420 protein-coding genes, 5 tRNA genes, 1 other RNA gene, 2 pseudogenes and 1 riboswitch (2 of these 429 running past the window's edge) are annotated in these 461,373 nt (G+C 47.1%); of the genes and pseudogenes, 225 read left to right on the forward strand and 203 right to left on the reverse strand.

From position 1 onward, the window contains the following. The 7 genes from ACKU35_RS03295 to ACKU35_RS03325 form a co-directional block, all read left to right on the forward strand. Positions 1–962, forward strand: the 3' portion of a protein-coding gene (locus ACKU35_RS03295) for an FprA family A-type flavoprotein (protein ID WP_319763112.1). 244 nt of this gene lie to the left of the window's left edge; only the last 962 of its 1,206 coding nucleotides appear in the window; its start codon lies off the left edge, out of view; it ends in the stop codon at positions 960–962. A gap of 177 nt (positions 963–1,139) precedes the next feature. Next, complete coding sequence (locus ACKU35_RS03300; RefSeq protein WP_319763114.1) at positions 1,140–1,838, forward strand: DVU0298 family protein; 699 nt, start codon at positions 1,140–1,142, stop codon at positions 1,836–1,838. A gap of 28 nt (positions 1,839–1,866) precedes the next feature. After that, positions 1,867–3,180 (forward strand): cytochrome ubiquinol oxidase subunit I, encoded by a 1,314-nt coding sequence (locus tag ACKU35_RS03305; protein ID WP_319765343.1) that lies wholly within the window; start codon positions 1,867–1,869, stop codon positions 3,178–3,180. A gap of 26 nt (positions 3,181–3,206) precedes the next feature. Next, on the forward strand, positions 3,207–4,223 hold the full coding sequence (gene cydB, locus ACKU35_RS03310) for a cytochrome d ubiquinol oxidase subunit II (protein WP_319763116.1): 1,017 nt from the start codon (positions 3,207–3,209) through the stop codon (positions 4,221–4,223). A gap of 26 nt (positions 4,224–4,249) precedes the next feature. Next, positions 4,250–4,756 carry a ferritin gene (locus ACKU35_RS03315; RefSeq protein WP_319763118.1) on the forward strand — a complete coding sequence of 169 codons (507 nt, stop codon included), beginning with the start codon at positions 4,250–4,252 and terminating at the stop codon, positions 4,754–4,756. A 180-nt stretch (positions 4,757–4,936) separates the two neighbouring features. Further along, positions 4,937–6,472, forward strand: a complete 1,536-nt coding sequence (locus ACKU35_RS03320; protein ID WP_319763120.1) for an anti-phage dCTP deaminase — start codon at positions 4,937–4,939, stop codon at positions 6,470–6,472. 98 nt (positions 6,473–6,570) lie between these two features. Continuing rightward, a complete protein-coding gene (locus tag ACKU35_RS03325) occupies positions 6,571–6,741 on the forward strand; it encodes a hypothetical protein (protein WP_319763122.1) in 171 nt (56 codons plus the stop codon). Positions 6,742–6,830: 89 nt separating this feature from the next. Here ACKU35_RS03325 and ACKU35_RS03330 read toward each other — a convergent pair whose 3' ends face one another. Further along, complete coding sequence (locus ACKU35_RS03330; protein ID WP_319763124.1) at positions 6,831–7,625, reverse strand: hypothetical protein; 795 nt, start codon at positions 7,623–7,625, stop codon at positions 6,831–6,833. 185 nt (positions 7,626–7,810) lie between these two features. Here ACKU35_RS03330 and ACKU35_RS03335 point away from each other — a divergent pair, with 185 nt between their 5' ends. The 6 genes from ACKU35_RS03335 to ACKU35_RS03360 all read left to right on the forward strand — a co-directional run bounded on the left by ACKU35_RS03335 (position 7,811) and on the right by ACKU35_RS03360 (position 12,479). Then, positions 7,811–8,368, forward strand: coding sequence for a DJ-1/PfpI family protein (locus tag ACKU35_RS03335; RefSeq protein WP_319763126.1), 558 nt, complete (start codon positions 7,811–7,813; stop codon positions 8,366–8,368). A gap of 39 nt (positions 8,369–8,407) precedes the next feature. Continuing rightward, on the forward strand, positions 8,408–8,689 hold the full coding sequence (locus ACKU35_RS03340; RefSeq protein ID WP_319763127.1) for a ribbon-helix-helix domain-containing protein: 282 nt from the start codon (positions 8,408–8,410) through the stop codon (positions 8,687–8,689). Between the two features lie 151 nt (positions 8,690–8,840). Next, the gene (locus ACKU35_RS03345; protein WP_319763129.1) at positions 8,841–9,950 is read left to right on the forward strand and encodes an iron ABC transporter substrate-binding protein; all 1,110 of its coding nucleotides are present in this window, start codon (positions 8,841–8,843) and stop codon (positions 9,948–9,950) included. 3 nt (positions 9,951–9,953) lie between these two features. Next, complete coding sequence (locus tag ACKU35_RS03350) at positions 9,954–11,021, forward strand: iron ABC transporter permease (protein WP_319763131.1); 1,068 nt, start codon at positions 9,954–9,956, stop codon at positions 11,019–11,021. Then, a complete protein-coding gene (locus ACKU35_RS03355; RefSeq protein WP_319763132.1) occupies positions 11,018–11,836 on the forward strand; it encodes an ABC transporter ATP-binding protein in 819 nt (272 codons plus the stop codon). Before ACKU35_RS03350 ends, ACKU35_RS03355 begins: the two co-directional genes overlap by 4 nt. 40 nt (positions 11,837–11,876) lie before the next feature. Continuing rightward, a complete protein-coding gene (locus ACKU35_RS03360) occupies positions 11,877–12,479 on the forward strand; it encodes an FmdE family protein (protein WP_319763134.1) in 603 nt (200 codons plus the stop codon). 74 nt (positions 12,480–12,553) lie between these two features. Here ACKU35_RS03360 and ACKU35_RS03365 read toward each other — a convergent pair whose 3' ends face one another. Both ACKU35_RS03365 and arfB read right to left on the reverse strand, forming a co-directional pair. Then, positions 12,554–13,072 carry an OmpA family protein gene (locus ACKU35_RS03365; protein WP_319763137.1) on the reverse strand — a complete coding sequence of 173 codons (519 nt, stop codon included), beginning with the start codon at positions 13,070–13,072 and terminating at the stop codon, positions 12,554–12,556. Between the two features lie 78 nt (positions 13,073–13,150). Continuing rightward, positions 13,151–13,567, reverse strand: coding sequence for an alternative ribosome rescue aminoacyl-tRNA hydrolase ArfB (gene arfB / locus ACKU35_RS03370; RefSeq protein ID WP_319763139.1), 417 nt, complete (start codon positions 13,565–13,567; stop codon positions 13,151–13,153). Between the two features lie 110 nt (positions 13,568–13,677). Here arfB and ACKU35_RS03375 point away from each other — a divergent pair, with 110 nt between their 5' ends. Together ACKU35_RS03375 and ACKU35_RS03380 are read left to right on the forward strand one after the other, a co-directional pair. Further along, positions 13,678–14,037: a NifB/NifX family molybdenum-iron cluster-binding protein gene (locus tag ACKU35_RS03375; RefSeq protein ID WP_319763141.1), complete on the forward strand. Its 360-nt coding sequence runs from the start codon at positions 13,678–13,680 to the stop codon at positions 14,035–14,037. A gap of 38 nt (positions 14,038–14,075) precedes the next feature. Then, entirely contained in the window at positions 14,076–14,558 is a 483-nt protein-coding gene (locus ACKU35_RS03380) for a YchJ family protein (protein ID WP_319763143.1), read from the forward strand. Positions 14,559–14,642: 84 nt separating this feature from the next. Here ACKU35_RS03380 and ACKU35_RS03385 read toward each other — a convergent pair whose 3' ends face one another. From ACKU35_RS03385 to ACKU35_RS03395, 3 genes are all read right to left on the reverse strand, one after another. Then, positions 14,643–15,320: a CBS and ACT domain-containing protein gene (locus ACKU35_RS03385; protein WP_319763144.1), complete on the reverse strand. Its 678-nt coding sequence runs from the start codon at positions 15,318–15,320 to the stop codon at positions 14,643–14,645. 195 nt (positions 15,321–15,515) lie between these two features. After that, the gene (locus ACKU35_RS03390) at positions 15,516–16,793 is read right to left on the reverse strand and encodes a peptidase U32 family protein (RefSeq protein ID WP_319763146.1); all 1,278 of its coding nucleotides are present in this window, start codon (positions 16,791–16,793) and stop codon (positions 15,516–15,518) included. 24 nt (positions 16,794–16,817) lie between these two features. Next, on the reverse strand, positions 16,818–17,675 hold the full coding sequence (locus ACKU35_RS03395; protein WP_319763147.1) for a PHP domain-containing protein: 858 nt from the start codon (positions 17,673–17,675) through the stop codon (positions 16,818–16,820). A gap of 98 nt (positions 17,676–17,773) precedes the next feature. On the opposite strand from ACKU35_RS03395, the gene ACKU35_RS03400 reads away from it, so the two are divergent. From ACKU35_RS03400 to ACKU35_RS03425, 6 genes are all read left to right on the forward strand, one after another. Further along, positions 17,774–17,959: a Trm112 family protein gene (locus ACKU35_RS03400; RefSeq protein ID WP_319763148.1), complete on the forward strand. Its 186-nt coding sequence runs from the start codon at positions 17,774–17,776 to the stop codon at positions 17,957–17,959. Between the two features lie 63 nt (positions 17,960–18,022). Next, positions 18,023–18,454 (forward strand): peptidylprolyl isomerase, encoded by a 432-nt coding sequence (locus tag ACKU35_RS03405; RefSeq protein ID WP_319763150.1) that lies wholly within the window; start codon positions 18,023–18,025, stop codon positions 18,452–18,454. Positions 18,455–18,614: 160 nt separating this feature from the next. After that, on the forward strand, positions 18,615–19,028 hold the full coding sequence (locus tag ACKU35_RS03410; RefSeq protein WP_319763152.1) for an Hsp20/alpha crystallin family protein: 414 nt from the start codon (positions 18,615–18,617) through the stop codon (positions 19,026–19,028). A gap of 12 nt (positions 19,029–19,040) precedes the next feature. Then, the gene (locus tag ACKU35_RS03415; RefSeq protein WP_319763154.1) at positions 19,041–19,391 is read left to right on the forward strand and encodes an Hsp20/alpha crystallin family protein; all 351 of its coding nucleotides are present in this window, start codon (positions 19,041–19,043) and stop codon (positions 19,389–19,391) included. Between the two features lie 185 nt (positions 19,392–19,576). Further along, positions 19,577–20,161, forward strand: a complete 585-nt coding sequence (locus ACKU35_RS03420) for a peptidylprolyl isomerase (protein ID WP_319763156.1) — start codon at positions 19,577–19,579, stop codon at positions 20,159–20,161. 119 nt (positions 20,162–20,280) lie between these two features. Continuing rightward, the gene (locus tag ACKU35_RS03425; RefSeq protein WP_319763158.1) at positions 20,281–20,937 is read left to right on the forward strand and encodes a DUF2959 domain-containing protein; all 657 of its coding nucleotides are present in this window, start codon (positions 20,281–20,283) and stop codon (positions 20,935–20,937) included. Positions 20,938–21,034: 97 nt separating this feature from the next. Here the strand turns inward: ACKU35_RS03425 and ACKU35_RS03430 are convergent, their stop codons facing one another. From ACKU35_RS03430 to ACKU35_RS03490, 13 genes and pseudogenes are all read right to left on the reverse strand, one after another. Beyond that, the gene (locus ACKU35_RS03430) at positions 21,035–21,418 is read right to left on the reverse strand and encodes a hypothetical protein (protein ID WP_319763160.1); all 384 of its coding nucleotides are present in this window, start codon (positions 21,416–21,418) and stop codon (positions 21,035–21,037) included. A 22-nt stretch (positions 21,419–21,440) separates the two neighbouring features. Then, positions 21,441–21,698 (reverse strand): helix-turn-helix domain-containing protein, encoded by a 258-nt coding sequence (locus tag ACKU35_RS03435; protein WP_319763162.1) that lies wholly within the window; start codon positions 21,696–21,698, stop codon positions 21,441–21,443. Positions 21,699–21,953: 255 nt separating this feature from the next. Continuing rightward, positions 21,954–23,546: a glycosyltransferase family 39 protein gene (locus ACKU35_RS03440; protein ID WP_319763163.1), complete on the reverse strand. Its 1,593-nt coding sequence runs from the start codon at positions 23,544–23,546 to the stop codon at positions 21,954–21,956. 149 nt (positions 23,547–23,695) lie between these two features. Next, positions 23,696–23,950, reverse strand: a pseudogene (gene fliN, locus ACKU35_RS03445) (flagellar motor switch protein FliN); the annotation flags it as partial. A 115-nt stretch (positions 23,951–24,065) separates the two neighbouring features. Further along, a complete protein-coding gene (locus tag ACKU35_RS03450) occupies positions 24,066–24,701 on the reverse strand; it encodes a hypothetical protein (RefSeq protein WP_319763165.1) in 636 nt (211 codons plus the stop codon). 203 nt (positions 24,702–24,904) lie between these two features. Further along, on the reverse strand, positions 24,905–25,222 hold the full coding sequence (locus ACKU35_RS03455) for a hypothetical protein (protein ID WP_319763167.1): 318 nt from the start codon (positions 25,220–25,222) through the stop codon (positions 24,905–24,907). Beyond that, a complete protein-coding gene (locus tag ACKU35_RS03460) occupies positions 25,209–26,162 on the reverse strand; it encodes a metallophosphoesterase (protein ID WP_319763168.1) in 954 nt (317 codons plus the stop codon). The genes ACKU35_RS03455 and ACKU35_RS03460 overlap by 14 nt, the downstream gene beginning before the upstream one ends. Beyond that, on the reverse strand, positions 26,152–27,489 hold the full coding sequence (locus ACKU35_RS03465) for an AAA family ATPase (RefSeq protein WP_319763170.1): 1,338 nt from the start codon (positions 27,487–27,489) through the stop codon (positions 26,152–26,154). The genes ACKU35_RS03460 and ACKU35_RS03465 overlap by 11 nt, the downstream gene beginning before the upstream one ends. A 176-nt stretch (positions 27,490–27,665) precedes the next feature. Continuing rightward, complete coding sequence (locus ACKU35_RS03470; protein ID WP_319763172.1) at positions 27,666–28,391, reverse strand: methyltransferase; 726 nt, start codon at positions 28,389–28,391, stop codon at positions 27,666–27,668. Positions 28,392–28,497: 106 nt separating this feature from the next. Next, positions 28,498–30,018 carry a murein biosynthesis integral membrane protein MurJ gene (gene murJ, locus ACKU35_RS03475; protein WP_319763174.1) on the reverse strand — a complete coding sequence of 507 codons (1,521 nt, stop codon included), beginning with the start codon at positions 30,016–30,018 and terminating at the stop codon, positions 28,498–28,500. Between the two features lie 201 nt (positions 30,019–30,219). Beyond that, positions 30,220–31,044: a bifunctional DNA-formamidopyrimidine glycosylase/DNA-(apurinic or apyrimidinic site) lyase gene (mutM, locus tag ACKU35_RS03480; protein ID WP_319763176.1), complete on the reverse strand. Its 825-nt coding sequence runs from the start codon at positions 31,042–31,044 to the stop codon at positions 30,220–30,222. 21 nt (positions 31,045–31,065) lie between these two features. Then, entirely contained in the window at positions 31,066–32,166 is a 1,101-nt protein-coding gene (locus ACKU35_RS03485; RefSeq protein WP_319763177.1) for a ChaN family lipoprotein, read from the reverse strand. A gap of 85 nt (positions 32,167–32,251) precedes the next feature. Beyond that, on the reverse strand, positions 32,252–33,517 hold the full coding sequence (locus tag ACKU35_RS03490; RefSeq protein ID WP_319763179.1) for an AMP-binding protein: 1,266 nt from the start codon (positions 33,515–33,517) through the stop codon (positions 32,252–32,254). A gap of 272 nt (positions 33,518–33,789) precedes the next feature. On the opposite strand from ACKU35_RS03490, the gene ACKU35_RS03495 reads away from it, so the two are divergent. The 3 genes from ACKU35_RS03495 to ACKU35_RS03505 all read left to right on the forward strand — a co-directional run bounded on the left by ACKU35_RS03495 (position 33,790) and on the right by ACKU35_RS03505 (position 34,886). After that, a tRNA-Lys gene (locus ACKU35_RS03495) sits at positions 33,790–33,865 on the forward strand. Positions 33,866–34,002: 137 nt separating this feature from the next. Beyond that, positions 34,003–34,078: transfer RNA gene (locus ACKU35_RS03500), tRNA-Lys, on the forward strand. A gap of 145 nt (positions 34,079–34,223) precedes the next feature. Next, positions 34,224–34,886: a methyltransferase domain-containing protein gene (locus tag ACKU35_RS03505; RefSeq protein WP_319763181.1), complete on the forward strand. Its 663-nt coding sequence runs from the start codon at positions 34,224–34,226 to the stop codon at positions 34,884–34,886. A 95-nt stretch (positions 34,887–34,981) separates the two neighbouring features. Here ACKU35_RS03505 and ACKU35_RS03510 read toward each other — a convergent pair whose 3' ends face one another. Next, complete coding sequence (locus ACKU35_RS03510; protein WP_319763183.1) at positions 34,982–36,928, reverse strand: methyl-accepting chemotaxis protein; 1,947 nt, start codon at positions 36,926–36,928, stop codon at positions 34,982–34,984. A gap of 249 nt (positions 36,929–37,177) precedes the next feature. On the opposite strand from ACKU35_RS03510, the gene ACKU35_RS03515 reads away from it, so the two are divergent. Together ACKU35_RS03515 and ACKU35_RS03520 are read left to right on the forward strand one after the other, a co-directional pair. Further along, the gene (locus ACKU35_RS03515) at positions 37,178–37,891 is read left to right on the forward strand and encodes a FadR/GntR family transcriptional regulator (RefSeq protein WP_319763185.1); all 714 of its coding nucleotides are present in this window, start codon (positions 37,178–37,180) and stop codon (positions 37,889–37,891) included. 119 nt (positions 37,892–38,010) lie between these two features. Then, the gene (locus ACKU35_RS03520; protein ID WP_319763188.1) at positions 38,011–39,384 is read left to right on the forward strand and encodes a glycerate kinase; all 1,374 of its coding nucleotides are present in this window, start codon (positions 38,011–38,013) and stop codon (positions 39,382–39,384) included. 224 nt (positions 39,385–39,608) lie between these two features. Here the strand turns inward: ACKU35_RS03520 and ACKU35_RS03525 are convergent, their stop codons facing one another. The 3 genes from ACKU35_RS03525 to ACKU35_RS03535 all read right to left on the reverse strand — a co-directional run bounded on the left by ACKU35_RS03525 (position 39,609) and on the right by ACKU35_RS03535 (position 41,797). Beyond that, positions 39,609–40,040 (reverse strand): RT0821/Lpp0805 family surface protein, encoded by a 432-nt coding sequence (locus tag ACKU35_RS03525; protein WP_319763189.1) that lies wholly within the window; start codon positions 40,038–40,040, stop codon positions 39,609–39,611. A gap of 20 nt (positions 40,041–40,060) precedes the next feature. Then, complete coding sequence (locus ACKU35_RS03530; RefSeq protein ID WP_319763191.1) at positions 40,061–40,849, reverse strand: class I SAM-dependent methyltransferase; 789 nt, start codon at positions 40,847–40,849, stop codon at positions 40,061–40,063. Between the two features lie 315 nt (positions 40,850–41,164). Beyond that, on the reverse strand, positions 41,165–41,797 hold the full coding sequence (locus tag ACKU35_RS03535; protein WP_319763193.1) for a redoxin domain-containing protein: 633 nt from the start codon (positions 41,795–41,797) through the stop codon (positions 41,165–41,167). A 241-nt stretch (positions 41,798–42,038) separates the two neighbouring features. Between ACKU35_RS03535 and ACKU35_RS03540 the strand changes: the two genes are divergently transcribed. The 4 genes from ACKU35_RS03540 to ACKU35_RS03555 all read left to right on the forward strand — a co-directional run bounded on the left by ACKU35_RS03540 (position 42,039) and on the right by ACKU35_RS03555 (position 47,316). Continuing rightward, complete coding sequence (locus ACKU35_RS03540) at positions 42,039–44,924, forward strand: insulinase family protein (RefSeq protein ID WP_319763195.1); 2,886 nt, start codon at positions 42,039–42,041, stop codon at positions 44,922–44,924. Between the two features lie 257 nt (positions 44,925–45,181). Beyond that, on the forward strand, positions 45,182–45,400 hold the full coding sequence (locus ACKU35_RS03545) for a flagellar biosynthesis anti-sigma factor FlgM (protein ID WP_319763197.1): 219 nt from the start codon (positions 45,182–45,184) through the stop codon (positions 45,398–45,400). Between the two features lie 78 nt (positions 45,401–45,478). After that, a complete protein-coding gene (locus ACKU35_RS03550) occupies positions 45,479–46,345 on the forward strand; it encodes a ChbG/HpnK family deacetylase (protein WP_319763199.1) in 867 nt (288 codons plus the stop codon). Beyond that, complete coding sequence (locus ACKU35_RS03555) at positions 46,345–47,316, forward strand: glycosyltransferase family 2 protein (RefSeq protein WP_319763201.1); 972 nt, start codon at positions 46,345–46,347, stop codon at positions 47,314–47,316. The genes ACKU35_RS03550 and ACKU35_RS03555 overlap by 1 nt, the downstream gene beginning before the upstream one ends. A 117-nt stretch (positions 47,317–47,433) precedes the next feature. On the opposite strand, the gene ACKU35_RS03560 is transcribed toward ACKU35_RS03555, so the two are convergent. From ACKU35_RS03560 to ACKU35_RS03570, 3 genes are read right to left on the reverse strand one after another with little or no spacing between them, the layout of a single operon-like run. Then, positions 47,434–48,159: an OmpA family protein gene (locus ACKU35_RS03560; protein ID WP_319763203.1), complete on the reverse strand. Its 726-nt coding sequence runs from the start codon at positions 48,157–48,159 to the stop codon at positions 47,434–47,436. A 12-nt stretch (positions 48,160–48,171) separates the two neighbouring features. Next, positions 48,172–48,948 carry a MotA/TolQ/ExbB proton channel family protein gene (locus tag ACKU35_RS03565; RefSeq protein WP_319763205.1) on the reverse strand — a complete coding sequence of 259 codons (777 nt, stop codon included), beginning with the start codon at positions 48,946–48,948 and terminating at the stop codon, positions 48,172–48,174. Continuing rightward, positions 48,945–50,111: a cyclic nucleotide-binding domain-containing protein gene (locus ACKU35_RS03570; RefSeq protein WP_319763207.1), complete on the reverse strand. Its 1,167-nt coding sequence runs from the start codon at positions 50,109–50,111 to the stop codon at positions 48,945–48,947. The genes ACKU35_RS03565 and ACKU35_RS03570 overlap by 4 nt, the downstream gene beginning before the upstream one ends. Before the next feature lie 346 nt (positions 50,112–50,457). Between ACKU35_RS03570 and ACKU35_RS03575 the strand changes: the two genes are divergently transcribed. From ACKU35_RS03575 to ACKU35_RS03620, 10 genes are all read left to right on the forward strand, one after another. Continuing rightward, positions 50,458–51,843: a phospholipase D-like domain-containing protein gene (locus tag ACKU35_RS03575; RefSeq protein WP_319763209.1), complete on the forward strand. Its 1,386-nt coding sequence runs from the start codon at positions 50,458–50,460 to the stop codon at positions 51,841–51,843. Positions 51,844–51,888: 45 nt separating this feature from the next. Next, positions 51,889–52,815, forward strand: coding sequence for a zinc dependent phospholipase C family protein (locus tag ACKU35_RS03580; protein ID WP_319763211.1), 927 nt, complete (start codon positions 51,889–51,891; stop codon positions 52,813–52,815). Positions 52,816–53,485: 670 nt separating this feature from the next. Continuing rightward, positions 53,486–53,737 (forward strand): hypothetical protein, encoded by a 252-nt coding sequence (locus ACKU35_RS03585; RefSeq protein WP_319763213.1) that lies wholly within the window; start codon positions 53,486–53,488, stop codon positions 53,735–53,737. Between the two features lie 274 nt (positions 53,738–54,011). After that, on the forward strand, positions 54,012–54,647 hold the full coding sequence (locus ACKU35_RS03590; RefSeq protein WP_319763215.1) for a LysE family translocator: 636 nt from the start codon (positions 54,012–54,014) through the stop codon (positions 54,645–54,647). Positions 54,648–54,715: 68 nt separating this feature from the next. Further along, positions 54,716–55,684, forward strand: a complete 969-nt coding sequence (gene sppA, locus ACKU35_RS03595) for a signal peptide peptidase SppA (RefSeq protein ID WP_319763217.1) — start codon at positions 54,716–54,718, stop codon at positions 55,682–55,684. Between the two features lie 89 nt (positions 55,685–55,773). Further along, a complete protein-coding gene (locus ACKU35_RS03600) occupies positions 55,774–56,133 on the forward strand; it encodes a hypothetical protein (RefSeq protein WP_319763219.1) in 360 nt (119 codons plus the stop codon). 41 nt (positions 56,134–56,174) lie between these two features. Continuing rightward, on the forward strand, positions 56,175–57,317 hold the full coding sequence (locus ACKU35_RS03605) for an amidohydrolase family protein (protein WP_319763221.1): 1,143 nt from the start codon (positions 56,175–56,177) through the stop codon (positions 57,315–57,317). A gap of 33 nt (positions 57,318–57,350) precedes the next feature. Then, positions 57,351–58,274 carry an aspartate carbamoyltransferase catalytic subunit gene (locus tag ACKU35_RS03610; RefSeq protein WP_319763223.1) on the forward strand — a complete coding sequence of 308 codons (924 nt, stop codon included), beginning with the start codon at positions 57,351–57,353 and terminating at the stop codon, positions 58,272–58,274. Positions 58,275–58,407: 133 nt separating this feature from the next. Then, complete coding sequence (locus tag ACKU35_RS03615; protein ID WP_319763225.1) at positions 58,408–59,679, forward strand: dihydroorotase; 1,272 nt, start codon at positions 58,408–58,410, stop codon at positions 59,677–59,679. Between the two features lie 120 nt (positions 59,680–59,799). Then, on the forward strand, positions 59,800–61,125 hold the full coding sequence (locus tag ACKU35_RS03620) for an HD domain-containing protein (protein WP_319763227.1): 1,326 nt from the start codon (positions 59,800–59,802) through the stop codon (positions 61,123–61,125). 99 nt (positions 61,126–61,224) lie between these two features. Here the strand turns inward: ACKU35_RS03620 and ACKU35_RS03625 are convergent, their stop codons facing one another. The 7 genes from ACKU35_RS03625 to ACKU35_RS03655 all read right to left on the reverse strand — a co-directional run bounded on the left by ACKU35_RS03625 (position 61,225) and on the right by ACKU35_RS03655 (position 68,171). Further along, positions 61,225–62,562: an ATP-dependent 6-phosphofructokinase gene (locus ACKU35_RS03625; protein ID WP_319763229.1), complete on the reverse strand. Its 1,338-nt coding sequence runs from the start codon at positions 62,560–62,562 to the stop codon at positions 61,225–61,227. Between the two features lie 48 nt (positions 62,563–62,610). Then, positions 62,611–63,981 carry a WD40 repeat domain-containing protein gene (locus ACKU35_RS03630; protein ID WP_319763231.1) on the reverse strand — a complete coding sequence of 457 codons (1,371 nt, stop codon included), beginning with the start codon at positions 63,979–63,981 and terminating at the stop codon, positions 62,611–62,613. A gap of 6 nt (positions 63,982–63,987) precedes the next feature. Next, positions 63,988–64,377 carry a DnaJ family domain-containing protein gene (locus ACKU35_RS03635; RefSeq protein ID WP_319763233.1) on the reverse strand — a complete coding sequence of 130 codons (390 nt, stop codon included), beginning with the start codon at positions 64,375–64,377 and terminating at the stop codon, positions 63,988–63,990. Positions 64,378–64,460: 83 nt separating this feature from the next. Beyond that, positions 64,461–64,769, reverse strand: coding sequence for an STAS domain-containing protein (locus ACKU35_RS03640; RefSeq protein WP_319763234.1), 309 nt, complete (start codon positions 64,767–64,769; stop codon positions 64,461–64,463). Between the two features lie 37 nt (positions 64,770–64,806). Beyond that, positions 64,807–66,066 carry a GAF domain-containing SpoIIE family protein phosphatase gene (locus tag ACKU35_RS03645; protein WP_319763236.1) on the reverse strand — a complete coding sequence of 420 codons (1,260 nt, stop codon included), beginning with the start codon at positions 66,064–66,066 and terminating at the stop codon, positions 64,807–64,809. A gap of 83 nt (positions 66,067–66,149) precedes the next feature. After that, a complete protein-coding gene (gene rfaE1, locus ACKU35_RS03650) occupies positions 66,150–67,160 on the reverse strand; it encodes a D-glycero-beta-D-manno-heptose-7-phosphate kinase (RefSeq protein WP_319763238.1) in 1,011 nt (336 codons plus the stop codon). Between the two features lie 87 nt (positions 67,161–67,247). After that, a complete protein-coding gene (locus tag ACKU35_RS03655; RefSeq protein WP_319763240.1) occupies positions 67,248–68,171 on the reverse strand; it encodes a ParB/RepB/Spo0J family partition protein in 924 nt (307 codons plus the stop codon). Between the two features lie 120 nt (positions 68,172–68,291). On the opposite strand from ACKU35_RS03655, the gene ACKU35_RS03660 reads away from it, so the two are divergent. After that, positions 68,292–68,717, forward strand: coding sequence for a hypothetical protein (locus ACKU35_RS03660; protein ID WP_319763241.1), 426 nt, complete (start codon positions 68,292–68,294; stop codon positions 68,715–68,717). A 65-nt stretch (positions 68,718–68,782) separates the two neighbouring features. Here ACKU35_RS03660 and ACKU35_RS03665 read toward each other — a convergent pair whose 3' ends face one another. The 8 genes from ACKU35_RS03665 to ACKU35_RS03700 all read right to left on the reverse strand — a co-directional run bounded on the left by ACKU35_RS03665 (position 68,783) and on the right by ACKU35_RS03700 (position 76,393). Beyond that, positions 68,783–69,553, reverse strand: a complete 771-nt coding sequence (locus ACKU35_RS03665; RefSeq protein WP_319763242.1) for an AAA family ATPase — start codon at positions 69,551–69,553, stop codon at positions 68,783–68,785. Positions 69,554–69,821: 268 nt separating this feature from the next. Beyond that, the gene (locus ACKU35_RS03670) at positions 69,822–70,829 is read right to left on the reverse strand and encodes an NAD-dependent epimerase (RefSeq protein ID WP_319763244.1); all 1,008 of its coding nucleotides are present in this window, start codon (positions 70,827–70,829) and stop codon (positions 69,822–69,824) included. Positions 70,830–70,831: 2 nt separating this feature from the next. Beyond that, positions 70,832–71,614 (reverse strand): slipin family protein, encoded by a 783-nt coding sequence (locus ACKU35_RS03675; RefSeq protein ID WP_319763246.1) that lies wholly within the window; start codon positions 71,612–71,614, stop codon positions 70,832–70,834. 26 nt (positions 71,615–71,640) lie between these two features. After that, the gene (locus ACKU35_RS03680; protein WP_319763248.1) at positions 71,641–72,951 is read right to left on the reverse strand and encodes an NfeD family protein; all 1,311 of its coding nucleotides are present in this window, start codon (positions 72,949–72,951) and stop codon (positions 71,641–71,643) included. A 121-nt stretch (positions 72,952–73,072) separates the two neighbouring features. Continuing rightward, the gene (locus tag ACKU35_RS03685; protein WP_319763250.1) at positions 73,073–73,867 is read right to left on the reverse strand and encodes a hypothetical protein; all 795 of its coding nucleotides are present in this window, start codon (positions 73,865–73,867) and stop codon (positions 73,073–73,075) included. Further along, the gene (gene coaBC, locus ACKU35_RS03690) at positions 73,843–75,054 is read right to left on the reverse strand and encodes a bifunctional phosphopantothenoylcysteine decarboxylase/phosphopantothenate--cysteine ligase CoaBC (RefSeq protein ID WP_319763252.1); all 1,212 of its coding nucleotides are present in this window, start codon (positions 75,052–75,054) and stop codon (positions 73,843–73,845) included. Before coaBC ends, ACKU35_RS03685 begins: the two co-directional genes overlap by 25 nt. Continuing rightward, positions 75,054–75,548: a hypothetical protein gene (locus ACKU35_RS03695; protein WP_319763254.1), complete on the reverse strand. Its 495-nt coding sequence runs from the start codon at positions 75,546–75,548 to the stop codon at positions 75,054–75,056. The genes coaBC and ACKU35_RS03695 overlap by 1 nt, the downstream gene beginning before the upstream one ends. Before the next feature lie 167 nt (positions 75,549–75,715). Beyond that, positions 75,716–76,393: a hypothetical protein gene (locus ACKU35_RS03700; RefSeq protein WP_319763257.1), complete on the reverse strand. Its 678-nt coding sequence runs from the start codon at positions 76,391–76,393 to the stop codon at positions 75,716–75,718. 134 nt (positions 76,394–76,527) lie between these two features. Here ACKU35_RS03700 and queA point away from each other — a divergent pair, with 134 nt between their 5' ends. From queA to aroE, 6 genes are all read left to right on the forward strand, one after another. Beyond that, entirely contained in the window at positions 76,528–77,628 is a 1,101-nt protein-coding gene (queA, locus tag ACKU35_RS03705) for a tRNA preQ1(34) S-adenosylmethionine ribosyltransferase-isomerase QueA (protein WP_407944194.1), read from the forward strand. A gap of 179 nt (positions 77,629–77,807) precedes the next feature. Next, positions 77,808–78,038, forward strand: coding sequence for a 4Fe-4S binding protein (locus tag ACKU35_RS03710; RefSeq protein WP_015853687.1), 231 nt, complete (start codon positions 77,808–77,810; stop codon positions 78,036–78,038). Between the two features lie 4 nt (positions 78,039–78,042). Beyond that, entirely contained in the window at positions 78,043–79,110 is a 1,068-nt protein-coding gene (locus tag ACKU35_RS03715; protein ID WP_319763264.1) for a 3-methyl-2-oxobutanoate dehydrogenase subunit VorB, read from the forward strand. A gap of 2 nt (positions 79,111–79,112) precedes the next feature. Next, complete coding sequence (locus ACKU35_RS03720) at positions 79,113–79,871, forward strand: thiamine pyrophosphate-dependent enzyme (RefSeq protein ID WP_319763266.1); 759 nt, start codon at positions 79,113–79,115, stop codon at positions 79,869–79,871. A gap of 1 nt (position 79,872) precedes the next feature. After that, on the forward strand, positions 79,873–80,415 hold the full coding sequence (locus tag ACKU35_RS03725; protein WP_319763268.1) for a 2-oxoacid:acceptor oxidoreductase family protein: 543 nt from the start codon (positions 79,873–79,875) through the stop codon (positions 80,413–80,415). A 273-nt stretch (positions 80,416–80,688) separates the two neighbouring features. Beyond that, entirely contained in the window at positions 80,689–81,507 is an 819-nt protein-coding gene (gene aroE, locus ACKU35_RS03730; protein WP_319763270.1) for a shikimate dehydrogenase, read from the forward strand. Positions 81,508–81,664: 157 nt separating this feature from the next. On the opposite strand, the gene ACKU35_RS03735 is transcribed toward aroE, so the two are convergent. Together ACKU35_RS03735 and ACKU35_RS03740 are read right to left on the reverse strand one after the other, a co-directional pair. After that, positions 81,665–83,029, reverse strand: a complete 1,365-nt coding sequence (locus ACKU35_RS03735) for an NAD-dependent succinate-semialdehyde dehydrogenase (RefSeq protein WP_319763272.1) — start codon at positions 83,027–83,029, stop codon at positions 81,665–81,667. Positions 83,030–83,179: 150 nt separating this feature from the next. After that, complete coding sequence (locus tag ACKU35_RS03740; RefSeq protein WP_319763274.1) at positions 83,180–84,802, reverse strand: LysM peptidoglycan-binding domain-containing protein; 1,623 nt, start codon at positions 84,800–84,802, stop codon at positions 83,180–83,182. Positions 84,803–85,234: 432 nt separating this feature from the next. Between ACKU35_RS03740 and rlmB the strand changes: the two genes are divergently transcribed. Beyond that, positions 85,235–85,990 (forward strand): 23S rRNA (guanosine(2251)-2'-O)-methyltransferase RlmB, encoded by a 756-nt coding sequence (gene rlmB / locus ACKU35_RS03745; protein ID WP_319763276.1) that lies wholly within the window; start codon positions 85,235–85,237, stop codon positions 85,988–85,990. Positions 85,991–86,079: 89 nt separating this feature from the next. Here the strand turns inward: rlmB and fliQ are convergent, their stop codons facing one another. The 19 genes from fliQ to ACKU35_RS03840 form a co-directional block, all read right to left on the reverse strand. Next, entirely contained in the window at positions 86,080–86,349 is a 270-nt protein-coding gene (gene fliQ / locus ACKU35_RS03750) for a flagellar biosynthesis protein FliQ (RefSeq protein ID WP_319763277.1), read from the reverse strand. Between the two features lie 163 nt (positions 86,350–86,512). Then, positions 86,513–87,304 (reverse strand): flagellar type III secretion system pore protein FliP, encoded by a 792-nt coding sequence (fliP, locus tag ACKU35_RS03755; protein ID WP_319763279.1) that lies wholly within the window; start codon positions 87,302–87,304, stop codon positions 86,513–86,515. Then, positions 87,237–87,602, reverse strand: coding sequence for a flagellar biosynthetic protein FliO (gene fliO, locus ACKU35_RS03760; protein ID WP_319763281.1), 366 nt, complete (start codon positions 87,600–87,602; stop codon positions 87,237–87,239). Before fliO ends, fliP begins: the two co-directional genes overlap by 68 nt. Further along, positions 87,595–88,284: a flagellar motor switch protein FliN gene (gene fliN / locus ACKU35_RS03765; RefSeq protein ID WP_319763283.1), complete on the reverse strand. Its 690-nt coding sequence runs from the start codon at positions 88,282–88,284 to the stop codon at positions 87,595–87,597. The genes fliO and fliN (ACKU35_RS03765) overlap by 8 nt, the downstream gene beginning before the upstream one ends. Positions 88,285–88,377: 93 nt before the next feature. Beyond that, positions 88,378–88,884: a flagellar basal body-associated protein FliL gene (locus ACKU35_RS03770; RefSeq protein WP_319763285.1), complete on the reverse strand. Its 507-nt coding sequence runs from the start codon at positions 88,882–88,884 to the stop codon at positions 88,378–88,380. 51 nt (positions 88,885–88,935) lie between these two features. Continuing rightward, a complete protein-coding gene (locus ACKU35_RS03775; RefSeq protein WP_319763287.1) occupies positions 88,936–89,664 on the reverse strand; it encodes an OmpA family protein in 729 nt (242 codons plus the stop codon). Between the two features lie 9 nt (positions 89,665–89,673). Next, positions 89,674–90,504, reverse strand: a complete 831-nt coding sequence (locus tag ACKU35_RS03780; RefSeq protein WP_319763289.1) for a flagellar motor protein MotB — start codon at positions 90,502–90,504, stop codon at positions 89,674–89,676. A 48-nt stretch (positions 90,505–90,552) separates the two neighbouring features. After that, a complete protein-coding gene (locus tag ACKU35_RS03785) occupies positions 90,553–91,314 on the reverse strand; it encodes a MotA/TolQ/ExbB proton channel family protein (RefSeq protein ID WP_319763291.1) in 762 nt (253 codons plus the stop codon). Positions 91,315–91,341: 27 nt separating this feature from the next. Continuing rightward, positions 91,342–92,046 (reverse strand): YggS family pyridoxal phosphate-dependent enzyme, encoded by a 705-nt coding sequence (locus tag ACKU35_RS03790; protein WP_319763293.1) that lies wholly within the window; start codon positions 92,044–92,046, stop codon positions 91,342–91,344. 103 nt (positions 92,047–92,149) lie between these two features. Beyond that, positions 92,150–93,067 carry a GTPase Era gene (gene era, locus ACKU35_RS03795; protein ID WP_319763295.1) on the reverse strand — a complete coding sequence of 306 codons (918 nt, stop codon included), beginning with the start codon at positions 93,065–93,067 and terminating at the stop codon, positions 92,150–92,152. Between the two features lie 492 nt (positions 93,068–93,559). Further along, positions 93,560–95,962, reverse strand: coding sequence for a type I DNA topoisomerase (topA, locus tag ACKU35_RS03800; RefSeq protein ID WP_319763296.1), 2,403 nt, complete (start codon positions 95,960–95,962; stop codon positions 93,560–93,562). Positions 95,963–96,085: 123 nt separating this feature from the next. Beyond that, positions 96,086–96,379, reverse strand: coding sequence for an Hpt domain-containing protein (locus ACKU35_RS03805; protein WP_319763298.1), 294 nt, complete (start codon positions 96,377–96,379; stop codon positions 96,086–96,088). 239 nt (positions 96,380–96,618) lie between these two features. Beyond that, entirely contained in the window at positions 96,619–97,944 is a 1,326-nt protein-coding gene (locus tag ACKU35_RS03810) for an amino acid permease (protein WP_319763300.1), read from the reverse strand. A gap of 293 nt (positions 97,945–98,237) precedes the next feature. Then, positions 98,238–101,408 (reverse strand): efflux RND transporter permease subunit, encoded by a 3,171-nt coding sequence (locus tag ACKU35_RS03815; protein ID WP_319763302.1) that lies wholly within the window; start codon positions 101,406–101,408, stop codon positions 98,238–98,240. Between the two features lie 114 nt (positions 101,409–101,522). Continuing rightward, a complete protein-coding gene (locus ACKU35_RS03820) occupies positions 101,523–102,539 on the reverse strand; it encodes an efflux RND transporter periplasmic adaptor subunit (RefSeq protein ID WP_319763303.1) in 1,017 nt (338 codons plus the stop codon). Between the two features lie 205 nt (positions 102,540–102,744). Continuing rightward, positions 102,745–103,803 carry an HD domain-containing phosphohydrolase gene (locus ACKU35_RS03825; protein ID WP_319763305.1) on the reverse strand — a complete coding sequence of 353 codons (1,059 nt, stop codon included), beginning with the start codon at positions 103,801–103,803 and terminating at the stop codon, positions 102,745–102,747. Then, positions 103,803–106,487 (reverse strand): PAS domain S-box protein, encoded by a 2,685-nt coding sequence (locus ACKU35_RS03830; protein WP_319763306.1) that lies wholly within the window; start codon positions 106,485–106,487, stop codon positions 103,803–103,805. The genes ACKU35_RS03825 and ACKU35_RS03830 overlap by 1 nt, the downstream gene beginning before the upstream one ends. 24 nt (positions 106,488–106,511) lie before the next feature. Continuing rightward, the gene (nhaA, locus tag ACKU35_RS03835) at positions 106,512–107,870 is read right to left on the reverse strand and encodes a Na+/H+ antiporter NhaA (protein ID WP_319763309.1); all 1,359 of its coding nucleotides are present in this window, start codon (positions 107,868–107,870) and stop codon (positions 106,512–106,514) included. 209 nt (positions 107,871–108,079) lie between these two features. Further along, positions 108,080–108,469 (reverse strand): hypothetical protein, encoded by a 390-nt coding sequence (locus tag ACKU35_RS03840; protein WP_319763311.1) that lies wholly within the window; start codon positions 108,467–108,469, stop codon positions 108,080–108,082. 225 nt (positions 108,470–108,694) lie between these two features. On the opposite strand from ACKU35_RS03840, the gene ACKU35_RS03845 reads away from it, so the two are divergent. The 7 genes from ACKU35_RS03845 (at position 108,695) to ACKU35_RS03875 (ending at position 115,064) form a co-directional block, all read left to right on the forward strand. Beyond that, positions 108,695–109,135, forward strand: coding sequence for a Fur family transcriptional regulator (locus ACKU35_RS03845; protein ID WP_319763312.1), 441 nt, complete (start codon positions 108,695–108,697; stop codon positions 109,133–109,135). Positions 109,136–109,294: 159 nt separating this feature from the next. Continuing rightward, positions 109,295–109,669, forward strand: a complete 375-nt coding sequence (hisI, locus tag ACKU35_RS03850; RefSeq protein WP_319763314.1) for a phosphoribosyl-AMP cyclohydrolase — start codon at positions 109,295–109,297, stop codon at positions 109,667–109,669. Then, positions 109,669–110,544, forward strand: coding sequence for an ATP phosphoribosyltransferase (hisG, locus tag ACKU35_RS03855; RefSeq protein ID WP_319763316.1), 876 nt, complete (start codon positions 109,669–109,671; stop codon positions 110,542–110,544). The genes hisI and hisG overlap by 1 nt, the downstream gene beginning before the upstream one ends. Before the next feature lie 274 nt (positions 110,545–110,818). Beyond that, positions 110,819–110,974: a hypothetical protein gene (locus ACKU35_RS03860; RefSeq protein WP_319763318.1), complete on the forward strand. Its 156-nt coding sequence runs from the start codon at positions 110,819–110,821 to the stop codon at positions 110,972–110,974. A 397-nt stretch (positions 110,975–111,371) separates the two neighbouring features. Then, complete coding sequence (locus tag ACKU35_RS03865) at positions 111,372–112,331, forward strand: hypothetical protein (RefSeq protein ID WP_319763320.1); 960 nt, start codon at positions 111,372–111,374, stop codon at positions 112,329–112,331. Positions 112,332–112,552: 221 nt separating this feature from the next. After that, on the forward strand, positions 112,553–113,896 hold the full coding sequence (locus ACKU35_RS03870; protein ID WP_319763322.1) for a glutamine synthetase family protein: 1,344 nt from the start codon (positions 112,553–112,555) through the stop codon (positions 113,894–113,896). A gap of 64 nt (positions 113,897–113,960) precedes the next feature. Beyond that, positions 113,961–115,064 carry a hypothetical protein gene (locus tag ACKU35_RS03875; protein WP_319763324.1) on the forward strand — a complete coding sequence of 368 codons (1,104 nt, stop codon included), beginning with the start codon at positions 113,961–113,963 and terminating at the stop codon, positions 115,062–115,064. 33 nt (positions 115,065–115,097) lie between these two features. Here the strand turns inward: ACKU35_RS03875 and ACKU35_RS03880 are convergent, their stop codons facing one another. The 5 genes from ACKU35_RS03880 to ACKU35_RS03900 form a co-directional block, all read right to left on the reverse strand. Beyond that, a complete protein-coding gene (locus ACKU35_RS03880) occupies positions 115,098–115,883 on the reverse strand; it encodes a tetratricopeptide repeat protein (RefSeq protein WP_319763326.1) in 786 nt (261 codons plus the stop codon). Continuing rightward, positions 115,883–118,336 carry a DNA gyrase subunit A gene (gyrA, locus tag ACKU35_RS03885; protein ID WP_319763328.1) on the reverse strand — a complete coding sequence of 818 codons (2,454 nt, stop codon included), beginning with the start codon at positions 118,334–118,336 and terminating at the stop codon, positions 115,883–115,885. Before gyrA ends, ACKU35_RS03880 begins: the two co-directional genes overlap by 1 nt. A 12-nt stretch (positions 118,337–118,348) precedes the next feature. Next, the gene (gene gyrB, locus ACKU35_RS03890; protein WP_319763330.1) at positions 118,349–120,745 is read right to left on the reverse strand and encodes a DNA topoisomerase (ATP-hydrolyzing) subunit B; all 2,397 of its coding nucleotides are present in this window, start codon (positions 120,743–120,745) and stop codon (positions 118,349–118,351) included. Continuing rightward, positions 120,745–121,908: a DNA polymerase III subunit beta gene (gene dnaN / locus ACKU35_RS03895; RefSeq protein ID WP_319763332.1), complete on the reverse strand. Its 1,164-nt coding sequence runs from the start codon at positions 121,906–121,908 to the stop codon at positions 120,745–120,747. The genes gyrB and dnaN overlap by 1 nt, the downstream gene beginning before the upstream one ends. A gap of 134 nt (positions 121,909–122,042) precedes the next feature. Then, positions 122,043–123,242, reverse strand: coding sequence for a DnaA ATPase domain-containing protein (locus tag ACKU35_RS03900; protein WP_319763335.1), 1,200 nt, complete (start codon positions 123,240–123,242; stop codon positions 122,043–122,045). Between the two features lie 448 nt (positions 123,243–123,690). Between ACKU35_RS03900 and ACKU35_RS03905 the strand changes: the two genes are divergently transcribed. Both ACKU35_RS03905 and ACKU35_RS03910 read left to right on the forward strand, forming a co-directional pair. Next, positions 123,691–124,866 carry a homocysteine biosynthesis protein gene (locus ACKU35_RS03905; RefSeq protein ID WP_319763337.1) on the forward strand — a complete coding sequence of 392 codons (1,176 nt, stop codon included), beginning with the start codon at positions 123,691–123,693 and terminating at the stop codon, positions 124,864–124,866. A gap of 276 nt (positions 124,867–125,142) precedes the next feature. Continuing rightward, complete coding sequence (locus ACKU35_RS03910; RefSeq protein WP_319763339.1) at positions 125,143–126,021, forward strand: DMT family transporter; 879 nt, start codon at positions 125,143–125,145, stop codon at positions 126,019–126,021. Positions 126,022–126,062: 41 nt separating this feature from the next. On the opposite strand, the gene ACKU35_RS03915 is transcribed toward ACKU35_RS03910, so the two are convergent. Next, positions 126,063–127,205 (reverse strand): geranylgeranyl reductase family protein, encoded by a 1,143-nt coding sequence (locus ACKU35_RS03915; RefSeq protein ID WP_319763341.1) that lies wholly within the window; start codon positions 127,203–127,205, stop codon positions 126,063–126,065. Between the two features lie 110 nt (positions 127,206–127,315). Here ACKU35_RS03915 and ACKU35_RS03920 point away from each other — a divergent pair, with 110 nt between their 5' ends. After that, positions 127,316–127,993 carry an HAD family hydrolase gene (locus ACKU35_RS03920; RefSeq protein WP_319763343.1) on the forward strand — a complete coding sequence of 226 codons (678 nt, stop codon included), beginning with the start codon at positions 127,316–127,318 and terminating at the stop codon, positions 127,991–127,993. Positions 127,994–128,102: 109 nt separating this feature from the next. Here ACKU35_RS03920 and ACKU35_RS03925 read toward each other — a convergent pair whose 3' ends face one another. Next, entirely contained in the window at positions 128,103–129,206 is a 1,104-nt protein-coding gene (locus tag ACKU35_RS03925) for a DUF362 domain-containing protein (RefSeq protein WP_319763345.1), read from the reverse strand. A gap of 262 nt (positions 129,207–129,468) precedes the next feature. Between ACKU35_RS03925 and ACKU35_RS03930 the strand changes: the two genes are divergently transcribed. Beyond that, positions 129,469–130,428 (forward strand): UDP-glucuronic acid decarboxylase family protein, encoded by a 960-nt coding sequence (locus tag ACKU35_RS03930; RefSeq protein ID WP_319763347.1) that lies wholly within the window; start codon positions 129,469–129,471, stop codon positions 130,426–130,428. A 98-nt stretch (positions 130,429–130,526) separates the two neighbouring features. On the opposite strand, the gene ilvD is transcribed toward ACKU35_RS03930, so the two are convergent. The 4 genes from ilvD to ACKU35_RS03950 all read right to left on the reverse strand — a co-directional run bounded on the left by ilvD (position 130,527) and on the right by ACKU35_RS03950 (position 134,439). After that, entirely contained in the window at positions 130,527–132,194 is a 1,668-nt protein-coding gene (gene ilvD, locus ACKU35_RS03935; protein ID WP_319763349.1) for a dihydroxy-acid dehydratase, read from the reverse strand. Between the two features lie 305 nt (positions 132,195–132,499). Beyond that, on the reverse strand, positions 132,500–133,381 hold the full coding sequence (locus ACKU35_RS03940; protein WP_319763350.1) for a permease-like cell division protein FtsX: 882 nt from the start codon (positions 133,379–133,381) through the stop codon (positions 132,500–132,502). After that, positions 133,375–134,064 (reverse strand): cell division ATP-binding protein FtsE, encoded by a 690-nt coding sequence (ftsE, locus tag ACKU35_RS03945; RefSeq protein ID WP_319763352.1) that lies wholly within the window; start codon positions 134,062–134,064, stop codon positions 133,375–133,377. The genes ACKU35_RS03940 and ftsE overlap by 7 nt, the downstream gene beginning before the upstream one ends. 21 nt (positions 134,065–134,085) lie before the next feature. Further along, positions 134,086–134,439 carry a hypothetical protein gene (locus ACKU35_RS03950; protein ID WP_319763354.1) on the reverse strand — a complete coding sequence of 118 codons (354 nt, stop codon included), beginning with the start codon at positions 134,437–134,439 and terminating at the stop codon, positions 134,086–134,088. Between the two features lie 333 nt (positions 134,440–134,772). Here ACKU35_RS03950 and ACKU35_RS03955 point away from each other — a divergent pair, with 333 nt between their 5' ends. The 4 genes from ACKU35_RS03955 (at position 134,773) to ACKU35_RS03970 (ending at position 140,478) form a co-directional block, all read left to right on the forward strand. Beyond that, entirely contained in the window at positions 134,773–135,948 is a 1,176-nt protein-coding gene (locus tag ACKU35_RS03955) for a pyridoxal phosphate-dependent aminotransferase (protein WP_319763356.1), read from the forward strand. Positions 135,949–136,045: 97 nt separating this feature from the next. Next, positions 136,046–137,389 carry a glucose-6-phosphate isomerase gene (locus ACKU35_RS03960; RefSeq protein WP_319763358.1) on the forward strand — a complete coding sequence of 448 codons (1,344 nt, stop codon included), beginning with the start codon at positions 136,046–136,048 and terminating at the stop codon, positions 137,387–137,389. Between the two features lie 278 nt (positions 137,390–137,667). Next, the gene (locus ACKU35_RS03965) at positions 137,668–139,101 is read left to right on the forward strand and encodes an ATP-binding protein (protein WP_319763360.1); all 1,434 of its coding nucleotides are present in this window, start codon (positions 137,668–137,670) and stop codon (positions 139,099–139,101) included. A gap of 3 nt (positions 139,102–139,104) precedes the next feature. Continuing rightward, the gene (locus ACKU35_RS03970; RefSeq protein WP_319763362.1) at positions 139,105–140,478 is read left to right on the forward strand and encodes a sigma-54 dependent transcriptional regulator; all 1,374 of its coding nucleotides are present in this window, start codon (positions 139,105–139,107) and stop codon (positions 140,476–140,478) included. A 49-nt stretch (positions 140,479–140,527) separates the two neighbouring features. Here ACKU35_RS03970 and ACKU35_RS03975 read toward each other — a convergent pair whose 3' ends face one another. The 3 genes from ACKU35_RS03975 to sstT form a co-directional block, all read right to left on the reverse strand. Continuing rightward, on the reverse strand, positions 140,528–141,181 hold the full coding sequence (locus ACKU35_RS03975) for a toxin-antitoxin system YwqK family antitoxin (RefSeq protein WP_319763364.1): 654 nt from the start codon (positions 141,179–141,181) through the stop codon (positions 140,528–140,530). Positions 141,182–141,226: 45 nt separating this feature from the next. Further along, entirely contained in the window at positions 141,227–144,103 is a 2,877-nt protein-coding gene (locus tag ACKU35_RS03980; protein WP_407944195.1) for a DEAD/DEAH box helicase, read from the reverse strand. Between the two features lie 346 nt (positions 144,104–144,449). Then, complete coding sequence (gene sstT, locus ACKU35_RS03985; RefSeq protein WP_319763366.1) at positions 144,450–145,691, reverse strand: serine/threonine transporter SstT; 1,242 nt, start codon at positions 145,689–145,691, stop codon at positions 144,450–144,452. Positions 145,692–146,093: 402 nt separating this feature from the next. On the opposite strand from sstT, the gene ACKU35_RS03990 reads away from it, so the two are divergent. Next, on the forward strand, positions 146,094–147,044 hold the full coding sequence (locus ACKU35_RS03990; RefSeq protein ID WP_319763368.1) for a cation diffusion facilitator family transporter: 951 nt from the start codon (positions 146,094–146,096) through the stop codon (positions 147,042–147,044). 39 nt (positions 147,045–147,083) lie between these two features. Next, positions 147,084–147,770, forward strand: a complete 687-nt coding sequence (locus ACKU35_RS03995; RefSeq protein WP_319763370.1) for a dienelactone hydrolase family protein — start codon at positions 147,084–147,086, stop codon at positions 147,768–147,770. A gap of 20 nt (positions 147,771–147,790) precedes the next feature. Here ACKU35_RS03995 and ACKU35_RS04000 read toward each other — a convergent pair whose 3' ends face one another. The 3 genes from ACKU35_RS04000 to ACKU35_RS04010 all read right to left on the reverse strand — a co-directional run bounded on the left by ACKU35_RS04000 (position 147,791) and on the right by ACKU35_RS04010 (position 150,261). Then, complete coding sequence (locus tag ACKU35_RS04000) at positions 147,791–148,300, reverse strand: nitroreductase family protein (RefSeq protein ID WP_319763372.1); 510 nt, start codon at positions 148,298–148,300, stop codon at positions 147,791–147,793. Between the two features lie 354 nt (positions 148,301–148,654). Further along, the gene (locus tag ACKU35_RS04005) at positions 148,655–148,750 is read right to left on the reverse strand and encodes a methionine/alanine import family NSS transporter small subunit (protein ID WP_319763374.1); all 96 of its coding nucleotides are present in this window, start codon (positions 148,748–148,750) and stop codon (positions 148,655–148,657) included. Between the two features lie 2 nt (positions 148,751–148,752). Further along, on the reverse strand, positions 148,753–150,261 hold the full coding sequence (locus ACKU35_RS04010) for a sodium-dependent transporter (RefSeq protein WP_319763376.1): 1,509 nt from the start codon (positions 150,259–150,261) through the stop codon (positions 148,753–148,755). 419 nt (positions 150,262–150,680) lie between these two features. Here ACKU35_RS04010 and ACKU35_RS04015 point away from each other — a divergent pair, with 419 nt between their 5' ends. Together ACKU35_RS04015 and ACKU35_RS04020 are read left to right on the forward strand one after the other, a co-directional pair. After that, positions 150,681–151,040 (forward strand): response regulator, encoded by a 360-nt coding sequence (locus ACKU35_RS04015; RefSeq protein ID WP_319763378.1) that lies wholly within the window; start codon positions 150,681–150,683, stop codon positions 151,038–151,040. Positions 151,041–151,186: 146 nt separating this feature from the next. Next, positions 151,187–152,110, forward strand: a complete 924-nt coding sequence (locus ACKU35_RS04020) for an ACP S-malonyltransferase (protein ID WP_319763379.1) — start codon at positions 151,187–151,189, stop codon at positions 152,108–152,110. Positions 152,111–152,179: 69 nt separating this feature from the next. Here the strand turns inward: ACKU35_RS04020 and ACKU35_RS04025 are convergent, their stop codons facing one another. After that, on the reverse strand, positions 152,180–152,449 hold the full coding sequence (locus ACKU35_RS04025) for a hypothetical protein (protein WP_319763381.1): 270 nt from the start codon (positions 152,447–152,449) through the stop codon (positions 152,180–152,182). 236 nt (positions 152,450–152,685) lie between these two features. Between ACKU35_RS04025 and ACKU35_RS04030 the strand changes: the two genes are divergently transcribed. The 3 genes from ACKU35_RS04030 (at position 152,686) to ACKU35_RS04040 (ending at position 155,015) form a co-directional block, all read left to right on the forward strand. Further along, positions 152,686–153,105 carry a 4Fe-4S binding protein gene (locus tag ACKU35_RS04030; protein ID WP_319763383.1) on the forward strand — a complete coding sequence of 140 codons (420 nt, stop codon included), beginning with the start codon at positions 152,686–152,688 and terminating at the stop codon, positions 153,103–153,105. Then, on the forward strand, positions 153,105–154,886 hold the full coding sequence (locus tag ACKU35_RS04035) for an aldehyde ferredoxin oxidoreductase N-terminal domain-containing protein (protein ID WP_319763385.1): 1,782 nt from the start codon (positions 153,105–153,107) through the stop codon (positions 154,884–154,886). Before ACKU35_RS04030 ends, ACKU35_RS04035 begins: the two co-directional genes overlap by 1 nt. A gap of 53 nt (positions 154,887–154,939) precedes the next feature. Continuing rightward, positions 154,940–155,015 (forward strand) — tRNA-Phe (locus ACKU35_RS04040). A gap of 79 nt (positions 155,016–155,094) precedes the next feature. Here the strand turns inward: ACKU35_RS04040 and ACKU35_RS04045 are convergent. Beyond that, positions 155,095–156,069, reverse strand: a complete 975-nt coding sequence (locus ACKU35_RS04045) for a LysR family transcriptional regulator (RefSeq protein WP_319763387.1) — start codon at positions 156,067–156,069, stop codon at positions 155,095–155,097. A 135-nt stretch (positions 156,070–156,204) separates the two neighbouring features. On the opposite strand from ACKU35_RS04045, the gene mtnN reads away from it, so the two are divergent. Together mtnN and ACKU35_RS04055 are read left to right on the forward strand one after the other, a co-directional pair. Further along, positions 156,205–156,900 (forward strand): 5'-methylthioadenosine/S-adenosylhomocysteine nucleosidase, encoded by a 696-nt coding sequence (gene mtnN / locus ACKU35_RS04050; protein WP_319763389.1) that lies wholly within the window; start codon positions 156,205–156,207, stop codon positions 156,898–156,900. Positions 156,901–157,010: 110 nt separating this feature from the next. Then, complete coding sequence (locus ACKU35_RS04055) at positions 157,011–157,490, forward strand: S-ribosylhomocysteine lyase (protein ID WP_319763391.1); 480 nt, start codon at positions 157,011–157,013, stop codon at positions 157,488–157,490. Positions 157,491–157,537: 47 nt separating this feature from the next. On the opposite strand, the gene ACKU35_RS04060 is transcribed toward ACKU35_RS04055, so the two are convergent. The 3 genes from ACKU35_RS04060 to ACKU35_RS04070 form a co-directional block, all read right to left on the reverse strand. Continuing rightward, positions 157,538–157,613 (reverse strand) — tRNA-Phe (locus ACKU35_RS04060). 138 nt (positions 157,614–157,751) lie between these two features. Beyond that, the gene (locus ACKU35_RS04065) at positions 157,752–158,627 is read right to left on the reverse strand and encodes an NAD(P)-dependent oxidoreductase (RefSeq protein WP_319763393.1); all 876 of its coding nucleotides are present in this window, start codon (positions 158,625–158,627) and stop codon (positions 157,752–157,754) included. A 102-nt stretch (positions 158,628–158,729) separates the two neighbouring features. Then, positions 158,730–159,320: a LysE family translocator gene (locus tag ACKU35_RS04070; protein WP_319763395.1), complete on the reverse strand. Its 591-nt coding sequence runs from the start codon at positions 159,318–159,320 to the stop codon at positions 158,730–158,732. Positions 159,321–159,640: 320 nt separating this feature from the next. Here ACKU35_RS04070 and ACKU35_RS04075 point away from each other — a divergent pair, with 320 nt between their 5' ends. From ACKU35_RS04075 to ACKU35_RS04100, 6 genes are all read left to right on the forward strand, one after another. Further along, on the forward strand, positions 159,641–160,993 hold the full coding sequence (locus tag ACKU35_RS04075; RefSeq protein ID WP_319763397.1) for a PLP-dependent aminotransferase family protein: 1,353 nt from the start codon (positions 159,641–159,643) through the stop codon (positions 160,991–160,993). Between the two features lie 10 nt (positions 160,994–161,003). After that, positions 161,004–162,290, forward strand: a complete 1,287-nt coding sequence (locus ACKU35_RS04080; protein ID WP_319763399.1) for a 4Fe-4S dicluster domain-containing protein — start codon at positions 161,004–161,006, stop codon at positions 162,288–162,290. Positions 162,291–162,766: 476 nt separating this feature from the next. Next, positions 162,767–163,327: a GAF domain-containing protein gene (locus ACKU35_RS04085; protein ID WP_319763401.1), complete on the forward strand. Its 561-nt coding sequence runs from the start codon at positions 162,767–162,769 to the stop codon at positions 163,325–163,327. A gap of 26 nt (positions 163,328–163,353) precedes the next feature. After that, complete coding sequence (gap, locus tag ACKU35_RS04090; protein WP_319763403.1) at positions 163,354–164,373, forward strand: type I glyceraldehyde-3-phosphate dehydrogenase; 1,020 nt, start codon at positions 163,354–163,356, stop codon at positions 164,371–164,373. A 295-nt stretch (positions 164,374–164,668) separates the two neighbouring features. Next, positions 164,669–166,270 (forward strand): hypothetical protein, encoded by a 1,602-nt coding sequence (locus ACKU35_RS04095; protein WP_319763405.1) that lies wholly within the window; start codon positions 164,669–164,671, stop codon positions 166,268–166,270. A gap of 13 nt (positions 166,271–166,283) precedes the next feature. After that, positions 166,284–167,165: an alpha/beta hydrolase gene (locus ACKU35_RS04100; protein ID WP_319763407.1), complete on the forward strand. Its 882-nt coding sequence runs from the start codon at positions 166,284–166,286 to the stop codon at positions 167,163–167,165. A gap of 133 nt (positions 167,166–167,298) precedes the next feature. Here ACKU35_RS04100 and ACKU35_RS04105 read toward each other — a convergent pair whose 3' ends face one another. Together ACKU35_RS04105 and ACKU35_RS04110 are read right to left on the reverse strand one after the other, a co-directional pair. After that, positions 167,299–168,966 carry an FAD-dependent oxidoreductase gene (locus ACKU35_RS04105; RefSeq protein WP_319763409.1) on the reverse strand — a complete coding sequence of 556 codons (1,668 nt, stop codon included), beginning with the start codon at positions 168,964–168,966 and terminating at the stop codon, positions 167,299–167,301. Positions 168,967–169,099: 133 nt separating this feature from the next. Continuing rightward, positions 169,100–170,134: a radical SAM protein gene (locus ACKU35_RS04110; RefSeq protein ID WP_319763411.1), complete on the reverse strand. Its 1,035-nt coding sequence runs from the start codon at positions 170,132–170,134 to the stop codon at positions 169,100–169,102. A 167-nt stretch (positions 170,135–170,301) separates the two neighbouring features. Here ACKU35_RS04110 and ACKU35_RS04115 point away from each other — a divergent pair, with 167 nt between their 5' ends. Beyond that, complete coding sequence (locus tag ACKU35_RS04115) at positions 170,302–170,724, forward strand: HIT family protein (RefSeq protein ID WP_319763413.1); 423 nt, start codon at positions 170,302–170,304, stop codon at positions 170,722–170,724. Positions 170,725–170,858: 134 nt separating this feature from the next. Beyond that, positions 170,859–171,152 carry an integration host factor subunit alpha gene (locus tag ACKU35_RS04120; protein WP_319763415.1) on the forward strand — a complete coding sequence of 98 codons (294 nt, stop codon included), beginning with the start codon at positions 170,859–170,861 and terminating at the stop codon, positions 171,150–171,152. A 207-nt stretch (positions 171,153–171,359) separates the two neighbouring features. Here the strand turns inward: ACKU35_RS04120 and ACKU35_RS04125 are convergent, their stop codons facing one another. The 6 genes from ACKU35_RS04125 to ACKU35_RS04150 form a co-directional block, all read right to left on the reverse strand. Beyond that, entirely contained in the window at positions 171,360–172,229 is an 870-nt protein-coding gene (locus tag ACKU35_RS04125) for a septal ring lytic transglycosylase RlpA family protein (RefSeq protein ID WP_319763416.1), read from the reverse strand. A 178-nt stretch (positions 172,230–172,407) separates the two neighbouring features. Further along, positions 172,408–172,917: a cyclic nucleotide-binding domain-containing protein gene (locus ACKU35_RS04130; RefSeq protein ID WP_319763417.1), complete on the reverse strand. Its 510-nt coding sequence runs from the start codon at positions 172,915–172,917 to the stop codon at positions 172,408–172,410. Next, entirely contained in the window at positions 172,910–174,058 is a 1,149-nt protein-coding gene (locus tag ACKU35_RS04135; RefSeq protein ID WP_319763419.1) for an ion channel, read from the reverse strand. The genes ACKU35_RS04130 and ACKU35_RS04135 overlap by 8 nt, the downstream gene beginning before the upstream one ends. Before the next feature lie 109 nt (positions 174,059–174,167). Then, positions 174,168–174,650 carry a LysM peptidoglycan-binding domain-containing protein gene (locus ACKU35_RS04140; protein ID WP_319763421.1) on the reverse strand — a complete coding sequence of 161 codons (483 nt, stop codon included), beginning with the start codon at positions 174,648–174,650 and terminating at the stop codon, positions 174,168–174,170. 46 nt (positions 174,651–174,696) lie between these two features. After that, on the reverse strand, positions 174,697–175,467 hold the full coding sequence (locus tag ACKU35_RS04145) for a hypothetical protein (protein WP_319763423.1): 771 nt from the start codon (positions 175,465–175,467) through the stop codon (positions 174,697–174,699). Between the two features lie 18 nt (positions 175,468–175,485). Continuing rightward, entirely contained in the window at positions 175,486–177,897 is a 2,412-nt protein-coding gene (locus ACKU35_RS04150; protein WP_319763425.1) for an AAA family ATPase, read from the reverse strand. A 445-nt stretch (positions 177,898–178,342) separates the two neighbouring features. Between ACKU35_RS04150 and ACKU35_RS04155 the strand changes: the two genes are divergently transcribed. From ACKU35_RS04155 to ACKU35_RS04175, 5 genes are all read left to right on the forward strand, one after another. Beyond that, positions 178,343–178,612 (forward strand): AtpZ/AtpI family protein, encoded by a 270-nt coding sequence (locus ACKU35_RS04155; protein ID WP_319763426.1) that lies wholly within the window; start codon positions 178,343–178,345, stop codon positions 178,610–178,612. Continuing rightward, positions 178,596–179,012, forward strand: coding sequence for an ATP synthase subunit I (locus ACKU35_RS04160; RefSeq protein WP_319763428.1), 417 nt, complete (start codon positions 178,596–178,598; stop codon positions 179,010–179,012). Before ACKU35_RS04155 ends, ACKU35_RS04160 begins: the two co-directional genes overlap by 17 nt. A gap of 5 nt (positions 179,013–179,017) precedes the next feature. Then, a complete protein-coding gene (gene atpB / locus ACKU35_RS04165; protein WP_319763430.1) occupies positions 179,018–179,704 on the forward strand; it encodes a F0F1 ATP synthase subunit A in 687 nt (228 codons plus the stop codon). Between the two features lie 72 nt (positions 179,705–179,776). Beyond that, the gene (gene atpE / locus ACKU35_RS04170) at positions 179,777–180,100 is read left to right on the forward strand and encodes an ATP synthase F0 subunit C (RefSeq protein WP_027720687.1); all 324 of its coding nucleotides are present in this window, start codon (positions 179,777–179,779) and stop codon (positions 180,098–180,100) included. Between the two features lie 341 nt (positions 180,101–180,441). Continuing rightward, the gene (locus ACKU35_RS04175) at positions 180,442–181,071 is read left to right on the forward strand and encodes a redox-sensing transcriptional repressor Rex (protein ID WP_319763434.1); all 630 of its coding nucleotides are present in this window, start codon (positions 180,442–180,444) and stop codon (positions 181,069–181,071) included. A gap of 68 nt (positions 181,072–181,139) precedes the next feature. Here the strand turns inward: ACKU35_RS04175 and ACKU35_RS04180 are convergent, their stop codons facing one another. Further along, complete coding sequence (locus ACKU35_RS04180; RefSeq protein WP_319763436.1) at positions 181,140–182,606, reverse strand: sigma-54 dependent transcriptional regulator; 1,467 nt, start codon at positions 182,604–182,606, stop codon at positions 181,140–181,142. Positions 182,607–182,780: 174 nt separating this feature from the next. On the opposite strand from ACKU35_RS04180, the gene ACKU35_RS04185 reads away from it, so the two are divergent. From ACKU35_RS04185 to ACKU35_RS04195, 3 genes are read left to right on the forward strand one after another with little or no spacing between them, the layout of a single operon-like run. Then, on the forward strand, positions 182,781–183,239 hold the full coding sequence (locus ACKU35_RS04185) for a MarR family transcriptional regulator (RefSeq protein WP_319763437.1): 459 nt from the start codon (positions 182,781–182,783) through the stop codon (positions 183,237–183,239). 18 nt (positions 183,240–183,257) lie between these two features. Then, on the forward strand, positions 183,258–184,682 hold the full coding sequence (locus ACKU35_RS04190) for an MFS transporter (RefSeq protein ID WP_319763439.1): 1,425 nt from the start codon (positions 183,258–183,260) through the stop codon (positions 184,680–184,682). Further along, on the forward strand, positions 184,682–185,380 hold the full coding sequence (locus ACKU35_RS04195) for an RsmG family class I SAM-dependent methyltransferase (RefSeq protein ID WP_319763441.1): 699 nt from the start codon (positions 184,682–184,684) through the stop codon (positions 185,378–185,380). Before ACKU35_RS04190 ends, ACKU35_RS04195 begins: the two co-directional genes overlap by 1 nt. Positions 185,381–185,407: 27 nt before the next feature. Here the strand turns inward: ACKU35_RS04195 and ACKU35_RS04200 are convergent, their stop codons facing one another. Genes ACKU35_RS04200 through ACKU35_RS04210 form a run of 3 tightly spaced genes read right to left on the reverse strand, consistent with a single transcriptional unit; the run spans position 185,408 to position 186,807 of the window. After that, on the reverse strand, positions 185,408–185,629 hold the full coding sequence (locus tag ACKU35_RS04200; RefSeq protein ID WP_319763443.1) for a hypothetical protein: 222 nt from the start codon (positions 185,627–185,629) through the stop codon (positions 185,408–185,410). A 33-nt stretch (positions 185,630–185,662) separates the two neighbouring features. Then, complete coding sequence (locus tag ACKU35_RS04205; protein ID WP_319763445.1) at positions 185,663–186,133, reverse strand: 23S rRNA (pseudouridine(1915)-N(3))-methyltransferase RlmH; 471 nt, start codon at positions 186,131–186,133, stop codon at positions 185,663–185,665. Positions 186,134–186,135: 2 nt separating this feature from the next. Beyond that, on the reverse strand, positions 186,136–186,807 hold the full coding sequence (locus ACKU35_RS04210) for a metallophosphoesterase (protein ID WP_319763446.1): 672 nt from the start codon (positions 186,805–186,807) through the stop codon (positions 186,136–186,138). Between the two features lie 207 nt (positions 186,808–187,014). Here ACKU35_RS04210 and ACKU35_RS04215 point away from each other — a divergent pair, with 207 nt between their 5' ends. Next, positions 187,015–187,599, forward strand: a complete 585-nt coding sequence (locus ACKU35_RS04215; protein WP_319763448.1) for a 5-formyltetrahydrofolate cyclo-ligase — start codon at positions 187,015–187,017, stop codon at positions 187,597–187,599. Continuing rightward, positions 187,587–188,333: a polyphenol oxidase family protein gene (locus ACKU35_RS04220; RefSeq protein WP_319763450.1), complete on the forward strand. Its 747-nt coding sequence runs from the start codon at positions 187,587–187,589 to the stop codon at positions 188,331–188,333. The genes ACKU35_RS04215 and ACKU35_RS04220 overlap by 13 nt, the downstream gene beginning before the upstream one ends. Positions 188,334–188,410: 77 nt before the next feature. Here ACKU35_RS04220 and ACKU35_RS04225 read toward each other — a convergent pair whose 3' ends face one another. The 3 genes from ACKU35_RS04225 to ACKU35_RS04235 form a co-directional block, all read right to left on the reverse strand. Further along, positions 188,411–189,376, reverse strand: a complete 966-nt coding sequence (locus ACKU35_RS04225; protein WP_319763452.1) for a chemotaxis protein — start codon at positions 189,374–189,376, stop codon at positions 188,411–188,413. 221 nt (positions 189,377–189,597) lie between these two features. Continuing rightward, the gene (locus tag ACKU35_RS04230; protein WP_319763454.1) at positions 189,598–190,683 is read right to left on the reverse strand and encodes a glycosyltransferase; all 1,086 of its coding nucleotides are present in this window, start codon (positions 190,681–190,683) and stop codon (positions 189,598–189,600) included. Then, the gene (locus tag ACKU35_RS04235; RefSeq protein WP_319763456.1) at positions 190,677–192,335 is read right to left on the reverse strand and encodes a glycosyltransferase family 4 protein; all 1,659 of its coding nucleotides are present in this window, start codon (positions 192,333–192,335) and stop codon (positions 190,677–190,679) included. Before ACKU35_RS04235 ends, ACKU35_RS04230 begins: the two co-directional genes overlap by 7 nt. A gap of 336 nt (positions 192,336–192,671) precedes the next feature. Here ACKU35_RS04235 and ACKU35_RS04240 point away from each other — a divergent pair, with 336 nt between their 5' ends. From ACKU35_RS04240 to ACKU35_RS04255, 4 genes are all read left to right on the forward strand, one after another. Continuing rightward, positions 192,672–194,144 carry a GGDEF domain-containing protein gene (locus ACKU35_RS04240; protein WP_319763458.1) on the forward strand — a complete coding sequence of 491 codons (1,473 nt, stop codon included), beginning with the start codon at positions 192,672–192,674 and terminating at the stop codon, positions 194,142–194,144. A 202-nt stretch (positions 194,145–194,346) separates the two neighbouring features. Then, positions 194,347–195,027: a queuosine precursor transporter gene (locus tag ACKU35_RS04245; RefSeq protein WP_319763460.1), complete on the forward strand. Its 681-nt coding sequence runs from the start codon at positions 194,347–194,349 to the stop codon at positions 195,025–195,027. Positions 195,028–195,067: 40 nt separating this feature from the next. Continuing rightward, entirely contained in the window at positions 195,068–195,913 is an 846-nt protein-coding gene (gene dapF, locus ACKU35_RS04250) for a diaminopimelate epimerase (RefSeq protein ID WP_319763462.1), read from the forward strand. Positions 195,914–196,272: 359 nt separating this feature from the next. After that, entirely contained in the window at positions 196,273–196,758 is a 486-nt protein-coding gene (locus tag ACKU35_RS04255) for a phage regulatory CII family protein (RefSeq protein WP_319763464.1), read from the forward strand. Between the two features lie 118 nt (positions 196,759–196,876). Here the strand turns inward: ACKU35_RS04255 and ACKU35_RS04260 are convergent, their stop codons facing one another. Beyond that, complete coding sequence (locus ACKU35_RS04260) at positions 196,877–197,092, reverse strand: hypothetical protein (RefSeq protein ID WP_319763466.1); 216 nt, start codon at positions 197,090–197,092, stop codon at positions 196,877–196,879. Between the two features lie 267 nt (positions 197,093–197,359). Between ACKU35_RS04260 and ACKU35_RS04265 the strand changes: the two genes are divergently transcribed. The 10 genes from ACKU35_RS04265 (at position 197,360) to ACKU35_RS04310 (ending at position 211,641) form a co-directional block, all read left to right on the forward strand. Next, positions 197,360–199,582: a methyl-accepting chemotaxis protein gene (locus tag ACKU35_RS04265; protein ID WP_319763468.1), complete on the forward strand. Its 2,223-nt coding sequence runs from the start codon at positions 197,360–197,362 to the stop codon at positions 199,580–199,582. Positions 199,583–199,584: 2 nt separating this feature from the next. Beyond that, positions 199,585–200,070, forward strand: a complete 486-nt coding sequence (locus tag ACKU35_RS04270; RefSeq protein ID WP_319763470.1) for a chemotaxis protein CheW — start codon at positions 199,585–199,587, stop codon at positions 200,068–200,070. Positions 200,071–200,073: 3 nt separating this feature from the next. Next, positions 200,074–201,327 carry a CheR family methyltransferase gene (locus ACKU35_RS04275; protein WP_319763472.1) on the forward strand — a complete coding sequence of 418 codons (1,254 nt, stop codon included), beginning with the start codon at positions 200,074–200,076 and terminating at the stop codon, positions 201,325–201,327. Further along, positions 201,327–201,983 (forward strand): chemotaxis protein CheW, encoded by a 657-nt coding sequence (locus ACKU35_RS04280; protein ID WP_319763474.1) that lies wholly within the window; start codon positions 201,327–201,329, stop codon positions 201,981–201,983. Before ACKU35_RS04275 ends, ACKU35_RS04280 begins: the two co-directional genes overlap by 1 nt. A gap of 41 nt (positions 201,984–202,024) precedes the next feature. Next, positions 202,025–204,856 (forward strand): response regulator, encoded by a 2,832-nt coding sequence (locus ACKU35_RS04285; protein ID WP_319763476.1) that lies wholly within the window; start codon positions 202,025–202,027, stop codon positions 204,854–204,856. Further along, positions 204,853–205,875, forward strand: coding sequence for a chemotaxis response regulator protein-glutamate methylesterase (locus ACKU35_RS04290; RefSeq protein WP_319763478.1), 1,023 nt, complete (start codon positions 204,853–204,855; stop codon positions 205,873–205,875). Before ACKU35_RS04285 ends, ACKU35_RS04290 begins: the two co-directional genes overlap by 4 nt. Then, a complete protein-coding gene (locus ACKU35_RS04295; protein WP_319763480.1) occupies positions 205,872–207,062 on the forward strand; it encodes a SpoIIE family protein phosphatase in 1,191 nt (396 codons plus the stop codon). Before ACKU35_RS04290 ends, ACKU35_RS04295 begins: the two co-directional genes overlap by 4 nt. 42 nt (positions 207,063–207,104) lie before the next feature. Then, positions 207,105–208,919, forward strand: a complete 1,815-nt coding sequence (locus tag ACKU35_RS04300) for a methyl-accepting chemotaxis protein (protein WP_319763482.1) — start codon at positions 207,105–207,107, stop codon at positions 208,917–208,919. A gap of 70 nt (positions 208,920–208,989) precedes the next feature. Then, positions 208,990–209,682, forward strand: a complete 693-nt coding sequence (locus tag ACKU35_RS04305; protein ID WP_319763484.1) for a response regulator transcription factor — start codon at positions 208,990–208,992, stop codon at positions 209,680–209,682. A gap of 165 nt (positions 209,683–209,847) precedes the next feature. Then, entirely contained in the window at positions 209,848–211,641 is a 1,794-nt protein-coding gene (locus ACKU35_RS04310; RefSeq protein ID WP_319763486.1) for an ATP-binding protein, read from the forward strand. A gap of 75 nt (positions 211,642–211,716) precedes the next feature. Here ACKU35_RS04310 and ACKU35_RS04315 read toward each other — a convergent pair whose 3' ends face one another. Continuing rightward, positions 211,717–212,439: an SPOR domain-containing protein gene (locus ACKU35_RS04315; RefSeq protein WP_319763488.1), complete on the reverse strand. Its 723-nt coding sequence runs from the start codon at positions 212,437–212,439 to the stop codon at positions 211,717–211,719. A gap of 22 nt (positions 212,440–212,461) precedes the next feature. Next, on the reverse strand, positions 212,462–214,105 hold the full coding sequence (gene argS / locus ACKU35_RS04320; protein WP_319763490.1) for an arginine--tRNA ligase: 1,644 nt from the start codon (positions 214,103–214,105) through the stop codon (positions 212,462–212,464). Positions 214,106–214,390: 285 nt separating this feature from the next. On the opposite strand from argS, the gene ACKU35_RS04325 reads away from it, so the two are divergent. From ACKU35_RS04325 to ACKU35_RS04335, 3 genes are read left to right on the forward strand one after another with little or no spacing between them, the layout of a single operon-like run. Continuing rightward, positions 214,391–215,188, forward strand: coding sequence for an SAM-dependent chlorinase/fluorinase (locus tag ACKU35_RS04325; protein ID WP_319763492.1), 798 nt, complete (start codon positions 214,391–214,393; stop codon positions 215,186–215,188). Positions 215,189–215,225: 37 nt separating this feature from the next. Continuing rightward, positions 215,226–215,963, forward strand: coding sequence for an adenosylcobinamide-GDP ribazoletransferase (locus ACKU35_RS04330; protein ID WP_319763494.1), 738 nt, complete (start codon positions 215,226–215,228; stop codon positions 215,961–215,963). Between the two features lie 52 nt (positions 215,964–216,015). Further along, positions 216,016–216,801: a hypothetical protein gene (locus tag ACKU35_RS04335; protein WP_319763496.1), complete on the forward strand. Its 786-nt coding sequence runs from the start codon at positions 216,016–216,018 to the stop codon at positions 216,799–216,801. On the opposite strand, the gene ACKU35_RS04340 is transcribed toward ACKU35_RS04335, so the two are convergent. The 3 genes from ACKU35_RS04340 to acs all read right to left on the reverse strand — a co-directional run bounded on the left by ACKU35_RS04340 (position 216,778) and on the right by acs (position 221,844). Next, complete coding sequence (locus ACKU35_RS04340; RefSeq protein ID WP_319763498.1) at positions 216,778–219,312, reverse strand: cache domain-containing protein; 2,535 nt, start codon at positions 219,310–219,312, stop codon at positions 216,778–216,780. The genes ACKU35_RS04335 and ACKU35_RS04340 overlap by 24 nt on opposite strands. An 87-nt stretch (positions 219,313–219,399) precedes the next feature. After that, positions 219,400–219,864: a pyridoxamine 5'-phosphate oxidase family protein gene (locus ACKU35_RS04345; RefSeq protein ID WP_319763500.1), complete on the reverse strand. Its 465-nt coding sequence runs from the start codon at positions 219,862–219,864 to the stop codon at positions 219,400–219,402. A 3-nt stretch (positions 219,865–219,867) separates the two neighbouring features. Continuing rightward, positions 219,868–221,844 (reverse strand): acetate--CoA ligase, encoded by a 1,977-nt coding sequence (gene acs / locus ACKU35_RS04350; RefSeq protein ID WP_319763502.1) that lies wholly within the window; start codon positions 221,842–221,844, stop codon positions 219,868–219,870. A 182-nt stretch (positions 221,845–222,026) separates the two neighbouring features. On the opposite strand from acs, the gene ACKU35_RS04355 reads away from it, so the two are divergent. The 3 genes from ACKU35_RS04355 to ACKU35_RS04365 all read left to right on the forward strand — a co-directional run bounded on the left by ACKU35_RS04355 (position 222,027) and on the right by ACKU35_RS04365 (position 226,873). Continuing rightward, positions 222,027–224,735 (forward strand): bifunctional acetate--CoA ligase family protein/GNAT family N-acetyltransferase, encoded by a 2,709-nt coding sequence (locus ACKU35_RS04355; RefSeq protein WP_319763504.1) that lies wholly within the window; start codon positions 222,027–222,029, stop codon positions 224,733–224,735. A gap of 2 nt (positions 224,736–224,737) precedes the next feature. Then, positions 224,738–225,904: a lysylphosphatidylglycerol synthase transmembrane domain-containing protein gene (locus ACKU35_RS04360; RefSeq protein WP_319763506.1), complete on the forward strand. Its 1,167-nt coding sequence runs from the start codon at positions 224,738–224,740 to the stop codon at positions 225,902–225,904. 267 nt (positions 225,905–226,171) lie between these two features. Then, positions 226,172–226,873, forward strand: coding sequence for a carbonic anhydrase (locus tag ACKU35_RS04365; RefSeq protein WP_319763508.1), 702 nt, complete (start codon positions 226,172–226,174; stop codon positions 226,871–226,873). A gap of 21 nt (positions 226,874–226,894) precedes the next feature. Here the strand turns inward: ACKU35_RS04365 and ACKU35_RS04370 are convergent, their stop codons facing one another. The 4 genes from ACKU35_RS04370 to ACKU35_RS04385 all read right to left on the reverse strand — a co-directional run bounded on the left by ACKU35_RS04370 (position 226,895) and on the right by ACKU35_RS04385 (position 232,609). Further along, complete coding sequence (locus tag ACKU35_RS04370; RefSeq protein ID WP_319763510.1) at positions 226,895–228,286, reverse strand: sigma-54 dependent transcriptional regulator; 1,392 nt, start codon at positions 228,284–228,286, stop codon at positions 226,895–226,897. Positions 228,287–228,298: 12 nt separating this feature from the next. Beyond that, positions 228,299–229,684: an HD domain-containing phosphohydrolase gene (locus tag ACKU35_RS04375; protein WP_319763512.1), complete on the reverse strand. Its 1,386-nt coding sequence runs from the start codon at positions 229,682–229,684 to the stop codon at positions 228,299–228,301. A 110-nt stretch (positions 229,685–229,794) separates the two neighbouring features. Next, complete coding sequence (locus tag ACKU35_RS04380; protein ID WP_319763514.1) at positions 229,795–231,987, reverse strand: ATP-binding protein; 2,193 nt, start codon at positions 231,985–231,987, stop codon at positions 229,795–229,797. Between the two features lie 13 nt (positions 231,988–232,000). Beyond that, positions 232,001–232,609 carry a DUF4390 domain-containing protein gene (locus ACKU35_RS04385; protein ID WP_319763516.1) on the reverse strand — a complete coding sequence of 203 codons (609 nt, stop codon included), beginning with the start codon at positions 232,607–232,609 and terminating at the stop codon, positions 232,001–232,003. Positions 232,610–232,768: 159 nt separating this feature from the next. Between ACKU35_RS04385 and ACKU35_RS04390 the strand changes: the two genes are divergently transcribed. From ACKU35_RS04390 to ACKU35_RS04415, 6 genes are all read left to right on the forward strand, one after another. Continuing rightward, positions 232,769–236,470, forward strand: a complete 3,702-nt coding sequence (locus ACKU35_RS04390; RefSeq protein WP_319763518.1) for a DUF748 domain-containing protein — start codon at positions 232,769–232,771, stop codon at positions 236,468–236,470. 142 nt (positions 236,471–236,612) lie between these two features. Beyond that, entirely contained in the window at positions 236,613–236,828 is a 216-nt protein-coding gene (locus tag ACKU35_RS04395; RefSeq protein WP_319763520.1) for a YtxH domain-containing protein, read from the forward strand. 154 nt (positions 236,829–236,982) lie between these two features. Next, complete coding sequence (locus tag ACKU35_RS04400) at positions 236,983–237,264, forward strand: BC1872 family protein (RefSeq protein WP_319763522.1); 282 nt, start codon at positions 236,983–236,985, stop codon at positions 237,262–237,264. An 87-nt stretch (positions 237,265–237,351) separates the two neighbouring features. After that, entirely contained in the window at positions 237,352–237,645 is a 294-nt protein-coding gene (locus ACKU35_RS04405; RefSeq protein WP_407944196.1) for a type II toxin-antitoxin system HigB family toxin, read from the forward strand. 2 nt (positions 237,646–237,647) lie between these two features. Next, a complete protein-coding gene (locus ACKU35_RS04410; protein ID WP_319763524.1) occupies positions 237,648–238,832 on the forward strand; it encodes a helix-turn-helix domain-containing protein in 1,185 nt (394 codons plus the stop codon). 162 nt (positions 238,833–238,994) lie between these two features. Beyond that, on the forward strand, positions 238,995–239,120 hold the full coding sequence (locus ACKU35_RS04415) for a hypothetical protein (RefSeq protein ID WP_319763526.1): 126 nt from the start codon (positions 238,995–238,997) through the stop codon (positions 239,118–239,120). 109 nt (positions 239,121–239,229) lie between these two features. Here the strand turns inward: ACKU35_RS04415 and tkt are convergent, their stop codons facing one another. The 8 genes from tkt to ACKU35_RS04455 all read right to left on the reverse strand — a co-directional run bounded on the left by tkt (position 239,230) and on the right by ACKU35_RS04455 (position 246,686). Next, positions 239,230–241,209 carry a transketolase gene (tkt, locus tag ACKU35_RS04420; RefSeq protein ID WP_319763528.1) on the reverse strand — a complete coding sequence of 660 codons (1,980 nt, stop codon included), beginning with the start codon at positions 241,207–241,209 and terminating at the stop codon, positions 239,230–239,232. A gap of 136 nt (positions 241,210–241,345) precedes the next feature. Further along, entirely contained in the window at positions 241,346–241,777 is a 432-nt protein-coding gene (gene rpiB, locus ACKU35_RS04425) for a ribose 5-phosphate isomerase B (protein ID WP_319763530.1), read from the reverse strand. A 160-nt stretch (positions 241,778–241,937) separates the two neighbouring features. Beyond that, positions 241,938–242,022: transfer RNA gene (locus ACKU35_RS04430), tRNA-Tyr, on the reverse strand. Positions 242,023–242,046: 24 nt separating this feature from the next. Continuing rightward, the gene (locus ACKU35_RS04435; RefSeq protein ID WP_319763532.1) at positions 242,047–242,370 is read right to left on the reverse strand and encodes a hypothetical protein; all 324 of its coding nucleotides are present in this window, start codon (positions 242,368–242,370) and stop codon (positions 242,047–242,049) included. A 30-nt stretch (positions 242,371–242,400) separates the two neighbouring features. Then, on the reverse strand, positions 242,401–243,192 hold the full coding sequence (locus ACKU35_RS04440; protein WP_319763533.1) for a hypothetical protein: 792 nt from the start codon (positions 243,190–243,192) through the stop codon (positions 242,401–242,403). Further along, positions 243,189–244,940 carry a tetratricopeptide repeat protein gene (locus ACKU35_RS04445; protein WP_319763536.1) on the reverse strand — a complete coding sequence of 584 codons (1,752 nt, stop codon included), beginning with the start codon at positions 244,938–244,940 and terminating at the stop codon, positions 243,189–243,191. Before ACKU35_RS04445 ends, ACKU35_RS04440 begins: the two co-directional genes overlap by 4 nt. Next, positions 244,937–245,725 carry an HD domain-containing protein gene (locus tag ACKU35_RS04450; RefSeq protein ID WP_319763537.1) on the reverse strand — a complete coding sequence of 263 codons (789 nt, stop codon included), beginning with the start codon at positions 245,723–245,725 and terminating at the stop codon, positions 244,937–244,939. Before ACKU35_RS04450 ends, ACKU35_RS04445 begins: the two co-directional genes overlap by 4 nt. After that, positions 245,718–246,686: an RNA polymerase factor sigma-32 gene (locus tag ACKU35_RS04455; protein ID WP_319763539.1), complete on the reverse strand. Its 969-nt coding sequence runs from the start codon at positions 246,684–246,686 to the stop codon at positions 245,718–245,720. Before ACKU35_RS04455 ends, ACKU35_RS04450 begins: the two co-directional genes overlap by 8 nt. A gap of 385 nt (positions 246,687–247,071) precedes the next feature. Between ACKU35_RS04455 and ACKU35_RS04460 the strand changes: the two genes are divergently transcribed. The 9 genes from ACKU35_RS04460 to cysC all read left to right on the forward strand — a co-directional run bounded on the left by ACKU35_RS04460 (position 247,072) and on the right by cysC (position 257,891). Further along, positions 247,072–249,489 carry a homocysteine S-methyltransferase family protein gene (locus ACKU35_RS04460; RefSeq protein ID WP_319763541.1) on the forward strand — a complete coding sequence of 806 codons (2,418 nt, stop codon included), beginning with the start codon at positions 247,072–247,074 and terminating at the stop codon, positions 249,487–249,489. Positions 249,490–249,578: 89 nt separating this feature from the next. Then, the gene (locus ACKU35_RS04465) at positions 249,579–250,061 is read left to right on the forward strand and encodes a TlpA disulfide reductase family protein (RefSeq protein WP_319763543.1); all 483 of its coding nucleotides are present in this window, start codon (positions 249,579–249,581) and stop codon (positions 250,059–250,061) included. Positions 250,062–250,067: 6 nt separating this feature from the next. Next, positions 250,068–250,529 (forward strand): N-acetyltransferase, encoded by a 462-nt coding sequence (locus ACKU35_RS04470; protein WP_319763545.1) that lies wholly within the window; start codon positions 250,068–250,070, stop codon positions 250,527–250,529. A 14-nt stretch (positions 250,530–250,543) separates the two neighbouring features. Then, positions 250,544–251,068, forward strand: coding sequence for a hypoxanthine phosphoribosyltransferase (gene hpt, locus ACKU35_RS04475; RefSeq protein WP_319763548.1), 525 nt, complete (start codon positions 250,544–250,546; stop codon positions 251,066–251,068). A gap of 76 nt (positions 251,069–251,144) precedes the next feature. Then, the gene (locus tag ACKU35_RS04480) at positions 251,145–252,587 is read left to right on the forward strand and encodes a DUF3426 domain-containing protein (protein ID WP_319763550.1); all 1,443 of its coding nucleotides are present in this window, start codon (positions 251,145–251,147) and stop codon (positions 252,585–252,587) included. A gap of 318 nt (positions 252,588–252,905) precedes the next feature. Beyond that, positions 252,906–254,225 carry a DNA repair protein RadA gene (gene radA / locus ACKU35_RS04485; protein WP_319763552.1) on the forward strand — a complete coding sequence of 440 codons (1,320 nt, stop codon included), beginning with the start codon at positions 252,906–252,908 and terminating at the stop codon, positions 254,223–254,225. A 120-nt stretch (positions 254,226–254,345) separates the two neighbouring features. After that, a complete protein-coding gene (gene wecB, locus ACKU35_RS04490) occupies positions 254,346–255,443 on the forward strand; it encodes a non-hydrolyzing UDP-N-acetylglucosamine 2-epimerase (protein ID WP_319763554.1) in 1,098 nt (365 codons plus the stop codon). A 127-nt stretch (positions 255,444–255,570) separates the two neighbouring features. Continuing rightward, the gene (locus tag ACKU35_RS04495) at positions 255,571–257,217 is read left to right on the forward strand and encodes a mechanosensitive ion channel domain-containing protein (RefSeq protein WP_319763556.1); all 1,647 of its coding nucleotides are present in this window, start codon (positions 255,571–255,573) and stop codon (positions 257,215–257,217) included. Between the two features lie 71 nt (positions 257,218–257,288). Further along, positions 257,289–257,891 carry an adenylyl-sulfate kinase gene (gene cysC, locus ACKU35_RS04500; RefSeq protein ID WP_319763558.1) on the forward strand — a complete coding sequence of 201 codons (603 nt, stop codon included), beginning with the start codon at positions 257,289–257,291 and terminating at the stop codon, positions 257,889–257,891. A 65-nt stretch (positions 257,892–257,956) separates the two neighbouring features. On the opposite strand, the gene ACKU35_RS04505 is transcribed toward cysC, so the two are convergent. Continuing rightward, positions 257,957–258,931, reverse strand: coding sequence for a ketoacyl-ACP synthase III (locus tag ACKU35_RS04505; RefSeq protein WP_319763560.1), 975 nt, complete (start codon positions 258,929–258,931; stop codon positions 257,957–257,959). Positions 258,932–259,151: 220 nt separating this feature from the next. Continuing rightward, positions 259,152–259,652: a hypothetical protein gene (locus tag ACKU35_RS04510; RefSeq protein WP_319763562.1), complete on the reverse strand. Its 501-nt coding sequence runs from the start codon at positions 259,650–259,652 to the stop codon at positions 259,152–259,154. 353 nt (positions 259,653–260,005) lie between these two features. Between ACKU35_RS04510 and ACKU35_RS04515 the strand changes: the two genes are divergently transcribed. From ACKU35_RS04515 to ACKU35_RS04595, 17 genes are all read left to right on the forward strand, one after another. Then, entirely contained in the window at positions 260,006–261,037 is a 1,032-nt protein-coding gene (locus ACKU35_RS04515) for a glycosyltransferase family 9 protein (protein WP_319763564.1), read from the forward strand. Between the two features lie 77 nt (positions 261,038–261,114). Then, complete coding sequence (gene mrtJ / locus ACKU35_RS04520) at positions 261,115–261,567, forward strand: JDVT-CTERM system glutamic-type intramembrane protease MrtJ (protein ID WP_319765347.1); 453 nt, start codon at positions 261,115–261,117, stop codon at positions 261,565–261,567. Between the two features lie 147 nt (positions 261,568–261,714). Further along, the gene (gspD, locus tag ACKU35_RS04525) at positions 261,715–263,733 is read left to right on the forward strand and encodes a type II secretion system secretin GspD (protein WP_319763566.1); all 2,019 of its coding nucleotides are present in this window, start codon (positions 261,715–261,717) and stop codon (positions 263,731–263,733) included. A gap of 12 nt (positions 263,734–263,745) precedes the next feature. Then, positions 263,746–265,227: a GspE/PulE family protein gene (locus ACKU35_RS04530; RefSeq protein ID WP_319763568.1), complete on the forward strand. Its 1,482-nt coding sequence runs from the start codon at positions 263,746–263,748 to the stop codon at positions 265,225–265,227. Between the two features lie 41 nt (positions 265,228–265,268). Further along, on the forward strand, positions 265,269–267,383 hold the full coding sequence (locus ACKU35_RS04535; RefSeq protein ID WP_319763570.1) for an STT3 domain-containing protein: 2,115 nt from the start codon (positions 265,269–265,271) through the stop codon (positions 267,381–267,383). A 116-nt stretch (positions 267,384–267,499) separates the two neighbouring features. Continuing rightward, positions 267,500–269,611 carry a hypothetical protein gene (locus ACKU35_RS04540; RefSeq protein ID WP_319763572.1) on the forward strand — a complete coding sequence of 704 codons (2,112 nt, stop codon included), beginning with the start codon at positions 267,500–267,502 and terminating at the stop codon, positions 269,609–269,611. A 584-nt stretch (positions 269,612–270,195) separates the two neighbouring features. After that, entirely contained in the window at positions 270,196–270,702 is a 507-nt protein-coding gene (locus tag ACKU35_RS04545) for a glycosyltransferase family 2 protein (RefSeq protein WP_319763574.1), read from the forward strand. Between the two features lie 768 nt (positions 270,703–271,470). Next, positions 271,471–272,508 carry a sulfatase-like hydrolase/transferase gene (locus ACKU35_RS04550; protein WP_319763576.1) on the forward strand — a complete coding sequence of 346 codons (1,038 nt, stop codon included), beginning with the start codon at positions 271,471–271,473 and terminating at the stop codon, positions 272,506–272,508. A 706-nt stretch (positions 272,509–273,214) separates the two neighbouring features. Beyond that, entirely contained in the window at positions 273,215–273,427 is a 213-nt protein-coding gene (locus ACKU35_RS04555; RefSeq protein WP_319763578.1) for a hypothetical protein, read from the forward strand. Beyond that, complete coding sequence (locus ACKU35_RS04560; RefSeq protein WP_319763580.1) at positions 273,411–274,799, forward strand: class I SAM-dependent methyltransferase; 1,389 nt, start codon at positions 273,411–273,413, stop codon at positions 274,797–274,799. The genes ACKU35_RS04555 and ACKU35_RS04560 overlap by 17 nt, the downstream gene beginning before the upstream one ends. A gap of 398 nt (positions 274,800–275,197) precedes the next feature. Continuing rightward, positions 275,198–276,118, forward strand: coding sequence for a glycosyltransferase family 2 protein (locus tag ACKU35_RS04565; RefSeq protein WP_319763582.1), 921 nt, complete (start codon positions 275,198–275,200; stop codon positions 276,116–276,118). A gap of 62 nt (positions 276,119–276,180) precedes the next feature. Continuing rightward, entirely contained in the window at positions 276,181–277,512 is a 1,332-nt protein-coding gene (locus ACKU35_RS04570) for a polysaccharide biosynthesis C-terminal domain-containing protein (RefSeq protein ID WP_319763583.1), read from the forward strand. A 48-nt stretch (positions 277,513–277,560) separates the two neighbouring features. Continuing rightward, positions 277,561–278,082 carry a methyltransferase domain-containing protein gene (locus ACKU35_RS04575; RefSeq protein WP_319763584.1) on the forward strand — a complete coding sequence of 174 codons (522 nt, stop codon included), beginning with the start codon at positions 277,561–277,563 and terminating at the stop codon, positions 278,080–278,082. Between the two features lie 46 nt (positions 278,083–278,128). Continuing rightward, positions 278,129–279,028, forward strand: a complete 900-nt coding sequence (locus ACKU35_RS04580) for a sulfotransferase domain-containing protein (protein ID WP_319763586.1) — start codon at positions 278,129–278,131, stop codon at positions 279,026–279,028. Positions 279,029–279,048: 20 nt separating this feature from the next. After that, the gene (locus ACKU35_RS04585; protein ID WP_319763588.1) at positions 279,049–280,308 is read left to right on the forward strand and encodes a DegT/DnrJ/EryC1/StrS family aminotransferase; all 1,260 of its coding nucleotides are present in this window, start codon (positions 279,049–279,051) and stop codon (positions 280,306–280,308) included. Continuing rightward, complete coding sequence (locus tag ACKU35_RS04590; RefSeq protein ID WP_319763590.1) at positions 280,308–281,909, forward strand: GMC oxidoreductase; 1,602 nt, start codon at positions 280,308–280,310, stop codon at positions 281,907–281,909. Before ACKU35_RS04585 ends, ACKU35_RS04590 begins: the two co-directional genes overlap by 1 nt. A gap of 33 nt (positions 281,910–281,942) precedes the next feature. Beyond that, complete coding sequence (locus ACKU35_RS04595) at positions 281,943–283,613, forward strand: hypothetical protein (RefSeq protein WP_319763592.1); 1,671 nt, start codon at positions 281,943–281,945, stop codon at positions 283,611–283,613. Between the two features lie 259 nt (positions 283,614–283,872). Here the strand turns inward: ACKU35_RS04595 and ACKU35_RS04600 are convergent. The 37 genes and pseudogenes from ACKU35_RS04600 to ACKU35_RS04780 all read right to left on the reverse strand — a co-directional run bounded on the left by ACKU35_RS04600 (position 283,873) and on the right by ACKU35_RS04780 (position 324,298). Beyond that, positions 283,873–285,306 (reverse strand): annotated as a pseudogene (locus tag ACKU35_RS04600) (IS1182 family transposase). 116 nt (positions 285,307–285,422) lie between these two features. Continuing rightward, positions 285,423–286,418, reverse strand: coding sequence for a Gfo/Idh/MocA family oxidoreductase (locus ACKU35_RS04605; RefSeq protein ID WP_319763594.1), 996 nt, complete (start codon positions 286,416–286,418; stop codon positions 285,423–285,425). A 16-nt stretch (positions 286,419–286,434) separates the two neighbouring features. After that, entirely contained in the window at positions 286,435–287,547 is a 1,113-nt protein-coding gene (locus ACKU35_RS04610; RefSeq protein ID WP_319763596.1) for a glycosyltransferase, read from the reverse strand. 29 nt (positions 287,548–287,576) lie between these two features. Further along, positions 287,577–288,545, reverse strand: a complete 969-nt coding sequence (locus ACKU35_RS04615; protein WP_319763598.1) for a ketoacyl-ACP synthase III — start codon at positions 288,543–288,545, stop codon at positions 287,577–287,579. Beyond that, positions 288,538–288,777 (reverse strand): hypothetical protein, encoded by a 240-nt coding sequence (locus tag ACKU35_RS04620; RefSeq protein ID WP_319763600.1) that lies wholly within the window; start codon positions 288,775–288,777, stop codon positions 288,538–288,540. The genes ACKU35_RS04615 and ACKU35_RS04620 overlap by 8 nt, the downstream gene beginning before the upstream one ends. Before the next feature lie 78 nt (positions 288,778–288,855). Then, complete coding sequence (locus ACKU35_RS04625) at positions 288,856–289,548, reverse strand: SDR family oxidoreductase (protein WP_319763602.1); 693 nt, start codon at positions 289,546–289,548, stop codon at positions 288,856–288,858. Continuing rightward, complete coding sequence (locus ACKU35_RS04630; RefSeq protein ID WP_319763604.1) at positions 289,545–290,543, reverse strand: AAC(3) family N-acetyltransferase; 999 nt, start codon at positions 290,541–290,543, stop codon at positions 289,545–289,547. Before ACKU35_RS04630 ends, ACKU35_RS04625 begins: the two co-directional genes overlap by 4 nt. A gap of 97 nt (positions 290,544–290,640) precedes the next feature. Beyond that, positions 290,641–292,062: a hypothetical protein gene (locus tag ACKU35_RS04635; RefSeq protein WP_319763606.1), complete on the reverse strand. Its 1,422-nt coding sequence runs from the start codon at positions 292,060–292,062 to the stop codon at positions 290,641–290,643. Between the two features lie 123 nt (positions 292,063–292,185). After that, a complete protein-coding gene (pseI, locus tag ACKU35_RS04640; protein ID WP_319763608.1) occupies positions 292,186–293,211 on the reverse strand; it encodes a pseudaminic acid synthase in 1,026 nt (341 codons plus the stop codon). Positions 293,212–293,226: 15 nt separating this feature from the next. Beyond that, entirely contained in the window at positions 293,227–293,961 is a 735-nt protein-coding gene (locus tag ACKU35_RS04645) for a WbqC family protein (RefSeq protein WP_319763610.1), read from the reverse strand. Then, positions 293,958–295,046, reverse strand: coding sequence for a UDP-2,4-diacetamido-2,4,6-trideoxy-beta-L-altropyranose hydrolase (gene pseG, locus ACKU35_RS04650; protein ID WP_319763611.1), 1,089 nt, complete (start codon positions 295,044–295,046; stop codon positions 293,958–293,960). Before pseG ends, ACKU35_RS04645 begins: the two co-directional genes overlap by 4 nt. Next, positions 295,046–295,801 carry a glycosyltransferase family protein gene (locus tag ACKU35_RS04655; protein WP_319763613.1) on the reverse strand — a complete coding sequence of 252 codons (756 nt, stop codon included), beginning with the start codon at positions 295,799–295,801 and terminating at the stop codon, positions 295,046–295,048. Before ACKU35_RS04655 ends, pseG begins: the two co-directional genes overlap by 1 nt. A gap of 12 nt (positions 295,802–295,813) precedes the next feature. Beyond that, entirely contained in the window at positions 295,814–297,139 is a 1,326-nt protein-coding gene (locus ACKU35_RS04660; protein WP_319763614.1) for an aminotransferase class III-fold pyridoxal phosphate-dependent enzyme, read from the reverse strand. Between the two features lie 91 nt (positions 297,140–297,230). Beyond that, a complete protein-coding gene (locus ACKU35_RS04665; protein ID WP_319763616.1) occupies positions 297,231–298,133 on the reverse strand; it encodes an aldo/keto reductase in 903 nt (300 codons plus the stop codon). After that, entirely contained in the window at positions 298,134–299,288 is a 1,155-nt protein-coding gene (pseC, locus tag ACKU35_RS04670; RefSeq protein WP_319763618.1) for a UDP-4-amino-4,6-dideoxy-N-acetyl-beta-L-altrosamine transaminase, read from the reverse strand. It lies immediately after the preceding gene. Between the two features lie 10 nt (positions 299,289–299,298). Beyond that, a complete protein-coding gene (gene pseB, locus ACKU35_RS04675) occupies positions 299,299–300,291 on the reverse strand; it encodes a UDP-N-acetylglucosamine 4,6-dehydratase (inverting) (RefSeq protein ID WP_319763621.1) in 993 nt (330 codons plus the stop codon). Between the two features lie 68 nt (positions 300,292–300,359). Further along, on the reverse strand, positions 300,360–301,403 hold the full coding sequence (locus ACKU35_RS04680; protein WP_319763623.1) for a sulfotransferase domain-containing protein: 1,044 nt from the start codon (positions 301,401–301,403) through the stop codon (positions 300,360–300,362). Beyond that, entirely contained in the window at positions 301,396–303,114 is a 1,719-nt protein-coding gene (locus tag ACKU35_RS04685) for an ATP-binding cassette domain-containing protein (RefSeq protein WP_319763624.1), read from the reverse strand. The genes ACKU35_RS04680 and ACKU35_RS04685 overlap by 8 nt, the downstream gene beginning before the upstream one ends. A 16-nt stretch (positions 303,115–303,130) precedes the next feature. Further along, entirely contained in the window at positions 303,131–303,811 is a 681-nt protein-coding gene (locus ACKU35_RS04690) for a methyltransferase domain-containing protein (RefSeq protein WP_319763626.1), read from the reverse strand. A gap of 30 nt (positions 303,812–303,841) precedes the next feature. Further along, positions 303,842–304,801, reverse strand: a complete 960-nt coding sequence (locus tag ACKU35_RS04695) for an NAD-dependent epimerase/dehydratase family protein (protein ID WP_319763628.1) — start codon at positions 304,799–304,801, stop codon at positions 303,842–303,844. Continuing rightward, entirely contained in the window at positions 304,794–305,972 is a 1,179-nt protein-coding gene (locus ACKU35_RS04700) for a glycosyltransferase family 4 protein (RefSeq protein ID WP_319763630.1), read from the reverse strand. The genes ACKU35_RS04695 and ACKU35_RS04700 overlap by 8 nt, the downstream gene beginning before the upstream one ends. Positions 305,973–305,976: 4 nt before the next feature. Then, a complete protein-coding gene (locus tag ACKU35_RS04705; protein WP_319763631.1) occupies positions 305,977–307,134 on the reverse strand; it encodes a glycosyltransferase in 1,158 nt (385 codons plus the stop codon). A 13-nt stretch (positions 307,135–307,147) separates the two neighbouring features. Next, positions 307,148–308,716 carry a Gfo/Idh/MocA family oxidoreductase gene (locus ACKU35_RS04710; RefSeq protein ID WP_319763633.1) on the reverse strand — a complete coding sequence of 523 codons (1,569 nt, stop codon included), beginning with the start codon at positions 308,714–308,716 and terminating at the stop codon, positions 307,148–307,150. Between the two features lie 11 nt (positions 308,717–308,727). Further along, entirely contained in the window at positions 308,728–309,885 is a 1,158-nt protein-coding gene (locus ACKU35_RS04715; protein WP_319763635.1) for a DegT/DnrJ/EryC1/StrS family aminotransferase, read from the reverse strand. 39 nt (positions 309,886–309,924) lie between these two features. After that, positions 309,925–310,452, reverse strand: coding sequence for a winged helix-turn-helix domain-containing protein (locus ACKU35_RS04720; RefSeq protein WP_319763637.1), 528 nt, complete (start codon positions 310,450–310,452; stop codon positions 309,925–309,927). A gap of 89 nt (positions 310,453–310,541) precedes the next feature. Then, positions 310,542–311,405, reverse strand: a complete 864-nt coding sequence (locus ACKU35_RS04725) for a polysaccharide deacetylase family protein (RefSeq protein ID WP_319763639.1) — start codon at positions 311,403–311,405, stop codon at positions 310,542–310,544. Positions 311,406–311,459: 54 nt separating this feature from the next. After that, positions 311,460–313,331, reverse strand: coding sequence for a nucleoside-diphosphate sugar epimerase/dehydratase (locus ACKU35_RS04730; RefSeq protein ID WP_319763641.1), 1,872 nt, complete (start codon positions 313,329–313,331; stop codon positions 311,460–311,462). A gap of 2 nt (positions 313,332–313,333) precedes the next feature. Beyond that, positions 313,334–314,473: a DegT/DnrJ/EryC1/StrS family aminotransferase gene (locus ACKU35_RS04735; RefSeq protein WP_319763643.1), complete on the reverse strand. Its 1,140-nt coding sequence runs from the start codon at positions 314,471–314,473 to the stop codon at positions 313,334–313,336. 129 nt (positions 314,474–314,602) lie between these two features. Further along, positions 314,603–315,226 (reverse strand): acetyltransferase, encoded by a 624-nt coding sequence (locus tag ACKU35_RS04740; RefSeq protein ID WP_319763645.1) that lies wholly within the window; start codon positions 315,224–315,226, stop codon positions 314,603–314,605. Between the two features lies 1 nt (position 315,227). Beyond that, complete coding sequence (locus ACKU35_RS04745) at positions 315,228–315,839, reverse strand: sugar transferase (protein WP_319763647.1); 612 nt, start codon at positions 315,837–315,839, stop codon at positions 315,228–315,230. 3 nt (positions 315,840–315,842) lie between these two features. Next, entirely contained in the window at positions 315,843–316,952 is a 1,110-nt protein-coding gene (locus ACKU35_RS04750; protein ID WP_319763649.1) for a glycosyltransferase family 4 protein, read from the reverse strand. Then, positions 316,952–318,916, reverse strand: a complete 1,965-nt coding sequence (asnB, locus tag ACKU35_RS04755) for an asparagine synthase (glutamine-hydrolyzing) (protein ID WP_319763651.1) — start codon at positions 318,914–318,916, stop codon at positions 316,952–316,954. The genes ACKU35_RS04750 and asnB overlap by 1 nt, the downstream gene beginning before the upstream one ends. A gap of 198 nt (positions 318,917–319,114) precedes the next feature. Next, positions 319,115–320,113: a KpsF/GutQ family sugar-phosphate isomerase gene (locus ACKU35_RS04760; protein WP_319763653.1), complete on the reverse strand. Its 999-nt coding sequence runs from the start codon at positions 320,111–320,113 to the stop codon at positions 319,115–319,117. A gap of 7 nt (positions 320,114–320,120) precedes the next feature. Next, entirely contained in the window at positions 320,121–321,332 is a 1,212-nt protein-coding gene (locus ACKU35_RS04765) for a type II secretion system F family protein (RefSeq protein ID WP_319763655.1), read from the reverse strand. A gap of 6 nt (positions 321,333–321,338) precedes the next feature. Next, positions 321,339–322,115 carry a type II secretory pathway component PulC-like protein gene (locus ACKU35_RS04770; RefSeq protein WP_319763657.1) on the reverse strand — a complete coding sequence of 259 codons (777 nt, stop codon included), beginning with the start codon at positions 322,113–322,115 and terminating at the stop codon, positions 321,339–321,341. 12 nt (positions 322,116–322,127) lie between these two features. Continuing rightward, on the reverse strand, positions 322,128–323,042 hold the full coding sequence (locus ACKU35_RS04775; RefSeq protein WP_319763659.1) for a response regulator: 915 nt from the start codon (positions 323,040–323,042) through the stop codon (positions 322,128–322,130). Further along, positions 323,042–324,298, reverse strand: a complete 1,257-nt coding sequence (locus ACKU35_RS04780) for an ATP-binding protein (protein ID WP_319763660.1) — start codon at positions 324,296–324,298, stop codon at positions 323,042–323,044. The genes ACKU35_RS04775 and ACKU35_RS04780 overlap by 1 nt, the downstream gene beginning before the upstream one ends. Before the next feature lie 200 nt (positions 324,299–324,498). Between ACKU35_RS04780 and ACKU35_RS04785 the strand changes: the two genes are divergently transcribed. The 10 genes from ACKU35_RS04785 (at position 324,499) to ACKU35_RS04830 (ending at position 331,760) form a co-directional block, all read left to right on the forward strand. Further along, the gene (locus ACKU35_RS04785) at positions 324,499–325,863 is read left to right on the forward strand and encodes a WD40 repeat domain-containing protein (protein WP_319763662.1); all 1,365 of its coding nucleotides are present in this window, start codon (positions 324,499–324,501) and stop codon (positions 325,861–325,863) included. Positions 325,864–325,896: 33 nt separating this feature from the next. Then, complete coding sequence (gene gspG, locus ACKU35_RS04790) at positions 325,897–326,358, forward strand: type II secretion system major pseudopilin GspG (protein WP_319763664.1); 462 nt, start codon at positions 325,897–325,899, stop codon at positions 326,356–326,358. A gap of 18 nt (positions 326,359–326,376) precedes the next feature. After that, positions 326,377–326,805, forward strand: a complete 429-nt coding sequence (locus ACKU35_RS04795; protein WP_319765349.1) for a prepilin-type N-terminal cleavage/methylation domain-containing protein — start codon at positions 326,377–326,379, stop codon at positions 326,803–326,805. Between the two features lie 2 nt (positions 326,806–326,807). Further along, positions 326,808–327,170, forward strand: coding sequence for a type II secretion system protein (locus ACKU35_RS04800; protein ID WP_319763666.1), 363 nt, complete (start codon positions 326,808–326,810; stop codon positions 327,168–327,170). Then, on the forward strand, positions 327,170–327,748 hold the full coding sequence (locus ACKU35_RS04805) for a prepilin-type N-terminal cleavage/methylation domain-containing protein (RefSeq protein ID WP_319763668.1): 579 nt from the start codon (positions 327,170–327,172) through the stop codon (positions 327,746–327,748). Before ACKU35_RS04800 ends, ACKU35_RS04805 begins: the two co-directional genes overlap by 1 nt. Then, positions 327,735–328,682 (forward strand): type II secretion system protein GspK, encoded by a 948-nt coding sequence (locus ACKU35_RS04810; RefSeq protein ID WP_319763670.1) that lies wholly within the window; start codon positions 327,735–327,737, stop codon positions 328,680–328,682. The genes ACKU35_RS04805 and ACKU35_RS04810 overlap by 14 nt, the downstream gene beginning before the upstream one ends. 42 nt (positions 328,683–328,724) lie before the next feature. After that, positions 328,725–329,837: a hypothetical protein gene (locus ACKU35_RS04815; protein WP_319763673.1), complete on the forward strand. Its 1,113-nt coding sequence runs from the start codon at positions 328,725–328,727 to the stop codon at positions 329,835–329,837. Positions 329,838–329,851: 14 nt separating this feature from the next. Further along, positions 329,852–330,349, forward strand: coding sequence for a type II secretion system protein GspM (gene gspM, locus ACKU35_RS04820; protein WP_319763675.1), 498 nt, complete (start codon positions 329,852–329,854; stop codon positions 330,347–330,349). 9 nt (positions 330,350–330,358) lie between these two features. Then, positions 330,359–331,105, forward strand: coding sequence for a hypothetical protein (locus tag ACKU35_RS04825; protein WP_319763677.1), 747 nt, complete (start codon positions 330,359–330,361; stop codon positions 331,103–331,105). A gap of 82 nt (positions 331,106–331,187) precedes the next feature. Further along, complete coding sequence (locus ACKU35_RS04830; protein ID WP_319763678.1) at positions 331,188–331,760, forward strand: class I SAM-dependent methyltransferase; 573 nt, start codon at positions 331,188–331,190, stop codon at positions 331,758–331,760. 15 nt (positions 331,761–331,775) lie between these two features. Here the strand turns inward: ACKU35_RS04830 and ACKU35_RS04835 are convergent, their stop codons facing one another. Next, on the reverse strand, positions 331,776–332,009 hold the full coding sequence (locus ACKU35_RS04835; protein ID WP_319763680.1) for a hypothetical protein: 234 nt from the start codon (positions 332,007–332,009) through the stop codon (positions 331,776–331,778). Between the two features lie 136 nt (positions 332,010–332,145). On the opposite strand from ACKU35_RS04835, the gene ACKU35_RS04840 reads away from it, so the two are divergent. Beyond that, positions 332,146–333,380 (forward strand): IS3 family transposase gene (locus ACKU35_RS04840; protein WP_319759405.1). Its coding sequence is split into 2 segments (ribosomal slippage): positions 332,146–332,500 and positions 332,500–333,380, totalling 1,236 coding nucleotides; the frame shifts between segments, so codons are not numbered across the junction. A 107-nt stretch (positions 333,381–333,487) separates the two neighbouring features. Here the strand turns inward: ACKU35_RS04840 and ACKU35_RS04845 are convergent. Further along, a complete protein-coding gene (locus ACKU35_RS04845) occupies positions 333,488–334,744 on the reverse strand; it encodes a response regulator (protein WP_319763682.1) in 1,257 nt (418 codons plus the stop codon). Positions 334,745–334,865: 121 nt separating this feature from the next. After that, entirely contained in the window at positions 334,866–335,153 is a 288-nt protein-coding gene (locus ACKU35_RS04850) for a hypothetical protein (RefSeq protein WP_319763684.1), read from the reverse strand. Between the two features lie 435 nt (positions 335,154–335,588). Between ACKU35_RS04850 and ACKU35_RS04855 the strand changes: the two genes are divergently transcribed. The 6 genes from ACKU35_RS04855 to ACKU35_RS04880 all read left to right on the forward strand — a co-directional run bounded on the left by ACKU35_RS04855 (position 335,589) and on the right by ACKU35_RS04880 (position 340,535). Then, positions 335,589–335,975 (forward strand): MucR family transcriptional regulator, encoded by a 387-nt coding sequence (locus ACKU35_RS04855; protein WP_015853443.1) that lies wholly within the window; start codon positions 335,589–335,591, stop codon positions 335,973–335,975. 171 nt (positions 335,976–336,146) lie between these two features. After that, the gene (locus tag ACKU35_RS04860) at positions 336,147–336,977 is read left to right on the forward strand and encodes a M15 family metallopeptidase (RefSeq protein ID WP_319763687.1); all 831 of its coding nucleotides are present in this window, start codon (positions 336,147–336,149) and stop codon (positions 336,975–336,977) included. Positions 336,978–337,131: 154 nt separating this feature from the next. Continuing rightward, the gene (fliM, locus tag ACKU35_RS04865; RefSeq protein ID WP_319763689.1) at positions 337,132–338,112 is read left to right on the forward strand and encodes a flagellar motor switch protein FliM; all 981 of its coding nucleotides are present in this window, start codon (positions 337,132–337,134) and stop codon (positions 338,110–338,112) included. Positions 338,113–338,279: 167 nt separating this feature from the next. Beyond that, the gene (locus tag ACKU35_RS04870; protein ID WP_319763691.1) at positions 338,280–339,035 is read left to right on the forward strand and encodes a glycosyltransferase family 2 protein; all 756 of its coding nucleotides are present in this window, start codon (positions 338,280–338,282) and stop codon (positions 339,033–339,035) included. Continuing rightward, positions 339,032–339,463: an FdtA/QdtA family cupin domain-containing protein gene (locus ACKU35_RS04875; RefSeq protein ID WP_319763692.1), complete on the forward strand. Its 432-nt coding sequence runs from the start codon at positions 339,032–339,034 to the stop codon at positions 339,461–339,463. Before ACKU35_RS04870 ends, ACKU35_RS04875 begins: the two co-directional genes overlap by 4 nt. Continuing rightward, on the forward strand, positions 339,441–340,535 hold the full coding sequence (locus ACKU35_RS04880; protein WP_319763694.1) for a DegT/DnrJ/EryC1/StrS family aminotransferase: 1,095 nt from the start codon (positions 339,441–339,443) through the stop codon (positions 340,533–340,535). The genes ACKU35_RS04875 and ACKU35_RS04880 overlap by 23 nt, the downstream gene beginning before the upstream one ends. A 137-nt stretch (positions 340,536–340,672) precedes the next feature. Here the strand turns inward: ACKU35_RS04880 and ACKU35_RS04885 are convergent, their stop codons facing one another. Both ACKU35_RS04885 and ACKU35_RS04890 read right to left on the reverse strand, forming a co-directional pair. After that, entirely contained in the window at positions 340,673–341,143 is a 471-nt protein-coding gene (locus tag ACKU35_RS04885) for an ATPase P (protein WP_319763696.1), read from the reverse strand. A gap of 36 nt (positions 341,144–341,179) precedes the next feature. Continuing rightward, entirely contained in the window at positions 341,180–342,943 is a 1,764-nt protein-coding gene (locus ACKU35_RS04890) for an N-acetylmuramoyl-L-alanine amidase (protein ID WP_319763698.1), read from the reverse strand. A gap of 429 nt (positions 342,944–343,372) precedes the next feature. Here ACKU35_RS04890 and glpX point away from each other — a divergent pair, with 429 nt between their 5' ends. Then, entirely contained in the window at positions 343,373–344,356 is a 984-nt protein-coding gene (glpX, locus tag ACKU35_RS04895; RefSeq protein WP_319763700.1) for a class II fructose-bisphosphatase, read from the forward strand. Between the two features lie 85 nt (positions 344,357–344,441). Here the strand turns inward: glpX and ACKU35_RS04900 are convergent, their stop codons facing one another. Next, positions 344,442–344,681 (reverse strand): hypothetical protein, encoded by a 240-nt coding sequence (locus ACKU35_RS04900; RefSeq protein WP_319763702.1) that lies wholly within the window; start codon positions 344,679–344,681, stop codon positions 344,442–344,444. Positions 344,682–344,832: 151 nt separating this feature from the next. On the opposite strand from ACKU35_RS04900, the gene ACKU35_RS04905 reads away from it, so the two are divergent. The 4 genes from ACKU35_RS04905 to ACKU35_RS04920 all read left to right on the forward strand — a co-directional run bounded on the left by ACKU35_RS04905 (position 344,833) and on the right by ACKU35_RS04920 (position 348,724). Then, a complete protein-coding gene (locus tag ACKU35_RS04905; protein ID WP_319763704.1) occupies positions 344,833–345,222 on the forward strand; it encodes a DUF202 domain-containing protein in 390 nt (129 codons plus the stop codon). A 20-nt stretch (positions 345,223–345,242) separates the two neighbouring features. Next, positions 345,243–346,304 (forward strand): lipopolysaccharide heptosyltransferase II, encoded by a 1,062-nt coding sequence (waaF, locus tag ACKU35_RS04910; protein ID WP_319763706.1) that lies wholly within the window; start codon positions 345,243–345,245, stop codon positions 346,302–346,304. Next, positions 346,297–348,135 (forward strand): C25 family cysteine peptidase, encoded by a 1,839-nt coding sequence (locus ACKU35_RS04915; protein ID WP_319763707.1) that lies wholly within the window; start codon positions 346,297–346,299, stop codon positions 348,133–348,135. The genes waaF and ACKU35_RS04915 overlap by 8 nt, the downstream gene beginning before the upstream one ends. Positions 348,136–348,244: 109 nt before the next feature. Continuing rightward, entirely contained in the window at positions 348,245–348,724 is a 480-nt protein-coding gene (locus tag ACKU35_RS04920) for a hypothetical protein (RefSeq protein ID WP_319763709.1), read from the forward strand. 63 nt (positions 348,725–348,787) lie between these two features. Here ACKU35_RS04920 and rimO read toward each other — a convergent pair whose 3' ends face one another. After that, positions 348,788–350,095, reverse strand: coding sequence for a 30S ribosomal protein S12 methylthiotransferase RimO (rimO, locus tag ACKU35_RS04925; protein WP_319763711.1), 1,308 nt, complete (start codon positions 350,093–350,095; stop codon positions 348,788–348,790). A gap of 200 nt (positions 350,096–350,295) precedes the next feature. On the opposite strand from rimO, the gene ACKU35_RS04930 reads away from it, so the two are divergent. From ACKU35_RS04930 to glmS, 3 genes are all read left to right on the forward strand, one after another. Further along, on the forward strand, positions 350,296–351,741 hold the full coding sequence (locus tag ACKU35_RS04930) for an ATP-binding protein (RefSeq protein WP_319763712.1): 1,446 nt from the start codon (positions 350,296–350,298) through the stop codon (positions 351,739–351,741). Positions 351,742–351,871: 130 nt separating this feature from the next. Beyond that, positions 351,872–352,480, forward strand: a complete 609-nt coding sequence (locus ACKU35_RS04935; protein ID WP_407944197.1) for an XTP/dITP diphosphatase — start codon at positions 351,872–351,874, stop codon at positions 352,478–352,480. A 54-nt stretch (positions 352,481–352,534) separates the two neighbouring features. Further along, positions 352,535–354,358, forward strand: a complete 1,824-nt coding sequence (gene glmS / locus ACKU35_RS04940; RefSeq protein WP_319763714.1) for a glutamine--fructose-6-phosphate transaminase (isomerizing) — start codon at positions 352,535–352,537, stop codon at positions 354,356–354,358. 125 nt (positions 354,359–354,483) lie between these two features. On the opposite strand, the gene ACKU35_RS04945 is transcribed toward glmS, so the two are convergent. From ACKU35_RS04945 to ACKU35_RS04985, 9 genes are all read right to left on the reverse strand, one after another. Further along, positions 354,484–355,512 carry an extracellular solute-binding protein gene (locus ACKU35_RS04945; RefSeq protein ID WP_319763716.1) on the reverse strand — a complete coding sequence of 343 codons (1,029 nt, stop codon included), beginning with the start codon at positions 355,510–355,512 and terminating at the stop codon, positions 354,484–354,486. Next, positions 355,512–356,279, reverse strand: a complete 768-nt coding sequence (gene potC, locus ACKU35_RS04950; protein ID WP_319763718.1) for a spermidine/putrescine ABC transporter permease PotC — start codon at positions 356,277–356,279, stop codon at positions 355,512–355,514. Before potC ends, ACKU35_RS04945 begins: the two co-directional genes overlap by 1 nt. After that, positions 356,276–357,130 carry a spermidine/putrescine ABC transporter permease PotB gene (gene potB / locus ACKU35_RS04955; protein ID WP_319763720.1) on the reverse strand — a complete coding sequence of 285 codons (855 nt, stop codon included), beginning with the start codon at positions 357,128–357,130 and terminating at the stop codon, positions 356,276–356,278. The genes potC and potB overlap by 4 nt, the downstream gene beginning before the upstream one ends. Then, positions 357,120–358,238 (reverse strand): spermidine/putrescine ABC transporter ATP-binding protein PotA, encoded by a 1,119-nt coding sequence (gene potA, locus ACKU35_RS04960; RefSeq protein ID WP_319763722.1) that lies wholly within the window; start codon positions 358,236–358,238, stop codon positions 357,120–357,122. Before potA ends, potB begins: the two co-directional genes overlap by 11 nt. A 9-nt stretch (positions 358,239–358,247) precedes the next feature. Beyond that, on the reverse strand, positions 358,248–358,520 hold the full coding sequence (locus ACKU35_RS04965; protein ID WP_319763724.1) for a hypothetical protein: 273 nt from the start codon (positions 358,518–358,520) through the stop codon (positions 358,248–358,250). 14 nt (positions 358,521–358,534) lie between these two features. Beyond that, on the reverse strand, positions 358,535–359,092 hold the full coding sequence (locus ACKU35_RS04970) for a GNAT family N-acetyltransferase (RefSeq protein WP_319763726.1): 558 nt from the start codon (positions 359,090–359,092) through the stop codon (positions 358,535–358,537). Positions 359,093–359,183: 91 nt separating this feature from the next. Continuing rightward, on the reverse strand, positions 359,184–359,441 hold the full coding sequence (locus ACKU35_RS04975; protein ID WP_319763728.1) for a hypothetical protein: 258 nt from the start codon (positions 359,439–359,441) through the stop codon (positions 359,184–359,186). 263 nt (positions 359,442–359,704) lie between these two features. Then, entirely contained in the window at positions 359,705–361,102 is a 1,398-nt protein-coding gene (locus tag ACKU35_RS04980; RefSeq protein ID WP_319763730.1) for a sigma-54 dependent transcriptional regulator, read from the reverse strand. A 90-nt stretch (positions 361,103–361,192) separates the two neighbouring features. Further along, complete coding sequence (locus tag ACKU35_RS04985) at positions 361,193–363,817, reverse strand: PAS domain S-box protein (RefSeq protein WP_319763732.1); 2,625 nt, start codon at positions 363,815–363,817, stop codon at positions 361,193–361,195. 172 nt (positions 363,818–363,989) lie between these two features. Here ACKU35_RS04985 and ACKU35_RS04990 point away from each other — a divergent pair, with 172 nt between their 5' ends. The 11 genes from ACKU35_RS04990 (at position 363,990) to ACKU35_RS05040 (ending at position 378,187) form a co-directional block, all read left to right on the forward strand. Beyond that, entirely contained in the window at positions 363,990–365,246 is a 1,257-nt protein-coding gene (locus tag ACKU35_RS04990; protein ID WP_319763734.1) for a response regulator, read from the forward strand. A 9-nt stretch (positions 365,247–365,255) separates the two neighbouring features. Beyond that, a complete protein-coding gene (locus ACKU35_RS04995) occupies positions 365,256–366,395 on the forward strand; it encodes an HD domain-containing phosphohydrolase (protein WP_319763735.1) in 1,140 nt (379 codons plus the stop codon). A gap of 42 nt (positions 366,396–366,437) precedes the next feature. Then, entirely contained in the window at positions 366,438–366,854 is a 417-nt protein-coding gene (locus ACKU35_RS05000) for a PaaI family thioesterase (protein WP_319763737.1), read from the forward strand. Between the two features lie 124 nt (positions 366,855–366,978). After that, complete coding sequence (locus ACKU35_RS05005; protein ID WP_319763739.1) at positions 366,979–368,163, forward strand: mechanosensitive ion channel family protein; 1,185 nt, start codon at positions 366,979–366,981, stop codon at positions 368,161–368,163. A 123-nt stretch (positions 368,164–368,286) separates the two neighbouring features. Next, the gene (gene ybaK, locus ACKU35_RS05010) at positions 368,287–368,751 is read left to right on the forward strand and encodes a Cys-tRNA(Pro) deacylase (protein ID WP_319763741.1); all 465 of its coding nucleotides are present in this window, start codon (positions 368,287–368,289) and stop codon (positions 368,749–368,751) included. A gap of 161 nt (positions 368,752–368,912) precedes the next feature. Beyond that, positions 368,913–369,662, forward strand: coding sequence for a sulfite exporter TauE/SafE family protein (locus tag ACKU35_RS05015; protein WP_319763743.1), 750 nt, complete (start codon positions 368,913–368,915; stop codon positions 369,660–369,662). 14 nt (positions 369,663–369,676) lie between these two features. After that, positions 369,677–370,087 (forward strand): MarR family transcriptional regulator, encoded by a 411-nt coding sequence (locus ACKU35_RS05020; protein ID WP_319763745.1) that lies wholly within the window; start codon positions 369,677–369,679, stop codon positions 370,085–370,087. A 327-nt stretch (positions 370,088–370,414) separates the two neighbouring features. Continuing rightward, positions 370,415–370,574, forward strand: a riboswitch (cobalamin riboswitch). Between the two features lie 227 nt (positions 370,575–370,801). Next, a complete protein-coding gene (locus tag ACKU35_RS05025; RefSeq protein ID WP_319763747.1) occupies positions 370,802–372,859 on the forward strand; it encodes a ribonucleoside triphosphate reductase in 2,058 nt (685 codons plus the stop codon). A gap of 143 nt (positions 372,860–373,002) precedes the next feature. Next, positions 373,003–373,233, forward strand: a complete 231-nt coding sequence (locus tag ACKU35_RS05030; RefSeq protein ID WP_319765353.1) for a hypothetical protein — start codon at positions 373,003–373,005, stop codon at positions 373,231–373,233. Between the two features lie 190 nt (positions 373,234–373,423). Further along, the gene (locus tag ACKU35_RS05035) at positions 373,424–375,736 is read left to right on the forward strand and encodes a methyl-accepting chemotaxis protein (protein WP_319763749.1); all 2,313 of its coding nucleotides are present in this window, start codon (positions 373,424–373,426) and stop codon (positions 375,734–375,736) included. 165 nt (positions 375,737–375,901) lie between these two features. After that, positions 375,902–378,187: an ATP-binding protein gene (locus ACKU35_RS05040; protein ID WP_319763751.1), complete on the forward strand. Its 2,286-nt coding sequence runs from the start codon at positions 375,902–375,904 to the stop codon at positions 378,185–378,187. Between the two features lie 2 nt (positions 378,188–378,189). On the opposite strand, the gene ACKU35_RS05045 is transcribed toward ACKU35_RS05040, so the two are convergent. Next, entirely contained in the window at positions 378,190–379,239 is a 1,050-nt protein-coding gene (locus tag ACKU35_RS05045) for a glycoside hydrolase family 99-like domain-containing protein (RefSeq protein WP_319763753.1), read from the reverse strand. A 292-nt stretch (positions 379,240–379,531) separates the two neighbouring features. Here ACKU35_RS05045 and ACKU35_RS05050 point away from each other — a divergent pair, with 292 nt between their 5' ends. The 4 genes from ACKU35_RS05050 to ACKU35_RS05065 all read left to right on the forward strand — a co-directional run bounded on the left by ACKU35_RS05050 (position 379,532) and on the right by ACKU35_RS05065 (position 385,255). Beyond that, a complete protein-coding gene (locus tag ACKU35_RS05050; protein WP_319763756.1) occupies positions 379,532–382,192 on the forward strand; it encodes a cobyric acid synthase in 2,661 nt (886 codons plus the stop codon). A gap of 91 nt (positions 382,193–382,283) precedes the next feature. Continuing rightward, complete coding sequence (locus tag ACKU35_RS05055) at positions 382,284–382,688, forward strand: bacteriohemerythrin (RefSeq protein ID WP_319763757.1); 405 nt, start codon at positions 382,284–382,286, stop codon at positions 382,686–382,688. Between the two features lie 162 nt (positions 382,689–382,850). Further along, positions 382,851–384,377, forward strand: coding sequence for a YifB family Mg chelatase-like AAA ATPase (locus ACKU35_RS05060; protein ID WP_319763759.1), 1,527 nt, complete (start codon positions 382,851–382,853; stop codon positions 384,375–384,377). 110 nt (positions 384,378–384,487) lie between these two features. Continuing rightward, the gene (locus ACKU35_RS05065; protein WP_319763761.1) at positions 384,488–385,255 is read left to right on the forward strand and encodes a class I SAM-dependent methyltransferase; all 768 of its coding nucleotides are present in this window, start codon (positions 384,488–384,490) and stop codon (positions 385,253–385,255) included. A 98-nt stretch (positions 385,256–385,353) separates the two neighbouring features. On the opposite strand, the gene ACKU35_RS05070 is transcribed toward ACKU35_RS05065, so the two are convergent. From ACKU35_RS05070 to ACKU35_RS05095, 6 genes are all read right to left on the reverse strand, one after another. After that, the gene (locus ACKU35_RS05070; protein ID WP_319763763.1) at positions 385,354–385,836 is read right to left on the reverse strand and encodes an isoprenylcysteine carboxylmethyltransferase family protein; all 483 of its coding nucleotides are present in this window, start codon (positions 385,834–385,836) and stop codon (positions 385,354–385,356) included. A 156-nt stretch (positions 385,837–385,992) separates the two neighbouring features. Then, entirely contained in the window at positions 385,993–386,775 is a 783-nt protein-coding gene (locus ACKU35_RS05075; RefSeq protein ID WP_319765354.1) for an AAA family ATPase, read from the reverse strand. A gap of 98 nt (positions 386,776–386,873) precedes the next feature. After that, positions 386,874–387,500, reverse strand: a complete 627-nt coding sequence (locus tag ACKU35_RS05080) for a TetR/AcrR family transcriptional regulator (protein ID WP_319763765.1) — start codon at positions 387,498–387,500, stop codon at positions 386,874–386,876. A 158-nt stretch (positions 387,501–387,658) separates the two neighbouring features. Next, entirely contained in the window at positions 387,659–387,940 is a 282-nt protein-coding gene (locus ACKU35_RS05085; protein WP_319763767.1) for a DUF4911 domain-containing protein, read from the reverse strand. Positions 387,941–388,082: 142 nt separating this feature from the next. Beyond that, positions 388,083–389,159: an aminopeptidase P family protein gene (locus ACKU35_RS05090; protein ID WP_319763769.1), complete on the reverse strand. Its 1,077-nt coding sequence runs from the start codon at positions 389,157–389,159 to the stop codon at positions 388,083–388,085. A gap of 4 nt (positions 389,160–389,163) precedes the next feature. Further along, the gene (locus ACKU35_RS05095) at positions 389,164–390,516 is read right to left on the reverse strand and encodes an FAD-dependent oxidoreductase (RefSeq protein WP_319763771.1); all 1,353 of its coding nucleotides are present in this window, start codon (positions 390,514–390,516) and stop codon (positions 389,164–389,166) included. 213 nt (positions 390,517–390,729) lie between these two features. On the opposite strand from ACKU35_RS05095, the gene ACKU35_RS05100 reads away from it, so the two are divergent. From ACKU35_RS05100 to pstA, 3 genes are all read left to right on the forward strand, one after another. Beyond that, on the forward strand, positions 390,730–391,548 hold the full coding sequence (locus ACKU35_RS05100; RefSeq protein WP_319763773.1) for a PstS family phosphate ABC transporter substrate-binding protein: 819 nt from the start codon (positions 390,730–390,732) through the stop codon (positions 391,546–391,548). Positions 391,549–392,161: 613 nt separating this feature from the next. Further along, positions 392,162–393,025, forward strand: coding sequence for a phosphate ABC transporter permease subunit PstC (gene pstC, locus ACKU35_RS05105; RefSeq protein ID WP_407944202.1), 864 nt, complete (start codon positions 392,162–392,164; stop codon positions 393,023–393,025). Positions 393,026–393,158: 133 nt separating this feature from the next. Then, on the forward strand, positions 393,159–394,007 hold the full coding sequence (gene pstA / locus ACKU35_RS05110) for a phosphate ABC transporter permease PstA (RefSeq protein ID WP_407944203.1): 849 nt from the start codon (positions 393,159–393,161) through the stop codon (positions 394,005–394,007). A 67-nt stretch (positions 394,008–394,074) separates the two neighbouring features. On the opposite strand, the gene ACKU35_RS05115 is transcribed toward pstA, so the two are convergent. Then, on the reverse strand, positions 394,075–395,055 hold the full coding sequence (locus tag ACKU35_RS05115; RefSeq protein WP_319763774.1) for a TIGR01212 family radical SAM protein: 981 nt from the start codon (positions 395,053–395,055) through the stop codon (positions 394,075–394,077). A 223-nt stretch (positions 395,056–395,278) separates the two neighbouring features. Between ACKU35_RS05115 and ACKU35_RS05120 the strand changes: the two genes are divergently transcribed. The 23 genes from ACKU35_RS05120 (at position 395,279) to ACKU35_RS05230 (ending at position 417,251) form a co-directional block, all read left to right on the forward strand. After that, positions 395,279–396,319, forward strand: a complete 1,041-nt coding sequence (locus ACKU35_RS05120) for a rod shape-determining protein (protein ID WP_319763776.1) — start codon at positions 395,279–395,281, stop codon at positions 396,317–396,319. 220 nt (positions 396,320–396,539) lie between these two features. Continuing rightward, positions 396,540–397,430: a rod shape-determining protein MreC gene (gene mreC / locus ACKU35_RS05125; protein WP_319763779.1), complete on the forward strand. Its 891-nt coding sequence runs from the start codon at positions 396,540–396,542 to the stop codon at positions 397,428–397,430. Positions 397,431–397,432: 2 nt separating this feature from the next. Next, entirely contained in the window at positions 397,433–397,894 is a 462-nt protein-coding gene (locus tag ACKU35_RS05130) for a hypothetical protein (protein ID WP_319763781.1), read from the forward strand. Beyond that, complete coding sequence (mrdA, locus tag ACKU35_RS05135; protein WP_319763782.1) at positions 397,881–399,677, forward strand: penicillin-binding protein 2; 1,797 nt, start codon at positions 397,881–397,883, stop codon at positions 399,675–399,677. Before ACKU35_RS05130 ends, mrdA begins: the two co-directional genes overlap by 14 nt. Next, positions 399,677–400,792, forward strand: a complete 1,116-nt coding sequence (rodA, locus tag ACKU35_RS05140) for a rod shape-determining protein RodA (RefSeq protein WP_319763783.1) — start codon at positions 399,677–399,679, stop codon at positions 400,790–400,792. Before mrdA ends, rodA begins: the two co-directional genes overlap by 1 nt. Before the next feature lie 50 nt (positions 400,793–400,842). Continuing rightward, a complete protein-coding gene (locus ACKU35_RS05145; RefSeq protein WP_319763785.1) occupies positions 400,843–401,211 on the forward strand; it encodes a polymer-forming cytoskeletal protein in 369 nt (122 codons plus the stop codon). A gap of 142 nt (positions 401,212–401,353) precedes the next feature. After that, on the forward strand, positions 401,354–401,770 hold the full coding sequence (locus tag ACKU35_RS05150) for an ATP synthase F0 subunit B (RefSeq protein ID WP_319763787.1): 417 nt from the start codon (positions 401,354–401,356) through the stop codon (positions 401,768–401,770). A gap of 45 nt (positions 401,771–401,815) precedes the next feature. Beyond that, positions 401,816–402,370, forward strand: coding sequence for a F0F1 ATP synthase subunit B (atpF, locus tag ACKU35_RS05155; RefSeq protein WP_319765360.1), 555 nt, complete (start codon positions 401,816–401,818; stop codon positions 402,368–402,370). Continuing rightward, complete coding sequence (locus ACKU35_RS05160; RefSeq protein ID WP_319763789.1) at positions 402,370–402,921, forward strand: F0F1 ATP synthase subunit delta; 552 nt, start codon at positions 402,370–402,372, stop codon at positions 402,919–402,921. Before atpF ends, ACKU35_RS05160 begins: the two co-directional genes overlap by 1 nt. 4 nt (positions 402,922–402,925) lie before the next feature. Beyond that, a complete protein-coding gene (gene atpA, locus ACKU35_RS05165) occupies positions 402,926–404,434 on the forward strand; it encodes a F0F1 ATP synthase subunit alpha (RefSeq protein ID WP_319763791.1) in 1,509 nt (502 codons plus the stop codon). 15 nt (positions 404,435–404,449) lie between these two features. After that, complete coding sequence (locus ACKU35_RS05170; RefSeq protein ID WP_319763793.1) at positions 404,450–405,328, forward strand: F0F1 ATP synthase subunit gamma; 879 nt, start codon at positions 404,450–404,452, stop codon at positions 405,326–405,328. Positions 405,329–405,345: 17 nt separating this feature from the next. Then, positions 405,346–406,749 carry a F0F1 ATP synthase subunit beta gene (atpD, locus tag ACKU35_RS05175; RefSeq protein WP_319763795.1) on the forward strand — a complete coding sequence of 468 codons (1,404 nt, stop codon included), beginning with the start codon at positions 405,346–405,348 and terminating at the stop codon, positions 406,747–406,749. 14 nt (positions 406,750–406,763) lie between these two features. Then, complete coding sequence (locus tag ACKU35_RS05180) at positions 406,764–407,192, forward strand: F0F1 ATP synthase subunit epsilon (RefSeq protein ID WP_163351068.1); 429 nt, start codon at positions 406,764–406,766, stop codon at positions 407,190–407,192. Between the two features lie 202 nt (positions 407,193–407,394). After that, positions 407,395–408,777: a bifunctional UDP-N-acetylglucosamine diphosphorylase/glucosamine-1-phosphate N-acetyltransferase GlmU gene (glmU, locus tag ACKU35_RS05185; RefSeq protein ID WP_319763798.1), complete on the forward strand. Its 1,383-nt coding sequence runs from the start codon at positions 407,395–407,397 to the stop codon at positions 408,775–408,777. Positions 408,778–408,808: 31 nt separating this feature from the next. Then, complete coding sequence (locus ACKU35_RS05190) at positions 408,809–408,985, forward strand: hypothetical protein (protein WP_319763801.1); 177 nt, start codon at positions 408,809–408,811, stop codon at positions 408,983–408,985. Positions 408,986–409,063: 78 nt separating this feature from the next. Further along, positions 409,064–409,312 carry a cell division protein ZapA gene (locus ACKU35_RS05195; protein ID WP_319763803.1) on the forward strand — a complete coding sequence of 83 codons (249 nt, stop codon included), beginning with the start codon at positions 409,064–409,066 and terminating at the stop codon, positions 409,310–409,312. Positions 409,313–409,348: 36 nt separating this feature from the next. Further along, positions 409,349–409,531, forward strand: a non-coding RNA gene (gene ssrS, locus ACKU35_RS05200) — 6S RNA. Between the two features lie 195 nt (positions 409,532–409,726). Further along, on the forward strand, positions 409,727–411,283 hold the full coding sequence (gene rny, locus ACKU35_RS05205; RefSeq protein WP_319763805.1) for a ribonuclease Y: 1,557 nt from the start codon (positions 409,727–409,729) through the stop codon (positions 411,281–411,283). 206 nt (positions 411,284–411,489) lie between these two features. Continuing rightward, positions 411,490–412,278, forward strand: coding sequence for a TIGR00282 family metallophosphoesterase (locus ACKU35_RS05210; RefSeq protein ID WP_319763807.1), 789 nt, complete (start codon positions 411,490–411,492; stop codon positions 412,276–412,278). Positions 412,279–412,451: 173 nt separating this feature from the next. Continuing rightward, positions 412,452–413,720, forward strand: coding sequence for a tyrosine--tRNA ligase (gene tyrS, locus ACKU35_RS05215; protein ID WP_319763808.1), 1,269 nt, complete (start codon positions 412,452–412,454; stop codon positions 413,718–413,720). Between the two features lie 212 nt (positions 413,721–413,932). Further along, complete coding sequence (locus ACKU35_RS05220) at positions 413,933–414,376, forward strand: DMT family transporter (protein WP_319763810.1); 444 nt, start codon at positions 413,933–413,935, stop codon at positions 414,374–414,376. An 85-nt stretch (positions 414,377–414,461) separates the two neighbouring features. Beyond that, positions 414,462–415,346, forward strand: coding sequence for a 4-hydroxybenzoate octaprenyltransferase (locus ACKU35_RS05225; RefSeq protein ID WP_319763811.1), 885 nt, complete (start codon positions 414,462–414,464; stop codon positions 415,344–415,346). 321 nt (positions 415,347–415,667) lie between these two features. Further along, positions 415,668–417,251, forward strand: a complete 1,584-nt coding sequence (locus ACKU35_RS05230) for a methyl-accepting chemotaxis protein (protein ID WP_319763813.1) — start codon at positions 415,668–415,670, stop codon at positions 417,249–417,251. 206 nt (positions 417,252–417,457) lie between these two features. Here ACKU35_RS05230 and ACKU35_RS05235 read toward each other — a convergent pair whose 3' ends face one another. The 3 genes from ACKU35_RS05235 to ACKU35_RS05245 all read right to left on the reverse strand — a co-directional run bounded on the left by ACKU35_RS05235 (position 417,458) and on the right by ACKU35_RS05245 (position 422,201). Then, the gene (locus tag ACKU35_RS05235) at positions 417,458–418,777 is read right to left on the reverse strand and encodes a histone deacetylase (RefSeq protein ID WP_319763815.1); all 1,320 of its coding nucleotides are present in this window, start codon (positions 418,775–418,777) and stop codon (positions 417,458–417,460) included. A 12-nt stretch (positions 418,778–418,789) separates the two neighbouring features. Further along, positions 418,790–420,454, reverse strand: coding sequence for a hydantoinase/oxoprolinase family protein (locus ACKU35_RS05240; RefSeq protein ID WP_319763816.1), 1,665 nt, complete (start codon positions 420,452–420,454; stop codon positions 418,790–418,792). Positions 420,455–420,668: 214 nt separating this feature from the next. After that, positions 420,669–422,201 (reverse strand): sigma-54-dependent Fis family transcriptional regulator, encoded by a 1,533-nt coding sequence (locus ACKU35_RS05245; RefSeq protein WP_319763818.1) that lies wholly within the window; start codon positions 422,199–422,201, stop codon positions 420,669–420,671. Between the two features lie 316 nt (positions 422,202–422,517). Here ACKU35_RS05245 and ACKU35_RS05250 point away from each other — a divergent pair, with 316 nt between their 5' ends. Continuing rightward, a complete protein-coding gene (locus ACKU35_RS05250; protein ID WP_319763820.1) occupies positions 422,518–422,751 on the forward strand; it encodes a hypothetical protein in 234 nt (77 codons plus the stop codon). 78 nt (positions 422,752–422,829) lie between these two features. On the opposite strand, the gene ACKU35_RS05255 is transcribed toward ACKU35_RS05250, so the two are convergent. Further along, positions 422,830–423,726 (reverse strand): metal ABC transporter solute-binding protein, Zn/Mn family, encoded by an 897-nt coding sequence (locus ACKU35_RS05255; protein WP_319763822.1) that lies wholly within the window; start codon positions 423,724–423,726, stop codon positions 422,830–422,832. A 434-nt stretch (positions 423,727–424,160) separates the two neighbouring features. Between ACKU35_RS05255 and ACKU35_RS05260 the strand changes: the two genes are divergently transcribed. The 7 genes from ACKU35_RS05260 to ACKU35_RS05290 all read left to right on the forward strand — a co-directional run bounded on the left by ACKU35_RS05260 (position 424,161) and on the right by ACKU35_RS05290 (position 432,682). Next, a complete protein-coding gene (locus tag ACKU35_RS05260; RefSeq protein WP_319763824.1) occupies positions 424,161–425,363 on the forward strand; it encodes an ammonium transporter in 1,203 nt (400 codons plus the stop codon). A gap of 116 nt (positions 425,364–425,479) precedes the next feature. Further along, complete coding sequence (locus ACKU35_RS05265) at positions 425,480–425,818, forward strand: P-II family nitrogen regulator (RefSeq protein WP_319763826.1); 339 nt, start codon at positions 425,480–425,482, stop codon at positions 425,816–425,818. Further along, positions 425,819–428,356, forward strand: a complete 2,538-nt coding sequence (locus ACKU35_RS05270; RefSeq protein WP_319763828.1) for an HD domain-containing protein — start codon at positions 425,819–425,821, stop codon at positions 428,354–428,356. A 56-nt stretch (positions 428,357–428,412) separates the two neighbouring features. Further along, entirely contained in the window at positions 428,413–430,083 is a 1,671-nt protein-coding gene (locus tag ACKU35_RS05275; RefSeq protein WP_319763830.1) for a methyl-accepting chemotaxis protein, read from the forward strand. A 131-nt stretch (positions 430,084–430,214) separates the two neighbouring features. Then, on the forward strand, positions 430,215–431,486 hold the full coding sequence (purD, locus tag ACKU35_RS05280) for a phosphoribosylamine--glycine ligase (protein WP_319763832.1): 1,272 nt from the start codon (positions 430,215–430,217) through the stop codon (positions 431,484–431,486). After that, entirely contained in the window at positions 431,483–431,974 is a 492-nt protein-coding gene (gene purE / locus ACKU35_RS05285; RefSeq protein WP_319763834.1) for a 5-(carboxyamino)imidazole ribonucleotide mutase, read from the forward strand. Before purD ends, purE begins: the two co-directional genes overlap by 4 nt. An 81-nt stretch (positions 431,975–432,055) precedes the next feature. Then, positions 432,056–432,682, forward strand: coding sequence for a LysE family translocator (locus tag ACKU35_RS05290; RefSeq protein WP_319763836.1), 627 nt, complete (start codon positions 432,056–432,058; stop codon positions 432,680–432,682). Between the two features lie 20 nt (positions 432,683–432,702). Here ACKU35_RS05290 and ACKU35_RS05295 read toward each other — a convergent pair whose 3' ends face one another. The 4 genes from ACKU35_RS05295 to ACKU35_RS05310 all read right to left on the reverse strand — a co-directional run bounded on the left by ACKU35_RS05295 (position 432,703) and on the right by ACKU35_RS05310 (position 436,320). Continuing rightward, positions 432,703–433,068, reverse strand: coding sequence for a response regulator (locus ACKU35_RS05295; protein ID WP_319763838.1), 366 nt, complete (start codon positions 433,066–433,068; stop codon positions 432,703–432,705). A gap of 99 nt (positions 433,069–433,167) precedes the next feature. Next, positions 433,168–433,533, reverse strand: coding sequence for an Hpt domain-containing protein (locus ACKU35_RS05300; RefSeq protein ID WP_319763840.1), 366 nt, complete (start codon positions 433,531–433,533; stop codon positions 433,168–433,170). A 170-nt stretch (positions 433,534–433,703) separates the two neighbouring features. Further along, positions 433,704–435,602, reverse strand: coding sequence for a molecular chaperone HtpG (gene htpG, locus ACKU35_RS05305; protein WP_319763842.1), 1,899 nt, complete (start codon positions 435,600–435,602; stop codon positions 433,704–433,706). Positions 435,603–435,705: 103 nt separating this feature from the next. Continuing rightward, a complete protein-coding gene (locus ACKU35_RS05310; RefSeq protein ID WP_319763844.1) occupies positions 435,706–436,320 on the reverse strand; it encodes a MerR family transcriptional regulator in 615 nt (204 codons plus the stop codon). 370 nt (positions 436,321–436,690) lie between these two features. Here ACKU35_RS05310 and ACKU35_RS05315 point away from each other — a divergent pair, with 370 nt between their 5' ends. The 3 genes from ACKU35_RS05315 (at position 436,691) to folD (ending at position 439,854) form a co-directional block, all read left to right on the forward strand. Next, on the forward strand, positions 436,691–437,476 hold the full coding sequence (locus ACKU35_RS05315) for a type III pantothenate kinase (RefSeq protein WP_319763846.1): 786 nt from the start codon (positions 436,691–436,693) through the stop codon (positions 437,474–437,476). 83 nt (positions 437,477–437,559) lie between these two features. Next, positions 437,560–438,855: a phosphopyruvate hydratase gene (gene eno, locus ACKU35_RS05320; RefSeq protein ID WP_319763848.1), complete on the forward strand. Its 1,296-nt coding sequence runs from the start codon at positions 437,560–437,562 to the stop codon at positions 438,853–438,855. A gap of 138 nt (positions 438,856–438,993) precedes the next feature. Then, positions 438,994–439,854, forward strand: a complete 861-nt coding sequence (gene folD, locus ACKU35_RS05325) for a bifunctional methylenetetrahydrofolate dehydrogenase/methenyltetrahydrofolate cyclohydrolase FolD (RefSeq protein ID WP_319763850.1) — start codon at positions 438,994–438,996, stop codon at positions 439,852–439,854. 80 nt (positions 439,855–439,934) lie between these two features. Here the strand turns inward: folD and ACKU35_RS05330 are convergent, their stop codons facing one another. From ACKU35_RS05330 to ACKU35_RS05345, 4 genes are read right to left on the reverse strand one after another with little or no spacing between them, the layout of a single operon-like run. Then, positions 439,935–441,020, reverse strand: coding sequence for a hypothetical protein (locus ACKU35_RS05330; protein WP_319763852.1), 1,086 nt, complete (start codon positions 441,018–441,020; stop codon positions 439,935–439,937). Next, complete coding sequence (locus ACKU35_RS05335; protein WP_319763854.1) at positions 441,010–442,149, reverse strand: hypothetical protein; 1,140 nt, start codon at positions 442,147–442,149, stop codon at positions 441,010–441,012. The genes ACKU35_RS05330 and ACKU35_RS05335 overlap by 11 nt, the downstream gene beginning before the upstream one ends. Then, positions 442,146–442,979, reverse strand: a complete 834-nt coding sequence (locus tag ACKU35_RS05340) for a hypothetical protein (protein ID WP_319763856.1) — start codon at positions 442,977–442,979, stop codon at positions 442,146–442,148. Before ACKU35_RS05340 ends, ACKU35_RS05335 begins: the two co-directional genes overlap by 4 nt. Then, positions 442,976–443,431: a hypothetical protein gene (locus ACKU35_RS05345; RefSeq protein ID WP_319763858.1), complete on the reverse strand. Its 456-nt coding sequence runs from the start codon at positions 443,429–443,431 to the stop codon at positions 442,976–442,978. Before ACKU35_RS05345 ends, ACKU35_RS05340 begins: the two co-directional genes overlap by 4 nt. A gap of 266 nt (positions 443,432–443,697) precedes the next feature. Between ACKU35_RS05345 and ACKU35_RS05350 the strand changes: the two genes are divergently transcribed. Further along, entirely contained in the window at positions 443,698–444,528 is an 831-nt protein-coding gene (locus ACKU35_RS05350) for an HD domain-containing phosphohydrolase (RefSeq protein WP_319763860.1), read from the forward strand. Between the two features lie 182 nt (positions 444,529–444,710). Further along, on the forward strand, positions 444,711–447,455 hold the full coding sequence (uvrA, locus tag ACKU35_RS05355; RefSeq protein ID WP_319763862.1) for an excinuclease ABC subunit UvrA: 2,745 nt from the start codon (positions 444,711–444,713) through the stop codon (positions 447,453–447,455). Between the two features lie 33 nt (positions 447,456–447,488). Here the strand turns inward: uvrA and ACKU35_RS05360 are convergent, their stop codons facing one another. The 6 genes from ACKU35_RS05360 to ACKU35_RS05385 form a co-directional block, all read right to left on the reverse strand. Beyond that, positions 447,489–447,803: an Hpt domain-containing protein gene (locus ACKU35_RS05360; protein ID WP_319763864.1), complete on the reverse strand. Its 315-nt coding sequence runs from the start codon at positions 447,801–447,803 to the stop codon at positions 447,489–447,491. A 62-nt stretch (positions 447,804–447,865) separates the two neighbouring features. Then, complete coding sequence (gene budA / locus ACKU35_RS05365; RefSeq protein WP_319763866.1) at positions 447,866–448,663, reverse strand: acetolactate decarboxylase; 798 nt, start codon at positions 448,661–448,663, stop codon at positions 447,866–447,868. A gap of 35 nt (positions 448,664–448,698) precedes the next feature. Further along, complete coding sequence (locus ACKU35_RS05370) at positions 448,699–449,211, reverse strand: chemotaxis protein CheD (protein WP_319763868.1); 513 nt, start codon at positions 449,209–449,211, stop codon at positions 448,699–448,701. 136 nt (positions 449,212–449,347) lie between these two features. After that, positions 449,348–450,118, reverse strand: coding sequence for a DsbA family protein (locus ACKU35_RS05375; RefSeq protein WP_319763870.1), 771 nt, complete (start codon positions 450,116–450,118; stop codon positions 449,348–449,350). A 7-nt stretch (positions 450,119–450,125) separates the two neighbouring features. Continuing rightward, positions 450,126–450,461 carry an STAS domain-containing protein gene (locus ACKU35_RS05380; protein WP_319763872.1) on the reverse strand — a complete coding sequence of 112 codons (336 nt, stop codon included), beginning with the start codon at positions 450,459–450,461 and terminating at the stop codon, positions 450,126–450,128. Between the two features lie 116 nt (positions 450,462–450,577). Further along, complete coding sequence (locus ACKU35_RS05385) at positions 450,578–451,294, reverse strand: SprT family zinc-dependent metalloprotease (RefSeq protein ID WP_319763874.1); 717 nt, start codon at positions 451,292–451,294, stop codon at positions 450,578–450,580. A gap of 110 nt (positions 451,295–451,404) precedes the next feature. Here ACKU35_RS05385 and ACKU35_RS05390 point away from each other — a divergent pair, with 110 nt between their 5' ends. Then, positions 451,405–452,565: an MFS transporter gene (locus ACKU35_RS05390; protein WP_319763876.1), complete on the forward strand. Its 1,161-nt coding sequence runs from the start codon at positions 451,405–451,407 to the stop codon at positions 452,563–452,565. 166 nt (positions 452,566–452,731) lie between these two features. Here ACKU35_RS05390 and ACKU35_RS05395 read toward each other — a convergent pair whose 3' ends face one another. Together ACKU35_RS05395 and ACKU35_RS05400 are read right to left on the reverse strand one after the other, a co-directional pair. Further along, entirely contained in the window at positions 452,732–453,922 is a 1,191-nt protein-coding gene (locus tag ACKU35_RS05395; RefSeq protein ID WP_319763878.1) for a pyridoxal phosphate-dependent aminotransferase, read from the reverse strand. 17 nt (positions 453,923–453,939) lie between these two features. Beyond that, on the reverse strand, positions 453,940–455,484 hold the full coding sequence (locus ACKU35_RS05400; RefSeq protein ID WP_319763880.1) for a DEAD/DEAH box helicase: 1,545 nt from the start codon (positions 455,482–455,484) through the stop codon (positions 453,940–453,942). A 202-nt stretch (positions 455,485–455,686) separates the two neighbouring features. Between ACKU35_RS05400 and ACKU35_RS05405 the strand changes: the two genes are divergently transcribed. Together ACKU35_RS05405 and ACKU35_RS05410 are read left to right on the forward strand one after the other, a co-directional pair. Continuing rightward, positions 455,687–456,157: a MauE/DoxX family redox-associated membrane protein gene (locus tag ACKU35_RS05405; RefSeq protein ID WP_319763882.1), complete on the forward strand. Its 471-nt coding sequence runs from the start codon at positions 455,687–455,689 to the stop codon at positions 456,155–456,157. Between the two features lie 26 nt (positions 456,158–456,183). Further along, complete coding sequence (locus ACKU35_RS05410) at positions 456,184–456,711, forward strand: rhodanese-like domain-containing protein (protein ID WP_319763884.1); 528 nt, start codon at positions 456,184–456,186, stop codon at positions 456,709–456,711. A gap of 77 nt (positions 456,712–456,788) precedes the next feature. Here the strand turns inward: ACKU35_RS05410 and ACKU35_RS05415 are convergent, their stop codons facing one another. Further along, on the reverse strand, positions 456,789–457,865 hold the full coding sequence (locus tag ACKU35_RS05415) for a response regulator (RefSeq protein WP_319763886.1): 1,077 nt from the start codon (positions 457,863–457,865) through the stop codon (positions 456,789–456,791). 198 nt (positions 457,866–458,063) lie between these two features. On the opposite strand from ACKU35_RS05415, the gene ald reads away from it, so the two are divergent. Next, entirely contained in the window at positions 458,064–459,170 is a 1,107-nt protein-coding gene (gene ald, locus ACKU35_RS05420; protein ID WP_319763888.1) for an alanine dehydrogenase, read from the forward strand. Between the two features lie 89 nt (positions 459,171–459,259). Here the strand turns inward: ald and lepB are convergent, their stop codons facing one another. Together lepB and lepA are read right to left on the reverse strand one after the other, a co-directional pair. Beyond that, positions 459,260–459,862 carry a signal peptidase I gene (lepB, locus tag ACKU35_RS05425; protein ID WP_319763890.1) on the reverse strand — a complete coding sequence of 201 codons (603 nt, stop codon included), beginning with the start codon at positions 459,860–459,862 and terminating at the stop codon, positions 459,260–459,262. Between the two features lie 73 nt (positions 459,863–459,935). After that, positions 459,936–461,373: the 3' portion of a translation elongation factor 4 gene (gene lepA / locus ACKU35_RS05430; protein WP_319763892.1), read on the reverse strand. Its footprint extends 368 nt past the window's final position; the window shows 1,438 of its 1,806 coding nt (coding positions 369–1,806); its start codon lies beyond the right edge, outside the window — the gene reads right to left on this strand; it ends in the stop codon at positions 459,936–459,938.

Genomic DNA, 461,373 nt, shown 5'->3' on the forward strand with positions numbered 1-461,373 from the left:
CGGACCACGCAGGTTGCCTCGAAACAATGGTCAAGATGTGCAAGCCGGAAAAGATCTTTGTCTCCGTCATGGGCGGAAAGGCTCTGAAAACATTCTTTGACTGCGAAGAATGGCCCATCCACGTTGTCAAACCCGGCGAAGAAGTTTCCATCGGTAAACGCACATTGCGTTTTTACGAAACCCGCATGCTGCACTGGCCGGACAACATGTACACCTTTGTACCTGAAGAAAAAATGCTCTTCACAAGTGATTCCTTCGGACAGAACATCGCCGCCAGTGAACGCTGGGCTGATGAAATGAGCAAAGAAGTGGTCGAAGACCATATGCAGCAGTACTATGCGAACATCATCACCCCTTACTCTTCCAAGGTAATCAAGACCCTCGAAACCTTCGCGGGCCTCAACCTTGATGTCGAAATGATCCTGCCTGACCACGGACTCATGTTCCGCGGTGATGATTGCGCTTTCGCACTTGAAAAATACATGGAATACGCAAAACAGGAACCCAAAAACAAGGCAACCCTGTTTTACGACACCATGTGGAGCTCCACCGAGCGCATGATCAACGCTGTTGCTTCCGGTCTCGTTTCCGAAGGCATTTCCGTTAAAATCATGTCCGTTAAGGCCAACCACCACAGCGACATCATGAGCGAAGTCTTCGACTCCGCCGCCATTGTCGTCGGTTCTCCGACTCATAACAACGGCATCCTGCCCGGCATGGCCGATGCACTGACCTACGTTAAGGGACTGCGTCCCAAAAACAAAATCGGTGCTGCTGTCGGTTCCTTCGGCTGGTCAGGAGAATGCGTAAACATTCTGAACGAATGGCTTGAAAAAATGGGCTGCGATATCATCGAACCCCAGATCAAAGCCAAAAACCGTCCCAGCCACGACACTCTTAAAGAGTGCTTTCAGCTTGGTGTTTCCATTGCAGCCGCAATCAAGGAAAAAACCGGTAAATAATTATCAGCCCCGGACGGGTTCGCACCTGTCCGGGGTTCTCCCCCGGTAAATAAAAAGTAATTCACAAAGCCTTTCTTTTTGTGTTATCACGTAAATGAAAATGCAAAAATAGAAAGCTGTTACACTGTTATCAATAATAGTTTTTTTTAGCTTCTTCAGTTTTAAGGAGAACAAAAGATGGCTACCGGACGTAAAATCAAAAAAGAAGTCATGGACGTTCTGGCTAACGAAAACTGGGAAAGCGATTTCGAGGGTTTGATGGAAAAATACACCATGCAAAACCTCGTGGCCCCTCTTTTCGCATCACTTTGCGCAAGTACTGTTATCGTTCGCTGGCACGGAGTAACCTGCTTCGGCAAGGTGATTTCCCGTATGGCGCAGGAGGACGCAGCCAAGGCACGAATTGTCATGCGCAGAATTATGTGGATGCTTAATGAAGAGTCAGGTGGTTGCGCCTGGGGTGTTCCTGAAACAATGGGTGAAATCGCTGCTGTAAACTCCCTTATGGCTAAAGAGTACGGCAAAATTCTGCTTAGCTACAGCCATGAAGACGAAGAAGGACCGGAAAACTATCTGGAATTTCCGATTCTGCTCCGCGGCGCAGTATGGGGCGTAGCCCGCATGGCGCAGACACGGCCGGAAATAGCAGCGCAAGCCACAAATGATATGATCCGCTTTCTTTCATACGCCGACCCGGTAATACAGGGGACAGCCTGTTGGGCTCTGGGTGGATTGAAAGCTTCTGAGTCCGTTAAAACGCTTGAAGATTTGACGGATAATGATACTGTTATTGATATTTACAGGGACTCGTTATTGCAGTCTGTAACGGTGGGAAGGCTGGCTCAGGATGCCCTGGAAAGAATTTTAGGGCATTAAATCAACAATTTGAACAAGGAGAGGAATGATGGATGTTCTAATGCTGTCAAGGCTGCAATTTGCCATGGCAACAATGTTCCACTTCATTTTCGTACCACTCACACTGGGGCTTTCCGTACTGGTTGCCATCATGGAAACCATGTACGTGCGCACAAATAAAGATATTTATCTGCGCATGACCAAATTCTGGGGAAAGCTATTCGTCATCAACTTTGTTCTTGGTGTCGTAACTGGAATCACCCTTGAATTCCAGTTCGGTACCAACTGGTCCCGCTATTCTGAATATGTTGGAGACATCTTTGGATCGCTGCTGGCAGTCGAAGCAACAGTTGCATTTTTTATGGAATCAACTTTTCTGGCCGCATGGATTTTCGGCTGGAAAAAACTCTCCCCCAAAATGCACGCCGCATCCATCTGGATTGTCGCAATTGCTTCCAACATTTCCGCCATCTGGATCATCCTTGCCAATGGCTGGATGCAGCATCCAGTCGGTTATGTGATGCGTAACGGTCGCGCGGAACTGGAAAATTTCGGAGAAGTACTCAGCAACACCTTTGCATGGGGACAGTTTCTCCATAACGCTTTCGGTTCTTTTATTGTGGCTAGCTTCTTTATCATGAGCATCAGTGCTTACCACCTGCTCAAAAAGAATGAAGTGGAATTCTTCAACAAGTCTTTTAAACTTGGCCTCGCCACAGCATTCATTTTCTCAATCCTCGTAGCAGTACAGGGCCACAGCCACGCACAGGACGTAGCCGTACACCAGCCGGAAAAGCTCGCGGCGATGGAGTCCCTTTGGGACACCGCTCCTGACGGCGCACCTATGTACCTGCTTAGTATGCCTGACGAAAAAAACGAAAAAAACGCTGTTGAATTCCTCGGAATTCCCGGCGGCCTGAGTTTTCTCGCTTTCAACAGCTTTGATGCTCCGGTCAAAGGACTCAAGGAATGGCCCAAGGAAGACCGTCCTCCCGTACTGGTAACATTCCTTTCCTTCAGACTTATGGTCGGTCTTGGCACCCTCTTCCCGATACTCTGTATCTGGGGCTGGAGAAACCGCAAGAATCTGGTCGAAAACAAGCTCTACTTGCGGATAATGCTCCTGGCTCTCCCGCTGCCTTACGTCTCCATGTGGGCAGGTTGGGCGGTTGCCGAGGTTGGACGCCAGCCATGGATTGTTTACGGCATGATGAAGACTACTGACGCAGTTTCGCCCATTGCGACAGGTCAGGTGGCTTTCTCCTTCATAGCCCTGACCTCCCTCTACACCCTGCTGGGTGCGGCTGAAATCTTCCTGCTGGCCAAGTTCGCCCGCAGGGGTCCTCAACCCGAAAAGGCCTAGTTAGCCTGTAAGTCAAGGAGATTATGATGCTTGAATCAATCTGGTTCTTACTATGGGGACTGCTTTGGGCCATTTATTTCATGCTCGACGGGTATGATCTGGGTCTCGGAGCAATGATGCCTTTTATTGCTAAAACGGAAAAAGACCGTAAAGTTATCCATAACGCCATTGGTCCCTTCTGGGACGGTAACGAAGTATGGCTGATTACCGCTGGTGGTGTAACCTTTGCCGCATTTCCAAAAGCCTACGCTGTAATGTTCAGCGGACTCTATACCGCGCTGATGCTGCTGCTTATCGCCCTCATTGTTCGCGGTGTGGCTTTTGAATTCCGCGCACTGATGGAAAGCGACCGCGGACGTAAGTTCTGGGACGCCTGCTTTGTAGTCGGCAGTTTCCTGCCCGCCCTCCTGCTCGGTGTTGCATTTGCCAACATCTTCATGGGAATACCCATTGACGGCGAAGGCGTATTCCAGGGCAACATCTTCACACTGCTCAATCCTTACGGACTCGGCGGCGGTATTCTTTTCGTGCTCCTCTTTGCGCAGCACGGACTGCTCTGGCTTGCTGCGCGTACCGAGGATGGCGAACTCAACCAGCGCGCCGCAGACCTTGCTTCAACACTCTGGCCGGTACTGGCAACAGTTTTTATTGCCTTTCTGGCACTTACCGGAGTATATACACATCTTCTCGGTAACTTCCTCGCCTACCCGGCACTGTTACTGATTCTTCTGATTCCGATCTTTGCTCTTGTTAAGGTCCGCACTCTTATATCAGCACGCAAGTGGTGGAAGGCATGGATCAGCTCCGCTGTACTCATTGTGTCCACTACCTTGTTCGGTGTGATCGGATTGTTCCCGGCCCTGCTGCCTTCCAGCATTAACCCGGCATACTCGATCACTATTCACAATGCTGCTTCAAGTCAGCTGACCCTTAAGATAATGCTGACGGTCGCATTAATCATGGTCCCCATCGTCATCGCTTACCAATTCTGGATGCATAAGATGTTTGCAACCAAGATTACTGATGAAGATCTGGGCTATTAAAAATCCCATTACGGAGAAACCCAACAATGTCTAATAAGGTTCTTGAAAAAGCTCTTAACGAGCAGCTCAATGCTGAAATGTACTCTGCTTACCTTTACCTTTCCATGTCCGCTTACTTCAGCGATCTCGGATTGGACGGTTTTGCCAACTGGATGCGGGTACAGGCACAGGAAGAACAATTCCACGCCATGAAGTTCTACGATTACATCAATGAACGCGGCGGACGCGTATTGTTATCCACCATCGAAGGTCCCAAAACTGAATGGGAATCCCCGCTGGACTGCGTTAAAGCCGTTCTTGAACACGAAAAACATGTAACCTCCCTTGTTAACAACCTCGTGGACCTCGCCATCACTGAAAAGGACCACGCCACCAACATCTTCCTGCAGTGGTTCGTAACCGAACAGGTTGAAGAGGAAGATAACGTAAACGCAGTGCTGAACAAACTGCGTCTGCTGGAAGGGGAAGGCAACGGTATGTTCATTCTCGATAAGGAACTGTCCACCCGCGTATTCAACGCACCCGCTGAATAGTTCCCGTATCGCAAGGCACAAAAGAAGTCCCCCGAAGCGCCGCTTCGGGGGACTTTGTTTTGGAAATATCCCTATGTAACAGGCAGAGGCACAACGTAAATATCGATTAACAATATTTACGAACTCCAATCTATGCATGATGCTTTTTTTTTGATACATAACCCCTCAAAAGGAGGGTCTATGAACAAAGAAAATACCGCAAAAGAACTCACAAAGGTTTCAACTCACAAAGGCAAAGAAAATATAACCAAGAGGATTAATTCAAGGAAAAGAACAGATTTAGTTGTTGCTATATGTGGACAACTTGGGAGTGGAACGTCAACAGTCAGCAAAGAGATTAAGTCTATCTTTGAAAGCTTCAACTATACTGTATACACTGTAAAATTAAGCAAAATTATACAGGAAGAACGGTCTGTTACCACAAAGGGATTAAGTAAGTTACAACGCATTAAAGAATTACAAGAAAATGGTAATTATATGCGGCTCAATTATAGTCATAGTGTCCTTGCTGAATTTGCTGTAAAACAAGTGCATACCTATAGAGCAGGAGCAGATACAGATAGAGACATTGATGATGAACGCTTCGTTGTTCTCATAGACAGCATCAAACATCCTGAAGAATACGATCTTCTCAATCTTGTTTATGGAAATTCTTTCTTCCAAATAGGTGTATTATGCCCTGAAAATCAACGAAAACAAAGATTAATTGTTAATGCAGACGCTACACCTGAAATTGCAACAAAATTAATCGAAAAAGACAAAAAAGAAAACAAACCTCATGGGCAAAAAACTATTAACGCTTTGTATCAGTCCGACTTCTTCCTTTACAATGAAAAAGACAATATTTCTAACATTCGTACTAAATTGAACAGATTCATAAGCCTGATAATGTCTGATATTACTATCACACCAACAGTAGAAGAATATGCAATGTTTCTTGCCCAAGGGTCAGCTCTTCGGTCAGGATGCCTTTCACGGCAAGTAGGGGCGGCTATCCTTGATGAACATAATGAAATCATTGCTACCGGGCGTAATGATGTTCCAAAATTTGGTGGCGGTCTTTACTGCGAAAATGATTTAACAAACGATAACAGATGCATTCATAGGTACAACTCAGGATGTAAGAACACAGAGTATAAAAATGCTATCAAAGATGAAATTATAAGCACAATTTCTGATTATATAAAAACTGGTTTAAACATAGAAGAAATAGCAGATAATTTATTTAAAATTGATAAGATAAAAAATCTGACTGAATTTTCACGATCTATACATGCCGAAATGGATGCAATCACAACAGCTGCAAGGACTGGCAACAAGTCGTTAAAAAACGCAAAACTATTTTGCACCACATACCCGTGCCATAACTGCGCTAGACATATTGTTGCAAGCGGCATAAGTACCGTTTACTATATTGAACCATATGAAAAAAGCTTAGCTTTAAAACTCCACGACGACTCTATTGAATTTGATGCTGCATATTCATATAATGGGAAAAAGCTCAAAATTATTCCTTTTGAAGGAGTCTCTCCTAAAAAGTATATAGATCTTTTCGTTGCTGAAGATAGAAAAAAGAAACAAAAGGAACCAATCGATAGAACTGAAGTTTCCCCCGCTATTGCCAACCTAAAGGAAAGCGTTGAACTCTATGAAAAAGTTGTGATTGACAATATGGTTGATCGCGAAATTATCCCTGCCCCTCAAAAGCCTAAATAAAAACATTTCAGCTTCAAACAACCATTTTATTATGATACTTTGAAGTTGAAATTTATTGAAAGCCAAGGTAAGGCTTATAAAAATTTGCGGGGTAAACGATGCCACAACTAAGATCAAATTCGGATATTACTAAAAGATCGCAAAAAGAGAAGAATGGAAAAATTCTTTACCTAAACAAAAATATCCGTGACCAAGAAGAAGCAAATAAACGCCACAAAGAAATGATACTATACCGCGCAGTCCAAGATGCCAAAAAGCTCAATTGGTAAAAGCTATTACGTACAAAGTCCCCCGAAGCGCCGCTTCGGGGGACTTTGTTTTGGAAATATAAAAGTAGGCTCTGTAAAAATCAGCGAATTTAATATTCAAATTCTACGGTCGACTGTGCGGCTGAGGCGAAAAATCCGGCAGCCTGTTCCTGATAAGCCCGGACTCCGGCCATATGCCTGGCGGAGGGGCCCTTCATCTTTTCGCTCTCTTCGGAGTCTTTATTCTGCTCAGCTTTAATACCTGCAGTTTTTTCGCTCTGCCTCAGCTCTTCCTCGGTAACAGTGCCGTCATTGTTTAAGTCATTGTTTAAGTCATTGTCCTCTTCATCATCCTTTTTCCGGCTGAAAAAACGTTTATCGTACTCTTCTACGGCCTCAGAAAAAGTTTTATCACCACTCAGCCCCTGATCCTCTGTTTCTGATGCTGTTGCAGCGTTTATATCAGCCTGCGAGACCTTACCATCTCCGTCCGAATCAAGCATATTGAATGTATCTTCATCCAAACCGCTTTCTTCAAAACCCAGAAGACTCTGAGAGTTGTTCTTTTGGACGTTTGCGGCAAAATGTTCCGCCTGCTGCATATGTACATCAAGCTTGCCCAGCTCACTTTTCTGCTTCTGAATCCGTTCAATCTCAGCCTGAACCTCATCAGCGGAGATTTTGCCGTTTCCGTCTATGTCATACTTATCAAATTTCTTTTTACGGAGGCCGGATTCATCAAGGTCAAGGATACCATCACCATCCGTATCCTTTGATATCATTAATGAATCTATAAAATCAGCATCCTGACTATTCGGTGATATTTTTGATTCCTCAGGTACATTAGGAACACTATCTATATAAGACTGTGCACTCTCAGAACCGTCGATTCCAGAAATACTCATCAAACTACTCCTAGCTGGGTTGGACTGGAAGAATGGAAAAAATTACCTACTTAACATACGCTCGTATATGTATAGCAAATATCATTCCAGATATGAGGTGAGAAATCTGTAGTACCGGAATGCTACCACTGAAGTTCTTTTTTCTGCTAGACTGCCTCAATATAACTTTCAAAAGGAGACAGACAATGGCTAAGAAAATTCTGATGATCGTCGGTGACTTTGTGGAAGACTACGAAGTAATGGTTCCTTTTCAGGCACTTCAGGCTATGGGCTTTGAGGTGGACGCCATATGCCCGGACAAAAAAGCAGGAGAACAGGTTGCCACTGCGGTCCATGATTTTGAATCCCAGCAGACCTACCTTGAACGCCCAGGTCACAACTTCACCATCAACGCTGACTTTGACAGTGTTAAAACCGGAGATTATGCTGCTCTTGTAGTTCCCGGAGGCAGAGCTCCCGAATATCTGCGCCTGAATGAAAAAGTGCTCGATATCGTCCGTGATTTTTCCGACCGGCCCATTGCTTCCATATGCCACGGACCGCAACTTCTTGCGACAGCAGGAATGCTGAAGGGTAAAAAAGTCTCTGCCTATCCGGCATGCGCCCCAGAAGTAAAAATGGCCGGAGGGGAATATGTTGAAATAGGCATGGACGATGCCATTAGCGATGGTAATCTCATAACAGCTCCCGCATGGCCCGCCCATCCTAAATGGCTGCGCCTGCTGGCAGACCGCATCGGTTAATACGGTTTTAACGGACCTTACCGTCAGCGGGGGCTAAGCATGCAAGGAATTCCCATGTGTGAAATTTACGCATCCACCCCGCCGACGGAATATGAACAGATAACCCGTTCTATCCGCATTAACGGCGCTGTAACCAGCATCCGTATTGAAAGACGGTTCTGGACAATTCTCGATGAACTGGCTGAGGAAGAGCAAAACAGCACTGCTAAGTTCATCACCAAGCTTCACAATGAAGCCTACAACCTGAATGGTGAAATATCCAATTTCGCCTCTCTTCTACGTGTGGTCTGCACCACCTATCTGGTGAATAAAACTGCCTGACAGCTCGCACTAAATAAATCACTACAAGCCCGCTTTCTTACAGCGGGCTTTTTTTTCAGCTCATATTGACACGATTTTTCCATACGTATACATCAAATACATATCGATTTTAAATAACATCTCAACTTAAAATGGCGACAATGAGGTCAAAATGAACAAGCTCGTTTCCTCTTTCCTTTCTCTGATGATCATACTTTGCTTCTCCTTACCAGCCATAGGTGGGCCCAGAACCATTACAGATATGGCAGGACGCAAGGTGGAAATTCCCGCAAAAGTGGAAAGGGTGATCTGTTCCGGTCCGGGCTGCCTTAGGTACCTGACCTATCTGCAAGGCCAGAATATGGTTGTAGGCGTGGATTCTATCGAACGCCGTAAAACCAGATTCGATGCCCGACCCTATGCCATCGCCAATCCGCAATTCAAAAACAAACCGCTGATCGGAGAATTCCGTGGTCACGACAATCCGGAGCTAATTCTCGGACTAGAGCCACAGCCGCAGGTTATCTTCAAGACATACAAGGATATGGGGTATGATCCCGACGAGCTTCAAGCCAAAACCGGAATACCGGTAGTATGCTTATCCTACTGTAGTCTCGCGACCAAACGGGAAGCTATCTACAACTCGCTACAACTCATGGGTGAAATCATAGGCAGACAGGCGCGGGCCAAAGAGATCTGCGCTTTCATGGAAAATGAAATCAATGATCTAAAAAAGAGAACCGAAGATATCCCAAAAGAAAAACGCAGCACCTGCTATGTTGGCGGCATTGCCCAGAAAGGTCCGCACGGTTTGCAGTCCACCGAACCTGCATACCCACCCTTCCGCTTTGTAAATGCGCGTAACGTCGCCTGCCCGGCAAAAGGCAAAGGCAAACCGCTACAGCATACCAATGTATCCAAGGAACAAATCGTAGCCTGGAATCCGGAAATTCTCTTTGTGGATATATCCACTTCACAACTGGGTGAAAATGCAGGAGCCATTTATGAATTAACGACTGATCCGGCCTACATGTCCCTTGATGCGGTTTCTTCAGGTAATGTATACACCGTGCTCCCCTATAACTGGTATTCCCGCAACTACGGTTCCATCATTGCCGATGCATTTTACGTAGGTAAGGTGCTCTACCCGGAAAGATTCAAGGATATTGATCCGGAGATTAAAGCAAATGAAATATACTCCTTTATGGTCGGTAAACCGGTGCTGCAAACCATGGAAAAGGCATTTAGCGTTAAGGGCTTCCAGAAACTGGAGCTGTACTAGCCTATGCATTTTGATGACGGACAAATTCCTGCTGAATATTCCCGACACATCAGGCAGAAATCTTTCTTTCTCGGAGCAGGGCTGCTACTGGCCGGAACAATGCTGATCGCCTCCATCGGCATGGGACCGGTTTCGATTTCAGCCCCTGAAGCGTTGCTGACCCTGCTTGGAGATACAGTTTCCAAAAGATTCGACCTGATCATCTGGAATATCCGACTTCCGCAGGCCCTGACAGCCCTTGCCGCGGGAGCGGGACTCTCCGTGGCAGGGGCAGTCATGCAGGCAATCCTGCGAAACCCGCTGGGATCACCTTTTACACTTGGGATTTCCCATGCCGCAGCATTCGGGGCCGCCGTATCGGTCATGCTGCTTGATCTCGGAACCATGGCCAGCTCCAACGTGGGCGCAGTAACCATCAACTCACCCTACCTGACCACCTTAACTGCTTTCGGATTCAGCCTGGTCGCGACTTTTGCCATCATAGCTATATCCCGCAGCCGACGGGCCACCCCGGAGGTAATGGTGCTTACCGGAGTCGCACTTGGAGCGCTTTTCACCGCTGGCACCATGTTCCTGCAATATTTTGCTGATGACGTGCAACTGGCGGCCATGGTGTTCTGGACCTTCGGGGACGTAGCCCGGACAACATGGACCGAACTGGGCATCATCTGCGCGGTAACAGCCGCAGCCTACATCTGGTTCACGGCAAACCGCTGGAATTTCAATGCCATTGAAGCCGGCGACGAAACTGCCAAGGGACTTGGTGTAAAGGTTGAACGGGTCCGCTTGACCGGGATGCTGCTGGCCTCGCTTGTTACCGCGGTGATTGTATCCTTTCTGGGCATAATCGGATTCGTAGGGCTGGTCTGCCCGCATATGGTCAGGCGTTTGATAGGTGATGATTACCGCTTTCTGCTTCCGGCCTCCTGTCTGGTCGGCGCAATCCTTCTGCTGGCAGCTGACACCGCGGCAAGGCTCATGCTCGCCCCGAACGTACTTCCGGTCTCGGTGCTTACCGCCTTTCTCGGAGCTCCGGTCTTCATCTGGCTGATCATCAGGGGTAACAAATGAATATTAATGTGAAGGGCATCAATTTCAGCTACAACGCAACTGCAATTCTTAAGGATGTCAATTTCCATGTGCATCAAGGAGAGCTGCTGGCCATACTTGGCCCCAACGGCGCCGGCAAAACAACCCTGCTCAAATGCATGAACGCCATACACAGGCCTGCACAGGGCTCCGTTCTGGTCAAGGATAAAGATGTTTTCAAACTTGCTTCCGACGACATTGCCCGTTTGATAGGTTATGTTCCGCAACGGGTGGACCCGGCCCGGCTGACCGTCTTTGACGCTGTCCTCATGGGCCGCAAACCGCATATCAAATGGAGGGTCCGCGACCATGACATTAAAATCGTTGACGCGGCTCTAAAACGACTCTCCCTGAACCATCTTTCCCTGCGCTACATAGATCTACTCAGCGGAGGAGAACTGCAAAAGGTCAGCATCGCCCGCGCCCTTGTGCAGGAACCGGATGTGCTTCTGCTGGATGAACCTACCAGTTCCCTTGATCTCAAAAACCAGCTTGAGATACTGCGCACGGTGCGAGCGGTGGTGAAAGGACACCGGGTCTCAGCCATCATGACCATGCATGACCTGAATACCGCCCTGCGCTACGCGGACAAATTCATTTTCCTCAAGGATGGAACGGTCTGCGGTTGCGGTGGCAAAGAGTGTGTCAGTCCGGAAATTATAGAACAGGTATACGGCGTGGAAGTTGAAATCGAGATGCGCAAAGGCTGTCCGGTCATCCATCCCGTTGAAGACCTCGAAGCACAGGACTACGAACACGAACATTCTCACGAATACAATCATGAGATAAGACAATAATTTTATGTAACTTTGCAAAAACATACCTGAGGTGAAGATAATGACTGCGTATTTCTCTCAAGAACAGCTCGAACGAACCATTGAATTCCACGGTCACCAGTGCCCTGGACTAGCCATCGGAGTACGTGCCGCAGAATTATGTCTGAGCGAGCTGGGACATAACTCCGAATCCCCTATCGTAGCCATCTGCGAAACCGACATGTGCGGAGTGGACGCCATCCAGTTCCTCACAGGATGCTCCATAGGTAAAGGCAATCTTATCCTTAAAGATCACGGCAAGATGTCCTTCACATTTTACAGGCGTAAAGATGGAAAAGGGTTGCGGGCTTTGCTCAATCCCGATTACATTGCTGAGCTGCGGGCTGAAATGAGTCGACTTATGGGGCTGAATGACCCCACTGCTGAAGAAAAGGAAAAATGCACCCGGCTGCGCGCTGAATGTGAAAAGAAATATTACGAAGCTGATCTTACAGAGATGTTTATAAAACAGGAACCGCAGATAAGAATGCCCCGTCCTGCGGCTATACTGCAATCACTCACCTGTGAAGATTGCGGAGAGATGCACATGGAATCGCGTTCGCGGAGATTCGCGGGCCGAACCCTGTGTTTAGACTGCTTTGAAAAAGTTGAGCAGAAAATATAAAAAATCCGGCCTCTATCATCGCGATAGAGGCCGGTTGGCTAACGTATTCCATCATAATAAATCTACAATCAAGCCTACCAGAGATTTTTGGTGTCCAGCTCTTTATACATCTTGGGAGCTTCTTCCTTTTTAGTGATGTTGATAACTTCAACCCTGCGATTTTGGGCCCGGCCCTTAGCGCTATCGTTGGAAGCGATGGGTTGATCCTCGCCCATGCCGTCAATCTCGATCCGGTCAGGATCAATACCGAAATGAACCGCAAGATAATTCTTAACTGCTTCGGCGCGCTTAAGGCTCAAGGAGCGGTTATATTCTTCGGCCCCGACTGAATCGGTATGGCCCACCAGCTTAACCTGCATGGATGAACCGGGTCCGGAAGTAAGTGCCGTACCCAGCGAATCCACCACCGGATAAGTTTTTTTACTGATTTTTGATGAATTGACTTTAAACTCGATTTTCAGGAACGCCCTGCCGCCGGGATTGGTAATCATAGTCAGGATATCATCAGAATTTGCAGCAAAACCATCCTGCCCTGCGTAAGAAAAAGACGCGCAGCCAAGGATAAGTATAATCAGGAAAGCTAATTTTTTCATAGGACCTCCAGACAGATTTTGATGACTATAAATTAACCTGTCTGGAGCTTCGGAGCAAGTTTTTACAGCTGATAAGACTTAGTACGATGGTTTTGAGCGGCCCTGCTTAATTTGAGAGCGTTTTTTCTTGTTATCAAGGCGTCTTCGCTTTGCAGCATATGGCATTTTGGTCTTACGTCTTTTGCGTACGGGCTTCAATGCATCGGCAACTATTTTCGCGAACCGGGCAACCGCTTCTTCCTTATTTCGGAACTGGCTGCGGTGTTCCTCACAGGAAAGCTGCAGTTCTCCCCGGGCATTTATGCGCCCGCTCAGACGGGTACTGAGCAGATGCTTCTGGTGGTCACTCAAGCTTTCGGATTCCTGAATGTTAAACACCAGAGTGACCTTGGAGGAAGTCTTATTCACATGTTGACCGCCGGGACCGGAACTGCGGCTGGCAAAAAAACTAATTTCATTGTCAGGTATGGACAATGTGGAAGTGATACTTATCATAGCTTTCGGCTGGATGTTTTGTTTTATGCGCAAAATGGCGTGCGCAGTCTTTTTTTAGTTCGCTGCTACGGGTCTTGCACCGATCTTACTTTTTTTCAAGGAGATTTATTATGAAAATCGCACTTCCTTCCAGAAACGGAATGGTTGACGGACACTTTGGTCATTGTGAAGCTTTCACCATTTTCACTCTGGATGATGCAAAAAACATCATCGAAGAAGAAACACTCACACCTCCCCCGGGCTGCGGATGTAAATCCAACATCGTGCCCCAACTTTCCGAAAAAGGTGTAGAACTCCTGCTGGCTGGCAACATGGGACAGGGAGCAGTCAACCTCTTGCAGAACAGCGGCATTCAGGTTATCCGCGGTTGCGATGGAGACCTCAAGGAAACTGTAGCCAAATGGGCAGCCGGCTCCCTGACCGACTCCGCTATCGTCTGCGACGATCACGAATCCTGCGGAAACCACTAAAATAGTATCCATCAAATTAATAGCTTGGAGATAGAAACATGAATGAATGTCCCTGCGGTTCCGGCAATGCTTATGAAAGCTGCTGCGAACCATACATCACAGGAAAAGAGCCTGCACCTACCGCCGAAGCACTCATGCGTTCCCGCTACACAGCTTTCGCTGTGGAAAGAGTAGACTACCTCGGTGACACTCTCGCACCGGAAAGCAAGCATGACTATGATGAAGCACAGGTCAAAGTATGGGCGGAAACATCCACATGGCTCGGCCTTGAAATTGTTTCTACCTCCAAGGGCCTTGCTGATGACGAAACCGGTGAAGTTGAATTCATCGCCAAATTCAAACAGCAGGGAGCTACCCATACTCACCACGAGATGAGTCACTTTGAAAAAAGAGACGGGAACTGGATATACATTGATGGTGATATAGTACCCCCGAAGCCGATCAAAAAAGACAAAAAGATCGGCCGCAACGAACCCTGCCCCTGCGGCAGCGGCAAGAAATACAAAAAGTGTTGCGGTTAAATATAGCCTTTTACTGCTCCGAACAAAACAAAACCCCCGAAGCTATGCTCCGGGGGTTTTCTCATTCTTATTGAATCTTAAAAATTATGAAGTCAGTCCGTTTACGGAATCTCTGGTCCAATAAAGCAGATTGAAATTATCGGAAAGCCCCTGCTTGATCTTGTTCAGGGTGGCTTTGTCCATGTCATGGATACGGATGAAGACATGGCGCATATTTTCCTGCTCCGGCTCATAAGAGGTAAGGATGGACATAACCCGTCCACCGTTATCCTTCAGATAGTCAAGCACTCCGTTAAGTGACCCGGGAGCATTGGAAAGGGCGAGGCCAACCTGTACGCCGCCGTCGAAAACACCGGTGATGCTGGTCAGGACCTTGAAAACATCGGTGGTGGTGATGATGCCCACACACTTGTTCTCAGCATCAACAACCGGAACACCGCCGATTTTATTCTTTTCCATGATAACAGCGGCTTTTTCCACAGTATCATCGATAGAAACAGTAAAAACCTTGCGGGACATGATGTCCTTGATCTTGATTTCCGAGAGCAGATAGTAAAGCTCATGCATATCAAGTGTGGTCGCTTTGGAGGGAGAAGCTTCCTTGATGTCACGGTCTGAGATTATACCGACAAGTACTCCGTCCTCGTCAACAATAGGCAACCTGCTGATGTTGTTATCCTTCAACAATTTCGCAGCCTTCATCATTGAACGGTCGGGGGTGATAGTAATTACTTCTTTAGTCATCCAGTTCTCAACCAGCATATGGAACCTCCTTGGGGCCGATGGCTTATGATGTTTCTATAAGATGATCAGGTGAACAATGCAGTTCAACTCCGCTTGATGCTAAACTTTTCAATTTTCCTACTATATGAATATATAAACAAAGGTCTTCGGTCAATCTTTGCATAACTAAAAAGCGGAAGCCCTACATTTTTGTAGCCGAATTTAATTCGCGGCTCACCCTTTACGGAAAAACAGGCCCGGCGCAACAGCAGGATGATCGCAACGCAGGATTGCCTGTGTGCCGGAATGAATCACATCCTTAGGTTCACCATTGGTTGCTTCAAAAGAATAACTCCCGGAATCAATCAGCGGCCTTTCCAATCCGGGAACAAGAATTTCCACATCGCAATCCTCTTCCCAGCGGGCTTTCACGGAAAGCAGCCATGATCCGTCTTCCCGGCGTTCAAGCACTCTGGCCACTACGGGCTTACGCTCTTCCTTGGAAGGAGGCTCGGCAATTCTGCTGGGACCGGATTTCTTGAAGAATGCAGTAGTCAGCGGACGGGTGGCGGCATTTATCAATTCCGGCATGGCGCTAGCGGGTAGAGGGGCGCCCTCTTTCGCCCTGTCGATCACCGTGCGGTAAACATCCACCACCTGAGCAAGGTAGGAAGAACTCTTGGTGCGTCCCTCAATTTTCAGGGAAGCTATGCCCAGCCGGGCCAGCATGCGCACATAATTAACAAGGCAAAGATCCTCAGCCGCAAAAAACTCTGTGTAACCGTCATGCTCAACCGCTTCCCAGACATCCTGACCGGGACGGGTTTTCTCTTCCACCCGCAGACCGGTGGCTTTATATTCAAAACGGCAGGGATGAGTGCAGCGTCCCATATTCGCAGAACGTTCATTAAGCCATGCACTAAGGAAGCAGCGCCCGGAAATTGCCATGCACATGGCTCCATGCACGAACATCTCCAGCTCCATGTCAGGACACTTTCCGGCAATATCGCTTACGTCGGAGGCGGAAAGTTCACGGGCCAGATTGACCCTCGCAGCTCCGAATTTTTTCCAGAACTTTGCGGCCTCGCTATTCCCTGTATTCGCCTGAGTACTGATGTGCACCGGTATATCCGGCAGTATTTCGGATGCAAGCATGAGCACACCGGGGTCTGCTATGATCAGCCCGTCCGGCGGACAGACGGATAATTTCTCAAGATCTGCGCGAACTTTGGCCAGATCTTTTTCCTTAGGATAGGCATTAACGCAAAAATAGGCCTGCACGTTATTATTACGGCATAATTCAAAAGCGGCAGGCAGTTCATCCCACTTAAACCCGGCACCGGCGGAACGCAGATTAAGGTCACCCGCTCCTAGGTAGACTGCGTCTGCCCCATAAGTAACCGCGGTTTCCAATTTTTCCATGTTTCCGGCCGGACACAGCAGTTCCGGCATATCGTTAAGGATAGGGCGAGCAAAGTCGGGAGTATCGGATTTATCTTCTGTGTAAGTCATAATCGTCAATATTTATAATGGTTACTAAATTTTCAGCCCTCTGGACTGTCTAAAGGCTTTAAGTCCATCAAGCACACTGTGATGCACAAACAAATTTCCGGTTCCCTTGCCGAGCTTGATATCCGGCTTTACATAGCCATGAAAATCAGAGCCGCCACTGGGTTGCAGACCGTATTTGCGGGCAAGACGCTTAATCCTGTCGGTCATCTCAATGGTGTGGGAACTGTAGTAGACTTCAATCCCCTGCAAACCCATTTCTCTTAACCGGGCCACCTCGCGGTCCAAAATTTCATCATCTGAACTGAGCAGAAAAGGATGGGCCAGAACTGGAGTAGCATCACTGGACCTCAATAACTCGAACGCATCTTCAGCCGAGATATTATTCTTGGGGCTGTAGGCTTTACCCTTTTTGCCCAGATATTCATTGAAGACCTCGTCGAAACTCTTCGCATATCCCTTCTGAATCATAACCCGGGCCATGTGCGGCCGGCCTATTGTTCCGGCGGCCTGACCCTGCACTTCTTCCATGGTTATGTCAAAGCCGAGCCCTTGTAATTTATTGATAACAGCTTCATTACGCTCCACTCGTCTGGCGCGTATGTCTTCAAAAACTCGCTTTAAACGTTCGGAATACGGATCTACCCAAAGGCCGACAACATGCAGAACACCTACATCGCTATGCACGCTGAGCTCACAGCCCGGAATCACTTCCAGACCGGTTTTTACGCCTACTTCAAGGGCTTCCGGGAGTCCTTCCATGGTGTCGTGGTCAGTCAGGGCTATGGCTGTAAGTCCGGATTCTTTTGCTGCCCTTACAAGCTCCGCAGGGCTGAATGTTCCGTCTGAAGCGGTGGAATGGGTATGCAGGTCAATGGCACTCATAAACTATCTCCGATAACAGTGCTGAAAAATGCGGGGTTGAGGAATTCTTTTTCTATAGTTATAGGGTAGGGATCAAACAATGTGCAAGGAGTACCTTTATGACTCTTAACAAAGAACTGATCGACATACTTGTTTGCCCCAAATGCAAGGGCGAACTGAATCTTCTGGAAGGGGAAACCGGACTTGAATGTGAAAACTGCAAAGTCGTCTATCCCGTAAAAGATGAAATTCCGATCATGCTAGCAGACGATGCTGTTCCCGCTGACAAGTGGGAAAAGAAATAATTAAAAAAATAAACAATGCGGTGTGCGGTCCACTCGGCTGCCCGCGAACAACAAGGAGTATCCATGTCCCAAGCCAAAGACGGCGACAAAATCCGCGTCCACTATGCCGGTTCTCTTGAAGACGGAACCGAATTTGATTCCTCATACAAAAGAGGAGAACCTCTTGAGATAGTTCTCGGTCAAGGCATGCTGATCAAGGGTTTTGAAGACGCTGTCAAAGGCCTCTCTGCTGGCGAAAAGGTAAAAGCTACCATCAGCCCCGAAGAAGGCTACGGCCCTTACCACGAAGAACACACCTTCGAAGTGGACCGCAACCAGATTCCGCCGGAAATCAACCCCGAAGTGGGCATGATGCTCCAGGTTAACACCGATCAGGGTGTTACCAACGTGACCATAAAATCCGTATCCGATGAAAAAGTCGTTCTTGACGGCAACCATCCTCTCGCTGGTCAGACCATGATTTTCGAGATTGAACTGCTTGAAATTCTGGCTTAGTTCCCCGCAAGGCTGCGGCCTTATTCAGGAATATAAATCCCTTTCACGATTCATCGTGGGAGGGATTTTATTTTTTTATACATTTTTTTCCTTTCATAATGTTGACAAGATATTATGAATGCATATTTGTAATTCAGACGAACAAGACAGGAGGTTATTTATGGTTATCGACTTTGGTTCATTCTATAACTTTCCGTATGAGTTTGATAAAATCTTTCATGACGTATTCAATCCACATCATCAGAACAGGAGAAAAGCGTCATACCCTCCTCTCAACATAAGTGAGAGTGAAAAAAACATATACATTCGTGCGGAGATACCGGGAATTTCCATTGAAGATATGGAAATTACTATCACGGCCAAGAATATGGTTCTTAAAGGGGAACGAAAACTACCTGAAGGAAGATACTTTAGACAGGAAAGACCATCCGGGGTATTTCAAAGAATTATATCTATAAATACTACTGTTGATGTGGATAATGTTAAAGCATCAATTAAGGATGGAATACTGAATATTGTACTTCCCAAAACAGAAGCTTCCGTTCCCAAAAAAGTTGACATTGCAATAGAATAAGGGGGTAATATTATGAGTACTGAAATGAATATTGAAAAATTCAGCCCCGCAACCGACATCATTGAAAATGAACAGGGCTTTTACATGTATGTGGATCTTCCCGGTGTAAGCAAAGAAGCCCTTGATATAGACCTTGATGAAAACACCCTCATCGTATCAGGCAAAGCAGCAGCCGCACTCGGCGAAGATGAAAAATTCCTCGATCAGGAATTCTGCGAAGGCCAGTACACCCGCAGATTCACAATCGCGGATGTTGTAGACCGCGAAAACATCAAGGCCAACCTTAAAAACGGAGTTCTGGAACTCTTCCTGCCTAAAATGCCGGAAGTCCAGCCCCGAAAAATACAAATTACGAGTGAATAGTTTTACGCTCCTTCACACCATGTCCCCCTCTAAAAAGGCTCCCTCTGCCACCGGGAGCCTTTTTACTTTGAAATTCCAGCCGCTATTAATTCCCGGCAGAAACATCGCCCCACGTCAGCTTAAGTTTGCCCGCAAAGAGCGTTTCTGGTAAACCGCTATAAAACCTTCCAAGGAGGAAACACAAAATGAAACTATTCAAAATATTATTTATCAGCGCCCTCTTCTGTGCAGCCCTTTTCGCGGGAACCGCCAATGCGGCCGGCAAATCCGTTTTCGTAAAAATCCAGACCAATATGGGCAACATTGTCATGGAACTGGATCAGGAGAAAGCTCCTGCTACCGTGGAGAACTTCCTGCGCTATGTTAACGAAGGCCATTATGACGGAACAATCTTTCATCGCGTAATCGACGGATTCATGATTCAGGGTGGTAACTTCGATAAAAATATGCAGAAACGCCCCACCCACGCCCCCATTCAAAATGAAGCCCGCAACGGACTCTACAACGACAAATACACCGTAGCCATGGCCCGGACTAATGACCCCCACTCCGCCACAGACCAGTTCTTCATCAACGTTGCAAACAACAATTTTCTCAACTTTAAATCCGAATCCGGGTCAGGATGGGGTTACGCTGTTTTCGGCAAAGTCATCGGCGGTAAGAAAGTTGTCGATAAAATCGCTAAAGCAGTGACCTTCCGCAAGGGAGCCTACGATGATGTCCCGGTTAAACCCATTACCATAATCAAGGCTGAAGAACTTAAACAATAGCGATCATTTTCACTCGCCAGAATACCCCCGGCACCATGTGCCGGGGGATTTTTTTGACAACCGCAATCCGAACTTTTATGTATGGGCAAAATTTGAAAATTGTTCCCGGAGGAAATCTCATGCACATAAAAAATAAACTCTCTGTAGCCATCATCCTTGCCCTTACGCTGGGTTTGGCCGGATGCCAGTCCGCATATTACAAAACCATGGAAAGCTTTGGCTACCACAAGCGTGACATTCTGGTTTCCAACGTGGAAAAAGCCCGTGAATCTCAGGAAGAAGCAAGTGAACAATTCAAAAGCGCACTTGATAAATTCAGCGCACTGACCGGTTTTCACGGCGGAGATCTTGAGGATACTTACGAACGCCTCAACGATGAGTATGAAAGCAGTGAAGCTGCGGCAGCCGATGTCCGCAAAAGGATTGATGCGGTGGCAGAAGTCGGGAATGACCTTTTTGATGAATGGAAAACCGAACTTTCCCAGTACACCAGCAGCAAGCTGCGCAATGACAGCCGGGTCAAACTCTCCAAGACAAAAAGCAAATTTAAAAAGATGCTCTCAGCCATGCGCAAGGCGGAAAAGAAAATCGCCCCTGTGTTGAATGTTTTTCACGATCAGGTACTTTACCTGAAGCACAACCTGAACGCACAGGCCATCGCTTCGCTTAAATCAGAGCTAAGCAATCTTGAAACCGACATAGGCAAACTTATCGCGGAAATGCAGCGTTCCATCGATGAAGCCAACGCCTTTATCAAGGATCTTAAAAAACAATAGATTTTCAATCTCTGCCCATTAAACATGAAAAATCCCCGGTACATTCAAGTTCCGGGGATTTTTTTAGCTTGTTAATCTGTTGCGATGCGAAATCGGTCTAGCCGTTTACCACCTGCAACTGTTTTTTTACAAATTCCAATTCATCTTCAGAGCGATTCTCTGCAAGTTCAGCCAAGGCCTGAGCGCAGAATGTAAGCATTACATCTGTATTCAACCCCAACAAAATGGAGCCGTTTGAAACGATACAGGTTTCACCCTGATCTTCCATGAGATATGCTCTCTTCTCGCGTTCTTCACCTTTTCTGAATGCAATGGAATAGCCCGTGCGCCCCTTCTCGGTACTGAAAATTTTTTCAGATACCAACTCCCCACTATCCTCGTTGTAATTGAGGGATTCATTTTCAAGCTTTCCGATAAAGGAAATCTGGCCACCAAAATCATTTTCCAGAGTCACCCTTTTCAGGGCAGCTGACTTTTTCATGATCCTTGTCCACCGATGTTTCTCAAATGGGCAGTTTCAGTTGCTCAGGACCGTCTTTATTCTCCTTTCCTTTCCTGGGAGCCGCCTGCAAACCGGATTCAATATATTCCAGCAGGGAACTTTCCGGCACACGCCACTGGCTGCCGACCTTAATACCCCGAATCTTTCCCTCCTGAATAAGCCTGTAGGCCGTTCTGGAGTGAATTCTCAGCGTTTCGGCAATCTCTCGTACCGTGTATAGCGTAGGCGAGGGAGTCAAAGCCTTGTCCTGATTTTTCAAAATTACACTACGATGTAGTTCTTATGACATTATTTGTCAAAAAATGTCAAAGAAATACACTCCTGCCTATTCTTTTCTGCAACAACACTCCAACAATCATGAAATTATCTGAAATTACAGATTAAATAACTGAATCCCCCCTCAATTAAATGATGTCTGCAATCAATGGCTTCACTTAAAAAAAATTTAATTCATAAAAAAAAGTCCCTCAGGCAGGTGCCTAAGGGACTTTTTTTATGAATCTTGAAAGTAGCTTTAAAATCTCAGTCTGGGATCTCGCGGCCAGTAGCCATTGTAATCGTAACAGAGATAGACTGTGAATTTCCGAGACGGTTTGCCGCGAAATGTCGTCTGGATATGGATGGGCGAGCTCACCCTTTTAAACATTTTCTTCAGGTCTGGACTGGTGTCGGTATGGAATCTCTTGATCACGTAGACAGAATCCCAACCGATCTTATCTAACGGTCCGGGCCAGAGGTCATACTGGTTCATGCGCCTGCTGGTCCATGCACAGTAGGTTCGCGGTTGCCCCGGCACATAAAAAGCCAGTGCAGCGGTCATATCATACTCGTCACTCATGACAAAAACTTTGGATGGATCTTTGAACTGGCTCTTTTCCAAAGCCACTACCTGCTGACCGAGATCGGTCCATCCTTTTAAGCGATGTGTGGGGTTCAGATTATCCGGCAGGGGAACTAGATTCTGAAAATGGAGAACAACAAATATAATAATACTTAAAGTTATCCACAGGGTGCGCAATTTTCCTCTACGTCTCCAGAAGCTTTCAAAAGCAAATCCGGCAATCATTACCCCGCTGACATAAGAAATAACCGCCCAGTTACCCAGTACCTTGGCGTGAAAACTCCAGGCAAAAAAGAACAACCAGACCGGCAGAAAAAAAACGGAGAGCAGCGCACTTTGCCGATAGCTCAGATCCATGAGATTACGGCCCTTCCCTCTAAGTACGAAGAGCAAGGCCGCAAAACCGGCTATGAACATAAACAGCAGCCACCACGGAGTGGCCATGCCGACCTGCTCACCCAAAAAGGGCAGAAAACGATCGAAACGCACCAGATGAGAGGCTTTCTCCCCGGATGCACCGATCAGATAAAGCACATGCTTGTAGCCCACAAAATCATTCTGCATATTCCAGATCAGTGTGGGCAGGAAACCGAGAAAAAGTCCCCCGCAAAGCGACAGGAACAACTTGCGCCAGAAGCCGCGCGGCAACCTTTCACGGCGGCTGAGCAGCAGCCCGTAAATAACGGAAAGTCCGGCAAAGCCCAGCATGGTATATTTCGCCAGAATCCCCAGCCCGAAAAAGAAAGTCATCACCAGAAACGGTTTGGTCCGGGATTCGTTGGAATCACGCTCCAGCCCCGGAGAATGAGGGATCGAAGCCTTATATAATGCGAAGAATGCGCAGCTCCAGCAAAGGATGAAAGGATTATCCGTGGTCATCAGAATTCCGAGAGCCAGATAAACCGGCATGGAATTGTAGATAATCAGGGTCCAGATAGCCGCAGCAGGCCTTTTCCACATTTTGGCCATGCCCCAGTAAATCACTATCTGGGTCAGAAACGAACCTACTACCGATCCGAACCGCACCCCGAATTCAGTATTACCGAAAACCGTGGTCCACAGCTTGATTATCCATGCGATCAGCGGGCCTTTGGAGTAATAGGTAAGCTGCATGTGCCTTGTCCAATCCCAGTACTGGGATTCATCCTGCACAAGATTAAGCTGCCCGGTGCCCAAAAACCAGAGCCTTGCAAAGGTGCTTATACAAATTATTGCTACAGCCCAGATCATGGGCTTGCTTTTAAACGAATCATTCAACGACAACACTTTATGTGACCTCCTTGCGAGGAAACTCATATCCAAGGCTGGTGTATAAAACAACAGCCCGTTTAACTTCTGGTAATAACAAAACAAAGCCCCCGTTAGCAGGGGGCGGATAATTCAGAAAAATTTTCCCTGATTCCGGTGGGGCCGCTTTAAAGCCCCAGCTTTTTAATCCTGTCTTCAGGTTTGATGATCTCAGTGACCCTGAATCCGAAATTTTCATTTATAACAACAAGCTCACCACGCGCTACCAGACGTCCTTCCACGTACATATCCAGCGGTTCCCCGGCAAGCTTGTGCAACTCGATAACAGTACCCTGACCGAACTGTATAATCTCATTAACCAAAAGCTTGGTCCGGCCCATTTCTACCTTGACTTCAAGGGGGATATCCAGAATGCGTTTCAGACTTTGCTCAGCCATTTATATAAACTCCACTAAAAATCGTGATTAACTGAGGTAACAGGATACAGCAAAAAACCGCAAACAACCAGCTTAAGCCAAGTTGATTAATTTCAGTATGTTACTTGACACACTGAACTTTAGGCCCACCCTCTTTCTGCTGTTGCAGAGCAAGAATAGCATCCGCGCTTTCTGAAAACAAATCCAAAGGATGGTGACTGATAACCAGTACCTGAAAACCCAGCCGTTCGGCAATGGTACCGATAAGCTCCATGAACCGGGGAACAAGGTCCGGTCTCAGCCAGCAGTCCTGCTCATCCAGTACCAAAAAAGGACGATGTGCTTCCGGATTAAGTCTCGAAAGAGCAATCAACCGCAGTCCCACAGACAGGATATTGCAGACCGATCCGCCCTGCCCGACCATAATATCTTCCTCTCCGCCCTGATTCAAAATCTGAAAATCCACCTGCAATTTCTTATCACGTATGGACGCGACCGCTTTAACCTCGCGGTCCTGACCCAGAATTTCACGGATAGCATGAGTCAGATTGGTCTCAAGCTCGCTTAGGAGTTCACCGAATAAAGCAGTGGAAAGCTCTTCCAGACGCACAGCAGCTCCCGGTGCCAGCTCCAGAAATTCATCAATTCTGCTCCCCTCTTTGCGCAAAGACAGCCAATCGTCCAAACGAGATGAAGCCTTGGCGCTCAGGCGATCAGCACGACGCTCCAAAGATTCCAATGTGGGAAGATCTGTCATTAATGCCTCCGGCGGTCCTTCGGAGACCAAAGACCCCTTTGAAAAGGGTTCTCTGGACTCCCCTAAACTTTTTGATAGGGCTTCGCCATTTTTATTCGCGTAATTTTGCGTATTCATACACAATAAAAACCATTAAAAATTTTGAGAATTCTTAAACCCTTTTTTCAAAAAGGGGTTAAGCCCTCGGAGAGCCGCCGGAGGCATTAATTATTGCCTTCCAAATTATCCAGACCTTCTTTGATGGACATGATGTGTTCACGGTACTCATTGACCAGCCGTGCGTTTTCCGCTTTTTTTTCTTCCAGAAGTTTAGCCAGTTCCTGCGGATCGCTGGTCCCATATTGAGCCTTTGCTTCTTCTTCAAGAGCGGCAAGCTGGCTGGTGGTGCTGGCAAGTTCCTGCTCAGTACGAATTTTCTTATCATGCAGCCATTTATGCTGCTCTTTGAGAAGAGCCAGTTCCTGTTCAAGACCGTTAGCGGGCTGATTCGCGCCGTTATTCATTCCATTACCCATTGCCATCGGTAACCTCCGTATACAAATCCCAGATAAGTGCACTTTCAGGCTCACCGGGATCGATATTATCCGTTAAAAACTGTTTCAACCCTTCGCCTTCATGGGTCCTTTTCCATGCCAGACGTTCAAGGCCCTGTAGAAATTTTGATTCAGCCGCCGCGCTGTCTTCGGCTGCCGGCGGAAAATCCTGATCCGGGAAAACCTCATAAAAATCGCGATGCGGGATATCCCATTTTTCCAGATCTTCACAATCCGGGGTCCAGATTGATGCCCTCATCTTACGTTCAAGGGCGTAGCGGGAAAAAGTCAGCCGGGTGATGTTTCCGGGATTGGCCCAAGTGGTCATGCCTTTGGTTATCGAATCCCGCGGCCCATGAATATGACCGTTGATGATCCAGTCTATGCCCGGTTTTTCCTTGATGGCGTGTTGTTTTTTCTCACACTCGGGAAAAGAAATATTATGATGGGTCACCCAGATAACTTTAAGATATTTTCCCTCTTCGCGATCAAATTCTTTAGGGATTGGAGTGGAATCCGGAGATGCACCGACCAGCACCATCCCTTGCGGAGTTTCCAGCTCAAATGCCGGACCCTGTTCACTCATGAGCCTAATCACCCCGGCGGCATCAAGCACGGCCATGGAAACATCCGGTGTAAAACGGGCCTGATACTTATCGTGATTGCCAACCAGCACAAAAGGCTTGTAGGGGCCGAACACTCTGATCATATCCACCAGCAATGAATTGCCGTTATCGCGCGGCCAATGGAAAAGATCACCGAGAATAAGTGGGACCATATCCAGCTCTGCGGCACGCTTAAAGCAGGCATCAAGCTTATCCAGCACATCTGCGGCAAAATCACCCAGCCGCTGTCCCGGAGGGGTGGAAGCTATATGCGGGTCTCCGATAAAAAAAAGACCGTTACCCTGTACTTTTTCAAGACTCATGGCTGTCCCCAATCAATTTGTGTGCATCCAGCTCACCGCCGCAAAGCGGGCAATTACCGATCTCGGCCAGCCGTTCTTCGATCTGCTGTTTAAGTTCTGTTTCAGACTGTTCCAGCTTACTCAAATCCTTTTGCGCATCCACCTGCGCGTTGCCCAAGGAATTTAAATTGTTCATAACCTGCATAAGCGGCTTTAAATCTTGAAGCTCAGGAGGATCGACCAAAGGCTTCAGGACTTCGGATCGATGTAAAATTTTATCCCTGAGAGAACAGCTGCGGTTAACATTGCTGATGATTGTGGATAGGACCGACAGATCTTCAATTTGCGGCGGAGAGAGAAGCGATTCCAGAATCTTACGCCTTACGGATTGATTTTTTTTCGCAAAAGATAATTGGTTTTGCCGCGCAAGGTCCGCTTCCAGCTTCTGCACCGGGAAAAGATCCGGCGGAGCTTGTAATCCACTTAAAAATTCTGCCCCTGCTTTCAAAATCTGCCCGTGCCTGCGCAGATTTTCCAGACCGGAAAGCGCCCTCTCCAACGGACCGGAAGGAAAAAGATCCGGCGTGTCTTTCAAACTGGATAATTTTTCCGACCGCTTAGCCAGTGTCTCTTTATGGCTTCCAAGTTCATTCTTGCGGTTTATTAACCCTTCAACCACCGGAATCTCTTTATCAAGTTCATCCAGCCGGTCTTTGATTTCGCGGACATTTTCAAGCTCCAGATTCACATCCGGCAGGGCTTGCAAGCCGTCCAGCTCCAGCTTTATCTCGTCCATTTTCTGCTGCTGGAATTTCTTTTCGCGCTTGGCTGTGCGGACCCGGTTTTTAAGCTCGGTCTGCATAGCCAGTAAATGCGATGCTTCCGAAGATGACGCAAAAAACTGAGCCGCGACAGATGAAGGCTGATCGAGCAGAAAAATAGGATTACGCTGGTTGCCGATATGTACATCCAGCGACTTGCCACCCTCCAACGGGACCTGATTAAGTCTCAGAATGTTCAAAATATCTTCCGGGGTATTGCGCCCGAATTTAGCGTACACTTCCCATTCTTCTTCGCCGGGGCGCAGCACTTCGTACCATGCTGTAGCCTTCTTGCGGATCCATGCCACACGCACACCGTCGTCCATTTCAAGCTCAACACGGGCCTTCTTGGCTCCGTGCCTGATAAAATGTTTGGGCAGCGGATTGGTAGCAATACAGCGCAACGCCTCAACAATAGAAGATTTTCCACTGTTGTTGGGACCGGTCAGCACGGTCATGCCCGGGCCGAGTTCAATCTCGGTTTCCGCATGGGCTAAAAAATTTTTTAATAAGATTTTTTTAATCATTGGTGCCTTCGGCGACCAGAGGGGGGAAACTTTTATTAAGCTTCGCTCTGTTATTTAACAAAAAGATAGCAATTCAAAATATACACATTGACGGGTTAACCCAAAATTAAAACTATTAAAAGTTTTGGGATTCTTAAACCCTTTTGACAAAAAGGCTTTAAACCGCAGGAGGCCAATTACTTTGCAATGAAAGGGCAGTATTCAATTGAAGAAGAGGTTAAGGAGTTATCTTTCTCGAATAAAATTACAGGCGCTTCCATAATCAGTCCCGGCTTACCGCCTTTCACTGCTTCAATCATTACGACCTTTGACGGTGAGTCAAAACGTCCGTGGATAAATTTCATGCGCTTGGGTTCAAGCTTGTGGCTGGTGAAGGAACGTATCAACTCGGCCAGCCGTTCGGCAAGAAAGACGAAACAGACCCGACCCCGGTTGCGAACCATGCGCGAGGCCGTGGCGACAAATGCATCAAGATCGCAATCAACCTCAAAACGAGCCTTGTTGCGGGATTCGTCAGGACAGGCTTTTCCCCGGCCCTCGCCGCGATAGGGAGGGTTGGAAATTACCAGATCATAACTCCCGGCAGGCGCAAAATCAGGTATGCAAACGTTCCCCTGCACTATGCCGACTTCCTCGTTAAAGCCCAACTTACGCACATTATCCTCAGCAGCCGCAACCATTTCCGGGTTAATTTCAAGTCCGGTTACGGTCAGTTCCTTATCTGGATGGCACAGCATAATCCCCAGTGGGATAACCCCGCAGCCGGTACCAAGATCGAGAATTCTGGTTCTCTTAGACACGGAAACAAAACAACTGATCAGTAAAGAATCCGTGGAAAATCTAAAACCGCTTTCCGGCTGCACAAGTCCACGGGGAAAATAATTACGGGCTTCTTCAAACATAAGAATAAACCAAAACTAATAAAAGGTTTTGGGATTCTTAAACCCTTTTGCAAAAGGGTTTAAGCCGCCGGAGGCAAAATTTATCCATCGAAAATCGCAAAGCGCATCAAATCCGTCTTCGTAACGCACCGATTAACATCCGGGCATCCTCTGACTTCAAAAGCAGTGCCCCGAATCCATAGACAGCAATCCAGACCGGAATAAGCGCGAACCATAAAATATCGTAGCGCGAACTGTACCACGCCCCTGCGCCGATTAACGCACTAAGCAGCACGCTTTTCATAACGCTTCCAAACGGCATCGGGAAAAGGCCCATTCTGCGTCCCATGATAATTGATAACAGAAGACAGTTAAGCATAGACGACAGGGATACAGCCAAAGCAAGACCTACATGTGCGATATACTGCATAAGCAGATATCCCGCCCCCACATTCACGAACAGGCAAAGAATCGCAACCTTGACCGGAGTCCGGGTGTCTTCCTGCGCATAAAAAGCGGAAACCAAAGGACGGGACATAGCGATAAACGGCAGACCTATGCCGTAAGCCATCAATGCCTGTGCTGTTGCCGTTACCGCTTTAACATCAAAAGCACCGCGCTCAAAAAGCAGACTGATCAAAGGTCCCGCAAGGGAAACCAAACCGGCCATAGCCGGCAGGGAAATAAACAGGATCAAGCCCACACTCTGCTTAAGTGTCTGGGCGAAATCATCATGCCGCCCTTCCACATGAAGCTTTGCCAGACTGGGCAGGGCCGCCGTACCGACAGCGATACCGAATACGCCTAGCGGGAACTGCACCAGCCGGTCAGCATAATATAAATATGAAACCGACCCGACAGGTAAAAATGAAGCCAGCAAAGTACCCAGAACCACATTGATCTGGTAAACCGCCGCACCCAATACAGTGGGCAGCATCAGTTTGCCCATACGTTTTACACCGGGATTATCCAGCTCAGCCCTGCCGCGCCAGTTCAGCCCCATACGCTTGAGGTAAGGCTGTTGCAGCAACCATTGCAGCAATCCGCCAATGAGCACTCCCCAAGCCATAAACAGAGCCACGCTGTTTCCGGTAAAATAACCGATAAGCGCCGATCCGATCAGAGCGATATTGAGCATACAGGGAGCCAGTGCCGGAGCCAGGAAATGCCCGGTACTGTTCAGTATGCCCATGCAGAGCGCAACACCGCAAATGAAAATAACATAAGGGAAACAAACTCTTACCAGATTGACAGTAAGAGACATCAATTCCGGGTTATCCCCGAAACCGGGGGCAATGAGAAGAACCAGATATTTAGCGCCCACCATCGCCAACACGGTTAAAGCACCAAGAATGATCAGCAGCCAGAGCATGGCCGATCTTGCCATTTCAAAAGATGCTTCCTCGCCCTGTTCCTTGCGAACCCGGCTGAAAACAGGGACGAAAGCCATGGTCAAAGACCCTTCCCCGAACAGTCGGCGCAAAAGGTTCGGGATACGGAAAGCCACAAAAAAAGCGTCCGCAGGGAGCCCTGCGCCAAGCGCGAACGCAACAATAAGGTCCCTGACAAAACCAAGGACCCTTGAAAGCAACGTCGCCCCCGCCACAACAGAAGCATTGCGAACTATTTTACTGGATTCTGCGGTCATATTTGGATGCCTCCGGCGGCTGGGGAAGGGAAATTTTTGCAAAAGTTTCCCTTCCCCAGACCCCATCCCTTCAAAACCTTTTCATAAGGCTTCGCCGCTTAAGACGAAGTTTTTCCGAAATATTAATAATTTTTCCCCTTGAAAAAAATCCCCAAACCAACTCATTTTTAGGGGGATAGAGGGAGGGGAGCCTAAGGCATACTAATCATTCATTTTCTGGCAATTGCTGCAAAAAGTGGACGAACGTCCCGCTACAGTGGCACCTTCAAATCTTTTACCGCAATCGGGACATGCTTCGCCTTTTTTGCCGTACACTTTAAAGCTGTTTTGGAATCCTCCGGCATCTCCGCCCGCGTCTACATAATCACGGATAGAGCTTCCGTTTTCCTGAATGGCCTGTTTGAGCACATTTTGCAATTCAGTGAAAAGTTTTACCAGAGATTCTTTAGAGAGATCGGATGCTTTTGCCTTGGGATGAATACCGGAACGAAACAGGGATTCGTCAGCATAAATGTTACCGCATCCGGCCACTACAGACTGGTTGAGCAGCAGTCCTTTAATCTGGGCCTTACGACCGGAGATACGTTCGGCAAGCTCTTCTGCGCTAACTTCCAGCGGTTCGGGACCGAGGTTTTTATAAAAAGACCATTCCTGCAATTCTTCATTGTTCAGGGCACGCACTTCACCAAATTTACGGGTATCGTGAAATTCAATTGATCCTCCGTCGGTTAAGCCGAAGACAATACGTGTATGAGGCTCGGGAGTGGTCGGCCCCTCGTGCGAAAGAACACGCCCCGTCATCTTAAGATGAAAAGTAATGTGCATCTCTTCGCCGAGATCCAGAATAAGCAGTTTGGCCCGGCGGTGAACGCGGGTAATCTTCTCCCCGGCTACCCGGGATGAAAAAAGATACCATGGCATCTTAACCGAGCTATGATTAAGAATCTTCACAGATTCAATTGTCTTGCCCTCGAGTGATGCGGCAAGTCCACGTGATATAACTTCTACTTCCGGTAATTCTGGCATTTATATTTCCTGAAAATATCTTTATTTATCTTTTTTAGTACGGCTTAATCTGCCCATATCAAGATCAAAAATTTTACCGCGCCGTTTAATGGTGAATACCAGCGGTTTATCTTCTCTGTGTGCTTTTGATCCGGCCATATGCATTGATCTCAGGCTGGTTACGGGAATACCCTGTGCTTTGGCAATAATATCACCGGGTCTTAAGCCTTTTTTATATGCTTTACGATCCCTTTTCACTACGGTGATCACAGCTTCTCCCCGGCGCATCTCAATAGTCATGCCCATACGGCTTTCATACGAAGACGGGCAATAAAAAAATGAATCAGCCGCCGTGGGATAAAATTCGTCACCCCGCCAGGGCATTACGGTCATAATCTTTGCCTGCGGGTCCAAAACCTTCAACCTGCGCGGAATGCCCCAGCCGTGCTCCACATGTCCGCCCCCGGCAAGAATCACTACCGGATGCCCGGAATCCCGGCGCAACTTCACGGCCTGCTCAGCCATTGCCGTATCCCATAGAGATTGTACGAGAAAAAACTGTTCAACCTGCTTCGGGTCACCGGCATCATGCCCCTGATGCATGGCGAGAACTTCCTTCAAGCCCTCCTCCTGTTCAGGCGCGGGAGGGATTACTTTTTCAGGCAGCAACGCCCTGTCATCCGGGGATAATCCATCAAGTCCCTTTTCACCTATTTCCTGAACCAGACTGAACGGGAAATTAAGTCCCGCCACGGTCAGCCTGCGTTTAGCGGCCAATTGGAAAATTGGTTTGAACATATTGAAGTCGTAACGCCATCCGTTTTCCCAATCCAGCTTCCGGGCCAGTTCGGTTACAGGAATCTGTCCGAGATTAAAACGGTTGAGCACATCCTGCTTACCGGTCGTAACCATTTCAAGGCCGATAGCGATCTTACGGTGACCACGGCTCAACCCATCGATAATATCAAACTGGGCCTTATGATCGCATACGCTGGTATGCCCTTCCCCGATAAGCACGTAATCGGCTTTGGAAGCCTCCGCCATAAGTTTATCAAACGGCAGAGGATCGCCCACCGGATCAAGATAATCTCCGGAGCAGGTCAAAAATGAAACCGCCATTTCAGGAGGTATGTTTTTCTTCACACAACCGCCGAGCACAAAAAAAAGTGCGCAAAGGACCAAAACAGTCCTTGCGCACTTGTTGATGGAATTATGAACCATACCCGGGTTAATCCCAGTTACGCTTATCTTCAATAGGCCTGATCTGAGGAGGCAGTGAGCCGGGAGTCAGAACCTTGAGGATGGGACGCAGTTTGATTTTCTCGCGGAAGGTATGCAGCAGCTCTTCTTCGCGCTTGAAGTTGGAAACCTCAATATTAAGAATCATCTCATCAATACCGCCGGGGTTGGTGACTTCGATCTGCCAGCGTTTGACTTCTTCAAAGTGGGCCATGACCTGCTCAACCTGATGGGGGTAAACAAACATTCCCTTGATACGTGCGGTGGTATCTACACGGCCAACGATGTTACCGAGGCGCGGAGTTGAACGTCCACATGGACAGGGAGTGCGGTCAATGTAGCTGAGATCACCGGTGGCAAGCCTGATCAAAGGATAGGTCTTGTTGAAAGCGGTGATGACGATTTCACCGACTTCACCGTCCTTAAGCGGAATACCGGTATCGGGATGGCAGATCTCAACAAAGGCGCGGTTGGTGATATGCAGACCGTTTTTGTGGTAGCACTCGTAACCGATGCAGCCGACATCCGCGGTTCCATATCCCTGACGCATGATCAGATCGAATTTTTTCTCCAGATCATTACGCATCTTCTCGGAAAATTTTTCTCCGGTTACGAAGGCAACTTCAAGATAAAGATCCTTACGCAGGTTCAGACCTGCCTCTTCAGCCTTCTGGGCCAGATGCATGAGGTAGCTGGGGGTACCGACATAGCCGGTTACACGCAGCTTCTGCATGATTTCAAGCTGGCTGTTGGTAGAGCCGGGACCGGCGGGAATAACAGCGCAGTTAAGATTACGCAGGGGTTCTTCAAACATGAGCCCTGCCGGAGCGAGATGATAGTTGAAGGTAATCTGGGACACATCACCGGAACGGAATCCGGCAGCGTAGAAACCTTCGGTCCATCCCCAGTAATCCTCTGAACGGTCCTCGGGATCAAAGATGGGACCGGGAGACAAAAAGATGCGGCGCAGTTCGCCGAGGTCTTTGGTCAGAAGTCCGCCCAGACGGGGGCCCATTGACTGGAGAAAGATCAGCTCTTTCTTTTTTAATATAGGTATATGTTTAAGATCGGAAAGTTCCTTGAACTTATCAACCTGAAACTGTGCTCTGTCGAAACGTTTTTTTACGTCTTCAGAATAACGATAGGCATAGGTCAGAAGTTCTTTGAGCTGCAGGGCGCAATATTGGCGTCTTTCGCCTTCATCAAGTACTTCACGACGGCTATAGATGCCTTCAGTACGGTCTTTACGAGTCATTTATAGGATTCCTCCATAATTTATTGCCGAAGTGGGTGTCGGAACTCCACTTAGCTTAAGGAATATATGAAAACAAAACCAAATTGTCAACTTTTTTTGATTTTATCAATTTATTTTAAACGCTTAAGAGTTTTTTTCAAAAAAAAGCAACCGGCTGCAGGTATTTCTACGGCCTGAAACAATAACGCGAAACAAAAAAAAAGACATTTTTTCATTTTTTTTGTTGACAGGTTGACGCAGGTATGGATAAAAGCTTCTTCGTTCGCACGGATGGGTCGTTAACTCAGTCGGTAGAGTATCTGCCTTTTAAGCAGAGAGTCGCTGGTTCGAACCCAGCACGACCCACCAGCAAACACACTGGAAAATATCCTGCGAAGACATCGGAATTTTTATTTTTCAAAATGGCGGTCTATCCAACCCGCTACATAAGTCTTGACTAAATTCAGGACAGTTGATAGTCTAGGTAGACACGCTTTTAAATATATGGGTCGTTAACTCAGTCGGTAGAGTATCTGCCTTTTAAGCAGAGAGTCGCTGGTTCGAGCCCAGCACGACCCACCATTTTAAAGAAAAGGGCATTTCATTTTAGGATGAAATGCCCTTTTTCTATTGTTGGTAACAACTAAAAAAACTTGACGGATGTAATACAAATAATGCTATTGACGCTTCATTAATTTCCACAACTTAATAAAATGAGAGCCGCCATATGCTGGATATGAATAACGAAGAAAAACACATTGCCAACTACCTCAAAGGTAAATATCCGAACAAAGTTAGATCATTATTTAATGCTATCTTAAAAAATAAAAAAGAAAGAACCCTTGAGGTCGGATGTGGTTTTGGTTCTTCAGCTGTTTTCTTTGCCCTGAAAGGGAAAAAAGTAACCGCCACCGATCTTTCAGAAACAAATGTTAAGCAGACACAAATCCTTTCTGACAGACACAATGCAGGTGTTACCTGCCTGCCTCTTGATGCCACCAAACCTCTCAATGAAAAATTCGATATCGCATATTCCTTTGATATGTTTGAACACTTGCCCTACGAGTTACAGGGAGACCATCTCAAAGCCATGTACGAAATGCTGGAACACGGGGGAACTTTTTACATTCGCGCTCCGCACCTTTACAACGTCCGCCAGCATATCTCGGAACACATAGGCCTGCCCACATACCGCAGCATATCAGAACTCGGCACCAAGGCCGGATTCAAGGTTCAGCCTTTCTTCGGACATACAAGCTGCACGGCTCCTATGCCCTTATATCTGAGCATTGAAAAAGCCATCGAAAATATTAGTACCCCAGAAACACGTTATCAAATGCTGAAAAAAGTAGGAATGGCCAACGTAGTTGTAAAGCTTTCCAAACAATAGCAGCAGAATTTAGATTCTTAATTCAAAATAAAAAGGGTATCAATGCGTTGATTGATACCCTTTAACCATTTTTTAAACCGACGCGATGTCGCTATTTAGAATCTGTCGAAACCGTCATCGTCTGATGATTTTCCGGCGGGCAACATGGGTGCGGAGTAATTACCGCTCATCTTAAAAAAGGACATGGCCTGCAGCAGGAGCTGTCCCTGACGGGAAAGTTCTTCAGATGTGGAAGCCATCTCCTCAGAAGCGGAAGCGTTTTGCTGGATAACCGTATCAAGCTCCTGGATAGCTCTGTTAATCTGATCGACCCCTGTATTCTGCTCGTTACTGGCTGCGGCTATTTCCTGTACCAGTTCAGCAGTCTTGCTGATACTGGGCACCAATTCCTTAAGCATCTCCCCGGCCTTTTCCGCTACTACTACGGAAGAAGAGGACAGCTCGCTGATTTCAGCTGCTGCTATCCCACTGCGTTCAGCCAGCTTACGAACTTCAGCGGCAACAACAGCGAATCCTTTGCCGTGTTCCCCTGCCCTTGCAGCTTCGATAGCCGCATTCAGGGCCAGCAGATTGGTCTGCCGGGCTATCTCTTCAATTATCATAATCTTCTCAGCAATGCTCTTCATTGCCTGCACAGCCTCTCCTACAGCATCCGCGCTCTGGGCGGCCTGCTGCTGAGATTTCTCTGCCACGCCTTCAGTCTGAATGGCATTTTCCGCATTGTGCTTAATATTGGCTGACATTTCTTCCATGGAAGAAGAAACCTCTTCAATGGAAGCAGCCTGCTCGGTAGCTCCCTGCGAAAGACTTTCCGCGGAAGCGGAGAGCTCTTCACTACCGCTTGCTACGCTGTCAGAAGCATTATTCACATCACCGACAACATTGCGAAGTCTGTGGACCATTTTACGCATACCGTCTGCGAGCTTGCCAAGTTCATCATTACGCTGCAGATCAACATCGGCAGAGAGATCACCTTCGCTGACCTGGGAAACAAAATTCAAGCCTTTGTTAAGGGGACCGAGAATGCCCTTGGCTATGATCAAGGCCATCAAAATACCGATAACTAAGGCCACGAGACTTACAATAATAATTACCTGTCTTGCATGGGCTGCAGAGCTGAGCATCTCCTCATCTGTCATGATGTTTCCAGCAACGACGCCGCGTACTTCACCTAAAATATTTTGAATTGCCTCAAGTGCGGGAACAGTTACAGTAGCATATATATCAGTGGCTTCGGCAAGCAGGGCAAGCTTACGTCCGTGCCAATCCAACAGGCCATCAATTTTAGCCAAAGTTTCTTCGGCATTCTTCTCAACATGATCGGAAAAATATTGTTGTGCCCCTTCCCTATCCCCACGGAGCAGATACGCATTGAGCGTCTTTACCGTATCATGCAGCTTTTGATGCGGTCCATAAATCTGTTCCACAAGTGTCCCGAATTCTTGATTTTCGCGGGACATCTTCTTGACTTCAGCTGAATAAAGCCATTTTCCAAGTCCGCACAGGTGGGGATTTGCCTGAACCGAAATCTCATGTGATTGCGGGTCCATAAGCTGCTTAAGAACTGCCACCATCCATGTAAGATGATCCAGCTTCTTTTCCCTCAGAAAACTGCCCAAAGCCGGGTCGACAGCTTCATACTTTTCATCAATCGCTATGGCTGATTTATGAAGTTTGTTGTGGTAATCCTCTATCTTCGTCAGCAAAGGCTTTATTTCGGGCACTAATTCTTCGGCTTCCTGACGTTTTTTGCTATAGAACCATTTACCGAACCCACATTTATGAGGATCAACCTGCACGTTAATCTCATTTACATTTTTATCAGTAAGAAGCTTATTAAGCTCATTAGCCCAATTAAGATGGTCCACTATTTTCTGAACAAAATCTCCACGAAGCTTATTACCGGCAATAACCTGCTCAGCATTTCCCACGATATTACCGATTCCGGTTATTGACCAGGCTCCGAGGAGAACCAGCAGCACAAGTACTGCCCCAAAGCCAACGGTAAATTTATAAGCTAACCTCATATTCTTCCAACTCATAACTCTCTCCAGTAAAAAACAGCCCGGTGTGAAAAGACACCAGAACAAAACTTTAGTAATCACTCACTCATTAACATAATATATTACCAAACGGAACTTAAAATTATTCCCATACTTGTATCATATACACAAGACCGACTTGACTATTTTCGCGCCCAGTTATACTGGTAGGACCAGCAGACAGTAAGATGTCTGACCATCGGCAAGAAGAATCCCGACATAACGCTCATAACGCTCCAGAATCATTATATGTGTGCAAACATACTAAAACCAATTAAGAAAGTCAGGGTTTCTGAAACCGCTGCCAAGCAATTGGAAGAGCTGATTCAGAACAAGACTTTTGCTGAGGGCGAACCGCTTCCTTCCGAACGACAGCTTATGAAAGAGCTGCAAGTAGGTCGGGGGTCAATACGTGAAGCGTTGCGGATTCTCGAGATTAAGGGATTTATTGAAACCCAGCCGGGTATCGGTGCTTTTGTAAAAAGTTACGAAGGCGATATATTCAGCCCCCTTTCCACATGGCTGACTGATAACTATGAAGCCCTGCGGCATTTTTTTGAAGTGCGCTCCCTACTGGAACCAAGCACTGCCCGTATGGCATCCGAACGAATCTCTGATGAAGACTTTGAGGAACTTTTAAGGACCCACGAAGAATTCAAAAAAACCGTTGAAGAAAATGATCTACCCCGGGCAATTATGGTCGATGCCGATTTCCACCGGCTAATCGGCAAGGCAACCGGGAACAAGGTTCTCGCATCAATCATGGATGCTTTATACAAATCCATGATCGAAGGCTGGAAAGCCCCCTTAAAAATTCCGGGGCAGCCGAGCAAGAGCATGAGAGAACACGAACAAATTTTAAGCGCGATCAAGAACAAAGATGGAGAACTGGCCGCACAGCTGATGACCTCGCATTTAAGTGAGGCCTTGAAAGCTCTTGGCGATGCCGGTTTAAATAAATAGGCAATGCGCGCTTAGCGGGCTTTCTCTGCCGGAAGGTGTTGCAACATTGCATGCGGCAAAGTTGTTTAAGGCGGAGACACGCATTGCCTCCCTTGCGAAAATAAACTGAGGAATAAATTATGATGACCAGCGAACAGGAACATCTCCGGCAGATTTTTGCTGAAGCATTGGACCGCGTTGATCCATATAAAATCATCACAAACCGAGTCTCCCTTACAGGCGATACTCTGAGTGTCGCCATGGAAGAAGGCGATGTAGTGGTTGATCTTCAGGAATTTGAAAGGATCGTGGTTATAGGCGCGGGTAAAGCCACCGCAAAAATGGCTCTTGCCATTGAAAAAATTTTAGGTCCGCGCATTGATTCAGGCCTGATCTCCGTAAAATACGGGCACACTGAAAGCCTGAAATATATCAGAACTATTGAAGCAGCCCATCCGGTACCAGATGAAAACAGTACCCGCGCGGCAAAAGAAATTGAAGATCTGGCCTGTTCAGCAACTGATAAAACTCTGGTGATCAACCTTATCTCCGGTGGCGGTTCCGCCCTGCTCTCCTGCCCCATGAATGCTGAAGTGAACGGGGAAAAAATAGAGGTCACACTTGAGGACAAGCAGAACACGACTAAAGCTCTGCTGGCATGCGGAGCAGATATCAGTGAGATCAACTGCATCCGTAAACACCTGTCTTCCCTCAAGGGAGGACGGCTGTTACGCTGCTTGCGCCCCGCCCGCAGCCTGAATTTCATTCTTTCCGATGTAGTCGGTGATAATCTCGATACCATCGCTTCAGGACTGACCAGCTATGACCGCTCCACCTATTGTGATGCCATGGCCATAATTGACCACTACGAGTTGCGAGAGAAAATTCCGGCCAATGTTCTCAAAGCCCTTGAACTAGGCAATACAGGTAAGCTGCTGGAGACTTTAAAAAAAGAAGAATTCGGTGAAATACGGGCCGACAACATTCTCATCGGTACCAATCGCATCGCCCTTCTCGGCGCACGCGCCAAAGCTGAAGAGCTTGGCTACAACGTACGTATACTGACTTCCCGTTTACAGGGAGAAGCAGCAGATGCGGCAGATATGATCTGGGCTGTAGCCCAGGATGAACGGGAATGGGAGCTTATTGAAAAAAAACCGGCCTGCATAATCGTAGGCGGTGAGACAGTCGTGACCCTTAAAGGTAAAGGCAAGGGTGGTCGTAATCAGGAAATGGCGCTGCAATTTTTGATGCGTCTGGGACAGGATGAGCAAAACGGCAAAGACATCCACTTCCTCGCCGCTTCCACTGACGGCAACGATGGTCCCACAGATGCAGCCGGCGGTTTCGCCGACAGCGCAGTACTGGAAAAATCCCGCGAAATGGGTCTTTCCATTGCCGAATATTTAAAAAACAACGACTCCTACCACTTCCTTCAAACGGTAGGAGCCTTGTATAAAACAGGCCCCACCAACACTAACGTCTGCGACGTCCAATTGCTGATCGTTAAGTAGCTGGTGGGTTTCCGCAGAAAAGAAGACCGCTGCCATTCTTCCACTTCCCCAGGGAGCGGTCTTTTTTCCTGCGAATAGGAGCAAGCACTTCCTTTAGCTTTCATTTAATTCGAGTGCAACCTATTCTATTAATTATAATCAGTACTCACTTTTTGATTTTAATAAAAAAATGAGCGCGAAGCAGTCCTGCCTCGCGCTCATTTTTTCATAACTAACTAAGGAAATTATTCTTTTAATCTCCAAACTCCATCCTCGCCACGGCATGCTTTAGCAAGAATCTTTTCGCCGCCGTCTTCAGTAATAGTCACGTCACGGCAGACCTTGCCCTGATTAACGTAAGCGGGAGAAGGAGTTGCGCTGTATGACTTTCCGGTATCCGGATTAGTCCAGTTGGAAGTTTCTCCAGAATGATTGGCCTCAAGTGTTTTTGAAACCTGCTTTTCATCTGATTTATCCCATTCATTACCTACCACATACCCCATGAGTGCTCCGATTCCGGCACCTATCGCTGCTCCGGAAGCCTTATTATTAAAGGTCAGAGCGCCAATAGTTGCCCCGGCCAAAGCACCGATTCCGGCACCGGACTGAGCTTTATTAGCACATCCTGAAGCAACAAAAAGAATACAAACAATCAGCAGCGGAACCATTTTTTTCATCTGAAATCTCCTTGGCGAATTTACTTTGAATCCCGGAAACATTCCGGTTTCAGGGTTTTTCTTTCAGTTGAAGACACAGCCTTAGGCATGTTCTTCCACGCATGTAACGGATTCATGGGCCTGCGGTTACTAAAATCGACACGGCAACCGGTGAATGCCCCGAAATATGGAGGATAAATAATCCCATTGAGTTGTTTCAGCGGGGTTTTCTTTTTCCAGCTCCACATGGGTCCGGGCAAAACCGAGCGGATCATAGCCGGTTTAAAATCGGTAGTTTTCTTCACCGTCAGACGCATTTCCGATGGTGAAAACCAATGTGCCTCACGCAGGGTTGACGGGGAGGCCCAGGGCCACATCCTGCCGTGGGTAAAAAAATAAATTGAATGGCGATTGAGAAATCCTATCAGAATTCCTCCAGCGGAAACCCTTGCGGCCTCGCGCAGCATTTCCGCAGGATCTGTGCAGAATTCGAGCACGGTCCAGAGCACGGTGAAGTCAAATTCATTATCCGTAAAAGGTAGATGCTCCCCATTACAGAGATAAAGCGAAGCACGATTGCCAAGCCTTTTTTGAGCCGCAGATAACATCACCGGAGAATGATCCACACCGCTCACATCAAACCCACAACGATATAGATGATCAAGAAGCAGCCCGGTTCCGCAGCCGATTTCCAACATCTTCCGTTTGCGACGGGGCCAGCCGGAAATCAGATAATCCATCAGTCTTACCTCCTGCTCAAGCGCAAATTTCCCGGCAGAGGTTTTATACCATGTATCATACTTTTCCGCGTCAAAGCCGTCCCAGACCATATTTACCTCAATTTTTAACGAACAATTCAACCATATGGTTCAGGATAAACGGCAAGTATAGTACGGTCAAACCTTTCCGTGCATAAAAAACACGTGTGGTCATTTCCCGCAAATTAATTTCCATTAATTTGATTTAAAAATTTTCTTCGGCGTCATGGATTTTTTGCACAAAACAAGTGCGCCCGGAACATAGGGGGATTCCGGGCGCACTGCTTTGGTTTGGAGGAGAGGAGATGAGGCGTAGTGTTTATATTGAGTTAACCACGGTAGACTGTAATTGGTTAACGCTTAATATTTAAGTGATTTTGGGAACGGCTATTCGCCATTCAACTCTTCATACACTTTACCGACCAGCTTTTCGCTGGGAGTCAGAGTCTGTTCACCGGGAGTCCAGCGTGCCGGGCAGGCTTCTGCCGGGTGATCCTTGAGGTAAACGTTGGCTTCAATTTTACGAACCAGCTCTTCTGCATTGCGGCCTACGTTGTAGAAGTTGATTTCAGATGAAACCAGCTCGCCATCGGGGTTGATTACGAATGTTCCGCGCAGAGCCAAGCCGGTGTTGTGGTCGTATACTCCGAAAAAGTCAGAGACTTCCCCGGTGGGATCTGCTGCCATTTTAAACTTTACATTCTGAAGCAGCCTTTCATCATTCTTCCATGCCAAATGGGTGAACTTGGTGTCAGTTGAGACGGAGACTACTTCGCAACCCAGTTTTTTAAGCTCAGCATGCTTTTCGGCGAGATCAGCAAGCTCAGTCGGGCATACAAATGTGAAATCAGCTGGGTAGAAAAACAGAACCAGCCATTTACCTGCTTTACGAATTTCTTCAAAATTAACTTCTGTGAACCCATAGTCTTCGGCATCATAGGCTTCCATTACAAATTCAGGAACGATTTCACCGATTGACGCTGTGGAAAGAACTTCTTCAAAAACTTCAGTGCAACTCATTTTATATCTCCTTTTAGGATCAGTATTAAAGATTTGTATATTTATAACAAAATTTTCTCTCTGTTGAAATAAAGCCTATGGAATTCCTTTTTGTTTGTCAACAGTAATCGTAATAATTACTAATAAGTTTTTAAATAGCTGATTTTAGGAGAATAAGAGTTATAAAAAATAGTGTTTAGTACATTGCAAAGTAAAATTTTTTTAGGTAATTTCCGATGATCATAAACATATGGAGTAATAAATGACCAAGTTACATGGCTTTAAAGAAATATCACGCGAGCATCTTAATGAACTTAACGGGGAAGCCGTTATATATGAACATGAAAAAACCGGCGGACGGGTTCTGTCCGTAATTAATAACGATGAGAACAAGACCTTCGGTATCAGCTTCCGTACTCCCCCGGAAAACAGCACCGGGCTGCCCCACATTCTCGAACATTCGGTACTGTGCGGATCGAAAAAATATCCGGTAAAGGAACCTTTTGTGGAGCTGCTGAAATGCTCCCTGCAAACTTTCCTCAATGCCATGACCTACCCGGATAAAACCGTTTACCCTGTGGCAAGCCCTAATGAGCAGGATTTCCGTAACCTTGTAGGAGTTTACCTTGACGCGGTCTTTTTCCCCAACCTGACCCCCAATACTCTTATGCAGGAAGGCTGGCATTACGTTCCTGAAGAGGACGGCACACTGAGCTACAAAGGGGTCGTGTTCAACGAAATGAAGGGGGCGTATTCCTCCCCGGACAGCCTGCTTTACGAAGCCATCCAGCATTCCCTGTTCCCGGACACCACCTACGGTCTTGATTCCGGCGGTGATCCTGAAGTTATCCCGGAACTGACCTTTGATGAGTTTATGGCGTTTCATGCCAAGTACTACCACCCTTCCAACGCATACGCTTTTTTCTACGGCGATGATGATCCGCAGCACCGCCTGGCCATGCTGGATGAATACTTCAGCCAGTTTGATAAAATCGACCCCAAATCCGAAATTGGTGTACAGACTCCCTTCGAGGCTCCCGTAACAGTGGAAAAGAAATACTCCGCTTCCGATGACGGAAACCAGAAAGCCATGTTTACGGTCAACTTCGGAATCAACAAGGACCGCGATTCAATGACCGATCTCGAGCTGAGCGTATTGGAGCAGATTCTGATCGGACTGCCCTCCTCGCCTTTGCGTAAGGCGCTCAATGATTCCGGGATTGGTGAAGATATGGCTGGAGTCGGACTGGAAAACGAACTTCGCCAGCTTTACTTCTCCACCGGACTCAAAGGAATAAAGACCGAAGATGGACCCAAAGTTGAAGAGCTGATCTTCTCCACCCTCAAAGATCTTGCAGCAAAAGGCATCGCCCGCGAGGATATTGAAGCGGCCTTGAACACTATTGAATTTCAGCTTCGTGAGAATAATACCGGGGCGTATCCGCGCGGTCTTTCCGTGATGATCACCGCCATGACTTCATGGTTGTATGATGAACATCCCCTTGAGTACGTACGCTACGAAGAGCCTCTTGCAGAACTCAAGGCACGCATTGAAAAAGGCGAGAAGATCTTTGAACCGCTCATTGAAGAGATTTTCCTGAACAATAATTACCGTTCATCCGTACTTCTGGTTCCGGACAGCAAGGTCGGTCTTGAGCGCGAAGAACGTGAAAAATCCAAGCTTGCCGCTATCCGTGCAGATATGGATGAAGATGAATATAAAAATGTGGTCGCCATAGCCGAAGAACTTCAGAAGGAACAGGAAGCCCACGATGAGCCGGAAGCGCTTGCCACCATCCCCCGGCTGAAGGTTAGCGATCTGGACAAGGAAGGTAAGGAGATTGTTTGCGAGCAAAAAGATGAAATGCTCTTTCACGATCTTGATACCAACGGCATCATCTACCTTGATCTCGCTTTCGATTTCTCCGGACTTGAAGACAGGCTCATCCCCTACCTGCCCATTTTCGGACGGGCGCTGGTTCAGACCGGGACTAAATCAACCGACTTTGTGAGCATGACCCGACGCATGGCCGCCAAAACAGGCGGAATATCCCCCACTTCCATAGTCAATTCCAAACACGGCGTGGACGAAAGCTACACCCGTTTTGTACTGCGGGGTAAAGCCACCGCCGAACGCAGCGCGGACCTGCTTTCCATCATGGGTGAGCTGCTCAGCGAAGCTTCATTTGATAACAAGGATCGAGTCCGCCAGCTGGTACTGGAATCAAAAGCCCGCAAGGAACAGGCTCTAGTACCTTCCGGCCATATAATGGCCGCCACACGCATGAAGGCCCGGTTCAACGAGGCCGGCTACATAAACGAACTAATGAACGGAATTTCCGGTCTTGAGTTCCTGCGCGAATTGGCCAAACGGGTCGATGATGATTTCGATTCCGTGGTTGCAGATCTTGAGGAAATCCGCTCCGCCATCCTCAATCAGGCCAATCTTCTCACTAACGTGACTCTCGATGGAAATACTTTTAACTCGGTCAGCAATTCCATCGCCGATATGGTTGGTAATCTGCCCGGTGGCAGCAAATCCGTTGCCGTACGCAATCGCGCTTCCTTCTCCAGAGCGGAAGGTCTGTGCATTCCCGCACAGGTCAACTATGTTGCCAAGGGTGCCAATGTCTACGAGCATGGTTATGAATACTCCGGGGCAGCGCAGGTGGTCAGCCGCTATCTGCGTACTGGGTATCTCTGGGACAAAGTCCGCGTGCAGGGCGGCGCTTACGGATCATTCTCCATGTTCGACCGTTCTGCCGGAAGCCTGAGTTTTGTTTCGTACCGCGACCCCAACCTGACCCGCACTCTCGATACCTATGATGGAGTTGCCGAATATCTGGACTCGGTAGCAATAAACAGCGATGAACTGGAAAAAGCCATTCTCGGTGGAATCGGTGAAATCGACAACTACATGCTGCCGGACACCAAGGGATACACCTCCATGGTGCGTCATCTCAGCGGAGAAGATGCTGCATTCAGGCAGACCATCCGTGAACAGGTACTCGGTTGCAGTGAACAGGATTTCCGCAATTTCGGTTCTGCCGCCAAATCAGTAGCCAAGCACGGAGATGTCGTAATACTGGGCAGCAGAAAAGCCATGGAAGATTCCGGTCTGGAACTTGATCTGGTAGATGTTTTGTAATTTAAACTTCCGCAACCGGCGATTTGAACCGTAATTAAAAACGGGCTGAAAAATCCCGAAAACACTTAATTGTTTTAAGCGGTTGCACTTAAACACACCCCAACAACTTCACCAATAAAAAGAGCTAATCCAACCACTTATGGATTAGCTCTTTTTATTTTTTAAACACTAAATATCCCCGGTAAACGGACGATAGGGTTATTAACCACATAAAAAATCATACACAAAGTAGTTGAAAAACCGCTCCGGGAGGGGAGATGACTTTCGACAAAAACGACAAAGACGGTTTCCGACCGTCCTATAAACTTTCGTCCGACGGGTATGAAACTTCATTGGATGAAGAGAATCCGCCCGAAAGACAAGAAGAACTCCGCAAACTCCGTGAACAGATCCGGACAGGAACTTATCGGCCTGCCATAGGCGAAATCGCCATAAATCTAGTGCGCTCTGATGCTAAAATCAGGGGTTTTAATTGATCTGACACACTTACCACCATTTTACTTTACCTTCACGCCACATGCATTTAAACTGCCGGGTCTGAAACCGGAGGTATGATGCTAGTTGTAATAAATGTGGATGATTTAGGATTGCATCCGGCGGTTCGCCGCGCTGTGGACCAGCTTGCGGGGATCGGAGTTGTAACTTCGTCCACCACCCTTGCCAACGGACCTGATTTATCAGAATCAGTTCTTCTGCAGGAAAAGCATAAGGGACTGGGCCTTGGTGCGCATCTAAATCTGCTCCGCGGCAAACCTATCTCCAACCCTGATCACATCCCCTCCCTCGTGGACGACGACGGGCTGCTTTTCGGTAACTACACATCCCTGCTCCTGCGCTACATGAGCGGACGCATCAAACTTTCTGAAGTGGAGAAGGAATGGTCCGCTCAAGTGGAATACCTGCTCGACCACAAAATACACCTGACTCACTTCGACAGTGAAAAACATATCCACGCCTGGCCCGGCTTATACAACCTGGCCGGAAGAATAGCCAAAAAATACGGGATCAGATGGATACGTCGTCCTTTTGAACACGTCCCCCTTTCCCGCTTTGATAAAGGAATGCTGCGCGTCCGTTTTTTACAGCTTTGCCTCGGGACTAGTTTTCCCGGCAAAGAACCGCGCACGGCAGATTGTGTCTGGGGGATCGGCGACCAGAAGGAAAATCTGGACCCGCATCTTTTTAAAAAATACGTTGAGATTTATAGGCCGGAACTAGTAGAAATAGTATGCCATCCCGGATTGCCTGAAGATGGAGACGGCCCTTTGCCGTCTGAATTCGGACCCATGCGGGTCGCGGCGCAGTGGGCAGAGGAATCCAATTCCCTGCTGCACAAAGATTGGCTCAAAATTTTCAAAGAACTGGGGGCTACCCCCATCAACTACGGACAGATAGATCACCGTAGCGGAGAGATTAAATAATGCCGGAAATTGAAAAATGTAACCGTGAGATAGAAGTCAGCATTGTCACTCCCATGCATAATGAAGAAGGCTGCGTGCGTGAATTCCACAAGCGAATTACCGCAGCTTTGCAGGGAATGAATACCACCTATGAAATTCTGCTGGTTAATGACGGCTCCACAGACAGCACCGAATCCATCATTCGTGAGCTTTCAGCAAGCGACCCGCACATTAAGGGAGTAATGCTCGCCCGCAACCGTGGACAATGTACCGCAATCTACGCCGGAATCCAGGAAAGCGAAGGATGCTACGTAGTTATTATGGACGGAGATCTACAACATAAACCAGAAGAAGTTCCGTCCCTAATTGAGGAAATCCGCAAAGGATACGATCTTGTTTCCGGGTGCCGGACCAACCGCGGCGAGTCCATGATCAAACGCAAGCTGCCCAGCAAAATAGCCAACTATCTCATGCGGGCAACCAGCGGTTGTCAGGTAAAAGACATGGGCGGACTTTCCGTACTTAAAGGCAAGCTGGCCCGCTCAATGACTCTGCGTGAAGGACAGCACAGGCTCATTCCCGCGCTGGTTTACGGCATGGGCGGTTCCACATCCGAAGTGCCTATCTCCGCGCCTCCCCGTTTTGCTGGTGAAAGCCATTACGGCCTGTCACGATCCATTGATGTTCTTTTCGATATCGTGATGCTCTGGTTCCAGTCATCCTTCAAGCAACGCCCCATCTATCTTTTCGGGCGCATCAGCCTTGCCCTGTTTATGATTGCCTCGCTCATTATGGTCTGGCTGCTTTACGAAAAAGTTTTCTTCGGTGTCCACATGGGCACCCGCCCTCCATTCATAGGCTGCATCCTGCTCTACCTCAGCTCGCTGGGCTTCATGTCAACGGGATTTATTCTGGAATCTCTTGCAAACACCTACGACGCGGTCATGGGAACCAAGACCTACCAGATAAGAGAAATTGTTAAAAAAGAATAAGACATCGTGATTATTTAATTCAAAAAGCCCGGTTGTATTTTCAACCGGGCTTTCTTTTTTACGCAATTATCCCCAAGTATCCATTTTAATAAACCATGATTTTCAAGGGAATAATATTTACTTCTTCTTAACCGGATAAACCAGCAAAACAACTCTGCGGTTACGCTTCTGGTTTTCAGGGAGAGCTTTGCCGTTCTTATCTTCGTTGGGATATGCGGGAGCTGTATCAGCCATGCCGAGAACCTTGATGTGTGACTTGCTGAATCCGTTATCAAGCAGGTAACGGGCAACAGCACTGGCCCGTGCAGAGGATAGTTCCCAATTGGACGGAAACTGTTCAGAATGAATCGGGATGTTGTCGGAATGACCTTCAACCACAACATTATATGGAGATTTTGCGAGAGTAGGAGCGATTTTTGCCAGTATTCTTTTGGCACCGGTGGTCAGGTCTGCTTTACCGCTGGGAAAAAAGAAACCGCCCTTAAGCACAATGGCGACAGAATCCGGCCGCATCTTGATCTTCAAGGCTTTGGATTCACGCCCTACCAGCCGGGCCATTTCAAGCTGCATTTCAAATATATTGCGCTGCTTCTTGCTGATAACCCTCCGGGCGACAGGAGCACCTTCAAAGGTATCGTATTGTCCCTTTGGAGGGACAGGCACGCCCATGGCCGAAGCCAGTGAATCCGAGACGTCCTTATACTTCTTTTGATCCACATCGGCGATTGCCAGCAAAAGCACAAAAAAGCAAAGCAGCAGAGTCATCATATCTGCAAGAGTCAGGGCCCAGCCGCCCTCTTCGCCGCCTTGAGCAGGCTTTTTCAGGCTTAAATCATCCGACATATAATTCTCCGCTTACTTCTTGGCCTTGACTGTGGCCCATTTGCGCGGGGGCAGATAGCCTTTAAGCTTATCCATTACAATTGCGGACGGGGTTTTATCCTTGATAAAAAGAATGCCGTCTCGAATAACCCTCATGAGCAAAGTGATCTCATCAATCCGCTTTTCCACTTTAATAGCGATAGGCATAAAAAGCATATTCGCGAAAAGAGCACCATAAAGAGTGGTGGTCAATGCCGTAGCCATGGCTGGTCCGATAGCCGCAATGTCGCTGCCCATGCCCTGCATCATGGCAATCAGGCCGATCAGAGTACCGATAATTCCGAAAGCCGGAGACAGGGTGGACATGGTTCGGTAGATTCCGGCGGCGCTGTATTCCTGCTCGTGATACTGCTGAATGCGGTTATCGAGAATCTCCTTGATCTCTTCCTTTGAATAACCATCCACAAGCATCTGCAAGCCTTCACGCAGAAAATCGTTTTCAATATTCTTGAGACTGCCTTCAAGGTGTTCCTCACCTTTTGCAGCTACATCCTTTGAAAGATTAACAATCACATTAATGTAGTTTTCAAGGGGCAGTTCATCTGCGCCCATGGCCATCATGAAGACACCGAGTACACGCATTACTTCACGCAACGGATAGCAGATAAAGGTGGAGGCGATGGTTCCACCGCCAACGATTGCGATCCCGGGCAGGTTGATGAAAACCCCGACCGAATCAGTGGAAGTGTAGGTCGCGACCATAAGGATGGCTATACCGCAAAATATACCGATTATGGTGGCTATATTCACTTTTTATCCCCCCCTTTAATCTCCCTGACCATTTCAAAAAGTTCGACGAGAACATCCTCAGCTTCGGTCTCATCCACATTATCACGCACTTCATCCTGCACGATCTTGGCGATCTTTTTGGCAAGGTTGGCCAGAATTTTCTTGCGGGCATCGTCTTCGGCAATGCTCATTAGCACGCCAAGCTTGTGGTAACCGAGACGGGAAAAGATTTCTTTTAAAGTCGCATTATCAACGTAGACAATATCTTCAATATCTTCCAGATCATCAATGGACTTCTTCTTTTTCTTGACCTTGCTGAAGTAGTCCGGTTCCTTCTCGGAAGCCCATTCACTGACCTTGTTGCGGTCGAACATAAACATGGTTTCCGGAAAATCTTCCTGTGCTATCTTCTTGTATATGATTTTGGGGTCACTCTCCAGCATCCGCGAAATTTCGTAGATATCCACAATCTGTAACTCTGAGGTGGGAGTATATGCATTCTGTTGCAATTCCTTGAACAGGTTATTTGCAACCTCCAGAAAATTATCAGGATCAGATATCTGAATAAAGCGGTCGGGAAAAGCCTTACCGGTGCGCAGATCAATGGCATCAATAATTTTCAGACTTTTGAGCTTGCTTATCACCGCGTCGATATCGCTTTGAGAGATAAGAATAATACTGCGGATAGTCTTACAGAGCTTGTTATAGTCAAGACCGAGATCATAATTGCGTTCTTTGCGGGCCTGTTCGCGGTCCATGCTGATATGTGTACGATACGCCAGATCAAGAATATTACAGACACTTATAAAATTGCTGCGATGTCCCTTGGAGGAAATCATGTCACCTGTACGGGCCAGACGTTTGACCAGCAGACGGGTCATATATTGGATGGTCCGTGGACACTGATCAAGCAACTTGAGAATAATCTGATCAGTAAGGATTACGAGGTCACAATACTCGGCGGCTTCGGCATTGGCAGAACGGACACCTTTGGAAATGATGCCCATTTCACCGAAAATTTCGCCTTCGCCGAGACGGGCAAGAACAATTTTTTCGTTATTCTGAACCTTGTAAATATTTACCGCGCCCTTTTTAATCATATAGGCTACGGAACTCTCCTGTCCTTCCTTGAATATTTCCTGTCCCTTAAAAAAGGACTTAATGTTAGGACTGCTGGACCCCATTAAAAACTCCCTCAAGATAGCCCGTATAAGGGCGAAATAAGTAGACTCGTATGCGACTCGGCTAGAACAGACGGCAAGATAAGATAGCAAATCAACCGATTCTGTGACAATAAAATTAACTGCTTCAGTTGTTAACATATATTAGATCACTATAAAGAACAACTTAACTAAAATTTATGACAAAAAGTTATAGAAATAAAGCACTGAAAATATCCCTTGAATCATGCCGCAATTCACCGCTGTTTTACACAGCCATAAAGAACTTACTGTGCGGGCCAAATACTGCTACCCTGCTTCAACGCGGAAGAAAATTTTAAAACAATCGAACCACTCTTCAGGAACTGACATGGAATGGAATCTCTTATTCGGCCACCTCGCGATTGTCGGCGGCTTTTTATTGGCGGCAATTCTGGTAATGTCCATCCTACGCAAGCAGCGTACTTCATCAGCGGCCTTCGCATGGCTGCTGGCTATCTTTTTTGTACCGTATGTAGGCGTGCCTTTATACCTTATTTTCGGTGGTCGTAAGCTTAAACGCGATGCCCACACCAAAGCGGATATCCATCTTGAAGTTCAGGAAACCATTCCTCTGGCCGAGGCCGATCCCATCGATGTAATGCTCAGGGAATACGATATTCCCGGTGCCACCACGGGAAATCAAGTCCGGCTCTGCCCAACAGGAATAGACATATACAATGAACTGGTGAATCTTATTGAGAATGCCGAGCATCAGATCCTGATCACCACCTTCATTCTTTCACGCGATCCCGTCGGCAAAGACATTGTGGAAAGATTATCCCGCAAAGCCGCCTCCGGGGTTACTGTGCGCTTATTGCTCGATGACATCGGTTCACTGTTCACATCTCGGAGATTCTTGAAAAAGCTGATTGATAACGGAGGCAAGGTCGCCTACTTCATGCCTCTTTTCCACGCCCCTTTTCACGGCAACAGCAACCTGCGTAATCACCGCAAAATAGCTATCGCCGACCAGACCTATGTTCTTGCCGGGGGAACCAACATCGCCAATGAATACATTGGCCCTGAACCGTGCGAAGACCGCTGGACCGACCTTTCCTTTGTGCTTAAAGGCCCTGCGGTGCGACATTATCTTGAAGTTTTCCAATCCGACTGGCTCTTTGCAAATGGCGAAAAGGTAAACATCATTCCACCCTGCAAAAATGGCGGCGCCATCAGTGGAGACGGGGTGATGCAGGTTGTTCCTTCCGGCCCGGACGTCCCGCGTGACCCGGTGCACGATGCCCTGCTTACCGCAGCCTTCACAGCAGAAAAAAGACTCTGGATTGTAACCCCTTACTACGTCCCGGACGAAGCACTGGCGCAGGCCCTGCGTCTTGCTGCATTTCGCGGAGTGGATCTGCGGGTGCTGGTGCCTGAAAAATCCAACCACGCGCTGGCGGACTTAGCCAGAGGCACACATCTGCGTGAACTGGAAGAATGCGGAGGAAGGGTAGTCAAATATCCACACATGGTTCACGCCAAAGTTGTTGTAGTCGATGACCGGCTGGCGGTTGTGGGATCTGCCAATATGGACATGCGCAGCCTGTTCCTGAACTATGAAATAGTCATGTTCAGTTATTCAGAAACGGATATAAAACCCGTCAGCGACTGGGTGCAGAAACTTATCGATCAAAGCACTGAAGGTACGGATAAGGTGGGCGTGGTCCGTGATACTTTTGAAGGAGTGGCAAGGCTTGTGGCTCCGCTGCTCTAACCTAATTCATTGACCTAACGCACGGTGAAGCTTACCTTAAGAGGTATGGTAAAATTTATTCTGTTTCTAGCCTTCAGCGTTCTTCCGGTTCTCGGTTTTGCAGCCAACTGCTATGCCTGGGGGCCGGGAGTGCATATGGCTATCGGAAATGCCGTTCTCTCAAACACCTCGCTGCTTTCCGATGCTCTGGCAAAACTTCTGCTCTCCAATTCAGCCGTATTTCTTTATGGATGCCTTAGTGCAGATATCTTCATAGGCAAAGGCAGCAAGGCCAAAAGACTGCACAGCCACAATTGGGAAACCGGATTCAACCTGCTGGACGACTCTGATGATGAGCATATGCGGGCTTTCTCCCTCGGCTACCTTTCCCATCTAGCAGCGGACATCGTCGCCCATAATTACTATGTACCAAATCTTATGCAGCAGACCCGCTCTGGAAGCAAGCTAAGTCATGTTTACATAGAGATGCTGGCGGATGCCCAAGTTGAATGGTCCTCCCAAGAGGCGGAACGTCTTTTTCGCGAGGCCAATAAGGACGTGGACTTCAATCTCCGCAAACATATGGACGCCAAAAAATACAGCTTCCTTTTCAAAAAGAAAGTCTTCCACCAGACCATCGCCCTGCTTGAATACAAGGCAGTGAGTCAATCGTTGAAAATTTCAAAAAAAGTAGTCCCGGCTTTTCGACAGGCATATCTGCATTCCGTCGTGGATTACTCATACCGTCTGGTTATTGATATGCTCAACTCCCCGCGTAATGCCGTGGCCCTTAATTTCGATCCTATCGGAGCCGCAAACATCAAGCTTGCCAAGGACGGAAATTACTGGAAGACCGCCCTTAAACGCAGCATTCCTTTCACCCCCCGCTTCGAGATTGATAAGCGAATCACCAGCTTGCCCAGAATTATCGGGCTGAAAGGAATGTTTAAGTCAGGACCTGCTATGGACACTCCTGTAGCAATTGATTTTTGACTTTATAAAACTCACACCAGAGAATAGCCGAGAATATTATTCAGTTTAATTTCTATTTTTCGCTCGAAAATGCCCATTTCAATTTAATAGCAAGAACTTAGTTCTCCATTACTAGTTTTATATTCTAATGCACGTATCATCTATGTATATCCAATGCATTTTTTAATTAATCAATGTTGTACTGAATGGAACAACATAAATACTACATTAGTACTGCATTGACATATACACACCAACACTAGAACAAACAGAACCGGACAAGAGATACCCTCATATCCCGACCATGTGCAACCCTATCCATATTTTTACAAAATTGATAACAATTACATCTGATAAAAAATTATCTTTTTAATTTCGGTTATATACAAATTCAATTCTTATTCCAATATTGTAAAAGCGTGTACCCACGAGAGACACTCAAAAGCTCTTTCGGCAACGCATTGATTTAAAAATCAACACCGTCTGAATTCCGACACATGAGTTGAAACCAAGCTCCCACCCTCTTATAATGCACTGATATTAAACGACTAAAAGCAACAGGACACTAATGAATAATATTTGCCATGTATTTTTATTTTTTACATTGCCAGCTGTTGACTTGCATTGAACTGGGGCATAGGTGGGAATTGTGAACAACGCAAATTAAACCAATTTTTTGGAGGAATATAATATGTACGCAATCGGAACCATCAAGGCTTGGGCAGCTACCCGCGCAGCACGCAACGGCAGCGAAGTAAACCACAGCCTGCACGCAGTTCTTACTATAGCATCTCTCGGTCTCTGGCTCCCGGTCTGGACTGTTGCTGCTATCCGTGAAACCAGCCGCACACAGATGAGAAGCTCTCTCGTTGACCTGCGCAATATTGAACGTCTCGAAATTTCCCCCGAATACCGCAGACAGCTTGCACGCATGTCTCGCTAATTTTCGGGCAATAACTTTTGCCGCTTTAGCTGACAAAAGCGGCTCGTCTTTGCAAACCCGGTCCCTTGCATAAATTGTGAGGGCCGGGTTTTATTTTAACGAAAACTTGTCCGGGGTTTTCTTTTCCAGATATTTTTAATATCATCTTACTTGCCTCTCAGCCGTTTCACCTGAAACGGTAACTGTTTCCCGCGCCAAAACAGAACCTTGCATGCTACTCGACACATTAATTTGTGACGTGGTTCTCTGACTTTTAACTTACCGAGGTTCAATCATGTTTGACTACAATTTTGCCCACTGGACAACTTTTCTTATAGCCGCCCTGCTGCTCAATATCGCACCGGGACCGGATATGGCCTACATCCTCAGCCACACCATAACAGGTGGCAAAAAAGCGGGATTCGCCGCCATGTTCGGGATCTGGTCCGGGGCATTTCTCTATGTATCGCTTACCGCTCTAGGACTGGCAGCAATTGTCGCAGCCTCAGCCACCGCATTCAGCATCGTAAAATGGGTAGGAGTAATTTATCTTTTCTGGCTGGCCTTCGGTGCCTTCAGATCCAAAGGCAGCCTCTTGGATATCAATAAAGAATCGACCTCCCCGAACACAGGTGCTATATTTAAACAAGGCGTTCTTATTCACCTCCTAAATCCCAAGGTAGCTACTTTCTTTATTGCATTTCTGCCGCAATTCGTTGTGAAAGGGGCTGGACCGGTCTGGGCCCAGCTCATGCTTCACGGCACCCTGATCATCGTAACAGCCGCCTTTGTAGAGCCGCCTCTGATCTATGCCGGGGACCGCATAACCGGGAGATTGCGCGAAAGCCAGAAATTGCAGAGATGGCTGGATCGCGCATTAGGATCGGTATTTGTGGCTTTCGGAATCAAGCTGGCACTGTACGAGAGATAATCGCCTTACTCACTTTATTTAAGTATCTCCATCTGCTACTTTCTTGGTATCCAAGGAGCCAATTATCCATGAAAAAGACATCACTGATCATACTCATAATCGTTACAATCGCCCTTTGCGGATGTCAGCCCCGGGTTAATTTTTTCCCGGACGGCACCGATCCCCTGCTGGAAACAAAACTTGAGGGCGACGGACCGCAAAAAGTTCTCGTAATCTCCGTAGACGGAACCATATCCGATGAAAGCAAGCGCGGACTGCTGGGCAGCTATCCCAGCCTTGTACAGGAGGTTTCCTCCCGTCTGAAAAAAGCCGCAAGCGATGAGGACATCAAGGCAGTGGTGATCAAGGTGAATTCTCCCGGAGGCGGAGTTACCGCCAGCGATATTTTATATAATGAAATAATGCGCTTTAAGAAAAAGACCGGCGCTAAAGTAGTTGTATCCATGATGGATGTGGCTGCTTCCGGCGGGTATTACATAAGCCTCCCCGCAGATCACATCATGGCCCACCCGACAACTCTGACCGGTTCCATAGGGGTAATCTTTATCCGGCCCAAGGTTGCGGGACTGCTGGACAAGATAGGTGTATCCGTTGAGGTTTCCAAGTCAGGCCGCAACAAGGATATGGGATTTCCCTTCAAACCTGACACTGCTGAGCAGAAACAAATCATCGATAAAATAATCAAAGACTACGCGGACCGTTTTCAGGGACTGGTCAAAAAACACCGCCCCATTTCCGATGAAAACTTGAAAACAGTCTTCACCGCGCAGGTTTTCAGTGCTGTCGGCGCGAAAAGAGCAGGACTTGTGGACAGTCTCGGCTACCTGCCCGACGCGGTAAAAAAAGCGTGTGAACTGGCCGGCATTTCTGAAAATTCGGAAGTCATCACTTACAAACGTAAGAACTATCCCGACGATACTCTTTACAACTCCGCATCATCTCAGGCTTTAAGCCCGGCGCTGATCAATATTGACGCAGGAAACCTCCTGCCGCCCAAGGCCGGATTTCATTATCTCTGGCTTCCCGCGGCGGAATGATTATAGACTCACTGCTTTGCTTTCCAGAAAAAAACATGTATGAACTGCCCGTTTGAACTGAAGACAGTAAACCTCAGCAGGAGAACCAAATGAAAAAAAACAGCTTGATTTATACACTCATCCTGATTTTTTCTCTTGCTGTTTTCAGCGCGTGTACGCAGGAAACCCAGAACCGCATCGGCCGCTCTATCCAGAACTGGACCGGCGTTAACGGTGTTCTTGAAATATATTCCGGCGGTAAACTGGTAAAGCGATTCATTAAGATCGATAAGCTATCCACTGCTTCCGGCACCAAGGAAAGAACACAGCGTCCCTACCGATTCGGTTACGGCGTTCTTGATGCCAACCTGAACGGCAAAGCTGATCCTGATGAAAATAAGGTTTACTTTGAATTCAGCGACTACTCTACTAATTACGTCTTCTTTGAAGACCCTAACACTAAAAAATAATTATTCCTGCCGGGCCTTGTTGGTCCGGCATTTTTTTGCCCATGACAAAATGCATAAGAGCGGCGAGAGCCGTAACAATGACCAGCGGTGAAGAGCCGGTAATCAAAGATTTTGCGATGCTCCATGATCAGGGCCGCATACTCGATGCTGGACCTTGGTCCGAGCTTAAAAAAGATTTTTCCGGTGATGTGGAAGACCTCGGTGATGTTACAATTGTTCCGGGACTGATCAACGCCCACGTACATCTTGAGCTTTCCCACCTGACCGGCATGACCGTGCAGGGGCAGGGATTCACCGGCTGGATCAAATCGCTGCTCGCCAACCCTCTTTATGAACTTGAGACTGAAGCCGTCCGCAAAGCGGTTCTGGAAATGCAGGCAGAGGGAACAGCCTTTTGCGTTGATATCTCCACCCGCAACTGCGCTCAGGTCGCATCGATCATGGATGAGCTGGGCATGGGCTTCTTCGCCTGCTGCGAAGCGATCGGGGTGCAAATTCCCAAAGAAGGAGCGAAATTCTTCCCGCAAAAACAGTATACACACGGCCGGGCCGCCGGATCAGGGCACTCGCTCTACTCCACCGGAGCGGAATTTCTGCAAGCCGTAAAGAAAGCCGATGATGCAGCCGGTCTGCCTTATCCTATACATATGGCAGAGAATGCCGAAGAAGACGAAATTGTTGCGGCAGGCAGCGGAGAATTTGCGCAAATGCTCAAGGGAGTCGGGTTGCTGGCCGATTGTGGAAAGAAGGGACTGCGCCCGGTGGAATATGCAGATTCCCTCGGATTACTGGATCAATCCACCCTTGCGGTTCATTGTGTTCGAGTCTCGGAAACTGACATCATCACCCTTAAACAACGGAAAGTAAATGTCTGCCTCTGCCCGCGCTCCAATGCATACATAGGAGAAGGCCGCGCACCGTGGGAAAAGATTCTGGAATCTGGTATAAACACATGTCTGGGAACGGACAGCATCGCTTCCAATCATGACTTGTCCATGTGGAATGAGCTGGAATACCTGCTCAAAAATATTAAAATTTCAATGTCCCCGGTTGAAGCTCTGGCACTTGTAACCACAAACAGCGCCCGGGCGCTTAAAATCTTTGACTCATACGGATCGCTGGAAAAGGGTAAGCGCGCGGTTTACGCGTCAGTCCCTAACAAGCTTGAAGATCTTTTATTTTAATACGTTTTCGCACCACAACCAAGAGGAAGACTTATGGAATGGCGACATAAGGACCTGCTGGATGTCACCCAGCTCAGCACAGAGGAAGTGCAGCACGTTTTTGAAACTGCCACTTACTTTCAGGAAATCAACTCCCGTCCGGTAAAAAAAGTACCTACCTTGAAAGGCCATAGCGTGGTCCTTTTTTTTGCCGAACCAAGCACCCGGACCAAAACATCATTTGATATGGCCGGTAAGCGTCTTTCCTGCGATACCTTCTCCCTTGCCAAAAGCTCCAGCAGCCTGACCAAGGGAGAAACCCTAAAAGATACCGCCCTGACCCTGCAGGCCATGAATCCGGATGGAATCGTCATCCGCCACTGGGCCAGCGGCGCAGCGCAGTTTCTGGCCGAACGTCTTGATTGCAGTATCATCAATGCCGGTGACGGACGTCACGCCCATCCCACGCAGGCCCTGCTGGACAGCTTCACCCTTTATCAGGAATGGGGCTCCCTTGAGGGCAAGACGATACTCATACTTGGCGATATCGCCCACAGCCGCGTAGCACGGTCCAACCTGATCCTGCTTAATAAAATGGGCGCCAAGGTCCGTTTCTGCGGTCCGCGTACCCTGCTGCCGCCTTTTATCAAGGACTGGCCGGCTGAAGTATTCACGGACATAAATGAAGCCTGTAAAGGCGTCGATGCTGTTATGTGCCTTCGTCTGCAGCTTGAACGCCAGCAGGATGGATTGCTGCCTGACCTGCGTGAATATTCCAACTATTTCGGTCTCGGTCATAAGCAGATTGAACTGGCCAATCCCGATGTGAAAATTCTGCATCCCGGCCCCATGAACCGCGGTGTTGAAATCAACTCCGAACTGGCCGATTGCGAGTCCAGTCTCGTGCTTGATCAGGTGGCATCAGGTGTCGCTACCCGCATGGCCCTGCTTTATTTATACTTAACTCGAAAGAAATAGATGTCTCCGGCGGCTCTCTGAGACCAAAGAAATTTTTTGTAAAAATATTTCTCTGGACTCTTCAATAACTCTAGTAGGGCTTCGCCGCATTGAATATATAATTTCTGCGATTTATCTTTTAGGAGAACTGAACATGATCAGTCCCGAATTAGTAATCCGTAAGGCTGTCTGGAAAGGCGAAGAAGTTGATCTTCTTGTTGCTGAAGGTAAAATTTTAGATGTAATTCCCTCCTCAGACACCATGTATGAGGGAGCTGAGGTTGTTGCAGCCAAAGGGCTGATGCTTATGCCCTCTCTTACAGACGTGCACACCCATCTGCGTGAACCGGGCTTTGAATACAAGGAAGACATCGCATCCGGTCTTAAAGCTGCGGTACATGGCGGCTTTTCAAATATCATGTGCATGGCCAACACTGCCCCCATCAATGATAATGCCGTGGTCACCGATGAAATGCTCCGCAAAGCAAAAGCAGCTTTCCCGGAAGGAGGACCTAGACTTTTTCCCATCGGCGCGCTGACCAAAGGACTGGAAGGAGCAGAACTCACTCCCATGCACGAATTGGCTGAAGCCGGATGCGCCGCCTTTTCCAATGACGGTGTTCCGGTTAAAAACAGTGAGCTTTTCCGCCGGGCCATGGAATACGGTTCCGATACGGGTAAACCCATCATTGACCATTGTGAAGATCCTTATCTGGCACCCGCTGCCGGGGTAAACGAAGGTCGGATTTCATCCGTGCTGGGTCTCGCCGGACAGCCGGATGTAGCCGAAGCCACGCAGGTTGCCCGGGATCTGCTTATGGCCGAATATCTGGACATGCACATCCATCTGGCTCATATATCCTGCCGCAAGTCCGTGGACCTGATCGCATGGGCCAAGAGACGTGGGGTAAAAGTTACAGCCGAAACATGCCCACACTACCTGCTGCTCACAGAAGAAGCACTGCAGGACTACAGCTCCGACACTAAAGTCAATCCGCCACTGCGTACCAAAGATGATGTAAAAGCGCTTCTGGCCGGCATCAAAGACTCAACCATAGATATGTTCGCCACTGACCACGCGCCCCACGCTGCCCATGAAAAAGAAGTTGAATTCATGTATGCCCCCTGCGGCATTTCCGGGCTTGATTCGGCTTTGTCCCTAACATGGTCACTGGTTGCCGATGGTAAGATTGCTTTTGATGATTTCATCCGCATGTGGACTACCGCCCCCTGCCAAACCTTTAACCTGCCCCTGAACAGCTTTCAAAAAGGTGATCCGGCTGACTTTTTCCTCTTTGATCCCAATGAAGAGTGGGTACTGGATTCCTCAACCATGCATTCCAAGGGCAAAAACACTCCTTTCCGCGGACAAACCATGAAAGGACGGGTTATAAGCCATTTCCTTACCGGGAAAAAAATAGTATGACCTGTTTAACAGATTGTTAACAAGTCTGTTTAGAAAAGGGTAAAAACTAATAATTTTATATAGTTGACTTACATCTGTTGCCGATACGGCAGGATGTCTATTTTTGATAAGGAGAGATTAATGAGCGAACCTTTCAAGGACGCGGTGGGAATTTGTAAAACCATCATGCGTAACGGCTATGATGCTTACATTATTAATGAAAGACTTCAGAAACTTACCATCGACGACAAAGGCGAAGAAGTTGAACTGGATATTTCCACCGAGCTTGATTTCAAAAGACTGAGCAAGCTTTTTCCCAACGTCCAGCCATCCGGTCAAAATGACATAACCGCAGTGCTGAAAGAAGGTGGGAACACTTTATACTTCTATCCTGCTGAAACCAGCAATTCCGCGCATCCTGAAGAAAGCGTATCCCGTATGACTCCAAGGTTGCTCAAAGCTTTGGAGAAAAAACATCAGATCCCCATGTCTCTGGCCTGTCCCTACATTCCCAAGGCACAGGATCAGTATGAAGGATTTGCAGAGCTTTCCAGTGGTGAAGTCCGTTTGCTGGGCATCCCGGACCAGGCTCTAAAAAGTAATTATCTCATGGGTATCAGGGCGTTGCGTTTCGCAGCAAACTACAATCTGCCCATTGAAACAAATACCAAAATCGCAATCATCCGTTCCTGCAAACGTATTCTCGACTACGTTCCGGTTCCCGAAATCATGGATGAATGGCGCAAAGTTGAAGCGGAAAATATGTATGTTTTCGTTTCCCTGCTTTTTGAAACCATGCTCCTGCACGGCCTTATTCCCGAGCTGGCCGCTCTTTCACGCCTGACTCAGGTTAAAAACAGCAAAACAGGTGAAACCGAAGATGTATTTACCCATACTCTGGACGTAATGCGCCTTTACCCCGAAGAGCTTCCTTATGACTGGTTCGGCGTGGTAGCGTGCATGTTTCACGATGTGGGCAAACTTTATACCGCAGAAGAAGTGGACGGAAACTGGCAGTTCCTGCAGCATCACCGCGTTGGAGCAAAAGTAACCAGAAAAATCCTGACTCGCCTGAATTTCCCTCAGGAAGATGTGGACCTGATCTGCGATCTGGTACGCAATCATATGCGTTTCCACTTTATGCTCACTGACAAAGGTATCCGTAAATTCAAGGCTCTGGATGAATACCCCCGCCTGATCGAAATTGTTCGTGCGGACATTAAAGCACGCGATACCACTTACAAAGAATTCAACCACAACATGAAAATGCTTGAGCGTGCCGATATCCCCGAAGAAGCACTTGATCCTTTCCTCAATGGTAACGAGATCATGCAGCACACAGGACTCAAACCCGGCCCACGCGTTGGTATGATCCGCGAAACTCTGCTTAAAGCACAGATTTCCGGTGACGTTTGCAACATGGATGAAGCCATTGAGTATGTGATTGAGCAGGCAAATAGAGCATAAAGCTCCAGCTCTCAATAAATATAAGAAGCCTCTGGAATTTAACGTTCCAGAGGCTTTTTTATGATCTTTTTTACGGGCATTCCCCGTAAGTCATTTAGCTTATCTCTCGCAGAGATCCTTCTCCATATCATTCCGCAGATGACCCTGCCCGGTGGATTCGAGTACAGCCCGCCAGTAGTCGGACTTGATGTTAAGCTTTTTGCGCTTGGTAGTTACAAGATCCAGCGGCAGATGCACATAACGGGCCTGCAAACGGCTGACGACCATTCCGGTCTTTCCGGCCATAGCCGCATGCACGGCGTGCTGACCAAGGAAGCCGCAGTATACGCAGTCGTTGGCGTTGGCCGGGACTGAACGGATAATATAACTGGGATCAATAAATTTCAGGGTTATATCCTTGCCGCTGTCCTTGAAGTAATCCTTGATACGCCTGATGATAAGAGTACAGACATCACAGAGAACCGGATTGCCGGAAGCATCCTTTTCCCCGGTATATTCGCATTGTTCCTGACCGGCACCCTCTGCGCAGACGATTACTGCGTGCTGACGTTCTTCCAAGCGTTTTTCAAGGGAGCGCAGCAGCCCGTATTCGCCATCAAATTCAAAGGAATGTTCAGGGACAAGCACAAAATTTACATCCTTGAGCGCCAGTGTGGCCTGCGCGGCGATGAAACCGGACTCGCGACCCATAAGCTTTACCAGCCCTATCCCGTTAACAACACCTACGGATTCCACGTGAGCGGACTGAATTGCTTCAGTAGCTTTATCCACTGCGGTATCAAAGCCAAAAGATTTGGTTACGAAACTGATGTCATTATCAATTGTTTTGGGAACCCCGATAATGGAGATCCTAATCCTTCTTTTTTCCACTTCTTCAACAATTTTCTGGGCCGCACGCATGGTTCCGTCGCCTCCGATCATGAAGAGTACAGAGATATTCATGCGTTCAAGGGCGTCCACAACCTCTTCTGGGTCCTGCGGACCACGAGAGGAGCCGAGTATGGTTCCGCCGAACTGGTGGATATTGGCGACCTTTTCGGCTGTCAGCTCCACAACATCATGACCATACTTGGGTATGAAACCCTGTAATCCGAACCGTATCCCCAGCACAGACGGGACTTTGTACAAGTAATGAGCCTCGAGTACGATGGAACGGATAACGTCGTTCAGACCGGGACAGAGTCCGCCACAGGTTACTACAGCGCATTTAGTCTTTGAAGGATCGAAATATGTAAATGCCCGGGGGCCCGCCTTTTCAAATTCCTGATACACATTAGAATCAACGGAAGAATCCATTTCCTCTTCCGCAAGATTGACCAGAGTTCTTTCCTGATCCTCAATGAACACGCACCGTTTGAGCGGAGAAGGAATCTTCGCCTTGCCCAGCACCGGAATTTCAGTATTGATCTGCTGTGCTTTATCTGCCTTTGTAACCATTTCAAACCTCCCGCGGAATCCATTGGTTCCGTCAGTCGTAAATAGCAGTTATTTTAATTCGTCTTCAATAAGCGGTACCCAAAGAGCGGGACTGTCCGCCAGAACGGATTCACGTATAGGAAGCTCCATGGGATGAAGCATCAAATGTGCAGTGGTTCCGGCTTCTTCCCACCAGAGATAGAACCTGTCCTTAATGTACCTGCCGTAAAGGAGCATGGTCCCCTGCTGGCAAACAAGATCATAGAGACGAAATAACTTCTTACCAGCCTTGTATACACCTTTGCTGGGTGAAATCAATTTCCAGTCATCAGCTTCCGATTCAGTGATCTCCTTCCCGTCCAGTGTACTATAGTAACGCGTTTTGCGGTCAAGATCACGTACCCTGAGTAACTTTTGTGTCGCGGAATAGGAAACAATGAACATGGGCCTGCCCAGATGTTCGGTAATCTTCCAGCGATCAACTCCGGTAGAATAGACCAGACCGCCGTTTTGCTCATAAATCCATGCCGGTTGCAACTTCAATGCTTCGGACTTCTTCACAGTAGCCCTTTTCCGTAAATCCCAATAAACTTCACTGCCGTTATCGCGGGTCAGGCAGACCACATATCCGGCCATTCTGGCATTTACAAAAGGTCCTCCGGGAACTTCATCATGGCCCATGCTGACCTGATTTTTGGTTCCCTGCTTGATGATTCTACCCGAGGCCTCCACAGCCACCAGCACTCCTTGTCCCGGGGTGTAGCCAAGGTAAAGAGGAGTACCTTCAAGTATTGAAATTTCCTGCAGGGGGCCAGAAACAGGACCGCAGAGCAATGCATTAAAACTGTCGATAACTCCCAGCCATTCACCGGTTCGAGAGAGGGCCATCATCTTGACCGGGCCATGCTCAACAGGAAGTTCACCCGGAATCCGAAAGCACTGCTCAAGGTCGAAAACATATATCTCGCTGCCGGACCGGCCTGTGGCAGCGAGTTTCGGGCTGCCCGGCCCGTAACCTGTCTGCAAAGCACCACCGCCGCCGGGCAGACTAACTTTGCGGCACTGAAAACTGCTCCAGATGCGGACAGTGCCGTCATAAAGAGCTGCTGCAAGTCCCTCTTCATTGCCGGCATAAGAAGCAACTCCACCGGCAATAATCGGCAATGCTTTTTCTCTTTTAACTGAGATAAAAAGTTTATCTTCAAGTCCCATAAAAGGCGGATCATACAATTTTCTTGCGCTGACATATTTTTTATTCAGCAATTGGGAGACATAACTTTTCAGGGATTTTGACGTACCTTTCCGCAACTGGGAAGGCACATTTATGTATGCCTGCCCGACCCTTTCTTTAGCAGCGGCATTACTTTGGGCGGGTACGCCGGTCGTTAAAACCAAAAGAGCCAGAAAGATATACGCAGCTTTAAATTTTTTAAAACTCATTCCTCATTATTCCTTGATTTTACTGCTCTGCAAGGTGATGCGCTCAACTATGCTTCTATAGTATTCATCTTCTTCATCAATAGCTATTTTCTTACCGCGCATATTCTTAATGCGCTCGAAAAGCAGATTCACCTTCTGCATTTGGCTATAGCGTTCCTTTTCATCTTCCATATATTCAAGCAAATCAAGGGCGGAATGAATATCTTTTCTCAGCTGCATTTCAGGCGGCAGGTAGCCACCGTTTTTCAAGGCCTTGTATGCCATGCGCAGTTCAGGTGGAATCATGGAATCATCTTCCAGCTCAAGAGGCTTCCCCCTGCCGGGAAGATCCTTGAATTCACCTTTCCGTTCAGCTTCCTCAATTCTCGTTTCAGCTATGGCCGCAATAAAATTCATCAGAGCCCCGTATCGCGGAAGATTTCCCTTCTCCCGAACCATTTATCATTTTATTTACTTCGATATTTCAACTTCCGGAAACGTTAAGCCAAACCGAATAAAGATTTTACCTGCGTAAGGGTCAAAATCCGGTCTACCGGTTCTGTAACCGCAATGATCTTAACAGTGCGATTATCCTCTAGCAGAATCCGACGCAATTCAATAAGTGAAGCAAGACCGGAGCTATCCAGATAATTCAGCTCGGAAAGATCAACCCGGACTTCGCCGGATGTCTGCATAACAAAATTATGCATGTGTTCCCTGAGCTCAGGGGTTACAGTGAAATCAACTTCGCCAATAATTTTGATCAGGACATCCTTAACCGAGGATTCCATTTTCCAGACTGTGCCCATAAATATCTCCTTAATCGACCAGCATCACAGCCCGGTCTCAAGCCCTGTATATTTCGACTACGGTCGTATCATCATTAGGCGGGGTTTCTCCCCTCCATGCTGCGACGTCTTTCAGCAAAGATTCCCCGGCATGCGGAATTTCACTCCGTTTTAAAGATTCTTCCAAACGCTCTTCTCCGAAAAAATCCCCTTCGCCATTTCTTGCTTCATCTACTCCGTCAGTGACAATAATCAGGGATTGACCATTTCCGATGCTAATCTCGCCGGTCTCGAAGTCACAATCATCAAGGATCCCCACAGGAAGTCCGAAGGTTTTTCCGATAGGTTCAACCTTATCCCCAATGACCAGTAACGGCAGTGGATGCCCCGCCATGGCGTATTCGCATTTTCCACTTTCCGGAGTATAGCGCAGCAGTACCATTGTTGCGAAGACATCGCCGTTCATAAATTCAAATGCCCCGCCATTAATCGCTTTAAGCATGTGGCCCGGATTTCGTTCATTTAAAGCTTCCGCCCTGATTCTTGTCCAAAGAGCAGACATGATCAAGGCCGCAGGAAGTCCCTTGCCGGCAACATCCGCCACGTAAATGTACCAGCTTCCGTCGGGGTTAGGTATGAAATCGTACAAATCACCGCCCACAAAATGAGCCGGGACTGAACTGCCCCATATCAGATTGCCGTTATCCAGTTTAGGCTGTCGGGGATTAAATTGTTTCTGTATGCGGGAGGCTGCTTCAAGCTGAGTTTCAAATTTCTGCTGATTAAGACGCTGCAGCATCAACTCCGAGCGGACAAGCGCCACTCCCGCCAAATGACCGAAGCTTTCAAGCAGCTCCTCATCTTCACTGCCAAAACAATCTTTGTTCACGGAATTGAGGACCTGTACAACGCCCAGTAATTTATCCTGATGAACAATCGGGGTACAGAGAATACATCTGGTGACGAATCCGGTTTTGCTGTCCGCCTCTTTGGAAAAGCGGGGATCATTCTGAGCATCAGTAACATTCAATGGATGCTGATTCAGGGCAACCCAACCGGCTATTCCCTCGCCCATGGGCAGTTCAAAGCCTGTTTTCAAATTCTTCATTGCCTTCTCGCCCAGCACATCATTCATGGCCCATGCAAAATTAAGAACGTCCCTTTCCTTGTTATAGAGCATGATTGAGGAGGCTTCTGCACCGGTAACATCCTGTGCCAATCTCAAGAGTTGAGGCAGCAGATCCACCAACGACTCAATATTGGCCAGAACTTGATTAGCCTGAATCAATTTTTTTAATCTATTGGCTTGTGCGTTCAAAGCTCCTCCCCGGAACAAATCAGAATTATTTAAATACAATTAATAAAAAAACACCATTTTGCCATATTTTTAAACGGCTGAAACTATTCACTCCAGACGTTCACTTCCGGCTTAGGCCAGTCTCGCACAGCTTCGGCAAGCTCTTCCACAGATGCTGTGGCCGCTCCGACCTGTCCGACAACAATTCCCGCGGCATAATTAGCAAGGACTGCGGAAGTGAGAGGATCAAGTCCTGCGGCAAGGCCGAGTCCCAGACTCGCGATAACAGTATCCCCTGCCCCGGTCACATCAAAAACTTTACGCGCAAATGTGGGAACGTGCTTGACCACCTCGCGGGATTCAAAAAGAGCCATACCGTCTCCACCAAGGGTAATCAACAGATGTGTAGGTTCGATGCGGTCAAAAAGTCTACGGCCGGCTTCAAGCACATCTTCTCTCGTTTTAACATCCATATGAGCTCCCTCTCCTGCCTCTTTGGAATTGGGAGTAAGCATAGTTACAGCTTTATAACGGTCGTAATTTGCTGTCTTCGGATCGACAAGAATATGAGGCTTATGATGCTTTTCTTCGAGCAGATTCCAAAACCTTTCAAAGAAAGACTGCGAAAGAAGCCCCTTGCCGTAATCAGAAAGGATCACCACTTTGTAATCACAGATCTCGCGTTCAAGAAACGCAAACAACCGGTCCATAAGTGCATCATCGAAATCGACAGTTTTTTCCCGATCAACCCTGACCATCTGCTGATTATGAGCCATAACCCGTGTTTTTTTTGTTGTCGGGCGATCATCAGATTCATACAGGGAACAGGGAATACCGGAATCCTTGCACAGCTGTTCAAACACCTCACCTTCGCCGTCATTACCGACAAAACCTGTTAAGTGAGGCTCTCCGCCAAGAGCGGAAATATTGCGGGCCACATTGCCGGCTCCACCGAGCAGATACTTCTCTTCAGTCACCTGAACCACGGGCACCGGTGCTTCCGGGGAAATGCGCTCAACCGAGCCAATCACATAATGATCAAGCATCACATCTCCAATGATCAGCACTTTGCGGTCTTTGAGCTCCGGGAGAATGCTTAAAATTTTATTATCCATTCCATAAGTCCTTTTATACTGTCCTGCTTTTCAATAAAAGCACGGCTGAGAATCAGATTTTGTACAACTCTGATGATCTGTAAATAATCATGAACGAAGTTCAAGAATCGCCACCAGCCGCTCAAGCTCCTGCTCGTCCGCATAACTGATAGTCAGCTTCCCTTTATTCTTTGAGCCGCTGAATGCCACCTTGGTCTCAAGGGCAGACTCAAGGCGCTCTTTGATCAATTCTAGGTTCTCATCAATTTTCCTAGGCTCTTTCTTTTTAGCAGTAGATTTACGCTTGGGAGGAGCGTCACCTTCAGGAAGCTCACCATGTTCTTTAAAGTATGAAGCTGCACCTTCACATTGCCGGACGGATAGCCCACTGTTCATGAGTCTATCAAACAATTCATCACGGGCATCATCATCAGCCACCGCCATAAGCGCCCGACCATGGCCTGCGGAAATTTTACCTGCCCCAATAGCATTCTGAACAGGTTCGGAGAGGGTCAGCAGGCGCATGGAGTTTGAAAGCGCGGAACGGCTTTTTCCGACCTGACCGGCCAGTTGATCCTGACTTAAACCGAACTTACTGATCAATTCCTGGTAACCTTTGGCTTCTTCAATTGGATTGAGATCTTCACGCTGAAGGTTTTCAATCAAGGCGATGGCCATGCTTTCAAGATCGGTCATTTCCTTGACAAGAGCAGGAATTTCTTCCAACCCGGCAAGTTTAGATGCCCTCAAGCGCCGTTCACCGGCTACCAGCTCAAAGCGATTCTTACGTCCTGCAACAGGGCGCACCAATACAGGCTGAAGCACCCCCTTCGCCCGAATAGACTCTGACAAGTCTTTTAATGCTTCAGGAGAAAATTCCTTTCGCGGCTGATTAGGGTTGGCCACGATCATATCAATTCCTATCTGCCGGGCATCAATTGAAGCCTCCGGAGCTGTATTTTCATCAGCCCCCCTGCCTCCACCGAGAAGAGCATCAAGTCCTCTTCCTAAACCGCCAGTGACACCTGCCATGGACTTTCTCCTTATGTTTTCAGGTCCATAAATACAGACCGGACAATATTTCCTTTGACTTGATCAAAACCGTGATTAATGTATCCAGAACCCATCAATAACAATGACGTCGGAGGCTACATGTCTAAACACGATGATAATCTTACTGAACTTTTCGATAAAAACGGTAACGTGATCGGGGCCCTGCTCACTGCGGATCTTTGGTCCAAAGTAAAACCCCTTATCAAGGACCTGCTCCCCAAGGAAGAACCTCAAGAACGTCCTGAACCAGTCGGTGATTGGAACACTTTAAAAGACTACTGGGACTTTCCTTATCCTGTTGACACTGATGTCCATTGTGAACTCTGCGGCAGCAGAACAGAGGATTGGGAAAAAGATGATCCCCGTAAATTCAGATTAATGTCCTGCAACCTCGGCGGGCTGGTCTCATTTAAATGCGCTGAATGCAACGCGCGCATTGTAAAAAAACATTTTAAAGATGAGATAACCGTTGAGTGTACACCTTACATTGAAGAAAAAGACACCAACTATGAAGCCCGTTACTAGTTTTTTCTTCTAACTGACGCGACTCAAAGGCCGGCAGAAATGCCGGCCTTTTTTTATTTCTCATTTTAAATCGCATCATGCCTTTTGACTACTTCCTGAGCGAGACTGAGATAAGCCAGAGCCCCATTCGATTTAGCATCATAAGAGATAGCCGGTTTGCCGAAACTGGGAGCTTCAGAAAGCCGTACATTTCGCGGCACAATTGTCTCGAACAAACTGTCCGGAAAAGCTTTTCGAACTTCATTCTTTACCTGACGAGCCAGCCGGTTGCGCTTATCATACATGGTCAGAACGACACCGAGCACAGCAAGATCAGGGTTCAATCTTTTTTTGACCAGCTCGAAAGTCATCAAAAGCTGGGCCACCCCTTCAAGGGCATAATATTCGGTCTGGAGCGGAACCAATAATTCTTTAGCCGCGCAAAGAGCGTTTACCGTCAATAGACCGAGTGAAGGAGGACAGTCAAAAATAATATAATCGTATTCATCATCGACTGTCTCAACGAGATCCTTCAAATAATACTCACGTCCCATCTTATCAATTAGCTCTATCTCAGCCCCGACCAGATCCTGACTGGCCGGCATAAGAGAAAGATATGGGATGTCCGTTTGATATATTGCCTCGCGTGCTCTCTCCGGTTCAAAGAGAACAGAATATACATTTTCTCTAGAATCTCCAGGATAGAACCCAAGTCCACTCGAACCGTTTCCCTGCGGATCACAGTCAACAAGTAAGACTTTTTTTTCCATAACAGCAAGGGAAGCGGAAAGATTAATTGAGGTAGTGGTCTTACCTACCCCGCCCTTCTGGTTGGCTACTACAATTCTTTTTGCCACTTGAAACCACCTTTTTATCGAGATTTCAATTTTCATGTTTCACGTGAAACATCTCACCGAAGTTGAAACAAAACAACAGAGCCCAAGCTAGTCTGAAAAAAAGTTTAAATCAAGAAAAGCAAGAGCAAAAATGAGTAATGAGAATAACAATATCACACGATGATCAAGATAAATTTTAAAATTAATAAATAATTTCAGCTAACAATAAATTATGACAAAAAAAAGGCCGCTTAAAAGCGGCCTCCATAAAAACAAAAATAAATGTCGACTATACGTTGTAGTAACCTTTGTACCACTCTACGAACTTGGCGATACCTTCTTCTACGGTTGTTTCAGGCTTGAAATCAACATCGCGAACAAGATCATCCACATTTGCATAGGTGGAAGGAACATCGCCAGCCTGCAAAGGCATCATATTTTTTTCTGCCTTTTTACCGATGCAATCTTCCAACACTTCAATGTAGCGCATCAGCTCAGTAGGCTGATTGTTACCGATGTTGTAAAGACGGAAAGGCGCGGGGCTGGTTCCCGGATCGGGAGCATCGCCGGACCAATCTGCATTTGAAGTAGCAGTATTCTTCATAACTCTGACCACACCCTCTACGATGTCATCAATGAAAGTGAAGTCACGGAGCATCTTACCGTGGTTGAAAACATTGATCGGCTTATCTTCGTAGATAGCTTTGGTAAAAAGAAACAAAGCCATATCCGGTCTGCCCCACGGGCCGTAGACAGTAAAGAAACGAAGACCAGTAGTTGGGATGTTGAAAAGATGACTATAAGAATGAGCCATAAGTTCATTGGACTTTTTGGTTGCTGCATACATGCTGATCGGATGATCCACGTTGTCATGAATACTGAAAGGCATGTTGGTGTTTAAACCGTATACAGAACTGGAAGAGGCATAAACGAGATGCTCAACACCATTATGACGGCAACCCTCAAGAATATTCATGAAGCCGACAACGTTAGAATCAATGTAGGCCTGTGGGTTGATCAGGGAATAGCGAACACCGGCCTGAGCAGCGAGGTTCACCACATGAGTGAATTTTTCTTCTGCAAAAAGCTTTTCCATTGCCGGGCGGTCAGCCATGTCCATATAGGCAAAGGTAAATTTTTCGTTATCCTCAATCTGTTTAAGACGATTCTTCTTAACGTTTACATCATAGTAATCATTAAGAATATCAAGACCTACAACTTCATGCCCTTCAGAAAGAAGACGTTTGGAAAGGTGAAAGCCGATAAATCCGGCTGCTCCTGTAACTAGGACTTTCATTATTAATCACTCTCTTGGTCGTTTTTATTCATTGCCTCTCCCCTGCCGGAAAACGGCGCCAACATCTTTAATAAATCAAGAGGAAGAGGAATTATAGTAGAAGATTTTCCTTCAGCAGACATCTCTCTCAAGGTCTGCAAATATCTAAGCTGGAGTGCTTCAGGATGAGCGGAAATAATCTCCGCTGCCTCTGACAATTTGCCGGCAGCCTGAAATTCACCCTGAGCATTGATAACCTTGGCCCTCCGCTCACGCTCCGCTTCGGCCTGCTTAGCCATAGCTCGCTGCATTTCCTGCGGAAGATCAATGTATTTAAGCTCAACGGTACTAACTTTTATGCCCCAGGGATCAGTGTGCATATCAAGAATTTCTTGAATCTGGCTATTCACTTTTTCTCGCTGGGAAAGTATTTCGTCAAGTTCAACGCCTCCACATACGCTACGCAAGGTGGTTTGTGCAAGCTGAGAAGTGGCAAACATAAAATCCTCAACTTCCAAAATAGCCTTGATCGGATCAGTTACGCGGAAATATACTACGGCGTTAACCTTGATACTAACGTTATCACGAGTGATAACATCCTGATTAGGAACATCCAAAGTCATTATCCTAAGAGTAACCCGGGTCAAGCGATCCACGATAGGAATCAGGATTATCAGCCCGGGACCTTTGACATTTATCACTCTACCAAGTCTAAAAATCACACCTCGCTCATACTCGTTCAGCACTTTCAAAGCTGTGATCATAAAACCAACCACCAACACAATCACGGGAATAATAAAAGTCATCTGAACCTCCCAAAATTTGTACTTGATCAATTCTTTTTTACAATTATCAGGGTCAAACCACGAGCTTCAACAACTGAAATCATGGTTCCGGGAGTAAAAATAGTTTTGTCTTCAGTTTGGGCATTCCATATTTCCCCCCTTACCCGGACTTTCATGCGTTCTCCTTTTACCTCGAGTACTTGTCCTTCAAGTCCAGCCATGGTTTCAATACCAACACCTGATTTAGAAATCTGAGCTCTGGTAACAAGATAAATAATTATCACGATAAAAACCGAAAAAGTAAGGACAGTACCAAAAATTGTCGCAATTGGAATTCCCGGTGCTCCTTCCCTGAAAAGGACCAAAGACCCTACAAAAAGACTGATGACCGCACCCAGACTGAGCATCCCGTAACTGGTTATAAAAATTTCAAGAACAAACAAGATTAAACCCAGCAGAATCAAAAGCAATCCGGCAGCATTGGTGGGCAGAACGGACATGGCATAAAGTCCCGTTACGAGGCAAAAAGCTCCAATGACACCGGGCAGGACCACACCTGGATGTGAAAACTCGAAAAACAAACCCAGCATACCGCCCAAAAGGAGAAAATAAGCCACTTGCGGATCCAGAAGCCATGAAAGAACTCCATAGCTAAGTCCGGGATCAAAATTAGTTGATGTCACCTCATTCTTGGAAAACTTAACTTTAGTACCCTCAATTAGTACCCCCCTTGCGCCGAGCTGTTCCAAAAAATCTTCAACAGACACGGCCAGAAAATCTACGATATTAAGCGCGACTGCATCCTGAGCTTCAACACTGGCACCATCCGTTACCGATTTTATGTACCAGTTGATATTGCGGTTCCTTTTACGAGCAATTCCTTTAATAAGGCTGACCATGTCCCCGGTAACTTTTTTATTCATGGTCTTGGAAAGATCTTCGCCGGATGACGTAACCGGACTGGCGGCACCTATTGACGTTCCAGGAGCCATAGCAGCTACCTGCGCCGCTCCGGTAATAAATGTACCGGCTGAGGCTGCATGGGCCCCTTCTGGACCAACCCAGACGCATACCGGGATATTGCTGTTCATGATGATCTTTACCATTTCACGCATGGCAGAGACTGAACCACCCGGCGTATCGAGACTTATAAGCAAAAGGTCATGATCGTCATCATCAGCTTTCGCTAGCCCCTCTTCGAGCAGATAAACCTGCGCAGGGCTTATCCCACCTTGCAAATCAAGCAACAACACACTGATCTGCTTTGCATAAACCGACCCGGCAGAAAAGATCACGATTAAGACAGCGAATATGATCAACCTGAAAATTACACCTTTACGCTTTCTTGAATCATACATGGCGACTCCTGTGAACAAGGACAGATATTCTTCATAATGCCAAATCAGAGTGAATAAATAAACAAATGAAAAATAAAACCCCGCCTAAAGAAGCGGGGTAGAGATATTCTATATAAAAAAACTAGAAAAGAGGTAGTCGCAAAAGCGAAATGCACAGCAGCTGCTGCTCATCCGGGGGAAGGTTTTTAAGAAAATCAGGATCATGCAACATAAGAATCTGCACCCCGTTAATATGTACGGACGCAGAAGACGAAGGGGCGTCCGGAGCTATGATAGACCGGGCCTTATCTCCAAAAGAAGCAACAAATTTAACTCCGTAAGATTCAACACCTTTCCAGAATATATCTGATTTGTTTTCAATCTCACTGCCATTCCATGAAGTACATGGCCAGAATGAAATGGCTCCTTTCGGTAGTCCCATATAACCGATCAGGGACTGAAAGAGCTTGCGGCGCTCAGCATCTGCCTGACCTGATAAATCCTGTCCCATCTGGGCATAGGTCCAAAAAATCTGAACACGCGGGTTGATTCGCCCTGCCAAGGCGGACCACGGAGCCGGCCATGATTCAGGCACGGGAAAATTGACATTCGGCTTTACGGACTCTTTGCGTGTTGGCATACGCGAAGGTTTGGCCGGAGGTGTCCTATCGAAAGAAGGACGCTGTTTTCGGGACTCCGGTTGAACCTGTTGCGGCTGAGGAGGAGTCTTCGGAGTCGGGTGTCCTGACCGTGAAACCTGTGCGTGACCGGAAGGCTTCTGCCGAGGATTCTGAGCCTTAGCAGCGGAAGGACGGCGTACAGAATTTTCAAGCTCCTCAATTCCGGGCAGCGCATCCTTGAAAACATACTGCAATCCGTTCTGATACCACGGTCTGGTACTTTCCAGCACATTTAATTCTGCAGAAGGAGATCCCATATACGCCACGCTACTTCGGTTTTAGGGAGATCCGGCCATTCTTCTGACCGCCCTGCCCTGTTCAGAACATAGACAGAATTTGTGACTGACTCGAATCCTGCTCCGGGTTTATTAACGGGATTGGCAACAATCAAATCAAGATTCTTGCGCTCAAGCTTACCCTTGGCGGCCTGTTCGATATCAGAAGTTTCGGCTGCAAAACCTATCAACTGCTGATCATCCCTTTTCATGCCGCCGATAGTCTTTAGGATATCCGGATTAGTTGCAAATTCAACATTTAACGTATCATTGCCGGCTTTCTTAAACTTGCCCTCACCGTGTGGAATAGGCTTGAAATCGGCGACAGCTGCAGTAAAACACCCGCTGGTGCAAGTGGGCCACAAATCAATGGCTGCGTCATACATCTGCTGGGCAGAATCAACTTTGATCACATCAATGTCGGCAGGAAACCACCACTTAACTGGACCGGAAATAACAGTTACCTTAGCGCCGCGAAGCCATGCGGCCATGGCGATACAGGCACCCATCAGCCCGGAAGATGGATTGGACCAGAAGCGGACAGCGTCCCACTTTTCCCGGGTGGGTCCAAGAGTGATCAGCACATGCTTACCGCTCATATCATCAGGAGATACGGCACGTAACCCATGAGCATAAATGGATTCAATGGAAGAGAGACGACCGCGACCATGATCACCGCAAGCGACATCACCGCAATCAGGCCCGATGAATTCCACTCCCCTCTCAGCAAGTACACGGCAGTTATGCTGAGTCGCAGGTGCGTCCCACATTGCCGGATTCATTGCCGGGGCAACCAGCTTAGGGCCGCTGAAGGCCAGCGCCTGACAGGAAAGCATGTCATCCGCAAGTCCATGAGCCATACGAGCCAGCACAGAGGCAGTAGCCGGAGCGACAAGCATGGCATCCGCCGCCTGCCCCGGTTCAAGGTGCCCGAAAGTATCGTCCAAGGTTGGATACATTTTCTCCCAGACTTTAAAAGCACCAAGGGCCTCATAACTGAGGCCCTTGATAAATTCCTGTGCACCTGAAGTGAGGGTAACGCTGACTTCTATCCCGGACTTGCGGAACATGCGTAGCAGATCAAGAGATTTGTACGCTGCAATAGAACCACTGACGCCAAGATGAATGCGTTTTCCTAAAAAACAATCAAAATTGAGATGTTCATTCATTACTGTATGTTCTGTTCCTGAACCCCACCGGAAAGCGGTGCGGAATCGGACTTCATTTCAACGGCGTAGATTTCGACCTCAGTATTGTAGGACCCGTCAAAAATTCTCACTGTGCAGCTCTTGTAGGGCTTGGTGAAAGAAAGAGTTGAAACAGTGGAGGTGATGGATCTTTCCTTGGTCCAATTATCTTTTGCCATCTGGTTAACAAAAAAATCGATGAGGGACTGATTTTCAACACGTCCCTTGAGAACGATTTTTCCATACTTAAAAGATTGATCTTCCGCAACGTATGACTGATCGGGGACCCTGCTCAGTTCGTTTGGTACTGCAATATCATCAAATTCTGTATAAGGTACAAATTCTTCATAACTTTCAGTAGCTCCACCGGAAGCTGCTATAGCAGGCGCATCTGAAGATGTATTGGTGCCAGGCACACACCCGGCTAGACCTACGAAAATCATAGAGACAAGAATCATTTTCATGAAAATACGCATAATTAATCCTCCGATTTTAATGCCGACGCATATTGGAATTCAGGACAAAAAATAACATTCTTTATTTAAGAAGCGACGCATACCACCCCGGTATGCATCACTTCGGTTTCTTCTAGACTTTTTCTACAGCTATGAGCGTAAAAAATCAAATCTGTAGGCATACAAGATCAACTGCTCAAGCGCTTGATCTTGTCCATAAAATAATTTTCCATTTCACGGCGATCCTTGCGTAAACGGATCAATTCTGATTCCATAACCTCGAGCTTGTGCTTTAAGGCGTTATTTTCCTGAGCTAATTCCGTGGTCGCCTCTTCAAGCTCAACATCTTTCTGCTCCAAGGCATTGGCACGTTCGTCGTATTCCTCGGTCATAGATTTAATATCAAGCTGAGGCAAAGCCTTGATTTTTTTCTGGCTGCGGGCAAGAAGAACAAAAGCTTTTTTGAGCTTGTAAATATCTTCGCGCTGCTCTTCAATGATTGACTTCTGGTCGGCAATCACTTCAAGTGACTTGCTCATCTTGTCCATCATCTCGGCAAAAGCACCGCTGAGTTCAGCCTGAATATTCATGGCCGGCTGCGCGGAGACACCACGCTCGGACGGACTGATCTCGATAGTGCGGGGATATTCGGAACGGAGCTGCTGCTCAATTTCCGTGGTAACCATCCCTTCATTATATAATGTAACGATGCGCTTGAAAATTTCGACCGCGGATTCCGGGTACTTGGTTACCCGGCCCATTTTTTTACTTGAAAGAAAATCCTTGAATAACGAAGCATACCGTCTGGCTGTCGGAGCGGGAATCATCGTAATCTTGGATATTTCAGCTACTGATAACCATTTCATAAATTTAATCCGGATTTGGTGATCAACGTGACAATCAAACAATGTTGTTTGACCGGACAATCAAAGAGTAAACACAGTATTCATAGACATTAAAACTGTCTGCTGTAAAGATTCTTACCAGATTATCATCAATAATGAAAACCGAAAAAATGAACATAAACACAGAAGACTTTTTCCTTAAAAGCTACGATTTTGAACTACCTGAACAGCAGATAGCGCAATGCCCGGCGGTTATGCGCCACGGCTCTAAGCTTATGGTCCTTGACCAAAAGACAGGTGAAACCGAAATTAAAAACTTCACCGACATTGTGGACCTGCTCCCGGAAGGGGCTCTACTGGTAGCAAATAATTCAAAAGTTATTCCGGCCCGAATATTCGGCAAAAAATACACCGGCGGACGAGTGGAATTCCTTTTGCTGACCCCGCTGCCGCTTATCGAACCAGAAATTGTACCGCAAGGATTCAAAGCACTGGCCCGAGGACTGCTTAGGGCATCCAAAAGTCCCAAGCCCGGAGACGAAATTATTTTTGAATGCGGCCTGAGACTTACCGTATTGAACAAAGGTAAATTCGGTCTTTCAGAGGTTGAGCTCACATGGACCGGCGACCTGAAGAAAATATTCGAAGAATGCGGGAAAATTCCCTTGCCGCCCTACATCCGCCGCGCCGCTGATGAAACTGACAGTGAACGCTACCAGACATTATACGCCTGTGATGAAAAGGCCGGTTCCGTTGCCGCCCCCACTGCTGGTCTGCATTTTTCTGAAGAGATTAATGAAAAGCTGAGGAAAAAAAACATCCAGAGGGCAGAAGTAACTTTATATGTTGGCTATGGAACATTCAGTCCTGTGAGGGCTGAAGATATCCGTGATCATGAAATGCATAGCGAATACATAGAGATACCAAAAGAAACAGCAGCGGCGGTAATCAAGGCGAAAAAAGAAGGACGCCCGGTGATCGCAGTAGGAACCACCTCCGCCCGGACTTTGGAGGGATCTTTCCAGCAAACAGGTGAAATTTCGGAATTTAAAGGTGAAACCAGTATTTTCATATACCCCGGATTCGAATTTAAAGTGGTTGACCGCATGATCACCAATTTCCATTTGCCAGAATCATCCCTTGTCATTATGATTTCCGCTCTCGCCGGTAGGAAAAACGTCTTGAATGCTTACTCTAAAGCTGTAGAAAATGAATTCAGATTCTTCTCCTACGGTGACTCAATGTATATAAAATAATCTACAAATAACGCTTCAACGTAGATTTCATGGAAAAATTTGCACCTAAACGCAAATAATTATACCTTGTTTTCAACAGTCACATTTTTATGACGTAATGAATATAAGTTAATAAAGACTCTAATGGTCCCAGCCCGTTAAAATAACGGGCTTTTCTGTCACAGTAACAGGAGAATAGGATGTCACGAGTAGAATTTTTGGACGAACGGTGCAAGGGCTGCCTGCTCTGCACAACCGTCTGTCCAAAGGAAATCATAAGGCAATCCGACCGATTTAATCAGCACGGTTACAAAGTTGCTGAAGTCGCGGCTGAGGATATGGAAAAGTGTACCGGATGTACTTCATGTGCGCTTATCTGTCCGGATATCGCTATCCGGGTATACAGAACCAAAAAGGCCAAAGGAGAATAGTAGTATGGCTAAGAAAGGCGAAAAGCTCTTCATCAAAGGCAACGAGGCTATCTCCCGCGGCGCTATTGCAGCCGGACTTAAATGCTATTTCGGCTATCCCATCACTCCCCAGAATGACATTCCGGAATACATGTCCGCAGAACTGCCCAAAGTCGGCGGTGAATTCGTTCAGGCTGAAAGTGAAGTAGCTGCTGCAAATATGCTTATCGGCGCATCATCTGCCGGTGTACGCTGCATGACATCATCCTCCAGCCCCGGTGTATCCCTGAAGCAGGAAGCAATTTCATACCTCGCAGGAAGCCAGCTCCCCGCAGTTATCGTGAATATGACCCGCGGCGGACCGGGACTGGGCGATATCGGCCCCAGTCAGGGTGACTATTTTCAGTCCACCAAAGGCGGCGGACACGGTGACTACCGCACTCTCGTCCTAGCTCCCGGAACATGTCAGGAAGCATATGACCTCGTTATTGAAGCATTTGACCTTGCGTTCAAATACCGTAACCCGGTCATGATCCTCGGTGATGCCATCATCGGACAGATGAAAGAGCCTGTGAACACTTGGGTTCCTGAAACTAAGAACGACGATGATGCTGAGCAGTGGCGCATTGAAGGCGCTAAAGGACGTGAGCATCGCATCATCAAATCACTGTTCCTAAGCGAAGGTTCCCTTGCAGGTCATAACCAGGCCCTGCAGGCTAAATATGACGACATGGCCAAATACACGAAGCAGGAACTTTTCGAGACTGATGATGCTGAACTCATCGTAGTCGCATACGGTTCCATCGGACGTATCGTAAAAAGCACAGTGAGAAAACTGCGCGCACAGGGTCATAAAGTCGGCCTTTTCCGTCCGATCACCCTTTACCCCTTCCCTTCTAATGAGCTTAAAAAACTCGCCGAACAGGGTAAAAAATTCCTGACTATTGAACACAACCTCGGTCAGATGGTTGAAGACGTACGTCTTTCCATCCGCACCATTACCGACAGTGATTTCTTCGGCTTCATGCCCGGAAACCTGCCCACCCCCGACGACTTCGAGGAGCCGATCCTCAAAAGCCTTGGAGGGAAATAGATATGAGCGAACAAGAAATTCTCGCCTTTGACAAGGCTGACGCTATTGTAGACGTTCCCACTCACTACTGCCCCGGCTGTCAGCATGGTATAGCCCACAGACTCGCGGGTGAACTGCTCAGCGAAATGGGCCTGACCGAAAACACCCTTTTGGTCACTTCCATCGGCTGTTCCGTATTCCTCTACAACTACCTCAAGGTAGACAGTGTGGAAGCACCTCACGGTCGCGCCCCGGCAGTAGCCACTGGCGTAAAACGTGCCCGTAGTGACAAATTCGTCCTTTCTTATCAGGGTGATGGCGACCTCGCCTCCATCGGTATGGCTGAGATCATGCACTGCGCGAACCGCGGTGAAAAAGTTTCCATCATCTTCGTCAACAACACCGTTTACGGTATGACCGGCGGACAGATGGCACCCACTACCATGGAAGGCCAGAAAACCACCACATCACCTGCCGGACGTAATCCGGATAAGGAAGGAATGCCTATCAAGATGGCGGAAATCATCGCCTCTCTCGGTGGTACAGCATACGCAGCACGTGTAGCCTTGAACAATGTCAAGAACATACGCAAGGCCAAGAAAGCCATGAAAAAGGCTTTCGAGGTACAGCAGAAAGGACTCGGCTTCGGCTTTGTCGAGCTGCTCGCCACCTGCCCCACCAACTGGAGAATGACCCCAATTCAGGCGAATGAAAGGATTGAAAATGAAATGATCCCGTACTTCCCGCTTGGTGTTTATAAAGACGTAACCGAGGAGGACTAAGATGAGCAAATACCTCGACAGCATTATTGCCGGATTCGGCGGACAGGGCGTTATGCTCATCGGTAACCTGCTGGCCTACTCAGGAATGAATGCCGGACTCAATGTAACCTACATTCCGGTATACGGTCCTGAAATGCGCGGCGGAACCGCCAACTGCACAGTCGTCCTTTCAGACGATGAAATCGGTTCCCCGATCATCCGCAGCCCGCACAGCCTGATCATCATGAACCGTCCTTCTCTGGATAAGTTTCAGGACACACTCATTGATGACGGTATCCAGATCGTTAACTCATCACTTGTTGATGCCGATCTGGTGGATAATGACCGCATTAAATCATTCCTCGTGCCCTGTAACGATATCGCCGACAAAATCGGAAATACCCGCATGGCAAATATGGTTGCGCTCGGTGCTTTCATCAAGGCGACCGGAATCATGGACCTGCAGGCAGTCATCGACTCCCTCGAAAACGTGATCTCCGCTCATTACCATCACCTCATTCCCAAAAACGCGGAAGCCCTCCAAGCAGGCGCTGACGCGATTTAAGTCTGTACAAAAAAATGCCTCCTGTGATTTTCACAGGAGGCATTTTTTTCTCCACAGCGCTTTCTGCGGGACCAAAGAAATTTTTTGAAAAAAGTTTCTTTAGACTCTTCAAAAACTTTTAATAGGACTTCGTCCGCTACAATTTAAAGCCAACCGAACATAACATCCTGCCTTTAAATATTTCACCGTAATTTATCATTAATTTTAAGCGTTTTATTTCAAAAAAACGACCCAGACATTACGAAAGACCACAAACGTCTTCAGGAGCGGAATATGGAAGTATTTAAGCCTGAAAAGCTTTTTGGAATAATTGGACACCCCCTCGGACATACAATGAGTCCCCTGCTCCACAATTGGGGCTTTGCAGAGCACAAAATTCCAGCTGTCTACATGGCTTGGCCTACTGAACCGGAAAAGGTTGAAAGCTTCATGCAGACTTTCAGAAATCTGCCTATTTCCGGTGCCAGCGTGACAATTCCACACAAACTTTCTGTAATGGACTACATTGATCAACTGACGGAGCGCGCAAAATCGGTCGGAGCGGTAAATACACTCTATTGGAAGGGTGATAAAATCGTGGGCGACAACACCGATGCCGCCGGAGTATCCGAACCGCTACGCCCATACTCTGATCAGATAAAAAAAGCACTCCTGATCGGGGCAGGCGGAGCTGCTCGCGCAGCGATCACTGGCCTTAAAGAATTGGGTATCAAAGAAATATGCATCACCAATCGCACTAAATCAAAAGCAGATGATCTCGCCGCTGAATTCAATATCTCAACCCTTGATTGGGACGCTCGCGGTGATCAGCACTTCGATCTTATCGTGAATTCCACTGCACTGGGGATGTCTGGAAAATTTGAAGGGATCAACCCAATGATCATGGACAATCAGGACGCGAACACCATCGTCTTCGACTTGGTCTACAATCCGCTTGAAACGATTTTCATCAAAGAAGCGAAGGACAAGGGATGCACCGTAATCCATGGAATAGAAATGTTCGTCCATCAGGGTTTGGAACAGTTCAGGCTTTGGACCGGGATCAGGCTGGATGAGAAGAAGGCGCGGGAATTGTTGCTGGAAAATTTGTAGCGTTAGCGGAAAGTTAGCGCTTCGCTCGTAACACATGCGACTATAATATCCCGCAATATCACTGATGATATTGCGGGATATTATAGTAAATCAACATAAACAAGCTGGAAGCTAAGCTTATTTAAAATTTTACTTCTCCAGCCGCCTGAGGAAAAATTTATCCGATACAAACAGACTTCACATTTACAAATTCGCGAATTCCGTAAGTTGAAAGTTCACGGCCATACCCGGAATTCTTCACCCCTCCGAACGGAAGCGGCGGACGGCTGCTGACCCGTCCATTAACATAAACCAGCCCTGCTTCAATCCTACGCGCCAGACGCAGTCCTTTTTCCTCATCACGGGTCCAAACCGAACCGCCTAGTCCGAACAAGCTGTCATTGGCCATTTCCATAGCCTGATCTTCACTCTCTGCCCGGAAAACCAAGGCAACAGGACCGAATAATTCATCACGGCCCGCTTCGTTTTTAAAAGGCACGTCGGTGATTATTGTCGGTGGGTAAAATGCCCCTTCGCCTTCGGGGATTGCTCCGCCCATAACTATCTTTCCACCTGCATTGATACATTTATCAACCTGCGCTTGCAGATCATTGCGGAACTGATGTGAAGCAAGTGGTCCCATGACCGTATTTTCATCAAAAGGATCGCCAATGGATACGGAATTCATACATTCGCTAAGCTTGCTGACAAATTCATCATAAATATCAGTGTGTACGATAAATCTTTTCGCTGCGATGCAGGCCTGCCCGGCATTGGAACATCTTGATTCAGCACCTAGCGACGCAGCCTTATCCAGATCGGCATCCGCAAGAACTACAAAGGCATCGCTCCCCCCCAGTTCCATTACGGATTTTTTGAGCTGTGCCCCTGCTGCAGCAGCGACTTTACGCCCGGCTCCTTCACTCCCGGTCAGACAGACCCCGACGACGGAATCATGTTTCAAGACATGCTCAACCTGTCCTGCCCCTATAAGCAGAGAGCGGAATACATTTTCCGGAAAAATTGAATCGCGAAAGGCCTGCTCAAGGGCTAATGCGCACTGAGGGACGTTAGAAGCATGTTTTAAGAGCATTGTATTGCCTGCCATAAGTGTCGGCACGGCAATACGTAAAACCTGCCATATGGGATAATTCCACGGCATTACGGCTAAGACTGTTCCCATGGGGGCATAGTCCACCCAACATTTCATGCCGTCGACGGTTTTCGGCTCACTGGCCAGCATGGATGGCCCATTGTCAGCGTAGAAATCGCAGACAGTTGCGGACTTGAGTACCTCGGCCCGGCCGGACTTAAGTGGTTTACCCATCTCAGCAGCCATGAGCTCTGCAAAATGATCCGCGCGTTCGCGAAGCAGCACGGCAAAGCTTCTTAGGCAATCCGCCCGAAATTCCATGGAACTGTTTTTCCATGAAGTGAAAGCACAATTTACATCGGAAACGGCAGAAAAGATCTGCGCGGAAGTGAACTCATCAAAACTTTTTTCAACTCGCCCGGTCATGGGGTTGGTACTCTGGATAGCCATCTGAGCATTACCTTGTTTTTACGTGATTATTATGGAGTGAGCTATGATTCTGCTCACTGCGTGGAAAGGCTACTTACCAAGAATGTCCAAAAAGAAAAAGGCGACTGCCCTTAGACAACCGCCTTTATTTTAATTTTAATCCTAAAAAAATTACCGGACGTAAACCTTAATGCGATCACCCGGACGCAGGATAGATTTATGGTTCAGACTGTTCCACTTCATCAGGGAAGATACTTTAACTCCGAAACGACGGGCAATTTTCCAAAGATTATCACCGCGTCTGACACGGTATTTAACCATCTGCTGCTTGACATTTTCAGCCTTTGCAACAGAGCTCGCTGATCTACGGGCATTGTTGTCAGGAATATAAAGCTTCTGCCCGACCTTAAGTCTGGAAGAATAAAGTCCGTTTGCACGTTTGATGGTACGAACGCTGATTCTGTAACGACTGGCGATGTCCCAGAGTGTGTCTCCTCTGCGGACACGATAATTGGCACGGCTACGGGCGTTACGACGGGTTTTACTGTTTTTGGCAGTATAGATGGACTTGGAAGAGCCCTTGCCCGGAATCATGATGTGCTGGCCCGGTTTAATAAGGTTGGACCGATGGTTGTTTACTGACTTAAGTACTGCGACCGGTACACCGTAGCGGCGTGCGATGCGATACCAAGAATCGCCTCTGCGGATTTTGTAGCGTTTATATCCGGCAAATGGGCGTGAATTGGGAGATTCAAGATAATCTGCGGCATCAGCCATTACCCGCTCAGGAAGATAAGCGTTGATGACAGCATTAGGCGGGCTTACCTGCCTGCGGAAATGGGGATTGAGCTTGTGAAAAGCGCTCCATTTCATGCCGCATGCTTTGGCAAGAGCCAGCAGGTCGGTACCACCGGGCACTTTTACTGTATCAACCTGAATACCATTATCCCAATTGATATTGGTAAAATTTAATTCATCAAGGTTTTTGAATATCTTGGAAATAGCAATAAATTTGGGAACGTAATTCTTGGTTTCAGAACGAAGACGGGCTCTTCTGCTGAGTTTGTGATTATTTTTGGTCAGATCGAAAAAGTCTTTTGATCCGGTCTTTCTCAAAGCACGGCCTATTTTACCTTCACCGGCATTATAGGCAGCAAGAGCCAGATACCAGTCCCCAAACATATCATGAAGTACGTTAAGGTATTTAACCGCAGCTTTGGTTGATTTGTAAGGATCACGGCGTTCATCAACCCACCAGTCCACACGCAGTCCGAATTTGCGGCCTGTATAAGGCATAAACTGCCACATACCGGCTGCTCCGACACGGGAATATGCCCATGCATTGTATCCGCTCTCGGCGAAAGGAAGCATAGCCAGATCCTGTGGCATATTGTTCTCGCAGAGAACCTTGCGAACATAAGGCAGGAAAGGCTCGGAGCGTTTCAACCAGCGGTCAAAAGTCTTGCGGGCTTTATGCGTAAAAAAACCGAAGTACTGCTGAACCTCTTTGGAGTCATGCTCATCAAGGTCAAAGAGGATGCCATTGCTTGATTGCAGGACCATTTCTTCTTCTGGGGTCAGGTCTTCAGCCTGCTGCGGTGCAGCTTCAAGCTCAGGATCAAGGGGTTCTATTCCTGAATCGGCAACTTCACGTTCGACAGACGCTTCGTTTTCGAGCGCAGCCGAAGATTGTGTATCTTGCACGGGCTCATTGACAGGAGCTGTCTTTGCGGAACAACCTACAAAAAATGCAAAAAATGCAAAAAGAGCGATTAACCGAAGCGATTTCAGCATTTTCGACCCCTTGTCGCTGTGGACGTGAGTTTTTATGATTTTATCCATATTTTATCTAGAAAAATTATAAATCTTAATTGCTTAGACACCCAAAAAATGTTCAAGAGACTAAAAAAAAAACACTTTTTAAGTGCGAAATAATGAGTAGTTCAAACATATGTAGAGCTATACTAAACCGCGACTGTTTGCAATAGTAAAACGAAAGGTATAGGTTGCCGGGATCGTTAGAGAGCAAGGGTTTCAGGGCCGGAGAGCATTTCGGAACTGAGCTCAGGTTACAAGAAAATGAGAACCGTATTCACCATAACAAAGCTTATTTATTAACCAATCACCTCTTCATACACCTGCTCCATTTTGTACTGTTTTTTAACAGCGCATTATTAAAAAAAAATACGGTTTTTTTACAATATCCAAGAAAAAAGGCGAACTTGAATGAAAAATAAGAACACTGACAATGACAACACCATCATAGCCGGCCGTAAACCAGTTCAGGAGCTACTTTTAGACTCTCCGGAAAGGATTGACCTGCTTTATTTGCAAAAGGGACGTCAGGACAAAAATTTCGAGCGCACAATTCAGCGCTGCAAAAAAAACGGTATCAAATATAAAATTGCAGACAAGACCGAACTTGGACGCATCTTTTCCGGCAACCATCAGGGAATAATCGCCCGTGTGGCCGGATTATCCTTTGCTGATTATGATGAAATGCTGGAAAACCTCGCTTCATCACCGCTTCCGTTACTCGTAGTTCTCGATCAGGTACAGGACCCGGGAAATGTCGGAGTTCTTTCCCGTTCCCTTTATGCGCTCGGAGGGGCAGGAATTGTGACTGCTAAGCACGGCGGAGCATTCCTCGGCCCTGCAGCAGTAAAAGCAAGTGCCGGAGCATTGAACAAACTGCCTGTGGCGCGCGTGAGCAATATTTCTCAGGCGCTGGACAAGGCTATTGATATGGGCATCAATATCTACGGAGCCGGGCTGGACGTTGACTCCTCGTCCGCCTACACCGCTGAAATCGAAACCCCGGCTATACTAGTACTCGGTAATGAGGAAAAAGGTATTCGCTTCAACGTGGAGAAACGTTGCCAGAAGCTGATCCATATACCCTTTCGCCGAGAATTTGACTCACTGAATGTCGCTCAGGCCGGGGCTATGCTGATCAGCGAATTTGCAAGGCGGCTGGGTTAATTTTATTATCCGGCAGAATAAACAAAAGAAATCCCCCCTGAAGATATCGATATCTTCAGGGGGGATTTTAATGACTATCAGGGTAATTACTATTTGATATACGTAGGAAGATTGATAAAAATATTGCGTGTGAAATCAATCATTTTATCCATGATCCACGGAAATGCAAAAAGCAGGGCCAAAAACATAGACACAATTTTAGGCACAAAGGTAAGGGTCATTTCCTGAATCTGGGTTGCAGCCTGAATAACAGAGACAAAAATCCCCACAACCAGCCCCACCGCGAGCATAGGCAGTGCCAGAGTCAAAGCCAGCTCAATAGACTGCTTCGCAAACCCAATTACAAATTCCGGGGTCATCTTTAGCCTCCGGTGGCCTTGAGGGAAAAACTTTTAATACGCTTAACCCTGTTAGATTAAATAATATTCTAAATATCTTTTCCGTCCGAATCTTTATTCCGTCCCCTACAAATAACATAAATCTGCCTAAGGAGTGGATGAGTTTGGACGCACTGACCCAAGGTCAATGAAATGTGTTGACGATGGAGCCCGTGAGCAGCGACCAGCCGTCAACCATGATGAACAGTAAAATTTTAAACGGTAATGAAACCATTGCCGGGGGCAACATCATCATACCCATGGCCAAAAGGATACTCGCTATGACCATATCCAGAATAAGGAACGGCACATAAATCAGGAAACCGATTGTGAACCCGGTCTTAAGCTCACTGATTGTGTAAGCCGCGACAAGCAGCATGGTATTTACATCTTCTTTGGTTTCCGGACGTTTTTCTCCGGTGATGGAATAAAAGATGGAGAGGTCTTTTTCACGGGTTTGTTTGAATAAAAACGCCCTTACGGGAATTTCCGCCTTCTTAAGGGCTTCAGTAAAACCGATTTCTTCATTGAGGTAAGGCTGAAGAGCCGTATCATTGATGACCTTTCCCGTTGGCATCATGATGACTACGGTCATAAATATGGCCAATGAAGCCAGAATCTGGTTCGGAGGCATCTGCTGCGTTCCCATGGCCTGACGCAGGAAATGGAATACGATAATGATTCTGGTAAAGGAGGTCATCGTCAGCATAATGGACGGCGCCATTCCCAGAACGGTCAGCAGGAAAAGGATTTCCAGCAGTCTTGAAACCTGCTCCGGCTCGTCCTGCCCTGCAGCGAGGTTAAGAGTCAGAGTAGGTATGGTCTCCTGTGCAAAGGCTGCTGCCGGTATAACCAGCAAAAGGATTGCGCTAAGAGTCAGAAGTGCCGGAATGTTCTTTTGCAAGATACCCGGCAAAGTCGGAATCAGTTTGTGCATGTCCTTCATCCCCTGCATGGAGCAGTGTAATTTTATCGTGGGTAACGCCGATCACTAATTCCCGGTCGCGATACCTGATAACCGTAACATTTTGACGAGGTCCCAGCGGAAGGCGATCCACTATTTCCAACTCTCCCTTCCTGGCCCCGCAGAACGAACCGCCGAAGTTGAAACGGCGCATGAAATAGTAAGCCAGCAACAGCATTGCCAGAATGAAAAAAAGAGCCGCCGACATTTTAAGCACGGACCCCACTCCGGAGTCCGGAACCATGAGCGCGGTGGCGGTTGCGTTAGGCAAGATGCTTCACCCGTTCGATAGGGCTGATGATGTCCGTCAGCCTGATACCGAATTTTTCGTTGATGACAACGGCCTCACCACGTGCGACCAGCTTGCCGTTAACGTAAATTTCAAGCGGTTCCCCGGCCAGCTTGGTCAATTCCACAACAGAACCGGTTCCAAGCTGCAAAAGTTCATTGATCAGCATCTTGGCCCGACCAAGCTCAGCGGAAACATCCAGCGGGATATCAAGAATAAAATCGAGATCGCGCCTTGAGCCGTCATGACGGGGATTTTTTGCTTCGTTAGTCAGATCCTTGAATTCGGCATCACGAGTCTGGGTACGCAGAAATTCCTGTTCTTTCTCCTTACGGATGTCATCACCGGTATCCTCTGCCAGCGCGGCAGCCCACTCATCGGCAAGATCAGCGTCATCTCCGCCGCCACCTCCGGTATCAGCACCGATTCCGCCATCATCGCCCTGCTCTCCAAGGGCAGCAGCCCACTCATCAGCAAGTGCGTCATCGTCAGAACCGCCGGCATCATCCTGTTCTCCGAGTGCGGCAGCCCATTCATCGGCTAAAGCCGCGTCATTACCGTCACCGGGATCACCTCCCAGAGGATCACCGCCGTCGGAATCGTCAGTAAGGGCATCAGCCCATTCCTGCGCGAGTTTATCCTGATCAAGATCATCTGACATCATTTGCTGCCTACCTCCGGATTAAAATTGGTCATCCCTGAACAGTCTCGGTGACAATAATTCGACTCACCATAAAACAGTTAAGCAAAAACCGTGCTACTGGATAACCATATCCGTAAAATATACTTGTAAAACTTTGGAGCCGCCCAGAATCTGATTCAAGCGGTCCACAATTTCTTTCTTCAGGAGAATCTTACTTTCCATAGTGGAAAGATCCTGAAATGTCTTGCTGGAAAGCAACAGAATCAGGGTATCCTTGACCATGGGTTCCTTTTTGGAAAGCTCGGCCACAGCTTCTTCGCTGACAACTTCCACATCAATACCCAGCTTAAGGTACCTGCGCCCCAGCGGATCCGCAAGGTTGACCACAAAAGTAGGCAAGGTAACGGTAAAACCGTCACCGGGAAGTGTTCCGGGATCTTCACCCTCTGCAGCCTGTTCCTGCTGTTGCTGATCGTCAGCAGTATCTTCAGGCTGGGCGGCAAAAAATTTCTGGTACGCAAAAAAACCACCGCCACCAAGTGCGCCCAAAAGCAGGAGAAGAATTATCCACTTAAGTATCCCACCTTTCTTTTTTGGTGCCTCAGCACTATCGTCAGCCATGATAAATCCTTTTAAGCTATATATTTAGAGCACATAGACTATACTCTTATACTAATACCCGCCCATTGGCGGAGTTGTTTTAATCAAAATTTCAACACGTCTGTTCTGCGCGCGACCTTCCGGGGTTGTATTTTTGTACATGGGAAAAGTCGGCCCGCAGGCAGAAACAGTCAGCCTATCGTTTTTTATACCCTGCTCCACAAAATATGTCAGCACGGACATAGCCCTTTCACCGGAAAGTTGAAAATTGGACTGGCTCATGCCACCCACATTGTCAGTATACCCGGCGACATTCACATCAGCCGCACCAAGGTAATCAAGCACAGGAACAAACTGGTAAAGCAGGGTTTTCGCCCTCTCGTCAAGTTCCGACTTACCCAGAGGGAACAATAGCTTGTCCGTAAGCACAAGCGCAACCCCTTCCGGTTTGGCCAGCACTTTCAGATTTTCATCAAGCGTGGCCCTATCCATATCCGGAGGAAGTACATCATCCGGGAAAAGAAGGTCCTTGATGCGGTCCTGCTTTTCCAGCACTTCCCACGGCCTTTCCAGAAATTCGCTTACGAGCTTGACCTTGGCTGTTACCCGTCCGGAACCGCGTTTATCAAGAAAGCCAAGTTCCGCAGGCATGATAGTTACACGGGTAATAAAACTCTGGTCCATTGATGCCATACTTAGCAAGAGAACAAAAAAAGTCAAAAGCAGGGTCACCAGATCTGAAAAGGTGACCAGCCAAGCCCCGCCCGGATCCGGCGGCTTTTTAACTTTATCACGGCCCATGAATCACCCTCACTGCCTTTTGGGCGGGTTTTCGGCATCGTCAATCGGGAAGACAAAATCATCAAACTTAAATTGATCGTTTTCCTTTCGCGGTGGCTGGTATTCCTTGATTTCCTTGGAAACAGCTGCGCTACGTGTATCAAGAACCAGATCAACCCTGCGATTCATCTTGCGTCCTTCAGGGGTGGAGTTTGGATGTCGGGGCCTGAATTTTCCAAATGCCTCCATCTTAAGCATATCCGGATTCATGCCGTTACGAATCAGGTAGTTGTATACGGCAAGAGACCTGCTCAAAGAAAGTTTCCATGAGATATCCGGGATAAGGTCCCGGTCTTCTACCCGGTAATCTTCGCCCATTTCGTCGCGCAGGATCGAAGTATGCCCGGCCACCAGAACCGGATGTTTAACCTGCTTTAGCACCGGTAGAACCGTATCGAGAATCCGCGCTCCTTCAATTGAAATTCTGGTGCTGTCGGGAGTGAAAAGGACATCGGCACCGATTGAAAGAATCTGCACGAACCTGTTTGATTCAAAACGTAAATCATCTTCAGCAAATTCCCAGAGCAGCGGCTTGATGGCCTCGAGATTATCCTGCAGCTCCATGGGGCCGACCTGAACTGTTTTACGGGAATCGGTATCGGAAAGCACATCATAACCACGTGAACCAAAACCGAAAGTACCGATGATAGAACCGAGAACCACCAGTTTACGACGTTCGTCAACGACCGACATACTCACCAACAGGACAAAAAAGGTGAGCATCAGGGTCATCAGGTCACTGAAAGTGATCAGCCATAAAGGCTGCCCCTCAGCTTCTGGCGGCTTCTTCTTCCTACCCATTCATCCCCCGGTGACAGTTTGCAGTCGTAATTACTGTAATTCCAACGGCTAATCAGTGATCTTACGTATTTTAGGAGGCAGGAAGCTATTCAGCTTCTCCTCGATAATCTTGGGGTTTTCACCTTTCGAGATAGAGATAATTCCTTCCATAACCATTTCCCGGAGCAGAATTTCTTCCTTACTGCGGGTCTTGAGCTTTCCTGACATGGGAGTGAAAACAAGGTTCGCGAAAATTGCGCCGTAGAGAGTGGTCAACAGCGCAACAGCCATTGCCGGACCGATTGTACTGGGATCACTCATAGTCTGGAGCATCTGCACCAGACCGATAACAGTACCGATCATGCCCATAGCCGGAGCAAAGTCCGCAAAAACTTTCAGAATTTCAGCCCCTGTTTCATGCCTGTTCTCAAGATACTGAATCTCTGTTTCCAGAATATCCTGAATAACCTGAGGCTCAAGACCATCCACAGTCAGCTGCAACCCTTTGCGCAGGAAATCGTCTTCAATGGACTTCAAAGCCGGTTCGAGAGAAAGGATTCCTTCGCGGCGGGCACGGTTGGCGAAATCCATGAACTTGTCGATAATTTCCGACGGGGATTCAAGATTTGAAAAGAAGGTCTTTTTTATAATCCCGACTACCCCGAGGACATGACCCATGGGATAGTTTACCAGCGAGGCCCCGATGGTCCCCCCGATAACAATCAGAACTGACGGAACGGAAATAAAAATACCCAGCGGACTTCCGACCAGAATAGCCGCAAGAACAAGCCCGAACGAAAGCACTATCCCTATTACTGTACCCAGATCCATGAAATCCGCCTGTGGGTTGTTTAAATTTTAGTAACCCGGCCTTGTGCCGAAAATTTTTGTCCCGACCCTGATCATGGTGGAACCTTCCTCAATGGCTACCCGGAAGTCTCCGGTCATCCCCATTGAAAGCTCCGGCAGACTTATTCCGAATAACTTCTCCATACCTTCAGAAAGCATACGCAGCCTTGCAAAATAAGGTCTGGCTCCCTCCGGATCTCCGAAAAAAGGAGGTAAGCACATAAGTCCTGTCAACTTCAGATTGCCGTAACCCTGAACTTCTTCGATCAAAGCCGGAAGCGTTTCCTCGTTGACACCACACTTCTGTTCTTCACAAGCAGTATTGACCTGAATAAGTATATTCTGGACAACACCCAGTGTTTCAGCCTTTTTATTCAGCAGCCCGGCCAGTTTGGATGAGTCCACGCTGTGTACGGCGCTGAATCTACCGGAAACCTGCTTGGCCTTTTTGGACTGCAGTCCGCCGATAAAATGCCAATCTATATCCAACCCGGAAAGTTCCTCCTGCTTTGCAAGGGCTTCCTGTACATAGGATTCCCCGAAACAGCGATGTCCGGCGTTGTATAAAATCTCAATATCAGAGGCGGCATGAAGTTTTGAGACCGCCATAACGGTGACTTCTTCCGGTTTACGCCCGCACCGCAGGCAGGCCTCTGCTACTTCTTCCTTAACCTCTGATATATTTTCAATAAGTTCTTTTTCCCTGTTACTCATAATCAGACTGCCGTTTCATGCAGCGGCATACAGTAAAATTCGGTTGAATATACAAATTTCTTTAATAAAAAGAAAACAAAAGGACAAGATTTCACAGAATAGACTATTCACCCAGCCCCAAGGAGCGCAAAAATCCCACATCCTCGGTCCAGCCTTCACGTACCTTGACCCACAGCTCGAGCATAACTTTCATCTCCAGCATATCTTCCAACTCACGTCTAGCTTGAGTGCCTATTTTCTTAAGGTTTTGTCCACCCTTACCGATGATCATACCCTTGTGGTTCTTCTTGGTTGTATAAATAATCGCGCCGATATTTACCAGATTGCGGTCCGGCTCCTCGTTCCAAAATTCAATTTCAACCGCAGTGGAATAAGGAAGTTCCTGCTGCAGACTCATAAAAAGTTTTTCACGCACGGTTTCTGATGCCATGAAACGCATAGGCACGGTGGAAACCTGATCTTCGGGAAACATGGGCGGCCCTTCCGGCAGAGCTTCAACCACTTTTTCCAAAAGCACGTCGGCACCCTCACCTTTTAGGGCGGAAACGGGAATAAATTCAGCCTCCGGCCAAAGCTGCTGCGCTTTTTCCATTACCGGAAGAAGCATGGCCTTATCTTTGACTTTATCAACCTTGTTGACCGCGACAAAAATCTTTTTGTGTGACTGATTGACGGGTTTGGCCACCGGAGCGAGTTCCTGTTCCATGAGATGCGGCTTGGACGCATAGAGGGCAGCATCAAAAAGAACCACAATAGCGTCGGCATTGCCCAGAGCTTCCCATGCTGAATCCAGTAAAAAGCGGTTCATCTTGCCGCGCATACGGTGAATACCGGGAGTATCCAGAAAAACAACCTGCGAATTTTCATCACTCAGGATACCGCTGATGCGGTTTCGGGTGGTCTGGGGTTTAGGGGAAACAATTGCCACCTTCTGCCCCAGATAATGGTTCATGAGAGTGGATTTACCTGCATTGGGAGGGCCGATCAAAGCCACCCAACCGAATTTATATTCTTCTGACATAGTTATTACCTCGTTAAAATGTGCCTTAAAGGCCTCCGGCGTCTTCTCTGCTCTCAACACCAGCAAGACTGGAAGCAAATCTTCTCGCCTAACTGCTGCAAAGTCTCCGAGAGCGCCTTCTGTGGATTCAGAGGAGCAAGCCCCTTTAGAATTCCAAATTGGCTGTCGCTAAGTTTCATATCTGGTTTGCGGAAACATAATATGTCCCTTTCCGTCAAACCGCCGAAAGCAAAATACACGAAAATCGGTTACTAAGCCAACTTCAAAAAACACGTTCCTGAAACGGCCTGATTAAACGCTAAAAGACCTTTCCAATTAGCCCTTGGAAAGGTCTTTTAGATCGATCACTCAACTATAAAAAATTTAGACTTTATTTAGTTTCACGTGAAACCAGATAGTTATCAAAATTATCTACAAATAATCACGGCTAAGCCCTCACAAAAGGTTTTGGATTCTTGCATTATCCCTTAGACGAGAAGCTTTGCTTCAAATTTAACCTTCTTCTTCACCCTGAACATATCCGCAACCTTTTTCCGGGCAGGCAATATGCTCGCCTTTGGCGCGGGTAGTCTTCTTGACCAGAACAGGATGTCCGCACTTGGGGCAGGGACCATCAATAGGCGGATACCAGACAGCATAATCGCAATCCGGGTACTGGTCACAGGAATAAAAGAGCTTGCCGCGGCGGGAGCTTTTTTCCACCAACTCACCCTTACAGCCCTCGCGGGGACATTTAACCCCGGTGGAAAATGGCTTGGCGTGCTTGCAGTCAGGATAATTTGAACAAGCAATAAACCTACTGCCTGTGCGGGCATGCTTGATGATCAGGTCCCCGTCGTCACAGTCAGGACATTTACCGACTATCTGTGCTGAAGGAGTTTCCACAACTTTGATCTTACCCTCATCGTCACGCTCGAAATTCTTGATATTCCGGCAGTCCGGATATCCGGTACATCCGAGGAATTCACCCCGGCTTGAACGTTTGATCGCCATGGGACTACCGCATTTTTCACAGGTAACCCCGGTCTCTTCCGGCGGCTCTTCTTCAAGAACGACAATTTTACCTTTATCGTCACGAGTGAAGTTAACAATATTCTTACAGTCCGGATAGTTGGAGCAGCCGAGAAATTCACCGGTCCGTCCGAACTTGATAACCATGGGTGATCCGCATTTTTCGCAGGTAATCCCGGTATCCTCTCCGCCGCGCTTCATTTCCTTGGATGCGGTTTCAAGTGTGGGATAAAACCCGTCAGCGAATTTTTTCATCAGTGAGGTCCACTCAAGCTTCCCTTCGGCAACATCATCAAGCTGCTTTTCCATGGCGGCGGTGAACCCGACATCCATAAGTTCCTTGAAATGTTCGGAAAGCTGATTGCTGACCACAAATCCCAATTCAGTGGGAATAAATTTCTTTTCCTCCAGATTCACGTAGCCGCGATCCTGAATGGTGGAAATGATTGATGCGTATGTAGACGGCCTGCCGATGCCCTTTTCTTCCAGTTCGCGAACAAGGGAAGCCTCGGAATAACGAGCCGGAGGCTGAGTGAATTTCTGCTCACTGTCAATCTTTTCGACTTTGAGCACTTCACCCTTTTCCAGCTTGGGCAGCTCGATGAGCTTTTCGTCACCGGTCTTACCTGTTACGCGCATGAAACCGGGAAAGAGCAACCGTTCGCCCTTTGAACGCCAGATGGTATTGTTAGCCTGAATTGTTACTACTGTGTCCCAGAAACGGGCCTGAGCCATCTGCGAAGCGATAAACCTATTCCAGATAAGCTTGTAGACCTTGAACTGGTCAGCGGGAAGGAAAGATTTAACATCCTCAGGCATAATAGTCGCATCAACCGGGCGAATGGCTTCATGAGCATCCTGAGCCCCGCCCTTTGATTTAAAGACCCGCGGTTTGGGCGGATAAAATTCAGCACCGTACTTATCAAGAATCACTTCCTTGGCGGCATCACGCGCTTCATTGGCGATTCGCACGGAGTCGGTACGCATATAGGTGATCAGTGCGGTGGTTCCCTTGTCCCCGAGCTCAACCCCTTCGTAAAGACGCTGGGCAAGGGTCATGGTCCGCTTGGCGGAATAGCCGAGCCTGCGGTTGGCATCCTGCTGCAAAGTAGAAGTAATATAGGGAGGCAGGGGATTGCGCTTGCGTTCCTTCTCAGTGAGATCGGTAATCTCAAAAGACGCGCCCTTCACATTATTCTGGAGTGCTTCGGCTTCTTCAGCAGAACCTATCTCAGCTTTTTTGCCGTCAACTTTCCAGAGATCGGCCACAAAAGGAGGTGGGTTCTTACCTTCCATGTGCGCCTTGAAGAGCCAGTATTCCTCAGGGATAAAGGCCCGTCGGGCTTTTTCCCTTTCCACTACCAGCTTAAGCGCAACGGACTGGACACGACCTGCGGAAATTCCGCGTTTAACCTTTTTCCAGAGAATGGGAGAAATTTTGTAACCCACCAGACGATCAAGAATACGGCGGGCCTGCTGCGAGTCAAAAAGCTGCTCGTTAAGCTGCTGTGGATGTTCCAAAGCTTCTTTAACGGCCCGTGCGGTAATTTCGTTGAACTGGATACGACTGACGTTCTCGTTCACTTCCTTGATAATGGCCGCAACATGCCAGCCGATGGCCTCCCCTTCGCGGTCGGGGTCAGGTGCGAGGAAGACATGATCGGCTTTAGCCGCTGCCTTCTTCAGTTTGTTGACCACATCTTCCTTACCGGGAATGACCTGATACTGGGGCGTGAAATCACCATCTTCATCGACTCCAAGTTTGTTCTTGGGCAGATCGCGGACATGACCTACGGACGCAGCAACCTGATAGTTCCTGCCAAGAAACTTACTGATAGTCTTCACCTTTGCCGGGGACTCAACAACAATCAAATCTTTGCTCATAGTTTGCAGCCTATAACCATCAAGTTGACACTATGCAACTATAAAAAATCATTACGCGCAGCTTTATCACTGAACAGGATGCTATATCCATTCCCTAAAAATTATTTTTAACTCACCAAAAAATCAGGAAGAAACACACTTTTTCAAAAGGGATAATTTCTCATATAAAATTTTTATATCTTCACCATCACGGGCAGAGAGTTCCAGGTCTTTGGCCTTGACCGAAACTTCCGGCAACCCGAAAGTCCGTGCCGAACCGGCCACAGCATGGACACTTTTATAAAACTTTTCAAGATCACGGGCAGAACCTTTTTTTTCATACGCAGCCAGATACCCGTACAGCTCTTCAATACGGCCGCCGAGCGCAACAGCATATTTTTTATTAAGCTCAGCTATTTTATCTTCAAGTGTGCCCATATATACCTCCGGCGTCTCTATCAGCGGATTTTCCCAAATTTATTCAGCTTGGATTTACCGCTTGGATTTACCGCTTGGATCTCAAAAAAATACTAATAAAATGACGTATTATCTCGCTATCTGCGAAGCTTATCAAAAGTTTTGGAAATCCTTAAACTCTTTTTACAAAAAGGGTTTTAGGCCACCGGCAGACTCCCTTCATACATAAAAAAAGCCCGCGTAGTGCGGGCTTTTGTCATTTACCTTTTAGAACTGTTCATCAACATGACTCCTGCTGCTTGTATTACCAAGAACAGGATCAGGAAGTGGATGAACATGTCTTTCTGGATGGCACCCCAGATTATGTACATCGAGCCGCATCCCGCCAACAGCGGACAGAGGAAACGGCTGAAGGGTCCGAGGTCGGTGAAAGTTTTCATCACCCAGATATAAATGGAAATGTAAATTACGTACAGAAACGCGATGGGCAGCTCTGAAACATCCATAAACTGGCCCCACCAGCCGTGGAAGTTACCGTACCAGACCAGCAGCCAGAAACAGGACAGGAAATAACCGATGATCGCCGACCAGCTGGTACAGTTGGTAGACGGATTAACCTGCTTAAAAAGACTTGCCTTAGGTCCGAGATTACGTGACGCAATAGAGAACATGCCGCGTGCAGAGCCCATAATCAGGCCGTTAAGGGTGCCGAGGCAGGAGATGATAACGAACACGGTCAGCATAGTGCCGCCCACATTGCCGAAGATCATTTCAATAACGCGTACAGGAGCGGCATCGCCTTCAGCGAGAACCTGATCGTTGGTCAGCACGCCGGAAATACCCAGATAGTAAAGCATATAGATGCTCATAACCGCGATGGTACCGACAACCAGTGCACGGGGCAGGGTCTTTTTAGCATCTTTAAGTTCGGCGTTGATTACGGTGGCGATAATCCAGCCTTCGTAAGCAAAGGCCGTGGAAAGGGTCGCCACAGCCAAACCGCCGCCGCTGCCTGCAATTTCACTTGCAGTCTGCGTGAAATTCTGCATGGTCTGTCCGCTGGAAAGGCCGGCAAGACCGCCCACAACAGCCACAAGACCAAGGGGAATAAGCTTGATTACAGTGGAAGAAACCTGCCATTTACCGGCCAGAACCGGGGAGTAATAATTAAGCAGAAAAAATGCAGTCAGGTAAATGAAAGAAAGGGGCCACAGAAATTCCTTCATTCCAATGAGTCCAACTGTGTAGTTGGCGGAAACCCAGGCGAGAACCGCAACAAGGGTCGGATAATAAATAAAGGTCATGAACCAGCCGACCATATAGCCGGCCTTTTCACCGTAAGCTTCCTCGAAATAGTCTACCAGACCGTTAACCTTTTCAATGCGGGTCGCTATTTTCGAAAAAACATATGCGGTAACAACCATGATCGCGCCACCTATCAACCAAGCGAGCAGCGCGGTAGGCAGATTTCCGCCCGCGGCTTTTAATACGTTATCAGCCTTAAAGAAAACCCCGGATCCGATTACAATCCCCACAACCATTGCTGTCGCAGTCCAGAAACCGTATTTCTTCTGTAAATTCTCCATATCAACAATCACCCCGTTTACACTTCTTCCGTTCAACCTTCCCATCATAAAATAAGCAGTCCAGCATCTGAAAAATTAAAATCAGGGAAGCAACACATACGCGAAAAAACAATGATCATAAAATACAGCCATGCATTTACTGCTGGAGACATATAAAAACGAGGGCTGAAAATAATCATGATCAGGCACAACCAGATGTAATTGCGCGGATATCATGATTCTGTCCAGATTTTTTTCTCATTTCCATAAAAAAAGGGGGTTCATATTGCAAAAATTCAAAAAAATACAAATCTCTACACTGTTCCTTCTTTAACTTTTCTTCTTTTTGCCCTCCATTCCATAAATCCCATCAGAAGATCCCATTCAATTGGTATAATGAACAGGGTCAGAAAAGTAGCAGTACAAAGACCGGTTACAAATGTTGAAGCCATGGCGCCCCACACCAGAGAATAGGAAGGAATCCCTACCGCCATGGGCAGCAGGCCGAGAGTGGTTGTCAAAGTAGTTAAAAGGATAGGGCGCAGCCGAATGCGCACCGCCTCACGCATGGCGGCTTTACGGTTTATGCCGGACTTATAAATTTTATTCATAAAATCAAGCAGTACAAGAGAGTCATTAACTACAACCCCGGTAACCCCTACAGTGGCGATAAAGCTGTTCACAGTGAAGATAGTCTGGGAAAAAAAAGTCCCCAATATGACTCCGGTAAGGGAAAATACCACTGCTGAAAGAATTATCACAGGCTGAACGTATGACTGAAACTGGGTGGCCAGAATCAAGTAAATAATCAGAATCGCGGTCATAAAGGCGTAAACCAATGAAGTATACGACTTACGTGTGGATTCATATTCGCCTGAAAAATTAACTGTCGCGCCCGGATAATCAGCCTGAACGGATTCATAAAAATCACTGACCTTCTTAACTGCTACCGGTGATGACAGGCGGGACCCGGGTTTAATATTGGCCGTAATTGTCACCGCCCGCTGGCCCATATACCGGTTGAACTGCCCCGGCTCCATATACATGGAGACGTTACAGATATCGCCAATACGCACCGGGCTTTCATTATGCTCAAGCACTGGTACGGAAAGGGCATCCTCCGGGCTGTTCAGATACTGCGGATCTATCTTCAAACGCAGGTCTACATCCTCATCTGAAAGCCTGAATTTACCGACAAAGCGGCCATCCAGCACCGATCCTGATAATCCGGCAACCTGTTTAGGTGTCAGGCCGTATTCAGCTATCCGTTCATTGATAGGATTAAACCTGAAAATACGGTTGGGCGTACCGTCGTCGGTAGCCAGATTCACCAGATTCGGACTCAGAGCATCATTTTCCTTGAGAAACTTTAATATTGCCGCAGCGAGTCCCTTAACGGAAGTATGGTCCGCGCCAAGAACTCTGATATTTATATCCTTACCTGACGGCGGGCCGTCCTTCTCCGGTCGAATACGGTAAGTCCAGCCCGGTTCCTTAAATTTATCCAGTTTCCTGCGCATATATTCAAGATGCGCCCCCGGATCATTCTCAGGCGCATCGGCAAAAACCTGCTTATCCTTAGTCGGCATTTCTACTACGATATTTCCGAGGTTGGAGCCGTAGACAACTTCATAATCTTCATTCAAATAGAATCCGGCAAAAGCAGAAGCTGATTTAGCTATGCCCGGTCCCATTTTTTCCACAAAAACAGAAATACGCTTGAGTTTATCCGAAGTAAGCTCAATAGGCGTGGCGACCGGACCTTCCAGCTCGATATAGTAAAGAGAGTAGTCATCAGGGTAAAATTTAATTTTGATAAGCGGAAGCTTCCCGGAAACCGAGACCCCGAGGATAATGATAGAAACGACAAATAATCCGAAAACCGCTGCCAATGAAACAAATCTGAACCGGATTGCAACGGAAAGAAGCTTATCTGTCCATCTGCGCAGTGGGATCATGAAGCCCCGTTCGCGGGTATGTTTCTCACTGTTTTTCATCAGCTTATCAGCACCGGGCCAATCCAGAAAATGCGGGGGCAGAATAAGAAGGCATTCGACCAGTGAAGCAACAAGGGCAAAAGTAACCGCCTTCGGAACCTGAGCAAAAAATTCTCCGGTGGAGCCGGTCATCAGCAGCATAGGCAGGAAAGCGGCTACTGTAGTAGCCGTTGCCGAAATAACAGGAAGGAAGACTTCTGATGTGCCATCCACAACCGCGTCCTTAAGTGGCTTGCCTTCCTGAATATGACGAAAAACATTTTCAACCACTACGATGGCATCATCCACAATAATTCCGCTGACCAGAACAAAAGAAAAAAGCGTAATCTGATTAAGCGAATTCCCGGTCAGTTTCATGATGATCATGGTCACCAGAAAAGCAAAAGGCACCCCTACAGTAGTAAGCGCGGCATTCCTGAAACCCATGAACAAATAGATAATCACAAAGACAAGAACGATACCTACCAGCAGATTCATGCCCAGAGTCTTAATCGCATCTTCAATATGCACCCGCTGATCGCTGGTCAGGACAACTTCAACACCCTCCTTTTCAAGTAAATCTTTATATGAATCAGTTACCTTAACGACATCTTCAGCGATGTTAACCGCATTACCATCCAAAGATTTAACAATCTTCAGTGTCACTGCATTACGGCCATTTACAGAGGTGATCACCTGCGGATCACGGTAGGAAACAAAGGCGCTGCTAAGCACATCTCCGACGGTAACAAATGATCCGTCACCGTCCATACGCACGATGGTATCGGCAATTTCTTCACGGGTACGGAATCTTTCATCCACAACAATCACAAACTCACCGTCCACTGATGAGAAATCACCTGCAGGGATCGATATGTTTGCATCATCCAGAGCACGAGCCACATCATCAAAAGTAAGTTTGAAACGTACCAGTTTGCGGGGATCAAGGTTTACGTGGAATTCGCGGGTATATTCCCCTTCCACCTCAACCTCGTTAACCCCCGGAATCTTCCTTAGGGGCACTTTCATCTCGTCAGCCATCATTGACAGAGCACGGTTGGCGCGGTCTCCCACAAGGCAGACCCTGATTACCGGAAGCCATTCACTTACATTTATTTCCGTAAAAACAGGCGGGTCCATTTCACGTGGTAAATCATTCTGGATTGAAAGAACCCGGAAACGAAGTTCATCGTACCCTTTGGCATAGTCGGTATCATCAAGAAATTTAACCATGATGCTGGACCGTTCGCGAAAGGACCTTGAACGGATATATTCAACATTTTCAAGATCATCCAGCGCATCTTCAATCTTTTTGGTCACCAATGCTTCCACATCGGACGGTGAAGCTCCCGGCAGAAACCCGGAGATTACAACCTTTCCCATATGAACGTTAGGATAACGCTCAACAGGAAGATCGACCATGCTGAATACTCCAACAATCATCAACAGGATGAAAATGATATTGATGAAAACCGTCTGTTTAAGGGTAAAATGTAATAATTTTTTCATTCTTTTAATGCCTCCGGAGGCCCTTAAATGACCAGAGAATACTTTTGGAAAATGTTCCTCTGGCCTCTACTACAGCTTTTAATCAAGCTTCGCTGCTGGTGAATATAAATCTGTTTAGGGCTTGGTAAGAAATTCTTCCCCGGCTTTAACAGCCCGTGAAGAGACGCGAACTTTTCCATCCGCAGTATCGCCAAGCACAAGTACTTTTACGCGCACTCCGTCTGGACGGACTAAAAAAGTATCGTCGTAGGCTTTGAGCAATGCTGACTTAGGAATAACAATTGCCCCGCCCGGATCAGGCATTTTAATTTCCAACTCAGCACGCAAACCTCCCCGAAATCCAAATTTGCCCTTTCTGATTTCCAAATCCACTTCCACCTTGCGTGTATCTGGATCAAAATCAGGGGAAATACGTTCAAGTTCGGCTGGAACTTCAAGGGATATATCCGGAAGATTAAGCTTTATATTCTTTGAGTTGCGGATCTTTTTAAGCTCGGGAATTGTCAGTGCATAAGGAACCAGAAGTGTTTTAAAATTGCCAAGTTCTGCGACCTTTTCACCTTTGTTGACCCATTCACCCGGCTCAATATAACGCTTAATGACACGCCAGCCACCCGGTCCGCGCAGGGTATAGCGCCGCAGATGCTCACGGTCTACGTTCAGCTTGAGCTGTGTAGAGCGCAGCAAAGCTTCCGCAGATTCAAAATTACGAATGTGAAGGTCCAGTTCAGATTGGGAGGCGGTATTCTGTTTAACCAGTTTGGTATACCGTTTGGCTTCCTTGTCATAATAAGTCAGATCTGAACGCAACCGTTTTAAATCAGCTTGCAACTGGGCAATTTCAAGCTTGATGAATGTGGGGTCCAGCTCGGCAAACTTTCCACTATCTACGATTGTATCGCCCACATCGGCATACACCTTTGTACAGACAGCAGATTCTTCACTGACCAGAGTCATGGTCACCCTTGGCCGGGTGAATCCTGTCAGCATGATAATTCTTGAAGCCTGCTCAGCTTTAAAAACAGCGGCGGAAGAAGCATGGGCATTCGCCGATAAAAAAATAAGACTGACTACATGCAACATAAGCAGAAGGATGAACTTCAGCACAATCGGTCTGCTTTGTATCTTCATTATTTACCCCTTATATAAATTTTCTTTTAAAACGGATAACAATGCCGCTTTAACGACAAAAGAAGCACCAGTCATCATGCATTGGTTTTTCATTTCATAACGATCTTATCTATAGACAAAATAAAAAAACGACCATGCATTTTTTATCAAATGCAGATGGCCGTTTTTTAACTAATTTTATCAGTCTGTTAATTATAGATATAAACTAATCTGCACTACTTTCCAGTATCTCAAGAATATCATCTAGTTTATCAAAGAAAACATCGATCAGTTGCGGGTCAAAATGAGTACCGCGACCTTCTTTCATAATTTCGAGCGATTTTTCTACACTGAAAGGTTCTTTGTAAGGACGTCTGCTGGTCAAGGCATCGAAAACATCGGCAATAGCGCAAATTCTACCGGGAAACGGTATCTTTTCTCCTGAGAGGCCACTGGGATATCCTGAGCCATTCCATTTTTCATGATGGCTCAAGGCTATTACAGCACCCATGTTGATATAGTCGGAGCTGCCCATGGAAAGTATTTTTCCGCCGATAATGGGGTGGCTTTTCATGATGTCCCATTCTTCCAAATCCAATTTACCGGGCTTAAGCAGAATACTATCCGGAATTCCTATTTTGCCGATATCATGCATGGGGCTGCTGGTATGAATCAACTGGACTGTTTTCTTATCCAGACCAATTTCCGCAGCAATAATTCTGCTGTATTCGGCCATTCTGATCAGATGGTCGGCTGTATCTTCATCCTTGTATTCAGCAGCGGCACAAAGATGGTGAATGGTCTCTACATGAGCTTCATCAAGCTTAGCCAGAGCTTCGCGCAACTCCGCAGTGCGGTTTTCCACCATCGCATGAAGGTCGGACTGAAAAGATTTGATTTCATCCTGCTGGCTTTTCTGCTTGAGCATGGATTCGGTGCGTATTCTAAGCTCCACAAGATCGATGGGCTTGGTGATAAAATCATTCGCGCCTACAGAAACAGCTTTAAGCCGGTCATCCTTCTGAGAAAGGGTTGTGACCATAATCACCGGGATATCTTGCGTTTCTTCATTTTCGCGAATTTTTGCGACAAACTCAAATCCATTCATCACCGGCATCATCACATCACTCAGGACCAGATCGAAAGTACGGTCCAGCTTCTCAAGAGCCACCACCGCGTTCTCTGAACTTACCACCTCGTACCCAAGCTTAGTAAGAATGCCTTCCAGCAGAACAATATTGTGCGGTTCATCATCAACAACCAGTATTTTTCGTCTGCGTTCCATTAATAACCATCCCGTTTATCAAATCGTTCCCGGGGAATCGTAATAATTATTCTTGTTTCATTAAGTTCATCGAAAGTACGCATTTCAATTTCATAATGCATTGCTTCAGTCATCAGCTTTGCCGAATATGTTCCCAAGCCGGTCCCGTTATCTTTCCCTTGAGTGACATATTTATGGAAAAACCTATCCCGGATCGGAAGCGGAACAACGCCTTTATTGCACACAGAGATGGTAATATCATCCCCCTGCTCAAATGCGATAATTATATCTTCACCAAAAGGAGATGCCTCAATTGCGTTGGTAAGCAGCCCTGACAGAAGAGAATAAATCAGCTTCTCCTCTCCCCATACCAGCAATTTTTCAGCATAATCGCTCTCTCCATCAACTAAGACCTTAACATCAACCTTACTGGCGGAAATTTGAGACCCACTGTTTGCAACAACCTGACGCGCCACACCGAGCGCATCAATCCGCAGGGGAAAATATTCGTATCTTCCGGTTTCCATCTTGAACATATCCAACGACATATCGATCATAGTGAGCATTTTCTTACCCGAATTTTCGATTGTCTTGAGTAGTTCCCTCTGGTTATCTGTAAGGTTGTCATCCATTTGCAGCAACCCCGGAAAACCTATGATTCCGTTCAGGGGAGTTTTTAAATCATGGCGCATTATCAAGTCTACATCAGATTTGAGCTGTTCAAGCTCCTTTTTGTCGCTGATTTCTTCTTTAACACCCACATAGCTGACAATTTCTCCAACGGAATTGTAGACAGGTGAAATTGATGCTGCCTCCCAATAAAAAGTTCCATCTTTCTTCTTATTTAGAATCTCGCCGCGCCATGTTTCGCCGGTGCTGATAGTCTCCCACATATCCTCGTAAAACTTGTCATCATGTTCTCCGGACTTGAGAATCCTGGAATTCTGACCTAGGACTTCTTCATTGGAATAACCGCTTTCTTTGCAAAAATAAGGGTTCACGTAATTAATATCACCCTTGGTGTCGGTAATAACAACAGAAACAGGTGCGTTTTCTATGGCCCGGCTTAGAATTTTAAGTTTTTCTTCATGGGCTTTCCTTTCGGTTATATCATAAACCACGCCTTCGTAGACATTCTCCTCCAGCCCGTAATCATAGGCCAGATAGACGTAAACAACCATAAACCGTTCCTGACCGTCCGGAGTGGTAAACTGAATTTCATATTCAGTTGATTCAACTTTACCGGCAATAACCGACGCAATTTTTTCCGTGGCAAGAGCCAATGAATCAGGACTGAAATTAAAAAGTTCCGTCCACTTACGTCCTATACCTTCCTCGGGAGATCCGAACCCAAGATAGGAAAAACCTTCACTTAAACGGATAAATTTACCATCAATTGTATGGGAAAAAAATACGAACTGGCGACTAAGCTTATTCGTCACATGTTCAAAACGATTTTTACTTTCACGAAGCTTGTGCTCTATTTGTTTACGCTCGGTAATATCATGTATCGTACCGTATGAGCTGAGCGGTTTACCGTCTTCGTCATATATGAATTTACCCTGCTTGGAAATATATCGCACCTCACCGTCAGGTCTTACAATACGGTGATCAAGAGCAAACAGCTCCCCTGTTTCCATAGCTTTTTTAAAGGTATCCTGAACATCGTTTCTATCCTGCGGGTGAACTAAAACATAAAATTTATCGAGTGTAGGTTTAAAAGTATCCTCCATGACCCCGAAAATACGGTAAACCTCTTCAGACCAGAATAAGCGGTTATTTGAAATATCCAGCGACCAGTTACCGAGATGCGCAATGGACTGAGCTTCGCTTAGTTTGGACCTGACCATTTCAATCTCGGATCTCTTAGTGATAACTTTGTATATTGAAAAAGAAATACTTATAACCAGAAGCAGCATTACCATGTGCAGTAATGGCGATTCAGGGGGAACAACATCCCATCCATTTTCTGGTATGGCTGCTATCTGCCATTTACCGGAGGAAAGTACTACCTCCATGATCACAGCCTCTTTATCCGGATCAAATAAATCTTCATTACCGTAGATGACAGAACTTTCAGCATCCTGACCGTCAAATCCACGCACGGAAATCTCTAAATCGGAAACTTCATTCAGTCCGGCATGTTCAAGCATGAGGTTAGCATCGAAAGTGGCGGAAACCATACCCCAGAAATATTCACTGGAGCGGATAAATACAGGAGCCTCTCCTACAAGTCCCGTTCCCCCTTCAGCAAGATCAACAGGTCCTGTTAAAATCATTTTTCCCGTACTGGAAATGTTTTTAATATCTTGCCACCGGCTCTCGCTTAATCTGTAATCCTGACCGATCAAGCCATTATAACCCACGGTAGGATAGACATATTTGACAACATAATCCGGAGCGGCGCTGACAATCCTGATCAAATCAGATTTGAACATCATCCCTTGGGAATACTGATCAAAATCCATTTTACTCAGATTGGGCTGATACGATATATAGTCAGCAAGACCCTGAACTAGAAGAAGGTTGCCGTTCAGCTCCTTTTCGATACGCGCACGTAAGGCAGATGTCTCATGATACACATTTAAAAGGAGATCATTCCTATGTCTTTGATAAAGCTGATACTGAACAAAAATATCCAGCAGCACAAAGATAGAAACCGTAACTAGGATGTATTTAATTATACTGTATTTTGTACTACGCATGATTGAACATCAAAAAAAATCGCTTTATTTATCACATTTACCGGAAAGAGGGCAACTTCGCAGAACTAAAAAACCTAAAATACCGGAAACAATTGAAGCTGCGAGAATACTGAATTTAGCATCAATTATGAATTGGGAAGAAGCATCCCAGGCAAGCGTGGTAATAAAAATAGACATGGTAAAGCCTATGCCTGCCAAAAGAGACGCCCCAAAAAAATGACCTGGAACAAGTGTCTTAGGCATTTCTGCAAGACCTGTTTTCACAACAATCCAACTAGCAGTGCAGATGCCTACAACTTTTCCTACAATCAAGCCGAAAAAAATGCCGAGGCTTACCGGATGAAAAATATCAAGCCCTCCGCCTTCAGCGTTAAAATTTATCCCCGCATTGGCAAAGGCAAAAATGGGCATAATACCAAAGGCAACATAGTAATGCAGATTATGTTCAATCCTTTTCAGTGGAGGACTGGCCATAAGTACATCCCGGCTCATATTACCAAGTGCTGAAATCATCTGCTTATTTGAAAGGGTTATCCTGTTGTTATCCCCTCCCATTTCATATTCCATGAGATGGTTACGCATGGGCACCAGAAAATCTGTACAGCAGATCCTTGTCGAAGCAGGAATGGTCATAGCCGCCAACACTCCCGCTACAGTGGCATGTACACCGCTTTTCAGGAATGCCAGCCACATCAGGCAACCGAAAAAAAGATATGGCAGGGGATGCCGCACGCCGAGCCTGTTCAAAATGATCATACAAATGAAAAAAAGGATTCCCAGACCTATTATCCAGAGAGAGACGCCTGAAGAATAAAACACTGCAATAACCAGAATCGCACCGATATCGTCGACAATGGCCACGGCAGTTAGGAAGACTTTAAGACTGAGCGGCACCCTATCCCCGAGCATGGAAAGTATACCAAGCGAAAAGGCAATATCCGTGGCCATGGGTATTCCCCAGCCGTCTACAGAGCTAGTTCCAATATTGAAAAAGTAATAAACCAAGGCAGGTACGACCATTCCGCCAACGGCCGCAAAAATAGGTAAAGAAGCCTGTCTGAAAGAATTCAGTTCTCCAACAAGAATTTCGCTTTTGATTTCAAGACCGACCAGGAAAAAGAAAATAGCCATCAACCCGTCATTAATCCAGAGAATGACCGGTTTGGAAAGAATAAACTCGCCTGCTCCAACGGTTAAGGGAACGTTTTTAAACGATTCATAGAGATTTCCCAAGGGAGAATTAGCCCAGACCAAGGCAAGAATAGTCGCTATGATCAGAACAAGACCGCCCGATGATTCAATTCTTACAAACTCATAAAAAGGCTGTAGCATTTTATCTATTCGGGGCTGATTTTCTTTAGTTGGTGCTTCCGGCTTACTCATAGAAAATTCCTGCTTCGTTTTGTAACTGATAATTATTTAGTTAAATGTAAAAGAAACACTACACTTATACCTTTTTTCCACAGGTAAAGCATAACAGGATTATATAGCTATGGAAAAGCAATAAAAAACGTTATTAATCAAGGATATTATTTTCTTCGGAACCGGGCTGCAGCATTTTCGAAACCCGGTTCCGAAATATAAATACACAACTACTGGTTTGAATGCGCCTCTTTGATTCTAGTGGCAATATAATCTTTAGGGCCGGCATCATCAGCATCAAAGCAATTTGCATCCTGACCGAGAAGCCCCTCAGGAACGAAGTCAGCCAGTTCATCGGGGTCGGTGATGCAGTCACCGTAGAAACATACCGAGAGCCAGCGGTTTTCCGGATCATCATCAATTACGTCCACCATAACAAAAAGAGGCCATTTATCCTGACCTTTCTTAACACCGCGCATAGAGTAGGTAACACCGGGGCGGGCATGGAATTCAATCTCAGTATTATCAAGGGATTCCAGAATCTGCTTGAATTCAACAAAAACATCTTTCACGCCGGCAGGGTCCACAGTCCAATCGGAAATAAATTTTTCCAGTTCCATCTTGAATAAACTCCTTGGTTGAATTTTACCAATTTCCTGTACAGACATACAGATCAGCCCTGAAAGACATAACAAATTTATTATCAGGACATATTTCTGTAACTTTTTTGCGATATTCATACTCCCATGCATAAATATGGGCAATGATCAATTGACATAGCTCTTCAAATCAATGTAAGTGAACTGTATTCCTCAAGGTAATCATAAAATTTTGGATACAGTTTAATGAAATCAGCACAAGATATATTTACTGAATATCTGACCAGACAAAGACTTAAAATGACTCCCCAGCGCAGAACTATCCTTGATGTATTCCTTGCTGAGGAAGGCCATATTTCATCAGAAGAACTGTATAATCTTGTCCGTGACGAAGACTCTTCCATCGGACAAGCTACTGTTTACCGCACCCTTAAGCTCCTCGCTGATTCCGGTATTGCCAAATCAGTAGATTTTAATGACGGCGTAATCCGCTATGAGCATAAATATGGACATGAACATCATGACCATCTTGTATGCGAGCATTGCGGAAAAACAATCGAAGCCGTAGATAATAAAATCGAACATCTACAGGAAGAACTTGCGGGAAAATACGGTTTCAAACTTACCCATCATGAAATGTATCTTTTCGGCGTCTGCAAGGAGTGCCAGGAAAAAGGCGATAAATAACGCAAAATTTCCTCACACAAACTTAGAAACGCCGCCTGAAATCAGACGGCGTTTTTTTGTGGCACAGGTAATTTAAATCATTGTAATTGGCGGGATATCTTTATCCCCTTATCCATAAAACCGAACAAGGCTGCCAGGCCCCGCTAAACAGAGGATTGTATGATCAAGCCAGACTTTAACAAGATGGGTGGAATGATACCAGCCATCGCTCAGGATGCCGAAACAGGTGAAATCCTGATGATGGCCTACATGAATGAAGAAGCATGGAATAAAACGCTTGAAACAGGCGACGCCCATTATTGGAGCAGAAGCCGCAACACCCTGTGGCATAAAGGCGGAACTTCAGGCCATGTGCAGAAAATTAAATCCATAAAAATAGATTGTGACGATGATACTCTTGTACTGCTCATCGATCAGATAGGCGGAGCGGCCTGCCACAAAGGCTACAGAAGCTGTTTCTACCGTGAACTCAAGGACGGCGAAGTAATTGAATGCTCGCCCATGGTTTTTGACCCCAAGGAGGTATACAAATAATGTCCAAGCAACTGAAAATCGGTTTGCCCAAAGGTTCCCTGCAGGATGCTACAATCAAACTCTTCGCCAAGTCCGGATGGAAAATAAATCTGCACCACAGAAACTATTTTCCTGATGTAAATGATGACGAGCTGAACATTTCCATGTGCCGGGTTCAGGAAATTTCCCGTTACATCGAGGATGGAATTCTCGACTGCGGTCTGGCCGGAAGGGACTGGGTTCTTGAAAATAAATCCGATGTTATCGAAATTTCCAGCCTTGTATATTCTAAGGTAAGTAACCGTCCCGCACGCTGGATTCTTGCAGTTGCCGGAGATTCTAAATTCCACAAACCGGAAGATCTAGCCGGTAAAAAAATCGCCACAGAACTGCTGGGCGCTACCAAAGAATATTTTGAATCAAAAAACATCCCTGTTGATGTTTTTTATTCATGGGGTGCCACCGAAGCAAAGGTTGTTGAAGGACTTTGCGATGCCATAGTTGAAGTTACCGAAACCGGAACTACAATCAAAGCACACGGCCTTCGCGTAATCGACGAGGTTATGTCCACTAATACCGTTTTCATCGTCAACAAAGAGGCATGGAACGATCCGTGGAAACGCAAAAAAATAGAAAACATCAATCTCCTGCTTCAGGGTGCGCTGCGGGCTGAAAAAATGGTCGGCCTGAAAATGAACATGCCCAAAGCATCACTTGAAAAAGCCATGGACGTGATGCCCAGCCTGAACTCCCCCACCGTATCAGCCCTTTCAGATCCCGAATGGGTATCTGTTGAAATCATGGTTGAAGAAGTGATCGTACGCGAACTCATTCCCGAACTCATCGATATGGGCGCGGAAGGTATTATCGAATACCCGCTTAATAAAGTTATTTAAGTCCCCGCATCATACCCCGGCAGGAAACAGTTCTATATATGTTTCCTGCCGGTTTTTTAAAATTATCTTTTCTACCCGTATTTATTCGAAAAAATTAATACGCCTCATCAGATTTCTTGACCGCCTGTCATTTCTTTGCATTTTTACATAAGAAGATTTAATAAGCCTTACCCAGCCGACATAATTTAAAGGTTCGGGGTGACTTAACCCCTTTCAGAGGAAATACACAGCAGAATTAAGGTTAATCAAAAGGGTTTAAGCCGCCGGAGAAAACATGTTTAAACTTCTTATCTTCATAGCAATTTTAATACTGATATTCGGGTACCGTAAAAAACAAAAAGCCAAAGGCGGTATTAATATCAATACCATTCTCATGGCCGCCCTTGTGGTCCTTTTTATTATTTCCCTACTTACAAGATTTCAAAATTAATCTACCTGTAAATCACGTTTATCGATCACTAACTATTTATGATATAATTGTATTACAAAGAGTTAATGGTTGCTTATTTACGTGATGATTAATTTTATATTTACATTGAAATTCAATCCGTACTGATAGTATTCTAGCAGCCTTCGGCAATTGTTACTCCACTCAACGATTGCCGAATCAGGTTATTAAATGACCTCTGTTGTTGAGAACGGTTGCCGTATGAAAATGGCAGCCGTTCTTTTTTTAAGCCTATTGACCTAGTAGACGATTAAGGTTATCGATAACTAAATTATTTGCTAAATACGAATTATATTGAATTATTTTTTAGACGATTAGAGAAAAATAAACCATTCCCAGCTTTACTGCCGGAATATGAAATACATACAGGATTCAAATAATGACTACCGAAACATTCACCCATAGAGAGCTTTCCAATATTACCGGAGTATCGGTCACGACTATTAAAAGCTACCGCAAAAAATTTCCCGAATTCTTTTTTATAGTAGGCCACGGCAAGCCGCTGCGCTTTAGAAAAGGTGCTGACAAGCTCTGCCTGCGCATAAGGGATCTTTTTAATAAAAATCTATCGGTAAGGCAGATTAGAGATAAACTTTTAACAGAATTTGAATCAGTTAAAGAAAATAGTCAGTTATCGGTAAAGAAAGATATATCCCAAGTAAATAATGAAGATTTTGAAAAACTGGCTAAGACTACAGCCCAGATGATGAATGGAATGGCAGCACTTGTAACTGCGCAGGCCAAATCGGAACAACGGCTGGTGCGGATGGAAAAATCTCTGAAAGAATTCATTGCTGCACAATCTGAAAAAACTTCAGAAACAGCTGAGATTTTGAAGGAAATTAAGGAGATCATATCTGCTTCAGGAGGCCTGCAGCAACCGGAAAGAATCACAGCTAAAAAAGTTGTCACAATCAAAAAATATGATGGAGATTCTGAATCATACTCACTTGATGCTGATAGTTCTGCCATTGAACCGGAATCTGATTTCCTTGAACTGCCGGTAGTTATCCATTCGGATACCGGAGATTTTCTTGGTATGCCCGGTAAACCAGGCCATCCATTCACTCTGGAGGAGCTGGTCAATCTGGTAAGCATTCGCAAGGAAGATAACTCCGCTAAAGTATGGCACAGGCAGGGCCGGGACTGGGTGTTGGCTGTGAAAGCTCCTGAGGGACCGCTTTATGAATTGCATTTCAGCCGGACCCATACACCTAAAGGAAATATTGTTTCTTTTTTCAAGCGCCTTGATATTAACTCCGAATCACAAAGCCCTGCTGAAATCCTATCCTTTTTCAGGGAAATGCGAGATTTGATCGATACCATTGAGACAACGTAAAAAATTATACGGATTCAGTTTGCATAAATAATGCTTATTCAGGTATTATCTTTTTGATATTCAATCATTCACCAATTTGTAAACTAACTATAGCAAATTACTTTTCTTTTTGACTATGGATAATGACTATTAAAATTATAAAATAAAACTTAACTGTCCTGCAACAGGAGGTTCCTTCCTGAAAGGCGGTTATAACTTCTTATTACAAGGAGGAAACAACTGTGTCTGCGCCAATTTTTAACTGCAAAAATGCTGATGATGTTCTGAAAGCTGTTCGGGATTACAACATCAGCTTCGTACAATTCTGGTTTGTTGATATTCTGGGAACCCTTAAAAGCTTCCAGATTACCCCAAAAGAACTTGAGACTTCCTTTGAAGAAGGCATGGGGTTTGATGGCTCTTCAATTCTCGGTTTCACGCGCATTGAAGAATCAGACATGATTGCTATTCCCGACCCCACAACATTTCAACTCTGCTCATGGCGTCCCACTGAACGGCCGGTAGCCCGTATGTTCTGCGATATCCAGAACCCCGACGGAACACCGTATGAAGGCGACAGCCGCTGGGTGCTCAAAAAAACTCTCGATAAAGCAGCCGAGCGTGGCTACACTTATTATGTAGGTCCAGAGCTTGAATTCTTTCTATTTCAAGACGAAAAAGGCACCAAGATCATCGACCGCGGCGGTTATTTTGACGCACCTCCGCTGGATCTCGGTAACGATGTTCGTCGTGACATCATTTTTTCACTGGAACAGATGGGTTACGATGTGGAATACAGCCACCATGAAGTAGCTCCCAGCCAGCACGAAATTGATCTGCGCTATGCTGAAGGAATGCGCATGGCGGATACTGCCATGACTTATCGGGTTATAGTTAAGGAAGTTGCCCGCAAACACGGTATTTACGCGACCTTTATGCCTAAACCTATTTTTGGTGAAAATGGGTCCGGCATGCACGTGCATCAGTCCCTGTTTAAAAATGGACGCAACGTTTTCTTCGATGCTAACGATGAATATCATCTCAGCGCGGAGGGCAAAAGCTACATAGCAGGTATTCTCAAACATTCACCGGAAATGACCTGTGTAACCAACCAGTGGGTCAATTCATACAAACGTCTGGTTCCCGGATACGAGGCACCGGTGTATGTATCATGGGCTCGCAAAAACCGCTCCACTCTGGTCAGGGTACCGATGTATAAACCCGGCAAGGAAAACGCCACCAGAATGGAACTGCGTTGTCCTGATCCGGCCGCTAACCCTTATCTCTGCTTTGCGGTGATGCTGCAGGCAGGACTCAAAGGAATTGACGAGGGTTACAAACTCCCGGATCCCATTGAAGAAAACATCTTCGCCATGGACGCTCCCACATTATCCGAGCACGGCATAACCGCCTTGCCCGGCAACCTTTACGAAGCTGCTGTGGCCATGAAGAACAGCGAAGTAATAAAGGAATGCCTCGGGGAACACATTCATAGCAATCTTTACCGCAATAAGATCAAAGAATGGGATAAATACCGCACTCAGGTAACTGAGTATGAAATATCAACCTATCTCCCCGTACTTTAATTAAAATATGTAAGCCCGGTTCTTGTCTGAATCGGGCTTACTTATAAAAACAAGCCGAAATACTATGCCTGAATTATCCGTTCTGACAGAAAGATATAAACTTGAGTCACTCGGGTTACTGCCGGATTTCTGCCTGCAGGAAATATTTAATCGACAAGTAAGCAATGCCGCTACAGCAAAAATTGCAATTCTTCTATCTGAAGATAATCGCAATAAATTATTAGATAATTTTAATAATGTACGCAAACTGAAAATCAGAAAGATTATCGATAACTTTGAGAACAACCAGTTACAAATTCCGTTCTCAAGATTTGAAAAAATCTGTGAAGATTTAATGGACAGAGTTCAGGAACTAAAAGAAAACGGTAAAATTCAGGTACCGCAGATAAATCTTGATGAATCAATTTTAAACAGCTCGAATGAACTGTCAGATTTTTCTGACAACCTGCCCCGCTTCAATTTTTATCACAACGACCAGCACGATCTAATCTCCTGGTGGAACTTAGCAGCAAAGAACATAAAAGCTCTTTTCGGTAAGCGGGCACAGACTGAAGACATCATCCTTGAAAGATTGGATGATGAATTCAGTGTTGAAATTTTCACTCATTCAATCGATGCACTTAGAAAAAATGAATTTAGGGACAAAGTTGAGGAAGTAAGGGCTGCTGCTTTTAAAGAATATGAACTGCGCTTAAATCTTATTGAATATTTTCTGCTGGACCTGATTGATAAACAGAGCAACCGCTTTTTTGCATCCAGACTCGCAGCCCTTTTCCCGGAACCTGAATCAATGCGTTCCAGGCTTCTACAGGACGGTCCCCTGCTCCTTATTCCGGCTGTGAAAGATGAACTCACAGCCGAAGACATCGCCATGTCTCTTTTTAAGCTTAAACTGATCTATGACGACTTAGGAGTTACAGGAATCGAAAAGCTTACAAATAAATCCAATATAAATTATTTCACAAAGGGGTTATCGATAAGCTTATCTAAAATGCCTCAAGATTATGCTGAACATATCATCGCAGAACGCAAAAAAGCAGAGCTGCATGATTTCGCTATCAAGCAGAAAATGGTCATCGATGCCGCCACATGCATTCGGGATAATGTCAGCATCTATCTTATGCTTGAGTTGATGAGCAGCTATACTGTTTATGATTTTGAAGAATAGATAACGGAAGGTTATCAGAAGTTCATCAATTCCTTATTTCTGCTGCAAATAATTAAGCTTATATCTTACGACGTTCGGATTTGGGTAGGTATCGACAATCTTTTGCAGCAACTCCGCAGCACGCTTGTACTCATGGCGATGTTCATAAATATCCGCGAGTGTAAAGCATGCTTCCGCATGTATTTCTTCCGGAACATTTTCCATTCCCAATAATTCATTCAGTTCCGATTCTGCCCTGTCCCAAGCCTGAATTAATGTCAGGGTTGTAGCCATTTCAAACATTGCCCGGGCTTTTGTCTTCTGATTATCTGTAGTTTCCACTATGTCACTATACGTATAAATAGCGAGGTCATAGTTTCTAAGATTACGGAATGTATCGGCCAGCAGAGATCTTGTGGAATCAAGTTGTTCTTGAGGCTGGTCGGGAAATTCAAGACTTTTTTCAAGAGCTTCGGCAGCAGTTCTATACTGTCCGGTACGGATATACATTTCAGCAAGCTGACGCTTCAGCTTAGCTCCCTGCTTGGGGTTATGACCGAATTCAAGATACATGGCTTCAAGAATTGCGATCCCCTGTTCGCTGTCATGGCGCACTTCAGCTGCAATTTTAATAAGGCAATTCCAAGCTTCAAGACGTTCCTTTCCCTGAGGATTATCTTGTAAATATCTTTCAAAACCTTTTTCAGAATCAGCATAAAAACCGCTTATAAAATCAGCTCTTGCCTTATCTAACACTTCCGAAGATTTATCAGCTGGTTTATCGCACCCCTGCGCCATAAGCAGCAGGGATGCGATAATTATAACAAAGAATCTTTTCATTATTCGGATTCGTCGCCTTCAGTTTCGGAAATTAATTCATCATTAGTATCCTGAACAAGATCAAAACCGACAACATGGTCATTTTCATCCATGCGTACAAGGCGAACTCCCTGAGTAGCGCGACCAACAAGGGAAACATCTTTCACACCCATGCGGATGATTTTGTTTCCGGAGGTCAACAGCACAACTTCATCTTCAGGAGAAACCATGATGGAACCGAGAACCTTACCGGTCTTTGTGGTCACCCTCATACTGATGATGCCTTTACCGCCACGGGTCTGTAAACGATGCTGCTCGATGTCGGTGCGCTTACCATATCCGCCTTCGGAGATAGTCAGCAGCTGGCAACGTTCTGCATCGCCGGTTACAACACCGGAAACAACCTTATCACCGGGGCGAAGGGCTATGCCTTTAACACCGCTGGCCACCCGGCCCATAGCGCGGGCATCCTGACAGCTGAAGCGGATGGAGGTACCGTTTTTAGTAACCAGTACAGCTTCGGAATCAGCAGTGATTTCCTTAACTGTGATCAGTTCATCACCTTCTTTAAGGGCAACGGCGCGAATACCGGACTGGCGGCAGTTGCGGTAAAGAGCGATGGAAGAACGCTTGATCATTCCATTCTTGGTTACGAACAGGAAGAAACTTTCCTCTTCAAACTCACGCATGGTCAAAGCAGTAGCGATGGTTTCATCCTTTTCAAGGGGCAGCAGGTTGGCGATATGAGCGCCTCTTGCGATGCGGCTTGCTTCAGGTACCTGATGAACTTTGATTTTGAACATCTTACCCTTGGAAGTAAACAGCAGCAGATATTGATGGTTCGAGGTGGTCAGGAAGGTGTGGATAAAATCACCATCCTTGGTCTGAACACCTGCAATACCTTTACCGCCACGCTTCTGCTTATGGTAGTTGGAAAGCGGAGTACGCTTGATGTAACCCCTTCTGGAAAGAGTAATGACAGCGTCGTCATCGGGGATCAGATCTTCGATGTCGATATCATCGGGGTTGTGATCCATGAGCACGGTCTTACGCTCTGTCGCGTAGTTTTCTTTAATCTCGACCAGCTCATCGCGGATAACACCTTTAAGCACTTCCTCATTAGCGAGAATGGACTTGAAGTATTCGATCTTCTTGAGAATCTCTGCGTATTCTTCAAGCAGTTTTTCATGCTCGAGGTTGGTAAGTCTCTGCAATCGCATATCGAGAATGGCCTGAGCCTGAACCTTGGAAAGTTCAAATCTTTCCATAAGTCCGATACGTGCATCATCACCGTTTTTGGAAGCGCGGATAATTTTGACAACTTCATCAATGTTATCAAGGGCGATGCGCAGACCTTCGAGAATGTGGGCGCGTTTTTCGCACTTATCGAGATCGAAACGGGTGCGGCGGATAATGACTTCACGGCGATGTTCAAGAAATGCGGACAGAACCTGTTTCAGGTTCATAAGCATCGGCCTGTTACCGGAAACAGCCATCATGTTGATGCCGAAACTTGTTTCAAGCTGGGTGAATTTATAGAGTGAGTTGATGATGATATCAGCTATTGCGCCCTTTTTGAGGTCGACTACAACGCGGATACCTTTACGGTCGGATTCATCACGCAGGTCGGATACACCTTCAATCTTACCTTCACCTACCAGCTGGGCGATCTTCTCGACCATACTGGATTTATTCAAAGCGTAAGGAATCTCGGTGATGACGATGGACTGACGGCCGTTTTTCTTTTCCTCAACATTCACGACACCGCGAATTTTGATGGAACCGCGTCCGGTCAAGTAAGCTTCACGAAGTCCCTTGCCGCCGAAACAAAGTGCTCCGGTAGGGAAATCAGGACCCTTGATATGGTCCATGAGGTCTTCGATTTCACACTCGGGGGTATCGAGCAGATGCATGGTACCGTTGATCAGCTCTCCGAGGTTGTGAGGCGGAATATTAGTAGCCATACCGACCGCGATACCTGAAGTTCCGTTCAGCAGCAGGTTAGGTACCTTGGTTGGTAGAACAGAAGGTTCCTGCAGTGAGTTATCGTAGTTGTCGCGGAAATCGACAGTCTTTTTTTCAAGGTCAGCCAGAAATTCTGAACTGAGCTTGGACATCCTTGCTTCGGTGTAACGCATAGCCGCAGCGGCGTCGCCGTCAATAGAACCGAAGTTACCCTGACCATCCACCAGAGGATCGCGCATGGAAAATTCCTGCGCCATACGGACCAAAGCGTCGTAAACGGCGGAATCACCATGCGGGTGATATTTACCGATTACATCACCGACAACACGAGCCGATTTTTTATACGCCCTGTTGTAGCTGTTTCCCAGCTCGTGCATGGCGTAGAGAATACGCCTGTGTACAGGCTTCAGGCCGTCCCTTACATCAGGGATGGCGCGGCCTATGATAACGCTCAAGGAGTACTCGAGGTACGATTTCTTAAGCTCTTCTTCAATTGTGATTTGAGGCATTGTTTCTCCGAATTAAATATCAAGCTCTTGAACTGCGAGAGCGTTCTTCTCAATAAAATCCCTACGCGGCTCTACATTATCACCCATGAGATCTTCAAAGATTTCATTGGCGGCAGTAGCGTCCTCGATTGTTACCTGCAACATGGTTCGCTTATCCGGGTCCATGGTGGTTTCCCAGAGCTGCTCGGGGTTCATTTCACCCAGACCTTTGTAGCGCTGCAGGTTGATACCTTTGTAGGATTCTTCCATGACTCCATCGAGCAATCTGAAAATACCGCTGACTTCGACTTCATTCTCACCGCGTGCGATGCGGAAATCAGTACCTTCACAATCGTTAACAATTTTACGGTTGCGGTCATAAGTATTTCTGAAAAGCTTGGAGTTGAAAAATTCAACAGCCAGTCTGGTGCGGTGTCCATTTTCATTTTCAAAAATAACAAAAACGCGGTCTTCACCTTCGGTTTCAGTCACTTCGCGCTCGATGTTGACCTTGTAACCGTAACCTTCCATCTTGGAGACGAAAGATTGAGGATCGTTATCCGCGAACATTTCCGGAGTCATCTTTTCATCCAGACTGATCAGATTCGCAAACAGGGAATCTGCAATACCCATATTGGCTGCCTCGCCGATTTTACCCTTGATAAACCGGATATCATCGAGAAGCTCAATCAAAGATTCCTGAGAATATTCCTGACCGCATTGTGTTTTGATAGTCACATCTTTGGCCACCCGCGAGATAAGCAGGGTGTAAAGTTCGGAATCATCCTTGATGAATTTTTCGTACTTACCTTTGGCGATGCGATAAAGAGGCGGCTGGGCGATATAAAGGTGCCCGCGCTCGATGAGTTCTTCATACTGACGGAAAAAGAAAGTCAGCAGAAGTGTTCTGATGTGCGAACCGTCAACGTCAGCATCAGTCATGATAACGACCTTGTGGTAACGCAGCTTATCAAAATCCTTCTCACCTTCCTCCTGACCGATGCCGATACCCATGGCGGTGATAAGTGCCCGGATTTCTTTATTACCGAGCATCTTGTCAAAACGTGTTTTTTCAACGTTCAGGATCTTACCGCGCAAAGGCAGAATAGCCTGATGCTTTGGGTTACGGCCCTGTTTAGCAGAACCTCCCGCGGAGTCACCCTCAACGATGAATAATTCACTTTCGCTGGGATCTTTGGACTGGCAGTCAGCCAGTTTACCGGGCAGTGAATGGTCGGAAAGAGCGCCTTTTCTGCGTACAAGATCACGGGCCTTGCGTGCTGCATCCCTTGCGCGGGCAGCGTCAACAACCTTTTCAACAATTGATTTGGCGTCCTTGGGATTTTCCTGAAAATAGGAAGAAAGCTTGTCGTAAACCATACCGGAGACAATACCGACCATTTCGGAGTTACCGAGTTTGGTTTTGGTCTGCCCTTCAAACTGAGGATCAGGAAGCTTTACACTGATAACAGCTGCCAGTCCTTCACGAACATCATCACCGGAAAGCTTGATTTTCAGCTTTTTGGGCAGATCAGAGTTCTGGATGTAGGTATTGATGGCACGGGTCAGCGCCCCTTTGAAACCTGCCAGATGTGTTCCGCCTTCGACAGTACGGATGTTATTGGCGAAAGTATGGGTATTTTCCTTAAAGGACGTGTTGTACTGTATTGCCAGCTCGGTGATTACATTGTCGGTTTCTGTCTCGGCATAAATAATCTCACTTACAGCAGTCTGACCTTTATTCAAATCTTCGACAAAAGAGACAATACCGCCGTCTGCTTTGAAGCTGGCGCTTTCATTGGTTCTTTCATCAACAAACTCGATTTCAAGACCTTTATTCAGGTAGGCAAGTTCGCGAAAACGTTTTTTGAGGGTATTGAAATCAAACTGGTTGGTTTCAAAAATTTCCTCATCAGGGCGGAAGCGGACGGTTGTTCCGGTGGTCACGGCATCGCCAATGCACTCCAGAGGACCCGTAGGAACCCCTCTCTCGTAACTTTGACGGTAAATCTTACCCCCGCGTCGAACTGTAGCTTCAAGATGCTCAGAGAGGGCATTTACGCACGAAACACCTACACCGTGAAGACCGCCGGAAACTTTATAAGCATCGTTATCAAATTTACCGCCGGCATGAAGCACGGTCATAACGATTTCCAGAGCCGGTTTTTTCTTCTTGGGATGCATATCAACAGGAATACCGCGTCCGTTATCGGATACGGTTACACTGTTGTCCATGTGCAGGGTCACTTTGAATTTAGAGCAGTATCCGCCCATGGCTTCATCGATGGAGTTGTCGACCACTTCGTAAACAAGGTGATGCAAACCCCTGCTATCGGTGGAGCCGATATACATGGCAGGTCTTTTTCTAACCGCGGCAAGTCCCTCAAGGACCGTAATTGATTCCGCGCTGTAATCTTGATTGGGAGCCATTAAACGTCTTCCTCGCTATAGTAAGTCTCTTCCTGAACCTTCATAGGCATGACAATGACCAGATATTCGTTGTCATCATCTCCGGTAACACCGCATGGAGCCTCGGCGCCGGTCAGGGTAAAATTGATATTACCGGACTGGAAATGTCCAAGAATCTCGATAAGGTTCTTGGTGGGGAAAGCTATACGTTCCATTTCACCGGAAAATTCAATTTCCATTGATTCGGTGGCTGTACCCACTTCCTGTCCCTGTGAAAAAAGCACCAGTTCGCCGGGGTTGAACAAGAATGATGCGCAACGGTTTGAATCGGTATTGAAAATGGAAATACGGTCAAGAGCCATGGAAAGCTCTGATTTTTCCACCTTCATGCGCGAAACATCATCGTCATTGAGCTTGGACAGAAAGTTCTTGTAATTTGGATACTGGTAATAGCTGAGAGGCAGACTGAAGGTTTCTTTTCCATCGGCAGTCTTGAAGAAAAGCCTTTTTTCACTCAGGCTGAGTTCAATCTCATCTTCAGTGAGCCACTTTTTAAGTTCAGCCAGATATTTTTTCTGAATGAGGATCCCATCTTCAGGAAGAATGGAATGGATGTCATCATTGATGAATTTAAAACGTGCGAACTGATGTCCGTTCAGGCCGCATACTTCTACAAATTTTCCACTTTCATCAGTAGCCGGGACAATATTCATGCAGGCAATGGCTTCCATGCTGTCTTCATCACTGATGCAGAAAGCGATTCTTTCGATCATCTCCAGCAGGAAGTCACCAGACCAGAATACTGCTCCTTCAGCAGGGAAATCGGAGAATTTCTGAAACCAGGTAGGATCATTCACCGGGAGTTTGTATTTTCTTGAACCCTGCTCCACAAGAATTGAAGAACCGTCAGAATCATTCTTGATTGTCAGTTCACCTGAAGGAAGCTTGCGGACCAGATCATAGAAGGCGCGTCCCTGAACTCCGGCCAGTCCTTCCTCCACAATTTCTGCGGGGTATGTTCCGCAGAATTCCAAATTGGAATCAGTGGACATGATGCATAGGTTGCCACCCTCACTTTTCAGCCAGATAGTGCGAAGATATGCGGCACCGGTCTTGGCGGGAATGATGCTGGCAGACTTCTGCAATCCTTCGATCACTTCATCCCTATTCACCTTTAAATACATATATATTCTCCTTGTTTATTTAATAAGGTCGGTTCGTATGTTTCTTTGTGCTTTAAGTGGCTAAAATAAAACAGTTTTCTTTGTGCAATTTATGTTTGATTTGAGTGACAAACCTACACACATTTTGAAATAGTTCAGTTTGATACACGCAAAAGACATTTATTCTTCAAGTCTATTAACAGGCTTTTCAAAACTTTATCATCCTTTTGTAATCCTTGTATTTTTTTTACTGAATAAAGAACAGTAGAGTGGTCTTTGCCACCAAAAATACGTCCGAGGGCCGGATAGGATATACCTAAAAGTTCCCTGCAAAGATACATGGCCACCTGCCGTGCATGGGCAGTCATTTTGTGTCTTTTGCTCCCGGTCAGGTCGGAAGGTTTAAGCTTGAAATGGGAAGCCACAGTTTCAATCACGTATTCTGGCGTGAGTGTGTCGTCTACCTTTTCCTCCGTGTTACTGAGGATGTGTTCAAAATCACGGTCATCCATATTCTTCCGTACAAGTTCACGGAATGCGGAAAGCTTGATTATGATACCTTGAAGATATCTAAAATCTTGAAATCTTTGAGAAAGAGTAAGGATCTGATCTTTACTCAGGGGAAGTTTTTTAAGCCTGCACTGCTTCTGGATATATTTGGCCCTGATCTCAAGGTCCGGTCTTTTCAGGGTCACTATGAGTCCCCATTCGAGCCTTGACTTAAGATTCTTGTTCAAAAAATCGTAGGAAGCGAGTTTGTCCGTGCAGCTGAAAACCATCTGTTTTCCATGTTCATAGAAATTGTTGAAAATGGAGATCAGTTCCTGCTGCAGGTGATCATATTTTTTGATCTGTTTGAGATCGTCGAGAAAAAAGTATTCAAAATCGAAAAAGTGATTTCTCGCGCGCATAACGTCTCCGCCGAAGCGAACCGTGTATATGTTCTGCACTTCATCAATATTACCGAGAAATATTTTATCCCGATCAATCTTTTTGGAGATCTCATTGGCAATGGCTTTTAAGAGGTGTGATTTTCCGGACCCGCTTTTTCCGCAAATAACAAACGGGTTGAAAGAAACGTTTTCCACACTTGTTACTTCTTTGGCTGAAGCTAAGGGGAAGTAGTTCTTTTTGCTGATAAGAAAATTTTCAAAGGTGAAATTATGACCGAAAGGAAAATCAATCTTTTTTACACTGACCGGCTGGTCTGAAATCTGAGTATGGCTTGAACCGTTGCTGGAATAGGATACGGAGAAACCGCTGCCCAGAAACTGTCCCAGCTGTTCTTCAAAGCGGTCCTGAATGCTTGATCTGAACCATTGTCCGAAAAAGGCGTGCGGAAAAGTAACAACCACCTCTCCTGTTTCATCGGAGATGTTTATATTTATGGGGTCGAACCAGCGTGTCAGCTCGGAATCTGAGCATGAATTTAGGAGATGATTTCTAAGTGCTTCTTTCACGTGAATAATATAATTTCTATCTGTGTTTCAAGTTGTTAAAATAATTATGAAAAAATTCATATTTATTTTAAGTTTTCCAAGCACCCGCGACCACGGGTTCTTATACATTATAATATAGCTTAAGCCAAGGCATATTCGCCCTCAAAACGTTTTTATAATGCTAAATAATCTTTACCCTCCTAAAAAAATAAAATTGCAATCAGAGGCTATTTAAGCCACAATCTCAGCTCGCCTGACTTTCTATTCAAATGCACAAGGGCTTCCCTGCCCTGATATTACTTTTGAACGTGTTGTGGAAAACTTGCGTCAGGTATCTAACCAAATTCCAAACGGAGTCTTTACAATGGCTACCACCTTTGAAGTCAACAAGACAATCAGTGAAATTAATGAACGAATTAAGAAAGGTAAGGCTGTAGTCGTCAATGCTGATGAAATGGTCGAAATCGTCCGTTCCAAAGGCAAAGTTGAAGCAGCCAAAGAAATAGATGTAGTAACCACCGGGACTTTTTCCCCGATGTGCTCTTCAGGCATGTTTTTCAATATCGGACAGGTTCCGCCAATGATGAAGACTTCGCAGGTCTGGCTGAATAATGTTCCTGCTTATGCAGGTCTGGCTGCTGCAGACTCTTATATCGGTGTTACTGAGCCTTCCGAAGACGATCCGCTGAACAAGGTTCATCCCGGCCGTTTTACTTACGGAGGAGGCCATGTCATTGAGGATCTCATTGCCGGTAAAACTGTCCGTCTCAAAGCTAAAGCTTACGGTACCGACTGTTATCCACGTCGTGAAATCGAAAAAGATGTGTCCTTAAAGGACCTTAATGATGTTACCATTCTTAACCCCCGAAATTGTTATCAGAATTACAATGCAGCGGTTAATATGACCAGCCGGACCGTCTACACGTACATGGGGCCGCTGAAGCCTAATCAGCGCAATGTCAATTTTGCCACTGCCGGGCAGCTCTCTCCGCTTTTTAACGACCCCTATCTTAAGACTATCGGCCTTGGAACGCGCATCTTTCTTGCCGGGGCTAAAGGTTACGTCATCGGAGCCGGAACCCAGCATGTTAAGGCTCCTCAGAGAAATGAGCGCGGCATTCCGTTGACTCCTTCCGGCACACTCATGCTTAAGAGCAGCAATGTAGAAGATATGGATTCCCGTTATTTCCGGGGACTCAGTTATGCCGGTTACGGTTGTACCGCATCTATCGGTGTCGGTATTCCCATTCCTATTCTGAATGAGGAAATAGCCTGGTTTACCGGTGTTTCCGATGATGAGATCCAGATGCCGGTCAAAGACTATGGATACGATTATCCCAACGGCGTAGCTAATATATTGTCCCATGTGACTTTTGAAGAGCTCAAGTCCGGATCGATCAATCTGAACGGCAAGGATATTCCTACCGTTCCGTTGACCAGTCGTTCCATTTCACTCGAGATTGCTGACAAGCTCAAAAGCTGGATTGAAAAAGGCGATTTCCTGCTGAGTGAACCCGTAGAAGAAATCGAGTCTGAATAAAGATCATCTCCGGAATCCGGGGGGGGAAAATTTTTGCAAAAGTTTTCCCTCCCGGATTCCATTTCTATAAAAAAATTTCAGTATGTTTGGCACTTAGCGCGAACATTATATTTTCAAATTAAAACCGCACTATCTTTGCTGATAGTGCGGTTTTAATTACCGGCTAAAATTTTATTACTGCAACGGATAAGCTCCGATAAAAGTTTTTGAAGAGTCCAGAGAAACTTGATTTAAAAATTTTCTCTGGTCCTGCTGAAACGCCGTCGAAGGGAATACATGAACAGCAAAAGTCTTAAAGCGGATATTTTACTGCTTATCACAGCCATCATCTGGGGAGCAGCCTTTGTAGCCCAGCGGGTCGGTATGGATCACATGGGACCGTTAACCTTTAATGCGGTTCGTTTTGCATTGGGGGCTACTGCACTGCTGCCTTTAATCAAGCGTATTGACCGGGAAAAAAAGAAAGACGGTACTTATCTGGAAGTGGATAAGAGCAGTTTCATAAAAGGCAGTTTGATTGCCGGAGGCGCTCTCTTTCTGGGCGCTACTTTTCAGCAGTGGGGTCTTGTTTATACCACAGCAGGTAATGCCGGGTTTATAACAGGTTTGTATGTGGTTTTTGTCCCTATTCTGGGCTTATTTTTCAAGCAGAAAGCGGGTCTTCCCACCTGGATAGGAGCTGTACTGGCTGTTATTGGAATGTATCTTCTTTCAGTCAATGAAAGTTTTCATATTGAATACGGTGACTTAATGGTTCTTTGCTGCGCGTTTTTCTTTGCCGCGCATGTTGTGGTCATCTCACTGCTGGCCAGCAAGGTAGATCCGGTAAAGTTTGCTGCCGGACAGTTTGCGGTATGCTCTGTTTTGAGTTTCATCGGCGCATTCGCTGTCGAGACCGTGACTTTATCCGGTCTTTGGGCAGGGATTGTGCCTATCCTTTACGGTGGACTTATGTCTGTCGGGGTAGCCTATACTTTACAGGTTGTTGCCCAGCAGGATGCCAAGCCGGCCCACGCGGCGATTATTCTCAGTCTGGAGTCGGTTTTCGCGGCATTATCAGGCTGGCTGCTGCTGGGTGAAATGCTCACAACTCAGGGCCTGATAGGTTGTTCGCTGATGCTTTGCGGTATGTTGTTGTCTCAGATTAAGTCTTAGTATTTCATGTTAATTTAAAAATATTACGACATATAGAGCAATCAATCCCAGTGTTTTTTCAACAAAAACTTATACGAACGCACTCCGTGAACCATGTCGGCTAGAATTCTAGGCATGGATTTAAAGGCGACTTTAAATGACATGTGCTTGAGCAGCGGTTGAGAATAGAAGAGCGTCCAGCGTAAACGGTTGGAGTAGCGCAGTTCAGGTAAAACGTATTTCTCAAGTCTTTCAAGATAGAATTTATCAGGCGATTTATTTTCGTTAATTCCGCGGGCAATGGATTCTGCGGCGTAGCGACCGGTCTGCATGGCATAGAAGATACCCTCGCCGAAGAGCGGTTCTACCAGTCCGGCAGCATCTCCGGCCAGTAAAGTGTGGCCGAAGCATGGATTTTCCATGAAGTTTCCGTATGGAAGCGGATATCCCTGCATGTGCAAGGATTCGGGGTTGCTGATTCCTTGTTTACGCAGGAAATCCATATATGTTTTTTTGAAATTTTCAGTGCAGCGTTTCAGCGCTCCGATTCCGGTGACAACTTTTCCCTTAGCTGGAAATACCCAGATGTATCCGGCTCTTAAGTGGCCGATATAAAGCTCGGGCTTTGATATCTTGCGCGGGTAATCCTTTTCATCAAAGATAATTTCAATGGTGGACGCCATATCATTACGCCATTTCTTTTTATCATAGGGCAGATAGCTACGTATGGTTGAATGCACTCCGTCCGCGCCGATCAGGTATTTACCCCTGAATATCCTATTTGATGCGGTTTTTATTTCTGCATCATGATAATTACAGCTGATTATTTCTTCACCTGTGAAAATATGGGCTCCGGCATTTGCGGCTTTTTGCAGAAGGAAGTAATCAAATTCCATCCGGTCCACAAAACGGAAAGGTATGGATGATTCCGCGTCCCGGATATTGTAATCGCGATAATTGATGGAATATTCAGGTGATTCATAGTTGATTATCCCTTTTTCTTTCAGGCAATCAACATCACACTCAAAGATTTTATTTAATACTTCTGTCGCCTTAAAGGTTAAAAGACCTCCACAGAGTTTTTTTCTGGGGAACTCGGCCTTATCGATCAGCGCTACTTTGAAACCTTTTGCGGCAAGGACAGTTGCGGCGGTAGATCCTGTGGGCCCCCCGCCTGCAATAATAACATCAAATTTACCTGACACATTAACTCCTGAAAACTGTTCAAAACCGGAATATCTGCTTGATTAAGTGGTGTTTTTATAGCGTTTGAAGATCACTTGGGCAAGCAAGACCGCATAAAACTTTACGGATTATGAAAAATATAGAAGCAATCATATTTGATTTTGACGGTACTTTGGCTGAATTAACCATTGATTTCGATGAGATGAAGAAAAGACTCAAGGCACTTGGAAGTGCTTTTCTTGATCCTCTGCCGGAAAAAAATGATATTCCGGCGCTGGAATGGGTTGATTTTATAGCTGATTGTCTTTCCGCAGATGACCCTGATCTCGGCAAAGAATTTCATACCCGCTGCCGTTTCCTGATAATCACTATGGAAGTGGAGGCCGCGCGGAATGGAAAGCTATTCCCTTTTACCTGTGAAATCCTCTCCAGTTTACGTAATTCAGGAGTAAAGACCGGAATCATCACCCGCAATACCGCATCCGCTGTGAGGGAGCTGGTCCCGGACATTGATGATATATCCGGTTGTTTTCTTTCAAGGGAAGATGTTCAAAACGTAAAACCGCACCCGGAACATTTATTCAAGGCGCTGGAAAAAATAGGAGTCTCCGCCGAAAATTCTCTCATGGTAGGAGATCACCCGATGGATATTGAAACCGGCAAAAGAGCGGGCGCAATGACTGCGGGGGTTGCTACGGGGCGCATGTCTGTTGAAGAGTTAAAAAAATCCAATCCTGATTTTGTTGCTGCAAACTGTTCAGAATTAATTCAATTGCTTGAAAAAGAAGGATTAGTTTTGAACAATTAGCTGTAGATAAACGAAAAAAGTCGCAATATAAGTAAATATATTGCGACTTTTTTGAACTGGTTATGAATAAAAACAGTGAAATTTACTGATTATCTATGCCTGTTCACATTTATATGGTTACAAGCTTGTAGTTTCGGGAGCCAAGTCCTATTTTCTCAGCATATTTGAGGCCGAAGCTATCTGGTGTGTCCGGGGTAAGTGCTTTAAACTTATCGTCGCCCTGACTGAGCCCTTCGGGCAGTCTGCTTGGGTATAGCGGCGGCGCTGCGTTGATCATATCTAAAGATGCTTGATCAATTGCTACCGGATCGGCTGAAATCATTATTCCAAGATCAGGGCATATCGGCGCGTCACTATAGCCGTGGCAGTCACAGTCCGGGGTAATGTTCGTAAGAAAGTTTATATGCATGGCCGGACGTTTAAGCTGGTCCAGAATCGCCTTATTGTACTCGATGAGTCTCTTGGTGAATATATCCACGTCACTCTTCCAATCTATAGAAATAGCTCCGTAGCGACAGGATAGGAAGCATCGTCCGCAACCTGTACATTCTTCTTTCATATAGATTTTCCCGTCATCATCGATATCCAGAGCTTTGGCCGCGCATTCATTTATACAGACCCCGCATCCGGTACATTTTTCAGGATGCAGATGCGGGCTGGTGGATACGTGAATATGCATCTTTCCTTTTTTGGAAGCACAGCCCATCCCGATATTTTTAATGGCACCGCCATAGCCGGCCAAACCGTGTCCCTTAACATGGTTTAGAGTAACCATCATGTCTGATTCCACAAACATTCCACCAACATAAGCTTCAGAGATATGCTCTCCACTGTAAGGTATGGTTGTCTCATATTCGCCACGTAGACCGTCAGCGAACATGACCGGAGCGCCGGTTAGATTGGGATCATAGCCGTGCCGCGCTGCCAGCAACCCATGAGAAACTGATTCACCACGATCACCGACGTAAAGGGTGCTTGTATCGGTGAAGAAGGGTTTCGCCCCTGCTTTTTTAAGGAAATCAACGATAGGTCGAAGGTTAAGAGCATTCAGGTATCCCGTGTTTCCGCTTTCCCCGAAATGGACTTTCAGAGCGACGAGATTACCTGGATCGATGATTGCGTTAAGGCCGGACTGCTTGAGCAGTTTTTTTATTTTCAAGGCATGCGGAGATTTGCGGCTGGTGCGTAAATTCCAGAAATATACTTTGGACATGATACTTCCCCTTTTTATTCAAATAGATATGTAATAAATAACCTGATAGGCTTTTGTCGGCTTAAGGTATAATCTGCTGTCGGTATTGTCTATTTTTAAGTCATGGATAAAATGAAAAAGTGTTGAATGCTTCTGGTAGCTTTCAGGACAGGGTTGATTTATATGGAAAGACATTCATGGGATTAAATATTTGTGTATGTTTGAAAATAAGCTGATCAGCAATTTAATATGCTTAATGTAATCAGGTAATCTGGAGCTTGGAATGCATATAGTAAAAAGGGTTTTAGTGACCGGTGGTGCTGGATTTCTTGGAGCACATCTTTGCGAACGTCTGCTGAATGACGGTTGTGATGTTTTATGTGTTGATAACTTTTTCACTGGTGCCAAATCCAATGTAGCTCATCTTATCGGTAACCCGAATTTTGAAATTATCCGGCATGACGTAACCTTTCCACTTTATCTGGAAATTGATGAAATCTACAATCTTGCCTGTCCTGCCTCACCAATCCACTATCAGCATGACCCGGTACAGACCACCAAGACCTCCGTGCATGGGGCTATCAATATGCTTGGCCTGGCCAAACGTACAGGAGCTAAAATTTTTCAGGCTTCAACTTCGGAAGTTTATGGTGACCCTGAAGTGCATCCTCAGCCAGAAAGCTATGTTGGCAGCGTAAATCCCATCGGTCCCCGCTCTTGTTATGATGAAGGCAAACGCTGCGCTGAGACACTTTTTTTCGATTATTACCGTCAGCACAAGGTAAGCATCAAAGTGGCGCGTATTTTCAACACGTACGGTCCGAAAATGCATCCAAATGACGGCCGTGTGGTTTCAAATTTTATAACACAGGCCCTGATGGATAATCCCATAACCATTTACGGTGATGGATCACAGACCCGTTCGTTCTGCTATGTTGATGATCTTATTGACGGTTTTATTATTCTTATGAATTCAGCGGATGAAGTTACCGGACCGATCAATCTCGGCAACCCGGTTGAATTTTCCATTCGTGAATTGGCGGAGAGAGTGATAGAGCTGACCGGTTCAGGTTCTGAAATAATTTTTAAGCCCCTGCCGGGAGATGATCCCAAGCAGCGCAAGCCGGACATAACCAAAGCCAAAGAGCTTGGCTGGGAACCTGTCATTCAGTTGGATAAAGGCCTAGTCAGCACGATAGATTATTTCAAGACTTTGGATTTAGAGTATATTTTCAAGAAATAAGACAAGTAAAGACGGAAAATATTTGGAAGGAATTCAGAAGGCAAATTTGAAAGGGGCGAACCATATAAATGGTTCGCCCCTTTTTTTGGGAGCAGGAATTATTTTTTATAAACAGCACCGGTGGATGCTGAAGTTACGTTCTGGCTGTAGCGTTTAAGGAAAGCGGAAGGCATTTCTTTTTCAATAGGTTTGAATGCTGCCCTGCGTTTTTCCATTTCAGCTTCATCTATCATCAGGTTTATGGAACGTTCGGGGATGTTGATTTCGATCACGTCACCGGTTTTGACCAGACCGATTGCACCGCCTGATGCTGCTTCCGGGGAAACATGGCCGATTGCCGCGCCGCGGGTACCGCCGGAAAAGCGTCCGTCAGTGATCAGGGCCACGTCCGCGCCGAGTCCCATACCGGAAATAGCGGAGGTGGGGGTCAGCATTTCACGCATGCCGGGGCCGCCTTTGGGTCCTTCATAAAGGATTACCACAGCATCGCCTTTGACGATTTTATTGCCAAGGATTGCTTCAACAGCTTCTTCCTCGGAATTAAAAACTTTGGCATTGCAAGAGCGTTTCATCATTTCCGGTGCAACAGCAGATTGCTTTACTACGCAGCCGTCTTCAGCAATGTTCCCGAAAAGTACAGCGATGCCGCCTTCATTGGAATAAGGGTCATCAATCGGACGGACAATATTGTGATCAGTAATTCCGGCATTCAGTTCTTTGAGGTTTTCACCAACGGATTTACCGGTAACGGTCATTGGATCAAGTTCAATGCGTCCTGATTTTGCCAGTTCGGCCATAACACCCTGAATTCCGCCGGCTGCGTTAAGGTCCTCAATGTGGTTGGGACCTGCAGGGGAAAGTTTGCACAGGTTGGGAGTCTTGCGGCTGATTTCATCAAAAACGGTCAGGTCCAGCTTGAGACCTGCTTCGTTGAAAATAGCGGGCAGGTGCAAAACGGTATTTGTGGAGCAACCAAGAGCCATATCCATTGTTACCGCGTTCTTGAGACTTTTTTCAGTTACGATGTCACGCGGTTTGATGTCTTTTTCAAGCAGAGTCATAATCTGCTGACCTGCGGCTTTGGCGAGTCTGGTCCGCTCGGCCATAACTGCCGGGATGGTGCCGTTGCCGGGCAGCGCTAAACCGATTGTCTCGGAAAGGCAGTTCATGGAGTTCGCGGTGAACATACCGGAACATGAGCCGCATGTGGGGCAGGCACTTTGTTCCAGCACTGAAAGTTCATCTTCGGTCATATTACCGGTCTTAACCTGACCAACACCTTCAAATACGGTGATCAGATCGACTTTTTTTCCGTCCTTACGTCCAGCAAGCATGGCACCGCCGCTGATTACGATGGTGGGAATGTTCAAACGCAGGGCGGCCATGAGCATACCGGGTACGATTTTATCACAGTTGGGTACAAGCACCAGTGCGTCAAAAGGATGAGCGGTAGCCATAATCTCTATAGAGTCGGCGATGATTTCACGGCTGGGCAGGGAGTAGCGCATGCCGGCGTGGTTCATGGCCAGCCCGTCACAGACTCCGATAGCCGGAAATTCCATGGGGACTCCTCCTGCGAGGCGCACACCGTCTTTTACCGCACGGGTGATGTTGTTCAGATGAACGTGGCCGGGAATAATTTCGTTAGCCGCGTTACAGACACCGATCAAGGGACGGTTAACTTCGTCCTTGGACATGCCAAGTGCGTAAAGCAGGGAACGGTGCGGGGCTTTTTCCAGCCCACCGGTCATTTTCTTACTTCTCATGATAATTCTCTCCTGGTTGGTATGCCTCCGGCCGTCATTTTTGGGAGTCTACCGACGGTCCCTGCCGGGGGCCTTAAACCCTTTTGGATAAGGTTTAAGAATCCCAAAACTTGTAATTGGGGTTCTGGTTTTAGGTTATAAATTTGTGCTTTTGGAAATTTCAATCAAACAACCATCGAAAAACAGGTGTTTGGAGAAAAATATTTGTAAATTACACTAATAAGGATTCCAAAAGGGATTATCCCCTTTGGCCGCCGGAGGCGAAATAAAATTATCTAAAAGCGCGATAGCGCATCAGATCAAAATTAATTCTTAACAGCCACAAAGCTGCTCAGCATCCCGATTATGGTGACGGTTCCTGTCAGTATAAGGCATTGTTCAGGAGGCAGGAAGGTCAGTTTCATGAATAGTGGCGGAAAGTTCAGAATGTCAGCGAAAAAAAGCTGTGCAGTATAAAGGATACCAAGGGCTGCACTGCTTCCTATCAGTCCGAGCAGGGCCCCGCCGGTTAATAGCGGAAGGCGGATGAACCATTGCTTGGCACCTACGAGATAAAGTATTTCTATTTCATCTTTGCGGGTCATGAGTGAGAGGCGCATGGTGTTGCCGACCACCAGTCCGACCACCAGTCCGAGAAAACCGATTATGGGCCAGACTACTGACTGAGTAAGATTTATCCAGCCCCGTGCAAGGTCAATCTGTAGTGGATTATAATGTACCTTGTCCACAAATGGAAGAGCTTTAAGATTGCGTAATAAATCAGCCGCCCAGCGTTCATTCTCAACTCCGGATTTAACGGAAAAAGAGAGCAGCGCTGTTGGAGGAAGTGGATTGCTCGTCTTTCCAAGCCATGAAAAATCGTCTGTGTCACTTAGAGCTTCAGAGAGTTGTTTCAGGGCATTTTCAGGGGTAAAGGTACGTATATCTTTGAGCCCTTCTAGCTTTTTAAGGTCTGCCCACTGCTTTTCATACTCTTTTACCGGTGTATCGGCCGACCAGAAAATCTGTATTTCGACCTGTCCCCTGCTCTTCAGGAGTTCCTGATTCACATTATGCATGGTCAGCATGAACAGACCGGCCAGAATTGAGACCATGGTGACAGCCACAAGGGTGAAGATATTCGCCCACGGATGGAGTCCCATATCACGGATACCCCTGCCGAGGAGTCTGAAGAAAAGCGTTAACATGGGCAACGCTCCGCAGTAAGGTGTTCCGGGGCTTCGCAGACCTGACCGTCTTCAAGGTGGATTATTCTGGCGTCCGGTACATAGCGCAGGATTTCACGGCTATGGGTGGCCATGACCACAGTTGTTCCATGGGTGTTAAATTGTTTGAAAACGTCCATGAGATGCAGGGAAAGCTCAAAGTCCAGATTACCTGTGGGTTCATCCGCAATGATGAGTTTCGGATTGACCACCATTGCCCGGGCAATGGCAACCCGCTGCTGTTCACCGCCGGAAAGGCTGCTGCATTTTGAGTAGCTTTTCTTTTCAAGTCCGAGGGCGCGGATAATAGCCCTGACCCTTTTATCAACTATTGATTTGGGCATGCTGCGTACGGTCAGGGCAAGGGAAACGTTTTCGTAAACGGAGCGTCCGGGCAGAATTTTAAAATCCTGAAAGACCACCCCGAGTTCACGGCGCAGCATGGGAATCTGTCCGCGCTTGATATTGTGCAGGTCGTAGCCGGCCACTGAAGCCTGGCCCCGTGTAAGCGGAAGAGCTCCATACAGTAGGCGCATGAGGGTGGTTTTGCCGGCGCCGGAATGTCCGGTAAGAAAAATGAATTCCCCTTTTTCGATATTCAGGGAAATGTCCTTCAAAGCCCAGTTGGAGCCGAAGTTGTACGAAAGCCGGTTGATCCGGATCATTTATGCCACCGTGAATAATATTTAGAATTTAACCTTCAGCTTCTGACCGTCGGAAGTGGTGCAGCTACCGGTGCCGCCGCCTTCGAATTGCTGAATCCGGTCATTAAGTATGAAATCGCATTTCATACTTACCCCGTCGTGGCTGTAAAGAGTAACGGATTGTTGACCGGAACCCATTTCGCCATTGAAAACGGTTTCATCAGGCAACTGCGCTTTAACAGTGTAGGTTTTAAGTCCACGCTGCTTAAGAGCTGACATTTCTACCGGGCCCAGGTCAGATCCGGTATCAGAAGTGACATCACCTTTTATTATAACAGGTGCACAGGACGTAAGGCTGGCAAGCAGTACAGTCAATATGAAAAATCTCTGGATCATTTTATTAAACTCCTCGATTCGGTTTGTAGCAGGGGTAAGGCTGTTTTGCAAAATACAATATCTCAGCAGCGTTTCTGGACGGGAATTCTTCAACATCTAAAAAACATATCTGTAAAGTTGGATATGTTCATCAGAAAGATTTACGTTTTTGCTGTTTTCAATTAAGTTCCCGATTAGAGCATGGACCCGAGTAACTATCCTGACATCTTGGCTTGTTTAGAAAGCTGCAATAAATTCAATAGTTTAACTGGTTGAATTGGTTGGTTACGGGGTATGTCTAAGCAGCGTCAATGGCCGTGGATAAACATATAACTCAAGCAGCAGGAAAGAGATATGAAAATTTCTGAAAGACTTATGAGGGCAAAGCCGTCCGCAACTCTGGCAGTTAACGCCAAGGCACAGGAACTGCGTGCACAGGGTAAGGAAATCGTGAGCCTCGCAGTTGGCGAGCCTGATTTTCCCACCCCGAAACATGTCTGCGAAGCCATGAAGAAAGCTGTTGATGACGGTTTTCATCGTTATACCGCCGTTCCGGGGCTTCCCGAATTACGCGCAGCAGTAGCCAATTATTATGGTAAGTTCTACGGTGCTAAAGCTGAAGCTGAAAACACCATTATCAGTAATGGCGGAAAACATTCACTTTATAACCTGTTCATGGCCCTTATTGATCCGGGTGACGAAGCGCTTATCCCTGCTCCTTACTGGGTCAGCTATCCGGACATGGTAGAGCTGGCGGAAGGTAAGCCTGTTATCGTGCCCACAACTGCCGAGTCCGGTTTTTTGGCCAAAATTGAGGATCTTGAAGCAGCTTGTACTTCAAAGACAAAATTGTTGGTCCTGAATACTCCTTCGAACCCAACCGGTTGTCATTATCCGCAGGAGCAGCTGACCGAGATCGCTAATTGGGCCAAGTCCAAGGGAATCTTTATCATTTCCGATGAAGTTTATGACCGTCTGGTCTATACTCCTGCTGAATACTCCACCCTTGCTAATTTCTGGGAAAAGAATCCCGAAGATGTAGCCATAGTAGGCGCTCTGTCAAAGAGTTTCGCTATGACCGGTTGGCGTGTGGGTACTGCACTGGCTCATGCTGATCTGGTAAAAGCCATGGTCAAGATTCAGGGCCAATCCACATCCAACGTGAATACTATGGCTCAGAAGGCTGCACTTGCCGCTTTTGAAGGTCCGTGGGATTTCATTGATGAAATGACAGTTAAATTCAAACGCCGCCGTGATCTCGCTCTTGAAATCATTACTTCATGGCCCGGTGTTATCTGTCCGAAGCCGGATGGGGCATTTTATCTTTTCCCTGTTCTTGATTCCTTTTACACTGAAGAAACACCTGATTCCGCTTCCATGTGTACCAAGATTCTGGAAGAAGCCGGCGTGGCTCTCGTGCCCGGTTCCGCCTTCGGTGATGACCGCTGCATCCGCATTTCTTATGCTGTGGATGATGAAGTTCTCAAAAATTCTCTGGAAAAAATCGGTAAAGTGTTGATGGGAAAATAAAAATTACGTAAATATAGTCATATTTGATTAATATAAAATCAGCCTCTCCCGGTGATGACTTCCGGGAGAGGCTGCAACCTATACCAGGAGATCGAATATGGCTGCCAACATTCTTGATTGGACCGACAGCTGGTACGAAAGGCTTGATTCGGAATCTCAGTGCGATTCCGCGGCATCCATCGCTGCAAGATTCAGCGGAGAAGTGGCTGATGGCAAGCTTCCATTTTGCTCCATGCCTTTTATGGCTTCTCTGCTCCATAATCTGGAAGGCCTTGAAGAATACGTAAAAAGTTTTGACCATATGCTTCTGCTGGGCATAGGCGGCTCGGCATTGGGAGCAAGAGCCCTGCAAAAAGCGTTTTTTCCGCAGCAGGATCAGCCCGGTCATGAAGGACCATGGCTTTGGATTGCGGATAATGTCTGCGCGAAGACACTCGATGCCTACCTGAAAAAACTTCCCCTTGAAAAAACATTGGTGGCGGTTGTTTCCAAATCCGGAGGCACAATTGAAACCATCAGTCAGTATTTTCTTATCCGTGATAAACTCAAGCAGGATCTAGGTGATAACTGGAATCGCAATGTTTTGTTTGTCACAGACAAGGAAAAAGGTTTTCTGCGCGAGCAGGCTGATGAATATTCTGTACGTACCCTCGAAGTTCCTGATTTCCTCGGTGGAAGATATTCCGTTCTTTCTGCTGTGGGGCTGCTTCCTGCCATGTTTATGGGCATTGATTACCGCTCAATGGTGGAAGGTGCTTCCGATGTCCTTTCACCCCTTGCCGCTCCCGATTTAAATGGTGATACCCTAGGCAATCATCCGGCATTCAAGCTGGCTTGCTGGGCTTCAGGGCTGATGGGAGAAGGCTATAACGAACTCATCTTTTTTTCATATATTCCTCAATGGGCCTGCTTCGGCCAATGGTTCGCTCAGCTTTGGGCCGAAAGTCTCGGCAAAGACGGTAAAGGCAGTCAGCCGCTTCCGGCAGTAGGAGCCACGGATCAGCATTCAGTGAACCAGATGTTTCTCGATGGGCCGCGCAATAAAGGATGCCTGTTCCTTACCTGTCCTTCCCTTCCTGAAGGAGCTTCCTTCACGGACGATATCCCGGACAATTTCGCTTACCTCAAAGGAAAAAGTTTCGGTGAGCTGATCCATGCCGAAGCTCTGGGAACGAAAATGGCCCTTTCCGCCAATAAAGTTCCTCTTGTTGAAATGCAGATGGGGTCCGATTCTGAAGAATCCGCAGGACGGCTTATGGGGCTGCTCATGGCGGCAACTATTTTCACCGGCTGGCTTATAGAGATAAATCCCATTGACCAGCCTGCCGTTGAAATGGGCAAGCTGCTGGCTAAAGCAAGGCTTGGTGCTGATGGATTGCAAAAAGAAAAAGACAGCCTTGATTCATTTTTGAATATTAAGCGTGAAGAGCAGGAATTTTAGGAAGTTGATGCGCTATCGCTCTTTTTGATAATCGTGTTTCGACTCTGGAGGCTAAAGAGCTAAGCCTCTTAAGAATCACTTTTAGTTTGAATTAAGTATGTCTGGAAAAACTTGGGAAACATCTCAAGTTTTTCCTTTTTCTTTACTACTGACTATCTTTAAGGCACGAATAGGCAAGCTATTACTCAATTATACCGATTAAAATTTTTGAATAGTCTAGAGAAACTTTTTAAAAAGAGTTTCTCTGGTCCCCCGAAGGGGACGCCGGAGGCATTTTTTTGGAATCAGAACATCAAGATTTGCAAGTTAAATCATTTCAGCTTGTTAAACTTCTTTCATGGACTCTGCTGATAGTTATTATTGCCAGCAGTCTGGGTCTTTCTGTTTTTCTGGCCAAGCATGCAGATGAAACTCTGCTTGAAAAACAGAAGGAATTTGCCCTGCTGCAGGCTGAAAACCTGAATCACCAGATTTACCGTCGTTTTATCCTGCCTACACTAATCGGCTACGGGCGCATCGGTTTGAAAAATAAAGAACAGATGGACCGTCTTGATCAGGTGGTGCGTTCCACGGTGCATAGTTTTAAGGTTAATGAAGTCCGTGTTTATGATCCTGAGCTCACTGTTTCGTATTCCACGGATACTGATAAGATAGGCAAGGCTGATCTTGCGGGGGAATTTATCAAGCAGGTTCTGGATACCGGAAAGCCCCGCTATGAGTTCATCAGTAAGAAATCCACATTGGCGCTCATATTTGATTTTCACATGCGCCCGGGCACGATGCAGCTTAAGATTGTTTATCCCCTGCGTTCAGAAAAAAGCCTGAATATCGATGAAAATGTAATCATGGGTGTGATGGAATTGACGCAGGATATTACGGAAGATTACCAGTCCGTTATCAATTTTGAACGTTTGATTCTTTTTACATCAAGTTTTTCCGCTTTGATTCTTTTCGCCACGATCATGGCCATCATCAGACGTGCTGATATTGTAAATGAACAGCGCATGCAGGACCGCAGACAGTTTGAAAAAGAGCTGAACCAAAGTGAAAAACTGGCCAGTATCGGACGTATGGTTTCCGGTGTGGCTCATGAGATTCGCAATCCGCTCGGTATTATCCGCTCAAGTTCGGAATTATTACTTAAAAGGATGAAGGACGGCGATCAGACCAATGTAAAAATACTTGGTGCCATTCATGAGGAAACAAAGCGGCTAAGCCGGACAGTGAGCGATTTTCTTGATTATGCAAGACCGCGTAAGATAGCCATGAGCGCGCTTGATCCTGCTGATCTGCTGGATAAAATTTATATGTTCCTTGAATCAAAATGCCGGGAAAGCAATATTGAATTGCGCTGTAACTACGTACACGGATATCAGGTCTGTGCTGATTCGGATCTGCTCTACAGGGCTTTTTACAATCTCATCGGCAATGCCATACAAGCGGTGGAAGGTGATGGATATATTTCTGTTTTCATCGATGAGACAGAAGGCGGAATCAATGTTGTTGTTTCCGATTCCGGTTCGGGATTCCCGGAAGGTATTATTGAAAAGGTCAAAGACCCGTTTTTTACGACCAAAGATAATGGAACGGGGCTTGGGCTTGCTATTGTGACCAATATTGTGGAAAGCCATAACGGAAAGCTGCGCATCGGAAATAATCCTGAAGGCGGGGCGCGTTTGGAAATATTTTTACCTGAAAAGAAAGACTGCTAGAAAATGCCTGCAAATATTCTCATACTGGATGACGAGCAAAACTACCTGCTCATTCTGGAAGCAATGCTTTCGGACGAAGGTTACACCATCACCGCCCTTTCCGATCCGGAAACAGGGCTGGCCTACCTTGATGAATCCGAAGTTGATATGATCATCACCGATATGAAAATGCCCAAGCTTACCGGGCAGGATGTGCTGGAACATGTGAAAAAGAATTTTCCGCATATTCCGGTAATTATCATGACAGCGTTCGGGTCCATTGAATCAGCTGTCGAAGCTATGAAAATCGGGGCCTTTGATTACATTACAAAGCCTTTTGCCAACGAAGAACTGCTTCTTTCTGTTACCAAGGCTGCCCAGTTCGCCAAAGCGCAGCAGGAAAATAAACAACTGCGGGAACAGATCAAAGACCGTTACTCCCCCAGTAATATCATCGGCCGCTCGAAGCCCATGATGCAGGTCTTCGATATGATCAGCAAGGCTGCCCCGGGAAACTCCACCGTGCTTGTTACCGGTGAATCCGGTACCGGTAAGGAGTTGGTAGCTCAGGCTATCCATCAGGCATCACCGCGCTGTGATAAGCCGTTTGTCTCGGTAAACTGCATGGCCTTTAATACCGGGGTTCTTGAAAGTGAACTTTTCGGTCATGAGAAAGGTTCATTTACCGGGGCTGTTGCCCGTAAAAGAGGCCGTTTTGAAGCTGCTGATCACGGGACTCTTTTTCTTGATGAGATAGGAGAAATATCGCACGACATGCAGGTTAAGCTGCTGCGTGCGTTGCAGGAAAGGACTATCGAGCGTGTCGGCGGGGGTGAATCCATTAAAGTTGACATCCGTATCGTTGCCGCTACCAATAAAAATCTCAAGGAAGCTGTGGAAAAAGGCGAATTTCGTGAAGATCTATACTACCGTCTGAACGTAGTCAGCATCGAAATGCCTCCCCTACGTGAACGGCGTGAGGATATCCCTTTTCTGGTCGATCATTTTCTCGCCACTTATTCTGCTGAAAATAACAAGAAATTTGAAGGTTTCTCACCTTCAGCAATGGATTACATGACTGCCTATGAATGGCCCGGAAACGTGCGCCAGTTACAGAATGTTGTGGAACGTTGTGTTGTTCTTACATCCGGAACTGTAATTGATACAGTGGACCTGCCTGCTGAGATCAAGGATGAGGAAGCACAGTTCAAGAGCGCAGTAGACCTGCTGCCCCCTAAGCTTAATCTTGCAGATACACTTGATAAGATCGAAGCAACGCTGGTGCGTAGAGCGCTGGTTGCCAGTAATTTCGTCAAGGTTGATGCCGCTGAAATGCTCGGTATCTCCAAGAGTCTTTTGCAGTATAAATTGAAGAAGTATAAAATTAGCGGAAAGTAAAAAGATGCCTCCGGCGGTTTAAATCCGCCGAAGGGAATTGTAAGCTTAATTAAAAATGATAATACATAGTGTTAGTGGCTGAGAACCGTTCGTGATCCGAAAGATCGTGTTTGCGTGCCGGGGCCTGCAGGGCGTTGTCACGGTACTCGAAGATCTTGACCAGAAATCCTGATTTGTCCTTTGTTATGAATAAGCCTTCCCGCTCACCGTTGCGGTAATTCATTTCATCCCGAACTCTGCCGTTAGGATAGAAGGTGAAAGACTTGCCGTCCAGCTGGGCCTTTGCGTTGTAGTGGAGCATTTCCCGCAGCTTTCCATTCTCATAGTATTCGTAATTATAGCCGGACTTGTCCCGGTTGATGAAGAACTTCTGCTTTATGTTGCCGTTTTTCCAGTAAAGAGTGTGGTAACCGTAATACATGCCGTTACGGTTGGTGCCTTTTTCACGCAGTTTTCCGTCTGGGTAATAGTGGTAGAATTCGCCTTCCATTACCCCGTCCTTTACCGTGATCATGCTCTTGGGAAACTTGTGTTCAGAGTCATAATACTCGGCGTAAATACCGCTGAAAGGCTCATTGTCATCAATAAGAAGTATTTTGTCCTGCTCAAAACTAAGCTCGTAGAAAGTTGCCTCCTGCTGTCCACATGCGGAAAGCAGAAATAAAAACAGGGCCATAATCAATATGGACAACTTTTTGAGCATATATTTCTCCAGTTCTTTCAGGTAGCCTTTATTTTTAGCCTCTGGTTACCAACTGACTGGCAAGCGTACTTTCTTTTTCTCTTTATTAGTAAATAACACGTATCCGTTCTTTTTGCCAAACAGGTATACATCTTTAGTGACGGCCACATCCTGTTTGCAGTATTCGGTGATCAGGTCCAGACGCCCTTCCTTCCACCATTCAAGGGCCTGTAATCCGTCCGCACTTTTAGCTGAATCAAGGGTTGCCTGAGCTATATTATCCAGCTTAAGGCGGTAACCCAGACGCTCGTGGACTTTAATCAGCAGGTCCAGAGTCGGTAGCCCCTTGTAATTGAACGGGTGTATTCCGGAAAGAACCTTGTAGTCGAAACGTTCGATGTTGAAGCCGATAATCAGGTCCAGTTTTTGGACCCGCTCCATCATTTCCGGGATCTGTTCTTCTTCGTATTCATAATATTTGTCTTCAGTGGAATCATAGAGCACGGCAATGGATATGCCCATGCGCTCGGCTTTATTCCAGCCACCGACATCCTGTGCCGAGCGGCGTGTTTCAACATCGAGAACTCCGAAATTTTTGGGTTCCTCGGGTATTTGTTCCTTTTTTGCTTCTTCGCCGAAGGGTACCAGTACCATAGATAAATCCTCAATTTTTTCCGGTGGCTGCCCGGTAATCATATTGTTAAGAATGTAGATAGCCGCGGCCTTGTCGATTGGTCTGTTGCCGGAACCGCATTTTGGAGAATGCACGCAGGTCGGGCAGCCCAGTTCGCATTCGCAGTCTACAATAATCTGCAAGGTCCTCTCAAGGAGTTCTTCGGCCTGTTCAAATGCCTGCATGGTCAGTCCCGCTCCGCCGGGAATGCCGTCATAGATAAAGACAGCCGGACCATCCACCTGCTCATGCATCGGTGTTGAGATCCCGCCGAGATCGTTGCGGTCGGTCAGTACCAGAAGGGGGAGGATGCCGATTGCCGCATGCTCCACCGCATGAATGCCGCCCATGAAGTGAATGAAATCATCTTCGGCCCTGCGTTTTATCTCCGGTGAAATTTCCATCCACAGACCCTGGGTTTCAAATACCACCGGAGGCATGTCCAGAGGTACGATTCCAAGCATTTTTCCGCCCTTAACGGCCCTTTTTTCGTATCCGGTTACCTGTTCTGTTACCCGCAGCCTGCCAAAGCGCATGACAATCCCGAAGATCTTTTTCTGAGAATAAATTTCCAGTATTTCCGTAGATTTATTTTTTCGGGCACGGGTATAATAGCCGACACGTTCCTGCGCTGCCCTTATTTTTTTGGCCCCGAGGTCGAGTTCTTTAATGCAGTAAGTCGAGCCGCGGTGGATATAAACAGCGCCCTCGTGCGCTTCGCTGTAGGCCCGTACTTCGTCGATGGTGCCGATGGTCGCGCCGCTGGCGGCATCTTCTATGTGCAGGGTAGATCCGGCTCCGCGCAGGGAAACCTCACGGTGGGGTCTCTTGCGGGTGGAATAGATTTCGTCCCCGCGTTTGTTACGCAGCAGCACACCTTCCTGCTCGAGCTCCGTAACCCGTTTTTTTATCTCATCGTCGCGGAGCAGATAATCGTTGTCCCGCAAGGTGAGCTCCGCAGCCGCACAAACAAGATGACGCTGCATTATCACCGGATTGTAGGGATTGAGAACCGCGTTCTCCGCGGGCCGGGAAAAGAAATCGTCAGGGTGGCGCATGAAATACTGGTCAAGTGCATCTTCCTGTCCGACGAGAATTACCGCGGATTCCCGCTGGCTGCGTCCAACACGTCCTCCCCGCTGCAGGGTGGCCATGACTGAACCGGGATAGCCCACCATGATGCAGATATCGAGCCCGCCTATATCGATGCCCAGCTCAAGTGCGCTGGTTGATATTACGGCCAGTAATTCCCCGGAAGACATTTTCTCTTCTATTTCGCGGCGTTCCTCAGGAAGAAAACCGGCCCGGTAAGCACTGATGCGGTCCTTGTATTCACCGGCCTTTTCATTAACCCACATGGCGATAAGCTCAGTCATTTTGCGTGACTGGGTATAAACGATGGTCCGTAAACCTCGCGCTAGTCCGGCTTTAAGGAGCTGAATAGCCGCGCTGTATGGCGATACTACCGGGTTGAAAAAAATGTAATTGCGTTTACCGCTGGCTGCGCCGGATTCAGTTATCTGACTTACTTCCAATCCGGTCAGGTCGTGGCAGAGTTCCGCCGGGTTGCCTACTGTGGCGGAAGAAAAGATAAATGAGGGGTTGGCTCCGTAAAATTTGCATATGCGTAGCAGTCTGCGGAAAACCATGGCCATGTGGGAACCCATCACACCACGATAGGTATGAACCTCATCGACAACAATGTGGGTCAGTCCGGCCAGAAAAGGTGACCATCTTTCATGATATGGCAGCATGGATAAATGCAGCATTTCAGGATTGGTCAGGATTACTGCCGGCGGATTGTCACGGATTTTTTTGCGCTTGTAAGGGGTTGTATCCCCGTCGTAGATGGCGGCTTCAGGACGGGCGTGTTCCGGAAGCAGGGCGGCCATTTCATTAAAGGTTTTGAGCTGGTCCTGCGCCAGAGCTTTCAGCGGGAAAAGGTAAAGGGCATGCGCGTCAGGATCACGCAGGCATTGTTCCAGCACAGGCAGGTTGTAGGTCAGGGTCTTTCCGCTGGCGGTGGGGGTCGCGACAACTACGTTGCGTCCAGCACGGGCGTAATCGGTTGCTTCGGCCTGATGCGAATACAGCTGCTCAATATTCCTGAATCCAAGCACGGAATTTACCGAGGGAGAAAAAGGGCGGCGCGGTTCGCCGTAGGATGGATCTTTTCCGTCCATGGTTCGGTGATGAACTACCTGATCACCCATGGTAGGTGAAGCGAGCAGGGCGTTAATGTATTCTTGTATTTTGTCAGGATTGTGCAAGTTATGTCTCCGGAGGCCATGCCGGGGGCTGGTTTTGATGCGCTATCGCGTTTTTGATCGATAGCATTTAGCCCACGGCCAAAGGGACTAAGCCGCTCCGCTCTCAGTATCCGTAAACCTCGAAGCGAAGCTTCTTAACTAACGGCTACAGGCCTTTGGAATCCCTATTGGGTTAAATAGATATAATTTAGTTTGGTTGTTATTTGGTTCAGGAAGCTAGAGTCATATCGTAAATTCAATTCGTCAAGAAAAAAGGACCGTGCGTATAAACACACGGTCCTTTTGATTTGTGAATGCGAAACGGCGAATCCTTAATAAAAGGTTTTAAGTCGCCGGAGGCATTGATTTATGCCTTAACGGTTTCACCGGTAGCTTCAGCGTTTTTAGCTGCGATGTCGGCAGCAGCGGTGAAGAGAACATCGGTGGAGCTGTTCAATGCGGTTTCGGCGGAGTCCTGAATTACTCCGACAATGAAACCGGCAGCAACAACCTGCATGGAGATTTCATTGGGAACACCGAAGAGGGAGCATGCCAGAGGGATAAGCAGGAGAGAACCGCCGGCAACTCCGGAAGCGCCGCAGGCTGATACGGAGGCGATCAGGCTGAGCAGCAGGGCGGTGGCGATATCCACCTGAATACCGAGGGTGTGTACGGCAGCGAGAGTCATAACGGTGATGGTTACTGCCGCGCCGCCCATATTGATGGTAGCGCCCAGCGGAATGGATACGGAATATGTGTCTTCGTGCAGGTCGAGTTTCTCACACAGTTCCATATTCACCGGAATGTTCGCTGCGGAACTGCGGGTGAAAAATGCGGTAATACCGCTTTCACGCAGGCAGGTGAAAACGAGGGGATAGGGGTTGCGTCTGGTCTTGAACCATACGATCGCAGGATTGATGATCAAGGCGATGGAACCCATGGAGATGAGCAGAACCATGATCAGGTGGCTGTAACCCGCCAGAGCGGAAAAGCCGGTGGTGGCGATGGTATTGGAAACAAGTCCGAAGATACCGAGAGGTGCGAAGCGGATAACCAGCTTAACGATTCCGGAAACGCCGTCGGAAAGGTCGGACAGTACTTTTTTGGTGGCATCATTTGCATTCTGGAAAAAGAAACCGAGTGCGAGCGCCCATGCGAGGATACCGATAAAGTTACCGGTGGAGAGGGCGTTGACCGGGTTATCCACGATTTTGAAAAGCAGGGTGTTCAGAACTTCTGCAATGCCGCCGGGAGGAGTTGCACTGGTATCAGTTGCAACAAGGGTAAGGGTGGTAGGCATCAGGAAACTCATGGTAACCGCAACCAGTGCAGCCATGAAAGTGCCGATCAGGTAAAGGGAAATAATGGAGCGCATGTTGGTATGCGTGCCTTTTTTCTGGTTGGCGATGGATGCCGCAACAATAACGAAAACCAGAATAGGTGCAACTGCTTTCAGCGCTTTGACGAAGAGGCTTCCCAGCAGACTGATTGATTTTGCAGCTTCAGGTGCGAAAGTTGCCAGCGCAATACCTGCTGCAATGCCGACCATGATCTGTACTACCAGACTGCCTGATGCAATGCGCTTAAAGATGTTTGAATTCTGAGTCATATTTATCCCCCGTGTTTAAAAAAATTATGCTAGACGGCTATCGTCATAGGTAAAGGTTATGAATATTGTCAACAATTTTGTTGAAAACAAGCTATTGGTTAATTTTGACCTATGTTTTTTTCGCATTTAGTAAAAAAACAATAAGCAAAACACAAACATAGATAGTTGCGTAACAATGAGTTACTATTGTATCGTTACAAATTTAAATGCCAAAAATGAACGGTTGACCAAATAGTGCATTATGAATTTATCGAACAATGTCGTAAAAAAAATGTTTGTTTTTGCGATATGATTAATAATAGGCTGTTTTTTTAATGAAAACTTAAATATTTGAAAATTGCTGTACGGTCATATATCTTTTCTAAAAATATGAAATTTGAACTTTAGAATATGGAAAGAAGCATGTCAGAATCACCACGCAAGTATATTTACTACTCAATTGCGGCCTCTATAATCACCATGATCCTGAAAACATGGGCCTGGTATGTTACTGATTCAGTTGGATTGCTTTCCGATGCATTGGAAACGCTGGTCAATTTATCAGCAGCTCTCTTTGCTCTTGCCACGCTGACTCTGGCTCTGAAGCCTGCTGATGAAAAACATGCCTACGGGCATGGTAAGGCGGAGTATTTTTCCAGCGGTGCGGAGGGCATGCTTATCCTCATAGCTGCCGTAGGTATTGTTTACGCTTCGATGGAAAGATTCATGAGCCCGGAAGTTCCGCATAACCTTGGTCTGGGGCTTGGGATTGCCCTGCTTTCGTCTGTGGTGAATTTTGTGACCGCGAGGATTATGCTCAAAGGTGCCGAAGTTCATGATTCAATAATACTTGAGGCGGACGCGAAACATCTGCTTACTGATGTTTGGACTTCGGTTGGTTTGGTGGCCGGGCTGGGGGTAATGCTTTTCACTCCTCCTTCATGGGCGTTTATTGATCCGCTTATCGCCATGATCATGGCTGGTAATATTGTTTTCACCGGATTTTCTCTGATCAGGAAATCCTATTCCGGACTCATGGATAATAATCTGCCGCAAGAAGAGCTTGTGATAATTGATGCGGCCATCCGCAGTTGCGGTGGAGAGGAGGTGCTTTATCACGGTTTGCGGACCCGTAAGGCCGGTTCGCAGCGGTTTGTTGATTTTCATCTGCTGCTGCCCGGAGATTCGACTATCACCGCTTCACATGATTTATGTACTGAGATTGAAGAGTGTATCAAATCTGATTTAAGGAACTGCCACGTTACCATTCATGTTGAACCCAAAGAAGATGCTGCGTCCTATGATTGCGAGGAGACAGGCGGACTGTGCGGCTCCATGATCAGGCTTAATGAAAAGCTTGGAGACGTTGAATAATTTTATATGCCGAGTCAGCGAAAAATTCATCATATTCATTTGAATACAGAACTTGAAAGTATTCTGTTGCTACCTGATGGGAAAGGTCCGTTTCCGGCGGTTTTGCTTTTCCATGAATACACCGGATTGAATGAAACAGTTATAAACCATGCGAAACGCCTCGCCGCATTTGGATATGCGGTGCTGGCAGCGGATTTTTACGGACTGCGTAACCGCCCTTCCAATACAGACGAGGCACGCAGCACTCACCGTATTTACCGCAATGACAGGCTGCTTATGCGAAAACGGGCTAGGGCTTGTCTTGATGTGCTCTACAGTCATCCGGAAGTAGATTTATCATGTATTTATGCTCTGGGCTTTTCATTTGGCGGCGGGGCGGCATTGGAACTGGCCCGCACCGGAGTTCAGCTGCAAGGAGTTGCATCGGTTTACGGCTACCTGGATACCAGCAATCCGGCATCTTCAGGAGATGTTAAATGCCCGTTACTGGTCATTCACATAAAAGACGATCCCGTAGTACCTGAACAACATCTGCGCATGTTTGAAAAAGAGGCGTATTCCGCCGAGGTGGATTATGAACTTCACCTTTTGGACAATGCGCGGCACGGTTTTATTAATCCTGAAGCTGAATGTTTTGATGCCCGGCTTGCTGATGAAATATGGAAGAAGATTCTGAATTGGTTGGAGAACGGAAAACCCCGGCACCTGAATACCGGGGTTCTTTGAAAATTTCTATAAACTGAATCCTACCAGCTGTTGCGGTGAACCCTTTCTTCTTTGTAGCGGTCTTTTTTCTTTGATTCCTGTGCGGGGTGGCCGATGACCATGAAACCGAGCGGGATGACCTGTTCAGGCAGGTTGAACAGCTTCGTATAGCCCTCAACCCTTTCTTTGATAGGATGGATTCCGGTCCAGACGGCTCCCAGTCCTTTTGCATGAACAGCCAGCAGCAGGTTCTGAATGGCTGCGGAGCAATCCTGTACCCAATATCCTGCATATTTTTCGAGGCTGAGATCACCGCAGACAAGGATGCCCAGCGGAGCGTTTTTAACCATGGCTGCGTACTGATTGATTGCCGGAATCGCATCCAACTTTTCACGGTCATCAACAACAATAAACTGCCACGGTTGCGCGTTTCCTGCGCTTGGAGCCATCATGGCCGCCCCGAGCAGCTCTTTTATTGTTTCTTCTGAAACGGGTTTGTCTTCGTACTTTCTGATGCTTCTACGGGAATGAATCGCTTCCAATACATCCATTGTAATTATCTCCTTTAAAAAATTAATTTTAGAATGTTTTTGTGTATCACAGATATAAATAAAAGCGGATCATCATTTTGTATGATGATTTAATAGACTTACTCACGGTAGAATATTTTAAGGAACATAGTTTAATTAAAATAGTGCTTGATTAAAGTTTATAATGTTATATTCTATTCATAATCACACCCCTGATTTGGTCTGGAATACTTTTGGTTGTTTTGCAGTCCAACCCCTTGGCGGTGCCGTTCTCCTCCCTCGCTAACCGATCGGCATCGCCATCTTCTTTCCAATAAGAAAGGGTGTGCTACATTTGTAGCACACCCTTTCTTTATTTTTATTTAGCCTGAATCGCTATTTGTTTTTAAAAGCAATACGAAAGCAGGTGATTGCTCCACCCCAGGTGATAACGAGTCCGAAGAGCATCATAATGATTGCGCTGGTTGTCATTTTTATCTCCTTTTGAGGAAGTCACGGTTGATGGAAGAAACTTCTGCGAACGCACCGGCTTTGCTGGAAAGCATAAAGCCGAAAGCGAGACAGACGGCTATGATAGCCCAGCCGAATGAGATAATAGCTGTGTTTGAGTATCCACCGTAGTTCTTGGAGATGTCGCCGATAAAGTTGGTGACGATCATGAAACCAAGCATGGCCGGTACAACGAAACGCAGGCTGTTCATCCACAAGAAACCAACAGTAATTTCGGAGGTTTTGTTTACGTGAGCGCGCATTTGATCGAGGTTACAGAACCATGCGACAAATACGATTTCAATAAACCCGCCAATAAGAATGCCGAAGTTATTGACAAAATGGTCAACAATATCGAGCAGCAGGAGTCCTCCACCGGTGGTGAAAACAATGCTGACGATAAAGCCAAGGCTGCAGCAGATAGCAACGGCTTTTTTACGGGAAAGACCGAATTTATCAATAATTGCGGAAGTGATAACTTCGTTGATGGAGATCATGGAGGAAAGGCCGGCAACAACAAGTGCCAGGAAGAAAAGCACACCGAAGAAAACAGGTGCGGGCATCAGGTTGATTGCGGTGGGCAGGGTGACGAAGGCAAGGCCTACACCCGCACCGGCAACTTCACTGATGGGAACTCCCTGCTGATGAGCCATGTAGCCGAGCACGCTGAAGATCATGATACCGGAGATTATGCTGAATCCGCAGTTGATGAATACAGTCATGCAGGCGTTGTTGTTGATGTCTGATTCTTTGGGCAGATAGCTGGAGTATGAAAGCATGATGCCGAACCCGATAGAAAGACTGAAGAAGATCTGGCCGAATGCATCAGCCCAGACTTTACCGTCCATAATAGCGGTGAAATCAGGTTTGAAGAGCCAGTTCAGGCCTTCCATAGCTCCGGGAAGCATAAGTCCTCTGCCGATGAAGATAAACACAAGCAGGAAGAGAAGGGGCATGAATACTTTATTGACCCTTTCAATACCGGATTTTACGCCGGTGAACAGAGCAATGAAAGTGAATGCCCATGCTGCGGCTGTTGCAAGGAATATTGAACCCTGTACATTACCCATATTCATGGGGGAATCGGTCAGGCCGAGGAAGCTTCCGAAGAAGAAATCCTTAGGCGCAGCCCCCCAGCCCTGGGTGAATGCAAGGCCTACGTAGTTCATCGCCCATGCGATAACTACTACATAGTATGAGGCAATGATGAATGAAACCACAACCTGCCACCAGCCAAGCCATTCCCATTTTTTGGAAATGGATGAGAAAATTTTTGGCGCGGAACCCTTGAATTTCTGGCCTAGACCGAATTCAAGGATCATGAAGGGGATACCAGCAGCAAGCATTGCTACAAAGTAAGGGATAAGGAAAGCACCACCGCCGTTTTCATATACCATATATGGAAAACGCCAGATGTTACCCAGCCCGATTGCAGAGCCCACGGCGGCAAGAATAAAGCCGGAACGGGAACCCCAAGTTTCTCTTTTTTGCATGTTTTCTGAACTCCTTAAGAAAAAACCAGCTAAAGCAGCAACCATTTTGCTGAATCAGCAAAAAATGTATGTAAAATGCACTAAACGCACAATTGAGCATATCGCATAGAATACATTTTTGTTATTGTCCATCAAATTCGGCAGCAGATTATTTCAAAAAAAACCAAAACTAGGTGTGGTCATAGTGTTATTATGTATATCTTGAACGCATAAATTAGCAAAATGAAATTTTTGTATAAGTATTTTTCGTATTGAGAAAACTTAATATGCATTATGAGAGTTATTATTAAAAAAAATTTTACTGCGAAGTGCTGGAAGAGCAAATGCTCTGCATGAAATAAAAATGACCAACAAAATAGAGTTCTCGACTAAAACCAATGTTGATATTATGCTTTGCCAGCTAAATTTAAGGAGTCGTTATGGCACATATTCTTGTTCTTGATGATGTTGTGGACGCAGGCATACTCCTCAAGCGGATATTGGAGCGCAAGGGGCATGAGGTTAGTGTCTTTTCCGAAGAGGAGGAGGCTCTGGCATTCCTGGATGGCAGCGGGGTTGAGCTGGCTATTCTGGATATTAAGCTCAAGAAAATGACCGGGGTGGAGGTTCTGGAAGAGATGAAAAAAATCCTGCCGGAGCTGAGGGCTATTATGCTTACCGGATACCCGACTCTTGAGACCGCCCGTGAATCACTTAAACACGGTGCAAACGAATATTGCGTCAAGCCGATCGATAAAGAAGAGCTGGAGGCCAAGGTCGCTGCTGTTCTTGGGGGTTAGAAAAATACGCAGGTGTATTTTAATTTGAGCTTGAATTAGCGTGTTAAATCTGCTTTTTAAAGGCAGTTTTTTTGCGTGAATGTACATCCTGTTTTTTCATTATATATAGCCGGAAAGGTCCGGTAGTAGAGTAAGGAGTATTTTATATGTCTGATTTATCTATACTTTTCCCCGGTCAGGGTTCTCAGGAATCCGGTATGGGCCGTGATATTGCTGAAAAATGGTCCACTGCTATGGATATGTGGAAGTTTGCCGAAGCCGAGTCCGGTCTGCCTTTGCGCGAAATATACTGGGAAGGTGATGCGGCTGATATGGCTAAGACCGATGCCCTTCAGCCGGGACTGACTGTGGTAAACCTTTCCATCTGGGCTTATCTGAAGGACAGCCTCAAGCCCGCTGCAACAGCGGGACACAGTCTCGGGGAATTCGCATCCCTCGGCGCTTCCGGTATTCTTTCCGTGGAAGATACCATTAAGGCGGTTTCCCTGCGCGGTAAGCTCATGTCTCAGGTCGCCAATGATGATCACGGCATGGCGGCAGTGCTCAAGCTGGATCAGTCCGCAGTTGAGGAAGCTGTTGAATTCGGAGCTTCCGAGTCAGGCAAGGAATTGCGTGTAGCAAACTACAATTCCCCGGCTCAGTACGTGATCAGCGGTGAAAAAGCTGCCATCGAAGCAGCTGGAACCGTGATTAAAGAAAAGAAAGGCCGTTCCATTCCTCTTCCTGTCAGCGGTGCATTTCATAGTCCGCTCATTCAGGAAGCCGCCGATGAATTTGCCGCTTATCTCGGCAAGCTGGATTGGAATACGCCTGCTTTTCCGGTTTATTTTAACGTAACAGCCGCCGCCGAATCCAATCCTGACGCGATACGCAAAATCATGAGTTCACAGATGACTTCATCTGTGCGATGGATCGAAATCCTGTCCAACCAGTATGATGCGGGAGCGCGTAATTTTCTTGAACTCGGTCCCAAAGGTGTGCTGACCAAGCTGTTGGTGGCGAACTTCAAGGGCAGGGAATATGAAGGAAAAGGCATCGGCAATCTGGAGCAGGCTGACGCCCTCAAATAGTTTAATAAATACGTACATTAGTATAAAAAAGGACCAGCCTGAAAAGACTGGTCCTTTTTTAATGTGCTGTTACATTGAGCAGCTTCCGCTTTCAAGGCAGTAATTGTCGATCACATTCATCATCTGGTTGGTGAAGTAAACGCAATTATTTCGGTCAAAGCAGCTGCTTACGTATGAAGAGTCCATGTGGGTGGACAGTGAATCAGAACCGTTTTCAAGAGTTATTACCCATGCATCCATGTTCTCATTGAACTCGGTGGACATGTCGATGTTAAATCTTTCGATTTCCGGGTACAGATCTATGACCATCTGCCGGATTTGGGAGTCGTTAAGTCTCATAGTTCCCCTCCAGCTTTTATGTTAACGATTTTTAATCAAATACTTTAATGCTACATATATTAAATATAAACCTTAAATAGCGACTGTCAATTTACTCAGCCTGATTTTTATCTTGTATGGTAGCTTGAATTCAATTTGTATATGTCTTTCATCGTGTTAAAATTATACCCGCAATCAAATTTACATTAAAAAATGTTTTTGATCAGTTCTGCTATTTCAGAACATTAGGAGAAGATATGAAAATATTAACAGCTTCACGTATGGAGCGTTGCATAGGTTGCCATTCCTGTTCTTTTGCCTGTGCCCGGTTGGTGCATAAATTACTGTCGTGGAATACAGCGGGGATAAGGATTGCGTCTTCCGGAGGTCTTTCTACAGGATTCGTAGCCAAGGTTTGTCTGGCCTGTTCTCCGGCCCCCTGTGCGGAAGTCTGTCCGACCGGGGCCATGAAAGAAAGGAAGAAAGGCGGCGGGGTCATACACAAAAGAGACCTTTGTATTCGTTGCGGAAAATGCGCCGGGTCCTGTCCGGTGGATGCCATTTATCTCGATCTTAAAGACCGGCCATATGTTTGTATTCATTGCGGCAGGTGCGTTGAATTCTGCCCCCACGAATGTCTGGAGCTGGTCGAGTCCGATCAGAGGAGGGACTCATAATGATACGTGATTATTTTAGGGTCCTCGTAGTTGATTTAGGCAGCGGCAAAGGGAAAGTGGCCAAGGTCGAAGGCCGTAATGAATTTGCAGGAGGAAGCGGACTCGGGGCTTTGCTTTTTGAAAAGTACGGTTATGTTGACCGCCCGTGGGATGATCCTGATCAGCCGCTCATATTTTCCATCGGTCCTTTGACCGGTTTGTTTCCGCTCATGAGCAAAACCGTCTGTTCTTTTAAATCTCCATATCACGATCAGTTTGCCGAAAGTCATGCGGGTGGTCGCTCTGCGCTGGCTATCCGTTTTGCAGACTACGACGCGCTGGTCATTACCGGAAGGGCGCCGCGTTTATCATGTCTTTCCCTTGGGATGAAACATCTGGAAGTGAAGGATGTTCAGTTTCTGGCCGGAAAGGATGTTTTCAGTACCGGAAAGATTCTGCGCTCTATGTTTCCCGGTTCCGGTCACAGATCCATTCTGCGTATCGGCCCGGCAGGAGAGAAACTTTCGGCTATGGCCTGCATCAATGCCGATACCTACCGCCATTTCGGGCGGCTGGGATCTGGTGCGGTCATGGGTTCCAAGAATCTTAAGGGGATTGTGATTCAGGGGGACGGTTCATTCGCGCTGCCGGAAAATAAGGAATATTCCAAAATTTACCAGCAGGTCTATGCGAAGATGACCGATACCGACATGATGAGCAAGTATCACAATCTTGGTACCGCAGCGAATCTTGATGCTCTCAATGAACTTAAATCACTGCCGTGGCGTAATTTGCAGGCCACTAAGGACGAAGAAATCACCGGGATTACCGGTAAGAAATTCGCCGACGATACCCTGCTGCGTAACGCGGCCTGTGCCGGATGTCCGGTGGGTTGTATCCACATCGGTTTCGTGCGCGAGAAATTCATGGAAGATAACCAGTATCTATACCGGCAGGTGGCTTATGATTACGAGCCGATTTTTTCCACCGGTTCCATGCTCGGGGTTTCCGACGCTTTTCAGGTGCTGGGTATAATGGATGAGGTGGAAAAAGGCGGGCTTGATGTCATGTCCGGCGGGGTGGCTCTCGCATGGGCTACCGAGGCTTTTGAGAAAGGTCTGGTCAGTGAGGATCAAACAATTGTGCCGCTCGCTTTCGGAGATGCTGAGAACTACAAGAAGGCCGTGCAGTATCTCAGCAGGGCTGAAAATGAATTCTATGCCGCGCTGGCTAAAGGGTCGCTGGTGGCGGCCGCAAAATTCGGCGGCGAAGATTTTGCCTGTGTTTTGGGACAGGAAATGGCCGGCTATGCAACTGGAGAAACCTTTTACGTGGCAGAAGGTCTCGGTTTCCGTCACTCCCACCTGGATTCCGGGGGCTATTCATGGGACCAGAAAAATGATGCCAAAGACGCTGATGAAGTCTGCGATTTCCTGATCAACGATGAGACCGGACGGGCGTTTTTGACTTCCATGGTTTCCTGCCTGTTCGGCCGCGGGGTTTACAAAGATGATGTTCTTGCCGAGTGCCTTAAGTCTGTAGGTTATGATGAAATAGCTGAAAATATGGATGTTATTGGTGAGAGGGTCCGTGCCATGCGCTGGAAGATAAGATTTGCCACCGGCTATGACCCGGATAAGATTAAAATTCCTAAAAGATATAATGAGATCACGACATGGAAGGGTAAAACAGACCCGCAGTATCTGGAAAATTTAAAAAATGAGTATGGCCGTAGGATTCGAAATTTGGTTTCAGATGAGGCTTTGGAGAGGCTTGATCTGAAAAAAAATGATAAAAATTAAAAAAAGTACTTGCCAAGTCATTCCTGTTTGGTTAGTAATCTCTCCTCAGCGGCGCCGAGGTAGCTCAGTCGGTAGAGCAGGGGACTGAAAATCCCCGTGTCGGCAGTTCAATTCTGTCCCTCGGCACCACTAAGTTGTTAAGAATAGCCCTCATGAGAAATCATGAGGGCTTTTTCGTTGTGTGCTGAGCATGGCAGCGTAAGCCGCATTATTTAATCGGCAATGTTTCGATTGTCTCTGGGCTGTCGACTTCAAGTTTGGCATAATTCTTCATCAGCTCCATTCGGAAATGCTTCTGAAATTCCGCTTCGGTGATACTCATTTTTTTGGATTTGAATTGCACACAGGCGATGGTGTTCCGCAATTTTTTTTCATCCGGGCTAATAGCAATTATTTCTCCTGTTGCCATTTCCCTGTTCATCAGGTGGCTCACTGTTATTCCCGCGCCCAGCCCAGCCTTAACCGCCGAAACAATGGCCTCGGAACTGTCCGCGATGAATATGAGGTTCAGCTGTTGCGGATCGCGTCCGTAATGCAGCTTGAACCAGCTGCGGTACAGGGCGATGTCTTCTTTATATCCGATAAAATCCAAAGATTTCAGTTTGTGATAATCCGTGCCGTTCACCTTGGCCCGGTAGTATTCATTTGAGCAGACCATTACGAATTCTTCGCGTACGACCGGTTCGATGGAGTAGGCTGCGTTTCCGCCCGGTGTGTCCATGAAAAACGGCAGGATGTCGATGTATGCGAAATCAAGCTCGCCGCTGGAAATCTTGGAGAATAGAACTCTTGGTTCATCCAGTTCCAGATGCATGGTCACTGACGGATATTTACGCCGGAATGATCCGAAGATCGGCGGCAGGTAAATTTTCCCGAATTCAGTGGGCGCACCTATGCGTAACGGTCCTGATGGGGTCTGCGAGACTTCATTAATACTTCTGACTCCCTGCTCAAGTTCATCCATAAAACTTTTCACAATGCCGAATAATTTAATGCCGGACGCTGTAGGCACCAGTTTTCGGTTCACCCTCGTGAAAAGTTCCGTCTGCAATTCATCTTCCAGCTTTTTCAAATGCTGACTGACCCCGGATTGGGTTATGTGCAGCTTTTTTGCGGCTTCAGTGCTGCTTTGTTCATTAAAAATGTGGAAGAAAACTTTCAGTCTGTTGAGATCGGGGAGCATGTTCCGGCCTTTAGTTAGTTTTATTAATTAAAAGTAGTAGAACTATTAATTTTACTAATTACACTGGCAGTGTTTATCTATCAAGCATTGAAGGGCCAATTAGGCTTTTTCAGAACAGATAAAAGGAAGATTGATTTGAAAATAGGAATTATCGCCGCAATGAAAGAGGAACTGGCATTGCTGGTCAACAAACTGGATGAACAAAGTACGGAAACATTCGGACAGTTTATTTATTATACCGGACGCATTAACGGCGTGGAAGTTGCCTTGTTTCTATGCGGAATAGGTAAAGTCAACGCCGCGGTGGGCGCAACACTGCTACTGGATAAATTCAAGCCGGACTATCTTATAAATACCGGAGTGGCCGGAGCATTTCCCGGTAATATAAAAGTGGGCGACATCGTGCTTTCATCTGAAGTACGTCATTACGATGCCGATGCTACTATTTTTGATTATGAAATGGGTCAGATTCCGCAGATGCCAGCCGCATATCAGGCTGATAAGCTTTTACTTGGTCTGGCGGAAAAAGCATGGATCAACGAGGATGCGATCAGCGTGCATCGGGGACCGGTATTATCCGGTGATTCATTTGTCCACACTCCGCAGCAGATTTCGCAGATCGAGCAGAGGTTTCCAGATGTAATGGCTGTGGAAATGGAAGGGGCTGCCATCGCGCAGACCGGATTTTTGTTTAACGTCCCTTTTATACTGATCCGCTCCATCTCAGATAAAGTGCATGAGGACGGAAGCAGTTCGGTCTATGAGTCCAGTATGGAAAAAGCTGCTGCTAATTCAGTACGCATGGTTTTGGCTATGCTGAATGAGTTGTGATGCGTTTTGCGCTTTTGATGAATCGGCGGTCAGAGAAAGTTTTTGGAAAAAGTTTCTCTGGACTCTTCAAAAAATTTTAATAAGCTTCGCTGCTTGTTTACGAGGAATACATGAATAAAATAGAGAGTTTTAAGATAGATCATACTAAATTGAAACGTGGAATTTACGTCTCCCGTCGTGATGGGATCGGGGCCGAAAATGTCACCACTTTTGATCTCAGAATGAAAGAGCCAAACAATGAGCCTGCTCTTGATTCTGCTGTAGCACATACTTTGGAGCATATCGGGGCTACTTTTCTGCGCAACCATGCAGAATTTGGCGATAAAATAATTTATTTTGGACCCATGGGTTGTCTTACCGGCTTTTACCTGCTGCTTAACGGCAGGTATGAAGCAAGGGATATTGTGGGATTGATCCGTGAGCTATTCCGGTTTGCTGCCGATTTTGAAGGTGATGTTCCCGGAGCTTCAGCTGTTGAATGCGGAAACTATACACTTATGGATTTGTCCGGCGCAAAGCGGGAAGCCGCGAGATATTTCGCGGAAGTTCTGGATGGGATCGCGGAAGAAAATCTTAATTACCCTGAATAAAAAGAAAAAGCCGTTACAACTTGGTTGTAACGGCTATTCTAAGCATGTGGTGCCGAGGGACAGAATTGAACTGCCGACACGGGGATTTTCAGTCCCCTGCTCTACCGACTGAGCTACCTCGGCGCCGGAAAAACGATTTCTACGCAGATCGTAAAACGAAGTCAACAATTATTTGCTGATTAAAACAAGTCTTATCCACGCTAAGTGCCCGCCGGGTAATATCTATTCAATAAAAACGCGGCAGCGCACCTTATCTTTACTTTACCCATTCATCTTTTCCAGTACCTTGTACAGGGCCTGAGTGCCAAGCTCTTCGTAGCCAAGTGCCATGGCTGAAATGTAGAACTGGTTAACCAAAGCCAGACCAGGCAGGGAAAGGTTCATGCGTTTCGCTTCATCGAGAGCTATGCCCATATCCTTTACAAAGTGCTTAATGAAAAAACCGGGATTGAAATCATCATCTGCAATGCGACGGCCAAGATTGTTGATGGACCATGATCCGGCAGCACCGGAGCCGATTACATCGATAACTTCATTGAGATTCATACCCGCCTTGTAGGCATAGAGCAGGGATTCTACCACCCCGATCATTGTTCCGGCGATGAGGATTTGGTTGCACATTTTGGTGTGCTGACCTGCACCAGCCTTGCCCATGAGCTGTATGTTGCTGCCCATCACGTCAAATAGCGGGGTTATCGCGTCGAAAGTTTTTTTCTCTCCGCCGACCATGATAGCTAGAGTTCCGTTACGTGCTCCGAGGTCGCCGCCGGAAACAGGTGCGTCCAGAGCTTCAACTCCTTTAGCGGCAGCCTCTTTGGCAATGCGCTCTGCAAGGGCCGGCTCGGAGGTGGTCATATCCACGATAATTTTTCCGGAATCAGCATTTGCCAGTACTCCGTTTTCACCGAGAATAGTCTGTTCCACGTCTGAGGGATAGCCCACAATGGTAAAAATGATGTCCGCATTCTTGGCTACTTCTGCCGGGGAGTCGCACCATGTTGCACCTTTTGCAACCAGCTGGTCTGCTTTTGATTTTGTGCGGTTGTATACATATGCTTCGTTACCGTCTTTAAGTAGGTGCATGCACATGGAAGAACCCATTACACCTGTTCCGATCCATCCTATTTTTTTACTCATGAAATTAATCCTCATCGTGAATTGGGTTTTCAAAAAAAACTTAATGCCGGAAATAAATACCATACTGGTGATCAGTACGTAAATACGAGTATTGTTTTAGACTTACTTATAAAGAGCGTAAGCGGTTGCTCCTACCATCAGTACAACCATTGAGATATTTACTGTATGGCGAACTAACGGTGAGCGCAGCATTTTCATGAAGGATTCTCCGGTAACACACCACAATGAATGAAAAAGGGCTCCGCAGCAGGTGAATGTCCCAACGAAAATCAGGATTTCCGTGAAATTGTTTGCTCCGGGATTGGCAAATTGTGCGAATGCCGAAACTGACATGGCATAATGTTTGGGATTCAGCGGATGCAGAATCAGGCCTTCCACAAATTTGAACGCTTTCGGTTCTCCTGATGAATTAGCCTGCATATTCAGTACCTTCCATGCAAGATAAAGAATATAGATCAAGCCGCCTATCTTTAGGACGGCAGAGACCTGCGGATAAGCCAGAAATAATTGCGCAAGCCCCAAAGCAGCCAGAAAGTCCATGGCCAAACCGCCGAGGATTACGCCGGAAAGAAAGGGGATGGAACGTTTGAACCCCACAGCCTGACCAAGGGCCATGGATGCTATGTTGCCCGGACCGGGGGTTCCGGTCATTACGATGACAAATATAAGGAAGGCCCAAAAATTTTCTTGCATTTCAATTACCTCTGGCGGTTTAACTCTATTTGTACCGCTGTTTGATGTGGCTTGTTACCTTCAAGGAAACGCTCAGTCTGCTTTACTGCTGACTTATGCCAAAGTTGTTTATGAATTCCCAAAACCAGTTGTTATACTTCACTAAATAGTCTGGTTAGCTGGGGTTAAGTTTAAGAATTTAGGGCGTTGTCTTAGCAACGCCCTGTATGGGACCCACTGGACGTGGTTGGTAAGCAGCTTTATAATGATTGTGTGCTTGATGCTGCTTAATTGTGTTCATATTCTTGACATTGTGTGCAGTCAAATGAAATATTGTATGCATGACAAAATGGATACCTGAATTGGAAGATGGAACACGGGCTAAATTCAGACGACTGGCCGATGCGATCGAGCGTGATGTTTATGCCGGGAAACTGAGTCCCGGGGATAAGCTGCCTACTCATCGTGATCTTGCTGATGATCTGAAGATGAACGTGAGCACGGTGACCCGAGGTTACGCCGAGGCTGAAAAAAGGGGGCTTGTCTGCGGAACCGTGGGACGAGGGACATTCGTGGCTTCAGACGCGATCACGTCATCATCAATGGTTACATTTGAGCCGCATGCGCCGGGAATGATCGAGCTGGGCATGGTCAATACTTTTTACGATCTTGACCCGGACATTCAGGCTGGAATGAAGATGCTGACCCGCCGCCGAAATCTGAATGCCTTTTTGCGTTACACCGATCCGCAGGGGCTGCCGGAGCATCGCGAAGTTGGCGCGCAGTGGGCTAAAAGATACCGGCTGGAGACGACTGCCGGGCATGTTTTGGTATGTTCAGGAGCGCAGCATGCCCTCACATGTTGTCTGGGCGGTCTTTTTCGTTCGGGCGACCGCATTGCCACAGACGCTTTGATATATCCCGGAATGAAAACTCTCGCGTCTATGCTTGGGATCAGGCTGGTACCTGTTCCAATGGATGATCAGGGGATGATTCCCGAACAGCTGGAACGAATCTGCCGCCGGGAAAAGATAAACGGGGTCTCACTCATGCCCGGAGTGCAGAATCCCACTTCGGTCTGTATGCCGCTGGATAGGCGGGAGCAGATAGCTATGATCGCCTGTAATCATGATCTGACCATAATAGAAGATGATGCTTACGCTCTTACGGTGGAAAGCGATTTACCACCGGTTACATCTTTCGCTCCGGAAAGGAGCGTCTTCATTGCCGGAGTTTCCAAATCTATTGCTGTCGGGCTGCGGGTGGCGTTTATGGTTGCTCATGGTGAGAGGTTCAAACTGCTGGCTCATGCCATTTTAAATTCTGTATGGATGACTCCGCCCCTCAATGCAGAATTGCTTTGCCAGTGGATAAAGGACGGGACAGCGGATATAACCGTAAAGCTCAAGCGGCAGGCCGCACAACATCGGTTAGAGGCGGTCAAGGATCTATTGGCCGGAATGGGGTTGGGTGTTAATCCAACTGGTTTCTTTCTTTGGCTTTCACTACCTGACCCATGGAAGGGATATATGATTGAGTCCCGGGCGCGAGAAGAGGGAGTTAATCTTTTCGGTGCTGAAAAATTTTCCGTCGGCGGCGGTCCGGTGCCGGCTAATATTCGGCTTTCTCTGAGCGGTCCCAAGGATATTGAGGAGTTGCGCAAAGGGCTTGGGATTCTGAAAGAGTTGTTGTAAATATTAAGTCATGGGACACATAATAGGAAAGGATATATACCGGCAATTGGGTGACAAGGTGGACGGGACAACTGTGCGCATGCCGTGGTCTGATTCCATGCGTGAAATGCTCAAGGCCCTTTACTCTCCAGCGGAAGCGGAGCTTATTGTACGCATGCCTTACCGCCCCTCTTCACTTGAGCGAATTTCAAAATTGACCGGTATGGATGAAGGGGAGCTGCGTCCCATGCTCGAATCCATGTGCCATAAAGGTCTGGTTTGTGATCTTTGGGAGCAGGACCATTATCTATATATGATCAGCCCCTTTGTTATAGGCTTTTTTGAATTCTCGATGATGCGCACCAAGGGTGAGCTGAATTCTGCAAAATGGGCAGAACTGTTCAGTAATTATATGTTTTCGGATAAGTCTTTTTTTGAAGCTAATTATGGAAACAATGAACAGATTTCGATCATGCGCGCCCTGCCTCACGAAGGGACTATCCGAAATGTGGATCATGTGGAGGTGCTCGATTACGAAAAAGCGTCCGCTCTGGTGGATCAGCATGATCGATTCGCAGTCGGCCTTTGTTCGTGTCGGCACGAGAAAATGCATCTCGGGGAGCAGAAATGCGGTATTGACCTTGAGACCTGTACCTCCATGGGAGAAGCAGCTGATTTTCTAATTCGCAATAATTTCGCCCGTGAGATTTCCCGTTCTGAAATGGACGATATCATGGCCCGCTCACGTGAAATGGGCTTTACTCTGACCACCGATAATGTCCGCGAAAATGCGGGATTTCTCTGCCACTGCTGTGGATGCTGTTGCAATTTGATGAACGGTATTAAATATTCCGGATATCCGGGCATTGTTGTTTCCTCCACCTTCATTGCTGCAATTGAGCTGGCGGAATGCAACGGTTGCGGGAAGTGCGCGCGGGCTTGTCCTGTCGATGCGATCACTATTCATAAAAGAGATGCTTCCGCAGACGGTAAACCGATCCGTTTTGCTGAAATTAATAATGACATCTGCCTTGGCTGCGGTGTTTGCGCTCTCAAATGTCCCACTGGAGCCGTGCAGATGGATAAGCGCGAGCAACGGGTTATCCATCCCGAAGACAGCTTTGAGCGGGTTATCCTTCAATCCCTTGAACGCGGCACCCTGCAGAATCTTATCTTCGACAATCCAAACAGCCGCAGCGAGGACTTTATGCGTTCACTGCTCGGCGGCTTTCTGAAACTTTCCCCTGTAAAAAAAGGCTTGATGGGCGACCTGCTGCGCTCCCGTTTTTTAAGCGCATTGCGTAAAGCTTCTTCCTGATTGAACTGTATTTGTTCATTTTCTTCTTACTGTGCCCTGTCCGTAACTTTAGTGGTTGCTGTCAGGGTGTATTATGTTATTATTGTCCTCAGCTTTTAACTCCGGCCTGTTACTCATGTTTCTACTTCTGTTTCATAAACGAACTATTCTTTTTTTTGCGAAGTTCCGGGCCGGATGCTTAATAAATATTTTTTTTACTATGTTGAAGTAAATTTGTTCCTCTGCGATGCTTCAAGTGTGTTTAGGGTGTGTTATCCAAGCTTTTTTTCAGAAAAATGGTCATAGCGGAATCGAACAAAATTTTCATAAACGAAAATCATTTAGCGGCAAAAAACTTAAAAATGTAAGAAAGTGGTCATTTTTTGCATGCAAAATGATTTTAAATCTGTTAGAAAGCAATTAACCAAGAACTTGATACGCAGGTCCGCTCATTTTGCGGCCCTTTCGGTTAAACATAAACAAGGCAGGTATGAGAAATGGGTGTAACCAGACTCTACAAAGCAATTTTTGAAATTACCAGAGCTGTAAACTCCAGCCTGGAGCCGGAAAAAGTTCTGAACAGCATTGCCGAAAAAGTGGCAACTGAAATGGAACTGAAAGGTTGTTTTATCAGACTTCTTGATCGCAAGGGTGAAGTTCTGAAGGCAGACGCATCCTACGGTTTGAGTGAGCGCTACGAAAAGAAAGGTCCTGTTGAGGTTTCCAAGAGCCGTTTGGATCAGGAAGTTCTTGATGGTAAAATCGTAACAATTGCTGACGTTAGAAAAGATGACCGCTTCCAGTATCCTGAAGAAGCAGCCAAGGAAGGCCTTTGCTCTCTCGTGGTTGTACCGCTCACCGCTCGCGGTGACAAAGTTATCGGTGTTCTGCGTGTATATTCCGCCGAGCTCCGCGAATTTTCCGAAGAGGAATTGGATTTCCTCAAATGCGTTGCAGACCTTTCCGGTCTCGCCCTTGAAAATGCCCGCATGTACAGCGCCCTCAAACGTGCAAGCGAGCTGGCTAACGATTACATTTACCGCGTCGACGATCTGTAGAACGCGAGAATATAAGGAATTTTGAAATGAACAAAGTAAAAGTAGGTATTAACGGTTTTGGCCGTATCGGCCGTCAGGTTTTGAAGACCATATGGGAAAGACATCGTGACACTATCGAAGTTGTCGCAATCAACGACCTTTTCGATATCAACACCAACGCCGCCCTTTTCGCACGTGACACCAACTACGGTAAATTCCCCGCTGAAGTAAAAGTGGAAGATACCACCATGTACGTTGGTTCCGATTACGTTATCAAAAACTTTGCGGAACGTGATCCCCGCCGTATCCCCTGGGGAGAATGCGGTGTAGATGTTGTTATCGAGTGTACCGGTATTTTCAGAACCGGCCCCACCGCTGCGCAGCACCTTGAAGGCGGCGCAAAGAAAGTTGTTATTTCCGCTCCCGCGAAAGAAGAGGACATCACAGTTGTAATGGGTGTTAACCACAAGGATTACGATCCTGCAAAACACACCATTATTTCCAACGCATCCTGCACCACCAACTGCCTCGCGCCTATCGTTAAGACCATGCACGAGAAGTTCGGTATCGAGAAAGGTGTGATGACCACTGTTCACGCATACACCAATGACCAGCGTATTCTCGACCAGCCTCATAAGGACCTGCGTCGCGCCCGCGCTGCAGCCTGCAACATGATCCCCACCTCCACCGGTGCGGCTAAAGCTGTTGCCCTTGTCATTCCCGAAATGGCAGGCCGTTTTGAAGGTTACTCCGTGCGTGTTCCAACACCGACCGTATCCCTCGTGGACTTCGTTGCTGTGCTCAAAAGAGACACTGACACCGAAGAACTCAAGGCTACCCTGAAAGCAGCTGCCGAAGGCGAACTTAAAGGTATTATGGGTTACTCCGAGGAAGCTCTCGTTTCTTCCGACTTCCTCGCTGATCCCCGCTCCGGTATCGTCGAAGCTGATTTCACAGTCGTACAGGGCGGCAACCTCGCAAAGGTTTACGCTTGGTATGATAACGAATGGGGTTACTCCTGCCGTCTGGCCGATCTCATCGATTACATGGCTAAGTGCGGTATCTAATTAAGTATTGAATGCCGGCAGTGGTCCGGGAAGTTCCCGCTGCCGGTTTTAACCCTTTCTTCTGAAGAGGGTTAAACCTCCCGAAATTCGTCTGGATAGTGGATGTATTCGGATTGAATATTGAGATTCTTAAGATTGCCGAGGCGACCGGTCTGTTAACCACAAACAGGCCGGTCGTCTTTTTTCTGCCTGAGGCGGACCTGAGTCATGTGATTCAGGTCCGCTTTGTTTGTTATCTCCTGTTCTTCTCTGCAATTTTGCAAATTAAATAGTTATGTAACAGGAGAAAGTAACAATGAAAGTCGTAAATCCGAAAGGTAGTAATTTTTTAAAGGGGCAGTCTGAGGAAGGGTTGTTCGGACCTGAAAAAGAAACGCGTATGAGTCCCGAACTGGAACGATTGGCTGCTATTGGTGGCGTTGATCCCGATCTGCTTAAACGTGCCCGGGATCGCGAGGAGGAAGAGCGAGATTTAAGGGTTCTGGATGCTTATAATCGCTTTGAATCAGGATTGTATAATATTCTGGCTGATCCAAAATCCGGGATTATGCAGCTTAGGGCAGGGGATGCACAGTCTGCGGTGTTTAAGATCAACGATTATTTTACAGAAGAAGGAAACCGGCTTTGCGATGAACTTCCGGATGATGACTGCCGGAGCAGGTTTATGGATATTCTGGAATCCCGGCGGAAAACAGCTCTGGATGCAGTGGCCCGTCACCAGAGTCAGGAATATCAGAATTGGAAAGAAAGTACCGCGGCCGCGACTATTGATTCGGTCCTGAAGGGTGTTAAGCTCAGTCCGGATTCAGCCTCGCTCATGCATGGGGAGTTGCTGCTGGAGGGTGCTATTCTGCGGCTTTATCGGTCCAGCAATCTTGAACTCACACAACTGCGCTTGATAGCTGCCAAGCAGAGTATGTACGCCGGAGCTCTGGAAACAATAGGCGCGAATGATCCGATCAGCGCATTGATAATGGTGGATAGCTGGAAGGAGCAGCTGGGTGAGGAATATTATGAACGGTTGCTTGAAAAATTTAAACCTTTGGCGCGTAACCAGAGCATCAAGCAGGAATTTTATTCTTTGCGGGGCATGGATGATGAGCAGATTGAGGCGGAGCTCAAAGATCTGAAGGATGAGGATATGCGGCGCGAGATTTCGGAAATGCTCAGTGTTGACCGAGAATTGCGTGCTAGAACCGACCGGATTGCTCAAGAAGAGCAGAGAAACGCGGCCTGCCGGGAGTTGTTTAAAAAATTTGTAGAAGGTGTGCTCAGCACGGAAGATATTCTTGATTCCGGTCTCGATGCTGAAATGCGTTCCTTGTGGTTGCTTATCTTCGGACGCAAAGGAGAAAAAGGTAGCGACGAGGCTTTGATGAAAGTTGTCAACGGGTTGATATGTGATGCAATAAGCGAAGAAAGACAGATTTATGCTGCTATAGTTGGGGGGCTCGGTGAAATGGATGCCGCTTTGCTCATTGCGATGTTTGAATTTAGGGATAATCCTGAATCCCGGCTTGCGATTAATGGTTTACGTGAAATCAGTGAGCGCGGCGCGGCCGTTTCTTGCGAGGTCCGTGATCTCGCTGCTGCGGTGCGCGATTTTTTGAACCGTGTTGCCGCTTTGATTGCTAAAGGAGAGCCGTTCAGCGTAACCCGGGTGCGCAATGAAGTAATCACTGATCATTTTACAAAAGGGCAGGGCGGGCAGAAACCGGATGGTAATTCTCGTGAACAGGATTTTCCTGAAGTTGAAGATTCAGCTGCGGAACACTCAGAAACAAACTTTGCTCCTGCTGAAGACGATGAAGATGAAGCTGCCGATGAAACAACAGATCTTGAAAAGGAGCAGGTTTCCAAAAAGAATAATGAAGAGTACTCTGGCGGGAAATCTTAAAAATGGAGTTTCTATGCGCCGTATGATGATCATGCTTGTTCTGGCTGCACTGTTAGCTGGATGCGTTGGTGGTAATCTCCCTGATTCCGTGCACTCTCTCGCCTCTTTGCCTGAATCGGTAGTGCAGGTGGATGATGATCCTTTTGCTTACCGCATTTTCGGGGAAGGGCCGCCTTTACTCATGATTATGGGCTTTGCCGGGACTATGGACATCTGGGACACCAAATTTGTTCGTGAATTGGCGAAAGAGCATACGGTGATAATTTTCGATAACCGGGGTATTGGTGGGTCCGGAAAAGGAACGGAAGAAATATCCATTACCGGCATGGCTGCGGACAGCGCCGCTTTACTGCGCGAACTCGGTTACCCACATGCAGATGTACTTGGATGGTCCATGGGGGGGCTTATAGCGCAGGAACTTGCGCTTAATTATCCTGAAAAAGTAAATAAGCTGGTTTTGATAGGAACTTCATGCGATGCGAAACCGGTTGTAGCTACGACCCATAGATTGATGAAGATGGACGTGCCGGAGCTGCTGTCCCATTTTTTCCCTTCGGGCTGGGTTGAAAAATATCCTGAAGCATTTGAGAAACTTCCGCGTCCGGCAAGCCCTCCAGATCAGAAAATTATACAGTCTCAGGCCGCAGCTATGCTTAGGTGGCCGGGGTGCTGTTCACGTCTTACCGGATTCGATAAACCTACATTGGTAATTTCCGGCCTTGATGATGACATCCTGCCGGAAGCGTTGGGGGTCGAGATAGTGAAAAAAGTACAAGGAAGCTGGCTGGTGCGCTACAAGAATGCGACTCACTGGCTCATGTATCAGGACCCGGTGGGGTTGGTGATCACCATCAACAATTTCCTTGCCGTTAAGCAGGATTTATTATCGCAGTGATGTCGGCATCGATAATCTCTGCGGGCCCGAATTCTTCTTATTACTGCTTCATGCATGTGGATAGAACAGAAAAATCCCGGAATATTGTTAAATATTCCGGGATTAATTTTATATAAGATGCAGTTTTTTAAGTTTACCAGATATTTTTTTTAGTTTGTGTTGTTTCGGAAAAGAGTCTGGTGAAGTCGTCAAAAGCGGTCAGGGCTGCCGCTGCTCCCTGCCCGGTGGCGGTAATGATCTGGCGAACGCCTCCGGTTACGTCTCCGGCGGCATAGACCCGCTCCAAGCTTGTGCGCTGGCTGGGATCAACCTTGATGAAACCGTCTTCGCGCAGTTCAACTCCCATTTTTTCAGCAAGCTCGGTATTGGCGGTATGGCCGATGGCTACAAAGACGACATCGGTATCCTTGATGAATTCCGTTCCGTCCTTTTTAAGAATCCGTGCTGATTCCAGCTGCTTTTCACCGATGACTTCCGTGACCTGAGCATCCCAGATGATTTCAATCCCTTCCCGCTCAACGGAATCCTGAAGTACTTTTTCAGCCCGGAATTTATCCCGGCGGTGGACGATTGTGGTTTCGACGCCCAGATGTTTCAGGTGCAAGGCATCGGTCAGCGCTGTGTTACCGCCTCCGACGACAATAGCCTTGCCGCCTTTGTAGAAGTTACCGTCACAGGTGGCGCAGTAACTGACTCCGTGTCCGTAAAATTTGTCTTCCCCCGGAACGTTGAGCATGCGTACGTTGACTCCGGTAGCAAGCATGACTCCTTTTGCCAGGTATTTTTTTTCAGTGGTAACAATTTCGATGCGCGGGCCGTATTTGATATCCGTGACTTCGGCAAATTGTTTGATATCGGTGTATTCACGGGCATGGGAACCCAGTATTTCCACAAGTTCAAAGCCCTGAATGTGACTGAAGCCGGGGTAATTTTCTACTTTAGGGGTCAGGGCTACCTGTCCGCCGACCCCCTGCTTTTCGAGGATAATACAGCTCAGTCCGCTGCGTTTAGCGTAAATACCGGCACTCATACCGGCAGGGCCGCCGCCGATAATAATCAGATCCACTTCTTCATACTCGTCTTCAGCATCTTTAGCTTCGGTTGAAGTGCTCTGCTCCTCTAAAATTTCTTCCAGAGGCTTCATAAAAAGCAACTGCATCATGAACTTTTCTTCAGGTTCAAGTCCGGTGAAGGTTACCGCATCGTTGATATCAGTATGAGGTACAGATCCAACGTTGTATTCGCGGGCCATGTTTTCGTTATCGAGAGTGGAAATAGTCCACGCTGAAATTTTGTCCGGTCTGGCAACAGCAGCCTTGAAAGCATTGATGGCCTGCCCCGGACAGTACGGACAGGTAGGGCTGGCAAAAATTTTGATCAGCCTGTCTTCCTCCAGCGGCTCAAGCATTTCTTTTGTGGCGTCGGATATGCCTTCAAGACCTTTGGAGGCAAGATTGATCGCTTCTACAAGGGCTCGCCCTTCTTCTCCCGCAGGTGCTCCGAGAAAACGGATATTGTATTCCTCCGGTGAAATGAGCACGGTGGGTGTGGCGACAATCTCGCGCTTTTTCCCCATTTCACTGTCCATTGCGTATTCCCGCAGCTGAATTTTATCGCTGAGCACGTTGAAAGCACGACATATATTAAGTGTGAATTCGTTATATTCGCGATGCTTACCGTCAGCAGTGTATACTTCGATAGTTACATCCCGTTTAAAATCTGCAAATATTTTTTCAAGATATTTGCGACTCTCTTCAGGTATAAAATTGCGGTATTTTTCTTCAGCGCTAAGTGTGCTCATTTCAAGGCTCCTTGTCGGCAATAATATTAATGCATTACCAATATGACTTATTTTATAGTTTGGGAAAAGGATTTTTAATAAAACTGCCAAGCCAGTTATCAGTAACGATTACTAAATACAAGTATAAACCGGATTAATCATAGTTAAGTTCAAAATAGTGGCCAGAAGTAAAATAAGTGTTGTCAGGGGTGATACCTATTTGTGCGTAAAGCGGTTTGAGGCAGGACTTGTGTCCCCAGAGTTCGCCTGAATATTTTTGCGGTACGATTAGTTTCCGCGGACTTCCCCCTAGAAGTGCCAAGCGGGAGCGGAGAAATAAAAACAGAGCCTTGGAGCGGATTTTCTGTCCCAGTGCCGGGTGGACCGGACCGGCTATAACGCTTTCCTCAAAACCTTCTTCATGAGCCACCCCGATGCGGATAACATGTATTTTGTTATGCCAAAGGCGGAGCACTGCCGGGGCAAGCTCTTCTTCTGTGCGGTTCAAGGACCAGGGTTTGTACTTTCCGGCAAGGTATAGTTTTTCAAGGCCGGTTCCTTTGACTGTCAGGCAGGGATAAATACGAACAGCTCCGGGATTCAGCGCGATGGTTCTGATTATGTCCCGTCGAAAGTCTCCGCTCTTGTCCCCGGGCAACCCGGGCAGAAGCTGAATCCCGAGTTCAATGCCGCATTCGTGTATTGCGTGGCAGGCGTCTTCGGCGGTTTCCGGGGAGTAGTTGCGGGCTGAGCGGCGCAGTACTTCTGCGGAAAAGCTTTGAATTCCCAATTCTATCATGTCCAGCCCGGCTGAGCGCAAAACGTTGATCTGTGCGGGATCAATACAGTCCGGCCGGGTGGAACAGCGTACTTTGGTTAAGAAATCCTTTTTTTTAAATTCAGCAGCCAGCTTGATGAAACGTTCCTGCCATTCAAAAGGAAGAGCGGTAAAAGTGCCTCCGAAAAAAGCAAGTTCTAGGGGCGCACGGTCTTTTTCTGCAAAAAATGTAGGAATCTCGCGCTCAATAGTTTGATATATTTCGCTTAATGTCTTAGTATCTGTCCCAGTCTGCCTATGTTGAGAGCAATAAATACATTTTGAAGGGCAGCCCATAAAAGGCATGAAAACCGGCCAGATACGTGTTTTGGAATGTTCCGGTTCAGGGTGTTTGAAAATCGTAGTGCGCATTTTTTTTGGTGGCTTTGCTGAAAAATATGACAAATCATGCCTTTGTTTAATAAATTAGCTTGATTAAAAAAACGTGGTCGGTTATTTGTCTAAATATAACTGTCTCTTGAATTCTTCAGGACGGTTTAAGACTATTTGTCGCAACATGCAACTTAAGCAGTAATATTATGAGTAATCAGGATTGTATTTTCTGTAAGATTGTGGCCGGGGAAATCCCCTGCTTTAAAATTTATGAAACAGATAAGATACTCAGCTTTCTAGATATCGGGCCGGTCAACAAAGGACATGCCCTTGTTATTCCGAAGCAGCATTGTGAGAATCTTTGGGATCTGCCCGCCGAACTGGGTCAGGATCTTCTCATCGCAGCTCAGCAGGCCGGGGATGCCATTGTAAAGGCAACCGGGGCCGACGGGCTGAACCTGATTATGAATAATAATGAAGCGGCAGGGCAGCTTGTTTTTCATAGCCACTTCCACCTCATCCCCAGATTTAAGGATGACGGGTTTACCCACTGGGGCCAGAGTGAATATGAAACTATGGATGAGGCTTCGGCCCTTGCCCAAAAGATAGAAAAGATGATAATGGAATAAATTAATAGTAATTTATTCTCATACGATAACGCCTTTTACCTGTATCACCGTGCGCAGAATTTTCAATCTGCTGCGGATAACACTAAACCCGCCGCCCCTGTCCTCTCAGGGCCGGGGACAACGGAGGAAAGGAAATGGCTACCGGAAATACCCTTACTAAAGCCAGCGTTGTTGACTACATCTACGAAAAGACCGACCGGAACAGAGCTGAGATCAAGGAACTGGTTGAATCCATCCTCGACCTTATGAAACAGGCAGTGAAAAGAGATCACGCCATGTTGATCAGCGGTTTCGGTAAATTTGAAGCTTACGACAAAAATGCTCGTAAGGGTCGTAATCCCCAGACCAATGAAGCGATTACCCTGCCTGCACGAAAGGTTGTAGTCTTCAGGCTTTCGCGCAAGTTCAGGTCTGAACTGAACGGATAGGTTCGGGAGCGCTGTTGCGCTCTTGTTTCATCCCGGTTTGATATAGTGCAATTCAACAAGGGTGCTGGATAAATTCAGCCCCTGTTGGATTCTTGTGTTTAACTTATTGAACGCGTGAGTTCATTTTTGGGTCAGCGGATGTAATGCAAACAAAAAACCGCCGTATCATATGATACGGCGGTTTTTTTATTTCATATATTTTCCTGACTATTCAGTCACGAGGATTACGTGTCCAAATTCGTCTTCAAGGGAAGCCATGGCATCTTCGGCTGTCGGTATGTTTAAAAAATACCCGGCTTGCACACGTACAAATTTCTGTCCGTTTACGTCCACTTCTACCATGCGTGACTGCTCATAACCGCTGTTGCGCAGGCCTTCGAGCACACTCTGGGCGCGTTCATGATCAGTAAATGCACCGACCTGAATGTAGTAGTGAGCCTGGGAAGTAGCTTTCTCGGTTAATATAATTTCTTCCACTTCAGGTGCGGCCTGAACGGTTTCTTCCACAACAGCTTCTTCGTCCGGTGCTGCTGTCTCAGCTACTATTTCAGTTGCCTTAACGGGCTCAACGTTGACGTCATCAATGGCCCGCAATTCAACCGGAGTCAGGCCCTTGTTGACAATTCCGAGTTTGGACGCCGCTGCATAGGAAAGATCGATAATGCGTAGATCAGGGTCGGCAAAGGGGCCGCGGTCATTGACCCTGACGATAACTTTACGTCCGCTGCTGCGGTCTGTGACTTCAAGCATGGTCCCCATGGGCAGAGTACGGTGGGCGGCGGTCATGGCGTACATGTTGTATGTTTCGCCGTTGGCAGTCGTTTTGCCGTTAAAATCGTCTCCATACCATGAAGCCAGCCCTTGAGCTTTGTACCCTTTGGAGCTGAGATGCGGAACATAGGTTCTTCCATGTACATTGTAAGGATCTGTCTTCAAGATCGGCTTAACCGTAGTCGGGGAATCCTGTTTTTTTATTTTGTGCTGCGAAAGCGGGGGAGTGGAATAAACCCTTTTTTTGGCACACCCTGCGGAAAAAAGAAGCAACAGGCAGCTAAGCAAAATTACATATCTGGACATTTGAGCCTCCGTCGTACGAAATATATGTTGATAATCGAAGTCTAACCAGCGCGAACGGTTATCTTTCCATAGTGTTTGAATGATTTAAAGTCCAGTTTAATGAATTATAATCAGCTAAACCAGGTAATAAGTTTTCGGTTTTATGCATCAGGGTGGGCATGCATATCGAAAGGCAGGATTATTTACGGGAAAGTGCCAGCGCCAGAGCGGTGGTCAGTTTTACCAGTTCGTTATTGTTACGGCGTATAGTAGAGGCCATTCTTTTGCTGATGGTCATTAGCAGTTTGCTTCCGGTCTCAGGGTGCGATTCAATAAATTCGAAAAATTTCATGCGGTCAGTAACCAGAAATTCGGAATCCTCCACCACTGTAACTGTTGCCGATCGCTGATCACGGTCAATAAGGGCTATTTCACCGAAAATGGGGTAGTTGCTTCCTTCCAGATTCGCAAGAACCTTGCAGGTGTTTTTTATTTCACTGAGCGGCATTGACATACCTTTCATGAGCATGGCTTTGGTTATGCGCACCCTGCCATCCACGAGGATAAACATTTCATCCGCTTCTTCGCCTTCGGAGATAATGTCCGTGCCTGAACGAACCGCTATACTGGCAAATATGGGTTTGACTTGCTGCAGTTCTTCCTCTTCAAGATTTTGAAAAAGGGGTATGGATTTCCAGTGATCAACCATGTTCGGCTTCTCCCGGTGCGCTTATTACCAGCAGGGCATCGTATTCTTCCATGGATTCACTGTCCGGGGGATTCATCCGTACCTTCGGGCCCTGCATGCCCAGTGATGTGTCCTGACCGGAACTCTTGAAGAGTTCCATAATGAACTGGTCCAGTGCCGAGCCCTCATCCAGCACATCCTGCAAGGTCAGATTTTTGCCCATTTTACAGGCAGCCACCGGCAGGTCTCCGCAGTTGTCCCTGATTTTGTAACTCAGCTCTCCCCAGCTCAACTGCCGTTCCTCATTACTACAGAGGCGGAAAGCGAGCCTGCCTGATTCTTCTATGCCGATCAGATTGCGGAAAAACGACCACATGGAAGGGCTGGCACCCATCATGCCCATCATGCGTCCTGAAATTTCTCCGCGCACAAGGATTTCATTGGCCCCGGCCCGGAGCAGGTGTTCCTTATTTTCATATCGGGCTATTTCCGCGTAGACCGGAACCTTGGGAGCCAGTGTACGCAGCGCCAATACAGCGTAAATGGCCTGCTGATCAGAGTCTTTACTATCCATTCCGTCCTGGCAGAGCACATAGACATTGCGGGCTACAGCCGGATTTGCTCTTGAAATGACATTGGCCTGACTGATATTGCCGTGAACAAAATTAAGCTGTTCACCCATATCCAGTCTGAAGGCGATTTCATCGCGCAACTCGCCCTGCAGATGGCTTACGATTACCAGTTGCAGTTTACGGGGATGGGTCTGTTTGCTGAGCGATTCAATAAGTCCGAAGGCATAGTCATTCCAGCCCAGTATTATTATGTGGTCGCTGAATTTCACTGATAACAGCCCCTTGCGTTTTTTAGCTTTTTGCTCAACCAGCATGGAGGCCATTGTACCTGTAAGCGAGGTAACCAGCCCGATGCCTGAAATCATGACCAGTCCGCCGAGAATTCGTCCCGGTAGGGTGGTGGGAACCATATCGCCGTATCCCACGGTGGTCAGGGTTACAACAGCCCACCATAATGCATGGGAAATCCTTGCTTCTTCACCGTCGCGCAGTTCTATCCAGTAGAAAGCCAGCGTGCTTAAGACGAGAAGCAGGGCTGTGGCAATAACAAGTTTGCCGAATCCCGAGCGCAGCCAGTTAATAATTTTCATTTATTAACTATAACCTTTTATCACGGACTGGTTCAAGGGAAAGAAAAAAGAAAGCCCTGTTTCCACATCAGTGAAAACAGGGCTTTTAAAGCTAAATTTACTTGTATTTCTACAGGTAACCGAGAGCTGCTTTCATTTCCCCGGGAACTACAGCATTCTCAGCGGGCTCGAGAGCTTTCCATGAAGCACCGGCCTGTTTGCGGACATCCTTAACTTCGTCAAGGGTGAAGCCAGCGCGAGGGACTTCGAGAGACTGTCCAGGATAAATGAGGTCAGGGTTTTTGATCTGGTCCCTGTTTGCTTTGTAAATAAGGGGCCACATGAAAGGATCGTTGTAAATCTGCTGATATTCAGCGATCCACCAGAGGCATTCACCTTTGGTAACTACGTGAGAAGTGGGCAGTGTTTTGTACTCACTTTCGTAAATTTCCATGGGAGTTGGAGGAACAACTTCTTCGGCGGGTTCATCCTCAACAACTACAACTTCAGTTTCTTCGACAACCACTACGTCATCCTGTTGGACCTGCTTTTTGGCACAGCCACATGTAAGCATCAGGCTGATTGCGATTGCGAGCCAGATCAGTTTCTTCATTTTTCAAGGCCTCCTGCGATTATTTAGAATTTGTTCGCTTGCTTAGTCATACTTTAACTGTTTTTGTCCAATTATCAACAATTTCTTTTTCTTGCAACACCCTGTTGTTGTTTGGGTTTAATTTAAAGGCCTGCTCAATGGCTTCAACGGCCTTTTTCATCCATCCTCCAAGGCGCAGACTTCGGGAGGCAAGAACGTAAAGCATTTCCGGCTGCTCACCATAGATAGTATCGATAAGATTCTCATATTCTTCACGAAAAACTTCAACAACAAGATGATTCTGAGAGAAAAGCAAGCGCCCCAGCAGAGCATTGTCGTTGTGACTTTTCAGGTAAATCGGGAAAAGTTTGCGGCATCTGGCGATAATGAATCTTATACGGCTTATTTCACGTTCCATACTTTCTTCAGTCTGCTCGACAACCTGTACAAAGTCCTGGCCGATAATTGATTCCGGCAGTGCTGTATCCTTTCCGCGCAAGTTTGAAAATAAGGGGGCGTAATTAAGATTCTGGTAGGAATCTTCACGCAGTTTGAATGCCTCATGGAAAATATATCCCATGCCCCAATCCAGAAAGCGTCCGGAAAGCGGATCGCCTATTTCGTTACGAAACAGCAGATGCGCGGTATCCTTCAAGCGCCAGAGCAGGCCCTTGTTCATCTTGGTCCCGATAAGATCGTCGAGAGCTTCAAAACTTACGCTGCGTTCACGGTCAAATGTTTCAAACTGCTCTTCCAGTGCATTACCGGCAAGACAGAAATCCCTGAAGGTGTCACGGACAAATTCAGGCATTTTGGTCATTATCCATGAATTGGACATTTAAATTTCCTATCTGGTTTATTTTTTACATTCAGCAAGGCTGGCCAGTTTTGAAAGTTCCGCCAGCCTGTCATCCGCTTTGCGGTATAGGGTTCCCTCGGGAAATTTGCCGGTCTTACTGCGTTCTCCTGCCTCCACTCCTGTTAGGATATAGATGGCTTCTTCGATAGTTTTAACCGGGTAAATATGGAATTCACCGTTTTCCACCGCTCGAACTACTTCGCTTCTGAGCATAAGGTTTACCACATTATCCGCCGGAATGAGAACACCCTGTTTCCCATTAAAACCACGGCGGCGGCAGACCTCGAAAAAACCCTCGATTTTGCGGCTGACCGCGCCGACGGCCATAATCGTTCCGGACTGACTGACCGCGCCGGTAAATGCATAATCAAACTTGATGGGTACGCCGGAAATCCCGGAGAGCAAAGCAGCCAGTTCCGCTCCTGAGGCGGAATCGCCTTCTATGCCGGCGTAGCTCTGTTCAAAACAGAGGCTGCCGGTCAGCACGATAGGTTTATCCTGCGCGAAAAGCCCTACAAGATAATTTTTGATGATCATCATCCCCTTGGTGTGAATGGGGCCGCCCATGCGCGCTTCGCGTTCCAGATCGAGAATCCCGCCGTGCCCTACACCGATGGTGCAGGAAATCTGATGTGGCAGGCCGAATTCGTAATTACCGAACAGAGTGACTGAAAGGCCGTTGGCTCGCCCTATTCCTTCCCCGGAAGTTTCAACCTTGATGACTTCACGGTCATATTCGTTCATGTATTCATCTTCATAAAGGTTGGAGCGGAAATCCTTCATGGAAATGGCCTCTTCAAGGGCGGGCAGATCAACCATTTCCTTTCCGTCAAGCTTAGCCAGAGCGGAGGCTTCGACCATGATTTCCTTCAAAAGCGGGATGCGAAGGGACAGTTTTTTTTGATCTTCAGCCAATCGGCTGGAGAAATCCACAATTCTTGCCAGGCATTCACGATTAAAGTGTGCCAGCTCGGAATCATGAATAATTTTTCCCATAACGCGGACGAAACGCTCAACATTTTCCGGATTGCGCTCCGCGCTAAGCTGCATGTGGGCTTTGAGTTTGAAATATTTTCCGAATCTTTCATCATTATAGAGAAGAAGTTCGTAAGTGTCCTCGGAGCCGATAAGTATGACAGTCAGGTCAAGCGGGATAGGTTCCGGTTCTATGGTTTTAGTACGGACCTGATCACCGTCACCGGGGTCTTCAATTTTTGACTGGCCGGTTCGAAGGGCTCGCAGCAGGCCTTCCCACGAGGAAGGAGTTGTCAGGATATCATCGGCGTAGACAATGAGATAACCGTGGTTTGCCTTATGGATTGCTCCGGCCCGGATAAGAGTGAAATCAGTGTACAGAGCGCCCAGTTCAGATTCTCTTTCAATGGAACCCAGCAGGTTGAAAAGAGTCGGGTGATCAGCCATGACCACCGGGGCTCCTTTTGTCTTGCTGTTATCAACAAGCAGGTTAACCTCAAATCGGGAGAAAAGATCCTCCACCGGGGAGGATTCAGGAAGCTGCAGTCCGGCAATGGTCGGTGCGGCTTGTGTATCTTTAGCCATGAACAGGTCGATGTTATCGAGAAGCTCTTCTTCAAGTTCTTTAAGATAGCCGTCTATCCGATTGTATTTGCCGAAATCTTCATGCAATGGAGCGAGCTGCTCTTTAAGCAGTTCCTTGGCAGAATCCTGATGCAGTTTACGTTCATCCTTGCGGAAACCTTCTTCAGTTTTGCTGATGCGGCGCAGGATGGTGGTTACCTCTGCCAGCAGGTCGTCAGCGGCGCTGCGCAGGTTTTTGCGCACTTCGGGGTCAAGTCTTTCAAATTCGTCATCATTCAAAATCCGCCCTTCCACTAACGGAATCAGGGTCAGGCCGCCGTGGTCGTCGATTTCAAGGCTGAAGCCGCGTTCCTTGGCCAGATCTTCCATATTTGCGAAGAGATCATCTCGTTCATCCTGAAAAGTGCGTGAAATCTGCTCAAGGGCTTTTATATGAGGTTCCCTTTCAAACCATGCCGGCAGCAGCTCTTTAATCTGGGAGACTTTTTCAGACATGGCGTTTTTGAATTTTTTGCCCTGTCCAGCTGGCAGGCTGACCGAGATGGGATGATCCTGATGGGAAAAATTGTGCAGGTAAAGCTGGTCCGGCGGAGTTTCCTGCTTAGCGGCGCGCAGTTCAAAATATTCGCGGGCAAAATAGCTTCGTCCGAGATTCGGTTCACCGGACAAGTAGAGATTATGGCAGGTTCCCTTAATGGCAAGAGCCATACGGAAAGCCTGAAGCGCCCGCGGCTGAAACTGGTCGTAATCGTATTTTGATTCCGGAATTTCGGAACTGGTGCTGTATTCTATTTCTGAGGGCTCCTGTCTGGAGCAGAGCTTATCCAAGGATAATTCATTTATGGTCATATTTTAGTAATCTTCCTGTATTAAATCGGTGTCCGGTTTGATGTATAAGACTTACGTGTATATGGAAAAAAAGTCACTGGGCTGAAGAGTGCTTCTTTTAAAAATGCAATACTGATTGTGAAATTTTTTACAATTAAATACATTGTGTCATTACAGTAGATTATGAGATTTATTTTAATAAAAAAAGGTTGAATATGCGTTCAAAATGGATTTTGCAGTTGCGTGTAAGCGTATTCGGGGATATGAATTTCATGTGTTTTTTAATGCGAGGTGGGTTCCGATGCAGATCTTTGGAATATTTTTCAGTTAAATGGAGCTTATGGATAAAGAATCCGTTGACTCTTATTTGATGATTATGCTAGACGGAACTCACTTGTGAAGGTTTGCGCAAAGTCCGCTTTGCGCACCAATTCCATCCCGGATAAAATAAAGGACCGGAAACAACATGTTCTTTTTAAGAGGGAATAAAGAGGCCTTCGATCTGTTTGGCAATGCCGCAACGATCGGAACTCATCTGGTTGTCTCCACCTTTGTCGGGTTGGGTATCGGGTGGTATCTCGATAAATGGTTGGGAACGAAGCCTTGGCTTCTAATTGTTTTCTTGTGTTTCGGAATCGCTGCCGGCTTCAAGAACGTATTCGACGAAGTTCAGCGCATTCAGAAAAAGGATCAGGGGAAAGGTCCGGAAACCAATGAAAATGAATCAGAAGATTGAATCATTCCTCCACAGGCGGGGCTTCACTCATCCGGACGTACGCAGTCTGGTACGAAATCAATTGTATCTGGCTGCCGGAACATGTTTGATCGCTGCCGTAGTATCCATCGGGTTTGCCCCCTGGGCACTGGGTCTGGCAGCAGGAGCTGTTCTAGTAACGTTCAACTTCTGGTCGCTGGCCAAGTTCGGTCAGCATCTGGCTTACATGCGCAAGGGCGCGGTTGTGTCCTTGTTGATTCGCTTCTACGGTCGGCTCATTTTATCCGGGCTGGCTCTCTACGGTCTGATAGTCTGGGGGCAGTGTTCAATTTACGCTCTTCTGGCCGGTCTTAGTACGGTAGTTGTGAATGCGATATTTTGGGGCGTAGCCGGGTTTCGGCAAAAAGTGAAGGAGGCATAAGGATCATGGCTGGAGGTTTACCACATCCATTATTGATCATGACAGAGCTTAATCATGCTCTGGGAACTCACATCCCCAACCACGTGTGGTACACATGGTTCGGAATGAGTGTTCTTTTCGTATTGGGTTTCATTGTATCCAGAAGACTCAGTCTGGTTCCCGGCGGGGTGCAGAACCTTGCCGAGATCATTATCGGGGGATTAGAGGATTTTGTCGTTTCAAACGTCGGTGAGGGCGGACGTCAGGTCTTTCCTTTCATGTGTACTCTTTTTGTATACATCCTCGTTCTGAACCTTATGGGTCTTGTTCCCGGATTTGACGCTCCTACTGCGAACGTCAACACCAACGCAGCAATGGCTGTATGTACTTTTCTTTACTACAACTATATCGGTATCAAACTTCACGGTGCCGGTTACATCAAGCATTTCATGGGTCCGATTCCGGCTCTGTCTCCCTTGATGTTTATCATCGAAGTGGTTTCCCACATCTCACGTCCGCTTTCGCTTACTCTGCGTCTGTTCGGTAACATCCGTGGTGAGGAAATCGTTCTCGTACTTCTGTTCTTGCTTGCTCCTGTTGTTTCCACCCTGCCCATGTACTTCCTGTTCATGTTGGCTAAGGTTATCCAGGCTTTCATTTTCTTCATGTTGACCATGATTTATCTGAAAGGTTCTCTGGAAGAAGCTCACTAGGATTCAAGCTCTTAATTTTGGGGAAATGGTCTAACGACCTGTTAAATAAACTTATATTTGGAGGATTTTACAATGCGTAAAGCTCTGCTTATCGTTCTGAACACCATGGCTCTGGTTCTCGCTGCTGGCGCAGCATTCGCTTCCGGCGTAGCTCCTGAAGTTGCTTCCGCTACCGCTACTGCTACCGCTATCGGCATGGCTATTGCTGCTGCTGGTTGTGGTATCGGTCAGGGTCTTGGTCTGAAAGCAGCTTGTGAAGGTACTGCACGTAACCCCGAAGCTGGTGGTAAAATCACTGTTACTCTTATTCTTGGTCTGGCATTCGTAGAATCTCTGGCCATTTACGCTCTCGTTGTTAACCTGATCCTGCTCTTCGCTAACCCCCTCATCGGTTAGTTCTAAGGATTTGGAAATATTTAAAGGAGGTCTTCGGACCTCCTTTTTTTTCCGAAAATTATTGTTAATTTTTTCACATGTTTTGACGCCGGTATCGGGTTTTACAGGTGTCCGGGCTTTAATACCCTGCTTAAATTAATGTTATAGGTCCAACAGGGTAGCCGAAACTAAGGGTTTTAGTGTATATTCATTGAATAGAAAGGTTGCGTTTGAACTTACTCTCCGGTACGGGGATTGGTCGAACTTGAGAGTGAAGGTCGTGGGCCCCGGAACTCAGAAGCGTAAACTACCACCGAAACTTTTCGGGCAAGTCCATTTGTCCTGGAAAATAGGAAAATAAAGTGAAAACCCAGAATATCCCCAAAGCAACCATTAAAAGGCTTGCTGTTTACATACAGGTTTTAACAGGTCTCAAAAGAGACGGCGTGGAGGTTATTTCCTCTGAAAAGCTGGCCCGGGCCTGTTCTGTCAATCCGTCTCAGATTCGTAAGGATCTGGCATATTTCGGTGAATTCGGCGTACGTGGGGTAGGCTACTACGTGCATGAACTCATCTCATCTATCAAGCAGTCTCTCGGTGTCGACCGGGTCTGGGGTTGCGCCCTTGTCGGCGTTGGTAACCTCGGACGCGCTTTGTTGCGCCACAAGGAATTCGCTCTGCGCGGATTTTCCATCCGCGCTGCTTTTGACTGCGATCCGTATAAGATAGGTGAAGTTGTTTCAGGACTTGAAGTTGTTTGCACCCGTCAATTCAAGGCAAGGGTGGAGGAACTGGGACTTGAGATAGGAATTATCACCACTCCGCCTGAAAGGGCGCAGCGTGCAGCCAATTATCTGGTGGATGGCGGGATTAAGGGTATCGTCAATTTTGCGCAGGCAAGAATTGATGTGCCTAAGAATGTTCCGGTTGAATATGTCGACTTCACACACCACTTTTATTCCGTGGCCTTTAATATCAGTTCTATGGATTAGATTAAGATACGGTTTACGGAAAGATGAATCCCCTGTGGCAGATTGTCACAGGGGATTCATCTTTTTGTCTAATGGAGTGTATACTTTTTTTTGATATTATGTTTCTTGAGTAAAGCGTAAATTCTGGAAACCGATAAGCCTGATTTTTTTGAAGCTTCGGTCATGTTGGCCTTGCTGACAAGCATCAGTTGTTCAAGGTAGATTTTTTCAGCATTTTTTACAGCTTCATCCCGATACTCTTTGAAGGGCGGAATTTTGGTTGAATCCGGTACACGTATTTCCGGGAATGGTAGTTCTGTTTTTGATGCCTGAAGTCTACGCGGACGTCCGTTTTTGATCTCGCTTAAACTCTTTTGTCTCGGTGGAACTGAAGCCTGTGCGGCTGAGACCCGTAGTCTAAGCGGAAGATGGATGGGGAGAAATTCTCCGGCTTCCGGGTTTGATGTAAAAACCTGCTCCAGAACATTGAAAAGCTCGCGAATATTTCCCGGCCATGAATATGAATTTAGAGCATCAAGAAATTCGTTGGATATGGCAATGGGCGGAGCATTAAAGTCCGCAGCCAGTTTGTTCAGACAGTAGCGGGAAAGTCTGCGAATATCTTCTCCCCGCTGGCGCAAGGGCGGAAGATCGATAGTGAATGCCTGCAGTCTGTATAGTAGATCCTGCCGAAAACGTCCGTTTTGCACCAGCGCTTCAAGGTCCCGGTTCGTGGCAGCCACCAGCCGGAAGTCACTTTGTCGTTCCTCGTGTCCGCCGACAGGACGGTAGGTCCGCTCCTGCAGGACTCTAAGAAAGGATTTTTGCAGGGAAACCGGGAGTTCGCCTACTTCATCAAGAAAAAGCGTTCCTCCGTCAGCTTTGGCAATCAAACCCTCGTGGCTTTTATCCGCGCTGGTGAAAGCACCCCGTTCATGGCCGAAAAGTATGGATTCGACCAAATTTTCCGGGATAGACGCGCAGTCAACAATGACAAAAGGTTCATTGCGCCTTGAACTGTTATCGTGAACAGCTCGGGCAAAAAGTTCTTTACCGGTACCTGTTTCTCCTAGCAGAAGCACGCCGACATGGCTTTCAGCCGCTTTCGCGGCCTGACTCAGGCAGCGTACGATTGAATCAGAGCGGCCGACAATGTTATGATGGCCCAACTTGGGACTGGAAGACTGTTTTTCACTGCGGTACTGAAACACTCGTTTCATGTGCAGCATATACTCTTCCTGACTTGCAGGCTTGGCAATGTAATCCCATGCCCCGGAATTAATAGCCAGTTCCGCGCCTTTGGAATCTCCTTTACCGGTTATGATGATTACTTCCGGCATATTATGCAGCTGTTGCAGTTCCGGCAAGGCATCCAGACCGTTTCCATCCGGCAGGATTACATCGAGAAAAACAACATCAAAGCGTTCCTCCCGGGCAAGAGACATTCCTTCTTTCAGAGTCAGGGCTTTTTCTCCGTCATGGTTGAGCGCTTCAGCTATGGCGATAAGAAGTTCTCCGATAAAAGGATCATCATCAATAATTAAGACGTTAGCCATCTGTATTCCAGTGTTTGATATGAAGTATAATGTGAGCAGTCAAAAACGGCTAATAAATATATGAGCATACGTTTTGCAGCTAATCAACCATTTTTCTTTTTCATTGACGATTAATTAATAGTTGTATAGTTGACAAGTCAACTGTTGACTTATCAACAAAGATGAGAATTATAAATGGAAAAAAAACACATATTGTTCGGATTCATGAATGGGCATATGGGCAGATTGCACAAGGCTATTTTAGCTGAAAAGCTTAAGGCATTGGGCATCACTTATGGTCAGGTCGGTTTTTTAATGCAGACGTTACGCCATCCGGGCAGGTCTCAGGATGAGCTTTCAATGGTTCTGAGTGTTGATAAGGCCGCAACCGCGCGAGCTGTAGCAAAGCTGATCGATAACGGATTCCTTTATCGGGAAGAAAACATCAAAGATAAGCGGCAAAAACTGGTTTACCCAACGGCAAAAACCATGGATTTATCTGAGACTCTCCACGAAGTATTAATGGCATCTAATCGCGTAATGCTCTCCGGACTTACAGAAGATGAGACCGATAAGTTTATGGAATTGATGGTGAAAGTTATTGATGCCAGCCGCGAAAATCTGGGCATGTCCCGGGTTTGGGATTATTTATAGAAATTTTCGGAGATTCTTATGGATGAGACAAAGAAAAAAGCCGTCATATTCACAGTTGCTGTAACTCAGTTTACTATGCCCTTTATGTTTTCGGCTGTAGGTATAACTCTGCCTGTTATGGGCAGGGAGTTCGGTGCCAGCGGGCTAGATCTCAGTCTGGTTGAGTCTGTTTATATCGGGAGTGTGGCCGCGTTGTTGCTTCCTTTGGGCCGACTGGCCGATATGCACGGCAGGCAGCCTATGTTCAGGCTGGGAATTCTTCTTTTTTCAATTTTTACCCTGCTGATCGGTTTTGCCCATAATATTGAAACAGTAATCGGTCTGCGTATGATTCAGGGAATGGTCGGTGGTATGGGTATCGCCACCAATATGGCCCTGCTGACCAATTCAGTCCCGGCCGGGGAACGGGGAAAAGCCATGGGGCTTGCTGTTGCCGCAGTTTATTTGGGGCTTTCCGCCGGCCCGTACGTTGGCGGAGTGGTCACTTCACATTTCGGTTGGCGCTGGCTTTACTACCTGGGCATGATTCCGTTGGGAGTTTCTTATTACATTGCCCGGCGTAATTTGAATGGAAAATTCCGTGCTTCAGAAGAAAAATTTGATTATCCCGGAAGTGTAGTCATCGCCCTGTCTGTGGCGGCTATTGTTTTCGGCGGAACCAGTCTCGGTTCAGGTTGGTTCGGACCGTTGGCGCTCATATCCGGACTGGCCGGGGTTGCTCTTTTTATCTACATGCAGGATAGGTCTGATTCTCCTTTGGTAGAATTGACTCTTTTTAAGGAGCGGATTGATTTCTCAGATGCGGCACTGGTGCAGTTTATTAACTATGCCGGTACCTTCGGTATAGTCTTTCTATTCAGTCTTTATTTGCAGAGTGTAAAGGGGTTCAGTCCTCGCGATGCAGGATTGGTGCTGGTGGTTCAGCCCATTGTTCAGGCAGTCCTTTCTCCTTTTTGCGGTAGGCTGGCCGATAAAATTTCACCGCGCCTTTTGGCTTTGCTGGGCATGGCTGGCTGCACTGCCGGAACAATCATGGGCTCCATGGTCACAGCGCAGACTTCCCTGCCGTATCTTTACTGCATGTTTGTGGTACTTGGCGTGGGTTATGCCCTATTCTCTTCACCGAATATGATAATCCTGATGAGCAGTGTGCCGCCTTCCCGTTATGGTTTTGCATCGGCAATTTCAGGTGGTTTGCGTACTCTGGGTATGGTTTTCAGCATGGTCATTATCGCCATCTTCATATCCACAATCATGGGCAAGGCTCCGGTCAGTCCTGAATCAGCAGCAGAATATCTTACAGTAATGCGTTACTCATTAACCAGCCTTTCGGGTCTTTGCGGGTTCGCGGTGCTGATCTCCATACGCGCGGTGCTGAAGAAGCAAAGAGTTGCCAAGGATGGGGATAGTGTGCAATCTGCCGGGAACAGGAGGGAGGAGTAATGGCGGAAATAAATATCAGCGCAGCGGATATCTTAGGAGCGGCGGCCCGGTCCGGGCGTAAGCTTAAGGATGATCCTGCACAGGATGAAGGCTTTAAGGCTGCGGCAGATCAGGCGCGGGTGCTTGCGTATTACCTGACTCTGCTGGTCAAGTGGAATAAATCCATGAACCTCGTCGGTCCGCAAAGCTGGGAGCAGGTATTTCATTCCCTCATCATAGATAGCCTGCATCTGGCGGACTTTCTGAACTCCCTTGATCTGCCTGAAGATCCGGTTTCCCTTGATCTAGGAGCTGGGTCCGGCTTGCCCGGAATTCCCCTGCGTGCTCTTTGGCAGGCTGGGGATTATCATCTGGTTGAGGCGCGCCAAAAAAGATCCATCTTTATGCGCACTGCTTTGCGGATGATGAAACTGCCGCGTACAGATGTATTTCAGGGACGGGCAGAAAAAATTCCACAGAAGAATCTGCCCGCAGATTTGATTCTGAGCAAGGCTTTCATGCCCTGGAAAGAGCTGCTGGTTTTCGTTAAAACCATGCTCGATCCACAGGGCAGGATAGTGATTCTTTCTAATGACACTCCGCCCTCAGCTGAGGAGCTGGAAGATCTTGGGCATGTTCTGGAAAGCTCCATGAAATATAAAGCCGGTGAAAAAGTTCATTATTTCTGGAGTCTGAGGAGAATAGTCGCGGCCGAATAAGCCGTTTACCGAGTCTCTCGGTCTGTCTTATTCTTCCGTTTGTCCGGCCCCGGAAAGAGCCTCCAGCAAACCGCCTTTGAAGATAAGTTTGGTGGCTTGTTCGTCCGCTATTTCAGCTACATCCATAAGTTTTTCCAAAAACTCGAGAATTTCAAAACGTTTCTCTTCAGTACCGTTATCGAATTCAAATTTCATATCACCGGAAGTCATGTATTCTTCCAGTTTTTCAAGGTAATCCATTTTAAGCATTAATATCTCCGGGAGCGCGGGGTATCCGCAAGTTTAAACATGATGGTACGGCGAGCCGCGCAGTATGGAAGCAGCGCGGTAGAGCTGTTCCAGCAGCATGGTTCTGGCCAGTTCATGAGGCAGGGTCATTTTGCTTAGGGAAAGTTTTATGCGGGCCGCATCCTTAACTTCCTCCGCCAGTCCGAAGGGACCACCGATTACAAAGCATGGGGTAAGGTTCGGGTCCTCGGTCCAGCGCTGTAAATGTTTTGAAAGTTCTACAGAGGTCATTTCCTTGCCTTTCTCATCAAGGCAGATGAGCATATCCGAAGGTTTTATCCTGCCCATGATGGCCTTACCTTCATGCTGGATTTTGTCCTGCGGGGGGAGCTTGCCCGGTGCGTCTTTGAGAACGGTTTCCTCCAGCTTGTGAAAACGGCCCAGCTTTTTTGTGTAATGAGCGCAGGCATCGCGGAAAAAAGGTTCCTTAATTTTGCCGACCCATACGAATTTAAGTTTGCTCATGATTATATCCGTTTGAGGTTTGCGCGCAGTTTGCCGTCTTCTATGTGAATGAGCACATACTGACCTGCGGAAGCCATGCCGGGATTGAAAATTCTGGATTTGCCGATGGAATCTTCTCCGCTGGATTCATGGATATGACCGCAGATAACTATATCCGGCTGGTGTTTTTCAATGAATCCTCGAATCGACTTGCTCCCCACATGCATACCATTGCCGATGACATCAAGACTGGTATTGAAGGGCGCATCGTGAACCACAAGCAGCAGCTGATCATAATCGCCTAGTTTAGCGTGCGTTTCCTCAAGATAGCTGCACATTTCTTCTTCTGATATTTCACCGGGAGTACCGAAAGGAGTGGCAATGGAACAGCCTACGCCCATCACTTTTACTCCTTCTTGCAGTTCCCGGAATTCGCAATGCAGGTTGGCCCCTTTTTCCTTGAGAAATTCGGTCACATCTTTTCGGTCCATATTTCCCTGTTGTGCAAGGATATTCCGATTTTTACGGTAGATGGTATTCCAGACTTCTTCTACTGCTCCGGCGGGAGAGTGATTGGTAAGATCTCCGGTTACGATAACTCCGGAGGCCTCTTCAAGCTCCGGGATCAAGTCTACGAATTTCAGGCTCTGGTGGATATCACCGAAAGCGACCCATGTTTGTTTGGGGTCAGACATGTTGCCTCCGCTTATATTTGGATGAGTCGTTGAATTAATTTATTGTTGTGTGTCAGATAATTAACCGAATATCATTGTTGGCTCTAAAAACCAATGCCCGGTATAGCGGTGCTTGGGCAGATCTTTTCGGATTTGTCGCATTTGATGATTGCTTTTTGTCTTGATGTCGTGCTTAATTTCTCTTGTAGGTTATGAAATTGGGCACAGGTGGCAGTATTGGATAAAGAAAAAATCAGAAATGAGTTGCTGGAAAAACGTTCCACCATGCGTAAGGCGGACGTGGAGGCCATGAGTAGCAGCATTGTAGAAGCGGTCATGTCCCTCGAGCAATGGGACCGGGCAGAAGAAGTTCTGCTTTACTGGCCCATACGGAATGAGGTTGATGTGCGTCCGCTGCTTGCGGATGCGTGGGGTAGCGGTAAGAAGCTTTTCATGCCCTGCTGTCGCAGAGATGAGCCGGGCATAATGGATTTCGGAGTGGTTCGAGCCGAGGCCGACCTTTCTTCAGGTGCATTCGGCATTAAGGAACCCTGTCGCACTCGTTGTGAATTTCCGGATGCTGTCTCACCGGAACTGATCATTGTACCCGGCGTGGGGTTTGACCGTAAGGGATTCCGTATTGGCTTCGGGGGCGGTTACTATGACCGTTTTCTGGCCAGACCGCAGAGGGAGGAATTCCTTTCTGTCGGGGTCTGTTATGATTTTCAATTGATAGAAGGGATTCCTGTTGAGCCATGGGATAAAAATGTACAGCTGGTCTGCACAGACAAGGAATTGATATGGCAAAAATAAATTTTATACCGTTTGTATTTCCGGGACTGGATAATGTCTCGGTTGCTTTCAGCACTAGAAGCGGCGGGTGCTGCAAACCTCCTTTTGACGGGGGGAATATCTCTTATGATGTGGGTGACGATCCGTACGATGTGCGGGCCAACCGCACTGAATTAGCCGCAACTCTGGGAATCTCCCATTGGCATGAATGCATTCAGGTTCATGGTGATGTAATACATTATGATCTTACGGATAGTTCCCCGGCCGATCAGGCTGTTCTGGAAGGTGACGGTCTGGCGACAACCTCCGCAGGACACGCTCTTGTTGTCAAGACTGCCGATTGTCAGCCGATTATGATCGCTCATAAAAATGGTGATTTTGTGGCCGGGCTGCATAACGGCTGGCGTGGGAACGCAATTAATTTTCCGGGCAAAGGAGTTGCCGATATCTGTGAGCGCTACAGCTGTGATCCCGGCGACCTGCTCGCGGTACGTGGTCCCAGCCTTAGTCCGGCCAGGGCCGAGTTCGTGAATTTTGAATCTGATTTCGGTCCGGGGTTTGAAGCTTATTTCAGCAGACAGAGCAATACAGTTGATCTCTGGAAGCTGACCATAGACCAACTTACAGAAGCAGGTCTGGCCCGCCGCAATATTCATTCGCTCGATATGTGTACCTATTCCATGGAAGACACTTTCTTTTCATATCGCAGGAATAAGGAAACAGGACGCCAGTGTTCATTGATCTGGATTAAATAAACGATTTTAAAAACAAGAAAATCCCCCGCGGAATTAATTCCGCGGGGGATTTTTACGTTAGTATAATCTGTAAAAAATTATTGCTGGTTGGACTTCTCAATGAGCCTGAAGACTCTTTCAGCCAGCTGATTTATTTCAGCCTTGGAAATCTGGTCGTCAGCGCCGACGGATTCACCTTTATGGAAGAGGGTGTCGGTGATGATGGAGGAACAGAGCAGCACCGGAAGGTGACGCAGTTCCGGGTCATCCTTGATGCGTTTGGTCAGGTTGTGTCCGTCCATGACCGGCATTTCGATGTCGGTAACTACGATATCCAGATAGTCGTTGATGCTTTTACCTTCCGATTCGGCTTTTGCCTTCCAACTGACAATCTTATCCCATGCCGCCTTACCGTTATGGGTTCTGGTCACCCGGAAACCAGCATCTTCCAGCATCTGCCCGATCATGCGCCTGATCATGGTGGAGTCATCGGAAATAAGTGCCTTGAGCTGCTGTTTTTCGATTTTATCAACCAGAGAAGCTTCGGGCTCATCTGTAATATCCATGTCCGGATTGAGATCCGCAACAATCTTTTCGAGGTCAAGCAGGAAGACGATGCGGCCTTCAAGTTTCACTACCCCGGTAATGGAGTTTGCGGTCAAGGAGGAAACCTGCCTGCTCGGAGCTTCTACCTGCTCCCAACTGATGCGATGGATTCTGGTAACTCCGGAAACGAGAAAGGCTGTGGATATTTTATTGAACTCAGTGACGATGACTTTGGGGGCTTCATCTTCGACTCTGTTTTTACCCACTCTACGACTTAAATCGATCAGTGGTATGATTTCAGATCTAAGATCAAATGCACCGAGAACTGCGTCATTTGCAGCATCGGGCATATCTGTAAGTTCAGGCAACCTGATGATTTCAACGACTTTAGCAACGTTGATTCCGTAGTAGCTTCGACGGGTGGAACCGTCATGGACATTGTCGACTTCATCAATGAAAAATTCAACTATTTCAAGCTCATTGGTGCCTGATTCAAGTAGAATATTAGTCTGGGACATGGTCATCCTCCCCGGAAAAAAAGAATGTATCGAGCAAGCAAAAATTATGGAGCAGCCTTTACTCTGTATAATATTAGCTTGAAATGTTTGTTAATGAAAGATTTTTCTTATGATCATATAATGAACTAATAAATAAGTTCCAGTTTAAACACGGGAAAAAGTCAACCCGATGGACGTTAAAATTTAAGAAATATATAAAATAATAACATGATAATGCCAAATCACACAAAACTGTAATAAATTTTGCTGTAGTCGCCGAGCATTCTTCTGGAGGAAAATTTTCGTTTTCCCTGCTCGAATCCTCGGCTGCCCATTTTCCGGGCCAGCCTGCTGTTTTTAAGCAGCATTGATATCTTTTCGGTAAAGATTTGTTTTTCATAAGGGGGAATTAGAATTCCGTTTACTCCGTCTGTTATCTGTTCAATTACACCGCCTACCGCGTAACTTACCGGCACGAGGCTTTGGGCCATGGCTTCCAGAATGATCAGCGGATGGTTGTCACAGAGAGTGGGATAGGCCAGCACGTCTGCCGCAGCAAGAAATTTATTAAGCGTGGGATTGTCTACATAAGGGATGGATATGAAATCGCCTTCCCTGCTGTTTTCCCGTCCTCCGATTGCGAAGCAGAGTGCTTCCGGTACTGTGGATTTTATTGTCTTCCAGTAGTCCTTCCATTGCGGACCGGATTTATAGGCCGCCTCCATCCCGCCGTGGGCAACAAAGAGCATGACTTTTGAAACAGGGTGAATGCCCAATTCCCTGCGGATCTCATTCTTGTCTACCGGCTGGTCGGGCCAGTTTACGCCGTTGGGTATTATTTTAACTTTTGCTTCCGGCACAGCCTGTCGGGCCATCCTGCCCAGCCATCCGGACGGGGAAACCAGCACAGCCTTTGAATCCATTATGGCTGCAACCCGCTCCCCGTGTACATTCTCGGAATTAGGAAATGCCCGCGGACATTCCCGGCAGCCAAAAGTAAAGGAGCGACAATCCAGCGGGTGAACACATCCACCGCTTACCATTTGGAAGTCGTGCAGGGTGATCACGGTTTTCACGTTTGCTGGCAAAGCGCGCAGAAACCGGGCTGGATCGGCGGATGAATGCAGATGGACAATGCTTCCTTCCGGTACGGACCGGGCGGATTTTTCCGGATCAATAAGATCATCTCCGGGATTTTCCGAAGCTTCAAATGAATGCCGGGAGTCATGGCCTTCACTTTTTAAGCCATGGTGGAGCATTAGGGCGACTCTTGTGGCCCCGCCGCTTTTTCCCAGTGCGGTATGATGTATCACCGGGCGGGTCAGCATACTTTTTCCAGTATATCGTGTTTCAGGCACCAAAGGATATGGAATTCAGCTTCCCTGTCATTCAGATTTCCGGCAATGGACTTAATTTTTGCGGTAAGCTGTGCGGCATTTAAAGGCTTGCGGGCGAAGAAGGCCATTTTGCGGACAACCTCTTCATTAAGGAATCTGTCTACTCCTTTATAAATGAGCGGAAATTCACGGCCCTGATAAATTGCCTGCCCGGTGACGCCGGTAACGAGTCTTGTTTTCGGGGCAAGGGTCTCCGTTGGGTAATGGGAGAATGTCTCGCCCAGCCTGAGTTGTGTGGGGTGCTTTACCTCGCGCAGTTTTTCGATTTCTACCGGAACTGTATTCAATTCTTCCCAGAGTTTGACATGTTCCCCAATAACACTTGCCCAACTGAAATTTTCCCGGACACGCTTTGCCCCGGCCCGGCCCATTGCCATACGCAACTGCGGGTCGTTGATAAGTTTTTCAAGGGCTGCGGCGAGTTTGGGAGTGTTTACTGCCGTCTGCTGGGCCATAAGCAGATGGTAGTGATTGTCGAAGCAGAGCGGGGCCATTATATCCAGTTCCGGAGTTGCTTCGGCTCCGATTGTCTCAATGAGCAGCCCTGTTTCTTCGTTAACGACAAGGTCCTTATACCCGTCGTAATCGGAAACAATTACCGGTAGTTCTGCAGCTCCTGCCTCAAGTACGGTAAGGCCGAATGTCTCCTGCGGGTTGTCGGAAATGGACACAAATATGTCCGCAGCCCGGTAGAGGTCTACCTTGCGTTCATCCGAAGGGCGCCCGATAATCGAGAGCTCAAGTCCCATGTTTTTCGCCAGATTGGAAAGGGTGGACGCAAAGTCGTCTTCATCATCCAGCCAGCCGGCAAGAAGCAACCGGACCCGGTCCCGGCTAAGGCCTGTTGAAAATAACCGTTGCATGGCTCGCAGCAGGGGGAGGATATCCATCTTGGAATAGTGGGCAATGCGGCCGAAGACAAGAATATTCACACGTTCATCGGCTCCGTCCATGCCGAGGTTGCGTTTGGCCTGCTCTTTTTGGTGCTCGTCACCGGGGGCCAGATTGTCGGAGGGCATTCCCAGCGGAATTATTCTGACCTGCGGTGAAGGGTGGGTCTCTTCACTCAGGCAGAGTCCCTCACGCAGATGTTTGAAATATTTTTCTACGACCAGTTTTCCGGCTTTTGAGGTGGTGATAATGCAGTCCCGCCCGGTTGTTCCCGGCCATAGATAGTTAAGGAAGGATGAGCTGTAGCTGCTGTAACTGAGTGAGTGGGTCGTACTGGTTATGGGAAATATGTTTCTGGCGTACCTGTTGCGGACTCGGGCCAGATGGGCCGGGTAATTAATGCAGTCGGACTGGTGGAAACAAAAATATTCCCGGCTGGCTAGCTCTCCGGGCAGGTCCCGACGGTCCATTATTTTTATGCGGTCCTGCTCGAGCAGCGCGGGATAGTTACTGCTGAAAAAAGAATGCAAATCATTTCTTAGCCCTGCCCCGGAAAGGAAGAAGTGGTATTCGTCAAAAGAGTCGGCGTTTAGAAGTCCATTCAGGAAACCTTCGTTGGCTACTTTCCTGCCCAGAATCGGTCCCGTTTCATGGAATGGGTCCAGAGTTCCCCATATTCTTTGAGTTTTCATACGTTATTTCAAGCCACATTTGGCCTGCTCTTGTCAAAGGATTTATTTTCCTCATCCTGATTGTTCGGGGTGCCGGATTTCCGGCATTCTTTTCCTTTATATAATTTTTGATTGGCAGGACCGTGCTTTCCGGCAGGTCTTGATACATTTATAACTCAGCGCGCAAGACCACGTTAAGAGTCTGTTTTAAAGTAGCTTCTTTTTCTGCATTAGTTCCATCGCAGCGTCATAGGACCTTCATAGCTTTGATTTTGAGGCTGGCTGGCCCTTTTTTTGCAATAAAACAGGTGGAAAACAGTTTTGACAGCTTAATACAGGCTAGCGAGGAGACTGAAAATGAAAAGAGGAAACAGGCCCGAGCTCCTTTGGGGATTCGGACTTAACAACGTAGAAGCCGGAAAAATCGAGGATTCCCTCGGTCCCGGATTCTTTTTGAGAAATTTTTCCGAGCGTGCATTGCCCGGGGAAAAGGAATTGAGCAATCAGGAAAAACCTGCCGCCACCTGGATTCCGCAAAGGGTTTGGGATGAGCTGCCGGAAGACCGACGTGCTGCATACCGCAATCTTGACTCTACACAGCGTATCCTCATTCAGGATAGCCAGTCCGGCGCAGACCTTGAAAAAGTTCTTGAGGACGGGTTCCTTGCTGTTATCAGCTCTCCCCTGACCAGCTCCAAGGTACAGGACGCCCTGTTCAGGGCCAAGGAAATTTCCGGTCTTTACGGTGATCTCTACCGCATGACCGAAGAGATTATTCTTGAGCGTGAACTGCTTTCCCGCAAGACCGAGCAGATGCAATTCCTGAATACCGTACTTTGTAATGCCACCGAACGCCTCGAAGTCTCCGATATTCTCGGTCAGGCGGCTGAAGATCTGAAGATGCTGTTGCCGGTTTATTCTGTGCAGGGTGCTTTCTGGAATATCCTGAGCTCCGAAAAGGATATTGATGCTGAAATTTTTATCAATCCCGGTCAGGTGGAAAGTGTCCAGACCGAGTGGATAGAGCTGATAATTGAAAATGTTGTCGCACTTAGTGGTCTGGAGGTTTCCAGCTACAATATTTCGGAAACTGTTCCTGCAGTATGCAACAGCATGGTTTATAGTCCTGATGCCGGAAGAATTCTGGCTCTGCCGCTGGTTGCGCGCGGGGAAAAGTTCGGCTGTCTGGTGATTCTTTGTGATCGCAATATCAGACTGGCCAAGGATCAGGTCACCACTCTTAACGCGGCGGTGAACCATCTTTCGCTGGCTCTCAGCAATGCGATCATGTTCAATAAGATCAAGACCCGCGCGAACCGTGACGGACTGACAAGAGTCTATAACCGGCGCAGTTTTGATGAAAGGCTCGTTGAGGAGTTTAAGCGTCACCAGCGTTTGAATAACGAGCTTTCCCTGCTTATGATTGATCTCGACCACTTCAAGGCCGTGAACGATACTTACGGGCACATGGCCGGGGATATGGTGCTTGAGCAGGTGGCTCGTATTTTTGAGACTACATTTCGCACAACAGACTTCATTGCCCGCTATGGCGGTGAGGAATTTGTTATCCTGCTGCCTCATACGAATGAAGAACAGGCCCGGATGCTGGCAGAAAGGGTCAGGGTCAATATTGAAGAAAGCACCATGACCTATCAGGGCGTGAGCTTTAATGTTACCGCCAGTATCGGCGTCTCATCCATTCGTCCCGGTTGTCTTGATAAGGACACCGAAGTGGTTCGCAAAGCGGACGAGGCTCTTTATAAGGCTAAAATGAATGGACGTAACCGGGTTGTTATTTTTCCTACACGCCCAAAGTTGCAGGTTATGTAAAAAAATAGAAGTTTCCTTCAGCCTATAGCTGTCAGGTTGAATCATAGCGGTCCCGGTTGTCGGGGCCGCTTTTTTTGTATGGATTTTCAGTATAAATTGAGCTAGGAGCAAAGTCTGGCTCGGCAGGGCCCGTATTTATTATGTTGCGGCGTTTCGGAATGTAGTGTTTACTTACGGAACGGCCGTACAGGAGAGAAGTTATATGAATGAATTATTATGGCTGGGCTTTGCGGTAATGGACTTGAGCCTTGTCCTTGTTCTCTATAGATTTTTTGGCAAAACTGGTCTTTTCGGACTTATTGTCTTTAATTTGATTCTCTGTAATATTCAGGTTCTGAAGACCATCGAACTGTTCGGTATGACCACCACCCTGGGCAATATCCTTTACGCCAGCGTTTTCCTGTCCACTGACATGCTTAGTGAATTTTACGGGAAAGAAGAGGCTAAAAAGGCAGTCTATCTGGGGTTTGTCGTATTACTTATGGCTGTGGTGTACATGCAGTTGGCTCTCAGGTTTGTCCCCGCTGCGGATGATTTTGTACAACCCCATCTTGAAGCTATTTTCGGCTTTTTGCCCCGTATTGCATTGGGAAGTATGGCCGCTTATGTTGTCTCCCAATTGAATGATGTTTATCTTTTCCATCTGCTCAAGGATAAAATGGGCCAGCGTCACCTTTGGCTGCGTAATAATGTATCTACATTGATCAGTCAGTTCCTTGATTCTTCTGTTTTCTGCTTAGTGGCCCTGTGGGGACTTTTTCCTTTTGATGTCTGGGTAGAAATTCTTTTTACCACTTACCTGTTTAAGGTTATAGTGGCAGTAATGGATACTCCTTTCCTATATATGGCCCGTCGGCTGCACTCCCGCGTTGTGGAGTCCTGACCTGTGAATTCTTACATTCTAATACTTAACGAGGCTGCCAATGAGTAAAATGTTTGGAAAATCGGTCCCTTTTTATAAGATGCAGGGCTGTGGCAATGATTTCGTGATTATCGATAACCGTGAACTTGGTGTTCCGGTTGAGAAAATGCCTTTGTGGGCCGAAAAACTTTGTCAGCGCGCATTCGGCGTTTATGCGGACGGAATCTTTTTTATTGAAAACGCACCGGAAGGTTCCGGTCTTGATTTCATCTGGCAATTTTATAATTCCGACGGCTCAAGAGCAGAAATGTGTGGTAATGCCTCCCGTTGTGCTGGGCGTCTGGCCCATGCTTTGGGCATAGCCGGAGAGCGTCACGCATTCGGTTCCGATGCCGGTCCTATCGCGGTGCAGGTTTTTCCTGAGTTGGAAGAAGTTAAAGTCCAGCTGACTCCCCCGAAAGGTCTGGCCACAAAGCAGACCCTTGAAATTGACGGGGAAGAATACGAGTACCATTTCGCAAACACCGGTGTTCCTCACGTTGTAGTGCAGGTTGCCGACGTGGATGAGGTGGATATCAAGAAACTCGGCGCGGCATTCCGTTACCACGAGGCTTTTGCGCCTGCTGGAACCAATGTCAATTTTGTGCAGATCGTAGACAACGACAGCCTTAATGTCCGCACCTATGAGAGAGGCGTGGAAGACGAGACCTACGCCTGCGGAACCGGGGTCAGCGCGGTTCAGGTTACTCTCAACGCGCAGGGGCTTACCGATGCCGCCGTGCGTGTGCACACCTCCGGAGGGGAAATTCTGAAAGTCATTATTGAAGATGGAAATGTCTTTTTGCAGGGCGGTGCGGAACTCACTTTTTCCGGTGAGGTTTTTCTTGATTCTCTTGGAATTGAATAAAATATAACGGTTTTATTTTTATAGAGGGCGCTGCACACTTGCAGTGCCCTTTTCTTCGCACAGCTGTATTCATCAGCTTAATTTTGTTATTACTTAAATCTATCCTTGCAAGGTTAAACTATTCCTTGTATAGCCTTCTTTTCGCAAGAATGATGATTTGTCGGATAATGCGTATTGTTGTTTTTCAGTAAAAAACACTGTTTTGCAGTAATATGTTAAAAATTATAATGTCTTTGTTTTATTAATTGCTTGAAAATAAAGCACTAAATGTATGTGTATTATTACATAATAAACTGGCATGAAAATAGCTTATTATCAAGAGTAGTAATTACAAAATAATGATTAAAGGGAGAGATAAAATGGCTAATAACGAGCTTACCAAGCTTTTGCAGGATGTTGTACTCAAAAATGATAAGCCTGCACGTGATGTGGCAAATGAAATCAGCAAACCTTACCCCACACTTCTTCGTGAGATTAATCCCGAAGATAAAGGTGCTAAAGTTGGCATTGAAGAATTGATTCCCATCATGCGCGCAACCGGCAGCATCCGTCCCCTGACCAGACTTGCAAACATCATGGGCTACGTGCTTGTTCCTATGGATATTAACCCCGAAGATCCTGATGAAGCCAACTACATGGCTCTAGATCTTATGGATGGTTTCGGTAGATACTCCAAGGCTCTCAAGAGCGCTCTGCAGGCCGATCCTTCTGATGAACTGGTTGATTCCGTAGAGCAGGAAGGCTTCGAAGCAATCACCGCCATCCTTACTATGGTTCATTATCTGCGTAAAAGGGCAGAAGAAGAAAAAGCCAAGAACGCACCCCGTCTCGCTCAGGTCAGCTAGCAGGCGAATAAGAAGCATACAAAAAACCCCGGTAGTGAAAACTGCCGGGGTTTTTTGTGTTTTTAAAGCTGTGAGTTTTCAGTCTCAGCGGCTCTGCATGGCAGGCTTCTGAAAAAAATCAGCAATCGTGTACGTCTTTATTAATGTAAAAACACAGGTCAAAAAGGTTGTTGACCATCTGGTCCACAAGATGATCCTGCTCCGGATTGGGAGCTTGTGTGTTAACTGTCTTATTGATTATCTTGGCAAATAATACTGAGACGAGTTCATCATCTTTGTTGGTCCAGTATTTTGTTGCAGACGCAGTTTTATTATCGAATCCATGATAATACATACACTCCTCCGTGAGTGGCATCGGTCGGCCATAAATTTGTCCGCCTGTTCATATTTTTGCTATCGGCAGGTGGAGGTGTTCACTTTACATTGAAATGATATATTTTTTTGAAATGGAGCAAAAAGCCTGCGGTCATTGATTTAATCATGTAAAATAAATACAAGGGATAAATGGGTGACAGGACACCTGTTACCTGAGTTTTAATCTACCTAATCTGTAATAAATGGTGTCTCCGTCTGCGCTGACGGATGTACCGGGATGGATCCGATGCGTTTTTCCCTCAGAAAAAAGATAATAGCCATTGCCTGTGGAGCCGCAATCATCCCCATTGTGGCTATGTTCATCATCACCGACGTGCTTGAGGACCGCTTACAGGACTGCATAAAAAATGAAGTCTATTCCCTTATTGAATCACATGTTTCCCAGCTTACGGCTGATCTTTATGAGGAATGCCGTACTTCGGATCAATTGCTGGTCGCGGAAACAGACAGGGCGGCTATGGCTTTGGAAGTCCTGCTGGAAGATCAAGGTCGGGTAAAGGTCTTAAAAAGAGTTTCGGATTGGCCGGTCAATAACCGCAGGGCATCCGGTAAAGAAGAAGTAACAGTTCCTGTGTTGGTCATCGGCGGGCGGGAGCTTACTTATGCCGGCAGCAAGGGCAAACCGTTACCTATGCTGGTGGAAGCTACACGTATTTCCGGGGCCTTCTGCACTGTTTTCCAAAGATTCAATCCTGAGGGCGATATGCTGGTGGTGGATACCACGGCAGAATCCGGGGAGGAAAATTGGCAACCGGGAGATATCTTTTATTCTCTAAGCGATAACGGCAAGGTGGAGTCGGTTATCGGCGATGTCCTTTCCGGTCGTACCGTTAAAAAATATGCACTCCAGAATGACGGAACCCGCTACACTATTTACGTTCCCTTGCGCGATCAGGACGGATATGTAACCGGAATGATTGCCGTATATATGAATAATGACATCATTGATATATTGCGTAAGTCCATGTTCAAAACCACCATCGGCAAGAGCGGATACCTCTGGTCAATCGGCAGCAGAGGAGAAAATAGGGGCCGTTATATTGTCTCCAATTTAGCTGAAAATAGCGCTACCTCTGCGGATGCCGTGGGCGAAAATAAAGAATTCGTGGAAGAAATCATCAATCAGGCTGTTGAATCAGGAGAAGGCACACTCAGCAGCAAAGCCTATGTCTGGAAAACCGGGGCCGACAGTGACGGCCGGAAGAAAATTTCTGTATACACCTACTTCAAACCTTGGGGCTGGGTTGTCGGGTCCAGTGTTTTTCTTGATGAATATCAGGGTATTTCCGATCGCTTAACCGGCGTGCTCAATTATCTGGTTGAGTGGTTGACTATCACCGGAGTGCTCCTGCTGATAATCACTCTTGCTGTTTCCCTTTATGCCAGCGGGCTTATTGCCGATCCGGTCAGCCATATGATGGAGCTGGTTAAGATTATCGCCTCGGGTGATGTGTACAAGGCAAAGAAAAGTCTGGCCGTTGTTGAGGAGAATTGTCCCAATGCCCGCAAGGCTATCCTGCATGCCGAGACGCCGGAAGTGCTCGATGAGACCGGACAGCTTTACCTTGCAATCAGGGAAATGGTCGAGGCTCTCTATTCCCTTATTGGGCAGGTGCAGCGTTCGGGAATTCAGGTAACCACCTCATCAACCGAAATTGCAGCCTCGGCACGTCAACTTGAGGTGACCTTTAATCAACAGGCCTCCGCTACCACCCAGATAAGCGCCACCAGCGCTGAGATTTCCGCAAATTCAGGTGAACTGGCCAGAGCCATGCATCATGTTAATGACTCCGCCTCAACTATGGACTTACTCGCATCTGAAGGTCAGGACGGCCTTAAGACGATGATCAGGATCATGGATGATCTGAGTAGCGCCACGATCACCATCACCGGCAAGCTGGATGAAATCAACGATCGGGCCAATTCAATTGAAGGCATCGTCAACACCATAACCAAAGTGGCGGACCGCACCAACCTGCTTTCACTTAATGCCGCGATTGAAGCGGAGAAGGCCGGTAAGTTCGGTCAGGGTTTTTCTGTTGTCGCTGCCGAAATTAGACGTCTGGCTGATCAGACTTCCGTAGCCGCTCTCGAGATTGAAGATATGATCGGCAATATGCGCTCTTCCGTTGATTCCGGTGTGGATGAGATGGAAAAATTCGCTTCGGATGTCCGTTTCGGAGCGGACAAAGCAGGCAAACTGGGTAAAAAACTTGACGGTATCATGATCGGGGTCCGGGAACTGAATCCCAGAATTGAACAGGTCAACGACGGCATGAGCGCACAGGCTGAAGGGGCCGGACAGATTAGCGAGGCCATGGCGCAGCTTTCCGATACCGCATCGGATACTTCCGATGCTCTTGCGGAATTCAACCGGGCGACATCGCAGCTGAACGAAGCCGTGCAGGGCTTACGCAGCGAAGTTTCGCGTTTCAAGGTGAGTGAATAGTCATGCTGGTACTTACATTCAGGATAGGTAAATATATTTACGGTCTTGAAGCCAAGCTTGTGGCCGAGGTTGTTCCCCCCGCTGTGTGCAAGGAGCTGCCCCGTTCACCGGATTACGTGAAGGGGCTTTTCAACTATCGCAGCCGGGTTACCCCGCTGGTGGACCTTTCCATGCTGGCCATGGACACGCCCTGCGCTTCGCGAATGTCTACCCGCATTATCATCATCGATCTGGCCGATCTTGATGACGGAGAGGAACGCAATGAGAAGTTTCTGGGACTGCTGGCTGAAAATATTACTGCAACTTTGAAAATTGGGGATTCTGATTTTGAGGATTCCGGACTGGAAATACCGGATGCCCCGTGGCTTGGGCGGGTGGCTCGGTTCAATGGAAATATGCTGCAACTGGTTAAGCCGCAGAAGCTGCTTACGGATGAGTTGCACCGGGTGCTTTTTCCTAAGGAAGAACTTAGCGGGCTTCAGGAGTAGGTAATGGACCTTGAGCCGTTCTATAAAATTCTCAACCGGGCTATGGGGCTTGCCCCTGACTCACTTGCCCGTTCCGGAGTTAAATTCGCTCTGAAATCACGTATGCGTGAGACCGGGTGCGATGAGCGGGAATATCTGGCCCAGCTGCGGTCCAATGATCGGGAGCTGTCCGAGTTTATTGAGGAAGTGGTGGTCCCTGAAACATGGTTTTTCCGGGATAGAAAGCCTTTTGATCTGCTTTTTGAAACCGCAATGGAGAAGAAAAACGAAGAATTCAGGGTACTCAGTGCCCCCTGCTCAACCGGGGAAGAATCCTACTCCATAGCCATGACGCTTATGGGAGCCGGGCTGAAGGATTTCCGTGTGGACGGAGTGGATATCAGTAAGCGGGCTTTGCACAAAGCGAAGGCTGGAATTTATTCGGATAATTCTTTCCGCTCGGAAGTTCCCTTATATGCCAAACGTTGGTTCAGTAAATGTTCGCAGGGACATAAGCTGGCGGAGGATATCAGGAATGCGGTCAGTTTTCATTCCGGGAATATTATTGAAGGTGGTTTTCCCCAAGGCCGATATGATGCGATATTTTGCCGTAACTTAATGATTTATCTGGATGAAGGATCGCGAAAAAATCTGGCTGAATTGTTAAGTTCCAAATTGCGTGATGACGGGCTGCTCTTTGTGGGACACTCTGAGATTCTGCCTGTTCTTAATGATTGGTTCACTCCGGTCAGGAAGCAGGGAACATTCGCATTGCGTAAAGGCCGGTTGAAGGTGGCCAAGCTGCTCCGGCCGGAAGGGGCTGGCGGGTATACCGGCGGTCTAAAGTTCAAAAAAATTCCGTACCTACCGTCTATGCCTATTGCGCCGGTTAAGCCTGTTGCGTCGCTTCGTCAAAAGGAAGCTGCCGGAATAGATCAGCAGGCCCATCAGAAACCGGTTCAGGATGAGATTTCAATAGATGAAATCAAGTTGCTGGCGGATAGGGGAGACGTTTCCAAGGCTCTGAATATGTGTGAAAAGTTGTTGCAGCGTGGTCCGGACCCGGAACTGTTTCATCTTTGCGCCCTGCTTCATGAATCTGAAGGAAATATTGCAATTGCTGAGGAGTTTTACGGCAAGGTACTTTATCTGGAACCGGACCATGTGGAAGCGCTGGTCCATTACGCCCTGCTGCTTGAAAACAGAGGGGATTCGCGCAAGGCTGAAATTATGCGTAACAGAACCCTCCGCGCTGAAAAAAGAAATGAGGCCGGATAATGTTTGAATCCTGCTGGAATACCATCGGTTACGCCGGGAACAGGTCCTGTCCTGAACTTGAGCGTTGGAGCCACTGCTATCATTGCCCGAATTTTACCAGTGTCGGATTGTCTCTGTTGGACCGGGAGCCGCCTGATGGGTATCTTCAGGAAAATACCGAGGCTGTAGCTATTGCCAAGGAAGAGGAACAGTCCGAAACTGCCGGTGCAGTTGTGTTCAGGATTTCTCGGGAATGGCTGGCACTGTCATCAAGTGTTTTTGTATCGGTACTGGAAAAAAGGACTGTGCGCCCGGTGCCGCATCGCAACAGCAGGAGATTCCGTGGACTGACCAGTCTGCAGGGACAGATCATTCCGGTCGTTTCCGTGCGTGATCTGCTTGGCCTTGAGGATGAATATCTTACTGAAGAGGAAAAGGGGTTTCGGGTTTATAGCAGGCTTATCTGTGTGGACCGGGGATTCGGGCGCTGGATTTTTGCGGCGGATGAAGTGCTTGGCGTTCATTACTATTTCCCGGATGCGCTTATGGATGCCCCGGCAACGGTAGCCAAGGCCCCTGCGGCATATACCCGAGGCCTGTTTGAAGTGAATGGAAAACGAATTTCATTGCTGGAAGACGAGCTTCTCTTCGAAGCTTTTAACCGTATCATCAAGTAAGGCGGAAATTATGAGCAACAGCAGTACAGGGAGAAAATAAAGTGACGCGAGATATGGCTGATCTTTCCATGCTGGAACTTTTCCGCATGGAGGCGGGTAAACATACTCGGGTGCTTGAAGAAGGCTTGCCCGGAATGGCTGCCGACGTCTCCCCGGAAAAGATGCGGCCTCTTATGCATGCTGCTCAGTCCCTTAAAGGCTCGGGGAAGATCGTGGGGCTCGCTGAGGCTGTGGATATTTCACAGGCCATTGAAACTCTTTTGGATAAATGTTCCGGTTCAGGCAATCCTCCGGCGCAGGCAGCTATTGATTCCCTGTTGGAAGCAGCGCGCTTTCTGCACTCTCTTGCGGAAGTGGAAGCCGAGGAGATGGATGGCTGGCTGGAAAAACGGGAAGACGAATTTAAAGACCTGCTGGGGCGGATTAAATCTTTTGAATCAGTTGAAGACAGCGAGCAGGCCCCTCCCGAATTTGAGCCCGAGCTTCGGGAGCAGGAAGTTCATGGTCCTCAAACCCTGCCGGAGGAAGATATTCCGGCGCATGATCCTGCTCCGTCCGCCGAGGGCATCCCTCTTGCCGATCTTTCCATGCTCGACCTGTTCCGCATGGAGGCCGAGAGCCATTCACAGTCTTTGAACGCCGGATTGCTGGAGCTGGAAAAGGATCAGTCCCCGGATAAAGTGGAACCGCTCATGCGCGCGGCTCATTCCTTGAAAGGAGCGGCCCGTATTGTTGGACTGAATGATGCCGTGGCCCTTGCGCACGCCATGGAGGATCTGCTGGTGGACTGCCAGAACGGCAGGACCGTGCTGGATAGCGGCCAGATTGATTTGCTCCTCGCGGCCACCGATATATACCGCGATCTTTCCCGTCTCGATACTGACGCGATTCAGGGTGCTTTGAGCGAACGCAAGCCGTTTATGGATCAGATGGAAAAGGCATTGCGTGGTGATGAGAATGCAGCGCAGCTGGTTTGTGCCGAGGTCTGCCCGACAGGCTCTCCTCTTTCGGTTCGGGAACCTGTCGCTGAGACGCCAATAGAGCCGGTCCCGGAAGTTGTAGAAGAACCTTCCCAGCAGCCCATGGAAGCAAACCTTGTTAAATCTGAATTTGCTCCCGCGCAGGGAATCCGGGCACCGAAAGATTCTGTGGTTCGTGTTTCCGCCGGGAACCTGAACAGGCTTATGGCCCTTGCCGGGGAAAGTCTCGTGGAGTCCGGCAGACTGGGCGAGTTTGCTTCTTCTCTGCTGCGGCTTAAGGCCGGGCACAGGGATCTGATGAAGCTGTTGGAAGAATCCTGTGAGCGGGTCCGGCACGGGGAAGCGGCCGAAGATGTTGTTAATGCCTTGAAGGATGCTGTAAATGATTGTCAGGTCCGTCTGGTCAGGCATATCAACGAATTTGATCTTTATCGTAGACGCAACGATAATGTTTCGGGCAGGCTGTATCATGAGGTTATAGCCAGCCGTATGCGTCCTTTTTCCGATGGTGGACGCGGATTTCCCCGCTTGGTCCGGGATCTTGCCCGCACGTTGGGTAAAGAAGTTGATTTCGTGGTTGAAGGTGAAGCCACTTCCGTGGACCGCGATATTCTCGATAAACTGGAAGCCCCCCTCAATCATCTAATTAGAAATTCCGTGGACCACGGCATTGAGCTGCCGGATGAGCGTATTGCCGCCGGTAAGCCTGCAACCGGGACCCTTAAAGTCATTGCCGGACATCGGGCGGGAATGCTTTTTATTGAAGTGCGTGACGATGGACAGGGGCTTGATCCGGAAAGAATCAGGAGCAAGGTTGTGGAGCGCAAGCTTGCCCCGGCACGTATGGCTTCGGAAATGAGCCGTGCGGAACTGATGGAATTTCTTTTTCTGCCCGGTTTTTCCACTGCCGGAAAGGTCACGGAAATATCCGGGCGCGGCGTCGGTCTGGATGTGGTTCACGCCATGGTTCAGGAGGTTGGCGGTACTGTTCGCGCTGAATCAGAACCCGGACATGGCATGTCGTTTTCCATGCAGCTGCCGCTTACCCTTTCGGTTATACGCACCCTGCTGGTCAAGATAGCAGATCAGCCTTACGCAATTCCTTTAAGCCGCATCAGCCGGATTGCGTCTATCCTGCCGGAAGAGCTTAGGCTGGCCGAGGACCGTCAGTATATCTCGCTGAACGGGGCAAATGTGGGGCTTGTTCCCGCAGCCCAGATTCTGGGGATCGCCCCCGGTAATTCAGAAGATGAAGTTCTCAAGGTCGTGGTTATCAGTGACCGTATGAACAGGTACGGTCTGGTTGTGGATGATTTTCTGGGCGAACAGGATCTGGTGGTTCGTCCGCTGGATCACCGGCTGGGTAAGGTCCCGGATGTGAATTCCGTTGCTATGATGCCCGACGGTTCACCTGTGCTTATCCTTGATGCTGAAGATCTGGTGCGTTCCATCGATAAACTCCTTTCCGGCGGCAGGCTGGGCAAGGTCGGTGTGGAATCCTCAGAGAGCGGTCCGGCGCAGAAGATTCTGGTGGTTGACGATTCCCTTACTGTGCGTGAGGTGGAGCGCAAGCTGCTGGCCAACTACGGTTATGATGTCGACACGGCTGTGGACGGTCAGGACGGGCTAAACGCGCTTATTTCCGGTGAGTATGATCTTGTGGTTACGGATGTTGATATGCCGCGTATGAACGGTCTGGAACTGACCCGTAAGATTAAGGAGAATCCGGATCTCAAATCCATTCCGGTGATGATGGTTTCCTACAAGGATCGCAAGGAAGACAAATTCCGGGGTCTAGAAGCGGGAGCGGATTACTACCTGACTAAAAGCAGTTTTCACGATGAGACTTTGCTTTTGGCCGTTGAAGATCTGATTGGCGGGGCCGTAAAATGAGAATAGGAATTGTGAATGATAAGGCTCCATTGGTCGATATTCTGAAAAAAGTACTGCTTTCAGATGGGCATGAGGTTGTCTGGATTGCCCACAACGGCGAAAGGGCCGTTGAAAAATGCTCCAATGATGTGCCTGATCTTGTCCTGATGGACCTGATTATGCCAGTACTTGACGGGGTCTCGGCAACTCGGGAAATAATGAAGAAAAGCCCATGTCCGATACTTATCGTCACATCCAGTGTTGAAAGCAACTCGTCCAAAGTGTTTGAAGCCATGGGGGCCGGAGCCCTTGACGTGGTCGCTACGCCTAAGAACGGTCCCGATGGTGAAATAACGGGCGGACAGGCGTTGCTTGCTAAAATTGTAGTAATCGGAAAGCTGCATGGAAACGGCAGGGTCCGTGAGCACGCGAAGCCCTTGGCAAAAGAAAGGGTAATCCCTCCGCTGCTGGCTATAGGAAGTTCCACGGGCGGTCCTTCAGCTCTTGCCGAACTGCTCGGAGGATTGCCGGCAGATTTCCCGGCGGCCATAGTCATAGCCCAGCATGTGGACGGTCATTTTTCGGAAAATTTAGCCCTATGGCTGGACAGTCAGACAGAAATAAAAGTCGCCCTGGCCCGCAGTGGGAGATCTGTGCAGGCCGGACATGCTCTTATTGCTCCGGGGGATCAGCATATGCTCATAAAGCCGGGAGGCATAGTGGAGCTGACCGACGGACCCGGTAAAAATATTTATGTACCTTCTGTAGATGTTCTTTTTGACAGCATCCGTCTTGGCGGATTTTCAAAACATTCAGTAGCCGTATTGCTGACTGGAATGGGAGCCGACGGAGCACGGGGCATGCTTGATCTCAGGAATATAGGTTGGATGACCATTGCGCAGGATAAGGAATCGAGCGTAGTCTGGGGAATGCCCGGTTCAGCGGTAAAGATGGGGGCTGCCCGTGAAGTCTGCTCTATTGGAGATATGGCCGGATTGCTTGTAAGGCATTTTAAAAAACTTTTTCAGGAGTTAAAATGATGACCGAAGGCAAAGAGCAACTGCTCACTGAGCATAAAATCAATGTTCTGCTGATAGATGATCAGCCTATGGTTGGTGAAGCTGTGCGACGCATGCTGGAAGGTGAAGACGACATTGATTTTCATTTTGTGAGTGATCCGACTAATGCCATACCCACAGCTGAGAAGTTGCAGCCTACGGTAATACTGCAAGACCTTGTCATGCCCGATATTGACGGAATGACAATGGTCAAGTTCATGCGGGTTAACTCCCGGCTCAAAGATATTCCCCTGATTGTGCTCTCTACCAAAGAAGAAGCCACCACTAAAGCGGAAGCCTTTGCCAACGGTGCCAATGATTATCTGGTTAAACTCCCCGATCGCATCGAATTGCTGGCGCGTATTCGGTATCACTCCAAGGGTTATATTAACCTCCTGCAAAGGAATGAGGCCTACAAACAGCTGCTGGAGAGCAGGGATGAAATGCGCAAGGAACTGGCCGTGGCCGCCGATTACGTTACCTCCCTGCTGCCGGAACCGGTTAAAGAAGGGGACATTCAGGCCGACTGGAGGTTTATTCCTTCTGCCTCACTCGGCGGGGATTCTTTCGGCTATCACTGGCTGGATGATGATCATTTCGCCATGTATCTGCTTGATGTCTGTGATCATGGAGTAGGCTCCGCGCTGCTTTCGGTTTCAGCCATGAATGTGCTTCGTTCACAGACCCTGCGGGATACTGATTTTCTTAAGCCGGATGAGGTGCTGACTGCTTTGAACGATTCGTTCCAGATGGATCAGCAGAACAATCTTTATTTTACGATGTGGTACGGTGTTTATCGTAAATCAGATCGGACACTGACTTATTCCAGTGGCGGCCATCCCCCGGCACTGCTTATTTCCGGGGATGAGGTGCAGCAGTTGCGCACTCCGGGAATGATCGTGGGAGGCATGCCGGACATGACCTACACAAGAGATTCGGTAGTAGTTAAGCCGGGAGCCCGTTTTTTTCTCTACAGCGACGGGGTGTACGAGCTTAAAAAGGTGTCTGACGGCAAGATGTGGGAATTTGAGGATTTTTCCGAGTTTATGAAAGAAACCGGCAAAAAGCTTGGTGAACCCATTGAAGAGCTTATAGCCTACACCCGCAAGTTGCAGGGTTCCGAGCTTTACGAAGATGATTTTTCCATGGTTGAATTTGTCTTTGCCTAAAGGACAGACCCTGCGTTTAAGCGGGAATAAAGAGGACTGAGAATGAGTATCCGTAAACAGTTCATAACCGGGTGTGTGGTTTTCTGCATTGCCTTGACCGCAGCCATAGTGTGGCTGGTTTCAGACTATGCCCGTGACACATTGATGGATCAGTATCGGGCCAAGGCTGAAATCATGCTTCACACAATGAAGGCTGTGCGCAAGCATACCGGGGCGGTCATCCGTCCCAAGGCCACGGAAATACTGCCGGAAAATATGTTTGTACCCGAGTTGCAGTCCACTTCCTTTACGGCAAACGGCGTTTTCAGCCGGATTCCCGACCAGTACAAGCATGAGCTGACCTTCAAGACTGCTTCCACCAAACCCCGTAATCTTAAGAATATGGCTACCAGTGATGAAGCGCTTATTATCGAAGAGCTGGACGCCATGGCGGAGGAAGGTAAAAAGCCTTTCATCGGTGAAATCAGGAATATCAATGGAATAGAATCTTTTATTGTTGCCGAGGGAGAGGTCAACAGTCCTTCCTGTATGGAATGTCACGGTGAGCCCAGACTGGCTCCGGCTTCAATGAAGAGCAGGTATCCGGTCAAGGATGATAAGGGATATTTTCGCAAACCGGGACGCATTGAGTGCGCCATGATCTCGGCTATTCCGCTGGCGGCGATGGATATGGCTGCCAATCAGGCTATAGGCGCCGTTGTATTTATGGGTTTTATTTTTATTGCGGTAACTCTGGGATTTCTGCTTTTCGGTATGAACCTTATTTTTAAGCCGGTTTCCCAATTAACCGGCATCGCCAGTCATATAGCCGAAGGCGATCTAAACAGCGGAACCATCGCCATCCGTAAAATGAAGAATCAGGCCGAGGGTAAATTCTTTGCGGGCCGGATAGTTCATCCCGGCAATGAAATCGGAAATCTGGTGAGCTCGTTTGAGACCATGATCTCAGGTCTTTCCGAATTGATAGGTGAAGTGCGTACTTCCGGGGATAACGTCTCGGTTGCCGGAAATAAAATAAGGTCTACGGCTGAACATATTGATAACGCCGTAAACAGGCAGGCCGCCTCCACCAATGAAGTCAGCGCCACAAGCAGGCTCATCAGCAAGACGTCCAAGGAGCTGGTGGAGGTAATGGAGGATGTGGCAGGTTCAGCAGGCGAGTCCGCCAACATGGCGGAAACCTTGCAAGGTAATATCGAACGGCGTGAAAAATCTTTGATCAAGCTTGTTGACTCTACGGACAATGTATCATCCCGTCTTGGTGCCATTAATGAGAAAGCCAGCAGGATCAATCAAATCGTAACCACCATCGCCAGAATTGCCGACCAGACCAATCTGCTTTCGCTAAATGCGGCTATTGAGGCGGAGAAAGCCGGGCAGTTCGGACAGGGATTCTCTGTCGTCGCCCGTGAAATGCGCCGTCTGGCCGATCAGACGGTCATCGCCGCCGAAGACATTGAACTCATGGTTCGGGACATGCAATCCGCGGTTAGTTCCGGGGTAGTGGAGATGGAAGCATTTAATCAGGAAGTGCGCTCCAGCGTGGATGAAGTGGAGCAGATGAGCTCTGAGCTGGGATTGATTATTGATCAGGTCCGGGTTCTTGGACCCCGGTTTATCGATGTCTCACATTCCATGGGTGATCAGGCCGAAAGCGCTGAACAGATCAGTGACGCTATGGGAGATCTCAGTGATGCGGCAGCCGGAACCACGGAATATCTGGAAGAATTCAATAGGACTGTAGCAAGCTTGAATTATACCGTGCAGAGTCTTACCGGGGCAGTGGATGGTTTTCGCACCGTTGAGGATGATCTTTTCGTTTCCAATGAGGAAAAAGATCCTGAATCGGACAATTAACATAGTTGTAACGGGGCCGTCTTAATTAGTTGCATTGTTACAGGTAAGGTCCGAGCAAAAGGAGAATGTTTTGTCAGTTGAGAAAATACTGGTCGTAGAAGACCATAATGATACCATCGAATTGCTGAAGTATAATTTAACCTCATCCGGTTACGAAGTTGTAACTGCCATGGATGGTCACAAAGCCCTTGATCAGGCCGGAAAAGAGAATCCTGACCTGATTCTGCTTGATCTCATGCTACCCGGTATTGACGGGCTTGAGGTCTGCCGCAGACTTAAGCAGGATGTCGCTACCCAGCATATCCCGGTGATCATGCTTACCGCAAAAGGTGAGGAAGTAGACCGGGTTGTCGGTCTTGAGCTGGGCGTGGACGATTACATCGTCAAGCCGTTCAGTCCCCGAGAACTGGTACTCAGGGTAAAAGCAGTGCTGCGTCGCAGTACTGAGGTGCCTGAGTCACGGCGTCCGGGCAAATGGAGCCGCGAAGGTCTTGTCGTTGATTTTGAAGCCCATACAGTTGAGTGCGACGGAGAGCTTGTGGCTCTGACCGCTACTGAGTTCAAGCTTTTTTCAGAATTGCTCCAGCATGAAGGCAAGGTCCGTACCCGTGACCATCTGCTGGATACAGTTTGGGATACCCATTTTGAGGGATACTCCAGAACAGTAGACACCCATATCCGCAGATTGCGCCAGAAACTCGGCCCATATGCCGATTATATCGAGACCGTGCGCGGAGTCGGTTACCGTTTCAAGCATTCATAAATCCATGTGATTTAATTTCCCCTCGAGCCGGAGTCTTCCCCTGTTTCCGTGGGGGGCTTTGTTGCGCCCTTAATGCAAACTTTACCTGATCGTCACTTCTGATGCGTTTGATTCTGCTAGGTTCTCATCGTTACTCAACTCATTGAACCATTAACTATAATTATTATGGACAAGAATTTTACTTTTTCTATCAAGAATAAGCTTTTCGCGGCAGTCTGCCTCACCGCTGTAATCTGCGTCAGCCTGCCGCTTGCTTTTGCCTATCATTTGCTCAAAGCCGATTTTGCTGTGGAGGCGCAGGGCAGTGCGCGTGAAAAAATAGAGCTTGCCAGACGCATTTACAGGAAAAGCGACGGGATCGCCGCGCAAAGCAGAGTTAACTATGTTTCAAGTATGCTGGGCACTGAAGTCGCTTTTATTTCTGCTGCCGGTGAAATAGATATGCAGCCTTCCTGGGCTGCGGAAAACAGAATTTCATTAAACAGTGCCGAGATTAGAAATGTAGAGGAGGGCCGGCCCGGATTCCAGCTGGTGGAAGATTCGTTGGATGGTAAATCCGGTATGCTGGCGGCTGTTAGGGTCGCCGCGAAAGGTGATTCCCCCTCAGGGTTTCTGGTTATCAAGGAATTCCTGCACAGCCCCGAAGAAAGACTGGGGATGATCCTCAAGGTTTTTTTCTGGGTTTTGCCTATTGTGGCATTGGTTTGTTACGGGATGATCCGTTTTGTCACTATGCAGCTGACATCTTCGGTGGAATCAATGGTCAGGACAGCCGAGGCCGTGGGGCAGGGAAATTATAAAAGCAGGATCAGGACCTATCCTGACAAGGAGTTTCTTCCCCTTGCCAAATCCATTAACTGGATGGCGGAACGGATTGATGAGCATGTCAGTATTATCACCGGCCAGAAGAATAAGATTCAGGCTGTGCTTAATGGCATGTGGGACGGGGTCATGGTGCTGGACGGCAGCTGCCGTATCCAAAGTGTAAATAGGTCTATGGAAGGTATTTTTCCCGGTATTCAGGACGGAGTGGGGCGAACTCCCCTCGAGGTTATTCCCAGTCCTGATCTTTATGATGCCTGTAGCGAGGTAGTGGCTTCGGAAGGTCCAAAAGCCAAAGCGGTTCAGGTAGTTCTGCCTACTGGCCGGGTTTATGATGTAAATATTGTAAGATCCCCTCATACTTCTGAACCGGGGCAGGGGCCGGGCATCATCGTTGTTTTTCATGATATCAGCGAGATTAAAAGACTGGAGACAGTGCGCCGGGATTTCGTTGCCAATGTCTCTCACGAACTGCGTACTCCGCTGACTTCGGTTAAAGGGTATGCTGAAACATTGCTTGCCGATCCTCCTCCGCCGGAATCAATCCAGAGAAATTTTCTTAATACCATTGAGAAGAATGCCAACCATATGTGCAAAATTGTGGATGATCTGCTTAACCTCTCAAGGCTGGAAAGCGGTCAGGAAAAGGTGCAGCTAGCCCCGATTGACCCTGCGGATGTTTTGCGTGAAGCATGGGAAGCATGTTCCGGTCTGGCCGAAAAAAGAAAAGTTGATCTGCAACCTAGTTTCGTAAAAGGTGATTTTATGGTCAGGGCTGATCCCGGCCAGCTCATGCAGCTGTTCAGGAATCTATTGGAAAATGCTATCAAATATGGTCCGGAAGATAATCCTGTGTTTGTGGATCATTCGGTTGGAGATGATTGCTTGAAATTTTCAGTGATTGATGAAGGGCCGGGAATTCCGGCAGCAGACCAGCCGCGTATATTTGAACGGTTTTATTCAGTGGAGAAGTTTCGCCGTAATGAGTTCGGGTCCACCGGGCTTGGGCTGGCCATTTCCCGGCATATCGTATCCAATCACGGCGGTGAGATTTCCGTGCAATGTCCGCCGCAGGGCCGCAGACAGGGGACAGCTTTTGTGTTCACGTTACCGCTCGACAATATTGCGCCGGCCTGATAGCTCGCCGCTCTCATTCAATTCATTTAAGCGACAGTAAAAAGGCCCGGAAGTTTTAACTTCCGGGCCTTTGCATTAAATAGCTTTTTTGCTTTTAAGCAGCGGTTTTTTGACTCCGTATCTGGCGAGCACCTTTTTCATTTCGTTCGTTGAATCAGGTGTTCCGGTGTGGCGTATGAAAACACGGTACCATGTACGGTTTCCGCCTTGACCGGCTTCCACATAGGAATCCACTCCGCTGGCGATGAGCTTGTCGGCAAAACTTTGCGCCCGGGCTTCATCGCCGAAGGAAGCAGCCTGATACACATAGCTGTATTTCTGCTCCTGCACTGCTTCAGGATGGTCAATTTCCAATTTGAATTCCGGCTCATCTTTCTGAATTTCAGCTTTTTTTGCCGCAACCTCAGTTGCCGGTTTTTTCGTTACCGGTTCAGCTTTTTTTTCCGGAGCGGATTTACTTTCAGCCTTGGCGACTTTTTTTTCCGGTTCCTTCGGCTTAACCGCAGATTCCGGTTTTTTATTGAGCTGATTAACGTAGTCCAGCTCTTCGGGCTTAAGCACTCCGCCTTTGACTTCCCCGGAAGCGTTTATTGACTGGCTGGGCAGCATCATGGCGATCTCGGGTACATCCTTTTCAGGCTGGTAGCCCCGTCCCAGTAAAATACCCAGCACAAAGAAGGCGCACAGGGCTGCGACAGCCCCGGCACAAAGGCCGATAACTTCAGGCGTGGTGAAGGTAAAGGTGAATGTCTTTTCCTCAGTGGAAACAGGTTTCTTCTTTTTTCTGGGTGCAGCCATGGTGGATACTCCGTGCTGGTTGTTACATGCGTTCGGGAGCGGAAACTCCGAGCAGGTTAAGGCCGTTGGCGAGGGTTCCGGCTACAGCCTGCAGCAGAACAAGCCTTGCGGCGATCACATCTTTTTCCGCGGAAAGGATGTGGTGCATGGAGTAGAACCTGTGCAGTGCGCTGGCCAGATCGCGCAGGTAGTAGCTGATTACGTGCGGGCTCATGTTTCTGCCTGCGTTTTCAGCTACATCAGCGAACTGATCCATGAGTTTCATGAGATTCAGTTCTTCCGCGTTGGTCAGGGCGGAGAGGGGAGCCGCGTCGATAGCGGGGATCTCGATTCCCTCATCGGCTGCTTTGCGTATGACGGAGCAGATACGTGCATGGGCGTACTGTACATAGTAGACAGGGTTGTCCATGGTTTTCTGCTTAACCAGTTCAAGGTCAAAGTCGAGATGGCTGTCGCTTTTTCTGGAAAGGAACATGAAGCGGGAAGCATCGCGTCCAACTTCATTAACGACGTCTTCCAGAGTTTCAAATTTACCGGCACGGGTGGACATGGCAATCTGTTCTCCGCCACGCAGCAGGTTAACCAGCTGTACGAGGATTACATCGAGCTGTCCTTTTTTGCCGAGAGCTTCCACTGCGGCCTGCATGCGGGGGATGTAACCGTGATGGTCCGCACCCCAGATGTCGACTACAATGTCGAATCCGCGTTTGTATTTATCATCATGGTAGGCGATGTCGGAAGCGAAATATGTCAAATCTCCATTGGACTTGCGCAGGACACGGTCCTTATCGTCACCCAGATCGGTGGATTTGAACCAGAGTGCGCCGTCTTTTTCGTAGGCCATGCCGCGTTCTTTAAGGTCGGCGAAGGTTTCTTCAACTTTGCCGGCGGATACGAGGCTTTTTTCTGAGAACCATACATCGTGACGCACTTCAAAGGCGGCGAGGTCTTTCTTGATGCCTTCGAGGATTTCGTCTTTTCCGTATTCACGGCAGATAGCGATGGCTTCGTCTTCGCTCATATCAAGAATGCCGGGGTTGCGTTCAAGCACTTCGGCGGCGAGATCTTTAATGTAATCACCTTTGTAAAAATCTTCGGGATCAGCAATGTCGCGGCCCTGTGACTGCTGCAGGCGGACCCAGATGGAGTTGCCGAGAATGAGCATCTGGCGACCGGCGTCGTTGACGTAATATTCAGCTTCCACGTCATACCCGGTGAATTCGAGGATGCGAACAAGACAGTCGCCGAGGGCGGCGCCGCGTCCGTGGCCGATGTGCAGCGGTCCGGTCGGGTTTGCGGAAACATATTCAACCTGAATTTTGGTGCCTTTGCCTATTTCACTGCGGCCGTAATCGGAGCCTTTGGTCAGCACTTCGGGAATGAGGTCCTGCCAGAAGGAGCTGGAAAAAGTGAAATTGAGGAAGCCGGGTCCGGCAATATCAATTTTTTCAATGTATATATCTCCGGCCAGTTCTTCCTGAATCGTTTCCGCGATAGCGCGGGGATTCATCTTTGCCTGTTTGGAGAGCATCATGGCGATGTTTGCAGACATGTCGCCGAATTTCTTGTCTTTCGGAGGCTCGATAACGGCTTTTTCCGGCCATTCCCAGCCCTTGGCTTCGAGAATTGAACCGAGTACTTTTTCAAGGTGTTGTTTAGCTTTCATGGTGGATGAAATCTCCTTATGGAATTATATCAGCTAGCCCTTAGCAATTGTTATTTTATTTTTTTCGGGCCATTCATAGCTTTTGCATGCTTCGCTTATCATCTTTCTTTACGGCTTCCAAGCCTAGATAACGGGCCGGAAAAATATTTCATACTGCAAAAGAGTTTGAAAAATACAATTCTTTATTGCCAAATCTTTTAATACAGCAAAAAATAGCTTCGTACAAAGAAGAAATACAGGCAATCTTTTTGGTATCATCAACCGCATTTTCAGCAGGTCGGATTAATGGGTAGAACAATAGCGCTTTTAACTGATTTCGGACTGGATGATCCCTACGTGGGACAGATGAAAGGGGTTCTGGCGCGCCATGCCCCGGATTCCCGGATAATAGATGTCAGCCACGGAGTGGAACCGTTTTGCATCCCTCAGGGAGCTTTTTTTCTTGCTGCTGCTATGGAGCATTTTCCCGCGGATTCTATTTTTGTCACGGTAATTGATCCCGGTGTGGGCAGCGGAAGACGTATTTTAACCGCTGAGTTTGGAGAACAGGTTGTACTTGCCCCTGATAACGGAATACTGGAACTGGCCGAAAAGAATTTTTCCGGGACAATGATCGTAACGGATCTAAGTGAGGCGGCAGCAAAGATTCACAGTTCAGCTACTTTTCATGGTCGGGATATTTTTTCTCCCCTTGCTGCGTCTATAGCCCGTGGAACCTCGCCTGAATCACTCGGTCCGAAACTGCCGCTGCGGGAAATTGTCCGTACCGGAATCAACAAGCCTGTCTGGATGGAAGACGGCGTTGAGACCACAATCCTTCACAAGGACCGTTTCGGAAATCTTGTACTCAACATCCCGGAGACCCAAACGTTGCCTGAACGCATGACCATTCCGGAAAAATATCTCCTTTCAGGCAATGATGCCGGCTTTGTAAAACGGGTATGCTGCTACGCTGAACTTGAAGCCGGGGTCACCGGACTTTTAGCCGGGAGTCAGGGGTATTATGAACTGGCTCTCAATCGAGGTGCTGCGTCCGAGATGCTTGGACTTGAACCGGGCGATAACTTGGTTTTAAAATTTTGACGCGTTGATTTGTACAAAATCGCCTTCGGAGGCATATTTGAAAATAATTCGTGATATCCTGATAACTTTGGGCTTCATGACCAGAATAGGACCGGTCATGGAAATTGAGGCTGAAGACATTGGCCGCACTGTGAAGTGGATGCCTCTCAGCGGTCTTGTTCTGGGGCTGATAATTGTGATCCCCTTCTCTCTGGGCCTTTTTGCCGGTAAATTCTGGATTCAGGCATGGTTGACGGTTGCGGCTTCGGTTTATCTGACCCGCGGGTTGCATTTTGACGGTTTCGCGGACATTGCGGACGGGGCCGGGCCATATCCCGATCCGGAACGGTTCTGGAAAATTATCAAGGACAGCTGCTCCGGCGTATTCGGGGTGCTGGCCCTCGTGCTGTCTGCATTGGGGCAGGCTGTATGTTTTTTTTATGTATACGAGGCAGGTGCGTTCGGAGCAGTGATCTGGGTCTTCGTGCTCGGCAGGCTGGGCAATGCGCTAATGGCCATGGCCGGTAAACCGCTGGCAAGGCCCGGGCAGGGCAGCTTGTCCATGCGCGGGGCGGACGCTGTGTCTATCGGAATAGCTGCCGCGACAACTGTATGCGTGGGAGTGTTTGCGGTTACTCCAGCGGTTCAGGCAGCGGGGTATCTGCTAACAGGCTGCGGTATTTTTTTCCTGTTCCGGCTGGCGAAAAAGGTCGGCGGGGCCAATGGAGATTTTCTGGGAGCGGCCGTAATATTGGGAGAGTTGGCCGGGTTACTGGCATTTAGCGCGTTGAATTGATATGACAGGCATTGTTTTCGTAGAAACGTTTTTAATAAACACGGGATAATTAATGGAAAACCTGCCAACACTAAAAAAATTCGGTGAACAGCTTGATCTTTTGAAACAGTATCTCGCTGAGGGGAAAACGGAGCAGGCTGACTTTATTGCCCAGAATATTTATGAAAATTATGCCTACGCCCGTAACGGTTATCTTTCACAGGAAGATGACCTGCTTGGTAAACGCAGTGATCTTGCCGGTAAAAATGAGCGCATCAGCGTTCTGGAGAGTAAGCTTAAAGAAGCTTACGGTGTTCATAATTCAGATCTGATGATTTTTAGTAAATTCGGCAAGGCATTGCAGCATGTTAATGAATTGCGGTCACTTTCTGGACTTAGGGGGATGCTGGACGGTATCGCCCGTGAGCTTGAACTGGACAGGGTCGCGCTTGTCCTCGACCGGGAACTGTGTGACGGCGTTTCGGGACCGGAAATCCCGACATTTTATCTGAAAGGATGCATGCGTTATATTGACGCAACTTTAAGTGAAGGTTCCAACCGTGTCTTTCTGGGACCGATTTCACGTATGATGCGTCCTGATATTTTTTTCGGAGATCCCGAGATGAGTCCGGAGCTGGGCGGCTCCTGCTTTGCCTTCGGACTGAGGGACAAGTACACACCGGACCGGCTGATCGGACTTTTTGCCATCCATGATTCAGCTGAAGAGCGTTTTCATCCTGATATGGGTACTGATTTTCTGGAATATTTTTGCAATTCCATTGCCTCCACCCTGATCGGTGTGCTTTACAGGCAGTGCGGAGAACTCTCGCCATCATCAGCGGATTGTGGTGATGGGTAATTTAAAGATAAACTTTGATCCATTGCCCGGAATTGATTCCACGCAGATGCTGCCGTTATGGTTTTCAGTGATGATAAAATAGGAAACGGAAAGCCCCAGCCCTGTTCCCACTCCTTTGGGCTTGGTGGTGTAAAAAGGTTCAAATATCCGTTTACGCACGTTTTCAGCCATACCCGGACCGTTGTCTGCAACGGATACAGCAACGTATTCATCGTCTTTCCATATTTTAATCTCTATCGCAGGTTTTTTCTTTTTGTTTTCACTCATGGCATGCGCCGCGTTGCCGAGTAGATTAAGCAGTACCTGTTCAATCTCTGTCGGTGCACAGACCACATAAGGCAAATTGGCTTCGTAATCCTTGACTATTTCAATCTGCTTGAAGTCATATTCTTTTTTAAGATCATAATCCTGCGCAGCAAGGGCTACGGCGCGGTCAGCCAGCTCGTTAAGATGGCAGGAGGTACGGTGCACATCCGTCTTGCGGCTGAAATTAAGCATGTTGGTAATTATTTCAGCTGCCCGGGATGCGGATTCACGTACTCCGTTGAGAATCTTTAAGATGCCGCGTTCCTGCGCATACTTACCGATGTCTTCCAGCGATACTCCCAATTTCCCGGCGATATGCTCATTTCGGGGCATACCGGGAAGCAGCCTACGTTCGATATTCTGGGCACCCTGTAATATCCCGCCCAGAGGATTGTTGATTTCATGGGCCATACCCGCCGCCAGTCCTCCCACAGACATCATCTTTTCGGTCTGGATCATCATTTCTTCGATGCGAACAATGGAGGTTACGTCATCAAGGCGGATAACCGCTCCGTCATAACCGTTATTGATAAGCGGGTATATAGTGATATTTTCATAATGGGTCTCTCCGTCAATAATGCGGGGAACCCTGCTTCTCAGGTTTATTTTGCCGGAAATGATCATCCCTTTTACTTTTTCTATTTCTTGCGCCAGCAGTGGAAATACTGCTCCCAGTTGTTTTCCGGCGGCTTCTTCATGCGTAAGCCCTGTGGCTTCCATCGCTTTTTTGTTCCAAAGGGTAATGGCTCCGTCGTGATTAATTCCCACAAGTATTGAGGGCATGGAGTCTAAGATCATTCTCTGGTGATTACGCAGCTTAATGAGTTCCCGCTGTGCCCGTGCGTGTTCCTCGATTTTATTTTCAAGTTGATAATTGCTGGTGGAAAGCTGGTGGTTGCTTTCTTCGAGTGCTTCCAGAAATTTTTCTTTTTCCCGGAGGGCATTTTGTATGGAGTCGAGCATTTGGCTTATGACTGTGCCCAGTTCCTTGATCTCCGTAGGCCCCTCAATAGGAATTTCCGTAGAGGACACACCCGATTCACGAATAGTCCTTGCGGCTGCGGTAAGTTTTGTGAGCGGCTGTACCAGTTTGCCGGAAAGGTAGGTCGCAACGATCAGGGCAAGTGCCAGCCCCCCGATGGAAAGCATTAATATTGTATTTCTGAGTTCCAGCCCCGGCTGTTCCAGATCATCCATGTAGGCGGAAGAACAAATGTACCAATCCAGCGGCTTAAAATATTTAATGTAGGCTCGTTTTCTGAATTTGAATTCTCCTTTGTGATGCGGCGGCTTGTCCCAGATATATTCCAAGACATTTTTGTTGTGGGCGGCCTTTTTGAGTTCCACAAGAATGGACTTGCCGGTCAGCGGGTTGATCAGTTGCTCTGCCGGTATCCTTTCATATGCCGGATGAATTATAAGTTCGGGTTCTTCAGAAAATATGAAGGTATATCCGTGCCTTCCAACTTTTATTTTTCCGAAGCTTTTCCGTAATTCCGTAATGACTTCCCGTGTTCTTTTGGAAACTTCTGTTTCTATGTCGTCAATATAAACCCCGGAGCCGATTATCCAACCCCACTCCTTGAAAAGCTCAACGTATGAGAGTTTCGGCTGTTCGACGCTTAAGCCTTTTTTCGTCGGCTTGGGCCAGAGGTATTCCACAAAGCCGGAACCATTGCTCAGGCATGTTTTGCGAAAGGCGGAGAAAAGATTTTTATTTGTGCCCCTGACGCAGTCAAAACTTGGAGAATCAAGTATTTTTCCATCCAGTTCCGGCATAGTCGGATGCATGATCATCCGAGGGATAGGGTCTGAAGTGTCGTTTATCCAGATATAGCCTGTTCCGTGGTCGTAGCGGATGTTTTTCAGCTGTTTTATGCTCAGCTGCTGCGCTTCGGTCTTTGTCAGCAACCCCTGCCGCGATTTACGGTAGTTTTGCCTGACCAAATCAAGAGCAATCGCGACAATATTTTTAAGGTTGTTTTTGCGGTTAGCAAAAGCTGTTTTTTTAGAAAAGAGGATACTTTGATATCCATTGGCTACGTTTTGGTAGGCCGCATCTACAATGTCTTGCGCATGAATGAATTCGGATTCCATGACGGATTTTGTGACCGCGCGCTGGGCAAAATACGTCAGCCCGGCAGTGGTTGCTATGACCAGCCCAGCTACAAAGAAAAGCAGGATTGCTTTCATTGATTTGAACATTCACCCTCCGGTCAGAATGAAAAATTCTGATTTTACGATATGAATATATCATAGGATGATGAAGCGGTAAATTTATTTGCAGGAAACTTACTTTACATTTGATTCAAGGTAGTAGGAAAACGAATTTTCAGGACCGTCAAGAAGCTGGAAAGATTCAGCTTTTATGCGGATTACCATATTCTCAGGACCGGAAAAAGCGGCGGCTATCTGCGGAACACTTGCAGAAATATGATTAAGTATTTTTTTTTCTTCGGCTTTATCCTCAATCGGAAGATAGATTCCTTTAATGGTCAGGGCCTTTATCTCATGGCGTCTGTCACGGATTTTATGATCACGGTCATCAATGAGCAGGCTGACTTGCGGAAAAAGGGAGATGTTTTCACATTTGCGGCTGTTTCTACTGCTGACCATGTAGATTTCGCGGCAGTCACTGGAAGAGGCGTAAGCCATCAGTGAAGTATGCACTCCGTCATTACCCTGCGTAGCTAAGACAAGGATGTTGTTTTTGCTGATGAGGTTGTAACATATATCCAACTTTTTATTTTCATTCATGACTTACTCGAAAAGAACCTTTTGCCCTTCAATAAGTTCCGCAATGACCGAGGCATCGGACAGGGCGGTGGTGTCTCCCAGGTCGCGTTCTCCTTTTGCTATCCGGCGCAAAATGCGGCGCATTATTTTCCCTGAACGTGTTTTGGGCAACCCTTCGGAAAACTGGATGGTTTCAGGTACAGCGATGGAACCGATTTTTTTGCTTACCCAGTCCTGAAGGGCGGCGCGCATATCGTCATCTTGATCAAGGCCTGATCTCAGGGTTACATATGCGTATACCGTCTGGCCCTTGATCTCATGGGGAACGCCTACAACAGCGGCCTCGGTCACATCGGGATAGGCGATTAGCGCGGCTTCAATTTCCGTGGTGCCGAGCCTGTGACCGGAAACATTGATCACATCGTCAAGGCGACCCATGATCCAGAAATCCCCGTCTTCATCAATTCTCGCCCCGTCTCCGGTTTCATAGCTTCCGGGAAAGCGTTCAAAATATGTCCGGTTGTATCTTTCCCGGTCATTCTCTATGCCGGTGAGCATACCCGGCCATGGTTCGGTAATGAGCAGATGCCCCCCTTCATTGGGAGATGCGTCGCCGCCGTCACTGCGGAGAATTTTAGCGCTGATGCCCGGCAGAGGTTTTCCTGTCGAACCGGGTTTGAGTCTGTCCACATAGGGCAGGGGAGAAATGAGTATGGCTCCTGTTTCGGTCTGCCACCATGTATCCAGCAGGGGAAGCCTGCCTTTACCCACATGTCCGTGAAGCCATACCCAGACTTCCGGGCTGATCGGTTCACCCACTGATCCGAGGATGCGCAGGGTGGAAAGATCGTATCTTTCCGTCCATTGAGCTCCCTCACGCATCAGTGCGCGGATGGCCGTGGGGGTGGTATAAAAAATGTTTACACCGTAGCGGTTGATTATTTCCCAGTAACGGTCCGGGCGGGGGTGGGTCGGCACTCCTTCAAAAAGCAGGGTCGTGGTTCCCAGTGCCAGCGGTCCGTATACCGTGTAGCTGTGTCCGGTGATCCAGCCGATATCGGCAGTGCACCAGTGTATATCGTCTTCCTTAAGGTCGAAAACCCATTCTGTAGTGTGGGCGGTGATGGCCATGTATCCGCCGGTACTGTGTATAATTCCTTTGGCCTTTCCGGTAGAACCTGAAGTGTGCAGGATGAACAGCGGATCATTGGAACGCATGGATTCGGGCTTGCAGAAATCTTCTATGTCGCTTGCCCTCATTTCTTCATGCCACCATGTGTCGCGGCCCTCGATGAAATTAATTTCATCACCGGTGCGTTTGACCATGATGACCTGTTCAACAGAGGGGCATTCAAAAAGTGCTTCATCCACGTTGCGCTTGAGGGGAATCTTTTTACCGCCGCGCAACACTCCGTCAGCAGCAATTAGAATTTTTGCATCGCAGTCGATAATTCTGTTTTGCAGGCTGAGCGCGGAAAATCCGGCGAAAATGACCGAGTGTACCGCCCCGATGCGGGCGCAGGCCAGCATGGAAATAACCAGCTCGGGAACCATTGGCAGGTAGATGGCTACCCGGTCCCCTTTGGAAACACCCATTTTTTTGAGCACATTGGCAAAGCGGCAGACCTTGCGGTGCAACATGTGGTAGGTAAAAACCCGGACTTCTTCTTCCGGTTCTCCCTGCCAGATCAGTGCGGCCTTGTTGCGTTTGCCGTTTTCAAGATGACGGTCGAGGCAGTTGTATGATGCATTGAGCCGGCCGCCATTGAACCATTTGTATTCGTGTTTCTCAGGGTCTGATTCAAGGGTTGTTTTGAAATCTCGGGTCCAATGCAGCAGTTCTCTTGCCCGTTCGGCCCAGAATCTTTGCGGGTCTTCAGCGGCAAGACGGCAGGCCTGTTCATATTTTTCAACTGTAATGTTAGCCTGCTCCATTCTTTCCTGCGGGGGATCAAAAGTGCGTTGCTCGTCCATCAGATTTTCAATTGTGCTTTCGCTCATATTTCCGGCTCCGGCTCATTTTTAGCTGGTTGTGTATATATCTATTTTTCATATACGCTGTTTCAGCCGGGTTGAACAGCTTTGCAGTAGGGGAAGCTTTGTGCTTGATATGCGGGCTTATCAGCAGGTATGGGTAGAGTTGTGGTTGGAGAGTGTTGCGGGAACCCTAACAAGAGGCCTTCATGAGCGTTATTAATTTGGAATACCTTTTTCAGCCAGGATCAGTGGCCGTTATCGGCGCAACCAATGACCCCGCCAATGCCGGGAATATCGTTATGCGCAATCTCATGGGCGGCGGATTTCTCGGTCCGGTCATGCCTGTCTGCACTGATGCTGAAGCCATCGCCGGGGTCCTGACCTATAAAAAGGTGGAAGATTTACCAAAGGTGCCGGATCTTGCGGTTATTTGCCTTCCTCTTCACGAATGTCCTGCCCTGCTGGAAAAGCTCAGAAAAATCGGAGTGAAGGCGTGCGCCCTGATCGGTCCCGGATTCAGCGCGATTCCTGAGAATGAGCGCGTCCGGTTGCGTTCGGATTTGCTTTTGGCGGCTAATTCTCCGCAGATGCGCATTCTTGGTCCCAAGAGTCTAGGGTTTATTGTTCCGGCGCTTAATCTCAATGCCAGTCTTGCACCTTTGCCTGCCAAGGCGGGTAAGATAGCGTTTGTTTCTCAGTCGGATAGTTTTATTCCCACAGTTCTGGACTGGGCAGCGACCAATGATATCGGTTTTTCCCATGTGGTTTCGCTGGGCAGCCGCATAGATCTGACTTTCGGCGACGTGCTCGATTATTTAGGTTCGGATGCTCAGACCCGGTCGATTCTGCTTTACATAGAATCAATCAACGATGCCCGTGATTTTATGTCCGCCGCCCGTGCCGCTTCGCGCAACAAGCCTGTACTGGCTATCCGTCCGGGACAGGCATTGCAGCAGGTTACTCAGGAGCTGTCCCGTCTGGATAATTCCATGATCGCCCGTGCTGACGAGGTTTATGATGTGGCATTCCGCAGGGCCGGTATGCTGCGCGTGCAAACTATTGACGGTATGTTCGATGCGGCCCAGACCTTGGCCAGCCTGCGTCAGCCCGTACGCGGCAACAGGTTGGCGATCATTGTCAACGGAACCAGTGCCGGTCTGGCCGCCGCTGACGGCCTGATCCGCAGAGGCGGTAAACTGGCCAAACTTTCAGAAGATACGATAGCAAAGCTCGATGAGGTTTTTGATGGCGAATGGAGCGGATCCTGTCCGGTGACGATCAAGTTCGATACCCCGGGCCAGAAGTATCTTGATGCCCTTAAGGTGCTGATCAAGGATAAAGGTGTGGATGCCGTTTTGGTTGTTCATGTGCCTTTTGCCGGGGTTTTCAGTGCCGAAGTTGCTGAAATACTGGCCAAGGGGCTTAAACGAGTCCGCAGGATGGTCCTTACCGCATGGCTCGGTTCCGGTATGTCCCGCAAATCACGTAAGATATTTTCCCTGCACGGTATTCCCACTTATGAAAGTGCTGATCAGGCTGTGCGAGCTTTTATGTATATGGCTGAATATCAGCGAAATCAGGAACTGCTCACCGAGACCCCGGATTCTCTTCCCACGGATTTTTTCCCGGATACCACAACCGCCCGCGAGACCGTGCGCAAAGCACTGTCTGAAGGAAGGCATGAGCTCAATGAACCGGAAGCTCGCAAGGTTCTCGCCGCTTACGGCCTGCCGGTTGTAGAAACAAAGGTGGCGATCTCTGCGCGGGAAGCGGTGATTGCCGCTGATGAAATCGGATGTCCGGTAGCCTTGAAAATACGCTCTCCGCAGATCAGTCAGCCTTATGATGTCGGTGGTGTGGTGCTTGATCTTGAAAGCACGGAAAAGGTATGGGAAGCAGCTGCCACCATGCTTACCCGTGTTAATCGTCAACGTCCTGATGCCTATATCGAAGGCTTCACGGTTCAAAAGATGGGAAGACGTCTGGGGGCGCACGAACTTTTTATTTCCGCATCTGCTGATCCTACCTTCGGGCCGATTATTCATTTCGGACACGGCGGCATGACTCGCGAGGTTGTCCGTGATCAGGCTGTAGCCATGGTCCCGCTGAATATGAGTCTCGCCCGGGAGCTGATCAGCAGAACCCGTATCTCAAGGCTGTTAACCGGAACGCCCACTCAGCCTCCTGCTGATGTCGACGACCTCTGCTTGACTTTGATACAGGTTTCACAGCTTTTTATCGATATCCCCCAGATTGAACATCTGGACATAAATCCGCTTTACGGCGATGATACCGGCGTGCTGGCCCTCGGAGCCAAAATTTTGGTTACCGAATGCGGTGAAGATTGTCCGCAGCTGGCCATCAGGCCATATCCCAGAGAGCTTGAGGAATGCGTTGTACTCCGTGATGGAAGGCAGGTCACCCTGCGTCCGATACGTCCGGAGGATGAACCTGCTCACTATGAATTTTTGGCCCGTGTTTCCGATGAAGACATGCGGATGCGCTTTTTTGGGGTTGTGCGTCGAGATTTCGATCACAAGGATATGTCTCGGTTTACTCAAATCAATTATGACCGCGAAATGGCTTTTATTGCCACGGCCATGGGCGAGAACGGTAAGCCGGAAACCCTCGGCGTGGTGCGAACCTCAACCAAGCCGGATAATTCCGAGGCCGAGTTTGCTATTGTGGTCCGGTCCGATCTTAAAGGAACCGGGCTGGGGTCCATGCTTTTTCATAAAATTATTCGCTATACTAAAGCGCGCGGTACTCATTGGCTTGTCGGCCAGACTCTTTTTGAGAACAAGGCCATGCAGGGGCTTTCCCGCAAATTCGGTTTTGAGATCAGTGAAAATTACGATGAAGATCTTGTGGAAATGCGGCTGGATTGCACAAAACGGGATGATGAACCGGAGTAGACTTGAAATATCCTGAATCCGAAACATGTCGGCGTAATACCTTAATTTTCAATGTTCTTAAAGTCCTCCTTGCCGGGGGACTTCTTTTCTGGCTGGTCAAGTCAGGGGGAATACGTCCGGAATACCTGACCGTGACTCCCGGCCATATTCCCGGAGTGATTGCGGCCTGCGCGTTTGTTGCTGTCGGGATGGGGCTGGCCGCTTTCCGTTATGTAGAGCTGCTGAAAGGGGCCGGACTGGTCATTTCCCTGAAAAACAGTTTCAGGGTTTCTATGATTATGTATTTTTTTACCCAGTGTGTGCTTGGCACAGCCAGTGGGGATGTCGCCCGGTATTATTATACCACCGGGCTTACCGGGCAGGGCGCCAAGGTGGGGGCTGCGATCGTTGTGGATCGCATCATCGGTATCATGGGGCTTTTAATGCTCAGCGGGCTGGGTATGGCTTTGAACTGGACCCTTATTGAGAATTCCCCGGAACTTAGAATAATTGCGGTTCCCGCACTGGGGATGCTCTGCCTGATTTGGCTGGGGGTGCTGCTCGGTTTTGCAGCTCTTGCGCGGGGCCGGTTTTTCGGTTTTACTGCCGGACTCGCTTTTGTGGCTCTTGCTGGACTGCTTTGTGCGGCCGGTCACAGTTTTCTCTCGGAAGAAGTAGGGCGTATTCTTTTATACGCCGCGTTACTGGCTCTTGTCGGACCGCTGGCGGTTCCGGAATTTCTTGAGACCGGATTCATTTACCGTAAATTTTTTAAAGGATCAAAGTTGGGAGAAAAGATAGGGGAAGTTGTTTCAGCCCTGCTGATTTACCGCAATTCTTCGTCAGTGGTTTTGAGGATAGTTATTCTGACCGGACTGCAGCATCTTGTTTTTATTTTATCCCTTTACCTTTTCTCGCAAGTTCAAAACATTCCCCAGTTGCCTGACTTTAATGAAATCTTTTTTGTTGCGCCACTTGCTTTTCTGGCCGGGATAATTCCTGCTCCGGCAGCCGGGCTAGGGGTAAATGAAGCGGCGTTTGAATCCCTTCTTTTACTTGCTTCCAGCAGGACAGTGGCAGCCGGTGCTTCTATTTTTCTCATTTACCGTATTTGGACTACTTTGTTCAGCCTGAGTGGTCTTTTCTTTATCGGTAATCAAAAGAAGATAGAGCCAAATCTGGAAAAATAAAAACCATGCCGGGCCGTTTTTCGAGGTGAAGTCTTAGCGTGAAAGCTCACCCGGAGTAAGGACCGGACATGGTTTTAAGAAACAGTACCTGTTGCAGGACGTTTCTGACACCCTCCCGATTGATGTCTTGCAAATCTAATCGGTATACAACAGAAAAACTTTAGCCGACCGTATGAAGTAATTTCGCCGCCTCCCTTGCATAAACGTGCCTGTGCTATGTATGGTCCGGTTAAACAATCCAACCAATTGCAACCGGCGGAGTCTCCATTGAAGAACCTGTTCCTAATCATAACTGTATCATTCCTGCTCAGTTTCACCAGTGCGCCCTGTTTTGCCCTAAATGGAACTGCCGCTCCCGGGGCGGCAGAAAGAATCGAGGCTGATCGAGCACTGGTTCTGCTTATGGAAGGCAACCTTCGTTTTGTAAAAGGCAGCAGCGTTTACCCCAATCAGACTTCTCATCAGCGCAAGGTTCTGGCTCTCAAAGGCCAGAATCCGTTTGCAACAGTGATTACAGCTTCTGATTCACGTGTTGACCCGGTATTGATCTTCGACCGGGGACTTGGTGATCTTTTTACTATACGTCTGGCCGGTAATGTTGCCGGTTCCGATACTCTGGCGTCAGTTGAATATTCCATGCTGGCCCTTGAAACACCGCTGCTGGTGGTCATGGGTCATACCCGATCAACCCTGATCAAGGCCGCTATCGATAAGGTGGAGTTGAAGGGGCATCTGGTGCAGTTGCTGGGCAAGCTTGAACCGGCCATCAAGATGACCCGTGTGCTTTACCCTTCACTAAAAGGGGATGAGCTGGTGGACAAGGTGGCGGAAACAAATGTGCGGCAGGTAATGCGGGATATTTTAGGACAGTGCCCTGCTGTTTTGAAAAAGGTTAGATCAGGAAAGGCTCAGCTTATGGGAGCTGTGTACGATACCGATACCGGAGCGGTGCATTGGCTCGGCCCTTAAATACGGGCGTTGCGGATAAGATTATTCCACCTGAATTTCATAAGCCTTGAGCTTGCGGTACAGGGAACTGCGTTCCAGCCCAACAGCCTCGGCCAGTTTTGAGACGTTACCGCTGTATTCACGGAGTTTTGCTTCAAGGAACCGGGCTTCAAATTCAGCGCGTGCTTTTTTGAAATCCACTTCACCTTCCGGTAGCGACAGGGAACTCTGCTCTTGATCCGTCGCTGCTTTCTCATTGCGTGGACCGTTGGCGATTTCAGGGGGCAGCTTGTCCGCTCCAACCTCCTTGCCTCCGAATATGATCAACATTCTTTCAACGAAATTTTTAAGTTCCCGAACATTACCGGGCCATGAGTAATGAGTAAGTATGTTAAGTGCTTGGTCGGTGAATGTCAGCGGCTTGAAGCCATGTTGGCGGGTTAAACGGTTGACGAATTCATCAATGAGCATGGAAATATCTCCGGATCGGTCACGCAGGGGCGGAACTTCAAGCGGGAAAACTTTCAGTCTGTAGTAAAGGTCCTCGCGGAAATTGCCGTTCTTGATTTCCTGAAAGAGATCCTTGTTGGTCGCGGCGATAACCCGCACGTCAACGTTTATAGTCTTACGGCCACCGACTCGTTCAAAACGCTGTTCCTGAAGAATACGCAATATCTTGGCCTGTGTTTTCAGGCTCATGTCACCTATTTCATCCAGAAAAAGGGTGCCGTTATCGGCCAGCTCAAATTTCCCTTCCTGAGCTTTTTCCGCTCCGGTAAATGCACCTTTTTCATGGCCGAACAGTTCCGATTCGATCAGTTCTTCGGGGATGGCGGCACAATTCACCGCCACGAGCGGCTTGTCCGAGCGCAGGCTTTGGGAATGAATGGAGCGGGCCACGATTTCCTTTCCGGTTCCGTTTTCTCCTGTAATGAGTACCCATGCGTCCGTGGGTGACACCTGCCCGATGACTTCGCGCATGGATTCAATGGACTGGGAACTTCCGGTCAGCCGGGCCGGCTGTTCGTCGGCAATGCGGGTACGCAATGCCTTATTTTCAGATTGCAATCGCGAAAATTCTACAGCTTTTTCAGCTGTGATGACCACTTTTTCAAGGGAAAGCGGTTTTTCAATAAAATCAAAAGCGCCTTTTTTTATGGCTGATACTGCGGTTTCGATGTTTCCGTGACCGGATATCATGACCACGGGAAGCCAGTCCCATTCTTTTTTTATCCGCTCAAGAACTTCAAGGCCGTCCATGCCCGGAAGCCAGATGTCGAGGAAAACCAGATCCGGCTGGGATTCGCTCAGGTGGTTAAGGGCCTGTTCTCCGGTTTCAGCTTCACTGACATTGAATCCTTCATCTTCAAGAATTCCGCGCAGGGAATATCTGATGCCGTCCTCGTCATCTACTATCAGTATGCTTTTGTTCATTTATTGTTCCGTTTATTTACCAAATGAAAAATTATCTTCTTCAATCAATTGTGTACAGGCGTCGACCACTTTGGGATCATAAGATATTCCTCTCCCGCGTGCAATTTCCGCCATGGCCCTAGGAAGGCCGAGGGCCGCGCGGTATGGACGGTGGGAGCTCATTGCTTCCACCACGTCTGCAACTGAAATAATCCGGGCTTCCAGCAAAATATCTTCTCCACTGAGCCCGTTCGGGTAGCCGGAACCGTCAATGCGTTCATGATGCTGCAGAACTATCTGGGCAACCGGCCATGGAAAGGAAATTCCTTTCAGGATTTCATAGCCCGCTTCGCTGTGGGTTTTCATTAGATTCATTTCAAGGTCGGTCAGCCTTGTCGGTTTGGATAGTATCTCCGCGGGGATGGATATCTTTCCCACATCGTGTAGTATACCTGCGATCCTGATGCTGTTTATTTCCTCTACGGGAAGTTTCAGCTTAACGGCTATACGGCAGGCCAGTTCAGCAACACGCTGCTGATGGCCGGAGGTGTAAGGGTCGCGTTTTTCAGACATGGCAGTCAGTGAGACCACGGTCTCGTCAAAGGTTCGTCTCAACTGGGCAAGACTGGCTTTGAGCGCATCCTCGCTTTTTTTCAGGTCGGAGATATCACGCAGAACAATAACCTTGCCCACCACGTCATCTTTTTCTTCAATGCCGGAAATATTAACTGAGACCGGTGTCATTCCCTTTGGCCCTTCAAGAACAGCATCACCGATGATGGAGTCGTTTTTAGAAAGAATATCTATGGATTTTGAACTATTGGACTCATATAAATTGACTGTTTCATGAAAATTACGTCCATAAAAGCAGGTGCTGTCGCTGCACATGAGTATGCATGCGGATTTATTCATGGACTTTATTTTTCCGTGCCGATCTGTAGTGATAACGGCATCATCAATGCTGTCAAATGTAGTTTTCAGCCAGCGGCGATTTTCGTTAAGGGTGCTCTCCGCGCGATGTTTATAGAGGGCCATTTCAATGGTCAGACTGAGTTCGCGGTCTTCAAACGGTTTAATTATATAACCGAAGGGTTCTGTTATTTTTGCTCTTTTTAGGGTGTCGCTATCAGCATACGCGGTGAGGTAGATAACAGGATAATTATATGTATTGTTGATGCTGGCAACTGTATCAATGCCGTCCATCTCTCCTTCCAGCATAATGTCCATGAGAATGAGATCAGGATTTATTTCTTCGATCCGCCTTATCGCTTCTTCTCCAGATGAAACGGCTCCGGCAATGGCGTAACCGAGAGCTTTAAGACGTCCCTGTATATCCAGAGAGACGATAGCTTCGTCTTCTACGACCATGACTCGCATGGTTTGTTTGCCGTTGGTGTTCTTTTCAGGATAAGATATCATTTGGCATCCGTTTGTTGCTGGTCAATAGAAAGAATTGAACTTGTTGAGGCTACTCTGGGTTATTATTCTAAACGATATTATAAACAACAGGCAAGCCTAACGGGAAAATATCATGTTGGCAGTTCCAGCACAAATATTGTGCCGTGCGGTTCAGCCGGTTTTACTCTGATAAAACCGCGATGGTCCGTAACAATCGATTTTACAATAGTCAGTCCCAGTCCGGTGCCGCTTTTTTTGCTGGAAAAATAAGGCTCAAACATACGTGAACGCTCGTCAGCGGAAAGTCCGGGTCCGTTATCCTGTACTTCAATACGCAGCCAGCCCAGTGTTGCATCATGCATAACGGTGATGGCGACTGCCGGTTCTTCACAGCCGTGCAGTGCTTCCGCGGCGTTGGTCAGCAGGTTGATCAGGGTCCGGCGCATTGCTTCGCGGTCCAGCTCCAACTGTGGAATTTCACCGTCAATTGTAAGGGACCAGTTAATGTTGCTGTGGCTGTTGCGGTAGAGGCTGACGACTTCTTCGAGCAGGGGTATAATCCGGTCGGGAACAAGACGTACTTCAGGCAGTTTCGCATAGGCCGAAAATTCCTGCACCATCTGTTGCAGGTGTTCCACCTGAGAAATTATCAGGTCTGTTGATTCCCGGAAAACATGATCTTCTATTTCAGGACCGAACTTGCGTTGCAGCCTCTGGGCCGAAAGTTTGATGGGTGTGAGCGGGTTCTTGATTTCATGGGCTATGCGCCTGGCCACTTCACGCCATGCGGCAATACGCTGCATTTTTTCCAGCTCGGTAATATCCTCGAATACGGCCACGATACCGGTTCTTGATTCGCCGGACTTAAGGGCCACTACGTTAACGAGAAATTTTCTGTGCCGTCCTTCAACGGTAAGGGACAGCTGGCGTTGCCATTGGGAGTAAGGACTGGTGGCCATGTGCGAGCGTGCCTCGGTAATCAGCGAGGCCAGATCTCCTTCCGGGAGCAGGGCCATCGGGTCCCTGCCATGCACAAAACGGGCTTCTATACCCAGCATTTCTTCAATGGCTGAATTGACTGTGCTGATTTTTCCTTCTTCGTTGAGTGAGATAACTCCGGCGGTGATGTTGTTCAGCACCGCTTCCATGTAGCGGCCTCTGCGTTCCAGCTCCTGATTCTGCTGAGCAAGTCTTTCGTTTGCTGTTTTCAAGCTTTTCTGGCTGTCCTCAAGGTCTTCGGCCATCCGGTTGAAGGATTGGACCATGAAACCGAGTTCATCGTCGGAGCGGTCTTCAAGGCGTACGGAAAGATCCCCCCGGGCAATGCGCTGTGAACCTGCGGCCAGTGCCTGAATGGGTGCGGAAAGTTCTTTGGACAGCCGGAACCCGAACCAGATGGAGCCGAGAATGATCAGCAGGGTGGTAACCCCGAGAGTCAGGTAAAGGCTCATCTTAAGTGGATATTTGAGGGTTTTCAGCTGCTTGTATTCATCCAGACCGCGTACGACCTGATCCAGTTTATAAAGCAGCCCCTGTCCTATGTTCTCCCCGATGATCAGAAATCCGGTTTTGCCTTCGTCAACGGGCAGGATTCCGATAACCATGTCATTACCGGGCATTGGATGGATGGTGGACCAGAACCGAGGCTTTTTAAGCATATCGTCCCAGTCTACTTTGGCGTTAATTTCCGACCATGCCTTATCCCACGAGCCCTGAGAATACCAGTTGATTTTAGTTCGGTCCGGGCGAACAACCCCGAGCAGCCCGAGGTCGTACTCACCCAATTTTTTTCCTAGAAATTTGTTCATGGACTTGCCGCCCCATGCGTAGCGGCTTTCCTTGATGGTTTCCAGAATGTTATCCCCGCGTCGTTCCAGACCTTCCTGCGCCGAGGCGTAAAACGCCCGTCCCAGCTCAAGCGACTGGACCATAGATTCTTCAACCTGGTTCTTGAACCAGTAATCCACGGAAATCTGTACAAACTGCATAGCCATGAAGAACATGAGCAGGGTAGGCACAAGCGAAAGTGACATGAAAGAAAGGACCATGCGCGTTCGCAGTTTGGAGCCGAGAACCCTGCGTCGTCGTTCCAGAAGCAGTTTGACTCCGTTGCGGACCACAATAAAAAGGACAACGATCAGCAGAATGAAGTTCAGGTTAAACAGGCCGACAAATAGGTATGAGTTTACCCCGATGTATTTTAGCTGTACGAAACCTAGCGCGACAAAGACCAGCAGGCAGAAAAAGGCGATGTAGTATTCCCTTTGTCTGCGTTTGCGTTCTTTGGTGTCAGGCACGCTGACTTTGATGTTTTGTTCGTCCATGTGGCCCTTGCGATCAATATGTGAAATTTAGCTGGTAGGTTGCCGCGGGGATTAAATCCCATGACCAGAAGAAAAGTGTGTTCTTAAGCCACGCCGGAACTTCAGTGCGGTCAAGGCGGACTTTAAGTCGTAGGTTGTACTGCTCGCCACGTTGCAGGGTGGACCATGGACCGAGGTCAAGGATAATGCTTTTCCATTCATCGCGCAGCAGTATGCTCAGGCTGTTATTTTTGAAAATTTTGTCGCTGTCTTCTTTTTCAATAACAAACTGATTGGAGAGGGAATCAAAGTATAGTTTGTTTGAGTATGTTTTGCCGGCTACTTTGGAATCCAGCCAGACACTTTTGTGTTCGTACAGGGAGGCTTCGCAGATGAGCTTGAGTTTGATGCCGTTATGCAGGGCCTCCTCAATCTGTGTGTCCGAAGTGAGCTCAATGCCGAAACGGGCCATGATTGATCCTGCCTGATTGTCCAGCACCATGTTTTCGAGCTGCAGGGAACCGGCCTGCGCCATTGAAGGGAGCAGCATGATAAATAAAGTCAGCCATAAACATAATCCTTTCCCTATTGTGAAGAATGGATAAGTCCGTCGAGCTTTGATTGTTGATGTTTCCGCTTTCATTAAAATAATTCCCTCCCCTTCGGAATCTAACGTAACAGCCGTCTATCATTTGTTCAACATTATGATTTGTGCTTGCTGCATTTGATATGGAACTGTCCTTTTGGATGGGAATGATGTATTAATAAAGGATTAGAGCTATAGTGGAGGTCGTTTAAATAGATGCTCAAAAAAGTTCAAGAACAATGGAATAGTCTGAATCGTATGGGAAAGGCCGGGGTTATCACTGCCGGGCTGCTTATCTTTTATACGCTGGTAGGTTTTTTTCTGGTTCCTTATACCATACGGAAAGTAGCACTTGCCAAACTGCCTCCGGTCTTGAACAGACCGGTCGATTTAGAGCGGGTGGAGTTTAATCCCTACACGCTGTTCTTGTCTGTTCACGGTTTTGAAGTAGGCAAGAAAGACGGTGAGGGTAAGCTTTTCGCTTTTAAGGAGTTTGACCTTAATTTCGATTCGTTTTCCCTTTTTCGGTTATCTCTGATCATGAATGAAATTAAGATAATCGATCCGCAAATCGATTTTTCTCTCTTCCGGGGGGGTACCAGTTTTTCCGATCTTATTCCGGCAGGGGATCAGGATTCCCAGAAAGATGATGCGGAAACGGAAAAAAGCATGTTTCCATTCATTGTCCGTAATTTGAGCATAACCAACGGCACCTGCCTTGTGTACGACAAGGTCCGTGATGTTCACCACGGCATTGTCGGGATAAATCTGTCGGTTCCTTTTACCTCTTCTCTGAGCCGGGATAATGATAAGCGGGTACAGCCCAGCCTTAACATGATCATCAACGGCACTCCTTTTGCCATGAAAGGGCATACCCTGCCTTTTAACCAGAGCTTGAAGACCGAGTTCGACTTTACAATTAAAAATGCACAACTGGCCGAATACTGGCCCTATCTGCCGATTTACGAAACAACCGAACTTAAGAGCGGAAGTCTGAGTACTGATCTTATCCTCTCTTTCGAGCGCAGTGGCACCTTGCTGCCAAGGGTGCTTATCAGCGGTAAAGTCAACATTTCTCAATTCGATCTTGCGGCTAGAAAAGGACCGTCTTTGCTTAAATTCAAGGATCTTGATCTTGGTTTGGAAGGCATCAGCATCCTCCAGCGCAAGCTCAATATCTCTTCAATCAGGTTAAGCGACCCTTACCTGAAAGTCGGCCTTAAAGAAGACGGAAGCCCCGATTTATTAGATTATCTGGATCCTGCAATTAAAGCCGGGGAGGAATCCAAAAAAACTGAGTCCGGAACGGAAGCGGAGAGTGGGCCGGAATTGGCGGCTTTAATTAAGGATTTCAGGATTGAAGGCGGTCAGGTGGATTTCATCGACAACGCATTCGGCAAGGGATTCACTAAAAAGATCGGGCCGATCATGGTCCATGCCGGCGATGTGAGCACAGCGCAAAACGCTGCAGGGACATGGGATTTTCGCATCGGATCAAATTCTACGGAAATCATCAGCGGCAAGGGTGGCATGAGCGTTGTCCCTCTTGTAGTTAACGGCTCAGTGGCTGTGGAAGATCTGGATATACCTGATTACCGTGCCTATCTTGAGGATCCGTTGCCGCTTGATGTGGCCGAGGGAAAAGTCGCGCTGGGCAGTGATTTTCAGTTCGGAGCGCGGAATGGGACCGTGCGGCTGGAAAATCTTCGGGTAAATGTCGACGGCTTGAAGCTGCAGCCCAAGGGCGGAGGAAAAACACTGATCGGGCTGGGCGGTTTTGCCGTGAGCAACGGCACTGTTGATCTGCAGGAAAAATCCGTGATCATTGATTCCATTGATCTCAATAAACTCCTGATCCGTCTCATGCGTGACAAAAAAGGCATTGATCTGCTTAAGGAACTTGAAAAGCATCAGCAGAAAGCCAAGTCAGCAGACATGGGCATCCCGGTCAAGCAGACAGCTGAATCTACCGATGCAGCTGAAATTGATGCCGCTGAAACGGATGCAAAGCAGTGGCAGGTCGCACTGAACAAATTCAGCCTCAGGAATTCCGATTTTGAATTTACTGACAAGGCGGCCACCAAAAAAACGGTAACCAATGTCAGTGATATTAAAATAGGGCTGAACGGGTTTACCTTTCCGGAAAAAAATCCTTTCAAGATTGATGTTTCCGCCTTGGTCAACAAGCGCGGGGCCGTCAAGATTAGCGGACAGGCCGGGCCGCAGTCCCTGAAAGGAAAGGGAAGCGTGCGGGTGCGAAAATTGCGACTGCGTGATTTTAATGGATATCTGCCCCCGCAGATGCAGATGAATATCGCACGTGGGCATGTAGATGTTAAAGGTAACTGGAATTTTTCAGCTGCAGGCGACCCGGTGGCCGGGTATAACGGTAAGGTGCAGCTAAAGGATCTGCTTATCAGAGATAATCAGGGTGATAAGCAGTTTTTCCATCTGAATGACCTTGCGGTTCGGGAAATTGATTTCCGTTCCCTGCCGCTCAAGGTCAAGGTCGGTTCCATCGCTCTTCTGGAGCCGACAGTAAATCTTGAGCGTGAGAAAGACGGCACTTTCAATCTTTCCCGTATGCTGACCGGAAAACGGGCTGAGCCGGTTGATGAAGAGGCCGTAGAAAAAAAAGCGGAGCAGGTGGCAGAGAAAGCCGAGGCTGCACAGGTGGATAGAACATCGACCGAAGACAGTGTTCCTGAACTGAAAACGCCCACTCCTGAAGAGGAAAAAGAAAATACTATCTTTGTGGATAAAATTTTTATGAGTAATGGGACGGTTACGTTCAAGGATTACGTAGTCTCTCCCGCTTTTGAGCTTGATATCACCAAGATGCGTTCTTCCGTGCATGGACTGGAGCTTCCGCACGGTAAACGTACTGAACTCTCTTTTAACGCCACCCTCGACAGTCAATCGCCATTAGTTGCCGAAGGGTATCTGCAGCCAACATCTGAAGGCGCGGACACAGATGTCACTGTTTCCCTCGCGAATCTGGATATGACCCAGCTCTCACCGTATACCGAAAAGTATATTGCCTACCCGGTCAGTACCGGGATGCTGAGTTCCGATGTGGGGGTGAAGCTGCGGGGCAAGTACGTAGCTGTTAACAATGTCTTCGATATCTACCAGTTTGAGGTGGGCGATAAGATCGACAACCCTGATGCTCCGAGTATTCCCATCGGTCTCGGTTTGGCCTTGCTCAGGGATAGCAGCGGTAACATCCGGCTCGATATTCCTGTAGAAGGTGATCTTTCCGATCCTCAGTTTAAGCTGGGCAAGGTTATCGGACGGGCTATCGTTAATCTGCTGGTTAAAGCAGTGACCTCACCTTTTGCCCTGATCGGTGCGCTGGTCGGCGGTGGAGAGGATATGGATGTGATGGCTTTTGATCCCGGCAAGTCTACCTTCATGGAAGGTGAGGATGCCAAGGTTGAATCTGTTGCCAAGGCAATGAAAGATCGTCCGGGACTGAAACTTGAGATCAGCGGGTTTAACGCTCCGGAAGATATCCCGGCCATGGAAGAGGCGCAGTTTCGCAGGCAGGTTGCCATGCCGAAGTTCCTGGAGCTTGAAGGTGATGAAAACGCTCCTGCATCAGTTGACGAAGTCGTAGTCACCAAGGAAGAATACCCCGAATATCTGGAAGATGCCTACAAAGAAGCATCCTTTGAAAGGCCTACTAACTTTTTGGGAATAGTTGTGGCCCAGCCTGTGCCGGTAATGGAAAAGGCTTTGCGGGATCATATTAAAATTAGTGATACACAGCTTGCCAATCTTGCCCGGAGCAGGGCTGAAAAAGTTAGAACAGCTTTAGTGGAACAGTACGGGATCGAGCCCGATCGGGTTTTCCTCAAGGGGATGTCCGCCACAGGTAAAGGAACCGGACCGCGCGTAGAGCTCGGCTTACAGTAAAAAATAATTTGGATGCGCTTCGCGCTTTTGGATAAGCGAATTTTGCCTCCGGTGGTACTCTCAGCGGGACCAGATAAACTTTTATTAGACTTCGCCGCTGGGGATTGATAATTCGCTATTTAAACTTTGTTTGGAGGAATATATGAACTGGTTAAAAAAAATAGCTTATTTGTTGTGTCTGGTTGCTCTTCTTGGTGCTTTTTCCGCTTGCAGTGACGAAGGCCCTGCAGAGAAGGCCGGAAAGAAGATTGATGAGGCTATGGATCAGGCTAAAGATAAAATGGATGATATGGGTGAAGATGCTAAAAGCGCATTTGACGACCTTAAGGAAAAAGCAAACGAGGCTATGGATAAGTAGCATCTGCTGACCGCATTCATAGTTTGACGATAAAAACCGCCGGACCGTTTTGGACCGGCGGTTTTCTTTTTGCTCCGGGTATGAAAATTGACATGCTTAGCGTTAGGTGATTGATTGTCTTTTTCGAATAACAGTACAATCTGGAGGAAATATAATGGCTGAATATACATACGAAAGTCTGGAAGCGTTGCTTAAAGAAAAGCTCGGCGATGCCATGCCGGAGCGGGCCTTGGAAGATATTCACGAGGCCCTGAAGATCACCGAGAAGATGGAAGAAGAGGGCTGGAAATTCCAGCTTGAAGACCTAAGCCGGGGCAGCATGACCGAAACAGACTGGCGTGCGACCCTCAAGAAAGACGGCAAGGAATTTTCCGGCCAGAGTGACCATGCCGCCTTGGCTGTTTGTGTTGCTGTGGCGGATGCGGTTGTGGGGTAGAAAGCCAAAGTTCATATTTTGGGAACTTTTGTTATTGACAAATTTTGGGAACTGTTTATTTTGTGTTTAGGAGAAGTCAGGGAACCTATGCGAATAATTAGTCGGGCTACTTTACGTGATTATGGAAAGAAGCATTCTGATGCAAAGGAGTCACTTGACTGCTGGTTTCATGAGGTCAACATTGCATCTTGGGATAGTTGGACAGATATTAAGTCAAGGTATCCAGATGTTTCCCCACTCGGAAACGATCGCTATGTTTTTAACATAAAAGGTAACAAGTATAGGATAATAACGGCTGTTCATTTCGAAAGTAAAATTGTTTTTATCCGTTTTGTAGGTACTCATGCCGAGTATGACAAAGTGGATGCAGAGAAGGTGTAAATATGATGAAGTTAATTAAGACAGAACAAGATCACAGGGAGGCCCTTGAGCAGATAGAAAGGCTCATGACAGCTGGCGATTCCCCTGATGTTTTGGATCAGCTTGAGCTTCTGGCGCACCTCGTTGAAAAGTATGAAGAAGAGCAGTTTCCAATTGATTTTCCAACTCCTGTTGAAGCCATCAAGTTTCGGATGGAACAGCAGGGCTTGAATCAGAGTGATTTAGTTAAATATATTGGAAGTAAAAGTAAGGTGTCCGAGGTCTTGAATAACAAAAGACCCCTAACGCTTGAAATGATGCGAAAGTTGAATAGGGGGTTGGGAATTTCACCTGAGGTTTTACTTCAGGAGCCAAAGGCTGAATTTCCAGATAGTTATTCTAGTTTAGAATGGAATCTTTTTCCTCTTAAAGAATTAGCAAAGAAAAGTATTATTGAAAGTAAAAATTGCACTGATAAGGCCGAGGAGTGTATTCGCGGTTTGCTGCAAGATGCTGGTTTACCTCCTCTGCTTAATTCTTGTCACCGGCAAAGTTCTTGGAACGGTAAGCCTGCTGATTGGTATGCAACTTTTGCATGGGAGTTGATTGTAAGGGCGAAAGCTAGAAAAATTGATCTGCCAGTTAAATATGTTTCTGGAGCATTTAATGAAGAGCATATGGCAAGACTTGCTCACCTAAGTATCTATGACAATGGTCCTCTCCTAGCTCAGGAATACCTTGCTAAGCATGGCATTGTATTAGTTATTGAAAGTGCTTTGAAAGGAACTTATTTGGATGGAATAGCGATGTTTCTAGATAAGGGAACACCTGTTGTCGGCCTTACTTTAAGACTTGATAGAATTGATTATTTTTGGTTCACGCTAATGCATGAACTTGCGCATATAGTAAAACATTTAGATAGCCATAACTCTTGTATTGTTGACTTTAGAGATAGTTGCTCAGCTCCTTCCGCTGATATTGAAACTGAAGCTAACCAAATTGCACGCAGTGTTTTGATTCCTGAAAATATGTGGTTGGGAAGTGAGGCAAAGCGTTATGGCAGTAAGGCTGGAGCGATTGCTCTTGCTCGTAAACTTGAAATTCATGAGGCTATTGTAGCTGGGAGAATCCGCAAGGAAAGAAATAATTATCGCATTCTTCATCAGCTTGTAGGCAACAAAAAAGTTCGCAAGTTGTTTTTGGAATAAAAAAATCTCCTCTATGCGCCAACATAGAGGAGATTTCCCGAAATTCAAACCGTTAAGGCCGGATCGGGTTACCCTTGTACGGGTAGAGTAAATTAATCTACTTACTATCTATCCACTGAATCTTTCAGAGTCAAGGGCTGTGCCTTTAGAGGAGATCCTTCCATGAAGAATCAAAACTCTAACGGAAAGGTTCTGATCTTCCGCTGGACACGTAGATGTCCGAAAACCGGTAAGATTATTCGTGCAAAAAAGCGTCCTTTTCCTATCTGGGTAGATGCTGAGCATTAATTTGAATTGCCCCGCTTTGCGGGGCTTCTTTTTTACATTTCATCAAAAAAAGTCCCCCCGGAACAACCGCTCCGGGGGGATTTTGAATTTTTATGTTTCGAATCAGTTATTAGAACTGCTTCTTCATCAGCTCGGCGAGGTTGGCGGCGGTGAAGCCGTATTTCTCTGCCAGCTGAGCGGCGGGTGCGGATGCGCCGAAGTGGTCGATGCCGAGTACTGCGCCGTCGATGCCGACATATTTGTACCAGCCTTCGGGGCGGCCTGCTTCTGCTGCGATGCGGGTGCGGACGTTAGGATCAAGTACGGAATCTTTGTATGCCTGATCCTGCTCTTCGAAGAGTTCTACGGAAGGCATGGAGACCACGCGGATCTTTTTGCCTTCAATCATGGAAGCGGCTTCAATGGCCATGGATACTTCGGAACCGGCGGCAATGGCGATCATGTCCGGGGTGCCTTCGCAATCTTTTACAATGTAACCGCCGCGTTTAACGCCTTCTTCTACCTGCGGGTACTCATCTTTGCCGAGTACAGGCAGTCCCTGACGGGTGAGCATGAGGGAGGAAGGACGTTTGTCCTGTGCCATGGCGATTTCGAGGCAGGCTGCGGTTTCGCGTGCATCTGCGGGGCGAAGCACCAGCATGTTCGGGATGAGGCGCAGAGACGCTACATGCTCGATGGGCTGGTGTGTCGGGCCGTCTTCACCTACGTAGAAAGAATCGTGGGTGTAGATGTAAATAACAGGCAGGTGCTGCAGCGCGGACATGCGCATACCGTTTCTGCAGTAGTCGGAGAAAGTCAGGAAGGTCGCGCCGAAGGGAATCACGCCGCCGTGCAGCGCCATACCGTTAAGGATAACGGACATGGGGAACTCACGAACACCGAAAGCGAGGTTGCGTGCGGTTTTGCCATCGATAGCGAAGTCACCAACCTTTTTGCGGAAGTTCGCAGTCTGGTTGGAGGGATCGAGGTCCGCGGAACCACCTACCAGAGTAGGCAGTGCGTCGGTGATGGCATCGAGACATGCTCCCCATGCTTTACGGGTAGCAATGGACTGACCTGCTTCAAATTCGGGCAGTTCCAGCTTGATATCTTTGCGGTCTTTGTTGGCATCAGCCCAGAAAGCGGCGATTTTTTCGTCTGCGGCAAGTGCTGCGTCGGATTTTTCTTTCCACTTAGCGGCCAGAGCCTTGAGATCGGGGAAACGAGCCTGAAAATGTTCCACAACATCTTCGGGTACGTAGAAAGTTTCTTTTTCGGGAAGACCGAAGCATTTTTTGGTGGCTTCGATTTCTTCATTGGAGAGCGGAGAACCGTGGGTGGAGTGGCTGCCTTCGCAGGTAGCGGCGCCTTTAGCCATTACGGTTTTACCGATGATGATGGTCGGCTTGGATGTTTCAGCCTGACCAGCTTTTACAGCTTCGCGGATGGCATCGTGATCGTGTCCGTCGATTTCCACAACGTGCCAGCACATGGCTTCAAAAACTTTTTTGAAATCGGTGCAGTCGCATTTACTGGTAGGTCCGGCGAGCTGGATATCGTTGGAATCGTAGAAAACGATGAGTTTGCCGAGTCCCCAGAGTCCGGCCAGTGTGGCTGCTCCAAGAGCTACAGGCTCCTGAAAGTCACCGTCGGAGGAGAGTACGTAGGTATGGTGATCAACAACATCGTCATTGGTATTGGCGTTGAGGAAAGCTTCAGCGGTAGCCATACCGACACCGACACAGAAGCCCTGACCCAGAGGACCGGAAGTGGCTTCCACGCCGGGGGTCATGTCATGCTCGGGGTGACCGGGAGTGATGGAATCCAACTGGCGGAATTGTTTGAGATCTTCGATGGTCAGGAACCCGCAGAGGTGCAGGATTGAGTAGAGCAGCGGCGATTCGTGACCGGCAGCCATAACAAAACGGTCGCGGTCAGCCCATTCGGGATTGCTGGGATCGAACTTAAGGAAGTCCTTATAAAGGACGTAAGCAAAGTCCGAGGAAGACATGGAACCGCCGGGATGGCCGGAATTAGCCTTGCGGATGGAGTCCATGATCAAGCCTTTGACAACGTTGACCGCTTTCTGGTCCAACTGGTTGTTACTCATTTTGAGTTCCCCTATTAATGGATGATATTTTGTGCGGCATTCAAGTCCGGCGGATAACCGCCCCACTTCCCTGGAGAATACCGGCTGATGTATAAATTAAAGAATCCCGCCTGCAATAATGCTGACGGGATTTTAGCTATTTATCGAAAAGATTGATTCTGCGCAGGTGCCGGTCACCTTCAAACTCGGAAGTCATGAAGGTGCGGATTATTTCTTCCGCCAGTCCGGGCCCGATAACCCGTTCACCGAGGCAGAGGATGTTTGCGTTGTTGTGTGCACGGGCCATCTTGGCCATGTATTCATTGGTACACATGGCGGCACGGATGCCCTTGATTTTGTTTGCGGCCATGGACATTCCCAATCCGGTTCCGCAGATCAGGATGCCGGGAATATCTTCCCCGGTGACCGTCGCGGCCACTTTTTCGGCGTAAACAGGATAGTCGCAGCTGACAGCTTCTTCAGGTCCGGCATCAATGACATCATAGCCCATGTCACTGAGCAATTTGATGGCGAATGATTTGAGGGCAAACCCACCGTGGTCCGAACCGATTACAACTTTACCGGCCATATCCAGATCTCCCGCGCAGGGCGTTTAACTCTTCGCAGGCACAACAAAAAAAGAGTTCTGTCGAGAAGCATTCCCGCAGAACTACGTTTTTCAGGCTGTGCTCACTGTGTTTGTAACACCCTGTACTTTTGTTTTTTTGGAATCAACCGTGGATTCAAAGTGGTGGTGGGGGGAGGATTCGAACCTCCGAAGGCGTTGCCGACAGATTTACAGTCTGTTCCCTTTGGCCACTCGGGAACCCCACCACTCTATATGAAACCGTTTACCGGTTAGATATCCATTTTACGTTCATTATCGCGATATTTTACATCGCGTTTGGCAGCCTGCTCTTTACGGAGCCTGCTTATTTCATCTTTGAAAAAATCAATCTGCTTTCTGCAAAGTCCGGTGTCGCCTTCAGCGTCACCGCAAGTGAGCTTTCCAAGCAGTGCGTATTCTTTTTCGAGACGTTTTTCAAGCTGTGAGACTTCGAAATTTCCAAGTACTCTTGAAACGATTCCTTTCATCTCCGCCAGCCAGACATCGAGACCTAGTTTAAAGTTTTCAAGAAGTCCACTACTTTTTTTATTAGATTCAAAATCCTGCCCGTTCATACTTCCCTCCATATGAAAAGCTAAAATATTTTATTCAATTTTTACGTACCCGTTGTGTTCGAGAGATATTTTCTCGGAATTTTCGGGTAGTTTGAGCTCAAGGGTTTCCGCCTGCCATGGTTTTGCCGTGTAGGTTCGGGATTTTATCCGCAACAGAGCTTTGTCACCCTGATCGGTGTATACTGCGAGTTTTTGCGGCAGCATTTTTCCAGAACTGTTTTCTTCATATGAAGACAGTTCCATGCGCCATGAAATTTCGCCCCGTCCCGATATTTCCACCGGAATTCCCTGACCGGTCAATAAGATCGAACTGATCGGACCGTTGTCAAAGGTAAAACGTATTACATCGTTTTCAGGAACAGCGGTATCGTATGATTTTGGTATCAGGTTTGGATAACAGCCGGAGATAAGTCCTGCAAGGTCTTTCAGGGCGAAAGGAAACGGCAGGCCCAATAGCTGCACAGCCCGGATCGGGGAAGAATGCGTATATGCTGTTTTCTGGTCCGGATAGAACGCGGTTAGCCCGGACTTGTCTTCGCGGATATGGGCGATGTAGGCCCCTATTCCGGCGCGGACGTCAAGCCGCAAAGGAGTCTCCAGACTGCCCCAGAGGGTTATGGTTGTGCGGTGTCCGCTGTTTTTTGAAGTATAGTAGAGGCTGGCTTTGGCCGTTATCCCCGTTGCATTGCAGTTGCCGTATATGCTGCGGAAAGCCGAGTATGTGTCTTCCGGTTTGAAATTCACATTTTTACGGATTCCACAGCCGCTGACTGCCATTAGCAGCGCCAGCAGCAATGTCATGCAACGGAAATGGCGAATCATAATTCTTTCAGCTTCCCGTTAATTTTTTCAGAATTTTCAGAACCCAGTTTGATGGCTTTACGGTATCCTTTGGCTGCTGATTTCTTTTTACCCAGTGCGGCGGCAATATCTCCGTAATGTTCCCATAACTCGGGCTGCTTGCCCCGGAGCGATACGGCCCGTTTAATGATTTTCCAGGCTTCCTCAAAATTACCGAGCCGATAATTGACCCATGCCAGTGAGTCGAGGATGTATCCGTTATCAGGTTCCAGTCTGTTTGCCCTGCTGATGAGGACCATGGCCCGGTCGAGCTGTTCGTTACGGTCTGCAAGGATGTAACCCACGAAGTTTAAGGCATCTGCATGGTCAGGGTAGCTGGAGATGATCTGCTCCATATACTTAAGAGTCTGGTTCAGATTGCCTTCCTGTTCTTCCATTACTCCGAGCTGGAAAAGCAGTTGTGGATGATTGGGAACATTTTTATTTCCGCGTAGCAGAGCGTTTTTCGCGGTTTTAGTGTCTCCGGCTTCGGAGTGCAGGCCGGATTCAAGCAGATAAAAGTTTACGTCTTCGGGAAACTTTTGTTCGCCTGTGAGGATGACTTCAAGGGCTTCTTTGTTGCGCTTGAGATCCATGAGTAAATGCGCCCGGAACTGAAGGCTCCGGTCATAATGTTCGCTTTGCGGCGAAATCTTATTAAGGTAATCGAGAGCCTTCGCCGGATCATCTTCCCCTTCATAGGCAATGGAAGCCTTGAAGAAATAGTATGAATCGGGAACGGTTTTCTGCTGCGCGAAAAGGTCCAGCAGAATTGAAGCCTGTCCGTAAAATTTGCCGCTGATGAATTGTTGTGCCGCTTCGAGCAGGAATGCTTTTGACCGAGGCCCTTCAATCGCCAGCTTCAAGGCCCTTTCAGGTGCGTTAAGCTTGAGGCACAGCTCCATTAGCCGAAGCCGGATGTGGTTTGATACATCCGGGAATTCAAGCATTTTTGTATAAATTTTCTCAGCAGAATCGTAATCTTTTCCCAATTCATACAGATAGGCCATTTCTCCCCATGCCTCGAGAAAATCCGGCTTTTCTTCCACGGCCTTTTGCAGGCTGCGGATGGCCTGCCGGGTGAGGCCGAGGCCAGCGCTGGCTTTCGCATGCAGGTAGTGTATCTGGGCAGTACGTTTTTTTTGAGGGATGACTTTGAGGATATCCAGAGCCTGTGCGAATTTTTTCTGTTCAAGATAAATGCGGGCCAAATGTCCGGTCGCCACAAGGTCGTCCGGGTTTTTAATAAGGAATTCCTTAAGCACTCCCTCGGCATCGGCCATGCGATTATCCACCAGATAGGTATTGGCCAGACTTATGTTCAGGTCCGTGCTGTCAGGGTATTTGGCGAGGGCTTCCTTGAGTGTGGCACGGGCTTCATCAATCTGTTGGGATGTCCAGTATAAGGCAAATTTGTCGAGATAAAGTTGTTCCTGCGGCTCTGCTGCAATGATCCTGTTTAGAACGGTCAGTGCCTCTTTTTGCAATTTCGCGACTTCATTGATTTTCTGTGGAGTTTTCATGCCGCTCATGGCCTGTCCAAGCCTTGTGCGGTAATCCATATATACCAGATAATCATAAGTCAGCTGTGCTTCCGTGCTGAGCGGTAGTTGAAACCCGGGCTGTACAGCTTTTTTACCTGCACAGCCCTGCAGCATAAGCAGCGCAAGCAGGCCGGTTACAACGATGACTTTGAGCGGGTAGCGTGATGAGCCGGTGAGTTGTTTCATACAAGCCTTTCAGGTTCTTCCTGTGGGAGATATTTGGGGTCCTTGGAGAATTCTACTAGCTTTTCGTAGATAGCGGAACCGATATGGATGCCCTGAGCGATCATTTCCGGGCCGTACTCTTTGCCGGTTTCGGTTCTGAAGGTTGATTCGATGGACTTGATTATTTCAAGGCCCTTAGGGAATTTGTCTATGATTTCTTCCACTGTCCAATCTTCGTAATCGCAGATTTCCCAGAGAGTGGTGGAGAAATTGTCCGGCCCCCAGCGGAATTTGTCAGCATCGTAAAGAGCTCCGCTTAGTAGAGTCAGTTCCGGATCGTTCTCGATAGGTTGCTCCGGTTTGAAGGCTTCATGCCGGGCAATAGCTTCAGAAATCAGATCTTTACTGCGTTCAGAAAGCGGGTAGTTGCTCAGAATTACTCTGGAAGTTTCGGACCCGCGCAGGGCGTGGTTTTCATCCAGACGGCAGCAATCGTGCAGCAGACCGCAGAACTGAGCAAGCAGGACCAGTTCGCGGACCCTGTCCCCGTCCATGCCGTCACCTTCCTTGAGAATGATTGCTCCGGCTTCAATCGCTACCTTTTTGGAATGGTAGATGCCGTGGGCATATTCATCATAAAGGAAGGGCAGGACATCTTCCTGCAGTCTGATGATCAACGGATGGTCGAAAAACATATCCCTTGCAAATTCAATCTGTGATTCCAGGTCGCGGTAAAAAACCGGAACCGGAAGGGCAGAGGCCATTGCTTTTGCTTCTTTTTTTAGGTCGGTAAGCAGCTTATTCATTTTCAGGTATCCAGTCCTGTGAAAAGTCTTTAACTGATTCCGCCAGATGTTCCCTCAATTTTTTAAGCAGTCTTGCTTCAATCTGGCGAACTCTTTCCCTAGTCACCCCGAATTCTTCACCGATTTCGCGAAGTGTTCGCGGGGAATCGGACAAAAGACGGTCATTCAGGATAACTTGTTCCTTTTCATTGAAATTTGGAACAATTGTCCTTAGCTGGTCAAGCAGTAATGTGGAAATCTCCTTGTTGGCAAGGGTTTCCTCCACCCCGGGACCGAGATCAGGCAGAAAATCCATGCGGGTGGCTTCAGAATCTTCACCGAACTTGAGGTTCAGGGAAAGATCGTTTTTGGCCAGCCTCTGGTCCATTTCAGTAATTTCCTCTTCACTGACGTTTAGATTCTTCGACAGTTCTGAGGTTGTTGGGTCAAACCCAAGAGCCTGTAATCTTTGGCGTTCTTTGTTAAGGTTATAAAAAAGTTTGCGTTGGGTCTGGGTGGTGCCGATTTTAACCATCCGCCAGTTATCCATGATGTATTTCAGGATATAGGCTTTGATCCAGAAGGCGGCATAGTAGGAAAATTTGATACCTTTGTCGGGATCAAATTTATTTACGGCCTTCATAAGCCCCACATTTCCTTCCTGTATAAGGTCGAGCACATTCTGCATCCAGCGGCGCTGGAAATCCATGGCGATTTTGACCACAAGCCTGAGATGCGAAGACACCAGCCTGAAAGCGGCCTGCTGGTCCCCGTTTTCCTGTACCTGCTTGGCAAGCTGGAATTCCTCATCCGGTTCAAGCAGGGGAAAGCGGCTGATTTCCTGCAGATAAAGATGAAGGGGGTCCTTGGTTGCGATTTCTCCTTTTGCTCTTGGCGTGGGCAGAAAATCGTCCTTGGGCGGCAGCTTTACCTCTTCATTTTCAACAGGTTCAAGCTCTAATGTTTTTTCTTTTGTTGACATTGCCCGGTTTGTGTTTCCCTGTTCGACTGAATTTATTTGAATATTTTATTGTAAACAAGAAGTCTAATCTGTAACTTGCAAGGGTATAGTTTTTATTTGTCCTTTTCAATCTTTTTAAGTAGAAGCGTTTTCTACGCATTAGACTGCTGACAAAGCCCAGCCTGAGGCGTTGCTGCAAAACCACTGAAGTTTATCTGTGTCTTTATACATTTAATGACGGTGTTCTCCTGCCCCTTACACTCTGCATTTTCCTGACAGTCTGAAAATATTGATTGTAAGTGATTTTGTAATGCCTCCCTTCAGGACAATCATTCAGCAAAAAGTTAATATGGAGATCAGCCTTTTGGCTGGGATTTGAATCAATAAAAAACGTGGAGCTTCAAACATGCCTGATTTTCGCAAAGCCCTCAGTGACGGGAAAATATATTTTTTCGATGGTGGATACGGAACTTTTTTGCAGAGCAGAGGGCTGCCCGCAGGCATGTCCCCGGAACTTTTCGGTTTGCAAAGTCCGGATGTAATCAAATCCGTTCATAAGGATTATGTTGATGCCGGCGCGAATGTGCTGACCACAAACACCTTCGGCGGCAGTCGGCCCAAACTGGGCGCGGATGTCGATGTCGTCGCTCTGAACCGGGAAATGGCTCTTATCGCCCGTTCCGTTGCCGGAGATAATGTTTTCGTGGGCGGCAGCGTCGGCCCTACCGGTCACTTTGTCCAGCCTTTGGGCGAGATGACATTCAAGGAAATGGTTGAGATCTATAAAGAACAGATTCGCGGCCTTGTTGAAGGCGGTGTTGATCTGATTCTCGGGGAAACACATTTTGATCTGGCGGAAGCGCGCGCAGTGGTTGTCGCCGCCCGTGAAGTCTGCGACCTGCCCGTAGCCCTTTCCATGACTTTTGAATCCCCTACCGCCTGCCTGACCGGAACCAGCCCCGCAACTTTTATTGATACCATGCAGAATATGGGCGTTGAACTGATGGGAACCAACTGTTCAGCCGGGCCGGAGCAGATTCTGGAAGTGCTGAATAATATGCAGCCCCGTCTTTCTTCACCGCTTCTGGTGGAGGCTAACGCCGGTCTGCCTGAGCTGGACGAGAACCGCAATACTGTGTTCCGTCTCCAGCCCGAACTTTTTGCTGAGCAGTCTGCAAAATTTGTAGACGTCGGTGCCAAATTTATAGGCGGTTGCTGCGGAACCGGGCCGGATCATATCCGTGCTTTGCGCAGCGCTGTGGGCGAAGCTTCCTGGAAGCGCCCTCAGCCACAGGAAGATTGCCAGATGGTGCTGACTTCCCGCGGCCAGAGCGTAAAGATAGGTTTTGAGCAGCGCGGTGTGATCATCGGTGAGCGCATCAACCCCACTGGAAAGAAAGTACTTATCGAGGAACTTCAGAAAGGACAGTTTACCGAGGCGATGAAATTTGCTGAAGAACAGCTGGCTGTGGGCGCGCCCGTGCTTGATGTTAACGTGGGTGCTCCTATGGTTAATGAGGTTGAAATTCTTCCTGCTCTGGTAAAAGAAATTTTCTCCCAGCATTCCGCTCCGCTTTCCATTGACTCCACCAACGCTGATGCGGTTGAAGCGGCTCTCTGGGAATACCCCGGATCTCCGCTGGTCAACTCAATCAGCGGTGAACCCGGACGCATGGAACGCCTTGGTCCTTTGTGTAAAAAATTCGGTGCTCCGTTCATCCTGCTGCCCATCGTCGGCAGCAAGCTGCCCATTACCTGTGCGGAAAAGGTCGAAGTGGTTTCCGAGTTGCTCAAACAGGCTGATGACCTCGGTATCCCGCGCAGGCTGATCATGGTCGATGCCTTGGCCTTGACCGTTTCCTCCAAGCCCATGGCTGCACGTCACTGCCTTGATTTCATCAAGCATTGCCGTGAGGAATGGAATCTGCCCACCGTACTTGGCCTTTCCAATATCTCTTTCGGTCTTCCGGCAAGAGAATTACTCAACTCAAGTTTCCTGACCCTTTGTCAGGGACAGGGCATGTGCGCGTTTATTTCCAACCCGAACTCCGTCAGGCTGCGTGAAGCCCTCTACGCCAACGAGGTCATGCTTTGTCGCGACCCTCAGGCTGAGCAGTATATCGAGCGATATGCCGACTGGACTCCTTCCGGTGAGGGCGGACAATCCGGTGCAGGTGGCGGTAGTAAAAAGGAAAAATCCGATGCGGAAAATCTTTTTGATGCCGTTGTAAAAGGTGACCGGGGATCAATTGTAGCGTTAGTGGAACGTGATCTTGAAGGCGGTCGTGATCCTTTTGAGCTGGTCAATGAAGAACTTATTCCGGCTATTATGGATGTGGGCGAAAAATATGAGCGCAAAGAATATTTTCTGCCTCAGCTGCTGCAATCAGCCGAAACCTTGCAGAAAGCTTTTGAAAAGCTCAAGCCTCTGCTCGATGCTTCCGGTGAAAGTCAGGAAAAAGCGACTATCGTAATGGCGACAGTTGAAGGCGATATCCACGACATCGGCAAGAATATCGTCTGCCTGATGCTCAAGAACCACGGTTACAACGTGATTGACCTCGGTAAAGACGTTCCTGCGGAGACCGTTGTCAATGCCGCTGAAAAGCATGGAGCCAAAATAATAGGTCTTTCCGCGCTTATGACCACCACCATGGTTAAAATGGAAGAGACCATCAACCTCATCAGGGAACGCAACCTTGATATCAAAGTAATGATCGGCGGCGCTGTTATCACCGGAGGATTCTGTGAATCAATTGGAGCGGACGGCTGGTCTACAGATGCCGTAGCAGCTGTAAAAGTTGCCAAGGATCTGTTGCAATAAGCATGCATGCTTGTTTTTGAATTCTTCTATGGAATCTGCTAGTGCAGTATTTATAGTATGTCGAAGATGAGTTCCCCTTTGGAGGGCGAATGAAAATATTTAATAAAATAAGTTTATTGGTCGTAATCCTGCTTCTCGTCTGCGGATGCAACAAGACTGAGACCGCGAACGCGGTTGAGACCCTTGATGCTCAGGGTGTTCAGGATATTATCACGAAGAACAGGGGCAAGGTGGTTCTGGTCAATTTCTGGGCCACGTGGTGTCCTCCCTGCCGGGCTGAGATCCCGGAACTGATTAAGCTGCGCAATAATTTTTCTGATGATGAGCTGGTGATAATCGGTGTTTCTGTTGATCAGGACCGTGATGCTCTGGAAAAATTCATGCTTAAGGAAGTAAAGTTCAATTATCCGATTTACTTTGCAGCTGATGATGTGGGACCGTCTTTCAGAATTCAGTCTATTCCCAGAGTCATGCTTTATAATCCTGATGGGGAACGGGTTTTCGATAAGGAAGGAAGTTATCCCGGAGCCATGTTTGAAAGATATATCAAGAAGATGTTAAAGGAACGGTAATCGTAAATGGTGAAAATTAGAAAGGCGATGATGGAGGATGTGAAAAAACTCCATTCTATCATTACACAAAGTACTAAGGATGCCATGGTTTTGCCGCGTCCGTTAAACTCTATATACAGCCACCTGCGTGATTTTTTTGTCGCAGAATCGGACGAGGGCGAGATTCTCGGCTGCTGTGCCCTTGCCATAAGCTGGCATTGTCTGGCAGAAGTCCGGTCTCTGGTGGTTGTTCCTGAAGCACGCGGTTCCAATCTGGGAGCCAAGATGGTGGAAGCATGCGTTCAGGAGGCTCGCGAACTGGGTGTTTGCGATATTTTTGTTTTGACCAATATTGAGAAGTTCTTCGCAAAACTCGGCTTTGAAGAAACGGATAAGAATGTGTTGCCCCAGAAAATCTGGGCCGATTGCATCAACTGCCCCTTGTTTCCCGATTGCGATGAAATTCCAATGACTATGAACCTAAAATAGAAAGGAAAACTGTCATGGGCCATAGCCTTAAAGAAGTTTTTTCTAAAGAAATAATTGCGGAAAGAATTAACGAACTCGGTAAAAATATTTCTGAAACCTACGGTCAGGAGCCGCTGGTATGTGTGTGCGTTCTTAAGGGAGCCTATCTCTTTTTTGCGGACATTACCCGGGCCTTGGCTTCTGATCCTGAGATCGATTTCGTGCGTCTTTCCAGCTACGGAAGCGGTACCAGCCGCACCGGAAATATGAATTTTTCCAAAGATCTTGAGGTTTCAATCGCCGATAAGCATGTGCTTATTGTAGAAGATATTGTCGATACCGGTCATTCCGTGGAATTTCTCAAGCATGTGTTTGAAAAACGTAACCCTTTGAGCGTGAAAACATGTGCCCTGATTGATAAAAGGGAACGTCGCGAGATTGATCTGGAAGTTGAATTTCCCGGTTTTATTCTTAACAGCGGCTTCCTTGTGGGATATGGAATGGACTATGCTGAAAAATACAGGTATTTAAGTGCTGTGTATGAACTTGAGAATGCCTGATTATAAGGTGTGCTTTTTTGAGATTGTTATAAATATAAGTCTGTTAAACTACATTTAATGGCAGGTGGAACGGTCCATGATAATTACGTGTTCAAACTGCGGAACCAAATTCAATTTACCGGAAAGTAAGATTCCGGCTGGCGGAGCTAAGGTCAAATGCTCCAAATGCGGGAATATTTTTAAGGTAACTCCTCCCGCTACGGAGCCTGAGGATGAAGTTGAGTCCATGCTTGATGAGGAACAGCCTAAGTCTGCTCCGGAACCCAAGCCTGCGCCTAAGCCTGAACCCGAGCCTAAGCCTGAACCCGAGCCGGAGCCGGAGCCTGAACCAGAGCCAGAACCCGAACCTGATCTTGATGACGACCTCTTTGACGAGGCCGCTAACGAACTCAGTGAGGATCTGGCCGGTGATGTCGCTGCAGATGCGCCTGCTCAGGAAGTTGTAGAGGACTCTGATGACCTTGAAGATGATCTTTTCGGTTCTGATGACAATTCCTCTGACGCTGAGATAGGTGCCGACCTTTTTGATGATGACGAGGATCTTTTTTCAGAGCCTGCCGCAGCTGAATCCCCTGCGGATGAACCTCCTGCTGAAGAAGATGATTTTGATATCGATGATGAGCTCTTCGGCGACGATGAGCCCGCTTCTGAAGAAGCCGCAGCACCGGAAGAAGATTCAGCGGACAGTGATGATCTCTTTGATGATGACGATCTGTTCAGCGATGACGATGACGGTGCTGATCTTGATGACGATAATCTTTTTGACGATGATGAAGAGATCGAGGAAGACGACGGAACTTTTGAGCAGGAAGATTTCGAGGAAGAAAATCTCGAAGAAGACGATGATTTTTCGGAAGAAGATTTTGACGATGACGGTCTTGCCCTTGATGACGGGGAAATAGCCGGATTTGACCTCGATGATGATCTGGACGCTCTTCCCTCCAAAAAGGGCAAGAAGAAAGGAAAAAAAGGATTAATCATCACTTTGATTCTCCTGATCCTTTTCGCAGGCGGTGCCGGAGCGGCATGGTATTTCAAGCTTTGGGAAAATCTGCCGTTCAGTATTCCCTTCGTTTCTTCCGATGATGCAGGAATTACCGATCAAAACGAGCCGCCGTCCAAAAGGTTCAGCAAGTTTTCATTCAAGGATCTGCGCCAGTTCTATGTAAATAATGATAAGGCGGGACAGCTTTTCATTATCGAAGGTAAGGTTGTCAACAACTTCAACAAACCCAAGGAACTCATTGAAGTCGAAGCACAGCTCTTCGATGACAAAGGACAGGTTCTGGATTCCAAACGTCTGCTCTGTGGAAACACACTTTCCCTGTTCCAGCTGGAAGTGCAGTCCAAAGAAGAAATCGAGGCCGGACTTGGCTCCAAGGTTGGCATACTCTCCAACAACACACTGCTTAAGCCGGGCATGGATACACCTTTCATGGTCGTATTCTTCAAGCCTTCACCCGCAGTTAAAGAGTATGTCATCAACGTTGTAGACGCCAAGAATCCGCCTAAGAAATAGAAAGGCATGCCCCTGGCGGGTTAAACCCTTTTGCAAAAGGGTTTAAGAATCCCGAAACCTTTTAGTAGGTTTTATTTGGGAAGAGCGCGTGAGAGTATGCGTAGTTTAAAGTACATGATGGCGGGAGATATGGCTTTTCAAAGCTGAATCTCCCGCCTTTTTTATGCAAATTTAATTTAGGGCGGTTTGCCTGATAACACTTTGTTTGACGACGTGTGTTTTTCCGGAAGCCATAGCAAAGCCCGATAAAAAGTTTTGAAGGGGGAGTCCAGAGGGGCAAACTTTAGTAAGTTTGCCCCTCTGGCTGCCGGAGGCAAAGTGAAAACTAAAGACGTTTTTGTTTGTACTAATTGCGGTGCGCAGGCTTTGAAGTGGCAGGGACAGTGTCCCCGCTGCGGCGAGTGGAATACTCTGCAGGAGAAGGTTGTGGTGCGGCGCAAGGGCGGGGTCAGCCACGCTCCCGCCAATACACTGGCAGTTTCTCTCGCGGATATCCCCGTGGAACATACCGAGGCGCGTTCTACCGGTTTCAAACCGCTGGATACCGTGCTGGGTAAAGGTTTTGTGCCGGGGGGAGCTGTGCTCGTAGGCGGTGAGCCGGGTATAGGTAAATCCACTTTGCTGCTGCAACTGGCGGCGGAGCAATGCCGTATGGGGAATAAGGCGGTTTATTTTTCCGGCGAGGAATCTCTGGCTCAGATCCGGGGCCGCGCGGACCGTCTAGGCGTGCTGCAATCCGGGCTGCTGGCTGTAGCCTCCACCAATGCCGAAGAGGTTCTTTCCATTCTTGAAGCTCCTGAAAAGCCTGATCTCCTGATTGTTGATTCCGTGCAGACTTTGACTTCCCCCCGCGCGGACGGAATACCGGGCAGTGTTAGTCAGGTGCGGGCTGTTTCTTCTGAATTGGTGGAAGCGGCCAAAAAAACAAATACCACACTGGTTATTGTGGGCCACGTAACCAAGGACGGCCAGATTGCAGGTCCCAAATTACTGGAACACATGGTGGACACGGTCCTTTATCTAGAGGGAGACCGTAAGCACATGATGCGTATAATGCGGGTCCTTAAGAACAGATTTGGTCCCAGTGATGAACTTGTGGTCTTTTCCATGCGGGAAGCCGGTATGGAGATTGTCGAAGATCCGTCCACGCTGTTTCTGGGCGACAGGGATGATTCCTGTTCCGGTGCGGCTGTAGTCATGGCTATGGACGGGCATAAACCCTTTGCCGTTGAAGTGCAGGCCTTGGCTAGCCGTACTGTTTTATCCATTCCGCGCCGTACTGCCCTTGGCTTTGATACCAACAGGCTGAATCTTATTCTGGCTGTGCTGGAAAAACGGTTAAATTTAAACTTGGGTCAACTTGATATTTATGCCAAGATCGGCGGCGGCCTGGCCATGCGTGATCCCGGACTTGATCTGGGCGTGGTGGCATCAGTGCTGTCTTCGTTTTATGACCGGCCTCTTCAACCGGGAGCCGTCTTCTGGGGAGAGGTGGATCTGAACGGACGCATCCGACCTGCATCAGGCGGGGAAACAAGGCTCAAGCAGGCGCAGCGGCTTGGCTACGGGCCTATTTACCAGTCCGAGAGCTGTCGCACTTTGGATGAATTGCAGGCTAAGCTTTTTGGGCCTGAATAGATTTCAGTCTCCATTGGCTTAAACCCTTTTGCAAAAGGGTCTAAGAATCCCAAAAATTTCAGTGTTTTTTATTTGGGATAGCTTGGAGGTCTGTGCGTAATTAAAAATGAGGCATTCATAATGAAAAAAGTATTTCTAGTTGCTGGGGCACGGCCCAATCTGATGAAAGTCGCGCCGATTTTTCGCGCATCCCGTGAGCTTGAGGGGGTTGAATGCCAGATGGTTTATACCGGACAGCATTATGACCGCCAGATGTCACAGGTTTTCTTTGAAGATCTGGATATTCCCAAGCCCAGGTTCAATATGGGCAAATCCACCGGAACTCATGCGGAGCAGACCGGAGCGATAATGATCGCTTTCGAGAAAATGTGCATGGATGAGAAGCCTGATCTGGTTGTGGTGGTCGGTGATGTTAATTCCACGTTGGCCTGCTCGGTGACCGCAAGGAAATTGCACATTCCGGTTGCTCATGTTGAAGCCGGACTGCGCAGCGGTGATATGGATATGCCTGAAGAAATCAACCGCATGGTTACCGATTCCATCAGCAATCTGTTCTTCACCACCGAGGACCATGGTCGTGAAAATCTGCTCCGTGAGGGGAAGAACGCCACCGATATTTTTCATGTGGGCAACGTGATGATCGATAACCTTTTTCATAATGTTCAGCGTCTCGGGCCCGAAGTGACCGCAAATTACCAGAGCCGGGAGTTGAAGGAAAAAGTCGGACGTTATGGGTTCATGACCATGCATCGCCCTTCCAACGTTGATAAGCGTGAAGTTCTGGAAGAGATTGTTGGGGCTTTGAATAAGATTGCCGAGGATTTACCTTTGCTGTTCCCCATCCATCCGCGGACAGAGAAAATGATGAAGCAGTTCGGGATTTCTTTTTCTGAAAATGTACATACATTCCCGCCTCTTTCATTTCGTGAATCTTTATATTTATGGAAAGACGCGCAAGTAGTTATTACAGATAGCGGCGGTCTGCAGGAAGAAACGACAGCGCTGGGTGTGCCCTGCGTGACCGTGAGGAAAAACACAGAACGGCCGGTTACTATTGAGAAAGGTACCAATGTTCTGGCCGGAATTTCCGGTGATAATATTTTGCGTGAAGCCGGAAAGGCCCTTGAAAAGACCGGCAGACCTGCACCGCAGATTGACGGCTGGGACGGTCATGCCTCGGAACGTATCTGGAAAGTCCTGCTGGATTTTCTCGATTAGTGTCTGTTGGAGAAATGTCTTGATTAAACCCGTATCCATTTTTGGGACGGGTTTTCTTGTCTCAAACAATGGAAGTCATATCTAAAATAATGTTAACATGTGATATATATTGAATGAGGGGATATCTATGTATTCAAAATTTAGTGGTTATTTTTTTGTTCTGATATGTTTCATACTGTTGTCCCAGTCTGCTGCTGCCTCAAATATTTTCCCGCTTGAACCGCCGGATACTTCCAGCCCGCAGGCAACACTGTCCAGTTTTATCGATTATACTGACAAGCTCTACGATGCCGCTGTTTCGGCTGAAGGTGATCTTTTCCTTCAGCGGGAGTACCTTCAGCGGGCGGAGCGATGTTTTGATTTCAGCAAGGTACCGCCGACTCTGCTCAAGGATGTCAGCATTGAGTCCGTGTTGCGGCTCCGCGAAATTCTGGACCGGATTGTACTTCCTGATATTGCCGATGTGCCTGATAAACTTGAGGCAAAAAAACATAAAATTCTGCTCTGGAGGATTCCACATACTGAGATAACTATCGGTAGATGTCCGGATGGGCCGCGTATGGGATCTTATCTTATTACGCCGGAAACTGTGCGCAGGCTGGCAGAGTATTACGGTGAGGTGGCCCATTTACCTTATCGCGCTGATAAGGGAGAGAATTATACCGGATTTTATGAGCAGTATATTTATTCTTCCGGCTGGATGATCCCGGATGGCTTTTTGCAAAAACTTCCCGACTGGATGAGGGAAGGGTACTTGGGGCAGGCTGTCTGGCAATGGGTGATGCTGGCGTTATTAATAGTTCTTTGTGGTTTTGGCCTATGGTTAATCTGGCTCTGGCACAGAACATTAAAGGGTAAATCCAGTAAGTGGAGTTGGAGGCTGGAGAGGTTGATTTTCCCTGTATGTGGTATGCTGGTCTGTGTTTTAGCAGAATATATTTCTTCTGATCAGATTAATATTACCGGGGAAGTGCTTTCCTATGTGACCATGATGCTGGAGTTGATTTTTGCGTTGTTCGCATGTGTCGCTATTCTTATCGGCGGAGACGTGCTTATGCGCGGAATTCTGCAAGCTTCGAAAATTAAGGAAGAAGCTCTCGACGCTGATGTGATTAAGCTTGGTTGCAGAATCGTATCCTTTACTCTTGTGTTTGTGCTTTTTTATAATGTCGGCAGTGCATTCGGGGTTCCTGTTACGGCTATTTTCGCTTCCGCAGGTATTGCAGGTATGGCGATAGCTTTGGCCGCCCGTGAAACACTGGCCAACTTTTTCGGTGGTATTTCCATCTTTCTTGACCGTCCGTTCCGGGCAGGCGACTATATTGTGCTGGATAACGGTGACCGTGGAGAAGTAAAGTCCGTTGGTATGCGTAGCACAAAGATTCAAACTCGTGATGATGTTATGATCACCATACCCAACTCGGTTATCACCAACGGTAAAGTCGTGAACCAGAGCAGCCCGCATCCTTCTTTTCGGGTGCGTGTAAAGATCGGTGTGGCTTATGGATCGGATGTTGACCGGGTGGAGGAAATTCTGATGGAGTTGGCTATACAAAACAAACTCGTCATTTCTAATCCGGAACCAAGGGTAAGGTTTCGCTCATTCGGTGATTCCGCACTTGATTTCGAACTGCTTTGTTGGGCTGCCCGCCCGCATGATAGGGGACGGCTGATACATACGCTCTGCCGTGATATTTATAAGCGGTTCAATGACGAAGGTATTGAAATACCTTTTCCGCAACGGGATGTACATCTGCATAAAGCGGAAGAGTGATCATGATTTTTAAGGTTGTCAGTACTGAAGGTTATTTTTAATTATACATCATAATAAAGGTGAAACAATATATGGATAATGAAAAGAAGAATATCAAAAAGTTCAAGGGGCTGGTCTCCCGTTCAGAGAGAGAGCAGCGCAATGGACACAAAGCGGCGGTATTTTGGTTTACCGGACTTTCCGGTTCCGGCAAATCTACAATTGCTCATGCCGTGGAAAAGGAACTTTTTGATAATCTGATGCGGGTGTATGTTTTTGACGGTGATAATGTGCGTCACGGGTTGTGTGCGGATTTAAGTTTCGCTCCAACAGCCCGAACTGAGAATATCCGCCGTATTTCAGAGGTTGCGAAACTTTTTGTTGAGAACAGCACTATTTGTATGTGTGCTTTCATTTCCCCCCTGCGAAGTGACCGTCAGGGGGCTCGTGATATTGTTGGGGATGCTGATTTTTATGAGATTTATATTACTTGCCCTCTTGAGGTCTGCGAGGAACGTGATGTTAAGGGATATTATAAAATGGCCCGTGAAGGTAAAATTAAGAATTATACAGGAATTTCAGCACCGTATGAAACTCCTGAAAAGCCAGACCTAATTGTCGAAACGGACCGGGAATCACTGGAAGAATCTGTGGAGAAGGTAAAGAAATTTATTTTGGAAAAAGTGGAAATTTAAATACCATTTCAGAGGCAGCAAAATAAAAGAGCTCTGCGGATATTGAATTCGCAGAGCTCTTTTATTTAATAGTCAAAAATAGCTCCGGACCAACTAAGTCCGATTCCGAATCCGAAAAGCATTATTTTGTCACCACGATGTATTCTTCCGCTATTTTCAGCCCGCTTAAGTGCGATGGGGATGGTGGAAGAAGTAGTGTTCCCCACCTCATAAAGATCGATAAGCATTTTTTCCTCAGGAATATTCAGTTTGGAAGCAAGGGATTCAAGAACCTTGTTGCTGGCTTGATGGAAGACAAAAAGGTCAATCCCGTCCATTCCGGTTCCTGCCTGCTCAGCCAGCTTTCGTATTTCACTGGGAATTGTTTTGACAGTAAATTGGAACACCTTGAAACCGTCCATTTGCAGGTCCGGTTTTGCTATGGGAGAGTTCGCCTGTTGCCCGGTAACAACACCGATTCCTGAATTCAGGCAGCGTATAGAATCGCTGCGGCTGCCATCAGTTCCGAAAAGAAATGTGGGGGGAACTGTCGGTTTATCGATAATTGTCGCAGCTGATCCGTCAGAAAAAATAAGGAATGATGTCTTGTTTTCAGGGTCAATTGCCTTAGAGTAATTGTCCACGGTTACAAGCAGTACCCGATTTGAAATTCCGGCAGCCATATAACCGTAAGCAATGGAAAGGCCGTAACAGTATCCGCTACATCCCAGACTGATATCAAAGCATTTAGTGGATGTTGGAAGTCCCAGTTCGTGTTGCAGGCAGGCAGAGACATGTGGAAGCAGATTGTCAGGAGTCTGGGTACAGACGATCAGTGTGTCGGGGAGTTCCTGCTCTGATAAATCTTTCAATACTCCGGAGGCTGCTTTTTGGGCGAGCTGTAATGTGGTTTCGTCCGGCGCGGAATGGTGCAGGTAACGCACTCCCGTTTTGGGTAGAGAGTTACGTACATGCCAGTGCGGTTTGGACTTATCCAGTTCATGACAGTCTATAATGTGCTCTGGGAGATGGTATTCTATATTGTTAATAAAGTTGTTCATTGTCTTTGCAACGGTGTTGCAGTCTTTGCCTTCTGGAGAAGGATGTTTAGCATGATGCAGTATTGATAAGACGTATGCCGGGGTGGGACTTAATAGCGGTTATTTACGCGCTATGCAAGCACATGATGCTAAAATAATATACCTTCTTTGGTGTATATAAAACACCCGGTATACTTAGTGTATACCGGGTCTTATGTTTCACTTTGCCTACCTAGCCAGGTTAATTGGTTTCATTGATGGTTTTTATGGCTTGTGGTAGAAATAGACTGAAAATATCGTGCAGACCGGCCATGAGTTTGCCGGCATTGCTTCCGGTATTGAGCATGTCTTTTTTTTGCTTCGAGATGTAGTTTTTAGCGAAAAGGAGTTTGTTGTTTCGGGTGACCATGCCATCAAGACGTACTTTATATTGCATTTCCAATTGGCCGGGACGATCAATGAAAACTTTATTTGCTATTCCGGTGATGATAAACATATCGCCGGCCTCATCCATGGATTCAAAATATTCAACATCCAGACCCTCTGCTTTCAACTGTTCGTAGACAGCCCTGCCCATCCATGTTCCGATTTCCACTGAAGGATAATAGTTAAAAAGCTTGCCCTGACCGATTTTCTTAATTGGTTGGCTCTCGGTAAATTTGACTACCGCGATTTTTGACGTACACGGTGGGAGGTCTATGTCAATCGGAGAATATTCCAATTTTAGGGTAGTCTCTTTCATTTTATCTGCGGAAAACCCTGAGTTCGGATATACTGAAGTTATAAAAAGCAGGGCAATGAAGAGTAATGTGATTTTTTGCATGTTTTCTCCCATCATGGTTTGTAAAGTGGTTGTCAAAATACACTTAGCATTAATCTAATTGATCTGTGTTCTTTTTGTCAAAGTTGATTTTGGAAAAAGGGTTTGCAGAGATTTGACCGGGGGTGGTTTCTGGTTTAACCCCATGCTGGGCGTTGGTTTATGCCGGACGTTATTCCTTGTTTACTTCCTCTGGACTTTGCCGGACGGTTGTGCTTAATTCCGGCTTTTCTAATATCATTTTTGTTTAAAACGAAACTGTGAGCGTCTTTATAGTGAAAGATATTTCGTCCATTAATCCCAAAAAAATTCTTGTATGCCAGCTGCGTCAGATTGGGGATGTTGTGCTAGCTACGCCTTCTGTTTCTCTGCTCCATCGTAGATTCCCTAATGCTGAGATCCATATCCTTACAGAAGATAAATGCACACAGGTTTTTGATAATAATCCTGCTGTAAGCCGTGTCTGGGCCATCAAGAAAAAAGAATTGCGTAACCCAATTAAGGCCTTAAAATTTTATTGGAAAGTCGGGCGCTCCGGGTATGATCTTATTGTCGATTTTCAGCAACTGCCACGCTGCCGCTGGGTTGTGCTGTTCAGTGACGCGCCTGTCAAACTTGCCGAAATGCCACCGTGGTATAACCGCTGGTTGTATACCAACTGGCCTGAGTACATTCCCGGAGGTTATGCCGCCATGTACAAAGCTGGCGTTCTCAAACCGTTGGGAATTGAATGGAATCACGAACGTCCTATCATTTTCATTTCGGATGAAGAGCGTAATGAAGCAAAAGCCTGCCTTGGATCGCTGGGAGTAACAGAGGACGAGCCTTTGATCACCATTGATGCCTCCCACAGAAGGCATACCCGCAAATGGCCGGAGGAGCATTACGGAAAATTGATCCGTTTAATTTCGGAGCAACGACCGCAGTTCAAATTTTTTCTGCTTTACGGTCCCGGTGAAAAAGACGTCGCATTAAATGTAATGAATGAATCCGGTGTTGCCGATAAGTGCGTGATACTGGAGAAACCAGGCTCATTACGACTGATGGCTGCCTTGATTGAAAGGGCGGTTCTTCATATCGGCAATTGTTCCGCGCCGAGGCATTTTGCTGTTGCAGTGGGTACGCAGAGTATCGTTATGCCCGGTTCTTCCGGAAGCTGGGTTTTTCCTTCTCCCGAGCATGAGGAAGTGGTCGCCGGGCTTGAGTGCGAACCTTGCGGTAAAGAGGTCTGTGCCCGCAGTGATCTTGCCTGTTTGACCAAGGTTATGCCGGAAGATGTGCTTTTAAGGGTTTTAGACAGAGTGTAAAGCTGCTACAAGAGGTTGTCTCTTTGTTGGAGACATTTTCAAGTAGTCGGAAAAATACAGCAGGTAGAATAGAATTTATGGTTTATGATTTTATCGTAAACCGAATCTTGAAAGGGATTTGGTATCAGTTCAAATGGGGGGCTATAAGTCTTACTGACCCCATTTTTTATTTGTTCCTTTCTTTGGGCTTCTTCGGCCTTTATGTCCCGGAACCGGATATTGAGCTTTCACTGGGGATCCTTTTTTTAAAAGCTCTGTTTGAAGAGTTCTTTTTCAGGTTTTTGCTGCAGGAGGGGCTAGACCGGCTTCTAAAGTACAGGTGGAAACTTGGACCTCTCAGTCTGGCCAACTTCTTAGCATCTTTGGCTTTTTCATGTATACACTTGATCCATCAGCCTGTTAACTGGGCTTTGCTCACTTTTTTCCCCTCGCTTGCTTTCGGATATATATGGCAAAGATATCGTAGCCTCGTTTCGGTTACAATTCTCCACTTTGCCTACAACGCGTTTTTGTTTTATCAGTTCATGTAGTCCTGCATAGAGGAAAGCTTGACGGGCTTTAACAAGTGTAGGATGTTTAAAGGCATCCTTTTGATCATATAATTCAAATCGTCAACTGGGTTGTTGACGGTTCTTTCGTAGATAAAATGATTCTTACCGGGAACTCCGGCGGAGCTTATGGCGCTGAATATGCTGAAGAATTTTTGTAAATTTGTTGCGGTTGTGGTTTTGGTGCTGGTTCTCACGGCCCCTGTGGCTATGGCCCAGCCCGAAGGCGGCGAAGGTGTTCATGCTAATTTGGAGAGCATTTCTCTTGTAGAATTTATCAAATTCGTCGGGCGCTATACCGGTAGAAATATCGTGTTTCAAAAAGGAGCGTTGCCGAGCTCTCATGTCAGTATTTACGCTGGACAATCACTTACCGAACCTGAACTTATGGCTGTGTTTCAGCAGGTTTTGACCGGAGCTGGATTTCACGCCGTAACAAGAGATAATGTTACTTATGTTTTGCCGTTGCGCGATGCCAAATTAATTTCCCCAGATATAAAATCTACTCCTTCGAATGGTGATCAGGAAGAAATTATTACTTCTGTGTTTCAGCTTGATGGTAAAATGGATCCTGCAAAAGTACAGACTGTCCTAGCGCAAGTGGCATCACAGATAGGTAAGGTTACTTCGGTGCCTATGGCTGATGCGGTTTTGGTTCGTGACTTACAGGGCAATGTGAATAAGATGAAAAAGTTGCTGGCAATTCTGGGAAAAGCCGGTGCCAAGCAGGAAACTAAGTTGATTGAGCTGGAAAAGACCAGTGCTAAAACCGTTGCTGCCAAGTTGTCTTCTTTTTATAAAAAATTATCCTCTTCCGGAAAAACCGGAACGCCTCCAATAATTGAGGCCCTGGAATGGGCCAACAGTATGCTTGTTTCAGGATCAAGGGATCAGATTGAAACGATCAGTAACCTCGTTTCTAATCTTGACCGCTCTAATGATTCATATTCTAAAATGAAAATTTACCGGTTGCACAACATTGAAGCTATTGTTGCCGGTGATGTGCTACAGAGCCTTGTGTCCGGGGGAGGCATCTCTTCCACTGGAGCGTCCAAAGGAGCAGAGACAGGAACAAAGTCAAGTTCAGGTAAGGGTACTGCATCACAATCTAAATTGGGCTCCGGAGACACTGGCGATGTGCAGGTTTCTGCCGATCAGACAACTAATACTCTGATTGTTATGGCTCCAACTGATCAATTGCCTCAGATTGATAAGTTGGTAGACCAGTTGGATCAGGCACAGGATCAGGTTTATATTGAAGCACTTGTCCTCGAAACCTCACTGGACAATTCAAAGGAATTCGGAGTTGAATGGCAGGGTGGTATTGACATGGGAGGAAGTGTAGCGACTTTGGGGTACACCAAAACTTCAAATAGTAAGTTATCTACATATGCATCTAATCCTTCCAGTGTGCCGGGCGGTTATTCCATGGGGGTCCTGGGGGATACGATCTCCTATGCAGGAAAGAGTTTCCCCACTATAGGGGCTTTGGTCAATTTTACAAAAGGAGCTACTGACTTTAACCTTATTTCTGCTCCCCAGATCATGACGCTGGATAATGCAGAAGCAGAAATTTTTGTTGGACAGAATCGGCCTTATAAATCTGGTGAAAGTTCAACCAGCGGAGATGCTCTTGTTTCGACTTATTCTTATAAGGATGTCGGGATCAAACTCAAAATTACTCCTAGAATCAATCGCGAAGACGGATTGGTCAAGCTCAAGGTTTATCAGACATACAATACTGTTTCCGAGGCAAGCACAAACGAATTGCCAATTACTAATGATCGTACAACCGATACGACCGTCCTTCTTGCTGATGGTTCTACTATGGTCATTGGCGGTTTGATCCGCTCAGAACAGACCCGATCTGAGTCGGGAGTCCCATATCTTTCTGATTTGCCTTTATTGGGTTGGCTTTTTAAAACCACCAGTGACAGCGGTAAAAAGAATACTCTGATGGTTTTTATCTCAGCGCGCATTATTCAAACTACCGAACAGCTTGAAGCTTTAAGTAAGGCAAAAATGGACAAGTACCGCAAGCAGCGGAAGCGGTTTGAAACATTTATTGATCAGGAATTCAATACATATAAAAACGATTCTGAAGGATCAGATGCAAACAATGTTACTTCTGCCGCTTCTGACGGTTAATAGGGGTACCAATTGAGTTCTTCCTATGATTTGAATCTAGTTCCGCAAAATGTTGTAGACCTTTTCCTGACCTTTCCGCAGCGGAATGAATTTATTCCTGTGGAAGTGCAGGACAAGGAAATTAAATTTCTCCTGCAGAACGAAAGCTCACTGCCTATGGCCGACTTTCTGGCCTGGAAGTTGGGCAAAAATGTTGTTTCTGAAATTGTTCCCGAGGAAGAGTTTTTTCCTTTGCTTGAACAGGCTTTGACTGTCTGGGAAGAAGAGAGTGCTATCGAGTCAGACTCTGATGAAGATGATGCCGAAGACGGGCAGGATTTGCTTGGCTGGTCTCATGATGATGCCCCCATTGTCCGGCTGGTGAATAAAACTCTGCATCAGGCCATATCCAACGGAGCCAGTGATATTCATTTTGAAGGGCAGGGCAACGGTTTTGTTGTCCGCTACCGGCAGGACGGAGTGCTGAAAGCAGTCAAGCGTTTGGATAAAGGGCTGCAGCCAACAGTAATCGCCCGTATTAAAGTCATGGGTGAAATGGATGTAGCCGAGAGCCGCAAACCCCAGGACGGACGTATTTTTCTTAAACTCGGGCAGAAAGAAGTTGATGTCCGTGTTTCCACAATTCCGACCATGAGCGGTGAAAAAGCCGTTCTGCGTGTTCTGGACCGTTCTAAAAATATTTTAAATCTCGAGGATCTTGGGCTTAAAGGTCCCGATCTGGAACTTTTCAGAAAGGTTCTTGCTCAGCCTCATGGCATCGTACTTGTTACCGGGCCGACCGGTTCTGGTAAAACCACAAGCCTTTATGCCGGGCTCAGTGAACTCCCACGCGACGACAAAAATATTGTCACAGTGGAAGATCCTGTGGAATATCAGCTTTCCGGGATTAATCAGGTTCAGGTCAACAAGGCCGCCGGGATGACTTTTGCAACCACCATCCGGTCCTTCCTTAGGCAGGACCCGGATATTATTCTTGTAGGTGAGATTCGAGATCAGGAAACTGCAAGTACGGCAGTTCAAGCATCGCTTACCGGTCACCTTGTGCTTTCTACCTTGCATACCAATGATGCTGCCACCGCCGTAACCAGAATGCTTGATATGGGCATCGAACCGTTTCTGCTGGCATCTTCCCTTTCCCTTGTGCTCGGTCAGAGACTTGTTCGTGTTAATTGTAAGCATTGCTCAAGGACGATTGATGTTTCCGAAAATACCCATAAGCTTTTCGAAGAGATCAATGACTTGCCTGCTCAGCAGTTAGCAGGAGCCGGTTGTGAGCATTGCAACTTTACCGGATTCAGCGGTCGCCGTGGAGTTTATGAACTCATACCGGTAACAGAAGACATGCGCGGTATGATCATGGAGGTCGCCTCTTCCGACCGGATCAAGGCTTACGCGAAGGAAATGGGCCGTGAAACAATGGTTGATCACGGCGTTCGGCTGGTCAAAGAAGGTGTGACGACTCTCGAAGAAGTTATCAGGGTCACCAAGCTTTAAATCAAATATCTTTCACTCAAATACTTATAGGTGTACCAATAATGAATACTCATGATGAACTGCGCAACCCAAATTGGTTTTCCGATTGGAAAACTCTTTTTTTATTTGCACTTTTTTCGTTTGTTGTTGCCTTCGGATTGCGTCTTTTGGAGTTACCCAAGTGGAATAACCAGGCTTATATGGTCAATGGTGAATTCATTATGGGTACACATGATGCTTACTATTGGCTCGCCGGAGCAAAAGGTATAGGCAGCGCTGTAGGAAAACCAATAGTTAACATCCTAAAATTAATAGGAAGTATCACTGGGTGTCAGTACGGAAATATTGCATTTTGGTTGCCTGCCGTTTTTTCCGGTTTAACTGCGGTTGCCGCTTTCGCCTGGGGTGGACTGGTTGGAGGTAACTGGGTCGGCTTATGTTCAGCTGTTTTTGCTACATCTATTCCAGCATTTTATTTCAGAACAAGGCTCTCTTATTATGATACTGATATTGTGACTCTACTTTTTCCTCTGCTTATTACATTTTTACTTGCACTGTTTATTCAAAGGGGGATTTATTCTACATGGCTTAAGCGTTCTGCTTTCTCTTATAAAAGTTCAAGGTGGGAATTGTTCTTGCCGTTGCTGGCAGGAGCAGTAGCATCGTATGGTGTATTATGGCATGCGGATATGCAGCTGTTCGCTCTGGTTTCTTTGCTGCTGGGGTCTTTTTTAGTTTTAGCGGTAGGTTCCTCAGAAAGTCGCCCTGAATTGCTGAGAGGTATGCTGATCTACGCTATTTCCGCTTTTTTCGGAGCATGGGGGATTCCCGTTGCGTTCCTGGTCTTGTTTACATTGAAGTCTCCTAAAGTTCAGGAACATAAGCTTTATAAGAATATTTTTGTTTATATTGTAGCCATCTGTGGCGTGTTCTTATTGAGTGGTGCGGGGCAGAATCTCGGTGTTATTGTGATGAAAAAAATCGCTGTGTACCTCAAACCTACAGCAGATGTCTCACATATTCAGAACGGGCCTGTTTATCCTGGAATTGCGCAAAGTGTTATTGAGGCGCAGAATTTGAGCCTAAGTGTTTTGTTCAGCCAGATGATAGGCAACACAACTCTGGGGTGGATTTGTACTGCTTCAGTTGTATATTTTTTTGCCTCTAGACCTTATTCTATGCTGCTTTTACCTTTTGTTTTAGCAACATTTGCATCAGTTTATATAGGTGGTCGTTTCGCTATGTTTGGTGGGACAGTCTTTGGGCTTTCTTTTGCTGTTCTTTTACAAGACGTGCTGAATAAGATTTTTAAACTTGAAAAGAGTCGGTATAAAAGAGTTATTCATGCTGCGGCTGGAATAACAGTACTCGGATCTTTACTTTGTAATACGGTTCCAATGTATCGGGAATATGCGATTACCCCAATTATGAGCCAGCAGCACGTCAAAGCCCTGATTGAGGCTGGTAAGCATATGCCAAAAGACAGTACTGTTTGGACATGGTGGGATTGGGGATATGCAACTATGTATTATGCCGGCGTGAATACTTTAGCTAACGGCGGAAATCATGCTGGAAAAGTTTTGTTTCCTCTAAGTTTGGCTTACACTACTCCTTCCTATCTGCAATCCAGCCAGATGATTAAATTCAGCGCCGCAAACAAGGGAAACCCGTGGACTGAGTTGAATAAGCTTTCAGTTTTGCAGGCGCAGGAATTTATTAAATCTTTGGGCGTAAAGAAATATCAATTCAAAAAGGCACCTAAACAGTATCTTGTAACTTGCTGGGAGAATATAAAGCTTGCATATTGGATTATGTACTACGGAACCTGGGATCTCCGAAAAAAGGGTATTCATCCAATAGTTCAGGGGGTTAACAATGCATTCACCTTTGATGCTGAAAACGGTGTTTTTCGCCAGAATGGAAGGCCTCCCATTAAAGTTTCTGGTTATGAATATTTGAGCTCAAAGCAATCTGGAAGATCTCGTTTTGATCTTAATGCCGGTCCGAATCTTGTGTATAATGCTGATAGTAAACAGGCTTATTTGATGGACGACCTCGTCGCTAACAGTGTAATGTTTAAGCTATTGACCGTGGGGCCTAGCGATGCGAGGTTGAACAACCATTTCCGCATCGTTTATGACGGTTTTCCCTTCATACGAATATACGAGGTCATTTAGTTTCGATAAATGTCTTGTCAGGTTTATTTTTTTTTTGTATTAAAAAAGTGATCGCTGGTGACATTGGGTTGCTAGTGGTCGCTTTTATTTACCTTAAGCCCTAAGGAGATCTTTTCATGAAAAAGATTACAGGTCTTACAGTAATCGCGCTCATGCTTCTTTGCAGCAGTGCTTTTGCTTCAAATTCACCGACCATGCCGTGGACATTGAACTCCACTTGGAACATGGATGGTAATGGTGTAACCAACGTAGCTGCGAATACCCCTAAATTTTTTACAGGATTTTTCGCAAACGCTTCCTACTCCAATACAGCATCAGACTTCTTGAATGCTACTTTTATGTTCATGAACTCTTCCAAGACTTACGTAATGAGTCAGGATGATTTCTCTGCCTCTACTAACCAGGGTGGTAACGCAACCGTTTGGGGGTACTTTGGTTTTTTCAACTCAACCGACGCAGCAACCATTGCTGCTAACGTAGGTTGGGTTTCCATGCAGACAAACAGCACACCCGCTTCTGCTGCTTTGGGTAACGCAACTTCTCTGAGTATCAGCGAAGGTGCATACAATAACCTGAACGGTCTCGTGACCCTTGGTATGGTTAACGGTTCTACCGCTGGTAAAGGTAATACGCAGCTTGGTCCTATCCGCATGGCCTCCACTTCCGGCGGTGCCCTGCTCGCAGGTGTTGGACAGAACACGCCTAACCCGTCTTCTACCGCTGCCGTCGAAATAGCTACGGGTACTTCCCTGATCATGGCTTACGAAAATGGTACCTTCCAGAACACTACTGCTGTTTGGGGGTCTAACTGGGATTACTATGCAACAGGTTATAACTACGATACCTACGTGCCCTATTATATCATTGGTCAGGTTAAACTGATTGAAGCTTATTCCGCTACTACTGGATATAATGCTAAAGCTAAATTCAAAGTATTCAGCGGTCTTGATGATTCTGTAATTCTTGATCGTTCCGACGATTGGTACAGATATAACGCTACTGTAAGCACTACCGCTGACTATGGTCGCTTCAATCTTACCGCAGACTTCCCTCTGCTTGAAGGTGCGACTCTGAATAAAGACCGCAACTTGGCTACTGGCTCTGTTTACAAAAATAAAGCTCAGGCCAGACACTTTGCTGTTATGATTAAGTCCGGTACCACAATGAGTTCTAATGACCTCAAAGGCCGCAGCTACAAACTGGTTTATGCTGGTTTCGGTGGTGGCGCCAAGTCTGCTCGCAACGCAACTCAGGGTATCCTCGGTTTCGGTCTTAATGACGATCTCCTCGCTAAAGGCCACGGTGGTTACGTAATCTCCGGTGCTGATGCAGCTGGAACCGTCGTTCCCACAAACCCCGATTCCTTTGAATTCGCAATTGCTGACACTAACCAGTTCGCTTCTATGACCCAGTCTAACATGACTATCAAGAACGCCGCTGGTACCCTCGTTGGTACTGCTTACTTCAAGCAGTCTGCAGAAAAAGACTACGCTGTTGGTATCTATCAGCCTGTACGTAGTGGTGCTGCTAATGGTGCAAACCTTGTTATCATGATCCCCGACACCGCTGATATTGGTGTACCTAACTCTGCTGATCCTCAGTTTCAGCATAACGCAACTATCGAAACTGCAGCTCCTGTAGGTTTTGCATATCGCAGAAACGCAACTGTTTCTGCTTTCTCTACCAAGAAAGATATGAGAGATCAGTGGACTGCTCTGCCTTCTGATTTCACACCTATCTCCGGGCTGATCGGTTTTAACGCTACTTCTGTACGCTTAGGTGCTCAGAAGGGTGATCTTCTGTACACTGTACAGATTCCTTTCTCCGGTGTTGGTTACAAAATTGATGATCTGGCACTCTACAAAGTGTTCCCTACCGTTGCAAAGACTGTTAAGTCTTTTCAGTATGCATCCTCTGATGACAGTGGTAAGAACGCAGAAGGTGCTTGGTGGATTTCTCAGGAAATCGGTGATGGTTACCTCGGAGTTGACTCTTACCTCTCTCCTGGAACCACTTACTACCTGAACTACGTTATTAAAGATAACGGTGAATATGACTACCGCGCTGCTGATAACAACGACATCGGTGACCCTGTTGTCCTCGGTACCATGGATTCATCCTCCAGCTCCTCCGGTTGTGTATTCAACCCCGCAGCTGGCTTCGGTCTGGAATGGCTGCTGCTGATGCTTGCTCCCATGGTTGCTATCGTACGTAGCCGTTTTAAGTAGCAGGTCATACATGCATTAGGTCTTTGGATCTAAAATAATTAAGGGAGTCGGCCTTGGCCGACTCCCTTTTTTATATTAAGTGTCCGATCTTGAAACAATTAAATAGCCACAGGGATTCTAGGAAAAAGCAGGTCATAGTATATGTTCTTATCTTAGCGTAAAGAAAATGTTTTAAGGCTCGGATATGGATATTAACTGCGGTGCCCCCATAAAATGAACCACCATTCAGAGCGTTGATTTAGAATATCTATCGGGTGCAGATCGACGTAAATTCAAAGAAGAAGAAATGAACAGGTAAGTGGATATTACGGAAATAGTTATCAGTGGCTACTTTTGATGCTAAGACTATATTAATGTTTCTTAACTTAGTGAGTCCCTTACAAAAAAATAACTAGGATTCAGAAAAATAACGAATAAAGCTGCTGAGTACCACTGAACTATATTTAATGCTAAAAATTCGTGAACTATTTAAGTGCTGCTTAAGTAGCAAATTTGACTAGGGTGTATATGAAGTATAGAGACAATTATAAACGATCAATATATAAAGTTTAAAAGAAAGTATTCAGAAGGGACATAGAGTAGTTATGGCAATTCCAACGACAGTGGTTATTCCGGCATACAATGACGCAATGGGACTTGATTATTTGCTGTCTGACCTTTTGGCTTTTACTGAAAAAAAGGGTTTGAAGGTTATTGTAGTGAATGATTGTTCGTCTGATAATACCAATGAAGTTTTGAAAAAATACGTCAGCAGAATTAAAGTTCTTGGTAATGAGACCAATCTTGGTTTCGGCGGTGCTTTTAAACGAGGTATTTGGGCTGCTGAAACCGAGTGGGTTGCTACGTTTGATACAGATAAGCAGCATAGAATTTCCGATTTAGAATCTCTGGCTGATCAGGCTGTAGACAAAGTTGATGCCGTCATTGGTATGAGGGATAGCGACTCTCATGTCACAAAGTCACGTGTTTCAGGTAAATGGATTCTCTCAAAAGCCGCAAATTTTATCACGGGCAGGAAAATTCCAGATATAAATTGTGGATTGAGAGTTTTTCGCCGTGGTGTGCTGCTTTATATTCTACTAGCACTCTGATCTGTTTGCATTAAAGTTGCCCAGTGTGTTTTTTAATTAATCCATACAAGCATTAGCAACACATTGAAATGCTATATAAAGTGGCTGATAGGCCTCTCCGTAATGAGCTTTAGATTCTTACTTTTTTCAACGCCATTAGAGGGTGTGAGCATAACTGAAGTCTGGATTAGTTAATTTAACGAAGGCTTCCGCATGGACCGGTGGTAAAAGGATCGCAGTCAAGAAGGACCAAAAAATTTACCCCAATAAAACCCTACTTGCAGATGGCAATATCCTGTGGAGTTTTGTAATACAACAGTCAATGGTGACTGAAAAACCGAATCTGACATGTGTTAAGGAAGAACACTTATGAATTTTTTTAGCAAAGCTCTCTATAGCGAAAAAACGACTATATTTTTGTCCTGTATTTATCCAGTTCTTTTTTTATATTCACAAAATACGAATGTGTACTCTCTGCAATCAGTAGCTGCATCCTTGCTGTTCATGGTTGCTATGGCCAGTGTGACGACACTTTTTCTCAACATATTCTGCAAAGTTTTTGGAAATAGAGTACTTATTTTTAGTGTTTCAAGCACTGTGTGCCTACTTTCACTTCTTTATTTTTCCATCCGCATTTTTTTCCCGAACACCTGGTCAGTACTACTTTTATATTGCGCCTTGGTTCTCTTTAGCACAGTGCTATGCATAAAATTTAAATTTTACTATTTAAATTCCTTCCTTGCTATTCTGTGTGCTCTTTCTTGCCTTATGATTGGAGGCAAACTTGGCATGAACTCTGTGAATTCTGTCGAATTTTCAAAACACAATACAAATGTTGCTTTCATTCACAAACCAGATATTTTTATAATTCTTGCAGAATCGTACAACAGCTTTAGAGAACAGCAAAAAGAATATGGAATCGAAAATTCTAAACTAAAACAGTATCTTCAACAAAATAACTTTGAAATAGAAAATGCTTTTTCAAACTATGACCATACGACAGCCAGTTCTCTAGCCATATTTTACATGCAGCATCATTATAATAAATTTCTTGAAGGAAATCATGATTTAACCGCACAGGGGAGAGGCTTATTAAATGGCAACACTTTGAATGCTGCGCTCGCCATTCTCAAAAAAAATAATTACTACACTTCATTTATTGATTGTGGAGGGTACCTTGTTAAGCAGAAAGGTGAACTTTACAACTACACACCTGCTAAAAATTTTTGGGGACACCTACCTAGTCCACTTGAAAAGCCTATGATTCCTATCAATATCATCCTCAAAAAAATTCATATTTATATAAAATTCATGAATGACGTTGATACTACTGTCGCACTAAAAGATGCCATGAGTGCAAAACCTAATGATATGCCGGGGTTCTATTTTATCAGAGAAGGCGCTGACCACGTAACATACGAAAAGACACCAGAGGTGTGGCGTAAGAATTACCGGGAACTGATCAAAGAGGGTGACAGGAAGATAATATCGCTTCTCAGATTGATTCAGGAAAAATCACCAGATTCAATTGTCGTTATTCTAGGTGACCACGGCGGAAAAATGTATCAGCTTAAAAAACTCAGCAAAGATGATTTTATAAAAGATCTATACGAAGTCCTTTTTGCCGTAAAAATGCCTGTAAGTTTAAGTAAGCAAGGTAAGTGGAATGAGTATGCGAATACTGCCGTCAATCTATTTCCTAAAATATTCAATATGCTTTCAGGAAATTCCTCTCTATTAGACGGGCTTGAGAAGAAAGCGCACAGCATTGATAGAAACGGAAAAGTCATTGCTGTTGACGGCAATCCCGTTGACGTCAAGCCTTAAAGCTCGCTACGGATAAACTCGGACATTGCGCCTTCCCACTAACTGGGACTATTTAAAAGTAGGTATTTTCGGCAAACCGGCTTATTGTAGCCGTCAGGCTCTTGTCTTGAAGAAGTAAACTTACCACGAACAGATAGCCAGGCTGCGACAGGTACAAAGTCTGCTAAGTATGTCGCACGAAGGCTCGAACCTAGGATCTTAACGGCCCGGAAGATCAATTTCATCTTAGCGATGAATAGGTCGCCCATAGCACTCAATCACAGGCCTAGTCAGGTTGATTTAAACTTTGTAAATGATAATCCGTGCAGTGGCTGAGGAAGTGTAAGCACTAACTGTTGTCGATAATTTTAGCCGAGAGTGTATACTTGCTGGGCTTTAGATGTTTCAGAAGTTCATTCTAATACTGAAACATTACGTAAGGGATATAAGGAACTCCGTCCGTGATCCTTTAGGAAGATCAGCCGCCAAACGATTTTTCTCGCATAAAACATCCTCATATATGTATTAGGTCGTCATTGAGCCGGGGAAAGTTCGGTGCTCCGCACTTATGTGGTGCGCAAAAAGACTTGGCACCTGAGGCCTATGGTTTACATGCGATAAGTGGGCGGTTAAATTCCTATCGGACCTTTGTCCCTTCTTGACTTAACAGAGGATCAAGAATATACGAAAAATAATTTTTAACCTTCATATTAATATAGAGAGAGTTATGTTTAAATATTTAAGGGTATTAGTGGTTCAGGTCTTCATATTATTCTTGTTTGTCGTGCCTACTACGGCCCATGCATATTTAGATCCTGGGACAGGTAGTCTGATTTTGCAGGCTTTAGCAGCTGGACTCGTAACTGCGCTTGCTTTTTGGGGGAAAATCGTAAGAAAATTCAAATCAATCATAAAAAAGTCCGATGAAAAAGATAGCTAGCTCTTTTCGTGATCCAGATGGAAATGTTTTCATTGAAGATGATACAATATACAGAACGGTAAGGAATTCATATCGCGCCAATTGGGAATTATGCGAATATTCCGGCCTTTACAATCTCTTGTCTAATGAGCAGCTACTCATTGATTTTTCTGAAATTGATTCAGACGAGCACTACAAGCTTCTCAAAGTTAAGAAAATACCGTTCATCAGTTACCCTTATGAATGGTGTTTTTCACAACTCAAGGATGCAGCACGCACAACCCTTTCTATTCAAAAACTCTCCCTTGAAAAAGGCCTCACCCTCAAAGATAGCTCTGCTTATAATGTTCAATTTATCAATGGCAAACCTATATTCATAGACCTTCTTTCTTTTGAAAAAAGACCTGTCAATTCACCGTGGCAGGCTTATCGCCAATTTTGTATGCACTTTTATGCTCCACTAGTTTTAACAGCTAAAGTAGGGCTATGGTGCGGGCAATTATCAAAGCTCAACATTGATGGAGTTCCTCTCAGTTCAGCAGTAGAAATGCTGCCATTAAAATCTAAGCTCAATTTTCATGTCGGGTTACACTTAGTAGCCCACTCCAAAATGGAAGATAAATATTCAGATTCAATAAAATCAGCAGACAAAGCTATCTCTATACAAATCTCGCCACAAAAAGCATTAAATCTTATTCAGTCATTAGAAAGTGCTATTGATGCACTAAGTCTTCCCAAAACGCAGACGACGTGGGGGGATTATTATGATGACACAAATTATGCTGTGGATGCAATGTATAAGAAGGAAATGATTGTTCATGACTTTTCATCTATAGCCGCAAAAGATAATCATGGTAAGCTGGCTCTTGATTTTGGGGCGAATACCGGAAAATTTAGCGAACTCATCAGCGAACATTTCTCGAATGTTATTGCTACTGATATTGATCCACTAGCAGTAGAAAGACATTATCAAAAATTGCAAAAGAAAGGCCCTAATAATATTCTGCCTTTAATCATTGACTTCGCCAACCCCAGTCCGGCGCTTGGGTGGGCTTCAAAAGAAAGGGACAGCTTTAGTCAACGTTCAAGTTTCGGGTTTATTACTGCACTTGCTGTCATCCATCATCTCCGTATAACTAACGGAATCCCGCTTGAAATGCAGGCGGAGTACTTTTCTGATCTACTTGATGCGTCGGGATATTTATGTATTGAATTTGTACCAAAGGAAGACAGTCAAATAAGAAGGATGTTAGCTGTGCGTAGTGATGTGTTCTATGACTATACGGAAAAAAATTTTCAGTCTTGTTTTGAGCAACACTTTGATTTTATAATGAAAAAGTCTGTCTCAGGATCATTGAGGACCATATATCTACTTAAGAAGAAACCTTTTTAATAAGTCCTTGTCAGATCAAGATTTTACGCATTATTCTAAATAAAAATGGCTATCGACTTTAGTCCTAAAGTACCAGAAGTGGCTATATGGATTGAAGTTGTCATGATTTTCAAGGCGATACTCTCTCCGTTTCACTACAAGATCAGACATCCTATATGCGGGGGCAGCCGTGATAAGTGCCTGCACCCCGAGCCTGTATGGTTTCATTGAATTTATTTGATCACATCTCGTTTGGCTCTTCGGTCTCTAAATCTTGGATATAAGAGAATAAAGGGAGTCGGTCTTGGCCGGCTCCCTTTAATTATTATGATTGGAGTTGTTTGACTAAGGTGTACATTCGGTATAGAGAATTAAAGCATATTTTATAAATTTTAATATCAAAAAAACATAGAGTAGTTATGGCAATTTCAATGACAGTAGTTATACCGGCCTATAATGATGCTCAGGGGCTTGATTCAATGTTGTCTAGTCTTTTGGCTTGCACAGAAAGTAAGGGGTGGGAGGTAATCGTAGTTAATGATTGCTCACCTGATAATACCAATGAAATTTTGGGTAAATTTGCCGGTAGAATCAAAGTCATTGAGAATGAGGTTAATCTCGGGTACGGCGGTGCTCTCAAAAGAGGGATTCTAGCTGCTGAAACCGAGTGGGTTGCGACTGTTGATGCTGACGGTCAGCATAGAATTTCCGATTTAGAGTCCTTAGCAGGTCAGGCACATGGTAATGTCGATGCTGTTATCGGAGTTAGGGATAAAGATTCACATGTCACAAAGTCACGTGTCCCGGGGAAATTGGTTCTCTCAAAGGCAGCAAATTTCATCACTGGCCGAAAGATTCCAGATATCAATTGCGGACTGAGAGTACTGAGACGGGAAGTGATGCTGCATATCTTTTCTATTACATCAGATAAGTTTTCCTTTTCTACCAGTACGTTGATTTGCTTGCTCGCATTGAACTGTAATGTCGTTTATTCGCGCGTCGTTGTTGATGCAAGAATAGGAACAAGTGCAGTTAAACAGGTTAAGGATGGTCTTTATACCTTGATGCTAATGTTGCGTTTGATAACATTGTTTAAGCCTTTAAGAGTCTTCTTGCCTATTAGTTTGTTTCTCTTTTCTGTTGGTGCAATAAATCAGTTATATGTTTTTGTTGTTCATGGTTTGAATTTTACCACGGCCACTGTTTTGTCTGGAATTGGCGGGTTAATAATATTTTTCATGGCATTGATTGCTGACCAGATTGCCGGGTTGCGGCGGGATATACTTTTTCAGTCTTTTAATATTAAGCGGTTGTCTTGCAATTCTACTCATAATGCATAGCGTGCACAACTTATGTATGGCTATTAAATGACAGAGTACACTGGTTTAAGGTTAATTGTTCCATGATCGGATATCTTAAAGATAAATACGCCCTTCTAGGCAAAAAAAAAATTACCAGAGACTTATTCTATAGCTATACTGCTTTTATATTGATGGGATTGAGTGGGCTAGCATTAAACTATTTAGTTGTTGTCAGTTATGGCGTTTCGGTTCTCGGTGTCTATAATCAGATATATGCTGTTTACGTAATCACCTGTCAGTGCGCTGTTGGCGGGATTCATCATTCTGTGCTGCGGCATACTGCCAGTTATGCTGATGACTCAATAAATAAAGATTCTATTTTGTGCTCAGGTTTGCTGCTTGCTGTCTTTACAGGGGGATTAGCGGCGACTTTTCTTTTTCTATGCTCAGATATCGTTGGCTCATTTGTTGATAGTAGTGTTGTGGGAAAAGGGGTTGCATATGCGTCTTTTGGACTATTTTTTTATGGTTTGAACAAGATATTTCTTGCCGCTTTTAACGGCAATAGAGATATGATGTTGTTTGCTGTTGGGCAAGCGACTAGATTTCTGTGTCTAATCGGGTGTGTGTTGATTTGTGTTGTCTTTGATGTTGATCAATCATTACTCGGGCTTACGTTTCCTGTCTCTGAACTTTTAACTCTTATAGTTCTATGCACAATTCGCTTACAGGAGAAGATAACGTTTCCTGTTTATTTAAGATCATGGCTCAAGGTACACATTGTTTATTGTGTAAAAGGTTACTTTAGCCAGATGTTTCAAGCGATTAACTTACGTATAGATATTTTGATGCTAGGTTTTTTTACAAATGATTACAGCGTAGGAATATATAGCTTCGCTGCTGTTTTTGTTGAGGGTGCACAAGCTCTTCTTGTTGTTGTTCGAAATAATTTAAACCCAATTTTGGCGAGAGCGCTTATCAAAAAAGATTTTCAAAGTCTTAAGAATGTAATATTCAAAGTTCACACAATAATATATCCGTTGTTGCTGTTGTGTTTTATTGTGTTTTTCTTCGGATATGAATCTGTTATGAGTTTTGTCGTTACTTCAGATGTCGCCGAAAAAACGAAGGTCCTTCTTTTTATTCTTCTTTCTGGTTTTTGGATATACTCGGGATATGCTCCATTTGGTTCTCTTTTGGTGAACGATGGGCATCCAGGAACTCAATCATTATTGTTGCTTTCCTGTATGTTTCTTAACATATTGCTAAATTCCATTCTCATAAATCTTTGGGGCACTATCGGAGCCGCTTTAGCGACTTCTTTTTCGTTTGTCGCTTATGTACTCATTTTGATTTATTTTGTAAAAAGGACTACAGGTATTTGTTTATTTCCCTTTGGCAAGTGGTTAGATAAAAGTTTTGACAACGAATAATTAATATGTGTGGCAATTGTTATGAAGGATATAGTTGGGCGAGTTTTAATGAATTGGCGCATAAAGGTTGTGTTGCCATTAGTTAAAGGCAATCTTCTTGATATTGGGTGCGGTACGAATGAATTTGTCAAAGCATATCGTAAGGCGCATCCTGACCGTGAATCCAAAGGTGTTGATGTTGAGCAGTGGGGTGGTGTTGATATTGTCGTCTCTGATTCTTCAGAGATTCCTTTAGATGATGAAAGTTTTGATACGATTACCTGTCTCGCCGCACTAAATTACGTACCAAATCGTGACAAATTCTTATTGGAAGTTAAACGAATTTTGGACAATGACGGTGTTTTTATCATTAGTATGATTCCGCCTAGTATAGCCAAAATATGGCATAGAATTCGCTCTCCTTGGGATGTTGTAAGTTTTTTTTCCAGAGGGATGAAATCACATGAGGAGTTCGGTTTCACTTCTGCTCAAGTTAGGGAACTTTTCAGAAAAGCGGGTCTTGATATTGTTTATGAAAAAAGATTTATGTTCGGGATCAATACCGCCTATGTCGCAAAGAAAATTTTTTGATGCAACTAATTCTGTTCCTCTTTAATGTTTAAGAAATGAGTTATGAATGAGTAAGCTGACCCCTGATTATATATGTATCGGAGCTGCCCGCTGTGCCACTACTTGGGTTTGGAGTCTCTTTAGTAAGTATTCAGAAGTGAGTCTAATCTGGCCTAAAGAGATTCATTTCTTCAATGATAACTTTGACCGTGGGATGAAATGGTATTCATCTCATTTTAAGGATCCCAATAGATTTATCAGAGTTGAAGTTGATGGTGTTTATTTTGCCGATGCAGCAGCAGCTTCCTCTAATATGAAAAAGACATGCCCTAATGTAAATGTATTTGCTATCTTAAGGAATCCTTTTGAAAGAGCTATAGATCATCTCGTCTTTAATTATTATAGGGATGCCCAAACAACAGATATCTCAATTGAGAACCTGCGTTCTCTAGCAACAAAGCACAAAGACGATAAATATTTAAAGGGCAGTTGCTACGGTTCATTGTTGCTTGAGTATAAAAAAAGTCTTTCTGCTGAGCAGGTGGCTTTATTTAATTTTGAAGATTTGCAAAACAGTCCTCGTGAATTTGCTGAAAATCTGCTTCGCTATGTTGGAGCTGGTTCAGAATATGAAATTACGGATGATATGTTAACTCCTTCCAATTCAGCCCGGCCTATCCGCTATAAATTTCTTTACAAACTTCTTCGGCAAGTAAAATTGTTTAGTGACAAGAATGCTTATTGTGCTGCTTTAATAAGTTTCTTTACCAAAAAAATCGGTGCATCATTGATCGATAAGCTGCTTGGGCCGCAAGATAAGAAGGATGAATATCCATTTTCAATAAATGAAGCATTCGTTGAGCTGTTTGGAAGTGATGCTGTTCAGTTAATTGAAAATGAGATGGAAATTTTAGAGCGTGAATTTGATTTCCCTGTTCCAGAAAATTGGAAATCTCTAACCAGCTAAAATCTCGTAGGTATTTCCCAATGGACATACGATCCCCTCAGCCAAGATTTCGCATTAATTCTCGGGTAAGTGATTATTTCAGCGTAGCCAAGTATCTGGCAAAACAGAAACTCGAAATAAATCACGACGATTGGCACAATCTAGAGCGCTACGTCGAAGAACTTACTGGTGCAAAGCATGCTATCTGTATGCCTCAGGCACGCGTCGGGATTCACTTGGCGATTTGCGAGGCAGTTCAGCCGGGGAAGGAGGTTATCCTCTCTCCTAACACAATTGCCGACGTGATCAATATGGTGGTCAGTGCCGGAGCTGTACCTGTTTTTTGCGATATTGATCCGGTTACAGGTAACCTTGACCCAGCCACTGCTGAAACTTTGATCACGGATAAAACTGCCGCTATAATGTGTACTCATCTTTATGGGCTGGTTGCGCCTATGGCTGAGTTGCAGGCGCTGGCGGAAAAGCACGGCCTGGCTTTGATTGAAGATTCCGCTCAGGCATTCGGTGCGCGCTATGACGGTAAATATGCAGGGGCTATCGGCGATTTCGGTGTGTTCAGCTTCGGAATGGCCAAGAACGTAACAGCTTTTTTCGGTGGCATGGTTCTGGTCAAAGAGGATGCCGCAGCTGAATCAATCCGTGCGCGTATTGCGCAATTTCCTGTGATGGACCGTACCAAATTCGGTAAGAAGGCTCTTTCCTGCTTCATAAAGGACACAGCGACCATGGATATCGTTTTTTCCCAGATGCTGTTTCCTTTATTTCGTATGGCTTACAGGAAAGATATCCGCGCTTTGACCAGTCTGATGGAAACAGAGCTTGATCTTTCTCTTAAATCAAACTTCCCTGAATCATACAAAGCCCGAATGACACCTGTACAGGCCCGCCTGATTCTTAAAAAAATGGATAAACTGGAGAGTGATTACGAGCACAGACTGCAATGTGCACGTATTTACCACGAAGGCCTTCAGGACCTGCCCAATCTTAAGATTCCACCGTTGCTGGAGGATGGTTCCCATGTCTATAACTACTATCCTGTCCAGCATAGCGATCGTGTGGGCCTGCGAGCGTTCATGATGGAAACTCGTCGCGATGCGGCTTTACAGCATATTAAGAATACGGCAGACCTTCCCGCTTTTCAAAATTGGTACCGGGATTGTCCTAACTGTCGTGAGTGGGCTGCGCAGACAATTATGCTGCCTAACTATGCCAAGTACAGGTTTTCTGAAGTTGAAAAGAATGTTGAAGCAATCCGCAAATTTTGTGAGCAGTCCGCGTAATGTCTGATTTTAGTGATGCTTATTGCGTTATAGGTTCCGGTTTATCCGGTGTTTCTGCCGCCCGGGGACTCATTGACGCAGGCAAAAAAGTTTTGATGCTTGATGTCGGTCTTGAGTTACCCAAAAAAAATGCTGAGCGGGTTGATGTACTCGCATCCAAGCCTGCGTGGAAATGGAAATCAAGTGAAAAGGACATCCTGACTGAAGGAGTTGAGGCTTCTGCTGGAGGAGTTAAGGAAAAGTTTCTGTTCGGTTCCAATTTTGCGAGCCGTGTGCTTGATCAGTTTCCACGCGAACTTATCGAAAGCAAATTTTATATGTCTTTCGCGCGAAATGGGCTCGGCAATATCTGGGGAGGAGGACTTCTTCCTGTGCATGCTGAAGACATGCGTGATTGGCCAATAACCCCTCAGGAGCTTGAACCTTATTACTCGAAAGTACTACGTTACGCGCCACTTTCAGGTAGAAGTGACAGTCTTGAAAAAACATATCCGCTATATTGCAAGCCCTCGTTTCACGCCCCTTCTAAGCAAGCCTCGGCTTTGCTCTCGAAACTGGAACGCAACGGGAGGAAACTCGAAGATTCCGGACTCAGTTTCGGTGCATCACGCCTTGCGGCAAGATTTCATGGTCGCAAAGAGGGATATGAATGTCAGTACTGCGGAATGTGTTTGCATGGTTGCCCCTACGGTATTGCCTACTCCGGTAGTGAAACACTGGATGAGTTGGAGCAGGATGGGAATTTTACTTACCAAAAGGGTTTTCTGGTCAAACGGCTCGAACCTGAAACTGATGGGGTCGTAATTTACGGCACTGACCCGAAGTCCGGACAGGCTCTGGAACCTGTGCGAGTGAAAAAGGCGTTTCTTGCAGCCGGGGTCTTCTCCACTACAAAGATTATGCTGGAAAGTTTAGGTATAAAAGAAAAGTCAGTTCGGGTGCTTAACAGTGACCAGTTTTATACCCCCTTATTTTCCATGCGGGGAATGCCGCGGGTAACCGAGGAAAGCTTGCATGCTATGTGTCAAATTTTTCTGATACTGCGAAATAAGGGCTTAAGCCCGTATACAATCCATTTTTCCCTATACACTTACAATCAACTCTACAAACAGGCTCTGGATGGCATTCTGGGGCCGACAGCAGGTCTTTTTTCACCTTTTGTGAAATTATTTTTGAGCAGATTGTTTTTTTCCATCAGTTATCTCCATTCCTCAGAATCTTCATATCTTGAGGCGAGGTTGAAAAATGATGCTCAGGGGACTATGGTCGTGAACTCCGTGGCTGCTCCTGAGGCAATTGATGTAATGAATCGGGGACGCATGCATTTGTTGAAGCTTTCGCCTTACACCGGCCTTGTTCCGGTTCTCGGCTACAAAGGGCAAAAAATTCCAGGAGCCGGAAATCACTCCGGGGGAAGTTTTCCGATGAAGCAAAACCCAAAGGGTCTCGAGACCGATAGCCTCGGAAGAGTTCCGGGCTTCAGCAATGTCCATCTGGTCGATGCCAGCATCCTTTCAAGTGTGCCAGCTACTTCGATCACCTTTTCCATAATGGCTAATGCGTTGCGTATTGCAGATTGTGTTGGGAATGATGAGAGATAGCACAATCTTTTTTTTGATCTATATGAGTAAAAAATGATAGAATGGAACCCTAATATGTTCAAAGATAATAAGTTTTTAAACTGCTCTGTTGTCGCTATTGCAGTTGCCTTTGTCACTTGTATAGGCTTTTTGAATGTTATGAGCATGATGGGCGTCTATGATATTGTCGACGGTGGCAACTATATAGCGGCCGGAGTGAGTTCTCTTTTAGAGAACAAATTAATGCCAATAGGTATCGAGTATCGACATTTTATAGCCGGTGATACTAATTTTCAGTCTTCATTGTATCCTGCACCACTGTTGCAGTTTTTTCTTGCTATAACCAGCGGGGGAGTGTGGGGGAACAATGTTACGTTCTCAAGTGCTGCTCTTTTTGCATGTATTCCAGTCTTTATTTTTAATTTTTTCTTTTTTTTGACAGCGAGAAAACATTGTAAAATATCTATACTCGGATCCTTAGGGCTTTTGTCTTTTTTTAATTTTACGCCGCTGGCATATTCAATTTATAGGCCCATTGGCGAGCCGTTCTTATTAGCAGCCGTATTTGTTGCTATTTTTTTAATTTTTGAAAATAGACATTTTTGGAGTGGTGCTACCCTTGCCATTGCATATTTTTTTAGAGTACAGGCTTTGCCATTTATCCCCAGCCTATTTTTCTTGTTTATTAAGGATAAAAAAAGACTTATAAAATACATGCTTGGGGCCCTTTTTTTCTTTGTATTAGGAAAACTCTTGTTGTTTACTTTTGGGCCTTATTCGTTGGGAGGGTCTGAAAAATTTTATTCACAAGCATACAATAACATAAGCCTCAATTTTGTCGATGGTTTTATTTATTTTGTAAAAAGCAGGCCTGCATTGCTTGTGTTGTTCTCCCTTAATTTCGTTATATTGTCCTTATGCAAGGATGATACGGTTAAAAAGATAAATTTATTATGTATTAATTGCTTTTGCGTAATGTTTTTATTCTTGTACTGTTACGCTCTTTTTAAGATTAAGCATGTCCCAGGCAGATATGTGGTTTATTATTTTCCTATTTCTACTTTGGGGGTGGCATCCTTTTGTCAATATTTTTTGTCTAACCATGGGAAAACTCACAAATTGATGCGAGTTCTTCCTAATTTTGGGTGGGGATGTTTGGCGATAATTGTGTGTGTTTATTGTCTGGGTTTCAATTTAAGTATAATCAGAATTAATTTGCAAATGGTTGATTCTGACCAAGTTTTTAATAGGTTGCCTGTTACTAAGGATGACATCGTCGCAGTGACTGACAAATCAATTCGTTCTCGTGTTTATTTTACCTTCATGAATAGAAATCTTGTTTGTTTTCAGGATTTTAAGAGGACTAAAAGCGAGAAAAAGAAGCCTAGGTCTATAATTAATGGACCAAGTTTTTTTGTTGGGGCTGACAATAGCGAAATTGACTATTTGTTTGTTGGAGGGCTATCTGATTCATGGCTAAAGTTCATAGAAGGGAAGGACGAGATTTCAGATAAATTTGGAAACCGATTTAAGCTTGTTGCTTCTAAAGTTGCTAAGCGGGAACTCTCTAAAACGATTGCATATAAGGTCTATAGTTTTTTATGTGTGTCTTTTCCTGAAGAGGAGAAGAATATCTATTCTTTTTTTAGAAAATTTGACCTGTTACCACGTGATTTTGAGATTGACCTCTATCATGTCTATAAGCGTGTTGTCTCAGGGGATTAGCTTCTTTAGAGATAAAAGCATATAACGTAAACATCGGGTCGACCTCTGTCGTATGGGCTCAATCTTTCAATTTTAGTTTCAAACAAAATTGGCATTGACTTCACATCCAAAGAAAACGGTACTTGCCGTTGGCACTAACTTGTGCAGGTTTACAGATTAATATAAAAAGTCCTCGCCAAGTGGCGAGGACTTTTCAGATTGCTGACTAACCCCGCTTTTTTTGAAAGCGGGGTTTTCTTACGTCCTTGTTCTGCTCAATTTAGTTTGAAAAACTTAAGTTTGGTCGATCAAAGCCCAAATTCGAAGTAAACCAGTGAACGGAGCTCTTTTTGAAGGCAAGAAGTTGAAAAATATCAGCAAATAAACGTGTTGCGCTCAGGATGAGCGCCATTTTCTTCATGTTTTGGCAAGCAGCGCAGAGAAGACTTTGTTCTTGAGCCTTCGAGAGGCCGCGCATTCGGGCGTAACGATGTCCGTGAAGCTCTTTTGCATCGGCAAAACTACGCTCAACAGTTTCTTTTCGACGTTTGTAAAGCTTTTTACCCCGAGGGCTGAGACGGTTTTGCGTCATTTGTTCTTTTGCATCTTCCCAAACATGGCGAGTCAACGTCTTTACACATTTCTGATTTGATGTACATTTTGAAAGTAATTCACAGTTTTTACAGAGAGTTGAATCAGAAGAATATTGTCTAAAACCTTCGCGAGCTGTTGTCTTATAATGAAGTTTGTGTCCTACCGGACAGACATAACAATCTGCTTCCGGGTTGTACTTGTACAACCTTTTTGCCATAAATCCCTTACGTTTATTTGGTCTGCGATAACTTATTGCACCAATAATTTTTCTGTCCACCAGGCCTTTACAGATGTGTGATGTAAAATACCCAGTATCAAGTCCAACTTCTTTTACATCAAAATCAAATTGCCGATCTAATCTGCCGAGATAAGGCCCACTGTCATGGGCTGCCAACTGTCAGTTATTATGTTGAATTTACCGTCTACAGTACGATGATCAAGATAGTAGAACCCTTTTGGTTTTCCTTCGCGGTACATGAATCCGCACTCAGGATCAGTGGTACTTTCTTTGATTCTTTTGACTGGAGTCGAGGATGGTTGTGGCTTTAAAGGCTTCTTTCCGTGGCTTCTTCGGTCTTCCTCCACGGCTTCATCGAGCTCTGACAGATATGATTTAGTATTGCCGCGTACTATCTTATCGATAAATTTTCGTTTGTTGGCATTAGCTTTGAGATGCGTTGAGTCTGTATAAAGTGTTTTGCCTTCGACCATTTTACGTTTCATAGCTTGCAAAACTATGTTGTCAAATATGTCTTGAGCAACTGAAGTTCCGTTAAAACGCCTTTTTCTGTTTTGACTTATAGTAGATGCATCTGGAATTTTGTCTTTGAGACCAAAACCAAGAAACCATCGATAAGCCATATTGACTTGTATTTCTTTGACAAGTTGTCTCTCACTGCGAATTCCAAATATATACCCAATAAATAACATCTTAAAAAGAACAACTGGGTCAATTGCTGGACGACCCTTGTTCTCACAGTAAAGATGCTTGGTCTTCTCTCGAATGAATGAAAAGTCGATAAACTTATTTTTTTTTCGAAGTAAATGGTTTTCAGGAACCAGCTCTTCAATTGTTACCAACTCAACAGTGACTTGCTTTTTGATCAGGCTTTTTTAACATACAAACAATATAAAAAAGTCCCCGCCAAAAGGCGAGGACTTTTTTAGCAATTTGAACCTTCTCGATAGAGCAGGTATAATTTTAGACCGTTAATGAGAATATGATCTAAGCCGGCGTTAGCGTTTACACTTACAATTTGTCCCGCAAGCAACAATCTTAAGGGCTAAGGTAAGTGATTCCAGACCATCCTCACCGGTTACGAGCGGGATGGAGTTGCTCCTGCAGCACTCGAGGAAAGACTCGATTTCGACCCGCAGAGGCTCTCTCTTTTCTACTCTGAACCTTGTGAAATCGCCTTCAGCGACACCGAATTTAGCCTTGAACCAGTCACTTTTGTTTTCGTTCTGTTCCGCAGCGTAGTTGGAGTTGAAGGTCAGGTTCTGGTTTAAATAATCTACTGTGAACATACCGTTTTGTCCGGTAATTGAAATTTCGCGGATTTTGGTAGGAGTAACCCAGTTTACGTCCAGAACTCCGAGAATGTTATTTTCAAAACGCAGGAGTCCGAAGACAATGTCTTCATTATTAGTGTTCATGACTTTGGAAACTTCAGCGGTCATGGTTTTGACATCTGATTGCGCTATATAACGCATCATATCGAGTTCATGCGTCGCTAAATCGCTCGCAACTCCAACATCAGTAATTCTTCCCGGATATGGGGACTGGCGACGAGAGTGAATGGTAAATATTTTACCAAGCTGCCCCTCTGCAAGTCGCTCTTTAAGCTGAGTGATAGCTGGGTTGAATCTTTCAATATGCCCAACCTGAAGAACTTTACCGCATTCTTTAGCCTTGGCGATCATCTGCTTTGCTTCTTCCACTGTTTTGGCGATAGGTTTTTCAACCATGACGTGGATACCTGCTTCAAGGCAGTCCATGGTAGCCTGCAGATGATGTTTAGTGGGCAGGGCAATGGTTATGGCATCGGGTTTTTCTTTCTCGATCAGCTCACGGTAATCGGTATAAATGTTACCACCATAAAGAGCCTTTAGTTTGGCCAGTTGTTCCGTATCCTTATCCGCGATTCCTACCAGAGTACACTCGGGAATATCCGAGTACAGGCGAACATGGTTCTGACCCATGCTTCCTGTACCGATAACTGCTACTTTCATATTTATATCCTCGTTATTAACTTTTTTGGATAGCTTTCGAATACCTGTCGGTCATCTGGGTCATAATTGTTTTCCAGCCATGATTTTCGGTCACCCATTTTTTGCTGGTCAGACCCTGCTGTTTTACAAATTCTTTGTCTTCGCATTGAACAATGCGCTCGTATATTTCTTTTTCAGTGAGGGCGTGCAGGATAGGGGCTGCTGTGCCGTATTCTGCACGGTTACGCTCTTCATCGAAGCTGGCGATTACAGGAGTTCCATGGGCCATAGCTTCGAGCGGAATCATTCCACCGGGAATTGGGTACGATAATCCGGTGAATTGATCAACAACTACGTCGCAGTCGTAAAAGGATTTGGCTAGTTCATAAGGGGTCATTTCTTCTTTCCAAGTGATAAATTCCCCGATACCCATATCTTTGATCATTTTGAGAGCTGCTTCAAGATCCCCGCCTCTTCGTAAGGCTATAAGTCGCGCTTTACCCCCATTACTGATATATTTGCCGAATGCCCGTAAAAAACGATCGTTGTTTTTGAAATAAACCTGTCCTTCCTCGGTGGGAGTGAAATGGAATCTGCTAGGCATGAAAAAGACAGTTTCACGATCCGGATTAACATCGTAATCTTTTGGGGCTGTTTCGCCTACTGGAAATTTGAGTACACTGCACCCTTTCAGTCCAATTTTTTCGGCCGCTTCAATGAGCGGGTCGTCGTGGTGATGGGCAACATGGGCTGCGTTTCTAAAATGTCTTCTGATTCTGATGCCGTTCAGTGTATTGGTCAGGGCTGCCTCTCTTAAATCACTGCCTGTAGCGTAGCCAAAGTAGGGAGTCCCTTTCAGGGTAAGAATCAGTTCGAGCGGGGGCAGCAGGGAGCAACACCAAGAGTGCACCAGATCGTATTCAGCAAGTTCCAGTCCGAGGGGGATTTGATTTAAAACCATTGCCAACGGATTCCGCGGATAGCGGTGAATCCATGAGGCATTAGTCTCATCTTCAAAACCATCCCATTGGATAGGTGTTACATCCATTTTTTCGTGTATGTACAGGTGCGCATCAACTCCCATTTTCCTTAGAAATGAGCAGTAAATGAAACCAAGATTGCACAGATTTCCTATGTGGGCTATTCTCATTATAAGTCCTGTGTCAGGGGCTATTTCGGCTAATAGTCAAACACTGCACCGCTCCAGCTCAGACCAATGCCGAAGCCGAAGATCATTATCTTCTGTCCTTTCTGCAGCCGTCCTTTCTCCGTCGCTCTTTTTATAGCAATAGGGATAGAGGATGAAGTCGTATTGCCTACTTCTTCAAGATCGATGACCATTTTCTCTTCTGGAATGTTCAGCTTTTTACCGATTGACTCCAATACAAAACGGCTGGCCTGATGAAATACGAAAAGATCGATATCATCAAGTTCAAGATCGGCCTTTTCAAGAAGCTTGCTTATTTCATCTGGAATTGTGCCAAGAGTAAAAAGGAAAACTCCATAACCGTCCATCTCAAACCGGGGAGCAGGTATTGGGTCTCCAGCTTTATTTTCGGTAACAACACTAATTCCTGAATTCTTGCATTTGATGGCCTGATTTCTGGACCCATCGGTTCCAAAGTGGAATACAGGTTTTTTTTCCGGTTTATCGATGATGCATGCGCTGGCGCCGTCTGAAAAAAGGACGAAGCATTTCGGATCATCAGGGCTGATTATTTTTGAATAGTTATCCGCCGTGACAAGAAGTACCCGCTTGGAAAGTCCGCTCTCAAGATAACTGTATGCAGTTGCGAGACTATAGCCGAAGCCGCTGCAGCCTAGATTGATGTCAAAGCATTTTGTAGACGTAGGCAGTTTCAATCTATCCTGCAGCATGGCCGAACAGTGCGGGAGCATCATGTCCGGGGTCTGGGTGCAGACGATGAGAGTGTCCGGGAGTTCTTCAAGACCTTCCAGAGCCTTACGTGCAGCCTTCTCCGCAATATCAAGCGTGCTTTCGTCTTTTGCCGCATGGTGGAGCAGGCGTACACCGGTCTTAGATAATTTGTCAGCAATTCCCCAGTCCGGTTTATCTTTATCGAGTTTAAGGCAGTCGATAGTCTGTTCCGGCAGGTAGTATTCAACTCTCTTGATGAAATCAGTCATCAAAAAGTCCGTGGTCTTTCAGGGTATCAATGATCGTCTGTACAGACAGAGCAATGGCGAGTTCAGGAATGTTCGCTGCTTTTCCACCGGTTTCCTGATCAATAAGCATGAGAATTTGCAATTGGGCGATGCTATCCCATTGTTCAAGGGTTTCAGAAGAGTCGTTAAGTGTAACAGGTTCTTTCTGATCCAGCGCTTCCTGAATGAGTTTGAGTACTTTATTTGTGTTCATATTTTTTGTGTTTGTTTTAGGTTATGGAAATGCACAATTCAGCTGAATTTGCAGCTTGCTGGTGCTGTTTAACAAATTTTAATTGTAGCCGCCGTCTATTGTTATTTCCGACCCGGAAAGAAAATCGGTTTTGATAATAAAATTGATGGCGTGGGAAATATCCGTGCATGAGCCGAAAGCCCCGCGCGGGATTCGTTTCATAATTTCCTGTTGCATTTTTTCATTGATGCTTCTGGTCAATCCGGAGTCAAAATACCCAAGAGTAAGGGTGTTGGCTGTTATGCCGAACCTGCCGTATTCATGGGCAAGGGTTTTGGTCATCGCAATCAGTCCTGCTTTGCTTGCGGCATAAGCAGCTGTCCCGGCAGGACAGTTGTGGGCAACAATGGATGAGGTGGATATGATTCTGCCCCATTTTGCTCGCATCATCACCGGAATCAGGGATTGTATCAGTCTTATCCCACTATTGAGGTTCAGGTTCATGGCCAAATCCCATTCGTCCTGAGTGTAGCTCATGAAAAGTTTGTCTATGGACACCGCAGACAGGTTCAGGAAAGTGACTTTACCCTTAAGCTTTGAAAAAATTGAACAAGCCGCTTCAATGGAGTCTTTGTCAGCTAGATCTAGCTCCAAGGAACTGAAGTTCGGGCTGGATTCAAATTCGGCCAGCTTTTCTATGGATGTTGTTGTGCCCAGTACTTTGTCAATTTTCAACAAGTCCGGTAGTAGCTGTTTGCCGATACTGCTTGATGCTCCGACGACTATTATCATGATTCCGGCCCCTTTACTGGATAGAGCGCATTATTGCGTTTGTCGAAAAATGCCAGTAAAATTAAAGGTTTTATCACATTTTTAAAAATTATGTTTTTTAACCTACTCGGTTCGGTATGCCAGTATCTTTTGCTTGCAACAAGGTCTTTCATTGTTGCAAGTTGTTTATTCAGGTCAAGAGTGTAAAAATCCAACTTGTTATCGAAAAGATGCTTTTGCGGCTGAGCATCCGTTCCTTTTAGAACTTTGTAATGGGCTTGAAAACGGGCAAAGGCGTCCGTTTCCTTAAAGGGGAGCAACTCTTCTTTCCCGTCGATCATTACACGGCACATGATAGGAATATCCAAGTCATGGAATCCAGGGGCATTTTTAGGAATGAACTGCTCCACATAATGATATGATACGGATGTAGGGTATACCCCAACTGAAAGTTCTTTTGCATTCAGATGATAAAGCCGGGCGACCGGTGAGTCCGGGGCGTAGCAGAAATCAGATTTATGATGGTCGGCTACCAGCCATGATGCATCCTTTCCCCATGCGACCAGAGAGTGGGTGGGATGGATGCTGCGGTATACATCAGGCTGTCTCCGGAAAAATTCACTGACTAGATTGAGGCGGTCTACTGTTTTATCCGGGTCGAATAAGGGATTCTCCGCCAGATACATGATCGGCCCTTTATCAAAGGTGTAGGAGGCCATGACGATATTGCCATCTTTGAAGTATTCCATAAGTGCTTTCAAGTAGGCTACAACTCCGCCTCTGAAGGCACTGGCTGCAGTCAGCGAGGTGCGGATGAAGATTGTGTCTGAAGGCTTAAGTCCTTGCTCTGCCAATGACGGGGCGATAATTGCAGGATCGATGCTACCGGTCTCAAAGGATTGATTATAGCCCCGCGACTGTTTGTAGCTGGCTTCTACAGCCGCTTTGCGGGCTCTTTGCGGGGTATATTTTTCGTAGGCCCAGTAGGCTAATTTTCTGTATAGTGATAAAAGCATATTTATTTTTCCGGTTTCAAATCCGTTAGGAAAAACTGAACGTAAAGTCAAATGTGCGACACAGCTATTCTGATACGATATAAGAAATGACTCAAAATTATTTGAGGATCCCTGATTCATATAGCGCAATCTCATCCTCAAGGGCCCGGGCCATAATTTCACCTACTCCTGTTCCTAATTCATGTGCTTCCGGCGTATCGAAATGGGGATGTGCATAAGTTGCCTGATGCATGGCGGCTAGGAATTTTATGCGTTCATCTTCGCTGTAGCTTATTTCCGCTAGCAAGTCCCAAAGTTGCTCAGGGGTTTCGCAGCGATAGGTGTTTTTGCAAATATTAAAGAAGGGTTTACCAAAACATATAACCGGGACACCTGTCGCAAGACTTTCCAGGCCGGGAGACGTTGCTGTCGCGACAATGACAGCTTCACTGCGCAAAATAAGATCCCTAGTTGGAAATGATTTGGGAAGCAGTACTACGTTTGGTAACAGACTGAGTTCCTTGTAAAATCTGGGTAGTCTGTTACCAAAGCATGCGGGATGCTCTTTAACTACTATTGTGTACCCATATTTGCCATGCATGGCGATCTGTTCAATAAGGTATTCCTGATCCGCGTATTCAGGAACCTGTGAACATGTACTGGCTTCAGGAGTCAACTGTAGGAAGTAGGATAGTATTTTCCCTTCGGGTAATGATTCAGTAAAATATTTAGTAGACCTTATCCGGTTGCTGATTTTCATCAGTGTAGGAACAAAAGAGTCTCCGGAACGTACCCTTTTGAATTTATCCAGAAGTTTCGCCGGAGTAATTTCCGGGATGATAGAGCCCATTTTAGCCTGATATGAATCGTATGGAGTGGCTGGCTTCTCCTGGTCGTAAATAGCTGCTGCTTTCTTGGCCCATTTGACAGATTCTTCAGATATTTTAGTGTGATTATATATGTACTCCAGTTTATGGCAATCCCTGCGTTGTCCAGTTGAGAGACGTAAGCGCATTTCGCCACCTAATGATTCAGCCATATGTTCAAATGCCTGCTTGATGATTCCTTTGCGGGCCATCCGATTGATAATCATTGTGTCAATTAAATCTAATGTTTCATAAAAAGCGTAATCAACGTTGTATTTTTTGACTAATTTAGAAATCATAGCGTAATCGAGAACTAACCTCTGGGGAATATAATCATTGAAGAAGGCGTGAATATGGCCTGCTCCGAAACGGCTTACGTATTTTCTGTAGAGCAGGTAGTTGATGTTGAACTCGTAACAATTGATTCCGAGTTTATCCTCAATGAGCGGTATTTCGGCTAATTGTTCAGGTGTAACCTTTTTACAGGCTTCTTGTAGTTCATCATAACTGAGATTTTTTTCAACAATGATACCTGAGATTTTTTTATAGCATTCAACGGATTCATTTGGCGCTAGAACCACAATTTTAAATTTATTTTTCAGGTTTTCAATTGTATCGATGAACATTGCATCGCGTCTTCCTCGTCCAAGGAAAAGAATTGTTGGTTTATTCATTAAGTTCACCCTAAAAATTTGTTTCGAGATGCGGACATGTTATCCGGTATTTATTTTTTTAGCCAGTAAGTTCAGTATAATATAGAGTTGTTCTGCTCTGTGTTTTTGTTCTTAATGTTGCCATTAAGAAATATGTTTCCACTCCAAAGGAGTACCCTTTTTGAGGTCTTTTTGAGCTTTTTGGCCCAAGACTTCAGAGTAATAACGGGTATGCAAACCATTAGCCGGCCTGACTGACCGAACGTTTTCCGGGGTGAATTTTTCTCCTCTGGCTATGTCTTCGGCGACAAACAGGGAGCGTCTAAATATTATGCTCTCTTTTTGCTTTTGAGTCAGGCTATACGAGATTGAGCCTATAGCCTTTTCCGTTACGCGGATGGAGTCGACGAGGTCTTTGAATTCGTGCGGTTCCAAGGAAAAGGACGAATCAGGACCTTCGTCAGCCCTTGAAAGGGTGAAATGTTTTTCAATGATTCGTGCTCCCATGGCTACCGCCGCAACTGAAACCGAGATTCCCATTGTATGGTCGGATAATCCTGACAGACAATTAAATGTCTGGGCCATGTGCGGAATCGTTGCGAGGTTCGTTTCTTCCGGGGGAGCGGGGTAGGCGGTGGTGCATTTCAGCAGAGCAATTTCAGGTGCCCCTGCATTCTTCAAAGTCGTCACCGCTTCTTCAATTTCAGAAAGGGTGCCCATTCCGGTTGAGACGAGAACCGGCTTCCCCGTGCTTCCGATTTTTTCGAGCAGGGGAATATCAACTAATTCACAGGACGCGACTTTATAAAGAGGGACGTTCAGTGTTTCAAGAAAGTCAACAGCACTTGCGTCAAAGGGGGATGAAAAGAATATGAGTCCTAATTCTTCAGCATAATCTTTGAGTTCTGCATGCCATTCCCACGGCGTATAAGCCTCTTTGTATAAGTCATGGAGGGTCATTCCTTCCCAGATGGTTCCCTTGATCTGGAAATACTCGTTGTTGCAGTCCAGAGTCAGGGTGTCGGCTGTATAGGTCTGTAGTTTTATGGCATCAGCCCCGGCTTCTTTAGCTGCCTTTATAATATCCAGAGCCCGCTGTTTATCCTGATTATGGTTTGCAGAAAGCTCCGCGATGATCAAAACTTTTCCTAAATTTTTAAAACTGAACATATGATCTCCGATTATTTATATGCCTTGAGCGGCCATTTCTTGCCAACTCAGCCATGATGTCGATTTTTCAATCAGTTCGGCTGTTGCCTGCGGACCTATGTTGAACAAGGCATCTGCAATGGAAAGGTGCGATATGAACTCCTGCGTATTGGACTGGGCGTATTGTCCTGGTTCATACTTGAGAAAAAAAGGAATTATGTCTGTTTTGTCCACAAAGTGATCCTCTTGCATATAGCTGAAAGAACCATATGCACTTAGATATTCCGTAGCATTTGTTGCTTTTAACAGATTAATTACTCGTTCGCTGCGGCGTCCATCAACGGTGAGGCTGGAAGAGTTTATGAATCTGGGCTCCCATCCTAGGTATTTGCTGACTTCTTTAATGAAAAAGATGTTTATCTCGGCGAGTGAGCCTTCCTGTTCCAGAGTCCTGCTGATGATTTCAAATACGGGTTTGAAGTAAGTGCTTTTCCCGTAATTCTGTTGGATTCTTTTGGCTGTTTTCACCCGCCAGTTTGTATCGTCAAAGGGGGACACCTCATTAATTTTTTTCTGGAAGGCCTCTTTTTTCTTAACCGTGACTGTATACCAGCCGGGGGTGTCAAAGTCGATCAGTAGCTTGTTGCGCTGGTGATGGCTTTGTATGGAGAATTGAAAATCATCCAAAAAAATAAATAAATCTGATGACTGAATGAGGGCAAAAAAGCCTTGCCATGGCAAAAATGCCGGTTGCATCATAGCTACTTTCATATATTGTCCTTTGGTGAAGGCACGGGACTGTTCAAAAAATCTACAATTCTTGCTGTTCCAAGCCCGTCGACAATTCGGGATGCTTTATCGATTAAAGCCTGCCGCAAATTATCGTCTCCGATGAGATTGTTAACGGCCTCAAAAATTCTTTCTTCTGACTCATCGTTCAGCTCTGCTGTATTGATTGCTGCCCCGTAATTGGCCAGCTCATTTGAAAAAGCGGATTGGTTTTCAGCAGTGACAGCAATTACCAGCGGTCTGGCAAGAGCGCATACTTCCAGACATGTTGAACCACCTGCACTTATAACTAAATCCTGTGCCGTAATAAGTTCAGCCATGTTTTGTACGTTGGAAAGCAGGTTGATCATTTGCTTTGACTGTTTTCCAAAATCATCCAGCGAATTTTTATGCGGGTTGGCCGGTCCGGCAACGACTGTGATATCCAGCTTTTCTTCAATTTTATCCAGCGCTTTGAGAGCTGTAAGTGAGACATTCTCCGCATCAGCTCCGCCCATTGTGATGAGAACCTTTCTTACGCCGGTCACAGTTCTATTCTTATCCTGCCCAGTTGATCTGAATTCCTTGCGTAGCAAAGCATACTCCGGCCCTGTCAGCAGTGCTGTTTTCCGGTCTACGGGGTAGTCAAATAACTCAGCTCCCGGATCGGGATTAAGTATAGCTGCTGCGAAATATTTCTCGTGGTGGCAATAGTCGTCAATTACCAGCAGATTCTGGAATGACTCCATTACCCTGCGCTGATACTCGTGATCGAGGAAGTAACCGTCTAAAACGATCCAGCTTCCCTCAGGTGCCGTGGCTGTCTGCTCAAGTAGGGTTGTCAGGTCGATGGAAGATTCCGGGTATGAGGCCTCAAGCTCAACCATGTCTACTGCAAAACTTTTGATCCTTTCCTTGATGGGATCGCCTTCGATTTTACCGACGAGTACGGCTTTCCCCCCCCTACCAATCCATTCATCAGCTAAGGCAAGGCAGCGCATAACATGGCCGATGCCGATCCTAGGATCGGCATCGGCTCTGATTATCAGCTCTTTGTCTTTTAGTGAGGCTGTCGTCGGCGCAAACACTATTCCATCTCTTCAGCTAGCGACTTGGCTAGCCCTTCATTGCGGTTGATGTGTGAATTTACGGCTGTTATTTCGGGATTATTCCTGATCATGTTGACCGCATCCATCATGCGGAAATCCTGTTTTACAGGCAGAAGCCGTTCTATGATTGCTTTGACCGCTTCAAAATCTTCCGCATTATCCACTGTCCATCGTAGGGATGAATAGTCGGTGCCGTTAAGCCATGACCCTATTTTGAACATCTCCGGATGGTCGCAGACAAACAGGGTTACATGTTCGCGATGTGAGGGACGTTCAGCCTTTGCATGAGCTTCTTCCAAAGTTTTGAAGCTAAGGATCTCTGCATCAAGACCATCCGGCAGAGTCGGTTCTTCGCAATTGGAGGCAAAGTCGAATTTCCCGTTGAAATAAAAGTCTGCCAACTGGTCCAGAAGGTCCGGGTCAATCAACGGACAGTCTCCGGTCAAGCGCATGATGTGCTCACCACCATATTGCTTTGCCGCCTGATAGAACCTGCCTAAAACATCGTCTTCCGAACCTCTGAATACTTTCACCCCTAATTCTCTGCCCAGCTTTTCAGTAGGGTCATCCTCAGGGTTATCGGTAGTGGCAAGAACAACGGAATCAACGCACTCTGCAGCCAACGTCCTTTCGATCATCAGTTGCAGAAGCGGTTTTCCCATGACTTCCATGAGTATCTTTCCGGGCAGGCGGGAAGATGTCATTCGGGCTTGTATGATGGCCGTAACTTTCATTACAGGTCTCCGTTACGAGAGTCTTTTGAAACCGGCCACAGAGGGATTGCCTTTCAATCGGGAGGTAACGTCACCCTTGTCCATGGCTTCTCTAATTAGCTTGAAACCTGAATCACAGGCTTCAAGATATGTATCAATATGTTCCTGAGTATGGGTGTGCATGATATAGCAGAGGTTTGAGGCCAGAAAACCTTTATCAAGCATGTGTTGGATGAATAAAGCTTTCAACGAGAGGAAGTCCGGATGTTCAATTGAAAAGTGGCTCATGGCTTCCATGCCGCCGACATGTAAGTCGAAACCGTATTTGTCTCCCAGCTTTTTCCAGCCCTGCATTACTTGGGTACCCATTGATACAAGATGGTCGGCAACATTTTCTCTTTTGTGTTTTCTGATTGTGGCCAGAGCTGCTGCGGGGCCGATTCTTTCAGTCCAGTTGGTGGAACTGATGAAGGTCTTCTGCGCAGCCTGCATGACTGATTCACGGCCGATAACAGCAGAAATGGCGTATCCGTTGCCAAGAGCTTTGGAGAAGACTGCCATGTCTGGCGAAACCTTGTGTTTCACTAGATGCGCTCCTCCTGTGGTGTAGCGGAATCCTGCGGAAATTTCGTCCATGATCAGGACGGCACCTTCTTCGTCAGCTATTTTCCTGACCGCTTCGATAAAACCCGGTTCAGGGTCGCAGCTGCGCAGGGGTTCCATGACGATAACGCCGAGTTTGCCTTTGTTCTTGGCTACAATCTCTTCAAGTTCTTCGATTTTGTTATAGCAGAACGGGTATGAACTTCCGGTAAGGCCTTTGGGGACACCCGCAGGGTTGAGTCCTGAAATAAGATGTTCGCCCAAAGCGTTTTCTGTGCCGAGGTTGGCTGCCAGATACCAATCATGCCAGCCGTGGTAACCACAGAAAGCAACAACGTCTTTTCCTGAGGATGCTCTGGCAATCCTTACAGCCATGGCCATTGCTTCGCCTCCCGAGCGGGAGTAGCGGACCATATCTGCCCAAGGGTGCAGGTCGCATAGCTTTTCGGCAAGTTCCACTTCTTCGTAACAGTTCAATGAAGATGCAACACCGTTCGCAATGGCTGATTTGACGGCGTCATCAACTTCCTGATCAGCATATCCGAGAACACAGGCTCCGATTCCGGCAATGCTCATGTCCAGATATTCGTTATTGTCAAGATCCCATACTTTAGCACCTTCGGATTTGCTGTAGTATGCGGGCCAGACGTTCAAGGAAAACATGTCCGGTCGCTTCGAAAGAAGCTGACACATGCCGGGAATTTTGTTTATTGCCTTTTTTTGAGCTGAAAGAGATTCTGATAGTTTGTTATTCATGATTACATTCCTAAAACCGCTGTGTGGCGGGTCGTTAATTGGAAAATTTATGATATTTACTCAAATATTTAGACGGTTAACCCCGGGGTAATCAAGTCCCCCATAAAACCGGGTTAAGAATTTTTTCGGGAACGGTTGAAAAAGTCCTTTTTATCTTTCCAACCAGTTCCTCCGTAAATTCACAATTAAAATGGGCGATATTTTCATTCATCTGTTCCGGAAGCTCCGCTCCAGTGAGAATTTTAGCCTGCGGGTAAGCTTTTGCTGCATATCCAAGGGCCAGTTCCTGAATGGAAAGCCCGGATTCTCTGACTAGTCCGTCCAATTTTTCAAGGTATGGAGCAGCAAAACTCATGTATTTAGGAAGGGTTGTCTCATCCATGAACATCAATCCCTGCAAAAAAACACTGCGAACGTAAATGGTCTTTCCGCTATCGATAGCTTTTTCAAATACCCCTGAATTTTCAAAACGGCGGTCAAAAATATTTGAAGGCAGCTGAATTAGTTCTATCCCGTTAGTTTCTACGGCGCGAACTGCGTCTTCCGGAGAATAGACGGAAACACCGATTTTTTGTGCAAGTCCGCGCGCGCGTAGTTCTTCTGTCTGTTCCTTAAGCCCCTTATCCCAAATTTCCAGATAATCCGCTTTATGGAACATATAGCCGTATATGGATTCCATGTTCAGATTTTCCAGAGTCTGGTTCATAGCGCTGAGCAGACTTCCCGGTTCAGTAAAGGAAAGCTCGGGGCTGGGTTTGCTGATGACTTTGGCTTTAGCGGTAAGCCCTAGATTCTTCAGGCTTTTGCCGAGCACAATTTCACTCTCTCCGTATGCCTGAGCGGTATCAAATTCACATCCACTATTCTGCCATGCGGCTTCGACAATAGCATCGGCCATTTTTTGGTCCGGCTGACCTGCATCGTTGGCTATGCCGTATGACATTCCGAGTTGTGCTGTCCCCAGTACCAAGCGGGAAAGATCATTTTTCGACATTTATCTAACACTCACTTCAGTAAGGGCTGCTTTAACCGTTTCAACAACTCTCATTACATCTTCATTTTTCATGAGCGGGAACATGGGTAGTGAGATTAGCCCGTCATATGCATTTTCCGCTACAGGGCATAAACCCTCGTGAGTTCCGAAGGTTTCTTTGTAGTAAGGATGCAGATGAACCGGTATATAGTGGACCTGTACTCCGAGACCGTGTTCGCGCAGGTAGTCGAAAACAGCTTTACGCTTGTCGCTGCGGTTTTCTCCTTCCAGATTGATCACGTAAAGATGGTAAGCATGCTTCGCAGCCTTCAATTTGCCGAGGGGGCTGAGTCCGTCCAGTACGGCAAATTCTTTATCGTACATAGCGGCAATTTCGCGTCTTCTGGCAACCCATTCAGGCAGTCTGGAAAGCTGGCTCAGGCCCAGTGCGCACTGAAAGTCAGTGATGCGATAGTTGAAGCCGAGGTCCTGCATTTCGTAGAACCAGCCATCGCGCTGTCTGAAATCTGCGGTGATGCCGTGGTTTCTGAATATACGCATGCGTCTGTCGTATTCGGAGTTGTCTGTCACCGCCATGCCGCCTTCACCGGTGGTCATGTGCTTGACCGGATGAAAGCTGTACAGGGTGATATCGGCTAGTGATCCGACTTTTTCCCCGTTCAGACTTCCACCAATGGAGTGGCATCCGTCTGCAGCAAGGAAAAGTCCGTGCTTATCAGCTATCCGCCTAAGGGCGGCGTAGTCGCAGGGCTGGCCAGCGTAGTCCACCGCTATGATCCCTTTGGTCTCGGGCGTAATCTTCTTTTCCACTTCAGCAGGATCAATGAGCAGGGTCTCAGGATCAACATCTGCGAAAACAGGGGTTGCGCCCATATAAGCAACACAGTTGGCAGAGGCCGCAAAAGTCATTGGCGGAACAATTACCTCATCACCCTTTTGGAGATCAAAAGCGTACATAGCACAGTGCAGAGCGGCTGTTCCGCTGTTGACGGCTACGCCATGAGCAGCACCGGACATTCTGGCGACGGCTTGCTCGAATTCAGCTACCTTGGGACCGGTTGTCAGCCAGCCAGAGGTCAGGGCGTCAGTAACGGCCTTTAGATCCTGTTCGTCAATAGACTGCCGGCCATAGGGAATATTTTTGGGGGTGCCCATTTAAGTATGCCTATTTGTCTATCTTAAGTGTTGAAACCATTTCGACTAAACCATTTTCATCAACCCAATCCACATTGCTGTCGGAAGTGTATTGAAATCCCTCTGCTACCGGAGTTCCACCGATCATTTCAGCATGCGGAGCCATGAACTGGGAGTCCGGTTTAATCACGTAATAACCGTCAAACTCAGCAGTATTGCGGGCATCGTCTGCGGAGATCATCATCTCATGGAGTTTTTCACCTGGACGGATACCAATAACTTTTTGCTCACAATCCGGGCCCATAGCTTTGGCAAGATCAGTAATTTTCATACTCGGAATTTTTTGTACGAAAATTTCGCCACCGATCATTTTTTCAAAACCGTCCAGAACGAATTGCACTGCATCTTCAAGAGTGGTCCAGAAACGTGTCATGCGCGGATCGGTGATGGTTAGGGTGCCGGTTGCTTTTTGTTTCAGGAACAGGGGAATAACACTGCCTCGGCTGCCAACAACATTGCCGTAGCGGACAACACTGAATTTGGTGTCCCCGGAAGCGGCATAAAGGTTACCGGCTACAAAGAGCTTGTCGGAGCAGAGCTTGGTAGCACCGTATAGGTTGACCGGGCTGACTGCTTTGTCCGTACTGAGCGCGATTACTTTTTTTACACCGACATCAATGGCGGTGTTGATGAGGTTCTGGGCACCGATAATGTTTGTCTTAATAGCTTCAAAAGGATTGTACTCGGAAGCGGGAACCTGTTTCATCGCTGCCGCGTGAATCACGTAGTCAACGTCTCGGAAAGCACGGTAAAGTCTTTCCTTGTCGCGTACATCACCGATAAAATACCGCATACAGGGGAATTCTGTGTCGGAAAATTTGCGTGACATTTCGTATTGTTTGAATTCATCACGGCTGTATATGATCAGTCTTTTCGGAGAGTATTTTTCCAATATCATCTTTGTGCATTTGTGCCCGAAAGAACCTGTACCGCCGGTGATCAGAATACTTTTTCCATTAAACATTATATTTTCCTCTAGGAATAGGAATTTGAAGGTTAATTTTAGGTAAGGACCTAGTTAAAGATGTAAAATTAATAATAGCCATATTTTTTCAGATTCAGTCCGAGCCGATTGTCAAGTTCTTTATTTGAGGAACTGTGCATCTCCATTATTTTTTCATGTACGTCCTGAGAGATGAAGTTACCTCTCTTCTTGTCTATCAGATTAAAAATTTTAATGAAGTTACGCGCATTCAACCTATCGGAGAAGTTACGGATGCTGTTAAGTACTTTCCCTTCACCCATTGAGTATGGCGGGAGAAGAGGCCAGAGTGGATTCTGTATCAGGACGGGTAAGCCGTTTCTCTGGTTGTTAGTCAGTCTGTTCAGGACCCGGAGAACTTTTAGGGCCGTCAGTGAATTGCTCTTATTCACTTTTTTGCGATGATTAACTTCCACTTTGGAAATATTCATGAATTTGTTAAATTCGCGGAAAAATGAATTTGGGTTTTCCCGGAGCATTTCGTATGGCAGAATCAGGATGTTTTCTTTAGGAAAAATTGCGCACAGTTGTTTATAAATATTCAGCCAGTTATAAGTTTTGACTTCGATGTTGTACTTGGCATCGGGGTAGTATGCTCCAAAATTACCATTAGCATATCTTAAGAAATAGTTGAGCGAGGAGAAATGTCCGTTCACTAACGACTGTTTATAAAGACTTTCTAGAAAGGATCCTTGTTGTCTAATGGTAAGAATAATTTTAGTGTTATCGCCGAAAACTTTTTTTAAGACCTGCATGGTGTTGGGTAGTTGTAGCAGGTTAGCGTAAACATTAAAGAAACCTTCATCGCTGATAATAAATTTTTTTGATTCCGGTACAGGCTTCCCTAATGCAGTGGAAACGTATTCTATATATTCATCAAGATCCTGCGCTGAACTATCTAAAGCCGTGTAGTTTGTATACGCCAGATTACCTATATATTTTTTGTATCGTGAGGTCTCAACAGCAGCTACGTCTTTTCCTAAATGCAAGGCTTCAGTAATGTATGGAAAATATTCTTCTTGCAGAAATGTGCTAGCTGTTTTAGGGGCGCCTATATGAATAAAGAATTCTTTTTCTTTTTTGTTGTCAGCCATGGTCTTCTCCCATATCTCGGTTGCTTCTGTGTTTAAACGCTGTCTTATTCTTTATTACAAATGTCTTGTCACATTTTTCGATGGTGGAAAGCCTGTGGGCAATAATAATCAGGGTCTTACCTTCACAGACATTGAAAATATGCTGCATTATCCTTTCCTCGGTCTTTTTATCCAAAGCCGATGTTGCTTCGTCAAGGACAAGTAAGTCTGGGTTACCGTAAATTGCCCTTGCGATTGCAATTCTCTGCTTTTGTCCCCCAGATAGAAGGGCTCCTCCTTCTCCAACCTGCGTGTTGATGCCCTCATGTTTATTGATAAAATCTGTTAGCTCCGCCTTTTCAAGAGCTGCTTTGACTTTTTGTTCATCAAGCTCACGGCCAAACGCAACATTGTCCGCAATTGATGAGTCGAAAAGGTATATTTCTTGAGGGATGTATCCGATTTTGCTGCGCCAGGAGAGAAGATTGGCCTTGGAAAGTTTGGTCTTATCTACCATTATTTCTCCGGTGAAGGAGGTGTACATTCCAATTATAATATCTGCTAGTGTGCTTTTGCCTGCTCCGCTTTCACCAATGAATGCTATCTTTTCACCTTTGCGGATTGTCATATTCACATTTTCCAGTACAAGATTTTTATCGTATCCGAAGGAGATGTCTTTTAGGGTGAGACTCCCGTTGAAGTTAACTGGATCATCGCCGAGTTTATGGATGTCCATGTGGTAGTCTTTATTAACCGTTTCCAGAGATTTATTATAAAAAATCATATTGTTGTAGCTGCTCATAATTTTGTTTGCTGAAGGCAGTAAACGGTACATTGCCAGAGCATAGAGAGTCAGCATCGGGATAATCTGCTGGATGTTTAAGTTGAAGTACAGAGCCCCGATCATAGCGGAGATCAACATGGAAAAACCGATAAATTCTAACGAAAGACGAGGAATTGATATATATGCATTGCTCATAACAAAAGCATCAGCAAGTCCTCTGCTGGTAACCCATAAGGAGTTTATAGTTGCCTTCTCGCAGGAGAGGAGCTTAATTGTTTTTAAGTTACCGAATGCTTCATTTATAATCCTGTAAAATTTTTGCTGATAGTCATTTCGTTTATCTCCTTCTTTTTCTATAAGTGGAGATATTGTCTTAACAAGTATAATAACCATAAGGGCTAGAAATACCGTCACAGCAAGAGTCGCTTTATAATTTATAAATAGCAACGTGCCATAAATCAGCGTTGTAACAAGAAGTTCGGAAATTAAAAGCAGTAATGCATTATAGTAGTTTCCTGCATACAGAGCCTCTGTGACCATATTTTGAGTCAGGTCTGAAGAGTTCCGTTTGAGCATATCCTGATACCGGATGTGCATATAATTTGAAAAAAGTTTACTGGCAGAGGTGTGAAAAATATACTTGCCGAATTTTTGAATTAAGTAAGCATATGCCAGATTCATAAACCCTCTGACAAAATAAAATGCAATTAATACTGCCCCGAAGAAGATGATGAAATTTTTTTCACTTGTGCAATTAAAGAACGTATAGACATAGTTGTAGTATTCATTGCTACGAACAAGATCAAAATCATTTGCAAGAGAAATGAAAGGTAGAATAGCAGATATCCCTACTGTTTCTATGCATGAGATAATTATTGCAAGAAGCAGCAGAAGAATCATTTCCCTTTTTTGAGCGGGAGTTAAAATTGAAGTTGGAATATGATACATTTTTGCTGGTAGCTAACTAGATGGATTCGTATATATGAAAATCTACAGAGTACTTTTCCAGATCTCCCTTATAAATAGGAAGCGGATTAGGGGTATGTTCTTTAAGGACCCAGTCGCTTCTGTTCGCCTCGACCCAATCGCTAAACTTGCGATGCTTAACATGATTGGCTTGTAGGTCCTGCTGGTTATCGGTGTTGCTAGAGTAGATGATTACGTATTTGCTTGCGGAGGCAAATAGCTTATCCATGTAATTGTTGAAAATTTCATCTTCAATCAAGTGGTAGATTACGTCCAGCGAAAGGCATAAGTCAGCTTTTTCACCGGAATACTGTTCAACCTTTTTGAAAGATTTGGTCTTGTCATCATTAAATGTTTGCTTACACAAAGTTACAGCAGTATCGCTGACATCGAAACCTGTGTAGGACGGATACTCAGCCAGTTTTAATTGATTGCCGTCACCGCATCCGAATTCAATTACAGAATTAATCTTGTTCTCTTTAACGAAGTTGTTCAGTATCTCTGCTTTATATATAGCTGCATCGCCGTATGAACCAGCTCCTGAGGTCCCCCCGGAATGATAGCGTTCTTCCCAGTAATTTTTGGATGTTGTGAATCTTGGAATACGCAAAATGAAGCGGTGGTAGAGGAACTGCGCTATTTTATTGATAACAGGTATTTTTTTAATAAATTCTTTCATTATGCTTTCTCCTTTTTTCGAGTTAAATATCTACTCTTCAATCTCATATTCATTCATGTACCAATCAACGGTCTTTTTCAGACCCTCCTCAAGCGGTACTTCCGGTTCGTAGCCGAGCACCTTCCATGATTTGGAAATGTCGGAAAGGCGGTCTTTTACCGCGTCCCAATTTCGTCTTTCCTTGAAGACGATTTCTGAGGAAGAACCGGTGAACTCAATAATCATTTTTGCGAGATCGATAATCTGGGTAGGTTTGCCGGTGCCGCCGTTGAAGATATCACCGTCTGCAACTTCTGAAAGGGCTGCTAGAGTCAGCAACTGGGCGGTATTGCCTACGAAGGTAAAGTCGCGGGTTTCGGTCCCGTCTCCGGTTATGTAGAGAGGCTCACCCTTGATGGCCCGGACAATAAAATTCGGAATTACGTTGCGGTATGCACCGTGAGGTTCATATGGTCCATAGGTATTGAAGACCCTGATGGAAACAGAGGGAATGCTGAACATGGAGGCATAGTATTTCACGTAAAGTTCAGCTGTGTATTTGTTAATGGCGTATGGTGTCTCATGTGGATAGATGTAATCCTGCTCGTTCATCATGGCGGCGTTGCCGTACACGCAGGAAGAGGAGGTATATACAAATTTTTTCAGGTTTTTATTATCCTTGCATATCTCCAGAAGATTCATGGTGCCTATAATATTGGCCTGCACATCTTTGAAAGGGTGGTCAACTGAATTCTGATTCGCGAAGTGAGCTGCCAGATGGAAGACATAGTCCGGCTTGAACTCCTCCATTTCAGTGCGGTAGGATTTAATTTCTCCGATATCAGCCTGTACAAAGGTGATGCGTTGATCACTCGGAAGGTAGTTTTTATAACCGGAAGAAAGGTCGTCAAGAACCATAATCGAGCTTGCGCCGGCTTTCAGAAGTCTTTCGATTAAATTCAGGCCGATTGCGCCGGCACCGCCTGTAACAAGTACTTTGGCATTATTCATTGAAAAGGGCCTCACGTATGTTTTCGTAGCTGTTGTTCATGTTGTAGAAATCTTTTCCTTCATTACGCAGCTCGGTAAGGTTGATTGAGTCGAGCCTGCGTATGAGCGCGGCAATGGACGGAACATCTGCACTGTCGGCCACCAGAAGTTCTTTCTGGATGTCCCGCACAATCTGGGTTGTTGTAGAGGATAAAGGACTCAATGCAACCACGGGTTTGCCGGCACCGATGTAATCGGCGAGCTTGGAAGGGAAAAACGGAGAATCCTTGAGCGGTGCATCAATGACTAGCAGAATGTCCGCTTCCGAAAGGACTTTTATGGAATCCAGATATGGAATCGGATCGAAGAATTTGATCAGCTCCGGACATTTTTGTTCAGCCAGTTGCCGTTCGTCTTCTTTCATGCGTCCGTAAAAATGAAATTCGAGATTCTGCGGTTGTACTTTGTTAACAGCTTCAATGAGCGGTGCTGCCGAGCGCAGGCCGTATATGTTGCCGGTGTGGGCAATAATTTTTTTCTGCGGTTCGGTTTTCCTGCGTGTATACAGACTGGGGTCAAAAACATGGGGCAGGACTTTAATTTTATCCCGGTCAGCTTCAAGCCCTTTGACGAAAAGTTCTTTGGTCTTTTCTGATGTCACGGTGATGGTGTCCGCTCGTGAAATCACCGTTTTCTCGTACATTTTGTTAATCTTGCGCTGGATAGCCGTGCGATATGAAAGATATGGGTTCAGTGTCCAGGGATCGGAAAAGTGCGCCGCCCAATGCAGATTGCGATCGGTTTCCTTGACTGCCAGCCCCGCCAGGTGGTTAACCAGCGGAGTGGAGTGGGTGTAGAGCGCATCGATCTGAAATTCTTTGATCAGCTTGATGGCCGTAGAGGCGGCTGGGAATTTCCACCAGAATTTACGGTCGGTGATTTCAAGGCCTCCACAGATATAGTGGAGCCATTTTTCACCGGGCAATCTGTTCATACGGTGGATGGTCAGGTTTTCGTGATCCTTGCAGAGTTGATGATCCAGAAATTCAAAGTCAGGATTCTCACAGCAGGTCAGAACGTGCACTCGGTGCCCATTTCTCGCTAAAGCGCAGGCCCTTCGCTGAACCTGAATGGATTCAGGGGAAAGAATAGGCGGAAAGTCATATGTTATGAAGAGGATTGATTTTTTCATAATATTAAATTCGGCTATCCAAGATCTGTCTGTATAGATCTGCGTAACGTTCTTCTACCTGACAGGGCATCCAGTGTTTTTCACCATAATTTCGTGTTTTGGTTCCCAGTTGTTCCCTGTAGGATTGATCTTTCATTTTTTGCAGGGCTTCCGCATATCCTGATACAGAGTTTTCAACAAGCTCAATCCAACCATCCTCAAATTCAGGGACCTGGTTTTTGTTGTCCCTCCTGTTGACAATGATCGGTAAACCACACAAAGAAGCTTCAAGTACGGTCTTGGGTATCCCGTCGTAATCACAGTGAATGGCGAAGATATCATACGAAGGACTTATTTTGCAGAGTTCATCATTGGCTATTCGTTTTATGAAATTTGCTTGCCCTGTCCCGTCTACTTTGCTGGCTTTTTCCATAAGCTCTGATCGCAGAGGACCGTCACCGACCACCGTTATCTCAGCTCCGGTTTTTATGGTTGCCTCTATAAGGTGTTCAGGATTTTTTCCGGGAATAAGTCTGCCCACTGACAGAATCTTTAACGGTCCTTCGGAAAAGTAAGTTTCTTTTCTTGCTATTTTGTCAGGGGTTACCGCATTGTATATAGTTTGTAGTTCTCCAGTCTGTCTTTTTTGGACGTAGGAGAGAATCGATTTATATACAACAACCACTGAGTCAGCATTTTTGAGTGTGATGTTTTCCACTGCGGCAGTGAAGTGGTAGTAAAGGAAATTTTTCCAGCCGAAACTGATGTCCCGGCGGTTTTCATCCGGGTGGGTGTGCAAGGAGACCACGTAAGGAATTCCCAGCTCCCTTTTAATTTCGGAGGCAACAAATCCGTTGATATAGTTACCGTAGCTGCGGATAAGGTCCGGCTTAATCTCTTTTGCAAGCTCAATCCCTTTGGCAGCCCACCCTTTGAGCAAGGCAGGCCGCCAGAAGAGGGATTTTAAGAGCAGTACTTTGTCGGCCGGAAGGTTATGGATGTGCAGTTTCGCGTTTCCGGCCATTTGTTGCAGAGCTTCCGTGTTGGGTTTGTCTCCGTTGGTCATTAGGATGTGCACATCATCAAAGACCTCCCCGGGGTTGTAGTAACGGGAGGTTATTTCCCCTTTTTCTTCGAGGTGAGAAAGGGGATCAGTGATAATATTAAGGAGAGTTCTACCCATTAATCAGCTCTTTTTATTCGCAGGGGGTCAGGCTGTTTTCGCCTGTCTCTTCATATTTTTTGTTACAGCTTGCACACTCAAGGGATTGAGGCAGAATCTCGCCGCATTCGCAGACCCAGCCAATCCTTTTTGCGGGTGTGCCAACCATGAGGGCGTAATCGGGAACATCCTTGGTTACGACTGCGCCAGCACCGATAAGGGCGTATCTGCCAACTGTGTTGCCGCAAACGATTGTGCTGTTTGCTCCGAGGGTAGCCCCTTTTTTAATCAGGGTTTCACGCACTTCGTTCATGCGATTTACATGGGCACGGGGATTGAACACGTTGGTGAAGACCATGGAAGGTCCGCAGAAGACGTCATCTTCAAGGGTAACACCCTTGTAAACTGAAACATTGTTCTGTATTTTGCAGCCATTACCGATAGTTACGTCAGGTCCGGCCACAACATTCTGACCTAGGTTGCAGTTCTCACCAATGCTGGTGTTCTTCATCACGTGGGAAAAGTGCCAGATTTTGGTTCCCGCACCTATAGAGGCTCCATCGTCTACTGCTGCTGTCTCGTGTACCTGAGCTAAATTCTCTTCAACAGCTGAGTTGAGCAGAACTTCGCAGCCTTTTGTGTTCATGGACTTCTGGGCTGCGTTGAGAACTTTGAGAACCCTCAACCCTTCTTCTGCGTCGGTTCTGGGAAAAATTCCTGAATCAATGCAGTCAAGGAAGTGTTTGCATTCAAGAAAAAGAGGCTCGTCCTGCGGGATTTCAACCCGTTCAGCGTCTGCTTTATTGGGTACAGGAACATTGTTTTTCCATTCAACCTTATGCGGATAGAGAAGGAGTTTTTCTTCCCAGGGCAGGGTGTCGTCGAATACGGCCATTTTTTTGTCACCGACTACAACCAGCTTCTGTTCTTTGAAGGGATGCAGCCATGAAACAAATATATGGGCTTTGGTTCCGCTGGGGAACTCAAGGTGAGTGGTGGTTACATCCGCAATATGCTGGTGCAGGTAATTCCCGCCGGTGGCGATTACCTTTTCCGGTTCTTCCCCGGTAAGGGAGAGGATCATGGAAATATCATGCGGTGCAAACGACCAAAGGATGTTTTCCTCACGGCGGATTTTGCCGAGGTTCAGTCTGTTGGAATAGATGTAGTTTATACGTCCAAGCTCACCTGATTCCACTATTTCGCGTAATTTAACGAAGATAGGGTGGTATTGCAGCAAATGTCCGACCATGAGGATAAGTTTTTTATCCTTAGCAATCTTAATCAGCTCTTCAGCTTCCTTCTCATCCAGTACCAGCGGTTTTTCAACATATACGTGTTTTCCGGCAAGCAGTGCTTCCTTGGCAAGTCCAAAATGGGTTTCAGCAGGGGTGGCGATTATTATTCCATCAATCTCGTCGTTGGAAAGAACATCCGCATAGGAAAGCACTGTTTCAACTTCAGGATACTGTTCTTTGAAGTTTGCCAGTGTTTCCTCGTTGGTATCGCAGATCATTTTCAGCGCACCGGTGCGGTCATAGTTACGGACAAGGTTTTTGCCCCAATAACCGGAACCGACTACAGCAACTTTAAGTTCGCTCATGGGAATCTTCCTTATGCGTTTCTGATTGCTTCAGCGATCATTTCCTGTTGTTCCCTTTCAAGGTAGGGATGCATGGGGATAGCAAAGATACGTTTTGCTGCGTCTTCACTCACCGGGCAGTCCCCTTCTTTATATCCGAGATCTTTGAAAGCGGTCTGCAGGTGAAGAGGAATCGGGTAATAGATGGGGGAAGGCACGCCTTTTTCTTTCAGCGCAGCCTGAATGCGGTCACGATGCTCACTGTCTTTGGCCAGCGGGCAGTACTGTGCCCATACCGAACGGTAACCTTCGGGGGCGGTGGGGACGGTCAGTCCTTCAACGTCAGCGAGAAGTTCCGCGTAGGTATCAGCCACTTTGTCGCGTAGGTCTACTTCTTCAGGAAAGATTTCGAATTTTGCGTTCAGTATTGCTGCCTGCAAGGTATCGAGGCGGCCATTGATGCCCAAGCGGACGTTGTCGTATTTATCCGGTCCCTGTCCGTGTACACGGTGGGAGCGCAGACGTGCTATCAGTTGGTCGTCGTCAGTGAAGCACATACCGCCGTCTCCGTAGCAGCCGAGGGGTTTTGCCGGGAAGAAAGAGGTGCAGGTGATATCCCCGAGGGAGCAAGCCCGCTTGCCCTTGTACTCGCCGCCGAAACCTTGAGCTGCATCTTCAATGATAAACAGGTCATGCTTGTCGGCAATGGCTTTGATTGCATCATAGTCGGCTGGCTGGCCGAAGAGATCTACGGAAATGACTCCCTTGGGGGTCAGGTCCGTAACCTTGGGTAGGACCATACCGTTGTCGGCGCCCTTCATGGCTTCGATGGTTTTTTCAAGCTTCTCGGGGTCGATGTTGAAGGTCACGGGATCAATATCAACGTAAACCGGAGTTGCTCCTAAAACCGCGATTGCTTCGGCTGTTGCAAAAAAGGTGAAGGGAGTGGTGAAGACAGCATCTCCCGGCTTGATGTCCAGCGCCATAAGGGCGAGAGTGAGGGCATCGGTTCCTGATGCGCAGCCGAGTGCGTGTTTGGTGCCGCAATATTCAGCGAGATTCTTTTCAAGAGCTGAAATTTCAGGTCCCATGATGTAAGCACCATGTTCAAGGACGTTGTCCATGTTTGCGCGGACCTGGTCTTCAATGCGGGAAAACTGTTTTTTGAGATCAATAAAAGGTATACCCATGAGATTATTCTCCATGTTTTAATGCGTGGGTTTATTTGATTAGACAACCTTCCAATTCGGACGTCTTAAATAAATTTCACTTGTGTTATCAAATTCTTCTGTGTTTAGGACCATAAGCCTGATTTTGCGTTTGATAGCTTGCTCGGCTTTGGAGCAGAGATCGCCTATGCGGTCAGGATTGGTATCGTCACCTATGATAAGGACATCTATGATACCTGAGTCGATTCCTTTGGCGTAATCATCAAGGATATATACAGAATCGACTTTACCGATAGTGGACAAAATATATTCCAGAATCTGGTCAATACCTATATATTTGCGGACTATTGAGCTGATTTCCGGAAAGAATGGGTGGGATGAATTGGCGTTGTAGTATATATAGCGCCCTTCTTTCTTTTTGTTCAGATATCCTGCTTCACTCAAGCCATCCAGTTCTTCCTTCATGGCATTGGGTGAGACATCAAATTCTGCAGCCAACTCCCTAAGGTATGAGGAAACGTCGGGATTGAGGAAAAGCTTGAGCAGCAGCTTTATACGTGTCTTTGATGTGAATAATTCTTTAAGCATGATGTTAGTTCGTTAAGTTATTCTGAACGAACTGTCAAATCGATTTGTGAAATTTCTTGGCTTATATTGATTTGAGGGAGATGTAATTATTAAACCAAATCTTTATAAAGTATTGTCATGATCTGGTGTTCTGTCAGTGATTGCAGTATTTTTTCAAGCTTGTTGTTTTCCACAATGTCGTAAGGGTCAAAGTAGTGAGTAAGAAACAGGTCATGTTCCCTAATAACTTTGATGGTCGCTTCAAATTCTTCAATAAAAAGAAGGTCATCTCCAAGAAATGGATTGCTTTTTCGGAGCATATTCCATGAGTCGAAGATAGCTAAGGGGAAATGCAGGCTGCACCCAGTGGGAATCTCTGTTATTCCGTGTGAATGGAGCGAAGGTGCGCCGTACCCTTTGTACCCGCAGGCAGCGGTTGAACTGCTGTATTTATAGCCCAGCTCGGCGAGTATTGGATATACACTTTCTGTATGCAGGTTACCATAATGAGGAGTTCTAAAGCCGATGCTCTCTACGCCAAGAATTTTTTCTATCGCTTCATGCGCCTGCTCAACTTCCGCTTTTTGCTCGGCATAAGAAAGTTTGTTGAAAAAGCGGTCCGGGGCCCAATGGGGATTATCAGGATGAGTGTAGGTATGGTTAATGATTTCATGACCTTCGGCCACAGCACGTTTATGAATATCCGGATATTTTTCAACAAATTTACCGATGACCGCAAAACCAGCCTTTATATCGTGCTTTTTGAGCATATCCAGTAAAAGTGGAAAGGCGGCAATGTCCTTTTCAAAATCAAAGTCAAAGGTCAGTACATATGCTGCTTCATCGCAGGGATTTATCTGCTTGCCCATGAATTGTGTAAAATATTGTTCCGGGAAAGTTAAATGGACAACTTTTCGGAGCAGATATGCCATGTATTTATTTTTTACGGGGCGTATGAGCGGGGTTGGGATCATTGCAAAATATCCATCAATTTTATTTATTGGTCTCGTACATTTTGAGTGTACTTTCTACCCTTCTTCATCAAACTCAGGGACCACGGTATGCAGCGTGGTCCTTACTTTTTCCGCATGGAATAGGTCAGCCGCAGCTTTCATCTCGGCAAGCTGTTTCTTGAATTTTGCGCAATAAGCCGCGTGGTCGTTTTCAAAGCCCTTTAGAACCATGATTTTATCATGCTCGGTGCGTACAATGCCTTCGCCTTCAGTGATCAACTCTTCGTATAGTTTTTCACCTTCACGCAGGCCAGTGAAAATAATTTCGATATCCTTGCCGGGTTCCTTGCCGGAGAGTCTGATCAGGTCGTGGGCCATGTCGGCTATTTTGATCGGTTCACCCATTTCAAGGATGAAAATTTCGCCGCCCTCGGCCATAACTCCAGCCTGCAGGATTAGCTGGGCCGCTTCGGAGATGGACATGAAATAGCGGGTAACATCTTTGTGGGTTACGGTGACAGGCCCGCCTTTCTCGATCTGTCGGCGGAAAAGAGGGACCACCGAACCGGAGGAACCGACTACGTTGCCGAAGCGAACAGCCATGAAAGTTGTTTTGGAATCGTGAAACAGACGCATGAGTAATTCAGTTACCCGTTTGGAGGCACCCATTATGTTGGTTGGGCGCACGGCCTTGTCTGTAGAGACGATTACAAAGCGGGCTACACCGTGCTTGTTCGCAGCAGTCATGACGTTTTTGGTGCCGCAGATGTTGTTATGCACAGCCTGCCACGGATTGCGTTCCATCATGGGGACGTGTTTATAAGCGGCCGCGTGAAACACTGTTTGGGGCTTGTATTTGCCAAAGGTTTCATCCATTAGCTGTTCGTCCTGCACAGATCCCAGTACAGTGACATAATCAAAAAATTTAATTTCGTGATGCAGCTCCATCTGGATGCCGTAAAGATTGGCTTCGCTGGAATCGACCAGAATGAGTTTCGCCGGATTGAAGCGCACCACCTGCCGAACCAGTTCAGATCCAATTGAACCTCCGCATCCGGTTACGAGCACGGTTTTGCCGGAAAGGTATTCGCTGATGGAAGTGCTGTCCAATTGTACCGGGGCCCGGCCCAGCAAATCCTGATAGCTTACATCTCGCAATGCCTTAATGCCGACTTTACCGTTTATGATTTCATCCATTCCGGGCAGAATTTTATAAGGCAGTCCGGTATCTTTGCAGGCATCGATTATTTCACGCATCTGTGCACCGGAAGCCTCGGCCACGGCAATGAGGATTTCATTGACACATTTATTTTCCACCAGTTCCTGAAGATCTGAAAGAGGACCCAGCACTGGTACGCCGTGGATAGTGCGGCCTTTCTTGTGCTTGTCGTTATCCAGAAAGCCGATGGGCCGGTAAGTCAGCTGCCCGCTGCTGATGATTTCACGCACAACCTTTTCGCCTGCACGTCCAGCTCCGATAATCAGGGCATTGTTGCCGTCAATGGGACATTTTTCCGGTGAAAAATGGATATTATTTCCGTCTTTGTATGCATAGAATGAGCGGATTATGACCCTCATTCCACCGCACATGAAAACAGTCAGCATCCAATCGATAATAAATACCCCTCGGGAAAAGCCGCCGAAGCCGAACTTGTACAGCACGAGGGTGACCAGAATAATGGATTGCAAAAAAGTTGCTTCAAGGATGTGCCAAAGGTCACGCAGGCTGGTGTAACGCCACATGCCCCGGTAAAGGCCAAGTCCCAGAAAAACCGAAAACTTAATAGTTACCGTGTACTTGATAATTTCAAAGCACTGTGTTTGAGCGTATTCCGGCAGATTGAAATCAAACCGGAACAGGTAGGCACCGTAAAAAGCACCTACAAATATAATCAGGTCCAGCAGGACCATGAGGTAAAAATTTGCGTTACGCAGGTTATGGATCATGTTTATCTTCCGCACCTTTTAATCAGCTCAATAATTCTATCCAGTTCTTCTGCTGACATGGCCGTGCCGGAAGGAAGACATAGCCCGCGTTTAAATAAATCCTCGCTGACTTTGCCGCCGAAAACAGTATTGTTTTTAAAGATCGGCTGCTTGTGCATGGGCTGCCAGACTGGACGGGATTCGATGTTTTCATTTTCAAGCGCAATGCGGATCTCATCAGGTGAAGCGCCGAATTCCTCAGCGTCAATGAGCATCACGGTAAGCCAGCGGTTACATTGGCCGTAATCGGCTTCAGGCATGAAGGATACACCCGCAATTGAGCCAAGCTCCTGCTCGTAATAATCGAAGATTTCCCTTTTGCGTTTTACTCGCTCGGGAATGACTTCAACCTGTCCGCGCCCAACTGCGGCCACTAGATTGGACATGCGGTAGTTGTAACCGATCTCTTCGTGTTCGTAATATGGTTTCGGCTCCTTGGCCTGCTGAGAAAGCCAGCGGGCGCGGCTGATCATATCTTCATCATCCGAAGCCAGAAGTCCGCCCCCGGAGGTGGTTATGATTTTGTTACCGTTAAAGGAGTATGCGGCCATGAGCGCCCCTTTTCCGGCATGCCTGCCTTTATATGTCGCGCCAACGGATTCAGCCGCATCCACAACCATAGGAATTCCATGCGGCTCAAGTATTTCAAGAATGCGATCGTAATCCGCGCATTGGCCGTAAAGGTCGGTGGGGATTACTGCTTTCGGTTTGCGGCCCTGAGAAATATAATGATCCACGGCTTCAGCCAGAAGATCAGGATCCATGTTCCATGATTTATAATCACAGTCGATAAAAACCGGTTCCGCCCCCAGAAATGTAATAGGGCTGACACTGCCGATGAAAGTAAGCGAAGAAGCGATGACCACATCACCGGTTTCCACCCCAAGCAGCCGCAATGCTATGTGTAGGGCTGCTGTTCCGCTGGAAAGGGCCGCGCAGTGTGCAAAGCCGGTAAGCTTGGAAAAATCATGTTCAAAGCCGTTGACCATCGGGCCAAGCGGAGCAATAAAGTTGCTTTCAAAAGCCTGGCGGACATATTCCTGTTCATTACCGCCCATGTGCGGCGGTGAAAGATATATGCGGTTATTTTTATTTGCGGGCACTTGCGGAGCTTCCTTTATGGATAAGAATTATATGTAACAACGGGTCTGATATTACATTTCCCGGTTTTAGTACAGTTTTTGTAATATCAATTGAAAGTGGCTGTAATGATTGTGTTAATATAGATGCTGTTAGCGGTCTTTCACTCTGGCAGGAACTCCCGCTGCGGTTATTCCTGCCGGGATGTCATTGATTGCCGTTGCGCCGCCTCCGAGTACCGCCCGGTTGTGAATGGTGATTCGCGGCAACACAGTGGCTCCGATACCAATCATAGCCTCTTCCTCAACTGTGACTTCTCCACCGAGAGTGGCTCCCGGCGCAATGTGGACGTGAGGTCCGATTACATTGTGGTGTTCTACCGTACAGTTGGTGTTAACGATAGTGTTGTCATTGATCACTGTGCCGGTATTGATGACAGCGCCCGCCAGTATCATGCACCCGTCGCCCACGATCACATTGGGTGCGATGATTGCAGAAGGATGAATAACTGTGAAAAAGGAATGTCCGGCGTCACTCAATTCTGTGAAAATTCGTTTGCGCAATTCGTTATTGCCTAGAGCGAGTACGATTCCGTCATGTTCAATCGTACTGATTGCGGAATTGCCGCCGGGAAGAGGGATGCCCATGACTTTCTTGCCGTGAAGTTTCCGGTTTTCATCTACGAAGGCTACGGGGGTGGCACCATCCATCTGTATCAATGCGTCGGCCACTACCTGCCCATGCCCTCCTGCGCCCATGATAATGATTTTCTTCATATTATCTGCCGTCCCGGTTCTTACTGCCCATGAATTCTTTCGCTGTTGCCTGCCCGGATTGGGATATCCCTTCGCGCTTAAATACGCGGGCCACGGTGAGATATAAAATTTTAATATCCAGCAGCAGGTTGTGGTTATCCACATACCAGACATCAAGCTTGAATTTGTCTTCCCATGAGATGGCGTTGCGGCCATTCACCTGCGCCCAGCCGGTGATACCGGGCCGTACATCATGGCGTCTGGCTTGCTCCGGACTGTAGCGTTTAAGATACTGCATCAGTAAAGGGCGTGGACCAACAAGTGACATATCCCCAAATATTACGTTGATCAGTTCCGGCAATTCATCAAGTGAAGTTGAACGCAGAATTTTCCCGAACCTGCTTAAACGCTCCGAGTCCGGGAGCAGATTGCCGTGCTCATCCCTTGCATCGGACATGGTTTTGAACTTGATGATGTTGAAAGGTCTGCCGTGTAGTCCCGGCCTGCGTTGGATAAAGAATATTCCGTTTCCCATCTTTTTATGAATGGCAACGGCAACCGCCACCAGCACAGGAAAAAAAATCAGCAGCGCGCTGATTGAAAAAACAAGGTCAAAACATCTTTTGGCTGTCACTATTTATAATCCCATGGCTTTCATAATGGTCGCATTGACCTTGTTAACATCAAATTTTTCAGCAATATATTCAAGTGATGCTGTACCCATACGTTGCATGAGGTCCGGCTGGAGAATGAATCTTTCCATTGCCAGTTCCAGAGCTGGAACATCTTGTACCGGAACCATAAATCCGTTTCGTCCTTCGATAACGGTTTCCCGGCATCCAGTGGCATCAGTCGTCACAACCGGCCTCCCGGTTGCCATTGCTTCCAGCACAGAGCGAGGGGTTCCTTCTCTATAAGAAGGTAATACGTAGACAGAGCAATTCTTTAACTCTTCACGAACATCTTCAACCGGACCAATATACTGAACACCATTATCCTGCCAGTTTTCAATCAGGGCGTCACTTAGTGAATCCGGTCCAAGGTCATATGGGCCGACCAACCTGAATTTGGCCTGCGGATATTTCTTTTTCAGATTTACGGATGCGGCGGCAAATTCTCGCACGCCTTTTTCCTTGAGCAGCCTTGAAATGCACAGAAATACCGGTCCACCTTCAGGCACAGGTGAGCTGGTGTAATGGTCAAGATCAACACCTGATCCGTTGGTGACAACAGTCAATTTGTTTTGCGGGATTATGCCAATGTTTTTGAATAATTCTCGGTCATCTGGATTCTGAAACATGACTGAGTTATTGCATGATAGCCCTACCCTATACATGGTTTTTACCAGTTTGAAGAGCAGCCCTCTTTTACCGGATGTCTGCCCGAAGGCATAGCCCAACCCGGTAATCATGGAGTAAATGTTTTTCACCCCGGCCAGCTTGGCCGCTATGGAGCCGTAAATGACAGGCTTGATGGTATATGAAAGTACCGTGTCAGGTTTAATGCGTTTCAGTATTTTTACCAGAGCGAAAAGTGCGGCAAGGTCTTTAAGAGGATTCATGCCTGTTCGCTGGATGGGAGCCTCAATGAATTTGATGCCCATGTCTGCGAGTTTCTGCGGCACGTCTTGGGAGTCAAGCGGTGCTATGCCGTAGACTTCGTGTCCCTCGGAGACCAGAGCTTTGAGCAGTGGGCCGCGAAAGTTGATAAGTGACGGGCTATAGCCGCCGATGACTGCGATTTTCACTACCCAATCTCCCAACACTCACACCAGCTCTGGAACATCAAGATGCTCCAGATTCTGTACTGGTTGTCTTTGATTCCGGCAAGATGTTCGTTCCAGGCCAGCCGTACCTGCCCTGCATTGAAATATCCTTCCCGGTCCAGACGGTCCGGAGCGAGCAGGTCTTCTGCCCATTCGCGTAAGGGGCCGCGCAACCAGCTGTCGATGGGAACTCCAAAACCCATTTTGGGTCGTTCTATCATTTCCTGCGGCACATATTTATACAGAATCTGGCGCAGAATATGTTTTCCCTGTCCTCCTGAAACACGCAGGTGCATCGGCAGCCGTTGAGAAAATTCCACAATCTCATGGTCGAGGAAAGGCGCGCGTGTTTCGAGGCTGATGCCCATTGCCGCCCGGTCAACCTTGGTCAGGATATCATCAGGCATATAGTTGGCCGTATCCATGAACTGCATCCATGAGGTCAGGTTGTCTTGTGGTGGCTGGCGGTTGGAATACTGAAACGGTCCCTTAAATTCACGGGCATTGCGGACAACGGTTTCCGGATTAAGCCAGATAGAAGTAAGGTCACGGTAATATTCAGAGGCAGAACCTGCCCCCATTACATCAGCGAGTTTATGAAGTTTCTGACCGGGCAGGCGCATTTGCAGGCTCGGTGGCAGAAACGGTTCGTACATTTGAAAGACTTTATTCCAGCTATGCGGTGATATGGACGAGATCATTCTCGATCCAATTTTGCGCAGGGGCGCGGGAATATTTGCTAACTTGTGCCACAGGGAGCAGCCTTTGAAATGACGGTTGTAACCGGCGAAAAGTTCATCCCCTCCGTCACCGGAAAGGGCTACGGTCACATGCTCACGGGTCATGCGTGAAACAAGGTGCGTAGGAATCTGTGAGGAATCGGAAAAAGGCTGGTCCCATATCTGCGGAATCTGCGGGATGATGTTAAGTGCATCCTGCGGCGAGACGTACAGCTCTGTGTGTTCGGTTCCGATATGTTTTGCTACTGCCTTTGCATCCTCGGCTTCGTTGTATGCTTCATCATCAAAACCGATGGTGAAGGTCTTAACCGGGGCCAGAGCGCATTGCTGCATCAAGGATACGATAAGTGAAGAATCCACCCCGCCGGAAAGAAAAGCCCCCAGCGGCACATCTGCGATCATTTCCCGCTCGATGACCTTGAGCAGCAGGTCTTCTAAAGTTTCGATTATTGCTTCATCCGGGGCCGTGAAAATCTTATTTTCGGCTTCCCGAGCACAATCAAGCAGTGACCAGTATGGCCGGGGTTCCATCAGTTCGCCATTTTCCCGCAGACAGGTCCATGTGCCGGGCATAAGGCAGAATGTATCTTTGAAGATTGTCCGTGGAGCAGGTACGTAGCAATAGCGCAGGTAGGCGGCTAATGAGTCGCGGTCAACTTCGCGCTTGAAATATTTTTTATAGCCCATGAGCGCTTTAAGCTCAGAGCCGAAGAGGAAGTTCTCGCCCTGTCTGGAGTAGTAGAGCGGTTTCTCGCCCATGCGGTCCCTTGCAAGCAGCAGGCAGTGCTCCCTACGGTCCCAGACGGCGAGAGCGAACATGCCGCTGAAGCGTTTAAGAGCTTCTTCAAAGCCCCATTGCTCAATAGCCTCAAGCATGACCTCGGTATCGGAATGGCCGCGCCAGCCGGGAAATCCCTCGGTCTGTTCCAATTCCGCACGCAGATCACGGTAATTATAGATTTCGCCGTTATAGACAGTAACGTAGCGGCCGGATCTGGAGTGCATGGGCTGCACACCTTCTTCGGTCAGGTCGATGATGGCGAGGCGGCGGTGGTCAAGACCAACGCCCCATTCAGGATCAGACCATTGATCGGAACCGTCAGGGCCGCGTAAATTCTGGGCGTCACCCATCTTACGGGCAATGCGTTCCAGACGGCTCGCGTCTGAGGAACGGCTGAGATCAATAAAACCTGCGATTCCACACATCTTGTATGCCTCCGGCGGCTCTCCGAAAGCCATAGAAACTTTTTTCAAAAAGATTCTATGGACTCTTCAAAAACTTTTACTATGGCTTCGCCGCGATTAATTCAAAAAAAACTATTGTAACTATACCCAACCTCACAAGCAGCCGTATAAAAACTAATAAAAGTTTTTGGGGTTGGCCCCGGCAGAGCCACCGAAGGCTTAGCTCCGTGTGTTGTCAGCGAACTTAAGGCGACCTTTGCCCAGCAGATCGTGCAGATGAATCATACCTGAGAGGGTGCCTTCTTCATCTACAACGGGCAACACGGTTATTTCTTTGGATTCCATGATGTCGAGAGCCTGCGCTGCGGACATTTCCGGGGTGATGCGTAGCGGGTTTTCTATCATAACTTCACGGGCAGGAATTTCGCTACTGAAATTTCCGGAACAGACCAGCCTGCGCACATCGCCATCGGTGATGACACCGGAGAGTCTGTTGCCGTCGAGCAGGGCAACAAGTCCGAGGCCGCCTTTATCGAGTACTGTAAGTGCCTCGGAAAGTGCGGTGTTCTGAGGGGCGGCGGGGATGTTGTCCGTGTGCATCAGTTCGCTGATACACAGGGTCAGCCTGCGGCCCAGAGACCCGCCGGGATGAAATTTTTTGAAATCATGACTGTCAAAACCCTTGTGATCCATCAGGCATACCGCCAGCGCGTCGCCCATAGCCAGTGCTGCGGTGGTTGATGATGTCGGTGCCAGTCCGTGGGAGCAGGCTTCGCATGGGACCTTGGTCTTTATGACGATATCTGAGAGGCGACCCATGGTCGATTCCATATCCGAGGTGATGGAAATGATTTTGGTGCCGAAGGAGCGGATAGCCGGGAGCAGTGCGTTCAGCTCGTCGGTTTCCCCGCTGTTGGAAATGGAAATGACCACATCTTCGGCCCGGACCATACCGAGATCGCCGTGAGCTCCTTCAACCGGATGCAGAAAGAAGGAAGGGGTTCCGGTGGATGACATGGTGGCGGCTATCTTGCGGCCCACTAAGCCTGATTTTCCCAGTCCGGTAATGATCACCCTGCCTTTGCATGCGGAGAGCATCTCCGCAGCCTTAGCAAAGTTAAGGTCAAGTGATTCGCGTATTGAGGCAAGTCCTTTCTCTTCAATTTTAAAGACTTCCTTGCCTCGTTTTATGAAGTCGGAAAGTTGTTTCTCGGTCATTTGTTACCTATTTTACGAGCGAGGTGAGGTTGAATATCGGTCCCATGATGGCGACGACAATAAAAGCGATGAGCATACCGATGAAAAGCAGCAGCATGGGTTCGGCCAAAGCGACAACGCGTTTCATGAAGTTATCAACGTCTCTTTCAAAGATGGTGCCCATGCGTTGCAGGAATTTTCCGAGTTCCCCGGATTTTTGGCCTGCGGTGAGAGTCAGGATGTAGATATCCGGATAAATTTTCTGCTCCGCAAGTACGGAACTTAAAGATCTACCGGTGGCGACTTCTTCACGGGCTTCGCTCATTTTCTTTTTGAAAAATGTGGATTTAACAGCGTTGGCGGAGCTTTCCATGCCTTGCACAAGGGGGATTCCCGCATCGATCTGGAATCCAAGTATACCGGAAAAACGGGCCAGTGTTGATTTCTGGACCAACGGTAGTTTCCATAACAGTTCGTCCACCTTTTCCCGGAATTTAGGCACGGACTTATAAGCGCTGACCAGTGCGAAAACTATACACAGGGGGATAAGCAGCGCCATGGGTCCCAGTCCTTCAAGTGTATTGCCAACCGCGACAACTATTTTGGTGGATGTGGGAAGTTCACCCTTGGCGGCTTTAAATACAACGGTAATCTTGGGCAGAACTTCGGAAAGCAGGAAATAAACCGCGCCCATACCTATCATCAGGATGACTACCGGATAGACCATGGCGGTCATGAGTCGTCCGCTGACTTCAGCGCGTTCTTCTTCATATTTGGCGATATTTTCAAGTACATCGCCCAGCTTACCAACTGATTCCGCTACCTGTACCATTCCCACGTAGACCTGCGGAAAAATTTTGGGGTACTTGGCAAGGCAGGATGAAAAGCTTTCCCCGGACTGGACCGCATCGCGTATCTCCATCCATGTGTGACTGGCTCTGCCGCCGGTCATACGGGCCATCATGTCCAGAGACTGGGCCAGCGCGGTTCCGCTTTGCAGCAGGATACCGAGATAGTAGAATGATTCACCCAGTCTTATTTTGCCTCCCATGGACATGGAAGCCGCCAGACTCTGGGTAGAACTTTTTTCTTTTTGATTGGATTTGACCTTTTCCAGACGCAGGGGCATGAGTCCCTTGCTCTGCAAAGTAGCAAAAGCCCGGGATTGGGAGGAAGCTTCAACAAATCCTTTTTTCTTTTTACCTTCGGCTGTGACGGCTCTATATTGATAGGTGGGCATACAGTCCTACTTGAGTTCTACAATGAGCGAGAGCATCTGCCCTTTGCGCTCAACATCCATGGCAATGGCCGCAGCACCGCCCAGTGATCCGTAAATCTGGAGCAGCTTGGTCGGACCGGTGATCATCTCACCGTTAATGCGCATGAGAACATCCCCGTTTTCCAGACCGAGCTTTTTGAGCATGGAATTGGTCTTGATGTTAGTGATGCGGAATCCCTGAGTCTTGCCGCCCTTGCTGTTAGGTTTGAAGAGGGCCTGCTTGAGGAACGCGTTGGGATCGTCCAGAATCTGCTTGGCTTCGGTTTTGTCGACGGTAATCTTGTTGGTTTTGCCGCGTACAAGTTTCAGGCTTTGAACCTGATCCCACATGGCAACTTTTTTTTCTTCGCGTCCGTATTTCCAGATGACATACTGAGGCTTGATCTCGGCAAGAGTCCAACCCTCGTGCTCATCACCTTCGCGCAGGATGACGGTTTCGTTTTTTATTCTGAATACGGCCATGTCCGTATCACCGGTCAGGATGCCCACAAGCATCCATGTGGCCGGAGTTACGGTGGTTTTTTTCTGTATCTCAGCCGGGTTATCAAGACTGAGGATATTTTTACCAAGGATTATTTTGGAGTCTTTTTCTATCTCAGTAGTAACATCCGTAGAAAAAGATTGGCCGAGAATGGGCGCAGTGGGCTTGGGCAGTGGTATAAATGACGACACAAGATAAGCTGTGGCCAGCCCGAAGGTCAGCGGCCATAGCCATGCCGGAAATTTGGTGGCTTTAAGCTCCATTAAAAGTATATCCTATTTTTCTTCAATTTCAGCGTAAGAATGGTAGTTGTTTTTAATCCACTTGTCCATACCCTTGGTGTCGTGGTAAATGTCCAATCTTAATAGCCTTTTTCTGACGCTTTTAGCCGAGCTGTAATAAAAGAGCCTTACCTTTCGGGAAAGGCGGGCACTGAAGACATTCTGGGTGCCTTTAACCTTATGTATATTCATGCCCGGTGTTCCTGTATCCTGTACATCAAAGCGGATCAGGGTTTCGATGACCTTTTTAAACAGTTTGAACTGCGTGGAGTATACTTTTTCAAGGTCGGCAATAAAGCTGGGCATGGCTTCGCTTCTGGTCAGCAATGATTCAAGGATTTCAGTGACCCTTTCAAATCCTTTTCCGGCTCCGACGCTTTTTTCGGTTTTGCTCTGTTCTTCAAGGCGTCGTTGCTCGTCCTGCAGCTGTTCCACCTCTTCTTCCAGTAACTGGTGGTAACCTTTGACTTCTTTCATCTCAGCCATGAGGATATTGACCTGCTCTGCTGTCTTTTTACTTTTGCCCAGATAGAAGTGAAGCATGCGCAGCAGGTGGTCTTCCGTGACCGGCTTGGGGATGAAATAGGTGAATACATCGGATTGGGCTTCGTCTGTGGCCTCGGCGTCCATTCCGGTTAACAGGACAACCGGGATGTACGGATATTCCTCACGTATATAGGGCAGGATATCCACGCCACTGAGTCCTGAACCTTCAAAATGGACATCCAGCAGGATCACGTCCGGTTCTTCCTCTGATTCCTTGAGAAAGGCCAGAAAGGACACCGGATCATAGAAAGATTCATGCTTTTCAAGAATTCCCGCGTCCCGGAGGATGGAAACTGTGTATTCATGCAAACGCGGGTCGTCGTCTGCCAATACGAAGAATAAAGGATCCTGTTCCGGGGTCATTATTTATCTCCTGTTGCTGGAATAGCCCCTGCGGGGCCGAATGTTCCGAGAGGAATGAGTATGGTTACTTCAAGTCCTCTGGAACCCAGATTTTCTGTGTTCCTGGCTGAAATGTCAAAACCCATGTTATCGCCGAAAAATTTTACGAATACGGTTCCCTGTCCCATGGCTTTGCCTTTGCGCTTGGCCGAAGGCACGGCTCTTTTAAAAAGATCTTGCAGCCTGTCATCGGGAACCCCGCCGCCGGTATCGGTTATCCTGATCCGAGCATAGTTCCCCTTTACGTCGGCGAGTATGGACAGGCGCGGTTTGAAGGTTTTAAACTCTTCACTGCCTTGGCGGAGCAGTTCAATCTGGTGCAGCTCCATGGCGGTCTGGCTGTTCCTGATCAGGTTAAGAAGAATTTCCCATGTTTTATATCTGTCAACAAGGATTTCTTCGTCCCTGTCCATCCATTTCTTAAAATCAAAGTTGAGGTCCAGCCTTTTGCGGGAATGCTGTTTATCGTTTTCAATGCTATCTGTAAGTTTTACCGCCAGTTCGTCAAGTCCTATAAGCTGCGGCTTAAAGGAAAGTCGCTTTTCCAGATCGCGCAGATGCTCGACAATGCTCTCCTCAAAAGGGGTCACAATCTGATGGTATAATTCACGCTCTTTAACTTTGGGCAGGTCGTTGACTATGGTGTGAATCTGGGATTTCCATGAATTCTGGAGCACCATAAGCTCATCTTTTACCATGTTGGCCTGCGTTATCATGTCGTCGGTAAGTTTTTCCGTGGCGACCATGAGCTCTAGTTGCCTGCGTTTCTGGCGCTCATCGCGGATGGATTTTTCTCTTTCAAGTTTTTCCCTGTCCGCAGGTGATTTTCTTTTCGTCATGATGAACATAAAGATAATGGCCACCACATAAAGGGTCATAAAAGAGCGGCTCAGGAATAGTTTGGAAGAAAAGTTCCCGGTCATGTACAGCAGGCGCGAAAAGATAAAGGCAAAGAATATATTAAAAAAGCCAACATAAGTCATAGTCTCCCGGCCACCGAGCCTCCATGAAAAATACAGGCTGGAGACAACAAGGAAAATGCAGAAAATATAGTGTCTGGCAACGCTTTCGGCCATGAAGTCGAAAAGAACATAAGCCAGTATATAAAATGTCGCGAGCAACGGAAGCCGCCAGCTTACAGCCTTCAGGCGTGAATTGTTTCCTGATCCGCTATAGCCGGCCAGGTAATCCAGAAATTTTTTATATATTTTTTTCATATGATTTTGCATTGGGATTGGTTGTTGTACTTTCGGCCTGTTGTGCCGTAATCCAGAGGGATGGGCAAGGGCTGTTTTGGGTTAGGGCTTGACTTTTATACGCTCTGCTTTAACACAACACTTTTGGAAAGTGTGATTGAATAAGTTCCAAACGGGTTTAAGCTGTTTCAAAAATTTCTTTTCTGAAAAATGAAGGAATCATGAATACAAAATCAATCGTTCTGGCTTTGACAGCCATAATAATTATAGTCTCCGGTTGCGCAAAACAACCTTCCCCGGCAACGGATGAGCCTGCGCTTATTACCGATGAAAGCCTCGATGTTTCGAAGCTCGTGGGGCAAAAACCCTTGAGCCTTGCCGGGTTTGTGGAGTATTCCGCTTCTCAGCAGTACTCTTCTTTGGACAGTATATATAACCGTCCGCCGGAGGATCTGTCCGGGAATTATTTTGTGCGTTTGAGCAAAAGCAATGAGATTGTCAATCTTGCAGAAAATGTAACTACATTTGTGCAGAATGGAAATATCCTTGCGTCCGGATTCAAAAATGGAGTTGTCCGCATGTATGGCGGGCGTGGATGCACGGCAGTGCAGGCTGCGGCAAAGCCAGTTAATGCCGTTTCGTGGTTTTCCGGTTCAAACCTGCTGGCTGTCTCGTCCGGTACAAATAAGGTTGTTGAGGTTTTTGATGTTAATCAGTGCGCAAGGGTGCGGGTTCATGATGTGAACAGCACTGTGGATATGTTTTCTCTTTCTCCCCGGGGCAGTTGGCTCGCGTTGATTGATAAAGCCCGCAGGCTTTGGGTTGGACCGGCGACTGGAAAATTGCGCAAGATTGATCGCTTCCCCTATCAGCCTCTTTCGCTGAGTTTCTCCAATGAAGAAGGTATCCTCATGGGGGTTGATGCCACCGGCAAGATGGTCATGTGGAGCCCGCTCAAGTTGACTCGTATCTTTGATCAGAAAATAAAAGGCGGACCTTTCAAGTCCGCGCATGCGGACGGTCCCCGGCTAAATATCGTCACTGAAAAGGATGAACGTTTTCAGTGGGATGTCAGTAGCCGGAGCAAGGCGCCTTATCATGAACAGGAGTATGGTTTTTTTCTTAAAAATGGAGTGCTGTTCTACCTGTCCCCCCGGAAAACATTTTCCAAGAAAGTTTTTTTCAAGCCTGTTTCACTCAGTGTAGAGCGTTCTCCTTCCGGGAAAGCCTACCGGGTCAAGGATATAGATGGGGAGTTTCGGTTTTACTCATCGATTAGCGGCAATTCCCTAAATGAAAGTCCTGATTTGGCCGATTGGGAAAAAGTTAAGCTTGGCCGCAATTATTCCTTTTCCGAACGAGGAAGAGAGTTCTCGCTTGCTGTACCCATCGCTCAGCGTGAATTTCAGAGGTTGTATTGCAGGTATATACCAAGTAAAGGGTATTATCTTTGGTGGGAAAAGATGCTCCGCCCTGATGATTATTTTAGGTTTCGGGGTAAGCTGCCTCGCCGTGTAGGGATAGCGGCTGAATCTCCTCTTGACTGGGAGCCGCTGGAAAGGGACAAATCTGATATCAGGGATTGATCTCTGGATATGTTTTAATAAGTAGAGGAAATTATGCAGAAAAAAAGAATTCGTATTGCAGATCTCAAAAATGGCCAGCGCGGTTTCAGTCTTATCGAGCTGATGATCGTGATTGTTATTCTCGGCTTGCTTGCTTCCATGCTGGTGCCCAAAATCATGGACCGCCCCAACGAAGCAAGGGTTACCAAAGCCAAGATGGATATGAAAGCCCTTGATTCAGCCCTGAAGCTGTACAAGCTTGATACTGGTCGCTATCCGACTACCGAACAGGGATTGCAGGCTTTGATCACTAAACCGGATACACGCCCCGTACCCCGCAACTATCGTAAAGGCGGTTATCTGGATGCAACAACCGCTCCTGTAGATCCCTGGGGTTACGATTATATTTACAGAAGCCCGGGTGAAAATGACCGGCCATATGAGCTGATTTCGCTTGGCGCCGACGGTATGGAAGGCGGTGAGGATTATGACGCTGACATCAAGAGTTGGGAATAAGCTGATTCTTTGAATCTTATGAAAATGCACTCTTCCCGTCTTTTTTTGGGCGGATTTACCTTTATAGAACTACTTATTGTTCTGTTTATAGTGGGCATGGGCTGGTTTACGCTCATGCCCAATCTTGATCTTGCCGGAAGCCGGGGAGACGACAGTATCAGCGAGGTGAATGCCCTTATTTACGAGGCTAGGGCCAAGGCTGTAGAGAGTGATTCCCGGCAGGTTGTGTATATTGATTTCAAGAATGGATTAGTCAAATGGAATGAAGAGGAAGCAACCCTTCCTTCCAAAGTTTCCAGCGGTCATTTGAATGAAGAGCCTCTCGGTGATGACGGGGTGGAATTTACTATCTATCCTGAAGGTTTCAGTGATGAAGTTCGTCTGGTTTTTTCAGACGGCATGACTGTTGTGCTGGACCCTCTTGCCGTGCGCTTCGGGGAGATGTGATTGTGTCCCGGAAGAATGGTTTTTCCCTGATAGAGATCATCGTGGCTCTGGTTATTGCCGCGACCCTGTCCATGAGTTTTCTCGGTGTGCAGCGTCAGAGCGCACTTCTGGCCCAGTCCGCCAAGGACTCGTGGAATGTGCTGAATCTTTCACAGGATGTTTTGGCCCATAAGTATCCGGAAAAAATGAATGTGCTTTCCGCTGGATGGATTTCCTGGCCCGGGCCTCCCGCCGGAAGTTTCAGGGTCGAACTGGAGACAGTTTCTTCAACGGGCAAAGGGTATTATCATCTGGAAACCAAAAGTGATAGCTATAGTCTTCTCTGGAAAATATACCGCGTTTCACATAGAAAGAAGCTTAATTAATGATATCTTTTCAGCGTCATCATAGTCCTCCTGAATGTCAGGGTGGATTCTCACTTATCGAAGTTCTTATCGGGCTGGTCCTGTCCGGGCTGCTGATGAGTATGGTCGCCATGGTGCTGGGACAGTCGATAACCAATAATGAAGTTGTCCGTTCCAGTTCCGGACTTTCTGCGCGGATGTTTACGCTGCGTCGTATCCTGCATCGCGATTTACAGAATATCCTTCCCGGAACCTCTGTTAGCGGAGATGGAACCTCTCTAACAATTGCGACTAACAACTGTATTTTTAAACCCGGGGTCGGTACTGTTACCGTAACCTGGGATTTTTCATCCAGTATGATCAGGCGTAAAGAAATTTCAGACGCATTTGAATTTGAGAATTCATATTTTTTGATGCGTGGGCTTGATTCGTGGACTGTAGAGTTTTTAGACGGCAAAAATGATGTATGGAATTCAGCCCGTCAGCAGACGGGGCGGGGGCTTACAGGCGGACTCACTAAAGCCCTGCGTATGAAAATGAGATTTGATGACGGTCAGGATGTGACGATTGTCGAGAGGATTCCGTATGCCACGGAGTAATCATGATAAAAGGTCCCGCGGAGTGGTGCTGGTCATTGTGCTGGTACTGTTTATGGCTCTGTCCGGCCTGACTCTGATGACTATCGAGGTCAGTTCCCGGGGGGCAGTGGAGGCCAGTCGGGTCCGCAATGAGTATGAGGCAGGGTTCAAAGCCGAAGAAGCCTTGTACGTGGCTTACGATCTGTTAAGGGATGATGATACCCCGTTTTCTGATACGCAACGTGAAAATTGGGCCGGAAAATGGGAAGATGATGGTCTTGTCATAGAAATTACACCTTGTAACAGCAAAATTGATATTAATAGACTTATCGATTCCGGGAACAGGCAAAGAGTTCTTAATGTTCTGTCCAATATCCTTCCCCGTGGTTCTGATGTGAAAACCATGGCCGGAAGCCTTGCAATCTGGGCAGGTAAGAGCGTTGATTCCAAGCTGAAAAAAATGGATTCTTTTTTTTATGCTTCTCAGTTTCCGTCTTATTCTCCTCGTAGCGGTAAGCTTGAAATTCCCGAAGAAATCCTCCTGATCCGGGGATGGCAGGATTTAGGCCGGCAGTGGGTGGATGAAAATTTAACTGTCTGGGGATCTGCTAAACTGAATATTAATTTTGTTTCTCGTGAAATTCTGCTGGCCTACTATCCTGATTTGGGCAAAAATGTTGATAGAATCATGCACTGGCGCAGAACAAGGGGATTTACCGATATCAGTCAGGTTTTATCTGTCGCCGGATTGAATTCTGACTCCAGTCTGTATAAGGAAATGCTGAACGAGCTCGGAGTTAAAACGAATTCTTTTGAGGCCAGGGTTACCGCCACAGTGGGCGATTGCACGGTGGTTAAGAGGTATATTATTTCCCGGAGCAGCGCGCTTGAAGTCGGTGAGCCAACGCTGAAATTCCAGAATGATATTTCCGTAACCTTTGCTGAAGATCAGTAAATGGACAAACTTATCGCTAAAAGGTATAGGACAAAGCCATAGATGGCCTTTAAAAAAATTGTATATATACTTTCATTCAAGGGAAATGAACATCAGTGGATGATGTTTGACGGCAAGAACCTTACCGACTCGGAGGGGCCTGCTGAAAAGAACAGGCATCCGGTTGTTGCCCTATTGCCTGATCCCCTTTTTTTCTTTTTCAAGCCCCGCGGAGTCATCAAGCCCCGTCACGCCAAGTCTGCCACCATGATGCAGATGAGCTATTCTTTTCCTGTACAGGAGGAGGAATTCAGGGTGCTGCGACCTTCCGGCGTGGCTGTGCTCGGCTATACCAGACATGATCTGCTGAACCGTTTCCTCGATCGGCACCGCGAAGTTCTTGCTAAAGCTACTGTTTTGACTTCTGAATTTGTTGTCTGCTGGAGAGCGGCGGTGGCTGAAGGACTTTCCGTATGGAGCTGGAAAGGGCAAGGGGTTCGCATTCTGGCCGGTGGGGATGATCTGACGTATTTCCGCGGCTCTGATACAGAATTTACAAACAGGCTCAATCGGCTCGGCCTTGATGGTGAACCAGAACAAATTGGACTTGAAAAAGCCTGTCTGGTGCTCACGAAGAAGAAGGTTCGCTGGGCGAGACTGACTCTGGTAGGTGGAATCCGTGCAGGTGCCGACAAGTCCATAACTATCGATTACAAGCCGTATGCGGTAGCCGCTGTTCTGATTTCCATTCTCGGATTATTCTTCATCGCGGGACAGTTTCATCGCATGCAGCATGCCCAGGAGCAGGCAACCCTTTGGCGCGGTAAACTCAAGGAAGTCTATGTAAGCGCTCTCGGTCCTAATCACGGTTCCGATCCTTACGGTAAAATTTTATATAAGCTGGATCAGCTCAAAAGCGGTGGGAGCAGCGGCGGGATCGATGTGCTCGGGCTGTTGGCCGTACTTAGCGAAAGCGCTCCTGTGGGTATAGAAATCGAGGGATTCTCCCTTGGTGCCGATTCCGGTAATATCCGCGGTAAAGTCGGCAGCTATGCTGAGCTGGATGCCATGATGGAAAAGCTGACCGCAAATAGTGAATTTAATTTTGTTCTGGAACAGGCAAATAATATTGATGGCGGAATCGGTATCAGCCTACGTGCAGAGTACAACCGCTAACCTCGGGTAATGTAATGGATCTGGAAAGATTTTACATATGGCAGGATTGGCCTGCGGAAAGGCAGAAATTGTTCTTCACCGCGCTTGTTGCCGGCTGGGCCTTGATCCTTTTTATGGTTTGGTCCGGTCTCGCCGAATCCCAGTCCAAGGCTGAACGGATAATGCTTTCCAGTAAGCAGAAGTACGCCAAGGTTGTCCCTCTTGTGGAGCAGCTGAAGGCCGGAGAAGCTTCTGTGGGCGCGCTGGTTGATCGTGAGCCTATGATTGCTGCTCAGCAGGTAATCCGAGATCTCGGCCTGGACGGCAGATTGACCTCTCTCCGCCCCTTACAGTCCGGTGCTGATGCAGGGCAGGGAGTACAGGTTCTGCTTGAATCTTTGAACCTGCCTGAACTGATCGCACTGCTTCGCGATTTCAAAGTGCGTGGCGCCTTGAAGGTTTCAAGTTTCAATATAAACCACAGGCTGGACTCCCCTGAGTTGGCTGATGTGCAGATCATTCTTGTCAGGTAGGTCCATCGGATGAAGTTTATTCCAAAAATTTCCTTTAAATTCTCCTTCAAAAAAGTTGTGGGGAGTTTTTTCCTTTTTCTGGCCGGACTGATTCTCGGCGCGTTTCTGTTCATGCCTTGGGAAGTAGCATGGTCACAGGCTTTTAAACTTGCTGATGCCAAGATCTCCAAAGCCACTATCCAGTGGGGAGATTTTGTCGATGCCGGTCCTCTTTCGTTTGAAGTTACCAACGTTAATGTGACTACAAACAAAGGTCTTACCGTCACCGTGCCGCAACTGGGGGTCTCCCTCGGACTATCCCCGCTTGTTGAAGTTCGGGTTAAGACCGGGCCTACTCTTACCGCACGACTTTTCAGGACCAAATCCCTGACCCTCGGAGGCGGAGTAGATCTGGCCCATTTGGTTCGTATGGACGGTCTGGGTGGTAAGGTGCGCATCACCGCCGATGTCGGTTTTCCTGAGTGGGGTGCTCCTCCGCATACGGGAAGTCTTGTCGTCCGTTCTGATGCGGTCGAGATTCCAGGGGGTATGGTCGCTGAAGATGTAGATGTTAACGCTGTGCTTGCCGGGAAACAGTTTCAGCTGAATTCATTCAGTTGCGGACAGCCTATTCCTGTTACCGCCAAGGGTAACGCCGTGCTGGACTGGAAGAGATTACCTAATTCTTCCTACACGATCAGCGGAACTACGACTTTCGGCTCGACCGAACGCCAATTTTCCAAGTCCGGCAAGCTGAGCAAGTATTTAAATTTTTAGTTTTACCGCGTGATTTTAGGGGCATGTTCGGTTACCCTTTACTATGAATAAACCGTAATTTTTCTGTGCGGGTGAAAAGCTGATGATTTCAAATAATATTCTTTCCTTTGCCAAGTCCGTACTATGTGAACTGCTTGAGCCGGGATGTATAGCAATTGATGCTACAGTCGGTAACGGTTATGACACTGTTTTTCTTTCTGAGACAGCAGGGGCGGACGGGCATGTCTTCGGATTCGATATTCAGGAAGAAGCGGTTAAGCAGACCGAGCAGCGCCTTAATGAAGAGTGCCGGCCGCAAAACTGGACTATCTTTCATTCCGGGCATGAAAATATGCTCGAACTCATTCCCGCTGAATTTCACGGACGGATTGATGTAGTCATGTTTAACCTCGGTTTTCTGCCGGGCAGTGACAAGACGGTCATAACCAAATCCGCGACCACTCTTGTAGCCATTGAGGCTTCCCTTGGTCTTCTTACCAGAGGTGGGCTGCTTTGCGTTGCTATCTACGCCGGACATCCCGGCGGTGATGAAGAAGATAGGGCGGTGCGGGAATATTGCACCGCGCTTGATTACCATGCCTACCGGGTAATTCAGAGTGAGATGATCAACAAACCCGGCTATCCCATCAGAATGCTTTTTGTAACAAAGCTCTAAGGCTTATCAGCTGGCTTACTTATTGATCTTTGTCCCGGAATAGGTGAACGCTTTTTTGTCCATGGTCCAGTATGTTCCACGGTCGATGCCAAAGGATTTACCACAGGGACAGTAGACTTTGCCGTTGCGTTCTTCGGCATTCCATATTTTTTTGATCCTGTCCTTATGGCAGCGGTGAACTTCACCTTGACCTATCTTGTAATATTTCCATAGCTTGCGTCTGCAAGCAGAGCATTTGAGTACGAGCATTCTGAAAGCATAACGGATGGAATATTTCCCGTAAACCCATATAAAAGACGGAAAAAGCCTGCAATTGAGCTATTGCAGGCTTTTTGTATAGATATGTCCCGTCCTGAAATAGGTTTACACCCAAAGGACCTATTTTATGAAAAAGGAAGAAAGTCAAAGAGTAAGGCGAAGTCAGCGCGATTACACAATGGGCTTTAAATTAGCGGTTGTTGCGATGGTAGAAGAAGGCGAAATGACCTACAAGCAAGCCCAAAAGACATACGGGATTCAAGGCCGCAGCACTGTTTTAGTCTGGCTGAGAAAGCACGGAACCCTTGACTGGAGCAAACCTATGGTACATCTGAAAAGAATGCCAAAATCTAAAGAGACTCCAGCACAAAAGATCAAGCGTCTTGAAAAAGAGCTTCAGGAAGAGAAGATCAAAACTATGCTTCTCAACGAAATGATTGATATTTCTGACAGAGAACTGGGTACTTCCATAAGAAAAAAACTTACCCCCGAGCTGCACGAGGTCTTCAGGAAACAAAGCAAATAAGTTTATCTGCTTGCTGTAGACAGCTCGGGGTGAGTCGGCAATCGATATATCAGGCTGAAAAACGCCATAAGGTACGGGAAAAACAGTTCCAAGAAGTAAAGAAACTTGTTTTGAGTCTGCGGGCCAGAATGCCTCGGCTGGGAACGCGTAAGCTTTATTTTTTATTGCGTGAGAAATTTGTAGCTCGTGGAATCAAGCTTGGACGGGATGCCTTTTTCGCATTATTGCGCAGAGAGCATTTACTGATAAAAACAAGAAAAAATTACACAAAAACTACAAATTCAAAGCATTGGCTCAAAAAACATCCTAATTTATTGAAGGAGTTTAAGCCTCAGTATTCAGAAGAAGTCTTTGTTAGTGATATAACTTACGTAAAAACGTTAAATAAAACATACTATCTATCACTAATTACAGACTCTTTTAGCAGAAAAATTGTAGGTCACAATTTGAGTTCTGATCTTAGTGCCGAAGGGACCGCTAAAGCTTTAGATATGGCTATCAAAAACCGAAAAACGCGAAACAAAACAATCCACCATTCAGATCGTGGATTGCAGTACGCATCGTCCATTTATCAAAACAAGCTCAAGAAAGCCGAAATGGTCCCATCTATGACAGATGGGTATGATTGTTACCAAAATGCGTTAGCTGAACGTATAAATGGAATTTTAAAACAAGAATTTTTGGTGTTTAAATGCACTAGTTTTGATGAGTTAAATTCACTCGTAAAAGAGTCTATTGAAATATATAATTCTGAACGTCCTCATCTTAGTTTGAAAATGAAAACACCGAACCAAATACATAAACAGGGCTGTGGGGGTACCCCCACAGCCCTGTAGTAAACCAATTAACCGTCAATCTATTTTAGGACGGCTCAATACAGCAATGCGTTAGGGCGAAGTCTTGAAGAAAATCACCGGACTCATGGAGATACTGCCGGTATGAATTAAATAAAACTGAAGCCGTTAACCCCCTTGGCTTGAAGTCCTTTTAAACCCATTGCCGCTCTGGAGAGTAAGGTGTCAATGTCGGTTCCTTCCCCTTTGCTGAGAGTAAAAGAGGCGCTGACCATAAATCTGTCCGGTCCGGAAATAATTTCTGTGCTCGCAAGGGCGGCTTTGACTGAACTGAGATCGCGTTTAAGAGCTTCGAGGTCATCAGCTAGAATAAAAAAACCGTAATCACTACGCGCGATTATCTCCCAGCCAAATGAGTGCTGATCCAGCAACGAGGATGCTTTTTTTAAGGCCGCGAATCCTCCGGCCCAGCCGAATTTTGAATTTATCTCCAGTATATTATCAACATTGAATGCTGCAAGAACCGGTTCATTGCCCGTCTTCATGCCTTCTTTAAGTAGAAGTTGTCCTTTCTCGATAAAAACACCGAGATTATAAAAGCCGGTAAGGGGGTCCCTGCTGTAAGCATCCTTGATGGAGCGAACCCGCTCAAGTTCGTTCAGATTATTGGTCACCCTCCAGGAAAATTCCTCCACCTCAAAGGGCTTCTTGAGAAAATCATTCGCTCCACGTTTGAGGAATTTCGCGGTGATAGCTCCGGAATCATGAGCGGATACTCCGAGAATGGCAAGCTGGTCTCTACTATGGGTTTTGCGTATTTCGCTGACCAATTCAAAACCGTCCAGATTCGGCATTTCGTAATCTGTGAGCAGCAGCTTCACATCCGGGTTGGCTTTGATCAATTCAAGGGCTTCGGCTCCGTCTTTTCCGGGAAGAACAGTAAAATTGAGGCGTTCAAGGAGATTCTGCATGATCTTGCGGGCTGTGGAGTTATCTTCGGCAATGACAACCTTGATTTCATGGTTGGAGTAGATGCGGCGGATCAGATCCACCATTTCCTCAAGATCCTGCCTGCTGGATTTATTGAAATAGTCCAGCACATTTTTTTCTATAAAGCGATTACGTATTTCTTCATCGAAAGTGGAGGTCAGAATTATACAGGGAACTTTGCGGGCAAGGACATAATCTACAGCCTCGCCGTCCGGAGCCCCTTTGATGTTAAGGTTCATGACCGCTATAAAAACATCATTGCCGGCGTCTTCAAGCCTGCTCTCAAGGGCATCCATGGAATTAACGACGATGGTATCAAATGGAGTGATGGATTCAATGTGTTCTGTAATAATTCTTGCTTGAGTGTTGCTGTTTTCCACTACAAGCACTGTATTTTTATTTGTCTGACCGGACATGCCGCCTCCTTTTAATTTTGACTAAGCTTACCAAGTATTGGCAAGATACACTTTGGGAAAAGATTAAGGCAAGCCAAATGATTGCGAGTACGTTATAATCTCTGAAAATAACGTGACATGATCAGTTCTCGATGAGGGGAGAGGAATAAGTCTCTATGATTTCCTCAGTATCAATACGCTCGGCGGGCGTTTCGCTGCTGCGGGAAACAGCCTCATCTTCTTTACGCTTCTGTGCCAGATGCTCATCCAGAGCCTGTGTGGCGTTTCGCGGTTTCTGAGATTCCTGATATTCATTCACATTGGCTCCCACCACCGCAACTCCAAGTATAGTAGCTGCACCCCAGATACATCCGGTACAGGGCAGGGAAAAAATAAGAATGCATAGGGCTAAAGTCCGTATTCTCAGCAAAATAAACCTTAACTTCCATCGGCGGACGGGCCGCCGGGCCAATGTTTCAGCTACTACAGCTGTATAATTTTTGTAAGCTGGTACATGAAGTACACCTCAAACACTGATACCGCAAATTCTCAGAAACCACGGACGCAGAACCTTATATTATAATTATACGTTATTCTGTGGCAGAGTGAATTATAAGTGTGCATTTAGAAATAATAATCAGTGTTTATTTCGTTTTTCGAAATTTAAATGTTTTAAATATACTTTCACACTGTAAAATTGGAATATAGACATAAAAAAAGAACTGACATTTATGCATAATTCACTATTTGGCAAAAATATCTGTAAAATTATGTTTAATGTATTTGACAGTTACTACAATCTACTTTATCCATAATTCTTCCAACTACAAGTTAGTGAAAAAATAATCCTGAAAGGAGATTCCAAGTGGAAGATTATTTAAAAGAGGCTTTGGAAATAGTCAAAGCACAGGCAAGCGTAAGAACCATGAGTGAAGAGGAAATGACTTCCATGGTGCGCAAATTGTCTGCCGGCATTCAGGCCATTGCTGAAAATGCCCTCCCTGCACAGGAAGAAGCTCCTGCATGTGAGCCTAAAAAATCCATCAAGGAAAAATCCATTGTCTGCTGTGAATGTGGTAAATCATTTAAGATCATCACCAAGAAGCATCTGGCTTCCCACGGGCTGACTCCTGATGAATACCGTGAAAAATACGGCCTCAAGAAGAAAACTCCTCTGGTCTGCAAATCCCTGCAGCGTGAGCGTCGTAAAAAAATGAAGGAAATGAAACTCTGGACTAAACGCGGTAAATAGAGTTTTTCCAATACATTTTCGTCGGTAAGCGCGGCAAGCCTTTAGGCTTGTCGCGCTTTGCCATATTTAATCCGCTGCAACATCGCCCCAGTCCCTTTCCACCGCTTGGAATCTGTTTTATAGAAAGAAAAAAACCGATGTATTAAACTTGATCCTGACCGGTATGTTCCCATGAATAGAAGAATATTCCTGAAATCTATTTTCCAAATTTCCGCAACCGCATGGCTTTGCGGGGTATCGGATTTTGCCGGGGCACAGGAAGCGGCCCGCAGGGTGGAAGAAAAAGATCTCAAGGATTATCTGCACCGGATGGAAAATTTCGACATCCCCCAGCCCGGTGATATAGTGCTCGATAAAAAAGAACTAGCGCTGCTCGGATCTTCTCTGAGCAGGTTGCGCCGGGTGCAGCGGACAGTCGGGTTCGGCAACTTTTGTGTTCTCGGTTTTGACGATATGCTGAAGTTGGCGCGCAATTATTCAACCATCGGCAGATTTACAAAACAAGAGCTCGATTTTCTGGACCGTACATTTCACTTTGATGCCCATGACTATGGTTTTTTGGGTGAGAAGCCTGTTGGAAAGATGACCGCATCCATCCCCCGCAAAGAATTGATAAAGGTTCCGGGTACCGGAAATTTTCTCTACCGGGGCGAACCGTATAAAAAATATTTTGAAATACGCAAGGTTCTCGGTCGAAAGGTTTATCTCACTTCCGGGGTGCGTTCAGTGGTCAAACAGTTTATACTTTTCCTTGCCAAAGCCGCTTCAAACGGCGGAAATCTTTCGCTGGCTTCGCGATCTCTGGCCCCTCCCGGATATTCATATCATGGCGTCGGGGATTTTGATGTGGGTGAGAAGGGTCTGGGAGCAGCAAATTTCAGTGCTCTGTTCGCCAAAACCTGCACCTGCTCCAAGTTGCGTGAGCACGGCTACCTGCAATTGCGCTACCCTGAGAATAATCTGCTTGGTGTGCGTTTTGAACCTTGGCATATAAAGGTATAGCTGTGGCGTGACTGCCGTGCAGCTAAAGTTTTTTAATTTTTAAGACGATACAGCGGACACATACCGGCTTATTCGTTTACTTTGCGCTTAAAAATGGATAATTGTGGTATATTAATGGGTCACATGAACGATAAATGAGACGGGTTTAATCAGCATGAGTAAAATTCTGCAGCAGGATGAGGTCGACGCTCTATTAAGGGGCCTTTCCGGTGGAGAGGTTGAAGCGGAGCAGGACATACCGGACGATGATTCCGGTGTTGTCTCTTTTGACCTTGCCAATCAGGACCGTATTATCCGCGGTCGTATGCCCGTACTCGAAATCGTCAATGACCGTTTCGCGCGTCTGGCCACAAACAACCTTGCCAATACCATGCGCAAAAGGGTGGACATAAATCCTATTTCCATCGATATGTCCAAATTTGGGGACTTTATGCGTTCCCTGCCTGTGCCGACCTCGCTTTCAATTTTCAAGATGGACCCTCTGCGCGGCAACGCCATCCTTGTTGTCGACTCCCGTCTCGTTTTCGCACTGGTGGAAAGTTTTTTCGGTGGTTCCGGTTCGCAGCCAAAGGTTGAGGGTCGTGACTTCACTCCCATCGAGCAGGCCATAGTTGACCGAGTGGTCAAGATCGCCCTGTCCAACCTTGAGGATTCATGGCGTCCGGTACACGAGGTCCATCTCGAATTGGTCCGGTCTGAGGTCAACCCGCAGTTTGCGGCTATTGTTCCGCCCTCGGATGTTGTCGTGGTGATTACCTTTGAGGTTGAACTGGAAAACGCTATCGGTTCGCTCATCGTGTGTCTGCCGTACTCCACTCTTGAGCCTATCCGTTCTAAACTGCATGCATCATTCCAGTCCGAGCGCCTGGAAATCGACCACGTATGGGTTAGCCGTTTTAAGGAAAGACTGATGGAAACACCGGTGGAACTGCTGGTCCGCCTCGGGCAGACCAAGATTTCCGGTCGTCAGCTTCTTAATCTTGAAGAGGGCGATCTCCTGCTGCTCGATACGGACGAAGAAGACCTGCTTGAATGTGAAGTGGGCGGAGTTCTGAAGTACCTCGGATCACCCGGACGGGTTAAGGCCAACCGCGCCTTCCAGATCTCTCAGGCCATTGAGCCTAAAATGACTTAGTGGACATCTCAAAAAGATTTTTCTTCCCTGCTTTAACCTGATTATACCTTAAATTCTTAATTTAAGATTGCGTAACCCCGAACTTTCTTGACTAGCGCCGTTGGCCTGCCTACAATTCATAAGCTGGCCTGATGCATTTTTTTATTCTCTGAAAATAAAAGGCGCAAATGAATCAAATTACTGGATTGGTGCTCACATATAATGGCGAAAGGCTGCTCGATGAATGCCTGCAGAGTCTTTCTTTCTGCGATGAAATTCTTATTGTCGATTCCGGGTCAACGGATTCCACTCCCGATATCGGACGAAAATACAATGCCCGCATAGTCCATAACGATTGGAACGGGGCCATCGAACAGCATAAATTTGCCCTGACGCAGATTTCCACCCCGTGGGTGGTCACAATTGATCAGGACGAAATAATTTCCGCGGAACTGCAAAAATCAATAGTAGAAAAGCTGCGCAATCCAGATAACGTGGACGGGTACTACTGCCCACGCCGATCATGGTATCTGGATCGGTTCATCATGCACAGCGGCTGGTATCCTGATAAACTTTTCCGTATATTTAAACGGGACGGGATTACTATCGGAGGTATCAGGCCCCATGAAGAGCTGCGTCCCAAGCGCAAAGCCGGGGAAGTGACCGGTGATATCATCCACTACCCGTATGAAAATTTTTTCCAGCATCTTGATAAGATAAACATCTATACGCAGGATGCCGCTGAAGATCTCTATTCACGAGGTAAACGCAGCTCACTGTGGGCGGCACTGGGTCATGGGGTTGGTAAGTTTTTCAAACAGTATATACTCAAGGCCGGATTCCGGGACGGAAGAGCCGGTTTAATAGTCGCCATGCACGGTTTTTTCTATACTTTTCAAAAGTATATCCGGCTGGTTGAATTGGAAATGAAGGACAGGAAATGATCAAAGAAGATAAACCTCAGATTATCGAACTGCCCAAGATTCTTGATAATAGGGGCAACCTTACTTTTATTGAAAACAGCCGTCATATTCCTTTTGATATCAAAAGGGTGTACTATCTATATGACGTTCCCGGTGGAGAGAGCCGCGGAGGCCACGCTCACAAAAAGCTCAGGCAGTACATTATCGCCGCTTCAGGCAGCTTTGATGTGATTCTGGATGACGGCAAAAACAAGACAAAATTTTCTCTGAACAGGTCATATTACGGGCTTTATATTCCGACCATGACCTGGCGTGAACTTGAAAACTTTTCTTCCGGTTCAGTGTGTCTGGTGCTGGCCTCGGAATATTATGATCCGGGTGACTACTACTATACCTATGATGAATTTTTAAAGGCGGTAAAAGAAAATGAAGCAAATCAGATTTCTTGATGTTGGCTGGACCTATCAGGCTTTGGCTCCGAAAATGGATGCCGCTTCTAAACGTGTCCTTGAATCAGGATGGTTTATTCACGGTGATGAAGTAAAAGCTTTTGAGCATGAATTCGGCCATTATACCGGGGCAGCACACTGCATCGGATGCGGTAACGGACTGGAAGCCATTGAGTTGGCCCTGCGCGCTGCGGAGGTCGGTCATGGTGATGATGTTCTGGTGCCGTCCAATACCTTTATCGCCACATGGCTGGCGGTCACCCGTACTGGAGCTAATATCATCCCGGTAGAGCCTGTGGAAGGCACCTATAATATGGACCCGGCCAAGCTCGATGCAGCTTTGACCCCTAAGACAAAGGCAATTATTCCGGTTCACCTTTACGGACAGCCGGCAGATATGGACCCGATCATGGAATTTGCTGAAAAGCATTCTCTGTTTGTCGTTACCGACGCAGCGCAGGCGCACGGCGCTGTTTACAAGGGCCGTATGTGCGGTACCCTGGGCCATGCTGCCGCTTTCAGTTTTTATCCCGGTAAAAATCTTGGAGCGTTCGGTGACGGCGGAGCCGTAACCACCATGGATGCAAATATTGCCGAAAAAGTGCGCAAGCTTGCCAATTATGGTTCAACTGAAAAGTACATCCATGAATGCAAAGGATTCAACAGCCGTTTAGATGAGTTGCAGGCCGCTTTTCTGCGCGTAAAGCTGGATAAGCTGGACAACTGGAACTGGACCCGCAAAGAAATTGCCGGGATCTATCTTGAAGGGCTCAAGGATACACCGCTGGTGCTTCCGGTGGTTTCCGAAGGCGTGCAGTCCGTCTGGCATCTTTTCGTTGTCCGCTGCAAAGACCGTGACGGGCTGATCGAGCATCTCACTGAAAACAAGATTGAGGCGGCCATCCATTATCCTATCCCCCCGCACAAACAGGGGGCGTACAAAGAAATGGCGAATCTTTCCCTGCCGATCAGCGAGGCTATTCATCGTGAAGTGCTTTCCCTGCCCATAGGGCCGCATATGACCGGTGAAGAAGCTAAACGAGTTGTCGAAGCTGTTAAAAAATTCTTTTAGGAACTGGAAGCTATCGAACCTGTTTACAGGGCTGTCAGCTAAATAAAATTAAAAGACCGCAGTATCATGATACTGCGGTCTTTCTGTTTGAAAATTATGTTTTGCAACCGGCTGCGAAACTTGCCGTTCCGGAAACATTAATTTCGCAAAGTAGTCAGTAAACGCACAGGGTGAGTAAAAACACCAAGCGCACTGGAAATGTCTGTCGCTACCAGATCTGCTGCGCGTGCGGCTTTCATGGACATGCATTCAGCCCCTGAGATTATGATGCCCAGCGCTGCATTTTTAAGCATGAGCATGTCGTTGCGGCCATTACCGATGCAGGCGCATTTTTCCGGCCCGAGTGATTCGATGTAATCTAGTTTGGATTTATCTTCAGGGCTGCCGCTGATAATGTGTATGGTCACAGGCAGGCCGGAAAGCTCTTCTTCGCATTGACCCAGCGTATCTGCTGTAAGTACGTGGAGCTTCACATCCTCGGATAATTCGAGAATCAATTTTCCCACTCCGGGCAGCAGGTTGCCGTCAAGGGCGAGGGTTCCGTTATAGTCCAGAACCAGATGTTCAATTTCAAGCTTGGCGAATCCGGGTATATCAAGATTGATCATATTCTTTCCCGCAACGAGGCTTTTGAAGTTGACCTGCTAGAGGCTGGCATACCTTTCGATCTGTTTCTTATATTCCAATACACCTTTTACAATGCCGTCGGCAATGTAAGAAAGATAGCGGTCAGTTTTAAGTCGTTTGGCTTCTATTCGGTTAGTCAGGTATCCCAGCTCGATGAGTACCGAGGGCATTTTCGCGCCCATGAGCACGTAGAACGGAGCTTCGCGCACACCCTGATCCTTTACCTTCCATTTGCGGCGGATATTTTTCAGGGAACGGGAGTGTATGTTCTGGGCTAAATCCTTGCTTTCCTTCACCTTGGAGTTAAGCATCAGGTCGGTAAGGATGACCTGCAGGTCGCTGATTCTCTTGGCCGATACCGCGTTTTCCCGGGCTGCTACGCGGACTGCGTTACGGTTGCGGGCAAGGTTCAAGGTATATGTTTCAATACCGTTTATTCTTGAGCTGCGGTGTGCGTTGCAATGAATGGATATAAACATATCCGCCTTTTTGATGTTAGCCATGGCGGTACGTTCTTCAAGAGGGATGAATACATCTGTGCTACGGGTATACATGACCTTGAAGCCGGCTTTTTTCAATTTGGCTGCAAGTATCTTGGTAAACCGCAGGTTGAGGTCTTTTTCCTTGATTCCGTTGGCAGAAGCTCCGGGGTCCTTTCCTCCGTGACCGGCATCGAGCATGATTGTCTTGAAGGTCAGTCCCAGCTGTTCAAGGAGTTCCCCGGCCATTTTTTTACTGTTTGCCGGCGGGGTATATTTTTGAGTTGTGTTTTTTGGGCGTTTGGAATGGTGAACAGGGCTTTTGTTCTCGACCACTTTACCTTCTTCAGGTGCCTGAACGTCGATGACCAGTCTGAAGGGATTCTCCAGCGGAAAAATTTTGTAATCCTGCATGGAGTTGAAATCCAGCACCACACGGGTGGTACGAGGATCCCGCTGGGCTGAGCGGATGTCCTCAAGAATGCCGTCCGCGACCTGAGTTGCTTTATTTACACCGTTTCCAAGTATGGTGTTTTCAAGGTCTATGTACAGTCTGTGCGGACGGTTTACGCTCTGATTAGGGTTCAGTATCTGGTAGCGGTAGCGCGCTTCTTCGTCCAGATCTAGGACCACACGGGTATAACTTTCACTGCTGGTATAGCGAACGGAAAGAAGTTTGGCCCGCTTGGATGAATTCTTATCGTTTTTTGGGGAAGCGCCTTTTGCGGGAATGATGGTTCCCGAAGGTTTTCTATGTTTGTTCTTTTTGCCGGAAATTCCTTTGCGGTCCATGGAATCCAGCCTGTTGCGGGCTTTGGAATACATGTCCGATTTGGCATAGCGGTGCACAATGGTCAGGTAATCGGAATATGCGAGATCTTTTTCATGCAGTCGGCGCAGTCGTATTTCGGCTCTGCGGTATATGCTGTCGTCCGTCCACTGGTGGGAAGGAAAGTTTGAAATCATGCGCCCGAAATAGTCGACAGCGGTTTGGAAGTCTTTCTTAATCCCGCTGCGGTTGCCCAGTTCCTCATATGTTCGGCCCAGATAATAGAGGGATTTGGGCGCGTATGAGCCTCGGGGAGACCTTTTGAATACACTGCGGAATTGTTTGCCGACTTTCACCCATTCCGAACGGTACTGGGACTTTTTTTTATTTTTGGTAAGCGCATGGAACTGCTTCCATGCGATGGTGAAATCGTCCTTGATACTGGCACCGAAGGCACTGGCAGGAACAACAGAAACAAGCAGTCCTGCGAGGAAGAGGGCCATAATCAGGTTTGGAATAAAAAATTTGCGCATATTCTCAGATCAACTATATTTAAAAATTTTCTGCCCAGTGTGATAGCAATAAAAATACAGGCATTAGCTCTAAAAAAAGTTTAGATGTTTTCTCTAATAAGCTTGCACGGCAGAAAAATCAACCTCCGGGCTGGTGATAACTTACTATCTGCTTTGCAAAGAGCATTGTTAGCCTGATTTGTTCAAGCTTACAAGATCTCATGCCTAAACCGAGTATGATAATGACCGGAGCCGGAGTCTGTGCTATACTATGTAATTACGGAGTAAAAACGGTGGCTTTGCCTTATCGTTTTTGAGTCCGCACGTTGTTCACACGTTCGGGAACCGTTTATGAAAGCTGGACTGGCGGTCCTTTTTATGTAATTGCCATATGCATTGTTATACGGATCTTAAACAAAATTTACTTCACTCATTTTTGGAGATAGATAAATGGAAGCTCCCCAGAGAAATTTGGCTCTTGACCTTGTTAGGGTAACTGAAGCTGCGGCACTGGCTTCCGCCAGATGGCTGGGCCGGGGTGACAAAAACGCCGGTGACCAGGCTGCTGTCGATGCTATGCGCCTCAGTTTCAACAGTCTTGAAATCAGCGGTACTGTTGTTATCGGCGAAGGCGAAAAAGACCATGCACCCATGCTCTATAATGGCGAAAAATTGGGCGTTGGTGAAGGTCCGGGTATGGACGTTGCCGTGGACCCTGTTGAAGGTACCAACCTGCTGGCTTACGGTCGTCCAAACGCAATCTCTGTCGTGGGCGTAGCCCCCACCGGAATGATGCTTGATCCGGGCCCCAGCTACTATATGCAGAAGCTGGTAGTGCCTACCGCAGCGAGGAATATGGTCGACATCAATGCTCCGGTCAAGGAGAACCTCAACAAGATCGCTAAAGCCCTTAATAAGGATGTGGATGATCTGGTTGTATTTGTTTTGGAAAAGCCGAGACATCATGGTCTGATTCAGGAGATTCGTGATGCCGGGGCACGTATCCAGCTGCACACCGACGGTGACGTTGCCGGGGCGCTCATGGTTGTGGACCCCCGCAGTCCTGTGGATGTAATGGTGGGAACCGGCGGTACTCCCGAGGGTGTCCTTGCTGCATGTGCAATCCGCATTATGGGCGGCGAAATGTTCGCTAAATTTGATCCCCAGTCCGAGTCTGAAAAAGGCGCTCTGGAAGAACAGGGATACGACCTTAGAAATATTATGACCGTTAATGATCTGGTCAAAAGTGATGATATCTTCTTTTCCGCTACCGGTATTTCCGGCGGCACTTTCCTGCGCGGTGTCCGTTATCTAGGCTACGGCGCTGAGACCACTTCTCTGGTCATGCGCGGCAAGACCGGAACCGTGCGCCACATCGAAGCTGTCCACACCTGGGATAAGCTTATGAAGATCAGCGCGGTTAAATACGATTAGTTACATCTATTTAAAGAAATAAAAAAATGGGCGGTTCCGACTTGATTGTCGAAATCGCCCATTTTTAATCTGCTGTACGGAAAGATTACGATTCTGGAATCTCCAGCATTTCAGAGATGATTTCAGCATCTTCCGAGCGGGCGGCGGTGCTCAGTTCCCTGGCTTCTCCGTGGCAGGTGATGCCTGTGGGATGCAGCTGTACATATCCGGCGGAGAGTACGTTGGTGTATGGAATCTGTTCCCTGAACTCGAGGTAGCCGATACGGTTCGGAATCAGTATGGGCAGCGGGTCTCCGGAAAAATCTTCAAACATAATATATTTCATTTTAAGTCCTTTCTGATACGGCCTGCCGGAGTTGGCGAGAGGCCGGAAGTGGTTCCTGCGGGTGAACAATGTTGCCCGCATTCTCATTACAGATTATAGGCATATATATTCAAGATCAAGAAGTGTAGACCAGAAATTCAGGAGTTGGCAAATGGCTGGACATGAAAGTGATAATCTGGACAATAACGAGCTTGCCAGAATGAGAACCCTGCTGGCAAATGAGCGTACTTTTCTGGCCTGGTGCCGGACGGCTCTGGGGTTGTTCGGATTCGGGTTCGTTATTGAGAAGGCTAGACTGTACATGCAAAAAATGCTGCCCGGAACACCTGATGCGATGCTCAGCGAAATGAATTTTCTAGGTGTATTCATCATTATGTCAGGAATGGTTATTCTGGTCAGCGCAGCTTTCCGTTTCTACCGTTTTGAAAAGAGCGTTGGAGCACGGGTCCGCTGGACAACGCCGTATCCTGAACTGCTGGTCACCGTGGCTGTAGGCGTAGTTCTGATTTTCAGTTCCATCGCCGGAAAGATTTTTTTTTAACTACGCACTCCTAACTATTGATGAAAGATAATTATAAAAAAATAGCCCTGTGGCAGACCGCTTTCCTTGGCGATTCGGTGCTGACACTGCCTCTGATTAAAGCCCTTGCCCTGCGGTTTCCCGATGCTGAAATTCATTTTTTTGTACGTAAGGGTGTGGAATCACTTTTTGCAGGGCAGCCGGAGCTTTCCGGTGTGCACGGGTTCGACAAACGCGGCGCGCAGAAAGGCATGGTCGCGGCCCGCACGTTCGGCGTTGAATTAGGCCGGCAGGGGTTTGATCTCTTTATTTCCGCTCATACCAGTGCCCGTTCGGCTGTGGTTGCCATGTCTACAGGCATAAAGGATCGGATCGGATATGATGCCCCATGGTTCAATCGCTTTGTTTATTCACAGACGGTGAAAAGACGTTTTGATGAGCGGGAAGAAGTGGAGCGGCTGCTCGCCCTCGGTGAACCGCTGGGAATTCCCGGTATAGCGCCGGAAGTTATGCTTGAACTTCCGGATGATGTGCTGGATGAAGCCGAATCATTTTTTGATAGGCTGGGAGAAGGGCCGGTAATCGGCGTTCATCCCGGCTCAACTTGGGAAACCAAGAAATGGCCGGAACAGAATTTCGCGCAGGTGATCGATAAGTGTATAGCTCAGGGGCTTAAGGTCATCCTGTTTGGCGGGCCTTCCGAAGAAGAACTTTGCCGGTCCGTACTTGCTTTGACCGACCATTCTGAGTCGGTTGTAAATCTGGCCGGTAAATTGAATCTCCAGCAACTTGCGGCCCATATCCGGCAGTTGGATGTCTATATAAGTAATGACTCTGGGCCTATGCACATCGCATGGGTACAGAATGTCCCGGTCGTAGCGTTGTTCGGGCCGACTGTACGTCGGTTTGGCTTTTTCCCTCGTGGGGAGAATTCCACAGTATTGGAAACTCATGAAGAGTTGGAATGCCGTCCTTGCGGTCTGCATGGCGGCAGAAGTTGCCCGGAGAAGCATCATAAATGTATGACGGATATTTCGGTTGAGAAGGTTTGGAATGAAATTTTACGGAAAGTCGGAAAAGGCAACGGGAGTGAAAATGATTAGGCTGAATAAAGTTTTTATCCCCTTGCTGGTTTTGTCATGTTTGGTCCTGTTTACAGGATGTAAGGTAAAAGAATTCGGGAAAACAGCTGAGCCGGTTCAGGCTCTCATCCCGATTAAAGTCTCTTCCGCACCGTATACGGAGCAAAAGAAAAGCGTAATCGTCTGCACTGCCGATTTTATGCGTGCTGCCCGTTATTTTTCCTATTTGCACCGTGAATATGAAGGGGTCAAATCCGTTATCCTCAAAGTTCCGTCCTGTAACGGGACAGCACAGTCGGCCGAGAACGTGTTTTCCGGGGTGCGCGAACAGATTACCCGCTTGAATAAAGACGGCAAGGTCATGTCTGTGCTTATTCTCGGAAACCGGGAAATTGTGCCCTCTGCCCAGTTCGGCGAAGTTAACGGAACCGCAGTTCATATTTCCGATTACAGCTACGGCGGTTCTGCCTCGGCACCGGAGAATGTTCTTCCCGTGGGCAGAATCCCCGCTCGTGACTGCGCTGAGGCGGAAGATGTGGCCGCAAAATATGAGCGTTGGTATGAGGATCGAGAGTTCCGTCCGGCATGGCCGGTTTCCTTTCTCGGAGGCGAAAGTTTTTCCGGTCAGGTTTTTTCCGATTCGGAATTACTTTTTTTTACTTTGCAGCAGGAAGGCATCGCAGGACCGGAGGCCATACGTTACCTCGGCGCGGCCGGAGGAGTTACCCCGCGGCGGTTGCGTCAGTCGCTGGCTGAAGATGATGTCTCCGTGCAATGGCTGGCTCTTGAGGCTACGGCGGAAGGATTTCAGGCCGGAAACGGGGTTGTGTCTGTTTCGGATATTTTGAGTCTTGAATACAAACCCGGGCTGCCCGTGGTGCTCAATCCTTCCTGTGATGTAATCACCGCCAACTCGACCGTTCCCTCCCCGGCGGAGGCGATTGTTCTTTCTCCCGGTGGCGGCTTGGCTGTACTTACCGGTTGCAACAATTCCGGTAATATTAATGCCGAACTTGATGACGGACGAGTCCTTCGGGTCAATTCCAGCGGTACTCCCCGTTTGCTTTTGGAATTTCATAAGGCTTACTTCAGCGGTAAGCATCGTATAGGTAATGCTCTGATTGAGGCCCGTGCCCAGTTCGCCCAGAATCTGCTTAAGAGCGAGAGCCTTGCCCCGGTTTACGATATGGTTTTTTACGGCGACCCGGTAATGACTCTGCCTCTGCCTGTACGTACTGAATCACCTTGCTACAGAGGCCTTAATGTAATTACCAAGTGTAAAAAACAGAAAGGTCTGGCTGTTTTCGCGGTAAATTCCACCATTTCATTTGCTATGGAAGAGGGTGGTGTTTATCCTTCCGTTGGACTGCAGGTTATTGATCGCAGCACCGGGCAGACTGTTTCCGCCATGAAGGTGGAAGAGGATGATGTCTTTAACTTCATGGCTGATGGCGAGGGGCAATACTTGATCTACTCCAGACCTCTGGACGGCCCTCTGGCATGGCAGTTTTTTGATGTTCGCAACAAAGAAAACATGGCCAAACCATCCCCTGTCGTTGCGCATAAACGAAATAAGCCTTCACCCAGAATAAGCTCCGGGTTGAAACCTGTTAATTATACAGTGCAGGTCAGTTCCAACCGGAAACCCAATTCTGCGGCAAAAGTCCGTCAGCGCCTTGTCGGGCAGGGCTATGAAGCCTATGTGGTCGAGGTTCCCTCAAGCAACAATCGTAAATGGTATTGCGTTCGTTTTGGGCGCTTTGATTCATGGGCCGCTGCGGTTGAGGCTTCTGCCGAATATGAGCGCCGGGAACAGGCAGATGCTAAGATTATTCGCTGTAATGACGGTTAATTAAATTTATAATACGTGCAGTCTTGAAGGTGTTATCCTTGTTTGATAGAGAATAATTTCAAAATATTAAGTATTCTAAATTTTTCTTTACTAAACAGGTTGTTGATTAGTGAATCCCAAATTTAAAAAAATTGTATTTTTGTTGATAGGGTTAACTCTTTTTGCCGGACTTGGTACTTACGCAATCTATTCGATAGAAGGGAGGCCTTCACGCCCCGTACTATCTTCAAAGTATAAATTTTTTAAAGGCCTTTCTGAGGAAAAGCTGCAACTTAGTAATGGTGAAATAATTACGCTGAACAGAAGTTTCTGGGAGAACAGGAACATCCTTAAAAAAGCAGTGTTGACTGTAGTAGAGCAGGAAGCTGGTCGGAAGCAGATAAATGTTACTCCGCAGATGGAATTAAAGTTTTCTTTACAGCTCCAGAGTAAAAAAGGAATTTCTTATTCACCGCAAAATATTCAGTGCCAGCGCGGTAGTCTTGTGCATGAGATCAGCAGGTACGTAGATGAAGGAGCCAGAATTCTATCTTCATATGAGGCGCAGCCTGAATTGAAAAACCGCGCTGTTAGAATTATTGATATGTAAAATTTTGATTCGCAGATAAGAAAATCCCCCTGAAGCATGAGCTTCAGGGGGATTTTTGTTTTTTTATTTAACCAGAGTAACCAGATCGTAATCAGTTACACTATCAATCTCGGCTTCAACTATTTGGCCGGGGATCAGTTCCACTCCGTCTTCCGGAGCGCTGACATAGGTTATACCGTCCACTTCAGGAGCCTGAAACCAGACTCGTCCGTTAAACAGCCCGGGCCACTCCTCGTTAGGTTCTTCCACCAGTACCTGAATAGTTTTCCCAATTTTTTCTTCCAGTATTTCCCGGCTGATTTCAGACTGAATCTCCATGAGTCGCAGTCTGCGATCTTCGCGCAACTCTTCGGGCAGCTGTTCCATCTCGCCGGCCGGGGTTCCGTCTTCCGGCTGATAGGCGAAAACCCCGAGATTCTGGAATCGTGTTTCCTTTACAAAATCCATCAACGTTTTGAAATGTTCCTCGGTTTCTCCGGGGTAGCCAACGATTATGCTGGTCCGCAGTACGGCATCTGGAATATGCTTACGGACTCTGTCGATAACCTTGCGGGGGTCACGGGCAAAGGGGCGGCCCATAGATGAAAGCACATCTGGATGGGCATGCTGCACAGGGATATCGAAATAAGGCAGCAGCGGTTTTCCTGCCTGAGCCAGAAAAGAAAGCATGGAGTCGGTCAGACCTGCGGGATAGAGGTACATTAACCGCAGCCATTCAAGCCCTTTAAGGGGCAGCAGTTTCTCGATCAGAGCGCGCAGATTTGTTTCATTGTTGTCAAGATCCGAACCGTAGGCGGTGGTGTCCTGACCGACTACAACCAGCTCCGGCACTCCCTGAGCAAGAATATGGCGGGCTTCGTCCACCAGACCGTTCAATTCCCGGCTCACGTGGGGCCCGCGGATTGATGGGATGGTGCAGAAGCGGCAGGAATGGGAGCACCCTTCGCTGATTTTCAGGTATGCGTAAGCCGGTCCGGTACTGATGATTCTTTTGCGGTCAGTGGAAATTTCACGTTTTAATGCTTTGGCTGAAAGCTCCGGCCACTGGTCCAGTTCATGGGTGGAAAGCCAGAGATCAACTTCCGGTATCTGTTCGCTCAGCTTGCCGTACCTGCTGACCAGACATCCGGCTACAGCCAGAACCGGGCGCGGGGTGAGGTCTTTGATGGCATCAGCGGCTTCAAGGATGGTGTCAACGGATTCTTCAGTTGCGGGGCCGATGAAGCCGCAGGTGTTAATAAGGACAAGGTCGGATTCTTCCGCTGTGGCAGCTGCGATCATTCCGTCGCCGAACGCTCCCAGCATGACTTCGGTATCGACCCTGTTTTTCGGACAGCCGAGGCTGATGGTATAGATCCTGATTTTGGTCATATTAATATTCTGTTTGTAATTAAATTTATCGATATTGGATTAAAGCTCAGTAGCCCTTGTGCGGCAATGGTTAACTCATTCCTGCTGAAGAGCAAAGCAGTAAATGTCCAGTTTCTTAATTACCTATTTTCCGGGAAATAGTTTATCATCAGTTCTACAGCTGGCAAAGTATTCAAAGTGAATGGTGCAACGGAGCTGAAATGCTTGAAGATTTAATTGAGATGAAAAAAGATTATATTGGAATTGTGGGGCGTTCCTTTACGCTTTCCTCTCTTTCTCTGCTGCTGCATGAGAGCAGCCGTGCTGCCGCGAACATAACCATTGAAGCCGGAGTTCTTATCGACGAGTCCGGAAATCCTCAGCAGAATGGTCACACTTTTCCCCTCTATGCGGACGTGCAGTCCATGCTTTCCGAACACCCTTCCATAAATATGGTCTTTGAGCTTTCCGGTGAAGCGGAAATGGTTCTTGCTTTGAGAAGGGCCATGCCGCCAGAAGTGACTCTGATTGAACTGCCCGCCGCCCGTTTTTTTCTCCGGCTGCATGCAACTGACCGGTTGTGGATAGCCTGCAAAGCCAATCTTATGCAGACTCAGGCATTGTTCAAGTCCGTGGTGGACCAGTTTCCCGAAGACATACTAATTGTCGGCGCTGACGGCTTGATCCTTGATTGTAATAGGCATTTTGCCGGGCGTACCGGAAAAACACTTACGGATTTGTACGGTAAAAATCCTCTGGATTATTTTGACGCAATGCGTTCGCTCTGTCCGCTTAAAGGGGAACGAATAGATGTCCCGGCCATGTCACTTGAAAACAGCGAGTTAATGTTTTCCGAGACAGATGATCAGGGCAAGATTAACTTCTATCGCATCTATGCCTATCCCATCACCGAAGAAGACAAAAACGAGGTGGTGCAACTGGTGGTCATTTGCAGAGATATCACCGAACGAACCATGATTGAGCAGCGTTTGCAGCAATCCGAACGCATGGCCACAGTCGGTGAACTTTCCGCCTACATCGCCCATGAAATCCGCAATCCGCTTATGGCGATGGGCGGCTTTGCCAAGGTCCTGATCAAAGATGAAAGCATTGATCCTTCCGGGCGCGAAAAGATTCAGATAATCCTTGAAGAAGCCCAGCGGCTGGACCGGTTGCTCAAAAGTATTCTCAGCTTTGTGCGTTCAAAGGATGTGCAGAAAAAGAATATCGATATCAACCGGGTGGCCGCAGACGCTATGCAGCTCCTTTCTCTGGGCTGCCAGTTGCAGGAAATCGAGGTGGAGATGGATCTTGACCCGAGCCAGCCGTTCGGTGTCGGCGGGGTGGAGCAAATTAGGCAGTGCCTGATAAACTTGGTAAAAAATTCAATGGAAGCCATGCCCGATGGCGGTAAACTGAATATTTCCAGCGGAGTCAGCGATAAACATGTCTGGCTGGAAGTTCGTGATAATGGTCCGGGGATTCCGGGCCAGATAAGAACCCGCGCTTTCGACCCCTTTGTTTCCGGTAAGGTTAACGGTAACGGCTTAGGTCTTCCCATGGTCAAGAAGATAATTGAAGAGTTCGGCGGGCAGGTGGAGCTGGCCAGCAGGCCGGGTAAAGGCACAAGTGTCATCCTGTTGCTTAAGAAAGCTCCTGTTGCCTAAACAGCTTCGACAGCGTATTAGTCTCAAAACATAATCTTGATGGCGAAGCGGATTATTCCCTTTGCAATTTTTTAGTTGGTTTTGTCAGCCTAAATCTCACAATTGCGATAAATTTTTACGGGAGATTGTTTTGAAAACAGTTGTTCTTGCCACCACCAATAAGGGCAAAATTGCTGAGTTTGATGAGCTTCTTAAAGATCTGGGTCTGGAAGTGAAAGGCTTGGATCAATTTCCTGAAATCGGGGAAATTCCCGAACCGGGTGAGACTTTTCTTGAAAATGCTATTATCAAAGCCCAGACCGTTGCCAATCTTACCGGGCTGGTGGCTGTAGCCGATGATTCCGGCCTTGAAGTCGATGCTCTCGACGGACGTCCCGGTGTTTTTTCCGCCCGTTACAGCGGCGAAGACGCTACCCCCGAAAAGAATAATGCCAAGTTGCTGGAAGAGCTGGACGGGGTGGCCGAAGAGAATCGCACTGCCCGTTTCGTCTGTGTCATGGTTGCCGCAACTCCCGACAATATCCGCATCCAGAGCCGTGGAGAGTGGGAAGGCCGCATAGCCTTCGAGCTGACCGGCAGGCAGGGTTTCGGTTACGATCCCCTTTTCTTCGATCCGGAGCTGGGCTGCGTTGCCGCTGAAATGACCCGTGAAACCAAGAATGCCCGCTCGCACCGAGGCAAGGCCCTGCGTGCGCTCATGGAACAATGGCCTGATTTTCAAGAGAAAATAGGTAAATAAATTTCGTTTTAAATAAAAGCGCATAGCGCATCCAAATAAATTGGAGTTACTTTTATGTGTGGAATTATCGGATACGCCGGGCATCGTCCCGCTGTTCCTCTCATTGTAGAAGGCTTGAGAAGACTTGAATATCGCGGCTATGATTCCGCGGGTGTTGCTACTATCCAGAATAAGGAAATTGAACTCGTTCGTGCCGAAGGTAAGCTGGCCGCCCTTGATGAAAAGCTGGCTCATAAGAATGTGACCAATTCCACCTTTGGCGTGGGACATACCCGCTGGGCCACTCATGGTGTTCCTGTGGAACGTAATGCCCACCCGCATCTGGATTATGAAAAAAAAATCGCCATGATTCACAATGGAATCATCGAGAACTATCAGGAAATCAAGACAGAACTCATCGCCAAGGGATACGAATTCCGTTCTGATACCGATTCCGAAGTGCTCTGTAACCTTATTGCCGAAGGCCGCAAGCACAATAATTCCATGCTGGAATCAATTTCATGGGCTTTGAAACAGGTGGAAGGCGCATACGCTATTGCAGCTGTCTGCGTTGACGAACCGGGAACCGTTTACGCGGCCCGTGTCGCCAGCCCGCTGGTAATGGGAGTGGGAGTTGGGGAGAATTTTGTCGCTTCCGATATTCCCGCCTTTCTGCCTTATACCCGTGATGTGGTTTTCATCGAGGACGGCGAGCTGGTCAAGATAACCTCCTCCTCATGGGAAGTTTTCAACTCCAAAACCCTCGAGCCGGTGGCAAAGGAAATCAGAACAATCAATTGGGATGTGCAGGCCGCGCAGAAGGACGGTCATAAGCATTTCATGATCAAAGAAATTTTTGAGCAGCCCAAGGTTATTTCCGATTGCCTTGCCGGTCGCGTCGATCAATCCCAGAATGAGATCGTTCTGCCCGATGTTGAGGACATGGAAGTCCCGGAAAGATTGCATATCATTGCTTGTGGAACATCCTATCATGCGGGTCTGTGGGGCAAATATCTCATTGAGCAGTGGGCTAAAATTCCGGTGGAAGTGGAAATCGCTTCCGAGTTCCGGTACCGTGATCCCCTCCTTTCCAAAGGCGGAGTGGCGCTGGCTATCAGTCAGTCCGGAGAGACTGCCGATACCCTGGCCGGAATCAAGCTGGCTAAAGAAAAGGGCTTGTCCATTCTCGGTCTGTGTAATGTAGTGGGCTCCAGCGTGTCCCGTGAATCAGATTATGTAATGTACACTCAGGCCGGCCCGGAAATCAGCGTTGCTTCCACCAAGGCTATGTGCAGCCAGCTTACCGCGCTTCTACTTCTGGCCCTTTACTGGGGCAGGAAAAAGGGAGTGATAGATGCCGCCACCTACAGCCGTGCGGTAATGGATATTCGCAATATCCCTTCAATTCTCGAGGCAGAGTTGCCTGCCATGCGCAGCAGGGCTCAGGAACTCAGTCGTGAATATTCTGAAGCCAGCAGTTTCTTCTTTCTCGGCCGCGGACTTTATTTCCCACTGGCACTTGAAGGCGCGCTTAAGCTCAAGGAAATTTCTTACATCCATGCAGAAGGCTACGCTTCTGGAGAAATGAAGCACGGACCAATCGCTTTGATTGATCCCAAGTTCCCAACATTCGCCATGGCGCTGAATGATGACCTGTTCCCCAAGGTGAAATCAAACCTTGTTGAAGTCCAAGCCCGTGGCGGTGAAATTATTGCCCTGACCAACCCCGGAGTTGAGCTCGACGTGGAACAGCCTTGGGTGCTCCCGGAAGTGTGGGGACCGCTGAACACATTCATAGCCCTCCCGGCTCTGCAGCTCTTCGCCTACGAAACCGCCGATTACCTAGGTAAAGACGTAGACCAGCCTAGAAACTTGGCTAAAAGTGTGACTGTCGAGTAAGTTAAGATTTTTATTTGATGTTGTGGACTAAAAATAAAGTTTGATAAAACGAAAATCAGTTTGCTGAAAATGGCCTTCCTTTAGGATGATGAGAATCATTTCCAAAAGGAAGGCTTTTTTCGTAATTAGTCGGTCTTCAATTTGATCCAGTAATCCTCATACAATTTCATGGATTCGCCAAGATAGTCTTCAAATTCACCACGCTCAACCACTTCAGCGGGCGGGTAGACGATGGGGTTTTTGCGCACTTCTTCAGGAATAAGGTTTACCGCTTTTGTGTTGGGTGTAGAATATCCCATTTCAGCTGATATTTTTGCGGAAACATCAGTACGGAGCAGGTAATTAAGGAAAGCATGCGCCTCATCGATGTTCTTTGCCCCTTTGGGAATGCACATAGAATCGATCCAGAGACTGTACCCTTCAGGCGGGTAAATATATTTAATGTCCGGGTTTTCCTGGTTGGCAATAAATGCTTCACCGTTAAAAACCACACCAACGGCTACTTCCTCTGCCAGCAGAGCCTGCTTGGGGGAGTCGGAATCGAAAACCCGTACACTTGGAATCAGTAATTTAAGTTTCTGGTATGCTTCCTCAATCCGGGCGGGATCCGTCTCGTTTACGGAGTAGCCCAGCAGTTTCAGGGCGATGGCAAATGCTTCTCGTGTATCGTTGGGCAGGAGCAATTTGCCGTTAAGTTCCGGTTTCCACAGATCTGTAACGGAGTTGACCATATCTTTGCCGACCATTCCGGTATTAACCGCTATGGCGGTCGAACCCCACATATACGGAATGGAGTATTTGTTGTCCGGGTCAAACGCCTGATTGGTGAATTTGGGCGCAAGGTTGGAAAAATTGCTCAATTTGCTCTTGTCCAGCGGCAACAGCAATCCCTGACGGCGCATCAGGCTCACATAATCCGAAGAGGGAACAATCAGGTCGTACCCCTTTCCTGCCAGTTTAATCTTGGCGTACATGGCTTCATTGCTGTCATAATTGGACATATGAACTTTGATGCCGGTTTCCTTGGTGAAGTTCTCCACCACTTCATCCGGAATGTATTCAGACCAGATATAAAGATATAATTCGTTGCTTCCCGCAAAAGCGGGTACGGAATATAGTAAAATCAGGGCAAGCCCCAAAAGAGTCTTTTTCATTATTTTTTCTCCTTAAGTAGTCTACGGGACAGGACGATGGTGATCACGGTAATGCTGATCATCACCACACTTAGAGCATTGACATCCGGTTTGATGCCCAGGCGGACCATTGAATAAATGCGCAGGGGCAGCACTTCGTAGGTCGGTCCTGTAGTGAAAAAGCTGATGATTACATCGTCCAGTGAAAGGGTGAAACTGAGCAGCCAGCCGGCCATCAGTCCGGGCAGGGCCATGGGAACGACAATCTTTCTGAAAACCTGAGCTTCACTGGCTCCAAGATCACGGGCTGCTTCAACTACAGTTCTATCGAAGCCTTTGAAACGTGAATAAACAGTGGCGGTTACAAAAGGAACGCACAGGGTCACATGGCCGATGAGCAAGGTCCAGAAACCGAGGGTGGTGCCCATTGCCAGAAAGAGCACCAGCAGAGAAATGCCGATGACTATGTCAGGGGACATCATCATTACAAATAAACTGCTGAAAACGGTCCTGCGTCCTTTAAAGCGATACTGGTGCAGCATAAACGCGGCGAAGGTTCCTATCAGGCAGGCGATGCTGGCTGAGAGTATGGCGATGGTTACTGAGCGCAGGGCCGCATCGATCAAGGTCGTGTTGCCAAGAAGTTTACCATACCATTTGAGGGTGAACCCTTTCCATGAGAGCGAGTACTTGGACGCGTTGAAAGAGTATACCGCCATGACGGCCAGCGGGAGGTACAAAAAAATGTATACCAGACCTACGTATAAGGATTTAATGAATTTATTCATATTTTAATCCTCCTGCCGGACCGGCGCATGCTGCGGTAATAAAGCGCAAGCATGAGTCCCATCATCAGAGTCATGGCGATGGACGCCGCGGCCCCCATAGGTAAGTCCCGGGCAGTAAGGAACTGGTCGCGGATGTAGTTGCCCAGAAGCATTGTACGTGCTCCGCCCAGAATATCGGGAATGTAAAACATGCCCATGGCAGGGAGGAATACAAGCATACATCCCGAAACTATTCCGGGCATAGTCTGAGGTATCGTTATCTTGATAAAAGTCGTCCGCTTATCCGCCCCGAGATCCCGGGCGGCTTCAAGCAGCCGCAGATCAAGTTTCTCGATGGCGGCGTAGAGCGGCAGAATCATGAACGGCAGCAGGGTGTAGACCAGTCCTATGAACACGGCAGATTGTGTGTACATGATTTTGATCGGCGCTTCGATCAGGCCGCAGAACATAAGTGTTTTGTTCAGGATGCCGTCAGCCTTGAGAACGGCAACCATGGCGTAGGTTCTGATGAGTGTATTGGTCCAGAACGGGATCATGACCAGCAGAAGCATAAGCCGGGATATGTCCTTGCGAGCCCGCGCTGCGATATAGGCAAAAGGGTAGCCTACCAGCAGGCAGAGCAGAGTCGCTCCCCCGGCCATCAGCAGGGATTGCAAAAGCATGGTTCCAAGTGCCGGCTGGAACAGACGGTAGTAACTCGCCAGTGAAAAGACCGGCTGGATGAAGTCGTCAGTATGCCGACTCATGAAACTGACCCCCAGAAGCATAACTGTGGGCACAATTCCGAATACGGTAATCCATCCGAGCACGCCTCCGATAATGAAGCGCTTAAACAGGAGCTTATCCTTCATGGGGCAAGACTACCTCCCAGCCTTCAAACCAGCCGACAGCGACGCGGTCTCCTTTGTGAAAGTAGAGAGTCTCGGCGTCTTCGTCGAAAAATTCTGATACCAGTATTTGTTTCCCGTCATCGAGAGTGATGTCCAAATCGTAAGTCGCACCTTTATAGTAGGTGTGTTCCACTTTTCCTTTAAGCAGGGCTTTGTTGAATTTTTCCGCAAGTTCCGGGTCATCCTCGACTTCACGCATGACTTCTACCCGGAAATCTTCCGGCCTTAACAGGACATGTATCCTGTCTCCTTCGGAAAAGTTACGATTTGACCTGACTGTTACCGGGACTCCTTCTATCTCCGCCTGAAATCCGGAATCCGTTTTTGCGGTGATGAATCCGCCAAGGATATTGATTTCACCGACAAAACGGGCAACGTAAAGGTTGACCGGATTTTCATATATTTCACGCGGTGTGCCGATCTGCTCTATGCGTCCTTTATTCATGACCACCACCCGGTCGGACATGGTAAAAGCCTCTTCCTGATCGTGGGTAACAAGAATGAAGGTGATTCCGAGGGTCCGCTGAAGTTCCTTCAGTTCTTTCTGCATTTCTTTGCGCAGGCGGTAATCAAGAGCGGACATGGGCTCATCAAGGAGCAGTACTCGCGGTTTATTGACGATGGCGCGGGCTATGGCAACCCGCTGCTGCTGGCCGCCGGAGAGTTCTTCCGGCAGGCGATTTCCCATTTTTTCAAGACGCACCAGTTTGAGGGCAATCTCAACTTCACGGTCAATGTCGGCCTTGTTTTTACCGGCTATTTTAAGACCGAAGGCAACATTCTCGTACACACTCATATGGGGAAACAGGGCGTAGCTCTGAAATACGGTATTGACCGGGCGTGATTCCGGCTCAACTCCGGCCATTGATCTACCGTCGAGATGGATTGTGCCTTCGTCAGCTTCTTCAAAGCCGCCGATAAGACGCAGTACAGTGGTCTTCCCGCAGCCGGAAGGCCCCAGGAGAGTTAAAAATTCCCCATCTCCAATGGACAGAGACAGTTGTGAAACAGCAATATCCCCGCCAAATGATTTTGAGACATCAGATAATTCAATGACCTTGATCATCATCACTTCCTTTTACCATGTATCGTCACCTCCGAAATTCATCTCGTCTTCAAGAGTGTAGTTGTGTATTTTGATGCGAATTTCTTCTTCATCTTCAGTTATGAGTCCCTGCACGCTGACCCATCTATCAATATAGTTTGAGAGTATTTTGCTGAATTCATCGTTTTCGATGTTGAATTCCTCTTCTCCGTCCACAAGCAGAACGATTTCGGAAACGATATCTTCGTCCCAGCTTGATGGAAGAATCTGTCCGTACAGCGAGTCCTGATATGTCTCGGTGCCCATATTCCCCCCCGTGGTTATTGGTGCTGATCTTCAGCGTTTTCAGTGGCTAGGTCGTAGCGGTAGACCAAGCCTCCGTTTTCAGGAACCAACTGTTTCATGTACCGCTGTTCATGGACAAAGTAGTTCGCTTCGCAAAATATGCGTGCTGATTCAAAAGCACGGCCCGGTTTCGTTTCCAGAAAAATCCTGTTGCCGCCTTCATATGAAATAATCTCGCGCATTTCGGATAAGAGGGCGGAACCTATTCCAAGACGTTGAAACTGCGGATCAACAGCTAGAGCGTATAGTTCATAGTCCCCCGGCCAGAATTGGATGGGCCCGAAGCATATGAAACCGATGATTGTCTCTTGCCCTTCTTCAGTTACAGTCGCTTTGAGAAATGTTTCAGGTCCGGAGCCGTCCCCGTATGCGCTGTCCCATGCCAGAGATTCGGCAGAGGCCATTTCATCAGGTGAGAAAAGTCCGCTGGCACCGATCATGCTTAATATTTCCTCAACATTGTCCGGTGATATTCCTGCAGATATTTCGACTTCTTGTGTTGTTACAGAGTTGTCCATGTCTTGTTGAATCATTGTTCTACAGCCTTTGTTGCAGTTGTTGCGGATCAAGCCCGGAATGCCGGCTTATGCATTTAAGCCGTTTTTTATCCCAGCTTTTATCCTTTTAAATCGGTTTGAAACTTTCCAGCAGGATGGATTCCACCCCATCTTTATTTTCTATAAAGCCTGTGAAAATGGCTTCCTGCTGCGAAAAGTTACGCAAGGTCGGAAAACACTCAAAATTACCGACACGAACCTCTCTTTCATCCCGGCAGGCGATCAGAATGCCGGTTATCTCAAAACGGGCATTCCATTGTGCGGGGAGAACCGTTCCCCGGATTGTGGAGAGATTATTTCGGTCAGGTATGTTTGTATTTTTCATGGTTCCTCAAACTATTTAGATTCAACTCCTAAAGCATGAGTGATGCCATATTTTAACTATTTGTTATTATTTACTAATTTTTCGTGTGAGCGATTAAATAGGAACTTTCGATTCTTATTTGCATGGAAGAGCTTGAAAAAATAAAAAACCAACCTGCCATATGGCAGATTGGTTTTCTTTCTTTCAGAATATATTGCTTATATTTTAATGTATTATGAGTGAGTAAGAATCTTTAGTTCTTGTTTTTGTGCGGGTGAGAATTTTTATTTCTTTTTTTTGAAGTCGCTTCGCTTGAGGCCGTGTCGATTCATCAATTTATTTAATTGGCGAGTGGTTATGTCGGCTTTTTCCGCCGCTGCCTTGATCACTCCGTTGCATTGCTCAAGCAGGCTTGAAAGGTATTGCTTTTCAAATTTATCGACAGTTATCTGCCGTGCCTCTTTAAGGGGCAGGTTTGTTTTTACCGGTGATGTGACCACCTCTCCCTGAGTGTCCAAAAGATCCGGTGGAAAGCTGTCCGGCTGGAGGATGTTTCCGGTTTCAAGGATGCAGGCACGTTCGATTACATTTTCAAGTTCGCGGATGTTGCCGGGCCAGTCATACTCCAGCAGGGTATCCAGAACTTGAGGGTGAATGCCTTTGATCTCGGTGTTTAGCTGACCGTTAAACTGTCTTATGAATCCTTCCGACAGGCGGGGAATATCTTCTGGTCGTTCCTTCAGAGAGGGAATGCGGATCGGAAAAACGTTCAGTCTGTAGAATAGGTCGCGACGAAATTTCCCCTCTTCGCAGAGTTGGCCCATATCTTCATTGGTTGCGGCTATGATGCGGACATCAATGGGCAGGTCGTTTTCCCCCCCGACACGCTGGATAATACGTTCCTGAATTACATTCAGCAGTTTGACCTGTACGGACTGGCTGACGGTGCCGATTTCATCAAGAAAAATAGTCCCGCCGTGGGCCAGTTCAAATTTGCCAAGCTTACGGCGGATGGCTCCGGTGAATGCTCCTTTTTCGTGTCCGAACAGTTCACTTTCTACAAGGGAGTCGGGTATGGCTCCGCAGTGAATGCTGATGAAAGGCATATCCTTGCGGTTGCTGTGGGCGTGAACGAGTTTGGCTATAAGGCTTTTTCCGGTTCCTGTTTCCCCGGTAAGAAGTACTGTCGTTCGCGTACCTGCCACTTGACGAATTTTCGCGAACACATCCTTCATGGATTTACTGCGGGTGTCGACATATTTGAGTGAATCTTCGTTCCAGAATTGTCCCCTCAGATAGTCAAGCTCTGATTGGAGCACATCGGATTCACGAATTTTTTCCATGATTAATCCGAGCTCTTCCTTACCAATGGGATGTGTAAGGTAATCAAAAGCCCCTGCCTTGACGGCATCTACGGCTAATTTGGTCTGATCCTCACCAGCCATCACCACAATTGCTGCCGCAGGGTAATGCCTACACAGCTCCGTAAGGGCTCCGGTCATGTTCTTGTCTTTCTCGAGCAGGGATTCCACATCCACAAAAAGCGTCTCAACCCCGCGGGAATCTCCCGGAATTGAATATTCGGTGGATGTCTCTGTCAGAACTTCTCCGATCTGGTCAACCAGAGCGCCTATTCTATCGGATTTGTTCACATCACGGGTTATCACGAGCATCTTTCTCATAGCCTTAAACTCCTTACACAATATTTAAGGCTATGATGTGTTTAACACAATCAGAAAGTTGACTCGATTTTCCGGCAAAGAGAGATATCGCTATACATCAGTATTAATGGGCAGTGTCATGGTTATCGTGGTTCCTGCCCCCTCTTCGGAATCAATTACAATACTGCCTTTGTGGATGTTAACAATTACATTGTAAGCTATAGCCAGTCCCTGCCCGGTTCCTTTGCCTATCTCTTTGGTTGTAAAAAAGGGATCGAAGGCTTTTTTTATGACCTCTGGAGACATACCGCTGCCGGTATCCGTGACTAAAATGATAGCTGAATCATCATTCTGACTGGTTTTTATGCTGATCAGACCTTTTTCTTCCGTCACTCCGTCCAGTTTTTGTTGAATAGCGTGAGCACTATTTACAATGAGGTTGAGAAAGACCTGCCCCAGTTCTCCTTTCAGGCAATGTAGCGGCGGTATATTCTCATCGAAGTCGGTATCTACATCCGCAACGTACTTCCATTCGTTGGTGGAGACTGTAACCGCATCCTTTATGATTACATTAAGGTCGTGATAACTTTTTTGCCTTTCGCCGGGGTGAGATAACTGTTTCACTGATCGAACTATCTCCGCGATTCTATGCAGTCCTTCCAATGATTCTTTTATTGCGTTCGGTATGTCTTCTTCCAGATACTCCAATTCCTCTTCATTTATCAATTCACTGTCGAGCTCTTCTAGTTGCTTAGCGGTGGCACCTTGCGCGGTCATTTTGCGCCACGGGGTTATCTTTTTCAGATTTTTTACCAATTCAATAAAGCCGTCTTCAAGGAATTTCACATTTGTGGTCACGTATTGGGTGGGAGTATTGATTTCATGCGCTATCCCCGCGGCCAGTTCCCCTATTGATTCAAGTTTCTGAGCCTGACGAAGCTGTGCTTCGATAACCAACTGCTGAGTAATATCTCTTGCGATGGACACATAGTTAACAATATTCCCGGCTTCATCGCGTATCGGGGTAATTGTTGTTTCCTGCGTATATCTTTTGCCGTCACTGTCCAGATTGACCAGCCGTCCTTTCCAGACCTCTCCGCTCTCGATTGTCGACCACAGCTTCACGTAAACGGAGTTGTCGTGTTCTTCGCTGCTGATGATACCGGGTTTTTTCCCGATTATTTCACGGCTAGGGTAGCCGCTGATTTTTTCAAAGGCTGGATTTACATAAGTAATGATCCCGGACGTATCGGTAATCATAATCGCTTCTGCGGTCTGATCCATTATTGCGGAAGCCTTTTTATGCTCAAGCTCGGCGTCTTTTATCGGAGTAATATCAGTCATGGTTATAACATACTCAGGCTTTTCTCCTTCTATTTCTTCCACTTTCACTATTTGCCCCAGCACCCAGCGAGTTCCTCTGTCCTTCCAGTGTATCTGGAATTCCAGGCTGTCGGTTGTTATATGGTCGGCTTGAAACCAGTGTTGAAAAACAAGGGATTTGTCATCTTCTTCCAGCGAATGGGTCCAGCTGTCTCCCCTCATCTTTTCAAATGTTGAATCACAGAGCTGGACAGCGCGGCTGTTTGCGTACTGGGAATTACCGGCAAAGTCGGTGATGATGATTCCCACGGGGGCTGCTTTTGCAATACTTTTAAAACGCCGTTCGCTTTCGGCCAGTTCCTTTTCTATTTTTTTACTTAGCGAAATATCCTCAAATGTAGCGACTACACTATAAGGCGGTTCATCATGAAGGGTCGGGTTGTATACTGCCCTTATGAATGTTTTTTTTTGGCCTGTAACGGATGTGTATTCTCCTTCATAAACAGCGCGTTCGCCGCTTATCGCCTGTTCAATGGCTTCGCGCATGTCAGCATCGATAATGTCGTTTTTGTTGAATCCTATCAGTTTTTCATGGGTTGTCCCCAGAATCAAAACCATGTTTTTATTACAGTCATTCACTTCGCCTCTTCGGTTGAGACATAGAATTCCAACCGGTGCGTTCTCAAAAATGCTTTTGTACCATTTCCTGCTCTCCTCAAGTTTTTTAATAAGGCCCTGATGTTCTTTTTCTATCTGCTCTACGGATTTCAAAAGCGGGCTGCTGAATCTATGAAAGATAAACAGGCCCAGCATGATTATGCCCAGACTGACCGTGAAGACAACGGCATTAGTTCTCATGAAGGGCTTTTTCACCTCATATATATCTTTCTTAATGACCATCCCCAGCGAAATTTTCCCCACACTCACAGGAGCATAAGCGGTCATAATTACTTTGCCCTGTGAATCCGTTCCTACAACTATAGCCGGGTCCTTTTTGTCGGCTTTATACATCTTTTCCAGAAATCCGAAGCCGGAATCTTTTCCATCCGAACCGGAAGGTACGGAAACTTCTTTTCCGTCTATTACCAGATATTTAAGCTTGCCAGACACATTGACCCCGAACACAAACTCACGATTTTTTCTCTTGCTTTCAAGTTTGGCCTGGCTTTTTCCGATCATTTTTATGGCATCATTCATATCGTTGGTGATATTCTGATGCTTTCCCATGTCGGAATAGTGGTTCAGAATTGTGCCTGCAAGAATAGCCTGACTCTGAACCAGATCATACAGGTCTCGTTTTTGTTCGTTCAGGGCTGTTTTGTATAAAAGGTTCGAGGTTGTGTAGGATACAGTGGCTGCGGTCAAAACCATTAATACGGCAAGGATCATCAGTCTTTTATTTCGATCTGGCATGGAATACTTCCTAGTATATGTTTTTTCCACAAACCGTTGATTTTAAGGTGTATGGATCGTATGTTAAAAATTAATCTAGCACTATACATGCTTTTTATGAAGGGTCTCAATGAGTTTGTTGTGTTTGGATGAGCTTCGGAAAACTTTTATTTAAAATCATGAGATCAATTAAATGTCGAAAAGCAGAAAGCGAATCAGGGTTATTTTTGTAGATGATGAAGCCAATGTCCTTGCCTCAATAAAGCGCATTCTCCGGTCTAAGCGAAATGAGTGGGAAATGGCTTTCGTGGGTTCTGGCAAAGAGGCTCTCGCCTTGTTCGAGGAAGAGCCTTTCGATGTGATCGTTTCCGATATTCTAATGCCTAATATGGACGGCGCCGAGCTTCTGGACAGGGTTAAGAAGGATTACCACAAAACTATAAGAATAGCGCTGTCCGGGCAGGTCGGGCTTAGCGAAGTTGTGCGCAGTATCCGTTCTGTTCATCAATATCTGTCCAAGCCTTGTGAATCCTCAGCGCTTGTCGATAAAATTGAGGGGGCCCTGAAGTCGCGCGATATACTTGGCGACGCGGTAATGCAGGAATTGGTAACGGAAATTGAATCGTTGCCGGTACTCCCGAATGTTTTTAAATCCATAGAGGACGAGCTTGCTTTACCGGAGCCTTCAATAAAGAAAATTGCCGAATTGATATCTATGGATGTCGGATTGGTGGCAAAAATAATAAAACTTATCAATTCTCCTTACTTCGGGTTACCCCAGCATGTGGAGTCCATTTTTCAGGCCATTACGCTGCTCGGTCTTGATACAATCAATGCTCTCATCGTCGGAACACATCTTTTTTCCATGTACGACTTTGATTCTCTTTCTGATTTTTCACTGACCATGCTCTGGGAGCATAGTTTCAGGGTCTCAAATATTGCACGGATGATTGCCGAATATGAAGGATTGACGAGAGATGAAGTTGTCCGTGCCCGTATGGCCGGACTGCTGCACGATGTAGGTAAACTGGTTTTGGCTAATTCATTTCCTAAGAGATATAATGGTGTTATCGAGCTGGTAACCAGAGAGGACATCTCTGTCTATAAAGCCGAAATGGAAGTTTTCGGTACAACTCATGCGCAGGTGGGAGCATACCTGATGGGTTTATGGGGAATGAGCGGTGATGTTGTTTATGGCATAGGCTATCATCATACATATGCCAAAAAGGATATGAGCACTCCCATGATTGTCTCGGTGGCGAATATGATTGATCATCAATGTATAATAATTCATGAAAACTACCGCAGGGTTATGGTAAGTAAGGATATTCTGAGCGAAGGCGGTGTGGAAAAGCTGGAAGAGTGGGTTGCTCACATCGCGGATAACTGGAGCGGTATAACTGAATTTAATGTCCTCGATAAGGGGCTGATCAACCTTTTAAGGCAATAGGTGGTGTGGATGAAACATCGAATTCTTTTGGTTGATGATGAGCCTAATATATTGTCTTCATTGAAGAGACAGCTTCGAGGAAGCTATGAAGTCCATACCGCTGAAGATCCTGAAAAAGCCCTTGCGGGACTCGATAGGAAGCACCCTTTCGCTGTGGTTATTTCCGATTACCGGATGCCGCAGATGTCCGGTATAGATTTTTTGAAAGAAGTAAAATTAAAAAGTCCTGAAACAACCCGTATGATTCTCACCGGATATGCCGATCTGGACAATGCCATAGGAGCCGTTAACGACGGGCATGTCTTCAGATTCCTGACCAAACCGTGTGAAAAAGAGACACTACTTAAAAATATCAAGGAAGCCGCGGAACAGTACGACCTTATTACAGGCAAAAGAATTTTACTGGAAAAGACTCTTAAAGGCAGTGTAGAACTGCTGACCGAGATAACCTCGCTAGTGAATCCCGAGGCCGCGGAAAGGGTCAGCAGGATCAGGAGATATGTAAGGTATCTGGCGCAGAAGAAAGGTATTAAATCTCTCTGGAGATATGATATCGCGGCGATGCTTTCACAGCTTGGGCTGCTTATACTCCCGCCCGGAACCATGGACATGTTTCTGGCTGGAAAGACGTTGTCCGACGAGCAGGAGCAGATTTTTGAAATGCATCCTGTTGTGGCCCAGGATCTGGTCGCGAAACTGCCCAGAATGGAGAGCATTGCCGAAATGATCTCTTATCAGTTGAAGGGCTTTGACGGTTCAGGAACTCCCCGGGACGGTGTTGAAGGCGAGGATATCCCGGTCGGAGGAAGAATACTTCGCATCGCCCTTGATTACGATCTTTTTCTGCAGCAGTATGAAAATTCACGTCTGGCTTTTGCCAAGCTTGAAGAGCAATCTCAGGAATATGACCCCGAGCTGCTTTATTATATTGAAGGAATGCTTGGCGTTGAGGCCCGCTATGAAGTTGAGTCGCTTACTATAAAGGAACTTAAGCCGGGAATGATTCTTTACGAAGACATTTTGTCCGATAAGGGCGCTATGCTCCTTAGAAAGAGTCTTGAGCTGGACAAAGGAAAGATAGACCGCATCAATATGTTTGCCCATAAAGTAGGGGTGACCGAACCTGTCAGCGTACTTGTCCCGGGGTAGATATGAATTTTAATGTTGGGTATATACAGGGTAAAAGTTTCAATGGCTGATTATGAATTATATCTGAAGAAACTGGCTGCAGGTGAAGTTCCGGAGAATCCCTTTCTTGATTTCATGGGAATAAGGGTAGAGGAAGTTAAGGACGGTTTTGCGCGGTTAAGTATGGAAATACGGCCCGAATTCCTGCAGGGGGCAGGGAATATTCAGGGAGGATTGTCCATAGCTCTTTCCAGCGAGGCTGCGGCCCATGCGGTTATGACTACCCTCGCTCCCGGTGAAGATATGGTCACCGTCGAGCTTAAGAATAATTTTCTCGCTCCGGCTTCCAAAGGGATGCTTACCGCGGAGTCAACTGTCTTCAAGCGTGGGCGTACATTGATTATCGTGGACAGCGTAGTTCGTGATGATCAGGGCAGGATGGTTTCGCGCAGCAGTGCTACTTTGATGGTACTTAAATGAAATTAAAGACGTACCGCTGATCCTGTCCGAATTATTTTTTTGTGAAAATTTTTTTGCTGCATTGACAGTTGCACCGGCTTTGTTACTGTCTGTTTAATATCGAACCTTAAAGTCGGGAGCTCATATGGATAATGCCACTCAACAAATCGCGGAAGTAAACCACGCCACCCTGTTCGATTGGTTTGAAAAGATCAAAGAATTTGGGTTGAATGTCTGGCAGAACGGAATACCGCAGGATAATCTGATCAATCTCGGGCAGGCCGTTGCTGTCCTTTTATTTTTTCTCCTTTTGCGGCGGTTTCTTACTAAATTTACCATGAACCGGTTGCAGAATATTTTTGATAAGCATGATACACAGGCCGGGGGCAGTGTTCTTAGAGCTCTTGCGGAGCCTATCCGTTTTATCCCGGTGGTTCTCGGTCTTTTTTTTGCGAATCAGTGTCTGGAGTTGCAGCCTTCCATAGCGATATTTGCAGATAGCATAATTAGGGCGTTAATCCTGTTCGTGATTTTCTGGTCTGCTTTTAATATTGTTTCCGTTTCCACCAAAATTTTCCGCAAACTTGAGAAAGTACTGACCCCATCCCTAGTGGACTGGCTGATCAAACTGGTCAAGTTCCTGATAGTTCTTATGGGTGTGGCCAGCATCCTTGAGATTTTCGGGATAGATATCGGTCCGATACTTACTGGGCTTGGTCTTTTCAGTGTGGCTGTTGCCCTCGGTGCCAAGGATCTTTTTCAGAATATCATTGCCGGTATTTCAATTATCGCTGAAAGCCGTTTTGATGTGGGAGACTGGGTTACTGTTGACGGTAAAGTGGATGGGACAGTTGAATTCATAGGATTCCGTTCCACGCGCATCCGCAGGTTTGATAAAGCCCCTGTTTATGTACCGAACTCCGCTCTTTCCGATAATTGCCTGATCAATTTTTCCAAGATGACCCATAGGCGGATTCTCTGGACGATAGGTGTGGAATACCGCACATCAACAGAACAGTTGAAACTCATTCAGGAACGGGTCATGGAATACATTCTGGGCAATGATGATTATGCTAAGCCGCCTGAAGTTTCCTGCTTTATGCGCGTGGTGCAGTTCGGAGATTCATCGATAGATTTTCAACTTTATGCCTTTACCAAGACCACCAACTGGATGGACTGGCTGAAGATAAGGGAAGATCTGGCTTATCGTATTAAAGAGATTGTTGAAGTTGAGGCCGGAACCGCATTCGCATTCCCTTCACAATCTATTTATGTTGAAGCTGTACCCGGTGTTGCTGCTGAAAATTTTGTCCCTCCTAAAGGTGATTAAGCATGCATTTCAGCTGCAACTAGTCTGTTGTAATATCAAACGCCCCGTAGAATTTTGCTGCGGGGCGTTTTTTTTCTGTTTATGTGGTTGTCAGTTGCGGTCCTGTTTGTGTAAAAGACGCCTATGACACCCGCAATTAATATAGCTAAAAAAAAGAAGATCTGTTTCAAAGTTCATGAATATGAGCATGACCCGGCAGCAGAAGCTTATGGCAAGGAAGCTGCGGAGAAGCTTGGTGTTGACCCGGAAAGGGTTTTCAAAACGCTGGTTGCCGGTAGCGGACGCGATCTGTTTGTCGCCGTAGTTCCGGTGATGAAAATGCTTGATCTTAAAGCGCTGGCCAAATCCGTAAAGGTTAAAAAAATAGCCATGGCTGACGTGAAGCTGGTGGAACGCACCACCGGATACGTGGTCGGCGGGGTAAGTCCTTTGGGACAGAAGAAGCTGCTGCCCACGGTGATTGATGATTCTGCGAAAGCTTTTGAAACTATTTATGTCAGCGGTGGTAAACGTGGTTTGGATATTGAATTGAACCCGCAGGATCTGGCGGATGTACTGCGCGGCAGCTTTGCCGGGATAGCACGTTAGTTCCTTTTTCTCGTTTCAACGACTTTAAGCAGACCCGCGCGATTAATTTCGAGCGGGTCTTTTTTTTGTTTGTTTTATAAGAAGCTTGACAATCAAACTAAACCAAAGATAGATGTTTTGAAACACGATTAGTTTGAAACACAAAATATATGAGGTTCAAAATGGATTTTGATTCAATATTTATAGTAGCCATACAATCCAGTCTTTTTCTGGGACTTATTCATGGGATCAATCCCTGCGGTCATTCATGGCTGGTTCTGGCGCCGTTTGTGTATGGCGAGAAGAATGGCAGAAAGGTTTTTTCGCTGACAGCGGCATTTGTTTCCGGTACCGCTCTGGCCTGTCTGATTATCGGCCTGACTCTGGGGTCCATCTCGCTGAGCATACCGGAATCGCTGACTCATGTCGTGGATATGGTTACAATTGCTATTCTTGTTTTGCTGGGCGGGATATTGCTTCTTAAACCGGAACTTTTGCATAGTCACGACCACGATCATGAGCACCATCCCCATCACGAGCACGAGCACGAGCACGAGCACGGCCACGACCATGAACATCACCACGACCACAGGCATAGTTGTTCATGTTCTCATAATTCAAAGAAATCGTTGCGCAGCATTACCTCGTGGGGGCTGTTTTCGATAGGGTTTGTGAACATGATTGTTCCTTGCCCCACGGTTGCTATCATGTATAAGTACGCACTTGATTCCGGCAGTATCATAAAAGGAACGGCGGTCTTCGCCAGTTACGCTGTGGGTACGGCTATTGTCCTTGCTGCTGTGATTTATGCTATTTACCGGGCGGCATCATTTGTTCGTACTCTGGAGCAGGGCTGGGTGGAACCGCTGGTCATGCGTACTGCGGGAGTCATGACTATCTGTTTTGCGATCTATAGCTATACAAACATATAAAAGACGAGGCTGATGTGCTCGACAAGCTTAACCATGCTGTTATCGAATTTTATGAGAAGCTCTCATCATGGGAACATGATGTTGTTCGGGAAAAGGGGCTGACTCTGCCCCAGATGCATACCCTTGAAGTGCTTGGTATCCATAAAGCTATGCGCATGAAGGAACTGGCCCAGCACATGGGCATTACTACCGGTACATTGACTGTGCTGGTGGATCGGCTGGAGGACAAAGATTTCGTCTTCCGCAAGCCCCATCAGACAGACCGCCGTTCTATTCTTGTTGAATTGACGGAAGAAGGGCAGAAAATGTTCATGGAACACGACAGACTGCATCTGCGGCTTACGGAAGAACTGACTTCAGAGTTTTCAGAAGAGGAAAAAGCTATTTTGCTCGGCTGTATAGATAAAATGAATGCCACTTTTTGATCATTGCTTTTTGTTTATCTTTACGAACATTTTATGAACATATGTGGAAAAGGTTTGTTCGTATGCTCATAATCAAAAACAAGCTGTTCTTGCAAAAGATCAAAAAAATATTTCGTTTTGAAAATTATGCCCGGTAATTTTTTTGCTACAGATTCAGATAATTTTATCTCTAAATCAGCATGTTAAATGGTTTTGAACATGCTGTGAACAATTGTGGAAAACTCGTGTTCCATAAGTTTTAAGGCAAGCCGGACAAGGGCTGACGGGTGATCCATTAAGAAAAAGTCTAGAGAGCCTTGACGATTGTTTCGAGTCTGGTAGACTGTTTTTGTCGTTATCACTTCAGGAGTTCATTTCCGCTTTCTGAGCATTATCGAAATGAATCTTACGGGAACCCGGTTTGAATCCGGGGCGGTTCTGCCGCTGTCAGGGAAGCCTTATGGGTGTACCCCGAGCCAGCACCCCGGCCTGAAGCATACCTGTCCATCGCGGCAGGTTGGTTCAAACTGACCGGAAGATTATTGCTTTTGATGATTCTCCGGTTTCAAAGTCCTGCGGGATGCGCCTACCGGGCCTCCTGCTCCTAAATGCCACACCACCATAAGACACGGTCCATCCGTGGGCTTGCAATCTGGGGAGGTTGCAGACTTTTCTGCGCTCTTTTTTCGGCGCAGGCGGTGATGTGTGCGGACAAAATTTTTATCAGGTAATTAAATGCCCAAACAAATTCTCAAACGTGACGGATGTCTCGAGTCCTGGTCTACAGAACGTATTTCTGAAGCTATTTTTAAAGCTCTCAAAGCCAGCGGAATTAAAGATCCCCTGCTGAGTAAACGTCTCGGCCGCAAGGTTGAGCAGAAACTGGCTGACGTTGATGTCCCTGAACAGGAAATGGTTCAGGATATGGTTCAGCTGGTACTCATGGAAAATCGTCTCTATTCTGTTGCCGAACGCTACATCATTTACCGTGAAAAGCGTCGCGAGCTGCGCCGTCAGGATGAAACATACCTCGATATCGCCGGTACCATTGAAAGTTATCTCGACCGGTCCGACTGGCGGGTGAACGAAAACTCCAACATGGGGCACTCCTTTCAGGGACTGATGCTGCACATGTCAGGAGCTGTTCAGGCCCGTTACTGCCTGGAAAAATATCCTGAAGAAATCAGGCTGGCCCACGAGCACGGCTATTTTCATATTCATGACCTTTCCTTCGGCCTTGCAGGATACTGCGCCGGCTGGTCACTGCGTGACCTGCTGCTGGACGGTTTCGGCCTCAAGGGCCGTTGTTCTTCCGGTCCTGCCAAGCATTTTGATTCCGTAACCGGTCAGATGGTTAACTTCCTCGGCACCCTGCAGAATGAATGGGCTGGTGCTCAGGCATTTAACAACGTCGATACCTATCTTGCGCCTTTCGTCCGTTATGACGGTCTGGATTACGATCGCGTAAAACAGATCGTGCAGAAGCTGATTTTCAACCTGAATACCACCTCCCGCTGGGGCGGTCAGAGTCCGTTTACCAACTTCACTTTTGATCTGGTTCCGCCCAAGCATATCGCCAGCGAACCGGTAATCATCGGCGGTGAATTTCAGGATTCTACATACGGTGAATATGAAGCAGAAATGGAAATGATCAACCGTGCCTTCGTCGAAATCATGCTTGAAGGTGATTCTGACGGCCGTATCTTCTCCTTTCCTATTCCTACATACAACGTCACCCCGGACTTTCCGTGGGAAAGCGAAGTGGGTGAACTTCTGCTGCAGATGACCGCCAAGTACGGCGCTCCTTACTTCCAGAACTTCATCAACTCCGACCTCAATCCTGAAGACGTGCGTTCCATGTGCTGCCGTCTCCAGATGGACCTGCGTGAGATTCGCAAGAAGACCGGCGGTCTTTTCGGAGCAGGTGACCTGACCGGTTCCATCGGTGTTGTTACCCTGAATCTGCCCAAGCTTGCATATCTCGCACAGGGTGAGGAAGATTTTCTTGATCTGATCTCCGAATATGCGACTCTGGCCAAGGATTCTCTGGAGTACAAACGTAAGCTTGTTTCCGCCAACTTTGAGAACGGCATGTTCCCGTTCTCTCAGCGTTACCTGAAGAACGGTTTCAAGGGACATTTCTCAACCATCGGTCTGATTGGTGGTAACGAAGCCTGCCACAATCTGCTTGGTAAAGGCATCGATACCCCTTCAGGATCACGCCTGATGCAGAGAGTTCTGCACCACCTGCGCGACCTGACCGTTGAGTTTCAGGAAGAAACCGAAAACCTCTTCAACCTTGAAGCCACTCCGGGTGAAGGTACCTGCTACCGTCTGGCAAAAATTGATAAGAATCTCTATGCCGATATCTATACTTCCGGCGACAAGACTCCTTATTACACTAACTCCACCCTGCTGCCGGTCGGTTCTACCGAAGACGTAGTCTACGCGCTGGAACACCAGAACGATTTGCAGACCCTTTACAATGGCGGTACCGTCTTCCACACCTTCCTTGGTGAAGCGGTTCCCGATACCAAGGCACTCAAAAACTTTATCATCAAAGCCATGACCAACACCAAGATTCCATACATCTCGGTTACTCCGACCTTTTCGGTCTGCGAGGATCACGGCTATATTTATGGTGAACACTTTGAATGCCCAGATTGCGGCAAGGATGCCGAGGTATACACCCGCATTGTCGGCTACTACCGTCCGGTCAACCGCTGGAATAAAGGTAAACAGGAAGAGTATCGCGAAAGAACCGAATACAGCCAGAGATCCTGCGCCTGCTAAAGCCTGTTCGGTTCACATCCACAAATTAAAAATTATGAAGTCCGGGGGAGTTTTCCCCCGGACTTTATCTTTTCGTAATTGCTTGCGTTGATGGTTTTGAGGATGTAACTTGTACTGACCGGAACCCTTAACAGTTTATGAGTATGATATTATCAGCCAGTCAGTTGCGCGCATTGCGCCAGAGAAATGATGAAGAGCTTCGCAAGGGAAGTTTTGCCAAGCATGGTTATCCTGCCAACACTATTCAGGATTTGCTTCACACCGTTGAGGCCCTGAAAGGTGAAAAGAAAAAGTGGAAAAAAGTTGCTCAGGAGCGTGGTGAGCTGCTAAATAAAATGACCGGACTGTTGGAGGATTATAATAAATCCAAATAAATCAATAAGTAAAAGCCCCTCACTGCTTGTCGCAGTGGGGGGCTTTTTTGTGTGAGAATGCTCAAATAAGAGTATAAATTATAAATGCTTTTTGAATTAAACAGGCGTATAGGCTTGATATAAATAAATATTACATTCTTTGTTTGATTTGTTTTAGGCAAATTAAAAAACGATAGTTAGGGAGCTAGTTTTGAATTTTAAAAGTATAAATACGGTCTTGGCTATTATAATAACAGTAATAGTCTCGGTCTCGGTCCTCGCTTTTGTGGTTGTTGTCAGTTCTATGACCAATTCAGCTGTTCTGAATATCCAGGAGCAGAACATGCATGTGTTGAATAATAAAATTGTAAGTGATGTGGAAGAGTTCCTGGATCTTTGCAGAAATGACCTTGTTGATTACGCCAGTAATGAAAATTTTCGGAAGGCGTTTACTGATGAAGATGCACGGGAAGGCATCGTGAATCATTTTCGGCAGAAGATGAGCACGAACAGTAAATTGGCTACGCTGGCTGCATGTAATACAGATGGAAAGATTGTTTTCGGGATCAAAGCCAACGGGCAGTCCGCGGCAGGTGCGGATTTGCACTCCCGGGCCTATGTGCAGGAGATTTTGAACGGAAGTGAATTTGCGGTATCCGACATCATAAAATCAGTACTGGAGGACCAATTTATCCTCGTTATGGCTGTGCCGGTACGGGATGATCAGGGCAATCTGATGGGTGCGTATTTGATGTCTGTGGATTGGCAGGCATATGCACAGAACATGATCGGAAATATTGCCATAGGAGAAGAAGGGTATCCCTATATTCTGGATGGCAAAGGACGCATCCTTGCCCATAAGGTGAATCAGAAACTGATAGCCAAAAACTTATCCAGTTATGACTTCATCAGGAAAACTCTTGAGGTCCCTGAGGGAACCATGAATTATGATTGGGAAGGCAGAGCAAAATTTCAGGTTTTTAAACGTGTGCCCTCCACCGGATGGGTGGTCTGCATGTCCGCCTATGTTTCGGACTTAACCCGTGCGGCCACCAAACAGCGTAACGCGTTGATCGGTATGGGTATTGTCATGGTTCTGCTTCTAGTCGTGGTTATTATTTTCACCATTCGCAAGCAGGTGACCGGGCCCATGGCATTAATTCGCGATTTTACCAGCAATATTTCGCAAGGCAATTTTGATGCCGAGCTGAACGGGAAGTTCGTCTGCGAACTTAAAGATCTTTCTGAAAATATATCCCATATGGTGGCGGAAATAAAACACAAACTCGGTTTCTCCGAGGGAGTCCTTAAAGGACTTGTGTTGCCCTGTTCCATCGTCGGTCCCGATAACAATATGCTATGGACAAACTCGCATCTTTGCGAATTAATTGAGAGTGAGCTCAGTCCGGAAGATGTCGTAGGCATGAATCCGGGCGAGTTCTTTTACAGAGACCGGACACGTAAGACCCTATCGCAGAAAGCTATTGAGGAAGAACGTCGGATTCAGCAGGAATCGGATTATGTTACCCTCAAGGGAGTAAATAAAAATGTAATGATTTCCACAACTCCTTTCTACGATATGGATAAGAAAATGCTCGGATCGGTAAGTATCTGGATCGATATGACTGAAATTCGGGAACAGCAGCGCAGAATTGAAGAAAACAACATCATGATTTCCGAGGCCGCCACCAGCGCCACTGAGGTATCAAATCAGGTTTCAAGTTTTTCAGATGCGTTGGCCGCGCAGGTTGAGCAATCCAGTCGCGGTGCAGAAGAGCAATCGGTTATGGCCAGTGAAGCCGCCACTGCTATGGATGAAATGAATTCAACTGTGTTCGAAGTTGCCCGTAACGCGTCAGTTGCCGCTGAATTGGCCGATGCTTCACAGCAAAAAGCCGGTGAAGGTGAGGAGAAAGTCATACAGGCGGTCAAAACAATTGAAATTATTCGGGCCCAGTCAGATCAGATGCAAAGCGATATGGCCGATCTCGGCCAGCAGGCCGACGGCATCGGTCACATCATGGGCGTGATCAGCGACATCGCGGATCAGACTAATCTGCTGGCATTGAATGCCGCCATCGAAGCAGCGCGGGCCGGTGATGCCGGTCGCGGTTTTGCCGTCGTCGCAGATGAGGTTCGCAAGCTTGCTGAAAGCACAATGAATGCAACAAATGATGTCGGGGAATATATTAAGCGTATTCAGGAAAGCACTAAGAAGAATATCGCCAATACCGAGAAGTCCAATAGATATATTGGCGACGTGACCGAGTTGGTCAATCAGTCCGGTAGTATTTTGAAGGAGATTGTCGAGAAGGTTTCCGATACCGCCGATCAGGTCAGGTCCATAGCCACTGCATCAGAAGAGCAGTCCGCGGCCAGTGAACAGATCAGTCGCTCTACCGGCCAGATCAATACCATTGCCGGTGAAACCGCTCAGGCCATGAACGAATCTGCGGAGGCAGTCAGCCGTATGTCCGACCTTGCAAAGGAACTTGATGGCATCATTGCCAATATGAAAGGATAGGCCGCTAAGTACCGGTCTGTATCCGGTTTAGAAAAAAGAGTCATACTGAAGCCCCGGCATGAAAACTGCCGGGGCTTTCTTGTTTTTATACAACGAAAGGAAAAGGTACTAGGTTAGTATTGAGGTCTTCTGCTAATAAATGATATAGCTTAGTCAGGAGTATCTATGCATTCAGTCTTAAGATTAGTTCTCTCGGCCTTATGCGGGGTTATTTTACTATGTCTGCTTTCCGCAGCCCAGAAATATCTTATGGGCTGGCCGATGCCTTTGAAATCGTTTATTGCTCCGATCCTGTTTGGTTTATTTACCGGTTCCGGTTTTTATTTTTATTCACTTTTTTTAGAAAAACATCGGAAAACAAAAGGATTGCTGTATGCCAGAGAAGCACAGCTGAATACTGTCCTGTCCGCCGCGCCAATCGGAATAGGGATGGTGACTGATCGTGTTTTTCAGGAAGTTAATGACTTCTTTTGCGAAATGACAGGATATTCCAGGGCGGAACTGATCGGTTCGTCTTCCCGGATGATATATCCAAGCGATGAGGATTATGACTATGTCAGTTCATACAAATATTCGCAGATCAAGGATAAAGGATCCGGAACAGTTGAGACGAGGTTTAAGCGTAAGGATGGTAAAATTTTACATGTCATTCTAAGTTCAAAGCCGCTCAATCAAGCGGACTGGTCGCAGGGAGTTTCGTTTACGGTACTAAATATCACTAAACGGAAGGAAGCAGAAAATTCACTGGCTAAACGCATAGTATTTGAGAGTCTGGTAAGTAAAATCGCGACTGACTTTCTTAATCTTTCAGTCGATCAGATTGATGAGGGGCTGACAAAATCTTTGGAGGATATCTGCCGATTCGCCGGAGTGGGCCGGGCGTATATATTCCTTATGCGCGGCAATTCAGCTGTTTGCGATAATACTCATGAATGGTGCGCGGAAAACATAGAACCGCAGATTGATGTCCTGCAGAATATTAATTTGCAGGACCCTGAAACACTGCTTTGGGAAAAGCTATGTAATAAAGAATCATATTACATTCCTGATGTTTCGGCGTTGCCTGACGATTTGCCGGACAAAGCCATTCTTGCGGAGCAGGACATATGGTCGATTCTTATCGAACCCATGTATTTTAACGATCAGCTTGTGGGGTTTGTGGGCTTTGATGCGGTCTATTCGTATCGTCACTGGTCGGAAGAAGATATAGATATCCTTTCCTTATTCAGCAAAAATATTTCCTTAATTCTTGAACGTAAGAAAGTAGAGGAAAAATTGATCGCGGCAAAACAGGGCGCGGAAGCGGCTAATACCGCAAAGTCGGAATTTCTCGCCAACATGTCTCATGAAGTCAGGACTCCTTTAAACGGAATTATGGGTATGCTGCAATTAATGCAGATCAGCGGACTCCGGGCAGAGCAGGATGAGCATTGTACTTTTGCAATGGAATCCTGCAGAAGGTTGACCCGGCTGCTGAGTGATGTACTTGATATCTCGAAGATCGAAGCTGGAAATCTACAGATAATTAATGTGGAATTCGACTTGGGGGAAGTTCTAAATTCTGTCTACTATTTGTTTAAACCGGTCGCGCTTCAAAAAAATGTTGATTTAATTTTTGATGTGGCCGGCAATTTGCCTCAAAAATTATCAGGTGACAGCAACCGGTTACATCAAATATTAAATAATCTGATCGGAAATGCCCTGAAATTTACAGATGCCGGCAGTGTCGTGCTGGAAGTCTCTCCGCTGAAAGTTAACCAGCCCGGTCTTCATAAAATTTTGTTTTCCGTTTCTGATTCGGGAATCGGTATATCAGACAATAAGCTGGAAAATATTTTTGATTCCTTTACGCAGGTAGATAACAGCAGAACCCGCAGTTATGAGGGGGCTGGACTTGGACTTGCTATTGTCAAGAAGCTTGTAAAATTGATGGGCGGCAGCTTGTCAATTACCAGTGAATTAGGGGTTGGAACAGCAATTTATTTTTGCATTGAATTTCAAGATCCTCAACAGAGTGTCGCCGTTGCGGACGACCTTTTGGAAGATGGCGATAATTTTATTAAAGAATTTAATGTTCTTGTAGCCGAAGATGAAAAAGTAAATATGCTTACCCTTAAGAGTTTTCTGCAAAAATTAGGCTGCACTGTATCAGTTGCCGGTGATGGTTATGAAGTCATTGAAGCTCTTAATGGAGAGCAGGATACTTTTGATTTGATATTTATGGATATTCAGATGCCGAATATGGGAGGAATTGAAACTACTTCACGTATCCGGTCCGGCGATGCAGGAACCTCAAACAGTGACATTCCGATTATCGCCTGCACCGCTTACGCCATGGCCGGAGATAAAGAGGAATTCTTTTCCGCCGGTATGGATGACTATCTCGCCAAACCGATACAGATAGGTGATGTTGAAGAGATTTTGCTGAAATATTCAGCCAAGGACCTGTAGAATCAGTATGTGCTAAGAGCGTATTTTACAGCATCCAGATACGCATATCCATAGCTTTCGCATGGTTCCAGATAACATCCTTCTCCCCATTCATTCCATGCATTGATAAAGATAAACCGTTCTTCTTCAGGGAAGTTTTCTACTGTGTAACGAAGTGTTTTCTGCAAATGAAATGAAAAGGCTTCGGGACTGGATTTATCAAAGACAAACGCTGCGGATTTATATCTTGGAGTGTTATCCCATTGTGGGAAAACACCCCGGAACAGTTTGTACTCAGGTTTTGGTTTGTTCAGCATGTTGATAATTGTTTTACGGTAATCAACTCTGCGTGGTTTGACTCCCGGGGCAAGCAAATCTCCTGTCATCCTCCAGTCCGGGGCAAATTCCACCGCAGCGTCAAAACCAAGCTCAGCAGGAGTATATCCCCAGCAAAAGGCTTCAACTTTAACCAGATACAGCTCAATTCCATGTTTGCCGGCTTCTTTTCGCCATAAATCTGTTATCGCTTTTGAGTCTGGTAGGTCCTCCGCCTGATGGACACAGACAACCGGACGGTCTTCTATGGTTATATACCTGGGATCTTTTAATGCAGGGATTAGATCAAGTATGAATTTTTTCATGCTTGATTTGGAGTAATCTTGCGCAATCAGGATTTTTTTGTCCTGCCCATACCAAGCCCTTGTCCATTCATGGTTGGCCCAGCAAATACAGAAAGGAAAGTTTGGTTTGCCGGATTCAAGCATGTTTTCAAGGGGGGTTTCGAGGAGCTTCTTACCCCCGAACCAGTAGTAGTAATAACAAAATCCATACAGACCATATCGTTTGGCCATTGCGGCCTGCATCGACTGAACTCTCTCACTGCGTAAATCGTAATATTCAAGAGGCTTGGCGGGAACCCGTGGTTGGATATGTCCGGTGAAACCGGGAACAGAGCTTGTTACATTATTCCATTCCGTAAATCCCTTGCCCCACCACTGGTCGTTTTCCGGAATGGGATGAAACTGAGGAAGGTAGAAGGCAAGCAGTTTCAACTGGTCCGAAACGAAATCCATAGGTCATTCTCCGCAGTTTATTCCCTTTTAGCGTCTTCAGCAGTACAGATTCCACCACTCAGGAGAAGGTACGTGTTAAGCAAATAGGGTGTAATTTCAAAAGTTAGAACTTGAAATTGCCAGCTTGATAATTCATGGTGCTTCGTCGATCAGGGGAGGTGTATTATAATTTTTCTGATGCTACAATGCTTCCGTAGGTTTAGCCAGCCTGAAATTAATCTCCTAATTGAACCTCGTTCCATTTCAAGTTATATGTTACAGATCAATTTTCTTTACCCAACGGAGAGAGTGTATGAAGTCTTTTAATGAGCAGTCCTTAAAAGAACAACTTGCTGAGATTGAAGCCGGGAAAAAAAAATATGCCCACGGCGGAAATTTGCGTCAACTGGCGGAGCGGGCCGGATGTCCTTCGTCTGAAGTTGTGGATTTTTCGGCTAACATTAATCCATTGGGTCCGCCTTCATGGCTGCAGCAGGAAGTGGTCCGGGCGCTGAGTGATGTAGACCGTTATCCTGACCCTGAATGCTCGGAACTTACTCTTACCGCATGTGAAAAATTCTCCGTCTGGCCTACGGAATGCGTTGCCGGTAACGGGGCTTCGGAACTGATTTGGGCCATTTCCCGGGTAGGGAGATTAAAAAGGGCGGTGATTCCTGTTCCCTGCTATGTGGATTACGAGCGGTCCTGCAAACTTGCAGGGCTTAAAACCGAGCATATACCGCTTGATCCGCAACGAAATTTCGCTCCTGATTTTGAAACTCTCTCGTCTTTTCTTGATTCCTCACCGGCTTTGGTTTTTCTGGCTCAGCCCAACAACCCTACCGGGACGGCTTTTGATCCTCAGGAATTAACGGCCCTTGCCCAAAAGCACCCTGATTCACGTTTCGTGATTGATGAATCTTTCGCTGATTTTGTTCCGGGGTTGAAACGGTTGGCCGGGCAGCGTCCGCCTAACGTTATCACCATTGTTTCCATGACCAAATTTTACGCCATTCCCGGTTTGCGGCTTGGGCTGGCTTTCGCTTCTCCGGATATCATCATGGAAATCAAAAACGCTTTGCCTTGCTGGTCAGTGAATATTCTGGCCCAAAGGGTGGGATTGCGCTGCCTGCGTGATGAGGAATACGAACGAAGAACAATTGAAACTACCACCCGCCTGCGTGATGATCTGGTACGGGGAATTCAGGAAATTCCCGGTATTCGGGCTTTGCCTTCACAGGCCAATTTTATGCTTTGTCAGGTACAGCGTGTGGGTATGGACGCAGGCGGTTTGATTGAGCATTTGATTAATAACAGGGTCGCCGTGCGTCATTGTGATAATTTTGACGGCCTTGATTCCACATATTTCCGCATTGCTGTGCGTACAGAGCAGGAGAATCGTGTGCTGCTTGACGGATTGCGCTCATTTTCCGGCATGTCGGTTTCCACCCCAAAAAAGAATAAAGTCCCGGCCCTGATGATTCAGGGAACCTGTTCCAATGCCGGGAAATCAATTTTGGCCGCCGCATTCTGCCGTATCATTTTACAGGATGGATATAAAGTAGCTCCATTTAAAGCGCAGAATATGTCGCTCAATTCTTATGTAACTGAAGACGGTCTGGAAATGGGAAGGGCACAGGTAACACAGGCCGCAGCCTGCAAGCTGGCGCCTGATGTACGCATGAATCCGGTGCTGCTCAAGCCGGGTAGCGACATCGGTTCACAGGTGATTGTCATGGGCAAGCCTGTGGGAAATATGAAAGTTCAAAAATACGTGGAATACAAACCCACAGCTTTTGAAGCGGTGAAAAAAGCGTACGATTCCTTGAGCGAAGAAGTGGAAGTTATGGTTATAGAGGGAGCCGGAAGTCCTGCCGAGATCAACCTCAAGCAGCATGACATCGTGAATATGGCCATGGCTGATTATGCCGAAGCGAAGGTGCTCATCGCCGGTGATATTGACCGGGGCGGAGTGTTTGCCTCCCTTGCCGGGACAATGGATCTGCTCGAACCTGATGAAAGAAAGCTTGTTTGCGGGTTTCTGCTGAATAAATTTCGCGGGGATGCATCGCTCCTGACTCCGGCTTTTGATTTTACGTTGGATCACACCGGTAAACCCGTGCTTGGAACCATTCCTTATATAAATGATCTGGGGCTGCCGGACGAGGATTCGGTATCATTCAAGGAGGATTTGAAGAAATCCGGGTCTAAGGGAAAACGCAAGGATTCAGTTGACATAGTTTGTATTGATCTGCCGCGCATATCAAATTTTACGGACATCGATTCACTCAAGGGAGAGCCGGATGTAAATCTGCGGGTGGTGGATAAGGCTTCAGATCTGGGTAAACCGGACGCAATCATTCTACCGGGCAGCAAATCGACTCTTTCAGATCTCAGCCATCTGCGTGAATCCGGTCTGGCAGAAGCCATCGCCGCATTGCGCGATAAAACGGTTATCGTAGGTATCTGCGGCGGTTTTCAGATGCTGGGTCAGTATATTAGCGATCCGGATGAAATAGAGACCGGCGGTTCCGCGGAAGGGCTCGGGCTGCTCCCGTTGCAAACAACCCTTGCCCCGGAAAAAACTTTGACCCGCACCGTGGGAATGCATTCCCAGAGTAAAAAGGAAGTGGTTGGGTATGAAATCCATCATGGCACTACCGAACCTCTCCTGCCCACTGTCCGGGCGGCAATCGTTCCTCAGGGTATCACCGGAGGAGTTTCTGTTTCCCGCGCTCTTGGTTTCGGGTCCAAGTCAGGTCTTATTTGGGGTACATATCTTCATGGTGTTTTTGATGCCGACGAATTCCGGCGCTGGTTTATTGATTTTCTGCGTAAGCGTAAGGGGCTGCCCAAGCTGGGTAGAGTTCAATCAGTTTTTAATATGGAAGAGGGGCTGGATCGTCTTGCCGATGTTGTCCGCAGGAATGTGGATATGCGAGCTGTTTACACTGCTTTGGGGCTGGGTGGTTAAATTGATTTTTTGTGCATATAGTTGTCGCTGCTACCCGAAATAGTGTAAATTCATATTTGGATGAACAGTATTCTGCTTTTGGAGGATCAATATGGCCGGGATAGAGTGGAACGAGAGTTTAAATCTTGGGATTAAAGAGCTCGATAAACAGCATAAGGAATTGATAGGCCTTGTTAATGATTTTCTTGATGCTTATGGAAAAGGCGAAAGCGCAGGTGCTGTTGATAAGATATTGAAACAGCTCAAAGAATACGCCGTGTATCATTTTAATGCTGAAGAAAAGTATATGGAAGAAATCGAATATCCCCATCTGGCTGAACATCGCCAACTCCACGCAGCACTTAAAAATAGCGTAAAATCGATGCAGTCCGCCAGATTTCACCTTGAGGAAGTAAGTGCTGAAGAGATTAAAGCCCTTTTATCCAAATGGCTTATTGAGCATATTCTGCGGGTTGATTACAAGCTTGTGCAGTTTGTGAAAAAAAGTGGAGGATAATTCGCGGAACCGGTTTGTCTTATTGAAAAGGATAAAAGCCCTTGCCTGATTTGTCGGCGGGGCTTTTGCTTTTTGGGCCTACTTCTTGCCTTGGGCGCGTAAACCGGATATCAAAAAGCCGATTATTAATTTAAATACCAATTTTTCAGTCTCGGATTTCCAATGATAGCAAAAGTTTCCTGTGCAGCCCTGATGGGCATTGATGCGTTTAAAGTTGATCTTGAAGTTGATCTGACCAGACAGGGCATGCCCGCATTCACCATGGTCGGGCTGGCTGAGGGCGCGGTAAAGGAAAGTAAAGAGCGCGTTTTTTCCGCTCTTAAAAACAGCGGATACCGTATCCCTCCTTCACGTATCACCGTTAATCTAGCACCGGCGGATATACGTAAGGCCGGTTCTGCATATGATTTACCACTTGCAGCGTCCTTGCTGGGGGCCGCCGGAGTGATCGACCAGTCTGCTATGGAAGGCTGGTTCATGGCTGGTGAGCTTTCTCTTTCCGGGGTGGTCAAGCCTGTGCACGGCGTGCTTTCTCTGGCAATAGAGGCCCGGCGCAAGGGTGCTCAGGGGCTGATTGTCAGTCCTGAAAATGTTAATGAAGCCGCAGTGGTTGAGGGACTTTCGGTTTACGGAGTGTCTACCCTTACACAGTTGGTTGATTTTCTCATAGGCAATACATCCCTTGAACCGGCTAAGGTTGATACGGATCTGCTCTGGTCCGGACGTCAGTCCTTCGGCATGGATTTTTCAGAAGTCAAAGGTCAGGAACACGCCAAACGGGCAATTGAAATCGGTGCTGCGGGGAATCATAATCTGCTTTTTATCGGCCCTCCTGGCAGTGGTAAAACCATGCTGGCCCGGCGAATTCCTACCGTGCTGCCTTCGCTGGTGTTTGAAGAAGCGTTGGAAGTAACAAAGATCTACAGTGTCTCCGGACAATTGGATCCTGATAAGTCTCTTATGGTTACCCGCCCTTTCCGGGCTCCTCACCATACCATTTCCGATGCGGGGCTTATCGGCGGAGGAGCTTATCCCAAACCGGGCGAAGTCTCGCTGGCACATCGCGGGGTTCTATTTCTGGACGAGTTGCCGGAGTTCAAGAAGAATGTGCTTGAAGTCCTGCGCCAGCCCCTTGAAGGGGGAGAGGTTACCATCTCCCGGGCGGCAATGTCCCTTTCATATCCGGCTGATTTTATGCTGGTGGCGGCTATGAATCCCTGCCCCTGCGGATATTCTACTGATGCCCGGCATGCCTGTACCTGTTCCGCCCAGTCGGTCAGCCGTTACCGCTCCAAGCTTTCCGGGCCGTTGCTGGACCGCATCGATCTGCAGATTGAAGTCCCCGCCGTAGAATATAAAGATTTACGGGATTCTTCCGGTCTGGATTCCGCGACTATGCGCTCGAATATTGAGCGGGTCCGGGAGATTCAGTCCGGGCGATACAAGGGCATGGGCATACTGACCAACAGTGAACTTTCCGGCTCTTCGCTGGAAAAATTTTGCAAGCTAGGTGAAGCGGAACACAATTTTCTGGGACAGGCTGTAAGCAGCTTGGGCCTTTCCGCACGGGCATATACCCGTATCCTGCGCATTTCACGGACAATTGCCGATTTAGCCGGTATGGAAATGATTCAGGTTGCCCATCTGGCTGAAGCTATCAATTACCGGAGTATGGATAGGCAGGGTTGATGTTTATGGATAAATCTAAAAATTTGTGGCGTTATTGGGCCACATCAGCTGTTGCCAAGTTCGTTTTGCTGTAATATTACCTACCTCACTGGTTATTTATGGGAGGGGTAATGAAACCGGTACTGAATACCTGTGTAGAGCAGCGCGAACTCTGGGATCAGGTCTTCACTGAATCTGAAAATTATTTCGGTGATCAACCCAGTCTTCTCGCACAAAAATCTCTGAAACTATTCAGAGAAAATAATGTTGCTTCCGTTCTTGAAACCGGCTGCGGTCAAGGACGGGATACTTTTCTTTTTGCCGAAAACGATATCTCCGTCACAGCGCTGGATTATTCCAGCAAAGCGGTTGATTCCGTCGCCGCCAGAGCCGCTTCTTCTTCGCTTTCTTCCCATATTGATCCCCAGTTGCTTGATATCCGTAAACCGCTCCCTTTTGAATCGGGATCATTTGATGCCTGTTATTCGCATATGCTGTTCTGCATGGAACTCACAATGGCCGAAATAGCCTGTGCGCTCAGTGAAGTGCATAGAGTTCTAAAACCGGGCGGACTGGTAATTTATTCCGTACGTTCTATCTTTGACCGTCATTACCGCGCTGGAGAACATCTGGGTGAGAATCTGTTTGAAGTAGGCAAGTTTGCGGTACACTTCTTTTATAAGGATAAGCTTGAGGAACTGGCCAGCGGATTTGAGATTAAATCCATTGAACGCATAGAGGAGGGCGCTTTGCCGCGTGACCTTTATTGTATTGTCATGGAGAAAAAGAATACCCGCTATGCACCGACATTTGAATCCTGTTCTCTCGAAGAGGGCAGGGCCGATAAAATACCATTTTCACGTAATCGAGCCCGGATGTGTGGGCCCGGCGAAACGTGATAGTCTCGCCATGCTTCAGTTGAAGTATTCAAATTTAAGATAGTATAAAAAAGGTCCGGAAAATATCCGGACCTTTTTTATGTTTGCGGAATAGTCTTTTAGAGAAGTTCTTTCAGGTTCGGTACAATCGAGGGCACATTCTTTTTATATTCAAGATAGTCCTTTCCGTAAGCTTCTTCCAGAATGCTTTCCTCTTCCGGTATGTAGTGCAGAAATTTGTAATACGCCACCACGCTCATACCGAAAAACAGCCATGCCTGAGTGGCAAGGGCGCTGCCGGGGAAGATAAATGCCATCCATGCAAAGTAGAGCGGATTACGTACAATTGCGAATGTCCCTGTTGTTTCCAGTCTTTGCTCATGAACGGCTTTTTTTATCGTGACGCCGCTGATAAAGAGAAAAGCTATTCCTATGCCAAGCAGTATGCCGCCCATGATATTGAAAGCGGCACCGGGCAGGAAGGTCATCAAAAAGATTCTCGGAAAGATAAGGGTAATGATTAATGCGGCAAGCCCATACACAATTGTAGGTTTAAAAATTTTGAGCCCGACTCCGATAATTGTCATCTTGCGTTCTTCCATAACCTGCTCCACTCATTTCAGATTTAATCAGCATATCCTTGCAGCTGGAGAGAATTGGGTAAGCCATCCGATTAAATATATCTTTGAATAGTTCCTGCAAAAGTGTCAACCCAAAACAGGTTTAAGGTCATCAATATTTCTAAGCCATTTTTATCATTACTGCGCTATTTGAGCAGTTAGTTTCTCGCTGATTAACCCTGTTTTCTTGGTGATTTCTTTCCAGAGATCTTTATAGGCAACTGCAGCGCTTGATTTTGCAGCAAACGCATGAAGCGGAGCACGTTCTATTCCCATTTTTTCAACATCGGCTCTTGCAGGGATAAAATTCTCACAAAAGTAATTTTTAAATTCTTTTTTGTTATCCCACATTATTTTTCTGTGGCCGCTCTTACGCCTGTCTACCATATTAAAGAATGGTATTAATTCTGCGCAGGTTTCGTTCATTGATGAGAGGTATTCTTTTACCTTTAGAAAGCTCTGTTGCGGCATTACAGCCGGGACGACAGGCATTAAGATATATTCAACGGTACTGAAAATAACTTCGGAAAGATTTGATATACTTGGCGGACAGTCAAATAGGAATAAGTCGTAATTTTCTTCAAATGAGCTGATTATCTTTTTCAGTTTTTTGCGTGATTTTTTGCTGTCATCCAGCACCATGTCCATATTGCGGTAGTCAAAACCAGCCGGAATAACCGAAAGATTTGCATAGGGCGTTGGTTCGACCATATTCTTGATCAATTTCTTGTCTTTGATTAATTTTTTTAGTTTCGTCTGTTCCAGCGGCTCAACTCCAAGATGAAAGGTTGCTGCTCCCTGCGGATCCAGGTCCCAGACCATTGTACGCACTCCGTTTGCAGCACTTAAATAGGCAAAGTTGACAGCAAAACTTGTTTTTCCGACCCCACCTTTCATATTGTAGCAAGCCATAGACTTCATCACAGAACCGCCTGATTAAAATTTTAAAATTTCTACCTTATTTAGTTACTGTTACAATTCTTTTTCATTAAAGTTGTTTTTGTATGATTTAACCTGCTCTATAGGTACTTATCTCTCAATATCTGCTGTTTAAATAAATAGACAGTACACATCTCTGTTAGCTGGCTGAAAATATTTTCCATATCCGGTTCATTGTTTTCAAGAAGACATCGGTGCATTGTTTCCTCTATGGCGCCGCTGATGAGCCTTGCACTGGAATCTATTTCTTTGACCCTGATTTTATCGCCGCATCGGGTCATTATTTCAGCAATGCCTTTTTGCAATGAATTGACTATAGCCAGGTCTAGTTCAGCCATAAGCTGTTCTCTGTTTTTCAGGGCCAACATTTCGCGGTGAAGTTCCGTGGAAAGTGAATGGGCCTGCCTTGCTGTTTCCACGATGTAATTGATTATTTCTTCGGGGCTTTTCTTATAAGGAGCTTCCTGCGCCAGATTTCCGTATACCCCTTTTGTTATGCTTGCCGCATAGGCTTCCATTACCTGATCAAACAGCTCTTTTTTGTCTTTGAAATAACTGTAGAAAGTTCCAACCGATACTTTTGCTTCACTTGTAATTTCTGAAACACCGGTTTGATGAAAACCTTTATCCGAGAAAAGCTTCATCCCGGCTACAATTATTTTTCGTTTCTTTTCCCTGCTTCGTTTCTGAACCGGCGCTCTGGTCATGATCTCTCCGTGTTTTATAATTGTTTATACGAATATTAATTCATATTCATATTGTCAATAAATATGAATTAATATTCATATTAGGAGATTGGTTCTGTTTGAAAAAGAAAAAGCCCGGCACAGGGATGTACCGGGCTGATAATGACTGGAAATAATCTTTACAGCGGATCAGAAGGATTAGGGAGAAATTTTATGTCTATCTCCTGTTTCAGGCCATTCATGAATTGACGGAATTCACGTTCCTGATGCGGGCTGTAGCGCAGCATCAGAATTCCTTTGAAACGATCCGCTATTGTGAAAAGTGCAAGGTTCTCAACTGCTTCCATTAAAAAACGAAAGATAGCGATGTCAGAAGGCGCAATCTGAATGTACATGCGGCAGGAATTTTCCGGCGGCGGAGGCAGGGGACGCGGGCGAGGTTTTCTTTTTCTACGGGCCATATAAATTTACACACTTCGCCTGAAATAAAGAGACAAAGCCTTGATAAAACGTTTTGGGATTCTTACCCCCCTTTTGGAAAAGGGGTTAAGGCCCCCGGCTGGGTCGCCGGAGGCTTTCAAACAATTGCGTTATGCTTAGCGACTATAAAATCTTATAGCCATCTTCAGTAATGAGCGCCATATATTCCCAGCGGATACCACCCCAATCGGGATAGTAAAGACCGGGTTCAACAGTGATTATCATCCCCGGTTTCAGTTCACCTGAAGCAATGGGGCTGACGCTTGGCGGCTCATGTGTTTCAAGGCCGATACCGTGTCCGAGCGAATGGGTAAAGTACTTTTCTACCCCGTATTTTTCAAAAACACTTCTGGCTGTGTGGTAGGCGTGCTGAATGGGCAGTCCGGGCCGAAGTGTTTTAATGGCTTCCGTCTGGGCTTCCTGCACTTGATCCCGAACGGTAAGGAACCGTTCCGAAGGGGTGTCGCCGACCCAGAAAGTACGGGTCTGGTCAGAGCAGTAGTCATTTAGGCGTCCGCCCATATCAATAAGTACCAGCGAGCCGTCTTCGAGTTTGTCATTTCCGGGGATGGCGTGGGGCAGGGCCGCATTGGGGCCGATGCCGACAATGGTCGCAAATGAAAGCTCGGATGCGCCGTTATTGCGGAAAAGCTGTTCCACGTCCCATGCTATTTCGGCTTCGCTGCGACCGGGCTGAAGTTTTGGCTCAAGAAGTTCGTAAACCTTATGGTTAAGAGCGCAAGATTCTTCCATGAGTTTGATTTCGGTTTCATCCTTTATCAACCGCAATTCTTCAATCAATCCGGAAACCGGTTTGAGTTCACAAAAGTCGTTCAGCTTTTCATGTTCAAAAATATTAATCGATTTAGGGTCGTATGATATTTTACTGAGTCCGTTTGCCTTGAAGAAGTCGCGCATGGCATCAAATTTACGGCCGGAGTAGATAAAAATATCATCTTCGTTCCATACCTTACGGGCTGCATCAAGGTAACGGGGGTCGGTAAGCAGAAGATCACGCCCGGAAGGGTCGATGATCAGCCAGCCGGCGGTTTCGTTGCACTGGGGATCGTGAAGTTCAAAACCGCTCAGGTAGTAGCGGTTGGCTGCGAAGCTGACCAGAAGAGGAGGATGACCGCGGTCTTTTAATTGTCTGCGGAGATTCTCTCGCCGAAGTTCGTAAGTGGCGCTTGAGATGCTCATATGTTTAGCTGATCCTGTATGTGGTTTCCGGCTGTCCGTTTATCATGCGTTCAGCCCATTCTACGCCCTGCATTACGGAGTGATCCATGTTGGAGACCTCATATTTCCATCCGCCGAAACGGCCTCTGGAATAGATGCCCATGGATTCAAGAGCAGGCTGTAGAACTTTTAACGCTTCATCGCGTTGCAGGCAAGGGATCGGATAGCCGTAATCCACATTAATTGACCAGCGGGATATAATATCTTTGCGTTCTTCTTCCTTCAGCATTTCTGTGTTGACCAGTCCGTCTTCAACCTGTTGAAGGATGTTTTTCTTATCGATAACTTTATCATTGGAGTATGATACCTCACACATCAATGCCCTGCCTTTCTTAGGGATCGGGGTGTTGTTGGGTGAGTAATTATGAAAATTGGTAACCCTGTAAAAGGGGTTGTTGTTTTCCGGGAAATACATCCAGCATCGTGAATCAGGACGCGAAGTGGACAGCCCTATTCCAGCCACAACCACACTGTTGTGCTTGAGGCTGGCGGCGGCATTAATCATATTTTGCGCCGGAGATGCCAGCCAATGCATAGTAAGAATATCGATGGGAGCGGTGTTTAACAGGCAATCATATTCAAAAATATTTCCTTCGGCATCCTTAACAAACTTCGCCCGGCTGTTAATCTCAACCACCTGCGAGTTATATTTAATGTTACTGGAAATAGTCTTGGCGAGGTTGCGGAAAATGGTTCCGGTTCCGCCTTTGAGAGGAAACTTAAACTTATTGTTCGGTCCCCATGAAAGCTCATCGCGTTCAAGAAGAACATTTTTAAGCACTGAACGCAGGTCGACAAGGCTTACACGCTCACCGATCCATGAATAAGCCATCTTTTCAGGTGGGGTGGCCCATACTTTATAGTTATATGGTTCCATAAAGAGCCGTGCGATTCCTTTGCCGAATATGGAATGAATCCATTCGAGAAAATTTTCGGGTGTTTTTTCAGAGCGTTCACCGGGCAGAAGCCCTCTTACACAATCCCATTTTTCCTGATTAGGCAGATGACGGATATTGTTCTGGAAAGGGTAGGGGACCCAGCGATCAAGCATGCGTACCCATGATTCGCGTAAGTGCTCTGTATATTCACCCTTCAAAACATCTTCAATGAGCTTATCGTAATACTCGTAATGGGAAAACATGACATGCCCGCCGATGTCCCATGTAAAGCCTTTCTCATCTTTAAAGCTGGAAGCAAGCCCTCCCGGCCAGGAATTTTTTTCCAGCACAATAAAAGATTTTTCCCCTAATTCGGAAAGCCTTCGCGCTGCTCCAAGTCCTGTCGGACCCGCGCCAATTATGACATATCTGGATTTCATGGGTAATTCTCCGGGGTGAAAATTTTGTTCTTGCGAAAAATAAAGCAAGCCGTGTGCCAGATAAAAAATGAAGACAATCAGCACTGTCACTGATCTTTCTTACGGGCGTAACAGGTTTGTAACCAGACTCGGATAGACACTTTGACAACGCTTAAAAACGGACGCGGTAAAAAGAACTGAGTCTGAAATCAAAATTCCATTTTGGAGGAAAAAATGAAAAAAATTATTGCTCTCGTTGCTGTCATGGTAATGGCTTTTACAGGTTCCGCTTTCGCGGGTTCCATTCAGGTTAAGGGTTCTACTACTGTACTGCCCCTTATGCAGAAAACTGCTGAAGTTTTCATGAAAGCCAATCCCAATGTTTCCATCTCCATCTCCGGCGGCGGTTCCTCAAACGGTGCTAAAGCACTGATCGACGGCACCACCGACATCGCCATGATGTCCCGTGACATGAAAGCCAGTGAAATTCAGACTGCTACCGACAACGGTCGCAAGCCTGTTCAGTTTGTTATCGCTCTGGACTGCATCGTGCCCATCGTAAACCCCGCTAACCCTGTTTCCAAACTTACCAAAGACGAGCTTTGGGGAATTTACACCGGTAAAATCACCAACTGGAAAGAAGTTGGCGGTGAAGATTCTAAGATCGTTGTTATCTCCCGCGACACTTCTTCCGGTACCTATGACTGCTGGAAGAGCAAAATCATGAAGAAAGCCGGCAAAAAACATCGTGTATTCCCCGGTGCTCTGCTTCAGGCTTCCAACGGTGCAGTTGCACAGGCTGTTTCCAAAAACAAAAAGGCTATCGGTTACGTTGGTCTCGCTTACCTCAACAAAGAACTTAAAGGTGTTGTTGTAAACGGCGTTGCTCCTTCTGTAGCTACTGCTAAAGACGGTTCCTACCCCATCTCCCGTGGTCTGAATCTCTATACCCCGGGTGAACCTACCGGCGAAGCTAAAGCTCTTATCGATTACATGATGAGCCCTGCAGGTCAGAAACTTGCTGCTGACACAGGTTTCATTCCCGTAAAATAGCATAGGCCTCCGGCAAAAAACCGGGTCCGAATTGATATGAAAGACCGGGAGGAGCTTTGAAGCTTCTCCCGGGATTTAATATATCCAAGGCAAACAGTTAAAAAAATTAATCAGGGGAAAAGTTGTGATCACGTCCCGTAATATCTGTTTACTGCTTATTATCCTCGCAGTTGTGTCCGGAGTTTACGCATACAAGCTGGGTGTGAAAACCGAAGCTGAACAGATCTTTATTTCCTCAGCTGAAAAAGTCGCCCAAAGGGGGGACTATTCCAAGAGTGCAGTCAGTACTTTGAAAAAAGTCATGATGCTTTCCAGTCATGAAATTGCTGAGACCACAGAAGAATCCGGTCTGACCAGAACGGAAAAAGAACTCCGCACAAAAGAACTAAGAGCTGAGTTGAACAGAATATATACCGTCGTGCGCGCTGAATCGGCAGCAAATGCCAAAGGTAAGAAAGATACGGAAGTTCTGGCCCTGATTAAGTCCAGTGCCGAAAACATGATCTCCTCCAGATCTACCGGATGGTATGTCTTGAGCGGTGTTCTCGGCTTTGCTGGCCTCGCAATTTTTATCCTCTCCACAATTTCTCTTGGCAGACGCAATACCGAGCGCATCATTCATTCTATCTTTCTGATAACTGCTTTTACTTCAATTCTGGTTCTTTTCCTGATTATGATGTTTCTTTTTATCGAGGGGATGCCAATCTTCAAGCATGTGTCTGTCACCGATTTTATTTTTGGTCACGAATGGTACCCCACCGACGAAGATCCGGCTTTCGGCATCTGGCCGCTTATTGTCGGTTCCGGTGCGGTTACATTTGTTTCTTCACTGATCGCCATTCCTCTCGGAGTAATGACCGCGATATATCTTGCCGAAATTGCGCCGCTTAAAGTTCGTAATATTATCAAGCCCGCAGTAGAAATGCTCGCCGCGCTTCCTTCTGTTGTCATCGGTTTTTTCGGCATGGTCGTTGTTGCGCCTTTTTTGCAGAATACTTTTGATATCGCTGTCGGACTGAATTTATTCAATGCCTCGGTCATGCTCGCTTTTATGGCTGTCCCGACTATCACCAGCCTTTCCGAAGATGCGATTTATTCTGTGCCTCCTGAATTGAAGGAGGCTTCCCTCGCTCTGGGTGCCACTCACTGGCAATCTATTTATAAAGTAATTGTTCCCGCTTCTCTCTCCGGTATTTCTACCGGAGTGATTCTCGGTATGGCGCGGTCCATCGGTGAAACCATGGTGGTACTGATGGTAGCCGGCGGGGCTGGGCTTCTGCCGACATCAATATTTGATCCGGTTCGTCCCATGCCTGCTTCCATTGCTGCGGAAATGGGCGAAGCTCCCTTTCATAGTGATCATTATTATGCACTGTTTGCCATCGGTATGGTCCTCTTCCTATTTACCATGGCCTTCAATCTCGTGGCGGACTACGTGGCCCACAAATATAAACAGGTCGGTTCCGCTACCCTGTAATTGAAACATACGGGAATAAAAATCGGTGAAAGAAATGAATAACGCTGAAACAATAGAACAAGTGGATTCCATGATGGAAAGTAACGTAGAAGTGGCCGAGACTATGATGGAACCCGGCAAAGATAATTACTCAATGAGGGAGAAGATCCAAAAGGTGGTCTTCCTGTTGTTCAAAGGCGCGGCCGCCATCAACGGACTTGCTCTGCTGATCATCGTAGGCTTCGTCCTTTACTACGGACTTCCGGCCATCAGCTGGGAATTCCTCACTGAATCTCCGCGGGATTCCATGACCGCAGGGGGTATTTTACCCTGTATAGTCGGAACTATCGTCCTCAGTTACGGGGCTCTTATGGTCGCGCTGCCCTGGGGAGTCGCCACGGCAATCTACCTAAACGAGTATGCAACTTCCCCTAAACTGGTACGGGTCATTCGTCTGGGAATCAATAACCTTGCGGGGGTTCCGTCAGTTGTTTTCGGGCTTTTCGGGCTTTCCCTGTTTGTTACCGTTATGGGGATGGGCGTTAGTATTCTGGCTGGGGTCTGTACGCTCGGCGCGTTGGCTCTTCCGCTTGTTATCGGCGCTTCGGAAGAGGCTCTCCGGTCTGTTCCCCAGACTTATCGTGAAGCCTCGCTCGGACTCGGGGCCACCAAATGGCAGACCATTTATAAAGTTGTTCTGCCCGCTGCTTTGCCCGGCATGCTCACCGGTGCTATCCTCACCCTTTCAAGGGCCGCAGGTGAAACCGCCGCGATCATGTTTACCGCAGCTGTTTTTTTCACTCCGGAAATGCCGCAGTCGCTATTTGATGACGTAATGGCGCTTCCTTATCATATTTATGTTCTGGCGACCGCAGGAACCGAGATTGAAATGACAAGGCACATTCAGTACGGAACCTCACTCGTGCTGATCACTCTGGTGCTCAGCATGAATATGCTGGCGATTTTTATCAGGGCAAAGATGCAGAGAAAGGGCGGCAAGTAAATTTCATCCTCACCCTCTTAACCGTGCTTGAGCGGCCTGTGCGTGGACGCGTACAGGCCGCTTCCTTTTATGCGCGTTTTTTTCGGCGTTTCGGCCGGAGCTTATTCTCCGGTCCGTACCATTCCGGCAGTTCTTTCGGGGCGTCGGGACGTGCGCAGCCCTGCCATATTCCCCTGTTTTTCATGGCCTGTTCAATTTCATTGAGAATAATGCGTTTAATGCGCGCCCATTCCGGGGCCACCAGTTCACCGGGCACAGCGTCGGCCTTTAAACGGTGTATGACGATATCTGTGCGCAGGATCGATATGGCCTCGACCAGCGCCGTGATGTATTCATCTTTTGTGATGGGCGTGTACTGTCCTGATTCATACAGTTTTTGAAGCGGGGTGCCTTGACCCACAAAAAGATTGTGGAATTTTATCCCGGCAATGGGCAGTTGGTTCAGAAATTCAACCGAATTAAGAAAATCTTCCTTGGTTTCACCCGGTAATCCTGCGATGAGATGAGCACAGACATCCAGTCCCTGAGCGTGTGCTTTTTCCACAGCCTTGGCAAACTGCTCCGCGGTGTGCCCCCTGTTGATGCGCTCAAGGGTGGCATTGTTTGAACTTTGCAGGCCGAGATCTATCCATGTCTCCTTGAGCCCAAGATCTTTCAAGAGTTTTAGCTTGCCTTCATCAAGACAGTCCGGGCGGGTGCCGATACAAAGCCCTACGAGTCCGGGAAGCCCTTCCAGTTCAGAAAGGGCACATTCAAGCTCTTGGTGCGTGCAGTATGTGTTGGAATATGATTGCAGGTAGGCGAGGTAAAGTTTCGTCGTGTACAATTCATCCAGCTTTTTCTGCCAGTGCGCCCACTGTTCGGCTATGGGCATGGATCTGTCGTACAGTCCAGAGCCGGAGCCAAGCGGACTGCAGAAGATGCAGCCCTTGCGGGAAATATGTCCGTCACGATTGGGACAGGTGAAACCGAAATCCAGTGGTATCTTCTGGACCCGTTCTCCGAAACTTTCCCGCAGTCGGGCGGCCAGACCGTAGAAACGGTGCATAATGTCTCCTTTTCAGGACCGGATAAGCCCTTTCACTGATGCAATTAGAAATATATAAATATTGGCAGCCGCAAAATATAATGCCGTCTTGAAGTTCTCTAATATGTTGCCTGCCGCACTTTCTTCTGCTAGTTAATTCCTAGTATTTTCTTTTGATAGACGTGAAGTCCGCCTCTTTTGAGGTGTTTTCAAAATCACATTTTTTTTGGAGCTTCCATTTAATATGGCATCGATTTTCGACAAGATACTCGGTTCGTTCTCCAGTGACCTTGCAATCGACCTCGGTACAGCTAACACACTGGTGTATGTGAAAGGTAAAGGCGTAATGCTCAGCGAGCCTTCTGTGGTCGCTGTTAAGAGAGATGTTAACGGCGGTAGCAAGGTCCTCGCTGTTGGGTTGGAAGCCAAGAGGATGCTTGGTAGAACCCCCGGCAACATTGTTGCTATCAGACCTATGAAAGACGGCGTGATTGCCGACTTTGAGGTCACAGAGGCCATGTTGCGTCATTTCATTTCAAAAGTCCATAACAGCCGCAGGCTGGTCCGTCCCCGGATCATGATCTGTGTGCCTACAGGGATTACTCAGGTAGAAAAAAGGGCGGTCAAAGAAAGTGCCCAGAGCGCCGGAGCCCGTGAGGTTTACCTCATCGAGGAGCCCATGGCTGCTGCTATAGGTGCGAATCTGCCAATTACCGAACCTACTTCCAACATGGTGGTAGATATCGGTGGCGGTACTTCCGAGATCGCAGTTATCTCCCTTTCCGGTATTGTTTATGCCCGTTCCGTTCGCGTTGGCGGGGATAAAATGGACGAAGCAATCATGCAGCATGTGAAACGTAAATATTCCATGTTGATAGGTGAGTCCACTGCCGAAACCATCAAGATCAAAATAGGTTCCGCTTTCCCGCTGGAAGAAGAGATTGAGATGGAAGTAAAGGGACGTGACCTTGTTACCGGTATCCCTCAGAATATTCTGATCACTTCCGAAGAGATCAGGAAAGCAATTTCCGAACAGGTGGATTCCATTGTTCAGGGTGTACGTGTTGCTCTTGAACAGACTCCTCCTGAACTTGCGGCCGATATCGTTGACCGGGGCATTGTGCTCACAGGCGGCGGGGCGCTGCTCAAGGGACTAGACCAGCTTTTAAGCCGGGAAACCCATCTGCCCATTACTGTGGTGGATACTCCCCTTGATGCCGTGGTTATCGGCTCCGGTAGAGCTTTAGATGAGATAAACATCTATAAAGACGTAACTATTGATTAAATTCCGCTCCTTTTGCCGCGGATGGATCGAGTGCACCTGTTACGGCTGAGGGCATAGTTTTTCACGGACTCCGTCTGTAAAAAGCTATGTCCTCAGAAATCAATCACACCCGTAAGCGGGATGGTTGCCATTATCTCTTCCCGGGTTTTCGTCTTTCTGGTTATAGCTTTCTAATTTTCTGATTTTATTAATCTCTGCTTTCTTTTACAGAGGATTAAGTGTGAAGCTTAAGCGTGCCGCTATAGCCGTTATTATTGGCCTGTTTATCTACCTCAGCCTTTATTCGTGGAATTTGAGGTCGGGACAGCTGGACCGTCTGGCCGGTTTTACCGGTCTTGAAATCGTTAAATGGGTTTTGTGGCCCTGCGAATGGGTTCATGATCAATCTGTCCTTTTTCTTGATAAATATGTGTACCTTGTGGGCTTGAAACAGCTCAACGATCAGCTCAGTTCCCAGAACGATCTCATGCGCCTTGAGATTATGAAACTGCGTGAAAAGTCAGCCGAAGCTGATCGTTACCGTCTGCTGCTCGAAATCAAACCAATCAGGGACTGGAAAACTGAAGGTGCTCGGGTTATTGCCCACAGAATGGGCCCCACTGCCGCTCTTGATACGATTATTATCAATAAAGGAGTTCTCTCCGGAGTTGATTTCGATACACCGGTAATAAGTCCGCTGGGAGTTGTGGGACGGGTGGTCGAGCCTGGAATAAGCGCATCAAAAGCACTGCTGCTGACAGATTTAAACAGTAGAATTTCTGTGCGCGGTCAACTTCATCGTTCCACCGGCCTTCTGGTAGGGAAAGGGGATGGTGAACCGCTTAGCGCAAAGTATATGAAATTGAACGCTCCGGTTACCAAGGGTGAGATTCTTGTTACTTCCGGGCTTGCCGGACTGTTTCCCCCCGGCTTGCCGGTGGCCAGGATTACTTCCGTGGAGCGTTCCGACATTTCTCTTTTTCTTGATGTTGAGGCTGAGCCGTTGGTGGATATGGAAAAAATCGAAGAAGTGCTTCTGCTGCACCGACCCATACCTGTAACAAATTCCACCGGCGGGGCTGCCAATTCAACATTGCAGGTCGATAATTCCACAGTCACTGAAGGGAGGTAGACATGTATTCCTCTTTCTGGTGGGCTTGCTTCACTTTTACGGCAATCTGGGCGCAAAAGCTTGTGCCCGGAGTGGACTTTTTAGCTCCGGGTGTGCTGCTTTGCGTGCAGCTTGAAAAAAAATATCATGTTTTCTGGCTTATCCTGATCTGGTCTCTAATTCAGGATGGGATCGGCGGGCTTCCGTTCGGTTATTCCATTGTCTGGTATTCTTCAATTTTCTTTTTGTATCGTTGCGGAGCCATGTTTTTTGATGTGCAATCCATGATGTTCGCCCTGCTTTGCGGGGTCGGGCTCGGGGTGCTGCATCCCGCGTTGACCGCAATGATGTCCTTACTCGCCGATATGGCCTGGATTCCTGATCGTTACATCTTGGAAGGAATCCTTCAGGCTGCAGTTTTTCCTGCTGAATGGCTTCTGCTGAAATATATCTATCCGGAAAGGTTTAAACATGAGCCTGTATGAATCCAAGACACAGCAGCCGCCCAAAAACGGCCTTTTGCTTTTGCAGGGACTCATCCTGCTCCTGTTCTGTATTTTTGCCCTGCGATTCTGGTATCTCCAGATTCATAAGGGCGAATATTTTTCAGAGCAGGCCCGTAACAACCAGTTACGTCAGGATAATCTTTATGCTCCTCGCGGATTGATTCGGGACCGGAACGGTAATCTGCTTGCGGTCAACGAACCTGCTTATGCCCTCGGTATTGTCCGTGAAGACTGCAAAGATCTTGATGCCACTCTTATAACCATTTCCAAATGGACCGGTGTGAAGCTTTCTAAGATCAAGGAAGTTTTCAAGAAATCACGGCGTAGAGTGAAGCCTTTTGAACCGCTAATACTTGTCCCCAATCTAAGCTTTGAGCAGGTGGCGGTGATCGAAGCTAATTCGCTGCGCTGGCCGGGACTGGAAGTGGTGGTCCGCCCCAGACGTAAATATCTTCAAGGGCCGCTTCTCTCTCATGTGCTCGGCTATGTGGCCGAAGTTGACGAAAAAGAGCTTGAAGGTGATCCGGGTCTTGCCGTGGGCGATTTTGTAGGCAAGCAGGGGCTTGAATATGTGCTTGAAAAGAGATTTAGAGGGATTAAAGGCCGCAGACAGAATGAGGTAGACGCCACCGGGCGTAAACTCAAGGAACACATTCTGACTCCGCCCATTGCCGGAGAAGATATTGATCTGTCCATTGACCTGAAGCTTCAGGAACTGGGTGGTAAATTGCTTGAAGGCAAAGCAGGGGCAGTGGTGGTCATGAATCCGGATAACGGGCAGATTCTGGCTTTTGTGAGTGCTCCTTCCTACGATAACAACTCATTTACCAACGGGCTTTCCCAGAAGGAATGGCTTGCTTTGCGCGATGATCCGCGCACTCCTTTGCAGAACCGGGTTATTCAGTCCGTTTATCCGCCGGGATCAGTTTTTAAAATGACTGTGGCCGGGGCCGGCCTGCATTACGGAGTTGTCACTCCGGAGGATTCCATTTTTTGTCCCGGATTTGTCAAGCTGGGCAAGTATACCTTCCGTTGCTGGAGAAGAGGCGGTCACGGAGATACCAATCTTGAAAAGTCGCTGGTGGAATCCTGTGACGTTTATTATTACAAATTGGGCAAGAAGCTCGGCGTTGACCGTATGAGCGAATATGCTTTCGCGGCCGGATACGGTAAGCCTACCGGAATTTCCCTGCCGCATGAAAAATCCGGGCTGATTCCGACCCGGAAGTGGAAACGCAAAAGGTTCGGAGAAATATGGCATCCCGGTGAGAATCTTAACTTTGCTATCGGGCAGGGCTATACCCTGGTTACGCCTTTGCAGGTTGCCCGTTCCATTGCTTCTCTCATCAACGGCGGCAGACTGCTCAGACCTCAGCTTCTTGCCGGTGAACCGGCAGAAGAACAGGGGCGGATTCCACTCACCGACGCACAACGTGAAATAATTCGCAAGGCCATGATCGCCACTGTCGATAAACCTCACGGGACCGCGCGCAGGCTGCGTATGAAAGGTGTGGTTATCGGCGGTAAGACCGGGACAGCTCAGGTTGTGAAGCTCACCGACGAACTCAAAAATATGAAAGATAAGGATATCCCTTACAAATACAGGGACCACGCATGGATGGCCAGCTTTGCTGAAAAAGGCGACAAGCGTTATGTGGTGGTTTGCATGGTTGAGCATGGACTGCACGGAGCTTCCGGGGCCGGTCCTGTCGTCAAGGCTATCTACGATTATATTTTCAAAGAGAAAAAGGAAAAGAAGTAATGTCTCCCATTGACCGCAGATTACTTATCCATATGAACTGGTTCCTGCTGGGGTTGGCGGCGATGCTTTTTTTTGTAGGAGTATTGAATCTTTATTCCGCAAGCGGGTTCAGGCTGGAAGAGGGGATGAGTGTAAGTTCATTCTATCAGAAACAGCTCATCTGGGGATTGATGGGTTTTGCCGGTATGATCACTTTTATGCTTTTTGATTATCGTCATTTGCGCACCATTGCCTGGCCTCTGTTCTGGGTTACCGTCATCCTGCTGGCCTGCGTGCCTGTTATCGGAAAAACAATCTACGGTGCGCGGCGATGGCTCGACCTTGGCTTTTTCAATTTCCAGCCCAGTGAAATGGCGAAGATCACAATCCTTGTGATCGGGGCCAAGATCCTTTCCCGCAGCGGAGAGCCTCTGGATATAAAAAGATTGGCCTACGTGGTCGGAGTGGGGTTGATTCCAGCTGGTATGGTTATCATTCAGCCTGATTTAGGTTCCGGGCTGAATATTTTGCTCATACTCGGCGGCATGATTCTCTATCGCGGCTTAACTCCCAGACTGTTTAAAACTCTGGCTGTATTAGGTCCATGCCTCATTCCTGTGGGCTGGTTTTTCCTGCATGACTACCAGAAGCGGCGTATCGTATCTTTCATGAATCCGGCCAGTGATCCGCTTGGGGCCGGTTATCATATTATCCAGTCCGAAATAGCCATCGGCTCCGGACGGGTCTGGGGTAAAGGTTTTCTCGGTGGAACTCAGTCCCAGCTGCGTTTTCTACCGGAAAAGCATACTGACTTCGCCATCGCGGTTTTCGGGGAAGAGTGGGGGTTTGCAGGAGCCATGTTTCTGCTGTCCCTTTTCTGTGTTTTTCTCTACCAGATGGTGGCTACAGCCAGAGACGCAAAGGACCTGTTTGGCAGCTATCTTGCGGCAGGCGTGTTCTTTTATTTCTTCTGGCAAATCCTTATCAATATGGGTATGGTCCTCGGTCTAATGCCGGTAGTAGGCATACCTTTACCTTTTATCAGTTACGGCGGTAGTGGCACCGTAGTAAATTTGTGCCTCGTGGGACTTGTTCTTAACGTTTCCATGAGGCGTTACGTATTTAAACAGGGGTAGGCCGCATGTTTGGTTTTTCAAAATCCGGCTCCGGGGAAAAGGAGATTAAAATGGCAAAAGACGAAATAAATGCATTTTTAGGCAGCGGAACCGATTATCAGGGCAAGCTGAATTTTCAGGGCGCTGTACGTATCGACGGCAATTTCAATGGTGAAGTTGAATCGGAAGGCACTCTGGTTGTTGGCCGTGAAGCCAAGGTTGAAGGAGCTTTGCGGGTCGGGCAGCTGGTGCTCAGCGGGTGTGTTACCGGTGAAGTATTTGCTTCCGAAAAAGCCGTCCTGCACAAGACCGCGAATCTGCAGGGTAATCTGGTGACTCCCACGCTTGTAGTAGAAGAAGGAGCTGTTCTTGAAGGTCGTGTGACCATGAGTTCTATCACCTCTTCTGCAGTTGAAACAGAAACAGAAGAAATTAGTTAAAAAAATAACAAGCCAGTGTCCACGGGGGTTAACGGGTGAAAAGTAACCGATTCATTTTCAAAAACCCTTTGACACAAGCTTTAAATTTAGCTACACCGCAACTGACTTTGGACAAAAATTCACAACCTTTTCGGGAGCAGGCATGATTGATTTAGATATTAGCTTTTTTATCCAGTTAGCGAACTTCATCATCACCCTTCTTGTTCTCAACCTTATTATGTTTCGTCCTATTCGTGAAATCATCAGAAGGCGCGCGGAGCTCATGAGCGACCAGCTTTCCAAGGTGGAAAATTTCAACGCACAGGCTGAAACAAAGGTTAAGGATTACGAAGCTGCTCTGGACTCTACCCGTAAAGAGGGAATGGAACTCCGGAACGACTTCAAAGATCAGGGAGCCGCTCAGGAACAGACATTGCTCGCCGAGGCCGGAAAAGTTGCAGCAGCAACTTTGAAGGAAGCTCGTGCGGAAGTTGCAGCCGATAAGAGTGCAGCGATGAAAGTTCTTGGTGGCGAAGTTGAAGCTTTTGCTCAGAAGGTTACAGCCAAGGTTCTTGGCTAGGCCTAATCAATATCGAAGGGGGGTTTAGCCTTGAAGCGGAAAAACATGATCATGGCAACAACCGCTCTTTCCATACTGCTGGCAGCAGGCGCAGCCTATGCTAGCGGTGGAGAAGGGGCGCACGAGATTCCCTGGGCAAACTTCGGTTGGCGTGTACTTAACTTGATCCTCGTCCTCGGGGTCCTTTACAAGTTTGCAGGTGAGAAAATCTCATCTCTCTTTAAAGGCCGTCAGGCAGGTATCAAGCAGGAGCTTAGCGACTTGCAGTCCCGCAAGGAAGCTGCAGAGAAAAAGCTCCGCGACGTCGAATCAAGTATTGCTAATCTGGAACAGGAGAAGGATTCCATCCTTTCCGAGGCCAGAACTCAGGGCGAGGCCATGAAGGCGGCGATCATCCAGAAAGCCGAGCAGACTGCCGAGCAGATCAAAGCTCAGGCCAAAGTCTCCGCAGAGCAGGAAGTAAACATTGCGCTTGACGAAATGCGCGCAGAAATGGCCGATCAGGTCGTTGTTGCAGCAGAAAAGATCGTTAAGAGTAAGCTTACCAAAGCTCAGCACGAGACTCTGGTGGATGAATACTTAACAAAGGTGGTGCTCTAATGACCGGGAACATAGTCTCACGCAGATACGCCAAGGCGCTGTTCTCTGTTGGCCAGAAGCAGGGAGAAGCAGACCTTGCGGCGTACGGTAAGGCACTGACCGAGTTGTCCCAGATACTGGAAGATTCCCCGGAGGCCCTGAGGCTCTTCCAGAATCCTGTTTTCAGTGCGGAAGAAAAAAAAGCCGTACTTGGAAAGTTGCTTGAGAAGACCTCGGCAGGACCTGTGGTAAAAAACTTTTGCAGCCTTCTGGCCGACAAAGGACGTCTGCCGGTTATTCCTGAGATCGCAAGCGACTACGCAGGAATGCTGGACAACGTTCAGGGTGTCGTCCGTGGCAAACTGGTGACTGCAATCAAGCTGACCGTAAAGCGTCAGAAAGAAATTAAAGCACGTCTTGAAGAACAGCTGAAAAGCAAACTCGAACTTGAGTTTGGAATGGATAAAGACATCCTCGGAGGTGTTGTTCTTCAGGTTGGCGATAAAGTTCTTGATGCAAGCATTCGCGCACAGCTGCAAATGATGAAAGAACAGATTAAAAGGGGTGTGTAGGGCCATGCAGATTAAAGCGGAAGAAATCAGCAAAATCATTGAAGATCAGATTCAAAATTATGAGTCTAAGGTCGAGATGAGCGAAACCGGTACCGTTCTGTACGTTGGTGACGGTATTGCTCGTGTTCATGGTGTTGAGAACGCAATGGCTATGGAACTCCTCGAGTTTCCCGGCGGCCTGATGGGCATGGTTCTCAACCTCGAAGAAGATAACGTCGGTGTTGCCCTCCTGGGTGACGATACCGGCATCAAAGAGGGTGACCCGGTAAAACGTACCGGCAAGCTCTTCTCCGTACCTGTCGGTGACGCTGTTATGGGTCGCGTTGTGAACCCTCTCGGTCAGCCTATCGATGGTCTCGGACCCATTGAATCAAAAGAAACTCGTCCCGTTGAGCTTAAAGCTCCCGGTATCATCGCACGTAAGTCCGTACATGAACCCATGTACACAGGTCTGAAAGCGATTGATGCGATGACTCCTATCGGACGTGGTCAGCGCGAACTCGTTATCGGTGACCGTCAGGTCGGTAAAACCGCTATTTGTGTTGACGCAATTCTCGCTCAGAAAGATTCTGGTATCCACTGCTTCTACGTAGCTATCGGTCAGAAAAAAGCAGCAGTTGCTCTTGTTGCTGACATTCTGCGTAAGCACGGTGCAATGGAATATACCACAATCGTTTCTGCAACAGCTTCTGAACCTGCACCTCTGCAGTTTATTTCTGCTTACACAGGTGCAACCATGGCTGAGTACTACCGTGACGGTGGTAAACACGCCCTCATCGCATATGATGACCTTTCCAAACAGGCTGTTGCTTACAGACAGATGTCTCTCCTGCTTCGTCGCCCTCCGGGACGTGAAGCATATCCCGGTGACGTTTTCTACCTGCACTCACGTCTCCTCGAGCGTTCCTGCAAGGTAAATGATAGCCTTGGCGCCGGTTCTTTGACCGCACTGCCTATCATTGAAACTCAGGCCGGTGACGTATCCGCATATATTCCGACCAACGTAATTTCCATTACTGACGGTCAGGTTTACCTTGAGCCCAACCTCTTCAACTCCGGTGTCCGTCCTGCGATTAACGTTGGTCTGTCCGTATCACGAGTTGGTGGTGCCGCTCAGGTTAAAGCCATGAAACAGGTTGCCGGTACTCTGCGTCTTGACCTTGCTCAGTATCGTGAACTCGCAGCTTTCGCAGCTTTCGGTTCCGATCTGGATAAGGCTACCCAGCAGAAGCTGAATCGCGGTGCCCGCATGGTTGAGCTTCTTAAGCAGCCTCAGTACAAGCCCATGAACGTAATGCAGCAGGTCGTCTCCCTGTACGCCGGTACCCGTGGCTACATGGATGAAGTCCCAGTTTCCGCAGTACGTAAATATGAAGATGATCTTCAGGAATTTATCGCAAATGCGAAACCTGAAATCCTCGAAGGAATCAAGACCAAAGCGGCTCTTGACGACGATCTCGAAGGCAAGCTGAAGGCCGCTCTTGAAGAGTTTAATAAAGGTTTCACAGCTTAATCCTGGGAGGTACTGATGGCTTCTCTTAAGGATGTCCAAAACCAGATTGTCAGTATTAAAAAGACTAAGCAGATCACCAAAGCGATGAACATGGTTGCGTCGGCGAAGCTGCGTGGTGCTCAGGATAGAATTGAGCGCTTCCGCCCCTATGCCGATAAATTCTATGAAATGCTCGGCGATCTCGCAGCTGGTGCGGATTCCTCCGTTCACCCTCTGCTTGAAGTTCACGAAGAGATCAAAAGCGTAGGTATCGTCCTCGCTACTTCCGATCGCGGACTTTGCGGTAGTTTTAATACTAATATGATAAATGCAGCCCTTAAGCTGGCTGCTAAAAAGAAGGCTGAAGGTAAAGCTGTAAAGTTCTACTGTGTAGGTAAAAAAGGCGCTGCCGCCGTTAAAAAGACTGAGCACGAAATCATTGAAGCTTACAATGACGACATGAGCTCTTTCGACTTTAATCTGGCTGCTTCTATCGGTAACAAAGTTATCGACGCCTACCTCGCGGAAGATCTTGACGAAGTTTACCTTGTCTTCGGAAAGTTCGTAAGCGTTGCCAGCCAGCTTGCAACCGAGCTTCAGATTCTGCCCATGTCTTCCGAGGCAGCAGATGAAGAGGCCGAAGCAGGCAGCTCAAGCGAATACATTTATGAACCTTCTGTTGAAGGCCTTCTCGCGGAGCTTCTGCCCCGTTTTGTAAAGGTTCAGGTTTATCGCGGTCTGCTCGACACATCCTGCAGTGAACACGCTGCTCGTATGGCCGCTATGGATAACGCATCCAGAGCTTGCGACGATATGACCGAAACTCTGACCTTGCTTTATAACAAAACCAGGCAGGCCGCTATTACCGCGGATCTTATGGACATTGTCGGCGGCGCAGAAGCGCTGAAAGGATAATATAGGGGGTTACTCTGATGAGTAAAGTTACAGGTAAAATTGTTCAGGTTATCGGCGCGGTTGTTGACGTCGAATTTCCTGAAGGGCAATTGCCCAACATTCTGACTGCGGTCCAGATTGATAACCCGAACAACACTGATGCACCTGATCTTATTTGTGAAGTTGCACAGCACCTTGGTGACAACGTTGTTCGTACCATCGCTATGGACGCAACCGAAGGTCTCGTTCGCGGTATGGACGTTGTAGCTGAAGGTAAAGCTATCTCCGTACCCGTTGGCGACGGCGTTCTCGGTCGTATTCTCAACGTCGTTGGTCGCCCTGTTGATGAACTGGGTCCCATCGATTGTGATAAAGATATGCCTATTCACCGTGCAGCACCTGAATTTACCGAGCAGTCTACAAGTGTTGAACTGCTGGAAACCGGTATCAAGGTTGTTGACCTTCTTGTTCCCTTCCCCAAGGGTGGTAAGATGGGCCTCTTCGGCGGCGCTGGTGTTGGTAAAACCGTTATTCTCATGGAAATGATTAACAACATTGCGAAACAGCACGGTGGTAAATCTTGCTTCGCAGGTGTTGGTGAGCGTACCCGTGAAGGTAACGACCTCTACCATGAAATGAAAGACGCAGGCGTTCTCGAGAAGTCTGCTCTCGTATACGGACAGATGAACGAACCTCCGGGGGCTCGTGCTCGTGTTGCACTGACCGCTCTGACCATCGCTGAGTACTTCCGTGACGTTGAAGGTGAAGACGTTCTTCTCTTTATTGATAACATCTTCCGCTTCACCCAGGCAGGTTCTGAGGTATCCGCACTTCTCGGTCGTATGCCTTCCGCAGTTGGTTACCAGCCTACTCTCGGTACTGACCTTGGTGGACTTCAGGAACGTATTACTTCTACTAACAAAGGTTCCATTACCTCTGTTCAGGCTGTTTACGTCCCCGCGGATGACTTGACTGACCCCGCACCGGCAACCACCTTCTCTCACCTTGACGGTACTCTCGTTCTTTCCCGTCAGATTGCAGAGCTTGGTATTTACCCCGCGGTTGACCCTCTTGACTCCACCTCCCGTATCCTCGACCCCAACATTCTTGGTGCCGAACACTACGCAACTGCTCGTGAAGTTCAGATGGTTCTGCAGAAATATAAAGACCTTCAGGACATCATCGCCATTCTCGGTATGGATGAATTGTCCGATGAAGATAAACAGACTGTTGCACGTGCACGCCGCATCCAGCGTTTCCTCTCCCAGCCCTTCCACGTTGCTGAAGTTTTCACCGGTACTCCCGGCGTTTACGTAAAGCTGGAAGATACTATCAAGGCTTTCAGAGGAATCCTCGACGGCGAATACGATGACATGGCTGAAAACTCTTTCTATATGGTTGGCGCAATCGAAGAAGCCATTGAAAAAGAGAAAAACAAATAGCATAGGACGCGATTATGGCTAGTAAGCTCCTTTTGGAAATCGTTACTCCTGATCGCAAGGTCCTTTCCCAGGAAGTCGACTATGTCGGCGCTCCCGGGATTGAGGGTGAGTTTGGTATTATGGCCAATCACATACCCTTTCTTTCGGCTCTCGGCGTAGGTAACCTCTACTTTAAAGAAGGTAACCGCACTCACTATATCTTTGTTTCCGGCGGCTTTGCCGAAGTAGGAAGCAATAAAGTGACCATTCTCGCCGAAGTTGCTGAAAAGGCCGTTGAGATCGACATCGCTCGGGCTCAAAAAGCTCAGGAAAAAGCGAAGGCTCGTTTGGCTAAAGCACAGGATCGCATTGAATCTGCTCGCGCGCAGGCCGCTCTTCAGAGGGCGCTCGCACGTTTGAGCTGTAAAGATGCGGCCCAAAAGGCCGGGACTACCACTCACTAGAGCTTAGTTTCAGCCTCTAAAGCCCCATGGCTATCTGGGAGCAGACTGTTTTAACAGTCTGCTCCTTTTTTTTGTTAAATGATTTAGTTATCTACCTGAAATTTTATGAAAATTAAATTCAGCAAAATTTTGTTACGCATTTACTCAAGTGCGGCAACCTGCTAACAAGTGCCTAGCAATTAATATTGGAGAGTAATTGATTATGAATAATTCATTTGCCTGCGCTCTTGTTCTCGCTGGGGGAAAGGGTACCCGCATGCATTCGGATAGCCCTAAGGTTCTAAAATCTTTGCTTGGCGAATCCATGCTCTATTATGTATATAAGGCTTTAGGGCCGTCTATTGGCGAGTCCATTTTTACCATAGTCGGTTTTGCTGCCGAACAGGTGGAAAAAGCTTTTCCAGAAATGAAAGACCGCTTCGTCCTTCAGGAAGAACAACTTGGGACAGGACATGCCCTGCAAATGGGATGGGAGCGTATTAAAGCTGCCTGCGTTGAATACTGTCTGGTAATCAACGGAGATACCCCGCTTGTTCAGGAGTCGGTAATAAGCGATTTTCTCGAGTCCGTTAAAAATGATGGAGCTGATCTCGCTTTTATGAGTATAACCCCTGACGACCCTGCTTCATTCGGCCGGGTTATTCGTGGACAGGACGGTCAGGTTGTCGCTATTGTTGAAGCCAAGGATTATGATGAGGCCGTTCATGGCCCGGTAAGTGGCGAAGTTAATGCAGGCCTTTATTGTCTGAAGATTTCTTCTGTCGATGGACTGCTTAGTAAGTTGAGCAACAAGAATAATAGCGGTGAGTATTATATTACTGATCTTGTTGACCTTGCCGTGGAATGTGGCATGAACGTCACCGCAGTTAATGTCGGAAAATCTATCGACATGATGGGCATCAACAGCCCCTTTGAACTGGCTCAGGCTGAGACTGCGCTTAAGTTGCGAACTGCTGAGCAGCTGCTCAAAAGCGGAGTGACTTTGCATAATTGGGATTCTGTTGTTGTCGGTCCCGGTGTAGTAGTTGAACCGGGAGTCGAAATTACAGGACCTTGCGAGATTTACGGTCAATCTGTAATTAAACGCGGTGCAGTTATTCAGTCACACGTGCGCATTGTGGACAGTGTCGTAGAAAGCGGTGCTTTGATCAAAGCTTATAGTCATCTTGAAGAAGCGCATGTTGGTTCTGATTGTATGGTAGGCCCTTATGGTCGCCTCCGTCCTGGAGCTGTATTGGAAGAAGGTTCCAAGATTGGAAATTTTGTTGAGGTGAAAAAAGCTGTACTCGGCAAGGGAGCCAAGGCCAGCCATCTGACATATCTCGGTGATAGTGAAATAGGTGCAGGCACCAACATCGGTGCCGGTACAATCACCTGCAACTATGACGGTGTAAATAAACATAAAACCGTCATCGGTGAAGGTGCATTTATCGGTAGTAACACAGCCTTGGTGGCCCCGGTTACTATAGGTGCCGGCGCGCTGATCGGAGCCGGTTCCACAATCACTAAGAATGTAAAAGATGGTGATCTTGGTGTTGCCAGAGGCAAGCAGGTCAATATTTCCCGGACTTTTAAGAAGTCTTGATTTTGTAAAGATAAGGTATTAGGTTAGGACTATGGAAATAATCGCTCATTTGGAAGAACGTTTCGATAAAATGCTGCAGAAGATCAAGCAACTCGAAGAAGAAAATGCTTTTCTTCTAGAGGAACTTGAACAGGAGAAAAAGCGCAAGGACGAAGTCCGTGGTCGCATTGAGGTTCTCCTTGATAAAGTTGAAGGTACCCTCGAATAGGTTGTTTTAGTTCCGGTCTCCTTGATATAGAAGATTGGTTTTATATAAACTCTAGAGGATTACGGTCACCGGATAAATATGCCCCGTTATACTATACCCGTTCTCGGTCTTGAAATTTCATTTAAGACGGATGCGGATAAAGAAAGAATTGAAGCCGCTAAGGATGTGCTCGAAGAGAGATTCGGCGAGCTTGTCCGGGGTGGAAAGGATGTCAGCAGGGAAAAATTGCTAACCTGTCTGGCACTTAGTTTAGCCGATGACTACCTTGAACACAGCCGCAAGCTAGAAACAATGGAAGAGAAAATTAACGCGCTGTTAGAGAAGTGATAAGCTGTGCTTAGCGCCGCTTTTTAAGATATAAAAATTTCCCTGGGGAGTGCGTGATTGCCCTATAGCTTTTGAACCAATATAAAAAGTAAGGGAGCAAGCCTCACCGGAGTGGTGTGCAGGCCCGGTATAGCCGGGAAGCCTGAAATTCCGGGGGCAGCGCCCACCTGTTAGACTAGGTTCTAACGTATACGGCAACACGGCATCTCCGGGGTCCCTTTTAGGGGATTCGGAATTGGTATGAATTTAGGGGATTATTTTATCAAATTATTCTGCCTGTCCGCTTAAAAATCATCTCACCCAGTCCGCTTATATTCTCTTTCTTCCTTTGTAGATTGTTATAATCTTACAGATTTTAAATCGGTAATGACAAATCAGGTCCATCGTGATCTGTCAACATAAAAGGAGAAAGGCATGTTTGGGGATTTTTTTCTAATTTTATTTGGAATCGCCCTTGGTGCCGCAGGCGGATACGCCTTGCACAGGTACGTGAATTCCAAGCGTCTGGCTGATTCACAGGGGTTGGCTGACCGGATTGTTCAGGAAGCCCGTAAAGAAGCTGAAGCGATGAAAAAGGAAATCAAGCTTCAGGGTCAGGATGAAGTATATGCTCTGAAAAAAGAGCAGGAGAATGAGTATAAAGAAATGGAGCGCGGCCTGAAACGTCAGGAAGAACGCCTCCAGGAAAAAGAAGAGCGTCTTGAGAATAAACTTGAGAAAGTAGCAAGTAAGGAGTCCGAAGTTTTGGCTCTTGAAAAGCGCATGATCAAGCAGGAAAAGAAGCTCGAAGGTCTTCGCGAAGATCTTGAAAAAAGAAAAGATGAGCATGAACGCAGACTGCAGGAAGTCTCCGGACTGACCGCAGAAGAAGCTCGTGAAAAGCTCATGACCGAAATAGAAAGCCGTACTCGTCATGAAGCTGCCAAGATGGTTCGTTCCATCGAAATGGAAGCCAAGGAAGAGGGATCCCGCAAAGCCCGTAAAATTCTGGCTCTTGCAATCCAGCGTTACTCCGGCGACTACGTTAATGAACAGACAGTTACCGCGGTGACACTGCCCTCCGAAGATATGAAGGGTCGCATTATCGGACGTGAAGGCCGCAACATCCGCGCTCTTGAAGCTGCGACCGGTGTTGACCTGATCATTGATGATACACCTGAAACTGTGGTCCTTTCCGCTTACAGTCCGCTGCGCCGCGAAGTCGCCAAGCAGGCTCTTGAGCGTTTGATCCACGATGGTCGCATCCATCCCGCCCGTATTGAAGACATAGTCAATAAGGTTGAGCAGGAAATGGATGTCAAACTGCGTGAGATAGGTGAGCAGGCAACCTTTGATGTCGGCGTACACGGTATCCATCCCGAAATCGTCAAACTCATCGGTCAATTGCAGTACCGTACCAGTTTCTCTCAGAACGTGCTTCAGCATTCCCTTGAGGTTGCTTTCCTCTGTGGAATCATGGCGGCTGAACTGGGCATGGACGAAAAAATCGCAAAACGTGCCGGTCTGCTGCATGATATAGGTAAGGCCGTTGACCACGAAATCGAAGGCCCCCACGCGGTTATCGGTGCTGATCTGGCCAAGAAGCATGGTGAATCCAAAGAGATTATCCATGCCATTCAGGCTCACCACGAAGATATTCCGCCCAAATCCGTACTGGCAACTCTGGTTCAGGCTGCGGACTCACTGTCCGGTGCCCGTCCCGGAGCGCGTAAGGAACTGCTGGAAAACTACGTTAAGCGTCTTGAAGAGCTTGAAAACGTTGCCACCGGTTTTGACGGCGTTTCCAAGGCCTACGCCATTCAGGCCGGTCGTGAAATCAGGGTTATGGTTGATGCTGAAAAAGTATCTGACGATAATACCCATATGCTCTGTAAGGACATTGCCACCAAGATTGAAAACAACATGACTTATCCGGGGCAGATTCGCGTGACCGTTATACGCGAACGGCGCTCGGTGGGTTATGCTAAGTAAATAACTTCCCGAAAGGCCCGGTTAACCGGGCCTTTTCTTTATCGCTGGTGCGCTACGCGCCTTTTGTTGATTTGATTTCGCCTCCGGCGGCCAAAGGAGCTAAGCCTCCTTGGAATCCCTGATAGTTTAATGCTTTTCAATTTAGCGGCTGTGCCTTGATTCGGCAGAGTCGTTTTGAAGTAAGCAGGTATGGATAGAACCAACCCATGCGTATACTTTTTCTCGGTGACATATTCGGGCGGCCCGGGCGTAAGGCAATCGCTGCTAAGGTGAAGGGACTTCGTGAGGAGCTCGGCCTTGATCTCGTTATTGCAAACGGGGAAAACGGATCGCAGGGCGTGGGGCTTTCCATCAAGAACGCTCAGCAATTACTGGATTGCGGGATCGATCTTTTGACATCCGGCAATCATATCTGGAAGTTCAGTAATATTTATGCTTTTTTGAAAACCAGTGACCGAATTGTCCGCCCTGCAAATTTGCCGGAAGGAACCCGGGGAAGGGGCTGGACAACTTTTAAAGTCCGTGATGAAGTGCCCCTTGCGGTTATTAACCTGCAGGGACGGGTTTTTATGGACCCGGCGGAATGTCCGTTTCATACCGCAGATAAAATACTGGAAGAGATCGATCCGGAAATAAAGATTATTCTGGTCGATTTTCATGCCGAGGCAACTTCGGAAAAGCAGAGTCTCGGGCGTTACCTTGATGGCCGGATAAGTGCCATGTTTGGAACTCACACCCACGTGCAGACCAACGATGCCCGTATTTTGGAAGGCGGAACCGGCTACATTAGCGATGCTGGTATGTGCGGACCTGTTGAATCCTGTCTGGGATTAAGCCCCAATCCGGTTATTAAAAGATTTGTGACCGGGCTTCCCCAGAAATGGAAAGTGGCCGGCGGTCCTGTAGAATTACAGGGGGTGCTGCTTGAAATTGATGAAAAAACAGGCCGGACGCTCTCGATTGAGACATATAATTCAGGCCGGATGACCGTATAAAAATTTCATAAAAATATTGCCTATCAGGTGTATTAGCAGGTGAAGCTTAATTAAAGCTTTTGGGATTCTTAAACCATTTTTGCAGAAAAATGTTTAAGGACCTTGCTGGGGCGCCGAAGGCATAAATAAGCCTAATGCAGGCAAATAAATACATTCTAAAGAGGGTTAACCAAATGAACATTTACGACGATCTAAAGTGGCGAGGGCTGATCAATCAGGTTTCTGACGAAGAGAAGGTACGCGAGTATCTGGATACTCCCGGTCAGTACATGTATTGCGGCTTTGATCCCACTGCCGACAGCCTGCATATCGGTAACCTTGTTCCCCTGCTTTGCCTTGTACGTATGAAACGTGCTGGTCATAACCCTCTTTTCCTGCTCGGTGGTGCTACCGGCCGTGTCGGCGACCCCAGTGGTAAGGATAAGGAGAGGGAGTTTTCCTCCATTGAAAAGATCGAATCTCAGGCCGCAAACATTCAGGCCCAGATTGAAGACTTTTGCGAGCGCAATACAGGTGAGAAAGCTGAGGTTGTAAACAACTACGAATGGACCAAAGATATTTCCTTTCTTGAAATGCTGCGTGACGTGGGTAAGCACTTCACCATTAACTGGATGATGGCCAAAGAATCCGTGAAGGGACGCTTCGGTCGTGATGACGTTGGTATTTCATACACTGAATTCAGTTACATGATATTACAGGGTTATGATTTTTATCACCTGTTTCAGGAAAAAGGCTGCCAGCTTCAGATCGGCGGCGGGGACCAGTGGGGCAACATCACCGCAGGCTGTGAATTGATCCGCCGTAAGGCTCAGGGCGAAGGATTCGCAGTAACCTTCCCGCTTATCACCACTGCCTCAGGCCAGAAATTCGGTAAGAGTGAAGGCAACGCCGTTTACCTTAATCCTGAAATGACTTCACCTTACACTTTTTATCAGTTCTGGATTAATACTGATGACCGTGATGTAATTAATTTTCTAAAATACTTTACCTTCCTCACCGAAGAGGAAATTGCTGAAATTGAGAAAGAGCACGAAGAAGCACCGCATTTGCGCGTAGCTCACAAACGTCTTGCCGAGGAAACCACCATCATGATCCACGGCAGGGAAGAGCTGGAAAAAGTGCAGGCCGCAACAGCAGCTCTTTTCGGCAAGGGAGACATAAAGTCCGTCGATGCCGCTACACTGCGTGGTGCAATGGAAGCCGCTCCCGGTATTGAGTACGCGAAAGGCGATCTGCCCGACCTGCCTCAGATCCTTCTTGATCTCGGCATGGTGAAATCCAAAGGTCAGGCCCGTAAGGATATCAAGGGCGGCGGATTGTACCTCAACAACGAGCGCGTTTCCGATTTCGATTACGTTCCCGGTGATGATGATTTTATCGGCGGAGAATGCCTGCTCATTCGCAAAGGTAAAAAGAACTACGGTCTTGTTACCTTGAAATAATTATAGATTTGTTTCAGAGGATTTTTCATTTTTGAAATGCATGAATCCCTGAAAGCGTACAGCGGACTCATCCGCCGGCGCGAACTGATTTTGATTACAGTAGAACCGTACTATTGGGTACACCGATAGTACGGTTTTATTTGTGACGATTTTCCGCTAGCGTAGCAGCAGCTTCTTAATCCGGTTATGAAATATGAAGGCGGTGTAAATTTATGCGTCTGTTTTTTATAATGATGTCTTTTGTGTTTGGTGCCTTGGCTCCGACACAGGCCGGGGTTAACCTGAGACTGAAAGGCTTTGTCGGTGATCCTATTCTGGCGGCTATCGTTTCATTTACGGTAGGAACGCTGAGCCTGCTGGCTTATGCGTACTTTACGAAGGTTCCTCTTCCCCACGCGGAGGCGATGACAAAGGGGCCTTGGTGGATGTGGACCGGTGGGGTTATGGGAGCTTTTTTTGTTGCGGCTGCGGTAATCGTTGCTCCTGTTCTCGGTGCCGGAACCATGATGTGCTGGATGGTGGCCGGGCAGATGGTTGCTTCCATTCTGCTGGACCACTACGGAATCATAGGTTATGCCGTGCGGGAAGCTACTCCGGCGCGTATTTTCGGAGCATTACTTATCGTTTTGGGCGCGGTACTTGTAGAAAAGTTTTAGTATAATTTAACAAATTCATTTAGTTAAGCCGGTAGCTTTAGTGCCGCCCGGAAAAGAATGTGTAAAAATATTAAGGAGTGGGGCTTTGAAGGATATTCTTTGTAAATACTCGAGAAAGTTGTGGGAAAATACTGTTCTGGTCTGCCGTATGGTCAAGATTGAGCATTCTATCTTTGCACTGCCGTTCGCCTACATGGGATTTTTTCTTGCCTCCGGTGATTCGACCGCAATTAAGCCTTTCGTCCTGCTGACGATCGCTATGGTGGCTATTCGATCTTTTGCAATGGCTGTGAACAGGCTGTTTGATATTAATATTGATAGTGAAAATCCACGCACCCGGACCCGTCCTCTGGTTACCGGAGAGTTGACCCCGTTTTTTACCTTCTGTTTTATTGTGGCCTGCGCCGTCATTTTTGTTTTTGCGTGTAAGGGCATGAATGAACTCTGCTACAAACTTTCTTTTTTCGCACTTGGCTGGTCAGCTTTTTATTCTTTGACCAAGCGGTTCAGCATGCTCTGTCATTTCGTACTCGGCTCTGTTCTGGGCCTTGCCCCTGTTGCCGGCTGGCTGAGCGTTGATCCCCATTTTTCAGTGCCCGCTATTTTATTTTTCTTCGGGGTTATGTTCTGGGTTGCCGGTTTCGATATCCTTTACGCAACACAGGACCGTAAATTCGACCGTAACCGCGGGCTGAATTCCATCCCCGCCAATCTAGGTATCCATAAGGCGCTGACTATCTCCACCTTCAGCCATGTGAATACTGTGATCTTTTTTGCTTTGGCCGGAATGGCTGCCGGATTGGGATGGATCTATTTTTCGGTCCTTACTGTTGCCGGTGTAATTCTCATTTGCGAACATCTGGTCATTTCCGCCGAAGATATGAGTCGCGTAAATATGGCTTTTTTTACTTTGAACGGCGTTATTTCAGTTCTATTGTTTTTAGGAACACTCGCCGACATAATGATTTAAAGCCCTTTAAAAACAGTTCTTTGTTACAATTGTGTTACAGGTTCAGTGCATTGCATTGAACCTGTTTTTGCTTTAGATGCGGTTCTTTAAACGGGTAGACAAGGAAGTTTAAAGAAGTTAGAAGCGAATTAGCGAGGTTTTAAGAAGGTCTGGCTTTGAAGGCTTGATGTCTGGCCCAGCTGTTTAATGATTCTCCCGGCAGGATTTTTCCGGGTGATTGATTGCTGACTGCTTTGCCGAACGGTCGGTTTACAAATCTGAATGATGCTGGAATATTCTTGGGTATCGGGAAGATATCCTACAAGCTTTGGGAGAGCTGACATGGATAATGGAAATGTAAAATTCCTGCGAGTTCTTGCAGGAATTTATTTAGCAGTGTTCTTAGCCGCAGTGATTTTGTGCGGCGTTTTTTTTACTTTTTACAGCACCGAACCATGGGCCTTGACCGGACTTGCTTCCGGTTTGATAGTCCTTCTGGCTTTGTTGGGAATTGGTATCTTTGCTGTGCTCAAAATACAGGTTGTCCGGCCTGTCGAATGTCTTACAAATTTTGCGAATCTTGTTCTTAAGGGTGACTATTCCGATGCTGACAAGTGTACCAGCCCCGGTCTGGATGTCCTGCGTTCTGCGCTCAGCGAATTGAGTGATGTCTACAAGGAGCGTCTTGGATTCAGTTCCAGTATTCTTGAAGGGTTGCCCCTTGGCTGCTGCATTGTAGATAAAGGAGAGCATGTAACCTTTCTGAATAGAGAATGCCTTGAAATGATCGGTTCTAAAGAGGACCCTGAATCATATTACGGGCGTATGCTTTCTCAGATTTTTTATCATGATGACCGTAAGTCTGTAATCGGACACTGTATGGATGATGACACTCGGGTGATGAATCTGGATGCAGTGTTTAAGCATGTTGACGGCAGCGATATCAACGTACTGGCCAATGTTTTCCCCCTGCACGATGTGGTGGGCAATGTAATTGGCGGCTGCTGCCTTTACGTCGACACTACTGAGCTGAAGAAACACGAAGCGCATATCCTCAATCAGAATGAGATGATTTCGAAAGCTGCTGAGCGCGCAAATTCAGTTGTTCTGGAGCTCTCCAGAGCGGCTGAACAGCTGCATGAGCTGGTCGGTGATGCCCGTAAAGGGGCCATGGTACAGAGCGAGGAGGCCGGTCAGGCCGCCACTGCCATGGAAGAGATGAATGCCACAGTGCTTGAGGTAGCCCGCCACGCGCAGGAAGCTGCCGTTGACGCGGACAAAGCAAAATCTGAAGCTGAAAAAGGTGAGGATACTGTTGCCGGAGTTGTCAGTGCCATTGACGAGGTTTCCGGTCAGGCGACTGCTTTGAAAGCTTCCATGGAAGATCTGGATGTGAAGGCTGAAGCTATCGGTAATGTGCTCAGTGTGATCGAAGATATCGCTGATCAGACCAATCTGCTGGCTTTGAACGCGGCAATTGAAGCTGCCCGTGCCGGTGAAGCCGGACGCGGATTCGCCGTTGTTGCCGATGAAGTTCGTAAGCTCGCGGAAAAGACCGTGCAGGCAACCACCGAGGTCCACAAAGCTGTCTCTGATATTCAGCAGGGAGCTAAAACCAACGTGCGGGCCACAGAGGAAGCGGTTGCATCCGTTACCCGCAGTACCGGCCTTGCCGGGGAATCGGGAGAAGCCCTTGCTCGGATTGTTGCCATGTCTGAAGACACTTCCGACCGGATCAGGGCTATTGCCACTGCCGCAGAACAGCAGGCTGCTGCCAGTGAGCAGATCAATCGCTCCACCGAAGAAGTAAACCGTATCTCCAACGAGACTGAGCAGGCTATGGTCGAGTCGTCCGAGGCTATCGAAAAACTGGCCCGTCTTGCTGAAGATCTTTCCGGTATTATTGAAGGTATGCAGAAGTCTTAATAAAAATTAGTAAAAACAAAATTTAAGCGGGCAATCCAAGTTGGGTTGCCCGCTTTTTTAATTCAAATTCAGATTCGTAAAAATCCGGCAGCATGCAGATAAGTATTCGGAGAGTTCCAAATCTATTTTTGCAAAAAGGGATTCAACTCCCTGAATGTCCGCCGGAGGCGTTCTCCTCATAACCTGAGGAGTTTACGTTTTTTGGGTCAGAATCCGTAACGCAGGTAATCCTTTTCCCTGCGGTTGATTAGCTGGATATAGCGATAACGGCTTTTAACCTGTGCTTCTTCCAGCAATGAATAGCCCTGATTACGGCAACTGTCACAAGCTGTTGCGGGAATCTCGAGGCCGAACCCCATGGGGCCGCCTTCGCGCTGGCTTTCCACCTTGAGCAGTCCTCGGCATTTATCGCATAGCAGCAGTGATTCGGTCTGAGATTCTGTGATGCCCTCAGTGTCGTAGAAAATATTCCGGTGGCGCACGGACCAGTCTCCACTTATTACGCCTTCGCTGCTCTTTGCGGGAGGGTGGAAGTAAATATCCTTTACCCCTTCGCAAATAGTGGCGATGTAATCCATTATTTCATCGGATTCTTTAAGGGTTTTAGGATTAAATCCCGGCTCACGCACATGGGAATAATCTACTCCGGCCATTGCCAGGCTGATGCCCAGATTTACGTAAGGCAGCGCGCCTTGAATGGCATAACCACCTTCAAGTACGGCTATATCCGGTTTCAGCAGGGAGTTGAGCGCCGCGTATCCCTGTGCGGAAAAATTCATGTTTGTGATTGGATCGGTGAAATGGTTGTCCTGCCCTGCCGAGTTGATGATCAGGTCCGGCTTGAAGTCGTCAAGAATGGGCATCACCAGATTCTTCATGACATGCATGAATCCTGCGTCGGAGGTCCCCGGCGGTAGCGGAATGTTTATGGTGCGGCCTAGGGCTTGCGGTCCTCCGCATTCCTTGGGAAATCCCGTTCCGGGATACAGGGTACGTCCATCCTGATGCAGGGAGATAAACAGGGTGTCCGGGTCATGCCAGTAGACATCCTGTGTTCCGTCCCCATGATGGCAGTCGGTATCCACGATGGCTATGCGCTTGGGACCGTAAGTTTCGCGGATGTATTCGCACATGATGGCTTCAATATTGATGGCGCAGAATCCGCGAGAACCCTGTACTGTCTTCATGGCGTGGTGGCCCGGTGGACGCACAAGGGCGAAGGCCCGGTCCCGTTCTCCTTCCATGATCAGTTTTGCGGCCTTTATGGCTCCTCCAGCCGCAATGCAGTGCGAGCGGGTGGCAACTGCCTCGGCTTCGGGAAAGCAGAAATGAACCCGTTCAATATCTTCCATGGAAGCCACTTCGGGCTTATATTCGCGTATTCCCTCTATGTCGAAAAGACCTTCCTCACGTAACTGGTCCTGCGTATAAAGCAGTCTTTCCTCCCGCTCTGGATGGGTGGGAGATATAGCCCAGTCGAAGGCAGGGAAAAATATGATTCCCAGACTGTTTTCAGCCTTGAGCATTGTTAACTCCGTTTATGAATATGTCCGGTCCACGCCGGGTTTGATCTGACATTTGACCCTGATGTTGCGCCCGACGGTACTGTTCCCGTTGACCATATTAAATGATGAGGAACTTGTAATCTGCGCGTTGGAACCGTCCGAGGCCACCTGCATTTCGCCCAGATGGGCCAGCAGGTGATTCATGGCGTCCTTCTGCGCATCTTCCAGCTTGTAGGTGCGGGGGATGTTTTCGCGATGTCCCAAGGAGGGGATGAACATAAGCCCGCGTTCGGTGTCGGCGAAGAGCTCTAGCTCAGTGGTGGTACGGGTCAGCGCCGCGCCGATGGCGTTCGCTACATCATAGTTTTTCGGCACTTCGGTTGAAAGACGGAACTTACGGAATATGTCCATCTTCATGGCCTTGGCCGGACCGCCCATGATATAAATTTTGCGGGGTACGATCTTAATATTCTCCAGTAGTTCGTGGATGGTGTAGACCGGTTGCTGGTTGATTTCTTCCACCAACGCCCGGGTGGAGTCGTGAATTTTGTCTACAGCGTATCCGATGGCCTGATCAGCGAGTTCTTCCGTATCAATACCGTTTTTGGCGGCAAACGCGGCTAGTCCCGATTTGGAACGCTCGGTGTTGCCGCAGTCGCAGGAATCTTTCCAGATCAGCGCATCGGTAAGGGTCGGGATTTCACCGCCAAATGCAATAGAAGGCCCAAGGCGGTTGGGGCCGACCCTGATCCTGCCGTCTAGAATAGATATGGCCGAGTCACCGCCGATGCCGATTGAATGAACCTTAAGAGCCCTTACAAGGGTGGGATGGGAACCGATATTGATTCCCTCCTGCTCGATGAGCGGGCTGCCTCCGGCAAAAATGGCAATATCGGTAGTAGTTCCGCCTATGTCGTAAATGATGGAATCGTGCGTGATGTTACACAGGGCGATAATACCCATGACGCTCGCAGCCGGGCCGGAAAAAATAGATTGTACCGGGATTCTTCGTGAAAGGTCTAACGGCATGGTCCCGCCGTCGGCTTTAAGAATATTTACCTTGATCTGGCCCAGACCCATCTCATCAAGGGTGTCGGCTATGGCATCGGCGAATTTGTTGAAAACCCGCCACACTGCGCAATTATAGAAGGCCGTTGAAATGCGGCGCGGAAAGTTCAGCCGTCCGGTAAGTTGGTGGCCTAGTGTAATGAAATCCGCATTGTCGCCCACAGCCAGCTCCATCTCTTTTTCATGGGCCGGATTGCGGGGGGAAAATTTAGTAACCGCAGCGTAAACTTTTATCCCCGCATTGCGGCAGGAAGCGATTGCTTCTTCCAGCGCAAGGTTGTCCAGTCGTTTCGTTTCCGAACCTCGGTGGTCCAGTGAACCGGGGATGACGTGAAAGTCCTTGCAGGTCATAAATGAATGGGGATCGAGTCCCGGACCTGCGGAGACGATTACGCCCACATCTTCATAATTGCCCTCCACAATGGAGTTTGTGGAAAGCGTTGTACTCAGGTTGAGCTGCTTTATGCGGGCAGGGTCCGTGTGGCGGAGCAATTCCTCAAGGCTGTTTCTGATGGAGGATAGCAGGTTGTCATGTTGGGTTGCGACTTTGATCTGTGCCTCCAGACCGTCAGGTCCTATGGCAACAGCGTCTGTATGAGTTCCGCCGACATCAATTCCTAGAAGGAGCATCTGATAAATCCTTAAACTGTTCTCCCGGCATTGCAGGAGGCTGGTAAGCAATATTGATTGGATCAATCCGGCTATACTTTACAAAAAGGTATATTTCCGGATTTTCAGCTGTCCTTTTTTCTAGCACCGGGCCAATGTTGCCGTCCAGAGGTTTTACCATCAGCGGTTTGATGTTTTGGGTGAGCGGTTTAAGGCTAATCGTCTGCGGGTGTTTCTATCCGTTTTTTTTGATCCCCAGCTTTTTCATGCGTGAATCAAAGGTAGAGCGGTTTATTTGCGCGGCCCGGGCGGCGCGGCTGATGTTCCATCGATATTTTTCGAGTAGCTTCATTACATATGTATACTCCATCTCTTTCCATGTCAGAGCGCTGAAGTCCTCTTGGACAGGGATGTTTTGCTGCGTGGGGGAAGGAGAGCTCTGCTTAGGTTCGTGCGTTTGATTCGCGCCCGGATGGGTTATGTGCAGCGGAAGATCGCTTTCCGTGATGGTGTCGCCGGGAATCATGGCCTGAAATTGTTTGACCATGTTTTCCAGTTCACGGATATTGCCCGGCCAGTTGTAGTTGCTCATGATTTCCATAGCCTTTGTGGACATCTTTTTGGGCAGCATATGGCTGTGAGCCGCTTCGCGGTTCAGGAAATGTTTGGTGAGCAGGTTGATGTCTTCCCTTCGTTCGCGCAGGGCAGGCAGCTTAAGGGGCAGTACGTTAAGCCTATAGTACAGGTCCTCCCTGAAACGTCCGGACCGGACATCCTCTTCAAGATTGCGGTTGGTGGCCGAAATGATACGGATATCAATTCTTTTTGTTTTAGTCCCGCCTAGTGGTTTTATTTCATTTTCCTGCAGTACGCGCAGCAGTTTAGCCTGCAGGTTGATGTCCATGTCACCGATTTCGTCAAGGAATACGGTGCCTCCATCGGCAGCTTCAAAAAGGCCGGCTTTATTCGTAGTGGCCCCGGTGAATGCGCCTTTTTCGTAACCGAAGAGTTCGCTTTCCAGCAGATTTTCCGGGATGGCACTGCAGTTCTGGGTCAAAAAAGGTTTTTGGGCCCGAGAGCTCTGGGTATGTATTCCCTCGGCAAAGAGTTCCTTTCCGGTCCCGGATTCTCCATAGAGCAGCACAGGGTAGCTTGTTGCTCCGTAATTTTCCACCAGCTTCAGGGCTTTTTTTACTGATTGGCTCCGGCCTACGATTGTTTTGTTATTTCTGATGTTGCTCAGGGTCTGGCTGAGCTGGGCGAATTCCATGCGCTGCTTTTGGAATTCAAGGGAATTGCGCAGGGATATTGATCCGATGTCAACTAAATCCTGCATCATTGTCAGGTATCCGGGATCAAGATTAAGCTTTTTCCCTGCTGTACTGGTATCAATTACCTGCACGGCTCCGTATACTTCATGTCCCTTAAGGTGCAGGGGAAAGCAGAGAATCAGTTTGCTTTTTATTTTGAAGTCGCGTTCGATGGTGCTGAAATGCCTCTCATCACCGGCCTTGGCAATAGTCATTTTACCGTTTTGGATGACCCACCCTACAATGCTCTGATCCTCCGGAGATAATTTAACTCCCCGGACATCTTCGCTCTTTGATCCGAGAGCTGCTACACATTCATATTTGCCGTTCCGGTTGAGCCACAGGGAACCGCGCTCGACGTTTTGCATCTTAAGCAGCAGATCCAGAATCTGGGTCTGAATTTTTTCCGGGTCCAATTCCTGGGAGAGCGCCTTGTAGTCATTTATCGAGATAGTCATTTTTTTCGTAAATAAGTTTGGTTTGTTGTTTTTTAATGATTTTTATGATATATCGATAAAATATTGCTTGGTCAACAGCATATTTCTAAATGAGGACTATGTTAAAATGCTGTTCTTGAGTGGTTAGGCCTTTAGTTATAACTGTTGCGTGGTTGGTGAATAGAAATGGCATGAAAGGTGCTTTAGGGAATGCAGCTTGTTAGTCAAGTATGGACTGGAGAGCCCACTCCACCTCCCCGACCCCTCCGGGCTCTCCGGTCCATAAACTTTTCAAGAGCAAAATCGGCTCAGTTTTCAAATATGCGGAGATGGTGTGATGATTAGTGTAGAAAATTTAGTATCCATGCATCGTGAAGATATGGCTCTTTTACGTAGTGAGGCAAGACAGGCCAAGCGGGACAGGCTTGGCTGTGAGCGTGAAATGGATCAGGCGTATAAAAAATTACGCAATAAACTATCTGCTGAAATGCCGACCGCAAACTCTTGTGTTGTCCGGCTTCGTGCTCCGATCGCATTTATGGTCACTCTCATGGCTGTATTCAGTTTTTGAATAGTTTAGTGTCCGACCTTATGGTTGGGTAATCGCCAGTAAAAAGTCCGTCCTTCATTTTGAAGGGCGGACTTTTTTTTAGTGCTTTTCAGCGAATGCGTTTGCGGTTCGCAGCAGGTTGGCGGCCCAGTCTTCAGCCAGGGGGTCGGCCGTCTGCACCTGTGCTCCTATAGAGCTTGCTATGGCCCGGGCGCTTTTCCGCGAGAATTGCGGTTGAATAAAAATAGCCTTCACTGAATTCTTTTTAGCCAGCTTGATCAGTTGTGCCAGTTCTTTGGGGCTTGGTTCCTTGCCTTCAAGTTCAATGGGAATCTGGGTCAGTCCGTATGAACTGGCGAAGTATCCCCATGAGGGGTGGTAGACCATGAAGCTGAACTTTTTACCTTTGCGGGCGAATATTTCAAGGAGTTCAGAATCGAGATTGTTAATTTCAGCTGCAAAGCTGAGGTAGTTGCGCACGTAAGCAGGTGCGTTTGCCGGGTCATGTTCGATCAGGGTGTCGCGTATCTGCTGGCTGATGATCCTTACTAATTGCGGTGCCAGCCAAATATGCGGGTCCATTATTTTATCACTGTGATGATGGCCTTCGTGTGTATGTTCTTCATGGCCGGATTCTTCATGAACATGCGCCTGCATGGGCTGATGCACCACGCAGCTGCCTAAATTCACGATTTCGAGATTGCTGTTTGCGGACTTGAACCGTGGAAGCCATGCTTTTTCGAACGGCACACCGATGGAAAAGTAGATTTCGGACCTACTGAGTTCCGCCATCTGTCTCGGTTGGGGTTCGTAAGTTGCGGGGCTGCTTCCGGCTTTGACCATAATGTTTGCCTTTACGTTTTCCCCTCCTATCCTTTCCACGAAATATTTCATAGGCGCTATTGAAACTGTGGTCTGCAATTGTCCGGCTACGGCTGCTGTGCAGCTGATAAGAACGACTGCTATCAATGTGAGGCTGATTCTAAGTGTTTTCATATTGTCCTCTTAAGGTTGAGTTTCGTTATCATTTGGAGTGAGCGTGATCAATATATTAAAGGATGTCAATCATACTTATCATTAAATTTTATTCAATCACCCCTTTCGTTCCTTTGCTGAGAATTAATTTCCCTTTTATCCTTTTTGGGGCTTATCTTTGCCTTTATTTTTTGCGTGAAGGGGGCGTCCTTCTGTTCTGATTGCATTATATTGGTAAAAAATTCGGCCTCAATTTCCAAATATGTTTTTTTTGTGTATTTTTGTTGCTTTTGCAAGTATTAGTTCTCCAGTTTTGGCACAATAGGTGCTTAAAAAACAACTAAGATGCACTTTTGAAGGTAGTTTTTTCTAAAATTGTAAAAAAAGCTCTCGTGGGGACAATTTTAGAAACATTTATGTAAAAGTAACCTTGAATCAACGGGGGTTGATTAGAAATGAATTCGGCGGATACTTCATTTATTCTTATTTGCTCAGCTCTGGTCATGTTCATGACTCCGGGCTTGGCCCTTTTTTATGGTGGTATGGTACGTAGTAAAAACGTTTTAGCCACCATCATGCAGAGCTTCATCATGCTTGGATTGGTCTCCATAGTATGGGCTGTTATCGGTTATTCCCTTTCTTTCGGCTCCGATATAGGCGGCATAATCGGCGGCCTAGATTTTTTTGCGCTTAATGGCGTGGGTATGGACACGGTCAACAGTCCTGCCAGCAATCTGCCTCATCTTCTCTTCATGGTTTTTCAGTGTATGTTTGCGGTTATCACCCCCGCACTTATCACCGGAGCTTTTGCCGAGCGTATGAGATTCGGCGCATTGCTTATTTTTACTACTCTCTGGGTCATCTTTGTCTATTCTCCCATGTGCCACTGGGTATGGGGAGGAGGCTGGATGGGAGAAGACGGCGCTCTTGACTTTGCGGGCGGCGCAGTTGTTCACATGAGTTCAGCCGCGGCGGCTCTGGCCGGATGTCTGGTTATGGGCAAACGTAAAGGATACGGCAAAGAACCGTTTATCCCCCACAACCTGCCTATGACCCTGCTCGGTGCCGGAATGCTTTGGTTCGGCTGGTTCGGGTTTAACGCCGGTTCCGCGCTGGCAGCTGACGGTCTGGCTGCCAATGCTTTTGTCACTACTCATCTTGCCGCAGCAGCGGCTGTCCTTGGCTGGTTGCTTGTAGAAGGTATGCATGGCGGGAAACCCACTACTCTCGGTGCCGCTTCTGGAGCTGTCGCCGGTCTGGTCGCTATTACTCCGGCAGCCGGTTTTGTAACTCCCATGGCTTCTATTCTAATCGGCTTCGGCGGCGGTATTGTCTGCTACGGCGGAGTACTCATGAAATCCAAATTCGGCTATGATGACTCCCTTGATGTTGTGGGTATTCACGGTCTTGGCGGAACTTACGGTGCTATCGCCACCGGTCTTTTTGCCAGCATCGGCGCGGAAGGCTTGTTTTACGGCAACGCTTCCCAGCTGTGGATTCAGATTGAATCCTGCATTGCCACATGGGGATATTGCTTTGTAGTAAGCTGGATTCTCTTTAAAGTTGTCGATAAGGTTTATGGTCTGCGCCCCTCTGAAGAAGATGAAGTCGCCGGTCTGGACGTTTCCGAACACAGTGAAGCCGGGTACCAGATTTAGACGCCGGGACGCGGTTTGTGTTTTGGGATGTGATAATTTGCCTCCGGCGGTCAAGGTTCCCCAGCCGTTTGACTTCCACATCAAGAGGTTTGGTATTTTAATACAGGATATGCAAAATGAAGAAAATTGAAGTAATAGTGAGGCCCTTTAAGGTCGATGATGTAAAGGATGCCATTGCCGCACTCGGACTCAAGGGTATGACCGTTACCGACGTGAAAGGTTTCGGACGTCAGGGCGGTCATAAAGAAGTTTATCGCGGTGCCGAATATCAGGTTGATTTCATTGCTAAAACCAAGGTCGAGATCGTAGTTGATGCTGAGCGGGTTCCCGAGGTGATCGAAGCGGTCAGTGAAGCTGCAAAGACCGGTAAGGTCGGTGACGGCAAGATCTTCGTCATCCCGGTTGAAGAAGTTGTGCGCATCCGTACAGGTGAGACCGGTCCGGAAGCCATCTAAATGAACGCAGAAACTATTCCCGGATTATCAGCGGAACTATCCGTAGACCGCCTGTTGGCGGGACGTGAAATACTCCTCGCGGCATGCTCAAAAAGCATGCCGCGAGATTATCCACAGCAATTGTGCGGTCTTGTGGATGATTATTTCCGGGCGAGGATAGAGGAAGCTGTTTCCGAGGGAATTCTTTTTTCCCATGATGATCTTTCCATTGTGGCTGTGGGCGGTTACGGGCGTGGACAGCTGGCTCCTTTTTCGGACATTGACGTCTTGATCCTTACGGATCTAACGGCTCAGGAAGATCTCGAGGATTTGGCATCCTTTCTTTTTCATCCCCTTTGGGATCTAAAATTTGATGTGGGCCACGGTGTACGAACCGTAGAGCAGAACCTTGATCTGGCAAAGTCTGATTTCAAGGTACTTGCTTCGCTCCTTGATTTGCGTTTTATCGCCGGCCGCGAAGAGCCGTTCCGTAGACTGGTTAATGAATTCCGGTCCGGGGTGCTGCCTGTTGTCGGCGAGAGTTTCTGCAGTATCCTTTGGGAGAACCGTTCAAAGACCGGAAAGGGCATGGATTCCGTGGTCCTTGAACCGGATCTTAAAAATGGATGGGGCACCCTGCGGGATGTGCAGTTCATCCGTTGGTGCGCAGACATTAAAGGGGATTACTCCCCGTTGAATCAGACCGACCTTGTTGATCTCTGCAAGGATGAAGCCCTGCTTATGCAGGCCCGCAGCGCAGTACACCTCTTGCGAAAACGCAAACAGGATAAGTTGATTCTCGATATTTTACCTGAAGCAGCCTCTCTTTGCGGAGTCAAAGGCTATGATCCGGCAAAGCGCGGTAATCAGCTGCTTACCTCCATACACAAGGCTATGATCAGGGTTCGCTCCATGGGAGATGCCCTTTACCGTGAATCCTTTGATGCAGACTCGCGTTCATTTATAGATCATCAGGGAATCGCCGGGCTTAAGGCCGGACTTGAAGTTTTCGGCATAAAGTCTCGAACCGGAGCTCCGTTGACCCGCGAGGCCCGTCGTGCCGTATCAACCATAAGTTCGTCCGAGGGGATTAATCTGACCCGGGCTTTGAAGATGGTTATTGATATATTCAAGGGAGAGTCCGGTTGGCGGGCTTCCGTTGAAATGCTCGACAGCGGGGTTTTTAAATCTTTCCTGCCTGAATTTTCCAAGGTTGCCGAGCTGGTGCCTTATGACGGTTACCATCAGTATCCTCCGGGACGTCATTCCCTGCTGACCGTGCATAAGTGCTGCGATATTTTTCGCGATGAATTCTCCGCAGGTGGTAAATGCATCTCCGCCGCTGATTTCGATGCCTTGATCCTCGGGGCGTTTTTGCATGACATTGGCAAAGGGAAACGCAATCATAGTGAACGCGGCGCTGAAATAACCGCAGACATCCTTGCTCGGACTGACTTTCCGGATCTGTTTAAGGAAGATGTTATTTTTCTGGTGCGGGAGCACCTGCTTCTGGTCCGTTCTTCACGGTCCATCGACCTCAGCTCTGCCGAGGCTTTGCAGAAGATTGCCGAGCGGATAGGCTCGCTTCGTAAACTGCGAATGCTTTTTATACTTTCCATGGCTGATTCCATGGCTACCGGGCCGCGGGTCTGGAATTCCTGGAGTGAATCCCTGCTGCGAGAGATTTATTCCGGGCTGGAGCTGGAACTCTCCGATGATCCGTTTATTGATGTAGCACCTGCGGCGCAATTGTCGGAAAGTATTCGCCGCGTTCGGGAGTGCGCGCAGGGTGAAATGGATTCCAGTGTTGCGGAGTCGTTGATTGACTGTATGCCCGAGCGATACCTTGCGGTGGAAGATCCAGATGAAATTGTCCTGCACATGCAGCAGGTGCTGGATTTTAACAGGCTTTATGAAAAAGATCTTGTACGTAAACCTTCCGGCAAGGGCGGGCAGGGACTCAGTCTGGTTCGGGCCTTTGAAACCGAGGACGAAAAACGGGTCAAGGTAGTCATTACCGCAAAAGATCAGGATTATCTTTTTGTGGCTCAGAGCGGGGTGTTGACCCTGCATTCGGTGAATATCCTTTCTGCTGAAATCTTTTCATGGTCCGACGGCACAGCGGTGAATATTTTCATTGTGGAAACCCCTTCATATAGTGCTCCCGCCGACATCTGGGCCAGAGTAGAGAGGTCCATCATGTATGCTTTAACCGGTAGGCTCGCGCTTGATTACCGGCTGCATAAAAAACGCAATTCCGTTTTGACCTGTCCTCTTCCCGGCCGTGTTCCCACCCGTATAAATATCGATAACGAGTCCAGCGAAGAGTGTACCCTTATCGAGGTCATTACGCAGGATCGTGCCGGAATACTTTACGATATGGCCTTATTCTTTTCACGTATGAATATTAATTTGCGCATGGCCCGTATTTCAACCACCGGCCAGTCTGTGTTTGATGTCTTTCATGTTGAAGGTCCGGGAGGGGGCCGTATTGAAGATGAAATACACCTGAAAGAGCTTAGTGACGCTCTGGAGTATACCCTCACCGGCAACGGTTAAGGTTTAAGCTGCTGTTTTTGGAGTTATTTTCAAGACTAAAATTTAAAGGAGTTGTTATGTCTGGCAGGATTATCGTTCATGTTGTTTTAAATGTTCTGGTTCTGCTGGGGCTTTGCGTTGCTTTTGTTTTTGTGCCGGAAACTTTTATCGGAAAGAGTCTGCTCCCTCTGCTGGCTCTTTTCGGCGCAGCAGTGATTGTGGTCGGTGTGTCCGGATTCCTGCTTGCGGTCAAGGTCAAGGACAGCTGGAATAAGGTCAATCGCTGGATGGGCGGCCTTGTTTCCGGTTCGGGAATTGATTTAGATATTTCTTCAGATATGTTGCCTTCCGCAGTTGTCCTGCAGGATCATATTCACGATCTGGCCGTTAAACTTGATGAAGCTGATAAGCAGTGCAAAGTTGAAATTTCACGTCAGCTTGATGCTTATAAAATGGCAGAAAAAGCACGCGCGCAAGGCGAACAGGCCCGCAGTAAGGGGCTTCTTTCCGCAGCCGGCACCCTTGAAAGTGCAGTGGAGGGAATCCGTACCAGCTCCAACATGCTGGGGGAGTCTTCTGCCCGGGCCAGCGAAGGAGCGGAGAAGCAGCTTCAATACATATCTTCAGTAGTCACCTCCATGGAACAGATTGATGTCTCCATCAAACATTCAGTCGATCAGGCCGAATCCGCTGCGGTGGACGCAGAATCTGCTGCAGACCGGGCCCGCTCAGGTGAAACAGTACTGGATGAGACCATTGATTCCATCAAAACGGTCATGAATAATACCAATGAATTGAACGGACGTGTGGAGGCTCTCGGTAAACAGGCTGAATCCATCGGCAGTATCATGTCCGTAATTTCCGATATCGCCGACCAGACCAACCTGTTGGCGCTGAATGCGGCTATTGAGGCCGCCCGCGCTGGTGATGCCGGGCGCGGATTTGCCGTTGTCGCTGATGAAGTACGGAACCTTGCGGAAAAAACCATGGATGCCACTCGTGATGTCGGTACCGAAATCGGCAGAATTCAGGAACATGTGGAAATGACCGTTGCCGGGGTCAACCACATTAACGATCTGGCCGGTAATGCCTCAGGGCTGGCCAGCAGTTCCGGAGAAGCACTAGGTGAGATTGTGAATCTGGCCGAGAAGAGCTCTCACAGGGTGCGGCTTGTTGCCGAGGAAATCGCACAGCAGGCCGAGGCCAGTAATAATGTGCGCGATGCTGTTACCGAAGTCCATTCCATTTCAAATGAAACCGGAGAAGCCATGACCGGGGCTGGTGAAGCTGTTTCCGTTCTTGGTGGACGCGTTGCGGACCTTGATGATATGATCGGTGTGTTCAAACTGATCGGTAACGGTAAGGTGCAGGAGGTGATTGATTCGCTTGCCAAATCTTCCGATGTGCGCTCCATGAATAGGGGATTGCAGGAAAGGGCGATGCACGCTGCTTTGAGGAACAACAGCTTTCTTGAACTGCTTTATATCACCGACCATAAAGGAATCCAGACAGTAAGTAACATCAGCGGTCAGTGGCAGAGCTTTTCTGAAGACTCTTCCGCTTGCGGAAAAAACTGGTCCGACCGGGAGTGGTTCAGCGCAGTTATTGAAGATCAAACACTGTATGTGTCTGATGTTTATGAGTCTTCCGCTACAGGTGAAAATTGTATCACTGTATCCGGGCCGTTTTTTGATTCCAAAGGCAAGGCCCTTGGCGTTATCGCCGCTGATGTGAAGGTGAATGGATAAATATTTTAGAAGGGCTCATTTTCTTGCCAAATCAGCAATATTTATCTAAGTGATCCTTGCTGCCAAACTAACTGTCAGGGTGTTTTATCGCCCTCAGGTCATATCAGTTCAATCCGAAGAGGAATTATTTCATGAAAATACTTGTCGTAGGTTCAGGCGGAAGAGAACACGCTCTGGCTTGGAAAATTAACCAGAGTCCCAAGGTTTCTGAAATTTTTATCGCACCGGGTAACGGCGGGACCCGGCTTGAAGGGACCAACGTTCCCATCAAAGATGACGACCTGCCCGGACTGGTCAATTTTGCCAAGGAAAATAAAATTGATCTCGTAATTGCCGGACCGGAGCTGCCTCTTGTGCTGGGAATCAAAGAAGCTCTAGCCAAAGAAAATATCCCCTGTTTCGGTCCCGGAGCCTATGCCGCCAATCTTGAAGGCAGCAAAGCTTTTTCCAAGATAACCATGCGTGATGCCGGCGTACCTACCGCTCCTTTTCAGGTCTTTGATGAATTTGAACAGGCCAAGAGATTTGTAGAGGAAAAGGGAGCTCCCATCGTGGTTAAGGCTGACGGTCTTGCCGCGGGTAAGGGGGTTGTTGTGGCTTCAACCGTTGAAGAGGCAGTCGAAGCCCTTGACGATATGATGGTCAAAAGCGTCTTCGGTACTGCCGGGGAACGTGTGGTGGTAGAAGAAGCCCTAAAGGGTGAAGAAGCCTCCTTCCTCGCTTTCTGCGCCGGAGAAGATTATGCCCTGCTGCCTTCAGCACAGGATCACAAGGCTGTCGGTGAAGGAGATACCGGACCCAATACCGGCGGTATGGGTGCCTATAGCCCGGCCCCGATCCTTCCCCGTGAGAAGTACGCTGAAACCGCAGAACTGGTGATCAAACCGATCCTCAAACTGCTTGCCGAGCGCGGCGAGCCTTTCACCGGAATTCTGTATGCCGGACTCATGTATACTGAAAACGGTCCTTCCGTTCTTGAATATAATGTCCGTTTCGGCGATCCCGAATGTCAGCCGCTCTTGATGCGTCTGGATTGTGATCTGCTTGAAATTATGCTGGCATGTGTTGAGAATCGTCTTCCTGAAGTGGAAGTGAAACTTAAGGATGAGACTTCTCTTTGCGTTGTCATGGCAGCCGGAGGTTATCCCGGCGCTTACGGAAAGGGAGAGGAAATTACCGGTTTTGAGGACGCTGAGAAGATTGAAGGTGTTAAAGTATTTCAGGCCGGGACAAAATATGAAGATGGTAAAACATTAACCAGCGGCGGACGTGTGCTGGGTGTTACCGCTCTGGGGGCGGATCTCGGAGCAGCTCAGAAGAAGGCTTACGAAGCAGTGGCTCACCTCTCTTTTAATAAAGCCTATTTTCGTCGCGACATAGGTGACAAGGGTCTTAAAAAATGAGTGCAAAAGTAGCTATTTTTATGGGGTCCATTTCGGATAAGGACACAATGCAGCCTTGTTCCGATCTGTTGACCAAGCTTGGTATCCCCCATGTTTTCACAGTGTCCTCTGCCCATCGTACTCCGGAAAGGACTGCGAATCTGGTTATGGAGCTGGAAGAAAACGGCTGTGAAATCTTTATATGTGCCGCAGGGCTTGCCGCGCATCTTGCTGGCGCTGTGGCCGCTAAGACCATCCGCCCTGTGCTGGGTGTGCCCATCTGCGGTTCCGCTCTTGGCGGTATGGACGCATTGCTGGCAACCGTGCAGATGCCTCCGGGATTTCCTGTTGGAACTGTCGCTCTTGATAAAGTCGGCGCTAAGAACTCCGCATGGATGGCCGCTCAGATTCTGGCTCTTCATGACGAAGATCTGGCCGAAAAGATCAGGGAAGCACGTCAGGGATTTATTGAATCCGTAGAAAAAGCTGCTGCTGAGCTTGAAGGCTAGCTGTCTGATTATGAATTGATATCAAATGGCCGTACCTGATATTTGTCGGGTACGGCCTTATTCTTTTAAGGGAGTGGGCATATGTCCTTTGAATTCTGGTCTGTTTACGTCATAACAGTTTTTCTGGCTTCCATAATTCCGGGACCGAGTATGATTCTGGCTTTGAGCCATGGAATTAAATATGGAGCCAAGCGCACACTTTATACTGCCTTGGGAAATTCTGCCGCCTCATTTTTGCAGGCCGTAGTTTCCATCGCCGGACTCGGAGCTTTACTTGTCGCGTCTAATACAGCTTTCATGCTGGTTAAGTTCGCCGGGGCTGCTTATCTGGTTTGGCTTGGTCTCATGGTTCTTTTCTCCGGTGAGATGAGCTTAGAAGATGATAATGCAGATGCAGGCAGGAACGTCTCAAACAAGAAACTTTTTCTTCAAGGGTTCTGGGTGGCGGCTGGTAACCCCAAGGCAATCATTTTTTTCAGCGCCTTGTTCCCTCAGTTTATCAGCAGCGGACAGGCTTCCGTACAGCATTTTGCTATGCTTTTGATTTTGCTTACCGCCATCGCTTTCGGGTGCATGATGATTTATGCCTGCGGGGGTGAAAAAGTGAAGGGAATTATTAAGGAAACTGCGGTTTGCAAATGTATTAATAAAGTTTTGGGAGCAACTTTCGTGGGGTTGGGAGTGACTCTGGCCTGTTCGAGGCGATAGTTTTCAGAGCGAGAATAGTACTAAGCAAGCATTACGCGCACAGTGTTCAGAAAATCATCCTGAGTGAACGGTTTGACTAGCGCTTCGTTAGCCCCGAGGGCTTTAGCCTGCTTCAAATATTCCAGCCCGGTGAATTCGCCGCCGCCGGAGATTACCAGAATTTTACAGTCCTTTTGTTTCTGCTTTATTTCAAGGATGGTTTGTATCCCGTCCATGTTGGGCATGAAAATATCGATGATGACCAGATCGACGGAAGTGCCATTGAACAATGACAAGCCTTCCTCGCCGTCGGATGCGGTCAGTGCTGAAACCTCTTCTTTTCTGAGGTAGTGCTTGAGGAGCTCAAGCATTCTGGGGTCGTCATCGACAATAAGGATTGTTTTCATTTTTCTGTAATATTTGAATAAAAAGTTTATTATGCCTACTCTATTGAAGTTTAAAACGGAAGAGGTGTATATGTTACAATGCTAATAACTCGGGTGCCGCTATGACATTATATCTTTAATGGCATCAGGTAGAAGTTTTATAGCTATGCCGATTTCCCTTTCCAGTTCCGGGAGAAGCTCACGGCTGGTTGCGTAGTCTCCCAGCGCAGCCGCTTTTTCTATAGATTGGCTCAATGCCTGAGCTTTAATCGCTCCTACTGCACCACATTCTCCTTTTAAGGTGTGTGAATCTTTAGAGGCTTCTTTAAGTTTCTTCAGGTCGATATTTTTATTGATTTCGGCAAGATGTTTTACCGCTTCCTCTTCGAAAATGGAGATGGCTTCTGCCAGTAATTCACTATCGCCTGAAAATCTGTCCAGAGCACTTTGCAGGTCAAAATGCCCGTTTTTCTCAATTAAATTCATATCCTTCTCCAAGTGGCAGAACTGGCAGAAAGCAGTCCTGTGCGGCTTTTTCTGCAGAATTATTATTTATTTTATCTTAAGCGCGCACAGGCAGCAACATTGTTTTTTAAATATTTAAAAGCCCCGGTTGCCAAGGCTTCCGGGGCTTTTAAAGTTAAGTAGACCGTGGTTTAATCTTTCTTTTCCAATTCGGCATACCATCCGCCGGCCTTGGTCAGCAGACTCTGGATTCGGCCCACAAGTGCGTGGGGATCGTTCAGGTAGCCTTCAAGAAGCAGCGCTGATTCGAGCAGTTGGTTGGATGAAAGGGCGATGAACTCGTCCTCGGGATTTACCTTGAAAATCTCAAGCATGGAACGCAGAAGCGGATGATCGGCATTCACTTCCATGGTTTTGGTGGGGATGGAGCTATCCTTGTTCATGGCTTTCATGATTTTTTCCATAGAAGAAGTCATGGCTCCGTCAGGATTTACCAGTCGACAGGGAGAATCAGAAAGTCTTTCGGAAACTTTCACTTCTGCGACCTGTTCGCCCAGAACTTCCTTCATCTTGGCGATGAGGGCGTCCATGTCTTTTTCCTGATCTTCGGAAAGCGGCTCCGGTTCATTTTCTTTTTTAGCGGATTCAAATTTATCCAGCTTTTCAAGGTCGGCGTACTCGGCGGCTACGAAACTGAAGCCATCGTGTTCTCGGATGGATTCCATGACGAATTCATCGATGGGATCGTAAAGATAGAGTACCTCGATATCTTTATTGCGGAATATTTCAAGGTGCGGGTTGAGATTCGCGGCTTCGCGGCTGGCAACAAAGGAGTAGTATATCTCTTTCTGGTCTTCCTTAGCCCGCTCAATGTAATCCGCAAAAGAGACCAGAGTGTTGTCCCCGGCTTTTGAAGAATCAAAGCGGAGCAGATTGGCGTATTTTTCGCGGTTGACGAAATCCATGTGTCCGGCTTTGAAGATCTTGGAATGGGCTTTCCAGAATTTAGCATATTTTTCCGCGTCATCTTTGGCCAGTTTTTCCAGCTGTCCCAGAACCTGTTTGGTCAGGGTTGCGCTGATTTTGCCTATGAGCAGATTGTCCTGCAGGGTCTCGCGGGAGATGTTCAGGGGCAGGTCTTCAGTGTCGACCACACCTTTAATGAAGCTCAGGTATTCGGGGAGCAGGTTTTTGTTCTGCTTTTCGATGAGCACGCGGCGGACGTAGAGGTCGAGGCCCCAGTTGTCGCGGTCCATACCGAAGATGTCGAGATCCTTTTCCGGGATGAAGAGCAGGGAGTTGAACTGCACCGGAGCGTCAACAGAGAAGTGCAGGGTATCGATCGGGGGCTGCACGTCGTAGGTCAGGAATTTATAGAACTCTTCGTACTGCTCCTGCTTGATCTGGAATTTGGGTTCACGCCAGAGGGCGGTCACGGTGTTAACACGTTCACCGCCGATCATGATCGGGAAAGATACGAAATTGGAGTGGCGTTTGACGATGTCTTTGAGCTTGTCATCGGAGCCGAAGCGTTCGACATTCTCTTCATTCAAGAAAATTTCAATGCTGGTTCCGTGATCCATTTCCGCTTCGATCTCGGTCAGTTCGTAAGCGTTTTTACCGTCGGAAACCCACTGGATTGCCGGCTCATCCTTTTTGTAGGAGTTGGTGCGGACAACAACATGATCGGAAACCATGAAGATAGAATAGAAGCCGACACCGAAACGGCCGATGAGAGAATCGAGGCTTTCCTTGGACTCGGCAGCCTGTTTGACGAATTCAGCGGAACCTGAATGGGCGATGGTTCCGATGTTGGCCATCACTTCATCGCGGGTCATGCCGATACCGGTATCGGTCACGGTTACGCTTTTTTTCTCTTCATCATAGGCAATTAAAATTTCAGGTTCCACTTCATCGTCCAGCTCGGGGTTGCTGTTGATGGCGAAACGCATTTTATCAAGAGCGTCCGAAGCGTTGGAAACCAGTTCGCGCAGGAAAATTTCGCGGTTGGTGTAAAGTGAGTGGACCAGTATGTCCAGCAGCTGATTTACTTCAGCCTTGAATTCGAATTTTTCTGTCTGTGCAGTCATTTAATTCCTCCGTAAACATAAAATTCCTTCCTGCTGTACGTGACAGCCGGAAGGTTATTGATTGTGTCTTTTGCTTCTCCAACTGTTTTTCAACAGCTTGAGTCTATTTAGTTACGGCTTTTAGCTTGTCAAGGAGGAACTTTTCCATTTCCCTACGGTCTTTGCGCAGACGGACCAGCTCCGCTTCCATAATAGAAAGTTTTTCCCTGAGCTGGGTGTTCTCGTCTTTTAATCCTTCGATGCTTTCATTCTGGGAATTTAAATCAGCTGTTGCCTTTGCCATGCATTCTTTTACATCGTCCGTCACACTTCCGGCAGGCATACAGGAGAGCATTCCCTTAAGCCCCTCGTTAATGGATTTTGCTATTTCCGTGCCCATTGCCGCAGCAAGTTGGATTGCAGGTTCCAGATTGGGCTGCTGCATGTGGGCCGGAGCAACGCACTGAGCATGATCAGGGCCTTGCGGTTCAATGGCTGCATTAACGGGATATTTGCGGGACAGTTCAGCCATAACGTCGTCGGCTGTATGGCCCTGCTTGAGCATGGAAGCAATAATTTTAAAAATTTCAACTGCTTCGGATTTGAACCTTTTCTGCCTATTGCGGCCTGTGCTGGGCAGATACTGCGCAAAGCGGTTTTTCCAGTAATGGAGGGTTGATTCAGGGACTTCCAGCAGGCGGGAAATTTCCGCAATGGAGAGAAGTTTTTTGTCTGGCACGGCATGCTCCGCATTGGGGTTCGTGTAAAATTATAACTCTTTTGAGGATTATTTTTTTTTAATTTTTAATTCAATCCAAGTCAATAAACTATCAAATTATTACATAAATGTTGCATTATGAACATTTTTATGTTCACTTTCGATCAGAAAACCATATTGATTCATTTCCTAGAATGGAGTAGGCGGTCATCAATACAGGTTTTAAAAGGCTGGGCGGCATTAACAATCTAATTTGATTTTCATTTTTTGAGCGTCCTTTGTCGTCAGAGTTGAGGTTGTATCATAATTGTACCGCAATCATGTTTTTAGTTTTTGCGGAATATGGTATTAGACTTTGGAGTATGAATCCAGCAAGCAGCGGAGACCACTTTTGAGTTCGGAAACAATTTTACTTTTTGATGTAGGAAATACCAATACAAAAATCGGTTTTTCCACCCGTGATGAAATCGGCTCCTCCTTCACCCTGCCGACCGATCCCGGCGGCACTGCCGATTCCTGGGGATTGAAGCTCATTGAAATTTGTAGGGTGGCCGGTTTTTCCAATGATGAGATCATCGGTGGGGCTGTTTCTTCGGTTGTTCCGCCCATGAATCCGATTCTGAAACGGGCTGTGGAACGGTTTTTCCCCTGCGAGCTCCGCTTTGCACCTGACTCAATTCCACTGTCGCTGAATAACAGGTATGAGCGGCCGTGGGAAGTCGGTGCGGATAGACTTGTGACCGCTTTTTCAGGACGCCAGATCAGCGATAGTAAGAATCTTATTGTTGTTGATTTCGGAACCGCCACCACTTTTGATTGCGTGGTTGGTAATGATTACATGGGCGGGCTGATCTGTCCCGGAGTGCTTTCCTCCACCAAGGCTCTGGCCTCCGGAACCGCGAAGCTGCCACATATTTCACTCGAGATTGAGTCTGAAACCATCAGGCCCGGTAAAAGCACCGCGGATAGTCTCAATCAGGGACTTATTTTTGGTTTTGCGGCCATGGTAGAGGGCTTGAGCGAGCGGCTGAGCAACACTCTCGGCGGGGAGGTTGAGCTTATAGCCACCGGAGGTTTCGCTTCCAAAATTGCTGAAGTCTGCCGTGCGATTGACCGTGTTGAGCCGACTCTCCTTCTGGACGGGTTGCGCATGGGTTGGTTTGGCAGTGAAAAATAGTTTAGTGTAGGTTTTTTGCCGGGAATGTGCCCGGTAGTTCAAAGTAACCGGAACGTGTTGATTTATTTTTAAGGAGTATTGTTATGAGCACTATTACCGCAGTATGGGCTAGAGAAATTCTGGATTCCAGAGGTAACCCTACCGTAGAAGTAGAAGTAGTTCTTGAATCCGGCGCTACCGGTCGTGCGGCTGTTCCCTCCGGAGCATCCACCGGTTCCCGTGAAGCCCTTGAACTGCGTGACGGCGACAAAGATCGTTACAAAGGTAAAGGCGTGCAGGTTGCAGTAGCCAACGTTCGTGAAGAAATCGCGGAAGCTCTGGTCGGTCAGGATGCGCTGCGTCAGGTCAATATCGATAATATCCTCATCGAGCTCGACGGTACTGAGAATAAAGAACGCCTCGGCGCAAATGCAATGCTCGGCGTTTCCATGGCTGTTGCCCGCGCTGCTGCAAATCTGCTCGGTATTCCCCTCTACCAGTATCTCGGCGGTGTAAACGGTAAGCTTCTGCCCGTTCCCATGATGAATATCATCAACGGCGGCGAACATGCACCCAACAACCTGGATATTCAGGAATTTATGATTATGCCCATCGGTGCTGAGACTTTTGCTGAAGCTCTGCGCATGGGTTCTGAAATTTTCCACACCCTCAAAGGTCTGCTGGCTGCCGACGGCCATAATACCGCAGTTGGTGATGAAGGTGGTTTCGCACCGAACCTCGAGTCTCACGCTCAGGCTTTTGAATATATTATGAAAGCTATTGAAACAGCTGGTTACCGTCCCGGTGCTGATGTTGCTCTCGCTATCGATGCAGCAGCTTCCGAATTCTACAAAGACGGCAAGTATGTTCTGGCCGGTGAAAATAAAGAATTCGACGCTCAGGGCATGATTGATTTTTACTCCGACTTCGTAGAGCGTTTCCCGCTTATCTCCATCGAAGACGGCCTTGCTGAAGGCGACTGGGATGGCTGGGTAAAAATGACCGATGATCTCGGTGAAAAAATTCAGCTTGTAGGTGATGATCTGTTCGTAACCAATCCCGATATCCTTGCTGAAGGTATCGAGCGCGGCGCTTGCAACTCCATCCTCATCAAGCTGAACCAGATCGGTACCCTTACCGAAACTCTGGACACCATGGAACTGGCCAAGACCGCAGGCTACACTAACGTTGTATCCCACCGTTCCGGTGAAACAAGCGACCATTTCATCGCTGACCTCGCCGTAGGTATTAACGCAGGCCAGATCAAGACCGGCTCCCTGTGCCGCTCCGACCGCCTCGCCAAGTACAATCAGCTGCTGCGCATCGAGGAAGACCTCGAAGATGATGGCATCTACTACGGTCCTGCTCTGAAGGAAGCTTTCTTCGGCGAAGACGAGTAAATACTTTGGCTGCTTAGCTTACTTAAGGGCTGTGGGGTTCTCCCCGCAGCCCTTTTTGTGTATACTGACATCTTGCCAGTATAAGAAAATTAAAATACAAAATCACCACCCACAGGCCATAAACAGCGGAGAATTTCAATGCAGATATTGAATGGTAAAGAAACAGCCCTTACTATTCGTGAAGAGCTGAAGGTAGAGATAGACGGACTTAAAGATAAACTGGGCCGCGCACCCGGCTTGGCAGTTATTCTTGTAGGCGAGGACCCCGCATCACAGGTTTACGTGCGCAATAAGGAAATAGCCTGCGAAAAAGCGGGAATAGTTTCCACCGCCCACCGCATCGATGCCTCCGTCGCTCAGGAAGATCTCGAGGCTTTAATTCAGAAGCTTAATGATGACGATACCATCGACGGCATTCTCTTGCAGCTGCCCCTGCCTAAAGGTCTGGACAGCCAGCGCTGCCTCGAACTGATCGATCCCGGCAAGGATGTGGACGGTTTCCACCCCATGAACGTAGGTAAGCTCATGCTCGGCCTGCCCGGTTTTCGTTCCTGCACACCCGCAGGTATTATGACCCTGCTGGAGCGCTACAATCTGCCTACTTCCGGTAAAAAGGCCGTGGTTGTCGGCCGGTCCAACATCGTGGGCAAGCCCCTAGCCATGATGCTCATGCAGTACGGTGATTTTGCTAACGCTACCGTTACCGTCTGCCATTCCCGCACTGACAACCTCGCTGAGGAAGTTAAAGCCGCAGATTTCGTTTTTGCCGCCATCGGCATTCCCAAATTTATCAAGAAAGAAATGGTCAAGGATGGCGCTGTAGTAATCGACGTAGGCATCAACCGTACAGACGAAGGTCTGGTCGGTGACTGCGATTACGCCGCTCTCGAAGACGTAGCCTCCGCCATGACCCCGGTTCCCGGAGGAGTCGGCCCCATGACCATCGCCCAGCTGCTGATCAATACCGTACAGGCTTATAAGAAGCATTTGGTGGCTTAGCAGATCAGCTGCTGATTTATATTTGGATGTAAAAAACTCCCTGTCTTTATGAGGCAGGGAGTTTTTCATTGATGTCTTTGTTAATTCTGAGATGCCTTTTGAGATGTGAAATTGATTCGAGTACTATGGATATTCCCAACTCCTTTTCGTACTAATATGATCATAAAAAAGAACGGAACCAAGTCTAGTGTCATGCAGAGGGCCCACCAGTGAAGCATTTTTAAAATGTTGGCAAAACATAAAGATATGGTCGGTTCACGCGAAGCAGAATCCTTTAAAGGTTTAAGGGTAAAGTTCAAGTGATCAAAAGCCTTTGTTATTTGATCTGCATTATTGCGAAGTGTTGAAGCTTCGGCTGCGAGGGCTTTTTGCGTGCTTGAGTGTTTGCCTGTAGCAAAGCTACTGATTGCTTTTGAGGTGGTGATCATGGATTTTGTAAGGGATGAAATTCCGATATTGATACCTGGACTAAGTATCTTTTGAAGGGCTATATTTATGACTCGAACATGATTCGGGTAGTTTGATTTGCTAAATGCTTCAGGGTCAGTTTCCATGGTGGACATTTCATTTGTAATTTTAGTTTGTGCGTCTTCAATCGCGAGGGTTAACGTTCTAATTTTATGACAAGTAGAGTTTGTCTTGCCGTATAGCACTTTGGAAGATTTCCATAATGTGCCCCTCTTGTTTGTGCCCGTATATATCCCCCCTTCAGAATTCTTCAGCAGTCTGGCTATATCGTTATTCGCGATTTCTACTGATTGTTCGGCTGCTTTATATTTTTGTATTATGTCAGAGGATTGGAATGAGTTAGAAAATATTTTGTACTGATCATAGTTGGCTAACCTGTACACTTCGTTTTTTGATAAACCTACGATGGACCACATGGTAGAGCTTGAAAAGATTAAAAAAATTGAAAAAATAATAAGCAATACTTTGGATGTCTTTTTCTGAGTTCCCTGCAGAAAATTAGCAATAATGTTAGAGAAGTATAACATTAAGAAAAAGCTGGCTATGGCAACAGTGCCGGATATATACGAAGACACACTCTCGCTGAGCCCCATATAAGTAGCATAAGCTGATGCGCTTGTGCAGATTAGTATAGTTATTATTAGTCCGGAATTTGATATGAATTTTATAATATTTTCTCTTTCTCTTTTACTGAGCATTGTGCCCTCCTACTTGTCCGGTGTATTGGGTTCTTAAAGACCACTCCTGCATTATTTTTAAAGTGTGTGAATACTGCTTATATAGCGGGGTGCGTTCTTGAGGAATGTCCAGTGTCTCTGTTGGTTCTGCAGGGATAACTGTAGGTGAGTAGTCTATGAATTTTAGTATGAAATTATTATTTAATATTGAATACAGGGATGCATAATATAGAATCATATTCCAGTCGTCATCCTTGGAATCCCCTGAACATTTCGGGTTTGTTTCAGTGATTATTTCGTCGAGCCTTTCCGGTGTTAACCTAAGTTCCCGGCAGACTTCAACAGCTTCAGCTGATATGTAATTTACAACACCGTTAAATGTATATTGTCTGGTGCAAATGCTGCCTTGTTCAATACAAATGTCAGGTTCTTGGAGGTTAATTTTTCTATGAATGATATCTATTAGCCTAGATAATAGGGCTAAGCGGTGGCATCCACTTGCCCTAGTTTCTATTAAACTCTCTTTAGAGTTTAATACTCTTTCAAATTGTCTGCTGGGAACAATTACGTCATATCCATAATCCAATGCATGCTTTATTGTCCGGTTGCTATCGATATTAAGGGGTATTATTACGGGATTCCCCTTGCTGTGTTCTGCTGCGGAAGCTATTAATTCGGAAGTCGATACCGACTCAACACAGAGAATGTTTTGCTGCATGTATTTGTTTACGTGGAAATGGATATATTGGTTCAGTATAGAGTCTTGGGACAGCTCATAAAATGGACTTTGCCATTCACTATTAATTTTTAATAAAATATTGAATCTATCTATCTCCTTTTCAATAGCAGTAGATGAAGTAAATTCGTTTAGTGTTGTTTTTGTTAGGGGAGTGATCTGCGAAACTTTGGCGAAGAGTTCCTTTATAAATAAATATACAGCAACCGTCTCTTCTCTTTCGGTGTAGTCTACAGAGAAAATTATTCTTCCATCTCTCCCTTCCAGCCTGCTAAGAGTTTTGCTCCGGTATATTAATGTGTGCTTTTTGTTACTGCTGTCATATATAAGAAATTCAAATTCTGTATCGATTAAAGGTTGTACAGTTGAATTATATGTAGCAGTTTCCGGACGCATATCTACCCTGGAAATCATATGGCAATCCTCTCTATAAGCTCTATAAAGCTTTTAGTGTAGATGTGGCCGTCTATACCTCTAAAGTATGGATAATCCGGTGAGCAAATATTCCCATCCTCTCTTATTACTCTGCCTGTTGTCGAATGCCATGCATATCTGATGTTTTCAGCTCCAAAACAGTTTATAAGGCTGTTGTTCGCAGTCATCATATGTTCACAAAAGAAATCTTCAGCGCTTTGATCCGCAGAGTATTTCTCATTATCGTTTTCGTAACAACAGTCTGATTTGTTTAAAACAACAAGAACTGGAATTTGTATCTGGTGTCCAATGTCCAGTCCGTTATAAAAAGAAAAAACGGTTGCTAAACGTCTTATGAACTTGCAATCATTTAACTGTTCAGTCTCCAATTCTGAATTTGGTAAATGATAGTCTTCCATGTCCGTCATTAGAATCAGCCCTCTGGCTTCGCTCAGTCTCAGCAGGAGCTGTTCTGTTTCGTCTTTGGAGTGTTTGAATATTCTTCTCCATGCTGGTAGCGGATTCTCAGTAAGCTCCTTCGCTTTCTTGGCGATGTCCTCTAATTGTCCGCCGGAGATGTCCGGCAAGGTGAATAATATTTGCTTCTCGCCATTGCTCAGAGACATGGTTATAGATTTTCTAGTCAGCTCTTTGAGGGTTGTTGTCCGTTTACTTCTTGCTATCCATTGTCCATCATCAATGTAGTCCTGAATTTCTGGATCCTGATCTAGTGTCTGACAGCCAAAAAGTTTTTTTTGTATCATTTTTTCTATCATCAAATATAGATAGCAGGTCTTTCCTGATCTACGTTTTCCCGCAATAAGTATCATATTGCCACCTCCCTGATAATTAAAATTATACTTGTTATAGCTGTGAGATAGTTAGCCTCTAATGATATTTTGTTTTTACGTAATTTCTTCAGTTGTGCGTTTGAGCTGAGCAGGTTGATAAAGAACCATATAATTGTCGAAATGATCAGGAGTTTATTAAAGTTGTTGCTGCTGTTTTTTACGAAATATAGTGCTGAAATATAGAGGGAAAAGCATAGGCCCTCTACTAGCCATATTGGCGTCGGTGTAGCCGGTATTGCAGCCTTTATGAGAATGTTTTTAGGTATGCAGATTAGCAGCCCAAGTATTGCAAAAAATAAATTGCTCACTACCGAATGCGGGAATGAAGGAACTGGGGTTGAATATGATATATTGATTATTATTTGTGAAATCCAGTCTATTAAAGCGCAGTTGCTTAATATTTTAATGAGTTGTTCTAATTGTTTCTTCATGCTTCTTCTCTCTTTATTTGTTTTCTTGTATTTGTTTGTCTAAAAAAAATCAATAAAAGAGTATTGATATTTTTAATCCAGATGTCTTCCGTTGAGGTAACTCTCTAAAATTGATACAATTAAAGGCGGAATTGTTTTTTTTCTGTCGCTTATGGCGTTATTTCACTCATTGCTGTTTTTGGAAAAATTAATTCTGGTCTTTTTTAATTCTACCGAGTTATTTTTTTAAGTAGCTAGTTTTTCTATCTAACCTTACGGACACTCACATGAAAGGACTCACCGAACTGCTGACCTGCATTCAGGAAATTTCCGGCGGAAATTATTCCAATGACATCATGCACCTGACCACCGGGGATTATGATCCTTATGTCAGGGAACTGGCGGAATCCGTGGGTTTGATGATGGTCCGTATTGAGGCTCGTGAGTTTGCGCTTGAGCAGGCCAATGACGAGCTTAAGTGTAATATCGTCGCAACTATCAAGGCTGTAGCGCGTGGTTTGAGCCTGCGCGATCCTTACACCCGTGGGCATGCGGAAAGGGTGGGGAACTATTGCGAACGGCTTGCCCGTAAAATGGAGCTTTCCGATGATGAAATATGGACCATGCACGTGGCCGGAACCCTGCACGATATCGGCAAGATAGGGTTCAGCGACCGCCTGATTCAGAATGTGGACACCAAGGTGGACGCGGAGATGCTGGCAGAGATCAAGCAGCACCCGGAATGGGGCTTCAAGATGCTCCGTGGATTGGAATTTCTCGGTCCTGCTTTAGAATATGTGCGCTCGCATCATGAACGGCTGGACGGCACCGGATACCCCAACGGTTTGCAGGGCGATGAAATTAAGACCGGATCGCGCATCCTGTCTATTGCAGATGTTTTTGACGCGATAACCACCACCCGAACCTATCAGAATGCCATGGATCTTGAAAAAGCCTTCGGCATCCTGCGTAAACTGGCTGGGCCTTCGCTTGATCCTGAGTTGGTAGAGTTGTTCATAAGTGATATTATTGAGTTCGGCCTTGAAGATGTGGAAGATAATTTCAGCACTTGCGCTACGCCTAATTGCGTTTTTCCAAGTCATGACACAAAAAAATAATTAATAATCGTTCCTGATAAGCTTGCCTTCTTTTTGAAAATGTTTATTCTCTCCCTTCGTGTTAATTTTATCTTAACAATCGCATAACGCGGCGAAGCCCTAATAACAGTTTTTGGGGTTCTTAAAATCTTTTTACATAAAGGGTTTAAGGACCCGGTAGGGTAGCCGAAGGCATTCAATACATGAAAAAATCTATCCATATTGAAGGTGCGCGCCAGCACAACCTTAAAAATTTAAATCTTGATATTCCGCGTGATCAGCTGGTTGTTGTTTGCGGTCCTTCCGGGTCCGGTAAATCGACCTTGTCTTTTGACATCGTTTATGCCGAGGGACAGCGTCGCTACGTGGAATCCCTTTCCGCTTACGCACGGCAGTTTCTTCCCCAGCTGGATAAGCCGCAGGTTGATAAAATCGAGGGCTTATCCCCCGCAATTTCTCTGGAGCAACAATCCACTTCCCGCAACCCGCGTTCTACCGTGGGTACGGTCACTGAAATTTATGACTTTTTGCGTGTATTCTTTGCGCGGCTTGGTAAATTTCATTGCCCGGAATGCGGCATACCCATCGCGGCTCAGACTTCAGATGAAATTCTGGAGCGGATCATGGCTCTTGGCGAAGGAACCAAGTTTATGCTGCTGGCTCCGCTGGTGGATCATCAGAAAGGAACGCACAAGGATTTGTTTAAGAAGCTTAAAAAAGAGGGCTTCGTGCGTGTGCGTGTGGACGGTCAGATCTATACCATTGATGATGTTCCTGATCTTGAGAAAAACAAGAAGCATAATGTAGATCTGGTTGTGGACCGTCTTGTAATCAAGGGCGACATGAAAAAGAGGCTCGGCGATTCGCTGGAGCTGGCTCTGCGGTACGGTGATGAATCCATAGTTGTTTCCATAATCGGCGGAGAAGATGTTTATCTTTCGACCATGTCCACCTGTCCTTCGTGTAAAATAAGCATGCCGAAACTTTCCCCGCAGCTGTTTTCGTTTAACAGTCCGCAAGGTGCGTGTACCCTTTGTTCCGGCATCGGCAGTGTTGAATATTATGAGCCGGAACTGCTGGCTCCCAACAAGGGACTTTCGCTTAAAACCGGGGCGGTTATTCCGTGGAAATCCCCGAAGATGTTTGAGCGCTATGAAAAGGATTTCCGGGCATTAGGCAAGAAGCATGGGTTCAAAGTGGATACGCCGTTAAGTGAATTTTCGGCAGCAGCGCACAAGGCCCTTTTCTATGGTGACAAAGAGCTGGGCTGGGAAGGTGTAGTCGACCTGCTTGAGGTGGGGCACAACCTTGGACGGATCTGGCGCGATGAACTTTCCCGTTTCCGTCAGTCGCGGCCCTGTCCCGCTTGTGAAGGAGCTAGACTGCGCCCTGAATCTTTGGCGGTTAAGGTGGAAAATGTTTCAATTTTTGAATTTTGCTCCATGTCCATCAAGAGGGCTTTGGATTGGTTGGAAGAGCTTGATTTTTCCGGTCATGAACTGCTTATCGCCGAACCTCTTTTGAAAGAATTGACCCATCGTTTGGGTTTCATGGTCAACGTAGGGCTTGATTACCTGAATCTCGGCCGCAACATGGCGACTTTGTCCGGTGGTGAGGCCCAGCGTATCAGATTGGCCGGTCAGCTTGGGTCTGGTCTGGTGGGTGTGACCTACGTGCTTGATGAACCCTCCATCGGTCTTCATCCGCGCGATAATGAGCGTTTGATCGAAACCCTGCGTTCTTTGCAGTCCCGTGGTAATACCGTGCTGGTTGTGGAGCATGATGAATCCACCATCCGCAATGCCGATCATGTTATTGAGATCGGCCCCGGCTCGGGCATGCTCGGCGGGGAAATTGTCTTTCAGGGAAGTGTGAAAAAACTGCTCGATAAGGCCCAGACCCTGACCGCCAGATACCTGCGTGGTGAACTGGTTCTTGATAAGCCGGACGAGCGGCGCATTCCAAAGGATTGGATCAAATTAAAAGGGGTTAATACAAACAACCTCAAGAATCTGGATGTGGATATTCCTCTGGGCGTGCTCTGTTGTTTTACCGGGGTATCCGGTTCAGGCAAAAGCTCGCTGGTAGTGGATTCCATGTACAAGCACCTTGCCCTTTCGCGTGGGGTGAAAGTGGATCAGCCGGGCCGTATCTCCGGTATTGAAGGAATCGAGAAGATTGAAAAGGTCATCTCTATCGACCAGTCTCCAATCGGCAGGACTCCAAGGTCCAACCCGGCCACCTACACCAAGATATTTGATGAAATTCGTAAGATTTTCTGTGCAACCAAAGAATCCAAGAAGCGCGGCTACAAGCCTGGACGTTTCAGCTTTAACGTGCGCGGCGGTCGCTGCGAAGCCTGTCGCGGTGATGGTCAGATCAGGGTGGAAATGCATTTCCTGCCCGATGTGTATGTGACCTGTGATGTCTGCAAGGGTAAACGTTACAACAGTCAGACTCTGGAAGTGGATTACAAAGGCAAGAATATTGCGGAAGTTCTGGATATGACCGTGCGTCAGGCCAAGGCCTTTTTTGAGAACCATCCCACCCTGAATCGCAGACTGGAAGTGTTGGAGCAGGTGGGTCTTGAATATGTTCAATTGGGCCAGCCGGCTACCACGCTTTCCGGAGGGGAAGCCCAGCGGATCAAGATCTCGCGCGAGCTTGGTAAACGCAGCCTGCCCGGAACCCTCTACATCCTTGATGAGCCGACGACCGGACTGCATATGCACGAGGTGGGCAAGCTTATTAAGGTCCTACAGCAGCTAGTGGAAAAAGGCGCTACGGTCATCGTCATCGAGCATAATACTGATGTTATCCGTGCGTCCGATTATGTCTTTGATTTAGGACCCGGAGGAGGAGAGTCCGGGGGGCGGATAGTGGCTCACGGGACTCCTGAAGAAATCATTGCCAATCCTGATTCTGTTACGGGACAATTTTTGGTCTAAAAAAAACCGGAAGTTTTAAAACTTCCGGTTTTTTTATTCGTCCACTTCAACGTATTTAATGTCGAGATGTTCAAGGAAATGCCTGATTACGGCTGTATGCTTCGATATTGATGTCAGCTCCTGCTCCAGAGCTTTATCTTCGATTATAGTTCCCAAGCGGGTAAGTTCGTCAAGACCGTACGAAGACCCGGTACCTTTGAGGCGGTGTCCCAGCAAACGTATGGTTTCAAAATCTTTTTTCTCAACAGCGTTTTCAAGTTCCGAGAGTTCTCGTTGTCTGATTTCCAGATAGCGAGGCATTATAGCTTCCAGATCTTCATCCACCGGAATAACAATGCGGTCATTCATAATAACATTCTCCCGACTGAGTTGTTTTGATTATACCAGAGCGCAGGTGACTTAGAGTAATATTACTTCTTCTCTGAAGATTTTTCCACAGCTTTTAATTCTTTTTGCTTATCTTGATTAAATTTAGTCTTCAGAAAGTTTCTGGATTCCGGGAGTTGCAGGGAAACATTGTTGTATGCTCCTACCTTGGCTGCCAGATCAGTAAAGGCACAGTCAAGTACGTGCCCTCCGGCTGTACGGTCTTTGGTGATGAAATGCCAGTGAAACCCCGGAATACCGATTCCTTTCACGTAGGTAGGGCTTTTGATGCCGATAAGTGATCCCGCAACGTCCTTGAACCTGAAGTTTTTCTGCTTTTTTACCACCTCGATCAGCGGGAGGTATGGTTTGGTCTGGGCAGGTACGCTGCGGGTGCGCATTTTGTGAAAGGTGCCGTCAATTCTGATTATATAAAAAATATTTTCCGAGCCGATGGCGTTTGAAATTTTTTTGTCGAGTTCAGCCAGTGTCTTTATGGAATCAAGTTTGACGATTGTAGCGGTCTTAAAAAAGGCTGCCGTCGCAAAAGGGGTGCGCTCGGTATCTTCTATCCTTAGGGCTTTACCCGTGGAGTTTATTTTGTAAATTTCCCCGTCAAGGAAGACCATTTCCCCATCTAGGTGGTTAAAGGTACCTATCCCGGTGTCTCCATGTCCTTTTAATTCACCGATGGTCAGTTCGCCATCATAGTTCCCCGCTAGCAGTGAATCAATGATCGAGTATTGATAGATTGTCTCGCCCGCTTTGGAGATTCCGGGCAGTAAGCACACGGCCAGAGCAAGAAAAAGTATTACAGAAGAAAGCTTATTAGTTATGTTCATATTCTTAATCGGTCTTGTCCCGGCTCAAGCGGGCTTTAGAGCATTTTTTTTTCAAGTCTTTTGATCCAGACATCGCCGGTGTAAGTGCTGAAGAGCAGTTTTCTGCCCACGTTGCCACCCACATCCATGCTGCGGGGGGGCAATCCGTGTGCCTTGAGGTGTTCAAGGGCCGCTTCAACGTTTCTGTTGCCGATGCCCAGCGCGCATGAAGGTCTAACTTGCGAGTAGGTCAGCCCTGTTGCCCCTCCGAACAGTTTGACCTCAATCTCACTCTTTTTGACTCCCAGACGATTCATACTCTTTAGCAAATGGGGTACGGAGGTGTCCACATATCTGCAAATTTGCAGGTAAGGTTCTCTCGAATCTGGGGATTTAACACGTGAAGGGAGAAAAGCATGACATATCGCCCCTTGTCTGGTGCGCGGACAAAACATGGAAATAGCCACACATGAACCCAGCACCGTGGAGACCAAAGTAGGCGTCACGCCTATGTAAGCGTCTCCGGTATGCAGGAAAACCCGGCGTATATCAGAATTGTTCAGGGGCATTATCTTTGTCTTTCTCGTTGCATTTTTCTGTATATCTTTGGTGACAGTATATGACTATCGAGTTACTGCCCAGTATAATTGTGCCGTTTTGTATCCTCTTTTGTCAAAAAATATGAGTGAATTATTTAAACAGATTTTAATTATTGTGTATCATTTGCAAAACTTCTTCAAATTCTTCCAGTGGCGGCGCTCCGGTAACGGTAACTCCGTTGATAAGAAAAACCGGGGAGGCGGTGAGGCCGAATTTGCGTGCTTCTTTTTTGTCCTCGTCAATACGGGCTTTTACCTGCGGAGAGTTTAGTGTTTTATGCAGCTGGTTCATATCCGCTCCGCATTGCTCAGCCAGTTCATCAAGCTTTTTGCGACCTTCGTTTTTGATTGAGATTCTGTTTCGCAGAATCAGGCCGTTAAGCTTGCGGGCTTTAGCGTGATCCTGCAAGGCTAAGGCTTCGTAATAGCGGGCTGCAGGCAGGGACATTTTGTGCAGACCCAGCGGGTTGTGCCGGTAGCGGAAGCTTATTTCCGGATGTTTTTGCAAAAGCTTTTGAATGATCCGAATTGCCTTTGAGCAGCTTGCACTTTGGAAATCGGAAAACATTACGATATTGATTTCCCCGTTTGCGGGACCCCAGACCGGGCGGTCTGCATGCAGAGCCGGGATCTTGGGGTTCTTCAGCTGTTTGAGTCTGCCGGCCCGGATACGTGCTTTGTTCTTTTTTTCAAGCCCGATCTGTAAAAGATCGTAAAGTTTTTCTTCGTGTCCTTTGAGGGCTTCAAAGATCAGGTCGGGATTATTTTTCAGGAGAATGCGGAGCTTTTCTTTGGAAGGAGAATTGTCCGCTGCGGCCGGGAAGCCGAATGCTGTCAGCATGGACAGGATGATCAGGACGGACAGTTTTTTCGGCATGGTCGGCTCAGGATATCTTTTCCACTGCGGTAAGTGCGGAATTGTATATGTTAAACATTGTTCCGAATCCGGAAATTTCAAAAACTTCACTGATCATGCCGGTTATGCCCGCAAAAGCGATGGCTCCGTCTGATCCTTTCAGCTTTTTGGCGCAAAAAAGTATCGCCCGCAGCCCTGCACTTGAAATATATTCCAGTTCTCCGAGATCAAATACTACCTTTGTCTCACCCTGATTTATGTACTTGCACAATTCGTCCTCAAGTTCTGTAGCGGTAAGGGCATCAAGGCGACCTTCAATCTCCATGATCATTACTTCGCCTATTTTTTTACTGTTGATTTTCATTGCGAATCCTTAAAAATATATAAATACGGTTGTGTGTTATTTAATGGTATCTAGATATAAACTTCATTCATTTACCGGCGTTTGTAAAGGGTAAGCATGAATGCTTGTGGACGTTCCTACTGATAATCGACCCATGCAGGGACCAGACGACCGGACTGCGAAAGCTCCTTTTCCAGATTATCAACCTCCGGTTCAACCATTTTGACAAGCCGCCAGTATTTTGCGGAATGGTTTAGGTGCACAGTGTGGCAGAGTTCGTGGATAAGAACATACCGGACCAGTCGGTAAGGCAGAAACATTAGTTTCATGTTCAGGTTTATATTACCTTTGGCAGAGCAGCTTCCCCATCGCTTTCGCTGGGCGCGTATGAAGACCTTGTTGAAGGGCAGGTTCAGTTCCTTAGAAATACTCCTGAGTTCTGCTACAAGAAATTTTTTTGCTTCCTTACGCACAAATCCGGTTAGCAGTTTAAGCTCTTCGTCCAGAGACCAGTCATTTCCGCTGATGAGCAGTTTGTCCACATTGCGGCGCATGCGCAATTCCTGCTTCTTGTTTCTGACTCTACGCACCGCGAATGTTTTATCGGTGGCGGGAAAATGTATCGCTTCCGGCAGGTTCAGGTCCGGGGGGTCAAGCGATAAGCCTTTTTCTTCCAGCCTACGGATGTTGCGCTTGATCCACTCCCTCCGTTTTTCCAGAAAACCGGGGACATCCCTGTGGCTTACCCCTTTGGGCAGCACGACCTCAATCCCTTTGTCCGGGATGAGTTTGATGATTACATTTTTTGCCCTCGGGCTGACCCGTACCGAGTACGGGAGTGGAAAATCTGCCATTTTTTTCCTATCAATTTTTTAACTTGTTTTATGCTGGACGGGGGATTACTTTCACTGTCTCTGCTTGAGTACTTCTTTCCTCTCACCATACCATTTTCAAGGATCACAGCGTGTCTACAACAAATTTTACTTCCCGTAAGATGTATATTTTTCTGCTGGTGTTGACCATCGCCACCACTATCGGCTTTCAAGGCTGGAGAACCCTGCTTAACAACTTTGCGGTGGAGGTTGCCGGGCTGGACGGCGGGCAATTCGGTCTGACAGGTTCCATCCGCGAGATTCCCGGTTTCCTCTCCCTGCTTGTAATCTACGTGCTTATGTTCATCAAGGAGCATCGTCTGGCCGCGCTTTCGGTTGTTGTAATGGGGCTTGGTGTCTGTATGACCGGTTTTATGCCTTCCTTTGCCGGGTTGGCCTTTACCACTCTGATTATGTCTTTCGGTTTTCATTATTATGAAACCTTGAACCAATCCCTGACGCTGCAATATTTCGGTTATTCGGAGGCCCCATTGGTAATGGGCCGGCTGCGCAGTCTTGCGGCTGCGACTAATATCTGTGTGGGAGTAGTGGTTATCTCCATTTCCGGGTTTATGGGCTATACGGAAATATTTTTGATGGCTGGTACAATCGCGATTCTTGCCGGGCTTTATTGTTTGACCCTTGACCCGTCATCACCGAACCTGCCTCCCCAGCATAAGAAGATGGTTTTCCGTTCCAAATACTGGCTTTTTTATGCGCTCAGTTTTATGGCCGGTGCGCGCAGGCAGATTTTTGTGGCCTTCGCAGTTTTTCTGCTGGTTAAGAAGTTCGGCTTTTCATTGCAGCATATTGCCATTTTGTTTGTACTTAACAATGTGATCAACTATTTTGCGAACCCGATCATAGCCAAGTGCGTAAACAGATTCGGCGAGCGCAAGGTGTTGAGTCTGGAATATGCCAGCCTGGTTCTCATCTTCACGGCCTATGCTTTTACGGACAGCCCGCTTGTGGGCGCGCTGCTCTACATACTGGACAATATCTTTTTTAATTTCAGTATGGCCATCAAAACCTTTTTCCAGAAAATTGCGGACAGGCCGGACATTGCTCCCAGTATGGCGGTGAGTTTCACCATCAACCACATCGCGGCGGTATTCGTTCCGGTTTTGGGTGGTATCGCCTGGATGCAGGATTATCGCATTGTTTTTCTCGGTGCTGCCGGGATGTCGGTGTTTTCTCTTGTGTTGAGCCAGTTTGTGGATCGTGAGTTGCGTCTCAAGGGACAGGCCATATAGAATCTTCTGAAAGCCATCCGTAATATTCATCTACGGATGGAGTTTGTTGTTAAGAATAAGACCGCAATATCATGGCAGATATTGCGGCCTCATTTTTAGGTATATTTTTAGAAACTGAACGGTGAAAGCTCCGATAATTATATAGGAGAACTACCGGAGTCCGTTTTTATTTAAATGCTTCTATGGCTTTCTTAAAGCCCTCACGGGAGCGTTCGATTACTTCAGTGCCAACGCAGAAGGCGAGGCGGAAGTAACCGGGACAACCGAAACCTGTACCGGGAACTGCGAGGATTTTTTCTTCCTGCAGTGCGGCGCAGAATTTTACGTCATCACCGCCGGGAGCTTCGGGGAAGAAGTAGAAAGCCCCCTTGGGCATGGTGTAGGAGTAGCCTGCTTCTTTGAGCACAGAATCCATAACATTGCGGCGTTCAAGGTAAATGTTTTTATCCACCTGTGAGCCGAGGGCCTTTTCAAGAAGTTTCTGGCCGACTGCGGGAGCATTGACAAAACCGAGGATACGGTTAGTGAGCACCAGCCCGGTCAGGAGCTGTTCTTTCCCCGGCATATCAGGGTTGAGCAGAACGTAACCGATGCGTTCCCCGGCGAGGGAAAGGTTCTTGGAAAAAGAACTGATCACGATACTGTAAGGATAAAGAGGTAAAACGGAAGGCACATCGACATCGTCAAATGCCAGAAATCTGTAAGGCTCATCAGCAACGAGGAAGATGGGGCGTTCGCGTTTTTCATTGGCTTTATTGAGAATCGCGGCAAGGCCTTCAAGTTCCTTTTTGGTATAGACGGCACCGGTGGGGTTGTTCGGCGAGTTTATGAGAACCACACGGGTCTTTTCAGTAATGGCGGCCTCAATGGCTTCAAGGTCCAGCTCAAAGGTCAGCGGTTTGGAAGGCACAGTGACCAGTTCTCCGTCGGAGTTCTGGGCATAAAAACCGTATTCCACGAAGTAGGGCGCCGGGCAGAGGACCTCTTCGCCGGGTTCAAGGATAGCCCGGTAGAGAGCGTTGATGCCGCCGGCAGCTCCGCAGGTGATTACAAGGTCGGTACCTGCTACTTTTACACCTTGTTCGGCGGAGACGGTTTCGGCCAGTTTTTCGCGTACAGCGGGGTAGCCGAAGTTGGGCATATAGCCGAACGCGAATGGTTCATCCGCTGTGTCGGCAAGTTCTCTGAGACCTTTGCCTACTGCTGCGGGGGCAGGTACATCCGGGTTGCCCAGTGAAAAGTCACAGACTGCATCTTCACCGTACTTTTTCTTCAGCTCCATGCCTGTTTCAAACATCTTGCGGATCCAGGATGAGCGATGGATGTATCCTTCTACTTGGTTTGAAAGAAGTTTCATTTTAATTCTCCACTTTTCTATCTGCGGTTTTTATTTGAATACCCGCTTTTCCCCTTGTTTTGAGGTTTTCCGCCTTGGTTTGGCTTGCCTCGATAGCTTTTATTGCGGGGACGGGGGTTTCTTTGCGGTTTGGGTTTTGGTGCCGGGGGCTGTTCCGGGCGGGCGTGCAGGGATTTCTGGTAGAGTTCGTCAAGCAGCATGCCTACCAGCGTGCATTGTTCTTCATCTTCGGCCAGTTGCCGGACCAGATCTTTATAGCGTCCGATACGTTCTCTTTCAAGTATTGTCCGTGAACGGAATTGACCTTCAAGGATTGTAGTCAGCCTTTCATTGATGGTCTCCAACACCTGCTTATCGTCCGGAAGTTCGCGGACTTCAAAATTGATATTGTAGGCTGCGGCGATGCGTTGCAGTTCAATTTTCTGGATCACATCCACGAGGGAAATGGCCACCCCGGAAGAACCTGCGCGTCCGGTGCGTCCTGCACGGTGGATGTATGATTCTTTGTCCTCGGGAGGCTCATACATAATCACGTGAGAGAGGTCCGGCACGTCGATACCGCGAGCTGCAATGTCGGTGGCCACGAGAAAACGTACTTTTCCTGAGCGAAGCTCGGAAAGAACCCGTTCCCGTTTGGACTGTGAAAGGTCAGAGGTCAGGTCCGCGGCATTGAATCCGAAATTATTAAGTACGGCGGAGACAAATTCAACATTGGCTTTGGTATTGCAAAATATGATGGCAGAAGTCGGGTTCTCGATCTCCAAAATTCGCATGAGATGACGTTCTTTGCCCATGGATGGAACTTCGTAATAGGCGTGGTCAATCTCGGTAACATGCACCTGTTTGCTGCTCAGGCTGAGCAACTGCGGCTTGTACATGAATTCTTTGGAGAGCCTGATGACATGTTCGGGAAATGTTGCGGAAAACATGTAAGCGGATATCGGGCGGCGCGGCAGGTAGGATTTTACTTCGCGCATATCCGGATAGAATCCGATTGAAAGCATGCGGTCGGCTTCGTCGAAAATCAGGGTTTCGAGGTCTTCCAGGTCGAAGGTGCGTCGCAGCAGGTGATCCAGAATTCTGCCCGGTGTGCCGACAACCATGTGGGCGCCTTTTTCTAATTCTTCCCGCTGGTGTCCATAGCCGACTCCTCCGTATACGGAAAGAACCCGCAGACCGGAACCCTTAAAAATTAATTCAGCTTCTCGCTCGACCTGTCGCGCAAGTTCGCGGGTAGGCACAAGAATGAGCGCCTGAGTATAGTTGATATTTGGGTCGAGTTTTTCCAGCAGAGGCAGGACAAACGCGCCTGTTTTTCCGCTTCCGGTCTTGGCCTGAACCATAAGGTCCCGGTTACTCAGTTGATAGGGGAGTGATTTGGATTGGACCGGGGTGAGTTTGTCCCAGCCTGTTTTGTCAAGCGCGTTAAGTATGGATGGGGGGAGGTCTTCTACGGTGATTTCCGGCAGGGCTTCTTCTGGCTCCACTACTTTGTCCGGTTCATCATGAACTTTCTCATTATGCATTTTCTTCGCGTCTTGGTCGTCTTTTGAATTGGTCATAAATGTTTTTCCTATTAAAACTTGAAATATCCCTGAAACACTACGCTATAAGTGTCGGATTTTGCAAAGGGTATTTTGGCAGATGATTGTAGCTATAGAGAATACGGATAAAGGCTCTTTGCAGTGATTTAGTTTAACTATTTGATCTAAATATGAAATTGCATGTAACCACAAACTAATAAAATTTTCTATGGGTGTTGCAATGATTGATAAGCTGATGTCCAGACGGGTCTATTTCATAATCAGGGGAATTCTGGCCTGCGTATTCATGTATGCGGGGGCTGGAAAGCTTATGGATGTGCAAGGATTCGCTACTGTTATCAGCGGTTATGGATTGCTGCCGGGAGAATTGAATTATGTCGCGGCTCTGCTGCTGCCGCCGGTGGAGATAGTTATCGCTATCGGATTGCTTTGGGACGTTAAAGGTTCCCTTCTTTCGTATTCGCTGTTGTTGCTGGTTTTTATGGCGGTATTGGGACACGGGATCAACATGGGGCTTGATGTGGATTGCGGTTGCTTCGCTCCCGGTGATCCGGAAGGGGAAGCTTATCATTCCCTGCGTGAAGCTTTGCTGCGTGATGCATTCCTGCTGCTTGGCTGCGGCTATCTCTACTTGCTGCGCAGGGTCAAGGGGTACCGTTCCCGTTCTGTACGGTGTCTGGTTGCTGAATAGTTTTTTTAAATCTGGAGGATGAAGGAATGAAACTGATCAAGAATATTTCTGTTATCGCTGTTTTGTGTGCGTTGATGCTGGCCGTGACCGGGTGTCTTGGCTCTGACAAATTCGCACAGGAAGTTGAGAAAGAAAAAGGCGCGGTTAAACTGGTCAAGGAAGTCCAGCGCGGTGATTATGACGTGATTACCACTACTGAATTGAAGGGGCTGATAGATAAAAAAGAAGATATGATTATCATCGATACTATGCCCTATGAAGCCAGTTACAAGAAAGAGCATGTTCCCGGCGCCAAGCAGTTTCTGTTCCCCATTCCCGATATGGTTGAGTGGGATGTTGCGAAAACCGACGGCAAGACAAAAGAGCAGTTCGTTGAGTTGCTCGGTCCTGATAAAGATAAGCTCATCATTGTCTATTGCGGTTTCGTAAAGTGTACCCGTAGTCATAACGGTGCCGCTTGGGCCAAGAAACTCGGCTACACCAACGTAAAAAGATACCCCGGCGGCATTTTCGCATGGAAAGGCGCCAAGTATCCTGTTGCTTCAGTAAAATAATTAGAGCTGGGTATACCGGTTATTTCTCCCTGCCCCGGTGCGTTGTGCGCCGGGGCTTTTTATTTAGGAGCGTCAGCTTACAGCTCAATCCCGGACAGAATTCCTTCCAAGGCTCCTTTCTTTAGCAATGCTTTACCTGCATTACGGCAGACTGATTCTATATCGTTACCGGTATGGCGCAGGAAGTCATCCTGCAGTTCGCGTATGCCGTCGCCTTCCCAGTCGAAGGAGGACAGTAATCCTCTGCTGAGCATGAAAATGCGGTCTCCTTTGCTCGTCTTAAATGTAGAACAGGGTGGGTGGCCGAGGCCAAGACAGCCGAGACTTTCGCTTTGTCTTTCGATAAGTAAAAGAGTTTCTTCCTTGATCAGGATAACCGGGAGAGCTCCGGCATTGACTACAGTCAGGGTCTCGGTCTCCCTGTCTATTCGGACATAGCTTGCCGTGAGTTGTGTATCTTTTTTGTAATGTTTATTCAGATCCATGCCGATATTTCGCATTGTTTCGGATGGACTGAAAAGCGGACCGGTGTTTTCCGCCAGCAGAAACCTGATTTTTTCGTGAATCTCTTCCTCGTTTACCCCTGCACAGTTGAGCAGAAAATGGCTTTCGGTCTTGTTCTCCGTGACAACTGTTTCATAAACAAATGTTCGGGCGGTTTGCTTAGGCGCGGTGAAAAAAGTTCTGGCTCCGCACGATGGGTAATCGATGCTTTTTATACTGCCGGAATGATGCGGTGTGCCGACTGTCCTTTGGCTGTCGCAGAAATGTAATTTTAGGTGCAGTCTGATGAGATTGACTACGTTTTTGTATTCAAATGGTTTGACGATGAAATCAACAGCTCCGGCATCATACCCCCTTGATGTATTATCTTCATCATCCAGTGCGCTTAGAAATATAATCGGTATTTCAGATGTTTCCGGTGATAATCGCAGCACGGTAGCGCACTCAAAGCCGTTTTCTCCGGGCATCATGATATCCAGAAGAATAAGATCGGGCTGCATCTGTTCCGCCATTTCCCGCCCGGAGCGTCCATCACTTGCCGTAAGTATGTTGTAGCCCTGTTGTTTCAATACAATTTCAAGGAATTCCAGATTAAAAGGTTCGTCATCTACGATGAGTATCGTCGGTATGTTGTTTGGATATATAGGCATTTGTCTGAATCCTTTGCGTTCCGGGGTTCTGCTTTTATTCTATTCTACTTAAGAACTGCATAAAACAGAAATATTGTATTTGTCTTGTGAAATACGCTGCTTTTTATTTGTATTTTGCCGTTGCTAAGAAAGTTGCTGTTGCGTTAGGTTGTTGCATCTTTTCTATTCTACAAATTTTTATCAGCAGGAGTTGAAGATATGCTTATTGGTATTCCAAAGGAAGTAAAAACCATGGAAAACAGGGTTTCCATGACTCCCGGTGCGGTTGAAACCCTTGTCCGTCGCGGTCATTCTGTGGTGGTGGAAAAGGGCGCCGGTGTCGGTTCCGGGCTTTCAGATGATGACTATAGCAATGCGGGAGCAAGGATGGGGTCAGTTGATGACGCATGGGCCGCGGAAATGGTCATCAAGGTGAAAGAACCCGTTGCCTCGGAATATAAATATCTTCGCGAAGACCTGCTGCTTTTTACATATTTACATCTTGCTGCGGACGAAGCATTGACTAATGCTCTTCTTGAGTCCGGTACCACCGGTGTTGCTTACGAAACAGTTCAGTTGCCTGACGGTTCCCTGCCTCTTTTGACACCCATGAGTGAAGTTGCCGGGCGTATGGCCGCTCAGGAAGGAGCACTGCATCTGGAAAAGCCTAAGGGCGGTCTGGGGATCCTCGTGGGCGGCGTTCCCGGGGTTGCTCCTGCAAATGTAATGGTCATCGGCGGCGGTGTGGTTGGAACCAACGCGGCCAAGATTGCCGCAGGCATGGGCGCGCGAGTCACAATCTTCGACGTTAATCATGCGCGGCTCCAGTATCTTGATGATATTTTCAAAGGCCGGGTAAGTACCATGACTTCCACTGAGCCGAACATTCGCGCAGCAGTCGCCGAGGCCGATCTGGTCATCGGAGCGGTGTTGATTCCCGGTGCCAAGGCTCCGAATCTGGTAACACGCGGCATGCTTTCCACTATGAAGGAAGGTGCTGTGATTGTCGATGTCGCTGTTGATCAGGGCGGCTGCGTTGAAACCATCAAGCCCACTACCCACACTGATCCAACTTATGTTGTGGACGGTGTAGTGCATTACGGTGTCGCCAATATGCCCGGCGCGGTGCCCAGAACTTCAACTTTCGCCCTTGTGAATCAAACCCTGCCTTATGCGCTGCAGCTTGCTGACAAGGGACTGGACGCATTACGCGATAATCCCTCACTTAAGCTTGGACTTAACACAATGAAGGGAAGTCTCACTTATCCCGCAGTGGGCGAGGCTTTCGGTCTTGATTTCATCACTCCCGACGAGGCTTTGTCCTAGAGCCGGGTGCGCTCCATAAAAAAGAGCCGGGCTGCAGGGGAATCCCCGCAGCCCGGTCATAATCTGATATTTCAACAACTGTAGCCAGTTTAATGCAGGATGTCTCCGATACGTTCCCAGCGAACGGTATTGGGACCGCCCCAAGACCAGTAGATAATCCACGCCTTTCCTAAGATGTTCTCTCTGGGAACATTGCCCCAGAATCTGGAATCGTTGGAACCATCGCGGTTGTCGCCCATAACGAAGTATTCGTTTTCGGGAATTACCCGGGGCGGCATGTTGTCACGCAGTGTTGAAATGTGGGTGCTGTCGGTATACTGCACGTAAGGTTCGACAAGTTCTTTGCCGTTTACGAAGACCTTTTTCTTCTTGATCTCCACAGTGTCTCCGGGAACACCGATAACCCTTTTTATGTAATCCTTGCTGGTGTCACCGGGGTATTTGAAGACAATAATGTCCTGATACTTCGGGTCATCCACCGGCAGGATAACTTTTCCGGTAAACGGAATTCTAACGCCGTATGAAAATTTGTTTACCAGCAGATGGTCTCCGATCTGGAGAGTCTGCAGCATGGAACCGGACGGAATCTTGAATGCCTGCACGATAAAGGTTCGGATGAAAAGAGCCAGTATGAGTGCGATAAAAAGAGCTTCAATATATTCCTTTACGGTGCTCTGCCATCTGGGATTCATAATCTAATGTCCTTATAGTTTCCTGCCTTTAACGCAGGGCGAGTCGTTTGCAAAATTGAGTGTCTACGCTCAGTTAATCTTCGCCGGCTTTGAGTACGGCCATGAACGCTTCCTGCGGGATTTCAACATTACCCATTTTTTTCATGCGCTTTTTACCTTCCTTCTGTTTTTCCAGAAGTTTACGCTTACGGGTAATGTCTCCGCCGTAACACTTGGCGGTAACGTTTTTCCTGAACGGGGCAACTCGTTCCTTGGCAATGATCTTACGACCGATTGCGGCCTGAATGACGATTTCAAACATCTGGCGCGGGATAGCTCTCTTCAGCTTCAGGGCCAGTGAACGTCCGAACGGATAAGAGGAATCTTTGTGGACAATGGCCGAGAAGGCATCTACCGGATCAGTGTTGATCAGGATGTCCAGCTTTACCAGATTTGATTCACGGTAATCAATAACCTCGTAATCAAGGGAGGCATAGCCTTTGGTGTGCGACTTAAGCTTGTCGAAAAAGTCGTACATGATTTCCGCAAATGGAACCTCATAAGTAATGATAACCCTTGATGATGTCAGATAACGCATGTCTTTCTGTATTCCGCGTTTTTCTTCGCAGAGCTTGAGCACGGCTCCGACATAATCGTTGGGCACGTGGATTTCAAGACGGCAGAAAGGTTCGGCAAGTGATTCAAGGTCACCTGCATCCGGCATCTTACTGGGGTTATCAATTTCAAGAATATCACCGTTATTCAGCCTTGCCTGATAGACAACGGAAGGCGCGGTAGCGATGAGTTTTGCCTGAAACTCGCGCTCCAGACGTTCCTGAATAATTTCCATATGCAGCAGACCGAGAAAACCGCAGCGGAAACCGAATCCGAGGGCGGTGGATGTTTCCGGCTCAAATGAGAAAGCGGTATCGTTGAGCTGCAATTTTTCCAGCGCGGCTTTGAGCGGTTCGTACTCGGCCGGTTCGACCGGGTATAGTCCGCAGAAAACCATGGGTTTGACTTCCTGAAAACCGGGAAAAGGAATTTTCACCGGGTCAGCGGCGAGAGTGATTGTATCACCCACCGGCGCGTCATTCAGCTCTTTCATGCTGGCACACAAAAATCCTACTTCACCGGCGGCAAGTTCTTTGGTGTTCTGCGGTTCAGGAGTGTAAACCCCCAGCGTAGTTACATCGAAGGTACGTCCGGTGGAGAAAATCTGGATTTTGTCGCCTTTTTTAATGGTACCGTCCAGAATTCTGAACAGAACAACTACACCTTGATAAGAGTCGTACCACGAGTCGAAGATCAGGGCTTTGAGCGGCGCATCGGGGTCACCAGCCGGCGGCGGCAGTTCGTTGACGATTGCTTCGAGCACGTCTTCCACGTTCAGCCCGGTTTTGGCGCTGATCATAAGCGGATCGGAACAATCCAGCCCGATAACTTCCTCGATTTCCTGTCCTACCCGTTCGCAATCGGAGCTGGGCAGGTCCACTTTATTGAGCACGGGCACGATTTCAAGGTCGTGATCC

This window comes from Maridesulfovibrio sp. (genome assembly GCF_963676065.1).
GTDB lineage: Bacteria > Desulfobacterota > Desulfovibrionia > Desulfovibrionales > Desulfovibrionaceae > Maridesulfovibrio.

What these genes read in the sequence shown, in the direction of transcription:
- ACKU35_RS04080 (WP_319763399.1), top strand. Translation starts at nt 161,004, where the DNA reads ATGGGACACATAATAGGAAAGGATATATACCGGCAATTGGGTGACAAG.
- budA (WP_319763866.1), bottom strand. Translation starts at nt 448,663, where the DNA reads ATGAACATAACTAATAAGCTTTCTTCTGTAATACTTTTTCTTGCTCTG.
- ACKU35_RS04120 (WP_319763415.1), top strand. Translation starts at nt 170,859, where the DNA reads ATGGCTACCGGAAATACCCTTACTAAAGCCAGCGTTGTTGACTACATC.
- ACKU35_RS04610 (WP_319763596.1), bottom strand. Translation starts at nt 287,547, where the DNA reads ATGAGAATAGCCCACATAGGAAATCTGTGCAATCTTGGTTTCATTTAC.
- topA (WP_319763296.1), bottom strand. Translation starts at nt 95,962, where the DNA reads ATGAGCAAAGATTTGATTGTTGTTGAGTCCCCGGCAAAGGTGAAGACT.
- atpE (WP_027720687.1), top strand. Translation starts at nt 179,777, where the DNA reads ATGCGTAAAGCTCTGCTTATCGTTCTGAACACCATGGCTCTGGTTCTC.
- ACKU35_RS04270 (WP_319763470.1), top strand. Translation starts at nt 199,585, where the DNA reads ATGCTGGTACTTACATTCAGGATAGGTAAATATATTTACGGTCTTGAA.
- ACKU35_RS03735 (WP_319763272.1), bottom strand. Translation starts at nt 83,029, where the DNA reads ATGGCTATCCAGAGTACCAACCCCATGACCGGGCGAGTTGAAAAAAGT.
- ACKU35_RS03510 (WP_319763183.1), bottom strand. Translation starts at nt 36,928, where the DNA reads ATGAGTTGGAAGAATATGAGGTTAGCTTATAAATTTACCGTTGGCTTT.
- ACKU35_RS04205 (WP_319763445.1), bottom strand. Translation starts at nt 186,133, where the DNA reads ATGAGCAAACTTAAATTCGTATGGGTCGGCAAAATTAAGGAACCTTTT.
- ACKU35_RS05170 (WP_319763793.1), top strand. Translation starts at nt 404,450, where the DNA reads ATGGCTTCTCTTAAGGATGTCCAAAACCAGATTGTCAGTATTAAAAAG.
- ACKU35_RS03815 (WP_319763302.1), bottom strand. Translation starts at nt 101,408, where the DNA reads ATGAAAAAATTATTACATTTTACCCTTAAACAGACGGTTTTCATCAAT.
- ACKU35_RS03605 (WP_319763221.1), top strand. Translation starts at nt 56,175, where the DNA reads ATGACAAAATGCATAAGAGCGGCGAGAGCCGTAACAATGACCAGCGGT.
- ACKU35_RS03700 (WP_319763257.1), bottom strand. Translation starts at nt 76,393, where the DNA reads ATGAAATGGTTATCAGTAGCTGAAATATCCAAGATTACGATGATTCCC.
- ACKU35_RS04225 (WP_319763452.1), bottom strand. Translation starts at nt 189,376, where the DNA reads ATGTCCCAGACTAATATTCTACTTGAATCAGGCACCAATGAGCTTGAA.
- ACKU35_RS04845 (WP_319763682.1), bottom strand. Translation starts at nt 334,744, where the DNA reads ATGTCCGGTCAGACAAATAAAAATACAGTGCTTGTAGTGGAAAACAGC.
- glpX (WP_319763700.1), top strand. Translation starts at nt 343,373, where the DNA reads ATGGAAGCTCCCCAGAGAAATTTGGCTCTTGACCTTGTTAGGGTAACT.
- ACKU35_RS04010 (WP_319763376.1), bottom strand. Translation starts at nt 150,261, where the DNA reads ATGCAAAAAAGAGAAACTTGGGGTTCCCGTTCCGGCTTTATTCTTGCC.
- ACKU35_RS04000 (WP_319763372.1), bottom strand. Translation starts at nt 148,300, where the DNA reads ATGGATGTATTGGAAGCGATTCATTCCCGTAGAAGCATCAGAAAGTAC.
- gspG (WP_319763664.1), top strand. Translation starts at nt 325,897, where the DNA reads ATGCAGAAAAAAAGAATTCGTATTGCAGATCTCAAAAATGGCCAGCGC.
- ACKU35_RS05350 (WP_319763860.1), top strand. Translation starts at nt 443,698, where the DNA reads ATGAAAGGACTCACCGAACTGCTGACCTGCATTCAGGAAATTTCCGGC.
- ACKU35_RS04835 (WP_319763680.1), bottom strand. Translation starts at nt 332,009, where the DNA reads ATGCTCGTACTCAAATGCTCTGCTTGCAGACGCAAGCTATGGAAATAT.
- ACKU35_RS04370 (WP_319763510.1), bottom strand. Translation starts at nt 228,286, where the DNA reads ATGAACAAAAGCATACTGATAGTAGATGACGAGGACGGCATCAGATAT.
- ACKU35_RS04885 (WP_319763696.1), bottom strand. Translation starts at nt 341,143, where the DNA reads ATGATCAATCTTGATATACCCGGATTCGCCAAGCTTGAAATTGAACAT.
- potA (WP_319763722.1), bottom strand. Translation starts at nt 358,238, where the DNA reads ATGATGATCAAGGTCATTGAATTATCTGATGTCTCAAAATCATTTGGC.
- ACKU35_RS04145 (WP_319763423.1), bottom strand. Translation starts at nt 175,467, where the DNA reads ATGTCCAATTCATGGATAATGACCAAAATGCCTGAATTTGTCCGTGAC.
- pseB (WP_319763621.1), bottom strand. Translation starts at nt 300,291, where the DNA reads ATGTTTAATGGAAAAAGTATTCTGATCACCGGCGGTACAGGTTCTTTC.
- ACKU35_RS03975 (WP_319763364.1), bottom strand. Translation starts at nt 141,181, where the DNA reads ATGCTCAAAAAGTTGTCCATATTGATTATGGCCCTGTTTTTATTTCTG.
- ACKU35_RS03490 (WP_319763179.1), bottom strand. Translation starts at nt 33,517, where the DNA reads ATGACTCGTAAAGACCGTACTGAAGGCATCTATAGCCGTCGTGAAGTA.
- ACKU35_RS04875 (WP_319763692.1), top strand. Translation starts at nt 339,032, where the DNA reads ATGATCAAAGAAGATAAACCTCAGATTATCGAACTGCCCAAGATTCTT.
- ACKU35_RS04620 (WP_319763600.1), bottom strand. Translation starts at nt 288,777, where the DNA reads ATGAACACAAATAAAGTACTCAAACTCATTCAGGAAGCGCTGGATCAG.
- ACKU35_RS03450 (WP_319763165.1), bottom strand. Translation starts at nt 24,701, where the DNA reads ATGACAGATCTTCCCACATTGGAATCTTTGGAGCGTCGTGCTGATCGC.
- potC (WP_319763718.1), bottom strand. Translation starts at nt 356,279, where the DNA reads ATGAATAAATTCATTAAATCCTTATACGTAGGTCTGGTATACATTTTT.
- ACKU35_RS03950 (WP_319763354.1), bottom strand. Translation starts at nt 134,439, where the DNA reads ATGATCCAGAGATTTTTCATATTGACTGTACTGCTTGCCAGCCTTACG.
- ACKU35_RS04220 (WP_319763450.1), top strand. Translation starts at nt 187,587, where the DNA reads ATGGCAAAAATAAATTTTATACCGTTTGTATTTCCGGGACTGGATAAT.
- ACKU35_RS04645 (WP_319763610.1), bottom strand. Translation starts at nt 293,961, where the DNA reads ATGAAAGTAGCTATGATGCAACCGGCATTTTTGCCATGGCAAGGCTTT.
- ACKU35_RS03860 (WP_319763318.1), top strand. Translation starts at nt 110,819, where the DNA reads ATGTTTAAACTTCTTATCTTCATAGCAATTTTAATACTGATATTCGGG.
- rodA (WP_319763783.1), top strand. Translation starts at nt 399,677, where the DNA reads ATGTCTCCCATTGACCGCAGATTACTTATCCATATGAACTGGTTCCTG.
- ACKU35_RS03555 (WP_319763201.1), top strand. Translation starts at nt 46,345, where the DNA reads ATGCCGGAAATTGAAAAATGTAACCGTGAGATAGAAGTCAGCATTGTC.
- ACKU35_RS03910 (WP_319763339.1), top strand. Translation starts at nt 125,143, where the DNA reads ATGAACAGCAAAAGTCTTAAAGCGGATATTTTACTGCTTATCACAGCC.
- ACKU35_RS04400 (WP_319763522.1), top strand. Translation starts at nt 236,983, where the DNA reads ATGGCTGAATATACATACGAAAGTCTGGAAGCGTTGCTTAAAGAAAAG.
- ACKU35_RS04395 (WP_319763520.1), top strand. Translation starts at nt 236,613, where the DNA reads ATGAACTGGTTAAAAAAAATAGCTTATTTGTTGTGTCTGGTTGCTCTT.
- ACKU35_RS03600 (WP_319763219.1), top strand. Translation starts at nt 55,774, where the DNA reads ATGAAAAAAAACAGCTTGATTTATACACTCATCCTGATTTTTTCTCTT.
- fliP (WP_319763279.1), bottom strand. Translation starts at nt 87,304, where the DNA reads ATGCACAAACTGATTCCGACTTTGCCGGGTATCTTGCAAAAGAACATT.
- ACKU35_RS04570 (WP_319763583.1), top strand. Translation starts at nt 276,181, where the DNA reads ATGATCGGATATCTTAAAGATAAATACGCCCTTCTAGGCAAAAAAAAA.
- ACKU35_RS05360 (WP_319763864.1), bottom strand. Translation starts at nt 447,803, where the DNA reads ATGAATGACCGCATTGTTATTCCGGTGGATGAAGATCTGGAAGCTATA.
- ACKU35_RS04030 (WP_319763383.1), top strand. Translation starts at nt 152,686, where the DNA reads ATGAAAATATTAACAGCTTCACGTATGGAGCGTTGCATAGGTTGCCAT.
- ACKU35_RS04245 (WP_319763460.1), top strand. Translation starts at nt 194,347, where the DNA reads ATGAATGAATTATTATGGCTGGGCTTTGCGGTAATGGACTTGAGCCTT.
- gspD (WP_319763566.1), top strand. Translation starts at nt 261,715, where the DNA reads ATGGCGCTGAATATGCTGAAGAATTTTTGTAAATTTGTTGCGGTTGTG.
- ACKU35_RS04720 (WP_319763637.1), bottom strand. Translation starts at nt 310,452, where the DNA reads ATGCTTAAAGAATTATTCACATCAAAGACACGTATAAAGCTGCTGCTC.
- ACKU35_RS03375 (WP_319763141.1), top strand. Translation starts at nt 13,678, where the DNA reads ATGAAAATCGCACTTCCTTCCAGAAACGGAATGGTTGACGGACACTTT.
- ACKU35_RS04510 (WP_319763562.1), bottom strand. Translation starts at nt 259,652, where the DNA reads ATGAAAGAGACTACCCTAAAATTGGAATATTCTCCGATTGACATAGAC.
- ACKU35_RS03805 (WP_319763298.1), bottom strand. Translation starts at nt 96,379, where the DNA reads ATGGGCACACTTGAAGATAAAATAGCTGAGCTTAATAAAAAATATGCT.
- ACKU35_RS05060 (WP_319763759.1), top strand. Translation starts at nt 382,851, where the DNA reads ATGATAGCAAAAGTTTCCTGTGCAGCCCTGATGGGCATTGATGCGTTT.
- ACKU35_RS04505 (WP_319763560.1), bottom strand. Translation starts at nt 258,931, where the DNA reads ATGAACAACTTTATTAACAATATAGAATACCATCTCCCAGAGCACATT.
- ACKU35_RS03680 (WP_319763248.1), bottom strand. Translation starts at nt 72,951, where the DNA reads ATGTATGATTCAAGAAAGCGTAAAGGTGTAATTTTCAGGTTGATCATA.
- ACKU35_RS04595 (WP_319763592.1), top strand. Translation starts at nt 281,943, where the DNA reads ATGATAGAATGGAACCCTAATATGTTCAAAGATAATAAGTTTTTAAAC.
- ACKU35_RS03590 (WP_319763215.1), top strand. Translation starts at nt 54,012, where the DNA reads ATGTTTGACTACAATTTTGCCCACTGGACAACTTTTCTTATAGCCGCC.
- ACKU35_RS05385 (WP_319763874.1), bottom strand. Translation starts at nt 451,294, where the DNA reads ATGGCAGATTTTCCACTCCCGTACTCGGTACGGGTCAGCCCGAGGGCA.
- ACKU35_RS03920 (WP_319763343.1), top strand. Translation starts at nt 127,316, where the DNA reads ATGAAAAATATAGAAGCAATCATATTTGATTTTGACGGTACTTTGGCT.
- ACKU35_RS04445 (WP_319763536.1), bottom strand. Translation starts at nt 244,940, where the DNA reads ATGAAACAACTCACCGGCTCATCACGCTACCCGCTCAAAGTCATCGTT.
- ACKU35_RS05005 (WP_319763739.1), top strand. Translation starts at nt 366,979, where the DNA reads ATGGATAATGCCACTCAACAAATCGCGGAAGTAAACCACGCCACCCTG.
- ACKU35_RS05095 (WP_319763771.1), bottom strand. Translation starts at nt 390,516, where the DNA reads ATGAAATCCAGATATGTCATAATTGGCGCGGGTCCGACAGGACTTGGA.
- ACKU35_RS04085 (WP_319763401.1), top strand. Translation starts at nt 162,767, where the DNA reads ATGGGTGTAACCAGACTCTACAAAGCAATTTTTGAAATTACCAGAGCT.
- ACKU35_RS04930 (WP_319763712.1), top strand. Translation starts at nt 350,296, where the DNA reads ATGCTTGAAGATTTAATTGAGATGAAAAAAGATTATATTGGAATTGTG.
- ACKU35_RS05085 (WP_319763767.1), bottom strand. Translation starts at nt 387,940, where the DNA reads ATGGCCCGTAGAAAAAGAAAACCTCGCCCGCGTCCCCTGCCTCCGCCG.
- ACKU35_RS03640 (WP_319763234.1), bottom strand. Translation starts at nt 64,769, where the DNA reads ATGGGCACAGTCTGGAAAATGGAATCCTCGGTTAAGGATGTCCTGATC.
- fliQ (WP_319763277.1), bottom strand. Translation starts at nt 86,349, where the DNA reads ATGACCCCGGAATTTGTAATTGGGTTTGCGAAGCAGTCTATTGAGCTG.
- ACKU35_RS04195 (WP_319763441.1), top strand. Translation starts at nt 184,682, where the DNA reads ATGGCGGAAATAAATATCAGCGCAGCGGATATCTTAGGAGCGGCGGCC.
- ACKU35_RS05345 (WP_319763858.1), bottom strand. Translation starts at nt 443,431, where the DNA reads ATGAAGAAACAATTAGAACAACTCATTAAAATATTAAGCAACTGCGCT.
- ACKU35_RS03785 (WP_319763291.1), bottom strand. Translation starts at nt 91,314, where the DNA reads ATGGATCTGGGTACAGTAATAGGGATAGTGCTTTCGTTCGGGCTTGTT.
- ACKU35_RS04345 (WP_319763500.1), bottom strand. Translation starts at nt 219,864, where the DNA reads ATGAATGAAAATAAAAAGTTGGATATATGTTACAACCTCATCAGCAAA.
- ACKU35_RS04630 (WP_319763604.1), bottom strand. Translation starts at nt 290,543, where the DNA reads ATGCTTTTATCACTATACAGAAAATTAGCCTACTGGGCCTACGAAAAA.
- ACKU35_RS03615 (WP_319763225.1), top strand. Translation starts at nt 58,408, where the DNA reads ATGATCAGTCCCGAATTAGTAATCCGTAAGGCTGTCTGGAAAGGCGAA.
- ACKU35_RS04135 (WP_319763419.1), bottom strand. Translation starts at nt 174,058, where the DNA reads ATGAAAATTATTAACTGGCTGCGCTCGGGATTCGGCAAACTTGTTATT.
- acs (WP_319763502.1), bottom strand. Translation starts at nt 221,844, where the DNA reads ATGAGCGAAAGCACAATTGAAAATCTGATGGACGAGCAACGCACTTTT.
- arfB (WP_319763139.1), bottom strand. Translation starts at nt 13,567, where the DNA reads ATGATAAGTATCACTTCCACATTGTCCATACCTGACAATGAAATTAGT.
- hpt (WP_319763548.1), top strand. Translation starts at nt 250,544, where the DNA reads ATGGGCCATAGCCTTAAAGAAGTTTTTTCTAAAGAAATAATTGCGGAA.
- ACKU35_RS04065 (WP_319763393.1), bottom strand. Translation starts at nt 158,627, where the DNA reads ATGAGTAAAAAAATAGGATGGATCGGAACAGGTGTAATGGGTTCTTCC.
- ACKU35_RS03300 (WP_319763114.1), top strand. Translation starts at nt 1,140, where the DNA reads ATGGCTACCGGACGTAAAATCAAAAAAGAAGTCATGGACGTTCTGGCT.
- ACKU35_RS04335 (WP_319763496.1), top strand. Translation starts at nt 216,016, where the DNA reads ATGGAAAACCTGCCAACACTAAAAAAATTCGGTGAACAGCTTGATCTT.
- ACKU35_RS03395 (WP_319763147.1), bottom strand. Translation starts at nt 17,675, where the DNA reads ATGAGTGCCATTGACCTGCATACCCATTCCACCGCTTCAGACGGAACA.
- ACKU35_RS04680 (WP_319763623.1), bottom strand. Translation starts at nt 301,403, where the DNA reads ATGGCTGACAACAAAAAAGAAAAAGAATTCTTTATTCATATAGGCGCC.
- fliN (WP_319763283.1), bottom strand. Translation starts at nt 88,284, where the DNA reads ATGATGTCAGATGATCTTGATCAGGATAAACTCGCGCAGGAATGGGCT.
- ACKU35_RS03355 (WP_319763132.1), top strand. Translation starts at nt 11,018, where the DNA reads ATGAATATTAATGTGAAGGGCATCAATTTCAGCTACAACGCAACTGCA.
- ACKU35_RS03385 (WP_319763144.1), bottom strand. Translation starts at nt 15,320, where the DNA reads ATGCTGGTTGAGAACTGGATGACTAAAGAAGTAATTACTATCACCCCC.
- ACKU35_RS04210 (WP_319763446.1), bottom strand. Translation starts at nt 186,807, where the DNA reads ATGTCTGACCCCAAACAAACATGGGTCGCTTTCGGTGATATCCACCAG.
- ACKU35_RS04535 (WP_319763570.1), top strand. Translation starts at nt 265,269, where the DNA reads ATGAATACTCATGATGAACTGCGCAACCCAAATTGGTTTTCCGATTGG.
- ACKU35_RS03810 (WP_319763300.1), bottom strand. Translation starts at nt 97,944, where the DNA reads ATGGAGAATTTACAGAAGAAATACGGTTTCTGGACTGCGACAGCAATG.
- purD (WP_319763832.1), top strand. Translation starts at nt 430,215, where the DNA reads ATGAAAATACTTGTCGTAGGTTCAGGCGGAAGAGAACACGCTCTGGCT.
- ACKU35_RS04550 (WP_319763576.1), top strand. Translation starts at nt 271,471, where the DNA reads ATGAACTCTGTGAATTCTGTCGAATTTTCAAAACACAATACAAATGTT.
- ACKU35_RS05100 (WP_319763773.1), top strand. Translation starts at nt 390,730, where the DNA reads ATGAAAAAAATTATTGCTCTCGTTGCTGTCATGGTAATGGCTTTTACA.
- tkt (WP_319763528.1), bottom strand. Translation starts at nt 241,209, where the DNA reads ATGAGTAACAACCAGTTGGACCAGAAAGCGGTCAACGTTGTCAAAGGC.
- ACKU35_RS04805 (WP_319763668.1), top strand. Translation starts at nt 327,170, where the DNA reads ATGATATCTTTTCAGCGTCATCATAGTCCTCCTGAATGTCAGGGTGGA.
- ACKU35_RS03825 (WP_319763305.1), bottom strand. Translation starts at nt 103,803, where the DNA reads ATGGAACGCAGACGAAAAATACTGGTTGTTGATGATGAACCGCACAAT.
- ACKU35_RS04945 (WP_319763716.1), bottom strand. Translation starts at nt 355,512, where the DNA reads ATGAAAAAGACTCTTTTGGGGCTTGCCCTGATTTTACTATATTCCGTA.
- ACKU35_RS05415 (WP_319763886.1), bottom strand. Translation starts at nt 457,865, where the DNA reads ATGCCTATATATCCAAACAACATACCGACGATACTCATCGTAGATGAC.
- ACKU35_RS03330 (WP_319763124.1), bottom strand. Translation starts at nt 7,625, where the DNA reads ATGAGTATTTCTGGAATCGACGGTTCTGAGAGTGCACAGTCTTATATA.
- ACKU35_RS04995 (WP_319763735.1), top strand. Translation starts at nt 365,256, where the DNA reads ATGAAACATCGAATTCTTTTGGTTGATGATGAGCCTAATATATTGTCT.
- ACKU35_RS05190 (WP_319763801.1), top strand. Translation starts at nt 408,809, where the DNA reads ATGGAAATAATCGCTCATTTGGAAGAACGTTTCGATAAAATGCTGCAG.
- ACKU35_RS05375 (WP_319763870.1), bottom strand. Translation starts at nt 450,118, where the DNA reads ATGCCGAAAAAACTGTCCGTCCTGATCATCCTGTCCATGCTGACAGCA.
- ACKU35_RS03875 (WP_319763324.1), top strand. Translation starts at nt 113,961, where the DNA reads ATGCCTGAATTATCCGTTCTGACAGAAAGATATAAACTTGAGTCACTC.
- ACKU35_RS04055 (WP_319763391.1), top strand. Translation starts at nt 157,011, where the DNA reads ATGAATAAAATAGAGAGTTTTAAGATAGATCATACTAAATTGAAACGT.
- ACKU35_RS04860 (WP_319763687.1), top strand. Translation starts at nt 336,147, where the DNA reads ATGAATAGAAGAATATTCCTGAAATCTATTTTCCAAATTTCCGCAACC.
- ACKU35_RS05255 (WP_319763822.1), bottom strand. Translation starts at nt 423,726, where the DNA reads ATGAAAACACTTAGAATCAGCCTCACATTGATAGCAGTCGTTCTTATC.
- ACKU35_RS05240 (WP_319763816.1), bottom strand. Translation starts at nt 420,454, where the DNA reads ATGCTCCTTCTAGGAATTGATGTCGGCGGAACTCATACAGACGCTGTT.
- ACKU35_RS04985 (WP_319763732.1), bottom strand. Translation starts at nt 363,817, where the DNA reads ATGCCAGATCGAAATAAAAGACTGATGATCCTTGCCGTATTAATGGTT.
- ACKU35_RS04275 (WP_319763472.1), top strand. Translation starts at nt 200,074, where the DNA reads ATGGACCTTGAGCCGTTCTATAAAATTCTCAACCGGGCTATGGGGCTT.
- ACKU35_RS04405 (WP_407944196.1), top strand. Translation starts at nt 237,352, where the DNA reads ATGCGAATAATTAGTCGGGCTACTTTACGTGATTATGGAAAGAAGCAT.
- ACKU35_RS03905 (WP_319763337.1), top strand. Translation starts at nt 123,691, where the DNA reads ATGGCTACCACCTTTGAAGTCAACAAGACAATCAGTGAAATTAATGAA.
- potB (WP_319763720.1), bottom strand. Translation starts at nt 357,130, where the DNA reads ATGAAGGATAAGCTCCTGTTTAAGCGCTTCATTATCGGAGGCGTGCTC.
- ACKU35_RS04380 (WP_319763514.1), bottom strand. Translation starts at nt 231,987, where the DNA reads ATGGACGAACAAAACATCAAAGTCAGCGTGCCTGACACCAAAGAACGC.
- ACKU35_RS03430 (WP_319763160.1), bottom strand. Translation starts at nt 21,418, where the DNA reads ATGAAAAAGTCAGCTGCCCTGAAAAGGGTGACTCTGGAAAATGATTTT.
- ACKU35_RS03830 (WP_319763306.1), bottom strand. Translation starts at nt 106,487, where the DNA reads ATGCGTAGTACAAAATACAGTATAATTAAATACATCCTAGTTACGGTT.
- asnB (WP_319763651.1), bottom strand. Translation starts at nt 318,916, where the DNA reads ATGTGTGGAATCGCAGGTTTTATTGATCTCAGCCGTTCCTCAGACGCG.
- ACKU35_RS03405 (WP_319763150.1), top strand. Translation starts at nt 18,023, where the DNA reads ATGTCCCAAGCCAAAGACGGCGACAAAATCCGCGTCCACTATGCCGGT.
- ACKU35_RS05220 (WP_319763810.1), top strand. Translation starts at nt 413,933, where the DNA reads ATGCGTCTGTTTTTTATAATGATGTCTTTTGTGTTTGGTGCCTTGGCT.
- ACKU35_RS04185 (WP_319763437.1), top strand. Translation starts at nt 182,781, where the DNA reads ATGGAAAAAAAACACATATTGTTCGGATTCATGAATGGGCATATGGGC.
- ACKU35_RS05235 (WP_319763815.1), bottom strand. Translation starts at nt 418,777, where the DNA reads ATGCTCAAGGCTGAAAACAGTCTGGGAATCATATTTTTCCCTGCCTTC.
- ACKU35_RS04590 (WP_319763590.1), top strand. Translation starts at nt 280,308, where the DNA reads ATGTCTGATTTTAGTGATGCTTATTGCGTTATAGGTTCCGGTTTATCC.
- ACKU35_RS04005 (WP_319763374.1), bottom strand. Translation starts at nt 148,750, where the DNA reads ATGACAACCAGCGCAATCATTATGATGCTCTTCGGACTCGTTATCACC.
- ACKU35_RS04160 (WP_319763428.1), top strand. Translation starts at nt 178,596, where the DNA reads ATGAATCAGAAGATTGAATCATTCCTCCACAGGCGGGGCTTCACTCAT.
- ACKU35_RS04190 (WP_319763439.1), top strand. Translation starts at nt 183,258, where the DNA reads ATGGATGAGACAAAGAAAAAAGCCGTCATATTCACAGTTGCTGTAACT.
- rimO (WP_319763711.1), bottom strand. Translation starts at nt 350,095, where the DNA reads ATGACCAAAATCAGGATCTATACCATCAGCCTCGGCTGTCCGAAAAAC.
- ACKU35_RS04540 (WP_319763572.1), top strand. Translation starts at nt 267,500, where the DNA reads ATGAAAAAGATTACAGGTCTTACAGTAATCGCGCTCATGCTTCTTTGC.
- ACKU35_RS03790 (WP_319763293.1), bottom strand. Translation starts at nt 92,046, where the DNA reads ATGAGTAACAGGGAAAAAGAACTTATTGAAAATATATCAGAGGTTAAG.
- ACKU35_RS05330 (WP_319763852.1), bottom strand. Translation starts at nt 441,020, where the DNA reads ATGCTCAGTAAAAGAGAAAGAGAAAATATTATAAAATTCATATCAAAT.
- ACKU35_RS04965 (WP_319763724.1), bottom strand. Translation starts at nt 358,520, where the DNA reads ATGGGCACCGAGACATATCAGGACTCGCTGTACGGACAGATTCTTCCA.
- ACKU35_RS04020 (WP_319763379.1), top strand. Translation starts at nt 151,187, where the DNA reads ATGTCTGATTTATCTATACTTTTCCCCGGTCAGGGTTCTCAGGAATCC.
- ACKU35_RS04715 (WP_319763635.1), bottom strand. Translation starts at nt 309,885, where the DNA reads ATGGGTATACCTTTTATTGATCTCAAAAAACAGTTTTCCCGCATTGAA.
- ACKU35_RS05070 (WP_319763763.1), bottom strand. Translation starts at nt 385,836, where the DNA reads ATGGAAGAACGCAAGATGACAATTATCGGAGTCGGGCTCAAAATTTTT.
- ACKU35_RS04915 (WP_319763707.1), top strand. Translation starts at nt 346,297, where the DNA reads ATGATTAGGCTGAATAAAGTTTTTATCCCCTTGCTGGTTTTGTCATGT.
- ACKU35_RS03325 (WP_319763122.1), top strand. Translation starts at nt 6,571, where the DNA reads ATGCCACAACTAAGATCAAATTCGGATATTACTAAAAGATCGCAAAAA.
- ACKU35_RS04660 (WP_319763614.1), bottom strand. Translation starts at nt 297,139, where the DNA reads ATGAATAACAAACTATCAGAATCTCTTTCAGCTCAAAAAAAGGCAATA.
- ACKU35_RS04385 (WP_319763516.1), bottom strand. Translation starts at nt 232,609, where the DNA reads ATGAAAGCGGAAACATCAACAATCAAAGCTCGACGGACTTATCCATTC.
- ACKU35_RS03630 (WP_319763231.1), bottom strand. Translation starts at nt 63,981, where the DNA reads ATGAGTTTTAAAAAATTTAAAGCTGCGTATATCTTTCTGGCTCTTTTG.
- ACKU35_RS05050 (WP_319763756.1), top strand. Translation starts at nt 379,532, where the DNA reads ATGAAGTCTTTTAATGAGCAGTCCTTAAAAGAACAACTTGCTGAGATT.
- uvrA (WP_319763862.1), top strand. Translation starts at nt 444,711, where the DNA reads ATGAAAAAATCTATCCATATTGAAGGTGCGCGCCAGCACAACCTTAAA.
- ACKU35_RS04295 (WP_319763480.1), top strand. Translation starts at nt 205,872, where the DNA reads ATGATGACCGAAGGCAAAGAGCAACTGCTCACTGAGCATAAAATCAAT.
- ACKU35_RS04255 (WP_319763464.1), top strand. Translation starts at nt 196,273, where the DNA reads ATGGCTAATAACGAGCTTACCAAGCTTTTGCAGGATGTTGTACTCAAA.
- ACKU35_RS04880 (WP_319763694.1), top strand. Translation starts at nt 339,441, where the DNA reads ATGAAGCAAATCAGATTTCTTGATGTTGGCTGGACCTATCAGGCTTTG.
- ACKU35_RS05115 (WP_319763774.1), bottom strand. Translation starts at nt 395,055, where the DNA reads ATGCACCGTTTCTACGGTCTGGCCGCCCGACTGCGGGAAAGTTTCGGA.
- rny (WP_319763805.1), top strand. Translation starts at nt 409,727, where the DNA reads ATGTTTGGGGATTTTTTTCTAATTTTATTTGGAATCGCCCTTGGTGCC.
- ACKU35_RS04340 (WP_319763498.1), bottom strand. Translation starts at nt 219,312, where the DNA reads ATGTTCAAATCAATGAAAGCAATCCTGCTTTTCTTTGTAGCTGGGCTG.
- ACKU35_RS04970 (WP_319763726.1), bottom strand. Translation starts at nt 359,092, where the DNA reads ATGATTCAACAAGACATGGACAACTCTGTAACAACACAAGAAGTCGAA.
- ACKU35_RS04770 (WP_319763657.1), bottom strand. Translation starts at nt 322,115, where the DNA reads ATGGAGCTTAAAGCCACCAAATTTCCGGCATGGCTATGGCCGCTGACC.
- ACKU35_RS03580 (WP_319763211.1), top strand. Translation starts at nt 51,889, where the DNA reads ATGGTAAAATTTATTCTGTTTCTAGCCTTCAGCGTTCTTCCGGTTCTC.
- ACKU35_RS04045 (WP_319763387.1), bottom strand. Translation starts at nt 156,069, where the DNA reads ATGCTCCCCGATCTCAACAGACTGAAAGTTTTCTTCCACATTTTTAAT.
- ACKU35_RS05030 (WP_319765353.1), top strand. Translation starts at nt 373,003, where the DNA reads ATGATATTATCAGCCAGTCAGTTGCGCGCATTGCGCCAGAGAAATGAT.
- ACKU35_RS03695 (WP_319763254.1), bottom strand. Translation starts at nt 75,548, where the DNA reads ATGCGTATTTTCATGAAAATGATTCTTGTCTCTATGATTTTCGTAGGT.
- ACKU35_RS04240 (WP_319763458.1), top strand. Translation starts at nt 192,672, where the DNA reads ATGAAAAGAGGAAACAGGCCCGAGCTCCTTTGGGGATTCGGACTTAAC.
- ACKU35_RS04450 (WP_319763537.1), bottom strand. Translation starts at nt 245,725, where the DNA reads ATGAATAAGCTGCTTACCGACCTAAAAAAAGAAGCAAAAGCAATGGCC.
- ACKU35_RS04785 (WP_319763662.1), top strand. Translation starts at nt 324,499, where the DNA reads ATGAATACAAAATCAATCGTTCTGGCTTTGACAGCCATAATAATTATA.
- lepB (WP_319763890.1), bottom strand. Translation starts at nt 459,862, where the DNA reads ATGAATCCCAGATGGCAGAGCACCGTAAAGGAATATATTGAAGCTCTT.
- ACKU35_RS04110 (WP_319763411.1), bottom strand. Translation starts at nt 170,134, where the DNA reads ATGCGCACTACGATTTTCAAACACCCTGAACCGGAACATTCCAAAACA.
- coaBC (WP_319763252.1), bottom strand. Translation starts at nt 75,054, where the DNA reads ATGAATGAACATCTCAATTTTGATTGTTTTTTAGGAAAACGCATTCAT.
- ACKU35_RS04830 (WP_319763678.1), top strand. Translation starts at nt 331,188, where the DNA reads ATGATTTCAAATAATATTCTTTCCTTTGCCAAGTCCGTACTATGTGAA.
- ACKU35_RS04100 (WP_319763407.1), top strand. Translation starts at nt 166,284, where the DNA reads ATGCGCCGTATGATGATCATGCTTGTTCTGGCTGCACTGTTAGCTGGA.
- mrtJ (WP_319765347.1), top strand. Translation starts at nt 261,115, where the DNA reads ATGGTTTATGATTTTATCGTAAACCGAATCTTGAAAGGGATTTGGTAT.
- ACKU35_RS05370 (WP_319763868.1), bottom strand. Translation starts at nt 449,211, where the DNA reads ATGCCCCTGAACAATTCTGATATACGCCGGGTTTTCCTGCATACCGGA.
- ACKU35_RS04980 (WP_319763730.1), bottom strand. Translation starts at nt 361,102, where the DNA reads ATGAGAAAGATGCTCGTGATAACCCGTGATGTGAACAAATCCGATAGA.
- ACKU35_RS04265 (WP_319763468.1), top strand. Translation starts at nt 197,360, where the DNA reads ATGCGTTTTTCCCTCAGAAAAAAGATAATAGCCATTGCCTGTGGAGCC.
- ACKU35_RS03525 (WP_319763189.1), bottom strand. Translation starts at nt 40,040, where the DNA reads ATGAAAAAAATGGTTCCGCTGCTGATTGTTTGTATTCTTTTTGTTGCT.
- ybaK (WP_319763741.1), top strand. Translation starts at nt 368,287, where the DNA reads ATGACACCCGCAATTAATATAGCTAAAAAAAAGAAGATCTGTTTCAAA.
- ACKU35_RS04260 (WP_319763466.1), bottom strand. Translation starts at nt 197,092, where the DNA reads ATGTATTATCATGGATTCGATAATAAAACTGCGTCTGCAACAAAATAC.
- ACKU35_RS05405 (WP_319763882.1), top strand. Translation starts at nt 455,687, where the DNA reads ATGATTGATAAGCTGATGTCCAGACGGGTCTATTTCATAATCAGGGGA.
- ACKU35_RS03320 (WP_319763120.1), top strand. Translation starts at nt 4,937, where the DNA reads ATGAACAAAGAAAATACCGCAAAAGAACTCACAAAGGTTTCAACTCAC.
- ACKU35_RS03305 (WP_319765343.1), top strand. Translation starts at nt 1,867, where the DNA reads ATGGATGTTCTAATGCTGTCAAGGCTGCAATTTGCCATGGCAACAATG.
- ACKU35_RS04230 (WP_319763454.1), bottom strand. Translation starts at nt 190,683, where the DNA reads ATGCTGACCCGCCCGGTGATACATCATACCGCACTGGGAAAAAGCGGC.
- glmS (WP_319763714.1), top strand. Translation starts at nt 352,535, where the DNA reads ATGTGTGGAATTATCGGATACGCCGGGCATCGTCCCGCTGTTCCTCTC.
- ACKU35_RS04300 (WP_319763482.1), top strand. Translation starts at nt 207,105, where the DNA reads ATGAGTATCCGTAAACAGTTCATAACCGGGTGTGTGGTTTTCTGCATT.
- ACKU35_RS04810 (WP_319763670.1), top strand. Translation starts at nt 327,735, where the DNA reads ATGCCACGGAGTAATCATGATAAAAGGTCCCGCGGAGTGGTGCTGGTC.
- ACKU35_RS04140 (WP_319763421.1), bottom strand. Translation starts at nt 174,650, where the DNA reads ATGAAGAAACTGATCTGGCTCGCAATCGCAATCAGCCTGATGCTTACA.
- ACKU35_RS03465 (WP_319763170.1), bottom strand. Translation starts at nt 27,489, where the DNA reads ATGATTAAAAAAATCTTATTAAAAAATTTTTTAGCCCATGCGGAAACC.
- era (WP_319763295.1), bottom strand. Translation starts at nt 93,067, where the DNA reads ATGTCAGAAGAATATAAATTCGGTTGGGTGGCTTTGATCGGCCCTCCC.
- ACKU35_RS03775 (WP_319763287.1), bottom strand. Translation starts at nt 89,664, where the DNA reads ATGGGCCGTGATAAAGTTAAAAAGCCGCCGGATCCGGGCGGGGCTTGG.
- ACKU35_RS03880 (WP_319763326.1), bottom strand. Translation starts at nt 115,883, where the DNA reads ATGAAAAGATTCTTTGTTATAATTATCGCATCCCTGCTGCTTATGGCG.
- ACKU35_RS03390 (WP_319763146.1), bottom strand. Translation starts at nt 16,793, where the DNA reads ATGACTTACACAGAAGATAAATCCGATACTCCCGACTTTGCTCGCCCT.
- ACKU35_RS05265 (WP_319763826.1), top strand. Translation starts at nt 425,480, where the DNA reads ATGAAGAAAATTGAAGTAATAGTGAGGCCCTTTAAGGTCGATGATGTA.
- ACKU35_RS03635 (WP_319763233.1), bottom strand. Translation starts at nt 64,377, where the DNA reads ATGAATTTTATTGCGGCCATAGCTGAAACGAGAATTGAGGAAGCTGAA.
- ACKU35_RS05260 (WP_319763824.1), top strand. Translation starts at nt 424,161, where the DNA reads ATGAATTCGGCGGATACTTCATTTATTCTTATTTGCTCAGCTCTGGTC.
- ACKU35_RS04890 (WP_319763698.1), bottom strand. Translation starts at nt 342,943, where the DNA reads ATGCGCAAATTTTTTATTCCAAACCTGATTATGGCCCTCTTCCTCGCA.
- ACKU35_RS04480 (WP_319763550.1), top strand. Translation starts at nt 251,145, where the DNA reads ATGATAATTACGTGTTCAAACTGCGGAACCAAATTCAATTTACCGGAA.
- ACKU35_RS04900 (WP_319763702.1), bottom strand. Translation starts at nt 344,681, where the DNA reads ATGAAATATATTATGTTTGAAGATTTTTCCGGAGACCCGCTGCCCATA.
- ACKU35_RS04390 (WP_319763518.1), top strand. Translation starts at nt 232,769, where the DNA reads ATGCTCAAAAAAGTTCAAGAACAATGGAATAGTCTGAATCGTATGGGA.
- ACKU35_RS04200 (WP_319763443.1), bottom strand. Translation starts at nt 185,629, where the DNA reads ATGCTTAAAATGGATTACCTTGAAAAACTGGAAGAATACATGACTTCC.
- argS (WP_319763490.1), bottom strand. Translation starts at nt 214,105, where the DNA reads ATGAAAGCTAAACAACACCTTGAAAAAGTACTCGGTTCAATTCTCGAA.
- ACKU35_RS05380 (WP_319763872.1), bottom strand. Translation starts at nt 450,461, where the DNA reads ATGAAAATCAACAGTAAAAAAATAGGCGAAGTAATGATCATGGAGATT.
- ACKU35_RS04235 (WP_319763456.1), bottom strand. Translation starts at nt 192,335, where the DNA reads ATGAAAACTCAAAGAATATGGGGAACTCTGGACCCATTCCATGAAACG.
- ACKU35_RS04155 (WP_319763426.1), top strand. Translation starts at nt 178,343, where the DNA reads ATGTTCTTTTTAAGAGGGAATAAAGAGGCCTTCGATCTGTTTGGCAAT.
- folD (WP_319763850.1), top strand. Translation starts at nt 438,994, where the DNA reads ATGCAGATATTGAATGGTAAAGAAACAGCCCTTACTATTCGTGAAGAG.
- waaF (WP_319763706.1), top strand. Translation starts at nt 345,243, where the DNA reads ATGAAAGATAATTATAAAAAAATAGCCCTGTGGCAGACCGCTTTCCTT.
- ACKU35_RS04795 (WP_319765349.1), top strand. Translation starts at nt 326,377, where the DNA reads ATGAAAATGCACTCTTCCCGTCTTTTTTTGGGCGGATTTACCTTTATA.
- ACKU35_RS05290 (WP_319763836.1), top strand. Translation starts at nt 432,056, where the DNA reads ATGTCCTTTGAATTCTGGTCTGTTTACGTCATAACAGTTTTTCTGGCT.
- ilvD (WP_319763349.1), bottom strand. Translation starts at nt 132,194, where the DNA reads ATGAGAAGTAAGAAAATGACCGGTGGGCTGGAAAAAGCCCCGCACCGT.
- ACKU35_RS04180 (WP_319763436.1), bottom strand. Translation starts at nt 182,606, where the DNA reads ATGGCTAACGTCTTAATTATTGATGATGATCCTTTTATCGGAGAACTT.
- cysC (WP_319763558.1), top strand. Translation starts at nt 257,289, where the DNA reads ATGGATAATGAAAAGAAGAATATCAAAAAGTTCAAGGGGCTGGTCTCC.
- ACKU35_RS03415 (WP_319763154.1), top strand. Translation starts at nt 19,041, where the DNA reads ATGAGTACTGAAATGAATATTGAAAAATTCAGCCCCGCAACCGACATC.
- ACKU35_RS05300 (WP_319763840.1), bottom strand. Translation starts at nt 433,533, where the DNA reads ATGAATTTAATTGAGAAAAACGGGCATTTTGACCTGCAAAGTGCTCTG.
- tyrS (WP_319763808.1), top strand. Translation starts at nt 412,452, where the DNA reads ATGAACATTTACGACGATCTAAAGTGGCGAGGGCTGATCAATCAGGTT.
- ACKU35_RS04035 (WP_319763385.1), top strand. Translation starts at nt 153,105, where the DNA reads ATGATACGTGATTATTTTAGGGTCCTCGTAGTTGATTTAGGCAGCGGC.
- ACKU35_RS05275 (WP_319763830.1), top strand. Translation starts at nt 428,413, where the DNA reads ATGTCTGGCAGGATTATCGTTCATGTTGTTTTAAATGTTCTGGTTCTG.
- ACKU35_RS04415 (WP_319763526.1), top strand. Translation starts at nt 238,995, where the DNA reads ATGAAGAATCAAAACTCTAACGGAAAGGTTCTGATCTTCCGCTGGACA.
- ACKU35_RS03315 (WP_319763118.1), top strand. Translation starts at nt 4,250, where the DNA reads ATGTCTAATAAGGTTCTTGAAAAAGCTCTTAACGAGCAGCTCAATGCT.
- ald (WP_319763888.1), top strand. Translation starts at nt 458,064, where the DNA reads ATGCTTATTGGTATTCCAAAGGAAGTAAAAACCATGGAAAACAGGGTT.
- ACKU35_RS03425 (WP_319763158.1), top strand. Translation starts at nt 20,281, where the DNA reads ATGCACATAAAAAATAAACTCTCTGTAGCCATCATCCTTGCCCTTACG.
- ACKU35_RS03670 (WP_319763244.1), bottom strand. Translation starts at nt 70,829, where the DNA reads ATGAAAGTCCTAGTTACAGGAGCAGCCGGATTTATCGGCTTTCACCTT.
- ACKU35_RS04625 (WP_319763602.1), bottom strand. Translation starts at nt 289,548, where the DNA reads ATGATAATAGTCGTCGGAGCATCAAGCAGTATCGGCAAACAGCTACTA.
- ACKU35_RS04545 (WP_319763574.1), top strand. Translation starts at nt 270,196, where the DNA reads ATGGCAATTCCAACGACAGTGGTTATTCCGGCATACAATGACGCAATG.
- ACKU35_RS05245 (WP_319763818.1), bottom strand. Translation starts at nt 422,201, where the DNA reads ATGACTATCTCGATAAATGACTACAAGGCGCTCTCCCAGGAATTGGAC.
- nhaA (WP_319763309.1), bottom strand. Translation starts at nt 107,870, where the DNA reads ATGAGTAAGCCGGAAGCACCAACTAAAGAAAATCAGCCCCGAATAGAT.
- ACKU35_RS04695 (WP_319763628.1), bottom strand. Translation starts at nt 304,801, where the DNA reads ATGAATAATGCCAAAGTACTTGTTACAGGCGGTGCCGGCGCAATCGGC.
- ACKU35_RS03715 (WP_319763264.1), top strand. Translation starts at nt 78,043, where the DNA reads ATGGCTAAGAAAGGCGAAAAGCTCTTCATCAAAGGCAACGAGGCTATC.
- gyrA (WP_319763328.1), bottom strand. Translation starts at nt 118,336, where the DNA reads ATGCCTCAAATCACAATTGAAGAAGAGCTTAAGAAATCGTACCTCGAG.
- ACKU35_RS04355 (WP_319763504.1), top strand. Translation starts at nt 222,027, where the DNA reads ATGAGCGTTATTAATTTGGAATACCTTTTTCAGCCAGGATCAGTGGCC.
- ACKU35_RS03820 (WP_319763303.1), bottom strand. Translation starts at nt 102,539, where the DNA reads ATGAAGATACAAAGCAGACCGATTGTGCTGAAGTTCATCCTTCTGCTT.
- ACKU35_RS03570 (WP_319763207.1), bottom strand. Translation starts at nt 50,111, where the DNA reads ATGGGGTCCAGCAGTCCTAACATTAAGTCCTTTTTTAAGGGACAGGAA.
- aroE (WP_319763270.1), top strand. Translation starts at nt 80,689, where the DNA reads ATGGAAGTATTTAAGCCTGAAAAGCTTTTTGGAATAATTGGACACCCC.
- ACKU35_RS03845 (WP_319763312.1), top strand. Translation starts at nt 108,695, where the DNA reads ATGAAATCAGCACAAGATATATTTACTGAATATCTGACCAGACAAAGA.
- ACKU35_RS05210 (WP_319763807.1), top strand. Translation starts at nt 411,490, where the DNA reads ATGCGTATACTTTTTCTCGGTGACATATTCGGGCGGCCCGGGCGTAAG.
- ACKU35_RS05180 (WP_163351068.1), top strand. Translation starts at nt 406,764, where the DNA reads ATGGCTAGTAAGCTCCTTTTGGAAATCGTTACTCCTGATCGCAAGGTC.
- ACKU35_RS03865 (WP_319763320.1), top strand. Translation starts at nt 111,372, where the DNA reads ATGACTACCGAAACATTCACCCATAGAGAGCTTTCCAATATTACCGGA.
- purE (WP_319763834.1), top strand. Translation starts at nt 431,483, where the DNA reads ATGAGTGCAAAAGTAGCTATTTTTATGGGGTCCATTTCGGATAAGGAC.
- ACKU35_RS05065 (WP_319763761.1), top strand. Translation starts at nt 384,488, where the DNA reads ATGAAACCGGTACTGAATACCTGTGTAGAGCAGCGCGAACTCTGGGAT.
- ACKU35_RS03740 (WP_319763274.1), bottom strand. Translation starts at nt 84,802, where the DNA reads ATGCTGAAATCGCTTCGGTTAATCGCTCTTTTTGCATTTTTTGCATTT.
- ACKU35_RS03930 (WP_319763347.1), top strand. Translation starts at nt 129,469, where the DNA reads ATGCATATAGTAAAAAGGGTTTTAGTGACCGGTGGTGCTGGATTTCTT.
- ACKU35_RS03540 (WP_319763195.1), top strand. Translation starts at nt 42,039, where the DNA reads ATGACCAAGTTACATGGCTTTAAAGAAATATCACGCGAGCATCTTAAT.
- ACKU35_RS03360 (WP_319763134.1), top strand. Translation starts at nt 11,877, where the DNA reads ATGACTGCGTATTTCTCTCAAGAACAGCTCGAACGAACCATTGAATTC.
- ACKU35_RS05055 (WP_319763757.1), top strand. Translation starts at nt 382,284, where the DNA reads ATGGCCGGGATAGAGTGGAACGAGAGTTTAAATCTTGGGATTAAAGAG.
- ACKU35_RS05410 (WP_319763884.1), top strand. Translation starts at nt 456,184, where the DNA reads ATGAAACTGATCAAGAATATTTCTGTTATCGCTGTTTTGTGTGCGTTG.
- ACKU35_RS04460 (WP_319763541.1), top strand. Translation starts at nt 247,072, where the DNA reads ATGCCTGATTTTCGCAAAGCCCTCAGTGACGGGAAAATATATTTTTTC.
- ACKU35_RS04375 (WP_319763512.1), bottom strand. Translation starts at nt 229,684, where the DNA reads ATGATATCTTATCCTGAAAAGAACACCAACGGCAAACAAACCATGCGA.
- ACKU35_RS05145 (WP_319763785.1), top strand. Translation starts at nt 400,843, where the DNA reads ATGGCAAAAGACGAAATAAATGCATTTTTAGGCAGCGGAACCGATTAT.
- ACKU35_RS03520 (WP_319763188.1), top strand. Translation starts at nt 38,011, where the DNA reads ATGATGACCAGCGAACAGGAACATCTCCGGCAGATTTTTGCTGAAGCA.
- ACKU35_RS05080 (WP_319763765.1), bottom strand. Translation starts at nt 387,500, where the DNA reads ATGACCAGAGCGCCGGTTCAGAAACGAAGCAGGGAAAAGAAACGAAAA.
- gap (WP_319763403.1), top strand. Translation starts at nt 163,354, where the DNA reads ATGAACAAAGTAAAAGTAGGTATTAACGGTTTTGGCCGTATCGGCCGT.
- ACKU35_RS03655 (WP_319763240.1), bottom strand. Translation starts at nt 68,171, where the DNA reads ATGGCAGGTGTCACTGGCGGTTTAGGAAGAGGACTTGATGCTCTTCTC.
- ACKU35_RS03420 (WP_319763156.1), top strand. Translation starts at nt 19,577, where the DNA reads ATGAAACTATTCAAAATATTATTTATCAGCGCCCTCTTCTGTGCAGCC.
- ACKU35_RS03780 (WP_319763289.1), bottom strand. Translation starts at nt 90,504, where the DNA reads ATGGGTAGGAAGAAGAAGCCGCCAGAAGCTGAGGGGCAGCCTTTATGG.
- eno (WP_319763848.1), top strand. Translation starts at nt 437,560, where the DNA reads ATGAGCACTATTACCGCAGTATGGGCTAGAGAAATTCTGGATTCCAGA.
- ACKU35_RS05195 (WP_319763803.1), top strand. Translation starts at nt 409,064, where the DNA reads ATGCCCCGTTATACTATACCCGTTCTCGGTCTTGAAATTTCATTTAAG.
- ACKU35_RS03610 (WP_319763223.1), top strand. Translation starts at nt 57,351, where the DNA reads ATGGAATGGCGACATAAGGACCTGCTGGATGTCACCCAGCTCAGCACA.
- ACKU35_RS03335 (WP_319763126.1), top strand. Translation starts at nt 7,811, where the DNA reads ATGGCTAAGAAAATTCTGATGATCGTCGGTGACTTTGTGGAAGACTAC.
- ACKU35_RS03400 (WP_319763148.1), top strand. Translation starts at nt 17,774, where the DNA reads ATGACTCTTAACAAAGAACTGATCGACATACTTGTTTGCCCCAAATGC.
- ACKU35_RS04440 (WP_319763533.1), bottom strand. Translation starts at nt 243,192, where the DNA reads ATGATTCGCCATTTCCGTTGCATGACATTGCTGCTGGCGCTGCTAATG.
- ACKU35_RS04725 (WP_319763639.1), bottom strand. Translation starts at nt 311,405, where the DNA reads ATGATCCCAACCCCGCTCATACGCCCCGTAAAAAATAAATACATGGCA.
- sstT (WP_319763366.1), bottom strand. Translation starts at nt 145,691, where the DNA reads ATGACTCAGAATTCAAACATCTTTAAGCGCATTGCATCAGGCAGTCTG.
- atpF (WP_319765360.1), top strand. Translation starts at nt 401,816, where the DNA reads ATGATCATGGCAACAACCGCTCTTTCCATACTGCTGGCAGCAGGCGCA.
- atpD (WP_319763795.1), top strand. Translation starts at nt 405,346, where the DNA reads ATGAGTAAAGTTACAGGTAAAATTGTTCAGGTTATCGGCGCGGTTGTT.
- ACKU35_RS03560 (WP_319763203.1), bottom strand. Translation starts at nt 48,159, where the DNA reads ATGTCGGATGATTTAAGCCTGAAAAAGCCTGCTCAAGGCGGCGAAGAG.
- ACKU35_RS03725 (WP_319763268.1), top strand. Translation starts at nt 79,873, where the DNA reads ATGAGCAAATACCTCGACAGCATTATTGCCGGATTCGGCGGACAGGGC.
- ACKU35_RS04025 (WP_319763381.1), bottom strand. Translation starts at nt 152,449, where the DNA reads ATGAGACTTAACGACTCCCAAATCCGGCAGATGGTCATAGATCTGTAC.
- pseI (WP_319763608.1), bottom strand. Translation starts at nt 293,211, where the DNA reads ATGTTCAGTTTTAAAAATTTAGGAAAAGTTTTGATCATCGCGGAGCTT.
- ACKU35_RS04740 (WP_319763645.1), bottom strand. Translation starts at nt 315,226, where the DNA reads ATGAAGAAAATCATTATCATGGGCGCAGGAGGGCATGGGCAGGTAGTG.
- ACKU35_RS05045 (WP_319763753.1), bottom strand. Translation starts at nt 379,239, where the DNA reads ATGGATTTCGTTTCGGACCAGTTGAAACTGCTTGCCTTCTACCTTCCT.
- ACKU35_RS03350 (WP_319763131.1), top strand. Translation starts at nt 9,954, where the DNA reads ATGCATTTTGATGACGGACAAATTCCTGCTGAATATTCCCGACACATC.
- ACKU35_RS05295 (WP_319763838.1), bottom strand. Translation starts at nt 433,068, where the DNA reads ATGAAAACAATCCTTATTGTCGATGACGACCCCAGAATGCTTGAGCTC.
- dnaN (WP_319763332.1), bottom strand. Translation starts at nt 121,908, where the DNA reads ATGTATTTAAAGGTGAATAGGGATGAAGTGATCGAAGGATTGCAGAAG.
- ACKU35_RS04825 (WP_319763677.1), top strand. Translation starts at nt 330,359, where the DNA reads ATGAAGTTTATTCCAAAAATTTCCTTTAAATTCTCCTTCAAAAAAGTT.
- gspM (WP_319763675.1), top strand. Translation starts at nt 329,852, where the DNA reads ATGGATCTGGAAAGATTTTACATATGGCAGGATTGGCCTGCGGAAAGG.
- ACKU35_RS04685 (WP_319763624.1), bottom strand. Translation starts at nt 303,114, where the DNA reads ATGTATCATATTCCAACTTCAATTTTAACTCCCGCTCAAAAAAGGGAA.
- ACKU35_RS04070 (WP_319763395.1), bottom strand. Translation starts at nt 159,320, where the DNA reads ATGCAAGAAAATTTTTGGGCCTTCCTTATATTTGTCATCGTAATGACC.
- ACKU35_RS03710 (WP_015853687.1), top strand. Translation starts at nt 77,808, where the DNA reads ATGTCACGAGTAGAATTTTTGGACGAACGGTGCAAGGGCTGCCTGCTC.
- ACKU35_RS04115 (WP_319763413.1), top strand. Translation starts at nt 170,302, where the DNA reads ATGAGTAATCAGGATTGTATTTTCTGTAAGATTGTGGCCGGGGAAATC.
- ACKU35_RS03770 (WP_319763285.1), bottom strand. Translation starts at nt 88,884, where the DNA reads ATGGCTGACGATAGTGCTGAGGCACCAAAAAAGAAAGGTGGGATACTT.
- ACKU35_RS03675 (WP_319763246.1), bottom strand. Translation starts at nt 71,614, where the DNA reads ATGACTTTTATTATTCCCGTGATTGTGTTGGTGGTTGGTTTTATGATC.
- ACKU35_RS04130 (WP_319763417.1), bottom strand. Translation starts at nt 172,917, where the DNA reads ATGGTTGATCACTGGAAATCCATACCCCTTTTTCAAAATCTTGAAGAG.
- ACKU35_RS03545 (WP_319763197.1), top strand. Translation starts at nt 45,182, where the DNA reads ATGACTTTCGACAAAAACGACAAAGACGGTTTCCGACCGTCCTATAAA.
- ACKU35_RS04095 (WP_319763405.1), top strand. Translation starts at nt 164,669, where the DNA reads ATGAAAGTCGTAAATCCGAAAGGTAGTAATTTTTTAAAGGGGCAGTCT.
- pseC (WP_319763618.1), bottom strand. Translation starts at nt 299,288, where the DNA reads ATGGGCACCCCCAAAAATATTCCCTATGGCCGGCAGTCTATTGACGAA.
- ACKU35_RS05130 (WP_319763781.1), top strand. Translation starts at nt 397,433, where the DNA reads ATGTATTCCTCTTTCTGGTGGGCTTGCTTCACTTTTACGGCAATCTGG.
- rlmB (WP_319763276.1), top strand. Translation starts at nt 85,235, where the DNA reads ATGAAAAATAAGAACACTGACAATGACAACACCATCATAGCCGGCCGT.
- ACKU35_RS03955 (WP_319763356.1), top strand. Translation starts at nt 134,773, where the DNA reads ATGAAAATTTCTGAAAGACTTATGAGGGCAAAGCCGTCCGCAACTCTG.
- ACKU35_RS04280 (WP_319763474.1), top strand. Translation starts at nt 201,327, where the DNA reads ATGTTTGAATCCTGCTGGAATACCATCGGTTACGCCGGGAACAGGTCC.
- ACKU35_RS04575 (WP_319763584.1), top strand. Translation starts at nt 277,561, where the DNA reads ATGAATTGGCGCATAAAGGTTGTGTTGCCATTAGTTAAAGGCAATCTT.
- ACKU35_RS03620 (WP_319763227.1), top strand. Translation starts at nt 59,800, where the DNA reads ATGAGCGAACCTTTCAAGGACGCGGTGGGAATTTGTAAAACCATCATG.
- ACKU35_RS03345 (WP_319763129.1), top strand. Translation starts at nt 8,841, where the DNA reads ATGAACAAGCTCGTTTCCTCTTTCCTTTCTCTGATGATCATACTTTGC.
- ACKU35_RS04870 (WP_319763691.1), top strand. Translation starts at nt 338,280, where the DNA reads ATGAATCAAATTACTGGATTGGTGCTCACATATAATGGCGAAAGGCTG.
- ACKU35_RS05340 (WP_319763856.1), bottom strand. Translation starts at nt 442,979, where the DNA reads ATGATACTTATTGCGGGAAAACGTAGATCAGGAAAGACCTGCTATCTA.
- ACKU35_RS03460 (WP_319763168.1), bottom strand. Translation starts at nt 26,162, where the DNA reads ATGAGTCTTGAAAAAGTACAGGGTAACGGTCTTTTTTTTATCGGAGAC.
- ACKU35_RS04780 (WP_319763660.1), bottom strand. Translation starts at nt 324,298, where the DNA reads ATGAAAAAAATATATAAAAAATTTCTGGATTACCTGGCCGGCTATAGC.
- ACKU35_RS03515 (WP_319763185.1), top strand. Translation starts at nt 37,178, where the DNA reads ATGTGTGCAAACATACTAAAACCAATTAAGAAAGTCAGGGTTTCTGAA.
- fliM (WP_319763689.1), top strand. Translation starts at nt 337,132, where the DNA reads ATGAGTAAAATTCTGCAGCAGGATGAGGTCGACGCTCTATTAAGGGGC.
- ACKU35_RS04710 (WP_319763633.1), bottom strand. Translation starts at nt 308,716, where the DNA reads ATGAGCGAACTTAAAGTTGCTGTAGTCGGTTCCGGTTATTGGGGCAAA.
- ACKU35_RS04015 (WP_319763378.1), top strand. Translation starts at nt 150,681, where the DNA reads ATGGCACATATTCTTGTTCTTGATGATGTTGTGGACGCAGGCATACTC.
- ACKU35_RS04435 (WP_319763532.1), bottom strand. Translation starts at nt 242,370, where the DNA reads ATGAACGGGCAGGATTTTGAATCTAATAAAAAAAGTAGTGGACTTCTT.
- ACKU35_RS04585 (WP_319763588.1), top strand. Translation starts at nt 279,049, where the DNA reads ATGGACATACGATCCCCTCAGCCAAGATTTCGCATTAATTCTCGGGTA.
- mrdA (WP_319763782.1), top strand. Translation starts at nt 397,881, where the DNA reads ATGAGCCTGTATGAATCCAAGACACAGCAGCCGCCCAAAAACGGCCTT.
- ACKU35_RS04580 (WP_319763586.1), top strand. Translation starts at nt 278,129, where the DNA reads ATGAGTAAGCTGACCCCTGATTATATATGTATCGGAGCTGCCCGCTGT.
- ACKU35_RS03535 (WP_319763193.1), bottom strand. Translation starts at nt 41,797, where the DNA reads ATGAGTTGCACTGAAGTTTTTGAAGAAGTTCTTTCCACAGCGTCAATC.
- ACKU35_RS04315 (WP_319763488.1), bottom strand. Translation starts at nt 212,439, where the DNA reads ATGGCTGCACCCAGAAAAAAGAAGAAACCTGTTTCCACTGAGGAAAAG.
- ACKU35_RS03340 (WP_319763127.1), top strand. Translation starts at nt 8,408, where the DNA reads ATGCAAGGAATTCCCATGTGTGAAATTTACGCATCCACCCCGCCGACG.
- murJ (WP_319763174.1), bottom strand. Translation starts at nt 30,018, where the DNA reads ATGACCGCAGAATCCAGTAAAATAGTTCGCAATGCTTCTGTTGTGGCG.
- hisG (WP_319763316.1), top strand. Translation starts at nt 109,669, where the DNA reads ATGTCCAAGCAACTGAAAATCGGTTTGCCCAAAGGTTCCCTGCAGGAT.
- ACKU35_RS05000 (WP_319763737.1), top strand. Translation starts at nt 366,438, where the DNA reads ATGGCTGATTATGAATTATATCTGAAGAAACTGGCTGCAGGTGAAGTT.
- ACKU35_RS04605 (WP_319763594.1), bottom strand. Translation starts at nt 286,418, where the DNA reads ATGAAAGTAGCAGTTATCGGTACAGGAAGCATGGGTCAGAACCATGTT.
- wecB (WP_319763554.1), top strand. Translation starts at nt 254,346, where the DNA reads ATGAAAAAAGTATTTCTAGTTGCTGGGGCACGGCCCAATCTGATGAAA.
- pstA (WP_407944203.1), top strand. Translation starts at nt 393,159, where the DNA reads ATGAGGGAGAAGATCCAAAAGGTGGTCTTCCTGTTGTTCAAAGGCGCG.
- ACKU35_RS03625 (WP_319763229.1), bottom strand. Translation starts at nt 62,562, where the DNA reads ATGGTTACAAAGGCAGATAAAGCACAGCAGATCAATACTGAAATTCCG.
- ACKU35_RS03470 (WP_319763172.1), bottom strand. Translation starts at nt 28,391, where the DNA reads ATGTTTGAAGAAGCCCGTAATTATTTTCCCCGTGGACTTGTGCAGCCG.
- ACKU35_RS04565 (WP_319763582.1), top strand. Translation starts at nt 275,198, where the DNA reads ATGGCAATTTCAATGACAGTAGTTATACCGGCCTATAATGATGCTCAG.
- ACKU35_RS04410 (WP_319763524.1), top strand. Translation starts at nt 237,648, where the DNA reads ATGATGAAGTTAATTAAGACAGAACAAGATCACAGGGAGGCCCTTGAG.
- ACKU35_RS04465 (WP_319763543.1), top strand. Translation starts at nt 249,579, where the DNA reads ATGAAAATATTTAATAAAATAAGTTTATTGGTCGTAATCCTGCTTCTC.
- rfaE1 (WP_319763238.1), bottom strand. Translation starts at nt 67,160, where the DNA reads ATGGATAATAAAATTTTAAGCATTCTCCCGGAGCTCAAAGACCGCAAA.
- ACKU35_RS04455 (WP_319763539.1), bottom strand. Translation starts at nt 246,686, where the DNA reads ATGTCAACAAAAGAAAAAACATTAGAGCTTGAACCTGTTGAAAATGAA.
- ACKU35_RS05015 (WP_319763743.1), top strand. Translation starts at nt 368,913, where the DNA reads ATGGATTTTGATTCAATATTTATAGTAGCCATACAATCCAGTCTTTTT.
- ACKU35_RS03575 (WP_319763209.1), top strand. Translation starts at nt 50,458, where the DNA reads ATGGAATGGAATCTCTTATTCGGCCACCTCGCGATTGTCGGCGGCTTT.
- ACKU35_RS04690 (WP_319763626.1), bottom strand. Translation starts at nt 303,811, where the DNA reads ATGAAAGAATTTATTAAAAAAATACCTGTTATCAATAAAATAGCGCAG.
- sppA (WP_319763217.1), top strand. Translation starts at nt 54,716, where the DNA reads ATGAAAAAGACATCACTGATCATACTCATAATCGTTACAATCGCCCTT.
- ACKU35_RS03685 (WP_319763250.1), bottom strand. Translation starts at nt 73,867, where the DNA reads ATGGGATCTCCTTCTGCAGAATTAAATGTGCTGGAAAGTACCAGACCG.
- ACKU35_RS03925 (WP_319763345.1), bottom strand. Translation starts at nt 129,206, where the DNA reads ATGTCCAAAGTATATTTCTGGAATTTACGCACCAGCCGCAAATCTCCG.
- ACKU35_RS03455 (WP_319763167.1), bottom strand. Translation starts at nt 25,222, where the DNA reads ATGGCAATGGGTAATGGAATGAATAACGGCGCGAATCAGCCCGCTAAC.
- ACKU35_RS04105 (WP_319763409.1), bottom strand. Translation starts at nt 168,966, where the DNA reads ATGAGCACACTTAGCGCTGAAGAAAAATACCGCAATTTTATACCTGAA.
- ftsE (WP_319763352.1), bottom strand. Translation starts at nt 134,064, where the DNA reads ATGATCCGGATCAACCGGCTTTCGTACAACTTCGGCTCCAACTGGGCT.
- ACKU35_RS04655 (WP_319763613.1), bottom strand. Translation starts at nt 295,801, where the DNA reads ATGAAAGTTACGGCCATCATACAAGCCCGAATGACATCTTCCCGCCTG.
- ACKU35_RS04990 (WP_319763734.1), top strand. Translation starts at nt 363,990, where the DNA reads ATGTCGAAAAGCAGAAAGCGAATCAGGGTTATTTTTGTAGATGATGAA.
- dapF (WP_319763462.1), top strand. Translation starts at nt 195,068, where the DNA reads ATGAGTAAAATGTTTGGAAAATCGGTCCCTTTTTATAAGATGCAGGGC.
- ACKU35_RS05395 (WP_319763878.1), bottom strand. Translation starts at nt 453,922, where the DNA reads ATGAAACTTCTTTCAAACCAAGTAGAAGGATACATCCATCGCTCATCC.
- ACKU35_RS04635 (WP_319763606.1), bottom strand. Translation starts at nt 292,062, where the DNA reads ATGAATAAACCAACAATTCTTTTCCTTGGACGAGGAAGACGCGATGCA.
- queA (WP_407944194.1), top strand. Translation starts at nt 76,528, where the DNA reads ATGAAAACCGAAAAAATGAACATAAACACAGAAGACTTTTTCCTTAAA.
- ACKU35_RS04765 (WP_319763655.1), bottom strand. Translation starts at nt 321,332, where the DNA reads ATGCCCACCTATCAATATAGAGCCGTCACAGCCGAAGGTAAAAAGAAA.
- ACKU35_RS03585 (WP_319763213.1), top strand. Translation starts at nt 53,486, where the DNA reads ATGTACGCAATCGGAACCATCAAGGCTTGGGCAGCTACCCGCGCAGCA.
- ACKU35_RS05120 (WP_319763776.1), top strand. Translation starts at nt 395,279, where the DNA reads ATGGCATCGATTTTCGACAAGATACTCGGTTCGTTCTCCAGTGACCTT.
- ACKU35_RS04705 (WP_319763631.1), bottom strand. Translation starts at nt 307,134, where the DNA reads ATGGGTAGAACTCTCCTTAATATTATCACTGATCCCCTTTCTCACCTC.
- ACKU35_RS05025 (WP_319763747.1), top strand. Translation starts at nt 370,802, where the DNA reads ATGCCCAAACAAATTCTCAAACGTGACGGATGTCTCGAGTCCTGGTCT.
- ACKU35_RS04615 (WP_319763598.1), bottom strand. Translation starts at nt 288,545, where the DNA reads ATGACTGATTTCATCAAGAGAGTTGAATACTACCTGCCGGAACAGACT.
- ACKU35_RS04905 (WP_319763704.1), top strand. Translation starts at nt 344,833, where the DNA reads ATGGCTGGACATGAAAGTGATAATCTGGACAATAACGAGCTTGCCAGA.
- ACKU35_RS04665 (WP_319763616.1), bottom strand. Translation starts at nt 298,133, where the DNA reads ATGTCGAAAAATGATCTTTCCCGCTTGGTACTGGGGACAGCACAACTC.
- ACKU35_RS03840 (WP_319763311.1), bottom strand. Translation starts at nt 108,469, where the DNA reads ATGGAACTGGAAAAATTTATTTCCGATTGGACTGTGGACCCTGCCGGC.
- ACKU35_RS05075 (WP_319765354.1), bottom strand. Translation starts at nt 386,775, where the DNA reads ATGAAGTCTATGGCTTGCTACAATATGAAAGGTGGGGTCGGAAAAACA.
- ACKU35_RS03505 (WP_319763181.1), top strand. Translation starts at nt 34,224, where the DNA reads ATGCTGGATATGAATAACGAAGAAAAACACATTGCCAACTACCTCAAA.
- ACKU35_RS03365 (WP_319763137.1), bottom strand. Translation starts at nt 13,072, where the DNA reads ATGAAAAAATTAGCTTTCCTGATTATACTTATCCTTGGCTGCGCGTCT.
- ACKU35_RS03720 (WP_319763266.1), top strand. Translation starts at nt 79,113, where the DNA reads ATGAGCGAACAAGAAATTCTCGCCTTTGACAAGGCTGACGCTATTGTA.
- ACKU35_RS05270 (WP_319763828.1), top strand. Translation starts at nt 425,819, where the DNA reads ATGAACGCAGAAACTATTCCCGGATTATCAGCGGAACTATCCGTAGAC.
- ACKU35_RS03660 (WP_319763241.1), top strand. Translation starts at nt 68,292, where the DNA reads ATGTCTAAACACGATGATAATCTTACTGAACTTTTCGATAAAAACGGT.
- ACKU35_RS03940 (WP_319763350.1), bottom strand. Translation starts at nt 133,381, where the DNA reads ATGTTAACGCTTTTCTTCAGACTCCTCGGCAGGGGTATCCGTGATATG.
- ACKU35_RS04470 (WP_319763545.1), top strand. Translation starts at nt 250,068, where the DNA reads ATGGTGAAAATTAGAAAGGCGATGATGGAGGATGTGAAAAAACTCCAT.
- ACKU35_RS05335 (WP_319763854.1), bottom strand. Translation starts at nt 442,149, where the DNA reads ATGATTTCCAGGGTAGATATGCGTCCGGAAACTGCTACATATAATTCA.
- ACKU35_RS04730 (WP_319763641.1), bottom strand. Translation starts at nt 313,331, where the DNA reads ATGATCCATAACCTGCGTAACGCAAATTTTTACCTCATGGTCCTGCTG.
- ACKU35_RS03530 (WP_319763191.1), bottom strand. Translation starts at nt 40,849, where the DNA reads ATGGTCTGGGACGGCTTTGACGCGGAAAAGTATGATACATGGTATAAA.
- ACKU35_RS04125 (WP_319763416.1), bottom strand. Translation starts at nt 172,229, where the DNA reads ATGTCCAGATATGTAATTTTGCTTAGCTGCCTGTTGCTTCTTTTTTCC.
- ACKU35_RS04760 (WP_319763653.1), bottom strand. Translation starts at nt 320,113, where the DNA reads ATGACCGAGAAACAACTTTCCGACTTCATAAAACGAGGCAAGGAAGTC.
- ACKU35_RS04150 (WP_319763425.1), bottom strand. Translation starts at nt 177,897, where the DNA reads ATGACCATAAATGAATTATCCTTGGATAAGCTCTGCTCCAGACAGGAG.
- ACKU35_RS04560 (WP_319763580.1), top strand. Translation starts at nt 273,411, where the DNA reads ATGAAAAAGATAGCTAGCTCTTTTCGTGATCCAGATGGAAATGTTTTC.
- ACKU35_RS03380 (WP_319763143.1), top strand. Translation starts at nt 14,076, where the DNA reads ATGAATGAATGTCCCTGCGGTTCCGGCAATGCTTATGAAAGCTGCTGC.
- ACKU35_RS04815 (WP_319763673.1), top strand. Translation starts at nt 328,725, where the DNA reads ATGGCCTTTAAAAAAATTGTATATATACTTTCATTCAAGGGAAATGAA.
- ACKU35_RS05040 (WP_319763751.1), top strand. Translation starts at nt 375,902, where the DNA reads ATGCATTCAGTCTTAAGATTAGTTCTCTCGGCCTTATGCGGGGTTATT.
- ACKU35_RS04075 (WP_319763397.1), top strand. Translation starts at nt 159,641, where the DNA reads ATGACAAAATGGATACCTGAATTGGAAGATGGAACACGGGCTAAATTC.
- ACKU35_RS05160 (WP_319763789.1), top strand. Translation starts at nt 402,370, where the DNA reads ATGACCGGGAACATAGTCTCACGCAGATACGCCAAGGCGCTGTTCTCT.
- glmU (WP_319763798.1), top strand. Translation starts at nt 407,395, where the DNA reads ATGAATAATTCATTTGCCTGCGCTCTTGTTCTCGCTGGGGGAAAGGGT.
- ACKU35_RS04775 (WP_319763659.1), bottom strand. Translation starts at nt 323,042, where the DNA reads ATGACCCCGGAACAGGATCCTTTATTCTTCGTATTGGCAGACGACGAC.
- mutM (WP_319763176.1), bottom strand. Translation starts at nt 31,044, where the DNA reads ATGCCAGAATTACCGGAAGTAGAAGTTATATCACGTGGACTTGCCGCA.
- ACKU35_RS04310 (WP_319763486.1), top strand. Translation starts at nt 209,848, where the DNA reads ATGGACAAGAATTTTACTTTTTCTATCAAGAATAAGCTTTTCGCGGCA.
- atpA (WP_319763791.1), top strand. Translation starts at nt 402,926, where the DNA reads ATGCAGATTAAAGCGGAAGAAATCAGCAAAATCATTGAAGATCAGATT.
- ACKU35_RS03550 (WP_319763199.1), top strand. Translation starts at nt 45,479, where the DNA reads ATGCTAGTTGTAATAAATGTGGATGATTTAGGATTGCATCCGGCGGTT.
- ACKU35_RS04975 (WP_319763728.1), bottom strand. Translation starts at nt 359,441, where the DNA reads ATGAAAAATACAAACATACCTGACCGAAATAATCTCTCCACAATCCGG.
- hisI (WP_319763314.1), top strand. Translation starts at nt 109,295, where the DNA reads ATGATCAAGCCAGACTTTAACAAGATGGGTGGAATGATACCAGCCATC.
- ACKU35_RS05400 (WP_319763880.1), bottom strand. Translation starts at nt 455,484, where the DNA reads ATGACCAATTCAAAAGACGACCAAGACGCGAAGAAAATGCATAATGAG.
- ACKU35_RS03990 (WP_319763368.1), top strand. Translation starts at nt 146,094, where the DNA reads ATGTCAGAATCACCACGCAAGTATATTTACTACTCAATTGCGGCCTCT.
- ACKU35_RS04325 (WP_319763492.1), top strand. Translation starts at nt 214,391, where the DNA reads ATGGGTAGAACAATAGCGCTTTTAACTGATTTCGGACTGGATGATCCC.
- ACKU35_RS04495 (WP_319763556.1), top strand. Translation starts at nt 255,571, where the DNA reads ATGTATTCAAAATTTAGTGGTTATTTTTTTGTTCTGATATGTTTCATA.
- gyrB (WP_319763330.1), bottom strand. Translation starts at nt 120,745, where the DNA reads ATGGCTCCCAATCAAGATTACAGCGCGGAATCAATTACGGTCCTTGAG.
- ACKU35_RS04555 (WP_319763578.1), top strand. Translation starts at nt 273,215, where the DNA reads ATGTTTAAATATTTAAGGGTATTAGTGGTTCAGGTCTTCATATTATTC.
- ACKU35_RS05230 (WP_319763813.1), top strand. Translation starts at nt 415,668, where the DNA reads ATGGATAATGGAAATGTAAAATTCCTGCGAGTTCTTGCAGGAATTTAT.
- rpiB (WP_319763530.1), bottom strand. Translation starts at nt 241,777, where the DNA reads ATGGCCGGTAAAGTTGTAATCGGTTCGGACCACGGTGGGTTTGCCCTC.
- ACKU35_RS05090 (WP_319763769.1), bottom strand. Translation starts at nt 389,159, where the DNA reads ATGAGCATCTCAAGCGCCACTTACGAACTTCGGCGAGAGAATCTCCGC.
- cydB (WP_319763116.1), top strand. Translation starts at nt 3,207, where the DNA reads ATGCTTGAATCAATCTGGTTCTTACTATGGGGACTGCTTTGGGCCATT.
- ACKU35_RS04700 (WP_319763630.1), bottom strand. Translation starts at nt 305,972, where the DNA reads ATGAAAAAATCAATCCTCTTCATAACATATGACTTTCCGCCTATTCTT.
- htpG (WP_319763842.1), bottom strand. Translation starts at nt 435,602, where the DNA reads ATGACTGCACAGACAGAAAAATTCGAATTCAAGGCTGAAGTAAATCAG.
- ACKU35_RS03960 (WP_319763358.1), top strand. Translation starts at nt 136,046, where the DNA reads ATGGCTGCCAACATTCTTGATTGGACCGACAGCTGGTACGAAAGGCTT.
- ACKU35_RS03410 (WP_319763152.1), top strand. Translation starts at nt 18,615, where the DNA reads ATGGTTATCGACTTTGGTTCATTCTATAACTTTCCGTATGAGTTTGAT.
- ACKU35_RS05150 (WP_319763787.1), top strand. Translation starts at nt 401,354, where the DNA reads ATGATTGATTTAGATATTAGCTTTTTTATCCAGTTAGCGAACTTCATC.
- ACKU35_RS03970 (WP_319763362.1), top strand. Translation starts at nt 139,105, where the DNA reads ATGCCTGCAAATATTCTCATACTGGATGACGAGCAAAACTACCTGCTC.
- ACKU35_RS04290 (WP_319763478.1), top strand. Translation starts at nt 204,853, where the DNA reads ATGAGAATAGGAATTGTGAATGATAAGGCTCCATTGGTCGATATTCTG.
- atpB (WP_319763430.1), top strand. Translation starts at nt 179,018, where the DNA reads ATGGCTGGAGGTTTACCACATCCATTATTGATCATGACAGAGCTTAAT.
- ACKU35_RS05250 (WP_319763820.1), top strand. Translation starts at nt 422,518, where the DNA reads ATGATTAGTGTAGAAAATTTAGTATCCATGCATCGTGAAGATATGGCT.